Here is a 457,023-nt window from a genome sequence, read left to right on the forward strand (position 1 = left end):
ATGGTGCTGCGCGGCATCGGCCGACTGGACATGGGCCTGGCGACCGTCGGCGGCGTCGGCCTGGTGTTGCTGGCGATCTTCCTCGACCGCCTGACCCAGGCCATGGGCGCGCGCACCAGCGCCGACCCGAGCCTGCGCTGGTACCACACCGGCCCCGTAGGCGTGGTGCTGCGCCTGTGCGGTGCGGCGCAACCGCAAGGGCGGCGCAAGACTGCCTGAGTTTTACCCTGGATATATTCGATCTGCCGCACTTGAAGATAAAAATCAGAAGAAGGTAAGCGACGATGCACGAATCCAAGTTCTCCCGCAGCATTCTCAAATGCGCCACGGCGCTGACGCTGGTAGCCGCCGCGCTGTGCGCCCACGCTTCGGCCGACAAGCCGGGAGAAGGGGTCAAGGTGACCCCGATCTTCCCCTCCATCGCCGAAGAGCGTTTCCGTGGCGAAGTCGCCATGGAAGGCCTGCGCGAACTGGGCTACAACGTGCAGGAGCCGAAGGAGACCGAGTACGGCGTGATGATGGTGGCCCTGGCCAACGGCGACGCCGACTTCACCGTGCACCTGTGGGAAAAGCTCCACGACAAGTTCTACCAGCAGGCCGGTGGTGACGATGTGATGGTCAAGACCGGCAACATCCTGCCGGGCGTCGCCCAGGGCTACCTGATCGACAAGAAGACCGCCGACCAATACCACATCAAGTACATCACTGACCTGAAGAAACCCGAGATCGCCAAGCTGTTCGACACCGACGGCGACGGCAAGGCCGACATGACCGGCTGCAACCCGGGCTGGGGCTGCGAGCTGGTGATCGCCCACCACATGAAGGCCTATGACCTGGGCAAGAGCGTCACCGTCAACCAGGGCTCGTACTTCGCGCTGATGGCCGACACCATCACCCGCTACAAGGAAGGCAAGCCGATCTTGTACTTCACCTGGGTGCCGCAGTGGATCGCCAGCGTGCTGGTGGAGGGCAAGGACGTGGTCTGGCTGGAAGTGCCGAAAACCGACCTGCCGGACGGCAACAATGACGTCGACACGATGTACCACGGCAAGAACCTCGGCTTTGCCATCGACAAGGTGGTGGCGGTGCTGAACAAGGACTTCGCCAAGAAGAACCCGGCTGCGGAGAAGTTCCTGTCACTGGTGCAGATCAGCACCGATGACGAGAGCAACCAGAACCTGAAGATGCAGAAGGGCGAGAAGAAGCCTGCCGACATCACCCGCCATGCCAAGGAATGGGTCGCTGCGCACCGTCAGCAGTTTGATGAATGGCTGCAAGCCTCGCGTGCTGCTGCTACCCAGGCCAGCAAGTAATCCTCTAATAGCGGAGTTGGCCATTCGCGGGTAAACCCGCTCCCACAGGTGACGGCGTGAGTTCCAGGCTTGCGCGTTCCCTGTGGGGGCGGGTTTACCCGCGAAGAAGCCACCGCGATTTCCCGCCGTTGAGTCATCGCCATGAGCCATTTCGAAAGCATCCTCAAGAACACCAACCTGGCCCACCTCGACCCCGCTGGCCGCACCACCCTGGGCCTGCCGTGTCGTCGCGTGGCCTTCGTCCTGCGCGAGCACTTCTCGATGATGGCCTTCACCGCCGCCATGGACTCCCTGGTCACCGCCAACCTGATGAGCGCCACGCCGCTGTTCGACATCCAGGTCGTGGGCGAGGGTACGCAGGTGATGAGTGACCTCGGTATCGCGCTGCCGGTCAATACTGCGCTGGCCGAGCTGGATGTGCACGGGCTCGACTGCCTGCTGGTGTGCGGTGGGTTCCGCGTGCGCCTGGAGGCCTCGGCGCTGCTGCGCGGCAAGTTGCGCCAGGCCGACCACCTGGGCTGCCAGCTCGGCGGTTTGTGGAATGGCGCCTACTTCCTGGCTGAAGCCGGGCTGCTCAACGACCATGACTGCGCCTTCCACCCGGATGGCCGGGCGATGATGAGCGAGTTGTTCCCCAAGGTGCGCGTCAGCCGCCAGGCCCACATGCTGGACAGCCGGCGGATGAGCTGCGCAGGGGCCAGCAGTGCGCTGGACATGATGCTGGCGCTGCTCGAGTTCAAAGGCGGAGAAGCGCTGCGCCGGGCTGTGGAGCAGATGTTGGCGTGTGACCGTTCGCGGGTGCTGAGCGATGTGCCAGCGAGCGCGCCGGAAGTCGACCCGAGCCTGCCGCGTGGGGTGCGGCTGGCGCTGGAGCTGATGCATGCGAATATTGAAGACCCGATCAGCATTGATGAAATCGCCGAGCATGCCGGGTTGTCGCGCCGCCACCTTGAGCGCTTGTTCCGCCGCCATGTGCAGGCCACGCCGCCACGTTATTACCTGGAGTTGCGCCTGACCCATGCGCGGCAGTTGTTGCAGCACACCAGCAAGTCACTGACCGAGGTGGCGGTGGCCAGCGGGTTTGTCAGTTTTCCGCACTTCTATCGGCGTTTTCGCGAGCTGTTTGCCATCGCACCGCGCCAGTTCCGGGCGCGCAGCCAGGGCTGGGCGGGGCGGCAGGAAGTGGCTGTGCACTGATTGCAGCTGGAATGTCGCTTCGTTTTTGTGGGAGCGGCCTTGTGTCGCGAAAGGGCTGCAGAGCAGCCTCAAAAATTCGGAAGCAAGGCTGAAATCCTGGGGCTGCTCCGCAGCCCTTTCGCGACGCAAGGCCGCTCCCACAGGTTTAGCGCAATGTTCGATTATCGCGCACTTCTGATCTGCCCACTGTCCGCTATCCGCCCACCCAATCCGAACATCTCATTGCCCAACCCCCGCCTTTTTGCTTAGTGTTCACGTATACGCCAGTGGTCAGCTGCCCCCAGATACCTGACTATGGCTCGATAGAATGACCGTGAACGACCGCAACCACAGGCCTGCAGGGCCAGTAGGGCGCGGCGACCAGAACAATAACGATACCGAGTGCCTTGCCTATGGAAAGCCGCCTGCTGAGCGAGCGCAGTAGCGTGTTCCATCACGCCGACCCTTATGCGGTGTCCGACTACGTCAACCAGCACGTCGGCCAGCACTGCATCGGCCTGGCGCGCACCACCCACCCGCAGGCCAGCCTCAGCCACCGCAAGTTCGCCGAACTCGACCTGTGCCGCATCAGCTACGGCGGCAGCGTGCGGGTCACCTCACCGGCGCTGGAATCCATCTACCACCTGCAAGTCCTGCTCAACGGCAACTGCCTGTGGCGCGGGCACCAGCGCGAGCACCACCTGGTGCCGGGCGAGCTGTTGCTGATCAACCCGGACGATCCGGTCGACCTGACCTATTCCGAAGACTGCGAGAAATTCATCCTCAAGGTGCCGACCCGGCTGCTCGACACCATCTGCGACGAGCAGCGCTGGCAACGGCCGGATGGCGGCGTGCGGTTCTTGCGCAATCACTACCGGCTGGAAGAGCTCGATGGCTTCGTCAACCTGCTGGCCATGGTTTGCCATGAGGCCGAGGTCAGTGATTCGCTGCCGCGGGTGCAGGGGCACTACAGCCAGATCGTCGCCAGCAAGCTGATGACCCTGATGAGTACCAATATCCGACGGGAGAGCCTGGGTACGCCCGGGGCGAGCCTGGAGCGGATCCTCGACTACATCGAGCGCAACCTCAAACTGGAGCTGCCAGCCGAGGTGCTGGCTGAGCAGGCTTGCATGAGCTTGCGTTCGTTGTATGCGCTGTTCGACCGGCAGCTGGGCACAACGCCGAAACAGTACGTGCGCCAGCGCAAGCTGGAGCGGGTGCATGCGTGCCTGAGTGATGCCAGCTGCGCGGTGCGCAGCGTGACCGAACTGGCCATGGATTACGGCTTCCTGCACCTCGGGCGGTTCTCCGAGGTGTATCGCCAGCGGTTTGGCGAGCTGCCTTCGGAAACCTTCAGGCAGCGCCACTAGCGCTGACGCACCCTTGTAGGAGCGGCCTTGTGTCGCGAAAGGGCCGCGTAGCGGCCCCAGGATCTCAGCGTCACGGCGGAGATTGCCGGGGCCGCTGCGCGGCCCTTTCGCGACACAAGGCCGCTCCTACAGGGTTACAAGGGATAGTGCTTGAGTTCGCGTGCAATCAGCATGCGCTGGATCTCGCTCGACCCCTCGTAGATTTGCGTGATACGCGCATCGCGGTAGTAACGCTCGACCGGGTAATCCTCCAGATAGCCATAACCGCCGTGCACCTGAATCGCCATCGAGCAGACCCGCTCGGCCATTTCCGAAGCGAACAGCTTGGCCTGGGACGCTTCCGACAAGCACGGCTTGCCGGCACTGCGCAACCGCGCGGCGTGCAGGATCAACAAGCGCGCTGCGTTCACCTGCACCTGCATGTCCGCCAGCAGGTTGGCGATACTCTGGTGCTCGTTGATCGGCTTGCCGAACTGGATGCGATCCCGCGAATACACCAGCGCCGCCTCGAACGCGGCGCGGGCGATGCCCAAGGCTTGGGCGGCGATGCCGATGCGCCCGCCTTCAAGGTTGGACAGGGCAATCGCCAGGCCCTTGCCGCGCTCACCGAGGATATTGGCTGCCGGGATACGGCAGTTGTCGAAGGTCACCGCGCAGGTATCGGAGGCGCGGATACCCATCTTGTGTTCGCTGCGGTCGACCTTGAAGCCTGGGTTGTCGGTGGGCACCAGGAACGCTGACAGGCCTTTCTTGCCCAGCTCCGGGTCGGTGACGGCGAAGACGATGGCCAAGCCGGCGCGGCGGGCGTTACTGACGAACTGCTTGGCCCCGTTGATCACCCATTCGCCATTGACCAGCTCGGCGCGGGTGCGCAGGTTGTGCGCTTCCGAGCCTGCCTGGGGCTCAGTCAGGCAGAAGCAGCCGATCACCTCGCCAGTGGCCAGGCGCGGCAGCCAGGCCTGCTGCTGTTCAGCGGTGCCGTAGGCGAGCAGGGGGCCGCAGCCCACCGAGTTGTGGATGCTCATCATCGCGCCGGTGGCGCCGCAACCGGCGGCGATTTCCTCGACCGCCAGGGCGTAGGCCACGTAGTCGGTATAGCTGCCGCCAAACGCCTCGGGCACGACCATGCCGAGCAGGCCGAGCTCGCCCATCTTGCGCACCACGCCATCGTCGATCCAGCCGGCTTTTTCCCAGGCCTGCGCATGCGGGGCGATCTCGCCGCGGGCGAAGTCCCGGGCCATGTCGCGGATCATGATCTGCTCTTCGCTCAGTTCCAGGTCTTGCATCTGTGTACTCCCGGGCTCACAGGCCTTCGAAGAATTGGTCGACCCGCTGGCGCGACAGCCCGGCCAGGGTTGGCGGGTTCCAGCGCGGCTGCTTGTCCTTGTCGATGATCAGGGCGCGTACGCCCTCGATGATGTCGCCGTACTGGAACCACTGGCGGTCGATGTGCAGCTCCATGGCGAAGCAGTCTTCCAGCGTCAGGTGACGGCCGCGGCGCAGCATCTCCAGGGTAACCGCCATGGCCAGTGGCGAGCGGCTTTCCAGCTGGTCGGCGGTGGCTACCGCCCACGGATGGCTGTCGCCGATGCTGACGGCGCGCAATTGCTCGATGATCGCCCCAAGGTCGGGCTGGGCGAAGAAGTGGTCGATGACCGGGCGCAGTTTTTCCAGTGGTGCGTCGTCCAGCACCTGGCTGCCAAGCTTGGCCAGCAGGTTCTGCAGGTCCTTGAGCGGATGTTCGCCGAAGCGCAGCTGGTCGAGGCCTTCATCAAGGGCAGCGAGCTTGTCGCTTGGCAGGTACCAGTCGGCCAGCCCGCAGTACAGGGCGTCGGCGGCCTGGATCTGGGTGCCGCTGACGCCCAGGTAGGTGCCCAGTTCGCCCGGGATGCGCGACAGGAAATAGCTACCGCCGACGTCCGGGAAGTAGCCGATGCCGACCTCGGGCATGCCCAGGCGGCTGCGTTCGGTGACGATGCGCAGGTCGCAGCCCTGGGCCAGGCCCATGCCGCCGCCGAGGGTGAAACCGTCCATCAGCACCAGCACCGGCTTGCGGTAGCGGTGGATGACCAGGTCCAGGGCATATTCCTCGACGAAGAAGTCTTCGTGCAGGGTTTCGCCGGCCTTGTAACTGTCGTGCAGCGAGCGGATATCGCCACCGGCGCAGAAGCCCTTGGGGCCTTCGCCGCGCAGCACTACGGCCTGTACCTGCGGGTCTTCGGCCCATTGGTCGAAGTGTTGGCGCAGGTTGCGCACCATGTCCAGGGTCAGGGCGTTGAGGCCTGTAGGGCGGTTGAGGGTGAGGTGGCCAATCTGGTTGCGGACCTCGGCCAGTACATGAGCCGTTGCCGAGGTATGAGCGTGCGCGGTCATCGCGTTCTCCCTGCTTTGTTATTGATTTTCCAAGTGAAGTCTGGAGTGCGCTGGAGGATCGCTGGATCCTGGCATGCGAATTTGCCTTGCACAATCGACAATTCTGCAGGGGCATCGTGCGTTTTTGCCTTGAGCCTTTCAGCGCTTGTGAAATCGAGCGCCGCCCGCGCGGCGCATCGCGGATAAATCCGCTCCTACATTTGTTGCAACGTACTGAACATATTACGCCATGGTCGCCAGCCCTGGCGCATGACTTGACCCTTACATACTGCTGACAACCATGGCTACACAGGCATGGCCACGTTGCAACAGATGTAGGAGCGGATTTATCCGCGATGCGCCGCGCGGGCGGCGCTCGATCTCGAACCCCCTGAAAAACCATCGCCATGCACCACTAACGGCAAACCATTACTCCAAGCGTAACGAACAGCCCCCCAGCTTGATTGATCCCCCAATCCTGCTCGCCCTAATGTGCCCCCACGACAGCGAACCCGTGGAGTCACCCAATGACCATAACGAAGAATCCACCGCCGCAATGGTCCAGGCGACGCGCCGAGAAGCAGCGCCGCCTGGACCGCGTCCGTCACCTGGCCGACGGTGTGGTGCTGCCCACCGAACGGATCGTCGAAGCCCTGGAACTGCTGATTGCCCCTGGCGACCGCGTGGTGCTCGAAGGCAACAACCAGAAGCAGGCCGACTTCCTCTCGCGCTCGCTGGCAAAGGCCGACCCCGAGCGCCTGCACGATCTGCACATGATCATGCCCAGCGTCAGCCGCGCCGAGCACCTGGACCTGTTCGAACGCGGCATCGCCCGCAAGCTCGACTTCTCCTTTGCCGGCCCGCAGAGCCTGCGTATCGGCCAACTGCTGGAAGACGGCCTGCTCGAAGTCGGCGCCATCCACACCTACATCGAGTTGTACTCGCGGCTGCTGGTCGACCTGATCCCCAATGTCACGCTGGTCGCCGGCTTCATGGCCGACCGCGAGGGCAACCTGTACACCGGCCCCAGCACCGAAGACACCCCGGCGCTGGTCGAGCCAGCCGCCTTCAGCGACGGCCTGGTGATCGCCCAGGTCAACCAGCTGGTGGACCGCGTCGACGACCTGCCGCGGGTGGACATTCCGGCGTCCTGGGTCGACTTCGTGGTGGTCGCCGACCAGCCGTTCTACATCGAACCGCTGTTCACCCGCGATCCGCGCCACATCAAGCCGGTGCACGTGCTGATGGCGATGATGGCGATCCGCGGCATCTACGAGAAACACCAGGTGCAGTCGCTGAACCACGGCATCGGTTTCAACACCGCCGCCATCGAGCTGATCCTGCCCACCTATGGTGAGTCGCTGGGCCTCAAAGGCAAGATCTGCCGCAACTGGACCCTCAACCCGCACCCGACCCTGATCCCGGCCATCGAGACCGGCTGGGTCCAGAGCGTGCATTGCTTTGGCACCGAGCTGGGCATGGAAGACTACATCGCCCAGCGCCCGGACGTGTTCTTCACCGGCCGCGACGGCTCGCTACGCTCCAACCGCATGATGTGCCAGCTGGCCGGGCAGTACGCGGTCGACCTGTTCATCGGCGCCACCTTGCAGGTCGATGGCGACGGCCATTCCTCGACCGTCACCCGCGGCCGCCTGGCAGGCTTTGGCGGGGCCCCGAACATGGGCCACGACCCGCGTGGCCGGCGCCACGCGACCCCGGCCTGGCTCGACATGACCGTGCCCGAGACCCTGCTCGAACGTGGCCGCAAGCTGGTGGTGCAGATGGTCGAAACCTATCAGGAAGGCGGCAAGCCCACCTTCGTCGAAACCCTCGACGCTGTGGACGTGGCGAAGAAAGCCGGCATGCCCCTGGCGCCGGTGATGATCTATGGCGACGACGTCACCCACCTGCTCACTGAAGAAGGCATCGCCTACCTGTACAAGGCGCGTAGCCTGGAAGAGCGCCAGCAGATGATCGCTGCCGTGGCGGGTGTCACCGCCATCGGCTTGCGCCACGACCCCAAGGACACCCTGCGCATGCGCCAGCAAGGCCTGATCGCCTTGCCCGAGGATCTGGGCATTCGCCGTACCGATGCCAGCCGCGAGCTGCTTGCCGCGCGCAGCATCGCCGACCTGGTCGAGTGGTCCGGCGGCCTCTACAACCCGCCCGCACGGTTCAGGAGCTGGTAAATGACGGCTTACGCAACCCCTGTAGGAGCGGCTTCAGCCGCGACAAGGCCAGCCCGGCAACCCCAGCTCTCCCTGGCTGAGCGCCTGGCCGATCTGGCAACCGAGGCCCTGATCGACGAAGCTGACCTGTCCCCCAAACCCGGCTTGGTCGACCGCCGCAGCAGCGGTGCCCACCCCGACATGACGCTGGCCCTGATGCACGCCTCGGCGTTGGCCTTGTGGCCCTGCCTGCGGCAAATGGCCGAGGCTGCGCAGAACCACGGCCAGATCGGCCAGCCCCTGCGCATTGAGTTGGGCCGCATTGGCCGCGAAGGCGAAGCCGCCATGCTTGCCACAACAGGTGGCATCAACACCCACCGCGGCGCCATATGGGCGCTTGGCCTGCTGGTGGCTGCTCAAGCGCTGGATCCACAGGCCGAGCCCATGACCGTGGCGGCCCGTGCCGGTCGTATTGCCCTGATCGACGACCCGGCAGCGCCCCAGCAACCCAGCCACGGCACTGCAGTGCGCCAGCGCTACGGCGCCAGCGGTGCCCGCGAACAAGCCCAGCAAGGTTTCCCCGCGGTGCTCGAACACGGCCTGCCGCAACTGCGCCGCAGCCGCGCCAACGGTGCCAGCGAAAGCCAGGCTCGGCTGGACGCCTTGCTGGCGATCATGGCCGCGCTCAGCGACACCTGTGTGCTCTGGCGCGCCGGCCCGCAAGGCCTGCAAACCCTGCAAGCAGGCGCCCGCGCGGTGCTCGATGCCGGTGGCTGCGCCACCTTGGACGGCCGCCGCCAGTTACGCCAGCTGGACGCGCAACTGTTGCAACTGAACGCCTCACCGGGCGGCGCTGCCGATCTGCTGGCCGCCTGCCTGTTTCTCGACAAAGCCGGGAGCCTGTGAAATGGAAACCCTGAACTTTCAATTCCCCGCCGCCGAGCCTGGGCGTGGCCGCACCTTGGTCGGCTGCGTCAGCTCCGGCGACCTGGAAGTGCTGATCGAGCCCGGCAACGCCGGCCGCCTGGACATCCAGGTGGTCACTTCGGTCAACGGCAGCAGCGCACGCTGGCTGCAGTTGTTCCAGCGCCTGTTCGATGGCCGCACGCTACCCGCCGTGAAGATCGACATCCACGACTTCGGCGCCACCCCTGGGGTCGTGCGCCTGCGCCTGGAGCAAGGTTTCGAGGAGATTGCCCATGACTGACATCGCCCGCCTGCTGCAAAGCCGCAGCTTCGTCGAACTCGGCGCCCGCCAGCGTGCCCGCGCCTTGCTCGACGCTGGCAGCTTCCGCGAACTGCTCGGCCCGTTCGACCGCCTGATGTCGCCGTGGTTGCCGCGTCAAGGCATCGTGCCCCAGGCCGATGACGGCGTGGTCATCGCCAAGGGCCTGCTGGCTGGCCGCCGTACCGTGATCGCCGCCATCGAAGGCGCGTTCCAGGGGGGCAGCATGGGTGAGGTGGGCGGTGCCAAGATCGCCGGTGCCCTGGAGCTTGCCATCGAGGACAACCGCAACGGTACGCCCACCTGCGCCGTGCTACTGCTGGAAACCGGTGGAGTGCGCCTGCAAGAGGCCAATCTTGGCCTGGCGGCTATTGCCGAAATCCAGGCGGCGATCGTCGAGCTTTGCGCCTATCAGCCGGTGATCGGCCTGATCGCAGGCTCGGTCGGCTGCTTTGGCGGCATGTCCATCGCGGCCGGGCTGTGCAGCCACTTGTTGGTCACCCGCGAAGCACGCCTGGGCCTCAATGGCCCGCAAGTGATCGAGCAGGAGGCCGGTATCGCCGAGTACGACGCCAAGGACCGCCCGTTCATCTGGAGCCTGACCGGTGGCGAACAACGCAACGCCAGCGGCCTGGTGGATGCCTATGTGGCTGACGACGTCGACAGCATCCGCGAGCAATTGCTGCAACTGCTGGCCACGCCATCGGCCAACCGTGCCGGCCGCCATGCCTGGTACCAGGAGCGCCTGGCCAGACTGGGTGCCGATTGCCCGCAACTGGATGCCGCCGCCGTGCGTGCCCTCTATCAAGGAGAAGCCCAATGAACCGTGCCCTGAACTGGCTGCCGGGTCTGGCCGGTGGCGAACCATTGGCGGGTTATCCCGCCTCGCTGCAAGTGGTCGACGGCGAACTGGATAACCGCCTGGCACGTTTCATTGCCGTGGTACCGGATGCGCACAACCCGTTCCCACGGGCGCGCACTGGCGAAGTCGGCCTGCTTGAAGGCTGGGGCCTGGCCAAGGCCGTGAGCGATGCGCTCGCGTTGGACCGCGAAGGCGAGAAGCGGGCCATCGTCGCGCTCATCGATGTGCCGAGCCAGGCTTATGGCCGCCGTGAAGAAGCCCTGGGTATCCACCAGGCACTGGCCGGCGCCGTGCAGGCCTACGCTCAGGCGCGGCTGGCAGGGCACCCGGTGATCGGCTTGCTGGTCGGCAAGGCCATGTCCGGCGCCTTTCTGGCGCACGGCTACCAGGCGCAACGGCTGATCGCGCTGGATGACAGCGGGGTGATGGTACATGCCATGGGCAAGGCGGCGGCAGCGCGCATTACTCTGCGCAGTGTCGAACAGCTGGAGGCGCTGGCCGCCGAAGTGCCGCCGATGGCCTATGACCTCGCCAGCTATGCGTCACTGGGCTTGCTGTGGCGGCGCCTGCAGGTCGAGAGCGCCGACGCGCCAAGTGCCAGCGATATTGCGCAGGTGCGCGCCTGCCTGGCCGAGGCCGTACGTGATATTGGCCATTCGACTGACCTGAAATCGCGACTGGACGGTGTAAACCGCAGTGCCTCCCGTGACGTACGTGCCCGTTTGCGCAGCCAGTGGCAGGAGGCTTGAGATGAACTTGCCGCAGCCACATGACCTGCTCTGGGGCATGCCGCTGGCCGACTTGCCTGCCGATGCACCTGCCTGGGCCGTGCAGGTTCTGGTCGCCGGGCAGCCGGTGGTGGTGCGGCGTGCCGAATGCGCCGATGGCTGGGTGGCAGTAGGCGTGCGGGGGCAGGGGCGGGAACAGCGCCTGGGTGCGCTGATGCGCTTGCGCGATGTGCAGCGGCAACTGCGCCCAGAGGCACTGCGCTGGGCGGGTGAGAGCCCCTGGCCAGCCATGCAGGCACTGGCCTCGGTGACCCCCGTGCTCGATGCCTGCGGGCTGGCCTGGGGGCCGACGGGAGGTGTGGCTTACCAGTTGGCCACCGGTTGCATGGTCGTGCATGGCGCCAGTGACCTCGACCTGCTGGTGCGCACGCCACAATTCATGACGCGGGCCAAGGCAAAGGAGCTGCTGGACATCCTCGATTGCGGCCCTTGTCGGATCGATATGCAACTGGAAACGCCTGCAGGTGCCTTGGCCCTGCGGGAGTGGGCGGGTGTTGCGCGCCGGGTCTTGCTCAAGTCAGCCCATGGCGCACGCCTGGTAGCGGACCCCTGGAACGCGCTGGAGTGTGCAGCGTGAGCAGCCTGCTCGCCTTCCCTGGCCAGGGCGCGCAACAACCAGGCATGCTGCAGCGCCTGCCAGAGGGCGCCTCGCTGCTGCTGGAAGAGGCCAGTGATGTGCTGGGCGAACAGGTATTGGCGCTGGACAGCACTCAGGCCTTGCAGTCGACCCGTGCCGTGCAGCTCTGCCTGCTGCTGGCCGGGGTGGCTTGGGCGCGCTGGCTGCTGCAGCGCAGCCCGGCAGCGGAGTACGTTGCCGGGCTGTCGATCGGCGCTTATCCCGCCGCAGTGACTGCCGGGGCCCTGGCGTTCGCCGATGCGGTGCGCCTGGTGGCGCTGCGCGGCGAGCTGATGCAACGGGCCTACCCGCAGGGCTACGGCATGACCGCCCTCAGCGGGCTCGACTTGGGCAGTGTCGAACACTTGCTGGCTGAAGTGGGCGGTGAGGTGTACCTGGCCAACCTCAACAGCGACAACCAGATCGTCATCGCCGGCAGCGACACGGCCATGGCCGAAGTCGCCGCCAGGGCTCGCGCCCGCGGCCAGGGCGTTGCCAGGCGCCTGGCGGTAAGCGTGCCGTCGCACTGCACATTGCTCGACGGCCCGGCTCGCGAACTGGCGGCTGCCTTTGCCACCGTCGAGCTGCGCCGCCCGCGCATGACCTACCTGAGCGGCAGCAGTGCGCGGCCGATATTCGACCCACAACGCCTGCGCGAAGACCTGGCCGGCAACATGGCGCGGCTGATCGACTGGCGTGCTACGTTGCGCAACGCCTATGAACGCGGCGTGCGCCTGCACCTGGAAATGCCGCCGGGCAGCGTGCTCAGCGGCCTGGCCCGCCCGGTGTTCGAACAGGGCAGGGTGCTGGCCCTCGAAGCCACCCGCTGGGACACCGTCGACGCGCTGTTGCGCCAGGAGGTGGCCGACAACCGATGACGGCGCTGTTACTCGAAGAACAACAACAAGCAACTTCGACTCAAGCTGAGGACAACAACAATGATCATCTATGGTGTGGCTCTGCTGGCGGTATGCACGCTGGCCGGCGTAATCGTCGGCGACTTCCTGGGCGTGCTGCTGGGCGTCAAATCCAATGTGGGCGGGGTTGGCATTGCCATGATCCTGCTGATCTGCGCACGGCTGTACATGCACCGCAATGGCGGCATGAGCAAGGAGTGCGAGTTCGGCGTCGGCTTCTGGGGCGCCATGTACATCCCGGTGGTGGTGGCCATGGCCGCCCAGCAGAACGTGGTCACCGCCCTGCACGGTGGGCCGGTGGCACTGCTGGCGGCGATCGGTGCGGTGCTGGTGTGCGGGCTGACCATTGCCGTGATCAGCCGCAGCCACCGCGGCGAGCCGTTGCCGGCGCCTGATGCGCCTGAAGCTGCCACTGCGCAGGTTGCCCCTGCAGGAGGGCGCTGATCATGTGGCCGATCATTGACAATGCCCTGGAACACAACGGCCTGATCACCGCCTTCGCGGTGGTCGGCGGGATCATGTGGTTGTCGGTGCTGCTCTCGAAGTACCTGACGTTTGGTCGGGTGCACGGCTCGGCGATCGCCATCGTCATCGGCCTGGTGCTGGCCTGGGTCGGCGGTACCGTGACTGGCGGGCAAAAAGGGCTGGCCGACATGGCGCTGTTCTCCGGTATCGGCTTGATGGGCGGGGCCATGCTGCGCGACTTCGCCATCGTTGCAACGGCCTTCGAGGTGCAGGCCACCGAAGCACGCAAGGCCGGGTTGATTGGGGCGGTGTCGCTGCTGTTGGGCACGGTGCTGCCGTTCATCGTCGGTTGCGCGGTGGCCTATGCCTTTGGCTATCGGGATGCGGTGAGCATGACCACCATCGGCGCCGGGGCGGTGACTTACATCGTCGGGCCGGTGACCGGGGCTGCGCTTGGGGCGAGCTCGGATGTGGTGGCGCTATCGATTGCCACAGGGTTGATCAAGGCGATACTGGTGATGGTGTTCACGCCGGTTTCGGCGCGGTTGCTGGCGCTGGACAATCCGCGCTCGGCCATGGTGTTTGGTGGCTTGGCGGGGACTGTGTCGGGTGTGACGGCAGGGCTGGCGGCGACTGATCGGCGGCTGGTGCCTTATGGTGCGCTGACGGCCACCTTCCATACCGGGCTTGGGTGCTTGATGGGGCCTTCGATTCTGTATTTCTGCGTCAGAGGGTTGATGGGCTGAGATCCTGGGGCTGCTTTGCAGCCCTTTCCGACCGGTCCGGCCGCCCCGGCAAGGCCGCTCCTACAGGCACCTCGCTGCCCTCAGGCAGAGGCTATCCCTGTGGGAGCGGCTTTAGCCGCGAATGGTCCAACTCAATTTTCCCGGCTATACATCCGGCACTCTGCCAACAAGGCCAACAAATTCGGCTCGCGCTCCCGGGCCTTGAGAAACACCACCCCGATATGCTGCTGTAACCGATACCGCGCCTGCAGCGCAATCAGCTTCACGCGGTTCTCGTACACCGCCGCGATCCGCCCCGGCAGCAGGGCGAACCCCACCCCGGAGCTGACCATGCTCAGCAAGGTGAAGATGTCGTTCACCTGCATCGCCACCTTCGGCTCGAACCCCGCCTGCTGGAACACCCGTGCACCATCGCGGTGGGTGGCAAAGCCCTGGGTCAGGGTGATGAAGGTGGAGTCGGCCAGATCCGCCAGGTCCACTTCCTGCTGCTCGGCGAACGGTGAATCGGTGGGCACGGCAAGGAAGATGTCGTCGGAGAACAGCGGCAGCTGTTCGCAAGCCGGATCTGCCACGCTCTCGTCCAGTGACACCAGGATGGCTTCGAGCTCGTGGTTCTTCAGGCGTTGCAGCAGGTCGACGTTCGAGCCCAGGGTCAGGTCGATGTTCAGTTCGCTACGCCGCAGCTTCAGGCCCATCACCAGCTTGGGCACGGTCTTGACGGTCAATGAGTACAGCGCGCCGAGGCGAAAGCGCTCGGCATAGAAACCGGCGGCTTCGCGGGTCTGGCGCACCATCTGCTCGGCGTCCTGGATCAGTTGGCGGGCTTTCTTTTCCAGCACGTAGGCGCTTTCCAGCGGGATCAGCTGGCGGCCTTCGTGCTTGAACAGTGGGCAGCGCAGGGCGCTTTCCAGCGAGTGGATGGCGCGGTGCACGCTGACTGCGCTGGTGGACAGTTCGGCGGCGGCGCGGCCGAGGTTGCCGCTGCGCATGAAGGCGAGGAAGGTCTCGAGCTTTTTCAGGGTCAGTTCTTCGTCGATCAGCATGCGCATGGGCCAGCGGCAAGGGAGGCGCTGATCATGCCACAGCAACGAGCCTCATGGCGGCGGCAGGTTGTTTGCCAGCAAGCGTGCCCGGCGCAGTTGCGCAAGGTTGCGCGAGCCGGTACAGAAGCAGGCGATGCGCAACTGGCGCAGGAGAATATCGAAATGCTCCACCACGGCCTGGGTGGAGGTCACGGCTGCATTCAGTACGTTGGCGGCCTGGCCTACCAGGTCGGCACCCAGGCGAATGGCCTTGGCGGCATCGACGCCGTTGGCCACACCTCCGGAGGCGATCAGGCCGATTTCCGGCACGGCGCGGCGTACTGCCAGCAGACAGTGTGCGGTCGGGATGCCCCAGTCGGCAAACGCCAGGGCGACCTCGCGCTCGGCGGCGTTGCCGGCGCGTTCGGCTTCCACCGCAGCCCAGCTGGTGCCGCCAGCGCCGGCGATATCGACCATGGCTACGCCGGCATCACACAGCATGCGCGCCACGCTGGGTGATATGCCGGCACCGACTTCCTTGGCAATCACCGGTGCCGGCAACTGAGCGGCCAGGGTTTCGATGCGTTCGAGCACGCCGCGCCAGTTACGGTCGCCTTCTGGCTGTACGGCTTCCTGCAGTGGGTTGAGGTGGATGATCAGGGCATTGGCTTGCAGGGTGTCGACGGCGCGGCGTGCCAGGTCCAGGCCATCCGGCTCTCGTAACTGTGCGGCGCCGAGATTGGCCAGTAGCGGCACATCCGGTGCCAGGCGTCGCAGCTCGCTGGTCAGGCCCTGGTCCTGGCCACTGCGCAGGCTGACGCGTTGCGAGCCCACGCCCATGGCGATGCCGAGTGCCTGGGCAGCTTCGGCGAGATGCTGGTTGATGAAGCGTGCGCGTTCGGCGCCACCGGTCATCGAGCTGATCAGCAGCGGGGCGAGCAGGGCGCAGCCGAACAGCTCGGTGCTCAGGTCGATATCGTCCAGGGCCATTTCCGGTAACGCGCAGTGCTCGAAGCGCAGCGCCGACCAGCCGGGGTCAACGCCATGCGTGGTGGTGCCGGCGGTCAGCACGATATCCAGGTGGTCGTCCTTGCGTTGACTTAGCGGGCTTTTCTTCATGCCGGCTCCATTTCGAGGGGGCAGCAGTTGTACAGCGCGGTTTGTCTCGTATAGATAAGCTGAAAATCGGTACAACATCAGGCAGTAGCGCATGCTACCGGTTCCTTTGCGGGCCGCAGCGAGGCGTAAGGTGCTCGCCGATATTCTTGCAGCCCCAACCCAATCCTCCCTCACCCCGAAGGGTGATGGCCTGCACCACGGCCCCATGCAAGAATCCCAACCACAACAACCCCGGCATGGGACCACGACAATGAGCAAAGACCGGCTGAAATCGCCCGACTGGTACGCGCAGATGGCCCGTGTCGTCGATGCTCAGGGCTCGCCCGGCTTTGTCGAGGCGCTGTTCGCCGCACTCAAGCTGATTGCGCCATGCCAGGCCATCACCGTGTTCCTCTATCCACGCAAGGGGTTGCCCTCGGCGCTGTTCGAAAAGGACGAGGAAGGCCCCTGGCTGCCAGAAGGCAACATCCACAAGTACCTCGAAGGCTACTACCTGCTGTGCCCGTTCTACCGCGCCTGCATGGACGGCATCGCCCCCGGTTGCTACCGCCTCAGTGACGTCGCCCCCGACCACTTCAAGCGCAGCGAGTACTACCTGGCGTTCTACCAGCACGCCCACCTGGAAGACGAACTCAACTTCATCGTGCCGCTTGACGAGCACCTGACTATCGCCGTGGCCCTGGCCAGCACCCGCCGCCTGGACCGTCAGCAGGTCAACGACCTCAAGTGTGTGGCCCCGTGGGTCGTGGCCACCGTGCGGCGGCAGTGGAGCCACCTTGATGTCGACGCCATCGGCGGGCGTTTCGAGAGCGCCCTGGGCCGGCAGATCAACGCCGCGCTGAACAACTTCGGTTCCTCCTTGCTCACCGAGCGCGAGTGCCGTATCGCCCAGTACCTGCTGCGCGGCCACTCGACCCGTTCCCTGGCCGAGCGCCTGGGCATCAGCGAGGACACGGTCAAGACCCACCGCAAGAACCTGTACACCAAGCTCGATATCGCCAAGCAGTCCGAACTGTTTTCGCTGTTCATCGACTCGCTCGCCCAGGCGCAGGAAGGCCTGAGCAAAGACCCGCTGGAAAGCTACCTGCGAAGGCGCTGAACGCGCCGCTTCACCCCACCCGATTTTTACTGTCAGCGGTCTGGCAGGGACAACTGCACGCCGCGTTTTACCCTGGAGAACAACAATGAACGCACCGTTCCAAGCCAAGCTGCAAGCCCAGCGCGATACCCGTGACTACCAGGCCGGCGACGCCGCGCACCACATCCACGCCTTCCTCGACCAGAAGGCGCTGAACGCCGAAGGCCCGCGCGTGATCGTCGGTGGCGAGCGCCTGCACCTGTGGGACAGCGACGGCAAGCGCTACCTGGACGGCATGTCGGGCCTGTGGTGCACCCAGCTCGGTTACGGCCGCAAGGACCTGACTGCCGCCGCCGCCACGCAGATGGACCAGCTGGCCTACTACAACATGTTCTTCCACACCACCCACCCGGCGGTGATCGAACTCTCCGAGCTGTTGTTCAGCCTGCTGCCAGGCCACTACAGCCATGCCATCTACACCAACTCCGGCTCCGAGGCCAACGAGGTGCTGATCCGCACCGTGCGCCGCTACTGGCAGGTGGTTGGCCAGCCGAGCAAGAAGATCATGATCGGCCGCTGGAACGGCTACCACGGCTCGACACTGGCAGCCACTGCGCTCGGCGGCATGAAGTTCATGCATGAGATGGGCGGCATGATCCCGGATGTGGCGCACATCGACGAGCCGTACTGGTACGCCGCAGGCGGCGACCTGACCCCGGCCGAGTTCGGTCGCCGTTGCGCCCTGCAGCTGGAAGAGAAGATCCTCGAACTGGGTGCCGAGAACGTCGCCGGCTTTATCGCCGAGCCGTTCCAGGGCGCGGGTGGCATGATCTTCCCGCCAGAAAGCTACTGGCCGGAAATCCAGCGCATCTGCCGCCAGTACGACGTGCTGCTGTGTGCCGACGAAGTGATCGGTGGTTTTGGCCGCACTGGCGAGTGGTTCGCCCACGAATACTTCGGCTTCGAGCCGGACACCCTGTCGATCGCCAAGGGCCTGACTTCGGGTTACGTGCCGATGGGTGGCCTGGTGCTGAGCAAGCGCATTGCCGAGGCACTGGTCGAGCGGGGTGGGGTGTTTGCCCACGGCCTGACCTACTCCGGGCACCCGGTGGCGGCCGCAGTGGCCATCGCCAACCTCAAGGCGCTGCGCGATGAAGGCATCGTGCGCCAGGTCAAGGAAGACACCGGGCCGTACCTGCAGCGCATCCTGCGCGAAGTGTTCGCCAACCACCCGCTGATCGGCCAGGTGCAAGGCGCCGGCCTGGTGGCGGCGCTGCAGTTCGCCGAAGACAAGGGCAGCCGCAAGCGCTATGCCAACGAAAACGACCTGGCCTGGCAGTGCCGCACTTATGGCTTCGAGGAAGGGGTGATCATTCGTTCGACCCTGGGGCGGATGATCATGGCGCCGGCGTTGGTGGCCAACCATAGCGAGCTGGACGAGCTGGTGGAGAAGACCCGGATTGCGGTGGACCGCACGGCGCGCGGGTTGGGGATTCTCTGAGACAAAAAGCGGGGCCGCTGAGCGGCCCTTTCGCGGCTGAAGCCGCTCCTACAGGTATTGCGCCGTCTGTAGGAGCGGCTTTAGCCGCGAATGGGCCTCACGGACTGAACATCAGTGTGGGGCGCGGGGAATGGTCTTGAGCAGATCTTCCGGGCTGATATGGCCAACCACCTGGGCCACCGCGCTTCCCGGTGTCGGCAGGTCGATGATGTGGTTCTTCATCTTGCCGATCACATGCATCTCGCACGGCTTGCAGTCGAACTTCAGGGTCAGCACTTCATCGCCCTGAATCAGCTGCATCGGTGCCACCTTGGTACGCACGCCGGTCACGCCCTTGGCCTGCTTGGGGCACAGGTTGAACGAGAAGCGCAGGCAGTGCTTGGTGATCATCACCGGCACTTCGCCGTGCTCCTCGTGGGCTTCGTACGCCGCGTCGATCAGTTGCACGCCATGGCGGTGGTAGAAGTCGCGGGCCTTCTGGTTGTAGACGTTCGCCAGGAACGACAGGTGCGATTCCGGGTACACCGGTGGCGGCGTGGTCTCGGCCTTGCGCGCACCGCGTGGGTGCGCCTGCACACGGGCTGCGGTCAGCGCGTCGATGGCTTCACGGCGCAGGGCCTTGAGCTGCGAGTTGGGGATGAAGAACGCTTGCGGCGCATCCAGCTCGATGCTGTTGGCGTGGTACATCGTGGTGCCCAGCTGGCCGAGCAGGTCATGCAACTGGTCCAGTGCCTGCTGTGGCTTGTTGGCGACGCCGAACGGGCCGTCCAGTGCCACCTGCACGCTGACGCCTTCCTCACTGCTCACGGTCAGCATCAGGCGCTGTTCGCGCAGCACCGCATGCCATTCCACGCCGACCCGGCGCTCGGCCGAGGTGCGCAGTAGGGCCTGCTGCCAGTTATGGTCGAGGTTGCGCGACAGCGGGTGGTTCGGCCGCAGCTTGTGCAGGCCTTCCGGCATTTCGTTGGGTTCGACGCGGTAGCGATAGCGCTTCTGGCCGTCTTCCTCGAACTCGCCACGCGGCTCGGCGATGTTGGCGCGGAAACCAACCACCTCACGCTTGACCAGCACGTTGAGGCCGTCGCCGTTGGTCAGCGGCACTTCGGTGACCACCTGCAGGTCGCGCTTGCCGACTTTCTCCACCACGCCGACCGCAAGGCCGGTGAAGGTCGGCGAGTCGAACGCGCCGATGTCGACCTTGCGGTCGGTGACGAAGTAGTCGGTGCTGCCGCGGTGGAAGGTCTTGTCCGGGTCGGGCAGGAAGAAGTGCTCGGTACGGCCGCTGGAGGCGCGGGCCAGTTCCGGGCGGCCTTCGAGGATGGCATCCAGCTCCTTGCGGTAGTGGGCAGTGATGTTCTTCACGTAGCCCATGTCCTTGTAGCGGCCCTCGATCTTGAACGAGCGCACGCCGGCATCGACCAGGTCGGCCAGGTTGGCGGTCTGGTTGTTGTCCTTCATCGACAGCAGGTGCTTCTCGAACGCCACCACACGGCCCTGGTCGTCTTTCAGGGTGTACGGCAGGCGGCAGGCCTGGGAGCAGTCACCGCGGTTGGCACTGCGCCCGGTCTGGGCGTGGGAGATGTTGCACTGGCCGGAGAAGGCCACGCACAGCGCACCGTGGATGAAGAACTCGATGGCCGCGTCGGTTTCGCTGGCGATGGCGCGGATCTGCTGCAGGTTCAGCTCGCGCGCCAGTACCAGCTGGGAGAAACCGGCCTGATCGAGGAACTTGGCCCGCTCCAGGGTGCGGATATCGGTCTGGGTGCTGGCATGCAGCTCGATCGGCGGGATATCCAGCTCCATCACCCCCAGGTCCTGCACGATCAGCGCGTCGACGCCGGCGTCGTAGAGCTGGTGGATCAGCTTGCGCGCCGGTTCCAGCTCGTTGTCGTGGAGGATGGTGTTGATGGTGGTGAACACGCGTGCATGGTAGCGCCGGGCGAACTCGACCAGTTCGGCGATATCGCTGACTTCGTTGCAGGCGTTGTGGCGCGCGCCGAAGCTCGGGCCGCCGATGTAGATGGCATCAGCGCCGTGCAGGATCGCCTCGCGGGCGATGGCCACGTCACGGGCAGGGCTGAGCAGTTCCAGGTGATTCTTTGGAAGGGACATGTCGTTATAGGTTCGGGCTGTCACGGTTAGGGCGGCATTGTAGCGGTGAAATCGGCTGGTGGCATCTTTGAGTGCCCAGAGGTGTGCAAGCTGGGCCGGCCCTTTCGCGGGCAAGCCCGCGAAGGGCTGCAGAGCAGCCCCAAAAAGTCAGAACTGGTATTCCAGCCCGGCCCCGGCATACCAGGACCTTCCTGGCGCCGCCTCGTAGTACCGGCCATTGCCATCGCCGACAATCACCGAGCCCACGTACTGCCGGTCGAGCAAGTTGTCCAGGCGCACCAGCTGGTGGAACGTCCACGGCCCGACTTGCTGCTGGAACTGCGTGCGCCAGTTGAACACCGCATAACCCGGCGCCGCATGCTGGTCGTTGGTGTCCTCGACGTACACCTTGCTCCGGTACTGCCCTTCGAGCCCCATGCTGATACCGTCGCGCGGCTTCCACACCAGCTCGCCGAACAGGCTGCTGCGCGGCACGCCAGGTAGCTGGTTGCCCTTGTCGATGGTTGTGGTGCCTTGGGTGAAAGCTTCGTCATAGGTGGCGTCGAGCAGGGTATAGGCCAGGTTGGCCTGCCAATGCGCGTTCAGCTCGCGCTGCACGCTCAGCTCGAAGCCGCGGCGCAGGGTCTTGCCGGCGTTGCGGTAGCTGGTACGGCCATCGGTCGAAGCCGCGACCACGATTTCGTCCTTGGTACGGATCTCGAAAATCGCCGCGTTGATCCGCGTGCGTTCATCCGGGCGCATCTTCAGGCCCAGTTCGTACTGGGTGCTGGTGGCCGGTTCCAGGCCGAAGTTGAAACCTTCCAGTGCCCCAGGGGCGTAGGCCATTTCGGCCTGGGTCGGGGTCTCGAAGGCCTTGCCGGCGCTGATGTAGCCGTGCAGGTCCGGGGTGAAGGCATACATGACCGACAGGGTTGGTGTAGTGCGCTGGTATTTCTTCGAGCCGCTGGCATCGCCGTTGGCCAGGAAGCGGTCGTCGACTTCCATCTCCATGCTGCTGTGGCGCAAGCCGGCATCCACGGTCCAGCGGTCCAGTTCCCAGTGTGCCTGCACATAGGGGTCAAGGCTGGTGGCGGTGTCTTGTTCATCACGGCGCAAGTCGCCTTTCACGCCCAGGGTGTCGCCGCTGAAGTTCTGGAAACCACGGCGGTCGTCGCGGCTGCGATCGTAGTCGGCACCGAAAGTCAGCGTCAGGTTGCCGGGGGCGGCGCTGACCGGCTGGATCCAGCGCAGGGTACCGCCGTGGAACTCGCGGTCGAAGTCGACCACGCCACCGCCACGGTTGTTCGCGGGTGTGCCCTTGGGAATCGACAGGTACTGGATGACGCTGCGCTTGCCGGCATACAGGTTGAACTGCAGCGTCGCATCGCCGAAATAGCGCTCGTAGTTCATGCCCACCTGCTGGTGGTGGATGCTTTTGCGCGTGTTGTATTCCTCGGCGCGCGCCGCCACCGAGCGCGGGTCGTGCTTGTAGGCGTCCCAGGTCTGGCCGAGCGGGTCTTGCGTGCCGTTCTGCTCCAGGGTGCTGAAGATCAGTGCCAGGCGGCTGTCTTCGTCAGGCTTCACGTGCACCTTGGCGAAGGTCTGGTCGCGGCGGGCGGCACTGTGGTCGCGGTAGCCGTCGGTGTCCATGCGCGAGGCATCGACCAGGAAGCCGGCCTGCTCGCTGCCGCCTTCACTGTAGACGTGGTTCTTGTTGAAGCCATCGCTGCCGAAGGTGGTTTCGGCGCCCACTTTGGGTGGGCCGGAACCATCACGGGAGAACATCTGGATCACGCCACCGGCATTGCTGCCGTAGATGGCGGACGCCGGGCCACGCAGCACTTCGATGCGGTCCGCCACGTCCAGGTTCAACGAGGCCGCCTGGCCCTGGCCATCCGGGGTGCTGGCCGGGATGCCGTCGCTGAGCAGCTTGATGCCACGGATGCCGAAGGCCGAGCGGGCGCCATAGCCACGCGAGGAAATCTGCAGGTCCTGGGCGTAGTTCTGGCGGTTCTGCACCACCAGGCCGGGTACGCGGTTGAGCGCCTCCGACAGGTTGACGCCCAGTTGGCCATCGGCGATCTGGTCGCGGTCGACGGTGTCGATGGAGTAGGGCAGGTCGAAGCTTGGGTTGGGCGTGTAGGTGCCGGTGACCACCACCGGTTCCAGCAGGTTGAAGGTGGTGGCGGTTTCGGCTTGGGCCAGCGGGCACAGGCCCAGGCCGGGCAGCAAGGCGATCAGGGCCTTGCGGCGAAAAGGGGGGTAATGCATGCAGCGTCCTGCTTTGAAGGTTGGAATGGCTGGGGCCGCGTTGCAGCCCCAAGGCCCAACCACAGATCGAATCGGGTTAACGTTTGGCAGCCATCGCGGTGACTTCTACGCGCATCTCAGGGTAGGCCAGCGCTGCCACGCCAACTGCAGCACGCACCGGCCACGGTTTGCTGAAGAAGCGCTGGTAGACCTCGTTGAACGCGGCGCGGTCGGCCATGTCGGTCAGGTAGATGGTCAGGTGCATGACCCGGTCCATGCCGCTGCCAGCTTTTTCCAGCGCGTCTTTCAGGGCCTGCAGGGTGCTCTCGCTCTGCTGGGTGATGTCGGCGTCGAGATCGGCCGGAATCTGGGTAGTCACAAGGATGCCGTTGTATTCGGCGACGTCGGAGGAAATGGACTCAGCGTCGGAATCCGGTGTGAAGATGAGATCTGCCATGGGTGTTTGCCTTGCAACGGAAGGAAAGTGGCAAGCCTACGCGAGCAGGCCGCAAGGGTCGAGCCGTTGGGCCTGTATGCATTGAAATGCCGCGCCCGGGCGGTCAGAATCGCCGCCGATTGTTGAGCAAGGGGCTGGAGTTGAACGAACATACATTATCGATGCGCCTGGAGCGTGTGGCGGCGCATGTGCCGCAAGGCGCGCGCCTGGCCGATATCGGCTCGGACCACGGCTACCTGCCGGTGGCCCTGGCGCTGCGTGGCGTGATCGAAGCCGGGGTGGCCGGCGAGGTGGCGCAAACGCCTTACGCGTCAGCCCTGCGCAACGTACGCCGCAATGGCCTGAGCGAAACCGTCACCGTGCGCCTGGCCGACGGCCTGGAGGCCATCGAGCCCCACGACCGCATTTCGGCCATCAGCCTGTGCGGCATGGGTGGCAAGACCATGTGCGAAATTCTAGAGCGTGGCAAGGCGCGGCTGAACGGCAACGAGCGCCTGATCCTGCAGCCCAATGGCGATGAGCGCGAACTGCGCAGCTGGCTGATGCACAACGGCTACCGGATCGTCAGCGAAGAATTGCTGCGGGAAAACCGTTTCGACTACGAGATCATCGTGGCCGAACCCGACGAGGCGGTGGCCTACAGTGCCGAGGAGTTGTATTTCGGCCCTGTGCTGATGCGTGAGAAAAGCCCGGTGTTCCTGACCAAGTGGCAGCGCATGCTGGGTCAGAAACAGCAAAGCCTGGCCAACTTCGAGCGTGCCCGCGATGCCATCCCGCAGGAAAAACTGCGCGAATTCGCCCGGCAGATTGGCTGGATCAACGCGGTGCTGGCCTGATTCACTGCTGCGAGCAGTTACCCATTTCGCGGTAGTCGACTTCGCGTTTCTGGCCCTGGTGGTCGATATACACCATGTGCGCGGTACCGACCTGGCAATCGGCGGCGTTGCTGGCCGGGGTGATCGAGATGACCTTGGCCACATCCAGCGGCATACCGTACTCATAGTTGCTGGCGGTCGGCTGGCTGGCCGGCGTATCGGCGAAGGCACCGAACGACGCAAGGGCGGCAGACAGGGCGACAAAAGCGATCGAACGTTTCATGGCAGGCTCCTTTTTCAATGTTTTACCAATGATGTATTCATTGGTGATCCTCAATAAATGGGCTAAGTCGTGATAGATTCCTGCCTGGAACGTACGAATAAGATCGATCAAGGAGCCAAACCCCCATGGATATGCTGCACGCCATGCGTACCTTTGCCCGGGTGGTGGAGTGCGGCAGCTTTGCTGCAGCCGCCAATGCCCTCGACATTTCAGCGGCGCAGGTGTCGCGGATCGTTGCCGAGCTTGAGAACCAGTTGCAAACCCGCCTGCTGCACCGCACCACCCGGCGCCTGCGCATGAGCGAGGCGGGCGAGCGGTTTCTGGAGCGGGCGCGGCAGATCATGGCGTTGACTGACGAGGCCATGGATGAAGCCCGCGGCGCGCACCTCACCCCGCGTGGCCGCTTGCGCCTGCACTGCCCGCACGGCCTGGGCATGTTGCTGATGCCGCTGGTGGCCGGCTACAACGCCCTGTGCCCGGAAGTGGCCATCGAGCTGACGCTGTCCCAGCGCAACCCCGACCCGCTGGCCGAGGGGCATGATGTGGTGATCACCGTGGATGAGGCCTTGCCTGATTCGCAGCTGATTGCCGTGCCATTGGGCACCATCTTCAGCATCCCCTGCGCGGCGCCCAGCTACCTTGAAAGCCATGGCGTGCCCGAGCGGCCGGAAGACCTGCACGAGCACCGCTGCCTGCGCATGGCCTATCCGATGCATGAAGGTGACTGGGTATTTCCCCAGGGGCTCGACCACTGCGTGATCGCCCCTCGTGACAGCTTCCTGACCAATGTCGCCGATGCCATGCTGGTGGCCAGCGAACTGGGCATGGGCATTGGCCTGCTGCCGTTTTACACCGCCAGCCAGGCCATCGAGCAGGGGCGCCTGCGGCGGTTGCTGGCGCCGTATCGGCTACGTGAGAGCGCGCTGTATGCGATCTACCCGTCGCGGCATTACCTGGATGCCAAGGTGCGGACCTGGATCGATTACCTCAAGGAACAGCTGCCGGGGTTGTTTGCGAGCCACGAACGGATTGTCGACGACGCGCAGTTCTGGCGTTGACGATAGGGCTTTTGTGGGAGCGGCCTTGTGTCGCGATTGGGCTGCAGAGCAGCCCCGGGGTCTATGCATTAGAGCAGAAGGTGCTGGGGCCGCTGCGCAGCCCAATCGCGACACAAGGCCGCTCCCACAATGACTGCCAGTGTTGGAGGTCAGTGCCCGTACCGACCAACCAGGCTCTGCGCCCCCAGCGCATGCCCCTGCAGCAATTCCAGCAAGCCGTTGCGGTCCAGTGCTTCGGGCAAGGTGCCCAGCGGCAGGTCGGTAGCGATCAGGGTCAGTGCATAGTGGTGCGGCTTGTCGCCAGCTGGCGGGCAAGGCCCGCGGTAAGTCATGGTGCCGTGCGAGTTGCGCCCGACGATCAGTGCCTGGCTGGTCTGCCAGCCGGCGCCTTCCTCCAGCGCGCCAAGCGCCGGGTCGATGTCGTAGGCGATCCAGTGCACCACCCCCAGGCCCTTGCCACCGTCCGGGTCGAACATCACCAGGGCCAGCGATTGCGTGCCGTAGGGTAAGTTCTTCCAGCTCAACTGTGGCGTGCGCCCCTCACCGGCACCACAGGCCGGGTCGGGCCCGACCTGCTGCAGGGCAATGACACCGCCATCGGTGAATGACGACGAGCTGATCGCCAGCGCGGCAGAATCGCCGCCAGCAGCCACGGCAGAGCAGGGCAGCAAGGCGGCGAGCAGCCAGGGTTTGAGGTTCATGGCGATTCCTTGGCAGGGCTTAGCGCCGCAGTGTAGACCAGCTAGCGGTCAGCGGCTGTCCTGGTCTTCGGCAGTGCCGCCGGTGTGGCCGGCACCGGAGCCCGTGGCTTCGCCGGTGCTGTTTGAGCCGCCAGCGGCACCGTCGGCGGCATCGGTATTGCTGCCGGTGTCGCTGCTGTCGTTGTCCTTGGAACCGCCCGGGTTGTTGACACTGCTACCTTCACCGGCAGTCTTTCCACCGCGCTGGTCGGTTTTCGGGTGGCTGTCGGTATTGGTCATGTCCGTCGCGGCGTAGCTGGTGGTGGTGGCGATACCCATGGCGAGGGCGAGCAACAGCGAATGAATGCGGGTCATGGCAAGTCTCCTGGGAGGATGATCTGTCATTCGTTTGGCTGGCGGAGGGGGCTGGGGTGCCCCATGGGCGACGGGCGGTCAAAAAAAGGGCCGCTATAAGCGGCCCCTGCATTTACTTGGCGTCTTGCTGCGCGGTTGGCGCAGCCGCTTCGGTCGGCTCCAGCGGCGGGTGCTCCTGCGCCGCATGCATCAGGTCCTCGGTCACCCGCAGCTCCGCGCCGGTCGGCGAGAAGGTGGTCGATGCCGTGAACGGCGCCGGGTGCTCCGCCGCCGGGCGCTTGCCGCGGCGCCAGAGGAAGAAGCACACCATGCCCAGGTTGACCACGGCAAAGGCCCAGAACAGCCCCACTTCGCCAAATTCGGTCATCGCCGGCGAAATCGCCAGCGGCGCCATGGCCGAGCCCAGCGAGTTGATCAGCAGCAGGCCCTGGATCATCGGCACCAGGGCGTCGGACGGTGCCCGGTCGGCAGCATGGCTGACCGCCACCGGGTACAGCGCGAACACGCCGCCACCGAGCAGGAACAGCATGGCCGGCAGCAGGGCCGAATCCGAAGGCAGGAACACCGTGACCAGCGACAGCACCATGCACAGCCCGGCCAGGGCAATCAGCACATCCTGGCGGTCCTTGCGGTCGGACCAGCGCCCCACCGGGTATTGCAGCAGCATGGCGCCGAGGATCACCCAGGCCATCATGTTGCCGACTTCGCCGACATCCAGGCCGATGCGCTGCAGGTACAGCGGCAGCAGGGCGTAGATACCCGCAATGACCACACCGGAGCCGAAGCAGCCGACCAGCCCCGACGGGGCCACGCCCAGCAATTGCCGTGGCTTGAGCGGCTCGACCTGGTCCAGCAGTGGCGATACCCGCGGCAGGATCACGATCGGCAGTACCGACAGCGCGGCGAGCATGCCGGCGAGCATGAACGGGGCGCTGTCGCCCAGGTGGGTGATTTCGCCAAGGCCGGCCTGGGCGATCACACCTGCCCCATAGAAGGCAATCATGTACAGCGCCAGCAGGCGCCCGCGGATCTTCGCGTCACCGGCCAGCAGCAGCCAGCTTTCGATCACCAGGAACACACCGACCGCTGCCCAGCCATTGATCAGGCGCAGCACCGACCACCAGGTGACGTCGTAGAACAGCCCCTGCAGCAGGATGGTCGCGGCGATCAGCGAGGCGAAGCTTGTGTAGGCGCGGATATGGCCGATGCGCAGGATCAGCCGGTCGTTGAAGATGGCGCCGAGGGTCAGGCCGATGAAATAGGTCGACGAGACGATACCGATGGTCGTTGCCGATTCGCCGGCAGCGTCCAGGCGCAGGGTGGTAAGAGAAGACATGAAGCCGTTGCCCAGGGCAATGATGAACAGCCCGAGCAGGGGCGCCAGCGCCATGGCCAGCAAACGCGGAGACATACAAACCTCAAGTTGGAGTGGCGGTCAGAAAAACGCCTCTTCGAACGCGCACGCCAAACGGACCCATCAAGGGCCGAAAAAGCTGCACGGGTGTGCCTGGGCTGGATGCGACCTGGGCAAGACTCAACCGCTGGCCCCTGAAAGAGCGGGGCCGGGCGGGTTCGGTTGAGCCTATTTCACATGGGCACCATGTGTTCAGGCCTGGACTCTGTCGTTGCTGCCGGTTGCCACCGTTCAAGGCGACGGGCGAAAAGGAAGCGCGATTCTACGGGTTGTGATCGATTTGCCCAAGAGGCTAAGGCCTGCGACGAGACGACGCAGGGCGGGATGCGACAGCTTTGTGCCCTGATCCGACATCTTTGGGGCCGCTGCGCGACCCTTTCGCGACACAAGGCCGCTCCTACATGAGATCGCACGTCCTGTAGGAGCGGCCTTGTGTCGCGAAAGGGTCGCGCAGCGGCCCCAGACTCCTCAAGGCTGCGGCATAATCGGCATTCCCACCAAGGAAGGCCCGCCCCATGCTCGCTTCGCTGTTCGCCGTCCTCGCCCCGGTCTTCATCGTCGCCGGCATCGGCTACGCCTGGGCCCGCAAAGGCCTCGATTACCCCACCGAATTCATCGCCCGCATGGTCATGACCGTCGGTACACCGTCACTGGTGCTGTCGACCCTGAGCCGCACCGAGCTGGACGCCACGGCGTTCACCAGCATGGCCTTGGCCTGCCTGCTGTGCACCGTGGGCATGGCCGTGGCCGGGCTGCTGGTGTGCCGCGTCTCGGGCCAGCACTGGCGGGTGTTGCTGCCGGCATTCATGTTCCCCAACACCGGCAACATGGGCCTGCCGATCAGCCTATATGCCTTCGGCGAGCATGGCCTGGCCCTGGCGGTGGCGTTCTTCCTGACCTTGTCGATCGTGCAGTTCACCCTGGGCATGGCCATTTCTGGCACGGTCGCCTCGTTCAAGGCCTTGCTGCGCAACCCGATCGTCATCAGCCTGGCCGGCGCCATGCCGATCATCTTCCTCGACTTCGAGCTGCCGCGCTGGCTGGCCAACACCGCCGACCTGCTGGGCGGCATGTCGATCCCCCTGATGCTGCTGACCCTGGGCGTGTCGCTGGCCAGCATCCGCCCGCAGCATATCGGCGGCGGCCTGCTGCTGGGCGGTGTGCGCATCGTGCTGGGTGCGGCGGTGGGTTGGGCGGTGGGCGCTGCCCTGGGCATGGAGACCATGGAGCGGGCAGTGCTGATGGTGCAGTCGGCGATGCCGGTCGCGGTGTTCAATTACCTGATGGCGGTGCGCGCCAACCGGCAGCCGGAGCAGGTGGCGAACCTGGTGATGTGTTCGACCGTGCTGTCGTTCCTCTGGCTGCCGGTGGTTCTGGCCTGGTGGCTATAAACCTTACTTGTCGAACAAGCGTTCGTGCACCCAGCCATTGTTGGTCAGCACCATTACCCGCTTTTCCCGGGCCGGTGTTTCAAGGGTCGCCACGGCATTGCCCAGGTCACGGATGTTGGCCCTGACTTCGTCATTGGCCGCCCAGTCCGGCAAGCCGGTGATCTTGTAGGCGTAGGTCACATCGGCAACGGTGTGGCCCATCATCTGCCCCGGTTCGCTGAACTGCTCGATCGCCGTCACCTCGGCCTTGCCGAAGCACAGCCCGCCGAGGGTCTTGCCGTTGAGCATCTTCTGGGCATTGGCCTTGTAGTACTTGCGACCCTCATCGGTAAGGTCGTAGGCATAGTAGATATCGGTGCGGGCCGGCTGCCACAGGCGTTCCGGCACTTCGACGCGGGAGATTTCCTGCTCGCTGACGATACCGACCCTGGCCAGGGCATGCAGCGCCTTGTTGGTGCCGGTGACGTCGAAGTCCTGGGTCTTGGTGGGGAAATCGGTGACCACGAAGCAGTGGGGGTATTGCGTGTCGAGGTAGGCCTGGGCCGCCTTGTGGAAGTTGGCCTCGCTGGCGTCCTTGGTGTCCGAGCAGCCGGCCAGGGTGGCCAGCAGCGCCAGCGGTACGATCTTCCTGTACATGTTCAAGCGTCCTTGGATGGCGAAGTTAAGCCGGGGTCGGGCATTAGAACCCACGGCCTAGAGCGGCGCAATCGTGGCAAGACGGCATCTCGAACGGGTTCACAGTTCAAACCCGTGTCGGCTTTTTCGCGGGCACGCCCGCCCCACAGGTACTGCTTTTCCTGTAGGGGCGGGCTGCCCGCGAAAGGGCCTCAACGGTTCGGTACATCCCGTGTGCGCAGTTTCTCTGGCAGGGCGAACAGTACCAGCAGCGCCGTCACCACGCAGGCGCCGGCAATCAGGTACAGCGCCGGTGTGGTGGTGCCGGTCAGGTCACGGATGCGGCCCACCAGTACCGGGCTGACGATACCGCCCAGTTGGCCCAAGGTATTGATCAAGGCGATGCCCCCGGCTGCACCGGCGCCAGCCCCGGCCAGCAGTTTCGGTGGCAATGCCCAGAAGCTCGGGATCGATGCCACCACACCTGCGCCCAGCAGGCCGAGGGACACCAGCAGCAACGGCGTGTTGTCATCGAACAGCCCGGCGCAAAGGAAGCCCAGCGCGCCCAGCGAGATCAGCCCGGCGGTGAACCAGCGCCGTTCGCCCGTGGCATCCGACAGGCGCCCGCACACGACCATGGCAATGGCGCCGCAGATGTAGGGGATGGCCGTCAGCAGGCCGATCATCGACGGGTTCTCGGTACCAGCACTGCGGATCAGTTGCGGCGCCCAGAAGTTCAGGCCATAGGATGCAATCTGGATCAGGAAGTAGATCAGCCCCAGGGTCAGGAAACCCGGAATGCGGATGGCCTGCAGCAACGATCCTTGGCCATGGGCGGCCTGCGACGGGTCGATGCGCGACAGCAGCAGCTGCTTTTCCGCCTGGTTCAGCCAGCCGGCGTCCTCGATGCGGTCTTTGAGCCGGGTCAGAACCAGCAGGCCAAGGGCCACGCAAGGCAGGCCGCCGAGCAGGAACAGCCAATGCCAGCCACGCAGTTGCAAGGCTCCGTCGAGGTGGCCGAGGATCAGGCCCGAGAACGGTGCACCGAACAGCCCGGCGAAGGCCGAGGCGAGGAACAGCAACGAGGTGATGCGGCCCCGGTAGTGGCTGGGGAACCACAGCGTCAGGTAGTACAGCACACCCGGGGCGAAGCCGGCCTCCATGGCGCCGATGATGAAGCGCAGCGCATAGAACTGCCACTCGTTGCTCACGAACACCATCGCGGCCGTGGCCAGCCCCCAGGAAATCATGATGCGGGCAATCCAGCGGCGTGCGCCGACCTTGTACAGCATCAGGTTGCTGGGCACCTCGAACAGCACATAGCCGACCACGAACAGGCTGGCGCCAAGGCCATAGGCGGTGTCGCTGAAGCCCAGGTCGGTCTGCAGCTGGAACTTGGCGAAGCTGATGTTGATGCGGTCGAAGAAGGCGAACAGGTAGCAGACCATGATCAGCGGCATCAACCGCCAGGCGACCTTGCGTACCAGGGCTTTTTCGCTGTCGGCGGTGCCATCGGCAGCCGTGTGCAGGGCGGAAAGACTCATTGTGTGTTCTCCAGTCGGGCCGCGACGTGGGCGGCCCTATTGTTCTTGTTGTCTGGTGGGGCGAACCCCGGGTTACCGCAGTGGATCAGGCGGGCAGGCCGGCCGGCAGCGGGTGCAGGTCGCAGTTGCGGCCGGCCTTGGCCAACTGGCCGGGCACCTCATGGCCGAGCAGGGCAGGCAGGCCCCGCGCCAGGCGAATGAGGCCATCGAGGTCGATGCCGGTGGGGATGTCGGTTTCGGCACACAGGTTGGCCAGGTCCTCGGTGCAGATGTTGCCGGACGCACCCGGGGCGAACGGGCAGCCACCGAGCCCGCCGAGGGCGGCATCGAAGCGCCGCGCCCCGGCTTCATACGCGGCCAGCACGTTGCACAGGCCCAGGCCCCGGGTGTTGTGGAAATGCAGCGTGAGCATGCTTGCCGGCACCCGCTCCAGGCTGCGGCGCACCAGGCGTTCGACCTGGCGCGGGTTGGCCATGCCGGTGGTGTCGGCCAGGGTCACGCCGTGCACGCCCAGTTCCAGGTAGGCATCAAGCAGGCGCAGCACCAGGTCTTCATCGATACGCCCCTCGAACGGGCAGCCGAAGGCCGTCGCCACTGTGGCATTGAGGCTGACCGGCCGTCCCTGCACGGCCTGGACGATGTCACCGAAGCCCGCCAGCGATTGTTCGCGGCGCATGCGCATGTTGGCCAGATTGTGCGACTGGCTGGCCGACAGCACCAGGTTCAGCTCATCGGCGCCGGCCGCCAAGGCAAATTCGGCGCCCTTGAGGTTGGGGATCAATGCCACATAGACCACCCCCGGCTGGCGCTGGATGCCGCGGAACACCGCGTCGCCGTCGCGCAGTGCCGGGATCGCCCTGGGCGAGACAAACGAGCCGGCCTCGATACGGCTGAAACCCAGGCGTGAAAGGCCGTCGACCAGGGCGATCTTGTCTGCGGTGGCGACCCAGGTCGGTTCGATCTGCAGGCCGTCGCGCGGGGCGACTTCCTGGATGATCAACTGCTCAGGGTTGGCTGGGATCATTGCACCACCCCCTGGCTGCGCAGGCGGGCGATGTCGGCGGCGGCCATCCCCAGGCCGGCAAGCACGTCGTCGGTGTGTTCGCCCAGCGTGGGCCCTTGCCAGTCGACACGGCCTGGCGTGGCGGAGAGCTTGGGCACGATGCCCGGCATGCGCACGGCGGTGCCATCGGGCAATTGGCTGTCGAGCAGCATGTCGCGTGCCTGGTAGTGCGGGTCGTTGACGATATCGTCAACCGAGTAGATGCGCCCGGCCGGGACTTCAGCCAGTTCCAGCGCGGCCAGCACCGCGTCGATCGAATGCTGGCGGGTCCACTGTTCGATGGCGTCGTCGAGCAGCGCGGCCTGGGCGGCGCGGCCGTCGTTGTGGGCGAACTCGCTGGCTGCACCCAGGTCGGACCGGCCGATGGCCTGCATCAGGCGGCGGAAGATCGGGTCGCTGTTGCCGGCGATCACCACAAAGGCGCCATCGGCGGTGCGGTAAGTGTTCGACGGTGCGATGCCGGGCAACGCGCCGCCACTGCGCTCACGTACGTGGCCAAGCAGGTCGTATTCGGGGATCAGGCTTTCCATCAGGTTGAACACGCTTTCCACCAGCGACACATCGACCACCTGGCCGAGCCCACCGTTGGCGCGCACATTGAACAGCGACAGCAGGGCCCCCATGACCGCATGCAGCGAGGCCAGCGAGTCGCCCAGGCTGACCCCGGCACGGGCCGGTGCGGCACCAGGCTCGCCAGTGGTGTAGCGGATACCGCCCATGGCCTCGCCGATGGCGCCGAAGCCTGGGCGGTCACGGTATGGGCCACTCTGGCCATAGCCGGAGATGCGCACCAGGGTCAGGCGTGGGTTGAGCGCATGCAGCACGTCCCAGCCCAGGCCGAGTTTTTCCAGGGCACCGGGGCGCAGGTTTTCGATGAGGACGTCGGTTTCCTGCAATAGCTGCTTGACGATGGCCAGGCCTTCGGCGGCCTTTAGGTCCAGCGCCAGGGACTTCTTGTTGCGTGATTGCAGGTACCACCAGAGTGAAGTGCCGTCGTGCAGCTTTCGCCACTTGCGAAGGGGGTCGCCCTGGCCCAGGGCTTCGATCTTGATCACTTCGGCGCCGAATTCACCGAGCAGGCGGGCGGCAAAGGGCGCGGCGATCAGCGTGCCGATTTCCAGCACCCGGATGCCTTCGAGGGGAGCGGGCATGTTGCGTACCTCATTGTTCTTGGACTTTGAGGTAGAGGGTAAGGCTGGCAGAAGCAGGGCACCAATCCTGTGTCGGCAACTACCGTTCGCGAAACGCGAAGGGTTGGTGTTGCTCATGTACCGACCTTTTGGCGGCTATTGCTCGACTCCCCGCAGTTGCTCGAACAACAACCGGCTTACCGGCGACAGCGCCTCCAGCTCGCGTGCCACCAGCAGCAACTCGCGCTCGGCCCAGTCGTCGCTCAGGGCCACGGCGCGCAAGCCGAGTGCGCCACCGAACAGTTCGAAGGCCTTGCGCGGCAGGATACCCACGCCCATGTCGGCCTGCACCATGCGGCACACCGCATCAAAGCTCGGCACATGAATGCGCAGGCGCAGGACCTTGCCGGCCCGGCGTGCGGCCTCGACTGTGCGCATGTTGATCGAACTGGCCGAGTGCAGGCCAACGAAGTCGTTGTCCAAGGTCTCGGCAAAGGCCACCCGCGGTAGCTCGGCCAGTGGATGCCCCTGGCGCACCACCAGCACCAGTTGGTCGCGCTTGTAGGGCACGGCATGCAGGTCGCGGGTATCACTGTCGCCAGAGCAGATGCCCAGGTCAGCGACACCGTCGAGCAGGCCTTGGACCACGCCACCGCTCGGGCGCTCCTCCAGGTCGACCTTGATCTGCGCATGGTCGGCACTGAACGCGGCAAGGTCTTCGGGCAAGAACTGGATGATCGCCGACAGGTTGGCCAGCATCCGCACGTAACCGCGCACGCCTTGCAGGTGCTCGCCCAGCTCCAGGCCGATTTTCTCCAGGTTGAACAGCATGCGCCGGGCATGGTGCAGCAGGGTCTCGCCGGCCGGGGTGAGCTGCATGCCGCGGGCCTGGCGCAGGAACAGCGGCGAGCCGAGCGCGCCCTCCAGTTCATTCAGGCGCTTGCTGGCAGCAGACACCGCGATGGCCTCGCGCGCCGCAGCACGGGTCAGGCTGCCTTCTTCGTGGACGGCCACGAACAGCTGCAAGGTGACCAGGTCCAGGCGGCGAATCAGGTTGTTCAACTGCATGCGGGCGTCATTCCTTGTTGCGCGTATCGATGCTCACCACCACCGACATGCCCGGGCGCAGGCGCGCGGCGTCTGGCTGGCCGGGGTCGACGGTGATGCGCACCGGGATGCGCTGGGCGATCTTCACGAAGTTGCCGGTGGCGTTGTCGGCCTGCAGCAGCGCGAACTCAGAGCCGGTGGCCGGCGAAATCTGTTGTACGTGGCCATACAGCTTCAAGTGGTTCAAGGCATCGACGGTAAAGGTAACCGGCTGGCCAATGCGCACGTCGGCCATCTGGGTTTCCTTCATGTTGGCGATCACCCACAGGGTATCGGGCACCAGTGGCATCAGCTGCGCACCGGAATTGACGTAGGCGCCCAGGCGCGTGCCGATCTGCCCCAGCTGGCCGTCACGCGGGGCGGTGACGCGGGTGTTGTCCAGATCGATGCGGGCCAGCTCGACGGCGGCCTTGGCGTTTTCCACCGAGGCCTCCAGCGAAGCGCGGTTGACCACCACCGTTTCGCGGTCCTGGCGGGCGATTTCCAGCGCGGCCTTGGCCTGGGCTAGGCTGGCGACGGCAGCAGCCTCGCTGGCGCGGGCCAGGTCCAGCGAGCTGCGCGATACCGAGCCATCACTGACCAGCGCCTGGTTGCGGCCGAGGTCGGCCTTGGCCTTGGTCGCCTGGGCCGAGGCGTCGCCAATCGCCGCCTGGCGTTGGGCGATGGTGGCGTCGGCGCTGTTGCGCTGCTGCAGGTTGTTGGCCAGCGCCGCCTGCTGCTGCTGTAGCTGGGCGATGGCCTGGGCCAGGCGCTGCTTGTAGATGCGGTCGTCCAGCTGCACCAGCAGGTCGCCGGCCTTGACGAACTGGAAGTCATGCACCGGCACGTCGACGACATAGCCGCTCAGTTGCGGCCCGATGATCGTCACCTGGCCGCGCACCAGGGCATTTTCGGTGCTTTCGATGGCGCTGCTGAACGGCGGCAGGTTCCAGGCGTAGAGCACCAGCAGAATGCCGGCCAGTGCCACGCAGGCGAAGCTGATCGAGGACAGCATGCGCACCCGCCGCGTGCGCACCGGGCTGGTCGGTTCGCTGGGTGGGGTGCTGCCTTCCGGGGTTTCGGCAATGGCGGTGGTGGTCGTGGTGCGGGTTTCTTCGGTCATCGGCTGGCAGTACCGCTGGTGGAGTCGGATGAAGCAGCCTGGCGGGCGACGTACCACAGCCAGGAGCCGCGAATGGTAATCCAGATCATGGTCAGCACGGCGATGCTGCCGATCAGCACGAACACGTCGTTGTAGGCCATCACGTTGGCCTCGCGGGTGGCGGCGCCGGCCAGCACGCGCAGGCCGGCTTCGCTGCGCAGTGCCGGGTCGGCGAGGATCCCGGCATAACCGGCGCCGCCGCTTTGCACGCGGGCGTTGACCAGTGGTTCGAGGTAGCTGAGGCGGTCCATCAGGTGGCTGGAATGGAATTTCTCGCGCCAGGTCTGGAAGGTGCCCAGCAGCGCCGCGCCGATCAGGCCACCGAGGTTGTTGCAGATGCCGAACAGCACCGAAAAGCTCACCAGATTGCGCGGGTTGGCCCGCACATGGCTGATGCCCAGGGCCATCGACGGGCCGAGGAAGAACGTGCTGCCAAAGGCCAGCAGGAACTGGCTGAAGTACATCTGCGCCGGGCGCGTGAGGTTGCTCGAACTGCTATCCATGAACGCCCCGGCGGCCATCGCCATCAGCGAAACGAACAGCGGGATGATCAGGTGCTTGGGGTCGATGGTCAGCGCACTGCTGGCCAGGCCCGCCACGGCGCCGAGCAGCATGATCCAGTACAGCGAGCGCATCTGCTCGCTACCCATGTTCAACACCTGCAAAAAGCCCACGGCGCCGGTGGACTGCTCTGAAGTGACCATGCGGATCAGTATCACGCACAGGCCCAGGCGGATGATCGCGCCACTGCCCAGCCAGCGTGTCATCAGCAGCGGGTTCTGGCGGTTGTGCTCGATGGCAAGGCCGGTGAATATCAAGGCAATGGAGCAGGCCAGGGCGACGCCGATCCACGGCGCCTCCAGCCACCAGTCGATGCGCCCCAGCGACAGTGCGGCGCACAGCAGGGCGACGCCGCTGGCCATCAGGGTGAAGGTGAGGAAGTCCAGCGGCTCGAAGGTCTTGAAGCGGTCGCCGGGGGGTAGCTTGAGCAGCAGCACGCAGCCCAGGGCGGCCAGTGCCAGGCCCAGTTCGAACAGGTACAGACCTCGCCATTCGGCGATCTGCAGCAGGTCTTCGGAGAAGATCCGCGCCAGCGGCAGGGCCAGCTGCGAGGCGCCCAGGCCCAGCACCATGGCCTTGAGCCGCCAACGTTCAGGGAACGCCTGGATCATGTAGTACAGCCCCAGCGAGCTGAGTGCCGCGCCAACCATGCCGTGGGCGGCACGCACCGCGATGGCCGAGTTGAGGTCGTTGACCAGCAGGTGGGCGAAGGTGACCAGGGCATACAGCACCAGGAACACCTCGGTGAAGGCGCGCAGACCAAACTGCTGGCGGAACTTGACCAGTAGCAGGTTGATCGACACGTTGGTCATCACATAGGCCGCCGGCAGCCAGGCCATCTCGGCGCTGGTCGCGCCCAGCGCGCCCTGCAGGAACACCAGGTTGGCAGTGACCAGTGCGTTACCCAGGCCACCGGTAATTGCCACCAGCAGCCCGACCACCCCGTACGCCAGGCGCTTGGCCGGCGTGTGCAGGGGCGTGGAAGGGGAGCCGGGGAGGCTGGGCTTCTCGTGCGGGAGCCACTGGCGCGGGGTGTATTTGTCCATGGGGCTGACTGTACTTCAGGGGTTATGGGTGTGGGAACAGGTGGTTGGCTCAAGGTCTTCAGCGCCTGGGCGATCGAGCGCCGCCCGCGCGGCGCATCGCGGATAAATCCGCTCCTACATTTGCCGCAACGTGCCGAACCTGTCAGGCCATGGTCGCCTGCCTCGCGCACGACTTGAGCCTTGCAAACAAAGCTGACAACCATGGCCTCACAGGCATGGCCACGTTGCAACAAATGTAGGAGCGGATTCATCCGCGATGCGCCGCGCGGGCGGCGCTCGATCGCCCAGGCGCTGAAGAGCCCATGACCTACCGTTACCGGCCCACCACCATGGCGGTGAACGGTGCTACGTAAGCCTGCAGTGTCACTAGCCCACCCACCAGCATCGCCAGCACGATCGAGTGGAAGAACACATAGCGCAGAATCTCGCCTTCATGCCCATACCAGCGGGTCGCAGTGGAGGCCACGACAATCGACTGCGCATCGACCATCTTGCCCATCACCCCACCCGAACTGTTGGCCGCCGCCATCAACACAGGGCTGAGCCCCAGCTGCTCCGCAGTCACCCGCTGCAGCCCGCCGAACAGCACGTTGGAGGCCGTATCCGACCCGGTCAGCGCCACTCCCAGCCAGCCCAGCAGGGTGCCGAACATCGGGTAGAAGATACCCGTGGCGGCGAACGCCAGGCCCATGGTTGCGTCCAGCCCCGAGTAGCGCGTGAGGAAGCCCAGCGCCAGCATGGCGACGATGGTGATCAGCGAATAACGCACCACCCACAGCGTGCGCAGGTACTGCCGCCCGAGTGCCAGTGGCGAGTAGCCCATCAGCAGCCCGCCCAGCACCGCCGCGAGGAAAATGCCGCTGCCGGTGGCGGTGAACCAGGTGAACTTGTACTGGGCGTCTTCCTTTTTCGGCGCCGGGACAACGGGCGGCACCTTCTCGATCTGCTGGTGGATCGCGTCGAAGGTGAACACCGGGGCAAACACCGGGTTGCCTTCACGCAGCGGCTTGCCCTGTGGGTCGAGCATGGCCGTGCCGCTGGCCGGGTCGAGCGCCGGGCGGGTGTCGAACAGGTTCTTGAAGCTCGCCGTGCCCCAGGCGAACACGAACACAGTGAGAATGATCCAGGGCAGCCAGGCCTTGAACACGCTGCGCTGGTCGCTCTGGGCGAAGGTGGTAGCGGTGCCTGCTTTGCCGTCGTCCTCGACCTTGGAATCGTCGACCCGCCCGGTGAGCGCCGCCGATGTGTGCACCGTGGCCGGCTTCCAAACCCGCAGGAAGGCGGTCAGGCAGGCCATGGAGATCAGCGCGGCGATCACGTCCACCAGCATCGGCCCGTGGAAGTTCGACACCAGGAACTGCGGCACTGCGAACGTGACGCCGGCCACCAGGATCGCCGGCCACACTTCGAGCATCTTGCGCCAGCCGGCAAAGGCCCAGATCAGCCAGAATGGCACGATCACCGAAAAGAACGGCAGTTGCCGGCCGACCATGGCCGACAGCTCCATTTCATCCAGCCCGGTAACCTTGGCAAGGGTGATGATCGGTGTGCCCAGCGCGCCGAACGCTACCGGTGCGGTGTTGGCGATCAGTGCCAGCCCGGACGCCGCCAGCGGCGAGAAGCCCAAGCCGATGAGAATTGCCCCGGTCACCGCCACCGGAGTGCCGAAGCCCGCTGCGCCCTCGAAGAAAGCGCCGAAACAGAAGGCGATCAGTAGCAGTTGCAGGCGGCGGTCGTCGGTGATGCGTGCCAGCGAGTCCTGCAGCACTTTGAACGAGCCGTTCTCGGTAGTCAGCCGGTGCAGGAAGATGATGTTCAGCACGATCCAGCCGATAGGCAGCAGGCCGTTGGCCGCGCCGTACAGTGCGGCAGAGCCTGCCATGTTGGCCGGCATGCCGAAGGCAAAGATCGAGATCAGCAGCGCCGAGCCCAGGGCGAGCAGGGCGGCGATGTGCGCTTTGATATGGAAGAAGGCCAGTGCTGCCAGCATCACCACCACCGGCACTGCGGCCATCAGCGTGGAGAGCAGGGGGCTTGCGAACGGGTCGTAGATTTGCTGCCAGACCATTTGCCACCTCATTTGTTGTTATGTGAGGTATCGCGTTTTTGGGCAGACGGCATGCAGGGATGCCAAGGGAAGTATAGGAAGGATTCATCCACCTGTGCCGGCCTCTTCGCGGCTAAAGCCGCTCCTACAGGAGATGCGCGTCCCGCGTAGGAGCGGCTTTAGCCGCGATGAGGCCGGTTCTGGCGCTACAAGGCCCGGGCTAGGAACCCGGCAGTTCGGCTGTCAGCACACCCAGCCACCACCTGCGGTGTACCACTGACCACCACCCGGCCGCCCGCATCCCCAGCCCCCGGCCCGATGTCGATCACCCAGTCACTCTGCGCCACCACCCGCATGTCATGCTCGACCACCACCACACTGTGCCCCGCCTCGACCAACCGGTTGAGCTGCACCAGCAAGCGGTCGATATTCTGCGGATGCAGCCCGTTGGTGGGCTCGTCCAGCACATACAAAGTTGCACCACGGGCCACGCGCTGCAGTTCGGTGGCCAGCTTGATCCGCTGCGCCTCGCCACCAGACAGCTCGGTGGCCGGCTGGCCCAGGCGCAGGTAGCCCAGGCCGATATCCTGTAGCACCTGCAGGCAGCGCCGCGCCGGCGGTTGCTCGGTGAACACCGCCAGCGCCTGCTCGACGGTCAGTTGCAGCACTTGGGCGATGTTCATGCCCTGCCAGCTCACTGCCAGCGTCTCTGGGTTGTAGCGTGCGCCATGGCAAGTCGGGCAGGGCGCGTAGACGCTGGGCATGAACAGTAGCTCGACGCTGACGAAGCCTTCGCCTTCGCAATTTTCGCAACGGCCCTTGGCCACGTTGAACGAGAAACGGCCGGCATCGAAACCGCGGGCCTTGGCCTGCTCGGTGGCGGCGAACAGCTTGCGCACGTGGTCGAACAGCCCTGTGTAGGTCGCGAGGTTGGAACGCGGCGTGCGGCCGATCGGCTTCTGGTCCACCTGCACCAGCCGCTTGATGCTGTCGAGGCCTGCGCTGACGCGCCCGGCGCTTAACTGTTCAGGTTCATCCTCAAGGCTTTGCTCTTCAGGTTCGGTCTTCTGCTCGGCATGACCGAGATGGGCCCCGACCAGCTCCAGCAGGGCCTGGCTGACGAGGCTCGACTTGCCCGAACCAGAAATGCCGGTGACCGAAGTGAAACAACCCAGCGGAAAGCGGGCGCTGAGGTTGTCGAGGTTGTTGCGGGTGATGCCTTCGAGTGCCAGCCAGTCTTGCGGCTGGCGTGGCGTGCGCACGTTGCGCTGCTGCTCGGCGAACAGGTAGGCGGCGGTGCGCGAAGCTTCGACCTGCGCAAGGCCCGCCGGCGGGCCGCTGTAGAGTATCTGTCCGCCGTGCTCGCCGGCTGCAGGGCCGACGTCCACCAGCCAGTCGGCGCGGCGCATGGTGTCCAGGTCGTGCTCAACTACGTACACCGAATTGCCAGCCTGCTTGAGCCTTTGCAGGGCATCGAACAGCGCTTCGCTGTCTGCCGGGTGCAGGCCGGCGGAAGGCTCGTCGAGCACGTAGATCACGCCGAACAGCTGCGAGTTGAGCTGGGTGGCCAGGCGCAGGCGTTGCAGTTCGCCAAACGACAGCGTCGGCGTGCTGCGCTCCAGCGCCAGGTAGCCCAGGCCCAGGTCGATCAGGGTGTCGATGCGTTCCAGCAGTTCGTTGGCGATGCGTTGCGCGGCCAGGCGTTTCTCCAGGGTGAGGTTGTCATCGTGCTGCTCCAGGTAGCCCGGCGCTGCGACCTGGCGAAACACCTCGGCCAGCGCCTGCAGCGGCAGCCGCGACAGCTCGCCGATGTCGCGGCCGGCAAAGGTCACGTCCAGCGCCGCCCGTTTCAACCGTTTGCCTTGGCACAACGGGCATGGACTGGGGCGCATGTACTGCGCCACGCGCTTGCGCATCTGTGCGCTCTGCGAGTGCATGAAGGTATGCAGCACGTAGCGCCGGGCGCCACTGAAGGTGCCTTGGTAACTGGGTTCGAGCTTGCGCTTGAGTGCGGCGCGGGTCTGCGCCGGTGTCAGGCCGGCGTACACCGGCACGGTGGGTGTCTCTTCGGTGTAGAGAATCCAGTCGCGCTGTTCCTGCGGCAGGTCGCGCCAGGGGATGTCGACGTCATAGCCCAGGGTCACCAGAATGTCGCGCAGGTTTTGCCCCTGCCAGGCCATCGGCCAGGCCGCCACGGCACGCTCGCGAATAGTCAGTGAAGGGTCGGGGACCATGGTCGCTTCGGTCACTTCATAGACCCGGCCCAGCCCATGGCACTCCGGGCAGGCGCCTTGTGGGGTGTTGGGCGAGAAGTCCTCGGCGTACAGCATCGGTTGCCCGGCCGGGTAGCTGCCGGCGCGGGAGTAGAGCATGCGGATAGAACTGGACAGCGTGGTGACGCTGCCCACCGACGAGCGTGCGCTGGGCGTGCCGCGTTGCTGCTGCAGCGCCACGGCCGGGGGCAGGCCTTCGATGGCGTCGACATCCGGCACGCCGACCTGGTCGATCAGCCGCCGGGCATAGGGCGCGACCGACTCGAAGTAGCGGCGCTGGGCTTCGGCGTAGAGGGTGGAAAAGGCCAGCGAAGACTTGCCCGAGCCGGACACACCAGTGAACACCACCAGCGCGTCGCGGGGGATGTCGACGTCGATGTTCTTGAGGTTGTGCTCGCGGGCGCCACGGACGCGGATGAAGCCGGTGGGGGTTGTGGGGCGTGGCGACATGGCGCAGTCCTTGGCGGTGGGGAGCGCTCAAGTTATCAGCATTTGCCTTGGCTGTATGGCGCGGAATCTGTGGGAGCGGCCTCGTGTCGCGAAAGGGCCGCAAAGCGGCCCCAGCAATTTATGCTGCGAAGCTGAAAACCTGGGGGCGCTTCGCACCCCTTTCGCGACACAAGGCCGCTCCCACAAAAAACGCGTTGCTTCAGGTCTTCTCGCGGGTACCCAGCACATCGCGGATGTTGTCGACCACATTGCTGTCCTTGATCACATCGCTCAGCCAGCCTTCCAGCGGCATGTTGCCCCACTTGATGGCACGTTCGATCAGGTACGGCACCGGGCTTTGCGGTTCGCTCTGTTTGAAGAACTGGGCGATGCCGGCGAGCATGGTGAAGGCCTCGTCGCGGGTCAGTGGCGTGGTGCGCATGGGCGCAGGCGCGGCGGCCTGGGCGGGGGTGTTCATCGGTTCACCTGCTTCGCTGATGGGGGCAACGGTGGTGACGGGCTCTGCTACGGGCACCACGGCCGGGTGCAGTTCGACGCCCCGGTCCTTGAGCAGCTTCTCGGCCAGTTGGCTGGCGCGCGACAGCATGTCGGCGAGGCTGGCGAAGCTGGGTGCTTCGTGGCCGAACAGGCGATCGGCGCTGGCTTGCAGGCGGTTGCAGGCCTGCAGGCTGGCGGCAATCTGCAAGGCCTTGGCGCGCAGGTGTTCGGTGTCGCTGAGGGCCACCGAGCGCTGGAAGATCTCGGCATTGATCTTGCCTTCGTTCAATGCAGCCTGCATCGCCTTGGGGTTCTGCAAGGCGAGGTTTTCTACATGGCGTGATTCGTCATAACGCAGCACGCCGAAATTCTGCCCCTGGGTAATGGGCAACCCACCGGCAATGTCGGTGAGCGTGGTCTTGAGCCAGGAAAGGCGCGCGGCGCGCTCGTCCAGGCCGTCTTCGAGCGATGGGTAGGCGCTGTCCCAGAACGTGTCGAGGATGCGTTCGGTCAGCGCAAGGCTGAAGCTGATGCCTTCGAAATGTTCGCGTTGGGCCAGGCCTTCGCTGAGCCAGGCGACCAGCATCAGGTCTTTGCTCTGTTGCGCCAGCCCCTGGGCCGAAAGCTGGATCACCTGTTCCCAGTCGGCGGTTTTCAGGTCGGTCTGCCAGTCGCCCTGGGTCAGGTAGTCAGGGTCTGCCCGGCGCGCCTCCTTGATCTGGTCGAACAAGGCAGAGAAGCTCAAGTCTTCGCCACTGCCACCGTCGATCGGTGCGGCCAGCTCGGCCAGCGAAAGGTCGTTGAGGATTTCAGGCATAGAACACTCGGATCATGGAAAAGGAGCAGCGTGCCGGGCAAGCCGGCACGCTGCAGAACATGGGCCGCCTGCGCGGCCCATGGGCAAGCACCTGCTTAGGCGAACACTTTGTTCGCGGTGCGGTCCCAGCCACCGACGATGTTGCCGCCAGCCTGGCCATCGGTGCGGTTCTGCTGGGTGTAGGTGGTCTTGATGCGGGCGAAGTTGAAGCTGATCTCTTCGATCGGCAGGTCGCTCACGGCCTTGTCTTCACCGCCCTGGTTGCCACCGGCGACGAACTTGACCGACGACACAACCACTTCTTCCATGTCGATGGTCAGGTAGGTGACCTTGTCGCCACCGGCACGGTTGACGTTCAGCTTCAGCTTGGCGATGTGCTTGCCGGTGCAGCAGTGTTCGAACAGCTTGGCCGAAGCCTTGTCGACTGCCTTGCGGATCTTGAAGTCGCTCAGGGCAACACGCTCGGAGGACGCACCGCCCGAGGAGCTGGCGGTAGCCGAGGTGGCCTGGGTGGCGCCGTACTCGTAGCCCAGCACTTCGATCCAGTCCTTGTGCTTGTCGTCCAGTACTTCGCCTGGGATGCCGTCGATTTGGATATACGCGTCAAAAGCCATTGTGAAACTCTCCATTAACATCATTTGAAGGGTTGCTCATGCACCCCTTGGTTTTGACCTCGCCGAACACGTCGGCCGAGGTAGCTTGCCGCCCTCCGGGTCTCCTCCTGTGAGGCCCGGGTGGCCGGTTCTTGCGGTGCGGCCTCAGTTGAGCCCGCGCACTTCGATTTCTACCCGGCGGTTGGGCTCCAGGCACTTGATCAGTTGTGGCCGTGGTTGCTGCATGTCGCAGTTGACCAGCGGTTTGCGGCTGCCTTCGCCCTGGGCGACCACCAGTTCGGCGGGCACGCCCTTGCCGACCAGATAGGTGCGGATGGTCTGCGCCCGTTGTTTCGAAACCTGCAGGTTGCCCTGGCTGTCACCGAGCTGGTCGGCATGGCCAGAGATGACGATCTTGCCGATATTGGGGGTGTTCAGCAGCTTGCTGGCGATCGCGCTCAGCTGGTTCTGGCCCTCGTTCTTAAGGCTCTGGAAGTCGGCGCGGCCGAAGGCGAACAGCGTGTCGGACTCCAGCGTGATGGTCTCGATCGAACGCAGCGACTGGGCCCGCAGGCTGTCGATGTAGTTACGCGAACTGGACATCAGGAAGGCGTTGTCGAGGATGCGCGGCACGTCCGGCTCACGGATCTGGTCGCTGTAGAAGGTGATCTGGCGGCTGGCGTACAGGTAGTCCTGGTTGCCACCTTCACTGCCGGTAGCGGCCATGCTCTTGCCGGTATGGCGGGCGATGGCCGGGTACCAGTAGTCCGGCAGGCGTGCCTTGAGAAATGCCGGGTCGGCCTTCTCGCGCTGGGCCGGCGAGAGCATCACGTAGGTGTCCAGGGTCGCCTTGCCGAAGTCGGCGATCGACTGTGCGCGGTTGTCATGTGGCAGGGCTTCGGCCTCGACGCTGTCGACGCCAGTTACCGGTTGCAGCTCGCGGCTGTTGCGCTGGTAGACCTTGAGTGTGGTCAGCAGGTACAGGGTGCGGGTCAGGTTGTCGGCCGTGGGCTTGAGCATCACGTTTTGCAGGGTCGCGAAGTAGCGATTGCGCAGGATCGGCTCTACCTCATGGCCCTGATACAGGCCTAGGCGCATGCCCAGCGGCACGCCCTGCTCGTGGTGCTGCTGATAGTAGTGCGCGGTCCAGAAGCGCAGACGGTCAAGGCTGCGCCAGGCGGTGTACTGGCCATTGGCGGCCTTGTCTTCGGCCTTGGCCTGGGCCAATTCGTCGGCGATGCTGGCCAAAGTGGCGCGGTTGTTCAGGTACGACCAGCTCCACAGGCTGCACAGCACCAGGCCCGCCAGGCTGGCGGCGCCTACCCAGGCGCCCTTGCGCCGGCGTTCGCGATGGTTGCTGGTGTACAGCGCTACCAGGTGCTGGTCGGGGATGATCACCTTGCGGAACAGGCTGTTGATGAACAAGGGCGCAGGCTGGCTGCCAGCACCGGCGGCGTCTGCGTCCTGTTCGAGGGCGAAGCGTTCGGCCACATGCTGGCCGTGGCTGCCCCATTGGGCCTCGTCAGCCTCCAGGGCGGCGGTGAAATAGAAGCCCCGGAGCATCTCGGCATTCTGGTAGGGGTTGGCACGCAGCAGGCTGTCGACGAACTGCTGCAGGCGCGGTTTGAGCGCCGCCAGTTCCAGCGGGAAACGGTAGGCGGCGTCGTTCTGCCGGGTCACCTGGATGTCCTGCTGCACCAGTTGCTGGCTCGCCACCTGCTGCCAGTAGCCGGTCAGCTCGTCCATCGCCTTGCCAAAGCGTTGGCCCCAGTCGGCCTGCTCAAAGCCTTTGTGCGAGAAGGTCTTGCCCATCACCTCGCCGCGCGCGGCATCATCCAGCTGGCGGTAGAACGGGGTGAAGCCGGGGATGAGGTCGCACTTGGTGAACACCAGGTAGATCGGCAGGCGCACTTCCAGCAGCGCGCAGCTTTCCTGGATACGTTCGCGCAGGCGCTTGGCCACGCGTTCCTGGTCTTCGGCCGAGCCATGCAGGATGTCGGCGATGCTGACACTGACGATCAGGCCATTAAGCGGGCGGCGTTGGCGATGCTGGCGCAGCAACTGCAGGAAACCACGCCACTTGCCGGCTTCTTCAGGGCTGTTCATGTAGCGCCCGGCGGTGTCCAGCAGCACTGCTTCGGAGCTGAAGAACCAGTCGCAGTTGCGCGTGCCGCCCAGGCCCGCCACCCGTACGCCTTCACGCTCGGCATAGGGGAAGTTAAGGCCCGATTGCAGGATCATGGTGCTTTTGCCCGCGGCCGGCTGGCCGATCACCAGGTACCAGGGCAGGGCGTACAACGCATCCTTGGCCGCGGTGCCGCGGGGCTTGTTGCTGTGCAGGCGCTCGATGCTCTGTAGCAGGCGCTCGCGCAGCAGGCTGATCTCCTCGCGGTCGGCCGGGGTGGCATTGAGCACCGCCTGGTCGGCGTCATCGCGCAGCAGGCCTTCGAGGTTGTGGTGCTGGCCGGCACCGCGGTACAGCAGCAGTACATAGCCCGCCGACAGCAACAGGAACACGCCGATACCCGCCAACAGGCTGTGCAGCGAAGCGAAGCCCAGGGCGCGGCCGATGGCCCAGACCAGGAAGATCGCCAGGAAGAACGCCACCCCCAGCAGGTAGGGTTGGTAACGCAGGCAGTAATACTTGATCTTGTTCATACAGGCGTCGCATCCAGCGCATCGACGAACTGGTCGATGACGTGTTCAAGAGGTCGGTCGTAGTCGTATGTGCGTGGCGCCGCTGCCAGCGGGCCGAGCAACTGCAGGTGCTGCTGCGCTTTGGCGCAGCCACTGAGCAGGCGATAAGCGCTGCTGGCATGGCGCGATGGGAAGCAGAACAGCCGCGGGTGCATGAAATCGTCGGCCAGCAGGCTTACCGTCGGCACGGTCGGGTGCCCGCTCATGCGGGTCAGCCAGGTCAGCCAGAGGTCGGCCGTGGGGTTCTTCAGGCCGCGCTCGGCTGGCAGCGGCAGTTCGATACCACCGTCGAAGTCGCCGTGCAGCGTCACCCAGCTGGCCCGCAGCCGCGCCAATGCAGTGGCACTGTCGAAGCTTGGCCAGGAGCCGTGCAGGGCGCGGGCGACGTCGGCAAAGCTGAAATCGTGGAGGAACTTGGCGTGCACGCGGCGGAACAGGTCGAGGTCCTGGGCCTGCAGCGGGCGCAGCGCCTTGACCCGTTCGAACAGGCTGGCGCGGTCGGCGCCTTGCACTGCCTGGTGCAGCAACGGCTTGATCTGCGCGCTGAACAGCTCACCCAGGGTGAACGGGTTCACCAGCGCCGCGCCTTCCTCGCCCTTGAGCAACTGGAAGATGAAGAACGGGTAGCGCCGCTGGCTGGCGTCGCGCGAGCTCAGCAGGCCACCGAGCAGCCAGTTGCCATTGCGCGCACGGTAGTTGAAGAAGCACATCGGCAGTGCGTCGAACAACGCCTGCCAGTCTTCGCGGTGGCGCATGGCCGCCAGCGAGGACTGCAGCCAGGCGTCGAACTCGCAGACTTCCTCCGCCGCGCCATGCAGGCTGACGAAGTCCGCACTCGACGGCAGTTTGCCGAAGCATCCGATCATTGCGCGCCCCTGTCGTTGAGGGCGCTGAGGGACTTGACGTCACCCAGGTCGGTCAGCTTCACCCCACCGAAGTTGCGCACCACCAGGCTCACGCGGCCGTTGGCGGTGTTCCAGCTAAAGCGCTGCTGGATGCCGTCGAGGTCCTCGACCCGGGCGCTTTCATTCATGCGCAGCAGGCCCCAGCGCCCCGGGAAGTCGAACACGGTGACCCGTGCGCCGCTCAGGGTGACCACGTCCAGGCGGGCACCCGGGGCGTTGTTGGTGCCTGGCCAGGCAAAGCGGTTCCAGCTGCTGCGGCCGTTGCGGTAATGCTGTTCCTGGCCGTCGAGGGTGAATACGATGTCGGTGAAGCTGGCCGAAGGCTCGAGCATGATCTCGAAACCGTTGTCACGGTCCGAGAGGCTGGCGATCACCTGGCCCACGGAGCTGGCCTTGTCGATGCTGTTGAGCATGCCCGGGTTGACCAGCGCCGGCCCTTTGCCGTCACCGGCGCCCAGGCCTTCACCGCCGGCCAGGTTACCGATTTCGTTGCGCTTGAAGGCCGGCAGCAGGCCGCTGTCGGGGTCGACGAAGCGCTGCAGGTCTTTTACCGACGCCTCGTTGCGGCTGCCGCCGGCAATCGGGTAGCGGTGCGCCATGACCTGCTCCCATGGCTTGGCAATCTGCTGTGCCCAGGCCTTGGCGATCTGCTGGCCGGCCGGGTCGCGCAGGGTCGCCCAGGCGTACTGGATCGGCAGGCTGAACAGCCCCTGCAGCGACCGCGACAGGCCGTCCTGGCTGGTGTCGACGCTGCTTTCCACGTAGTTGCGCACGGTGGTGACTTCGCTCGGCTGGCCTTCAAGGGTTTCGCTGATCAGCTGTTTGCTGCTTTTGCCGACATCCTGCGAGCGCTGGATGTTGTTCATGCGCACCTTGAGCTTGCGCAGTGCAGCCAGGTAGCGGTCCATGATGGTGCTGTCGGCACCTTCAGCGTTGTTCTCGGCAAACACCCGTGCCACCGGCTCGAAACGCTTGGCCAGGCTGCCGTCGTCGACGGCTGGCAGGGCCGGGGCGACGCTGGCGGGGAGGGCATCCTTGGCATCGAACAACCCGCTGACCTTGCTCCAGAAGCCGTCCTCGCGGGCGGCACCTGGGGTCGGGATTGCCTGTTTGACTGGCAGGTCCCACTGGGTGTTGTCGTTGACCGCCGCCAGCAGGTTCTTCACCGGCGAGTTCTGCACGTCGCTGAGCAGGCCCAGTTGCTGGGTGGCCGAAGCCAGGTCGGCGAAGGGACGCACGCCGACGCTGCTGACCATCTTGTACCAGGCCTGGGTGTAGTCCCGTTTGTAGCGGGTCATGAATTCGCGCACGAAGTTGGCCTTCTGCACGATGGCATCGCCACCTTCGCCGTCCAGTACCCAGTCCGACTCGTTGCGCAGGTTGCCCGACACCAGTTTGATCAGCTCGGGTTTGACGAAGGTGTCCCAGCCCTGGCGGGTGTAGATCGCCGGCACGCCAGTGGAGCCATACAGCAGCGCCCGGCCCGGTTGCGGCACCAGGTCGTTGAGGCTCAGCGCCGGGAACTGGCGGCTCGATTCGAGCTGCAGGCGCAGGTATTCGCGATCGACCAGCGAGCTGGAGATCATGAACGCCTTGAGGTTTACCCGGGTTTCGTTGATCAGTTGCTCGTTGCGTGGCAACGACGGTGCCTCGCCCTGTTCCAGCAACTGTACGTAAAGCGGGGCGTTCTCTTCGATCACACCGACGTCCGCCGGGGTGCCCTCACTGGTTGCGCTGGCCCAGGCCTGGGGCAGGCTGGCAGCGACGAATGCCGCGTCCGGGTGGGCCTGCGGCTCGGTCAGCAGCAGGTACAGCTTGAGGGTGTTGTAGGCATCGATGATCGACGCCACTTGCTGCTCGTCAAGGCGCCCGAGCATTTCCTCGGACAGCGACAGGCCCCCGGTGGTGGCGGACAGTTCGGCGGCATCGCTGGCGGTGGCCAGGTTGACCTTGGCGGCGTAGGCACCGGCGCGGGTATTGCCCAGCGCGGCCTGGGCCCTGGCGGCAACTGTCGGTGCCAATGGCTTGCCATTGCGCTTCTTCGGTTGCGGCGCCGGGGTGAACTCCAGTTCCTGGTTGATGCCGTTGGCGAAGGTGTTGAAGGCACGCATCTGCACCTGCAGGTTGCGGGCGATCGGTTCCAGTGCCTGGCTGCGCAGTTGTGTCAGGTAAGCCGTGCGGGCCACCTGGTGGATCGCCTCGCCATGGTACAGGCCGGCACTCAGTTGCAACGGCACGCCCTGCAAGCGATGGGCTTCAACGGTTGCCATCTGTTGGCGCAGCACTTCCAGGCCCTTGCCGGCTGCCAGCAGCTGCTCGCGGTCTTCTGCCTGCTCGATCTGCGCCAGTTGCCCGCGCAGGCTGTCCAGCCACTGGCGGTTGTTGGCGAACGACAGCGCTTGCCAGCCGATGAACAGCACCCCGGTGGCTGCGGCCAGGCCCAGCAGCAGCGGGCTGAATGCAGCCTGACGGCCCAGGCGCGACTGGAACAGGGTCAGGTCACGGTCGGGGAAGATCACCCGGCGGAAGGTGTCGGTAATGAAGTAGCTGCGGTTGCCAGTGGCCTTGCCGGTGTTCTGGCTGCCGTCATCGTAGGCAGCCTTCAGGGCGAACTCGTCGGCAATCGCGTCTTCGTAGACCTGCCCCAGGTGCTGGTCGGTCTGCAGGGCGCTGGTGAAGTACAGGCCGCGCAGCAGCAGCGGGGCGCCGCCGCTGTGGCCACGGGTGAAGTGTTCGAGGAACTGTTCGAGCACGCCGCTCAGTTCGGCGAAGTACTGGGGGAAATTCAGCAGGGTGCTGTCGGCCTCGGCGCCGAGGGCGATCATTTGCGCGTCGACGTGCTGGCGAACATGACCCTGGAGGTTCTTCAGGCGCGTCTGCAGCACGGCATGCAGGCCATTGTTGCGGATTTCCGAGAGGCCGAAGGTCATGCCCAGCGGCTGCTGGCGTTCGTGCAGGTCAAGGCCTTCGAACGCCTGGCTGAAGCCCGGCAGCTGGTCGGTCTTGCTCAGCATCAGGTAGATCGGCGGGTTGCCGTCCAGGCACTCGGCGTACTCTTCCACCCGTGCCGCCAGCTGGGCGGCCTGGGCATTGCGCTCGTCGCTATTGGAGGCCAGCAACTCGGGCAGGCTGACCACCAGTACCAGGCCGTTGATCGCGGCTTTGCCACGCTGTTTGCGCAGCATGCGCAGGAAGGCCGAAAACTCGCTGGCCGACTGGTCGTCGCGCAGGTAGCGGCCGGCGGTGTCGATCATCACCGCGTCGGGGCTGAAGTACCAGTCGCAGTGCTGGGTGCCGCTTTCGCTGTCGTTGGTCGTGGCGATGCTGGCCGACAGGCCCGAATGGGTCAGTAGCGAGGTCTTGCCAGCAGCTGACATGCCAATCACCAGGTACCAGGGCAGGTCGGACAGCGCCGCCTTGCCGCCACCGCCGGCGGAGCGGTCGGTGCGCAGCATGGCGATGGCGTGCTTGAGGCGCTCGCGCAGTACCTGCTGGTCACGGAACTCGCCGGTGGCATTCCACGAGCGGTCGACTTCGAGCTGCAGCAGGTTCTCCAGGTTGTGCTCGGCGCGGATACGCTGGTACTGGCGCAGCACGATTACCAGCAGGAAACAGGCGCTGATGATCGCCAGCGCTTCAGGCACGTGATGGCGCAGCACCGGCACCAGCGGCGCGACCAGCCAGCAGATCAACAGGCTCGCCAGCCACAGCAGTGGCAGGAGAATCCAGAAACTCTTCAACAGACGCAGTAATGTTTTCATGTCTTCCTGACTCGGCTACCTGAGGTCTGCTCAGGCACTGAACAGCTGGCGGATTTGTTCGGAAAGGGCGGCGACGTCCTTGTCCAGCAACCAGTCGAGCGTCAGGTATACGGCGACGCAGACCAGCGCGATCAGCGCCAGGTACACCCACAACGGCACTTCGTGGCGCAGCATCTGCGACACCTGATCGGGCAGCGCCCAGTCCGGCGAAAGGGCCTTGGGCGCCTTGCGGTAGCGGGCGATGTCCTGGCCGAGGGTGTTGGCCAGGTAGCGCAGCTGGTCCTTCTGGCCGATGCTGAATTTGCCTTCGAAACCCAGGGCCAGGCACAGGTGGTAAACCTCAAGCACATCGATGTTCTGCTTGACGTCGGCACGCAGTGCGTCGACCTTCTCGTAGAAGCCTTCACCGGCCAGGTGCACGCCGAAGTAGCGGAACTGCAGCGGTTGCAACTCGAAGTGCCGGCGCAGCTCGTTGTCGCCCGAACGCAGCACGCTTTCGTCGAGGAACGCACACAGGGCGTACTGGGTGTCCTTGACCTGCTCGACGCTGTAGTTGGCGGCGCGGGCATCGCGTTCAAGGTTGGCGAAGAAGCGCTCGACGCTGCCTTCGAAGGCCTGCACGGAGGTGACCTGGCGGCCACGGCGCACGATCAGCGCCATGCTGATGAAATCCTGGACCAGGTCCTTGAGCGTCGGTTTGTCGTTGGCGGCCGCGACGGCGCCCTGTTGCAATACGGCTTCGGTCATTTGAGCACCGCCATCAGTTCAAGCTTGAGGTTGGTAAAGGCGCTGGGCGCATAGAAGCAGACGGTCTGGGCATTCATCATTCGCTCATACACATGGCCGTGGGGCTCGATGGCGAAGTACTGGTTGTCCAGGCGCACCGGGATTGCGTTGGGCAGGCGCGCGGCGTGGTTCAGGGTGACGCCGGGCATGGCGCTGTTGACCACCACCTCGATGTCTTCCGGCGAGCCGACCTTGAACGCCCGCGGTACCAGTTCCAGCAGGCTGGCACCGGGCATGTCGGCGTGCACCGCGATATAGAAGTCGGCTTCGGCCAGGCGCGGGTCGCGCAGCTGGCCCTGCCAGTAGCCCGGCTTGGTCTGCGCCAGGTTGATGACGATGCACTGGTTGGGCACGACGTTGTCGAGCATCACCCGGATCATCTCGTCGAGCTTGACCAGCGAAGCCGCAGGGTCGCGGTGGTCGTACTCGGGGACGTCGCTGAGCTGGGTGTCGAGGGTAAAGGTCAGCAGGCCGCCGGCAAGGTCAGCGAGGAACAGGTACAGGCGCTCCGGGTGCAGGCGCGGGTGGGCCAGCAGGTGTGCCAGCTGCGGGTGGGCACGGTTGACCGTGTTCAGCAACCAGAACAGGGTGACATCACTGGAGCCGAACTCGGCGATCTGGTCGGCACGTTCGCGGCGCCGGCCAGACAGGGCCTTGCTCTTGGCCTGCAGCGCACCCAGCAAACGCTTGCCGATGCCGGCCAGGGTCTCGTGGCTGCCCAGGTGCAGGGTCGGGTGAACGAAATGCGGGTCGAGGTTGAAGCCGCCCATGCTGTTGCGCGTGAGCTTGGCCAGCGGGCAGTGGCTGTAGCCATCGAGGCTGTCACCGTCGACCAGCAGCACCACGTTCAGGCGCAAGCTGGTGATTTCATTTTCCAGCTCGCCCTCGTTGAGGTCGGGCAGGGTATCGAACTGCTTGCGAAAGCGCCGGGCGGCCTTGTGCTCCTGGCCGTCTTCGACGTAGTTGAGGCCGAACGGTTCGGGCAGTTTGAGCGCGGCGTATACCTTCAGCTCGTTGGCCTTGAGCAGGTCCTTGAGGTCGCGCGCGGCAGGCAGCGGGTCGTGCTGCGGTGCGTCGTACAGGCTGCCATCTGGGAACACCAGCTTCAGGCGCTTGAGCTGCAGCGAACCGTTGGCCAGGGCATCCTCGTCCACCTGCAACACCTGCACGCCCCAATGGAACGGGGTGCCGCGCAGGGTCGCCTCGGCCAGCTGGTGCTGGTGGAACTCATCCTGGTACTGGAAATGCTGGGGCAGCAGGAACATGCCTTCCGACCACATCACCCGGCTCTGCTTGCTCATTTGACGCTATCCACTAAAGAGTTGAGGGTTTTATCTGCAGCGTTCTGTGCCGACTGGCCGGCCACATCGGTGGCCTTGTCGAGCATCGCGTCCTGCACCTTGTCGGAGAGGGTTGGCGCGCCATCCTTGGCCTTCTGTGCGGCCGCCAATTGATCGGCGGTGGGCGGTTTGTTCAGTACGTCGACGCCACGCATGGCGCTGATTTCGGTCTTGTCCACCAGCACCCGCAAGCCGTCGGAGGAGAACCAGATGCCGTCCTTGCGCAGCGAGTTGGCGTCGAAGGCGACTTTCCAGCGGGCGTCCTGTTCATTGCGGAAGAACGCCGCCACACCGACGTAACGCGCGCTCTTGGCCAACGGCCACTGGTCGATCTGGCCGAGGCCCGGCAGCAGGGTGATCTCGCGGGCTTCAACCAGAGTATTGCCGAGGGCCTTCTCCGGGGTGTCCCAGAGGGTCTCGGCATCGGCTGCGGCGAAGCGTTCGAGGTCGGTCAGCTGATACACGCGCATCACCACCGACAGCGGTTTGCCCTCGACATCGGGGTTGAGCTGGTTGCCGCCGTCGGAGGTCAGAATGACCTTCTCGCTGTCGGCCAGCATGTCGGCCGCCCAGCTGTCATCCATGCGCTTGCCGATACGGTCGGTGACCCCGCAGCCTGCCAGTGCCAGCAGCAGGGCTGCGGTGGTCAGTCGCTTTAGGGTGGTGTGCTTGTGGTGCATGACGGCTAAACCTCCTTGTACGGATCAGGCCAGGCGATAGGCGAAATCGCCATCGCTGCCCAGCTCGATCGCCAGGCGCTCGATCGGCGCGTCCTGGGCCATGCGCTCGAGCACGCGCTGGGCGAGTTCGGGCATCAGGGTCTGGGACAAGATGTTGTCGATGTTGCGCGCACCGCTGTCGACTTCGGTGCAGCGCGCAGCGATAGCCTTGACCAGCGCCTGGTCGTAGCTCAGTTCGGCCTGGTGGTTGCGGGCGAAGCGCTTGGCGATGCGCTCGAGCTTGAGGGCGACGATGCGCTCGAGGATCTGGTCCTGCACCGGGTAGAACGGCACGATGCTCAGGCGGCCGAGGAAGGCCGGCTTGAACACCTGGTTGAGCTCGTCGCGCAGGCCCTCGACGATGGCTTGCGGGGTCGGCAGTTCGGCGGCGTTCAGGCAGGTTTGCATGATGCGCTCGGTGCCAGTATTGGACGTGAGGATGATCACCGTGTTGCGGAAATTGATCTCGCGGCCTTCGCCGTCATCCAGCACGCCCTTGTCGAACACCTGGAAGAACAGTTCGAGCACGTCGGGGTGGGCCTTTTCCACTTCGTCGAGCAGCACCACGCTGTAAGGCTTGCGGCGCACGGCTTCGGTCAGCACGCCGCCTTCGCCGTAGCCGACGTAGCCGGGTGGCGAGCCCTTGAGGCTCGACACCGTGTGAGCCTCCTGGTACTCGGACATGTTGATGGTGATCAGGTTGCGTTCGCCGCCGTACAGGGTGTCGGCCAGGGCCAGCGCGGTTTCGGTCTTGCCAACACCGCTGGGGCCGAGCAGCAGGAACACGCCGATCGGCTTGTTTGGGTCTTCCATGCGGGCGCGGGAAATCTTGATGCGCTTGCCGATCTCGTGCAGGGCGTGGTCCTGGCCCAACACGCGTTCGCCAAGCAGGGCCGGCAGGCGCTGCACGGTGTCGATCTCGTCACGCAGCATCTTGCCCAGCGGGATGCCGGTCCAGCCGCTGATGACCTGGGCGATGGCGCCGCTGTCGACCAGCGCGTGAACCAGTGGCTGGTCGCCTTGCACCCGGGCCAGCTCGGCGCGCAGGGCATTGAGCTGCGCGGCATCGGCGTCGTTGGCGGCATCCAGCGCCTTGAGCTGTTCGACCAGCGCCAGTTCTTGCTGCCACTGCTCGTTCAGTTGCTGTTCCTGCTGCTGCCCGGCCTGCAAGGCAGCCTGCAGCTCGCCGAGGCGGCGGCCGTGGTCGTGGCCCTTGCCGGCTTCGTGGCCGAGCACGGCAATTTCGGCCTGCAGGTTGTCGATCTGCCGGCGGCAGTCTTCCAGCGCTCCGGGCTGGGACGATTGTGCCAGGGCAATGCGCGCGCAGGCGGTGTCGAGCACGCTGACGGCCTTGTCGGGCAGCTGGCGGCCGGTGATGTAGCGGTTGGACAGGCGCACCGCCTGCACCAGCGCTTCGTCCATCACCGCCACCTTGTGGTGCTCACGCATCTTGCCGAGCAGGCCACGGAGCATGTGGATGGCCTTGTCTTCGTCAGGTTCTTCGACCTTGACCACCTGGAAGCGGCGGGCGAGGGCGGCGTCCTTCTCGAAGTACTTCTTGTATTCGGCCCAGGTGGTGGCGGCGATGGTGCGCAGCTCGCCACGGGCCAGGGCCGGCTTGAGCAGGTTGGCGGCATCGTTCTGCCCGGCCTGGCCGCCGGAACCGATCAGGGTGTGGGCTTCGTCGATGAACAGGATGATCGGGTGCAGGCTACGCTTGACCTCTTCGATCACGGCCTTGAGGCGGTTTTCGAACTCGCCCTTGACCCCGGCACCGGCCTGCAGCAGGCCCAGGTCGAGGGTGTGCAGGGCGACCTCCTTGAGCACTGCAGGCACATCGCCCTGGGCAATGCGCAGGGCCAGGCCTTCGACCACGGCGGTTTTACCCACGCCGGCTTCACCGGTAAGGATTGGGTTGTTCTGCCGACGGCGGGTGAGGATGTCGACCATCTGCCGCACCTCGAACTCGCGGCCCAGCACCGGGTCGATGCGGCCTTCGCGGGCGCTCTGGGTGAGGTTGACGGTGTATTGGTCCAGTGCCGGGGTCTTGCCGCCGGCCTTGGTGTTGCTGGCTACCGGGGTTGCCGGGCTGGCCAGGGCGCTGGCCTGTTTCGATTCGGCACTGCCTTCGACCAGGGCCGCGAGGTTCAGGCGCAGGTCGTCGGCGTTGACCTTCTCCAGCTCAGGTGCCGAAGCGACCACCACGCGGCGTAGTTCGGCGTCGTCGAGCAGGGCCTGCAGCAGGTGGCCGCTGCGCACCTGGCCGACGCCGTATTCGATCGAGGCCAGCAGCCAGGCTTGCTCGATCATGCGGGTGATGTGCGGCGACAGCGCCGGGGTGCGGGTGTTGCCTTTCTTGAAGGTACCCAAGGCAGTGACCAGCTGCGCCTGCAGGCGCTCGGCAACCACGTCGTAGTGGCGCAGGATCGGTGCCAGGTCGCTGTCGCTGTTGTCGAGCAACTGCAGCAGCAGGTGCTCCACCTCGACGTCGTAATGGTGCTCCGACAGGCACAGGGCCGCCGCGCTTTCAGTGGCCGTGCGGCTGGTTTCGTTGAGCTTGGCGAACAGAGACTTCAGGTTCACAAGGCGACCCCATCGTAAGGAATGTGGAAAACGGCGCAACGCGAAGGCTCTGCGTCACGGCCCGGGCGTTTGAGCCAGCCCAGCCAGCCCAGCGCGACATTGCCGCTGCGGCCCAGCTGAGCGCGTGGTACGGCCTCGCGCTTGAGGCGCGGGGCGATTTCGAAGTCCAGCTCGGCGCCTATATAGAAGCGCACCAGTTCGACCAGCTTGCGGTAGCACGCGGTACCCGGCTGGAAACGCTGGTAATCGGCCAGGCTCAGCGGGCCCAGCTCGATACGGATGCTCGACTGGTAGTCCCAGACCCGGTTGCCGGCGACTGCGCTTTGGCCCAGTTGCGCGTTCTTGCGCCCCAGCTGGGTGCATTGCTCGGGCTCCAGGTTCAGCCAGCGCCCGGCGAACTGCTTGACCTTGATCTGCAGCGAGAAATAGAAACCGAGCATCACTTCAAGGTTGAGCGCGTTGCGCGGCTTCTGGCTGAGCAGCCCGGCAAAGTAGCTGAACAGCTCGCGGGGCAGCGCCGAAGGCTGCTCTTCGAACTTGAGCTTCTGCGCACGCGGGCCCAGGCCGACCAGGTTGAGCAGGTAGCCATCGAAGCCCGAGGTGCCGTTGCGCTCGTGCTCGATATGGAATTTGTACTTTTGCCAGGCCTCGTAGAACAGCGTGGTCATGCGGTGCGAGAAGATGTCGAGAAACGCATGGGCGGCATCGTCGCGGTACTGCACGTGGCGTTCGAGCAACAGCTCGGTGTACGGGCGCGGCAATACGCCCGAGGGCCCGACCAGGCCCATGAAGGTGACCTGCACCTCCGACAGCGGCAGGCCGGCCGTAGACACCTTACCTTCGCGTTCGAAATGCAGGTCGCTGACCTCGCTGGCCGGGAACGCCAGCGACAGCTGGGTGCGAAAACGCAGTGGGTCTTCGTGCGGCCGGGTAGCCAGGTCCATGCGCCCGGTACGGCTGTAGTGCAGGCGGAGCAGTCGCACCAATTGGAAGAATTCGAATCGGTGCGGTTCGGCTCGTGCCTGATCGATCAGACCAGGGGCTGATCGCCAGTGCGTGCTGGCCATTGGACGATTCTCTTTTCTCGTTGTTGGGAGCGCAGGCTCAATTGGGTGAAGCTGTTCATCGAGCAGTACTGGCCGAAGAAGTGGTCCAGCACCATGCCGAACAGGAACACGCCGCTGCCGGTAAACTGGCTTTCGTCGAGGGTCAGGGTGATGCCCACGCCACGCACGAAGTTCGGCCGCGGGTGGCCGATGCGCGCGACCACCGGCTCGCTGCTGATCGCCTTGATGCCGTTGATCTGTTTGCGAATGGCCGAGACGTTGCGGTAGTTGTACAGCGACAGCAGCTCGAGCAGCACTTCGCGGCCCTGGCTGACCAACGACAGGTGGTTCAGCGACAGGTGGGCGATCAGCCGCCAGATCAGGCCCTTGCCCAGTGGCACGCGCACGGTCGCGGTGGGCTTGCGCAGGCAGCGGATATCCTTGATCACCGAGCTGGCCGGGATGTTGAAATCACCGTGCTCGCCACCGAACGGCAACATCAATGGCACGTCGCGGTTGCTGCAGGTCAGGCCAATGCTCAAGGTGTCGCTGCTGCCGTCGATCAGTTCCAGGTCGCGGTCGACCACACGGATGCTCATGGCCGTGGCGTCACCCTGGTTGCGCCGGCGGGCGATCCAGAAGCTGGTGTGCGGGTCTTGCTCGCCACGTGGCTCGAAGAACGGCTGGCAGGTGGCGACCTGGTCGATGCCGCCGAGCTTGCGCACCCGCCGTACGCGGTCGATCGACACCACTTCGGCGGCATTGTGCAGCCGGGTGTCGGGGGTGACCGGGTATTCGTGCTGGGTGTGGGTCAGCTTGATGGGTTCGGCCTGCTGACGGAACAGGTTGATGATCGGTGTGCAGTTGAGCTTGAAGTTGTTGCGCCCGATGTTCTGGCTCAGCCGCGCCAGGCGCTCGCTGAGGTCGTAATCGGAGAAGTAGAAATTGATCTCGACCTGCTCGATCGCCTTGCCCTGGAGGATGCGGGCAAAGCCACTGAGGTCGAAGAACATGAATTTGTCGGGGAAGGTGAAGTACTCGTGCAGCAGGCGGTAGCCCAGGAACGAGCGCTCGGAGTAGTCCACCAGGCCTTCGTCGCGGGCATAGCCCACGGCTTTCAGGGCATTGGCCGGCAGGGCGACTTCGCGGCTGCGGCCTTCGTCCTGGAAGCTCAGGGTGGCTTTGGCCAGGTTGTTGAACAGCAGTTCGTAAAGCTGCAGCATCAGCGTCGCTTCGCCGTCGAGGAAGAACCGCAGGCGGTCGATTTCCATCTGGCCGAACAGTGCATCGCCGGTGGCTTGCAGGCGGATGCGCAGGCGCGCCACCAGGTCGGCGCTATGGCCGTTGAACGCCGAGCGCTCCATTTCGGCGAACGAGGCCTGTTGCACGCTGACCGGCCACAGTTCTACCGGGTAGCAGGTGCGGAACTTGCACACCACGCCTTCCACCGCATTGGCATGCATTTCGGTGTGGCGCGCCACGCGGTAGGCTTCGGTGACTTTTTCGTGCTTGCCCAGGCTCAGCTCGGCGATCGACATCGATGGCGTAGGGCGCAGGTAATGCGGGTACAGCACCTCAAGGAAGGATTCGACGATCTCCGGAAACTCGTCATCGAGCTTTTTGTGCACCCGCGCAGACAGGAACGAGAACGCCTCGATCAGGCGCTCGGTGTGCGGGTCTTCGCAGTTGTCGCCTTCGATCAGCAGCCGCGAAGCGATCTTCGGGTACTGCGCGGCAAACTCCTGGCCGAGGAAGCGCAGGTGCGACAGTTCCTTTTCGTAGTAGGGCAGCAGTTCGTCGAGCATCAGTTGAGGTTCTGCACTTTGTATTCCTGGGTGTTGACCTGCAGCACGGCGTCGAACGACACCTGGCGGCTGATGTCCTGCAGACGCAGCACGGCGTCCACGCGGAAGGTCAACATGCGGTGGCCGTTTTCCTGGGCCAGCAGTTGCACCCGCACCCGGCGGAAACGCCGGTCGCCGGTGCTGATCGCCCGCTCCAGCTGTTGCTGGATGAGCCGGCGATCATGGGGGTCGAGCACGCTGCGGCTGATGAAGTCGGGCATGCCGTATTCAAGGATGGAACCACCGAGCTGTCTGAAGCCGTCGAGCTCCTCGGCGACCAGGGACTGGCGGGTATTCACCAGCACCTCAAGGTCGCGGACGATGCTCGCCTTGTACTCGGCCAGCGAGCAGGTGCGCTGCGTAGCCGCTTCGGCCGACTGGTACGGACGGTCGTCCAGCAGTCGGTCGAGCAGCGAGGGCAGCAGGCGGGCCTGGTTACTCATGTGTCATCCCTGTACACACCGGCCGGTCAGCCGCGGGCGCCTTGCGGCAATTCGGCGACCAGGCGCAGCGAGGCGGTCAGTTCGTCTAGCTGGTAGTGCGGGCGCAGGTAAGTCACGGCCTTGTACACGCCTGGCTTGCCGGGCACCTCGAACACCTCGGCGCGGGCTTCGCGCAGCGGGAACTTGGCCTTGGCCTCCTGGCTGGCGGTGTCGTCCAGCAGCACGTAGCTGGCCAGCCACTGGTTGAGGAAGCGCTCGACGTCCATGCGCGAGGCGAAGCTGCCGATCTTGTCGCGCATGATCGCTTTCATGTAGTGAGCGATGCGCGAAGTGGCGAAGATGTACTGCAGCTGCGCCGACAGGCGTGCGTTGGCATTGGCGATGTCGGTGTTGTACTGCTTCTGCTTCTGCGCCGACTGGGTGCCGAAGAACGCGGCGTAGTCGGTGCCCTTGCAGTGCACCAGGGGGATGAAGCCGAGGTCCGACAGCTCTTTCTCGCGGCGGTCGGTGATGGCGATCTCGGTCGGGCACTTCAGGGCGATTTCGCCGTCGTCGGTCTTGAAGGTGTGGGTCGGCAGGCCTTCGACCAGGCCGCCACCTTCCACGCCGCGAATGGCCACGCACCAGCCGTAGCGCGAGAAGGCATCGGTGACGCGGGTGCCGAGGGCGTAGGCGGCGTTCATCCACAGGTACTTGTTGTGGTCGCGGCCGTCGACGCTTTCGACGAAGTTGAATTCTTCCACCGGCGTGGTATCCGGGCCATATGGCAGGCGGCCGAGCACGTGGGGCAGGGTGAGGCCGACGTAGCGCGAGTCTTCCGAGGCGCGGAACGACTTCCACTTGGCGTATTCGACGGTGTCGAAGATCTTCGCCAGGTCACGCGGGCCGGACATCTCGGTGAACGAATCCCAGCCGAACAGCTCTGGCGAGGCGGCCGAAATGAACGGCGCGTGGGCCGCGGCGGCAACGTGGGAGATTTCTTCGAGCAGGTACATGTCTTCGGGGCTGCGCTTGAACTCGTAGTCGCCGATCAGCATGCCGAACGGGGCGCCACCGAAGGTGCCGTACTCTTCTTCGTAGACCTTCTTGAACAGCGCACTCTGGTCGAATTCGCTGGCGGCCTTGAGGTCGCGCACCAGGTCTTTCTTCGAAGCGTTGAGCAGGTGGATCTTCAGCGTGGTGCTGGTCTCGGTCTGGTCGACCTGGTACTTCAGGCCGCGCCAGGAGGCTTCCAGCTGCTGGAACTCACGGGCGTGCATGATCTCGTTCATCTGCTCGGAGAGCATCGAATCGATTTCGGCGATGCGCGCGTCGAGTACGGCGATCAGGTCTTTGCTCGGGGTCATTTCACCCTCGAGCACCTGGTTCACCAGTTCGCCGATCAGGTCGCGGGTGCGGTTGCGCTCGGTGTCGGAGCGGGCCACGCGGCTTTGCGAAATGATGCTGTCGAGCAGCGAAGGCTGTGGTGCGAAGTTTTCCACTTCGACCAGGTCGCCGGCCTGTTGCGGTGCGGTTTGCTTGTCGGTCATGTTCGGGCTCCTGCTCAGGCGCGATCGTCGCTGGACGGGTCTTTCACTTCGGCTTCACGGCCGAATTCCTGGCCCAGGGTCTTGAGCTTTTCGGTGTTTTGCAGCACGTCCATCAGCAGCTCTTCGAGCTTGTCGTTGCCGCCCATCTTGTTGCGCAGGTCGGCCAGCTTGTTGCGCACTTCCAGCAGCTTGCGCAGCGGCTCGACCTGCTTGACCACGTTCTGTGGCTCGAAGTCTTCCAGGCTGTTGAAGTTCAGTTCGACGCCCAGCTGGGTGCCGTTCTTGGCCAGGGTGTTGTCGACGCGGTAGGTCAGGCGCGGCTTGATGCCCTTGAGCACGCCGTTGAAGTTGTCGCGGTCGATGAAGACGAACTTGCGGTCCTTGAGCTTGGGCAGCGGCTCCAGCGGGTTGCCGGAGAAATCGCCCAGCACGCCGACGACAAAAGGCAGCTCCTTTTTCTCGATGGCATCACCGATGTCCACGTCGTAGGTGATATGGACCCGAGGGGCGCGAACGCGGTCGAGTTTGTGCTGGGTGCTTTCCTTCTTCGCCATCGTGTTCTCCAGTGCGAGCAATTCGCTGCGAATCATTGCGCGGCCCGCCAGCGGGCCCTGCGCGTTACAGTCCTTCGATCGTCAGCAGCAGGCGCTGCTTGATGTCGTCGTTCATTTCCAGAATGTTGTCGCGCCCCACCAGTTCTTCGAAGCTGGTGTTGCCGGCAATTTGCGTGCTGCTACGGATGACCGAATCGTCAGGAAGTTCCGAACGTACCGGCGAACTGATGACGCAGAACGGCAGGTCGCCAAAGCCCTTGAGGCGCTCGAAGCTGAGCCCGTAGCGCAGGCCTTCGAACAGCCGGCCAAGGCCCGGCGATTTGCTCAGGCAATAGAACAGCACCAGGTAGTGCACCACGAAGCGGTACAGCTCGGCGCTGCTGCGGTTGGGGTCTTTGATGACGTTGCGAAACTGTGCCAGGTCGAAGGCGTGGAAGCCCACCACCCAGCGCGTCGGGCTGGTGATGCGGATGACCTGGCCGCTCTGTTCGAGGACCTTGTCGTATTCCAGCGGGAACAGTTCGGGGGTGGTGCTGATCAGGTTCAGCGGCACTTCCAGTTCGCTGACCAGCTGGAACGGCGCGGCCGAGCCAATGCGCTCGTAGAGTTCGATCAACGACTGGAAATGGCCCTGGGTTTCGCGCCCGCTGCTGCGCTGGGCGCCTTGCAGGTATTCGCCAAACAGGGTTTGCGGACGGATCAGCGGTGCCACGGTGGCAAGGTAATCCGCCGCCTGCGCCTTCAGCGCATCGGAGATCGCCCGCGTCTGGCTACGCAGCTTGATCAGTGCTTCGACATCGAATGTCTGTGTCATCGGTACATCGTCCATGAGCCTGCTTGATCGTCCTGAAACGCCAATGGCGTGGACCTGAAATCGCGCCTCTCGGCTGCGGCAAATTTGAGTGCTGGCACATGAATATCGTGTTGCCAGCAATGCCGAGTAGGGCACCCCGCTTGGGAAGAAGTTCCGGCGAGGGGCGCGATTTTTTCCCTGTTATGTGAAGTTGCGCAATGATGGCGCCGTGCTATTGGCGAGGAGTTTCGACTACTGAAAATGGGGCTTTGACCCCTAAAGTCAGGGGGCTTAAGTGTTAAAAGAAGGGTAAAAATTGGCGTAAAAAGTTTTTTGCAAAAAGTGAACCTGGTCTCATTTCGTGCCGGCTCGGACGTTTTGGGAATGCCGATTTCCATGATGGCAATGCGACGGAATGCGCCGTACGGATGATGGACTTTCGCACCTTCGGCGCACGCGTTTGGATAGGTCTCGTTTGCTGAGCAGATGCTTGTGGGTGCTGTTGCCTGTGATTGGCATGTTCAGCAGAATGTTCGCATGGATGAAGGCAACCCACGGCAAGGAGTCAGCATGATCGACCTGAGAAGCCCGGATGCAACGCTGCGTGAGTACGCCCAGCGTTACGCCGACCTGCTACCTGAGTGGTCGCCGCAGTTGCGGCAGCGCATGAGCTATACGCTGGAACCTGATGCCCCCAGGCTGCCGCGTATCAAGCCCGCCTGGCTGAGCGACAGGCATTGCACGTTATCACCGGAGCAGGCGCTGGACCGCGCGCAAGGTGCACTGTTGGGGCTGGCGATTGGTGATGCGGTTGGCACGACCCTGGAGTTTCAGCGGCGCGATCAGGGGCATGTCACCGACATGGTCGGCGGTGGTCCTTACCGCCTGGCGCCGGGTGAGTGGACCGACGATACCAGCATGGCCCTGTGCCTGGCGGACACCTACGCAAGCCAAGGCAAGTTCGATTACGCGACCTTTGCCGATGCGATGGTGCGCTGGTATCGGCAAGGTGAGAACAGCGTCAATGGGCGCTGCTTCGACATCGGCAATGTCACCCGCCGAGCGCTGGAAGGGTGGGAAGCCCAAGGGCTTGCGTGGATGGGCAATCTCGAGGCCTCGACAGCGGGCAACGGTTCGTTGATACGGCTCGCGCCTACGGCCATTTTCAGGCACCACTCACTTTCGGCAACCTGGTGGGAAAGCGTGACGCAGAGCAGCGTGACCCATGGCGCGATCGAGGTCTCTGAGTGCTGCAAATTGTTCGGTGCGCAGCTGCATTTGGCGCTCAATGGGGCGGACAAGGAGGAGGCATTGTCGCCAAAGGTACGCCCCCTGCAACCCCGGGCCTTGATCATCAATGCCGGCGAGTACAAGCACAAATCCCGTGAGCAGATTCGCTCGTCTGGGTATGTGGTCGATACCTTGGAAGCAGCGCTGTGGGCTGTTTGGAATACGGACAATTTCCGGGATGCGATTCTGTTGGCGGCCAACCTTGCCGATGACGCCGACAGTGTGGCGGCGACGGCGGGGCAGATTGCGGGCGCCCTGTATGGGGTGTCGGGCATGCCGCCGGCGTGGGTGGCTAAAGTTGCCTGGTCGCAACACATTCGTGATTTGGCTAGCCGAATGTTTGAACTTGCGCCGCCGGATGATGAGTTAGATGAGCTTACTTACGACCAACAGTGAAAATTTCTGTATGTGGGTTGCGTGCTCTCTTGCCGAGACGCTCAGGTTAAGCACGATTGGCGCTCTGCGTCCGATTGATCAAATGGATTGAACTCATGTTTACCGTTGAGCGTTTTTTTCAAAAAATTTGGTCGGCATGGCTTTTGATGGTAATCATAGCGGTGATGATCATTGGCGTTAGCCCGCCATTTTTTATCATCTTGTCAGCCAGTGCGTTGGTCGCGATGACCGTGTGGTGCATTGAATGTGCCTATCGAACTGAACGCTTTGTTGTCTATGCTAACCTGCGGCTCTTCTTTAATCTTTCTTTCGCGCCTTTATTCGCTACCCTGCTAGCGATGGGCATCAGCTACAAAAAGATGAAGCTTGGCGGTGTTGCCTCAGCTGCACTATGCCTCGCTCCGGTAGTTTTTACACTGTTGGCATATGGCTTGGTTTGCGTCTGGCCTGGCAAAAGCAGCGTGCTTCAGTTCGACGGGCTTCGCGTAGAATCCATCGAGGCTCCGGAGCCGGTTAGGTGGTGGCAAGCCGGGCTGGGTGCGGGGCTGAGCAGTTTGACCTACCCACTGATGAAAGCTCATGATGTGCCGATGACCGGGTTGATCTACTTCTTCGTGTTCATGGCCTTGTTCATGGTGTTCTACAACCGGGACAAAATATGGGCTTTGAGGGCGCTGAAGGCACGTGAGGCAAAAAAGAACTGTCGATATACCTTCAGGGATGTAGATGCCATTAGAGCCCTGCGCGCCGCTTCGTGGCTGGGCAGGCTTTTTGCTGTCAGGGGGAATGGCGAGTGAGGAGAATTAGCGCTGCGCTGGTGGATTGATCAGCCCCTGCTTATTCACCCATGTTGATGCATAACTTCTTGACCTCTACATTTTTGCAGGGCCACCTATTTTCTGTATAGCTGTCAGGGACAAAGCAAAAGCCAGGGTGACTTACCCAATAGGTCTGCCAGGCCGAGCCAGATTTTCTGAGTTGGGGGCAACTCGTATAGTCTAGTTTGTTGAGCGCTACCGTGGTGAGAATGGCTGCGAGGTGTGCGACCACAATTAATGAGTAGACAGACGCTTTCAGCATCGCTGTCTGGAATTTTCCGAACACGGACTTATTGTGTGGCGCGAATCGTTCGCCTGTACATATCGCAAAAGCACTGGCAACAACGCAAGCGAGCATGACAGGCGGGGCCATGAGCAAGCCAAAAGCCATATACGGGACCTCGATAACAGAGGCGAGACGCCACATCTGGCCGTAAATGGGAAGCACGTGTGTGATTAGCCAGTAGACGGCGAACAGACCCACGCTTGCGCAGATGAGTAAGGTCAGAGCAGCTCGAAGCCTGAATGCTATTGATCCAGTTTCGCTGCTAGCCGATGTCATTGAGTCCGCCTTGAATAGGAGGGCAAGGTTGCCCGTCCATCATCCCTGCGACGGCTTCTCCCCCATACGCGCCTTGAGCTTGCGCAGGGTAGGTGATTCGCCCCCTGTCAGCTCGATGCGAAACTCGGCAAAGGCGTGCTCGAGATCGCCATACTGCTGCAGCCCCTCTTCGGTGAACAGGTAGCGCCCGGGGATGTCGCGCCACTCCATCGGGGTGCGGATACGTTCCTGATCTGCCGCCTTCAGCAGTGGCTCCAGTTCGACGCTCAGCTTCATCGCGACAGGGTCTTGCGCCTTCAGGCTGTCGATGACTTGGCGAAGCTTGAGTGACTTCTGTTTGAGTGTTTCAGTGTTCATGGTCAGCCCTAGTTGGAGATGGTGCCCATCAGTTTCGGAGTGCCCCATTCGCCGCGATTGGGCGTGAGGTACTGCATCGCTTCGCCGCTGCGTGAGATGGCGCCACCCAGCTCGGTAGTAGGTGCAACTTTACTCACAAATACCTCGGTTGGCTGCAACGGTGACATTTCAAAGATCGAATACCGTGTCGATTCACTGCCCAGTGGCAAGCCAAAGCTGTCAGCCAATGTCTTGCCGGACCTTGCCGCCGCCTGAAGCTCTTCATGGGTGGTGAAGAAAGGAGAATAGGGTGACACGCCTTGCCCTTCAGGCACGATCTTGACCAGTGCGGAGTCGATCATCTTCACCTCGGGGATGGTCGACCCGGACGCCACCTGGTCGAACGCACGCGAGTAGATGGTGGTGGCATCGGCATCCGGGGCTGCGGCCTGCAGCTTGCTCAGCAGCTTCTCGCCGTCTGCTGTGTTGAGGAAGTCTTCGATCTGGGCGTTCGACAGACCCTTGGTCTCGAAAGTGCTGACCTTCTTGATCTGGTCTTCCATCGAGGTGAAATTCGGGTCCTGCTTGCTGTAGAACTCCCGCAGTGTTTCCGGCTCCGCCGGCTTGAGCGGAGTCGCCTCCTTGACCTGCAGCTCCGGGTTCGCCAGCAGCTTCTGCTCGTTCTTCGCCAGCCATGCTGCCAACTGTTTGTTGGATATTTCGGCCTGCAGTCGGGCGCTGCGTGTGGCAATACTTTCCGCACTGCTGACTATGCCTGCTTTCAGCTGCCCTCGGGTCAGGTAGGTGACAATGGCCGTCAGCAGCAGCAACACCAGTTGCTCCTGACCGCGGGCCAGTTGGCGCGCGGCGCGCTCGACGCGCTCTTGGGCTTGCGCCGACGAACCGCCGGTCGGGTCCAGGCCAGCGGGCTTGAGGCCATCCTCGGCAAACCAGGCGGTGGCCATGCCTTGCTGTAGGGTCGACAGGCAGGCCGGCAGGCCCTGGTAAAAATACTCGGCAATGGCAGACAGCCCCAGGCCCATGAGGATCAGGTTGCCGACCTGCAGGCCGATGCCGGCACCGGCCACAGCGCCCGGCGCCGCGCCGACGCCAAAAGCAAAGGCCCCGGCCACGCCACCAGCGAGCGAGCCCACCGCCACGCTGCCACCGAGGATCATCGACACTTCTTTGACCAGCTGCAGCAGTACCGGCAGGATCTGCTCGATGCCGATGGAAGACCACTTGCGCTTGAGGTTGTCCTGGATGATCGGGTAGGACAGGGCCATGGCCTGGCGTACGTTGTCGATGCGCTGGCCACCCAGGTAGCCATAGGCCTGATTGGCGCCATTGCTCACTCGGCGGCTGAACCCGTCCCAGGCTTCGTGGGCGCTGTTCAGGCCGCTGTCGACGCTCTGGTTGAGCTCGCTGAATTTCTGCTCGAGATTGCGCTCGATGTCTCCCCAGCTGGGGATGTTGGTCAAAAGATCCATTTTCGCTTCACTGTCCATGGAGGTGGGCGGCGCTTCGGCGGCGAGCGCAGCATGTCGCGTCAGACCTCGAGATTGGCGTGAAGATCCGACGGAGCGTTCATTGTTCTCATGAGAGGGGTGTGCGGCAATGATGGCAATTAAATATCGTTGTCCGAATCATGGTTGTTCGCTCGCCGCTAGTGCCAGTACAGCCAGTGCCCACGCTAGCCATTTGCCAGAATGGATGAATGGCGAAAAATTTGAACCAATCCACGTTATGAAACATTTTTCTCCGCGAGCGTGGTGGACGCAAAAGGAAGCGGACAGCTCGAATTGGCGTGGTCAGGTATGGGCTCCGATCACCACTTGAAAAACCTTCTGCTACGGGCCATTCGGCGATGGCCCGTAGCGCTTTGGCGCAACAGTGATGGTTGCGAAAAGTGGCGATGTGATATCGCTTTGCAGGGATCTAAGCTCAGCGTTACAAGGCTTGCGATGTGTTGACAGGGCATCATTTGCCGGTGTCTCCTTTTGGGCGCTTCTGCCTGCCTGGCATTCGGCAATGTGAACCAGGTCGCATTAAATTCAACGCATGATGGCACTTTCCATCATGCCGGCAGTCGCATGATTCCGCAGGGCACGCGCGTTATGCGCGCATGCCGAATACGCCCGCAAGATCAGAGTTGTAGCTGAGCATCGCATTAGCGTGCTGGCCGTGTTTTCAAGGAGATTTCGCATGATCATGGACCTGGCCTCCGCGCTGCTGTCGCCGCAGAACCGCCGCCTGTTCAAGTTTCACAACCTGGCCAACCCCGAGCAGGAACTGCTGCTGGAAACCTTCAAGGGCGTCGAGGCCCTGTCGCGGGCGTTCAACTACGAACTGCTGCTGGTCTGCGAAGATTCCGGTGTACCGCTCAAGTCCATGATGGGCCAGCACGTCAGCATCGAGATCGAGCTGGCCGAGGGCGGCCCACGCTACATCACCGGCTACCTCACGCGCTTTGCCAGCATCGGCAGCGACGGTGGCATGGCGCGTTACACCGCCACCCTCAACCCATGGTTCTCGATGCTCAAGAACCGCTTCGACACGCGGATTTTCCAGGGCAACACGGTCGAGGAAGTGGTCACGGAGGTGTTCGCCCTGTGCCCGGCGTTCTCCCGCCACGAATTCCGCCTGACCCGCCCGCAGAAGCGCTACACCTACATCACCCAATACCGCGAAACCGACTTCAACTTCGTCCAGCGCCTGCTGGAGGAGGAGGGGATGTTCTACTACTTCGAGCACACCGCCGAAGGCCACACCATGATCATCTGCGATGATTCCAGCACCCTGGTGGACATCCCCGAACAACCGCAGATCCGCTTCCACAGCGCTTCGGTCACCGAGACCGCCGACTCCATCACCCAATGGAGCGGCAACCGCCAGTTGCAGTCCGGCAAGATGGCCACGCAGACCTTCGACTACCGCCAGCCCAACAACCGCCTGCCGGTGGCGATGAACAGCGTGAACAAGCAGGGCGACGTGGAAAACTTCGAAATCTACGACTTCCCCGGCCAGTACACCCACGGCACCTACGACGAAGGCGAAACCTTGCTGCGCCTGCGCATCGAGGCATTGGAGCTGCGTGGCAAGAAGTTCGAAGGCGCCAGTAACTGTCGGGCCATGAAGCCCGGTTATACCTTCGAGCTGCTGCAGCACTACAGCCACGACCAGGGCGCCGTCGAAGACCGCCAGTTCCTGCTGATGAGCGTGGAAAGCGAAGGCCACAACAACTACCTCAGCGGCCAGCAGGCCAGCTACTACAACACCTTCACCTGCGTGCGTAAAAAAATCCCGTTCCGCCCGCAGCTGAGCACGCCCAGGCCGACCATTGCCGGCCCGCAGACCGCCATCATCGTCGGCCCACCGGGTGAGGAGATTTTCACCGACGAACTGGGCCGAGTGAAGATCCAGTTCCACTGGGACCGCAAGGGCCAGCACAACGACCACAGTTCGTGCTGGGTGCGCGTCGCCCAGTCCGGTGCCAGCGGCGGCTTCGGCAGCATCCAGATCCCGCGGGTGGGTGACGAAGTGGTGGTGGTGTTCCTCGATGGCAACCCGGATCGCCCATTGATCATGGGCAGTCTGTACAACAGCACCAACACCCCGCCATGGTCGCTGCCGGCGAACAAGACCCAGAGCGGTTTCCTGACCCGCTCGATGAAGGGCGACGGCGGTACCGCCAACTTCTTCCGCTTCGAGGACAAGGCCGGCGCCGAGCAGATCATCATGCATGCCGAGCGCAACATGGATACCGAGATCGAGCTCGATGAGACCCATGATGTGGGCAACAACCGCGCGATCACGGTTGGCGGCACGCACACCGAGACGGTAAAGAAAGACACCGTGGTGAAAGTGACCGAGGGCTCCTACACCCTGCAGGTCGACAACCAGTTCATCCAGGTGGCGGCCAAGCAGCACATCATTCTGCAGGTCGGCGACAGCAGCATCACGCTGACCCCGGAAGGCATCGAAATCAAGGGCAAGGTCATTACCACGACCAGCTCCGACATCACCAAGATCACAGGCGCCCCGGTGCGGATCAACGACTGAGGCCAGGCTCATGTACAAACCCTCGATCTACGACCGGATCTCCGCCAGGCGCGAAGCGCTGGAAGAGGAGGCGCGCCTTGCCAAGCTGGCGGAAGAAGCCAAGGCCGCCGAACCTTTGCCTGAGCCGGAGCCGGTACCCGTGGCGCTGCAGGAGGTGGCCAGCAGTTTCACCTTCGGCGGGTTCAACTTGCAGTTTCCAGGCGGCTTTCGTTTTCGCGACATCCAGACCACTCTCGAACACGAAGGCGAAACTGTCTCGTTGAAAATCCGCCGACGCGATGCGCCTGCGCAGCAAGCACTGGAACAATTGTTCGACGCCTCGATACAGGTGCTGTGTGAGTCCAATCCAACACTGCGCGTTATACGGCAGCGTGATTGCAGCCTTGCCGGCAATGCAGCCAAGGTGCTGGATTTTCATTTTGCCGCGGGCCTTGAACAAAGACACGGCAGGCTCGTAGGTGCTCTGGTGCCAGTCCAAGGGCAGGATAAATTGCAATGGGTCGATATTTCGTGCGTGGTCGACCCCTCCAGGCCAGCGCTCAGTCTCTGGCTGATCGATTTTGACAGCATGCTGGCAGGCCTTGTCGGCAACTGAGGCGCAACCCCTTTTCGTTATCAGGAATTTTCATTACATGGACTATCAACTGCAGGAAGGTGGAATCGTGCTGCCTGAAGGCTTCCAGGACCGCACCGTCAACATGTTCGTACTGGGTGCCAGTGTTCCTGCCCCCTTGAGCATCACGGTTTCCAGGGACAATCTGCTGCCGGGTGAAGCGTTGAAAGCCTACGTCGAGCGGCAGGTGAAGATGCTTTCGTCCAAGCTGCGCAGCTACTCGCTCATGGGGACCAAAGCCGTCACCCTGTCGAGCACAGCGCCCATCGAGGGCCTGCAGATCGATGCTTACTACATGAATGAAGGCCGCCCGTTCTACCAGCGTCAGGCCGCGTTTCTGCTGACGCCTGAACGCGCACTGATTTTCTCCACAACCGCCCAGGCAGACTTCAGCCCTCAGCAGAATCAGGACTGGCAGAACCTGCTGGCGAGCTTCCAGCCCAGTACGAACGGTGGAGCGACTACCGAGCCAAGCGAACAGGAGTAACCCCTCATGTTCGAAGCGGCCAGGTTCGGCGACGAAATTTCGCATACCAGCGCGCTCGGAGGGTTCCTGCTGGGAGCCGCCTTGGGTATCGCGCTGGTAGCCACGGTGGCCATCGCCACCTTCACCTGTGGGTTCGGTGTCGCACTGCTGGCGGGTATGGCAGCAGGTATTGGCGGCAGCCTGCTCACGGCTGCAGGGGAGGCGTGGGGGCGAAGTAGGTCGTCCCCCTCAGGTACGATAGCCACCGCGTCACCCAATGTGTTCATCAACAGCCTCAAAGCCGCACGCGTCGAGAAAAGCATCGGCGCCTGCGACAAGCACCCCGGGCCGGTGAAGATCGCCGAAGGCTCGACCAACGTCTTCATCAACAGCGTGGCGGCTGCGCGCAAAGGCGACAAGCTGACCTGTGGTGCGAGCATTTCCGGTGGTTCGGACAATGTGTTCATTGGTGGTGGTACCTACCAGTACCTACCGGTGGACGACGAAGTCCCGCAATGGCTGCGCACCACCGTGGATGTACTGATGGCCATCGCCGGTGCCGCCGGTGGTATCGCCCAGTTGATCAAGGCCGGCACCCAGGCCGGCATGAAAGCGATCATGCCCTGCGCCCTGAAATTCACTGCAGGCTTCGTTGCGGGGGAGGTGGCAAGCCGCTATGTGGTCGAGCCCGTGGCTCGCAGAGCCATTGGCGGCCTCGTCGGCAACCCGGTCGACCTCACCACCGGGCGCAAACTGATCCCTGATGAAATCGACTTCAGCCTGCCCGGCCTGATGCCCATCGAATGGTCGCGCTTCTACGCCAGCGACCTCACCGTCGACAGCGTGCTCGGCCGCGGCTGGGTGCTGCCCTGGGAACAAAGCCTGCGCCGCCAGGGCTCATTCATCTACCTCACCGACAACCAGGGCCGCGAGGTCCCATTCGTGACCCTGCAACCGGGCGAGCGCATCTACAACCCGCACGAGCAGGTGTACCTGGTCTGCACCGAAGGCGGTCACTACCTGCTGCAGACCCTCGATAACCTGTTCTTCTACTTCGGCGAAGTCCCCGACACCAATACCGAAGTGCCGCTGCAGCGCATCGAAAACGCCCTCGCCCACTTCCTGCACTTCACCCGCACGCCCGACGGCACCCTGACCGACATCAGCGCCACCGGCGGCACCCGCGTGCACCTGCACTACGACAACCCACTGGGTCGCCTGACCGACATCAAGCGCGTGGTCAACAACCAGGCCGTCGAAACCCTCACCCAGTACCGTTACGACGAACATGGCCAGCTGAGCGCGGTGATCAACCGCAACGGCGACACCGTGCGCAACTTCAGCTACGCCGAAGGCCTGATGGTGACCCACAGCAACGCCCTGGGCCTGGGCTGCCACTACCGCTGGGAAACCCTCGGCGATAAACCGCGCGTGGTCGAGCACTGGACCAGCGATGGCGAGCACTACCACTTCCGCTACGACCTCGACGCCCGCACCAGCTGGGCCACCGACGTTCTCGGCCGCGAGCTGGAAGTGCAGTACAACGCCGATCACCGCGTGATCGCCAGCCGTGACTACGGTGGTGAACGTTACGCCATCGAGCTGGACGGGCAGGGCAACATGGTCGGCCTGAGCCTGCCGGACGGCAACCGGCTCGCGTTCCAGTACGACGAGTTCGCCCGCCTGCTCGAAGAAACCGACCCGCTCGGGCGCAAGATCCAGTACGAGTACCACCACCTGACCACGCTGGTGACCCAGGTCAGCTATCCGGACGGCAGCACCTGGCGAGCGCGCTACGACGACAAGGGCAACCTGCTCGCCGAGTTCGATGCCCTCGGCCAGATGACCGAGTACCTCAACAGCGACGACGGCCTGCCGCACACCATCATCGATGCGACCTACAAGTCCAAGTACCTGTGGTGGAACACCCTGGCCCAGGTCGAGCGCTATCAGGATTGCTCGGGCAAGAGCACTTACTACCGCTACGACGAGCGTCAGCACCTGGTAGCGGTGACCGATGCGCTGAACCAGACCACCACCCTGGAGCGCAAACCGGACGGTGAGGTGCTGCGCATCACTCATCCGGACGGCACCAAGGAAACCTTCAGCTACAACGTCTACGGCCAGGTGCTCAGCCACACCGACGGCAAGGGCCAGACCACTCGCCTGATGCGCACCGCCCGTGGCCTGCCCAGCAGCCGCGAAGATGCCAAGGGCCAGCGGGTGCGGTACGAGTACGACAAGGCCATTCGCCTGACCGCGCTGGTCAACGAGAACAATGCGACGTACAGCTTTGCCTACGACGTGTCGGATCGCCTGAGCGAGGAAGTGCGGGTGGACAACCTGACCCGGCGCTTCAGCTACAACGTCGGTGGCCACCTGACCCGACTGGATGAAATCGGCTACGGCGAAAATGCCGAGCGGCCCGAGCGGCGCACCCTGTTCGAGCGCGACAGCATTGGTCGTTTGATTGGCAAGCTGAACCGCGATGCACAGCAGCAGTTCACCTACGACGATGGCGACCGGCTGCTGAGTATCGAGCGGCACCCGAGCGGAATCGGCAAGCAGCTTGGGGTGACCGAGGAAAAGCTGGCGTACACCTACGATGTGCTGGGGCGGCTGACGCAAGAAATCACGCCCGATGGCACGCTGGGCTACGAGTACGATCCGCTCAGCAACCTGACCACGCTGACATTGCCAGATGGCCGCAAGGTCAACCACCTGTACTACGGCAGCGGGCACCTTCATCAGCTGAACCTCGATGGCCAGGTCATCAGCGACATGGAGCGTGATGACCTGCACCGCGAGGTCTACCGCACCCAGGGCAAGCTCACCAGTTGCTTCGGCTACGACGCGATGGGACGCAAGGCTTGGCAGTTTGCTTCGACCTTGCCCGCCGACAAGCTGTCGCAGGTGCACAACACCGGCATCAATACGTCGCTGCTGGTGGAGCATGCCTACAACCCGATTCACCGCCGCTACCAGTACGATCCGGCCGGAGAACTGGTGCGCACCCTCGACAAGTTGCGTGGCGAGATCAAGTACGAGTACGAAGCCAACGGGCAGTTGCGTAGCCGTGATACCGGCTCGCTGGTAGGCAGTGAAGAGTTTCGCTACGACGCGGCGGCCAACCGCCTGGACTTCAACGCCCGGCAGTTTGACAAGGTCAAGGACAACCGGATCAAGCAGTGGCGCGATCAGGAATACCGCTATGACCCGTGGGGCAACCTGATCGAGAAGCGCTCGGGGCACAGCAAGCTGCAGTACTTCGCCTATGACTGCGAGAACCGGCTGGTTAAAGCTGAAACGTATGTCGGTGGCAGACTGGAGAGCACCGGGCAGTACCGTTATGACAGTTTGGGGCGGCGAGTCGCCAAGCAAGCCGAAATCAACGGTGAGGTGGAGCAGAAGCGCTTCCTCTGGCAAGGCTTGAGGATGCTGCGCGAGGAGACACCTGGGCGGAGCACCTTGTACCTGTATGAGCCGGTTAGCTATGCACCATTGGCGCGGGTTGATCAGGCAGAAGGGGAAGAGCAGAAGCTTTACTACTTTCACACGGATCAGATTGGTACGCCGCTGGAGCTGACTGACAGCGAAGGCATGATCGTTTGGCAGGCCATTTATCGCTCGTGGGGTTCGGTCGATCAGCTAATCATTAGTGAAGTCGACCAAAATCTACGCTTCCAAGGCCAGTACTTTGATGACGAAACGGACCTGCATTATAATACTTTCAGATATTATGATGCTCAGAGTGGCCGTTTCTTTAGCCAAGATCCTGTAGGGTTGTTGGGGGGTGCAAATCTTTATCGTTATACACCAAATCCATGCACATGGATTGATCCGTGGGGGTGGGCATATAAAGGTGTCGATTTTACTGGTTCCCCAGACTTGTTCCCAGTATCCGGAAATCAAAAAAACATCGTGACCATAACTATGCAGGGCTCCAGAGGGCGGGACTTTACTCAAGCATTCAAAGAGGCTGGCATTAAAGCTTCTAATCCTGCCGTCGATGATTATACATGGCACCACGTGGATGACTTCGATCCCAAGACAGGGAAGACGACTATGCAGCTTGTTAAGACATCGGCACATGAAGCAACTTTCCCGCATGGTGGGTCTGTGTCTCAATATGAAAAGCATTTCGGATTGCGCTCGGGACGTTATGGTAAGCCAGAGTCGATTGCTGTTGCTCAAGATAAAGGATGGCTTAAAGGCCGTGCTCCAAAAACTAATACCGGAACATGCTGATTTGAGGAGTGTTTTATTATGTCGATAAAGTTGTCTAGGTCTGAGCCAGCGATTGATGCTCGTGATGTCGAAGCACTTGAAATTCAGATCTCCACTCAGTTGCCTGAGTCATTCAGGCAGTTTTTTTTGACGCAGAATGGTGGCGTATCTAATAGAGATTGGTGGGATGGTGATGGCGAAAACGAAGCGATTCGGCTGAAAAGGTTTAAAGCTATTGCCCGGTCTGGTGCTCAAGATGCTTCTGATACAAAGTATCTAGGGGGGTGCTACACCGCAATGACGAAGCGGCAAGTTATACCTGCTACTTTACTTCCATTTGCAATTGATGATGGCGGTAATTTTTTCTGCCTTGATTTGGCCGATGGGTGCGTATGTTTTTATGCAACCGATTCTTTTGACTCTGATTTGACTGTAACTGAAAATCAGGTGAATGCTTATCGTTGGCTTGCTGGGACATTTGATGATTTTGTGTCAGGCCTGAAGAATGAATCGGACGTAGATTTGTGAGAGTTGTTTAGAATTCGCTGAAGGTTGAGCCAGTTGTTTGGCTTTGCGGTAAAGTAGGGGCGCACAATTAATCGTGTGAGATATGGTTGGCGAATTTACTGTGGTAACTGACACTGCGACACTGGCAATTTTTGATATGCAAGCAATACGCCATCGGGTTGCTGATACCTTTGATTGGTGGAGTATTCAAAGTGATGAAATTCTTGAGGTGAATGCGGGTAATATTGCTTTTCTCAATTTGGGTGAGGACGGTAAATATCAGGTGAAAATCGTAGACCAATTGGAGGCGCCGAGCGGCGGTGTTTATTTGAAGGTGCCTTCCGGTCGGGTTTTCATAGGCGCCGGAGAAGATACTTCGGGAGGGGGTTTAGAACCGGATGGTTCAGATTCAGTTCAAGGTGAGTTTTATGATGTTGAGGCTGGTAACTACTTAATGAGCTATAAGGTTGAGGGCGAGGCAATATGCTTGGCATTCTCGCCATCTAGTAAGTCTACTAACACTTTCACTGATTCTGTAAGACTTGTTATTTAAGGTCTCGATAGGGTTGGTAGGTTTCTCAGTGTCGGTGGTTTTTAGGTTGGCTCTTTAACAATAAGCTGTAAGGCGGCTGACAAAATCGTCAGCCTGCCCTGGTGCTTAGTTGTTCTCAAAGGTGTTATTGTTGTGGGCTCGACATTTTAATTTTAATGTCCCTCTTGAAGTTAGCCGCAGCCATGGATAGCTATGGGTGTGTAGTTATTCCAGTATTGCTCATGCTTTCTGCATGGCGTTAATGCAAACCGGACGGCGAAGTGCTGCGCATCATCCATCCGGATGGCACCAAGGAAACCTTCAGCTACAACGTCTACGGCCAGGTGCTCAGCCACACCGACGGCAAGGGCCAGACCACTCGCCTGATGCGCACCGCCCGTGGCCTGCCCAGCAGCCGCGAAGATGCCAAGGGCCAGCGAGTACGCTACGAGTACGACAAGGCGATCCGCCTGACCGCGCTGGTCAACGAGAACAACGCGACGTACAGCTTTGCTTACGACGTATCGGACCGGTTGAGCGAAGAAGTGCGGGTGGATAACCTGACCCGGCGCTTCAGCTACAACGTTGGTGGCCATCTCACTCGGCTGGATGAAATTGGCTACGGCGACAATGCCGAGCGGCCCGAGCGGCACACGCTGTTCGAGCGCGACAGCATTGGCCGCTTGATCGCCAAGCTGAACCGCGATGCACAGCAGCAGTTCACCTACGACGAAGGCGACCGGCTGCTGAGTATCGAGCGGCACCCGAGCGGAATCGGCAAGCAGCTTGGGGTGACCGAGGAAAAGCTGGCGTACACCTACGATGTGCTGGGGCGGCTGACGCAAGAAATCACGCCCGATGGCACGCTGGGCTACGAGTACGATCCGCTCAGCAACCTGACCACGCTGACATTGCCAGATGGCCGCAAGGTCAACCACCTGTACTACGGCAGCGGGCACCTTCATCAGCTGAACCTGGATGGCCAGGTCATCAGCGACATGGAGCGTGATGACCTGCACCGCGAGGTCTACCGCACCCAGGGCAAGCTCACCAGTTGCTTCGGCTACGACGCGATGGGACGCAAGGCTTGGCAGTTTGCTTCGACCTTGCCCGCCGACAAGCTGTCGCAGGTGCACAACACCGGCATCAATACGTCGCTGCTGGTGGAGCATGCCTACAACCCGATTCACCGCCGCTACCAGTACGATCCGGCCGGAGAACTGGTGCGCACCCTCGACAAGTTGCGTGGCGAGATCAAGTACGAGTACGAAGCCAACGGGCAGTTGCGTAGCCGTGATACCGGCTCGCTGGTAGGCAGTGAAGAGTTTCGCTACGACGCGGCGGCCAACCGCCTGGACTTCAACGCCCGGCAGTTTGACAAGGTCAAGGACAACCGGATCAAGCAGTGGCGGGATCAGGAGTACAGATACGACCCGTGGGGCAACCTGATCGAGAAGCGCTCGGGGCACAGCAAGCTGCAGCACTTTGCCTATGACTGTGAGAACCGGCTGGTTAAAGCTGAAACGTATGTCGGTGGCAGGCTGGAGAGCTGCGGGCAGTACCGGTATGACAGCCTGGGACGGCGGGTGGCCAAGCAGGCGGAGATCAACGGTAAAGTCGAGCACAAGCGCTTCCTCTGGCAAGGGCTGAGGATGCTGCGCGAGGAGACGCCTAGGCAGAGCATCTTGTACCTGTATGAGCCGGGGAGCTATGCGCCGTTGGCGCGGGTTGATCAAGTGGAAGGGGAGGAACAGAAGCTTTACTACTTCCACACGGATCAGATTGGCACGCCGCTGGAACTGACGGACAGCGATGGCAAGATCGTCTGGCAGGCGACGTATCGCTCGTGGGGGGCCGTGGAGCAGCTGGCTATTAGTGAAGTCGAGCAAAATCTACGCTTCCAAGGCCAGTACTTTGATGGCGAAACCGGCCTGCACTACAATACCTTCCGCTACTATGATCCTGAACTTGGACGCTTTTTTACACACGATCCAATAGGCTTGGATGGAGGACACAATCTCTATCGTTATGTGTCCAGCCCCTTCACAGGAATTGACCCTTGGGGGTGGTGCGAGAAGAAAGGTATGGGGGTGAGCAAATCTGGGCATCATGTGCCGTCGGTGCGAAAGTCAAAAGGTAGACCTTTCGCAGTGTCTAGATCTGATAAAACGCGGCCAACGTTGTTCCCGAAAGGTGAAAATCCAGAGCACGAACATTGGCTTCTACATGAGGCAGAAAGAGGACCAATTGGTCCGCGACAAGGCGATTTCAAGGGCACAGATGATCAACTTTTTGCGGCGTATCGTGAGGCTTATAAGGATCTGGATCATATCAAGGTTGATGTGGTTTCGCCCAACGGAACTCATGTTCTTGGTGAGAGTGTGACGCCGCGCGCCGCGGTAGACTTAATAGAAAATTGGCTAAAAGAGAGTGGCTTAAGATGAAAATTGATTCTTTGAATGCTTTAAAAAGTATAATTCAGCGGGCTGGTTTTTTTGAGGCTGTAGTATCAGGAGTAAATGACTGGGATGAGGCATTAGATGAGCGCGATGAGGAAGATTTCGACTCTGCATGGTCCGATGCATATGAAAAATTAAAGAGTCTTGAATACTCGTCGGCGGGCGATGAAGAGGTTGTAAGTGATGTTCGCGAGTCAGTGTTTAAAAAAATATATTCATTGACTAAGAGTTCAGATGTCGCTGGCTATATATCCGATGATATAGGTTTGGTGGCTGATTCTATATCTAAGTCATGCAATATTGAGTGGGTGGAAAGTTTGTTTGAGGTGTATTGCGCGGGTAAATTCCCTAATCGATAGCGTATAAAGGCTTTTGTATTCTGTGTGCGTAAAAATCCGGGCTATTGCATTAAAAGGGGTGGCTTTGCTAGCGTGGCTTAAGTCTTGCGATTGCTTGCTGCTCTTTGTGGTGGAATGCAATCAATTTGCACAAACCCTTAACCACCTCCCGCGCCCAGTGGATTAATAATTTTCGTTGCTAGGTTGGTTTTGCTACGCTCTGCGATGTGTTCTCTAATAATTTGACTATCAAGTGATATTACTCCCCAAGCGGGTGGTCAATTATGTGGAGTTACGAATCTAATTATGCCTTCTGGTCGTAGTTATCAATCCGCAGAGCATAGACATCACGACCCATAGCCGACGACCCCGCTGGTGACTCAGGTCAGCTATCCGGATGGCAGCACCTGGCGAGCGCGCTACGACGACAAGGGCAACCTGCTCGCCGAATTCGATGGCCTCGGCCAGATGACCGAGTACCTCAACAGCGACGACGGCCTCCCGCACACCATCATTGATGCGACCTACAAGTCCAAGTACCTGTGGTGGAACACCCTGGCCCAGGTCGAGCGCTATCAGGATTGCTCGGGCAAGAGCATACCCTGTTCGAGCGCGACAGCATTGGCCGCTTGATCGCCAAGCTGAACCGCGATGCACAGCAGCAGTTCACCTACGACGAAGGCGACCGGCTGCTGAGCATCGAGCGGCACCCGAGTGGACTCGGCAAGCAGCTTGGGGTGACCGAGGAAAAGCTGGCGTACACCTACGATGTGCTGGGGCGGCTGACGCAAGAAATCACGCCCGATGGCACGCTGGGCTACGAGTACGATCCGCTCAGCAACCTGACCACGCTGACATTGCCAGATGGGCGCAAGGTCAACCACCTGTACTACGGCAGCGGGCACCTTCATCAGCTGAACCTGGATGGCCAGGTCATCAGCGACATGGAGCGTGATGACCTGCACCGCGAGGTCTACCGCACCCAGGGCAAGCTCACCAGTTGCTTCGGCTACGACGCGATGGGACGCAAGGCTTGGCAGTTTGCTTCGACCTTGCCCGCCGACAAGCTGTCGCAGGTGCACAACACCGGCATCAATACGTCGCTGCTGGTGGAGCATGCCTACAACCCGATTCACCGTCGCTACCAGTACGATCCGGCCGGAGAACTGGTGCGCACCCTCGACAAGTTGCGTGGCGAGATCAAGTACGAGTACGAAGCCAACGGGCAGTTGCGTAGCCGTGATACCGGCTCGCTGGTAGGCAGTGAAGAGTTTCGCTACGACGCGGCGGCCAACCGCCTGGACTTCAACGCCCGGCAGTTTGACAAGGTCAAGGACAACCGGATCAAGCAGTGGCGGGATCAGGAGTACAGATACGACCCGTGGGGCAACCTGATCGAGAAGCGCTCGGGGCACAGCAAGCTGCAGCACTTTGCCTATGACTGTGAGAACCGGCTGGTTAAAGCTGAAACGTATGTCGGTGGCAGGCTGGAGAGCACCGGGCAGTACCGCTATGACAGCCTGGGGCGGCGAGTGGCCAAACAGGCTGAAATCAACGGTGAGGTGGAGCAGAAGCGCTTCCTCTGGCAAGGCTTGAGGATGCTGCGCGAGGAGACACCTGGGCGGAGCACCTTGTACCTGTATGAGCCGGTTAGCTATGCACCATTGGCGCGGGTTGATCAGGCAGAAGGGGAAGAGCAGAAGCTTTACTACTTCCACACGGACCAGATTGGTACGCCGCTGGAGCTGACGGACACCGACGGCAAGCTCGTTTGGCAGGCAACGTATCGCTCATGGGGTGAGATTGAGCAGATACCTATAAATGACGTTGAGCAAAATCTGCGCTTACAAGGCCAGTATTTTGATAGCGAAACGAAGCTTCACTATAACTTGTTTCGCTACTATGGGCCTGATGCTGGAAGGTTTTTGACTCAAGACCCGATAGGGTTAGAGGGGGGGGTAAATCTTTACAAATATGCACCTAACCCTATCGGGTGGGTGGATCCTCTTGGATTGGCCAATCTGTTTGAATTAGGCACCTATGGGGGGGTTGAATGGTGAACTCCATGTTGGAGATAATTTACAGGCACATGAGTTGCTGAGGCATGAGTTTCTTGTTCAGCAAGAAGTGGCGACAAAAGCTACACGTCTTTCTGGTAATCCTTCTATTGCGCTTGATTTAGATTACCATACACGCGGGCCAGCGAAAGATACCCGTGGCATAGGTGGGGCGCATTGGCATGAGACTCAGATAAGAGCAAGTCAAGGGCTTGGAAAGAACGATTTTGCACCTGGTCTTAAGCGAGAGTTAGATATTACATCGGGCGCATTGCGGAAGGCCGGCGTGCCGGCAAGTAGAGTAAAGGCTCTTAAGAAGCAAGCTAAGAAATTCTATCGCAGTCTTAGTGGCTGTGCAGGAGGATGATTATGAAAGTTAACAAATTAGTCTCGGTTTCAGGCAGTGGGCCATTTATCTTTGGTGGTGATAGCGCTTTTCTAATGGATTGGCCAAAAAACCCAGATGGCCAGGATTTGTTGCTTTTGTTTACTGTTGACTGTAAGTCTGCGCAGCAGTACTTAAAAAGGTCGGACCTTCCCTCTGAAGGTTTTTTGCATGTATTCTCCACATATGATTCGGACGAATATTTCATTGATTCGATTACCGCCGATGAGGTGCAGCAAAATAAAGGAATAGCTTCATATACTTACGTTGTTCATACTGACGCTACTCATTCAATTAAATCGCCTCGGCCATCAATGCCTCTTCGGTTTGCAAGTTTTGAAGAGTGCATAATTGATGATGATGAGCTATCGGTTTCTTCATTGTTCGCCCTTATTGCTCCAGCGGGTGCGCTTATACCTGAGGCGCTTTCTGATAATTACAATTTTTTATGTCAAGTGTATTCTTCTGATTTTCCTGCTCCCTTCCAGGATGCGCTTTATATGACGGATGGGGTTGGGTATTTACTTATCAATAAGCATGTCGGTAATGGCAAGAGTGATGGCTGCTTCTTTGTGCAGGTTGCTTAGAAAATTCGGGTGGAGTAGAAGCTTTTCGCGTTGATCTTTAAAAACAAAGTATACGGGACTGAGGTATAATCCCCAGTCCTGTTGGCGAAGTACTTGGTACCAACACCGAAGTGGCGTTGCAGCGCATCGAAAACGCCCTCGGCCACTTCCTGCACTTCACCCGCACACCCGACGGCACCCTGACCGACATCAAGCGCGTGGTCGACAACCAGGCCGTCGAAACCCTCACCCAGTACCGCTACGACGAACACGGCCAGCTGAGCGCGGTGATCAACCGCAACGGCGACACCGTGCGCAACTTCAGCTACGCCGAAGGCCTGATGGTAACCCACAGCAACGCCCTGGGCCTGGGCTGCCACTACCGCTGGGAAACCATGGGCGGCCAACCACGCGTGGTCGAGCACTGGACCAGCGATGGCGAGCACTACCACTTCCGCTACGACCTCGACGCCCGCACCAGCTGGGCCACCGACGTGCTCGGCCGTGAACTGGAAGTGCAGTACAACGCCGATCACCGCGTGATCGCCAGCCGTGACTACGGTGGTGAACGTTACGCCATCGAGCTGGACGAGCAGGGCAACATGGTCGGCCTGAGCCTGCCGGACGGCAACCGGCTCACGTTCCAGTACGACGAGTTCGCCCGCCTGCTCGAAGAAACCGACCCGCTCGGGCGCAAGATCCAGTACGAGTACCACCACCTGACCACGCTGGTGACCCAGGTCAGCTACCCGGATGGCAGCACCTGGCGAGCGCGCTACGACGACAAGGGCAACCTGCTCGCCGAGTTCGATGCCCTCGGCCAGATGACCGAGTACCTCAACAGCGACGACGGCCTGCCGCACACCATCATCGATGCGACCTACAAGTCCAAGTACCTGTGGTGGAACACCCTGGCCCAGGTCGAGCGCTATCAGGATTGCTCGGGCAAGAGCACTTACTACCGCTACGACGAGCGTCAGCACCTGGTAGCGGTGACCGATGCGCTGAACCAGACCACCACCCTGGAGCGCAAGCCGGACGGTGAGGTGCTGCGCATCATTCATCCGGACGGCACCAAGGAAACCTTCAGCTACAACATCTACGGCCAGGTACTCAGCCACACCGACGGCAAGGGCCAGACTACCCGCCTGATGCGCACCGCCCGTGGCCTGCCCAGCAGCCGCTAGGATGCCAAGGGCCAGCGGGTGCGTTACGAGTACGACAAGGCCATCCGCCTGACCGCGCTGGTCAACGAGAACAACGCGACCTACAGCTTTGCCTATGACGTGTCGGACCGGCTGAGCGAAGAAGTGCGGGTGGACAACCTGACCCGGCTGGATGAAATCGGCTATGGCGAAAATGCCGAGCGGCCCGAGCGGCACACCCTGTTCGAGCGCGACAGCATTGGCCGCTTGATCGCCAAGCTGAACCGCGATGCACAGCAGCAGTTCACCTACGACGAAGGCGACCGGCTGCTGAGTATCGAGCGGCACCCGAGCGGAATCGGCAAGCAGCTTGGGGTGACCGAGGAAAAGCTGGAGTACACCTACGATGTGCTGGGGCGGCTGACGCAAGAAATCACGCCCGATGGCACGCTGGGCTACGAGTACGATCCGCTCAGCAACCTGACCACGCTGACATTGCCAGATGGCCGCAAGGTCAACCACCTGTACTACGGCAGCGGGCACCTTCATCAGCTGAACCTCGATGGCCAGGTCATCAGCGACATGGAGCGTGATGACCTGCACCGCGAGGTCTACCGCACCCAGGGCAAGCTCACCAGTTGCTTCGGCTACGACGCGATGGGACGCAAGGCTTGGCAGTTTGCTTCGACCTTGCCCGCCGACAAGCTGTCGCAGGTGCACAACACCGGCATCAATACGTCGCTGCTGGTGGAGCATGCCTACAACCCGATTCACCGTCGCTACCAGTACGATCCGGCCGGAGAACTGGTGCGCACCCTCGACAAGTTGCGTGGCGAGATCAAGTACGAGTACGAAGCCAACGGGCAGTTGCGTAGCCGTGATACCGGCTCGCTGGTAGGCAGTGAAGAGTTTCGCTACGACGCGGCGGCCAACCGCCTGGACTTCAACGCCCGGCAGTTTGACAAGGTCAAGGACAACCGGATCAAGCAGTGGCGGGATCAGGAGTACAGATACGACCCGTGGGGCAACCTGATCGAGAAGCGCTCGGGGCACAGCAAGCTGCAGTACTTTGCCTATGACTGCGAGAACCGACTGGTTAAAGCTGAAACTTATGTCGGTGGCAGACTGGAGAGCACCGGGCAGTACCGTTATGACAGCTTGGGACGGCGGGTGGCCAAGCAGGTTGAAATCAATGGCGAAATCGAGCAGAAGCACTTCCTCTGGCAAGGCTTGAGGATGCTGCGCGAGGAGACGCCTGGGCAGAGTATCTTGTACCTGTATGAGCCGGGTAGCTATGCGCCGTTGGCGCGGGTTGATCAGACAGAAGGGGAAGAGCAGAAGCTTTACTACTTCCACACGGACCAGATCGGTACGCCGCTGGAGTTGACGGACAGTGATGGCAAGATCGTATGGCAGGCGACATATCGCTCATGGGGTGATGTAGAGCAGCTGGCCGTTAACGAAATCGAGCAGAATCTCCGCTTCCAAGGTCAATACTTTGATAGTGAAACGGGACTGCACTACAACACGTTCAGATTCTATGATTCCGAGGTTGGGCGTTTCATTACCCAAGACCCCATGGGGTTGGGTGGTGGCATTAATGTTTATTCGTATGCTACAAGTCCAATTCAAGAAGTTGACCCGCTAGGATGGTGCTCGACAAAGCTGGGCAAAAATATGGGGGCCAGGAAGGGTGATGGCATGGCGAATCATAACCTCATCCCTGAAGAAATCATGAAGAAGCCCCGTTATGCAAAAATGTTTAACAAGCTTCGATCAATGGGCTTTGGCGACGACGGCGCATCCAATGGAATATTCTTGCCTGGTAGCAAAAAACTGACGGAGAAAATTGACCTCCCAGGGCACTGGTCGAATCATGCTAAATATACAAAAGTAGTGGAGACTAAAGTCTCGGCGCTGAATGATGCATTTAGGGCTGGCAAAGTTTCTGATACTCAGCTGGTGCTGGGTATTGGAAAGGTTCAGAATTTCGCAAGAGAAAATCTCATGAATAATAATTTTGTAGTAGATGCTGTCACTGGGAGGCTTTTGTGAGAAATTCCAAATATTACGTTATGCGATACTGTTCGCAGGATAGTGGCTGTCCTATTGTATTGTCGGGCTTTTTCAATTGTGATGAGTTTGAGTGGGATTCTTTCGAGCTCAATCCGATGGCGCTAAACATAGAGAACAGATATTCTTTAGAGCTGTCTGGTTTGGAAATGTCGCTTGGTGATCTGGATTTTGACTATTACCAGTTGGGTGAGGCTTTTGTCTCCAAAAAGTTTTTAGGTGTCTGCGATAAGCTGGGAGCAAAGTATAAGGCTATCCCATTGGAAATTTCCTTTAAGGGGGGTTCTCGGAAAGATGAGTTTTTCATATTTCTTCCTGGTGAAAGCCTGGCGGCATTAGATAAAGCCAAGTCGGTATTCGAAGTATCTAAAGACATGGAGAGCGGCGTCGAAATTGAAAGTCCGATTTATCCAGGCTCTGTGAGTATTGATAGTATTAAGAAATTTGTCATCTCTCCAGCGCTGGATGCGGATATTTTTAGATGTCAGGAAACTTTAGAATTATTCTGCAGTGACAGGTTTAAGTCTGCTGCAGGCGATTTGAAGGGTCTTGCATTTGAGGGTGTTGATGAGCATTATGCATACGACGCTTGGGCAGAATTAAATGATATTTGATTGTATTTTGAGTTGCTTGTAAAGTCAGTGTGAGTTGCGGCTGTCAGATAGTTAGGAAGGCTCTTTAAAACTGTGAGGCAACGTTGGTGCTATCTAAACTCAGGTGGCACCATTGTTCTGCTAGGCCTTACTGGAAAATTAGTGCAGCGAGCACAACTCCGTCGCATCCAGTTGTGGAACTTGGCAGTTTAAGTTATCCCATAGATCTAGGCGAGCAGGGCAACATTGGTCGACCTGAGCCTGCCAGACGGCAACCGGCTCACGTTCCAGTACGACGAGTTCGCCCGCCTGCTCGAAGAAACCGACCCGCTCGGGCGCAAGATCCAGTACGAGTACCATCACCTGACCACGCTGGTGACCCAGGTCAGCTAGCCCGACGGCAGCACCTGGCGAGCGCGCTACGACGACAAGAGCCAGACCACCCGCCTGATGCGCACCGCCCGCGGCCTGCCCAGCAGCCGCGAGGATGCCAAGGGCCAGCGGGTGCGCTACGAGTACGACAAGGCCGTGCGCCTGACCGCGTTGGTCAACGAGAACAACGCGACCTACAGTTTTGCCTACGACGTGTCGGATCGCCTGAGCGAAGAAGTGCGGGTGGACAACCTGACCCGGCGCTTCAGCTACGAAAAGCCATTCACGGAATAATGGCAGATGAGAGAAGGGGGCTTCGTGCAGGTAGACGATGCTAAATAAAAACTGTTCGGGGGCAACTTGTGGCTAAGAATTTTATATTGACTATTTCAGACGAGTATCCGGAGGGTCACTGGCTCAAGATGAGGGTGCTGTCGGGTCAGGACTCAGGAATCTTTAAGGAAGGAGTGGTTGTAGATAAGGATATAAAAGTTTGCTTCGAGGTGGGAGAGAGAGTTAGTGCTTCAAGGCTGTTGGCTTATGACTTCTTCTTTGGCGATGGGCCCAATTTGATATCGCCACGGCTTCATAAACTGATGATCCGAGAAAATATTTCTGGCGTTCAGTTTGTAGATGCCGATCTCGTGCTGAATGGGGAGTCTCATGCCGGCTATAAAATATTAAATGTGATAGATAGATCGCCTGCATTTAACTTGAAAGAATCAGTAAGCGAGCCATTGCTTAGCTATATGCCTGATGGTCCAAGATGGTTCAGTAAGGTTATTTTGGATGATAATACTTATCTCTCTAGCGACATTGTTAGGGCTAAAGAAGAAAGCGCTACGATTGTAGCGACTGCTCGTGTTAAGTCTGTTTTCGAGAGTAACTCAATTTGTGGTGTGCAGTTCGCGGTTTAGATGGCTGTAAGCTTGACAGTTTCGGTGCTGGTGGAACCAATATTATTGAGCGGCATATTTTATCAAATGCAACAGGCCGTACGCTAGGCTCTGTACGAAAAGCCTTGATACTCGGTGATGCTGCGTTGAAAATAGCCTCGGAATGCTCATTTACAATCCGTAAACTCCGCTTCCTCGGCTGTTTTCGCCTACCCGACCACTTTTTTATACAGACCCTAAAGTGCAAATATTGTGAAATTGAGGTGAGATGAAATGAATTGGTCTGACTCCTTGAAAGTACGTATTGTAAATGAACTCAAAGGTTATGATGTTTATTTTTCAGCTGAAGAGGTCCCCTCAGAGATAAACCTTCCCGAACAGTGGCGCGGCTTTGGATTTTCGAATCGCGGAGGGGAGGGCATGCCGGCAGAGTGGGCGAATTTTGCTGAACATTTGCCGTGGGTAAGTGCATGGCTCGATAAGTGTGTACTGGGAACTGTCTTTGCGGTCAGCGATAGACCATATCTAATGTACGTCTATAGTGAGAATGGCGATTTGTGGTTTTATATGGGGGGTGTGCCGCTGGAACTTGAGCAATCAGTCAATGATAGGATTCAATGGATGCCACGAAGACTCAAGGCGTTCTATACGAACTTGCACAATGGTTTTGGATTTTATATTGGCTGCACCATGGGGCCATCCAGAATAGAAGACTTTGTTTCGATCAAAGACCTGTGTGATGAAGAATATCCAGCGCTTCCTGATATGACAGGCGTTTTTTCCAGCGGAGCGGGTGATTATTTATCATTGACCAAGCCTCCGGCTGAGGGTGAGGCTTTGATATGGTGGCATGAGGAGCCAGAAATACCGACACGAAATATCGATTTGTGGGATGTCATGGACTCTTGGATGTCAATATTCTTGGAGAATTCTGATTCTAATGAATCTGTCTTGGTTTAGCTGCAGGGCTCTGAGTTAAGACTTTTTTGAAAGCATTCACCAATTTTTTGTTTTAGTGATTTCGAGTTTATTGTGATTGATGATACTTGCTTTCCGTGGTTTGAATTTTCTTCGCTTTGCATGTGGGAGTGAAGTCTTTAGGTACGATAGGGTTGTCGGATATTACGCTATTTACTGATGATGGCGAGAAATTGGCTACACGTGTAGGGCTCTGTGCTGGGGCTTTGGTCGAAGAGGCCTTCTAGGAAAAATTCAATAGCCTCAGCAGCTTTCTTTATCCGAAGAACTGGAAGTACAGTACAACGCCGACCACCGCGTCATAGCCAGTCGTGACTACGGTGGCGAGCGTTACGCCTTCGAGCTGGACGAGCAGGGCAACATGATCGGCCTGAGCCTGCCGGACGGCAAAGTAGGGCATCTCGATCGTGCAGTTTAGGTAAAACGCGTTTTATTCTGTGAGCAAGCAGCCAAGGCTGTGATAATGGAGGGCAATCACAAGGGCCATGCCATGCTGACCATCTCCAACAACGTGCATCTGCCAGACGCCGACATCGAACTGACCTACATCCGCGCGCAAGGCGCAGGTGGTCAGAACGTCAACAAGGTGTCCAGCGCCGTGCACCTGCGCTTCGACATTCGCGCCTCGTCGCTGCCCGAGTTTTACAAGGAGCGATTGCTGGCACTGCGTGACAGTCGCATCACCGGCGACGGCGTGTTGATCATCAAGGCCCAGCAGTACCGCACCCAGGAGCAGAACCGCACTGACGCACTGGCGCGTCTTGCCGAGTTGATCATCGCTGCCGGCAAGACCGAGAAAAAGCGCCGCCCCACCAAGCCTACCCTCGGCTCGAAGACCCGCCGCCTCGAAGGCAAAGCCAGGCGCAGCACGGTCAAGGCGGGGCGGGGCAAGGTGGAGTTCTAGGTCTCTACGAAATCCCGAAAAACCAACCGTCGATTTCCCGGTTGATCAGAGATCATGGAGGCACTGGTACAGTGAATTCAAACGGAGTTTGAAATGCTCTCAAGGACGACCAAACGCAAGAAAAAACCACCGCACCCCGGCGGTGAAGTACACGACCACCTCGTAGAAATGGATTTCTGGGTCAAGTGCGCCTACCTGTTCACACCGGCCTTCCTGGCGCTTTTTGCCGGCCTCGATGCTGTGGGAATAGCCCTCTTCATCTACCCCGTGATCAGCATCATCTACTTCATCATCCGCCACCGTTATCTGAAAAGCCTACCGCCGGAGAAGCTGGTCGATGTGGTCCCCTGGAGTTACATCTATGAAGGGCGAAGCCTGTCCCTGATCATCTTGAACTTCTGCGTTCTGGCATGTGGGTACGCACTCTACAATCACTTTTTCTAAGGTGGTTCCACTGGGCGGAACCACATTCGTTTGTACTCCCTCGCCACTCGCGCTTATCTGTCGCCAAGCACGACCTGCCTTTCCCGTCGTGATCTCAAGCGAACAACAAGAACGGGACCCACCCGCGCGAGGAGATTCCCCATGCAGCGACACCAGCACATCCTGGCCTGGCTCAATGACGTGGCCAGCGACCTGCACGCCATCCGCCACGATATCCACGCTCACCCTGAACTCGGTTTCGAAGAAAGCCGCACCTCGGCCCTGGTCGCCACGCTGCTGCAGCAGTGGGGCTACGAGGTGCACACCGGCATCGGCAAGACTGGTGTGGTCGGCGTGCTGCGCAACGGAAACAGCCCGCGCAAGCTGGGCTTGCGTGCCGACATGGACGCGTTGCCGATCCATGAGGCCACGGGCGCTGCCTACAGCAGCCGCCACCAGGGCTGCATGCACGCCTGTGGCCACGATGGCCACACCACCATGCTGCTGGGCGCGGCGCGCTACCTGGCGGCGACGCGGCAGTTCGATGGCACGCTGACGTTGATCTTCCAGCCGGCCGAGGAGGGCCAGGGTGGTGCCGAGGCGATGCTTGCCGATGGGCTGCTGGAGCGCTTCCCCTGTGATGCACTGTTCGGCATGCACAACATGCCGGGGCTGCCGGCTGGGCACCTGGGCTTGCGTGAGGGGCCGATGATGGCCTCGCAAGACCTGCTGACCGTGATCATTGAAGGCGTCGGCGGGCATGGTTCGATGCCGCACCTGACGGTCGACCCGCTGGTGGCAGCGGCCAGCGTGGTGATGGCGTTGCAGACGGTGGTGGCACGCAACATTGATGCGCAAGAGGCGGCGGTGGTCACGGTCGGCGCGCTGCAGGCGGGCGAGGCGGCCAACGTGATTCCACAACAAGCGCTGCTGCGCCTGAGCCTGCGTGCGCTGGATGCCAAGGTGCGGGCGCAGACCCTGGAACGGGTGCGGGCGATCATCGTCAGCCAGGCCCAGAGCTTTGGCTGCACGGCCAGCATCGAGCACCGCCCGGCGTACCCGGTGCTGGTCAACCATGCCGCCGAGAACGCCTTCGCCCAGCAGGTTGGTGAAGCGCTGCTGGGCGCCGACAAGGTCGATGGCAACACCCGCAAGCTGATGGGCAGCGAGGATTTTGCCTGGATGCTGCAACGCTGCCCGGGCGCCTACCTGTTCATCGGCAATGGCGAGCAGCGGCCGATGGTGCACAACCCTGCGTACGACTTCAACGACGACATCCTGCTGACCGGCGCCGCCTACTGGGGCGCGCTGACCGAGAGCTGGCTCAAGCCGGCCTGATTGCCCTGTATTGACGACTGCCGCTGGGAACCCGGGCGCCGCTGCGCCTGGGCGATCACTTGAACAGAAGATGGAGTGTTCCGCATGCAGATTTCCAATACAGGCGCGTCGCGTACCCGGCAAGTGGTCGCGGCGGTCATCGGCAATGCGCTGGAGTGGTATGACTTTATCGTGTATGGCTTTCTGGCAAGCATCATCGCCCGCCAGTTCTTCCCCTCGGACGACGAATACGCCTCGCTGCTGATGGCCCTGGCCACGTTCGGCGTGGGCTTTTTCATGCGCCCGGTGGGTGGGGTGCTGCTGGGAGTGTATTCCGACCGCAAGGGGCGCAAGGCGGCGATGCAGCTGATCATCCGCCTGATGACCGTGTCGATCGCCATGATCGCCTTTGCCCCCAGCTACCTGGCCATCGGCATGGGCGCGCCGCTGCTGATCGTGGTCGCGCGCATGCTGCAGGGCTTTGCCACTGGCGGCGAGTACGCCAGCGCCACGGCGTTTCTGGTGGAGAGCGCGCCGGCCAACCGCAAGGGCCTGTATGGCTCGTGGCAGCTGGTGGGGCAGTGCCTGGCAGTGTTTTCCGGGGCGGCGATGGTGGCGCTGGTCACCCACTTGTGCACGCCCGAGGCGCTGGACAGCTGGGGCTGGCGGATACCGTTCGTGCTCGGCTTGCTGATTGGCCCGGTGGGGCTGTGGATTCGCAAGCACATGGAAGAACCCGAGGAATTCCTGGAGGCGCGCAAGCAGGCCAAGGGCCAGGCGCCGAGCCTGTGGCAGGTGCTGCGTGAACACCGCCGCAGCCTGCTGGTGTCGATGGGCCTGGCTTGTGGCGCGACGGTGTCGTTCTACGTGGTGCTGGTGAACATGCCGACCTTCGCCCACAAGAACCTCGGCCTGCCGCTGGACCAGGTGCTGCTGGTGCAGATGCTCGCTGTGGGCCTGATGACCGTGGTGATTCCGCTGTCTGGCGCGCTGTCGGACCGGCTCGGCCGGCGGCCGGTGCTGATGGCCTTCACCCTGGCGTTCTTCGTCATGGTCTACCCGCTTTATGTGTGGGTGGCCGCGGCGCCGTCGATCGAACGGCTGCTGGTGATGCAGCTGCTGCTATGCAGCGCCATCGGTGGTTTCTTCGGGCCCGCGCCGACCGCGCTGGCCGAGCAGTTCCCGGTCGAGGTGCGTTCCACGGGCGTGTCGGTGGCCTACAACGTGGCGGTGATGGTATTCGGCGGCTTCGCGCCGCTGATCGTCACCTGGCTGAGCAAGGTGCTGGGCACGCCGGTGGCGCCGTCGTTCTACGTGCTGTTCGCCTGCCTGCTGACCCTGCTCGGCACCTACTGCCTGAAAGAAGCACCGCGCGCCGGCAAGGCCGTCGCTTTCAACCTTGGAGTAAAACCGTGAACGCGTTAGCTATCGACCCCATCGTCGCCCTCGACGCCGAGGCCTTGTCCCGGGCCATCCATGCACGCCAGGTAGCGTGCCGCGAGGTGATGCAGGCTTACCTGGGCCATATCGAGCGCTGCAACCCGCAGGTCAATGCACTGGTGTCGTTGCGCGCAGCTGAAGCTTTGCTGGCCGAGGCCGATGCCTGCGACCGTGAACTGGCGCGCGGCCAGTCGCGGGGCTGGATGCATGGCATGCCCCAGGCGATCAAGGACCTGGCCGCCACGGCCGGGCTGCGCACCACGCTGGGTTCGCCGCTGTTCGCCGAGCAGGTGCCGGCGCACGACGCCATCAGCGTGGCGCGGGTGCGGGCGAACGGGGCGATCATCATCGGCAAGAGCAACGTGCCGGAGTTCGGCCTGGGCTCGCAGAGCTACAACACGCTGTTCGGCACCACCACCAATGCCTACGACCACAGCCGCGTGGCCGGAGGCAGCAGCGGTGGCGCGGCGGCGGCACTGGCCATGCGCCTGCTGCCGGTGGCCGATGGCAGCGACATGATGGGCTCGCTGCGCAACCCGGCGGCGTTCAACAACGTGTTCGGCCTGCGCCCGTCGCTAGGCCGGGTGCCCTATGGGCCGACGCCGGAGCTGTTCGTGCAGCAGCTGGCCACCGAGGGGCCGATGGGGCGCAGCGTGACCGATGTCGCCCGCTTGCTGACGGTGCAGGCCGGGCATGATCCGCGGGTGCCGTTGTCGCTGAATGATGGCGGGCGGGATTTCGCGGTGGGGCTGCAGCGCGATTTCAAAGGGGCGCGGATTGGCTGGCTGGGTGACTACGACGGCTATCTGCCGATGGAAGATGGCGTGCTGGGGCTGTGCGAAGCAGCCCTGGCCGATTTCGCCGAGCTTGGCTGCACCGTCGAGGCCTGCCAGCCCGCGTTCGATCAGGCGCGGTTGTGGCAATGCTGGCTTACCCACCGCCACTTCCTGGTGCACGGCAACCTGGCGGCGGCCTATGCCGACCCGGGCAAACGGGCGATGCTGAAGCCCGAGGCGCAATGGGAAGTGGAGGGCGGCCTGCAGCTCAGTGCTGCTGCGGTGTATCAGGCGTCGCTGGACCGCAGCGCGTGGTACCAGGCCATGCAGAAACTGTTCGAGCGTTACGATTTCCTGCTGTTGCCTGCGGCCCAGGTGTTCCCTTTCGACGCAGCCCAGGCGTGGCCGAAGGTGGTTGGGGGACGCACCATGGACACCTACCACCGCTGGATGGAGGTGGTGATCGGGCCGACCCTGGCCGGCTTGCCGAGCATGAGTGTGCCGGTCGGTTTCAATGCGGCGGGGCTGCCGACGGGCCTGCAGATCATAGGCCCGGCCCAGGCCGACCATGCCGTGCTGCAGCTGGCCTACGCCCATGAACAGCTGACCCGCTGGGTGGAACGGCGCCCGCCGCCAAGCCTGCTGGAGCGGTGAGGGGGCTGGCCCGGCCCGTATCTTGCTGGGCATGATGACCATCCACGCACAGACAGGGAGGTCGGACACATGGGCACAGCGACAGACAGCGGTGGCGTGCGCTCGGTGGAGCGCGCGCTGGCCATCGTCGAACTGCTTGGCGAGCATCAGGCCCTGGGGCTGGAGGAGCTGCATTACCTCACCGGCCTGCCCAAGGCCACGGCCTCGCGCATGCTCGCCACCTTGCAGGAGCAGGGTTGGGTCTACCGCGGCCTGAGCGACCGGCGCTACCGGCTGTGCGCCCGCCGCCTGTTTGGCGACCGCCAGCAGCGTTTCAAGCGCCAACTGGTGGAAAGCGCCGCGCCATTGTTGCTGGAATTGAGCGAGCGCACCGGGCTGGTGGTCGACCTGTCGTGCTTCGACGGCGAGCGGCTGGAGGTGATGGAAAGCGCGATTCCCCAGGTGTTGCGCAAGCGTTATCCGAACAACTGCCAGATCGTCGGCCAGCATGCCAGCCTGTTCCATTCGGCGATGGGCCGCGCGTGCCTCAAGGAGCTCGCGGTGGATGAAGTGCAGCGCCTGGCCCAGCATGAGCGGGTAGGTGGTGAAGCGTTGATGCGTGACCTGGAAGGGGATGTGCAGAAGGGCTTTGGCCAGCGCACCGAGGGCTATTGGGAGTATCCGGTGCGCCTGCCGTTCCTGATCCGCGCGATTGCCTTGCCGGTGCGGGTGCAGGGGCAACTGGCCGGGAGCATTGCCTTGCACTGGCCGCTGGACCAGGCGCCGGTGGAGCAGGTGCTGAGTTTGCACCTGAACAGCCTGGCGGCGACTGTTGGGGAAGTGCAGCATGCTTTGGTGGGTTAGGGGTGTTTGGCGGTAGATTATTGGTGGGTTCGAGACCGAGCGCCGCCCGCGCGGCGCATCGCGGATAAATCCGCTCCTACATTTTTTGCAACGTGCCGAACCTGTCACGCCATCGTTGCCCGCCTTGGCGCATGACTTGAGCCCACAAACAAGGCAGACAACCATGGCCTCACAGGCATGGCCACGTTGCAACAAATGTAGGAGCGGATTTATCCGCGATGCGCCGCGCGGGCGGCGCTCGATCTCCCTGGCGCTATAGAATCAAAGGCATGCACCCTGCAATTACCTCCCCAAAGGTAACCCCATGCTGGTCATCGAGCACCTGCACAAGTCTTTTCCCACTGCCCAAGGCCCACTCCAGGTCCTGCGCGGCGTCGACCTGACCCTGTCGCGTGGCAGCAGCCTGGCCCTGATGGGCGAGTCCGGCAGTGGCAAAAGCACTTTGTTGCACCTGGTCGCCGGCCTCGACCGCGCCGACAGTGGGCGCATCCTCATCGACGGTACCCCCCTGCACGGCCACGGCGAGGCCGCCCTGGCCCGTTGGCGGCGCGAGGGCATCGGCCTGGTGTTCCAGCAATACAACCTGATCAGCAGCCTCGACGTGGCAGCCAACCTGGCCTTCCAGGCGAGCCTGGCCAAGCGTCACGACCCGAAGTGGCTGGCCTACCTGGCCCAACGCCTGGGTTTGGCGGCCTTGCTCGATCGTTACCCGGAGCAGCTGTCTGGCGGCCAGCAGCAACGGGTCGCCATCGGCCGCGCACTGGCCAGCCGGCCGGCGTTGTTGCTCGCCGACGAACCCACCGGCAGCCTCGACGAAGCCAGCAGCGACGAAGTGCTGGCCTTGCTCCTGCAACTGGTCGGCGAGGCCGGCAGCAGCGTGCTGATGGTGACCCACAGCCCGCGCTTGGCCGCCTGCCTGCAGCAACGCTGCGTGCTGCATCAGGGCCGGGTGCAAAGCTGATGAACGACCTGCTGATAACCCTGCAGGCGCTGGGCAGCCACTGGTGGCGCCACCGCTTGCAGTGCATCAGCATCTTCACCGGCTTGTGGCTGGCCACCGCCTTGTGGACCGGCGTGCAGGCGCTCAACGCCCAGGCGCGCAGCGATTATGCCCAGGCCAGCGCCGTGTTGAGCGGGCCGGCGCATCAGCAGATCGTCGCCCGCGACGGGCAGCGATTCGATCAGGCGCTGTACGTACAACTGCGCAGGCAAGGCTGGCAAGTCACGCCCGTGCTGGAAGGGCGCTTGCGCCTGGCCGGTGAGCCGGCCGTTTCCATCAGGCTGATCGGCATCGAGCCGTTGAGCATGCTGCCTGGCATGGCTGTCGCAGGTGCCGACCCGGCGAGTTTCGATCTGCCGGCCTTCATCGGTACACCGGGGCAGGCCTGGGTCGGGCCGGATACCTTGCGCCAACTGGCGGGCAAGCTGCGCACGGCCGATGGGCAGGCGTTGCCGCCACTGACCTTGAATGAGCACCTGGCGCCCGGCGTGATGCTGGTCGATATCGGGGTGGCCCAGGCCTTGCTCGACGCACCGGGGCAGCTGTCGCGGCTGATCAGCGACACCGACCAGCCGTTGCCGCAGGCCTTCGCCGAGCAATTGAAAGTGCAGCCAGCGGGCGATGACACCGACCTGCAACGCCTGACCGCGAGCTTTCATCTCAACCTCACGGCCCTCGGCCTGCTGGCGTTCGTGGTCGGGCTGTTCATTGCCCATGCCGCCATCGGCCTGGCGCTGGAGCAGCGACGAGGCCTGATGCGTACCCTGCGCGCTTGCGGTGTGAGCCTGAAGGTGTTGCTGGCGGCGTTGGCCCTGGAGCTTGGGCTGTTCGCCTTGGCCGGCGGCCTGGCAGGCGTGGCGGCAGGTTACCTGCTGGCCGCGCTGCTGCTGCCCGACTTCGCTTCCAGCCTGCGCGGCCTGTATGGCGCCCAGGTGTCCGGGCACCTGCATCTGCCGCTGTTCTGGTGGCTGGTGGGTATTGCCGTGAGTCTGCTCGGCGCACTGCTGGCCGGCATCGACAGCCTGTTGCGCGCAGCGCGGTTGCCGTTGCTGGCGTTGGCTCAACCGCAGGCCTGGCGGTTGGCACAGTTGCCCTGGTTGAAGCGCCAGGCGCTGGCCGCCGCAGCCCTGGGCTTGCTGGCCCTGGGCTGTGGCGTTTTCGGCAGTAGCCTGGCCAATGCTTTCGCCATGCTTGCTGCGTTGCTGCTGGCGGCGGCTCTGTTGTTGCCGGGTGCGCTGGCCCTGCTGCTCGCCGGCTTGGGCAGGCACGGTCGGCGGCCGCTGGCGCAGTGGTTTATCGCCGACAGCCGCCAGCAATTGCCGGCGCTGAGCCTGGCACTGATGGCGCTGTTACTGGCATTGGCTGCCAGTGTCGGCGTGGGCGGCATGACCGAAGGGTTCCGCCGCACTTTCGTAGACTGGCTCGACCAGCGCCTGGCCGCCGACCTGTATGTCACACCCCGCGACAGCACGCAGGCGCTGGAGATCTACCAGGACCTGCAGCAAGACCCAGACGTCAATGCCGTGCTGCCAGGCTGGCGGGTGGAATGGCGCCTGCAGCATTGGCCGGTGCAGGTGCAAGGGGTGATCGATCATCCGTTCTACCGCAACCACTGGCCTTTGCTGGAGCAGGCTGCGGACGCCTGGGCGCAGGTAGCCAGCGGGCAGGGTGCGATGCTCAGTGAACAATTGGCGCGGCGCCTTGGGTTGGGCATCGGGGATACCGTGCAGTTGCCGGGCGAACCGCCGCAGGGCATGCGGGTGGTGGGCATTCACGCCGACTATGGCAACCCCAAAGGGCATGTGCTGGTCAATGCCGACTGGTTGCGCCGGCACGCGCCGACGGCCAGCCTGAGCGGCCTGAGCCTGCTGATCCGGCCCGGGCAGGTCGCGCAGGTCAAGGGCGCCTTGCAGCAGCGCTACGGCCTGGACGAATCGCAACTGGTCGAGCAGGCCAGCCTGAAAACCTGGTCGACGCAGATATTCAGCCGTACCTTCGCTGTCACCGCCGCCCTTAACAGCCTTACCCTCGGCGTCGCTGGCGTGGCGCTGTTCATTAGCCAGCTGACCCTGGGCCAGCAGCGCCTGGGGCAGCTGGCTCCGCTCTGGGCGTTGGGCGTGCCGCGCCGTCGGCTGGCCTGGCTGAGCTTGGGCCAGACGCTGATGCTCAGCGGCTTTACCATACTGCTGGCCATCCCGCTCGGGTTACTGCTGGCCTGGTGCCTGGTGGCGGTGGTGAATGTGCAGGCATTCGGCTGGCGGCTGCCCTGGCACGTGTTTGCCAGCCAGCTGGTGCAACTGGCCGGACTTGGCGTGTTGACCAGCCTTTTGGCCAGCGCCTGGCCGTTGTGGCAATTGGCACGGCGCCAGCCCAGTGAGCTGTTGCGGCGGTTCGCCGATGAGGCTTGATGCCTGGCTGTTGCTGGCCTGCCTGCTGCTGGCCGGGTGCGACGCGCCTGCGCCGCCGGCCGCGAGTTATGCAGGGCTCGGAGCCGAGGCGGCGGCGTTCAAGCAGGTCACGCGCAACACTGCGCTGGTGTTCCCCCGCGACCACGGCGCCCACGACGGCTATCGCATCGAATGGTGGTATGTCACCGCCAACCTGCGTGATGCCCAGGGCCGCGACTGGGGCGTGCAATGGACACTGTTCCGTTCAGCCCTGCGCCCCGGCCCCGAAACGCACGGTTGGAACAGCCCCAACCTGTGGATGGGCCATGCTGCGCTGACCGACCCGGGCGGCCACCAGGTCGGCGAAACGCTGGCACGGGGCGGCATCGGCCAGGCCGGTGTCGAAACCGGGCCGTTCCGGGCCTGGATCAACGACTGGTCGCTGCAAGGCGATGACAACATCCAGCGCTTGCAGATGCGTGCCAGCGGCCAGGGCTTTCGCTACGACCTGACCCTGGCCAGCGACAAGCCGCTGGTGTTGCACGGCGACCGTGGTTACAGCGAAAAGTCCGGCAAGGGCCAGGCTTCGTACTACTACAGCCAGCCGTTCTACCAGGTCAGTGGCGAGGTCGAGCGGGACGGGCAGCGCATTGCGGTAACCGGGCAGGCCTGGCTTGACCGGGAGTGGAGCAGCCAGCCGTTGGCGGCCGGGCAAAGTGGCTGGGACTGGTTTTCGTTGCACCTGGGCAGTGGCGCCAAGCTGATGCTGTTTCAGGTGCGTGAAGACCAGGGGCAGCCGTACCGGGCTGGCACCTGGGTTGGCCCTGACGGGCAGGTACGCGCGCTGCAAGGGGCTGAGGTCGAGCTGACACCGCTGGCCTGGGCCAACCAGGATAACGGCAAGCGCGTGCCGACCCGCTGGCGGGTTCAAGTGCCCTCGGTGCAATTGGATGTGCAGGTCGAGGCAGTGCAGGCCAAGGCCTGGATGGGGACGCGGTTCCCATACTGGGAAGGGCCGGTGCGGGTGAATGGCAGCGTACAAGGGCGGGGGTATCTGGAGATGACGGGGTACTAGCGCAGCGCAGTATTGATGCTGATGGCCTCTTCGCGGCTAAAGCCGCTCCTACAGGTGCGGTGTGAGCGCTGTGGGGGCGGCTTTAGCCGCGAAGATGCCGGCACCGGCAGCACATCACCCGGGTTTTTCAACGCGAAACGCGCTCGGGCTCACCCCGCACTGCTTGCGAAAGAACCGGCTGAAGTACCCCACATCGGCAAACCCCAGTTCATGGGCAATCTGCTTCACACTTGCATCCGAATGCCCCAGCACCCGCTTGGCCTCCAGCACCAGCCGGGCATTGATCACATTCATCGGGGTCATGCCCAGGTGCTCTTGGCACAAGCGCCCGAGGGTCGCCAGGGTCATGCCCAGTTCACCGGCATAGAAGCCCAGTGGCCGGTGCTCGCGGTAATGCCTGTCCACCAGCTCCCGAAACCCGGTCAGTTGCTGGCTGCGCCGTGACGCTGGGCGGTGCGCCGGGTCGGGCGCCTCCTGCCCATGGCGCAGGGCCTGGATCAGCAGGGCCAGCAGCAACGCCATGCTGCTGGCCACGTGCTCGCGGGCGCGGTTGTGGTATTCCTCGCGCAGGGCAAGGCACAGCGGCAGCAGCGGGTCGTCCTCGGTGGGCCAACGGGGCAGGGCGATGACCTGCGGCTTGCGGATCGCTGCCAGCAAGTTGGGCGCGAGCACCTGGGCGATGCTCTCCAGTGGCGGCTGGGCGGCGGTGATCACCTGGCCTTCGACCTGGCCGGCCCAGTGGAAGCCATGCACCACCTGCGCGGGCACATAGACCACAGAGGGTGCGCAAACCTGCACTCGCTCGCTGTCGAACAGCACTTCGCCGCTGCCGCTCTGCAGGTACAGCAACTGCAGCAGGCCGTCGTGGCGGTGTGCGGCGATTTCCCAGTTGTGCGCGCCGGAGCGCTGGGAGATCTGCTCCACATGCAAGGACTCGTGCCACACCGGCTGTGCGGTTTCACCGTACAGGGCGTAGTTGGGGATCTTGTTCATGTTGTTGTAATTGTTCTGGTCGCTACCTGGCCACTGTGCCACAGCCAGATGCAGGCTTCAGGTGCCTGGCACAAAATTGACCGGAATGTGGCGACGCTTGCAGGTTTTGTCCATTCTGCCGGCCGCCCCCTCAGCCCTAGGCTGTTCACCAGATCAAGCGACACTCTGGAGAGCAGCATGCATAACAACAAGATTTCCTCCACCTGGCTGGGCCTGGACTCAGCCGTTTGCGTGGTCACCGGTGCAGCCGGTGGCATCGGTGCGGCGCTGGCCGCCGCGCTGGTCGAGCAACAGGCCCATGTGGTGCTGCTGGACCGTGATTTCGACAAATGCCGGGAGCTTGCCGCCAGCCTGGGCGAGCACAGTGCCGGTGAAGTCAGCGCACTGGTTTGCGACATCGCCGACCCGGCCAGCGTCGAGAAGGCCGCGGCCCAGGTGCAGGCGCTGCACGGGCGCTGCGATGTGCTGGTGAACAATGCCAGCGTGCTGCGCCCCGGGGCGCTGGAAACGTTGAGCCTGGAGCAATGGAACCAGGTACTGGCGGTCAACCTCAGCGGTTACCTGCTGTGCGCGCAAGCTTTCGGCCGCTCGATGCTTGCCCGTGGCCAGGGGCGTATCGTGCATGTGGCGTCGATCGCCGCGCATTACCCGCAGCCCAACAGTGGCGCCTACAGCGCGGCCAAGGCTGGGGTCAGCATGCTGTCGCGGCAGATTGCCGTGGAGTGGGGGCCGCGTGGGGTGCGCAGCAATGCCGTGTGCCCGGGGTTGATCCGCACGCCGCTGTCGGCGGCGTTCTACGCCGACCCGCAGGTCGAACGCCAGCGCAGCGCGATGACCGCCAACCAGCGTATCGGCGAGCCGCAGGATATCGCCGATGCCGTGCTGTTCCTCGCCAGCCCCCGCGCCGACTACATCAATGGCGCCGAACTGACCGTGGATGGCGGCCTGGAGAGCATGCCCATGGCGCTGATCCCGCGCCCCGGCTTCGAGGGGGCGAAGGCATGAACACGCGCAGCTGCGATGTGCTGGTGATCGGCGCCGGGGCCGGTGGCCTGGCGACGGCGATCACGGCCAGGAAGCATGGCCTGGACGTGCTGGTGATCGAGAAGGACGACTGCTTTGGCGGTACCACGGCGTTTTCCGGTGGTGTGCTGTGGGTGCCGGGCAACCGGTATGACCAGAATGGCAGCCATGAGCACGCGTTGACCTACCTGCGCAACGAAACCGGCGCCTGTTTCGACGCCGCTGGTGTCGAGGCGTTCTTGCAACATGGGCCGCAGATGGTGGAGTTTTTCGAGCGCGAGACCACGGTCAAGTTCGTCCCCACGTTGTACCCGGACTATCATCCGCAAGTCGAGGGCGGTGCCGATATCGGCCGCTCGATCCTGGCCGCGCCCTACGACATCCGCGGCCTCGGGGCGGACATGGCAAGGCTGCGCCCGCCGCTGAAAACCATCACCTTCATCGGCATGATGTTCAACTCGTCGAATACCGACCTCAAGCACTTCTTCAACGTCACCCGTTCGCTGGCCTCGTTCAGCTACGTGGCCAAACGGCTGCTGACCCACTTCAAGGAACTGCTGCTGTACCGTCGCGGCACCCAGGTCACCAGCGGCAATGCCCTGGCGGCGCGGCTGGTGAAGTCGGCGCTGAACCTCGGCATCCCGATCCTTACCGGTACCCCGGCGCGGCAGCTGTTGCGCGAGGGCGGGCGGGTAAGCGGGGCGCTGGCTCAGCAGCAGGGCGGTGAGTTACGGATTGAGGCGCGGCGCGGGGTGGTGCTGGCGTGCGGTGGGTTCTCCCATGACGTGCAGCGTTTGCGAGAGGCATACCCCCACGTACGCCGGGGCGGTGAGCATTTTTCGCCGGTGCCGGCGGGTAATACCGGCGACGGTGCTCGCATGGCCGAGGCTCAGGGCGGCAAGGTGGATATCTGCCTGCAAGCGGCAGCGGCCTGGATGCCGGTCTCGAAGGTGCCGATGGCCGGTGGCAAGTATGTGGCGTTCCCGCATCTGCTTGATCGCTACAAGCCTGGGGTGATCGGCGTGCTGCGCAGCGGCCAGCGCTTCACCAATGAATCCAACTCGTACCACGATGTCGGCGCGGCACTGATCGAAGCCTGTGCCGACCAGCCGGAAACCGCCATGTGGCTGGTCTGCGACCGGCGCACCCTGGCCAAGTACGGCCTGGGCTACGCCAAACCTGCGCCGATGCCGCTGGGGCCGCTGCTGCGCAATGGCTACCTGCTCAAGGGCAAGACCCTCGCCGAGCTGGCGGCCAAGGCGGGCATCGATGGCCAAGGCCTGGCGCGCACGGTGCGCGAATACAACCTTGGCGCAGTGCACGGTGAGGACCGGCAGTTCGGCCGTGGCAGCACCACCTTCAACCGCTACCTGGCCGACCCTCAACACCAGCCCAACCCGTGCGTGGCGCCGCTGGGTGACGGGCCGTACTTTGCGGTGAAGGTGGTCATGGGCGACCTGGGCACCTTCGATGGCATCCGTACCAGCGTGGTCGGCGAGGTACTCGATGGCGAACGGCGCGCCATCCCAGGGCTGTACGCGGTGGGCAACGACCGGGCCAGCATCATGGGCGGCAACTACCCCGGCGCGGGCATTACCTTGGGGCCGATCATGACCTTCGGCTACATCACCGGCCGGCACCTGGCCGGGGTCGAGCAGGGGCTGGCCAGTGCCCACCCGGCGCGGGAGGTGGCGTGATGGACAAGGCGATTGTCGACCACCGTATCTACACCATCCGGCCGCGCTGCATGGCGGCGTTTCTCGAAGCCTTCGAGCAATTGGCAATGCCCATTTTGCGCCGGCATCTGGGCACACCGCTTGGCTTCTACGTCAGCAGCATCGGGCCGCTGAACCAGGTGGTGCATCTGTGGGGCTATGACAGCCTGGCGGATTTCGAGCGGCGCAGCGCGGCGCGCGATGCCGACCCGGACTTTGCCCCGTACCTGCAGGCCACCCGCGACCTGGTGGTGGCGCAGGAGACGCGGATCATCAAGCCGGTGCACCTGTGTAACAGCGCCATGGCTTGACTGGGACCCTGTGGGGGCGGGTTTACCCGCGAAAGCGCTGGTGGGTTCAACGACGCATTCGCGGGTGAACCCGCTCCCACAAATACCGCGCATTACCCCCAATAAAAACAACAAGAGGTAAGGCAAATGAGCACTCCAATCGACATACGCCAACTGATCGACCAGCAATCCATCGGTGCCTATCAGAAATGGGTGGTTTTCCTCGGCTTCCTGATCATCGCCCTGGACGGTCTGGACGTCGCCATCATCGGCTTCATCGCCCCGCAACTGAAAAGCGAATGGCACCTCGGCGCCCAGGCCCTTGGCCCGGTGCTCAGTGCCGCGCTGATCGGCCTGGCCCTCGGCGCCCTGGTTGCCGGCCCCCTGGCTGACCGTTACGGGCGCAAGGCAGTGCTGCTCGGCAGCGTACTGCTGTTCGGCCTGTGGACCTTGGCCTCGGCCTTTTCCCCGAACCTGGAAACCCTGGTCGCCCTGCGCTTTCTCACCGGCCTGGGCCTGGGCGCGGCGATGCCCAACGCCAGCACCCTGGTCAGCGAATACGCCCCGGCGCGCAGCCGCTCGCTGCTGATCACCCTGGCTTTCTGCGGTTTCTCGCTGGGTGCGGCGCTGGGCGGCTTCGTCAGCGCCTGGATGATCCCCAACCTGGGTTGGCGCAGTGTGCTGGCCCTGGGCGGGGTGTTGCCGCTGCTGGTCTTGCCGTTATTGTGCTGGCGCCTGCCCGAGTCGGTGACCTTCCTGGTCAGCCAGGGCGCCGACCCGCAGCGTATCCGGCGTATCGTCCAGCGCCTGGCACCGGCACACTGCGGCCCCGACAGCACCTTCGTTGTCCCCGCCGCCAGCGCGCACAAGGGCGGCGCCATCGTCACCATCCTTTCGCCACGCTACCGCTTCGGCACGCTGATGCTGTGGACCGGCTATGTGCTGGCGCTGTTCCTGGTCTACCTGTTCAGCGGCTGGCTGCCGACGCTGGTGAAGGAGGGCGGTGGTTTCTCGGTGTCGCAAGCGGCGATCGTCACGGCCTGCTTCCAGATCGGCGGCCCGGTTGGCGCGGTTTCGGTGGGCTGGGCCATGGACCGCTATCACCCGCAGCGGGTGCTGATGCAGACCTTCCTGTTCAGCGGCGCGGTTATCTTCGCAATTGGCCAGGTGGCAGGTGATTTCGCCTGGCTGTGCGCCATCGCCTCGGCCGTGGGTTTTGGCCTGAACGGCGCGAGCGTGGGCATGAATGCACTGGCGGCGGCGTTCTACCCGACCGAAGCCCGGGCCACCGGCGCCAGCTGGATGAGTGGCATCGGCCGCTTCGGTGCCATCCTCAGTGCCTTTGCCGGTGCGCAGATGCTGGCGCTGGGCTGGAGTTTTGCCCAGGTGTTTGCATCACTGCTGATACTGGCGGGGCTGGCGGCACTGGCGGTGTTGCTGCAGGGGTGGCGCGCAAATTCAGCAAGGAGTACAGATGTACTCCATTCGTCACGAGGTTAATCAGAGTACGACCGGCGGCGCTGTAAGCCTGCACTGGCCTCTTCGCGGGTAAACCCGCTCCCAAAGGATCACCACAGGGCTGAAGATGATGCGGTCTCTGTGGGAGCGGGTTCACCCGCGAAGAGGCCAGTGCAGGCTTACTTGAAGCCCGTAACGGCATGCGGCACATAGGGTGCTTCCAGCCGGGCGGTTTCCTCATCGCTCAGCTGGAACGCCAACGCGGCAATCGCATCATCCAGCTGCGCCACCTTCGAGGCGCCGACAATCGGTGCCGAAACCCCACGCTTGCCCAGCACCCAGGCCAGCGCCACCTGGGCCATCGGCACACCGCGCTCGCCAGCGATCTGCTCGACCACGTCAATCACCCGGCCGTCTTCCACTTCGGTGTTGGCGTAAAACGACTGCCCGGAAATATCGGTACGTGTGCGTTCGGTCTGCTGCCCATGAGGGCGGGTCAGGCGGCCGCGGGCCATCGGGCTCCAGGGCATCAGGCCGACGCCCTGGTCGAGGCACAGCGGGATCATCTCGCGCTCTTCTTCGCGGTAGATCAGGTTGAGGTAGTTCTGCATCGACACGAAGCGGCTCCAGCCGTTGCTTGCCGCCACCTGCTGGGCCTTGGCGAACTGCCAGGCATACATCGACGACGCGCCGATGTAACGCGCCTTGCCGGCCTTGACCACATCGTGCAGGGCTTCCATGGTCTCTTCGATGGGCGTGTGGTAGTCCCAGCGGTGGATCTGGTACAGGTCGACATAGTCCGTACCCAAGCGGGCCAGGCTGGCGTCGATGTTGGCCATGATCGCCTTGCGTGACAGGCCCTGCTCGTTGGGGCGGGTGCTGCCTTCCCACATGTTGGCGGGGAAGAACACCTTGGTGGCGATCACCGTTTCCTCACGGCGGGTGAACTCCTTCAGCAGCTTGCCGAGGATGAGCTCCGAGGTGCCGGCCGAATAGCTGTTGGCAGTATCGAAGAAATTGATGCCTTGCTCCACGGCACGCCGGATGATCGGGCGGCTGTCGGCTTCGCCCAAGGTCCATGGGTGGGTGCCGGCATCGGGTTCGCCGAAGGTCATGCAGCCCAGGCACAGTTTGGAGATGTCCAGCCCGGTGTTGCCCAGTTTGACGTATTGCATCCGCTGCTCCTCATTGATCGGTTGTGCGATGCAGGGAAGCTTAGCGGTGATGGCTGCCTGCGAAAATCCCGAATCGGCGCAGGCGCAATCCGCAAAAATTCACAAGCGCAGCAGTGGCTTGACCTGTTGCTGCAGGAAGTCGGTAACGGCTTTGATGCGCGGCGTGTTGCGCACATCCTCGTGTACCGCCAGCCAGATCTCGATGCTCATGGTCTGTTCGTCCTTGCCGGCGACCTCCAGGCCATGCTCCTGCGCCATGAATGCCGGCAGGCAGGCGATGCCGACCCCGCCAGCGGCCGCCTGGGCCTGGATGCGCAGGTCGTTGCTCTGCAACACGAAGGGCGGGTTGCCGGTCTGGCTGAGCAGCCACTGCTGCTGCGGCGACTTGGCCTGGGATTCGTCGTAGCCGATGTAGCGCGGCGCGCCGGCACTGCGCAGGTAGGCGGGCGCGGCGTACAGCCGGTAGTCCAAGTAACCCAGCAGGCTGGCGACCAGGGTCGGCTCGGTGGGCCTGGCCAGGGTGATGCTGATATCGGCTTCGCGGCGCGTCAGCGAGGCCCGCGACTTGCTGCCGACCAGTTTCAGGCGCAGCTGCGGGTAGCGCTGCAACAGCGTACCCAGGCGCCGGGCAATGATGCTGCCGAGCAAAGCGGGCGGGGCGGCCAGCACCACTTCGCCTTCCACCTGCTGCTGCCCGGCATTGGCGAAGTGCTCCAGGGCGAACGACGACTGGCTCATCTGTTCGGCGTATTCACCTACCCGGCGGCCTTGGTCGGTCAGCGCGTAGGCCCTGGGGCGGCGGTCGACCAGCTTGAGGTTCAGGGCAGCCTCCAGCGCAGCGATGCGCCGGGCCACAGTGGCGTGGTCGACCCCCAGCAGCTTGGCCGCTGCCGACAGCGACCCGGTACGGGTAAAGGCGCAGAAATGGCGCAGATCTTCCCAATCGAACATGGCGGGCCTCGGGTGTGGACGGCCATCATACGGCGTCCGGCCCGCTGCCGCGACCGCAGGGCAATCACTGGCCGATGGCGACTCGCTTCGGTACTGGGGCGTTGTTGGCCTGCATCGATTCGACGAAGTCATTGATCGTGCGCCAACTGTTGCAGGCCGCATCGAACCACACCCTGGCGACGATGGCCTGCTGTGCATCGCGCGCCTTGGCGACGGCGCTTGTGGCATTGCCCAGCTCACCTGCAAGCACCGTCCAGCTGACTTTCAATGCATCGAGCGCGGTGTCGATGGCGTCGATGTCATTGATCGCCAATGACAGGCTCAGGGTCAGGCCGTTCAGCGTGGCGACTTGTTGCTGGTCGGCGGACAAGGCCTGTTGGTCGGCGCTGATGGTGCCTTGGTACTGGCTGATGGTGGACTGCAGCGCATCGATCTTTTCTTGCGCCTGGGCCAGGGTGGCCACGCCGATGCCGGCCAGGACCAGTGACAGCCCCGCAGTGAATGGGGTCAGCAGCACGCCGAAGACAGTTTCGACGAAGCCCTGGGTTTTCTGCGCCCGGGCTTTTGCGATGGCGTCACGGTCGGCCTGCACTTGCTGCTGCAATTGCTGGATCTGCTGGTTGATGGTGCCGATCTGTTGCTGGATATCGGCTTCCTGCGCCTGGATCTGGGCGATGCTGGTGTTCATCCTGGCGTAGGGCTCACCGAGCTGCTGTTCGAAGGCCGCGAGCCTGGCGCTGTAACCCGCGATGGCCGCCAGCATGCCCTGGACAGGGGCCTGCAGCGCCTCGAGCTGGTTGACGATGCGCGCTTGTACGGCGCTGTCGTACTCGCCTTGGAGCTGCTCGAACAATGCATCGATGCTCGCTTGCGCGGCCAGGAAGGTTTTGCCGCAGGCGTCGACCTGCGCCAGGATCTCGCTCTGGAAATAGCGGTAGCCGTTCTGTCGCCAGCCGACCACGAGGTCCTGGGCCTGGCCCAGTTGCTCATCGAGCTGTGGGTACCAGGGCGAAGACGAAGGCGCGATCGACACCTCGATCAAGGCTTGGCATGAAGCATTGAGCAGCAGCATCGAGCCGATCGAATCGCTGATCTGCTGATTGGTTTGCGCGGCATCGAAACCCATGGGCAACGTCCTTCAAAGAGAGGTGGGCGGCCGGGGCACAGGGGCCCCGGCTGGCAGGCGGGTACTGTCAAGCCGACATCGGCAGGGTCTTGGCCTCGACTTCGATCTTGGCGTTGACCAGGTTGTTGGCGGTGTCGATGGCCGTGCTCCACTCGTTCTGCGCGCCTTGGGTGAAGACCTTCTGCACGATCGTCGAGATCGCCTGGTCGGCCAGGTTCAGCTTGTCCACTACCCCTTGCAATTCACCCTGGAAGGTCCCCCACTGGGTTTGCAACTTGGACAGGCTCTGGGTCGCCAGCTCGATGCTGGACACGGCGTTCTTCGACGCCATCTCCAGACCCTTCAGGGCAATCAGCTGACGTTGGTCGTCGGCCTTTTCCTTCTGGTCCTTGGCGATCTGGTCGAATTGCTCATTGATCTTGTGTTGCATCACGCCCCAGGTCACGGCACCACCAATGATGCCGGCGGCGCCGATGCCGCCGCCGATCAGCAGGCTGGCACCGCCGGTCTCCGGCGCCAGCGCAATACCCACCACCAGCGCGAAGATACCGATGCCGATGGCGGCGGCCGAAGCGGCGATGGCCTTGTTCTCTGCGTCGATCTCGTTGTGCAGGCTGGTGATGGCGTTGTTCATCTTGTCGATGTCGCCCTGCAAATCGATCTCGGCCGCCTGGATGGTGCTTGAGCCTGTGGAGAGCTTGTCGTGGGCCGCCTGCATCTGTGTGCCCCACTGGGTCAGTGAGGCGCTGACGCTGGTCATCTGCTTGATGACGTCCTGGATCGGCGGCAGCAATGTCTGCTCGATGATCTCGCGGATCTCCACCACCGAGGGATTGCTGGCGCCTTGAGCGGTCGGGTTGCTGTTGGCGATCTGGATGATCGCGTCACTGGCCGCGGTGAACGTGCTGCCAAAATTGATCACTTGCAAGGGGATCGTCTTGGAAACCTCGGTGCCGAGCTGGTTGACCCATTGCCCGGCGAGCGCCTGGGCGGCCTGCAGGTCACCATTGAGGCTGTCGAACCAGTCCGGCTTGGGGCTCGGCGCAACGAACACGGTGTTGAGCACGGCGTGGCTGGCAAAGGTGATCAGTTGCGAGGCGTTGTAGGAAACGCCGGTGTTACCGAAGATGTTGTCCGGGGCGGGGGCCAGGTCGGTAGCTTCCTTGATGGCGATATTCATCATGAATCTCCTCGGTTGGTTGGGTGTGTGTGACAGGTGTTCTTTCACGCCCGTGCCAATGATGGGAATGTTGGCCTGATCTGAGCCTTGCCGATGTCGATCGTTACCGGCGCGCCGACTGTGAAGTCAGTCTTTGACAAGTGCGCCACAAAGGTATCGATCGTTTGCCAGGCCGCCAGGGCCGTGGGCAGCGTAGCCAGGCCGAGGTAGGCGTCAGGGCTGGCACCGGCCCTGAGTGCGGCAACGGCATCCTGGAGTTTGCTCTGCTGGTTGGCCCACAGGTCGACCAGCAGGGGCAGTGCATCGCGCAGGCCCAGGTACTGCGCTTGGATGCTGTACAGCGTTTGCAGCGTCGATTTGGTCAGGGCCAGGCCCAGAGCCTCGCCGGAGAGCTGCAACTTCAGCGCATTGATCTTGTTCATCTGGCTGATCAGCTGCTGGTCATCTTCGATCAAGGTGTAGAAGCTCTTGCCGATGCTCAGCACGGCCACCACCAGGCCCAGCACCGGCACCGTCGCTGCTGCCCCGGCTGCGCCGGCGCTGTACAGCATCGATACGGCAGACTGGGCAATGCCGGTGTCAGAGCCAATGGCGTCGCTGGTGATCTTGCTGCCCAGGGCCTGCACGGCACTTACCAGCTCACCGAGCTCCTCGGTCAGCGCGAGCATCTGCTGCTCCTCGCTGGCCAAGGCGTTCCAGCCGGCCTCGATGGACGCGTCCATTTGCGGCAGCACACTGTTGAACGCCTGCATCATCCCCTGCAGTTCCCTTTCAGCGGCCTGGGTCGTGGCCAGGCTCTTGGCCACCTGGGGCAGCAAGGTCTGGGTGAGCAGTTCGATCCACATGTCAGCGTCGTTGGCCTGGGGTTTGGCCAGCCCCGCGAATGCGCTGAACACGGCGGAGTAGTTCTGGAAGGCCAGGATCACCGGGGCCCAGACCTGCGCACGGTCCAGCTGCCAGACGTCAGCGGCGGCATCCAGGCGCTTGAACTCCACGGCCACGGGCGGCAACCAGTCGGGTTCGTCTGGAATGGGCACGATCTGGATGCTCTGGCAGCTGAGCGCAAAGTTGTCGATGCCGACGATATCGGCGTAGGCATCGGTGAGTCTGGCGATGGCATCATTCGGGTCGGGAGCAAGCATGGCGGCGGCCCTCGCTCATTGGCTGACGTTGAGGAAGGGGTCGAAGTTCATGGCTTTGCCATCGAACGACAAGGTGACGCTGTACTGGTATTTGGCCTTGGCACCCTGGCTTTCGACTCGCCCGGCCCATACCACCTCACCGGTGGCCAGGGTGGACTGCTTGGGCTGGCAGATGCCCTTTTCGATGATCTGCCCGGTGAACTCGACGATTTCGACGTCATCGCCCGGGTTGACCGAGGCCACTGACCAGATGACCACCTGTCCGTCGGAACAGGTGGTGACCAGTTCGGTCTGGCCTTCGTTGTAAGAGCCAAAGAACTTGTTGGTATCGATCAGGTACACATTGGAGCTCAGGTCGTTGGCAGCCAGTGCGCCTTCGACATCGACGACGATCAGCACGTTGATTTGCTTGGCCATGGTGGTGCTTCCTGCTTGGGGTGGATGAAGCGTTCAGACGACTTTCAGGTAGCTGGCGAACGTCAGAGTGCTGCCGCTCATCGACAGGGTGACGTTGTAGGGGAAACTGGCGTAGCGGCCTTGGCTTTGCACGCGGGCGTTCCACACGCCATCACCAGCGAAGGGATCGGGGGAGGGGATGCAGGCCTTCTGCTCGACCATCTGGCCGGAAAAGGCCTTGATAGCCACCTGGCTGGCGGCGTCGACAGCGACCACCGACCAGGTCAGCAACTGGCCGTCCTGGCACACGGTGTTCAAGGGGCTTTGCCCTTCTTGCCAGGAGCCGAGGTACTGGTTGGTGTCGACCAGGTAGACATTGCCTTGCAGGGAGCCGGCGGCGAGCGCGCCGATCACATCCACTGCAATCAGGATATCGATGCGGTTCAAGGTCCTTCTCCCTGTGTGACGAATGCGCGGCGAGCCTGCCGACGGGGTAAGTCACATGGCCATCATGGCCGGAACGTTTTAGGTGTAGATGAGGGCCTGGATGATGGCAAGGTACGGCCGGATGAGTGGTTGAGCCTGCTTGTGGCGGCGCAGGGGAAGCCGACGACTGGTGTTAGGACGGCGGCCACTTCCAGCCTGGGAACCGCCATGCAGCCCTCGATCACCTGTCGTTGCACCTGTTCATCGTGGTCTGCGAAGCCGGCACCATCGCCCGTGCCGGTGAGCGGGCGTTCATGGCGCCGTCGGCCGTCAGCAAACGGATTTCGGATATCGAAGCGCGCTTTGGCGCGGCGTTGCTCAAGCGCAGCAAGCGCGGCGTCCGATCCAATTTTACCGATGCGGCGGATGAGAACCGGGTCATCGTTGGGTACTCCTTCGAATTCTTATGAGTCTGGAGCGTTCGGGGTAGGAGCGGCCTTGCCGGGGCGCCGGACCGGTCGGAAAGGGCTGCGCAGCAGCCCCAGGATTTTCGGCGCCATCCGGAAAATCGCCGGGGCCGCTTTGCGGCCCTTTCGCGACGCAAGGCCGCTCCTACGGGGGGAGTGTCAAGGCGCAGGATGTCGCAGGCTTTGAAACCGGTTTCAAAAGATTTCCAAACCAGCTAGATTACGCGGCTTTTCCGGCCCGGCCGGACACCAGATGGCGCAACCCAAGGCCGCCCCAATGCTGATGAGGACTCGAAATGCCTGAGCATGCCCCCGACAACCCGCGCCGGGACTTCCTGCGCAAGACCTTGACCCTGATCCCGGTGGTCACCGTGGCCAGTACCGGCCTTGGTGCCAGCCAGTTGCTGGCCGATCCCGTGCGCGAGCCCAAGGTGCCGGCCACACCCCCGGCCGGCAACTATCAGCCAACCTTCTTCACTGCCGAAGAGTGGGCGTTCCTGCAAGCGGCCGTGTCGCGCATCATCCCCGCCGACGAGCTCGGCCCCGGTGCGCTGGAAGCTGGCGCCGCCGAATTCATCGACCGCCAGATGAACACCCCTTACGCCACCGGCGCCCAGTGGTACATGCAGGGTCCGTTCAAGGCCGATGCCGCACCAGAGCTCGGCTACCAGCTGCAACTCAGCCCGCAACAGATCTACCGCTTAGGGATAGCCGCCACGGAGGCCTGGTGCAAGAACGCCAGCGGTAAAACGTTTGCCGAGCAAGATAGCGCTACCCGAGACAAGATTCTCGGCAAGATCGAAGCCGGTGAGATCGTTTTCGAGCAGGTGCCAGCCAAGGTCTTCTTCAGCCTGCTGGTGCAGAACACCCGCGAGGGCTTTTTCTGCGACCCGATGCACGGTGGCAACAAAGGCATGGTCGGCTGGACGCAGATCGGCTTCCCGGGTGCCCGGGCAGACTTCATGGACTGGGTCGAGCGCAACGCGCCTTACCCTTTCCCGGCAGTATCGATTCGTGGCGAGAGGGCGTAAGGCATGGCCAATGCAATGAAAAAGGCTGACGTGGTCATCGTCGGCTTCGGCTGGGCCGGTGCGATCATGGCCAAGGAACTCACCGAAGCCGGGCTGCAGGTGGTGGCGCTGGAGCGCGGGCCGATGCAGGACACCTACCCGGACGGCAGTTACCCGCAGGTGATCGACGAGCTGACCTACAGCGTGCGCAAGAAGCTGTTCGTCGATGTGTCTAAAGAAACCGTCACCATCCGCCACAGCGTCAACGATGTTGCGTTGCCCAACCGCCAGCTCGGCGCCTTCCTGCCGGGCAAGGGCGTCGGCGGCGCGGGCCTGCACTGGTCGGGCGTGCACTTTCGGGTCGACCCGATAGAGCTGCGCATGCGCAGCCACTACGAGGAACGCTACGGCAAGCGCTTCATCCCCGAAGACATGACCATCCAGGACTTCGGCGTCAGCTACGAGGAACTCGAGCCGCATTTCGACTTCGCCGAAAAGGTCTTCGGCACCTCGGGCCAGGCCTGGACCGTCAACGGCAAACGGGTTGGCGAAGGCAAGGGCGGCAACCCCTACGCGCCTGACCGTTCGAGCCCGTTCCCGCTGGAGTCGCAGAAGAACGTGGTGTCGGCCAAGCTGTTCGAAAAGGCTGCGGCCAGCCTCGGCTACAAACCTTACAACCTGCCGTCGGCCAACACCTCCGGGCCGTACACCAACCCGTACGGCGCGCAAATGGGCCCATGCAACTTCTGCGGTTTCTGCAGCGGCTACGTCTGCTACATGTACTCCAAGGCCTCGCCGAACGTGAACATCCTGCCGGCACTGCGCCAGGTGCCGAACTTCGAGCTGCGCGCCAACGCCCACGTGCTGCGGGTGAACCTTGACGACAGCAAGCGCAAGGCCACCGGCGTGACCTACATCGACGCCCAGGGCCGCGAGGTGGAGCAGCCGGCGGACATCGTCATCCTCGCCGCCTTCCAGTTCAACAACGTGCGCCTGATGTTGCTTTCCGGCATCGGCAAGCCTTACGACCCGGTCAAGAACGAAGGCGTGGTCGGGCGCAACTTCGCCTATCAGAACATGGGCACGGTCAAGGCGTTCTTCGACAAGGACACCTACACCAACAACTTCATCGGTGCCGGTGGCAACGGCGTGGCCATCGACGACTTCAACGCCGACAACTTCGACCATGGGCCCCATGGCTTCGTCGGTGGTTCGCCGATGTGGGTCAACCAGGCCGGCAGCCGGCCGATCGCCGGTGTCGCCAACCCGCCGGGCACCCCGGCCTGGGGCAGCGCCTGGAAGAAGGCCACCGCCGACTACTACACCCACCAGGTGTCGATGGACGCCCACGGCGCGCACCAGTCGTACCGCGGCAACTACCTCGACCTCGACCCGACCTACCGCGATGCCTACGGCCAGCCGCTGCTACGCATGACCTTCGACTGGCAGGAGAACGACATCAAGATGAACCAGTTCATGGTCGACAAGTTGAGCAAGATCGCCCAGGCGATGAACCCCAAGTCCATCGCCATTCTCGGCAAGAAGGTCAAGGAGCACTTCAACACCGCCAGCTATCAGACTACCCACCTCAACGGTGGCGCGATCATGGGCAACGACCCTACAACCTCCGCCCTGAACCGCTACCTGCAGAGCTGGGACGTGCACAACGTGTTCGTCCCCGGTGCTTCGGCGTTCCCCCAGGGCCTGGGCTACAACCCCACTGGCCTGGTAGCCGCGCTGACCTACTGGTCGGCCCGGGCGATCCGCGAGCAGTACCTGAAAAACCCCGGCCCGCTGGTTCAGGCTTGAGGAGCGATGACATGAAGAACCTGTTGATCGCAACCCTGCTGCTGGGCGCCACCGCAGCCGCCCAGGCCGACGACGCCCTGGTGAAGAAAGGCGAATACCTGGCCCGCGCGGGTGACTGCGTGGCCTGCCATACCGCCAAGGGCGGCAAACCCTTTGCCGGTGGGCTGCCGATGCAGACCCCGATCGGCACGGTGTACTCCACCAACATCACCCCGCACGCCAGCGGCATCGGCCAGTACAGCTTCGCCGACTTCGACCAGGCCGTACGCAAAGGCATCGCCAGGGACGGCAGCACCTTGTACCCGGCCATGCCGTACCCATCCTATGCGCGGGTCAGCGACGACGACATGCAGGCGCTGTATGCGTACTTCATGCAAGGCGTCGAGCCGGTGGCGCAGCCCAACAAGCCGACCGATATCCCCTGGCCGTTGAGCATGCGCTGGCCGCTGTCGATCTGGCGCGGGCTGTTCGCCCCCGAGGTGCAAGCCTGGCAGGCGCCAGCCGGTGCAGACCCGGTGGTCAGCCGTGGCGCCTACCTGGTCGAAGGCCTGGGCCACTGTGGCGCCTGCCACACCCCGCGCGCCCTGACCATGCAGGAAAAGGCCCTGAGCCCGGCAGATGGCCAGCAGTTCCTGGCTGGCAGTGCGCCGCTGGAAGGCTGGATCGCCAAGAACCTGCGTGGCGACTACAAGGACGGCCTGGGCAGCTGGAGCGAGGCACAACTGGTGCAGTTTCTCAAGACCGGGCGCAGTGACCGCAGTGCAGTGTTCGGCGGCATGAGCGATGTGGTGGAGCACAGCATGCAGCACATGAGCGACGCCGACCTGACCGCCATCGCCCGTTACCTGAAGACCCTGCCGCCGAGCGATCCTAACGACAGGCCGCATGTCTACGACAAGCAGGTAGCCGATGCCTTGTGGCAAGGCGACGACAGCAAGCCGGGGGCGTCGGTGTACATCGACAACTGCGCGGCCTGCCACCGCACCGATGGCCATGGCTACACCCGGGTGTTCCCGGCACTGGCGGGCAACCCGGTGGTGCAGACGGCGGATGCCACCTCGCTGATCCATGTGGTGTTGGCGGGCGGCACGGTGCCGGCGACCCATGCGGCACCGTCGAACTTCACCATGCCGGCGTTCGCCTGGCGCTTGAGCGACCAGGAAGTGGCGGATGTGGTCAATTTCATTCGCACCAGCTGGGGTAACCAGGGCAGTGCGGTGAGCGCCAGTGATGTGAAAACACTCCGGTAACTGCAACCCCTTTTTCTGTAGGAGCGGCCTTGTGTCGCGAAAGGGTCGCGAAGCAGCCCCAGGATATCGGCGATAAAGCAACTATCTTCGGGGCCGCTTCGCGACCCTTTCGCGACACAAGGCCGCTCCTACAGTTGACGAGCGCATCGACTTCTGCTGTATTGAAACCGGTTTCATTCGCCGTCACCCGACAACAATCACAAGGGACCCGCAATGACCGATTCACCCCCCTATGCCCGCGAGCGGGTGACCATCAGCGAAGTGGCGCGTGTGGCCGGTGTGTCCAAGGCCACGGTCTCGCGCTACATCGGCGGCGATCGCCAGCTGCTGGCCGAAGCCACCGCCAAGCGCCTGGAAGAGGTCATCGAGCGCCTGGGCTACCGGCCCAACCAGATGGCCCGCGGCCTCAAGCGTGGCCAGACGCGTCTGATCGGCATGCTCGTGGCCGACATTCTCAACCCCTATTCAGTGGCCGTGATGCATGGCGTGGAAACCGCCTGCCGCCAGCACGGCTACAGCCTGGTGGTATGCAACACCAACCGTGACGACGAACAGGAGCGCCACCACCTGACGGCCCTGCAGTCCTACAACGTCGAAGGGCTGATCGTGAACACCCTCGGCCGCCACCCCGGCGAACTGCTTAACCTGCAGCGCGACATCCCCATGGTGCTGGTCGACCGGCAACTGCCAGAGCTCAAGGTCGACCTGGTTGGCCTGGACAACGCCGATGCCATCGAGCAGGCACTGGACCACCTGCAGGCGCGGGGCTACCGCGACATCCTTGCGGTCACCGAACCGCTGGATGGCACCAGTTCGCGGCTTGAGCGGGTGCAGGCCTTTACCGCATCGATCAGCAACCGCAACGGCATGCGCCAGCAGTTGCTGGAAGTCGACGCCGGTTTGCAGGCCAAGCTGGGTGCCTTCCTAGCCAGCAAGGGCCACGGCCCGCAGGCGATCTTCACCTTCAACGGCGTAGCCACCCTGGCGGTTACCCGTGTGCTGCACGATTCGGGCTGCAGGCTGTTCAGCGACGTGGGCCTGATCGCCCTCGACGAACTGGACTGGTACCCCTTGGTCGGCAGCGGTATCACCGCACTGGCCCAGCCCACCGAGCGCATTGGCGTGGCAGCCTTCGAGTGCCTGCTCGAACGCTTGCGCGGCAGCAACGACGCGCCTCGACGCATCGATTTCAAGGCAACACTGATCACCCGAGGTTCTACCCAAGCTCACCCATGACCAGCGGGCAGCAGCGCTACCCGCATTGCTGCAAGTAAAAAATGAAACCGGTTTCATAAGGACAATAACAATGCACGCGAACCCCGTTTCCATCAGCCTCTCCAGCTACGGCGCCAGCCTTGTGCGGCAACGTGGCCAGTTGAGTTTTGTCGAACTGCTGGCGGCTGCCGGCGTCAGCCGGATCGAACTGCGCGAAGAGTTGTTCGACGAAGCGCCGGACACTACAGCGCTCTCGGCAGCGATCGCAGCGTCAGGGCTGGAGTGCCTGTATTCCTCGCCGCTCGAACTGTGGACGGCACAAGGCCAGCCGGACCCACGCCTGCCCGCAAAGCTGGCACTGGCGAGGGCATTGGGCGCCGTGGCGCTCAAGGTTTCACTTGGGCATTACCATGAGCAATGCGATGTAGGTGCCCTGCAGGCGCTGCTGCACGAGGGTGACCCTGTGTTGCTGGTGGAGAATGACCAGACCCCACAAGGCGGGCGCATCGAACCGCTGCTGCGTTTCTTCCAGCATGCGCAGGGCTGGCCCCTGCCGCTGGGCATGACCTTCGATATCGGCAACTGGCAATGGCAGGGTGAGTCCGCGTTGCAGGCCGCTCGCCAGCTTGGCCGCTGGGTGCGCTACGTGCACTGCAAGGCCGTGCAGCAAAGCGCAGATGGCCGCCTGCACGCGGTGCCGCCGAAGGCTGCCGACCTGCTGGCCTGGGAGGCGCTGTTCGACGAATTCAGCCCGGGCCTGGTGCGTGCGGTCGAGTACCCGTTGGTCAGCGATGACCTGTTGGCGCTGACCCGCGCCCAGGTACACAACCTGGCCAGGCTGGGCTTGGGCTTGAGCGAGGAGGTGAGCCATGCCTGAACATGACGTGCTGTGCTTTGGTGAAACCATGGCCATGTTCGTCGCCGAGCAGGCGGGCGACCTTGCCGGCGTCGGCGCCTTCACCAAGCGCATTGCCGGTGCCGACAGCAACGTTGCCATCGGCCTGGCCCGGCTGGGCTTTGCCGTGCGTTGGCTGAGCCGGGTCGGCGATGATTCGTTGGGGCGTTTCGTGCTCGCCAGCCTGCGCCAGGAAGGCTTGGACTGCAGCCGCGTCGAGGTCGATGGCAGCCGGCCGACCGGCTTCCAGCTGAAGGGCCGCTGCGACGACGGCAGCGACCCGGCCGTGGAGTATTTCCGCGCCGATTCCGCCGCCAGCCGCCTTTCCACCGCGCTGCTCGACCCGGCGTTGCTGAGGGCCCGCCACCTGCATGCCACGGGCATTCCGCCGGCACTCTCGGCCAGCTGCCGGGCACTGTCCCATGCGCTGATCGACGGCATGCGTGCGGCCGGGCGCAGTGTTTCCTTCGACCCCAACCTGCGCCCGTCGCTTTGGCCCGACCGCGCGACCATGATCCGCGAAATCAACGCCCTGGCCGTGAAAGCCAACTGGGTACTGCCTGGCCTGGAAGAGGGCCGTTTGCTCACCGGCCAGCACACGCCCGCTGACATCGCTGCGTTCTACCTCGACCAGGGCGTGGAGCAGGTGGTGATCAAGCTTGGCGATGCGGGGGCCTACTACCGCACAAGCCGTGACTGCGGGCAGGTCGCCCCAGTCGCGGTGGCCAAGGTGGTGGACACCGTGGGCGCCGGCGATGCCTTCGCCGTCGGTGTGGTCAGTGCGCTGCTCGAAGGCCGCCCATTGGCCGACGCGGTGGCGCGCGGCAACTGGTGCGGCAGCCGCGCCGTGCAATCACGTGGCGACATGGAAGGCCTGCCACACCGCCATGAGCTGCAAGCGCACGAACTGCGCAGAAGTGCCTGAACCGCTGAACGCCGGCTTGCCGGCCCTGTTGCGACAAAAACAACAAGCTCAGGAGAACGTTTCATGCAACCGACTCGCCTCGCACCACGCCGTTGGTGGTACATCATCCCGATCGTCTTCATCACTTACAGCCTGGCCTACCTGGACCGCGCCAACTACGGCTTTGCGGCTGCCTCGGGCATGGCCGACGACCTGAAGATCACGCCCGTGCTGTCCTCGCTGCTGGGGGCGCTGTTCTTCCTTGGCTATTTCTTCTTCCAGGTACCCGGCGCGATCTACGCGCAAAAACGCAGCGTGAAGAAACTGATTTTCGTCAGCCTGATCCTCTGGGGCGGCCTGGCGACCCTGACCGGGATGATCAGCAACGTCTACCTGCTGATCGGCATGCGCTTCCTGCTCGGCGTGGTGGAAGCAGCGGTGATGCCGGCCATGCTGGTGTACCTGTGCCACTGGTTCACCCGCGCCGAGCGCTCACGTGCCAATACCTTCCTGATGCTCGGCAACCCAGTGACCATCCTGTGGATGTCGGTGGTGTCGGGCTACCTGATCAAGCACTTCGACTGGCGCTGGATGTTCATCATCGAGGGCCTGCCGGCGGTGCTCTGGGCCTTCATCTGGTGGCGCCTGGTGGATGACCGGCCTGCCCAGGTGAAGTGGTTGAGCGAACCGGAAAAGGCCAGCCTTGAGCAGGCACTGGCCGCCGAGCAACAAGGCATCAAACCGGTGAAGAACTACCGCGAGGCGTTTCGTTCACCCCAGGTGATCGTGCTGTCGCTGCAGTACTTCTGCTGGAGCATCGGTGTGTATGGTTTTGTGCTGTGGCTGCCGTCGATCCTCAAGCAGGCGGCCAATGTCGATATCGTCGCGGCCGGCTGGCTGGCCTCGGTGCCGTACATGGCGGCGGTGCTGGGCATGATCGGTGTGTCCTGGGCGTCGGACCGGCTGCAGAAGCGCAAGCGTTTCGTCTGGCCACCGTTGTTGATCGCTGCCGTGGCGTTCTATGGCTCTTACGCGCTGGGTACCGAGCATTTCTGGCTGTCCTACGCGCTGCTGGTGGTTGCCGGTGCGTGCATGTATGCCCCCTATGGGCCGTTTTTCGCCATCGTGCCGGAGATCCTGCCGAGCAACGTTGCCGGCGGGGCCATGGCGCTGATCAACAGCATGGGCGCGCTGGGCTCGTTCGGTGGCTCGTGGCTGGTGGGCTACCTCAATGGCGCCACCGGCGGCCCGGGCGCCTCTTACCTGTTCATGTCGGGTGCGCTGCTGACCGCCGTCGCGCTCACCGCCGTATTGAACACTTCACACACCTCCGGCCGGGCCAAGCGCGGCGGCCCACGGCTGGCCATGAGCCAATAGGAAACTGCCATGAAGAAACGCATCGTCTTGTACAAACGCCTGTCCGACGCCTTGCTGGCAAAGCTGCAGGAACAGGTGGAAGTGACCTGGGTGGACACCAGCGCCGCAGACGGCCTGGCGCGCCTGCGCGATGCCTTGCCGGGGGCGCATGGCCTGTTGGGCGCCAGTTTGCGCCTGGACAGCGACCTGCTCGACCTGGCACCGCAGCTGGAGGTGATTTCCAGCGTGTCGGTGGGGGTCGACAATTACGACATCGCCGACCTGACACGGCGCGGGGTGCAGCTGACCAACACCCCTGACGTGCTCACCGAGACCACCGCCGATACCGGCTTTGCACTGATCCTGGCCACCGCGCGGCGGGTGGTCGAACTGGCCGGCTGGGTACGCGAAGGGAAGTGGCAAGCAAGCCTTGGGCCGGCGCACTTCGGCACCGATGTGCATGGCAAGACCCTGGGTATCGTCGGCATGGGGCGCATTGGTGAAGCATTGGCGCGACGCGGCGCTGGCGGCTTCGGCATGCGCGTGCTGTACCACAGCTCGCGGGCCAGGCCCGAAGTGGACGAGCGTTACGCGGCACGTTACTGCAGCTTGGATACGCTGCTGGCCGAGGCGGATTACCTGTGCCTGACGGTGCCGCTCAGTGCCAGCACCGAGGGCCTGATCGGCGCGCGCGAGCTGGCGCTGATGAAGCCCGAGGCGATCCTGGTGAACATTGCCCGTGGGCGGGTGGTGGATGAGACCGCGTTGATCGAGGCGCTGCAGCAAAAGCGGATTCGCGGGGCAGGGCTGGATGTGTTCGTGCAGGAGCCACTGGCTGCCGATTCGCCGTTGTTGCAGCTCGACAATGTGGTGGCGACGCCGCACATCGGCTCTGCGACCCATGAAACGCGGGAGGCCATGGCGCGGTGTGCGGTGGACAATCTGTTGAGTGCCTTGGCGGGCCAGCGCCCGCCGAATCTGGTCAATGGCAGGTGATCCAGTGTGGTCAACGCTTTTCTGTGGGAGCGTGTCAAACTTTGAAGTAGTGGCTTACTTGAAATCCCACTGCATCTGGGTAGCGATACTCACCCCACTGGATGACTTCACGCATACATCCAGGTAATCAGTGAACCGCGGTGGCATGGCGATGCCTTCTTCAAGCAGGCGGCTGTTGTCGAATAGGTAGTTGAGGTCGGCAAAGCCGCTGTACAGGCGCAGGGCGCGCAGTACCAGGCGTGGGTTGGCCGGGCCGATGCGTGCCTCGAAGTCCTGCGCAAGGCTTTTCAGGTCATCGACATCGACCTTGCGGTAGCGCTCGCCGACCGGCTGCGCGCCATTGGCATGGGCGAACGCCTGGTCGATCTCACCGAAGGTGCAGGCCGCCTGGTGGCCGGCGGAAATATGGTAAAGGTTGTGCCCCAGGTGTGGCTTGAGCGTGAGGCCGATCAGCGCTTCGGCGCAGTAGTCGACCGGGATCACGTCGATCTGCTCGTCCAGCTCGCAGGTGAAGCTCTCCAGCGCGAAGCCCATGCGGAACACCCAGAAGATGCTGGCCGAGGCCTGGCAACCGAGGGTGCGGTGGCCGACCACGATGGACGGGCGCGCCACCACCAGCGGCAGTTGCGGCAGCTGCTCGCTCATGCGCCGTTCGATCTCGGCCTTTGACGCGGTGTAGTCGACCAACTGCTGTTCGGCAGCCGGGAATTCCCACGATTCGCTGATCGGCGACTCGCGCTGCGGGCCGCAGCTCATCGCCGTGCCCACGTGCAGGAAACGCTTCAGACGCGTCGAGCGGCTCATTACCTCGGCGAAGGCATAGGTGCCCTCGACATTGACCGGCCAGATGTTCGGGTTCTTCGAGAACGAGGCCACTGCCGCGCAGTTGATCACCCGGTCGATCTGCATCAGCCGCGGTGTGGCCTCGGCCAACCAGCCGGTATCGAGGAAGTCGCCGCAAATGATCTGCTCGGCGCGCAGGGCCAGGCAGTCACGCTCGGCTACGCCGTGTTGGCGCAGGTTGTCGCGCAGGCGCTCCAGGCCTTGCTCGCGGCTGTCGGCACGGACCAGGAAACACAAGTTGGCGCTGCGGCCATTGGCAATCAATTGGGCCGTTACCGAACCACCAAGAAAGCCGGTGGCACCGGTCAGCAGCATATGTTCGTGAAGGTCGAAGTTAATATGTGGGGCAGGCGCGTTCATAAACTTCCTCTGAAAAGTTTATTGGCTGATATCGAGGTTTAAGCTCGTGCCAAGGGCGCGCAGTGACTGCCTTTCAGCTCGGAGCGAGGCGATTGTCAGGGCGTTGGGAGGGAAGTTGCAATTAACGAAATGCGGGTTTCATGTGAAACAAAAGTTAATGAAAGTTCTGGCCTTGATTAATTAAATGATGCGCGATGCAATATTGCCACGGTTATTGTTGTAATCAGGTTAGGCGAATGTGAAAAATGCCTTCAGCCACGACACTTGACCGTTGTGGGAGCGGCCTTGCCGGGGCGCCGGACCGGTCGGAAAGGGCTGCATGGCGGCCCCAGCAATTCATGCAGTGCAACCAGAGTCCGGGGGCCGCTGTGCGGCCCTTTTCGCGACACAAGGCCGCTTGTGTCTTGGCGAGGGAATAGAATCTGAAGTGAGAGCGGTGAATGGCAAGCTGATAGCCCGAGGTGCCTTGAGCACGTGTGGGAGCAAAAGCTGCCATTCACCGTTCCACTTTGGCGAGAGCCCGAACAGTTGGATGAGGGCCGTAATCTCGAATCACAAGCGTGGGCCAAGCCAAAGCGCTCTCACTCCTTGAGTTTAAGAGGGTTTGGCCATGTCTTCCTCTGTCGGCATCGATGTTTCCAGTGCCACACTTGCCGTTCACATCCGCCCTGAGGGTGTGAACTTCAGTGTTTCCAATGACTTGAAAGGATTTCAACTGCTCGTCGAAAAGCTTGGCGGGTATGCAGTTTCAATGGTTTTGCTCGAAGCTACCGGTGGTTACGAGTGCAATGTCCTCAAAGCGCTGCAGGATGCCGACTTTCCGGTTTGCCGGATCAATCCCAGTCGTGCCCGGGACTTTGCCAAGTCGATGGGTAAACGCGCCAAGACCGATCCCATTGACGCCGCTGTTTTGGCTCACCTGGCTGAAGTGATGCCCCCACGGCCTTGCCAGGTGATGACACCTGAGCGAGCTTTGCTGCGCGAACTGCTTATGCAGCGGGATCGCTTCGTCCAACAGCGCGACGATGACAAGCGGCGTCTGAAGCAGGCGCGGGCTATCAGTGTTTGTTTGCGGTTGGAACAACACATTGCCTATCTGAAGGGTGAAATTCGAGCGCTGGAACAGGAGATCGCACAGCAGGCAGCAGCTTTGCCTGATGATCGTGTCAAACAGCTCACGCAAGTCAAAGGAATTGGTCTGATTACTGCCGGAAAGCTGATGGCCTTGCTGCCAGAGCTGGGCCAGGTGGATAAGAAGGAAATTGCCGCCTTGGTCGGTGTTGCGCCATTCAACCAGGACAGCGGCAAGCAGTCGGGCAAGCGTTCAATCTGGGGTGGGCGCTCACAAGTCAGGCGGGCGCTCTATATGGCCTGTTGGGTGGTGATCCGGCATAACAAAGACTTCAGCGAGCGTTACAACGCGCTGCGAGCGCAGGGGAAATGCGCGAAGGTAGCAGTGGTGGCGTGCATGCGGGTATTGATAGTGCGGCTGAACGCGATGCTCAAGACTGGAGCGCCCTGGCAGGAACAGGTAGTTCACTCATAGGATCCAGCCTTGCTGGCGATGCCTGACAGAGTCGGGCTCGGGGCGCTACGCGCCCCATCGCTGGCAAGGCCAGCTTCCACAAGAAGACAGTTGCTCCCACAAAGAAGCGGCCCGTGAGCAGGCAGATCAGGTGGTCAGTTCGCTGGCCAAGGGTTTTGGCGCGATAGCAGCGCTGAACACCTGCTCATTGCTGCGCAAGCTGCGCACCAGGCTGTACCCGGTCAGCAGCATGTAGAGGGCAATCGGCAAGCCGACCACGATGCTGGCCATCTGAATTGCCAGCAAGCCACCGGCAATCACCAGGCTGGCTGCGATCGCGCCTTCCAGCACGCACCACAGCACGCGTATCCAGTTGGGTGGGTCGATGCTGCCCAGCGAGTTGAGCATGCACAGCACCTGGGTACCGGCATCGGCTGCGGTCACGAAGTGCACCGCCAGCAGCAGGCAGATGATCACGCTCAGCACCGCGCCCAATGTCGGGCCGCCGAGGCGGTCAAGCAGGGTGAACATCGCCGTGGTGGTTTCCTTGCGCGTGGCTTCCAGAATCGGCCCGCCCTGGAAGGCGCCGGCAGCGGTCTGTTCGGCGACCGGCAGCTTCTCGTAGGCGTGGCGCACCTGCTGTTCGTCCTTGAGTGCAGTGCCGCCGAACACGGCCATCCACAGGATGGTCACCACGGTCGGTACCAGCAGCGCGCCGACTACCAGCTCGCGAATGGTCCGGCCGCGGGAAATACGCGCGATGAACAGGCCCACGAACGGCCCCCAGGTCATCCACCACGGCCAGTAGAAGGCGGTCCAGCTCTTCTGCCAGGCGCTGTCGGCCTGGGCATCGGTCCAGAAGCTCATGCCGATGATGTTCTGCGCGTAATCGCCGGCCGACTCGAACAGCAGGTTCATGATGTAATTGGTCGGGCCCAGTGCCAGCACCACCAGCATCAGCCCCAGGGAAATCCACATGTTCAGGGTCGACAGGCGCTTCATGCCCTTGGACACCCCGGCCACCAGCGAGATCGAGGCGATCACCGTGACCACGGCGATGATGCTCAGCTTGAACGACAGGCTGACCGGGGTGCCGAACACCTGGTGCATGCCCATGTTGATCTGCTCGACACCCAGCCCGAGCGACTGCGAAACCCCGAACGCAGTCACGGCGCCGCCGATGATGTCGACAGCATGGCCGATGGGTCCGTAGATGCGGTTGCCGATCAGCGGATAGAGGATCGAGCGCAGCGCCAGCGGCAGGCCTTCACGGTAGGCGAAGTAGGCCAGACCCAGGCCGATCACGGTGAAGATCGCCCACGGGTGCAGGCCCCAGTGCAGCAGGGTGATGCGCATGGCCATCGACGCGGCCTGGTCGGTAAGGCCCGGGGTGAATGGGTTGCTGGCATAGTGCAGGACGGGTTCGGCGACCGACCAGAAGATCAGCCCCACGCCCATGCCGGCACTGAACAGCATGGCGATCCAGGCGGCGAAGCTGAACTCCGGTTTTTCGTCCGGGCGGCCGAGCTTGAGTGTGCCGTGGCGGCTGAAGGCGATATACACCAGCACCCCGAGGATGCCGCTGACCAGCGCCAGGTAGAACCATTTGAGGTGGTCGAGAATGGCGTCGGAGGCGCCCTTGAACACCCCCGCGGCCTGGTCGCCGTGGGCGGCACAAAGCACCACGAACGCCACGACAATGGAGAGGGACCCTACCGTCACAATAGGGTTGAGGCCTTTGAAAAGGCCTTGTTTTGCACGCATCGGCTCTATCCTTTTTATTGTTGCAGGCGGGCGCTCGAGCGGCCCGCCTGGCTGCGTCGCTGGTGTTGCACTGTTGTTGCTGGGGGCTAGCGGGTCAGAGGTCGATCACCAGGTCCGAAGTGGGGCGGCTGCAGCACAGCAGGCGCAGGCCTTTGTCGATCTCGCGCTGGCGGATGCCGCCGTTGTGGTTCATGGCGACGCTGCCTTCGAGCACGGCGGTCTTGCAGGTGCCGCACACGCCCTGGCTGCAGGAGGAGGGCACCACCGCACCGGCCTTCTTGGCGGCGGCCAGTACGGTCTGGTCGGCGCCCATGGTGAAGGTCTTGCCGGAGCGGGCCAGGCGCACGGTGAAGGTATCCAGGGCCTGGCCGGGCGTCGTGGGTTCGGGCTCAGGTTGCACATCGGCGCTGATGTCGAAGCTTTCCTGGTGATAGCGCGCCAGGTCGAAGCCTGCGCCGGCCAGCAGGCCCTGGGCGGCATCCATGTAGCCTTTGGGCCCGCAGGTGAACACGGCGCGCTCCATGAAGTCGGGGATCTGCTGCTGCAGCACTTCGAGCGACAGGCGCCCGAGCGGCCCGGCCCAGTCCGGCTCGTCACCCAGGCTTTCACAGAAGAACAGCGTGCGCAGGCGCGGCATGCTGCGCGCCAGGCGCGCCAGTTCGTCGCGGAAGATGATGTCCTTGGGGGTGCGCGCACTGTGCACGAAGACGATGTCCAGGTCTGCGTGAAGGTCACCGGCGGCGCGGGTCATGGCCATCAGCGGGGTGATGCCGGAGCCTGCGGACAGGTACAGCAGCTTGCGCGCAGGGCCGGCCACCGGGGTGAAGATGCCCGCCGGGCCGGAGGCTGCGAGGGCATCGCCCGGCTGCAGGTTGTCGTGCAGCCAGTTGGACACCACGCCGCCCGGCACCCGCTTGACCGTGATCGAGAAGGTGAACGGCCGGGTCGGCGTGGACGACAAGGTGTAGCAGCGCGACACGCTGTTGCCGTCGATCAGCGGCGACACGGTGAGGAACTGCCCGGGCTCGTAGGCCAGGGCGTGGTAGCTCGGGCTGTGGAATGTGAAGGTCTTGACGTCGTGGGTTTCGTTGACGACGCTCAGGCACTCGATGCGCTGGCTTTCGCCGCTGGGCCATGGCGCACCATGGGCGGCCCAGTGGTCGGCGTCGGCGAAGCGCTGGTCGGCGCGCAGGCTGGCAACGTTCGTGGCAATGTTCTGCAGCATGCTCATGGCCTCACACTCCGTGCGCGGCAAGGCGCGAGGTGTACCAGCGGGCGAACTGGTCGACGTAGGGCTCGGTGAAGGTGGAGTAGGGGCCCGGGACAAAAGCCGGGTCCTGGGTGCCACTGTGGGTGATGGCGACCAGCGCGGCGTCCTGTTGGGTGGTGGCGACCCAGACTTCGGTCAGGCGCTGCAGGTCGTAGTCGACCCCTTCCACGGCGTCGCGGTGCACCAGCCACTTGGTACGCACCAGGGTGCGGTCCGGCGACAGCGGGATGATCCAGCTGATCATGGCGTGGTCGCTCATCACGTGGGCCCAGGCGTTGTTGCCCCACAGGTGGGTGTCACCGAGGTCGCGGCGGGTCAGGTTGCCCAGCAGCTTGCTGCAGGCCACCTTGGTGTCCAGGGTCTGCGATTCGCCGCTGCCGGCAATGATCATGCGCTGGGTGCGGAACTGCGTGGGCGAGCTGTCCTGCAGGTGCTCGACGGTTTCATACAGCAGGCCGTCGCTGGCCCAATTGGCCTCGATGCCGGCCTTGCGCACCTGGTAGGCGTCGTACGAGGCGCGGGCTTCATCGCTCATTTCTTCAAGGCTGACGCCGAGGTCTTCGGACTGGTACGAGACGATCAGCTCCGGGTGGGTGCCGGCGCAGTGGTAGCACTCACGGTTGTTTTCCATCACCAGCTTCCAGTTGCCGTTCTCGATGTAGTCGAGTTCGTAGGCGATGCGGGTGTTGGTCAGGTCGAAGGGGGCGAAGCGCGGGCCCATGACTTCTTCGAGGTCGCTGATGTCTTCCGGCGGGGTGTCGGCCAGGCAGATCAGCACGTGGCTGCCGATCACCTTGCAATGCACCGGGATCAGGCTGCGGCACTTGGGGTCGAAGGCCTTGCCCATGTGGCTGGCGTGCTTGAGGCTGCCGTCCAGGTCGTAGGTCCATTGGTGGTAGGGGCAGACCAGCATGCCGACGGTGGACTTGCCCGGCTCTTTAAGGCGGGCACCGCGGTGGCGGCAGACGTTGCGGTAGGCGCGGATCTGTTCGTCATCGTCACGCAGGATCAGCACCGAGGCCTTCCCGATGTCCACGGTGAAGACATCGCCCGGCTCGTCGACATCCGCAGTAACGGCCACCTGGATCCAGTGCTTGTTAAAGAAGATGTCCATATCCGTTTCAAAGATATCCTGGCGACTGTACAACTCGCCATTCATGCCAAAACCGGGTTGACGTGATTCAATAAGTTCGCGATGGGATTTGATCGTCGGGCGGCTCATAGTTGACCTCGGGCACTCTTATTCTTGAATTACCAAACTAATGATGGCGATTATCAAAGTGCCCTGTCAGAGCGTCAATGCGCTTAATTTTCCGCGTTGCATTACTTCAGGTTATACAAAAACAATCACATTGCAGCCATTGCACCAAAGCCGCCAGGTGAGGGCTTTTCGGCCGCCCATGGGGTGCGATCAGGTAATAAGCCTGCTTGGGGCGCACCACGAACGGTTGCAGGCGAACCAGCTCGCCGCTGTTCAGCAGGTGCTCCACCAGCCGGCCCCAGCCCAGGGCGATGCCATAGCCTTGCAGTGCGGCGTTGATGGAATCGATGTACAGGCTGCAGCGCAGGTTGTACCGCAGTGCACCGGGGTTGCCGCCCTTCTCGCGGAACCAGCTCGGCCAGGCAACCCAGCCTTCGGAGGTGGAGTCGGCATCCAGCAGCCCGGCGCCGGCCAGTTCCTCCAACGTGGTGGGCAGCGGATTGCGGGCCAGCCAGGCGGGGGAGCAGACCGGGAAGACCTCTTCATCGAACAGCAAGGTGGCTTCGCCATCGTCCCACTGGCCATTGCCAAAGCGTACGTCCAGGTCGTAGTTGCGGGTGCGCAGGTCACCGGTGAACATCTGCGTGGCCAGGCGCAGCTGTACCTGTGGCAGGGCGCTGGCCAGCTGGTTCAGGCGCGGCATGATGCGCAACTGCGAGAATGACGCGGTCGAGCCCAGCACCACCTCCTGGCGGTGGCAACCCTGGTTGATCTGGTCGAAGGCACTGGCCACCCGTTGCAGCGACTCGGAGATGCTGACGAACAGGATGTCGCCGGCGTCGGTCAGGCTGATGTTGCGATGCGCGCGGTGGAACAGCAGGGCGCCAAGGTTCTCTTCAAGCGCCTTGACCTGCTTGCTCACCGCCGCCTGGGTCACGCCCAGCTCGGTGGCGGCCAGGGTGAAGCTGTTAAGCCGGGCGACGGCTTCGAACTGCAGCAGAGCCGTCATCGACGGGATGATGCGGCGGTAGCCCTTGTGTTTCTGTGCGCCTGATGGGTTGTTCATCGTATTCCAGACACGGTAGCGGAGCGGCGCTGATGGCACGGCCGCCCGAATATTGTTGTTGTTTGCAGCACGCGGGCAGGGCGCCCTTGGGCCAGATGATGAGCAGGGCCGAGGACTGCGGATATTACAGTTATGACAATAAATAGGATGCCGTGGCGCATCGGGGTACCAGCAGCGAGGCTTTATAATACAAATTGACACAGATATACAATGCGCCCGCCCGGGGGCGCGTTACATTGCAAAAAAAAGTTTGCCTCGCTCGCCCTTGCGGGCCGCCTGCCAATCCAGGTGCGTATCAAAGTTTCGATGCGCTGCCGTCAATAATTGGTCATAAGTATAATAACGAGGGTCGTATGTACCAAGGCGATGAAATACTATCGGTAAACCATATATTCAAAGTGTTCGGCCATAATCCGCAGATGGCCATGGAGATGCTGCGCAACGGCGCCGACAAGCACGAAATCTTCAGTAAGACCGGTCATGTCGTCGGCGTGTTCGATGCCAGTTTTTCCGTCAAGCGTGGCGAGATCTTCGTCATCATGGGCCTGTCCGGTTCGGGCAAGTCGACCATGGTGCGGCTGTTCAACCGCCTGATCGAACCCACCTCCGGCAGCATCCACCTCAACGGCAAGGAAATCACCGGGCTCTCCGACAAAGCCCTGCTCGATGTGCGGCGCAAGGAAATGGGCATGGTGTTCCAGTCCTTCGCCCTGATGCCGCACATGAGCGTGCTGGAAAACACCGCATTCGGCCTGGAAATTGCCGGTGTGGCCGAGGCCGAGCGCCACAGCCGCGCCCGTGAAGCACTGAGCCAGGTCGGCCTGGCCGGCCACGAGCACAGCTACCCGCACCAGCTTTCCGGTGGCATGCAGCAGCGCGTGGGCCTGGCCCGGGCGTTGGCCAACGACCCGACGATCCTGCTGATGGACGAGGCGTTTTCTGCCCTCGACCCGCTGATCCGCAGCGAGATGCAAGGCGAGCTGATGCGCCTGCAGGCCGAGCAGCAACGCACCATCATCTTCATTTCCCACGATATCGAGGAAGCCATCCGCATCGGCCACCGCATCGCGATCATGGAAGGCGGGCGAGTGGTGCAGATCGGCACCCCGCAGGAGCTGATCAACCAGCCGGCCAACGATTACGTGCGCAGCTTCTTCAAGAGTTTCAACAGCCGCTGCCAGTGTTCGGTGCTGGCGAAGAACGCACCATTGCAGTCCGTGAGCCGCCACTAAAAGAACAAGAGGTAAGCCCCCGTGTCCGAATTCAGCCTGCTCGACCCGTTCCAGGCGGCCGTCATCCCGCTGGGTGACTGGGTCACCGCAACCCTCAACTTCCTCGTGCACAACTTCCGTGAGGTGTTCCGCGCCATTCGCTGGCCGATCGACCAGGTGCTCAACGGCATCGAGTTCACCCTGCAGAGCATTCCACCGACTATCGGCATCCTTCTGTCGTCGCTGCTGGGTTGGCAGTTGGCGGGCAAGCGCATGGCGCTGCTGTGCTTCGTTACCCTGACCTTGCTTGGCCTGATCGGGGTCTGGTCCGAGTCGATGACCACCCTGGCGCTGGTGCTGACCTCGGTGTTCTTCTGCGCGGTGATCGGCATCCCGCTGGGCATCGTCTGCGCCCGCAGCAACCGCCTGGAAAGCATCATCCGGCCTTTGCTCGACGCCATGCAGACGCTGCCGGCGTTCGTCTACCTGGTGCCAGTGGTGATGCTGTTCGGCATCGGTAACGTCCCCGGCGTACTGGTGACCATCGTCTTCGCGCTGCCGCCGCTGGTGCGCCTGACCAACCTTGGCATCCGCCAGGTGCCGGAAGACAAGATCGAAGCCGCCCGCGCCTTCGGCTGCACGCCGCGGCAGATGCTGACCCGCGTGCAGTTGCCGCTGGCCACCTCGACCATCATGGCCGGCCTCAACCAGACCCTGATGCTGTCGCTGTCGATGGTGGTGATCGCCTCGATGATCTCGGTGGGTGGCCTGGGCCAGATGGTGCTGCGCGGCATCGGCCGACTGGACATGGGCCTGGCGACCGTCGGCGGCGTCGGCCTGGTGTTGCTGGCGATCTTCCTCGACCGCCTGACCCAGGCCATGGGCGCGCGCACCAGCGCCGACCCGAGCCTGCGCTGGTACCACACCGGCCCCGTAGGCGTGGTGCTGCGCCTGTGCGGCGCGGCGCAACCGCAAGGGCGGCGCAAGACTGCCTGACTTAACCCCGTTCTATCTGCCGCATCCCGAAACAACAACCAGAAAAAGGTACGCGACGATGTCCGAGTTCAAGTTCCCCCGCCGTTTCCTGCAAGCCACCTGCGCCATGGCGCTGGGCCTGGCCTGCCTGCATGCCAGTGCCTCGGCCGACAAGCCGGGCGAAGGGGTGAAGATCACCCCGTCATTCCCCACTGTGGATGAAGAACGCTTCCGCGGCGAAGTCGCCCTGGAAGGCTTGCGCGAGCTCGGCTACAACGTGCAGAAGCCCAAGGAAACCGAATACGCCACGATGATCCTGGCGGTCGGCTATGGCGATGCCGATTTCAGCGTCAACCTGTGGGACAAGCTGCACGCCAGCTTCTACGAAAAGGCCGGGGGAGACCAGAACATGGTCAAGGTCGGCGACATCCTGCCCGGCGTGCTGCAGGGCTACCTGATCGACAAGAAAACCGCCGACCAGTACCACATCAAGTACATCACCGACCTGCAGAAGCCGGAGATCGCCAAGCTGTTCGACACCGACGGCGACGGCAAGGCCGACATGACCGGCTGCAACCCGGGCTGGGGCTGCGAGCTGGTGATCGCCCACCAGATGAAGGCCTACGGCCTGGAAAAGAGCATCCACGTCAACCAGGGCTCGTACTTCGCGCTGATGGCCGACACCATCACCCGCTTCAAGGAAGGCAAGCCGGTGTTCTATTACACCTGGATGCCGCAGTGGGTGGCTGGCGTATTGGTCGAGGGGCGTGACGTGGTCTGGTTGCAGGTGCCGAAAACCGACCTGCCGGGCGGCGACAACAGTGTCGACACCATGTACCAGGGCAAGAACCTCGGTTTCGCCCTGGACAAGATCGAGGCCGTGATCAACCGCGATTTCGCCGAAAAGAACCCAGCAGCCGTGAAGTTCCTGTCGCTGATGCAGATTCCGGCAGCCGACGAGAGCGCGCAGAACCTGAAAATGCAGAACGGCGAGAAGACCTACGCCGACATCCAGCGCCATACCAAGGAATGGATCGCCGCCCACCGTCAGGCCTTCGATGGCTGGTTGCAGGCGGCACGCGCGGCGGCGATGCAGGCCAGTAACTAACCCCCGAGCAGAGCAGAACCATGAGCCAGTCAGTCGTCAGCCATCTCAGAAACCGGAATTTCGCCCACCTGGCGCCAGATCACCGCCTCGCCACCGGCGCGGCCTTGCGCCGGGTCGGCTTCGTACTGCTGGAGCAGTTCTCGATGATGACACTGACCTGCGCCATGGACACCCTGGCCGCCGCCAACCAGGTCAGCGCCAAGCCACTGTTCGAGTTCGTGATGATCGGTGACAGTGCACAGGTGCGCAGCGATTCCGGCATCATCATCGCCGTCGACCAGACCCTCGCTGAACTTGAGGTGCGCAGCCTGGACTTTGTCTTCGTCTGCGGCGGCTTGCGCGTGCCGCTCAAGCGCAACCCGCGCCTGCGCGGCAAGCTGCGCGAGGCCGACAGCTACGGCTGCCTGCTGGGCGGCTTGTGGAATGGTGCCTACTTCATCGCCGAGGCCGGCCTGCTCGAAGACCATGACTGCGCCTGCCATGTGGAGGGGCGGGCGATGATGAGCGAGCTGTTCCCAGGCGTGCGGGTCAGCCGTGCTGGCCATGTGCTCGACCGCCGCCGGCTGAGCTGCGCCGGGGCCAGCAGTGCGCTGGAGATGATGCTGGAGCTGCTGGCCGGCCGTTACGGCAAGAGCCTGCTCGACGGCGTGGAGCAGATCGTTGCCGCCGACAAGCCTGTGGCGGCGCTGCCAAAGGTGGCGCCGCCGTTTCGGGTTGGTTTGCCGCAGAACCTCAACGAAGCCATCGAACTGATGAGCAGCAACATCGAAGAGCCGATTGCCATCGACGAGATCGCCCGGCATGTGAAACTGTCGCGCCGCCAGCTGGAGCGCTCGTTCCGCCAGCATGTGCAGTCGACACCGTTGACGTTCTACCTGGAGCTGCGCCTGGGGCATGCGCGGCAGTTGCTGCAGCACACCGACAAGCCGATGTCGGAAGTTGCCATTGCCAGCGGCTTTACCAGCTTCTCCTATTTCTACCGGCGCTTTCACAATTTCTTCGCCATGCCACCGCGCAAGTACCGGGCGATGAGCCGGGGCTGGGCGGTGCATTGACCTGGCGCCTATCCTGAGTGGGTTGGATGACTATCAGGAGCGGGCATGAACCGAAATGAACTGCGCAAGGCCGACATCAACCTCATGGTGGTGTTCGAGGCCTTGATGCAAGAGCGCAACCTCACCCGCGCCGCGGAAAAGCTGTTTCTCGCCCAGCCCACGGTCAGTGCTGCGCTTGCCAGGCTGCGCACGATGTTCAACGACCCGCTGCTGATCCGCGTCGGTAACCGCATGGAGCCGTCCGCCCGGGCGGCAGAGGTGATCAAGCACCTCACCCCCGCGCTGGACGCGATGTCGGCGGCCCTGAGCCTGACCCATGACTTCGACCCGCCGACCAGCAAGATGACCTTCAGGATCGGCTTGTCCGATGATGTCGAATCAGGGCTTTTACCGCCGTTGCTGCGGGCGCTGCGCACCGAGGCGCCGCATGTGGTGGTGGTCGTGCAGCATGTCGACTACTGGCGTATCCCCGACCTGCTGGCCACGGGGGATGTCACAGTGGGCATCAGCCAGACCCGGGGCCTGCCGGCCAATGCCAAGCGTAAAGTATTACGTACCATGCAGGCGCGGGTGCTCAGGGCCGACAAGTCCGCGCAACCGCTGACCCTGGAGGAGTTCTGCCAGCGCCCCCACGTGCAAGTTTCGCCAACGGCCAATACCCAGGGCGTGGTGGATGACTGGCTGAAGGAAATCGGGCGTACGCGCAATGTGGTGTTGTCGGTGCCCCAGTTCAGTTCATTGCCGGCCATCCTGGCCGACAGCGATCTGCTGGCCTGCTGCCCGGACTACGCCGCTGCGGCCATGGCCAGCTGGGGCAACCTGCAGGCCGAACCCTTGCCGTTCGACACCGTGCCGCTTGAGCTGGCCATGGTCTGGCTGAGCACCACCGACAGCGACCCGGCCGAGCGCTGGTTGAGAGGGCGGCTGGAGCAGTACATGAGTGGGGCGCGTGAGGGGCGGGTCGGCTAGGACAATTGCTCATACCGGTTTGTCGCGCTGGCGCATGGCCTTGGCGCGCTTCTCCAGCAACAGGTAAGTCAGTACGGCAATGACCAGTGGTACCAGGTAATACAACGTCCGGTAGCCCAGCAACGCCGCTACCAGCGTGCCTTGGCCAAGCTGCCCGTGAAGCAGGGCGAGGAACACCGCTTCGAGCACACCGAGCCCTGCGGGAATATGGGCGACCACCCCCGCCACACAGCTGATCAGCAGGATGCCAAGAATCGACGGGTAGAACGCCTGGCCAGGCAACAGCCAGAAAATCAGCAAGGCCATCATCGCCCAGTTGCTTGCGCCTAACGCCACCTGGCACAGGGCCAGGCGCAGCGAGGGCAGGGTGACTTCGTGCTCGCGCCAGCGCCAGGTGCGCTTTTTCGCCAGGCCACAAGCCAGCAGATAGCCGATTGCGATCGCCAGCAACAGCACGCCGATCAGCCGCAGCCCGGTGGCACCGACCGCCCAGCTGGTCGGCAACTCGACCAGGCCCAGGGCAAACACGCTGCCGGCCAGCAGCATGTAGCCCATCCAGTTGGTCAGCAGGCCCAGGGTGAGGATACGGGTGATGGTCGGCGTATCCAGGCCAAGGCGGCCGTACAGGCGATAACGCAAGGCAACGCCTCCCACCCAGGTGGTGAAGTTGAGGTTGAAGGCATAACACACGAATGCCACCGGCAGCACTTGCCGGGCGGGCAGGTGGTGGCCGGTGTAAGCCCGGGCCAGCAGGTCGTAACTGGCGAAGATCAGGTAGCTGCACAGCGCCAGGGCCAGGCCGATGGCCAGCGTGCCTGGTTTGTAGGCCAGCAGCGACTGGCGCACCTCGTTCCAGTCCAGGTTGCGTGCCAGAACGTACAGCAACACCGGTATGAGGATCAGAAACGCCACGGTGAACAGCCGCTTGCCCCAGGTCTGCCAAGGTTTCTGCGCCATCAGGTGTTGCCCTCATGCAGGTCGCCTTGGGCCTCGACCTGCGGCTGCAGCGAATGCAAGCGCTGGCGGTGTGCGGGAAACCAGCCGGCGATCCGCGGGAAGTGCCGGATGACGTGGAAGCACACGAAGATCAGCGGTGCACGCCACCAATAGCCGCGGATCATCCGTGCCAGCGTCACCGGTTTGCATTGCTCGGTTGCCAGCGCCTGCAGGTGCTCGTACAGGTGCTGGTTGAATGCCGGGTCACGAATGAACAGGTTGGCTTCCAGGTTGAACGACAGGCTCAGGGGGTCGAGGTTGCTGGAGCCGACCGTGGCCCACTCGTCATCGACCAGCGCCACCTTGCCGTGCAGCGGCCGCTGGCAATACTCGTGGATCCGCACGCCATCGCGCAGCAGGTAGTTGTAGAGCAGGCGCGACAGGGCGCGCACCCAGCGCATGTCTGGCTGGCCCTGGAGGATCAGGGTAACTTCGACGCCGCGGCGCGCCGCGTTGCGCAACTCACGCAACAGCCGGTAACCCGGGAAGAAATAGGCGTTGGCCACCACCACGCGCTGGCGCGCCGAGCGCAGGGCCAGCAGGTAGTGGGCTTCGATATCGGTACGGCGCAGCCGGTTGTCGCGCTCCACCAGCACCGCGGTGCTGGTACCCGTGGCTGCGGTCACGGGCCGTATCTCGCTGGGTGGCTCCAGCACCGGGGCCATCAGCCGGCGGCTGGCAGCATGTACCTGCGCCACTACCGGCCCAGTCACCTCCACGGCATAGTCCTGCTTGGCCATGGGGCCGAAATCACCCAGGTGGTCAGCGCTGTAGTTGATCCCGCCGATAAAGGCCCGCTCGCCATCGATCACCACGATCTTGCGGTGCAGGCGCCGGAACAGGTTGGTGCGCATCCCGGCCAGCCTGGGTTGCGGGTCGAAGGCATGGAAGCTGACCCCGGCATCGGTCAGCCCCGAGACGAAGCCATCGGGCAGGTCAGCGGTGCCGTAGCCGTCCACTGCGACCTCCACCCGTACGCCGCGCCTGGCGGCATCGATCAGCACACAGCGCAATTGCTGGCCGACCTTGTCGTCGAAAATGATAAAGGTTTCCAGCAGGATCTCTTGCTGCGCCTGGGCCATGGCTGCGAACACCCGCGGGTAATACTGCTCGCCATTGATCAGCAGTTCGACACGGTTACCGTCTACCCAAGGTCTGTTCACAGGTCGATCTCCGCAGCCAGTGGGGCATGGTCGGACAGGTGCGACCAGGGATACATCGACAGTACCTGGGCCTTGGCCGGCATGGCATTGCGCAGGTAGATACGGTCCAGACGCAGCAGCGGCAGGCGGGCCGGAAAGCTGCGCGCGGGGCTGCCGAAATGCTCGCCGAAGGCCTCGACCAGGCGCCGGGAGAGCACCGCATCGGCCTTCAACCGCCAGTCATTGAAGTCGCCGGCGATGATGACCGGTGCCTCTGCCGGAAGGCTGTCGAGCAGCTCAAGCAGCAGCTGTACCTGGCTTTGCCGGTGGGCTTCACGCAGCCCCAGGTGCACGCAGATCGCGTGAACCTGCTCATGCCCTGGCACTTCCAGGCGGCAATGCAGCAGGCCACGCTGCTCGTTGCCGTGGATCGACACGTCGAGGTTTTCGTACTGCGCGATCGGGAATTTCGACAGCAGGGCGTTGCCGTGATCGCCGTGGGGGTACACCGCGTTGCGGCCATAGGCGAACTGCGGCCACATGCTGTCGGCAAGGAACTCGTACTGCGGCGTTTCTGGCCACGCCGGGTGGCGCACGGCGTGCTGCTGGTGGCTGCCGTGCACTTCCTGGAGGAACACCAGGTCGGCATGGGTGCTGCGCACCGCTTCACGCAGCTCGGGGAGGATGAAGCGCCGGTTGAACAGGGTAAAGCCCTTGTGCACGTTGATGGTCAGCACGTTCAGGCGGTGCACCGCGTTCACCTTGTCGGTAGTGCCGTGCGGCCACTGGGTAAAGCCCATGCGGATATCACTCACGCTGTTGCCCTCATCGCCTGCTCCGCTGAATGTCACTCTGGATAGCGACCCGAGCAGGGCTGCGAGGGTTCAGTGCATAAGATCGAAGGCAGCATTGCTGCGCTGAGTTGAACTTTGTCGGCGCCAGTGATTCCACCGCATAGCGGGATATGCAGCGCAGGAGACCGCCGGCATGAAGTTCGATCGTTTTTGTCAGTGGTTGGCCAACTGGACCGGGCGACCGCTCGCATTCGGTGCCGCCTTCCTGTTGATTCTGGTCTGGGGCATCACCGGGCCGCTGTTCGATTTCAACGACACCTGGCAACTGGTGATCAATACCTCGACCACCATCATCACCTTCCTGATGGTGTTTCTGATCCAGAACACGCAGAACCGCGACAATGACGAGCTGCATATCAAGATCGACGAATTGCTGCGCACCACCAAGAAAGCGCACAAGGCCTTGCTCGACCTGGAAGACATGGACCCGGCCGAGCTGCACGCCCTGCGCAAGCAGTACCAGCAAATGGCCGAGCGCGGCGACGACAGGCAGAAAACCAAGGAATGACCTGCCACGACTGGAGGCAAGCATGGCCAGACATATCATCCACTTTACCGGGCCGATCAACTCATCCACCTGCGGCAACCTGATCAACACCTGCTCACGCGCGATTCAGCAGGGCGCCGACCTGCTGCAGCTGAACATCGCCACCATGGGCGGCGAATGCAGCTATGGGTTCACCCTGTACAACTTCCTGCGGGCCCTGCCGATCAGCGTGCACACCCATAACCTTGGCACCGTGGAGTCCATGGGCAATATCCTGTTTCTGGCAGGCGAGCACCGTACGGCGTGCAGCTACAGCAAATTCCTGTTCCACCCGTTCCACTGGACGCTGCACGGCTCGGTGGACCATGCGCGCATGGCCGAATACGCCATGAGCCTGGACTACGACTTGCGCCTGTATGCGCAGATTGTCGCCGAACGTACCGAAGGCAGCAGCGAAGTACTGGATGTGCCGCGCTACCTGATGGCCTACCCGCGGATACTGGGTCCCAAGGAAGCGCTGGACAGCGGGATGATTCACGCCATCGATGAAATGCCGATCGAGGCTGAAAGCAACCAGTGGAGCGTGCACGCCTGAGTGCCGCCCGTGCCGGGCAATGTGCAGCGCGCAAGCTTTTGCCCTGCGGGCCTTTCGCGCCACCGGTCAGTTGGCCGTAATTGGATTGAGCAGACCCGCCCATTGCCTGTTCGGAACTAGGGCATGCACCGTTTTCATGCGCCCAACCCATCCGCATCGCAAGGAGAAACGACATGGCTGGTGATCAACAACGGACTGGACAACGTGGCGGCACCAAGGAAACCAACCCTGGCAACTTCGCCAATGACCGCGAACGCGCCTCCCGCGCAGGCCACAAAGGTGGCCAGGCGTCAGGCGGCAACTTCGCCAACGACCGGCAACGGGCATCGGAAGCTGGCCGCAAGGGCGGGCAGAACAGCCACGGCGGAGGCCGCCAGCATCAGCAGTAGCGGCGTTGCCGAGGCCCGCTGGCGTGGCTGGCGGGCCGCATGCCTGCACACACAAACTGCATTCCTTTGAATTGTTCGACAATTTTTTTGAATCTTTCCCGGACGGCATCACTCAATGAAATAGTCATCCATGGAGAAGAGGAGGGCCGCGTGATGCCGAGTCCCCAGCTGTACATTATCGATTACCTGCTGCATGGCCAGCCACGCAGCTTCATCATCCGGCTCGAGAAAATCGATAATGCCGAAGCTTGGCACTGGGCGAGTTGTGATGCAGGCATCGGTATCATCCCGAAGTTCGGGCGAGAGAAGATCAAGAAAGTGAGCCGGCCAATGGCTGAGCGCTATGGCATAACCGCGGTGAGCTGGCGGTTGTCGGGCAGCAAGCCCAGCCAGGCGGTAAGCGATTCCAGTGTAACCAGCTGAAGCGTCAGGTACCGCTGTACTTGACCGCAGCGGCCGTGCGCGATGTGACGTTGAGCGCCTTGAGCAGCGACGACACGTGGATGCGCACGGTGAAGGGCGAGATGTCCAGCGCGCGGGCGATCTCCTTGTTGGTCTTGCCTTGGGCGATCAGGCGCAGCACCTCGTGCTGGCGGTGAGTGAGCTGTTCCAGCTCGCTGGCGCTGCCCAGGCTCGGCAACAATCCCGAAGGGCTGTACTTCACCAGCACCTCGCCCTCACGGATGGCCAGGATCGCCGCGCCGAGTTCATCGGGTGCGATGCTCTTGCCGATGAAACCATCGACGCCGCTGGCCATGACATGCTCGATCAGTGCCGGGTCGTCGACCATCGACACGATGATCAGGGTAGTACGGCGCAATAGCTGACGCAGTTCGGTCAGCCGTTCCAGGCAATCGAGCCCCGGAAAGCGCAGATCGAGAATCAGCGTGTCCGGCGCCTCGCCCTGGCGGGCCAGCGTCAGCACCTGCTGCAGGTCGCCGGCTTCTTCGAGCTGCGCCTGTGGCAATACCCGCTGCACGGTACGGACCATCGCTTCTCTGAACAGCGGATGGTCGTCCGCCACGATTATGCGGCACGTCACGTCCTGGCACTCCCTGTGAACAGCGGTTTTCCCGACCATGCTAACTTAGCAGGCGAAAACGGCGAGCGCTGCGCCAAGAAGGCGTTTATGCGACCCCGTGCACAAGGACGTCGACCATGGACTACAACAAGAACAACGAACTCGACCAGGCCAACCTGCGCGTCATCGTCGCCAGTTGCGCGCTGGTCTACATCACCGTGCTGGGTTTTCTGCCGGGCGAATCGATCGACAGCTACCTGCCGGTGATCTACTACATCATCAGCTTCATCGTGCTGTCGATCGGCCTGCGCCAGGCCATCGCCCGTTGGCCGGGGCATTACCCGTGGCGGCGGGTGCTGGGCATCGTGCACGACTATACCGGCACCTGCTTCGGCCTGGTGCTCGGCGGCGAAGCGGCGCTGCCGCTGTATGCGGTGATGGTCTGGGTCAACCTTGGCAACGGCATGCGCTTCGGCACCCGCTACCTGGCCATCGCTACCGTGCTGGCGTTGACCGCGCTGGTGGCGGTGTACCAGCTCAACCCTTACTGGCAGGCCAACCCGTTCATGGTGTTGATGCTGCTTACTACCAGTACGGTCATCCCGCTGTACGCCCATATGTTGCTGGAGCGCACCCGCAAGGCCTCGGAGCTGGCGATGGCCGCCACCCAGGAGAAGTCGCGCTTTCTGGCCCAGGCCAGCCACGACCTGCGCCAACCGATCCACTCCATTGGCCTGTTCACCGCCTGCCTGCGTGAAGCGCCGCTGGCCGAGCAAGAGCGGCGCCTGGTGGACAGCATCGACCGCTCGCTGCTCAACGTGTCGCAGCTGTTCCGCTCGATCCTTGACCTGTACACCCTGGACAATGGCAGGGTGCAACCGAAGTACGAGGCCTTTGCCTTGCAGGAGTTTCTCGCCGAGCTGCTGCGCCAGAACGCCGAGGCCGCACGCTGGGCTGGCGTCGAGATGCGCCTGCGCCCTTGCGTTCACTGGACCCGCGCCGACCGCGGCATGCTCGCGACCATGGTGCAGAACGTGCTCTCCAACAGCTTCAAGTACGCCGCCCAGCGGCCGTTGCTGATCGGCGTGCGGCGTCACGGAGCAGCGCTGGCCATCGTGGTCTATGACCAAGGGCGGGGGATCGACGAGGCGCATCAGGGCTTGGTCTTTGAGGAGTTCTACCGGGTGCGCCAGGTGCGTGACAAGGATGTCGAAGGGGTTGGCCTGGGCCTGTCTATCGTCAAGCGCCTGGGGCATTTGATGGGGCTGCAGGTACAGCTGCGTTCGCACCTGGGGCATGGCACGGCGGTGAGCCTGCAAGGCTTGCCGCGCCTGGCGGCGCAACCGCTGGCCCGCAGCAGCGAACAGCAGGTGGTGCAAGGCGCGCTGCTCGGCGGCCTGAGGGTGTGCCTGGTGGAAGATGACCATAACGTTCTACGCGCCACCTCGGCGCTGCTGCAGCGCTGGGGTTGTGAAGTGCAAGCACAGGCTTCGCCACTGGGGTTGACCTGCGAGTGTGACGTGATCGTTGCCGACTACGACCTGGGCCAGGAGGCCACCGGTGTCGATTGCATCGACAGCCTGCGGGCGCAGCGGGGCTGGGAGGTGCCGGCGTTGATCATGACCGGGCATGACCTTGAGAAGATTCAGGCAATCGTGCAAGGGCGCAATATCGCCATCTTGTCCAAGCCGGTGCGCCCGGCGGAATTGCGCGCGGCCCTGCGGACCTTGCGTGAGGTGCCGGCGGCGCCAGAGCGTGACGCCGAGGGCAGAGGCGGCATCACTGCAGGATGATCGCCTGGCCTTCCTTCAGGCAGGACGGTGTCGGCTGGTACAGGCCCATGCCGCCGACCGCGACGATGGCGCCGCTGGGGATTTGGCAGTTGTATTCGCCCTTGGCGGTGGTGGCGGTGTAGTAGGTGATGGTGCTGTCGCTACGCACATTGGCGACCTTGCTGACCGGGGTATTGAGGGCGAACTCGGCGCGTTCCTTGAGGGTTTGGTCGGACGGGTTGATGGTCTGGCAACCGGCGACGGTGAACAGGACGGCGGCGCTCAGCAGCAGCTTGGCGGGTTTCATGGCAGGTGGCTTCCTTGGCGTGGGGTGTGGCGGATGGCCGGACTATAGCGCCGAGGAGCGGGCAGGGCATTAGGGCGGATGTACGAGGTGGCTATGTGCCTGTAGTACTGCCTTGTGGGAGCGGCCTTGTGTCGCGAAAGGGCCGCGCAGCGGCCCCAGGATCTATGCTCTGGTCATAGATTGCCGGGGCCGCTGCGCGGCCCTTTCGCGACACAAGGCCGCTCCCACAGCGACCGTGTATGTCAGGGGTTTTTCAGGACCAGGGTCAGAATGTCATAGCTGGCCACCAGTTCACCAAGCTGGTTGGTCACTTCCACATCCCAGGCCACCACGCCTTGCGGTTGCCCCAGCGGGCTGGTCTTGCCCTGGTCGATCTTGCGCTTGCAGGTCAGCCGCGCCTGGATCGTGTCGCCGATCCCTACCGGGTTGATGAAGCGCAGGGTATCCAGCCCGTAGTTGGCCAGCACCGGCCCGGCGCCTGGCGAGACGAACAGACCGGCGGCGGCGGAGAGCACGAAGTAGCCATGGGCGATGCGCTTGCCGAACTGCGACTCCTTGGCCGCGATTTCGTCGAAGTGCATGTAGAAGTGGTCACCCGACAAGCAGCCGAAGTTGACCAGGTCGGCTTCGGTCACGGTGCGACGGTGGGTCAGCAGCGACTCACCAATGCGCAGGTCGTCGAAGTAACGGCGGAACGGGTGAACCTCGGTCTCGATCACTTCGGCACCGCGCACGTATTCGCCGGTGACGGCTGTCAGCATGCTCGGCGAGCCCTGCACCGCAGCACGCTGCAGGTAATGCTTGACCGCACGCAGGCCACCCAGCTCCTCGCCACCCCCGGCGCGGCCAGGGCCGCCGTGCTTGAGCTGCGGCAGCGGCGAGCCGTGGCCGGTGGATTCCTTGGCGGCTTCACTGTCGAGCACCAGCAGGCGCCCGTGCCAGGCGGCGGCCACCGGGATGGCCTTGGCAGCAACGGCGCGGTCGGCGGTAACCAGGGTCGCCACCAGGCTGCCTTTGCCGCGCGCGGCCAGGGCCAGGGCTTCATCCAGGTCGTCATAGGCCATCAGCGTGCTGACCGGGCCGAACGCCTCGATGTCATGGGCACCGCCCTCGGCATGTGGGTCGCGTGCCAGCAGCAGGGTCGGGGCGAAGAACGCGCCTTCGGCCACGCCTTCACCGCGCGGGGCAAAGCCATCGCTGGCGCCGAACAGCTGGTCGCAGCTCTGCAGCAGGCTGCGCACGCGCTCGCCAACGTCACGCTGCTGCTCATGCGAGGCCAGGGCCCCCATGCGCACGCCTTCTACCGACGGATCACCGACCACCACCTTGCTCAGGCGCTCGCGCAGGCGGGTGGCCACCGCATCGATGTGCTTGGCCGGGACGATTGCGCGGCGGATGGCGGTGCATTTTTGCCCCGCCTTGGTGGTCATTTCCCGCGCCACTTCCTTGATGTACAGCTCGAACTCTTCGCTGTCCGGGCTCACATCCGGGCCGAGGATGGCGCAGTTGAGCGAGTCGGCCTCGGCGGTGAAGGGTACCGAGTTGCGAATCAGGTTGGGCGTGACGCGCAGTTTCGCGGCAGTGTCGGCAGAGCCGGTGAAGGTCACCACGTCCTGGCCCTGCAGGCGGTCGAGCAGGTCGCCGGTGCTGCCGATCACCAGCTGCAGGCTGCCAGCGGGCAGCAAGCCGGAATCGTTCATCAGGCGCACCACGGCTTCGGTCAGGTAGCTGGTCGAGGTGGCCGGCTTGACGATGCACGGCATGCCGGCCAGGAAGGTCGGCGCGAACTTCTCGAGCATGCCCCAGATCGGGAAGTTGAACGCATTGATGTGCACGGCGACACCGGCACGCGGTACCAGGATATGGCTGCCGGCAAAGTGGCCCTGCTTGCCCAGCGGGATCGCGGGGCCTTCGTGCACCAGGTTGCCCGAGGGCAGCTCACGGCTGCCGATGCCGGCGTAGCTGAACAGCGTGGCATTGCCGCCCTCGATGTCGATCCAGCTGTCGGCGCGGGTGGCGCCGCTGTGGTGCGACAGCGCGTAGAGCTGTTCCTTGCGCTCGGCCAGGTACAGGGCCAGGGCCTTGAGGCGCTGGGCGCGTTGCTGGAAGTCCATGGCCATCAGCTGGGCCAGGCCATGCCCGCGGGCAAAGTCCACGGCCTCGGCGAAATCCGGGCGTTCTTCGTGGCTGTAGGCCAGGACGTGACCGTCCAGGGCGCTGCGCAGGGCCTGGGCGCCGTGTTGGCCGATCCAGCGGCCAGCGATGAAGCTCTGCAGGGTTGGGGCGTCAGACATGCTGTTCTCCATGCTGTTCTAAGGTTGGGAGGGGCGCTGTTACCACAGCGCCAGGGTGTAGCCGATGATCAGGCGGTTTTCGTCCACGGCATTGGTCAGGCCATTGCCGGAACGGAAGGTGACATTGCGCCAGCGCAGGCTGACGTCCTTGAACGGGCCGCTCTGGATGACGTAGGTGAGGTCGGTGTCACGTTCGCGCTCACGGCCATTGCTGACGGTGGCGGTTTCGGCGTGGCGGCCATCGGTGTAGCGGGTCATGAAACTCAGGCCGGGGATGCCCATGGCGACGAAGTCGTAGTCGTAGCGCAACTGCCAGGAGTCCAGGCCGGCGCGGGTGAAGGTGTTGTAGGTCACCAGGTTGACGGTGAACGGGTCGCCGCCATTGACGAACGGGAAGGCACTGTCGCCGGACATTTGCTGCCAGGTGGCGGTGAACTTGTGGGCCCGCACCCCGAGGGTGAACATGGCGTTGAAGTTGCGGTTGTCGATGTTGCCAGCACGCTCGGCGCCGTCGTTGCGGCTGTCGAAGTAGCGCAGGTCGCTGCGCAGGCTCAGGCCTTCGCCCAGCGGGCGGGTGTCGACCAGGCCGACGAACTGCTGGCGATAGATGTCTTGCAGCTTGGCGTAGTAGTAGCTGACGCTGGTCTGCGGGGTGAGTGCGTAGCTGCCACCGCCGAAGTCGAGGTGGTCGCTGGTGGCGGCGCCGTAGCCCATGTCGTCGCGGCCGGACGAATCGCGCAGGTTGACCTTGCTCAGGCGCCCGGCGTTGAAGGTCAGGCCGTCGATGTCCTGGCTGGTCAGCTGGCCGCCCTGGAAGGTCGAGGCCAACAGGCGGGTGTCGTTGTACACCACCACCGGCAGGATCGGCTGCAGGGTGCCCAGGCGCAGGGTGCTCTTGGACATACGCACCTTGCCGGTCAGGCCCAGTTCGCTGTAGTCATCGACCGGTTCATGGCTGACCGGGCCGAACGGCAGCAGGCCAGTGTTGCGCCGGTCACGGCTGGAATCGAGCTTGACGCCCAGCTGGCCCATGGCATCGAGGCCGAAGCCGACCATGCCCCCGGTGAAGCCCGACTCCACTTTCGCGGTGAAACCCTGGGCCCATTCCTCGGCCTTGGCCTGGGGGGCGTTGCTCTGGCGGAAATCGCGGTTGATGTAGTGGTTGCGCAGCTCAAGGCGTGCATGGCTGTCGTCGATGAAGTCCGCCAGGGCCGGTAATGGCAGGGCGAGGGTGGCCAACCAGGCGGCCGATTTCAGGTGCATGCGGTTCATTGTTGTTATACCCGACATAGTCAAAGATCAGTGCTTGCTGGCGCCTGCGGCGCCGATACCGGTCATGGAGCGGATGAACTGCGCCAGGTAACGGCCGCGTTCCTGCTTGGCACGCTCCGAGCTGTCGCTGACCGAAAACCCCCAGGCGCAGAGGAATGCCAGGCTCATCGAGAACAACGCCGGGTTGCTGTAGGGGAACAGCGCAGTCGGGTTGTGCAGCACGTTGACCCACACGGCAGGGCCGAGCACCACCAGCAACACTGCCGACACCAGCCCGGCCATGCTGCCGCACACCGCGCCGCGGGTGGTCAGGCCCTTCCAGAACATCGAAAGCAGCAGCACCGGGAAGTTGACCGAGGCCGCCACGGCCAGCACCAGGCCGGACAGGAAGGCGATGTTCTGCGACTCGAACACCAGGCCCAGCACCACGGCAAGCAGGCCGATCACCAGGGTGGCGATACGCGACACGCGCATTTCTTCCTGCTCGGTGGCCTGGCCCTTGCGTACCACGCAGGCATACAGGTCGTGGGACACTGCAGAGGCACCGGACAACGCAAGGCCAGCCACCACCGCAAGGATGGTGGCGAAGGCCACGGCAGAGATGAAGCCGAGGAACAGGTTGCCGCCCACGGCCTGGGCCAGGTGCACGGCGACCATGTTGCCGCCACCGATGATTGCACCGGCCGCGTCGCGGTACGCAGGCTCGGTACCGACCAAGACGATGGCGCCGAAGCCGATGACGATCAGCAGCAGGTAGAAGTAGCCGATGAAGCCAGTGGCGTAGAACACACTCTTGCGTGCTTCCTTGGCGTCGCTGACGGTGAAGAAACGCATCAGGATATGCGGCAGGCCGGCGGTGCCGAACATCATGCCCAGACCCAGCGAAATTGCATCCACCGGGTTCGACAGCAGGCCGCCCGGGGCCATGATCGCCTGGCCCTTGGCATGCACGGCTACGGCGCTGGCGAACATCGCTTCAGTGCTGAAACCAAAATGCTTGAGCACCATGAAGGCCATGAAGCTGGTGCCGGACAGCAGCATCACTGCCTTGATGATCTGCACCCAGGTAGTGGCCAGCATGCCGCCGAAGGTAACGTAGGCGACCATCAGCACACCGACCAGCATCACTGCATACAGGTAGCTGATGCCGAACAGCAGCTCGATCAGTTTGCCGGCGCCGACCATCTGCGCCACCAGGTACATCAGCGCCACGACCAAGGTGCCAAAGGCCGAACTCAGGCGCACGGGGGTCTGCGCCAGGCGGTACGAGACCACGTCGGCGAAGGTGTACTTGCCCAGGTTGCGCAGGCGCTCGGCAATCAGGAACAGGATGATCGGCCAGCCAGCCAGTATGCCCAGGGCATACAACAGGCCGTCGTAGCCATTCATGAACATCATTGCCGAGATGCCGAGGAACGACGCGGCACTGATCATGTCCCCGGCAATCGCCAGGCCGTTCTGCATGCCGGTCAGGCCGCCGCCGGCGGTATAGAAGTCACTGGCCGAGCGGGTGCGCAGGGCTGCCCAGCGGGTCACCAGCAAGGTGAAACAGACGAACACCATGAACATCGAGATGGCAGTCCAGTTCATTGCGCGCACTCCTGCTTGACCTTGTCGTTGAGCGGGTCGAGCACGTTGTTGGCGCGGTGCACGTAGATGCCGGTGAGGGCGAAGGACAGCAGCACCATCAGTACACCAACCAGCATGCCGACGGTGGTCACGCCACCGCTCAGGGACTGGCCGAGGGTGTTCGGCGAGAACGCCACCAGCAGGACGAAGCCGTAGTAGATCACCAGCATTGCCAGGGTCAGGCTGCCATTGAGGCGGCGCTTGCGCCGCACCAGATGCTGGAAATCGGGGTGGTTGCTGATGCTTTCGATGTGTTCCGGGGTCATGGCAAGCGATCTCTTTTGTCTTGTAATTGTTTTCTTGAGGTCACGCGGGTGTTGCATTGCGATGTCTTGTGGAAGCGGCCTTTTTGTGGCAGCAGCCTTTTTATGGGAGTGGCTTTTTTGTGGGAGTGGCCTTTTGTGGGAGCGGCCTTGCGTCGCGAAAGGGCTGCGCAGCAGCCCCGGCGATTTGCGATCAGAGCCGAGATCCTGGGGCCGCGCTGCGGCCCTTTCGCGACGCAAGGCCGCTCCCACAAAAGGCCACACCCACAAAAGGCCACACCCACAAAAGGCCACACCCACAAAAGGCCACACCCACATAAGGCCTCTCCCACAAAGGCCGCTCTCACATTCAGAGCTGGTCGAAGTCGAGCACCACCTTGTCGCTCACCGGGTAGGTCTGGCACGACAGCACATACCCGGCCGCCACTTCGTAGTCCTCCAGGGCATGGTTGCTGTCCATCTCCACCTCGCCCTCGACCACCCGGCACTTGCAGGTCGAACACACGCCGGCCTTGCACGAGTAGGGCAGTTCGGCACCGATGGCGTTACCGGCATCCAGCACGTTCTGGGTGTTGCGCGGCAGGTCGAAGCTCAGCGCGCGGCCGTCGCTGATCACGGTGATATGGCTGAGCGCCGAATCCACCTGGCGTGCGGCCTCGCGGGCTTCGCGACGGGCTTCGTTGCCGGCGGCGGCGAACAGTTCGAAGTGGATGCGGTCCTTGGCCATGCCGTTGGCCTGCAGGCTGTCGCGCACGGTCTCGGTCATCGCCTGGGGGCCGCAGATGAACGCGGCATCGAGGCTGGGCACGTCCATCCAGCGCGAGAACAACTGGCCGCACTTGTCGGCGTCGATGCGGCCGTTGTACAGGTCGACATCCTGCTGCTCGCGGCTGAACACGAAAATCAGGTTGAGGCGGTCCAGGTAACGGTTCTTCAGGTCTTCGAGCTTGTCGCGGAACAGCGCCCCGGAACTGGAGCGGTTGCCGTACAGCAGGGTGAAACGGCTGTGGGGTTCGCTGGCCAGGGTGGTGGCGATGATCGACAGGATCGGCGTGATGCCGCTGCCGGCGGCCACACCCAGGTAGTTGCCCTTACGTGCCGGGTCCAGCGGCACGAAGAAGCTGCCCGATGGCGGCATCACTTCCAGCTGCTGGCCGGCCTTGAGCACCTCGTTGGCAAAGGCCGAGAAGCGCCCGCCGGGCACGCGCTTGACGGCCACCCGCAGCTCGCCATCCTGCACGGCACTGCAGATGGAGTAGGAGCGGCGGACTTCTTCGTCGTCCAGCTGGGTGCGCATCACCAGGTACTGGCCCTGGGTGAAACGGAAGGCCTCTTGCAGGTCTGCCGGCACCTCGAAGGCGATTGAAACAGCGTCACGGGTTTCGTTGCGCACTTGCTTGATGGTCAGGCTGTGAAACTGGCTCATGGTGGTCTCCACGGCTCAAATGCATTTGAAGTAGTCGAACGGCTCCAGGCATTCGCGGCAGCGATACAGCGCCTTGCAGGCCGTGGAGCCGAACTGGCTGAGCAATTCGGTTTGGCGGCTGCCGCATTGCGGGCAGCACACTTGTGGGGCTTCGCCGAGCAGGCTGCGCTTGCTGGCGCTGCCTTGCGGTGGGGCGATGCCATAGGCGCGCAGGCGGTCGCGGCCCAGTTCGCTGATCCAGTCGGTGCTCCAGGCCGGGGTCAGCCTGCGCTCCAGGTCCGGGGCGGCGAACCCGGCCAGTTCCAGCGCCTGGCGAATGTCACCCTCTATCACCTCGGTGGCCGGGCAGCCGGAGTAGGTCGGCGTGACTACAAGGTGCAGGTGGCCGGCACGCCAGCCCAGGTCGCGCACTATCCCTAAGTCGACCACGCTGACCACGGGCACTTCCGGGTCCATGACCTGGCCAAGCACCTCCCAGGCACGCGCCAGGTCGTGGCTTTGCTGTGCGCGGGCGCCGCGGTCGCCGGCAATCAGCTCACCAGGTTGCATCGGGGTAGGCCCTTGGCAGGAACTGCATCTCGGCCAGCAGCAGGCCCAGGTGCTCGGTGTGCAGGCCTTGGCGGCCGCTCAGGTAAAAGTGGCTGGCGGCCTTGGGCAGCGGCAGTTCGACCGAGTCGAAGATCGCGCTCACCTGCTTCAGCCAGGCCGCACCCACCGTGGCCGGGTCGGCGGCGATGCCCGCCTGGGCCAGTTGCACTTCATTGTCGCTGCCGGCGCTGAGCTCGACGGTGAAGCGCCACAGGGTCGGGATCGCGTCGAGCATGCGCCGGCGGCTTTCTTCGGTGCCGCCACCCAGGCGCTGTACCCACTCGCCGGAACGGCGCAGGTGATAGGTCACTTCTTTCAGGGCCTTGGCGGCAATCCCTGCGATGCGCTCATCACGCGATTCGACCAGGCCCTGCAACACGGCGTAGTGCCAGGCGTCGTAGAGAAACTGCTTGGCCATGGTCACGGCGAAGTCGCCATTGGGCTGCTCGACCAGCAGCAGGTTGCGGAACGCGCGCTCGTCGCGGCGAAACGCCAGGGCATCGGCGTCGCGGCCGTCGTCGAGCAACTCGGCGGCGTATTCCAGCCAGTTGCGCGCCTGGCCTACCAGGTCGAGGCCGACGTTCATCAGGGCCAGCTCTTCTTCAATGGCCGGCGCGTGGCCGCACCACTCGCACAGGCGCTGGCCCTGGATCAGGGCGCTGTCGCCGAGCAGCAGCAAATACGGGATCAGATCGTGCTTGTGCATGGCCTACCTCACATGTGCCCGACTTCGTCGGGCAGTTCGTAGAAGCTGGCATGGCGGTAGACCTTGTCGTCCGAAGGGGCGAACAGCGGGTCTTTCTCGTCAGGCGAGGAGGCGGTGATCAGTGCCGATGGCACCACCCACAGGCTCACACCTTCGCTGCGCCGGGTGTACAGCTCGCGGGCGTTCTCGATGGCCATGGCGGCGTCGGCGGCATGCACGCTGCCGACATGCTTGTGGTTAAGGCCGTGCTTGCTGCGCACGAACACTTCGTACAGGGTCCAGACAGACATTTTCGATCTCCGCATCAATCGCCGCTCAGGCGGCGTTCTTGTTCTGTTGCTTGCGTGCATAGGCCACGGCTGCTTCGCGCACCCAGGCGCCATCCTCGATGGCCTTGCGCCGGGTGGCGACGCGTTCCTGGTTGCACGGGCCGTTGCCCTTGATCACTTCGTAGAACTCGTCCCACTGGATCTCGCCGAAGTCGTAGTGGCCGCGCTCGGCATTCCACTTCAGGTGCGGGTCGGGGGCGGTGCAGCCGAGCAGCTCGAGCTGGGGCACGGTCTGGTCGATGAAGCGCTGGCGCAGCTCGTCGTTGGTCTGGCGCTTGATCTTCCAGGCCATCGACTGGGCGCTGTTGGGGGAATGCTCGTCGCTTGGGCCGAACATCATCAGCGCCGGCCACCAGAGGCGGTTGATGGCGTCCTGGACCATGTCCTTCTGCGCCTGGGTGCCCTCGCGCATCATGGTCAGCAGCAGCTCGTAGCCTTGGCGCTGGTGGAAGCTCTCTTCCTTGCAGATACGGATCATGGCGCGGGAGTAGGGGCCATACGAGGTGCGCTGCAGTACCACCTGGTTGACGATGGCGGCGCCATCGACCAGCCAGCCCACTGCACCCATGTCGGCCCAGCTCAGGGTCGGGTAGTTGAAGATGCTCGAATACTTGGCCTTGCCGCTGTGCAGCTTGGCGATTTCTTCGTCGCGGTCGGCGCCGAGGGTTTCCATGGCGCTGTACAGGTACAGGCCGTGGCCGGCTTCGTCCTGGATCTTGGCCATCAGCTGCAGCTTGCGCTTGAGGCTGGGGGCGCGGGTGACCCAGTTGCCTTCGGGCAGCATGCCGACGATTTCCGAATGGGCGTGCTGGGAGATCTGCCGGATGAGGGTCTGGCGGTAGGCCTCGGGCATCCAGTTCTTGGCTTCGATCTTGATTTCGGCGTCGATCTTCTCCTGGAAGTTGCGCTCTTCGGGCGACATCTCTTCCAGCGCCTTGACGCGCTTGACTCCGGTTTCCACTAGCTGTGCGTACATGTTCCGACTCCTGCTAAGGCATGAGTCATTTGTAAGCGATACAAAACATAACGTCAAACAGTTTTATGTGTATCAAATAAGATTTGTGTATCGCTTTGCTGGCCATGGGGGCTGCTGTGCAGCCCTTTCGCGACGCAAGGCCGCTCCTACAGGGGGGAATGCGGTCGCTTGTAGGAGCGGCCTTGCGTCGCGAAAGGGGCGCAAAGCGCCCCCGGCAATCTCGCAGGCAAAAAAAAGCCCCGGACCATGCCGGGGCACAAAGGCAGCCGATGACTCAGCTGGCCAACCGTTTGTCGAACACATGGCAAGCCTTGCCTTCGGAACGCTTCAGCGTGCCGCAAGGCTGTAGGTGCACCTGGGTGCTGATGCCGATGTAGGTCTTGATCTGCTTGCTCAGCTCCCCGATAACCAGCTTGCGCTGCGAGTCATCGAGGTGCTGGCACTCCGCACGCAATTCCACATGCACCTCGACGCTGTCCAGGTTGCCATTGCGATACAGATGAATCTCATAAAGCTCTGAAAGCTGTTTTATTTTCAGCACCTGCTCCTCGATCTGCGTCGGGAACACGTTCACCCCGCGGATGATCAGCATGTCGTCACTGCGCCCGGTGATCTTGCCGATGCGCCGCATGGGCCGCGCCGTGCCCGGCAGCAGGCGGGTGAGGTCGCGGGTGCGGTAGCGCACCATCGGCAGTGCCTCCTTGCTCAGCGAGGTGAACACCAGCTCGCCGAGCTGCCCGTCTGGCAGCACCGCGCCGGTCACCGGGTCGATGATTTCAGGGTAGAAGTGGTCCTCCCAGATGGTCGGGCCATCCTTGGTCTCGATGCACTCCATGGCCACGCCCGGGCCCATGATCTCGGACAGGCCATAGATGTCCAGGGCATCGATCCCCAGGCGTTGCTCGATGGAGCGCCGCAGCTCGTCGGTCCAGGGCTCGGCACCGAAGATGCCCAGGCGCAGCTTCAGGTCATGCGGGTCGATGCCCTGGCGCTCGATCTCGTCGGCGAGGTTGAGCATGTACGAAGGCGTGACCATGATGATGTCGGGCTGGAAGTCGCGGATCAGTTGCACCTGCTTCTCGGTCTGGCCGCCGGACATGGGGATGACCGTGCAGCCCAGGCGTTCGGCACCGTAGTGGGCGCCCAGGCCGCCGGTGAACAGGCCATAGCCGTAGGACACATGCACCTTGTCGCCCTTGCGCCCGCCGGCGGCGCGGATAGAGCGGGCAACCACGTTGGCCCAGGTGTCGATGTCATTCTGGGTGTAACCGACCACAGTCGGCTTGCCGGTGGTGCCGCTTGATGCATGCAGGCGCACCACCTCTTCCTGGGGCACGGCAAACATGCCATAGGGGTAGTTGTCGCGCAGGTCGTTCTTGCCGGTGAAGGGGAACTTCGCCAGGTCGTCGAGGGATTTCAGGTCGTCAGGGTGGGCGCCGCACTCGTCGAAACGCTTGCGGTACAGCGGCACGTTGGCATAGGCGTGCTTCAGGCTCCAGCGCAGCCGCTCCAGCTGGTGCTGGCGCAGGGCGTCGATACTGGCGGTTTCCATCGGGTCCAGCAGGGCACGATCGGCATCATGGTACATGTTCATGGCTTCACTCGAATTGTTCTTGTACGTCGGCCGCAGGCGTTGGCCAAGCAGCTTACCGTGAGTGTCATGGACGCAGCATAACTGGCGGCGTCGCGTTCGGTAACAAGCCGATGGTCTGAACCGCTCAGAGGCGTTCTATGACCATCGCAATGCCTTGGCCAACGCCGATGCACATGGTGCACAGGGCGTAGCGGCCATGGGTTTGCTCCAGCTCGTGCAGGGCAGTGGTAACCAGCCGTGCGCCGCTCATGCCCAGCGGGTGGCCCAGGGCGATGGCACCGCCGTTGGGGTTGACCCGCGGGTCGTCGTCGGCCAGGCCCAGCTCGCGCAGTACCGCAAGCCCCTGCGCGGCGAAGGCTTCGTTCAGTTCGATGACGTCCATGTCGGCCAGTGCCAGGCCGGTCAGTTCCAGCACCTTGCGGGTTGCCGGCACCGGGCCGATGCCCATGATGCGTGGCTCGACCCCGGCAACCGCCATGCCGACGATCCGGCCACGGGCCTTGAGGCCGTGGCGGCGGGCGGCATCGCTGCTGGCAAGCAACAGGGCACAGGCGCCGTCGTTGACGCCGGAGGCATTGCCGGCAGTGACGCTGCCGCCCTGGCGGAACGGCGTGCCGAGCCTGGCCAACTGATCCAGGGTGGTTTCGGCGCGCGGGTGTTCGTCCTGCTCGACCCGCAGGGCCGGGCCTTTGCGCTGGGCGATTTCCACCGGCACGATCTCCCGTGCCAGGCGGCCATTGGCCTGTGCCGCCGCTGCCTTGTGCTGGCTGCGCAAGGCAAAGGCGTCCTGATCGGCGCGGGAGATGCCGTACTGTTCAGCGACGTTCTCTGCCGTTTCCGGCATCGAGTGGATACCGTAGGCGCCCTTCATGAGTTTGTTGACGAAACGCCAGCCGATGGTGGTGTCGAATAGCTCGGCGCTGCGGCCGAACGCTTGCTCCGACTTGCCCATGACGAACGGTGCACGCGACATCGACTCGACGCCGCCGGCCAGCATCAGCCCGGCCTCGCCGCAACGCAGGGCACGGGCGGCATTGCCGATGGCATCCAGGCCCGAACCGCACAGGCGGTTGATCGTGGTGCCCGGCACACTGATCGGCAGCCCGGCGAGCAGGCCAGCCATGCGCGCGACGTTACGGTTGTCTTCACCGGCCTGGTTGGCGCAGCCGAGGATCACGTCGTCGATGGCCTGCCAGTCCAGTTCCGGGTGGCGCTCGACCAGGGCCTTGATCGGCACGGCGGCCAGGTCGTCGGCACGCACGCTGCTCAGGGCGCCGCCGTAACGGCCGATCGGTGTGCGCACGGCATCGATGATCAGGGCATCGAGGGGCTTGGCTTCAGTCATCTTGGGTCTCCTGCGCGAGCACGGTGCCGCGCACTTGGTAGGATTTACCGCGGAACAGGGCAATCAGCTCGCCGCGCTGGTTCTGGATACGCACGTCGTACAGGCCGGTGCGGCCTTTGCGGCTGAGCTCGGTGGCGGCTGCGCTGAGCAGGTCGCCAGCCAGCGCCGGGGCGACATAGTCGATGCTGCAGCCTTGGGCGACCGTGGCCTTGTCGTGGCTGTTGCAGGCAAAGGCGAAGGCCGAGTCGGCCAGGGCAAACAGGAAACCGCCATGGCAGGTGCCGTGGCCCTGCAGCATGTCGGCGCGCACCGGCATGCTCAGGCGCGCCCGACCCGGGCCGACATCGAGCAAGGTGATGCCCAGGCCTTGGGTGGCCTGGTCGCGGGAGTACATCGCGTCGGCACAGGCCTGGGCCAGCTCCTCTGCATTACGTTGCAGGTCAGTCATGCAGGTTCGCTCCTTGTTCGACGCTGCGCCGCAGCAGCAGGGAAGGCCGGTAGCGGCTTTCGCCGTAACTGGCCTGCAGGTTTTCCAGCACGCGCAGGGTGTAATCGACGCCCAGCTGCTCGGCCCAGGCCAGCGGGCCACGCCGGTAATTGACCCCGGCGCACATGGCCAGGTCGATGTCGGCCGCGCTGCCGACGCCCTGCAACACCGCATCGGCAGCTTCGTTGGCGAGCATGGCCACGGTGCGCAGCACCACCAGGCCGGGCAGGTCGGCGATAGCGGTCACCTTCAGGCCGGCGCGCTGCAGCAGCGCCACCGCCTGGTCGCGTGCCTGGGCAGTGGTGTCGGCAGACCAGCTGATGGCGATACGTGTGGCGGCCTGGTAATCCAGCGCGAGGTCGACCAGCACCAGATTGCGCAGGCCATCCTCACGGGCGCGCTGGCTGGCCAGGCGGCCGTCGGACAGGGCCAGGGTGGCGTCACCGGTGCGCAGCAGGCCGTTGCCCGCCCGTTCGGTGATGGCCAGGCCGCTGTCGCGCAAGCGCGCCAGCAACGGCTGCAAGGCGCCCAGGTGGCCTTCGACCACGCAGCATTCGGCGCTTGCCGTGCTGTGCAGCTCGGCTGCCGGCGGGCGTTCTGCGCCATCGGCATAGCTATAGAAGCCTTGGCCACTCTTGCGCCCCAGGCGCCCGGCATCCACCAGCTCTTTTTGCACCAGTGAAGGCTGGAAGCGGAAGTCACCGTAGAACGCTTCGAAGACCGAGCAGGTAACGGCGTAGTTGACGTCATGGCCGATCAGGTCGGTCAGTTCGAATGCACCCATGCGAAAGCCGCCAGCATCGCGCAGCAGCGCATCCAGTGTTGCGCAATCGGCGGCACCTTCTTGCAGCAACCGCAGGCTTTCGGCATAGAACGGCCGGGCCACGCGATTGACGATGAAGCCGGGGGTAGAGCGCGTGTGCACAGGCTTCTTGCCCCAGGCTTTGGCGGTGTCATAGAGCGTGCTGGCGATGCCGGGCTCGGTTGCCAGGCCAGAAACCACCTCAACCAGTGCCATCAGCGGCGCCGGGTTGAAGAAGTGCATGCCGACCACCCGTTGTGGCCGTTGCAGGCCTGCCGCGAGGCTGGTGATCGACAGCGACGAGGTGTTGCTGGCGAGGATGCAGTCCTGGCCGCACAGGCCTTCCAGCTGCCGCAGCAACTGCTGCTTGATCGACAGGTTCTCGACGATGGCCTCGATCACCAACTTCGCATCGGCCAGGGTTTCGATCGATTCGACTGGCTGCAGGCGCGCGGTAATTGCTTCACGTGCGCCTGGCAGCAGTTTGCCTTTTTCCACCAGGCGCGCGAGCTGGCGGTCGATGCCGTCTACGGCCTGGGCGGCGGCGCCAGGGCGGTTGTCATAGAGTTTTACCGGGTGACCGGCCTGGGCGGCGACCTGGGCAATACCAGCCCCCATGGCGCCAGCGCCGATGACCGCCACCAGGGCGTTGCTGCTGAGTGCGTTCATGGTCAACGCCCTTTGAATGCAGGAGTGCGCTTGTTCATGAAGGCGCTGACGCCTTCACGGTAGTCTTCGCTGCGCCCGGCCAGCCGTTGCAGGTCGCGTTCAAGCTCAAGCTGCTGGTCAAAGCCGTTGTCGAAGCTGACGTTGAGGCTGCGCTTGATCAGGGCCAGGCCGTAGGTCGGCTGGCTGGCCAGGTGGCGGGCGAGGGCAAGGGCCTCGTCGCGCAGTTCGGCATCGTCGACCACACGGTGGATCAGGCCCCAGCGCTCGGCCTGTTCTGCGCTCAGGCGTTCGCCGAGCATGGCCAGCGCTTTGGCTCGCGCCATGCCGACCAGGCGTGGCAGCAGCCAGGTACCGCCGGAGTCCGGCACCAGGCCGATCTTGCAGAACGCCTGGATGAAGCTTGCCGAGCGGGCGGCCAGCACCAGGTCGCAGGCCAGCGGGATGTTGGCGCCGGCACCGGCGGCCACGCCATTGACGGCGCAGATGACCGGCAGCGGCAGGTCGCGCAGGGTGCGCACCAGCGGGTTGTAGAACTTGTCGATGGACTCGCCCAGGTCGGGCATTGCCGCGCCTGGCGCGACGTTGCGGTCGGACAGGTCCTGGCCTGCGCAGAAGCCGCGGCCTTCGCCGGTCAGCAGCAGGACCCGCGCCGTGCTGCTCTGGCGTACCAGCTTGAGGGCCTCGCGCACTTCCAGGTGCATCTGGGTATTGAAACTGTTCAGCTGCTCAGGGCGGTTCAGCGCGAGGAAGGCCACACCGTCCTCGATGGAAAACACAATGTGCTCGAAAGTCATGACGGACTCGCTCGATCAGTCGATGGGAAGTGGGGCGGCTCAGCAGCCTTTGAACTGCGCCGGGCGTTTTTCCTGGAAGGCGCGAATGCCTTCGTCACGGTCGGCAGTGCCGGCCAGCACGGTGAACGCATGGCGCTCGAAGCGCAGGCCGCTGGCCAGGTCGCTGTCGCCAGCCTTGAGCAGGGCCTCCTTGGCCAGGCGCACCGCCAGCGGCGCCTTGGCGGCGATACTGCGGGCGACCTGCAGCGCACGCTCGACAGCCAGTTCAGGCTGGGTGATTTCGCTGATCAGGCCGGCCTGCAGGGCGTGGCGGGCAGTGATTGCCTCGCCGGTCAGCACCATCTGCATGGCCAGCGGCTTGCCAACGGCACGCAGCAACCGCTGGGTGCCACCGGCGCCCGGCATGATCCCGAGGTTGATCTCTGGCTGGCCGAAGCGGGCGTCGTCGCCGGCGATCACGATGTCGGCGCACATCACCAGCTCGCAGCCGCCACCCAGGGCGTAGCCGTTGACGGCCGCGATCAAGGGCTTGGCGAAGGCTGCTATGCGTTGCCAGTGGGCGACGCGAGGGTCACTGAGGATGCCGACCAGGTCGCGCTCGGCCATTTCGCGGATATCGGCACCGGCGGCGAAGGCCTTGCGGCTGCCGGTGATGACCACGGCGCGGGTGAGTGGGTCGGCATCCGCATCGGCGAGCGCTGCCGCAAGCTCTGCCAGTAATTCGGTGCACAGGGCGTTGAGCGCTTCCGGGCGTTGCAGGGTGAGCAGGCGAACGCCGTGTTCAGGGGCCTGCACATCGATGAAACGAGGCATGTCGGGGTCCTCAGGCTGCTCGCACGGCGCGTCAGGTGGCCGGCATTTATTGGAATTGTCTGCAGGGGCAGCAGGGGCCTGCCCAGGTGCAATCAGTATAAGCATCATCTGATACATCAATGCAACAGCAATTGTGTTTTTGTGTATCTCGTGATATTTTTGTCGTTACAGAGGTATCGCTTGATCATAGATGACATAAGGCGTACGCCCGGATCATCAGGCCGTTTTATTGCGATACACGATGATGAATGATTAATGCAGGATTACGGAGAATACATATGCCTTGCTATCGGCTCGACGGCTTGACCCCTGTGGTCGACCCCACTGCGTACGTGCATCCGAGCGCAGTACTCATCGGTGATGTGATCGTCGGCCCGCGCTGCTATGTAGGCCCGCTGGCATCTTTGCGCGGCGATTTCGGGCGCATCGTGCTGGAAGAAGGGGCGAACCTGCAGGACACCTGCGTCATGCATGGCTTCCCGGGCGGCGACACGGTGATCGAGCGCAATGGCCATGTCGGCCATGGTGCGGTGCTGCATGGCTGCCGCGTGGGTGAGGATGCGCTGGTCGGCATGAATGCCGTGGTCATGGACGGCGCGCACATAGCGCCACGCTGCATCGTCGGCGCCACGGCCTTTGTCAAAGCGGGCTTCGAGTGCCCCGAACAGAGCCTGGTGATGGGCGCGCCGGCGCAGGTCAAGCGGCCGTTGACCGAGCAGGAGTTGAGCTGGAAACAGCGCGGCACTGCCGAGTACCAGCGCCTGAGCCAACGCTGCATGGCGACCATGGTGGAATGCCCACCGCTGAGCGCAGCCGAAGCACAGCGCCCGCGCATGGGTGACGGCGGCTTCAGGCCCAAAGGCGAGGCGGGCGCATGAACCTGCCGGCGTCGCGCCATGGTCAGGCGACCCGTCGCACAGGTATAGTCGGTGCTTTCAATGCGCGCAGTTCGTCCATGAGCAACCTCGTTCCGCTGAACAACCTGATCACCCGCTTCCAGGAGCAGACCCCGATCCGCGCCAGTTCGCTGATCATCACCCTCTACGGTGATGCCATCGAACCCCATGGCGGCACGGTCTGGCTGGGCAGTCTGATCAACCTGCTGGAGCCGATCGGCATCAACGAGCGGCTGATCCGCACCTCGATCTTCCGCCTGACCAAGGAAGACTGGCTGACCGCCGAGAAGGTGGGGCGGCGTAGCTACTACAGCCTGACCGGCACCGGGCGGCGGCGTTTCGAAAAGGCTTTCAAGCGCGTCTATAGCCCGAGCCAGCCCGCCTGGGATGGCGCCTGGACGCTGGTGTTGCTGTCTCAGCTGGAGGCTGGCAAACGCAAGGCCGTGCGCGAAGAGCTGGAGTGGCAGGGCTTTGGTGCCATGGCGCCGAACCTGTTGGGCTGCCCAAGGGCTGATCGCGGCGATCTGGCCGCCACCTTGCGCGAGCTGGAAGCCAGTGACGACAGCATCGTGTTCGAAACCCATACCCAGGAAGTGCTGGCGTCCAAGGCGATGCGTGCACAGGTGCGGGAAAGCTGGCGCATCGATGAGCTTGGCCAGCAATACAGCGAGTTCATCCAGCTGTTCCGGCCGCTGTGGCAGAGCTTGAAAGAACAGGACGAGCTCGATGCCCAGGATTGCTTCCTGGCGCGAACCTTGTTGATCCACGAGTACCGCCGCTTGCTGCTGCGCGACCCGCAGCTGCCGGACGAGCTGCTGCCCGGTGACTGGGAAGGCCGCGCAGCCCGCCAGCTGTGCCGCAACCTGTATCGCCTGGTCTGGGCCAAGGCGGAAAGCTGGCTCAACAGCGCCCTGGAAACCGCCGACGGGCCATTGCCCGATGTCAATGAAAGCTTCTACAAGCGCTTTGGCGGCCTGGCCTGAGCGCGCTCAGCCGCGCCTGCCCAGCTTGTGCGCCATGAACTGATGAGCCGGTGAAAACAGCCGGTTGAAGGTCAGCAGCACGGCACACACCGTGCCCAGCGCCGACGCTGCGGCAATCAGGAACATGATCACGATCTGGTAGCGCACGGCGTCCCCAGGCGCCTGCCCGGCCAGTATCTGCCCGGTCATCATGCCTGGCAGGCTGACGATCCCCACCACCGACATCTGGTTCAGCGTTGGCATCATGCCGGCCTTCAACGCTTGGCTCGCTGCGGCGCGGGCCGCCTCCCAGCGCGTGCCGCCGAGCGACAGGACCATGTCCACGACCGGGCGCTGGGCGCTCAGCTCACGGGTCATGCGGTCGATGCCCAAGGCAACGGCGGTGAGGGTATTGCCGAGGATCATGCCAAGGATGGGAATGGCATATTGCGGCTCGTACCAGGGGCGCACACGCAGCACCACGAACAGGCCGATAGCGGTGACCAGCCACGAACTCAGCCCGACCGACAGCACGCTGTCGGCCACCAGGCCCCGATGCCGATGCTGGCCCCTGCCAGCCGCCGAATAGCCGGCGATCAGGGTCATGCTCAGCATCAGCGGCAGCACTATGTACCACTGGGCATGCTGGAACACCCAGCCGAGGATGTAGCCAATGGCCAACAGCTGGGTGATGGTACGCAGTGACGCCCACAGCAACTGGCGCTCCAGTTGCAGCTTCAGCAGCAGCGACAGCAGGCCGTTGACCAGAATCAGCGCAGCGGCAATCGCCACGTCGGTGTAGGCAAGGTTGTGATAGTTCATTTCAGCAAGGTGCCTTGGTGCATGGTCAAGGTGCGCGTACTGATGCGCTGGGCTTGAGCGTGGTCGTGAGTGATCCACAGGAAGGCGCGACTATCGGGCGCTTCTTCGAGCCAGTTCATGACCAGCGCCTCTGCTGCAGCCACCGATTGCGGGTCGAGCGCCGAGGTCGGCTCGTCGAGCAACAGCACCTGGGGTGCCAGCAGCAGTGCCCGGACCAGGGCAACCAGCTGCGCCTCGCCCCCGGACAGGTCGAATGTGGCCTTGTCGGTAAAGCCGGTTGGTTTGCCGGCCAGTTCCAGCAGGCGCACCGCCAGGGCTGCATCGAAGCGGCGGTGGCGGTTGTGCTTGAGCGTGAAGGGTAGCCGCAGGTTGTCCATGACACTGCCGTCCACCAGCGCGGCACGTTGAGTCAGGTAGCAGGCGCGGGCGCGAAAATTCGGTATCAGTGGCGGGGTCAGCGGTTCGCCCAGCCACAGCACTTCACCTGAGCTGGGGGCATCCAGCAGGGCCAGGGTGCGCAGCAGGACGCTCTTGCCCGAACCTGACGCGCCAATCAGGGCTATACGCTCGCCAGCACGCAGGCAGAAGTCGGTGGGTGCCAGCAAGGTGGCCTGGCTCGGCAGATCTACGCGGCCCAGTTGCCTGGCTTCAAGCAGAACGGCTTCGGCATGAGAGTTCTGCGGGCCTTTCAATAGAGGTGTTCCTTGAAGTCGAATAGGAAAACGACATTTTAAACAGCGCAGGCTTGAGGTCAGGTTTTTTTGACGGAACTTTCATGTTGAATGGCTTAAACCAGCGGTAACGCGACAGGCTTGCTTGCACAGGGTTAGCGACCATGCACATTTCCATGTTTGGCCATCATTTGTTGTTTCTGATGTTGTTCATTGCATCTGTGGTCAGCTGGCTTTACCTGTGGCTGGTGGGGTTTCTGCATTCGTCAGTGGCGACCAGCGACTGCCCGGTACTTAAACCGGACGTCTTGACGGTCCTGGGCCTGGTGCTGACGCTGGGCTGCGCCGTGCTGGAATTTTTCAGCCCGTTCGAAGGGCTCACGCTGTTGATCGTGCTGCTGGTGATCGGCCTGGTCATGCCCTGGGGCGGTGCATTGGGCGGCCGATATCACGAGCGCTTGCGCGCTCGCAAGGTTTAGATGGACAGCGGCTGGAGCTTCAGTGCCCGAGGTACACCAGCACATAGTCGTTGTTGTCGAAGCGCCCGATGAGTTGCGGCTGCAGCGTTTGCAAGCGCGCCTGCTGCAAGGCCCGGAGGTCGTGGCGATCCATCATCAACCAGGCAGGCCCCTGCAAAGCTTGCAGTTGCGCGGGGGTTTCGCTGAACAGCGGTTGCATGTCGTGGTCGAGGTTGACCATGAACTTGATCGCCTTGGCATCCCGGCCCAGGCGGTGCAGCACCAGCGGGGCAGGTTGCTGCGAGACCTGATCGAGCACGGCCTGGGTGAAGCTGCGGGTGTCATACAGGCGGCGCTCCACTGGTTCGACCACCGACACATAGACCAACCACAACGCCATGACCGCGCAGCCAGCAGTGACCTCGGCACGCCAGCGTGACTGCAAGAGCCGCGACAGCGCCCACAACTGCAGGGCCGCCAGCACAACCAGCAGCACCGTGGTGGCGCCGATCTGCTCGGGGAAGCGCCGCTGGGCGACCAGCACGGCAATCATCATCAGACCCGGCGTCAACAGCCAAAGCCCCTGGGTCAAACCGCGCAGCCCGGCGAACAGCCGCCCTTGTGTGACCTGGAACGGGTACGCGGCGATTATCGCAACCATCGGCAGCATCGGCAGCAGATAGCGGGCCTTCTTGGCCAACGGGATCGACAACCCGAGCATCACCAGCAGTGCTGCGGCCGCGCAATAACCGACCAGGTGCAGCGACGGCCCACGCAGCTGTGCACGGCCCAGCCACGCGCCGAGCAACGCCAGGATTGCCAGTGGATAGGCCAGCGCGTAGTTGCCCAGCGAGCTGGTGAAATAGTACAGCGCGCTGCTGGCGCCCTCGCTGCCGTCCATGCGCCCCATGAACTGCATGCGGATCACGTCATCCAGAAACGCCTGGCCGCCACTGGCTTTTGCCATCCACAGCAACAGGCCGACACTGGCGACAAGCAGCAAGCTGGCCAGCCCCCCGAACAGCAACAACCGCCGCCATTGGCCTGTGAGCAAGTAATAACTGCACAGGATGCCGGTCGGTACCACCAGGCCGATCGGCCCGCGAATGCCGAAACCCAGCAGCAACAGGCCGAACACCAGCGGCCAGCGGCGCCCTGCGCCGCGCTGATCGTGGGCATAACCCAGGTAGAACACGCTGAAGGCGACCGCCGCCAGCATGAGGTCCTGCGACACGGCCCGCACTTCGCTGACGAAGGTAACCGTCAGCAGCAGCAAGGCGATGCTGCTCCACGCCCAGCGCAGCGAGAACGGCGCCAGCAACCGGTACATCAGGGTCACGATGAGCGCCCCGGCGATGGCGCTGGGTAGCCATGCGGTCAGGCTGTTGACAGCGCCGAACGGCAGTGACAACAGCCAGATGAACAGCGTCGAGAGCGAGGTGTAGTCGGCATAAGGTTGCCCATAGGTGGTCGGGAACACCGTTGGCCCATGGCGCAGCATCTCCTGGGCGAACAGCACGAAGCGCGAGTCGAAGCCGATGGGCGCCTGCCCATACACCCCGGCGCAGAACAGCAGCAGCGCCAGCAGCCCTGCAAGCAGGGACTGCCGGCGAACGGTGAGTGGCAGAGTCATCACGCCGCTTTCGAACCCTGGCGGGGCAGTTGCGGGGCAACCGGCAACTGGCAAGAATCGCCACGGCCGATCGGGAAGTACTTGAACCCTTTGCGCGACAGGCGCTCGGCATCGTAAAGGTTGCGCCCGTCGAAGATCACTGGTGCCTTCAGGCGCTGCTGAATCAGCTCGAAATCCGGCGCCTTGAACTGCTGCCATTCGGTGCAGATGATCAGCGCGTCAGCACCGGACAGCACCGACTCCGGCGTCCCCATCAGCATCAGTTTCTCTTCGTTCGGGTACAGGTGCTGGGTTTCCTGCATGGCTTCGGGGTCGAAGGCACGCACGCTGGCACCGGCAGCCCACAGCGACTCAAGCAGCACGCGGCTGGGGGCGTCGCGCATGTCATCGGTGTTGGGCTTGAACGCCAGGCCCCACAAGGCAAAGGTCTTGCCTGCAAGGTCGCCGTTGTAGAACGCATGGATGCGCTCGAACAGCTTGTGCTTCTGGCGCTCGTTGATGGCCTCGACCGCCTGCAGCAGGTCGCTGGAGCAATGCACCTGCTCGGCACTGTGGATCAGCGCGCGCATGTCCTTGGGGAAGCACGAGCCGCCATAGCCGCAGCCTGGGTAGATGAAGTGGTAGCCAATGCGGGTGTCCGCGCCGATGCCCTGGCGCACCGACTCGATATCAGCCCCCAGGTGTTCGGCCAGCTCGGCGATCTGGTTGATGAAGCTGATCTTGGTGGCGAGCATGCAGTTGGCGGCGTACTTGGTCAGCTCGGCGCTGCGCAGGTCCATGAACATGATGCGGTCATGGTTGCGGTTGAACGGGGAGTAGAGGTCGCGCATCACATCGCGCACGTCTTCCCCCTCGCAGCCGATGACGATACGGTCCGGCCGGCGGCAATCGGCGACAGCCGAACCTTCCTTGAGGAACTCCGGGTTGGAAACGATATCGATACGCAGCTCACGGCCACTCAGCGCCGTATTGATGTGGGCGCGCAGGGTGTCGCCGGTGCCGACCGGGACCGTGGACTTCTCGACCAGGATCAGCGGTTCCTGGCGGTGGCGGGCAATTGCATCGCCGACTGACAGCACATACTTGAGGTCCGCCGAGCCGTCTGCGCAGGAGGGCGTGCCGACGGCAATGAAGGCGACGCGGCCATGTTCGACAGCGAGCTTTTCATCGGTGGTGAACTGCAGCCGCCCGCCATCCATGCCTTCGCGCACCAGGCTGGAAAGGCCCGGTTCGAAGATGCTGACATGGCCTTGGCGCAACAGCTCGACTTTCTTCTCATCGACATCCATGCACACCACATCATGGCCAACCTCGGCCAGTACTGCGGCTTGCACCAGGCCGACGTACCCGCTACCAAACACTGTAATTTTCATGGAGCACTCCTTAATGCGGGCGAACGGGCCGGACGCGTATTGATAGTGATGACCCCGAGCATGACCAGTGCCACGCCCAGTGATTTGCCAAAGCTGAATGATTCGTCGAACAGCGGCAGGCTGGCCGCCAGCAGGTAGACCAGGGCGTAGCTCAGGCTCAGCAACGAGTAGGCCCGGCCCAACGGCAGGTCGCGCAGGGCCAGCAGCCAGCAGAGCATCGACAGGCCGTAAGCGGCGATTGCCGCCAGCACCACGGCCACGGCCAGGGTATCGAGGCCCTGACTGGTCAGCGTCGACAACCACTGACCAGGCTGCGGCAGGCGGGTCATGCTCCAGCGCATGGCCAGCTGGGCGGCGCTGACCAGCAGCACACTCCCCAGGGCGAAGGTAATGCCAAGGCGCTGGTTCATGATTGCTGCCCCAGCAAGGCCACGCCGGCGATGACCAGGGCCACCCCCAGCCAGTGACGGCGATCGACCGCTTCATGGAAGCCGAAGCGGGCGATCAGGGTGATGACCACGAAGTTCAGGCTGAGCATCGGGTAGGCGATACCTACCTCCATGCGCTGCAGTACCAGCAACCAGACCAGCAAACCGCTGCCCAGGGCGAGCAGGGCCAGCCACAGCCAGGGCGAACGCAACTTGTCCGTCCACGGCCCCGCCTGCCCACGCCAGCTTTCCACGGCGAACTTCTGCGCTACCTGGCCCATGCAAGTCAGCAGGCAGGCTGCCAGCAGCAGTAGCCAGCTCATGGCGCGACCTTGGGCAGGATGAGGATCACCATCTTGCCTTGCTGGTAGCGCGTGCCATCGTCGGGCAGCAGGGCGAGCTCACGCTGTTCATCTTCACCCTTGACCCGCATCACCACGCCGACCGTGCCACTGCGGCGAGCATCGTCGACCCACTGGCGGACGTTCTTGTCGTTCAACCGGCGCCCCTGGCCTTCAGGGGTCGCCAGGCCGTACTTCAGTTCGCCGACGGTGTTGTAGAACGCCACATTCGGCTGTTGCAGGCGCCAGGCCAGTGCCGATGCCGCACCAAGGTCATTGCTCAGCAGGTGCGTGGCGCCAGTCAGTTCGTCGATGTGCTGCAGGATGAACTGGTCAGGCATCTTGTTGCCTTCCACCGACTTGGGCAGTGCCGCCGGCAGCAGGGCCATCAGCAACAAGCTGCCGAATACCGGAGCCGCCCAGCAGCGCAGCGGCGACAGGGCCTGGGCCAGGTTGGCGACAGTCCATCCCGCCAGGGCAACGCACATCATCAGCATGCCGGTCAGTTCGTGGTCGTACACGGGCTTTTTCAACTGCAGCCAAGCCAGTGCGATCAGGGCGACCACGCCCAGCACCACGTTGAGCCAGCCATTGATGCCCAGTGCGCGACCTTTTTGCAGGCGCAGCCGGTCATCCAGTGCATGGCCAATCAGCAGGGCCATGGGCAGCAGGCACGGGAAGATGTAGGTCGGCAACTTGCCCTTGCTCAGGCTGAAGAACAGCAACGGCATCAGCAGCCACAGCAGCAAGAAGACGATCTTGGCCTGGGTACGGCTCTGCCAGGCCTGTTTCAGGGCCGGCGGCAGCGCGCCGACCCAGGGCAGGCTGTAGGCCACCAGCAACGGCAGGTAGTAGTACCAGGGGGCACTGTGCTGGGCATCGTCACCGGCAAACCGGCGGATGTGCTCATGCCAGAAGAAGAACCGCCAGTAATCGGGCTCCTGGACATGCACCGCCAGCACCCAGGGCAGGCTGACAACGATCGCCACCACCACGGCCACTGGCCCGTATACCAACAGTTCGCGCCAGCGCTTCTGCCAGAGCATCCACGGCAGCGCGATCAGCACCGGCAACAGCCAGGCGAGAAAGCCCTTGGTCATGAAGCCCATGGCGCAAGCCAGCCCCAGTACCGCCCAGGCCGCCAGGCGCTGGCCGTTGCTGCGGCTGTCCACGGCGAACCACAGGGCTACCAGGCTGAGGTTGACCCACAGGGTGAACTGCGGATCGAGGTTGGCGTAGACTGCCTGGCCCACCATGACGCAGAAGCTCATGTAAACCAGGGTGCAGACCAGGCTCTTGCGCGGGTCGTTCCACAGGCGGCGTGCCACCAGGTAGCACAGTATCAGGCTCAGCCCGACACTCAGTGCCGAGGCAAAACGCACGCCGAACAGGTTCTGGCCGAACAGCCCTTGGCTGAGGGCGATCATCCAGTAGCCTGCGGCAGGTTTTTCGAAGTAACGCAGCCCCATGAAGTGGGGCGAGACCCAGTTACCGGTCAGCAGCATCTCCTGGCTGACCTGGGCGTAGCGGGTTTCGTCGGGGATCCACAAGCCATGGCCGCCCAGTGGCAGCAGGAAGGCCAGCACGAACAGGCCGAGCAGCAGCGGTAGCGTCCAGCGTCTGCTCATGAGCCTTGCACTCCCAGCCAGCCTTCACGGCCTTGCAGGGTGCCGCGCTGCACACTGGCAACGGGCAAGGTGTCGAGCGAGGCGGGGAGCAACTCGCCCAAAGGTTTGAACGCAATCTCGCGCTGGCGTGCATCGGCCAGCAATTGGCGAAAGTCCTGGGCCATCAGAATCCCTTCTACCTCTGCATGGATGGTGTAGACGTTGAGTGCCTGGGGGCGGAAGCGCCCCAGGATGAATTCGTTGAAGTGCGCGGCAGCCACCTGCGGGCCGACGACCTCGTCGAAGGTCGGCATGTCCACCGGAACCTGCGGCGCCCCTGCCGAACCGTCGGCCAGGCGGGGGCGGAACAGGCTGCTACCGCGGCAATCGCTGTTGTAGCGGAAGCCGAAAGCCTGCTTGGCCTCGGTGACCCGCTCGTCCGCGCGCCAACCGGCGACGGCCGAACAGTCCACTGGCGCGCCGAGGATGTCACTGAGGGTGTCGACGCCCTGACGGATCTGCTCGGTCAGCTGCGCCATGCTCCAGTGCCCGGCATTGGCCTGCCAGCCGTGGTGGTCCCAGGCGTGCAGGCCAACCTCGTGGCCGGCGTCCCGGGCCTGACGCATCAGGTGCCCGAGGTCGCGGCCAATCGGCTTGCCGGGCCAGGCGGTGCCGGCCAGGAGAATGTCCCAGCCGTACAGCCCGGCGGCATTGGAGCGCAGCATCTTCCACAGGAACTGCGGGCGGATCAGGCGCCACAAGTGGCGCCCCATGTTGTCCGGCCCGACACTGAAGAAGAACGTCGCCTTGACCTGTGCCTCGTCCAGCAGATCCAGCAGGCGCGGCACACCTTCACGGGTGCCGCGGTAGGTATCGACATCGATGCGCAACCCTGCCTGCATCAGCGTGCTTCTTCTGCCGGACGGGCCTCGATCTCGCGCATGGCTTCACGCAGGAAGAAGTCCAGGGTGTTGCCGATGGTCTCGCGCATCTCCACGGTCGGCTCCCAGTTCAGCAGGCGCTTGGCGTTGGCGATGCTTGGCTTACGGTGGGACACGTCCTGGTAGCCGCCGCCGTAGAAGGCCTTGCTCTCGACATCGCGGAACCCGGCAAACGGTGGGAAGTGGCTGCGCAGCGGGTGGGCCTCGAACTGGCGCAGCAGCTCTTCGCCAAGCTGGCGGATGCTGGCTTCGTTGTCCGGGTTGCCGATGTTGATGATCTGGCCGTTGCAGGCATCGTTGTCGTTGTCGATGATCCGTGCCAGGGCCTCGACGCCGTCGGCGATGTCGGTGAAGCAGCGTTTTTGCGCGCCGCCGTCGAACAGGCGGATCGGCGTGCCTTCAACCAGGTTCAGGATCAGCTGGGTGATGGCCCGGGAGCTGCCGATACGCGCGGAGTCCAGGCGGTCCAGGCGTGGGCCCATCCAGTTGAATGGGCGGAACAGGGTGAAGTTCAGGCCTTTCTGCCCATAGGCCCAGATGACCCGGTCGAGCAGCTGCTTGGATACCGAGTAGATCCAGCGCTGCTTGTTGATCGGCCCGACTACCAGGTTGGAGGTGTCTTCATCGAAGTTCTGGTCCTGGCACATGCCGTAGACCTCGGAGGTCGACGGGAAGATCACGCGCTTGTTGTATTTGACGCAGTAGCGCACCAGGCGCAGGTTTTCTTCGAAGTCCAGCTCGAACACGCGCAGCGGGTTGCGGGTGTATTCGATCGGCGTGGCGATGGCCACCAGTGGCAGCACCACGTCACACTTCTTGATGTGGTACTCGATCCACTCGGAGTGAATGCTGATATCGCCTTCGACGAAGTGGAAACGCGGGTGGTTGCGCAGGCGTTCGATGGCGTCGGAACCGATGTCCAGGCCGTAGACTTCGTAACGCTCGTCGCTGAGCAGGCGCTCGGACAGATGGTTGCCGATGAAACCGTTGACGCCAAGGATCAATACCCGGGTGCGGCGCTTGGCGCTGCGCGAATCGGCGCCGCGCAGCAGCGAGCCTTCGACCAGGCCCAGTTCAGCGGCCAGCTGCGGGCCGCTCAGGTACAGGCCGTTGTCATTGCGCTGACCGGCGCTGATCACCAGCGAGTCTTCGCCACAGGCAATGCGCAGTGGGTCGGTGCTGATTACCCGGCCAGGGGCCAGGCCATCGTTGCCCTTGACCACGTCGGCGCTCCAGACGATCAGTTTGTGCTCGCCGACCGGGCAGAACGCACCTGGGTAGGGCTGGGTCACCGCACGTACCAGGTTGAACAGGGTTTCGGCAGGCTGTTGCCAGTTCAGCCGGCCATCAGCTGCGGTGCGACGGCCGAACACCGTAGCCTTGGACTCATCCTGCGGGGTTTCGCTGACCTTGCCCAGGCGCAGGTTTGGCAAGGTGTCGCGCAGCAGGTCGGCGGCTGCGGCGCGAAGTTTGCCATGCAGGCTCAGTGCAGTGTCGCTACGCTCGATGGCCACCCGCAGTTGGGCGACGATGGCGCCGGCGTCAGCGCGCTTGACCATGCGGTGCAGGGTCACGCCGGTTTCACGCTCGCCGTTGACCAGCACCCAGTTGGCTGGTGCACGGCCGCGGTAGCGCGGCAGCAGCGAGCCATGCAGGTTGAAGGCGCCCTTGCGGCCGGTGGCTAGCAGCGGTTCGCTCAGCAGGTTGCGGTAGTAGAAGGAGAACAGGTAGTCCGGGGCCAGCTGGCTGATGCGCTCAACCCACAGCGGGTGGTTGACGTCCTCCGGCGCGTGCACCGGGATGCCTTTGCGTGCACACAGCTGTGCGACCGAGGCGTAGAAGGTGTTTTCCTTGGGATCGTCGGCATGAGTGAACACCGCTGCGATGTCATAGCCGCTGTCGAGCAGGGCTTCAATGCCGGCGCAGCCGATATCGTGGTACGCGAAGACAACTGTTTTTGCACTCATGAGTGAACCTGACCAGAAGTAGAGGAGTTGAAACCGTCAACGGTGACGTTTTGTGCCGGAACAGGCGGCGGGCCGCTGCGCAGCACTTTTTCGATGAAGAATCGCGGGCGGGCGCGCACGTCGCTGTACATGCGCCCCAGGTACTCGCCGAGCAGCCCCATGCCGATGAACTGGCCACCGGTGAACACGAACAACACGGCGAAAAGGACGAACAGGCCATCACCGGCCCAGCCCGGGCCGAACGCCAGGCGCAGCACGATCAGCACCATGGCAAACAGCACGCCGAGCGCGGCCATGCTGAAACCGACGATGCTCAGCAGGCGCAACGGCGTGGTGGTCATGCAGGTGATCAGGTCGAACATCAGGCTGATCAGGCGCATCGGGCTGTACTTCGAATCCCCGTGTTCACGTTCGGCGTGGGTCACCAGGATTTCGGTGGTGTGGCGGGCGAAGCTGTTGGCCAGGATCGGGATGAAGGTGCTGCGCTCGCGGCAAGCGAGCATGGCGTCGATCACCGTGCGCCGGTAGGCGCGCAGCATGCAGCCGTAGTCGCTCATGGCAACGCCTGTGGAGCGCTTCACCGCGTAGTTGATCACCTTCGATGGCCAGCGGCGCATGGCCGAGTCCTGGCGGTTGCTGCGCACCGTGCCGACCACGTCGAAACCGCGTTCGGCTTCGGCGACCAGGCGCGGGATTTCTTCCGGCGGGTTTTGCAGGTCGGCGTCGAGGGTGATCACCACGTCGCCCTTGCACTGCTCGAAACCGGCCATGATCGCTGCGTGCTGGCCGTAGTTGCGGTTGAGGATCACCGCCACGAACGGGCTGTTCTCGGCCTTGGCGGCTTCTTCGAGAATGTGCGCGGAGTCGTCGCGGCTGCCGTCGTCGACCAGCACGATTTCATAGGGGTGACGCAACTGCTGGCAGGCGGCGCCTGTGCGGCGCAGCAGCTCAGGCAGGCTTTCCTGCTCGTTGTAGACCGGGATGACGATGGACACACAATGGATCGGGTAAGGTCTCACGAGCGATTTCCCACAAGCTGTTCAATGGCGGTGACGACCCGGTCGAGGTCGTGGTCGGTCATGTCAGGGAACAACGGAATGGAGCACAACCGCGCCGAGTTCCATTCGGTGTTTGGCAGCGAGAGCTGCGGATCGCGCTGGCGGTACCAGGTGTGCAGGTGGGTGGCGATGAAGTGGATGCCGGTGCCGATGCCGCGCTCCTGCAAGCCTTTCATGAAGGCTTCGCGGTCGAGGCCGCAGCGTTCGCTGTCGATGCGCAGGATGAACAGGTGCCAGGCGTGCTGCTGGTCGTAGCCCGGCACGGCCAGGGGCTGCACTGGCAGGCCTGCCAGACGCTGCTGGTAGAGGCCGGCCAGTTCGGTACGGCGGGCGTTGATGGCATCCAGGCGCTTGAGCTGCACCAGGGCGATGGCGGCGTTGATGTCGGCAAGGTTGTACTTGAAGCCGGGCTCGATGACCTGGGCCTGGGGCTTGCGGCCATGGGTCAGGCGGTCGTAGGCATCGACACCCAGGCCATGGAACTTGAGCATGCGCACGCGGCTGGCCAGGGCTTCGTCATCGCTGACGAACATGGCGCCTTCGGCGCAGGTCATGTTCTTGATTGCATGGAACGAGAAGATTGCCGTGCCTTGGGCACCGACATGGCGGCCCTTGTAACGGGTGCCGGCAGCGTGGGCGGCGTCTTCGATGACAGCGATGCCATGCTTGTCGGCGAGGGCGTACAGGGGGTCGAGGTCGAAAGCTGCGCCAGCGTAGTGAACCGGGATGATGGCCTTGGTTCGCGGAGTGATCGCCGCCTCTATGCGCGCCGCATCGGTCATCAGGGTATCGCGGTCGACATCGACGAATACCGGCGTGGCACCGAGCAGTGAAATCATGTTGGCCGTGGACACCCAGGTCTGCGACGGGGTAATGACTTCATCCCCAGGGCCGATACCCAGTGCCAGCAAAGCGATGTGCATACCGCCAGTGGCCGATGACAGGGCTACCGCATGGCGGCAACCGACGTACTGTGCGAACTGCTCTTCAAGTGCCTGGTTTTGTGGGCCGGTGGTGATCCAGCCCGAACGCAGGACCTTTTCGACAGCCGCAATTTCCTCGTCGCCCATACTAGGACGCGAGAAAGGGAGAAACGCCTCACTCATGAGCACCTCGGTGATACAGGAAAATGACAGAACCCATTGATTTAATTGGTTCCATTGCCAGCGTAGACGCAAAGAAAATTTTTGCATCAAGTGCGCGGGCAGAAAGTGGGTGTGTTGCGTCAAGTCAGAGTTGTCTGCGGGGGCTCAGTCTTCCGTGCCGTAGTGATTGACAGTGGCTTATTCGGCCAAGGTTATGCCGGTTTTTGTGAAAGAAGTATAAAAAATAGGTAGCCTTCTCATTACATTGCAAACATAGACAGCTAAGGTTCAGCTTTCTGCCTTAGTGTTTGGCGGGCAATAAAATTGAAACTCAAAAACATTCATTCGGGTGAATGTAAAACTGTGCTTGTAGTTGACCGAATAGTCGTCGCTACTTGCAGCGTTTCAAAAAATCAGGGGCTGGCCTAAGTTTTGGGAATATAGGCCACGCTTTGATCATCACGGGCATGCAGCCACTGCTCGCCATGGCTGGGCTGGGTGGTGATGACCTGATGATCGCTATCCAGGTAGGCAAAAGGCGGGGCCTCGCCGTGGCGGTAGTGCGCAACGATGATCGTACGCTGCGGGTCCCAGTGCTGGCCGCTGGTGCGTTCCAGCCAGGCCATCAAGCTGGCGGTGTCGCCACTGCGTGGGTAATCCTGAGTTTGCGCTACATAGTAGAAGGGCGCGCCGCCCGTCTGCAGGTACATCGGCACCTTGTTGTCCACCTCGACCATGACCAGCTGCCACTGCGCCAGCGGCGCTTGCCGGCCGGCCTGTTCGCGCACCGCTTCGCCGAAGCGGATCACGCCACCGCCGCCATTGCTCCAGGGCACGAGAATGCCCAGCACCGCCAGCAGTAATACGGTGGTCACCGCGAAGCCCGCCTGGAGCTTGCGCCCGGAGGCTTTGCGTGCGGCCATTCGCTGGGTGACCCACCAGGCACCCAGCAGTTGCGCGAACGGCACCAGCGGCAGCACATAGTAGCTGCGCCTGCTGCCGCTGGCGGTGAAGAACAGCATCAGCAGGCCAAGCCCCTGGATAAGCCAGCGGGTATCTGGCTCGATGTGCCGCCAGTGACGCAGGGCAACCCACAAGGCAATGATCCAGCAAGGCGCCCAGGGCAGGGTGTAGACCGGTAGGTACACCAGGTAGGTGTAGATCGGCCCGAGGTTGTCGAACGGCTGGAAAAACCGCACCACGTTTTCCCGCAGCACCAGCCCGAGGCCGCTTTCGTCGTAGTTTGGCGCGCCGTACAGGTGCGAAAGCACGAACGGCAGCATATACAGTGCCCCGGCCAGCAGCAGTGCAGCCAATAAACGCAGATTGAGGTGGCGACGCCAGCGGCCTTCGCTCAGCAGGTGCGGCAGCAACACCAGCCCCGGCAGGATGAAGCCGATCAGGCCCTTGAACAGCGAGGTCAACGCCAACAGCCCGAAGAACCCGACGTAGCGCCAGAATCGGGTATCGTCCGGCCCGCGCCAATACCACCAGACTGCTGCCAGCACCCCACATACCGTCAGGATGTCGGCCGTGGCGACCCGTGCCCAGAACACGAAGTAGAAGGTCGTGGCCAGCATCCAGCCGGCGACCAGGCCGGTACCTTTGCGGAACAGGCGCTCGCCGAGCAGGTAGGTCAGCCAGACGCTCAGCCACGCTGCTACGACCGAGGACAGGCGCAGCGACCAGGGCCCCAGGCCACCGGTCAGCCAGGCGCTGGCCGTGATCAGCCAGTACGACAGCAACGGCTTGTCGTAGTAGGCACCGCCCTTGAGGTACGGGTCGAAATAGTCGCCGCTTTGCAGCATCTGCAGGCAGATGTTGGCCCAACGGGTTTCTGCGCCCCACAGTTCGCGACTGCCCAGCCCCAGCATCAACAACAAGGCGGTGGCGGCCAGCAGTAACAGCAAGGCGCGTTGGTCGTGACGCTTCGGATTCATGGCTGACTCTGCGGGCAAGCAAACGGTCGGCGAATCCTAGGTGGGGAAAAGTGCGGGCTCGGTGAAGATTTGGTGAAAAAGTTGCGGGGCAGAGCGCTGCCTACCAGACGTATTGCAGCCGCAAGGTCCAGGTATTCACATCCGGCGACCCGGTACGTTCCGATACGGTGTCGGAGTAGGCCACCAGCCCGCCAAACTGCGGGGTCAGCATGAAGCCCAGGCTGGCCCCCAGGAGTACGTTCTCCTGTTTGTTGTCCTGGCCAACCCCGTCGATGCGGGTTTCCCCGCCGGTGCTGTAGGTGCTGTCCAGTGCAACCCATAACGCTCGGTTGACCGTATAGCTGTAGTGGCCCTCGATCGCGTAAAGCGGCTTCTGTTCCAGCTTGCTGTTGCCGTGGTAATCATCGTTGTCGCCGTACAGCGAGACATAGCCGTTGATTTCCAGCCAGGTCGGCCCGAAGGGCGTGCCGAACGCAAGCTCCGGTTTCACCACCCAGCGATTGGAGCCGATATTGATGACCCGGTCCTTGTCATAGTCACCAGTGGGTGCAGTCAGCCACAGGGCGCCGCTGAAGAACGTCTCCGGCTTCCAGTTGGCAAATTCTGCGGCGGTCAGCGCCGGCCCACCAAAGAAATTGTGCGCGAAGACGACCTGGATATCGCCCATGCCGCCATTGTGCTTGGTGCCGCTGAAGAACCGCCCATTGTCGAACGAGGCCGCGACATCGGCATACGGCTGCAGGATCTGGATCGCCGAGTTGCGCCCGTCCAGGCCGAACGAGCGTGCGTAGCGCAGGATGTACAGGTCGGCATTGAGCGACAGGCCATCGAGCGGTAGCGAGGTGTCGATCGGGGTGTTGGTGTCGATCAGGTTGTAATAGCCGAACACCATGTTCAGGTCGATCGGTGTGTTTTGCCAGTCACGGGCGTTATCGGCCACGGCCGACTGGGCGCAAAAACCGATCGACAACGTCAATAGCAGGCGTGAGCGGGGATGGGCGGTCATGGCGGCTCCGTGCGCAGGCTGTCCATCAGTGATAGCTCATGTTGGCAGCCTGTCCCGATTTATTTGCTAGCCTCAGTTGCGCAAGGGTCCGGTACAGGGCCCATGGAACTGGCCGTGGAGCATGGAATGGGGAAGGCGATCAATGGCGTTGTCCGTGGGCTGCTGGGCGCAGTGCTGCTGGCCTGGCTGGGGAACGCGGCGGCGGCCAGCCCGCCTGCCCAGGCGCAACCTGCAGAGGGCTATGTAGCGACACAGACCTGCCTTGGCTGCCATGCCGAGCAGGCCAGGCAATGGAAAGACTCCGACCATGGCTGGGCCATGCGCGATGCCACGGCGGCCAACGTGCTGGGCAACTTCAATGACGCACGCTTCGATGAGGCCGGGGTGACGGCCCGGTTCTTTCGCAAGGGGCAGGGCTTTTTCGTCACCGTGGAGGGCGAGGACGGCAAACCGGCCAACTTCCAGGTGCGCCGGACGTTCGGCCATTATCCGCTGCAGCAGTACCTCGTCGACCTGCCACGCGGGCGCCTGCAGGCGCTGACCATCGCCTGGGACAGCCGACCCAAGACACAGGGCGGGCAACGCTGGTTCTCGCTGTACCCCGGGCAGCGTTTCGCCCCTGACGACCCACTGCACTGGACCGGCCGCTACCAGAACTGGAACGGCATGTGCGCCGACTGCCATTCGACCCGCCTGATGAAAAACTACAACGACCGCGACGACAGCTTCGCCTCGACCTGGCAGGAGCAGAACGTCGGTTGCCAAAGCTGCCATGGCCCGGGCAAGGCGCACGTCGACTGGGCCAAGGCAGGCAAAGCCGGCGAGGCCAACGGCCTGGCGGTGGACTACAAGGCGTTGGGCAGCCAGGGCCTGGTCGAGCAGTGCGCGTACTGCCACAGCCGGCGGCAGACCCTCGGCGTCGGCATGCTGCCGGGGCACGCGCAGCTGGACCAGAGCCTGCCGGCAACCTTGCGCAGCGGCCTGTACCATGCCGATGGCCAGATTGACGGCGAGGTGTACGAGTACGGCTCGTTCACCCAGAGCAAGATGTACGCTGCCGGCGTCGGTTGCACCGACTGCCACAACCCACATACCGCCAAGGTCAAGGTCGAGGGCAATGGCCTGTGCCTGCAATGCCACAACAGCCAGCCTCCGCTGGCGCGTTTTCCCAGCCTGCAAGCCAAGGACTACGACAGTGAAGCGCACCATCACCATCCGGCCGGCTCGCCGGGGGCACAGTGCGTGAGTTGCCACATGCCGACCAAGACCTACATGGTGGTCGACCCACGGCGTGATCACAGCTTGCGTATCCCGCGCCCAGACCTCGCGGCCAAGACCGCCAGCCCCGACGCCTGTACCACCTGTCACCAGGACCGCCAGCCGCAATGGGCGGCGGCGGCCATTGACGGCTGGTTCGGTGCGCGCAAGCGCCCGGTGCATTACGGCGAGAACTTCCAAGCGGTGCGCAGTGGCCACGGCATTGCCCTGAGCGAATTGAACGCGGTCCTCGCCGACAAGGGCAAGCCGGCAATCGTGCGCGCCACGGCGGCGCAGCAAATGGCCGAGCTGGGCACGCAGTCGGTGATCAGCCTGGGCTGGGCGTTGAAGGACAACAGCCCGCTGGTACGCGCCTACGCGGTGGCCGGGTTTGCCAGCGTGCCGCCCGAACAACGCCTGCAACCGTTGTTGCCGCTGCTCAAGGACCCAACCCTGGCGGTACGCGACGAAGCGTTGCGTGTGCTGGCCGGAGTGCCCATCGCACAGATACCAGAACAGGTTCGTGATTCGTTCGGGACGCTGCTTGCCGATTACGAGCGCCGCCTGCGCGGCAACGCCGACCTGCCGGGTGGGCGCCTCAACCTGGCGGTGCTGCTCAGCCGCCAGGGCCGCGATGCCGAGGCCATGGGCGAGTACCGCCAGGCATTGCGGCTCGACCCGTACTTTGTGCCGGCGCGCGTCAACCTGGTGACCCTGGCCAGTGCCGCGCAACAGTTCGATGAGGCCGAACAGGTGCTGCGCGAGGGCGTGGCGCTCGACAAGATGCCCGCCAGCGACCACGGCAACCTGGCCTATATGCTGGCCTTGCTGCTGGCCGAGCGCGGCCAGCAGGACGAGGCGCTGCAATGGATGGAGCGTGCGGCCGTGGCGCTGCCGGGCAATTCGCGGATCCGCTACAACCAGGGGCTGTTGCTGTCGCGCCTGGAGCGCCGCGACGAGGCCATTGCCGCACTGCGCAGCGGCCTGGAGCAGTCCCCGGACGACGCGGACCTGCTGTATTCGCTGATCTACCTGCATGCCCTGGCTGGCGAGCGCGCCGACGCCTATGGCTACGTCAAGCGCTTGCGCCAGGCGGCGCCCGACGACCCGCGGCTGCAGGCGATCGAGCCGTACTGGCAAAAGCCGTGAGCTGGCGAAGCCAACCAGCGCTGCTAGATTTAGCCCATACCTACGCGGCCAGGGAGCGAGAGCGTGAGCATACGCGAGGAGATTGCAGCGCTGGAGGCACGTGTCGCCGAGCAGGTCCTGGGCCAGGCAGAGACCATCCGGCATGTGCTGCTGGGCCTGTTGGCCAACGGCCACGTCCTGCTCGAAAGCCTGCCGGGGCTGGCCAAGACGCGCACGGTCAAGGCCCTGGCCACGCACCTGGACGCGCAGATGCGGCGTATCCAGTTCACCCCGGACCTGCTGCCCTCGGACATCACCGGCGGCGAGATCCTGCAGCCTACCAACGAAGGTAACCAGATCAAGTTCCAGCCCGGGCCCTTGTTCGGCAACGTGATCCTGGCCGACGAGATCAACCGTGCCCCGGCCAAGGTTCAGGCGGCGCTGCTCGAAGCCATGGAAGAACGGCAGATCACCGTGGCCGGGCAGAGCTACGCGATGCCGGCGCTGTTCATGGTGATGGCGACGCAGAACCCGATCGAGCAGGAAGGCACCTATCCGCTGCCCGAGGCGCAGATGGACCGCTTCCTGATGAAATTGCAGCTGGATTACCCCAAGGTCGAGGATGAGGCGCTGGTGCTGCGCCTGGTACGCAATGAAGAAGCGCAAGGCCGCACTGGCGTGCAGGCCCCTGAGCGGCTGGCGCAGGAGGTGGTGTTCGCCGCGCGCGCCGAAGTCGCGCAAGTGCACGTGGCCGAGGCTATCGACCGCTACCTGGTCGACCTGGTCAACGCCACCCGGCACCCGGCCGACTACGATGCCGACCTGTCACGCTGGATTCGCATCGGTGCCAGCCCGCGCGGTGGCATCAGCCTGGACCGGGTGGCACGCGCCCATGCCTGGCTGGCCGGCAACGCCTTCGTCACCCCGGACGATGTGCGTGCAGTTGTCCATCCGGTGCTTCGCCACCGCTTGCAGCTCAGCTATGACGCGGTCGCTGAAGCCGTCACGCCCGACCAGGTGATCGACCGCCTGCTCGATCGCGTGGCGATCCCGGCCTGAGCCATGGGGCCGGCCGCCGACGGTTTTGTCTACGCCTCGCTCGCGCAGCTGATGGCGTTGGAGCAGCGCATCGGCGCGCTCAGTTTTGTAGCCCGCCAGCCGCTTTCCAGCATCCTTGCCGGCGGCCATGCCTCGCGCCTGCGCGGGCGCGGGCTGAGTTTCGATGAACTGCGCCGCTACCAGCCGGGTGATGACCTGCGCCACCTCGACTGGCGCGCCTCGCTGCGTTTCGGCAAACCGTTCGTGCGTACCTTCACCGAGGAGCGTGACCGCCCGACTTGGCTGCTGGTGGACCAGCGCATGAGCATGTTCTTCGGCTCGCAGCGCAGCTTCAAGTCGGTGGTGGCGGCGGAACTGGCGGCGTTGTCGGCGTGGATGGCATTGCGCGCGGGTGACCGTGTGGGCGGGCTGGTATTCGATGACCACCAGGTACGCCAGGTACGGCCCTTGCGCAGCCGCGCCCGGGTGGAAGCGCTGTGCGCGGCAATCATTGCCAGCAACCAGGCCTTGTCCGCCACCGGCCCCGACACCGAGAACGAACAGCAACTGGACACCGCATTGCGCCAATGCGTCGCCCTGGCCGGGCATGATGCGCTGGTGTGCATCATCAGCGATTTTGCCGGGGTGTCGACGCAAACCTTGCAGCTGCTGCGCCAGCTCAGCGCGCACAACGACGTGATCGCCATGCAGGTCTACGACCCCCTCGCACTGCATTTGCCTGAACAAGGCCGGATCACCGTGACCCAGGGCGAATTGCAGGTGGAGATGCAGATCGACCGCCGCCAGGTCAGCCGCCCTCTGGGAGCGTACCTCAGCGGGCGCCTGCAGGAAGTGGCGGACCTGCTGCGCCGCAGCCAGATTCCGTTGCTGATGATCAGTACCGCCGAAGAGCCGCTGTTGCAGCTGCGCCGTGAATTGGGGCGGCTGCCCGGAGGCAGCCGATGAACGCGCCGGCGGTGCCGGATATCGCTCAGTTGCAGGAACTGCCGCTGCCGGTGCCGCCGTTCAGCTATGTGCCGCAGACCTGGGGTTGGTGGCTGCTGCTGGCCGTGCTGGTGCTGGCCAGTGTGGCATGGGTGCTGCGCAGCCGCCGACGCTGGCGGCGGGAGCGCTACCGGCATGAAGCCTTGGCGTGTTTCGACCAGCTGGCGCAGGGGGCGGCCGACCCGCAGCGGCGTTTGCAGGCCCTGCGGGAATTGCCGGTATTGCTCAAGCGGGTCGGGTTGTCGATGCCCGATGCACCTCCCGTGGCCACGCTGGCAGGCGCGCAGTGGCAGGCCTTTCTGGTGGCGCGCGCGAAGGCGCCATTACCCGCGGATTTCGCAGCCCGCCTGCATACCCTGAGCTATGCCCCGGCCAATGACGTGCTGGCAATCCCGCAGCCGCAGATCAGCACCTTGCTCGCCCTGAGCCGGCAATGGATCGAGACCCATCATGTGGCAGTTTGACTACCCCTGGGTGCTGGCCGCGCTGCCGCTGGCGTGGGTGGCCTGGCACTACCTCGCGGCCTACCGCGAAGCACGCAGCGCCGTGCGCGTGCCGTTCTTTGCGGCCATGAGCCGGGCGGCGGGGCTTACACCGCGCACCGATAGCGGCGGCCGACGCTGGCAAAGCGTGCTCAACCTGGTCGTCTGGGCCCTGCTCACTACGGCCTGCGCCCGGCCGGTCTGGGTCGAGCAGGCCATCGAACACACCCAGCCGGTGCGCGACATGATGCTCGCCATCGACATCTCGCAATCCATGGAAACCCGCGACTACACGGCAGCCGATGGCACCCGCAGCGACCGCCTGAGCGTGGTCAGGGACGTGGTGCGGGACTTCATCGCACGGCGCAAGGATGACCGCATCGGCCTGATCGTTTTCGGCACGGGGGCCTACCCACAGGCCCCGCTGACCCTCGACCATGCCAGCCTGCAGGTACTGCTGGACGAGGTGGGTATCGGCATGGCCGGCCCCAACACTGCGCTGGGCGACGCGATCGGGCTGAGTATCAAGCTGTTCGCCCAGGCCCACGAACAGGACAAGGTGCTGATCCTGCTTACCGACGGCAACGACACTGGCAGCGCCATCACCCCGGCGCATGCGGCGCGCCTGGCCAAAGCCCAGGGCATCGTGGTGCACACCATCGGCATCGGCGACCCCCAGGCCAGTGGCGAGGCCAAGGTCGACCTGGCGCTGCTGCAGGACATCGCCCGGCAAACGGGCGGGCGGTTCTTCCGCGCCGACGACCGCGACGCCTTGCAGCAGGTGTACGCCACACTCGACAGCATCACCCCGCACCAGGTCAAGACCCTGCGCCACCAGCCCAAGCGTGACCTGTTCTGGTGGCCGTTGGGCGCGGCACTGATATTGCTCACGGTCAGCCACGGGCTGGCCGCAGGGCTTGGCAGCCGATCGCTGGCCCAGGGAGGGTGAGATGGAACTGGATTTCAGCGCGTTCCACTTTCTGCGCCCTTACTGGCTGTTGCTGATCGTGCCAGCGTTGCTGCTGCCATGGCTGTGGACGCGCCGGCATGACCTGAAACGCCAGCTGGACGGGGTCATTGCCCCGCACCTGATCGCCGCGCTGGTGATCACCCCTGAGCAACGCGAGACCGTGCGCCCGGTGCACCTGCTGGCGCTGCTGCTCGGCCTTGGTGCGCTGGCAGCGGCCGGGCCGACCTGGACCGAAGACCGCCCGGACTTTCTCGACAACCGGGCGCCGTTGATCCTGGCCTTCGACCTTTCGCCTTCGATGGATGCCGACGATGTGCCACCGTCGCGGCTCACGGCGGCCAAACACAAGATGCACGATCTGCTCACGCGCCGCGCCGGGGCGCGCACCGCATTGATCGCCTACGCGGGCAGCGCTCACCTGGTACTGCCGGCCACGCAAGACCCGGGCCTGCTGGACAGCTTCATGCAGGCGCTGGACACCTCGCTGATGGCCCGGCCAGGCAAGGACGTTGCTGGCGTGATCGACCTGGCCCAAACGCTGCTGGCCGCCGAAAAGGTCCCGGGGACGCTGGTGCTGATCACCGACGGCGCCGATGCCACGCAGTTCGATGCAATCAGCGAACGCCTGAAGGGCAGCGACCTGCAGGTACTGGTGCTGGCCGTTGGCAGCCAGGCCACCGGGGTGCTGCATGACCGCCTGGGCCACCCGCGGGTGGGCAGCGATGGTCGGCCGTTGCTGGCGAACTTCGACACTGAAGGTTTGAAAGGGTTGGCCAGTGCAGCCGACGCACCACTGGGCAGCCTGACCCTGAACGATGACGACCTGGACTGGATCGAGCTGCATGCCCAGCGGCATTTCCAGGCCGTGCAGGATGAGGGCAGGGAGGTGCACTGGAAGGACGCCGGTTACTGGCTGTGCTGGCCGCTGGCACTGATTGCACTGTGCTGCGTGCGCCGCGGCTGGCAAGTGCATTGGCTGGTGGTGCTGCTGATGCTCATGGCCGGGGCACCGCAACCGGCACGCGCCGGGGCCTTGGCCGATGCGTTCCTGACCGCCGACCAGCAAGGGCGATGGGCCTTCGAGCACGGCCACTACCCTGAAGCGGCGGCGCACTTTCATGACCCTTACTGGCGTGCCGTGGCGGCCTACCAGGCCGCCGACTACCAGGCCGCGCTGGCCGATTTTGCCCAGCTGGATACGGCGCCGGCCTATTTCTACCTGGGCAACATCTACGTGCGCCTGTTCAAGTTCGCCGAAGCGATTTCGGCTTACCAGCAGGCCTTGCAGCGCCAGCCGGACTTTCCTCAGGCCAGCGCCAACCTGGCGCTGGCGCAAGCCCTGGCAAAAGACTACGACGATCAGCAGAAGGCCGGCACACCTGACGAGAAAGCCGACAAGGTGGTCGAGGACCAGACCTCCAGCAAGGGCGCCCAACAACGCCAGCAAGTCACCGCTCAGGCCGCTTCCGACCAGGCCTGGCTGAACAACCTGACGACTTCCCCTGCGCAGTTCCTCAAGCGCAAATTCGCCTTGCAGGATGCCGCACGCCAACCTTCCGGAGCAGCACCATGAGCCGCCTGGCCTGCCTGATACTGCTGTGCCTGCCCTGGTTTGCCTGGGCAGACCCGCAGGTGCGCATACAAAGCCGCCTGGTACCGCCAGACGGGGCCCTGGTCGGCGCGACCGTGAACCTGGAGGTGGACTTGCTGGTGGACAGCTGGTTCACCGCCGCGCCAGTGCTGCCGCAGCTGGAGCTGCCGGGTGCTGTGGTCACACCGCCAAACGGCGAGGCCCAGCACCTGAACCAGACAATTGACGGCAAGGCGTTTTTCGGGCTGCGTTACACCTGGCAGATCACCCCGCAGGTGGCCGGGTCATTCAGCATCCCGGCGCTGCGCTATCAAGTACAGCCGGGGCCGGGCAATGTGCCGGTCACCCTCACCAGCGAGCCGCTGGGCTTCAGCGCAAAGGCCTTGGCCGCTGCCGGCGACCGGCCGCACCTGGTAGCGAGCAACGTGCACCTGAGCCAGTCCACAGAGTTGTCGCATGACCCACTGCGGGTTGGCGACAGCATCACCCGCAAACTGAGCCTGCAGGCCGAAGGCGCCCAGGCCATGCTGATGCCCGCACCGGCATTCGTGGAGGTCGCCGGGCTGAAGCGCTACGTGCAGCCTCCGCAGGTCAAGGCGCTGGGCGATGGCCGAGGGGGGACGGTCGGCGGTGCCCGGGAGGACAGCGTGACCTACGTGGTCGAACGGGCTGGCGCACTGACACTGCCCGCGATTGAACTGCAGTGGTGGGATTATGCCGGCCAGGCCCATGCTGTCTCGGTCGATGCAGTGTCATTCGATGCCGTCGCCGCACAGTACCGCGCGCCGTTCTCGATAGATGACGACCTGCGCGCCCTGGGTCAGCAGGCACGCATCAAGGTCGGTGGGCACTGGCTGCTGATCGCCGTTGCCTTGTTCGCAGGCACGCTATTGATATGGCTGTGCCGACGCTGGTTCGAACCTGCCCGTGGCGTACTGCGCCGCTGGCGTGAAAACCGCCGACAGCGCTGGCTGGGCTCGCCGGGTTATGCCTGGGCTGGCCTGGTCAGGCAGCTGCATGAGCGCCCGCCACGCCTGGATGCGTTGTACCTGTGGGTACGCCGCAGCAGCGGGCAACGCACGCTGCGAAGTTTTTTTGAACTTTTCCCCGACAACTCTGAGGTTCGTTGCCTAGACTTGCTCGAGGTTCGCTATAGCGAGGCATCGGGCAGTGCATATGCGGCCGACGGCCTGCTGAAAGACCTGCGCCGTGTTCGAAAGTGCATCAAGCACGATAACGCCACCCATCATCACCAGGCTTTGAAACCGCTTAATCCCTGATTCCCACCAGGGCAATGACAAGGACCTGCCATGCATACGCTGCCTCGCCTGCATTGGTTATTGAGCCTTTTGTTGCTGGCTCCGCTGATCGCCCAGGCTACAGAAACGCTGCCTTCCTGGAACGAGGGGCCTTCGCGGCAGGCCATCGTCAGCTTCGTCGATGCCGTGACCGAAGTGGGTGGCAAGCACTATGTGCCGGTGCCGGAGCGCATTGCGGTGTTCGACAACGACGGCACCCTGTGGAGCGAGCAACCGTTGTATTTCGAGGTGCTGTTTTCCCTCGATGAAGTGCGCCGGCTGGCTCCGGAGCACCCGCAATGGAAGACCGAGCAGCCGTTCAAGGCGGTACTCGAAGATGACCGCAAGGCCCTGGCCGACAGCGGCATGGATGGTTTGCTGAAAATCGTCGCGGCCACCCACGCCGGCGTCAGCACCGAACAGTTCATCGCCCGCAGCCGGCACTGGCTGGCCAGTGCGAAACACCCTGAGACTGGCAAGCCCTACACCGAGATGGTCTTCCAGCCCATGCTTGAACTGCTGGCCTATCTACGTGCAAATGGCTTCAAGACCTACATCGTTTCAGGCGGTGAAGTCGCGTTCATGCGCGCCTTTGCCGAAGAAGTCTACGGCATCCCGCCCGAGCAGGTGATCGGCACCACCCTCGATGCGCGGTTCGTCGACGCCGACGGCCAACTCTCGATCCTTCGCCAGCCCAGGCTGGTGCACAACGACGATGGGCCGGGCAAACCGGTCAGCATCGATTCGATCATCGGCCGCCGGCCACTGCTCGCCTTCGGCAACTCCGACGGCGACCTGCAGATGTTGCAGTGGACCAAGGCCGGGCCGGGCCTGCGCTTCGCCGGGCTGGTGCACCACACCGATGCCACGCGCGAGTGGGCCTATGACCGTGACAGCAAGGTCGGGCGCCTGGACAAGGCGCTGACCACGGCCAACGAGCAGGGCTGGACGGTGGTCGACATGGCCCGCGATTGGCGGCGCATCTACCCCTTTGAACAGAGCAAGTAAAAGTAACCAAGGACCGCAGGCACACAGGGACCAGCTAGGTAGTCGGCACTCACGTGTACGTAGTCGTGGCATATGCCAGTAACGTGAAACGGAGAAGTGACCTCATGAACCGAAGCAGTAGAAGGTGGATAGCCACCATGACGCTTGCCGCCAGTACGGCGCTGAGTGTCAGTATTGCCTATGCCGCAGACAAGCCGAACATCCTGGTGATCTTCGGTGATGACATCGGTCAGACCAACATCAGTGCCTATGGCAAGGGCGTTGTGGGTTACCAGACGCCGAACATCGACCGCATCGCCAAGGAAGGCATGATGTTCACCGATTATTACGCGGAGAACAGCTGCACCGCGGGCCGTTCCACCTTCATTACCGGGCAGGCGACACTGCGTACCGGCCTGTCCAAGGTCGGCATGCCAGGGGTACCGGTGGGGCTGCAAGCCCGCGATGTCACCATCGCCCAGGTCCTCAAGGCGCAGGGCTATGCCACCGGCCAGTTCGGCAAGAACCACCTGGGTGACAGGGACGAGTACCTGCCGACCAACCATGGTTTCGACGAGTTCTTCGGTAATCTGTACCACCTGAACGCCGAAGAAGAGCCCGAACGCCCCTACTGGCCCAAGGATGACGCCGACTTCGTCAAGGCGGCTTCACCCCGTGGCGTTATCAAGTCCAGCGCCGACGGCAAGATCGAAGACACCGGTGCGCTGAACAGCAAGCGCATGGAAACCATCGACGACGAAACCACCCAGGCGGCGATCAACTTCATCGACAAGCAGGTCAAGGCCGACAAACCGTTCTTCGTCTGGATGAACACCACCCGCATGCACGCCTTCACCCATGTACGTGATGCCATGAAAGGGCAGAGCGGCATGGTCGGCAACGAGTACGCCGACGGCATGCTCGAACATGACGGAGATGTGGGCAAGCTGCTCAAGACGTTGGATGACCTGAAGGTCACTGACAACACCATCGTGGTCTACACCACCGACAACGGGCCAAACCAGTGGTCTTGGCCGGATGCAGCGACCACACCGTTCCGCAACGAGAAAAACTCCAACTGGGAAGGCGCCTTCCGGGTGCCGGCCATGGTCCGCTGGCCAGGCAAGATCAAGCCTGACACGGTCAACACCCAGATGATGTCGGGCCTTGACTGGTTCCCGACCTTGCTGGCCGCGGTGGGCGATACCGATGTCAAGGACCGTCTGCTCAAGGGCGCCGATGTTGGCGGCAAGAACTTCAAGGTGCACCTGGACGGCTACAACCAGCTCGACATGCTCACCGGCAAGACCGACAAGAGCGCACGTAGCGAGTTCTACTACTTCAACGATGACGGCGAACTGGTAGGCATGCGCATGGGGGACTGGAAGATCGTGTACTGCGAACAGCGCGCTCCGGGTGGCTTCGCGGTCTGGAGCGAACCGTTCGTTTGCCTGCGCGTGCCTAAGCTGTTCAATTTGCGCATGGACCCTTACGAGCGAGCCGACGTAGTGTCCGACCAGTATTACGACTGGCTGACCAAAAACGACTACTTGCTGATGCAGGCGACCCAGAAGGCCGCGAAGTTCCTGCAGACCTTTGTCGACTACCCACCTAGCCAGCGCCCGGCGAGCTTCAGCATCGACCAGATTCGCGCTGATGTGGACAAGAAGATCGAAGAGAAAATGAAGAAGCAATGAGGTGACGGGCGCCCGTCACTGACGGGCGCTTCCTTGTTCTGCCACTCGGGCCGACACCCGATAAGGTCGATAGATGCGTGTAGCTGTCAGCCCACCCCGTTCTCACGCTGCCAACGCCGACCCGGCAACGCGCAGCCATCCCTTGCAGATGCTTGTGCCCGCCAGCCTGCTGTTGTTCTCTGGCACGGCGGCGCTGGTGTATCAGGTACTGTGGGTCAAGCAGCTGTCCCTGGTAGTGGGGGTGGAGGTGTACGCCATCACCACCGGGATCAGTGCATTCTTCATTGGCCTGGCCCTGGGGGGCCTGGCCTTCGGGCGCTGGGCCGACAGGCTCGCGCGCCCGGTCAGGCTGTATGCCAGCCTGGAGCTGGCGGTGGCCGTGCTGGGCATGCTGGCTACCCTGGCATTGGCCAACAGCGCAGGGCTGTTCGCCCGGCTGGAAGCCAGCATTGGCCTGCTGGCCTGGGTGCTGCCGTTCTTGCTGGTTGGTGTTCCGGCGTTCTTCATGGGGGGCACGTTGCCGGTACTGATGAGGGCGCTGACGCCCGGCCAGGGGCAGATGGCGGAGGCGGGTGGGCGCCTGTATGCGGCCAATACCGCTGGCGCCATTGCCGGTACGTTGCTGACGGCGTTCGTGCTGCTGCCAGGCCTGGGTGTCACCGGCAGCGCGCTGATCGCGGCCGGGCTCAACCTGCTGGCCGCCGGCGGCGCCTGGCTCTATCGTCGCCGCGATCAACAAGTACCGCTTTCGGTACAGCAAGACCCGCTCCCCAGAACGGGCGCAGCGCGCCTGGCCATTGCCCTGTACTGCGTGGCGGGCGGCGTGGCGCTTGGCTACGAAGTGGTCTGGACTCAGTCCATCGTGCAGTTCATGAGCACCCGCGCCTTTGCCTTTTCCGTGGTGCTGGCCACCTACCTGCTCGGCCTGATGCTGGGCAGCGCGATCTATGCGCGCCGTGCCGATCACATCAAGGACCCGTGGGGCCTGTTCGGTTTGCTGATCGCCCTGGCGGGCTTGCTCGCACTGGCGCTGGTGGCTGGGCTCGGGCGTTGGTTGATCGTCGCCCAGACCGAGATCGAAGCGCTGGTCCTGCAACTGACAGGCAACCCGCTGGCCGGGATGTCGGCACGTTTCGCCGGCGCTGCGCTGTGCGTGGTGTTGCTGCCGACGACGCTGCTCGGTGCGGCGTTCCCGCTGGTATTGCGGCTGGCCGTCGACCGCGGCCGGGTAGGCCGCGATGTCGGTACCGTAGTGGCATTGAACACCCTGGGCGGTATTGTCGGGGTGATGCTGGTGGGCTTCGTGCTGGTACCGGGGTTGGGGCTGGTACGCAGCTTGAGCGTGCTGGCGGTGCTGGCCGCCGTCGTCGGGTGCCTGGCGATGTGGCAAGGGCGGGCGCTGCACAAGGGCCTGCGCATGGCGATTGTTGGCGTCGCCCTGACCACCCTGGTGGTGGGGGTACTGACACCGCCGCAAAAACTGGCCGAATTGCTGCCCGGTGCGCGCAGCGGCCGCATCACCTTTTATGAGGAGGGGCGCGGCGGCACCGTGGCAGTGGTCAGCCAGCAACGCCGGGGCGGCGCGTTCAACCGCCTGTACATCCAGGGCGTGTCGAATACCGGCGACGCCATGCCATCGTTGCGCTACATGCGCTTGCAGGCGTTGCTGCCGTTGCTGATCCATAACCGCGAGCCGCGTTCAGCCCTGGTGATCGGCTTCGGTACCGGCATCACTGCTGGCGCCATGCTGCGCTACCCGGGCCTACAGCGCCCGGTGGTGGCAGAGTTGCTGCCCGAGGTCCTGGCAGCGGCGCCGTTGTTCAACGGTAATTATGCGGCGGTGAGCGATCCGCGCCTGGAGATCCGCCTGCGCGATGGCCGTCGCGAGCTGCTGCGCAGCAGCGAGCGCTACGACCTGGTCACCCTGGAGCCGCCACCACCTTCGGCCAGCGGGGTGGTGAACCTGTACTCACGGGACTTCTACGCACTGGCGGCGTCGCGCCTGGAACCTGCGGGCATCGTCGCCCAGTGGCTGCCGTTGCCGACCCAGAACGAAGAGGACACGCGTTCGCTGGTGCGCAGCTTCCTTGATGTCTTCCCGCACGCCAGCCTGTGGACCACCGAGTTCCATGAAACGCTACTGATTGGCTCGCTTGAGCCACAGGTGCTCGACGTTGCACGCATTCGCCAGCGCTTCGCCCAACCCACGGTTGCCGCGACGCTGGCCGAAGTCGGCGTGGATTCGGTGGAGACGCTGCTGGCCACCTGGCTCACCGATCGCGAAGGGCTTGTGCGCTTTGCCGGGGATGCCCCGGCGGTGACCGACGACCGCCCGCGCATCGAATATGCGCCATGGGTGCGCGAGAGGGAGATCACCCGGGTGCTGCCGACGTTGCTGGCACTGCGCACGCCACCGCCATTGCGAGGCGGCGAGGACAGCCTGCGGGCGGCCGTCGAGGCGCGCTGGGGCCTGTTGCACACGTTTTATGGCGTAAGCCTGCTGGCTTACCAGGGTAACCGCCAGGCCTGGGCGCGGGAGGCCCGGCAACTGATGCAGGCAGACGGCGCAAACCCGTATTTCCGCTGGTTCTTCGCGGGCGGGCAGTGATTTCTTGCAAAGGAGTTGATCGGATCATGGCACCCCGACGTGCACGCAAATGGCTTTTGCTGGCAGGGATCCTGTTCGCATGGGTGGCGATCGCCAGCGAACCGCTGGGCAGCGCCACCGATGGTGTCCCCGACGTGCCGGCCGACCTGCGGGTGGCCAACCGCACGATCATCACACTGCAGGCGACCTTGCTCGGCGAAACCCCGGCGGGCAGGGTTCAACGGGCAGCCGCGGTGATCAACGAGGCACTGCAGGGTACCGATGAGCTGCAGGTACGCATCGATCCGATCGTCAATAGCCAGCTGATCATCCTGGACGGCCGCCGTGCCTTTATCGTTGCGCCGCAGGACCTGGGCGTGGACGGCGGCGATACCCGCGTGGCGGCCGAGCACGCAGTGGCGAACCTGCAACGGGTGATCGATGAGACCCGCCAGGCGCGCAGCCTGCGCTTTCTGCTGAGCGCTGCCGGCCTGTCGTTGCTGGCCACGCTGATCTACCTGGTGTTGATCAAGGGCGCGAATTACGCCCGTCTCAAGCTGCGGGCCTTGCTGCCAGCCTTGATGCGCAGCCGGGCGCGGGAGATCAAGGTCGGGCAACTGTCGCTGTTCGACATGCAGTATGTGTATTACTTCATCGATCGCCTGTTACGCCTGATGTACTGGGTGGTGGTCCTGCTGCTCAGCTACGAATGGCTGAGCTATGTGCTGTCGCGCTTCCCCTATACCCGACCATGGGGGGAGAGCCTCAACGTCTATCTGTACGACATGCTCAGGTTGCTGATGGATGGCGTGGTCAATGCCATCCCGGGCATTGCGGTGGCCGTGATGATCTTTTTCATCGCCCGGGGCGTCAGCGGGTTCAGCCGCCGCTTGCTCGAGCGCCTGGCGCGGCCCGGCACGCTGAAATGGCTGACGGCAGAAACCCTGCAGCCGACCACGCGCCTGACTTCGCTGGCCATCTGGCTGTTCGCGCTGGTCATGGCCTACCCGTACCTGCCGGGCGCAGGTACAGACGCTTTCAAGGGGCTGTCGGTGTTGCTCGGCCTGATGATTTCCCTAGGCGCGTCCAGTGTGGTGGGGCAGGCGGCCGCCGGGCTCATCCTGACCTATTCGCACACGCTCAAGGCGGGTGAGTATGTGCGAATAGGCGAGCATGAGGGCACGGTAACCGAGGTGGGTATGTTCAACACCACCATCCGCACGGGGCTTGGCGAAGTATTGACGCTGCCGAACTCGATGATCACCGGGTCAGTGACCAAAAACTACTCGCGGGTCGGGCAGGGCGCTGGCTATATCGTCGACACGGTGGTGACGATCGGCTATGACACCCCTTGGCGCCAGGTAGAGGCGATCCTGGTGGAGGCGGCAGAGCGTACCGAGGGCATCCTGCGCACGCCAAGGCCCCAGGTGTTCCAGACCGGGTTGTCCGACTTCTATCCGGAGTACCGCTTGGTCGCCAAGGCAACGCCGGAGCAGCCCAAGCCCCGGGCAGAGTTGCTGAGTATGCTGCACGCAAACATCCAGGACGGTTTCAACGCCTACGGTGTCCAGATCATGTCGCCGCACTATCAACATGACCCGGCCAGCGAAAAATGGGTGCCACGGGATAAATGGTATTCGGCTCCGGCACGTAGCCCAGGTGCCGGGCCGGATGACCGAACATCAGCCGAGAGCTAGTGCTCAGCTGCCAGAAGGTTGTCCTGGGTCTGTTGCTCCACGGTACGCTGGATTTCCCGCGCCAGCGTCTTCACGTCATGCTGGGCGATTTCCTTGGGCATGACCTGGAAGCCGACCGAGTTGTACAACCGCCCCCAGGCAGCCTGAGCATCGGAGTAGGCCGCCTCGCGCTGATAGCGCGACAACAGCAGACGGCCTTCGGCACGGATCAGTTCCAGATCACTACCCAAGGCCGCGCTGCGCGACGATTGCGCGTAGTTGAGCAGGCTCTGGTCGACGCGCAGGCTTTCGTCGGCGAAGTCCACCTCCTGACGTGCCAGCTGGTAACGCAGCACGCCGACCCGCACCTGGGTCAGAATGGCCATGGACAACGCCGTGCGGCGCATGTCGTCGGTCTTTTCCTGGCTTTTTTCCGCCGCAGTGATGTCAGGGTACTGCAGCAGGCGCAACAGGTTCATCGAGACATTGATGCCGGTCTGGTTCCAGTCGTTGTTGTACAGGTACTTGTTGGAGTCGTACTCGTACCCATAGTTGAAACTCACGTTGGGCCAAAGTTGGGCCTTGGCGATCTTCAGGTCGTTCATGCTCACGCGCTTGCGGTACCACTCTTCCATGATCTCCGGCCGGTGCTCCAGTGATAGCCGCTCGAGCTTCTCCAGGTTGCCATCGAGCAGCGGCAACGGCTGTTCGCGGGTGTCGGCCAGCACCATGCGGGTGTTCGGCGGCAGCGACATCAGCGCGGCCAGCTCGGCGCGGGCGAATTCCAGGTCCTGGCGGCGCACGGTGAGCATGTAGACCGAATCGAGCAAGGCGCGCTGGTAGGCGAGGATGTCCTGGCGCGGCAGCAGGCCTTTACCTTCGGCTTCGCGGGCGGCAGTCAAGGCGCGGTGGGTGCGCATCAGCAAGCCGTCCACCTCGGGTAGCAGGCGTTGGGCGCCCAGTGCGCGCCAATAAGCATTGCGCACGTCCTGCAGCACGTTCTGTGCAACCTTCTCGCGGCGCTCCTCGGCCATCAGCATCTGGTCGTTCTTCTGCTGCGTGCGGAAGTAGGCGACCCCGAAGTCCAGCAGGCTCCAGGACAGCCCGAGGCTGTACAACGTGCGGTAACGCTCTTCGGACGTCGACGGGCGCAAGCTGATCTGGCGATCTTCGATGCCGATGGAGGTGCCGCCGGAATCGTTGTTGCGCCCGGCATAACCCGCGGAGGCGACCAGGCGTGGCAGCATCTCGTGGCTGGAAACATCGCGCAGGTCCGAGGCCAGTGCGCTTTCGAGCAGTTTAAGGCGGTAGTCGAGGTTGTATTTCAGGGCGCGCGCCGATGCTTCGTAGAACGTGATCGGCCCGTTGACCGGCTCCTGTTCCATGTACATGCGCGCCTGGTCGTCAATCACCCGCTGGCGCATCTCGTCCTCGGTGTAGGGCTTGGGCTCGAAAGCGGAACAGGCGCCCAGCAGCAGGCCGAGGGCGGTAACGGTGCTCAGGCTTTTGAATGTCGATACTGGCATAGGCTGTCCTTGGTCAATCCGTGATAAGGCTTCGGCATCAGCGGGCATTGCTGCCGCGACGTTGAGCGGCTTCGCGCAGCTGCGCGCGTAATCCGCTTGCCGGTTTTGCAGGTTGCTCTGGCACCATGTCGCGCGGCAGCGGCGCCCACAATGAAGGGTCCGGCAGCAAGCCATCGGCGGTCAGGCTGATGACCCCCTGGCGGCCGTCGATCCAGTTCTTGTCCTCGGCGCTGGCCAGGCGGCTGCTGGCCACCGCCTGGGCGACGAACTGGCCGTTGACCAGGCCGAGCTGGGCACCCAGCGACTGGCTTTCGATCTCCGGGGTGGCGAACAGCTGCACGTTGCTGCCGTCGGCCCCCCACGCCGACAGGGTCAGGTTCTGGTTGACCCGCTCCACCACCGGTGCCACATAGATCGCCGGGGTCACATCCGGCAGCGGCAGGTTGGCGTAGTTACCCTGGCTGTCGCGGTCCAGGTACGGGCCTGGTGGTGTGATGTACGGCGTGGAAATGTCCAGGGTAATGGTCAGCTGGGCCTGGTCGGTGGCGCCGGCCAGGTCGCTGATGGTGTAGGTGAAGTAATCCTTGAGCACCTGCCCCAGGCCGGCAGCTGCCAGCACTTCGGGGTTGCTCAGGTCGATGGTGTAGGTGTAGCTGCCGTCGGCATTGAGCACCAGGGTGCCGTAACGGCCGGCGATGGGTTGGCCGATCACCCCGGCGGTACCGCTGGCGCCTTCCTGGCCGGTACGGATGCCGGTAACAGTAAGGCTGTCGCCACCGTCCACGTCGCTGTCGTTGGGCAGCACGTTGCCGCTGGTGTGCGGCGCTGGCACCTGGTCGCTGGCCGTGTTGCTGTCGTCGCGGGCCACCGGGTTGTCGTTGTTGCCCTGGATGGTCACCGTCAGGCGCGCATCGGAGGTGGCGCCGGCGGTGTCGCGCATGCGGTAGGTGAACACTTCACGCAGTGATTCGCTGGCGCTGCGCATGGCCTGCACGGTGGGGTTGCCGTTGTCGACGGTGTACAGGTAGCTGCCATCGGCATTGATCAGCAGCGTGCCATACAACCCTTGCAGCAACTGGCCGGCGCTGGCGGTCTGGCCGTTTTCAGCGGTGTACTGCAGCACTGTCTTGGTTTCGCCGTACTGTACGCCGTCGACGTCGGTGTCGTTGTCCAGCACGTTGCCGCGCGGGTCGACGCCGCCACTGCCATTATTGACGCCGCCGGCTTCGACAGCGGCAGCGGTGTCGTCGCTGGCCACCGGGAAGTCGTTGCGGCCATCGATGGTGATGGTCAGCAGGCCATTGGTGGTGCCGCCCCAGACGTCGGTGAGCAGGTAGGTGAAGTTGTCCGTCAGGGTCTGGCCGCTGGCGCGCAGTGCCTGCACCGCCGCCAGGCTGTTGTCCAGCACATACTGCCAGCTGCCGTCGGCGTTCAGCGTCAGGTCGCCGTACTGGCCGCGCAGGGTCTGGCCAACGCCCGTCGGGTTGCCGGGCAACGGACCATCACCGCTCCAGAACGCCAGTACTTCGAGGGTTTCCGGGATGATGATGTTGATGGTGTCGGGGTCGCTGTCGTTGTCCATCACATTGCCGGCCGGGTTGCTGCCGGGGATGGCGTTGTCCAGGCCGCCGGCTTCGATGGCCAGGCCCTGGTCCGGGTTGGCGACCGGTGGCTGGTTTTCGCCGCGGATCAGCACGAAGAGGGTGGCGGTATCGCTCAGGCCTCCACCGTCGGTGACCTGGTAGGTGAAGTGCTGGATGACGAAACCCAGCGGGCCCAGGGCGATGATGTCGGGGTTGCTGGAGTCGACCACGAAGCGGTAGCTGCCGTCGGCATTGATCGTCAGCGTGCCGTACTGGCTGATGAGGGTGCTGCTGCCGTTCAGCGGGTCGAGGCTTGGGTTGCTGCTTTCGGCGCCCATGCCTATGGCGGTGACGGTCTTGCTGTCGTTGGCATCGACGTCGGTGTCGTTGTTCAGCACGTTGCCCGTGGGGTTGCGCCCGCCATTGCCATCGTCGTCGGTGGCCACTGCATAGGCCAGGTCATCATGGGCCACCGGGGTGTCGTAGCGCCCCTCGATGGTGATGACGATCTGTGCCTGCGAGCTGGCGCCGGCGGTGTCGTGCATGCGGTAGCTGAAGGTTTCCACCAGGCTTTGGCCGGCCTTGAGCGCCTGCACGGCGGCCAGGCTGTCGTTGACGGTGTAGACGTAGTTACCGTTGCCATCGATGCTCAGTGTGCCGTAGTTGCCGGCCACCGCGGTGGCGCCGGCATTGACCTGCACGAAGGTGCCGCCGGCGGCCAGCGTGCCCAGGTAGATGCCGTCCAGGGTCTTGCTGTCACCGGCATCGACGTCCTGGTCATTGGCCAGGGCATTGCCGCTGCCAGGCTGGCCCGGCGTGCCGTTGTTGACACCGCCGGCCTCGACGGCGATAGCGGTGTCGTTGGCGGCGATGGGCGTGTCGTTGCGGCCGTGAATGACCACGCTGAAGGTGGCGGTGACGGTCTTGCCGTTGCCATCGCTGACGCTGTACTGGAACACATCGGTAAGCCGGTCGGCGTCGGTGCGCAGGGCCTGTACGGCGCTGTTGCTGTTGTCCACCACGTAGCGGTAGTTGCCCTGGCTGTCCAGGGTCAGGGTGCCGTAGTTGCCGGCGAGCGGTTGCCCGACGATGCCATTGGCACCCGTCGGGCTGAGTACGCCGCTGATGGTCAGGGTATCGCCTTCCGGGTCGCTGTAGGCGGCGCGGATGTTGCCGCTGGGGTCGATGCCGGGGATGGCGTTGTTAAGCCCGCCAGCCTCGACGGCGGCGACGCTGACTGCGTTTACCACGGGCGGGTCGTTGACCCCGGTGACGGTGATCACCAGCTGCGCCTGGTCGGTCAGCCCGCCGCTGTCGTGAATCTGGTAGGTGAAGATCACGTCCAGGCTTTGCCCGGCTGCCAGGGCACGGATGGCCGGGTCGGCGCTGTTGACGACAAAGGTGTAGGTGCCGTCCTCGTTGAGCGTCAGCTGGCCGAAGTTGCCGCTGATCAGGCTGTTGTCGGCCAGCCTGGCGACGCTGCCGATGATCGAACCGGGGCTTGTGCCAGTGACTGGGCTGAGCGCGCCACCGCTGCTTTCCAGGCCGCTGCGCACGCCGTCGACCTTGAGCTGGGTGGCCGTCGGCTGGTCGAGGTTGTCGACGTCGGTATCCGCGCCCACGCCGCCGTTACCGGTAATAACGTTGCCGCTGGCATTGACTGGCGTGGTGACGCCGTCGCTGGAACCGGCCGTGGCAGTGCCATGATCGTCCACGGCCACCGGTGCGTCGTTGGCACCCTGGATGGTGATCACCAGGACGCTGATCGATTTCAGGCCACCGGCATCGGCCATCTGGTAGCTGAACTGCTCGACCAGGGTCTGGCCCGGGGAAAGCGCCTGGACCGCAGCGTTGCTGTTGTCGACCACGTAGCGGTAGCTGCCGTCGGTGTTGATGGTCAGGGTACCGAAATTGGCCAGCATGGTCGTCGAGCCGCCACTGGGCAGCGGGATGATTCGACCGCCACCGGGGCCGTCGAAGCGAATGGTCGTGACCTGTTTGGTTTCGCCCAGTGCCACCGAGTCGACATCGGTGTCGTTGTCCAGCACATTGCCGACGGCGTCCGCGCCGGGCGTGCCATTGTTGGTGCCGCCGGCCTCGATGGCAGTACCGGTGTCGCCGTGGGCGATCGGTGTGTCGTTGGCGCCGTGGATGTTGATCTGCAGCACCGCGTTGCTGGTCAGGCCACCGGTGTCGACGATCGAGTAGTCGAAGAATTCGCTGATGAACTGGCCAGACGTGCGCAGCGCCTGCACCGCCGGGTTGCTGTTGTCGACGATGTACTGGAAGCCGCCATTGGGCCTGATCACCAGGATGCCGTACAACCCCTGCAACGCGGTGATGCCATTGGCGCTGACGGCCACACCGCCCGGTGTCAGGTTGTTGGCGATGCGGGTGACGGTGAGCACATCGCCGTTGGTCTGGATATCGACGTCGGTGTCGTTGGCCAGCACGTTGCCGGTCGGGTTGACGCCCGGGTCGCCGTTGTTGAAGCCCCCGGCCTCCACTGCGATTGCCAGGTCGGCATTGGCGATGGGGGCGTCGTTGACCGGGGTGAGGACGATGTTCATCACGTCGGTGTCAGTCAGCGCATCGGCGGGGTTCTGCCCGGGGATGCCGTCGCCGTTGAGCGGGTGGTCACCGAAGTTGCCCTGGTCGTTGGTGACCATGGTCAAGGTTTCGGCGGTCTTGGCGGTGTTGAAGTCCTGGTCGCCCTTGTAATACAGCTGCGCCAGCAGTGCGTTCAGTTCGCTCAGGGTACCGGTCAGCACCAGGCTGCGCCCGGCACCGGCCGGTGGCGTGGCGTTCGCTGCAGGTGGCGTTGCCGACTGCCAGAGCACGCCGTGCAGCACCGACAGGGTGATGGTCATTACCCCGTTGGTGGTGTTGCCATTGACATCCACGTCGCTGATAGACAGGCCGGTGAGGTGCAGCACGGTGTCTTCCAGCCCCTGCTGGTCGGCAACAGTGTTGACCGGCGCTTCGTTCAGGTGCACGTAGCCGGCATCGGCGGTGCCAGTGGTGCCTTCGCCCAGGCTCAGGTTGATGCTGCCCAGCCCGCCCGCTGCAGTGCCGGTGTCGGTGTCGATACGCAGGCGGAAATGGTTGTTGGCCGCAGCGGCGTGGTCCTGCGCCACCACGACCAGGTAGCTGCCGGAGGGCAGCAGGGCAAACTGGTACTGGCCGCCATTGGCCGTGGTGGTGGTGAAGACGCGGTCGTCGGCGGTACCGAACTGGCCGTCGTCGCCGGCCCAGGTCAAGGTCACACCGATGCCGTCCAGGCCAGGGCCGTCGGGGGTGACGCTGTTGGTTGCGCTGCGGGTGTCGTCCCACAACGTGCCCTGGACCACACCCATGCCGGCACCCTCGCTGAGGATGTAGTTGTTCAGGCCGCTGGCGCCGTCCTGGCCGGTGCGTTCACCTGTGGCCCCGCCTGCGCTGGCGGGCAGCGAGCCACCCCAGCCGCTGGCCTCGAAGTCGGTGGGCAGGCTGGTCCAGGTCAGTACCGCGGCACTGGCCGCGTTATCGGCGATGGTGACGTTGGGCAGGGTGACGGTGTAGATCACCTGCACGCTGTCGTTGACCGCCAGGCGCGCGAAGTCCAGCGCGATCGCCGTGCCATCGTTGAAGCTGATGCCGGCTGGCAGGTTGGCCAGGTCCAGTGCCACGCCGTTGAGCAGGATGCTCTGCACCTGGTAATTGCTGCCGCCGGGGAACTGGTCGGCGAGGTGGGTGTTGTAGGCCGGTACTTCGCCGTTCTGGGTGAAGCTCACCGATACCGTGGCGTTGGTGCTGCCGTTGCCGGGCGCCACGTCGATGACGCGTTTGTCCAGGCTGGTGAAGTTAGGCTCGACCACACGTTCGAACACCGTGTCGCTCTTGCCCCGGTCGACACCGCCGTTGAGGCCGACGTGCTCATGGGCGGAAACGCCCAGGTTGGCGCCGGCCTGGTTGCTGGCCACGTTGCTGACGCGCACGTTGAACTCCAGCACCACGCCTTCGACATCGGGGTCGTTCAGTTCGTTGTTGGTCAGGTTGCCCAGGCTGAAGGTGACGGTCTGGCTGCCATCGGCGTTGGTGGTGATGACCAGGCGCCCGTTGTTGATGTCGAACACCCCTGTTGGGGCCGCGCCGGACAAATCTGCGTGGATGCCCTGGGCCACGTCGCTGAGCTCGTTACCCGCCATGCTCAGGGTACCGCTGCTGATCAGGTCGAGGGCATCGGTGGTCAACCCGGCAGGGGTATTGGAAAGGAACGCAATCAGGATGTTGTTGAGGCTGGCGGGAATGAACTCCAGGCCTGCGGCCAGCTCGATGCGGATCTGGTAGTCCGGGTTGTCGCCGGTGGGCACCAGTACCGCTACGCGGTAGCGGATGATTTCGCCGACCACCACGTTTTCGGAAATGCCGCTGGTGTCGGTCGCCCCGCTGGTGTTGGTGGCGGGTGCCGTGTCGGCAACGCCGCCGACCCGGGAGATGCGTACACCGTTGCTGACCTGGAAGGTCAGCAACGACGCCAGCCGATAGTCGTTCAAGGCGCCGCCATTGAGCGGGCCATCCTCGCCACTGCGTTCGCCATTGGTAGTGTCGACGGTGTTGTTGCTGCCGTCCAGGCTAGTCCAGCGTACCTCCACGGCGTTGGCGAATGCTGCTTCGCCGGCTGCCGTGTCATTCACCGTGCCGGTCAGTTGCAGGACGATGCTCCCGCCGTTGGCGATGTCGATGTTGGCCCCGCTGACGCTGATCAGCCGGCCACCCTGGATGATGAAGTCGGCGCCGCCATGGTTGGTCGCGCCACCACTGTAGGTGACATTGGTCAGGATGACGCCGCTCAGCTCGGTGGGCAGGCCGTCCAGCAGGCTGATGTCGAAGGCGTCGGTGCCTGAGGTATTGGTGATGACGATCTGGAAATCGACCACGTCGCCATCTTCGTAACCGCCAAAAACCGGCGTCGAGGTGATTTGCTGAGTGACCGTGAGCGTTGGCTCGACGATGGTCACGCTGGGTTGTTGCGCACTGTTGACACTGCGCTCCAGCGGGGCACTGCCGTTGGGGGTGTCGCCGTCCGGGTCGCTGTACACCAGCTGAGCGCCGTTGCTCAGGGTGGTGCCTTGCTGGTTGCCGGTGACGTTGCTGGCAACCAGCACCAGGCGGATGACGAAGCTGTTGTTGCCGGTGAGGTTGTCGGCATTGGCGCGCGCGCTGGCAAACACCAGCTGCAGGTCGGCGCCATCGCTGCCGTCCGGGGTCATCGGGTTGACGCTGACGGTACCGTTGAAGTCGGCCGTCAGTGCCGCGCTGCCGGCCACCGTGGTGATGATCTGGTAGCCGAGGTTACCGTTGAAACGTGGGTCCAGGCGCAGGCCGGGCGGAATCAGGTCGTTGATGCGCAGGTTGCTGGTCACGCCTTCTGGCAGGGTGACGACGATGTCGTAGGTCATGCTTTCGCCAATCACCAGGTTGCTGCCGCTGGTGTGCGTGGCGCTGGAATCGTCGCTGCTGAGGCTGCCGTCCTGGTAGGTCTTGGTGATGCCGGGTGCGGCCACCTGCTGGTTGGCGACCTCGACCAGGTCGGTGGGGGTGAAGTCCTGGCCACCGTTGACGCTGGCGTAGTAGGTGAGCGCAGCGCTGCTTTGCAGGGTGCTGGAGGCGAGGATGGCATTGTCGACGCTGACGTCGTAGGTGATCACCACCAGGTTGGCGCCGGAGAGGTCGGCGGCAGTGCCCGCGCGGCCGGCCAGCAGGGTGGCCTGGCCGTTGGCGTCGAGGAAGGTGATGGTGGTGCCGTTGACGCTGTAGTCGGTGCCGGCCACCAGCAAGGTGCCATCGCCCCGGTGGATCTGCAGGTTGGCTGCAGCCAGGCTGCCGCCGACGAACGCCAGGCCGGAGGGCAGGGTGATGCTGGTGCTGACATCGTAGGCACCGCCGCCACCGCTGTTTTTCAGGGCGGTGGCCAGGCGCAGGGTATCGGCGCCGTCGATGCCGCTGACATTGCCGTCCACTGCCGCCAGGCTGGTGACACTGCCGTTGAACGGTACGCCGCTGGTGCCGGGGGCGTTCCAGCTGCCGGTGGTGCCGGTGACCGTGCCGTTGCTGCTGGAAACCACGCCGTGCTTGATGTCCAGCACGGGCTCGGCCACCGATTCGATCACCGCCACGTCCGAGGAGGTGAGTACGGTCTTGTCTACCGTGGTGGTCTGGCTCGACTGCGCCAGCACGTCGAGTTCACGCTGGTCGGCGAACGGCTGGTCACCGACCACCATGGTGAAGCGTACCTGCACCGTGCCGCCGTTCAGGCCGTTGGAAACGTAGTTGCCAAAGTCGAAGATGATCGAGTTGCCGGGGCCGCTGGTGACGCTGTCTGGCACGTCGAGGATGGTGTTGCCGCTGCCGAAGCTCCACTGCCCGACACCGCTGCCGACGCTCCAGTTGATACCGCTGGCATTGAGCAAGGGCAGGGGCAGGTAGGCGGTGAGCTTGAAGTTTTCGTAGTCGGCCACCAGCAGGTCATAGCTGATGGTGAAGGTCACCACATCGCCGGGGCGCAGTTCGCCGTTGCTGGGTGGGGCGCCACCGTTGACCTGGGTCAGTTCGATGTCGACCGTGGAGGTCTCGATGGTGCTGAGGGTGCTGGAGCCGTCGGTCTGGGTGCCGCCGATGTTCAGCGCATCACGCAGTACGGTGGCGGCTACGGTTGCGTTGTTGCCGACGCTGTCGCCTTCGTTGAGCTGGTCGTGGGGCGGGTGGTCGGTGGTGTAGGTGGTGTCGATCGTGGCGTCATAGACGATGCGCAGGGTAGTGGCACCGTTCTGCACGTCATCGTCGTAGAGGTCTCCGAACAGTGCCGCCACACCTGGGCCGGCTACTGCCTGGCGGATGGACTCGGCGATGTCGAACACCAGGGTTGTGCTGCCGTCTGCATTGACTGTCTGGGTATAGACCAAGGCAATGCTCAACGAGGTGCCGTTACCCTGCAATAGTAGGGTAGGCGGATTGGTCAGGCTGAAGGTCTGGCCGTCACTGAGTTGGTCAGTGACCGTGAACTGGCCCTGCTCGAGGATGTTCTCGCCGAACGCGAAGAAGTCGGAAATGGCCACATCCATGGTGTAGCGCAGTGTGTCACCGGGGGTCAGGCCCGGGCTGCCGACGTCGTTCTGCAAGTTGACCTGCTTGAGCAGGGTGATGGACTTGGCGACGAAGGTGATGCCCTGGCCATTCCCGGTTTCGCTGAACGGGTACCCATTCGGGTCGGTGGGGCGATCACGTGGATCGAGCGGGTTCCAGGCACCGGTGACACTGGCGGTACCGAAGGTGATGGTGACCGGGTTACCCGTGGTTGGGTCGAGTACCGGGCGGCCGTTGGCGTCGATTTCCGGCACGTAGAAGCTGACCTGGGTTTCGCTGGCCGCGCTCAGGGTGTCGTAGTGGATGTCATAGCTGGCCACGAAGGCGTCGGGGTTGGCCAGTGCCGCGGCAATCAGCGCCGGGTTGGTCAGTACCGTGCCGTCGTGCAGGGTAATCGAGGCCAGGGTGCCGCCCGGGCCTGGGGTAATGGCGCTGACATGGACCTGGTCGGGTACGGTCTGGGTCACCGTGACGTTGGTCAGGGTCTGGCCGGGGGCCGGGGTCACGGTCACTGTCTGGGTACGGGTGTAGTTGGGGCCGGTGACAGTTTCGCCTTCGGGCATGTTGACCGTTTGCGTGACCTTGAGCAGTGTCGGCGTAACGATGAAGCTGTGCAGCGAGGTTTCCACCAGGCTTGGGTCCTGCACCGGGTTGTTCAGCGAATCGTTACCGTATTCGAAGCCGGCGCGGGCATTGATGGTCAGGTTGGGCGCGCCGTCGGAATAGTGGGTGTCGGCCAGGTTGCTGAGCAACCCGGTGATCTGGATGTCGATGCTGGGCTGGCCATTGGTCACACTGGCATAGGGCAGTTGCAGCACCACCATCTGGTCGCCCGGCTTCATACCGACGCTGGCAGCGTTGATTACCAAGGCATTGCCACTGGCATCCTTGGCCACTGGGTGGCTGGCATTGCCGTTGGCATCGAAGGTGATGACGAAGCTGTTGACCGCCCGGCCCAGGTAGGTGGCGGAGACAAAGCTTGCGCCATCGTTGCCGTCGCGACCGGTGGCCGGCATGAACAGGTCGATGTAAGGGGCGTAGCCTTCCTGGGTCGAGGGGTTGGTGAAGCTGACAGTAAAGGTGAACTGCTCGCCCAGTTGCACCGAGGCGCCGCCGCTGCCGAGGCTGGCGGTGGGGCTGGCATCGGCCAGCAGGCCGTCGAAGCTGGCCAGGGTGGAGGCGGCCAGGGCGATGGACTTGTCCACATCGCCGTGGCTGACCTCAAGGCGCCAGTCACCACCGGCGAGCGCGCTGCCGGTGGCATTGTTCGAGGCACCGACGTCGGCGCCAGTCCAGAGTGCCAGCTGGTCGACCAGCGCCTGGCCGCTGCTGCCGGCACCGATATCGCAACCGTACAGCTGGATATCGGCGCCGGCGTTGAGCTCGCTGCGCCAGGCACTGAGGCGCTCGCCCAGCTGTTCGACGGATTGCTGGTTGAACACCTGGTTGCCCAGGGTGAACTGGCCAGCGGCGCCGTGGGAGAACACCTGGATGGAATCGACCTTGCCCAGATGCGCCAGGGCATTGCTGATGGCCGCGATGGCGTCCTGGCCCGCGTCCACCACCAATGCGGTGGTGCCGGCCGGGAGGTTGGCCGTGAGCTGGTCGCGGTTTTCCACGCGGGCGTCGATCACCACCAGGTTACGCGGCTGGGCGGCAGGTGCGGCCGTGGTCTGCGCTTCACTCGCGGTGGGGGCGGGGTGAGCGGTGTCGTTGCCCTGCGCGTGGCTGGGGTCCGTGTGCTGCTGGTCGACGGCCGCAGCGGCGGCACCGTCGAACAGGATGCGTTGTTCAAGGGCCAGGGCCTGCGACCGTGGGCGCAATACACTGGCAAGACTGGCTCTGCTTTTTCTGTCCATGATCAATACCTGCTCACAAGCTCGACGCCAGATTCTGGGTAGAGCAAGCGTAGTCGGAAAATTCCATTTTGGTGCACGTGGGGAACGAGCGGCCTGCGCGGCTGCTTGCCGTCAGAACCCGCTCTCGCGCCACGCCACCGCCATCAGCCAGGTGCCCAGTTCGCCCAGCACACTGCGCCGTTGCCCTTCGATTTTCAGCTTGCCCCGTGTTTCGTGAAGTGTGGCCGGAGGTTCATCCAGCGCGATCAGTACCTGGAACACGGCATTGCTCGGCACCAGAGGTTGCGACCCGGTCGGTACCGGCCCGCCGAAATGCGAAGACAGCATGCGGTGTGTCAGTTGATTGGCACGGGTGCTGCCGATGGCCAGGACCTTGCCGTGCAAGGCGCTGGCCTGCCCATCGGGGTAGAAGCGCACGGGGTTGCCGACGGCCAGGTGGTGCACCTGGTCCTGGGCCACGTAGGCATCGATCTGCCAGTGGCTGGGGTCGATCAAGATACCCAGAGGCTCCTGGCGGTTGACCCACTGGCCCGGCAGCCAGTCCGGATCGCGGTCCAACCACAGGCCGGCGAACGGCGCTTGCAGGTTGAGGCGGGCGATCTCGCTGCGGGCGGCACGGGCCTCCTCGTTCTGCACGCTCAAGCGTTGCTGGGTAGCGGCGTCCACGCTCAACCCGGCCGGGTCGGCCAGCAGGCCAGACAGGCGCGCCTGGTAGCTGCGGGCGGTGGCTTCGCTGCTGCGCATGCGCGAATCCAGGTCGGGCTCGTCGAGCACCGCCAGCACCTCGCCGGCCTTGACCTGGCCTTGTGCGCGCAGGCTTTGCAGGCGCGCAGGGTAGGGCGTGTAGACCCGCAGTTGCTGTTCGGCGCGGGCCACGCCCACGGCATCCACCTGGCTGTGCCAAGGGACCGCCAACGCCAGTACAACCAGCCCCAGGCACACGTAGAACAGTTGTTTGCGCCGTACCGGAATGCGCGCGCGATGCTGCCACCAGTGGCTCAGCTCACGCTTCACCGGCAAGGCGATGAACCAGGCGATTTCAACCATGAACAGGACGATCCCCAGCAGTTTGAAGAAGAACAGGTACACCGCCACGGCGATGCCCAGGAACAGCACCAGGCGATACAGCCAGGTGGCAAAGGCGAATGCCACCAGCAACCGCCGCTGGCCATTGGGGAATGGTTCGGGCCAGGCTTCTTGCATGCCCAGCAGGCTGCGCCGCAGGGCGACCCTGGCCAGCGCCGAGGCGCGTTCGTGCAGGTTGGGGAAGTCGAGCAGGTCGCTGAGGATGAAATAGCCGTCAAAGCGCATGAACGGGCTGGCGTTGAGCGCCAGCGACAGCACCCAGCTGGTGGTCGCCAGGTACAGCAGTGCATTGCGCAGGGCGCCGTCATCGCACAGCGCCCAACCCAGGGTCGCCAGCCCCGCGAGGGACAGTTCGGTGGCGATACCCGCCGAGGCGATCGCCAGGCGCTGACGGGGGCGCTTGAGCTTCCAGCTTTCGCCGGTGTCGGTATACAGCATCGGCCACAGCACCAGGAAGGCCACGCCCATATGCCCGACTCGCAGCCCCAGCCGCGTAGCGACCAGGGCATGGCCAAGTTCATGCAAGGTCTTGGCGACGGCCAGCGCCAGGGCGAAGCTCAGCAGGCCCTCGCTGGAGAACGATTCCACCACCGCATGGGTGAAGCTGTCCCATTGCTGCATGACCAGGACGATGCCCAGCAGGCTTAGGCCAACCACCAGCAGCCCGGTCAGCGGATGGAACAGCCAGCCCAGTGCCTTGGCCAGGTGCTGCAGCGCCACTTGCGGACGCAGCAGCGGAATGCGGAAGAACAGGTAGTGGTGCAGCCACCAGCGCCAGCTCGACCAGGTGCGTGCCTCGCTTTGCGCCTGCAGCCGGCTGAGTTGCTCGCTGCCCGGGCGTAGCAGGTGGTGCTGCTCAAGGAATGCGCGCAGCTCCAGCACTTGTTCCACATCAGGGTTGAGCGCGCTGTCGCGTGACACTTGTTCGCTGATCTGGCGTGGCGACTGGCCCCAGCGCAACAAGCACTCGAACTCCAGCCAGCCGATGCGATAGAAGCGGTTGACCACCGTGTCGTGGATCATCCAGGCCGGCTCGCCGGCATTGTTGTCGGCGGCCTCGCACAGGCGCAGGTCCTCGCGTAGCGGCGGCAGCGGCAGGTCGGCAGGGTCGAGCATCACCAGCCACTCCAAGCACGCAGGCTGGCCAACGGCCGGCGCAGCAGGTAGTAGCCGAGCATGACCCGGCCGCCATGCAGCTTGGCGGTGCCGTGCAGGCCAAGCCGAGCGTGTTCTGCCTGTTCGTCGATGCTTGCCAGCAGGCGGTAGGCCACCACGCCGTCGTCCGCCGGCCTGGCTTGGTAGCTGGTTTCGAGGATCTTGCCGCGCAGCGGGCTGAGCGGGTAGGCGGTGAGGAACAGCGTGACCTCGGCGCCGGGCTCAAGGGCAATGGCGTCGGCCACGGCCAGCTGGATCTGCATGGCCGGTTGCGCCGGGTCGGCTACCTGCATGATGCGCTCGCCGGTCGACACCGGCTTGCCGAGCCAGTCGTTGGGGTCGCTGAACACCGCCACCCCGGCCCGTGGCGCCAGTACCTGGGTGCGCAGCAGCTGCGCCTGCACTGCTGCCAGTTCGGCCCGGCGCTGCTGGGCGCGGCCTTGCAGCAAGGTCAGCTCGCCCTGGCTTTGCGGGTTGTCGAAGGCGCGCTGGCTGGCGGCTAGCAGTTCGGCATCGGCCACCGCAACTTCCTTGGCGAGCACATCGGCACGGCTGCGCAAGGTGGTTTCATCAAGGCTGAACAGTGGTGTGCCTGCTTCCACCGGCTGGTTGGGGCGCACGTGCACCTGGCTGATCACCCCGTCGATCGGCGAGCTGACGATCTGCGCCTGGCGCGAGACGATCTGCGCCGGTGCCAGGGCGCTCTGGCGTACTGGCACCAGTAACAGCCCGGCGAGCAGCAGCACGGTCAGCAGCACCTGGCGGCGGCTGGGGCGCCAGCGGCCAAGGCGCTGACGACGGGTCAGCGCGCTCCAGCAATAGGCCCAGGTGCGGGTCAGGCCGTCCAGGTGCTGGTACAGCGCCGCCGGCGGGGCCTCCTCCAGCAGCAGCACCAGCAGCCCCAAGCGTTCACCGGCCGGGGTGTGCAGCGGTATGCAGCAAAGGCCGGCAGGCCACCACTCGGCCCAGCCCTCGGCGATGTCAGGCGGTGGTGCAGCCGTGGCCTCGGTCAGCCAGACGGGCTTTTCATCGCTCAGGTGGCTGGCCAGCCAGCGGCTGGCACGCTTGAGCCAGACCAGGTAGGGCGAGTCTTCGCTGGGACGCGCAAGGCCAGACACGCACAGCAGCTCGAGCCCGCCCTTGCCTTGCCGCCAGACCAGCGCCTGGTGGAAGGGCAGCAATGGGTAAAGATCGTTGGCCATGCTGAACGCCAGGGCATTCAACGACTCGGCGGCCATGGCTTTGTCTCGCAGGGCGTCCAGCTGCAACAACAGCTGTGGGTGGGGCAGAGGCTGGTTCACGGTCATGGCGCAAACCGCGCCGTGCCGCTCATGCCCGCCATCAGCTCAGGAAAAGCCTGGTCGAAGCGTGCTTCCAGCTCTACGGTCTGCGCCACTGCGTCGACCCTGGCATTGATCACGCTGATCTTGGCCGGGTAGGTCTTGCCAGTTTCGTGCACTTGCACTTCCAGCGGCTGGCCCGGGCTGAGGGTCTTGAGCTGACTGGAAGGCACGTTCAAACGTACTTTTAGGGCGCCATCGCTGACCAGGTCGAACAAAGGGGTACCGGCGCTGACGGTCTGGTAAGGCTTTACGTAGACCTTGGCGACATGGCCGGAGAAGGGTGCCTGCACCAGGCAATAACTCATCTGTGCTTCGCCCATGGCGCGGGCGCCGTCGGCCTTCTGGACTTCGGTGTTGGCTGCTGCCACCTCGATATCGCCCACTGCATCGAGCTTGCGCAGTTGCTTCTTGGCTTCCAGGTTCTGCCGGGCCATGGCCAGTTCGGCTACCGCCACCTTGCCCCGCGCCTGTGCCTCATTGCAGTTGAAGCGGGCGAGGGTGGCGCCTTTGGCGACCCGTTCGCCAAAGCGGGTCTTCAGTTCACCCAAAGTGCCGTTCATCTGGCTCGACAGGGTGGTTTCCAGCTCGGCTGCGAGCAGTACGCGAATCGGTGATGAGCCGTCGGCCGGAACCTCCTGTTCGGCGTGGGCGGTAAGGCAGGTCAAGGCCACAAGCAAGGGCAGGCTATGACGGGCAAAGCGAGGCATGGGCATTCTCGGTTCCTTCTCGAGAGACGTCGGGACGCACGACTAAAACGCTGCAACGCATTAATACTAGAAAGGAATTTGCACTTTGCCCAATGACATGAAAAAGCAGGGGTTTGGCAGTTTCCAGGCATGAGTTCACAGGCGCCAAGCATAACTACACTAAATGACTTTTTAGTGTAGTTATCGCTAATAACCAACCAACAAATAGCTATGAATGAGCTGAAAATACCCGAATTGTGTAATTCCTCGCAATATTAAGCCACTTGCTTGATTGGGGAAGGCGGCGACCCCTGGATACCTTGCAACCAGTCGCAGTAACGTGCCACACCTTGCTGGACTGCCAAAGTGGGTGCCGTGTAACCGACAGCGCGCAAGCGCCTCAGGTCGGCACAGGTGTAACACTGGTACTTGCCACGCAAATGTTCAGGAAATTCGCCGTACTCCAGAATGCCTTCCAGCAAGGCCATTTCAAGTGACAACGTGGGTTGGCCTTGCCGCTCGCGCAGCCGATTGATCACAGCCAAGGCCACATCATTGAATGGTTGGGCGCGGCCACTGCCAACGTTGAAGATGCCACTCAGCTGCGGGTGATCGAGGAAGAACATGTTGACCTTGACCACGTCTTCAACAGAGACGAAATCACGCAGATGGCCACCGTTCGGATAATCGCCATAACTGCCAAACAGGCTGACTTTGCCGTTGGCCTGGTACTGGTTGAAGCAGTGCAGGGCCACAGACGCCATGGCGCCTTTATGCTGTTCGTGGGGCCCGTAGACGTTGAAATAACGCAAACCGACGATCTGGCTACGTGCAACCGACAGCTGCCGACGTACCTGTTGATCGAACAGGAACTTTGAATAGCCATAGACATTCAGCGGGCGCTCACATTCGCGCTGTTCACGAAAGTCCTGTCCGGCGCCGTAGACGGCTGCCGACGATGCATATAAAAGCGCGATCTGCTGTTGCTGGGCAGCCGCCAGCAGCTCACGACTGAACCGGTAGTTGTTATCCATCATGAAACGACCGTCAGCTTCGACGGTGCTCGAGCATGCGCCTTGGTGCAGCACGGCGCGCACCTTGCCGAACTGGCCACGGCTGAAGCGCTCGAGAAAATCGTCCTTGTCCAGGTAGTCCGAAATTTCGCTGCAGGCCAGGTTGCGAAATTTGTCGCCATCGGTCAGGTCGTCGACGGCGATGATTTCGGTTTCATTGCGATGGTTGAGCGCCTGAACAAGATTGCTACCGATAAAGCCCGCGGCGCCAGTTACGATAATCGTCATGCCATTTTTCCCCGTGAGGGTGCGGAGCCCGCATTTTAATCAAGGGGATTTGCGCAGACGTTAACCTCGGTCAACGAATGGACGGGTTTTCGATTTCAGGGGGCTAGTCTGGCTTGAAATCTGACTGCCCACGGTACAAGCCTTAAATACGAATGTGCGCATAATGCATATTATGTTAAATTGCGTATTTGGATAACGTCACTTCTTTAGACCTTTTCAGCAATCACCGGCATCGTTGTCAGCATTCACCGAACCCTTGCGCTCTCAGCCGTTTAGCACCGCTTCCGAACCCAAACTTTGAGGAAGTCAAAGTTGCTGCACGACGATTGATGCGCGTACGGTGAAATCCGTTTCACATTAAACAATAGAATTCGCCAAGCTCTGCAACGATCTTGCCCGTGGCATCGTACAAACGTGCCTCAGGGTTCAGGGCAATCGAGCGAGCCTCCAGCACATAGCGTTGCCCTGCCGTGAATTGAGCGTAACTGACCGTCAGGTAACAAACGCGTACCGACGGGCCGCCCAACATACTCATGCCACCACCACCCGAAGTTTCATAATCGAACCTCACGAGCAAGTCGTGCCTGCCAGGGGAAACCTGGAAGAAACGCCCATCATCCAGGCGCTGCTTGTCCAAGCGCTCGGCCAGCAGCAGGCGGTCGTTGGGGAACGGTATCGACAGGTCGACCCAGGCCATTTCGGGATTGGCTGCTGGCATAGGGGCCTGGCAGCCGGCTACAACACTGGCTGCAATAAACAGCATTATCCTGCGCATGATCGGAACCTCGAGGATTGATGTATTCAGAATAGCCACAGGACTTGCCGGGAAATCCAGCTAAAGTCCAGCAAGACATTCAGGACGATGAACCTCAAGCGCCAGGCTTCACGGCATAGGCTTGGCAACTGCTCCGGGCAAGCGCACTGTCTGTCCCCTACTCTTTTTGCTCTGGTCCAGTCCACCTGCTCCGCCTTGTGAACCCGCGGCGGCGGGCTCATGTCTCTGCCCGCACGATGAGCTTGAGCATGGCCTCCAACCCGTCTAGTACAAGGTCGCAACCTGCCGTTGCAGTCAGTGGGTGTACATACCACCTAGGTATGACTGCGAATGAGAAATCTTATCTTTAGTAAATGTAACAATTTGTATAGCATGCACGGCTCATTTTTCCGTGTAGATGCTTCTCAATGTCGTCCGCCATACCGCCACGCTTGATTCTGCTTCCTTGTCTGCTAACCGGCTCACTGATCGCTACAGCTCAAGCTGCCGAACCGTCAACCGAAGGCCCCGTGCTGGCGCTTCCATCCACTACCGTGGAGGCTGATCGCGAAGCACAACTGCAAACCCTGGAGCTTCCTTCCTACAAGCTCACCGCTCCCCTGATCGATACGCCTCGCTCCATTACCGTTATTCCTCAGGAAGTTCTCAAATCAAGCGGTGCGACGACATTCACCGACGCCCTGCGCACAGTGCCCGGCATCACATTCCTGGGTGGCGACGCTGCGGCCAACCCTTCTGCTGACCGCCCAGTGATTCGCGGCTTCGAATCGCGCAATTCGATTTTTGTAGACGGCATGCGTGATACCGGCGTGCAAAACCGCGAGACCTTCGATGTAGAGCGCATCAGTATCATCAAGGGCCCAGACTCGGTGTATGCCGGCCGTGGTGCCGTCGGTGGCAGCGTCGACATCGAGACCAAGGCACCCAAAGCACAAGACTTTCTGGATGCCAGCGTCGGCATGGGCACCGATGCCTACAAGCGCACCACGCTTGATGTGAACCGCGTTATTGATCAAAGCACGGCATTTCGCCTGAATGTCATGGGGCACTATGCCGACCAGCCGGGGCGTACCGATGTGTTCAGCAAACGTTGGGGGGTGGCGCCGTCTATTACCTTCGGGCTGGGTGAGCCAACCACGGTCACCTTTGGCTACTACCACCTCTCGACCCACGACATGCCTGACTTCAGCGTGCCGTTCCGCTCCACCGGTGGCACGCCTGCCTCGGAATTCAAGCGCAAGGATTTCTATGGCCTGAACGACCGCGATTACCGCCGCGGCCAGACCGATAGCGGCCAAGTGCGTATCGAGCACGAGCTGGACGATGACTGGAAGGTCAGGAACACCACCAGCTATGGCCGCTCGACGCTGGACTACATCGCCACCAACCCGCAATTCTTGAAGGGGTCGACGGATGTCATTCAGCTACAGGCCAAAAGCGGCAAGTACGCCACCAACACCCTGGCCAACCAGACCGAACTGACCGGTTCGCAAACCTTGTTCGGGCTGGACAGCAAGCTGACCACGGGTATTGAGCTGAGCCACGAGAAAAGTCTGTATGAAGGCTATCTGGTCACAGACAGCACCGGTGCCAACATTCGCGGTGGCGGCTCCTGCTCCGTGGTGGGCAACTGCACCACCATCGGTGGCTGGGATCCGGATACTGACTGGACTGGCAGCGCCACGCTCAATGGCGACAGCTTCCCGGGCAACCCCATCTACACGACTACCAACATGGCATCGGCCTACGCCTTCGACAGCCTGGCGCTGTCGGAGAAATGGCTGCTCAACACCGGTGTGCGCCTGGATTACTACAACACCCGGGTGCATCAAAGTGGCGCGGATAATCTGCAGAACATTGCCAACCTGTTCAGCTACCAGGTGGGGCTGGTCTACAAGCCCATCGATAACCTGAGCCTGTACACCTCTTATGGTACTTCGGCCAACCCACCTGGAGCCAATGGTGGTACAGGGGGCGGCAACGACCAGTTGACCGCGACCAATGACGACCTGTCGCCGGAGCGAAGCCGCAACATCGAAGTGGGTGCCAAATGGGATGTTCTGGATGGTCGCCTTTCGCTGACTTCGGCGCTCTTCCAGACCGACAAGACTAACGCGCGTGTCAGTGATGGCCTTGGTGGAATCGAGAATGCCGGCTCCCAACGTGTACGCGGCGTGGAATTGGGTCTGGCCGGCGAGCTGACACCGCAATGGCGCGTGTTTGGCGGCTACTCCTACCTCAACGCTGTCACCACCGATGCAGGCGATGCAAACGACTCATCCTCTGGATTGCCAATGGTCATGGTGCCCAAGCACAACCTGACTCTCTGGACTTACTACGATGTGACGCCGAAATTGACGTTGGGTACCGGCGTAAAAGCCTCTAGCCTGGTTTATGCGTCGGTGAGCGACACTACGCGCAAGTGGACGCCTGGGTATGCCGAGGTTGACGCAATGGCTTCCTACAAATTCTCCAAGTCAATGGACGTCCAGCTGAACCTCAAGAATCTGTTTGATCGGCAGTACTTCGCGTCGGCCTACCCAATCTATGCGACCTGGGCAGAAGGTCGCTCGGCCCAGGTCACTCTGAACTTCCATTACTAAACGAGCAACAGCCGTACCGAGATAGTCCCAGGCGCGAGGCCTGGGACTACCTTTGCAACATTCGTCCGCACCACGACGCGTTAGCTCCCCAGACTATTGGCGGAGAAAACCGCTCATCCTTCGATGAGTGACAGCTGTCGACCCACCATGGAAAGCGGTTTTACGCAGGCGCGGAAGACCCGTTACTCCAAAATCGCCACGGCCCGGACAAAACCTGCCGAAGCATGACGGATCTTGTACGGGAAGCAACTGACCAGAAACCCATATGCCGGCAACTGCTCCAGATTGGCCAGCTTCTCCATCTGTCCGTACCCGATATCGCGCCCGGCCTTGTGCCCCTCCCAGATAAGCGAGGCATCGCCGGTTTCACTGAAGCGTTCGCGGGTGTACTTGAACGGGGCGTCCCAGCTCCAGGCATCGGTGCCAACCACCCTCACCCCTCGCTCCAACAGGTACAGCGTCGCCTCGCGCCCCATGCCCACCCCGGCCTCAAGGTAGCCAGGCTGGCCGAACAGGCTACCCGCTCGGGTGTTCACCAGCACGATGTCCAACGGCTGCAATTGGTGACCGATACGTACAAGTTCGGCCTCGACTTGCGCCGCCGTGACCACGTGACCATCCGGCAAATCCCGAAAGTCCAGCTTCACCCCCGGCTGCAAGCACCACTCCAGTGGCAGCTCATCGATGCCGAAGGCCGGCTTGCCGCCGTCGGTTGTCGATGCGTAGTGCCAGGGCGCATCCATGTGAGTACCGCTGTGGGTAGTGATCTGCAGGCGCTCCGCCGCCCACGACTCATCACCCGGCAGGTCTTCCTTGCGCAGCCCGGGAAACATCGCGGCCATCTCCGGCCAACCCTGCTGGTGGTCCATGTAGTCGATCTTCGGCAGCAGGGGCGGCGGATCTGTGTAGGGGTTGTTGTCCAGGGTTACAGACAGGTCCAGCAGGCGACGTGTGTTCAAGGCCATGAGAGGACTCCTTTGCGGCTGGCGACGCAGCGGTTGCGACGGGATGGCAAGTCGAGGGCATTGCGTAGCAGCCCGGCCACCGATCCGTCATGGCAGAAGCCCAGTTCGCGAGCCTGGGGGCTGCGCAGTGGCGGATAACGGCCGAACAGGGCTTCGAGCTGCGGGTCCGGGTCGAAGGCGATACGCGCGAGGTTGTCCGCGCCAAAACTGTCCGCCAGGCCGGCCAGCACCTGGGCGATGGACAGGTGCAGCACCGGCAGTTGCCAGATGCGCTGGCTGCCAAGGTCTTCCAGCTCTGCGGCGCGCAGCAAGTTGTCCACGCAGCAGCGCGCAGACATCCACCAGGCACAGGCTCCGGGAGATACCGGACAGGTGTAGGCCTCCCCTGCCACATAGGCATGCAGCAGGTCGCTCATGAACGCCGAGCGCAAGCCATTCGGCTCGCGCGGTCGGGCGACGATGCCAGGCAGGCGCAGTGCGCGACCATCCACTTCGCCGCGTCGGGCCAGATCCTGCAAGGCGATTTCCACCATGCGCTTGTGCGCTGCATAAGACAGTTGCGGTGACGCCGGCTGGCCTTCGTCCATGCGAGCTGGCAACTCACCGCCGTACACCGCGACGCTGCTGGCATACACCAGCACCGGTGGGCAATTGAGGTTGCGCAACTGGTTGAGCAGCTCGAGGCTGGCTTGCAGGTTCACCTGGTAACCCAGTTCGTACTGCGCCTCGGCAGCACCGCCCGGCACGCTGACCAGGTGGAAGATCACATCCACGCCATCTGCCAGCGCCCGGCGCAGCAAAGCCGCGTCGGTGATGCTGCCGTGGTGACGACGCAGGCGTGCATCCTCGGGCAGGCCGTCCAGTGCCTGGTCCAGCACCAGCAACGCTTCGATCTGCCGCCCGCGTACCTCGCCGGTCTCCAGCAAGCGCCGCACCAATAGCCGCCCGACAAAGCCATTGGCACCGGTGACCATCACACGCATGGCCAGCCTCCCTGGACCACGCGCTGGTCGATGGCGCCGAACAGCACCTCGCCCCCCGGCCCGCGTGCCTCCATCCGCACCCGGTCGCCAAAGCGCATGAAACCCGTGCGCGGCGCACCGGATGCAAGGGTTTCGATGGCGCGGCGCTCGGCAATACACGCCGAGCCCACGCTGCGATCGGCGTTGGAAACGGTACCGGAGCCCACCAGCGTGCCGGCACTCAAGCGCCGGGTCAGCGCCGCGTGGGCAATCAGCTGATGAAAGCCGAAGTGCATGGCGCCGCCATAGGGATGACCAAACCACTCGCCATTCCACTGCACCTGCAGCTCAAGGTGCACCCGGCCGTCGCGCCAGGCTTCGCCGAGTTCATCCGGGGTGACCGCCACCGGCGCAAAACTGCTGGCCGGCTTGGCCTGGAGAAAGCCGAAACCGGTCCTCATCTCCCGCGGGGCCAGGGCCCGCAGGCTGACGTCGTTGAGCTGCAAAACCAGGCGCACATGCTGCAAGGCCTGCTCCGCCGGGCAGCCCATGGGCACGTCTTCGAGCAGCACGGCGAACTCACCCTCGAAATCGATGCCGTGGGCCTCGCTCGGCAAAGGGATGTCCGCGCACGGCCCGAGGAAGTCGTCGCTGGCGCCTTGGTAGATCAGCGGGATGTGCTCGACGCCTTCGATCGGGTCGAGGTTGAAGGCCTTCTGCATCAGCTCGCCATGGCTGAGGAAGCATGAGCCGTCCAGCCATTGGCTGGCCCGTGGCAAGGGCGCGGCCAGCTGCGCCGGGTCGAGGTCGAAAGCGTCTGCGGCCATGTTATCGTTGAGCCGCTGGTACAGCGCCTGCAAGCGGGCTTCGACCTGGGGCCAGTTCTCCAGGGCAACCTTCAGGCTCCCGGCGATATCGCTGGCATCGACCGCACGCTCAAGGTCACGCGCCACCACCAGCAGGCGGCCATCGCGGCTGCCGTCGTTTAGCGATGCGAGCTTCATGGCAGCAGCTCCTGCAGGTCATCGGCATAGCGCCCATCGAGCAGGATGAAAACCATCCGCGCCATCTGCTCGCTGCGGTTGCTCCAGGCGTGGTTGGTACCGCGCTGGACCACGATGTCGCCACGCTTGAGGTGGACTTCACCATCGTCCAGTACCAGCCAGACCTCGCCCTCGGTGACGATGCCGTAGTCCAGTGTCTGGGTGCGGTGCATCAGTTTGTGCCTGGAGTCCGACTTGCCGGTGCCGGCACTGGCCTCGCCGATTTCGGCGAAGGCAGCGGCCGCCTCCTCGGCACTGACCTGGTTCTGCACGCTGTCCGGCGGTATGTCCACCACGCGAATCACACTGCCCAGCGGGCCAGGGCTCAGTTGCAGCGGCTGCGCGGTCGGGTCGTCGCCGTTATCCAGCAGCGCCGGGCTGCCGACGCTGTTCCACACTTCGTAGAACAAGGTGCCCGGCACCGCCTTCAGCGGGAAGTTGTTCGGCGTCGGGCCACAACTGGCGACGACCGCCTGACCTTCGGCATCGTGGCCGGTGACCACACGTTTGAATGCAGGAAGCGATTGCATGCTGTCTCCTTTCAATTGCCGTCGCCGATGGTCGTACCACCGTCGACAATAAGATTCTGTCCGCTGATGAATGCACCGCCGGGAGCGGCCAGCAGCAGTGCCAGGGCCGCCACCTCTTCGGGGCGCCCGACCCGGCGCAACGGCGTCAGCGCCAGGCGCCGTTGCAAGACATCCGGGTTATCCGTCAATGGCCGGGCAAACTCGGTCTGGATGACGCCGGGGCTGATGGCATTGACACGAATGTTCGCCGGCCCCCACTCCACCGCCAGGTTGCGCGCCAGTTGTGCAAGACCGGCCTTCGACAACCCATACAGGCCCAGCCCCTTGTTGCCGCGCACACCGGCGATGCTGGCCATCAGCACCACGCTGCCACCACCGCCCTCGGCCATGGCCGGCAGCAATGCAGTGGTCAGCCATACGGCGCTGCGCAGGTTGACGCTGAAGGTCAGCTCCCAATCGGCGTCGCTGGCCGTGGACAACGGCCCAAGGTGCGGCGCGACGCCTGCGTTGCACACCAACGCGTCGAGCCCTCCGAGATGCGCCAGGCAATGATCGGCCAAGACCTGTGCCGCTTGGGCTTCGCGCAAGTCAGCCACCAGGGCGATGGCCTCGATGCCCTCTTGCGCCAGCTGTGCCACGGCCTGCGTGCAAGCCTCGGCAGATTCGCTGCTGATGGCGATACGCGCCCCCGCACGCCCGTACTCGCGGGCAATGGCCAGGCCGATGCCACGGGTGGCGCCAGTGATGAGGGCGGTCTTGCCCGCCAGGGAAAACCATTCGCTCATGGTGCACCTATCCTTACCGCTGCACGCTGGTGACGCACCAACGACAGGCATGCTGGCGCCAGCGCCAGCTGACCGAGGGCAATCACCAGCAGCGCATGCGGCAGCTGCATTGCCATGCCGGCCATCAGTGCCAGCACCAGCAAGGGGCTGATGAACTCACCCGCGAAAATCGCCGCGGTGAACCCGCCCGTGGCGCGGCCTCGCTGGTCAAAGCCGACCTGCTGCATCACCCGGGTGATCAGGGTCGGCAACAACAGCCCCACACCCAGGCCATTGACCAGCACCGCCAGCACCACCGGCGCATAGCCGCTCGCCAGCGCCAGCAGGCCGCCACCAAACCCCGCCGTGGCAAAGCCCAAGGCCAGCAGACGAGCGACCGGCAAGCGCGCCAGCAAGCGGAAGGCCAGGGCACCGGCCAGCACGCCGAGCTGGTTGGCGCCCATGGCCAGGCCGACCTGCCGGGGCGCATCGACCTGCAGCAGTTGCAGCACGTAGCCGGCCTGTACCGGGACGATGAACAGGCTGACACCGGCCAGCGAGGTCAGCAGGTACAACGGCGCCAGGGCGGCCCATGGGAAACGCGGCTGCGCCGTCGCTTCGGCTGCGCGATAGCAGGCGTGCGGCTCCCACAGCAGCGCGGCCATCAGCGGCAAACACAGCACGCCCACCGCGTAGAGCGTGAACGGCGTACGCCAGTCGCTCTCACCCAGTGCGCCGCCCACGCCCATGAACAACGCTGCCGACAACGAGGTGACCACCATCTGCAAGGCGAACAACCGCGCCCGACGCTGGCCATCGAAGTAATCGCCCATTAGCGTGGTGCAGCAGGTCATGATGCCGGCTTCGGCCAGGCCGATGCCGGCGCGGCTGGCGACGATCAGGCCCAGTGAGTCCAGCCACAACGGCAACATGCCGCACAGGCTGTAGAGCAACATGCTCGCCAGCAGCAGCGCCCGCCGTCCCATTCGGTCGGCCAGTACCCCGGCCAGCGGTGCCAGCACGGCGATCACCAGTGCCGGCAGGGTCAGCGCCACCGGCACCAGCACGGCAACGCCCGGTGTCTCGGCAAAATGCGCATGCATGCGTGGCAGCACCGGTGCGATCAGCACCGCGCCCAGCACGGGCAGGCAACTGCCGAACAGCAACAAGGCGGCCTGGGGGCTTGCGGCGGTACGTTCAGCGGCCATGACTGATCTCCTTGAGCGGGCGCAAGCGGGCACCCTGCTCCACCGTTGCACCCGCGTGCTCGTGCTGCCTCGTCGTATGTTCATACGTCGGCAATGCTGGATGGCGCTCCGGATCCGCGCGCACCTGACGCTGCGGCAAGAGGAAGTAAGCCAGCGCCGGCAACAAGATCAACGCGCCGACCATGTTCCAGACGAACATGAAGGCCAGCAGCACACCCATGTCGGCCTGGAACTTGATCGGCGAGAAGATCCAGGTGCCGACGCCGATGGCCAGGGTGATGCCGGTGAGCATCACGACCTTGCCGGTGAACAGCAGCGCACGGTAGTACGCCTGGGACAAGCTCGCGCCCTGGCGCAACTGGGCCAGGACGATGCTCATCACGTACAGCGCGTAGTCCACGCCGATGCCGACGCCCAGGGCGATCACCGGCAGGGTCGCCACCTTCACGCCGATGCCCAGGGCAACCATCAACGCTTCGCAGAGGATCGAGGTCAACAGCAGCGGCAGTACCGCGCACAGCACCGCGCGCCAGGACCGGAAGGTCACCAGGCAGAGCAGGATCACCGCGCCGTAGACCCACCAGAGCATGTCGCGGTTGGCCTGTTTCACCACCTGGTTGGTGGCGGCCTCGATACCGGCGCTGCCGGCAGCCAGGAGGAAACTGGCCTGCTCGCTGTCGTTGGCCTTGGCAAAGCCCTGGACGCTGTCCACTACCCGTGCCAGGGTGTCGGCCTTGTGATCGGTGAGGTAGGTGTAGAGTGTCAGCAGGCTGCAGTCGTCGTTGTACAGCCCGCGAGGGGCGCCCGCGGTAACCATGTTCAGGGTCGCCTGGTTGTTGACCAGGTCGTACCACTTCGGGCTGCCTTCGGAGAGGCCGACCAGCACTCGGCGGTTGAGCTGCGCCAGCGAGTTGGTCGAGTCCACGCCCTGCAGGCCACGCAACTGCCAGTCCAGGTCATCCACGCGTTTCAAGGTGTCATAGGCCGAGCAGCCACCAGGGGCGGTGCGCACCATGACCGCAAAGACATCGCTACTGGCGCCGTAGTGCCGGGTGACGAACGCGTTGTCGCGGTTGTATCGCGAATCGGCGCGCAGCTCGGGGGCGCCGGCATCGAGGTCACCGACCTTCAGGTGCAGGCTCACGGCGTAGCCTCCGCCAGCCATCAGTGCGGCCACGGCGATGCACGCGGCAGCCCAGCGGCGGCGAGTGAACAGGTCGAGGAAGCGCCACAGCGCCTGCTTGCGTGCCCCCCTGGCATCGCCCTCTTCGGCACGCAGGCTGCGCTGCGCCGCACGGCCGCTGACGCCCACGTAGGAGAGCAGCACCGGCAGCAGGATCAGGTTGGTGAAGATCAACACCGCCACGCCCAGGCTGGCGATCACCGCCAGGTCCTGGATCACCTGAATCTGGATGATCATCAGCACGGCGAAGCCCACGGCATCGCACAGCAGCGCAGTGAGCCCGGCCAGGAACAGCCGGCGGAAGGTGAAGCGCGCCGCCACCAGGCGATGCATGCCGCGGCCGATATCCTGCATGATGCCATTCATCTTCTGCGCGCCGTGGCTCATGCCGATGGCGAACACCAGGAACGGCACCAGCACCGAGTAGGGGTCGAGCTCATAGCCGAGCAATGGCAGCAGGCCGAGCTGCCAGATCACCGCCACCAGCGAGCACACCACCACCAGCGCGGTACTGCGCACGCAACGGGTGTACCAGTACAGTACACCGGCGGTGATGGCGATGGCGGCGGCGAAGAACAGCAGGATCTGCTGCAGCCCGTCGATCAGGTCGCCGACGACCTTGGCGAAACCACTGATGTGGATCTCCACACCCTGCGCCTGGAAGCGTTCGCGCAAAGTCTCCAGCTCATGGGCGAAGGCCGAGTAGTCAAGCGCATGGCCGTCCGGGGTATTTTCCAGCAGCGGCACGTAGAGGATGCTCGAGCGCTGATCGAAGGCCACCAGCTGGCCGACCTCGTTGGAACGCTCGACGTTGCGCTTGAGCGCCTCCAGGCTGGCGGCAGCGCCATCGTAGCCATCAGGAATCACCGGGCCGCCTTCCAGGCCTTCCTCGGTCACGCCGGTCCAGCGGGTGGACGGGGTCCACAACGACTTCATCGCCGCACGGTCGACCCCCGGCAGCAGGTACACCGCGTCGTTGAGCTGCTGCAGACTATGCAGGTAGTCCTTGTCGTAGATGCTGCCACGCGGGTTGGCTACCGCGATACGCACGGCGTTGCCCAGGCCGGCCAGTTCCTGGCGGTGTTCCAGGTAGTTGTGGATGAACGGGTGATCGCGCGGGATCATCTTCTCGAAGCTGGCGTTGAGGGTCAGGCGCGAAGCCTGCCAACCGAGCAGCAGGGTCGTTGCCAGGCACAGCAACAACACCAGCGCACGGTGGTTGAACAAGGCACGTTCCAGCAGCGAACCGGACGTGCTGTCGAAGTCGTCGAGACGGCCGCTGGACGGCGCAGGAGAATTCATGGGGTGCATGGCTCAGTCCGTCGTGGTGGAAAGGGAGGAAGGTTCCAGGCGGCGCGCGCCGGCCATGCCGACGGCAACGATGGCACCGTCGGCGGCGGCGGTGGCGGCAGTCAGTGGCAGGCCATCGGAGACCGCCACAGGCTGCGCGGCAAAGCGCTCCAGGCCACTGCGCAGCAGCATCCCCGCCTGGTTGGCGAGCAACAACTGGCCACCCGCGACGCGCATGGCATTGAGCGATGCCGGAACCGGGTTGGCCAGCGCCTGAAGGATGTCGCCACCGTCGTCGGAAGCGAACAGCGAACCGCGCAGGCCGCCGACCAGCAGGCGGCCGTCGGGCAACACGGCGGCAGCGAAGTAGCTACCGTCGTACGGGCTTCGCAGCGCGTCGAAATGCTCACCGCCATCGCGCGAGCGCAATAGCAGGCCCTGCTCGCCGGCGACGTACAGGTTGGCGCCCTGGCGGGCCAGTGCGTAAAGGTGCAGCCCGCGCCGATTCGGCAACAGGCCCATCGCCGACTGCCAGCTGCGCCCACCGTCGGCCGTGCTCATGGCCAGGCCATAGGCGCCCACGACCAGGCCGTGGCGCGCATCGGCGAAGCTCAGCGCGAGCAGCGGCTTGTCCGCGCCATCGGCCTGCAGCCGTTGCGCCGCCGCGAGGCGGCCTTCGTCAGCGGACGCTGACGCTGCCTGCACCTCCAGGGCGGCAGCGCGCTTGCCATCGAGTTGCATGCCCCAGTGCTCGCCGCCATCCTCGCTGTGCAACACCACGCCAGCGTGGCCGACCGCCCAACCGTTGCGCTCGTCGACGAACTGCACAGCGGTCAGGCTGACGCTCACCGGCACGGCCTTGGCCTGGCGCCAAGTCGCGCCGTTGTCGTCGGAAAGCAGCACCACGCCACGCTCGCCCACCGACACCAGGCGCGTGCCGGCACGGGCCACGTCCTGCAGCACCGCATGCAGGGCCTGAGGGCCCTGCACCGCGGGCTGCGCGAGTACATCCACACTACCGCCGGCGAAGGCCGACGGCAGCCCGCAACAGGCTGCCAGCAGCCAGCCGTAGAGCATCTTGTTCATCGCACGCAACCTTTTGTTCTTGTAGTGGGTACCGCGGGCGCAGTGCGCCCGCTCAGCGCACGCCCTCGCCCGCCATGGCGTCGGCGGTGAATACCGAGTCCTTGTAGGGCGGCACGATGCGGTACTGCTCGTTCTTGCCGGCGAACAGGTCCCCGGCGAACCAGGCACCGGAGAGCAGGTCGTAGAAGCCGTTGGTCAGGGTCACCACGCCTGGCAGGTCGGGCAGCACCACCGGCGAGGTCCAGACCACCTTGGCCAACTGGTCGCGCGCGTCGTAGCGCTCGCCGAGCACAGCCGCCCAGGTGTCCTCGTCGAGGTAATAAGTGCTGCGCGGCATCACGTGGCGCTGGCCATTCTTCAGGGTCGCCTCGACCACCCATACACGATGCAGCTCCCAGCGGATGGATTCAGGGTTCAGGTGATGCGGATCGAGCAGCGCCTCGGCGTTACTGGCAGTGAACACCTTGTTGGCGTTGTAGGGGATGTACATCTCCTTCTTGCCCACCAGCTTCCAGTCGAAGCGGTCAAGGCGACCGTTGAACACGTACAGCTCATCGAAACTCATGACGCCTGCGGTGGCCGGGGTCGGCGTGTCGCAGCAAGCATTGGGCAGACGGCGCACGCGGCGCTGGCCCGGCAGGTAGGTCCAGACCGCAGCTTTGTCGGCGTTGAGGTTTTCCAGGCCGGTGATGGCCTCGCCGGCGCGCAGTGGCGGGCCGTCGTTGGTCATGCGGATTGACCAGAACACCCCCTTGTCGCCACTGCCGCCAGGCAGGTACCAAGGCATCTGCAGGTCGGCGCGCGAGTCGTTGGTGAGCACGTGCTTGCCGTCGGCGGTGGTCAGGTACTGGTTGAAGCTGGCATGCCAGGACGCACCTCGCCAACGCAGCAGGTGGTTCCACATGGCTTCCACGCCGTTGGCCGGGATCGGGAACGGAATGCCGCCGCATGCGCCTTCAGGCATGGGGCCTGCGGGTCCGTCCACCAGTTTGCCGCTGGTGGCGTTGGCGAAGGTGGCGTCGTACACCGACTGTGGCGCGGCAGCGCTGCGGTGGGTCGGGTAGATATCGAGGCGGTAGCTGTCTGGGTATTTCTTCAGCATCGCCTGGATGCCCGGCGCCAGCTTGTTGGCGTACTGCGCCATGTTCTGCGCGGTGATGGTCAGCAGCGGCTTGTCGCTGGCGAACGGGTCACCACGCTTGCCGCCTTCCTTGTAGGCCGGGTCGGCCTTGGTGTAGCCACCGGTCCAGGCCGGTATGCTGCCCTCGGCATTGCCGGCGCGCTCGCCACCGAGCGGGGTCAGGCTGGTCTTGAGCGTGGCCGCCTGTTCGGCGGACACTGCAGCAACGGCGCCGTGGGCGAACAGTAGTGAGGCGCTCAGGGCAGTGAACAGGGAAACGACTTTCTTGTTGTGTTTCATCGGGTAGTCCTCGGTCAGAAGGTGCGGCTGACGGTGAAGGCGATGAAGTCGCGGTCTTTGAGCGACTGTTCGAAGGTGTAGTGGCTGTCGGCGTCGAGGAAGGTGTTCTCCGGGCCGTAGAAGTGCGTGTAGGTCAGGCCCAGGCTCCAGGTGTTGAGGTAGTTGCCCTTCAGACCGATGTTCAAATCGCCGCCATGGTCGGTGCCAAAGCCGGTGCCCAGCGCCATCGAGGCGCCGTTGGTGTAGCTCGCACCGATCGGCACCGACAAGTCGAGGCCGGGCAGGATCTGCCGGTACATCGGCTCGAACACCAGGCGCAGGCTAGTGGCGTCACGGTCGGCGTTGGGGTCAACGGCATCGGCGTTCTTGCTCACGCTCATCACCCGGTTCCAGGCGATTTCGCCAAGGAAGCTCGACTCGGCAGCGATGAAGTTCGGCTCTAGGCTGGCAAGCCAGGAGAAGTTGGCGTGCAGCGTGCGCCCGGTGGCGTACAGCGGGTTGTCGTCGTTGTCGATTGCCTCGCCCACGGCCAGCGCATGCTGGCTGGTAGAGGCCAGCGGCTGGTTCCAACGCGTGGACAACTCACCGGCGAGGTTGAAGTTGCCTACAGTGGTGGAGAAACTGGCACCGAAGGCCTCGATGCCCTCGGGGTAGACCCAGTAGAACTCGCCGGCCTTGCCGCTGACCGGGTCGAGGCTGGCGAAGTCCGGGCGCACGTTGAGCTGCGGCGACTTGTCGTGGAAGCGGATGGCGTACAGGCCCCAATCGACGGTCTCTGTGCGCCAGCGCAGTTGCACGCCACCCTGCCCCGAATCCTTGGCTTCCTTGTCGTTGCCGTGGAAGAACGCCAGGGGCTGGCCACCCGGGAACACCGGTGCGCCGACGAACATGCGCTCGGCGCCATCGCCGAAAAAGTCGTCTGTGGAAAAATAGCTGCCCGCCGCCGGTAGGCGGTTGGCCTCCCACTCGAACTGGTAGTAGGCCCCCACCGACACATCCGGCGTCAGTTGAAGTTGCCCGGAAATCTGCTGCACCGGCCGGATCAACTCCTTGAACTGCGTGTTGGGTACCGACAGGCCCTTGACCACATCCACCGGCGCCATGCCGCCGGCGATGCCGTTCATGCCGTAGAACAAGCTTTCGCCCCACTGCATGGCGTATTGGCCCAAGCGGCCGGACAGCGGCATGTCGCCGATCTCGGTCTTGCCGAAGATGAAGGCGTCGAGCAACTCGCCCTTGCGCCCGTGCAGGGTGCGGGTGTCGTCCGTAAATTCGTCATAGCCGACTGAATAGCTGTTGGCGCGGCTGGGGTCGTTATTGTCGGTGCCCCGGTTGTAGACATCGTCGTACCAGGCCGCACCACTGACCCGCGCGCCGACGTTGTGATAGGTGATGTCCAGCTCGGACAGCAGGTCGAGGCGATTGGAGATCAGACCCTTGTCGAAGTTGCGGTCACCATCGTCCAGGTTCAGCGCGGTCTGCCCTTCGGTGAGCTTGCTGCTGGCGTCCTGGGTGCGCCAGGCGGCGCTGTATTTCAGCGTATTGTCCCAGCGCACCCGCAGGTCGGGGTTGCCGGTGTCGAATTCGAAGGCCTGCGCCTGGCTTGCAGCCAGCGCGACAAGCGCCAGGCTGAGGGGCTTGAGTGCCGGCACTGGCCGTGCGAATGCACCTTTGCGAGTCAACATCGGGGTTTCCTCTTTCTTGTTCTTGTGCGTAGGTGTTGGCGTAAGCGATGGCGCGCCGAAAAGGCAGGGCGCGCCGGGTACGGGGGAATCAGATCGGCTGCGCGGTGACCTCCAGCATCCGCTTGACCAGGCCGATGCGGTCGAACGACGGATCGCGCTGGACCTCCTTCACGCCGGCCAGCAAGGACATTTCGCTGATGAACTTGCAGCGCTCGAAACGGCGGCCCATGAAGCGCTGCAACTGCGCATCGAGGCTGCCGTCGGTGGTGAGTTCCTCGGCCAGGACCACGGCATCCTCGATGGCCATGCCGGCGCCCTGCCCTAGGTGCGGCGTGGTGGCATGGGCGGCATCACCTATCAGCAGTACGCGGCCGCGGTACCAGGGTTCGTCAACGAACACCGCCTCCAACGGCTTGTAGACGACCTCGGCGCTGTCATCGATGAGCTCGCGCAACTCGCCGATCAGCCCACCAAAACCGGCCAGGCGCTGGCGCAGGTCCTGCGCCAGGGTGGCGGGCTCCATCCAGGGGTTGCCGGGCTCATGCGAGGTGGTGAACAGGTACATCAGGTCGTCGGCCAACGGCACAAGGCCAGCGTTGCCCGATGGCCCCTGGTAGTTGGCCAGATGGTCGATGCCGGCGGTCCGCGGGAAGTTGTAGCGCCACACCGACTGGCCGGTGAAGCGCGGCTGGTACTGGTCGCCGAACAGCAAACCGCGCACCTTCGAGAACAAGCCATCGGCGCCGACCACCAGCCCGTAGCGGCCTTGGCTGCTGTCGCTGAACAGGACATCCACGCCGCTGGCATCCTGCTCGAAGCTTTCCACCGAGGTGCCCAGGCGCACCCGCGTGCCGAGTTCGATGGCGGTTTCGCTCAGCACCTTGTGCAGGGCGCGGCGCGAGATACCGACGTTGGCCGGATATTGCGGGCCGGCCAGGCGCTGGCCGGGGATGCGCGCCAGCTGCTGCCCTTCGGTGGTGTAGATGGCCACGTCTTCGAAGGCGTAGGCCGCATCGAGGTAGGCTTCGAGCAGGCCCAGGCGGTGCATCTCGCGCACCACGTTGCTCTGCTGGATGATGCCGACCCCGTAGACGGTCCACTCGGTCTTCAACTCGACCAAATCGACGGCAATGCCCTTGCGGCGCAGTGCGATGGCAGCGCACAGCCCGCCAATCCCGCCACCCACGATCAGCACGTTGTTCACAGTATTCATGGCATGTCTCACGTCTTGTTCTTGTTGTCCGCCCCGTCATGCGAGGCGACCGTTTCCTGTGCCTGGGCACAGCTTCCCGGCTGTGCCGGGCGTTGACCAATCGCGTCGCGGGATGCGACCTATCGCGCGGCGCGATAGGTCAGCGTTCGAGCTGCACCAGCGGCAATAGCAACCAGCCGTCCACTTCCTTGTGCACCAGCACCTGCAAGGCCTCGCCACGGCAGGGGCCGTGGACGCAGGCGCCGTCCTCGGGCCGGAAGCGCGCACCGTGGGCATAGCACACGACCCACTGGCCATCGGCACTCAGAAAGCGATCCTTGCGGTACTCCAACGGCACCAGCAGGTGCGGGCAGAGGTTGCGGTAGACCCTGACCTGGCCCCGGTGGCGCAGGGCGAACAAGCTGTCTGCGCCTGTGCCCTGCGGGTCAAAGCCGCGCGCCTGGCCTTCGCCCAGCGCATCGAGCCGGCACAGCGCCACGCAACCCATGCTTCAACCCTGCTTCGGCGGTGGGCCGCTCGGTGCCCATTTCTCCCGCGAGGTGAACAGGAACAGCTGCGAGTTGTCGGCCGACATCGGCGCCTGCCGCGCCGCCCACTCGTCATCGTGCTTGTCCATGTCGGCGTCGTACTCGATGTGGCAGCCCAGCGGGCTGTTGAAGTACCAGAACCAGTTGGAGCCCAGCAGGTGCCGGCCTGGCCCCCAGAAGCTGGTCCAGCCGTTCTGCTGGAAGCGCGTGCCAGCCAACAGCACCTCGGTGCCGCTGCCCATGTGGAAGGTGAAGTGCTCGCAGCCCTGCATGTGCGGCGGCGTCTGGATCATGAACAGGCAGTGGTGGTCGTCCATGCCGGCTGTGCGCATGAACGGGCCGACGCCGATGAAGCTGTCGGTGGTGACGAAGCCCAGGCGGTCGCGATAGAACGCTTCGCCCTTGGCCGCGTCGGGCACGAAGTACACAACGTGGGACAAGGTGCGTGGCAGGGCCGGCATGTCTGGAGCGATGCCCAGCTGGTTGAGCGGGCGCTGCGGCGCGCTGCCAGGGGCATTGGTGAGGTCGGCCGGCGCTTCGAAGGCGCGGCGGCAGGTCACCTGGAAGGCGATGGCGAAACCCAGGTCATCGACGGTATGCAGCGCGCCGCCGGCGTCGCGGTGCACCGTGCGGTCACGGCCCAGTTCGTCGGCGATCGCCTCCAGGTCCGTCGCGGCGGCCACGCCGTAGATGGTTTCACGCAGCGACGGCGTAGGGCCCAGCGCTGGCGGCAGGCTGCTGTCGTCGCCGCGGCGGATGATGATCGCGGTGCCGTCCAGCGCCTCGAACCGGCCGCCGTCGGCGTCCAGTTGAACGGCTTTCAGGCCATAGTCACGCAGGCAATCGGCACAGGCCTGGATATCGTCGACGCCGAATACCAGCGCGTCGAGACCAAGAATGTTCATGGCTACCACTCCATTGAAATTGTTATTCGGCGAGGCAGGGTCACCGGTAGTGGGTCGCAGCGGCATGGCGGCCGTTCGACTGGAGCGCAGATTGCTCGGTGGTGGGTCGGGGTGACCAATCGCGTGTCGGGATGCGAGGCATCGGCAATCGCGATACCTGTGCGCCAGCCCATGGCGCCTGGCGTTGGCTGGCTGCAGAAGGGGAAGGTATTGACGTATCGGTAATCCAGCGGGAAGGTATCGCGAAAATAACTACAAGAACCGAGAGCTATCACATGCGCTTTCACCACCTTGATCTGAACCTGCTGGTTGCCCTGGACATCCTGCTCGATGAGCAGAACATCACCCGCGCTGCCGAGCGCCTGCACATGACCCAGTCGGCCACCAGTGGCGTACTCGGCCGCTTGCGGACCTTCTTCGAGGACGAACTGCTGGTGCAGGTCGGCCGCAAGATGCAGCCCACACCCTACGCCCTGGAGCTTGCCAAGCCGGTGCGCGAGGTGCTGCTGACCATTCGTTCGTCAATCACTGCCAAGCCGGTGTTCGAGCCGGCCAGCAGCAAGCGGCACTTCCGCCTGGTGGCCTCGGACTACCTGATCAGCGTGCTGTTCGCCCAGGTTCTCCAGAAAATCCACCAGCAGGCGCCGCACATCACCTTCGAAATGATCAGCCCCGGCGACGGCAGCGCCGAGCTGCTGATGCGCGGCGAGGTCGACATGATGATCGTGCCCGAGCGCTACCTGATCGACGGCCATCCGGCACAGCTGCTGTTCGAGGAAGACCATGTCTGCATGGTCTGGCGCGACAACCCCGAGGTCGGCGAGCAGTTGAGCCTGGAGCAGTACATGCAGATGGGGCACATCTCGGTGGGCTTTGGCCGCAACCGCCACCTGAGTATCGAAGACTGGTTCATGAACCAGTACGGCTTCAACCGCCGCCTGGAAGTGATCACCAACGACTTCAACACCTTGCCCCAGTTATTGGTGGGCACCCCGCGGATTGCCACCATGCACCGTCGCCTGGCCGAGCTGTACGCCGGCTACCTGCCCCTGCGCATCCTGCCGCCACCGGTGAAGATCCCGGTAATGCGCGAGTTCATGCTCTGGCACCGCAGCATGGAGGGTGACCCCATGCACCGCTGGCTGCGCGAGCGCATCAGCGAGTTCATCCAGCGCGCCGAGACGCAGCCAGGCGCCCTGCGCGCCACCGCCTGAACCGCCACCATCGCCCCGGCCACCGCAACGGTGCCGGGGCATCGCATTTCAAGATACCTCGCATCCCTTATCACGATTGGCCCCGCCCTGCCCGGCCTGCGTACCTTGCTTGCGAACTACGCCCTGCGTGCCTGCCGCAGTTGTGGGCGCAGTCCCCAATGACCGCAGAAGGACAACAAAAAATGTTCCGTTACTTCCCTACCAACTACGTCTGGAACCTCTCGGTGGACCTGGCCATCGAGATGGGCGCCCGCATGGGCGAAATCGAAGAAATGTGCGCACCGCTGCTGGAAGCCGCCAAGCAGCCAGATGCTGCCGGTACCCAGGCCTTCAGGGAAACCTGGTCGAACATGGCCGACAAACTCTGCGCCTTGGCCGAGGAAGACGAAGCGGCTGGCCGACGCCTCTCCGCCGGTGAGAAATACAACCGCGCCGCCACCTACTACCTCACCTGCGAACGCCTGCAGGCCCATGGCGCGCCGGGTCGCGCAGGCCTGTACCAGCGCTTCCTGGACACCTTCGCGCGGGGTATCGACCTGTCCGCAGAAAACTGCGAGCGAGTGGAAATCCCTTATGAGGGCAAGCACCTCTCGGGCTTGCTGGTGCGCGCCGAGGGCATCAGCGGCCCAGCGCCTCTGCTGGTGCAGGTCAACGGCCTGGATTCGACCAAGGAGATGAAGTACCGCGTCGGCCTGCCCGCCTGGCTGGCCAAGCGCGGCGTGTCGTCGCTGATCATCGACCAGCCCGGCACTGGCGAGGCGCTACGCCTGCACGGCCTGACCGCACGCTTCGACAGCGAACACTGGGCCAGCCGCGTGGTGGACTGGCTGGAAACCCGCGCCGACGTCGACCCTGGGCGCATCGGCCTGGAAGGTGTGTCCCTGGGCGGCTATTACTGCCCGCGCGCGGTGGCCTTCGAGCCGCGTTTCGCCTGCGGTGTGGTGTGGGGCGCCAACCACGACTGGCGCGATGTGCAAAAGCGCCGCCTGGAGAAGGAAGGCAATTTCCCGGTGCCACACTACTGGGCACACGTGTGCTGGGTCTGGGGGGCGAAGGACATGGACGACTTCATGCGTATCGCTGAAAACGTGCACCTGGACGGCGTACTGGAGCGCATTCGCGTGCCGTTCCTGGTCACCCACGGCGAGAAAGACTCGCAGATCCCGCTCAAATGGGCGCATCGCACCTATGAGCAACTGCTCAACAGCCCTAAACGTGAGCTGAAGATCTTCACCGACCGTGAAGGCGGCGTGCAGCACTCCAGCTTCGACAACAGCATCAACGCCGGCCACTATATCGCCGACTGGGTCGCCGAGACCCTCGGTGGCCATACCGCCTGACCTCCTTCGCCGACAGTTCCCGGCCAGCCTCATCAAGGGCTGACCGGGTAACTGCTAGCGGGTCACCGCGTCATCAGGCCGGTGCCCGCGTGCCGTGGAACGCAGCAATCCGCCACCCCTCCTCGCGTTTCACCCACAGCTGTGTGGCAAAGCCTTCGGCGCGTACCGGCTCGCCGCCGCCACGCTTTTGCAGCAGGTTGCACTGCGCCCCGCTCATCAGCGCCAGGCCATCGGCAAACACCCTCACCGTCAACTCGCCACGCTCTACCGCCAGGTAGCGCACAGCGTCACGGGCATAGTCCAGGTACTGCGCCTTGTCCTGCACCAGCCCGGTGGTGTGCACGTACAGCAGGTCATCGTCGAACAGCGTGTATAGCCGGGCATGATCTTCCTGTACCAGGGCCCGCTGGCGTTCGGCCTCCAGGCCCAGCAACAGATCGTGAATAGCCTTCATGGAATTGTCCTCGGTGATTGATTGGCGGGCGCATCCTCGCCCCACTCCTGCCCCGAGGAAAAATCGCCAATCACCATGCCAGGCATCGCCACTGCCGATACTCGCTGCGCCCCCCCGACTTCTCCCGTGCAGCCCAGAAAGGACAAGGCTTGGCCAGGTATCGACGGCATCGATGGCGGGCCATCGACAGCATCTGTTGGTGCGTGGCAGCGCTCACGGCCTAGCCTGCCGGCAAACAACAAGACGAGGAGAATTCGTCCATGAGCGCCCTTCATCTGCACTGCTCCACCTTGTTCGACGGCACAGGCCTGCAGGCCCGCCCGTTGCACACGCTGATCATCGAAGGCGGCGTGATCCGCCATGTCGGGCCGACCGCAGAGGCGCCGCGCCCACGGCCTGGTGACCGTGAAACCCAGGGACACTTCGTCATGCCTGGGCTTGTGGATGTGCACACCCACCTGGCGTTCGGCAATGCCCAGAGCGAAGAGGACATCGACATCTGGACCAGCGACGAATTCCGCGCCTTGCGCGGCCTGTTCTTTGCCCAGCACGTATTGGCCGCAGGCGTGACCTCGATGGTCTGCCCCGGCGACAGCGGCCAACTCAGCATCGCCGTGCGCAACACGGTCAATGCCGGCCTGTTCGAGGGGCCGCGTATCGCCGCCAGCAGCCGCGTGATCACCAACCGGCAGAGCCTGAACGACTGGTTCCCCAGCCGTGTCGGCGCGCCGGAATACTTCACCGCCGCGCTGGTCACCAGCCGTACCGAAGCCATCGCGCAGATCCGCAAGCAGGCCAAGGATGGCGTGGACCTGATCAAGATCGCCATGGACGGCACTCACCGTCGCCCCAACGGTGAAATCATCGCTGCCTTCACTGCCGACGAAACCCGTGAAATGGTCGATGAGGCCCACCGCCTCGGCTGCCGCGTCGCCACCCACGCCTATGGCCGCGAGGCGGTCATGTATGCCGCCAAGGCCGGCGTAGACCTGGTGTTCCACGCCTTCTACATGGACGACGCCTGCATCGAGGCGCTGCTTGAGGCCGGCAGCGTGCTGGCCCCGACCATGACCTTCCCACAGAACACCGTGGACTTCTGCCAGCCCCACGACCCCGCCATCAGCACCGGCTACGCCGGTTACTGCGCACGCACGCTGGAGGTGGGCACGCCGGTACTCAAGCGCGCCAAGGCTGCCGGCGTGCCCTTTGCCTGCGGCAGTGACAGCGGCTTTGCCATCACTCCCTATGGAGAATGGCATGCCCGCGAACTCGAATTGCTGGTACGACGCCTGGGCTTCACCCCGGCCGAGGCGCTGTACGCCGCCACCAACGTTGGCGCACGGTTGATGCCCAAGGGCGAGACCCTCGGCACGCTCGAGCCGGGCAAGCAGGCCGACCTGCTGGTGCTGGACGGCTCGCCCCTGGACGACATCCGCATCCTCCAGGACCGCAGTCGCCTGCTGGCCGTGTACAAGGCCGGCGAGCCGGTGCGCCTGCAACGCACCGCTTACAACCCCAAACAGGTGTCGGACTTCAACTCGCTGAAATGGACCGACCTCTACACCCGCGACCGCGTAGCCGAACTCGGCAAATGGAGCCTGTGAACATGCTTACCCTGGACTTAGAACTGGCCGCGCAACTGGCCGCCACTACCCTGCGCCAAGCCCGCACCCTGGGCATGCGCCCGTTGGCAGCCGCCGTGCTCGACAGCGCAGGGCATCCACTGGCGGTGCTGCGCGACGAGCAGGCCAGCTTCCTGCGCCCGCAGATCGCTACCGGCAAGGCCCGTGGTTGCCTGGGCATGGGCTTGGGTGGCCGCGAACTGGCTCGCCGTGCCCAAGCGATGCCGGCGTTCTTCGCGGCCATCAACAGCCTAACCGACGGCGAGGTGATTCCCGTGCCCGGGGGCATCCTGATACGTGATACCGAGGGCCGTGTGCTGGGTGCGATCGGCGTCAGTGGCGACACCTCGGACAACGACGAGCGCTGCGCCCTGCTGGCCATCGAAAGCCACGGGCTGGTCGCAGATACCGGCGACCATCAGCCCTGATCCAGCACCTCGGCCTGCTCCGTCAGCACCTGACGAAGCCAGGCCAGGGCCGGGTCAGAGGCTTGCTGCGGCTGCCACTGCAGGACTTGCGAGGCCACCGGAAAGACAATGGGCGACGCCAGCACCCGCAGGGGGTAGCGTCGCGCCAGCGCCTCGGCCTGGCGGCGGAACAGCGTGGCGATACGCGGCGTGCCGACGACGAATTCAGCCATCAGGGCAAAGCTCTGCACTGCCACATCGAGTCGCCGTTCGATACCCATCTCGCGCAGGTGCTGGGTGTCCAGCGAAAGGTTCTGGCCATGGCTGAATTCGCGCACCACGTGCCCGGCCGCACAGTAGTCGGCCAGGCTCAGGCCCTGTTGGTAGCCGTAAGTGTCTGCGCAGACGATGCAACACAGCTCATCCTGGAGCAGCGAGGCGTGGGGGTAGCGCGGGTTGATGCGCGGCTGCGGCACGATCACCAGGTCGCTGCGGCGATAGTCCAGCGCCTCGGCCACCACATCGCCATCACGCGGCAGCGGCAGGTCACGCACCACCAGCGACACACCGGGCGCTACCCGCGCCAGGGTACGACTGACCGCCGGAACCAGGGTGGCCGCCACATAGTCCGAGGCCACCAGGATGAATCGCCGGTCACAGCGGGCGGGGTCGAATGCCGCCGACATCTCCACCACTTCGCCCGTCAGGCTCAGCACTTCGCGCACCTTAGGGGCCAGTTGGCGCGCCAGGGCACTCGGTTCCAGGCCTCGCCCTACCGGCAGCAAAAGCGGGTCCTGAAAGTGCTCGCGTAACCGGCCCAGTGCAGCGCTGGTCGCAGACTGGCCAAGGTTGAGGCGCTGCGCAGCCCGGCTGACGCTGCACTCTTCGAGCAGCACATCCAGGGCGACCAGCAGGTTGAGGTCCAGACGTCGATAGCGCATGAACAGGCTTATACGCGAATGCGCCTGAGCAAGAATGCGTATTTCGTGCTGGCAGGTATCGCCTGGCGCGATACTTGATCGATTCCAAAACAAAGACGAAACGGCATGGCTACAGGCCGCATAGTAAAAGGGTCGCCGTTTCAGTTTTGGAACCGATTTTCGGCCCCTATCCCCAGCCAACGCACCCTCCCCGGCGTTCTGCCAATCGCTTTCCATTCCCGAAACTTGGCTCATAGATGACTCGCCCTCGCCTGCCTTCTGGATGTCATGGATATGCAGTTTTTCAGGGGTGCTTGGCGGTGGTAGGGGGGTACGGGGAGCAACATCCCCCTGCTTGGGAGCTATCGCCAATAGCTGCTATCGACCCATTGCAGCCGTTCGTTTGAAGGAAGATGTCTGCCATAAGCGGACATCTCGGACAATGATGTGGAGCCGCTCCCGTCGCTACGCATCTACTTCGTCAAACGCAATGCCTCAAGTACAAGAGCGAAGGCCGGGGAAGGTTGCCTGCGGCTGGGGTAGTAGAGGTGATAGCCAGAAAATGGCTCGCACCAGTCCTCCAATACCCGGATCAATCGACCCTCTTCAAGGTAAGGGAAAAACTCGTCTTCGGGCAGGTAGGCGATGCCCAGGCCTCCGACTGCTGCGTCAGTGATATGGGTGGTGGTGTTGAACACCAGTTGCCCGTCAACCCTCACCCTCAACCTTTTGCCTTTGCGCTCGAACTCCCATGCCTCCACTCCCCCGTAGGTGGGAAAACGGATGTCGATACACCTATGCGAAGCAAGGTCGTTAGGATGCTTGGGTGTGGGATGTTCAGTGAAATAACTGGGGGCGGCAACCACGGCCATACGTAGATCGCCGCCGATCGGCATAGCGATCATGTCTTGCGCTACGGTACCGCCAAACCGCACCCCGGCATCGAAGCGGTCAGCCACGATATCTCGGAAGCCGTAGTTGATATCGAATTCGAGCTTGATGTCTGGATAGGTCGCCAGAAGGGGTATCAGCTTGGGCAGCAAGGTCGTCTTGATGATGTTGTCGCCACAGGTAATACGAATCTTGCCCGCCGGCTTGTCCCGCAATTCGGTCAGCGCATCTAGCTCGGCTTCGATCTCATCGAAACGGTGGCCGATGGTATGCATGAGGCGTTCACCCGCCGCCGTCAGCGAAACACTGCGGGTGGTGCGTGTAAGCAGGCGAATCTGCAACCGTGCCTCCAACGCTGACACAACCTGACTTACCGCAGATTGGGTTACACCCAGGTGTGCTGCCGCGCGGGTGAAACTGCCTTCGCGAGCTACCGTCACGAAGGCTTGCAGGTCGTTGAAATTGTGCCGAGGCATGCGTCAATCCTCTTATTCAGTAGCAGAGGTTATAGCGGCTTTTAGCATTAATTAGCTAATCAAGGTCTCAATATTTCACGACAATGCTCAAGGCCCTCATGTGTTTTGCACGCGAGCGGCCCAAGCAATCGTCAGAACACTCGACGATCGATCTTCAACCCGTGAGAGATGACCCAATGAAGAGACTCCTAGTAGCCCTGGGCCTTCTGCTCAGCTCGGTCACAGCCCTCGGAGCCGATATGTCCAATGGTGCAGACAATTTTTTCAAGAGCGACAAGGTGACCATGGAGAAGGTCGCCTTCAAGAACCAGTACCAAATGAAGGTCGTGGGCAACCTCTTCATCCCTAAAGGAATAGGTACGACCGCCCGAAGCCCGGCAATCATTGTTGGCCATCCCATGGGCGCGGTTAAGGAGCAGAGTTCCAACCTGTACGCCCAGAAACTGGCGGAGCGAGGCTTCGTGACCCTGGCGTTGGATCTATCGTTCTGGGGCGAGAGCGAGGGCAGCCCACGTAACGCCGTTCTCCCCGACCTCTACGCAGAAGACTTCAGTGCGGCTGTCGATTATCTCGGAACTCGGGCATACGTAGATCGGCAGCGCATCGGCGTGCTGGGCATCTGTGGCAGCGGCAGCTTCGCGATCAGTGCGGCCAAGATCGATCCGCGAATGAAGGCTATCGCAACGGTCAGCATGTATGACATGGGCGCCGCCAATCGCAACGGCCTCAAGCATTCGCAAACTCCGGAGCAACGCAAGCAAACAATCGCAGCAGCAGCCGAGCAGCGCTATGTGGAGTTCGCCGGCGGCAAGACTCAGTACACCAGCGGCACCGTGCACGAGCTGACGGACGATACCAATCCGATTCAGCGCGAGTTCTTCGATTTCTACCGCACGCCTCGTGGTGAGTACACGCCGGCAGGTTCCAGCCCCGAGCTGACCACCCACCCAACGCTGACGAGCAACATAAAGTTCATGAACTTCTATCCGTTCGCGGATATCGAGATCATCTCCCCTCGCCCGATGCTGTTCATCGCTGGCGAGAACGCCCATTCGCGCGAATTCAGTGAGGAGGCATTCCGCCTGGCTGGTGAGCCCAAGGAACTCTACATCGTCCCCAGCGCCGGACACGTCGACCTGTATGACCGGGTGAAACTCATTCCTTTCGAAAAGCTCACCCAGTTCTTCCAGAACGGCCTGAAGTGATCCGGAGGGCACCATGAATACCTCACTTACTGCTCACGCTGAGCAACCACTTTCCCGCCCCACTCACTGGGGCGGGGTGTTGGCTATGACGCTCTGCGTCTTTGCCCTGATCGCCTCGGAGTTCATGCCTGTCAGTCTGCTGACACCGTTGGCTGTCGATCTGCATGTGAGCGAAGGCGCGGCAGGGCAAGGCATCGCGATCTCCGGTGCCTTTGCCGTGCTGACCAGCCTGTCGATCACCTGGCTAGCTGGAAGCATGGATCGCAAAACGCTCCTGCTTATCCTTACGAGCGTTATGGCGATATCCGGCGCTGTTGTAGCGCTCGCTCCGAGCTTCACCCTCTACATGGTCGGACGAGCGTTGATAGGTGTTGTCATCGGCGGCTTCTGGTCTATGTCAGCGGCAACAGCGATGCGCCTGGTGCCCGACGATCAGGTGCCCAAGGCGCTGGCTGTTTTCAACGGCGGTAATGCGCTGGCCACGGTGATCGCGGCGCCACTAGGTAGCTATCTGGGGTCGGTGGTCGGCTGGCGCGGCGCGTTTATCTGCCTGGTGCCGGTAGCGGTCGTCGCACTGGTCTGGCAATGGTTCAGTCTGCCCAGCATGCCGGCCCAGGTGCGCACGCGAGCTGCGACCAACGTTTTCAGGCTGCTTGGGACTCGTTCGGTGGCCTTCGGCATCGCGGCTTGCGGCGCCTTCTTCATGGGGCAGTTCGCGCTGTTCACCTACCTCAGGCCGTTCCTGGAAACGGTGACGAAGGTTGACTCCACAATGCTGTCGCTGCTCTTGCTGGTGATCGGCGTTGCCGGCCTGGGGGGGACGTTGTTGATCGGCGCCCTGCTGAAGAAAGGACTGTACCGCACGTTGATAGCTATTCCGCTGCTGATGGCGGTGATTGCCCTCTCGCTGATCCAAGTTGGCAGCGCGGTAGTGCCGGTGGCGATCCTGCTGGGCCTGTGGGGACTGATGGCCACGGCAGCGCCTGTGGGCTGGTGGAGCTGGGTCGCTCAGGCGATGCCCAACGACGCCGAGGCCGGTGGTGGGTTGATGGTGGCAGTGGTGCAATTTGCCATCGCCTCGGGTTCGATGTTGGGTGGCTGGCTGTTCGACCATAGCGGCTACCAGAGCACCTTTACTACCAGTGCGACCATTCTATTGATCGGCGCGGCTATGACCCTCATGGCCATGCGTGTTCAACCGGGCCGCAGTCAGGAGTCTCCATGATCAGCCTGCATTTTTGCCGTGCGGGCATTTGGCTCTGCCTGCTGCTGATGCTCAGTGGCTGCGTAATTGCGGCGCCTGAGCCGAAGGAGGAACTTATGTGGATGACCATTGGTGAAAAGCGCTTCGCTATTACCTTGGACGATAATGAAAGCGCACGGGCACTCGCTCAGTTATTGCCCTTGACTCTGGACATGACCGAACTCAACGCCAATGAGAAGTACGCGACCTTGCCGCAGCGGCTTCCTACCCGTGCGGCGAGGCCTGGCACCATCCACAATGGAGATCTGATGCTATACGGCAACGATACGCTGGTGATCTTCTACCAAACGTTTGAGTCAACCTATGCCTACTCACACCTGGGACGAGTTGATAACCCCGATCAGCTTATCGAGACTCTAGGGAAGGGGAATGTGTCCGTTCACTTCTCTATGGACTAGGTGGTGCATCGCTGGACCTGATGAGTGTCTGATACAAGCCGTTTGCTGTCCTCCACGAACGGCAGCCATGGGTCGATAGCGGCCACCTGCCGAAAGTACTGGCGCCCGCGCCGGCCTCATCGCCGGCAAGCCGGCGATGGGGCGCGAAGCGGCCCCAACATCCAGATGTCTGCTGTGGGTCGGAAGCGGTCATCTGCGACCGACCGCTATCGACCCAAAGCTGCCCTTGGACTCACCAGCATTTTTGTGGGAGCGGGCTTGCCCGCGAAGCCGGCACCGCGACAGCGCCAATCGTCCAGGTAAACGATTATTGCTGATTGACTAAACATTCCCGCATTGAGCAATATCCGCTTGTACACCTTCGCAACGGTTCACCCATGATTCTTGCCACTGACCACATGCTGTCTGCCAAGGGCCTCTGCGCCCAGGCCTGCGCATGCGTGTCCGTTGCCAAGAAATCCAAGAAACAGCCGCTCATTTGACCGGGGCGCTGTCCCGTCAGATGAGCTGACAGGACAGATAGCGCCAGGTCTCTTCCCCGCTTGACTCCCGCCCCCTCCTCTGACGTCGACTAATCGGTCTGCCTGAGGAGTAATGCATGTCTAATTTCCGCGGTATCTGGGTTGCCCAGGCCACGCCGTTCCATTCGGGGCACGTCGACTTTGAGGCGCTTGAAGGCTTGGTGAAAACACTCCTTTCTGGAGGTGTGAGAGGCCTGGTCGTATGCGGCACCACGGGCGAAGCCGCAGCCATGAGCAAGGATGAGCAACTCGAGGTACTGGATGCAGTTCTGCAGATAGCTCGGCCACATCAGGTGATCATGGGGCTGTCAGGCAACAACCTGCAGGAAGTCCTGGCATTCCAGCAAAAGATCCAGAACCGTGACATTGCCGGCTTGCTGGTTCCTGCGCCCTATTACATCAGGCCTTCACAGCAAGGCATCGAGTCATTCTTCCAGACAGTCGCTGACGCTTCTTCTGTCCCGGTAGTCCTCTACGACATCCCTTACCGAACCGGCGTGAGGATTGAACGAGATACGCTGAGAAGAATCGTGCGTCACCCCAGAATCGCTGCGGTGAAGGACTGCAGTGGTGATATCGAAACCACCATGGCCCTGATCTCCGACGGCAACGCAGAGATACTGACTGGCGAAGATATGCAGATCTTCACAAACCTCGCCTTGGGCGGCGCCGGTGCAATATCGGCATCAGCACACATTTGCCCAAACCTTTACGTACAGATGATGCAGGAGCTGGACAGAGGCGATGTCACAGCTGCCAGAGCTACGCTCTATCGGCTATTGCCCTGGATAAAAATGGCATTCAGCGAGCCCAATCCTGCTGTCATCAAGGCAGCCCTTAGTGTCCAGGGCTTGATCAGCAACGAGCTTCGAGAGCCCATGCAAACGTGCTCACCCATGACGATGGAGCGGCTCGAATCTGTGCTTTCAGGTTTGCCCTGCGAGCGCTCATAACCTGCCTGGAAACCTGTGGGGTGTAGTGCTGCACCCAGGCAGCACTAAACTCATTGGATCCAACGAACTGCCCCCGTCAGCCAGCTACACTCAGACGACACATCGCTGCACAGAGGCTGCCGCCATGCCTACGCAAACCGCAATCGTGTTCGCTGGTGGTGGCAGTCTGGGGGCGGTTCAAGTTGGAATGCTCAGGGCCTTGGTCGAGGCCAATGTCCAGTTCGACAGGGTCATTGGTGCCTCGGTCGGCGCAATCAATGGCGCCTACTTTGCCGCCAGGCCAAACGCTGAGGGTGTAAAGACGCTCGCCGATTTCTGGCGAGGCTTGAACAGAACCGACATCTTCCCGCTGTCCTGGCTCGATACCTGTAGAGGCCTGATCAAACGGCGTGGTTTTCTGCTCCAGCCAGCAGCGCTGCACCGGTTGCTCGGCCAGGCCCTGCCTGTTCACCGTATCGAAGATGCGCAGCTGCCTCTGCATATCGTCACCACCGACTTGCTCAGTGGTGCAGAGACGGTCTTGTCCAGCGGTGACCTTGAGCAAGCGTTGCTGGCCAGCGCCGCCATCCCGTTGGTGTTCCCCAGCGTTCAGATTGGCGACAGGTTCCTGGTAGATGGTGGTGTGGCGAGCAACACGCCGATTTCCACAGCCGTAGCGCTGGGGGCTGACAACGTCGTGGTCATCCCCACGGGATTCAGCTGTGCCTTGACGCAGCCGCCCAAGGGGCTGGTTGCCCTGGCCCTGCACACCGTCAACCTGATGAGCATGCGCCAGCTGGTGAGCGATATCGAACACTTCCGTACGCGGGCCAGCCTGCACATCGTTCCGCCGCTGTGCCCGGTCGATGTCTCCGTGTTCAATTTTGACCAGACCGAATCCCTGCTGGAGCGTGCCTATGAGCAAACCCTTCGATGGCTGGAGCGCGGCGGGCTCGAACGAACCAAGGTACCCGGCGCACTGACCATTCACTCCCACGCCGATGAGCACTGACTGGCTCTGCATTCCCTCCAGTCCCGCCTGTCCCTCCGCTTCCGCCAGGCCAAGTACCCAGCCATGTGAATTGACCCGATGTGGGGTGTCGCAAACCCGAACATGGGCGCCATGGCCAATCTTGCAGGTACATTAAGATGGCTACCGCATCCACGACCAGCACGGCTACGACGACCAGGAACACGAAGCAGTGGTCTTGAGGGAGCATTGCCGTATTACCCGCTTTGTAGAGTTTGCAGGTTCACAGCAATTCCTGTTCCAAGGCACAGGCAACCGCTATACCCGAGGCCTCAAGCGGGCAGGATGACGCCGTGCGCCTCGAAATACCGGCTCAAATTGGCTGTATCCCCTTCAGGATCAGCCAGCGCGACATAGGTATCAGGCCGCAACAGATAGGTCGCATTTCTGGCCACGCCGGCTTTCTCGTACGCGGGCTCCCATGCGAATACACGCAGGGCAATGCCGTGCTGCGTGCACCATTGGGCCAGGTCTGGCCTGGCTTCGCCGTATACATGTACTTGCCAGCCAATGGTTGCCAGTGACTCGTAGTTGTCCGCCATGGCCCCGGGCAGCCAAGGCAGACGATCACCGCCCTGAACCCCGCCGGCCTTGCCTTCGCTCAGCGGGCTGTCGCGGTAATCAACCGTGGTTTGCGAAACAACGCGGAACAGGTACTCACGGACGGTTTCACGCTTGTACGCAACGCTTGCGATGACCGGCGCGATGCGCGTGCGCACAAAGTCGGCGAACCCGCCCTGGGCGGTAACCAATGTGAACAGTTTGTCCGTTGTCGCCACCAGCTTGCGGGCAAAGGCCTGGCGTTCTATCTGGTAACTGTCGAGGAGCGAATCAGGCGCCTTGCCTTTGACCACCGCAGCCAACTTCCAGGCCAGGTTGTTCGCGTCAAGAATGCCAGTGTTCATGCCCTGCCCGCCCGCCGGGCTGTGGACATGCGCGGCATCGCCGAGCAGAAACGCTCTGCCACGGCGGAAATGATCCGTGACACGATGGTGAACGCGGTAGCTGGAAAACCAGTTCACTTCGGTGATCTTCAGGTTCAAGCCATTGATCGCATCATGGCCAACGTCCGCGAACGTCAGGTGCTCCGGATGCTCGGCACGCTCGTCGCGCACGGTGCCAATCAAGCGGTACTGGTCTTTTTCGCCGTAGCACAAGAGCAGCACAAAATCGGATCCGTCAAACGCGATGTGTGCCTCGCCCGCAGGTTCGACGCCCGATATCCGAACATCGGCAACGTAGAAAAGCTGCTTGTAGGTACCACCCTCGAAACCGCTGCCGATAGCATGGCGAACGAACGAGTGAGCGCCATCACATCCCGCCAGGTAAGCCGCAGTGCAGGCCTCTTCCCGCCCATCAGCCTGCTTCACAATGGCAGTGATCTGGTTTTCCCGCTCTTCGAACGACAGCAGTTCGGTCTGCCATTGCACTTCCACACCGAGTGCACGCAGTTGTTGCCCCAACAAGCGCTCATGGCGATCCTGTGGGTAGATCAGCACGAAGGGATACGCACAAATCGCTGCGCCTGCATCCTTCAAGGGGATGCGCGCCCTGCGCCGGCCTCGGGCCCACATGTTCATCGCAGGTGTTTTATAGCCGGCCGCTATCACCGCCTCGGCCAGGCCAAGCTGACGATACAGCTCCAGTGTGCGGGCTTGAACAGCCATGGCACGCGACGCCTCGCCCGGGCCGCTGTTCTTGTCGACGATTCTTACGGCGACGCCCTGCCGGGTGAGCCAAAGCGCCAGCGCCAGCCCGGTCGGGCCGGCTCCAGCAATGAGAACGTCGGTTTGCGCCATGATCGCATCTCGAACATGAGTGACTGCAAAGTCATTAATGTGCCTGAGCACAGGCAAAGTCAACGACCCCTGGGCCCTTCAGCGGGCGTAGATCTGCTTGCCCGCGAACCAGGTCTGTTCCACCTGGGTGTCACGCAGTACTTGCGCAGCCACGGTCAGCACATCGCGATCGAGGACGATCATGTCGGCCTGCTTGCCGACCTTGAGCGAACCCACCTGCTGGTCCAGGCGCATGGCTTTGGCGGAATTGAGGGTGTAGGCCTGGAACATCTGCTCTCGGTCAATGGCTTCGCCCGCGTTGAGCACCCCCTTCGGCCCTTTGCGAGTGACCGCCTGGTAAATGGCTTTCCACGGCTCCGGCGTGGTGATCGGCCAGTCGCTGGCGCCGGATAGGGTCGCGCCATGCTTGAGCAACGAGCGCGCCGGGAAGGTATGCATGAAGGCCATGGCGTCGACATAGGGCTTCACCAGCTCCATGTTCGATTCGTCGGCGGCTGCCCAGTACAGCTGCATCGCCGCAATCACGTTCAACGCCTTGAAGCGTGGGTAGTCCTGCGGGCTGACCATTTGCAGGTGAGTGATCGAGTGCGGGATGCCACTGTCACGATCCCGACGGGCCTGGGCAATGCCATTGAGTGCTTCACGTACCGCGCGGTTGCCGATGGCATGCACGTGCACCAGCCAGCCACGCGCATCTGCCGCGCTGACCAGTTCGCCAAAGGTTGCCGGGTCCAGCAGCAGTTCCCCGCGCATGCCCGAGTTCGTGTAAGGCTCGAGCATTGCTGCAGTTTGCGCCGGGGCTTCGGCGACACCGTCAGCAAAGACCTTGATGCCCGGCAACGTGAGGTTGTGCACGCCAAGGAATTGCTGGCGCACCTTGTCCAGCTCGTCCAGGTCGGATGGGCGCGCCCTGGAGTTGGCCATCAGCAGCGCGGCCACGTGGACAGTAAGCTCCCCTCGCTCGGAAAGGTCCTTGTAGACCGGTAGCAACCCGAGCGAATCGTTCCTCACGTCAGCCCCAGGCAGCTCGTTGGCCAGCGGATCCATCCAGCCGGTGATGCCCAGTTGCTTGTAGTAATTCACCGCCAGGCGCCCAGCTGTCATCAGTACTTCATGGCTCAGGGGTGGCAACAGATCGGTGGCCGGATAATAGCTGGCATCGGCGAGGAAGCCGTTGGGAGTGCCATCGGCGTGCTGGCCGATCGTGTTGCGCGCGTCAGCCGGCAACGCGGCAATGGTCCTGGCATCGATCCCGGCGCGCTTGAGCATGGCCTGGTTGGCCCAGCCGGTATGCATGTCGTTGGCGGCGAAGAGGATCGGCTGTTCGGCCCATTCGCCATGGTTGAAGCGGCGCTCAAGCGCGGCGATGTCATCCCAGTAGGTGCCTGGCACACCACCGACAGCAAGAAACTCACCGCGGCGGGCTTTGCCGTTGTCGCGCCACTCGCGCAGGCGCTGCTCCAGCTCATCGAGCGGGATCTGCTCACCTGCGAGGTTGGCCAACTCCAACTGCAGGCCACCCTTGATGGCATGGGAATGGGAATCGAGCATGCCCGGCATCAACACCTTGCCACCCAGGTCGATGACCCGGGTGGCGGCGGTCTTGAGTTGCAGCACGTCCTGGTCGGATCCCACTGCAACAAGCTTCTCGCCTTCGATCGCGACAGCTTGCTGCAAAGGCTGGCCCGGCTCGGCGGTATAGACCTTGGCGTTGTGCAGGATCACATCCACTGCGGCCAAGCCTGGCAGGGAGGTGCAGGCGAGTGTTGCGGTGATTGCCATCCTCAATAGCTGCTTGTTCATTCGGTGCCTCGTTCTTGTTTTGATCGAGGCGCAGCCTAGCCAAGCCGGCAGGTCGGTTAAATGCGAAGGAAGGCACAACTTTCTTTGCAAAAAGGAAAGAATCCTCAAACCAGGGCCAGGCAGTTCAAGGACGCAGAAGCTGAAGCACCCGCTGGATCTCGGCAACCACCTGGCGGGTCGCTTCGGCGATCGTGCCTTCATTGCGGCACAGCACCCAGCCGTGCTCCGCAACCGCCCGCTCGAACGCTTCGGTACAGGCGATCTGTTCATCCAGCTTGTACATCACCGTACTGCCCAGCCCGCGTGTGCGTGCCGCCGCCCTCGCCCACGACGTATCGGGTGATGTGACAACCCCGACATGCAGGTCCGGCACTTGCACATTCCGCTCGCGGTTCATCTGCAGAATCTCGGCAAACGGGACCGTGCGGCGGAACGCGGCATCGGAGGGGTACCAGCGATCGATCAGGATGATGCTGTCGGCAGGTTGCCTGGGCAGCACGTTCCGGGAAATCCACGCACGGCTATCGGCCAGGCGCGCACAGACCTTCAACTCCAGATCCCGACAGGGGTTTCTCACCAGCTGGTTGACCAGCGCCATGGTTTCCCCCCTGAAGGGGTCGCTCTTCTTCTCGCAAAGCCGGATCACTTTCCGACTGTCTGCCCTCAGAGCTTGGGTAACGGCCTCCAGCAGCGTGGTCTTGCCTGTGCCCTTCGGGCCATCTAGCGCAACAAATAGCGGACGATTCATTTTCAATACTGCTTGGCAGCTGCTCTGGATGGCTAAACGAACATGATGCACCTAAAGACGGCCACGGTCTCGCTTTCAGCTTAAAGGCGGGTTACAGGCAGGAGTACATTTGTACTCTTGCCTGTAACCCGCCTTCGTGATGCTCAGATCTGCGCCTGGCCACCGTCCACGAACAGCTCGGCACCGTTGACGAAGCTGGCATCGTCGCTGGCGAGGAATACTGCCGCGTTGGCGATCTCCACCGGCTCCCCTACCCGCCCCAGCGGCACCTGAGCTGCCAGGTAATCCAGCAGGCCCTGCTGTTGCGCGGCATCCGGCCCGGCGAGGTCGACCAGCCCGGGGGTACGGGTGGCGCCCGGGCTGAGGGTATTGACCCTGACTGCGCGATCCTTCAAGTCCAGAATCCAGCTACGAGCGAAGGCGCGCACGGCAGCCTTGGACGCCGAATAAACGCTGAATGCCGCCGTGCCCGAGCTACCGGCCGTGGAGCCGGTGAGAATGACCGAGGCGTTGCGCGCCAGCAGCGGCAGCGCCTTTTGCACGGTGAACAGCACGCCTTTGACGTTACGGTCGAAGGTATCGTCGTAATGGGCCTCGGTAATCTCGCCCAGTGGCAGCATGGAGCCGCCGCCAGCGTTGGCAAACAGCACATCCAGGCGCCCCTTTTCCTGGGCGATGCGGGCGTAGAGCGCATCCAGTTGCTCCAGCCGGGTGGAGTCGACCGCAACGCCGGTGGCATTGCCCACCAGCGCTACCGCCTTGTCCAGCTCCGCCTGGCGGCGCCCGGTGATGTAGACATGGGCACCCTCCTCTGCAAACCGTTTTGCCGTGGCCAGGCCGATACCGGTGGTGCCGCCGGTGACCAGTGCGATCTTGCCTTGCAGTTTGTTGCTCATGGTGTTTCTCCCGTTGAGGTGGTGAGTTGCTGTGGGGAGAAGCGTATCGACCGGCGCATCATTTCAAAATAGAATCATTAGAAAGCCATCATTGCAGAAATGAAATGCCAAGAATTCCGGATTTCGAAGGCCTGGCGATGTTCGCCAAAGTGGCCGAAGAAGGCTCTTACGCCGCCGCTTCACGGGCCATGGGCGTGTCGGTGCCCACGGTGTCGCGGGCGGTGGCGCGCCTTGAAGAGCGCCTGGGTGCACGCCTGTTCAACCGCACCTCGCGCCAGCTCTCGCTGACAGAATTTGGCCAGCGCATGGTCGAGCAAGCCAGCGCCCTGTATCGCCAGGCCGAGGAAATGGAAAGCGAGGCCCAGGAGCTGTCGGTGCAGCCGCGCGGCCTGGTGCGCCTGGCAGTGCCGATGGCCTTCGGTTTGCGTTGGGTCGCGCCGCTGCTGCCCGAGCTGTTGGCGCAATACCCCGGGTTGGAACTCGACCTGCATCTGTCCGACTCGACCGTCGACCTGGTCGCCGATGGCTTTGATGCTGCCTTGCGCATCGCTGCCCTGCCCGACTCCTCGCTGGTGGCGCGGCGTATCTGTTCGGTCAGCCAGTACCTGGTCGCCGCGCCGTCCTACCTTGCCCGCCACGGCCAGCCCATGCACCCGCGGGAGTTGGCTGGCCACGCCTGCATGAGTTACGCCTACCGCGCCCGCAGCCAGGTATGGCGCTTCAGCCACGGCGACGGCAGTGAGCACGACGTGACGCCCCGTGGGCCGCTGCGGGTGACCAACTCGGATGCCCTGATCGCGCCCTTGCTGGCGGGCATGGCGATTGCCGAACTGCCGGAATTCATCGCCGCCGAGTACCTGGCCGATGGCCGCCTTGTACGACTGCTACCGGAATGGCGGATGACTCAAGGTGGGTTGTACTTCGTGACCCCCTCCGCGCGCACACGGCCGCGCAAGGTCCAGGCGCTGGCTGACTTTTTCGTCGAACGGCTGTCGAACCCCGCATGGCAATTGCCAGTGTCAGGCTAGCGCCGTGGCTCGTCCCCGTTTCTGCCGGTTGATGCTCTACTGTAAGTCAGGTATTTCTCTCCATTTTCAGGTGCGGGCCCAATGACCTTCGACCCCCAGGTAAACCTGACCAACTGTGATCGCGAGCCGATCCAGGTTCCAGGCAGTATCCAACCCCACGGCTGCTTGCTGGCCTGCGATGCATCAGCGACTGTGGTGCTGCGCCATTCGCTTAATCTGCCACAGATGCTTGGCGTGGCAGGCACGATCAATGGCCAGAAGCTGAACGCCGTGCTGGGTGATGAAGTGGCTCACACCCTGCGCAACTCGCTGGCCCGCACCCGCGAAGGCTCGCGGCCGTCGCAGACGTTCAGCGTGCAGCTGCCTTCCGGCCATGCGTTCGATGTATCGGCCCATCTGTTCAAGGGCACCGCGATCATCGAGTTCGAGCCCGCCGGCGCCAGCATTGCCGAACCCATCGAGCTGGCCCGCACGTTGATCGCCCAGCTGCGCGAAGTCGACCAGACCCACAAACTGTTCCGCGACGCCGCCCGTTTCGTGCGTGCAGTGCTCGGATATGACCGCGTGATGATCTACCAGCTTGGGGCTGACGGCGCTGGCAAAGTCGTGGCCGAAGCCAAGCGAGGCGACCTGGAAAGCTTCCTTGGCCAGTACTTCCCGGCATCCGACATACCCCAGCAGGCGCGCGCCCTGTACTTGCGCAACCCGATCCGCATCATCTCGGACACCCAGTTCAAAACTGTCGCCATCGACCCGGTACTGGACCCGTCTGGCGAACCTCTGGACCTTTCCTACGCCCACTTGCGCAGCGTTTCGCCAATTCATTGCGAATACCTCACCAACATGGGTGTAGGTGCTTCGATGTCGATCTCGGTCATCGTCAATGGCTCACTATGGGGGTTGATCGCGTGCCACCATTACGCACCGCGCACCCTGGCCATGGGGCAACGGGTGGCGGCGGAAATGTTCGGCGAGTTCTTCTCGCTGCACATCGAAACCCTGCGTACCCGGCAGAACCTCGAAGCGGCCGTCAATGTCCACAAGGCGCTGGACTCGCTGCTGCGCGACGCCAACCATGCTCACGACATCGAAGCGTTCTTCCATTCGCGCCTGGGCGAATTCCAGTCGCTGATCCCGTGCGACGGCATCGGCATGTCGATGCAGGGGCGCTGGGCGTCGACTGGCCTTACGCCGCCCAAGGCGGCCATTGCAGACTTGCTGGGGCTTGCGCAGGGGGTCACCGAAGGCAGGACCTGGGCGTCCAACCGGCTTTCCATGGCGCTCCCTGCGGCCCAAGACTATTACACGGAAGTCTCCGGCGTACTGATCATCCCCATGTCGCAGCAGCCAAGGGATTACCTCATGCTGTTCCGCAAGGAAGTGGTCGAGACGCTGGATTGGGCCGGCGACCCGAACAAGACCTACGAAAGTGGCGCGCTGGGCGACCGGTTGACTCCGCGCAAGAGCTTCGCGATCTGGAAAGAGACGGTGCACCAGCAGTCACTGCCCTGGAGCGAACTGGACCGGCAGTTCGGTGAAGCCATTCGCACGGCCATCGTCGAGGTGGCCTTGCACAACAGCGAACTGCTGGCCAACGAACGCTCGAAGGCTGAAGTGCGCCAGCGCATTCTCAATGAAGAGCTCAATCACCGGGTCAAGAATATCCTTTCATTGATCGGCGCGCTGGTTGCCCACCCGACGTCCGAGAGCCAGACGCTCAAGGACTACGTGGCGACGCTCAAAGGCCGCATCCACGCGCTGTCCCTGGCCCACGACCAGGTCGTGCGCGGCGACGGCGGCGGGCGCCTGGCCACATTGCTCGAGGCTGAGCTGTCACCCTATCGCACGTCGGCCGAGGCCATCGAGCTGGCCGGGCCCAATGTGATCCTCGACGCACGCGCCTACTCGGTGATGGCTTTGGTGCTGCACGAACTGGCGACCAACGCGGCCAAGTACGGCGCACTGTCGAGGGCTGGCGGCCGGCTCTGCATCAGCTGGGCGCTGGACGCGGGCAATGCCTGCGACATTACCTGGCGCGAGAGCGACGGGCCAACGGTTCGCCCGCCAAGCCGCAGTGGCTTCGGCACGGTGCTGATCGATCGCAGCATACCGTTCGACCTGGGCGGCACCAGCAGCGTCGAGTACCGGCCCGAGGGGCTTCAGGGCTTTTTCAGAATCCCGGCCAGGCACCTCTCGGTGGCCGCAGCGCCTGAAGCGCAACGCCCCGCCGCGTCAATGGCGCAACCGGGCAGTGTGCCTGCCGCGCGCGCGGATGCCTGTGTGCTGATTCTCGAGGACCAATTGGTCATTGCCGTGGGGCTGGAGCAGATACTCAATGACGCCCGGATCACTGATGTCATCACGGCTGGCTCCGAGCATGAAGCGATGAGGCTGCTGGGCAACCGGACACCTGATGCCGCGATACTGGACATCAACCTGGGCACCGGTACATCGATCTGCGTGGCCGATGAGCTGGTGCGCCGAGGCATTCCGTTCCTGTTTGCCACCGGCTATGGCGAGGGCGTCAGCATTCCGCAGCATCTGCAGCAGGTGGCGGTGATACGCAAGCCCTACGATGCCAATGCCATTCTGGCCAGCCTGCACAAACTGCTTGCGTCGTGATCACTGGGCACTGGCGTCCGCTTCGTGCTCGTCGGCAAAGGCCATGAACATCGGCAGGTTGAGTACATCCAGCCTGATCTGGGCAATGAAGGCCGAAAACGCCAGGTTGGCGGCGAGCCGGCGCATGTCGCAGGCCCAGGCCGGGATGAAGGTTGGCGCCTGGAGCCAGCCGGACTCGAACAGCGGCGCCAGGCGTACGGTATCGGCCAGGGTCAGGCGCCCGGCAAACAGATGGCCGACCAATTCCGGGCGGTTGTCACGGATCGCCACACGCAGCAAGGTATGCACCCCCAGCAAGCCGGTCAGGTAGGCGGCGTCCTTGGTAAATGCCGAGCCGCCACGCAAGTCGGCACCTCGGAAAATCCGCTGGGTCGAACGGAACGACTCTTGCGGCGACTGCCCGGCATTCACAAACCCTTCAAACACCTCAATGAAATCGGCGCCATCCAGTGCTTGCTGGACTGCCAGTGCACGCAGGGCGACACGGCGCAGGCGGTTGATGTCCATGCTGCCGGTGAACAGCTCGGCCAACGTGGCGATGCCCTCCTGGGTCTGGGTGGTGCGCGGCGCGCCGAGGCCCAGGCACTTGAGGTTGGGCTGGCTGGCGCCGTTCTGTGCAGTGGCGACATGCACGAAGGCCTCGTGCTGCAACAATTGCTGCTTGTCCAGCTCGCTGAACAGCGCCCCGGCTCGCAGGCGAATGCGGCTGGTCCCGGCAATGGCCTTGGCGGCGAGGTTCGGATCCAGCACGATGCTGATCCGGCCCGCACCGAAGAAACGGTCGATTTCCGGCTGCATCCAGGCGGCGAAATCTTCGGCCGGGATGTCGGCATCGCTGGGCGGGATCTGCTCGCTCCCCAGCAGCGCGTCGGTGGTTTTGAGGAAGAAATTGGCCGCATCGAGCATGGTCAGTTGCTGCCTGGGGTAGAGAAAGTCCGGGCGCCGGTACAGGGCCGAAGAATAGCGGGTGAACTCAGGGCTGCCGATGGCCCCCAGCATGCGTGCGGCAGTGGCGTAGCTGCGGGCAGTCGTCGCCAGGAAGCGCCCGGCCGGGTGCCCCTGATCGCATTGCCCGATAAAGGTCTGCAGGTCGGCAATGTCGGCGCTGTGTTCGCGAGGTTGCAACTGCACTTGAGGCAACTGCGCGTTGCCGGCGCGCCACTGGCTGAGGAATAGCTGCTCGATGCCATCCGGCCAGGCCAAGGCATCGAGCACGCGGATTCTGCGGGTCAGCCCAGGTAGCGCAGCATCGAGTTCGGACAGGTCGGTAGCACGCATGACGATATCCCTGGCAGATTGGGTTGCAATGCAATCGCACGTTCGCGGTATTTGCCCGGCTCGACTACGGCGCGTGCACCTTCAGCGCCAGCACGCCAGCCGTATTGATTTCACGCGTCGGGATGACCGTGCGGTCGGTACCAATCAGCACCGCAAACAGGTCCGTGGTGAATGCGCGATTGCCGAAGTACCAGGAATGGCTCGGGTACCCGACAATCCCGGCAGGCTGGTCACGTGCATGGGTGGTGGAGCTTGGGCTGACAAGCTCATCGTAATACTCCGAGCAATCGACATTGATGGCCTTTGGCGGGGCATCGCCCGGCAAACCGACCCTGCCGACGCGTGGCGCTATGCCGACTCGCTTGACGTTGGACAAGTCCAGCGCCTGATCATGCCGGCTGGAATAGTTGGTCAAGCGCACACAGTGCCGATAGAGGGACTCGGAACTGCTGTTGCCGGCCGACATCGAGTCCGCTGAAACATCGCCCGCAGCAAACACCAGCTGGCTCACGTTCCAGGCAGCGTTGGGCATTCCGCTGTCATCGGCATCGTCGAACGCTTCGCGAATCACATAGGCACCGGTCGAATGCCCGAGCACGTGGACGTTGATCGTGCACGAAGGTGTCTGCTGGCCGGACAGGTAGGCGATGCCGTCGGAAACGAGCTTGAGCGCCGACACCTTGGCCCGATGGCGATCAGGCAGGTATGCCAGCGCTTTATCATCGCTGGGCCAGTCGAAAGACACCACTGCCCCTTTGAAGCCAAGGCTGGCAAGGCCATCCTTGATGCGCTGGTGGCGCTGCATGACCTCGATTTCACTGTTGTTGTAACCGTGCACGACAAACAGGATGTCACCACGCGCCTCACCCTCGCTATTGGCCCACACCGCATCGGCGCGCACCGCCTTGTACCAGGCAGCCGCCGATATGGCCTGGGCTGGGGTGAGCGGCTGGCCGGAGGGTACTTGCAAGAAACGGGTCGGGCCCACATCGGCTACGAACGCTCCGCCAGCCACCGCCCGAACTGACATCACATAATCGCTCATGGTGATTCCCTCTGAGGCACAGGGAAATTAAAGCAGAGCGTTCAAACCTGCGTAGATATCCGCCAAGAGCTTGATGGCACAGTGCCACTCATCGATAATCACGCACTTTTCATAACACGCAAGGATCCGCCGTGAACAAGCTTTACCTGGTCGCCCCACTTGTCCTGTTGCTGCAAGGCTGCGGTGTGACAATGGCCCGCTACGAAGCCAACTACCAGAACGTTCAGCAATTGAAGCAGAACGCCCCGCTGCAAGCGGTGCGTGAAACGCAGGTACAGGCCGACGCCGGGCAAGGTTCGCTGATGGTGCGCCTGAACCCGATTTCTTCACCAGCAGGTAACATTCCGCTGCACATTCAGGCGGCCATCAACGACGAGCTGCGCCATGCAGGCTTGCTCGATCCTCGGGCTGATCGACAATTGCAGGTACAACTGGTGAAAAGCCAGCTCAACTCCGGCGTGGCCAACGGGCATGGCGAGCTGGCAGCGCGTTTCACCCTGCGCCAGGGCGACCAGGTGCTTTACGAGTCGACCAAGGACGTGACGCGTGACTGGGACAGCAGCTTCTTCGGGCCGATTGCGATCCCGACAGCGGCCAACAATTACAACCCCATGCTGCAGGTATTGCTCAAGTCGCTGTACAGCGATCCGCAATTTGTACAGGCAATGAAGTAAGCAAAAAGACAGAGCCGCGCTTGCGGCTCTGTCTGTTCTGGCTCAAGCGCGAGGGATGCGTGTTTCGCCAGCCGAATACTTCAAGCGGTTGTTGTCCACCCAGTCCTTGAGCAGCGCATTGACCTGGCGGTTGAAGGTATCTGTGACGGCCGCTTTCGGGGTGTTGCCCACCAGCGGCAGGAACCAGATGCCCATCCAGGTATTGATCGCGTCGTGATTCTGGTTCTTGGCGATCGATGCCCCGTGCTCATCCAGGGTTTCCAGGCTCATGGTGTACTTGTCGGTGGCCAGGGCAGGAATGACGGTGAAGGTCAGGCCACTGATGAAGGCCAGCGCCAGTTGCCCGCCATTGGGCGCATGGTTGTAGACCTTCAGGCGCAGGCTGTAGTCGCCTGGCTGCTTTTCGAATTCGTCGAAGGTGACGCGGCCGAACAAGCCTGACTCGTTGAAAGCGCGCTTGAGTTCCGGTTTGAGCATGTCCCGGGCTTGCGGCATTTCGTTGGCGCTTGCGGGGTCACCCTGATAGAAATCAAAGTCCACGTAGACGTTGGGTTTGTTGGTATAGCCTGCCATCGAAGGCAGATCGACCTGGGCCACTTCGTCCTGGGTGAAACTGGCGCAGCCTCCGAGGCTCAGGACAAGAGCCAAGCCTATAACACTTGCAAATCGCATTTCGACTTCCTTGGAAAATTGCAGGGCACCCTTCTTTCGAAAGGTGGCCAGCATTCTAGGGAGTCAGCAGTGATATCAAAAGGCCTTCACGGTAAAAACTCCTGGATGGAGTACAGATGTACTCCATCCGGATTCTGTTCACGTTACGCCTGCACCACGGCCAGCATGCTTGCCGCGTCGCTGACCTCGAACTTGCCAGGCGCCTCCACCGCAATGTGCTTGACCACACCATCGTCAACCAGCATGGCATAGCGCTGCGAACGCCGCCCCAGGCCACGTGCCGAGAGGTCCTGGATCAGGCCCAGCGCCTCGCTGAATTCGCCATTGCCATCGCCGATCATCCTGACTGCCTCGCCCACCTGCAGGCTGTTGCCCCAGGCGTTCATGACAAAGGCATCGTTGACCGAAACACAGAAAATTTCGTCAACGCCAGCGGCGAACAGCGCCTGTGCTGCAGCCACATACCCAGGCACATGACGCTCGGAGCAGGTGGGCGTGAACGCACCAGGCAAACCGAAAATCACCACTTTCTTCTGCTTGCAGCGCTCGCGCACGGAAAACGCATTCGGGCCGATCGGGCATGCGCCCTCGCTGTTGTTGTACTCGTAGAGCGTAACGTCGGGCAGTTGCTCGCCGGGCTTGATCATCGCTGTCTCCTGGGTAGGCAAGGGGCTGAGGCTGGTATGATGCAGCAATCCACCACACCGGGTACATGATGCTCGCTCCAGGCCCCCTCACCCACCGCGAAGTCAGCCAGTTGCTGCGCGAAATCGCCCTGGGCGTGCGCAACATGCAGCGCCAGGGCAACGCCCGCTGGGCGGAAATCGGCTGTGGCCCGATGACACTGGAAAGTGACGGTTGGCAAGTCACGCTGTTCAACGACAACGACGCGCTGGCCTATTGCGTCAGCTGCCTCAGCCCGTGCGGCCGGGCCTACGTGTTCGATGCCACCCAGGGTTTTGGCAGCAACCCGGTGGAATGGCTGAGCACCTGGGAGCACCGCCAGCTCGGGATGCTCCTGGGCAATCTGTAGATCAGCCGCGCAGCTGATACCAGGTGGTCTTCAATTGCGAGTACTTGTCGAACGAGTGCAACGACAAGTCGCGGCCAAACCCGGATTGCTTGCCGCCGCCAAATGGCACGGTCACGTCCAGCGCATCCACCGTATTGACCGACACCGTACCCGCCTTGAGCGCACGCGCAACCCGGTGCGCACGGTTCAGGTCATCGCTCCACACCGACGCCGCCAGGCCATAGATGCTGTCATTGGCCAACTGGATGGCCTGTTCTTCGGTGTCGAACGCGCTGACCGCCAGCACTGGGCCGAACACTTCGTCCCGGGCGAGGCTCATGCGGTTGTCGACGCCGGCGAAGATGGTTGGCTCGATGAAGTTGTCGGAGGCCCCGATCGTCAGGCGTTGCCCGCCACAGACCAGCCGCGCGCCCTGCTCCGCGGCCTGGCCGATGGCCCGGGCAATGCGCGTGGCCTGCTCGGCGTCGACGATGGCTCCAGCACGGCTGGCCGGGTCCAGCGGGTTGCCTGGCAGCCATTGGCGGGCCTTGGCCTGCAGGCGTTCGATGAACTCGTCATGGATCGAGTGCTGCACATACAGCCGTGAGTTGGCCGAGCACACTTCGCCCTGGTTGAAGAAAATGCCAAAGGCGGCTTTCTCGGCCGCCAGGTCCAGGTCCTGGCAATCGGCGAACACCAGGTTCGGGCTCTTGCCGCCACACTCCAGCCACACCTGCTTGAGGTTGGACTGCGCCGAATACTGCATGAAGTATTTACCCACCTGGGTGGAGCCGGTAAAGACCAGGCAATCCACGTCGGGGTGCAGGCCCAGCGCGCGGCCTGCGGTTTCGCCAAGGCCTGGGACCACGCTGAGCACACCCTCCGGCAGGCCCGCTTCCAGTGCCAGCTCGGCCAGGCGCAAGGCCGAGAACGGCGATTGCTCGGCGGGCTTGAGGACCACGCTATTACCCGCCGCCAGTGCCGGGGCGAGCTTCCAGGCGGCCATGTCGAGCGGGAAGTTCCACGGTACCACCGCCGCGACCACGCCCACCGCTTCGCGGGTGATGGTGGCCAAGGCGTTGGCGGCGGTCGGTGCAACCTGGTCGTAAAGCTTGTCGAGCGCCTCGCCATACCAGGCGAAGACGTGGGCCGAACCCGGTACGTCGATGTTGTAGGCATCCATGACCGGCTTGCCCATGTTCAGCGAGTCCAGCAGCGCCAGCTCTTCGCGGTGGGCCATGATCAGCTCGGCCACGCGCAGCAGCACCTTCTTGCGCTCAGCGGGCGCCATGCGCGGCCACGGCCCTTGCTCGAACGCCTTGCGCGCCGTGCTGACGGCAAGGTCCACTTCGGCCTGGCCACACGCTGCGACACGGGCGAGCACCTGGTTGGTTGCGGGGTTGATGGCGTCGAACGTCGCACCGCTGGCTGCACCGACCTGGCGGGCGCCGATCAAGGCCTTGTCTCGCAAGCTCAGGCCTGCCGCGCGCTGTTGCCAGTATCCGAGATCGTACATACACACTCCTGACGACCGTCCCTGCGGTCCGATTGTTATGGGTCTGGCCGCCATTCTTGGCGCAGCTGCAGGGCCGGCGAAACCAGCTTTTTGCTGCCTCTTGCAGAGGAAAATACTCGCCAGTAGCGGGCGCCAGGGATTACGTGACTGGCGCACAATGCTCCCCCCAAAGGGTGATTTCGAGGCCTCCCCGAGTGTGGGAGCATTCGAGCCGCCCCACCCCAGCCACGCCTCCGATCAAACGCCCTCACCAGTAGCGAGCCCGCTCGCCTACTGCAGCTTCCTGCATCCCATTTCAGGAGTCAGCAATGCATACAACAACAAATACAGCCCAACCCCATCCCCATCAGCCTGCGTCGCCCAGCAACGTCACCGGTCGTTTCAGAAAGTCCATGGGCATGACCGCGCTGGTGCTGTTCGGCCTCGCCTACATGGTCCCGCTCGCCGTCTTCACCACCTACGGGCTGGTCACCCAGATGACCAAGGGCCACCTGCCCATCGCCTACATCCTCACCCTCGCCGCCATGCTGCTGACTGCCTACAGCTACGGCCGCATGGTCCAGGCCCATCCCTACTCCGGCTCTGTCTATACCTACACGCGCAAGGCGTTCGGCAGCCACTTCGGCTTCATCGCCGGCTGGACCTTGCTGCTCGACTACATCTTCCTGCCGCTGCTCAGCTACCTGCTGATCGGCATCTACATGTCCGAATACTTCCCGGCCATCCATGCCTGGGTGTGGGTCGCCGGCTCGATTGCTCTGGTGACCTTCCTCAACCTGATCGGCATCGAGTCGATCACCCGGGTCAACTGGATCCTGGTGGTGGCACAGCTGGTGTTCATCGTGGTGTTCGTCGCGCTGTCGGTGCGCCACCTGGGCGGCCAGGCCGCGCCGATCTCGCTGCTGGCACCGTTCCACCATGAAGGTTTCAGCGTGCCGCTGATCATGACCGGGGCTGCCGTGCTGTGCCTGTCGTTCCTCGGCTTTGATGCGGTATCGACCATGGCCGAGGAAACCAGCAACCCGACCAGGCGCATTCCCCAGGCGATCATGGCGGTATCGGTGATCGGCGGCCTGCTGTTCCTGGTGGTGTCGTACTTCGCACAGATGGTCTTCCCCGACTGGGCCAGCTTCGCCGACCCCGACTCGGCCTCGGTGGATGTCATGCGCCGCGTTGGCGGGGAAATGCTGGTGACGGCGTTCACGGCGACCTATGTGGCCGGCTGCTTCGCTTCGGCGATGGTGTCCCAGGCCAGCGTCTCGCGGGTGCTGTTCGCCATGGGGCGCGATGGTGCACTGCCGCGGGTGTTCGGCCAGCTGGTAACGAAGAAACGCGTGCCGGCAACGGCAATCATGCTGGTCAGCCTGCTGTCGCTGGTGGCGCTGTTCATCACCCTGGATACCGTGGCCAACATGATCAGCTTCGGCGCCCTGTTCGCCTTCTCGGCGGTGAACCTTGCGGTGGTCAAGCACTATCTGGTGGACCAGCGGTTGCGAGGGATGCGCAACTGCCTGCTGTATGGCGCCATTCCGGCTCTCGGGTTCCTCAGCACGATCTGGCTGTGGACCAGCCTGTCGCGCATGTCCTTCACCATTGGCCTGTGCTGGATGGGCGTGGGGTTCATCTGCCTGCTCGGGCTGACCAAGGCGTTTCGGGTGAAGCTGCCAGAATTGCAGATGGCCGAATGACTGGGCGCTTGACGCGAGAGTTTCTGCGCCTGTGAGGTCGAGCGCCGCCCGCGCGGCGCATCGCGGATGAATCCGCTCCTACAGTTTGTTGCAACGTACCGAACCTGTCATGCCATGGTTGCCAGCCTTGGCGCATGTCTTGAGCCTTGTAAACAAGGCTGACAACTATGGCCTCATAGGCATGGCCACGTTGCAACAAACTGTAGGAGCGGATTCATCCGCGATGCGCCGCGCGGGCGGCGCTCGATCTCACAGCCGCTGCAAAGCCTCCGCCCGACCCTTGAATGGTATGATCCCTCATTAAACGTTTCAGTATGTTTCATAAGGGACCGCAATGTCTGTTCAGGAATTACCGCCGCTCGCCGCTTCCAAGGGCGACGTCGGCAAGATGGAAGCTGCCATGGCACTGGGCAGCTTCGCCATCGGCACCGGCGAATTCGCCATCATGGGCCTGATGCCCGATATCGCCAGCAACCTGCAATTGAGCGAGCCGCAAGTCGGCCATGCCATCAGCGCCTATGCGCTGGGTGTGGTGGTCGGCGCCCCCACCCTGGCCATCCTCGGTGCCAAGCTGTTGCGCAAGCACATGCTGCTATTGCTCATGGCACTTTATGCCATCGGCAACCTGGCCACCGCCTTTGCCCCGTCGTTCGCCAGCATGGTTGCCTTCCGCTTCATCAGCGGCCTGCCCCATGGCGCCTACTTCGGTATCGCCGCCGTGGTGGCGTCGAGCATGGTACCCAGCAACCAGCGCGCGGGCGCCGTGGCCAGGGTAATGATGGGCCTGACCCTGGCGATGCTGCTGGGCAACCCGGTCGCGACCTTCCTCGGCCAGTTCTTCGGCTGGCGCTCGGCTTTCGTGCTGGTTGGTGCCATCGCCCTGTGCACCATCGCGCTGGTCTGGCGTTACGTACCGCAGCGCCACGATGAGCCGCGCAGCGACCCGCGCAAGGAACTGCAAGCCTTCACCCTGCCGCAGGTGTGGATGGCGCTGGGCATTGCCGCGATCGGCTTCGCCGGTATGTTCTGCGTGTTCAGCTACCTGGCCCCGACCATGCTGCAGGTAACCCAGGTGGCGCCGGAGTGGATCCCCTTCGGCCTGGCTGCATTCGGTGCTGGCGGCATCATCGGCAACATTGCCGGCGGCAAGCTGTTCGACCGCCTGCAGTTCCGCGCCGTGGGCATCGTGCTGGTGTGGTCGGCAGCCGTGCTGCTGTTCTTCAGCTTCGCCGCCCACGCGCTGTGGTCAGTGCTGCTGGGGATCGGCCTGGTCGGCACCATGATCGCCCTGGCTGCGCCGCTGCAGATCCGCCTGATGGACATCGCCCATGAAGCGCCAAGCCTGGCGGCCGCTTCCAACCATGCCGCATTCAACCTGGCCAACGCCCTGGGCCCATGGTTTGGCGGCATGGCCATCAGCGCCGGCCTGGGTTGGACCAGCACCGGCTACATCGGTGCGGCCACCGCGTTGGCAGGCCTGGTGATCTACCTGGTGGCCAGGCGCATGAAGGGCGGTCATTGAGCCTGCTACCTGCTGCCTGCCCTGAGCGTTCAAGGCAGGCATGAATCGAGCGCCGCCCGCGCGGCGCGCTCGCTTTCACACGCTCAAGCGCTGTTTCCCTCGTCATCCTCGATCACGTCGTCGGTCCACGGCTCACCGTCCAGCGGTGCGGAACGTGCAAGTTCCGCCTCGTCCAGGCCGAAACCGCCACCAATTTCGTCGGCATCCACGCGGCGCAGGCTCTGGTCCGCCGGCCCGTCACCATCGCCTGGCTCATACGGGTCGCGGGCGCCGCTTTCGTCCAGCAAGGTGTCGGGGCTGAGGTCATCGTAGGTCACGTTGTCTTCATGCAGGCTGTCGCTCAGGGCTTCGCCACCGGTCATGCCGCTTTCGGCAACGCGGCGCGCAGGGAACTCCTGGGCAACCTCGGCGGCTGGCCGTTCATCACCGATCCGGCCTTCACGGTCGTCTTGCCGATCACTGAAATCCAGCTCATGGACGCTGCCCATGCGGTCTTCGGTGTCGTCGATTTCAGTGGGCGTGTAGTGCTTGGGGTCATCGGGGCGGCTCATGGGTGCTCTCCAGCAAACAGGTACAGACGGTCGACTCCATCAAGCTGCGGATGATTCAGAGTTTTTTTGAACTACCCAGCGGGCGGCCGCCTCCCAATCTACAGACAGCGAATCCCTGTGGAGCCCGCCATGTCCAAGCTCCTTGCCGAATACCGGCGCAAGCGCGACTTCAACGCCACGCCCGAACCCGCTGGCCAGCGCAGCCGCGGCAAGCACGCCCACGCCTTGCAGTTTTGCATCCAGAAACACGACGCCAGCCACCTGCACTACGACTTTCGCCTCGAACTGGACGGCACGCTGAAAAGCTGGGCCATTCCCAAAGGCCCCTCGCTCGACCCGAAAGTGCGGCGTCTGGCGGTTCATGTCGAAGACCACCCGCTGGACTATGCCGGGTTCGAAGGGAATATCCCCGAGGGCCACTATGGGGCCGGTGATGTGATCGTCTGGGACAGGGGTGTCTGGGAGCCGGAAGGCGACGCTCACCAGGCGTATGCCAAGGGCAAGCTGCGCTTCCGTCTGCAGGGCGAAAAACTCAACGGTGTGTGGAACCTGTTCCGCACGCGCCTGGCCGGCAAGCAAGAGCAGTGGATGCTGGTCAAATCGCACGACGGCGAGGCGCGCAGCGAGGCCGAATACAGCATTGTCGAAGCGCAGCCGGGCAGTGTGCTCAGTGAGCGTACGCTGGCGCCCCAGCCTGCCACTGAAGCCAAGCGCCCGCCTGCACGTCGCCGCGCGGTGAAAGCCAAGCTGCCTGACCACCTGCAGCCGCAACTGGCCACGCTGGTCGACTCGCCCCCCAACGGCGACTGGCGTTATGAAGTGAAATTCGATGGCTACCGCATCCTCGCCCGGCTTGAAGGCGACGATATTCGGCTGTTCACCCGCAACGGCCATGACTGGAGCGCCAAAATGCCCAGGCAAGTGGCAGCGCTGCGCGCTCTGGGTGTGGACGCTGCGTGGCTCGACGGCGAAATGGTCGTCAATGACGACAGCGGCAAGGCCGACTTCCAGGCCCTGCAGAACGCCTTCGACACCGATCACGACGAACAGATCATCTACTACTTATTCGACCTGCCGTATCTGGGCGGCCAGGATTTGCGCCAACTGCCGTTGCAGGAACGCCGGGCTGCCTTGCGCCAATTGCTCGATCACAATGAATCGCAGGTTCTGCGATATTCCGAGGACTTCGACCAGCCGGTCGACTCGCTGCTTGACAGTGCCTGCCGCCTGGAACTTGAAGGGCTGATCGGCAAACGGGCCGACAGCCCCTACGTTGGCCGACGCAGTGCCGACTGGGTGAAACTCAAGTGCAAGCAACGCCAGGAGTTCGTGGTCGTCGGCTTCACCGACCCCAAAGGCAGCCGCAACGGTTTTGGCGCCCTGCTGCTGGCCCTGCACGACAATGAGCGCGGCGAATTGCGTTATGCCGGCAAGGTCGGCACTGGTTTCAGCGCCGCCACGCTGGGCAACATCCACGCCCGGCTCAAGCCCCTGGAGATCGCCAAGCCCGCCTTGCCCAAGGCGCCGACCGGCGCCGAGGCCCGGGGCGTGCACTGGCTCAAGCCGCAATTGCTGGCCGAGGTTGGCTACGCCCAGATGACCCGCGATGGCGTGGTGCGCCACGCGGTGTTCCATGGGCTGCGTGACGACAAACCGGCCACCGCCATCGACCTGGAGCGCGCCATGCCCGGCAAGACCGTGCCCAAACGCAAGCAACCCGACCTGCCAGACAACCTCGGCGAGTTGCACCTGACCCACCCCGAGCGGGTGATCGACGCCACCATTGGCGCGAGCAAGCGACAGGTCGCCGAGTACTACGCCGAGGTCAGCCAATGGCTGCTGCCGCAGCTCAAGGACCGCCCCGTAGCCCTGGTGCGCGCACCGGACGGCCTGGCTGGCGAGCTGTTTTTCCAGAAGAACGCCGAGCAGTTGCACATCCCCCATGTGCTCAGCTACGACAAAGCCGAAGCCGGCCAGACCGCAATGGTCATCAACCGCCCCGACACATTGCTGGGCGCCGTGCAGATGAACATGCTGGAGATGCACACCTGGAACGCCACTGACAAAGACTTCGACAAACCCGACCGCTTCGTGCTCGACCTCGACCCGGACCCGGCGCTGCCCTGGAAGGCCATGCTCGAGGCCACGCAACTGGCCCTCACCCTGCTCGACGAGCTCGGCTTGAAAGTGTTCCTCAAGACCAGCGGCGGCAAGGGCATGCACCTGGTCGTGCCCCTCACCCGCCGTGCCGGCTGGGATGAGATCAAGGACTTCAGCCACGCCATCGTCGACTACCTGGCCAGGCTGTTCCCCGACCGCCTCAGTGCAGTCTCGGGGCCCAGGAACCGGGTCGGCAAGATCTTCATCGACTACCTGCGCAACGGCAAAGGCGCCACCACCGTGTGCGCCTACTCCCTGCGCGCCCGTGAAGGGTTACCCGTATCGGTCCCGATCTGGCGCGAGGAACTGACCCAGCTCAAGGGCGCCAACCAGTGGCATATCGGCAACCTGCGCGAGCGCCTGGCCGAAGTCGACGACCCCTGGGCCGACATGGCCAAGACTCGCCAATCGGTCACCGCACGCATGCGCAAGCAAATGGGGATGGCATGAGCATCATCCAGGATTTCGACCTCAACAACCTCGACCGGCTGTTACGCACTTTTGGCGAGCGGCCGCAGCCCCTGAACCTCGATACCCAGCTGCCACAGCTGATCCAGGCACTCAAGGCCGACCACCTGGACCTGCTGCCACTGCCCGGGCAAGGCAGCACTTTGCGCCGCTGGCAAACCCTGGCGCGAGTGGCCGGTTGCGACCTGGCGCTGGCCAAGCTTTACGAAGGCCATACCGACGCGTTGGCGATCCTCGCCGAGTGTGGCGCGGCGCACCGGGTGGGTGAAGGCATCTGGGGCGTCTGGGCAGCCGAGCCACCCGATGCCCGTGCGCGCATTGTCGCGCGCGACGGCAACCAGGTGCGGCTGGCCGGGCGCAAGGCCTGGTGCTCCGGTGCATTGCAGATCGACCGGGCACTGATTACCGCCTGGGCTGATGATGACCAGCCGCAACTGGTGGCCATCGAGCTGGCACAGCCGAGCCAGGGTTTGAGCATCGACCGCTGGCAGGCCGTGGGCATGGCGACCACGGCAAGTATCGAGGTGGAATTCGACGATACCCCTGGCGTCGCCATCGGCCGGCCTGGCCAATACCTGTCACGCCCCGGCTTCTGGCATGGCGGCGCAGGCATTGCCGCCTGTTGGTACGGCGCTGCCGAAGCCTTGGCTGACTACCTGCGGGCGCATTGTCGCACACCGCGCCCGGACGCTCATGCCGATGCCCACCTGGGTGCAGTGGACGCGGCCCTGTTCGGCGCCCGCGCAGCACTGCGCGAATGCGCGGCGTGGATCGACCGGCAGCCCGATGCCGATGCCAGCTTCGAGGTACGGCGTACCCGCGCCCAGGTCGAACAGGCGGTCGAGCAGGTGATCAGCCACGTAGGCCGCGCGCTGGGCGCCACACCCTTCTGTCGCAACAGCCACTTCGCCAGGCTCAGCGCCGACCTGCCGGTATTCCTTCGCCAGAGCCACGCCGAGCGCGATCTGGCTGCACTGGGCAAGCAACTGACACAAGTGCCCGCAGGAGCCTGGAAGCTATGAAGACAAACCTGATTCAGACCAGTGACGGCACCCCATGGGCCGAGTGGCAACAGGCCGCGCATCTGGCCCGCGCCACCTGGATAACCCCGCAGCAATTGTGCCCGCCTGGGCGCCGCCTGGTACTGATCGCACCGCACCCGGACGATGAGATCCTCATGGCCGGTGGGCTGCTGACGCATTTTCGCGGTCGCGAAGACGAACTTCTGCTGATTTCCAGCACTGACGGCGAAGGCAGCCATCCAGGCTCCGAGCACTGGACCGAGCATCGCCTGCGCCGGCAACGCCCTCTGGAGAGCCGCCAGGCCTTGCAGCAGCTCGACCTGGACCTGAACCGCCTGGACTGGCGCAGGCTGAATCTGAAGGACGGCACCTTGCCCCGCGAGGAAGCCTTCCTGGTCAACCACCTGACCCAGGTGCTGCGGCCCGATGATGTGCTGATGGCCACCTGGCGTGGCGACGGCCACTGCGACCACGAAGCCGTTGGCAGGGCCGCAGCCCAGGCCGCCCTGGCGCGCAAGGCGCAGCTGGTCGAAGTACCGGTGTGGGCCTGGCACTGGGCGCAACCGGACGACCCTCGCCTGCCCTGGCCCCGTGCCCAGCGTATCGAGCTCGATGAGGCCACCCTGGCACGCAAGCGCAAGGCCCTGGCTGCGCATGTCAGCCAGCTGGAGCCGGACGGCCCGCGCCCGCCTGTACTGCCAGCCAGGCTGCTGGACTGCCTGCTGCAACCTTTCGAACTGGTGTTTGTGTAACCGGAGTCGCCATGAGCCTCGATGCGCAGTATTTCGCCGACCTGTACGCCAACAATGCAGACCCGTGGGCTTTTCGGTCACGGTGGTACGAAAAACGTAAACGCGAGCTGGTCATGGCCAGCCTGCCGCGCCAGTGCTATCAGCGGGTATTCGAGCCGGCATGCGCCAATGGCGAGTTGAGTGTGCTGCTGGCCGAGCGCTGCGCTGACCTGCTCTGCCAGGACCTTGACCCTACCGCGGTGGCCCTCGCCCGCGAGCGCCTGGCCGATGTGCCGAATGCGGTGGTCGAACGGGCCAGGTTGCCGGGCGACTGGCCGGGGGGCTGCTTCGACCTGATCGTGCTCAGCGAAGTGGGCTATTACCTCGACCCCACCGATTGGCTGCAGGTCATCGAGCAGTCGCTGGCCAGCCTGACCCATGACGGTGGCCTGCTGGCCTGCCACTGGAAGCACCCGATCGCCGGCTGCCCGCAAAATGGCCGTGAGGTACACCAGTTGCTGGCCAGGCACTTGCCATTGTTTCCGGTCTACCGCCACGAGGAAGCCGACTTTCTGCTGGAGTACTGGTCTTGCCAGCCTAGCGTGGTCGACCTGGATGAGACCTGCACATGATTGGCGTGGTGATTCCCGCGCACAATGAAGCACGGCGCCTCGGGCGCTGCCTGAAGGCCATGGCCGCAGCGGCAAACGTGGCAAAACAGGCAGGCCATGCTGTGAATGTATTGGTGGTGCTCGATCGCTGTGTCGATGGCAGCGTCAAGGTAACCGCTGGGTATGATGTCGATGTGCTTGCGGTCGAGGCCGGAAGCGTCGGCATGGCGCGTCGGCTGGGGGCCGAATGGATGCTCCAGCGGGGTGCAAGCTGGCTGGCCTGCACCGACGCCGACAGCCAGGTGCCTGCGCACTGGCTGTTGTCGCAACTGGCCTGTACGGCCGATGTGGTCTGCGGCACGGTGCATATCGCTTGCTGGCAGCCCTGGCAACGGGCAGCGCTGCGCAAGCTGTACCTCAGCCGCTATGAAGCGCGGGAGGGCCATCGGCATGTTCATGGGGCCAATCTGGGCGTGTGTGCCCGGGCCTATGAACGGGTGGGCGGGTTTCAACCGCTGGCGGCACACGAAGATGTGCAACTGGTGCGCGATCTGGAGGCCGACGGGGCACGGATCGTGTGGACGGCCAGGCATAGCGTGGCAACCAGTAGCCGTATCGACAGCCGGTGCCGGGAAGGATTCGGGGATTATCTGGCGAGTCTGTAGTGCCTGTTCCGGCCTCTTCGCGGGCAAGCCCGCTCCCACAGGTTTCGCGCGAACTTCGGTCTGTGCCACAGGTTTCGCGCAAATTTCGATATCTGTGCCACGGGTTTGCCCGCGAAGAGGCCGGAACAGGATTCAGGAGGCCTTGCGGGGGCGCTTGGCCGGTTTCTTCTCAGGGGCGGGTTTGTTGGTTGCCTTGCCACCCAGGCTGCGCTTGAGCAGTTCGGTAAGGTCGATGATGTCGGCACCTTTCTCGGCGGCCCCAGCCTCGCCTTTTTCCACCACGCTGATCTTGCCTTTGCTGGCCTTCTCCTCCACCAGGTCCATGATGGTCTGGCGAAATGCATCGTGGTATTCATCCGGCGCCCACGGCCCGCTCATGTCTTCCACCAGCCGCTTGGCCATTGCCAGTTCGCGCTTGTCGGGCTTGCTGTCAGTCACGCTCTTGTCCAGCTCCAGGCTGTCCAGCCCGCGCACTTCCTCTGGCCAGCGCAGGGTGATCATCACCAGCGCATCGTCCAGCGGGCGCAGCAGCGCCAGGTGCTGGCGGGTATGCAGTACCACCGTCGCCAACGCCACCTTGCCGGTGCTGTCCAGGGTTTCGCGCAGCAGCGCATAGACCTTGCCACCGCGCTTGTCTGGGCTCAGGTAATACGGCGTGTCGAAATGCTGCAGGGGGATGTCCGTGGCCTCGACAAACGAGAAGATATCGATGGTCTGCGTGGCTTCGGGGCGGGCCTTGCGGATCTCTTCTTCGCTGATCACCACGTAGCGGCCCTTCTCGTACTCCACGCCCTTGACGATGTTGTCCTTGTCGATTTCCTTGCCGGTGACCTTGTTGATCCGCTTGTAGCCCACCGGCTCCATGCTGCGTTTGTCGAGCCAGTCGAAGTCGACCCGCTCGGTGCGCACGGCGGTGTTGAGCGACACCGGGATATGCACCAGCCCAAAGCTGATTGCGCCTTTCCAGATAGCCCTGGCCATGAGTAGCCCCTCTCAGGTGCGAAGTTGGACGCCTATCTGGAATGACTACGTTGGGCGATGAAGGTTTACTCGATCTGCCCTGCGGCAGCGGTCACGCCTGCCCCGGCGCTGCCTGGGTGAACAACACCCGCTTGAACGCCTCGGCTGCTAGGTGCACCTGTACTGCCCAATCTTCTGCAGCATCGCTGCCTGCGTCATCGGAAATGTACTTCAGGCAAACGAACGGAATGCCTTCATCACGTGCGATCAGCGCGAACACATAGGCCTCCATGTCGACCACATCGTAAGGGGCCTCGCCATGGTTGATCTCGAAGCTGTCGCCACTGCCGCAGGTTTCCAGCGGCAGGCCGGGGATGGTCTGGCCATGTTCGAGCAGCACCGGCACATTCGACAGCGGCGTCTGGTAGCGGGCGAAGCCCAGCGGGGTCACGTCCATATCGCGCTGCACGAAGCGCGTGCAACACACCACCTCACCCTTGCCATGGCGCTGGCTGCCAGCCGAACCGAGGTTGACGATCAACTTGGGGCGCTGCTGCTGGATCGCCTTGGTCAGCGCGATGGCGGCGTTGACCTTGCCGATCCCGCTGAACAGGGTGTTCATACCGGCGAAGACTTCACCGGCTTCCGCCTCCAATGCAAAGACGAACAAGGTATCGGCGAGGGAGATGGCGGGGAATTGCTTGATCAGCATCATGGAGCAGGTGTTCCGAATGGCTTGCGATAGGCGCAGCCATTTACGGCAATCGCTAGCTGATTGCAACCCCCGCCGCTGTTCAAATGCCGGTTGTTTGCAGTGCCAGGAGGCCCCGGCACTGCGTTGCCGTCACTTATGAGCGGCCGCCCTTGCGGCCCGACTCGCGGTCCTGGTGCATGTTGCCGCCTGAGGACTGGCCGCCCTTGCGGCCGGCATCGGACGCCTTTTGCCGGTCATTGGCGAAGTTGCCTGGGTTCTTGCTGCCACCCTGGCTGCCTTGGCTGCCGGTACGGCTGTTCTCTTTGTTGGCCATGGTCTCTAACCTCATGTGACTTCGGAATGCACGGCAGTCGCCGTACATAGGTTGGGAGTGCGGCAATATCGGAGGATTCGTTTTATTGCGACGGGTTCGGACCGGTGGCGTTAAATAAGCGGTGAGGATGTATTTGGTACGCCAAACAGGGGCATCAGTGCCGGGAAGATTGCTGAGTGTCCAGTTGCTGCTGCCTGCGCCCCAGCCACCTTCCAGTGAGCCCCCAACCGAGTGCGATCAGCGCGCCGATGAACATGGCCAGTTGCGGATGCTCACCCAGCACATCGAGCCCACGCTTGACCCAACCGCTCAGTGCATCACCACCGCGATAGACCACCGTGTCGATAAAGTTCTTGGCCTTGTACTTGTCCTCGGCCGGCAACACGGTAAACAGCATCTCACGGCCCGGACGCACCAGTGCATACTCGCCCGCCCGGCGTACTACCATCACCACCACGAACGCGGCAAAGACCGGCGCCAGGGCCAGCCACACGAAGCCGGCCGCCAATACCAGCGGTACGGCCACCAGCAGCACGCCGACCCCCATGCGCTTGGCCAGCCGACCGGTGAGAAACACCTGGGTGAGGATCGCCAGCGCCTGCACCACAGTATCCATGAGGCCGAACACTTGGGTCTGGCGCGTACGATCGGTGAAGGTTTCGCTGACGATGCGTGCCTGCTCGAAATACAGGAAGGTACTGACGCTGGCGAGCAGCACGACGAACAAGGCAATCGCCAGCAGATACGGTGAGCGCAGCACGGCCGTTGCTCCGGCGAAAGGATTGCCGCCCAAGGGGCGGGATGCTGGGACTTCGGTGGCGGCAGGTAGCGGGTTGCGGTCGCGCCACCGTTGCACAACCCCGCAAGCAATCACGCTGCCGAGCAGAAACAACCCGGCCAGCAGCAGCAACCCGGCATGCCCCAATGGCGCCACCAGCAGCGCACCCAGGATCGGCCCGCTCAGCCCGCCCAGGCTGGCCCCGGCGGCCAGAAGCCCGAACAGGCGCTTGCCCTGTTCGGTGGAGAACAGGTCGGCAAGCACGCTCCAGGCCAGGGAAATAGTCAGCAGGTTGAATACCGAAAGCCAGATGTAAAAAGCCCGGGCACTCCACATGTTCTCAGGGTCAACAGCAAACAGCGCCGCGAACAGCAACAGGTTGCTGGCGAAGAAGCCATAGCTCCAGGGCAGAATGTGCCGGCGAGGCACCTTGGACGCTAGCCAGCCGAACAGTGGCAGGCAGGCCAGGGTTGCGATGAATGTGCCGGTGAATAGCCATTGCAGGTTTTCCACGCCGCCTGCCACGCCCATGGTTTCGCGCACCGGGCGCAGCATGAAGTAGCCAGTGAACAGCAGGTAGAACAGCAGCAATCCGGCGAGCACCGCAGGGCCCTCGCCGGGCTGGATGTTCAGCCCCTGATCGAGGCTCCTGCGCCAGTTGCTCATCGCCTCAGGCGAACTGCTTGATCAGCGCTTGTTGTTGCGCCTGGCTGAGCAGCGGTTCGTGCCCGGCCTTGAGCTGGTCGAGCTGGCGTTCCGGGCGCCCGGTCGCGGGGATGACCGTAGTCACCGCCGGGTGGCTGATGGCGAACTTGAGAAACAGCTGCGCCCAGCTGCCGATACCAGCCTCTGCGGCCCACGCCGGCAAGGCCTGGTCTTTTACCCTGGCAAACAGCCGGCCGTCGTCGAAGGCACGGTTGATCAGCACCGCGACGCCCTTGTCCTGGCACAACGGCAGCAGTTCGCCCGCGGCTTGCGGCGCATTCACCGAATAGTTGATCTGGATGAAGTCCAGCGGCTCGCTGCGCACGATGCGCGCCACGTCCTGATGGCCGCTGTTCAGGTAATGGGTGATACCGACGTAACGGGCCTTGCCCTGCTGCTTGAGCTCACGGGCATAGGGCAATTGTGTCTGCCAGTCGCGCAAGTTGTGGATCTGCAGCAGGTCGACCTTGTCGGTACGCAGGCTTTTGAGCGTGCCGGCCCATTGCGCTTCGGCATCGGCCCGGCTATCGGCGGCGATCTTGGTGGCGATGAAGCATTGCCGATGCCACCCGCCCTCCTCCAGCAACTGCCCGAGGATGCTGTCGGCACCGCCATAATTGGGCGAGGTGTCGATGACCCGGCCGCCACCGTCGAAGAACGCCTTGAGCACCACCTTGAGCTGCTGGTATTCGGCGGAGCCGGCCTCCACCTCAAAACTGCCGGATGTGCCCGCGCCGATCACCGGCAAGGCCTCGCCCGTGAACGGGACCTTGCGCGTCAGCAACCCGGCGGAGCCTGCGGCATGCAACCAAGGGCTGGCGGCCACAAGGCCTAAAGCCGCACCAGCGCGTAGGACTTCGCGACGCTTGTACATGGCAAAGCTCCCGTCATCAGTCGGAAACTTTCAAGGCTAGCCGCTCTACCCTGCGCTGACCGGTGTTTCTGTATCTGGATGTTAAGTGATCAGCCCTGCAACAGCGCGCTCAGGTCTACACCCGCCTCGGCCATCGGTGGGCACCAGTAGTAGCCGCCGGTCAGCGGCCGGCTGAAGCGGTACAGGCCATCGATGATGCCGTCTTCCAGGCCGCTCATGCGCCGCAGCTGCACTTCGAAGGCATCGAAGCTGTGGCCCAGGGCCACGAACGCCAGGCCCGCGCCACGGCTATCGGCCCAGGCGACCGAGCGGCGCACCATGAAGGCCTCTGGCTCGAAGCTCTCCTGGGCGGTGCGCTTGACGTGGGCCGACTCTGGGGCGTCGTCGAGCTCTTCGTTGTCGCTCAGGCGGCGGCCGATGATGTTGTCCTGGTCGGCCTGGGGCAGTGACTTGAAATACTCCAGGTCATGCTTCCACAGCTGGAAAGCGGCGAAGCTGGAGCCTGCCAGGCCTGGTTGTTCGCCGGCGAGAATGGCAGCTTGCACAGCGTCCTGGTCCACCGGGTTTTCGGTGCCGTCTTCGTAACCGGTCAGGTCGTGACCACCACGGTGCAGGAAGCCATCGACACTGTCAGCCAGGCGCAATGCCGGGGCCAGTGCCTGTTCCAGTGCCTGGGCCTGGAGCAACAGTTCGCCACGTTCGCTGCCGCGCAGCCACAGCCACAGGGCGTGTTGGGTGCTCGGGTTTTCCACGGCAGCATCCAGCTGCGGGAAGGCACGCAGGCCAGAAATGTCGCGGCCAAGGGCTTTCACCAGCGGCGCGCCGATACCGAGGATCAGGTTCTGGCCATCCACCTGCGGCAGCAGTGCATCCAGTACGGCTGGCAGCGCCTCGGGCGACTGCAGGGCGAAGAACAGATGACGGGCATGGGCCGGCACTGGGGTGGCAAGCAGACCTTGCTGGAACGGCATGACAGGCTAATCCTCGGCAAAAGCGGGAATGCTACTGCGACCGGGCGCCTATCGCAATGCGGCATGGCAGCGCTGTACGCCAAGGTTTAGCGGGAATCCGGTAACAAACGGTTACCAAGTGCTGGCGCATTGCAATTAGCCAGCCCGCAGGGCCGGCCTAGACTGCTTGCATCCCTTGCCCGAGTGCCTGCCCATGACCGCCTCACCCTTGCTGACTGCGTTTCTCCCCCTGGCCTTGGGCATCATCATGCTCGGTCTCGGGTTGTCCCTGACGCTGGCCGACTTCGCCCGCGTGGTGAAATACCCGAAACCGGTGGTGATCGGCCTGTGTTGCCAGATCCTGCTGTTGCCGCTGATCTGCTTCCTGATCGCCAATGGTTTTGGCCTGGAATCGGCGCTGGCCGTCGGCCTGATGTTGCTGGCAGCCTCCCCCGGCGGCACCACCGCCAACCTGTTCAGCCACCTGGCCCACGGTGATGTGGCGCTGAACATCACCCTGACAGCGGTCAATTCGTTGATCGCGATCCTCACCATGCCGCTGCTGGTGAACCTGTCACTGGCTTGGTTCATGGCGTCGGACCAAGCCATCCCACTGCAATTTGCCAAGGTCATGCAGGTGTTCGCCATCGTCCTGCTGCCTGTGGCCCTGGGCATGCTGATCCGCCGCTGGGCACCACGCTTTGCCACCCGCATGGAAAAACCGATGAAGCTGGTGGCGGCACTGTTCCTGGCATTCACCATTGTCCTGGCCCTGGCCAAGGACTGGCAGACCGTCGTCGAATATGCACCGGTGGTGGGCCTGGCAGCCTTGCTGTTCAACCTGGTCAGCCTGGCGCTCGGCTACTGGGTGCCACGCCTGCTGAGCATCCCCAAGCGCCAGGCCATCGCCATCGGCATGGAAATCGGCATCCACAACGGCACCCTGGCCATTGCCCTGGCGCTGAGCCCATCGCTGCTGAACAACGCCACCATGGCCGTGCCAGCCGCGCTGTACAGCCTGATCATGTTCTTCACCGCAGCCGGTTTTGGCTGGTGGGTCAGCCGCGGTCGCGTGGCAGCCGCGCCTGCAACTGGCGCTTGAGAACCTTCAGCGGCGGCGCATAGAAGAAGCCGAACGAGACGCTGCCCGTGCGCCCTTTCACGGCGTGATGCAGCTGATGGGCGCGGTGCAGGCGCTTGAGGTAACGATTGACCGGCCGCGGCCTGCGCGGCCAATGCCGGTGAAAGAAGCCATCGTGGGCCAGCACGTAAAGCACCCCATACCCGGCCACGCCAGCACCCACCCACTGCAATGGCGCATGGCCGGCCTTGCCCAGGGCGACCAGCGCCGTGGCAATTAGGCCCAGCGCCACCAGGTACAGGTCGTTGGTTTCCAGCATGCCCAGCTGTGGCTCATGGTGCGATCGGTGCAGCCACCAGCCCCAGCCATGCATGATGTACTTGTGAGCCAGCGTGCCGACACCTTCCATGGCCACCAGGGTGCCGAGCAACACGGCGAGATTGAACAGCATGTAACGGTCCGGGGTATGGCGGAGAATGGCGCAAGGGTACCGATTACCCAGGTTTATTTCCATGCAGCCGTGACAGGGTGTAGGGCATTTCCGGATGAATCCCTTGTCATGTTTTTGCCCTTGACCCTGTGTAGCTGGCGGCGTAAGGTCCGCCCCGCAATTTCGCATCCCTTAACAGGAGTCCTGCTTTGGACAGTAGCCCCAGTCGCTTGCGACAGGCCCACACGGCGAACTAGTCCGGCAGTTGCCTGCCACTGTCTCGCCAATTAGCCAGACGGTGGATTTCCCCAGCCTTTGAAGGCTGTCCTCCTCTTTCCCTTTCGTGGTCCTGCGCATTTTCTGGTTATTCAACCGTGCGGGCGTGTGCCCGTGAAAGAGGTTTGCTATGGATTGGAAAGTCTTTCTGCTGCGCGTCGGCATTGCCCTGCTGCTGGGCGCCCTGATCGGTGCCGAGCGCCAACTGCGTCAGCGCCTGACCGGGCTGCGCACCAACGCGCTGGTCAGCACCGGTGCCTGCCTGTTCGTGCTGATGACCCAGGCAGTACCGGGCATGGCCCCTACCGACGCCTCCCGGGTTGCCGCTTACGTGGTGTCGGGTATCGGTTTTCTCGGGGGTGGGGTCATCATGCGTGACGGTTTCAATGTGCGCGGGCTGAACACCGCCGCGACCCTCTGGTGCACCGCTGCCGTCGGCGTGCTTTGCAGCCTCGGGCTGCTGCTGGAAGCGGCCCTGGGCAGCCTGATGGTGCTGTGTGCCAACATCCTGCTGCGCGACATCGCCCAGCGTCTCGATCGCCAGGAAGTCCTGCCGGCCAGCGAGGTCGAACAGCACTACGAAGTGCGCATCGTCTGCCGTGCCGAGGATGAAATCCAGGTACGCAGCCTGATGCTGCACAGCCTGGGCGACCCGCAACTGCGCCTGCAATCGCTGCACAGCGAGGACCTGGCCAACCCGGCACGCCTGGAAGTGCGCGCCGAACTGCTCGGCAACCCACAGGCCTCGGCGCAACTGGAACGCCTGGTCAGCCGGGTGAGCCTGGAAAAAGGCGTAAGTTCGGTACGCTGGCAGTTGCAGCCACAGGTACTGGCAGCGGACTAACGCTCATCGCGCAGGTGCCGCTCCTTCTGTTCCTGGCGCTCCTTGGCTTCGATGCACAACGTTGCCGTGGGGCGCAGCAGCAGGCGGCGCAGGCCAATCGGCTCACCGGTTTCCTCGCACCAGCCATATTCACCACGGGCCAGGCGCTCCAGCGCCTGGTCGATCTTGTCGAGCAGCTTCTTCTCCCGCTCCAGTGAGCGCAGCCGCCATTGCCTTTCTTCTTCCGCACTGCCGATGTCAGCCGGGTCGCTGTGCACTTCCTGTTCGCGCAGGGCCTGGAATTCCTCGTCGATGCGCGCTTGCAAGTCAAAGCGTTGGTCAAACAACAGCGTGCGGAAGAATTGCTGTTGTACCTCGTTCATGTAGGCTGCTGGAGCCTGGCGCAGCAGTTCGTCTTCAGTCATCAAGGCAGTCTCGCTTGGCTGGAAACAATAAATGTTACGTTATAACTATTGCATTGCAACCCCTGCGCTTCACTCGGCCGGCTAATGCCCACCCATGAAAGGACCAAACAATGCGCATACGCCCTGCTCTGCTTGCTGACATCCCACAACTGATTGCAGTCGAGCAGTCAGCCGCCCAGGCGTTCCTGCAGCTACCGGACCTTGCCTGGTTGGCCGCCGCCGAAGGGCTGGATGAAGGGGCGCACAACGCCTTCATCACCGCCAGTGGCTGCTGGGTGGCCGAGGATGATCAGGGGGACGCACTGGGTTTCGTGTGCCTGAGCCTTGAAGGCCAGGCGCTGCACATTCACGAGCTTTCGGTGCGGCTGCAGTCGCAGGGCCAAGGGATCGGCAGGCAACTGCTGGACCAGGCTTGTGCCGTGGCGCGGCATAGGGGTGCCCTGGAGCTGACCTTGACCACATTCACGCAAGTGCCCTGGAATGGCCCCTTCTATGCGAGGTACGGCTTCGAGGTCCTCAACCAACAGCAAATCGGGGCAAGGTTGCAGGGCATTCTGGCTACAGAGCGCGCGCATGGCCTGTCAGGGCGTTGTGCGATGCGCCTGCCGTTGGTGTGACGGTTACTACGCGAATTCTAAAGTGGCTGTTTTTGAGCCAGGCATACAGAGAGCGCTTCGTCGCGCTTGAGCAATTCATCCTGCAGATGCTGCAACTGCCTACCCTGCTCTGTGCAAATGGCGCGATTGTCTTCCAGGCTTTGCGCTTGCGCCTGCAATTGCCGGCGCATTTCATCGCTGGCGCCTTGTGCTTGCGCAAGGATTGTCCGCAAGCCCTGGATCTGCGCATCGCGCTGTTCCAGCAACTCGTCCTTGACCATGCATTCACTGTTGGCCTGCCGATGCTCGCCGAGCATTCGCTCGTTGTCGCGGTGCAGGCGGGTCAGCTCGTCCTGCTTGACGATCATGCCTTGCTGCAACTGGCGCAGCTCCACTTGCAACTGTTGAGTCTGCGCTTCGTGGCGGCGCTGGTCCTGCTCGCGCTGCTCGCGGCTGGCGCTGCGGTAATGCTCAAGCGCGTCACGGGCATGGCGGTGTTTGTCTTCCAGCGAGCGAACCTGCTCTTCCTTGTCGGCCAGGCGCACCTGCATTTCACCCAGTGACTGATTGAGGCTGGCGCTGCGCAACTGCTCGGTTTGCAGCGAGTTCTGTGCGGTCACCAGGCGTTCGGACTCGGCTGCCAGCGCAGCGGCCTGGATCTGCTGTTGCTGATGAGCGGCTGCCAGCGCCTGCTGCGCCAGTTGCAACTGAGCCTCGAGCTGTTCGCGTTGCTCATTGAACGCGGCTTCGGCCTGCTCGACCCGGGCATCGCCTTCTTCCTGCACCTGTGCGGCCAATTGCGACACCAGCCTGGTCAGCGAATCGCTGAGCGCAGCCTGGCCTTGCAGGGCGGCTGGCTTATGCCCTTCCAGTTCTTTCAGGTAGCGATGAATAGTGGTCTTTGAACCTGTATTGCCCAACTCGATACGTACTGCATCGATGCTGGGGTACTCCCCCCGGGCAATCAGCACTTGCCGCGCCTGCTGCACTACCGCCTTGTTGATACCGCCCCGGGCCATGTTTGCTCCTACGATTTCGTAACATGATACGTACTATGTAATTACGTAGGGATTTTGTTCCTATAGATAGGAAATTTCAAGTGAAATCTAAGGCTTAATAATCACGGCTTATCGCATGTGAATGATAAAAAAGTGCGCTTTGAGGATGTTGATCCGGGGGCTCAGTACGGTAGGCGCGCAAACAGCCCGATAAGCAGATTCGATATCTCATTAAGCATTTCCCAGAGGCGCTGGCTGCCGGGCACGCCTTACAGTCAGCTGCCGTCGAAATCCGGCGAGGTGGTTCTCCATCAGGACTACTCACCACTACAAGAACAAAAGGTGATCCCCCATGCTCAAGCCCACTGTCGACACCTGCGTCGACGTCAAAGACTGGATCGACAGCCGCCCTGTCTCGCCTTATCAGTGGCTGATCCTGTCACTGTGCTTTCTGATCGTGCTGTTCGATGGCTTCGACGTTGCTGTCATGGGCTTCATCGCCCCTTCGCTGATGCAGGACTGGGAGCTATCGCGTGCTGCATTCGGCCCGGTGATGAGCGCTGGCATGGTCGGCCTGGCACTTGGCGCACTCACCGCTGGGACCTACGCCGACCGCCTGGGGCGCGAGAAAGTGCTGCTGATGGCCGTTATGTTCACTGGCTTCAACATGGGCTCGGGGTTGGGCGGTTCCTCGCAGCCTGGTTGATCCTTCAGCACGGCTGGCCACGGTGCCCAGGTAGGCACGCGGCTCGTGCAGCGGCGCTGTCAGTTCGCTGCGTAGCAGACGGACGAAGGTGTCCTGAGCTGCTCACGGTTGCCTAGCCAGCGGCGCAGCAGGCTCACTATCCAGCTGTGGTGCGCTAGGTAGAGGTCTGCGATGGCGCCATGGTCTCGCTGGCTTGTTCATGCGAGTCAGTATCTCTTCTCGTACTGAGGCTAATGGCGTATGTGGAATTTTTGCTCCGAGAGTCCGCGATACACCTTGTTACGTCTAATGGCTAAAAAAATCAGATTTAGCCCCTTTCTTGTAGGGCATTTCCCAAAGATACTGCTGACAACCGTTTTTCGTTGCACATGATCAATGTGGATTCTAGTCTCGGCCAGTCGCTGCCAATTCAGCGATCGGTTTTGACAGACTGTAGACGTTGTCTTCATGTGCACACTTTTATGGTGGCTGTACGTGCGGGCACCCTCTGGTGCGCCGAGTGCCAACGTCTCGGTCTGTCAACCCGCGTACAGCTGCCACCTCATTGTTTGACAGCAAGGCCGTGGTAGCTCCACTTATCTACGTTGGAGTTCCGCATGCTCAAAATCGTCCCCGATCCACCTCACAATCTCCACTCCCTCGAAGACGCGTTGATGATGGCGGCTGACTACGCACTCTGTGCGGAAGTCGTCGCCCAGCAGGCGATGTTGATGCAGCCCAAATCCCCTGTGTCGATATTGATCATGACGTCAATGCACGAACTTGAAGCCCTGCGCAAATTGCTCGAATCGGTGCTGGTTCAAATTCAAAAACCAGCGGATCCGCAGATGGTGCAGTAATCCGCGCCAGCCCAGCCAGCTCCAACTTCAGGGAGATCAAACAATGACCATCGAAGAAAACAAGTTCACAGTCGGTAAAACCACCTTCTACCAAGGTGAAAACCAGAGCCACCCTCTCTTCCGCATCGAACCCGGCATCCCCTGCCAAAGCGCCCGTGAACAGGCATCGGAACTGATGGGCTACGCCCGCGACCTTTCCATCGACGGCCTGATGGAAGAAAAGCCCCAACTGATCTGGGCCTCACACTACCTCTGCGCCCTGGCAAAGGCTCTGCTCGACGATGCCGAACTGGGCATGATGAAAGACTGAAACCGAAACACACGCCCCAGTGGGAGCCGCGCTTGCCGGAGACGAGCTACAACGCGGTCCCTGCAATCCAAGCGCCTGAACCCTCAGGAGAACTCAAAAATGCCGCGAGACATGACATCTAACAGTGCGAGCGCCAACTATCTGAACCAATGCAACAAATCGTCCCAACGACTATTCACCGCTATCAACGAGTTACCCTCCACCCAAACTAGAGAACAGGCCTCGAAATTAATGGACTGTTCCCGCTACCTCAACCACACCGGCGTCATATTGGGTGACCACCGAAGGGTCGCAGCATCCCATCACCTCAATACAATGATATTTGCCCTGCTGGATGAACTTGAAGCCGGTAGCTCCCCGACGCCCTAGGTTTTATGCGTACGGGATAACCGAATGTACTAACTGCGAGAGCGAACATTCTCGAATATGCAACAGCGGCAATTCAGATGAAGATAGCTGCGTCTAGAGAACCACCCAAAACCTAGACCCAGATCGCTGGACTTCGCCTTTATCCACTGCCAAAGTAGGGGAAATCTCACGGACGAGCCCATAATCAAGCAAGGCGATTCTATGGCAATCGATTCTGGTCTGGTCCGCATCCTCCGTGCTTTCGCATCATTCAATCAACGCATTTTCTTGCGCCGCCTCAACAAGGAAGAGGTCAACCTCATCGACCACTTCCGCACCCTGCCTGAGCGCGACCGGATCGCCGTGCGATACATGTGCACGGCGATTCACAAGACTTCAATGGAAAAGCCCGAATGAAAGCAGCCTGGCCTCAGGCTGTGCCATCCAGCCCCATCTGCCAGAAATCAGCCTCCAGCCGCGAAGCCTGGCCAAAGATCTGTGCCAGCTCCACAAACCGCTGCTCGGTCATGCTCCGCGCCGCCAGTTCATCCAGGTGCTTGCGCGCCGCTGCCGCCACACCCTGATAAGCCTCGCCGGCGTACTCGCCAATCCACTCCCGGTACGGGTGGTCGCTCAAGTCCCCGATGCGCTCTGCCAACGTGCGGCCGATCTCGGCGTACCCGATCACGCACGGCGCCAACGCCGCATGCAGTTCAAGCAAATCACCTGCCGCGCCACAGTCGAGCACGTACCGGGTGTAAGCCACGGTCGCCTGGTGTTCCGGTGCCGCCTGGATGTCGGCCTGCGACAACCCCCAGCGCGCGCACAAGCGCAGGTGTAGCTCGGTCTCGTCGAGAATCGCCGCCAGGCCCGCCTGGGCAGCGCGGATATCCGCCGGCAGGCGGCTCTTGTAGGCGGCCAGTGCCCAGGCGCGGGCGAACTGGATGAGGAACAGGTAGTCCTGGATCAGGTAAGTACGGAAGGCTTCCTCCGGCAGCGTGCCCTCGCCCATCTGCCGCACGAAGTCGTGGTCGACATAGCTGCTCCACTGCCCGGAGGTAGCGGCCTTCAAGCGCTCGAAAATATCCATGCTCAAGCCTCCTCGGTGTAGACGGCGTCGAAGAAGGCAAGCTCCAGCGCCACGGTGCGGGCGTAGAAATCACTGGCCAATGCCGCTTCCTGTGGGCCGACCCTGTCCAGCTCGGCCTTCAGGAAGGCCACAAAATCGCAGAATGCCGGGTTGTCGTGCAGGGTGATCCATTCGGCGTAGACGAAGTTGGCAGGCAACGGCTTGGGGGCCTTGAGGGCCCAGTCCAGATACAGGCCTTCGGCAACGTTGAGCACGGCCAGTGCGGCAGCATAGGAACGGGTAGCGGCGGCCTCGCGCATGATGGCCTTGAAGCCGGCGGTAGGTGCAGTGTCTGCGGGCTCGGTGCGTTGCGCCGGGCTGACATCCAGGGCCTCGAACGCACGCAGGAAATAGGTGTTTTCGTCGCTGGAGATCATCCCTGCGAAGCGGCCGAAGCGCAGGCGGGCCTCAAAGGTGTCGGCCGTGGCGATCGCGGCGCCGAGCAAGGTCAGGAAGCTGTCGAGAAAGCGGTGGTCCTGGACCAGGTAGCGGACCATGATCGGGTCGGCCACGCTGCCCGCGCAAAGTTCGGTGACGAAGCGGTGGCCGACGGCGGCCGACCAGGTCGGTTGGTTCTGGCGTTGCAGGGTTTCGCTGAAGCGTTCGGTCATGGTGCTGCCCCCCTTGGGCATGACAGCGAGACCGTAGCGGCTGGGCATGATGTGGCCTCGCAATGAGGCCGGCAAAAAGGCAGGTCGGCAGTCCCATCCCTTCGCCGGCATGATCCGGATCAGGTTCGAAGGGTCACCGCGCTGCAGCTGCCAGCGGTTTCTCAGCCCGTTGCCGGGCTCCCCTTGGTGGGCAACAGGTATACAGCCCCAATCACCAATTGTCACCATTCCCATCACCGGAGTTGGGCCAGCCCTGCCCAGTTTCGGGGGCCTACACCCGGTCGTTGACACCCCATTATTTAGCGCGCCTCAGGCGCCACAAGGATTTGTATAACAAAGCATTACAGAAACGTCTGTTGGCACAGCCGTTGCTCAGGCCTTGAAAACCCGGCAATACGCCATTGATGGCCCATAGCCATTTAGCCGTGAGCGAGGCACCAGGCAATGAAAAACCCTGCCGTGATCCACCCCAACAGCCACGCCTTCAAATTGTCCGCCGTGACCGCGCTGATGCTCAGCCTCGGGCTGATCTCAGCCATGGCCTCCTCGCTGGATGATGTCAGCCAGCCACCGCCGACGGACCCGTCGCATTACGATGACCAACCGGCCGACCCAACCCCGGCGCTGCTCAACCTGTTCACCTTGCCCGAGGCCAACGAAGGATCGCTGGAACTGCAAAACGGGGTCTACGGCACTCGCGCGACCAACCGCGCCGACAACGTGCTGCCGCCTGCCTTGCAGACGTCACGCAATTACCCTACCAACGGCAAGCCGAGCCCGTTGTTCGGCGCCCAACCGTTCACCCAGCAACTGCTGCTGTTCGAGGAATTCGGCCCGGAGAAACTCGACCCCAACCTGCCACCGCCTACCCTGGCCTTCCCGGTCCCCACGCTGGGCGCAGCCCCTGCGCAAGACCCTGACGTGGTGGCCCGCAGCAGCCCCAACGGCAACGCCCTGGAAGCCTTCCTCAAGCAACCGGGCCTGTACCCGTTCCCGACCCAGTACGCCAACACCCTCGACCGCAACCCGTGGAAGGCGCAGATCGAGCTGTTCCTCAACCGCAACTCGGTCGGCTCGCCGGCAGAAGGCCGGCCGCCAGGAAAAGGCTGGTCGCACCAGCGCTGGAACGAGTTCTACCCCCAGGCGGCGTTCAAGACGGCGCAGGCCGGTGCACGCATCAACCAGGGGCTGCGTGACCGCAAGCAACTGCACAACTACGCCGCTGGCGAGTTCGCGCCGGGCGGGCTGTACTACCAGACCTCGGACATCCCGACCACCCTCGGCACCACCAAGGGCATCGACACTCGCTTCCACCCGAACTTCCCGCTGCAGAACCACAAATCGCTGTGGACCTTCGACGGCACCTTCCCGCCGAAGCTGCTGATGGTCCGCTATGGCCAGCCGGTGCTGATGCGCCACTACAACGCGCTGCCGATCGACCCGGCGGCCAACGCAGGCTTCGGCCTGCACACCATTTCCACCCACGAGCACAACGGTCACTCGCCTGCCGAAAGCGATGGTTTCGCCAACGCCTACTTCTTCCCTGGCCAGTACTATGACTACCGCTGGCCAATCCAGTTGGCGGGCTACGACACCATCAACACCCGTGCCGAAGACCCACGTGCCGCCTTCCCCTGCTCGCCGGGTGAAACCCTGTTCGTCAACGATGCCAACCCAGGGCTGAAGACCTGCGAGAACGGCAGCATCAAGATTCGTGGCGACTGGCACGAAACCATGAGTACCCACTGGTTCCACGACCACATGATGGATTTCACGGCGCAGAACGTCTACAAGGGCAATGCCGTGATGATGAACTACTACAGCGCCATCGACCGCGGCAACGAAGCACTGCAGGACGGCGTCAACCTGCGCTTCCCGAGCGGCTCGGCCATGCCGTGGGGCAACCGCGATTACGACGTCAACCTGGTAATCGCCGACAAGGCCTGGGATCAGAACGGCCAGCTGTGGTTCAACCCGTTCAACACCGACGGTTTCCTCGGTGACCAGGTGCTGGTCAACTGGCAGTACCAGCCCAAGCTCAAGGTGCGCGCGCGCAGCTACCGCTTCCGTATCCTCAATGGCTCGGTGTCGCGCTACTTCAAGTTTGCCGTGGTCCGCGAAGTGGCTGGCAACGGTGGCGAGTTCAAGGGCCCATCCGGCTCCAACGTGTCTTACGCCCGTGTGCCATTCCACATGATCGCCAACGACGGCAACATCATGGAACACGCCGTGCCGTTCGACGGCACCATGGACCTCAACGGCGACGGCAAGACCGACGACAACAACGGCATCCTGCCACTGCAAGGTATCGCCGAGCGTTACGACATCATCATCAACTTCGCCAAGAATGGCATCAAGGTCGGCGACAAGTTGTACTTCGTCAACATCATGGAGCATGAGACCGGCAAGGGCCCGAAACAGCCCATCTCACTGGCCGACGTGCTGTCCGAGAAGTACAAGGCGGTGATCAAGCAGACCAGCAATGGGCCTGAATGGGACAAAGGCGACCCAGTGGTCGGCAAGTTCATGCAACTGGTCGTACAGCCCTACAGCGGTACCGACGTCAGCATGGACCCGAGTGCCTATGAACCGGCCAAGCCGGGCAAGGCTGAAGGCCTGAAGATGATCCCGCTGACCATCGACCGCAATGCCGTGGCCGACCAGGCCAGGATCAAGGCCGCGCGGCACCGCGAGTTCACCTTCGGCCGCTCCGACGGTACCGACACCACCCCCTGGACCATCAAGACCGACGGTGGCTTCGGCTACAGCATGGACCCACGGCGCATCTCCGCCGCCCCGCAGCTGGCCAGCGAAGCAACCCAAGGTGGCTTCAGTGGCGACGGCACCCTGGAAGTCTGGAAGATCAAGAACGGCGGCAGCGGCTGGAGCCACCCGGTGCATGTGCACTTCGAGGAAGGCGTGGTCCTCAGCCGTGACGGCAAGGCCCCGCCGGAATGGGAAAAATGGGCGCGCAAGGACGTCTACCGCATCGGCCCGGATGCCGACTCCTCGAGCGAAGTGGAAATGGCCATTCACTTCCGTGAGTTCGCCGGTACCTACATGGAGCACTGCCACAACACCCAGCACGAAGACAACTCGATGCTGCTGCGCTGGGACATCGAACACCCGGGGCAATTCCAGGTGATGCCGACTCCACTGCCGGGTTGGGATGGCGTGCAATACATGGCCTCGGTGGGCCTGCCGACCTTCCGTACTGCCAGCAACAACAGCACGGACCCGGCCAACAAGCCGCCGGTAGCGGTGAACGACAGCGCCGCGACCACGGCGGGCAAACCGATCGTGATCAACGTACTGGCCAACGACACCGACCCTGAAGGCAACCTGCCGCTTACCGTCAAGGGCCTCAGCCAGCCGGATTCGGGCAAGGGCTCGGTCAGTACCGACGGCACCACCGTGACCTACACGCCACCGGCAACGGTCGACACCCCGTTCACCGCCAGCTTCAACTACACGGCGCGGGACGCCAAGGGCGCCGATTCGCTGAACCAGGCCACGGTCAGTGTCGCAGTGGGCCCCGCTGTGGTGGCGGACCAGATCGAGGTCAGCAGTGCCGTGGTGCAGGTGCGCAGCAACAACCGCTACACCTGGGACATTTCCGGCACCACCTCGGTGGCCAGCGGCAACAGCATCACGGTGACCGCAGCCACCACCGGTGGCCCGCTGAACCTGGGTACGGCGACGCTGACGGCGGCATCCAGCGGAGCGCGCTGGCGGTTGTCGGTGAGCACCACCGGCAACGGCCCGACGACACCGGCGACGATCACCGTGAAGTCGGCACTGGGCCAGAGCGTGACGGCGCCAATCAGCATCAAGTGATACGCGTCGCAATGGGGCCGCTTTGCGGCCCTTTCGCGACACAAGGCCGCTCCTACAGCGGCCCTCACCGCAACTCAGAGGACGTAAATCATGGCTCTGTCATGGCGTGTTCTACTTGCCCTCACCCTCTTCGCCGCCGGTACTCACTACTGGCCGATCAAGCCAGCACAGTCGGCACCCTCGGTCGAGGCCACCACACCGTGGGGCGCCAACTACTTCCCCAACACCCCGCTGGTGACCCAGGACGGAAAGAAGGTGCGGTTCTTCGACGACCTGATCAAGGACAAGGTGGTGGCGATCAACTTCATCTTCACCGGCTGCTCCGACTCCTGCCCGGTGGAAACCGCCCGCCTGCGCCAGGTACAGAAAATCCTCGGTGACCGGATCGGCAAGGACATTTTCCTCTACTCGATCAGCATCGACCCTTACAACGACACCCCCGCCACCCTCAAGCGCTACGCCGAGAAATTCGGCATCGGCCCCGGCTGGACCCTGCTCACCGGCGAACCAGACGATATCGAACAGCTGCGCCGGCGCCTGGGCCTGTATATCGAAGGCCTGGAAAACGGCCGTTCCAAGGACCACAACCTGAGCCTGATCATCGGCAACCAGGCCACTGGCCGCTGGATGAAGGCCTCGCCCTTCGAAAGCCCGTACATCCTCGCCGACCGCCTGGGCAACAGCCTGCACAACTGGAAACAGGCCAGCGACATGGCGAACGACTACGCCAGTGCACCGGAAATTCGCCCGCCCAGCAGTGGCGAACAGATTTTCCGTACCCGCTGTTCCTCCTGCCACACCGTGGGCAACACCGAGCCCGGCCAACCCGGCATCGGCCCCGACCTGCTTGGCGTGACCCAGCAACGCGACCCCAGCTGGCTGATACGTTGGCTGAAAGAGCCGGACCAGATGCTGGCCGAGAAGGAGCCGCTGGCCACCCTGCTCTACGAACAGTACAACCGCCTGGCCATGCCCAACATGCGCCTGGGCGATACCGAGGTCACTGCGCTGATCACTTACCTGCAGGAAGAAACTTCACGCATACAGGCGCCCCTGGCTGACCGGGGAAAACCTTAGAGGCAATTAGCCACCAGTCATGAGGCTGTCATCTTTCTGTCGTATTTTTCGACCATCACCCAGGGTCGGGAATACCAGCAGTGATACGCCGTTCTCTCTCCTCCACAGGCCTCCTGCGCCTGTTGATCCTGATGCTCTGTGCAGCCACCCTGACCTTCCTCTGGGGGCTGCACGTCACCCAGAAAGCTGCCTCGCGCCAGGATGCGCTGGCGGCCAAGGCGGCCGAGCACCTGAACCTGGCCAGTATCGTTGCCGAGAGCCTGCGCCAGCTGGTCGACCGCGCCCAGGCCGTGGGCCGGGTGACCCAGGACGACATGAAGTCGCTGCGCCAGGGCAGCCTGAGCCTGGCCAGGCTGCTGGCCGAAGACCCGGTGTTCAAGCGCATGAGCCTGTACGACCGTCAGGGCCGGCTACTTTCCACCAGCCACAGCGATGAACCTGCAACACTGCCAAGCGACTGGCTGAAGCAATTGCAGGTGCATGTTGCCCACTATGGCTTCAAACCTTTCCTGCCGCGAGTCACACCAGACACCTCGGCGCCAACCATGCCCAACTGGCGCCTGCCATTCCTGCTGCCGTTGACCGACCTGCCAGGCCGCGAGATCGACAACATTCTCGTGGTGCAGCTCGATATCGGCTACCTGGCGGTGCTGTTCCAGCACATCGACCTCGGCCACAGCGGCCTGATGCGCCTGCTCCAGGACGATGGCCAGGAGCGCCTGCGCATCGACACCAGTGGCGTGGTGGTAGCAGGCGACAGCTTCGAGCCGGACATGGCTGATGCCGACGACGCCGCTGGGCAGTTGACCCAGTACGCTGCCGGGGTGCCTTACCAAAGCCTGTACCGGCGCGTGCCTGAGCGCGGCTTCAGCGTGGTGGTCAGCCAGCGCTATGACGAGATTCTTGCCCCTTCCGCGCTGGCCTTTTCGCGGCAGTTCTGGCTGAACCTGAGCATGACCCTGATGATCCTCGCCAGCCTGGCCTGGACTTTGCGCCTGCTGCGCAAGCGCCAGGAGGCGTTCTGCGCCCTGGAGCACGCACAGCAGGTCAACCAGCAATTGATCGGCCGCCTGGAGGACGAACACCGGCGCAGCAGCCACGCCGCCGCCACTGACCACCTCAGCGGCCTGCACAACCGCCGCCAGTTCGTCGAAGTCGCCGGGCAGGCGCTGACCCGGCAGCGCGGCAAGCGCCGCTTGATGGCGATCCTGTTCATCGACATGGACCGTTTCAAGTCGATCAACGACTCGCTCGGGCACAAGATTGGCGACCTCCTGCTGCAGGCCGTGGCCGGGCGCATCCAGCGTCTGCTCGAGCCTGGCGACGAAGCTTCACGCTTTGGCGGTGACGAATTCGTGGTGCTGCTGGCCGGCGAACGCAGCGAGGCACAGATCAACAGCTGGGTACACACGCTGGTGCAGAAGCTCTCGGCCACTTATGCCCTCGACGGCCAGGAGGTCAACACCAGCCCCAGTGTCGGCGTCAGCATCTGCCCGCGAGATGGCCAGGACATCGACAGCCTGATCCGCTGCGCCGATGCCGCCATGTACTCGGCGAAACAGGCCGGCCGTGCCCAGTACCGCTTCTTCGACCCCTCGCTGAACCTTTCCGACATCCAGGCCTTCACCCTTGAACAGGCCTTCGGCACGGCCCTGACCGAGCGCCAGTTCGTGCTGCACTACCAGCCACAGATCCGCCTCGATAGCCACCGTGTACTGGGCTATGAAGCCCTGGTGCGGTGGGATCACCCCGAATTCGGGCTGCTTTACCCGGACCGTTTCATCGGCCTGGCCGAACGCAGCGGTTTCATCATCGAGCTGGGCTGGGAAGTGTTGCGCCTGGCCTGCGAAGAACTGGCGCGCTGGGATGCTCAGGGCCGAGAGGCACGCCTGGCCGTCAATGTCTCGGCCATGCAGTTGCGCCAGGCCGACTTCAGCACCCGCCTGCTGGCCAAGCTGCAGCTGTACGGCATCAACCCACAGCGCCTGGAGCTGGAGATCACCGAAACCACCATCCTCGACCCCGAAGGCACAGCTGTCGATCACCTGCATCGCCTGCGCGCCGCCGGCCTGGGCATCAGCCTGGACGACTTCGGCCGTGGCTATGCGGGCTTCGCGCACCTGCAGTCACTACCGCTGAGCAAGCTGAAGATCGACCGCTCGCTGATCGCACCGCTGTCCAACAGCTACGACGACAGCCCGATCGTGTCCTCGACCATCATCCTGGCCAAGCGCCTGGGCCTGGAAGTGGTAGCCGAAGGCGTCGAAACCCGCGAGCAAGTGGTGTGCCTGAAGCTCGCCGGCTGCGATATCGCCCAGGGCTACCACTTCAGCCGGCCGCTGTCGCCAGCGCAGTTGCTTGAGTACCCGCCCTTCAACGGTATCGAGGAAAAGCCATGCGTATTGTGAAGAGCCTCGCCGGGCTGTTGCTGGGTAGTCTGTTGGCCAACACCGCGCTGGCCGATTGCACGCCACGCAGCCTGCGCCTGGCGGTGATCCCGATCAAGAGCAGCGAAGACATGGTCCGCGAACACCAACCGCTGCTGCAACGCCTGAGCCAGGCCGCTGGTGTGCCGGTGGAACTGGTGATTGCCGCCTCATACGAAGGTGTGGTCGATGCCATCGTCTCTGGCGGCGCCGATATCGCCCGGCTTGGGCCAGCGTCCTATGTGCTGGCCAACCGTCGCGCCCCCGGAATCGAGCCCTTCGCGACCTTCACCTTGAGTGCGGGCCCTTACACACCAGCCGGCAGCCATTACCAGGCACTGCTACTGACTCGTGGCGACAGGTTCGCAGACATCGAGCAACTGCGTGGCAAGCGCGTGGCCCTGAGCGACCCGGCCAGCACCTCGGGCAGCCTGGTGCCGAGCGTCGAGTTCCCGGCTGAAGTCGGCTCGCCCCTGCCGCAGTTCTTCGGCGCGCTGGTGTATGCCGGGACCCATGACAAGGCACTGGAAGCGCTGCTCGATGGCCGCGTGGATGCCGCCTTCGTCGCCAGCGAGCGGGCCGATGCCTACCTGGCGCGGCATGCCCTGAGCCCCGCTGCGCTCAAGGTGCAATGGCGCTCGCGGCCGATCTACTACGATCCCTATGTGTTCAGTGCCAGCCTGTGCCCGGCATTGAAGCAACGCATTCGCGCAGCGATGCTGGATGACCCCGACGCACTGGCAGCCTTTGTCGCCTCCCAGGATGCCAGCGGGCTGGTGCCGGTGAGCAAGGCCGAATATGCGCCGCTGCGGCGCATGATGGATGCCTCGTTGCCCCGCTGATCCAGTTTCCCCTACCCCGGCCTCTTCGCGGCTAAAGCCGCTCCGACAGGGTATGCGCAGTCCTTGTAGGAGCGGCTTTAGCCGCGAAGAGGCCGGGACAGGCGAACCAATTAGCTTTATCGTGTCACTGTCTCTCGCCAACCTGCCAACCATGACCGACATCGAGCGCTACGTCCGCGCCGCCACCCGCGACAACACCCGGCGCAGTTACCAGGCCGCCATCGAACACTTCGAGGCCCATTGGGGCGGGTTCCTGCCAGCCACGGCCGACAGCATCGCCCGCTATCTGGCCGACCACGCCGAACAGCATGCCGTCAGCACCCTGCGCCAACGCCTTGCCGCACTCAGCCAATGGCACATCAGCCAGGGTTTCCCCGACCCGACCAAGGCGCCGCTGGTGCGCCAGGTACTGCGCGGCATCCGCACCCTGCACCCGACGCCCCCGCGCCAGGCCGCCCCGCTATTGCTGCAGCACCTGCAAGCGGCCGTCGAACGCTTCGAGGCAGAAGCCACCCAGGCCCGCGCGTGCCACGACCTGCCAGCCCTGCGCCGTGCCCGGCGCGACACCGCCTTGCTGTTGCTGGGCTTCTGGCGCGGCTTTCGCGGCGATGAACTGGCGCGCCTGCGCGTGGAGCACATCCAGGCCGAGGCCGGCGTCGGCATTACTCTGTTTCTGCCGCGCAGCAAGGGCGACCGCGAAGCATTGGGCGTGCAGCACCGCACCCCGGCGCTGAAGACGCTGTGCCCGGTCAATGCGTATCTGCAGTGGCTCGAAGTGGCTGGCATCGCCCACGGGCCGGTATTTCGCAAGCTCGACCGCTGGGGCAACCTCAGTGACATGCCGCTCAACAGCAACAGCCTGGTCGGCCTGCTGCGGCGGATGCTGGAACGTGCCGGCGTGCCCGCTGCGCTGTACACCGGCCATTCCCTGCGCCGCGGCTTTGCCACCTGGGCAACCGCCAATGGCTGGGAGCTGAAGGCACTGATGAGCTACGTAGGCTGGAAAGACGCCAAGTCGGCATTGCGCTACATCGATGCTGCGCAACGCTTTGGCGAACTGGCGGTGTTACCGCCCAGCCAGGGACAGGCGCTCATTCCTTGAAGGCATAGCGGGCGATGCCACCCACCTCGGGGCGGATCGCGTAGAGGTCGCCGGCATCCGGGTAATGCCGCAACTGCGCCGGCGCCATGCCGACGCGCGCGGTAGTGATATACAGGGTATCCAGGTTCTCGCCACCAAAGCAGCAACTGGTCGGGCGTGGCACCGGCATCAACACCTGATCGACCAGGTGGCCATTGCGGTCGTAATGCAGCAGGCAGCTGCCATTGAACTGGCACACCCACAACCCGCCTTCGCGGTCCAGCGCGATACCGTCTGGCCGGCCCAGCTCGGCAGGCGTCTCGGCAAACAGGCTGACCTGCTCAAGCCGCCCTTCTGCCAGGTACTCGGCGCGGTAGATCTTGCACTCGACAGAGTCGACGAAGAACAGCGTCTGGCCATCGGCCGACCAGGCCAAACCATTGGGCAATGCCAGGCCGCAATGGATCACTTCGTCATTGAGCTCGCCATCGAAGCGGAACAGCGCCCCGGTCTTGCCGCTCGGGGCTTCGTCCATCAGGCCGGTGACAAAACGCCCCTGCGGGTCGCAGGCGCCATCGTTGAAGCGATAGGTCGAGCGCGGATGCACGGGTACCGAGTACTGGCGAATGCGCCCGGAAGCAAGGTCGAGCAGCACGGCACTGGCGTCTTCGGTGAAGATCAGGTTGCCGCGATCGGTCAGTGCCAGGGCGCCAATGCGTGCAGCCGACTCATACAGCCGCTCCACCTCGCCATTGGGCAGCAACCGATTGATACGCCCGCCGGTGATATCAACGAAGTACAACGCCCCTGTTTGCGCGTCCCAGACCGGGCTCTCACCAAGGTCGGTGCGGGTATTGGCAACCTTCACCGGTACGTAGTGGCATTCCTTGATGCGGCTCCAGCGTGCGGCCACCTCGGCCAGGCTCGAAGCCTGGACCCGCGCCAGGTCACGCGGGTAACTGACCCCGCTGTTCTCGTTGAAACGTGTAGCAGTGAACTGGCCGTTGCTGGCCCGCAGGATATAGCCGGTGTCGTGGCACAGGCCACTGGCAAGGTACAGCACCCCTGGCGTGACCCATTCGGGCTTGAGCTCTTCCGGTGCCTGGCTGACCCCCCACATGCGGGTCTTGGCCACGGGCGAGATGGCGTTGACCAGAATGCCGTGCTCCTGCCCTTCCATGCTCAGCGCATTCATGATGCCGACCTGGGCCATCTTGCCCGCCGCATAGGCGACCAGCCCCGGTTGCGCATAACGCTGGTACAGGGCACGGTCGGATGTGGTCAGGACGATGCGTGGTGCCGCTGAGCGTTTCAGGTGCGGCCAGGCATGCTTGGCCAGCCACACCGGCGCATGCACGCTGATGCCCAGGGCCCGGTCGAGAAATGCCTGTTCCTGAATCTCGATGCCCTGATAGTCCACCCAACCGGCGTTGTGAATGAGGATGTCCAACGCGCCGAAGCGTTCGATGGCCAGTTCCACCAGCTGCCGGCAGGCGTCTTCATTTTCCAGTTGGCCGATGTGCCCGGCAACGTCGAAGCCTCTGGCCCGCAAGGTTGCGAGTGCAGTGCTGACGGTCGTAGGGTCCTGCCCTTCACCTGAGCGATCGGTGCCCAGGTCACTGATGACGACCCGGGCACCACGGGCTGCAAGTGCCGTGGCGTAGTCCAGGCCAAGGCCCTGGGCAGCGCCCGTGACGATGGCGACCTTGCCCTTGAATGGGTCTGTAATTGGCATTGTAGAGCCCTTCCGATTCTCCTTTTTACGATAACAACAAAAAAATCAATGACTTAATATTAAAAGCATGCAACTTTGATATCTCTGAGATATCACTGTCCATTGGCACCGGCCAGACTCGACCTCGACGAAGGAACATGGAAAGGAACATGCAATGATCGAGACACGCTTGCTCAGGCAGTTCATTGCCGTCGCCGAGGAGCTGCATTTTCACAAGGCGGCCCTGCGCCTGCACATGGCGCAACCGCCCCTGAGCCAGGCGATCAGCCGGCTGGAAGAGAAGCTGGGGTTCAGCTTGTTCCTGCGCAACAAACGGGCGGTCAAGCTCACCGCCGCCGGCGCCGCGTTTCTGGAAACGGCCTACCGCACGCTCAAGGAACTGGAGCAAGGTATCGAGTACGCGCGCAACGTGTCGCAAGGTATCAGCGGCAAACTGACCATCACCGCCATTTCCATCGCCTATTACGAGTCGCTGCTCAGCACCCTGAAGAAGTTTCGCGAGGTCTACCCGAACGTGCGCCTGACCATTCGCGAAATGCCCTCGGCTTCCCAGGCCAAGGCATTGATGGCGGGTGAAGCGGATGTCGGTTTCATGCGCAAGCTGCCCGTATCGTCAGACACCCTCGAATCCCGCCTGATACTCAGCGAGCAGATCGTCATGGCCTTGCCGGCCAATCACCCCTGTGCGCGGCAGCCCGCGGTCGACCTGCGCGATTTTGCCGAAGCGGATTTCGTCTTCACCCCACAGGCGCTGGGCAGCGGCTATCACGGCCAACTGATCGCCTTGTGCGAGTCGGCCGGCTTCCACCCCCGGATCGTCCAGGAGGCCGCGCAGATCCACACCCTGGTGGGGCTGGTGGCATGCGGCTTCGGCGTCGCCCTGGTTCCGGAATCGATTGCCTACTCGACGCTGCGCGACCGCGTGCAGTTCCGCCCGATCCGGCCGATCAAGGGCCAGCCCACGCCGACCATGGGCCTGTACATGAACTGGAATACCGAGAATACCTCGCCGGCCTTGGGCAGCTTCATTGCCATGCTCGAGCAGGGTTCGCCGCAGCGCTTTGCCGACACCCTGCAAAGCCCGGTAATGCTTGAAGATTGCAGCGTATCAGCGCTGCTGCCTGGCGCATTGCCAGACACGGGCGATATCGCTGGCACGGTCCTGCAATAGCTGCGCAGCATTCGCGCACGCCTGCTCGAGGGTCATCGGCCCGTTGGCCAGGGCGAAGGCCGCGTCGATGCCATGGGCATAAAGCTGTTGGTAGCCTTCGCCCAAGGTCCCCGCCAGCACCACCACCGGCACCCCGTGGCGCTTGGCCACCCGCGCGACCCCCATGGGGGTTTTGCCGCGCAAGGTCTGGGCGTCGAAGCGCCCTTCACCGGTAATCACCAGGTCAGCGCCTTGCACCAACGCGTCCAGGCCGGCCAGCTCGGCGACCACTTCCACGCCTGGGCGAAAGCGCGCACCCATGAAGGCCTTGGCGGCAAAGCCCATGCCCCCTGCCGCACCGCAACCCGGGAAGTCGCGTACGTCTTCACCCAGCAACTGCGCACAGTGGTCGGCAAAATGGCCGAGGGCCTGGTCCAGTGCCTGCACCTGCTCGGGGGTGGCGCCCTTCTGGGGGCCGAAGATCGCCGAGGCGCCATTGGCGCCACACAGCGGGTTGTCGACATCGGCCGCCACCTCGACCTGCACCTCGGCCAGGCGTGGGTCCAGGCCACTGGCGTCGATACGGGCCAGCCGCGCCAAGGCCAGGCCGCCCTCTTCCAGCGCTTGCCCATCAGTATCCAGCAAGCGCAGGCCCAGGGCGCGCAGCATGCCGCTGCCGCCGTCGTTGGTGGCACTGCCGCCAATGGCCAAAACGATACGTTGCGCCCCGGCTGCCAGCGCGGCGGCAATCAGCTCGCCCGTGCCCCAGGTGCTGCTGCGGCAGGCATCGCGCTGGCCGCTGGGGACCAGCTGGATACCGCTGGCCTGGGCCATCTCGATCACCGCAGTGCGGCTTTCAGCAAGCCAGCCCCAGCCGGCCTCCACGCTTTGCCCCAACGGCCCACGCACGGTCTGGCGGCGCAGCTCGCCATGGCTGGCAGCGACGATCGCCTCCATGGTGCCCTCACCGCCATCGGCCATCGGGCATTCGACCAGTTCGGCAACGGGCAACGCGTCGGCCAGGCCAAGGGCGATGGCACGGGCAACACCGGCAGCGTCGAGGCTGTCCTTGAACGAATCGGGGGCGATGACGATTTTCATGGGGATTCTCCTGTCCTGATGACTGGCATGCTGACAGTTGTCTGGCGCGGCGGCCTCGGTCGGATGCACAAAAGGCCGGCGGCGTTGTTTGGGCAAATGCCTTTGCTGGCGGTCAATCGACCGGCAGCAGTTGCAGCCCCAGGTACAAGCTCAGCATGCCTTCCAGGCGCAACGGGTCTACTTCGCCCAGTTCAGCGATGCGCTCCAGGCGGTAGCGCAGGCTGTTGCGGTGGATGCCCAGGGCATCTGCACAGGCCTGACTCTGGCCATCGTGCGCGCACCAGGCGCGCAGCGTGGCCAGCAGCTGGCCGCTGGCATCCCGGGCGCGGATGCGCTGCAGCGGCTCCAGCAACTCGTCCAGGGCATCTTCGTTGCGATGGCGCCAGAGCAAGGCAGGCAAGCGGTAGCGGCTGAGGCTCAGCAGTTGCACTTTAGGCAGCACCTCACGGCCATAAGCCAGCAAGTCACGCACCCGTCGATAACCCCGGCGCAATTGCTCCAGGCTCTGCGCCGCACTGCCCAACGCCAGGCGCTCAACTTCCCAGCCATGGCGCTGCAGGCGTTCGATCAGGCGCGCCTCATCCAGCACCAGCCCCGCCGGCCGGCACCACAGCAGCGACTCGCGCGAAGGGCTAACGCACCAGCTTTCCGGATAGCGGCTCATCAGCCAGGCCGACAGCGTTTCGGCAGGCGGCCCGGAGTGCAGTTCGAACAGGCACGGCACCCGTGGCAACTGGGGTTTCAGGCCCAACTGCAGGGCCTCGTCCAGCAGCCGCGGCGAATCACCACTGCCACCCAGCAGCAACGCCAGCAAGTCGTCGCAGCGCTGGCGCCGCCACTGCTGCTCGACCTGCAGGTGGCGTTGCGCCAGGAGCATCTCGGCGGTCATCCGCACCAGCTCGCCATAGGTGCGCAGTTGCTGGGGGTCGCCGGTCAGGCCGAGCACGCCGATCAGGCGCCCGTCGAGCATCAAAGGCAGGTTCACCCCAGGCTGCACGCCCTTGAGGCATTTGGCCGCATCGACGTCCAGTTCGACCACCCGGCCATTGGCCAGGACCAGTTGCGCGCCTTCGTGCCGGGTGTTGATGCGCTCCGGCTCGCCACTGCCGAGGATCAGCCCCTGGCTGTCCATGACGTTGACGTTGCATGGCAGAATGGCCATCGCCCGATCGACGATATCCTGCGCCAGGTCATGGTCCAGTTCGAACATTCAGCGATCCTTAATCGTGTCAGCTTTTGTACGGCGGCACAGCGCCATGCACGATACGCTGTGCAAAAGCACAAAGACAGGCGCGTCGCACTCCCCGAGACTCGTCAGGGCGAGCGCCGGCACAGGCGACGCGGCGACAATCATAACAACAGAGATCCCGATCATGGCACACAGCCCCGCCCCTGACCAAGGCACCGATAGCACCCGCAACGCGCTGTACCGGCGCATCACCCTGCGGCTGATCCCGTTCATTTTCATCTGCTACCTGTTCAACTACCTGGACCGCGTCAACGTCGGCTTCGCCAAGCTGCAGATGCTCGATGCATTGAAGTTCAGCGAAACCGTGTATGGCCTTGGCGCCGGCATCTTCTTCATCGGCTACGTGCTCTGCGGCCTGCCGAGCAACCTGGCGCTCAACCGCTTCGGCCCGCGTCGCTGGATTGCGGCAATGATGATCGCCTGGGGCAGCCTGTCCACCTGCCTGCTGTTCGTCACTACCCCCGGCGAGTTCTACGCCCTGCGCCTGCTGACCGGCGCCGCCGAAGCAGGCTTCTTCCCCGGCGTGGTGCTGTACCTCTCGCGCTGGTTCCCGGCTGACCGCCGTGGCCGCATCATGGCGCTGTTCATGTCGGCAATCCCGGTGTCGGGCCTGCTCGGTGGGCCGTTCTCCGGCTGGATCCTCGAACACTTCTCCACCGGCCAGCATGGCCTGGCCGGCTGGCAGTGGATGTTCCTGATCCAGGGCCTGCCAACCGTGGCCCTCGGTGTGCTGGCCATCAAGCTGCTCAGCGACGGTTACCAGAAAGCCGCCTGGCTGAGCCCGGCCGAACGCCAGCTGATCGCCGCCGACCTCGAAGCCGACGCCGCCAGCAAGCCGAACACCACCGGCGACAGCGTAATGGCTGTGCTGACCAACCCGCTGATCTGGACCTTCGGTTTCGTCTACTTCTGCATCCAGAGCGGCGTGTACGCGATCAACTTCTGGCTGCCGTCGATCATCAAGAGCATGGGCTTCGACAACCCGCTGCTGATCGGCTGGCTGAGCGCCATTCCGTACCTGCTGGCCGGTGTGTTCATGATCCTTTGCGGCCGCTCGGCGGACCTGCGCAACGAGCGCCGCTGGCATCTTGTGGTACCGATGCTGATGGGCGCCGTCGGCCTGCTGATCGCGGTCAACTTCGCCGGCAACCCGACCATCGCCATCCTCGGCCTGTCGATCGCCACCATGGGCGCCCTCACCGGCTTGCCGATGTTCTGGCCGATGCCGACCGCGCTGCTCAGCGCCAGTGCCGCAGTGGCTGGCCTGGCGATCATCAACTCGGTGGGCCAGATGGCCGGTTTCCTCAGCCCGTACCTGGTCGGCTTTATCAAGGACCAGACCGGTTCGACCGATGCGGCGCTGTATTCGCTGGCCGCGTTGATCGTGCTGGGTAGCCTGGTGGCCTTGCGGGTTACCCGGGCCGGTGCATTGAGTGCTGCCCGCAACCATTGAAGCATTCGCGGCGGTTCGGGGTACCGAACCGCCGCGATAGCAGCAAAAACACGCAAAACGCCGTACCCCCACCGATCGTCAGATCAACGAACACCCCTCCCACCTCAGGCGTCAAATGGTTCCAAAGGCCCCCCTTTGGAGAAGCCCCATGACCCAGCACGCCGTGGCCCGCCTCGATCAGCTCGCCCCCAAACGCCCCTTGCGCGTCCAGGCCGGCAACGAAGAAATGATCCTCATCCGCCAGGGCGATCAGGTGCACGCCTACCAGGGCAACTGCCCGCATGAAGGCGCCCCACTGGAAGAAGGCGTGATCTGCGGCGGCCTGCTGGTTTGCCCCTGGCACAAGGCCGCGTTTGCCGTCGATGAGGGTGCGGTGTGTGAACCACCAGCGCTGACTGACCTTCGCAGGTACAGGGCGTGGGTAAAAGATGGTGAGGTGTGGGTCGATGATCAGCCGATGCCGAAAAGCGAGCCACCTCGGCATAGCGATGCCCGTACCTTTGTGGTGATCGGTGCCGGTGCGGCCGGCTCGGCGGCAGTCGCCACGCTGCTCGACCACGGTTTTGGCGGGCACCTGATCTGGCTCGATCAAGAGCGGCAACCGGCCTACGACCGCACCGCCTTGAGCAAATTCGTCATCGCCGGGGAGATGGCGCCCGACGAGGTGTCAGCCTTGCTCGAGCCCGACCAGCTACGCAGAGGCCATCTGGACCGGCGCTTCGGAAAGGTCCTTGCACTGGACGCGAAAAAGCGCCAGATCACCCTCGCCGATGGGCACCACATCGAATACGACGCCGCCCTCCTGGCCACTGGCGGCAAGCCACTGCGCCCGGCACTGCCAGGCGTCGACCTGCCCGGCATCATGACCCTGCGCTCGCGCGAAGATGCCGCACGCCTGCTCGATGCTGCCGAACCCGGGCAGCCCGTGGTAATCGTCGGTGACGGTTTCATCGGCCTGGAAGCTGCCTCGGCGCTGCGCAAATATGGCGCAGAGGTGCATGTGGTCACCCGACACGAAGTGCCTTTGGCCAAACAGCTGGGTGAGCGCATCGGGCGTTCCATTCGCCAGCTGCATGAACGCAAGGGCGTGGTGTTCCATGGCCCGACCGAGGTCGAGCGTTTCCTGGGTGAAGACAAGGTCGAGGCCGTGCAACTGGCCAATGGCGAAAAGCTGCTGACGCCTCTGGTGCTGCTGGGTACCGGTGTAAAGCCGGCCACTGCCTTCGTGCAAGGCGTGCAACTGGCCAAAGACCAGTCGTTGCCGGTGGATGCCGAACTGCATGCGGCGGATGGCCTGTGGGCTGCGGGCGATATCGCCACCTTCCCCCACGCCGGGCACCCGGTGCGCATCGAGCACTGGCGCCTGGCCCAGCAACACGGGGTGATCGCGGCGGCCAACATGTTGGGCGAGCAACGCCGCTACAACGATGTACCGTTCTTTTGGACCTACCAACACGGGCGCACCTACGAGGTGCTGGGGCATGCGCGTGACTGGGACCGCATCGAGTTTGTCGGCGAACCGGAGAAAGGCGATTTCATTGCCTTGCAGTGCATTGGCGATCAGGTCGAGGCGGTGATTGCCAAGGGTTACTCGGATGCCATGGCGATGTTGTCACAACGAATGAAGAGGCCGTTGAGCCGGGCCGAAGCGCTCAACCTGATCAGTTGAACGATTCGACCTTTTTCCAGACGAGCATTTGTTGCACTGGCTAATCTGCTGCGTTCAGCAGGCAATGATCACGTTGCGGCGGCTCCCAACGTGATCACAGGTAGCTTGCACATGTGGGCCTGGATCGGTGAAACCCGGCTTCGCTGGATCCCAATCTCCGTGGTTCCATTTTGAACTGTGAAGTACCATGCAACTCGAGGTTGGGTGCCTGACACGTGAGGGACCGTTCGCATTCTGAGGGCCAAATGAGTAAACCAGCACAGACGCCTGGCTTGGCGCTGGAATGTCGGCCTCAGAACTGGTCAAAGCAGCACCGTGATGAGGAACGACCAAAGCCTTTACCGGACTGGTCTTGAGATGACTGAAAAATCGGTAATCGCAGTCACCTGTCAAAACGATACTGTAAGACTGACCTGCATCAGTGGTGGCCTCAATTGCCAGCACCAGGCCGCTGTCATTTCTCCGACTGCCACTCCCCCGAGTAACTTTCAATACTTTTCCATTATGTAAAACAAGGCGCTCTACAGTCGTGGAAGTGTCGGTCAGCAAGACTACCCTGCCATTGTTTTTCTTGATGGTTTCGGAAAAGGCAACGTGCTTCGGCCCCACCACCTGATCCGGTGCGATCCACGTTTTACCCAGCAATCCCAAGTTGGGATGAAGGGTTGCTCCGACCCAGTGATCCTGGTCCCAATGCGATAAAACTATCGCTTTGGCTTCGCCGGGATCCAACACTATCTGGCTTGGGCGCGTGTGTTGGTTGCTGTAGACGCCACCACCGGTATCGAAATATAAAGTAGGCCGCAATGGTCCGCCATTCACCGGATCTCTTTTTAGCAGTCCATTAGCATTGCCTTGCCCTACATCGAATACAACCACTTCTTCGCAGGCAACCTCTCTCAGGAGATCCATTTCGGGCTGTTCCAACCAGGCTTGCCGCTCTCCGACCAGACGAAAAACCTCGTCCAGCCTTTGGTCATGTACCGTCGACACTTCCATCTTAAGGCTTTCGGAATCCGACGATAGTGTTCGATAGATCTTTGTATGGTGTGAAATTTTGGAATTAGACTGCGTCAAGAGAAACCATTGCCCCTCATCCGGGGAAGGAGGACAGTCATTGACTCGATAATGCTTGTAGCACCTCCATCGCCCCCAGCATTGTTCACGTTCGATGCAAGCATGGCGCCACCCAGCAAACATATCACGCATGTAATTGGTCAGTGGCCTGAAAGAGCACGCGGTGTCCAGTCGCACACTGATTTCTGCATGAAACAGGGGCATGCGTTCAAAGTCGATAGTTACATCATTACGATGCCGTTCAAACCAATCACGGTCCACCATGTCAAAACTCACCCGGGCGAGCTTTCCACGCCGACTTATCTCTATGTCATCGATGCGGGCATACGCAGCCTGCGGCAAAGGCGGCAACTCAGCATTTTCATGAGTGGTGAAGTGAGGATTCATTGGCGGCTGTCCCTGTCGCATTTCATTCAAAGCGGCAAATGTTCACACAGTCAATTCTCTATTGCCACCGTCACTTTTCCAGCTGAAACGCCATGGCCTGGCTTCCAAACGGGTGACGTAGTGTGTAAAAGCTGAAGGACCTCTCTGCTCAAAGGATCTCGATCATGCAGTACCGTCCCCTTGGCCATTCCGGCCTGCAAGTCTCCGCCCTGACCTTGGGTAGCATGATGTTCGGCGAGCAGACCAGCACCGAGGATGCGCTGCGGATCATCGACAAGGCCTGGGACCAGGGCATCAACTTCATCGATACCGCCGACGTCTACAATGCCGGCCGCTCCGAAGAGATCGTCGGCGAAGCGGTGGCGCGCCATCGCCAGGACTGGGTCGTTGCCTCCAAGGTCGGCATGGGGCCGACCGATGGCCTGCCCAACCGCAGCGGGTTGTCGCGCAAGCACATCTTCAATGGCATCGATGCCACGCTGACGCGCATGCACCTGGACTACCTGGACATTTACTACCTGCACCGCGAAGACCACAAGGTGCCGCTGGAAGAGACCGTGCGCGCCATCGGCGACCTGCTGCAGCAAGGCAAGATCCGCTACTGGGGGGTGTCCAACTATCGCGGCTGGCGCATTGCCGAGATCTGCAACATCGCCGAGCGCCTGGGGGTGGCCAAACCGGTGGTGAGCCAGCCGCTGTACAACATCGTCAACCGCCAGGCGGAACCTGAGCAGATGACCGCCGCCGCGTATCACGGCCTGGGCGTGGTGCCGTTCAGCCCACTGGCCCGTGGCGTGCTCAGCGGCAAGTATGCGCCGGGTGCCGAGCCCGAGGCCGGCAGCCGCGCGGCGCGCCAGGACAAACGCATCATGGAAGTGGAATGGCGCCAGGAGTCGCTGGCCATTGCCCGGCAGCTGCAGGATTACGTGCAGGCCAAGGGCGTGGGGCTGGTCGAGTTCGCCATTGCCTGGGTGCTGAATAGCCAGCTGGTGAGTTCGGCCATCGTCGGGCCGCGCACCGAGGCGCAGTGGGATACCTATGGCGGGGCGCTGGAGGTGAAGATCACGGCGCAAGACGAGGCGTTCATCGATTCGCTGGTGACACCGGGGCATGCGTCGACGCCAGGGTTCAATGATGTGGCGCATTTTGTCAGCGGGCGGTTGGCTCGTCGCTGAGCGTTCTCCTGCACTGGCCTCTTCGCGGGCAAGCCCGCTCCCACAGGGTCACCACCCTCTTCAAGGCAGCGATACCCCGGCGGGAGCGGGCTTGCCCGCGAAGAGGCCAGTGCAGGCAAAAGCCATTAGGGAGCTCTGCGCCGGGGTCTCGGTCCCCCCTTTCCCCAATCATCCCGGTATCGTTCGCGCCATTGGTTTTTCCACCTTTGGAGCAGCAATGAAACTCTTGCAACCCCTGCAGATCGGACCCCTGACCCTGCCCAACCGCGTGTTCATGGCCCCGCTCACCCGCCTGCGCAGCCTCGAACCTGGCGATGTACCTACACCGATGATGGCCGAGTACTACCGCCAGCGCGCCAGCGCCGGCCTGATCATCACCGAAGCCACGCAGATCTCCTTCCAGGCCAAGGGTTATTCCGGCTCGCCAGGCATTCACAGCGCCGAACAGATCGCCGCCTGGCAAGTGGTCAACCAGGGCATCCACGCCGAAGGCGGCCACAGCGCCGTGCAGGTCTGGCACACCGGTCGCGTTTCGCACACCTCGCTGCAACCCGACGGTGAAGCACCGGTTGCGCCGTCGGCCCTGCCGGCCAACGCCCGCACTACCCTGCGCGACGAACAAGGCAACCTGGTGCGGGTGGAAACTTCCGCTCCCCGTGCCCTGGGCGAAGACGAGATTGCCGCGATCGTTGCCGACTTCGGCCAGGCTGCTGCCAACGCCCGTGAGGCCGGTTTCGACTTCATCGAACTGCATGCCGCCCACGGCTACTTGCTGCACCAGTTCCTTACCCCGAGCGCCAACCAGCGCGAAGACCGTTACGGCGGCAGCGTCGAGAACCGTGCGCGTATCGTGCTCGAAGCCGTGGACGCGGCGATCGCCAGCTGGAGCGCTGATCGCATTGGTATCCGTGTGTTCCCGCTGGGTGGCTTCAATGGCGTGGACAACGGCGAAGACCAGGAAGCTGCCGGCTTGTACCTGATCAAGGAACTGGCCAAGCGCAACCTCGCCTACCTGCACCTGTCCGAGCCGGACTGGGCGGGTGGCAAGCCGCTGCGCGATTCATTCCGTGAGCAGATTCGGGCAGCCTACCCCGGCGTGATCATCGCGGCGGGCGCCTATACCGCCGAGAAAGGCGAAGACCTGATCGGTCGTGGGCTGATCGATGCCGTTGCCTTTGGGCGCAGCTACATCGCCAACCCGGACCTGGTGGAGCGGCTGCGGGTGCAGGCGCCGTTGAACGAGCATCGTGCGCAGTTCGACTATGCCAACGGGCCTGAGGGGTATACGGATTATCCGTTCCTGAAGCAGGCCTGAGGGATCGACGCGAGATATTCAGCGCCTTTGAGATCGAGCGCCGCCCGCGCGGCGCATCGCGGATGAATCCGCTCCTACATTTGTTGCAACGTGGCCATGCCTGTGAGGCCATGGTTGTCAGCCTTGTTTGCAATACTCAAGACATGCACCAAGGCTGGCGACCATGGCGTAACAGGTTCGGCACGTTGCAACAAATGTAGGAGCGGATTCATCCGCGATGCGCCGCGCGGGCGGCGCGCGATTTACGCACCACCACAACCCCAAGCCCTACTCCAATTCAGCCAAAGCCCGCGCCGCATAAGCATGCGAGCGCAACCGCGCCAGCGGATCATGGATCCGGCAGTCGATCATCAGCTCATCCGCGCCGGTCTGCTCGATCAGCGACCGCAGCCCCTCACGCACCCGCTCTGGCCCACCGGCAATGCTGCAGGCCATCACCTGCTCCAGTACCGCCCGCTCGTGTCCGGGCAGGCTCTGCACATACCCTTCCTGCGGCTTGGGCAACAAGCCAAAACGCCCGACGTGCAAGTCCAGCATCCACTTGCGGTGCGAGCTGGCCTGGTAATCCGCTTCGGCGTCGCTGTCGGCGGCGAACAGGTTCACGCCTACCATCACATACGGCTTGGCCAGTTGCGCCGAAGGCTGGAAGTTCGCCCGATAATGGGCAATCGCCTGCAGCAGGTAACGCGGCGCGAAGTGCGAAGCAAAGGCGTAAGGCAACCCCAGCTTCGCTGCAAGGTCGGCACCGAACAGGCTGGAGCCGAGGATCCACACCGGTACCTCGTGCGCCCCCGGTACGCCGCGGACCTGGCGCTTGCCGTTGTCGGCCAGGTAGTCGCGCAGCTCGGCGATGTCCTGGCTGAAGTCGCGCTCCGGTGCAGCACCACGCAAGGCCCGCACGGTCGGCCCGGAGGTGCCGGGCGCGCGCCCCAGGCCGAGATCGATACGGCCCGGGTGCAAGGTGTCGAGGGTGCCGAACTGCTCGGCAACTACCAGCGGTGCGTGGTTGGGCAGCATGATGCCGCCGGCACCGACGCGAATATGCTGGGTGGCATTGGCGATTTCGTTGATCACCAACGCGGTGGCGGCCGAACCGATGCCGGGCATGTCGTGGTGCTCGGCGGTCCAGTAGCGGCGGTAGTCATGCTGCTCGACATGGCGAGCGAGCTGGCGGGATTCTTCGATCGCGTCGGCGAAGGTCTTGCCTTCGCCAATCATGACCAGATCCAGTACGGACAGTGCAGTCATGGGGTCTCCAGATGGATTATCAGTGACGCCAGTGTCTGCGCTGCTACACCAGCGATAAACCCGAAATCAGGCCCCACATACGGGCCTGGCAGTCCCCAATCAGTCCTCCCAGGGCACTCCCTGCTCCCAGCTCGCCACCAGAAGGTCGATGAACCCGCGTACCCTTGGCGACAGGTGCCGCTTGCTCGGGTAAACCACGCGGATCGGATCGGCTGGCGGCCGGTAGCCGTGCAACACCTCCACCAACGTGCCTGCGCGCAGGTCGTTGCCGGTGATGTAGGTTGGCAGGTGAATCAGGCCGAAACCGGCCCGTGCGCCGTCGAGCATTGCCTCGGAACTGTCGATGTTCAACCGCCCGGGCTCCTCGCACAGGTGCAGCCCTTCGGCGGTATGGAAGCGCCAGGGCATCGACTTCTCGCCAGCCAGGAAGGTGATCTTGTCATGCCCGTAAAGGGCCGCTGGTGCCTGCGGCACGCCGTGCTGACCGAGGTATTCGGGCGAGGCGCAGGTGACGAACTGCTGCCAGGCGACCGTGCGGGTCAACAGCTGCGAATCTTCCTTGGGCGCGCCGATGCGCACGGCAACGTCGACGCCCTCCTCGACCAGGTCGACGAAACGGTCAGTGAAACGAATGTCTGCCCGTAGGTCTGGCCACTGCTTGAGGTAGGCATCGAGAATCGGCAGTACATGACGCTGGCCGAGCGACAGCGGTGCGGTGAGGCGCAAGGTGCCGGTGGGTTTGCCACGGCGCTGCGCCATGGTGCTTTCCACCTCATCCAGGTCGTCGAGAATCTGCCGCCAGCGCTCGAAGGCCACCAGGCCCTCATCGGTCAGGCTCAGCTTGCGCGTGGTGCGGTTTAGCAGGCGCACCGCCATGCGCGCTTCCAGCCGGGCGATGCTCTTGCCAACCGCCGAGCGGGTCAGGCCCAGGCTGGCCGCCGCGGCGGTGAAGCTGCCGGCCTTCACGGCACTGACGAAGGCGGCGATGTCGCCGAAGCGGTTGGGTTCCATGGCGGGTTCCTGGGCATACTGAAGGCCGGCTTAAATGGGTGCGAATCGCAGTATTGCAAGGGCATGCGCTCAACGCTCGCTCCAGGCGGCCAATGGCAATGGCGGTTGCTGGTCGAGGATGCGCCGCCAGATCAATGCCAGGTCACCGTTTTGCAGCATCGCTCCGATACCAGCGCCGGCCCCGCGGCTTGGCGTATCGGCAACCCACTGCCCCTGGCTATCGCGATGGGCCATGTTGAAACGGAAGGTGTAGTTGCCGGGGATGCCCATGCGCAGGTCCGTGACCACCAGCTGGTCGCCGACCACGTCATAGCGCAGCCAGCCTCCGGTAAACCAGCGCAGGCGTTCGAGCAGAGGCGCATCCTGCAGGGCATTGCCCGCCTCCAGGTTCAGTGGCAGGCGCTGCATTTCCGGTGGTTCGCGGTCAAAGGTGCTGCTGATGCCTTCGTAATAGAAGCCATCCGTGGTCTTGGCCAGCACCCGCCAGACCAGGCTGTTGAACGCGATTGGCACGGCACGTACCTCGCTTGCCTGGATGCCTTGCTGCTCGAGCGCCAGTTGAAAACGCTGCTCGGCGGCGATGCGCCCGGCCAGACCAAACCCCAGGTAGGCTGTGCTGAACACCAGCGCCAGGCTCAACACCTGCACGGCTCTCGCCTTCAACCCTTTGAAGGCGGCGTACAGGACAGCCAGCAACAGCGGCACGGTATACACAGGGTCGATGATGAACACTGCCGCCCAGCTCAGCGGGGTGAACTGCAGCGGCCAGAACAGCTGAGTGCCGTAGACCGTGAACGTATCGAGGATGGGGTGGGTCACCAGTACCAGCCAGAACGCCAGGAACAGCCGCGCCAGGGTATACCCTTTGTCGGGCCACCGCGTTCGGGCAAGCGGGTTGACCAACAAGGCCAGCAACAAGGCCAGCCCGGTGAGGACGAAGATCGAATGGGAGAAACCGCGATGGTAGGTCATCTGCGACACCGGGTCGGCGTAGCGAATGACCACGTCGAGGTCCGGCACGGTGCCCAGTGCAGCGCCATAGATGAGCGAGCGGCGGCCCTGGATGCGGCCGAGCACCGTGCCTTGCAGCGCAGCACCGAGCACGGCTTGGGTGATGGAGTCCAATGTCAGGCTTCCTCAATGACAATTGAGGAAACCTAACCCCCGATACCTGGGTGGCGCAATCTCTGCTGTGTGACAACAAATGGCCGGTAATGCCTTAGAACAGTTGCCAGGTGTACACCAGGGTCAACCGGTTCTCGTCGATGTCACTGCGGTAGTTGGACCGCGCCATGGCATTCCTCACCCTGATACCCAGCCCCTTGAGCACGCCACTCTGCACGGCATAGCCAAGATCCAGATCGCGTTCACGGTCCTTGCCCTCGTACCCCTGGCCCGTGTCGACATTGTTGCCGGTGATGTAGCGTACCGTTGCCGTCAACCCTGGCACGCCCATCGCCGCGAAGTTGTAGTCATAACGCACCTGGTACGAGCGCTCGTCGGTATAGGCGAACTCATAGGTCGGCACTTCATTGCCCAACGGCGAGATATTGGCGAACACCCGTGGGAACGGGCTGTCGCCATAGATGCCCTGGTAGCCGGCGTGGAAGCTGTGGCCGCCATGCCGGGCGGTGAACATCGAGAAGAACGCCTGGTTGTCGATCCGGCCCAGCAGCGCATCGCCATCCTCGCGGGCGGTGAAATAGCCAAGGTTGGCGCTCAGCACCCAGTCCCCCACTGGTTTGCTGTGCTTCAGGCCAACGAACCCCTGGTGGTAGATGTCCTCAAGCTGCCCGTACCAGAGGCTGACGCTGCTCTGGTTGGCATTGAACGCATAGTCGCCGCCCACATAGTTGAAGGCATCGCTCTCGGCCTGGCGCTGGGGCACGTGGCCAAGCATGGCGTTCATCTTGCCGTCGCCGCCCTCGTTGCGCAGGTGCGTGCTGGTCAGGTGCCCGGCCTGCACGGTCAGCCCGTCGATTTCCGCCGAGCTGATGCTGGTGCCCTGATAGGTCGGCGGCAGCAGGCGGATATCGCTGAAGGTCAGTACCGGCAGGTTGGGTTGCAATTCGCCCACGCGCAGTTCGGTCTTCGACAGCCTGGCCTTGAGCGTGGGTGCGATGCGGCTGTACTCGTCGGCTGCGCGGCCATCACCGTGCACCGGCAGCAAACCGGTGTTGACCCGGTCCGGGCTGCTGTCGAGCTTGATGCCGAGCAGCCCCAGGGCATCGACGCCAAAGCCAACCGGGCCCGGCGTGTAGCCGGACTTGAAGTCGAGGATGAAGCCTTGGGCCCATTCCTCGGCCTTGGACTGCTGGTTGGCACCGACGATATCGGAAAAGTCACGGCTGAAGTAGTAATTGCGGGCGCTGAGGCTGGCTTTGGCATCCTCGAAGAAACCGCCTTCGGCGGCGAGCAAGGAAGGGCTGAGCAAAGTCAGCCCGATGGCAACGCAAGGGATGTGGTTCATTCCGAAGCTCTCTTGATCTTGTTGTTATGGATAAAGCGCGGGGGAACACGGGTTTCAGGGCGTGCGGCGCAGCACCTCCCTGGGTTGCGGGCGACGCAGGCGCAGCAGCGCATGGGCCAGCAGGCCGAACAGCAGCCCCCAGAACGCCGCCGACAGGCCAAGGAAAGACACCCCCGAAGCGGTGACCAGGAAGGTGAACAGCCCGGCATCGCGTTCGCTGGGTTCGGCCAGGCTGCGCGCCAGGGCCTCGCTGATTGCGCCGTACAGGGCAAGGCCGGCCAGCGCGGCAATCAATGCCGCCGGGAACGCGGCAAACAACGACATCAACGTTGCCCCGGCAATCCCCAGCAGCAGGTACACCGCGCTGCCCGCGACGGCCGCAACGTAGCGCCGGCGCGGGCTTTCATGGGCTTCAGGGCCGGTGCACAGGCTGGCGGTGACGGCTGCGAGGTTCAGGCCATGGCAACCGAACGGCGCAAGCAGCGCACCGGCCAGCGCGCTGGCGCTGATCAACGGGCTGGCCGGCGTGCCGTAACCGGCGTTGCGCAGCACGGCCATGCCCGGCATGAACTGCCCCGTCAGTGCGACCAGCACCATGGGCAGCGCCAGGCTGAAGGTTGCCGCCAGGCTGAATTGCGGGGTGATCCACTGTGGCGAAGCCAGCTCCAGCACCAGCGCCTCGCTGCGAAAGGCACCGCTGGCCAAGGTCACCACGGCGCCTGCACACAGCACAGCGGCCACGGCGTACCGCGGTTGCAGCCTGCGCATCAGCAAGTAGGTGGTGAACATGGCCAGGACCAGCACGGGCTGCACCGGCAGTGCCCGGAAAACCTCGGTACCGAAGCTGAAAAGAATACCGGCCTGCATGCCGGCCGCAATGGAGCCTGGCAGGCGCGCAATGATGCGGTCAAAGGCCCCGCTGATGCCAATCAGCAGCAGGACCAGGTTGGCCACCAGGTACGCACCCACCGCCTGCTCCAGGCCCAGATGCGGCAAGGCGGTGACCAGCAGCGCCGAACCCGGGATCGACCAGGCGATCACCACCGGCACCCGATAATGCAGGCTGAGCACGGCGCCGAGCACGGCACTGCCCATGGACACGGCCCAGACCCAGGACGACAGCATGCCGTGGGACAGGCCGGCGGCTTCGGCGGCATGGAAGATGATCACCAGCGGGCCGGCGTAGGAAATCAGGGTCGCGATGCAGCCGGCGACCAGGGCTGACAGGGAGCAGTCCTTGAGCAGGGTTTTCATGGGATTTCTCGCAAGGCTCAGGCCGGCCTTGGTGGCAGGCTCTTGTTCTGTGTTGCTTCCTTCGCGGGTGAATCGGGGCGCCGAACCGCCGCTCCCACAGGGATGGCGCACATCCATAGGTTTGTGGTGATCCTGTGGGAGCGGGCTTGCCCGCGAAGAAGCCAGCGCGGTGTATCAGGCTTCCTGAAGTGCCCGAGGACGCCCGCTGCGGTGCTCATCCTCGGTTGCAAGGGCTTTCTGCAACTGGAAGTCGAACTTCAACTCGGCATGGCGGCCTTCAGCCCCTTCATGGAACACCACCTCACCCACCAGCCCGTCACGCGTGGCATAGGCAAAGTCATCCCACAGGTACTTGTCCCCGGCCAGGTTGATCTGCGTGGTCAGGTGGCGGTGGCCGGGTGCCGAAATGAAGAAGTGCACATGGGCCGGGCGCTGGCCGTGACGGCCGAGCAGGTCCAGGCACTCCTGGGTCGGGCCCTGCGGGTCGCAGCCATAGCCCGACGGCACGATGGAGCGGGCGCGGTAGCGGCCTTCGGCATCGGTGACGATGCGCCGGCGCAGGTTGTACTCTGACTGGCTTTGATCGAAGAACGAGTAAGTGCCACGCGTGTTGGCATGCCACAGGTCGACGATGGCCCCGGCCAGCGGCTGGCCCTGAGGGTCGAACACCTGGCCTTCGAGGAACATGACGGTAGCCACGCCCTCCTCGCTGCCGTCGTCCATGCGCACTTCACCCTGGGCGAGCGGCGCGCCGGCCACATACAGCGGGCCTTCGATGGTGCGCGGGGTGCCGCCGCTCAAGCCGGCTTCGGCGTCCTTGGCATCCTGCAGCAGGTCGATGAAGTGCTCGATGCCCAGGCCCGCCACCAGCAGCCCGGCTTCACCGCGCCCGCCGAGACGGTTGAGGTAGTCGACGGCGTGCCAGAACTCGTCCTCGGTGATTTCCAGGTCCTCGATCAGGCGTGCGGTGTCCTGCAGCACGCGCTGAATGATGCGTTTCAGGCGCGGGCTACCCTCGTCATTGGCAAAGCCGGCGGCTTCTTCGAAGAACTTCTGGATATCGGCAGTGTGGGAAATCTTCACGGTCATGATGGTTACCTCATCTTGTTCTTGTGCAAAAGGCTGGGATCAGCGGTCGTCGCTGTGGATCGACGAGGGGTGGCGGCACAGGCCGTCGACCTCGATGTCCATGTACGGGAACAGCGGCAGCTGCATCAGGGTGTCGTGCAGCGCCTCGACGCTGGGCACGTCGAACACGCTGTAGTTGGCGTAGTGCCCGGCGATGCGCCACAGGTGGCGCCAGGTGCCCTCGCGCTGCAGGCGCTGAGCCAGTTCCTTCTCGTCGGCCTTCAGTTGCGCGGCCTTGGCCGGGTCCATGTCGACCGGCAGTTTCACGGTCATCTTCACGTGGAACAGCATGCTGCTTTCTCCTGTCTTGCAAATGTCCAAAGGCGTGCACGGCTTCTTGTAGGAGCGGCTTCAGCCGCGAACCTGTGGGAGCGGGCTTGCCCGCGAACACGGGCGAAGCCCGTGCCATCCACCGAGTTGCCTGTTTCGCGGGCAAGCCCGCTCCCACAGTGTGGGGTGTGTTTCTCAGCGGCGGGCAAAGCGCGCCAGGCGTTGTTCGTCAAGAGTCAGCCCCAGGCCCGGGGTGCGTGGCACGTGCAACTGGAAGTCGTGGTACTGCGGCGGCTCATTGACGATCTCTTCGGTCAGCAGCAGTGGCCCGAACAGCTCGGTGCCCCAGGTCAGCTGGCGCAGGGTGAGGAAGGCATGGGCCGACGCCAGGGTGCCGATCGAGCCTTCGAGCATGGTCCCGCCGTACAGGGCGATGCCCGCCGCTTCGGCGATCTGCGCGGTGCGCAGCACGGCGCGCGGGCCGCCGTTCTTGGCAATTTTCAGAGCGAAGATGCTGGCGGCGCCATCGGCAGCCAGGCTGAAGGCGTCTTCGACGCTCTCGATGGATTCGTCGGCCATGATCGGCGCCGGGCTGCGCTGGTTCAGGCGCACCTGGCCGCCACGGTTGATGCGCGAAATCGGCTGTTCGATCAGGTCGATGCCGTTGTCGCCCAGCACCTGGCAGGCGCGGATGGCTTGCGATTCGTCCCAGTACTGGTTGACGTCGACGCGTACGCTGGCGCGCTCGCCCAGCTCGCGCTTGATCGCCATCACGTGCTTCAGGTCCTGCTCCAACGGGTTGGCGCCGATCTTCAGCTTGAACACCCGGTGGCGACGCACCTCCAGCATGTGCTCGGCCTCGGCGATGTCGCGGTTGGTGTCGCCGCTGGCCAGGGTCCAGGCCACTTCCAGGCTGTCACGCACGCGCCCGCCGAGCAGCTCGCTGACCGGCAGGCCAAGGCGCTTGCCCTGGGCGTCGAGCAAGGCGCTTTCGATGCCGGACTTGGCGAAGGTATTGCCCTTGGCCAGCTTGTCGAGCTTGAGCATGGCGGCGTTGATGTTGTCCGCTGGCAGGCCGATCAGCGCTGGCGCCAGGTGTGCGTCGATATTGGCCTTGATGCCCTCGGGGCTTTCGTAGCCATAGGCCAGGCCGCCGATGGTGGTGGCCTCGCCGATGCCTTCCACGCCGTCGCTGCAGCGCAGGCGCAGCACCACCAGGGTCTGCTGCTGCATGGTGTGCATGGCCAGCTTGTGCGGGCGGATGGTCGGCAGGTCGACGATGATCGCGTCCAGCCGTTCGATGGTCGGGCTTGTCATGCAAAAGCTCCATTTCAGTCAGTAGAAGAGTCAGGCCGTTGCCACCTGCGCCTGGCGGCGGCCACTGGCCAGGTGCACGGCCATGGCCAGCGCGGCAATCGCGCCGGGGATGGCGAAGGCGATGAAATTGAGTTGCAGCGGCAGGTTGATGCCCATCAGCGCACCGCCGAGCAGCGGGCCGACGATGGCGCCATTGCGGCCGATGCCCGACGCCCAGCCAAGGCCGGTGGAACGCACCGACAGGCCATAGAGTTGGGCGGCACCGGCATACAGCAGGATCTGCGTGCCGATGGTGGTGGCACCGGCGATGAAGATCAGCAGGTAGAGAACCGGCATCGGGCTGTTGACGCCAAGCAGGCTGATCGACAGCGCCGCCGCGATGAAGAAGGCCACCTTGACCTTGACCAGGTTGTAGCGGTCGCCCAGCCAGCCACCGAGAATCGCCCCGGCCATGCCGCCAAAGTTCAAGGCCAGCAGGAACGACAGGCTCGAGCCCAGGCTGTAGCCGGCGTTGGCCATCAGTTTCGGCAGCCACGAGCTCAGTGCGTAGACCATCAGCAGGCAGCAGAAAAACGCCAGCCACAGGGCCAGGGTACGGATGGCCAAACCATTGCGGAACAAGTCCAGCACCGAGGTGCCGCCACCTTTGCGGTCGGTTGCCTGCAGCACGTCGTCTGCCTGCACATCGCAGCCCGGGTCCAGGCGCTTGAGCAACTTGCGGGCGTCATCGGTACGGCCCTGGCGCACCAGGAATCCGATGGACTCGGGCAGGTAATAGAGGATTGCCGGCAACAGCAGCAGCGGCACTGCAGCAGCAAAGAACATCGATTCCCAGCCAAAACGCGGCAGCATGAAGATGCCGACACCCGCCGAGAGCATGCCGCCCAGCGAATAGCCGCTGAACATGATCGCCACCAGCGTGCTGCGCAGGCGTTTGGGGGCGTATTCGTTCATCAGCGCCACGGCATTGGGCATCAGGCCGCCACAGCCGAGGCCGGCGATGAAGCGGTAGATGCCGAACTCGCTGGGGCTGCTGGCAAAGCCATTGAGAATGGTCGCCCCGGAAAACAAGGCAAAACAGATGGCGATGCCTTTCTTGCGCCCGATGCGGTCGGCCAGGCTGCCGAACGCCAGTGCGCCGAACATCATGCCGAACAGCGCGTAGCTGCCTAGCGCACCGGCCTGCAATGGGCTCAGCCCCCACTCTTTCATGATCACCGGCAGCACCACGCCGTAGATGAACAGGTCATAGCCGTCGAAGATCAGCAGCAGGCCGCACAGGGCCATGACGCCCCAGTGGAAGGGTGTGAAACGGGCGTTGTCGATGATCGGGTGTACGTCAAGGGTTCGCATGGCATCTGTCTCTGTTGTTGTTGTTTTGGAGGAACGCTTTGCATGGGGGCTTTGCATGGGGAGGGTTCAGCCGAGATCACCGCCCCCTACCGGCAGGGTCACGCCGGTGATGTAGGAGGCCTCGTCCGAGGCCAGGAAGAGGATTGCGCCGACCTGCTCGTCGATGCTGCCGTAGCGGTGCATCAGGCTGCTGTCGAGGGTCTGGTCGACGATCTGCTGGTACCACGCCTTGTCCTGCTCGCTCTGCTCGGCGTTGTTGCGGGGCACCCGGCGCGGTGGCGCCTCGGTGCCGCCGGGGGCGGTGGCGTTGACGCGGATACCGCGGCCAGCAGTTTCGAAGGCCAGGCATGCAGTGAGTGCGTTGACGCCGCCCTTGGCCGCGCCATAAGGCACGCGGTTGACCCCTCGGGTGGCGATCGACGAGACGTTGACGATGGCGCCGCTGCCACGTTCGAGCATGTACGGCAGCGCCGCATGGCAGCACCACAGGGTCGGGAACAGCGAGCGCCGCACTTCGGCCTCGATCTGCTCGACCTGGTAGTGCTCGAAGGGTTTGGCCCAGATGGTGCCACCGACGTTGTTGACCAGGATGTCGAGGCGGCCGAAGGTTTCCACCGCCGTGGCCATGACCCGGGCGCAGTCGGTGTGCTGTTCGAGGTCGGCGATGAGGGTCAGCATGCCCTCCCCGGCCAGTTCGTGGACCAGCTCGGAACGGTCCACCGCCACCACCTGCGCGCCTTCGGCCTTGAGCCGCCAGCACACGCCACGGCCTATGCCTTGGGCGGCGCCGGTGACCAAGGCGACTTTGTTGTGGAATCGGTTGTTCATTTCGAACTCCTTTCAATCTGGAATTGCCGGGAGGGCTTTGCCCTCCATCGCGACACAAGGCCGCTCCTACAAACACCGCGGTCCCTTGTAGGAGCGGCCTTGTGTCGCGAAAGGGCCGCAGCGCGGCCCCGGCAATCCCGCAGTCAATAAAAAGAGGCCACCTTCACCCGCACGATGCCGGCAGCCCCAGGAAAACTCAGGCCGCAGCCGCCGCGAACTTCTCGTAGTAGAAGTTCGCCGGGTTGATATCCTGCTCGCGCAGGTACTGGCTCACGGCCTCGACCATCGGCGGTGGCCCGCACAGGTACACATCGACGTCACCGTCATTGAGGTGCTGCGGTGCGATGTGCTGAGTCACGTACCCCTTCTGTGGGTACTGGCTGTCGGGGTTGGCCACGCAGGCGCTGAAGGTGAAGTTGGGGATGCTCGCGGCCAGCGCCTGCAAGCGGTCCAGCTCGACCAGGTCGAAATCGTTGGTCACCCCGTAGATCAGGTGCAGCGGGTGCTCGCTGCCCTGCTCGGCAATCTTCTCCAGCATCGCCGTGAACGGTGCCAGGCCCGTACCACCGGCCAGCAGCAACAGCGGGCGCTGGATCGGCCGCAGGTAGAAGCTGCCCAGCGGGCCCGCCAGGCTCATGTTGTCGCCGGCCTTGGCCAGGCTGGTAAGGAAGCTGCTCATCAACCCGCCCGGCACATTGCGGATCAGGAAGCTGACCTCGCCGTCCTTCTGCAGCGAGCTGAAGGAATAGGCGCGGCTCTGGTCGCTGCCCGGCACCTTGAGGTTGACGTACTGCCCCGGCAGGAACGCCAGGCGGCTCAGTGCCTCACCCTTGATCGACAAGGCGATGGTGCTGGCCGACAGCTGGCGCACATCGCTGATGGCGGCTTCGAAGCTGGCCTGTTCGGTCTTGCACAGTTGCGACGACGCCGGGATGCGCACCACGCAATCGCTTTCGGCGCGCATCTGGCACGTCAGCACGTAGCCTTCGGCAATCTCGTCTTCACTCAGGGCGTCTTCGATGAAGTTGTCGCCCAGGTCGTAACGCCCGGACTCGGCCTTGCACTTGCAGGTGCCGCAGGCGCCGTCGCGGCAGTCCAGCGGGATGTTGATGCCCTGGCGGTAGGCGGCGTCGGCCACGGTTTCATGGCCGCTGGCCTCGATGAAGCGGGTAACCCCGTCTTCGAAATTAAGTGCGATCTGGAAGCTCATGTTGCACCTCGCGGGCGAGCCTGGCCGCGGCGCGCCAGTTGGCACACCGAGCGGCTCGCGTTACCTCGGATCAGATGTGGTAGATGTCGATGACCTGACGCACGTAGTCGTTCTTCAGCACCACCTTCTTGGCCTTGATCAGCGGCTGCTCACCGCGCAGGTCGAGGGTGTAGAAACTGCTGCCGAAGTAGCTGTCGGTGGTCTTGTAGCGAAAGCTCAGGGTGTGCCAGTTGAAGCGCACCTGGCAGCTGCCCTCGCACTGCGAGACGATCTCGATGTTGCTGATGTTGTGCGAGGTGCGGGTGTCCGGCACGGTCGCACTGGAGCGCTCGGTCTTGATCCGGAACACGCGGTCTTCAAGGCCGCCACGGTTGCCGTACCAGATCAGCGAGATTTCGCTTTGCGGGTCTTCGGTCAGGGTGTCGTCATCGTCCCAGGACGGCATCCAGAAGGTCGCGTCGCTGGCGTACAGCTCCAGCCACTGGTCCCACTGGGCGTCGTCCAGGTAGCGCGCTTCGCGGTAGAGGAAGTTGCGTACGGTGTCATGCAGGCTCATTGCACAGCCTCCACCGGGATCAGCTGCTGGCCCTGTTCGAGGGCTTTGATCATGGTTTCCTGCCAGTACTTGTGCTGCAGCACGAACAGGCCTTCGTCCTCGGTGCGCACGCCCGACAGCAGCGGCTCGAGTTCGATTTCCTTCGCCGCCTCGTCGGCGCCTTCGACCCAATGCTGCGCGCCACGGGACATGTCATTCCAGCCGGTGCCGCCGCCGTAACCGGTCTGGCAGGAGCGGAACTCTTCCAGGTCGTCCGGGGTGGCCATGCCACTGACGTTGAAGAAGTCTTCGTACTGGCGGATGCGCTTGGCGCGGGCATCGGCGCTCTCGCCCTTCGGTGCGATGCAGTAGATGGTGATTTCGGTCTTGTTCACCGAAATCGGCCGGGCGATGCGGATCTGTGAGCTGAACTGGTCCATCAGGTACACGTTGGGGTACAGGCACAGGTTGCGCGAGTTTTCGATCATCCAGTCGGCACGGGCCTGGCCGAAGTCGGCGGCCAGCTGGTCGCGGCGCTCGAAGGCCGGGCGGTCTTCGGGGTTGGCCCAACGGGTCCACAGCAACAGGTGGCCGTGGTCGAAGGAATAGAAGCCACCGCCCTGCTTGGCCCAGGATCCTGCGCTCATGGTCTTGATCTCGTCGCCCGCCTCGCGCTGCTTGCGCTGGTTCTGGGTGGCGGCGTAGTTCCAGTGCACGGAGCTGACGTGGTAGCCGTCGGCGCCGTTTTCGGCGGTGAGCTTCCAGTTGCCCTCGTAGATGTACGAGCTGGCACCGCGCAGCACTTCCAGGCCTTCAGGGGACTGGTCGACGATCATGTCGATGATCTTCGCCGACTCGCCCAAGTGCTCGACCAGTGGCTTGACCTCGGCATTCAGGCTGCCGAACAGGAAGCCACGGTACGACTCGAAGCGGGCGACCTTGGTCAGGTCGTGGGAGCCATCGCAATTGAAGCTGTCGGGGTAGCCGGCATTGCTCGGGTCTTTGACCTTGAGCAGCTTGCCGCTGTTGTTGAAGGTCCAGCCATGGAACGGGCAGGTATAGCTTGCGCGGTTGCCGCGCTTGTGGCGGCACAGCATGGCGCCGCGGTGGCTGCAGGCGTTGAGGAAGGCATTGAGCTCCCCGTCCTTGTTGCGCGCGATGAAGATCGGCTGGCGCCCCATGGTCAGGGTGAGGAAGTCGTTCTTTTCGGGGATCTGGCTTTCATGGGCCAGGTAGATCCAGTTGCCTTCGAAGATGTGCTTCATCTCCAGGTCGAACAGGCGCGGGTCGGTGAACATCTCGCGTTTGCAGCGATAGACGCCCGTTTCACGGTCGTCCTCAAGCATGGCATTGAGGTAGTCGAATCCCAGGGACATGGCCAGGGTCTCCATTGTTATTGTTCAGACCGGGTCAGGTTAGGGGGTGCCCTGGGGTGGCAATATCCATCGCCTGCAGAGTGCTATCCGTTTTGTGCAAATATCGACCCGATAGCATTTATCCATTGAACAGTGCGCATCGCCTGAAGTAAGCTCGGGCTCATTCACTGGAGAGCAACATGCCGAAACACACCCGCAACCACGCCAACCACACCGGTCGCACCCTGCGCCCTGTGCTGGCCGTTGCCGGCTGCCAGGCTGCTGCCAGCTTTTATTTTGGGTATTGGTTTAGCCACTAGGCGCCGATACCCACACGGCGCCCACCTTCGAGGGGCCGCCGAACATGAGAATACTCAAACCCCCGGTCGGCTCCCCGACCGGGGGTTTTGCTTTTCAGGCCATTGCACTTTTACCGATTCGAACTGAGGAAAGATTCATGAACTACGCCACTTATTACTACGCAAGCACCTATGCCTGGCGATTTAGCCAATCCCGTTCGGGCCAGCCTGCCGCCTCCGATCGGTCGCTCTCCGGTGGCAATGCTGCAGACAATCAATCAACGAATAGTCGAACACCTCGATAGGGCCGACCGCGCGGGCCAGAACCCGCCGTCCGCCCAGGGAACATACGCCATGCAAGCCTCGAACCTCGCTCTGCCCCTGACCCAACCGCAAGCTGCCAACACCACCGTCAGCCATCGCCTGCCCAGCCCGCACCTGCTCAAGCAGCAGATGCCGCTTTCCAGCGAACTCGCCCAGCAAGTCCACAGCCACCGCCAGGCCATCCGCGCCATTCTCGAAGGCCGCGATGAGCGCCTGCTGGTAATCGTTGGCCCATGCTCGATCCACGACCCCCGCTCGGCCCTGGAATACGCCGACCGCCTGGCCGCCCTCAGCCGTGAAGTCGATGACAAGCTGCTGCTGGTGATGCGCGCCTACGTGGAAAAACCCCGCACCACGGTGGGCTGGAAAGGCCTGGCCTACGACCCGCACCTGGACGGCAGCGACGACATGCACGCCGGCATCGCCCTGTCCCGTGGCTTGATGCTGAGCATGATCGAACGTGGCCTGCCGATCGCCACCGAGTTGCTGCAACCGATGGCCGCCGGCTACTTCGACGACCTGCTGGGCTGGGCGGCGATTGGCGCACGCACCACCGAGTCGCAGATTCACCGGGAGATGGTCAGCGGCCTGGAGCTGCCGGTCGGCTTCAAGAATGGCACCGACGGCGGCGTCGGCATTGCCTGTGACGCCATGCGCAGCGCGGCGGCCCCGCACCGCCACTTCGGCATGGACACGCAGGGCTACCCGGCAATCATCGAAACCCTGGGCAACCCGGACACTCACCTGGTGCTGCGCGGCGGCCACAAAGGCCCGAACCATGATGCCAGCAGCATCGCCCAGGCCCGCCAGGGCTTGGCCAAGGCCGGCTTGCAGGCACGCATCATGGTCGACTGCAGCCATGCCAACAGCGGAAAAGACCCTGCTCGCCAGCCAGCGGTGTTCGAGGATGTGCTGGCCCAGCGCCTGGCCGGTGACCGCTCGATTGTCGGGGTCATGCTCGAAGGTCACCTGTTCGACGGTTGCCAGGCCTTGGGCAAGGGCGCGCTGAAATACGGCGTGTCGATCACCGATGGCTGCCTGGGCTGGAGCGCGACCGAAACCCTGCTGCGCGAGGCCGCAGCCCGTATGTGACAGACTGCTGCAAGCCCGGCGAGACATGACCCGATCAAGTGCGCTAGGCTTGCCGTTTTCACCCTCCAAGGAGCAGTACCCATGGCACGCGCCACCGCCCGTCACATCCTCGTCAGCACCGAAGAAAAGTGCAACGAACTAAAAGCCCAGATCGAAGCCGGTGCCGACTTCGCTGAAATCGCCAAGGCCAACTCCACCTGCCCGTCCAGCCGCCAGGGCGGTGACCTGGGCTCGTTCGGCCCAGGCCAGATGGTCAAGGAATTCGACACCGTGGTATTCAGCGCCCCGGTCAACACCGTACAGGGCCCAGTGAAGACCCAGTTCGGCTACCACCTGCTGGAAGTGACCAGCCGCCAGGACTAAGTCATCGCATCCGATGATTATCCCTGTGGGAGCGGGCTTGCCCGCGAATAGGCCTGAGCAGTCAACAAAGTTGCCTGGGCGGGCCTATTCGCGGGCAAGCCCGCTCCCACAATTCATTTCAGGGATCTTGCTTTTATGTGTGGGCTGGATGGCCCAAGCCGCTCCCACCCACGCTTTGACTGTTTACGGCGAAGCGCCCCGCTACGGCGAAGGCTTCCACCATTTCGACTACGTCAACGCCGACGCCCCCAAGGGTGGCCTGATGCGCCGCTCGGCCATCGAGATCGGCCAGTTCGACCATATCCTGCCCTTCATCGACAAAGGCATCGGCGTCAGCGAGGTCGATGGCTGGCTGTATGCGCCCTTGGCGCAACGCTCGTTCGACGAGCCATATACCGTCTACGGCCTGATTGCCCGGCGCATGGAACGTGGCCCGGATGACGCCTGGCTGCGCTTCGATATCGACCCCAAGGCGACCTTCGCCGATGGCAAGCCGGTGCGCGCCGAAGACGTGCGTTTCAGCTTCGACAAGCTCATGGCCGAAGGCAGCCTCAAGTACCGCACCCAGTTCGCCGATGTCGCCGGGGTCACGGTCGAAGGCCCGCAGCGGGTCCGCTTCGACTTCAAGCAACCCCACGGCCGTACCCTGGCCCTGGACGTGGCCAGCCTGCCGGTACTGCCCGAGCACGACTGGGCCAACCGCGACTTCGCCAACGGCGCCGGCTTCGACAAGCCCGTCGGCAGCGGCCCGTACCGCATAGGGCGTATCGACAACGGCCGCAACATCACCTTTGAACGCGACCCGAACTGGTGGGCCAAAGACCTGCCAGTCAACCGTGGGCGCTACAACTTCGAACACATCCGCATCGAGTATTTCGGCGACACCGAAGTGGCGCGCCAGGTCCTCAAGGGCGGCGGCTACGACTACAACCGCGAGTTTTCCGCCACCGCCTACACCCTGGGCTACAACGGCGCGCAGCTGGACGATGGTCGCCTGCAACGCGCTCACCTGGGCCCGGCCAAGCCGCAGGCGGCCCAAGGCTTCGTGTTCAACCTGGACAAGCCACAATTCAAGGACCGCCGGGTACGCCAGGCACTGGCCATGCTCTGGGACTTCGAGTGGAGCAACCGGCAAATGATGCGCAACATGTACATCCGCCAGCAGAGCGTGTTCTCCAATACCCCACTGGCTGCCCGCGCACTGCCGGATGCGGGCGAGCTCAAGCTGCTCGAACCGCTGCGCGGCCGGGTGCCGGAGGAAGTCTTCACCCAGGTGTTCACGGCGCCGGTTACCGATGGTTCGGGGATCATTCGACCACAACAGTTGCAGGCGCTGGCCTTGTTGCAACAGGCCGGCTGGAACCCCGAGGGCGATCACCTGGTCAACGCCCAGGGCGAGCCGCTGGCGTTCACCTTCCTCAACGGCCAGTCCGGCATGGAACGCCTGCTGCTGCCGTGGAAGCGCAACCTGGCACAGATCGGCATCAGCCTGAACATTCGCAACGTCGACTCGGCGCAGTATGTGAACCGGCTGATGGCCCGCGACTACGACATGATCGTCACGGGCTATTCGGTCACCCTGTCGCCGGGCGCCGAGCTGTACAACTACTTCGGCTCTGCCGCCGCCAACGACCCAGGCTCGAACAACCTGATGGTGCTCAAGGACCCGGCGGTGGACCAGCTGATCGACGGCCTGGTGCGCGCCAACACCCAGGCCGACATGCTGCACCACGCCCATGCCCTGGACCGGGTACTGCAATGGAACTACTACTGGATCCCCAACTATTACCCACCGGGCAGCTCGACGGTGTGGTGGAACCGCTTTGGCCTGCCAAAAACCCAGCCCGCTTATGACGAAGGCCTGGACAGCTGGTGGGAAATCAGCCCGACGGCGCTGAGCAACGCGCAGATGGCCGAACGGCAAAAGGCTCAGCCATGACCAGCTACATCCTGCGGCGCCTGCTGCTGATCATCCCCACCTTGCTCGCAATCTTGCTGGTCAACTTCGCCATCGTCCAGGCCGCGCCCGGTGGCCCGGTCGAGCAGGCGGTGGCGCGCCTGCAGGGCTTGGGCGGCGGCGCGCCCGGCTCGCGGGTAGAGGTGGTACACGGCGAATCCCGTGCCACCCGTGGCCTGGACCCGAAGCTGATCGAGGAGATCAAGCGCCAGTACGGCTTCGACAAGAGCGCGCCGGAACGCCTGTGGCTGATGCTCGGCCAGTACGCCCGGCTGGACTTCGGCCAAAGCTTCTTTCGCGGCGCCAAGGTCACCGACCTGATCCTCGACAAGCTGCCGGTAACCTTGTCGCTAGGCTTGTGGGCCACGCTGATCACCTACCTGGTGTCCATCCCGCTGGGCATCCGCAAGGCAGTACGCCATGGCAGCCGCTTCGATGCCTGGAGCAGCGCGCTGATCGTGGTCGGCTATGCCCTGCCCTCGTTCCTGTTTGCCTTGCTGCTGATCGTGCTGTTCGCAGGCGGTACCTCGCTGAACTGGTTCCCGGTACGTGGCCTGGTCTCGGACGACTTCGACCAGCTCAGCCTGCTGGGCAAGGTTGCCGACTACTTCTGGCACCTGGTGCTGCCGGTCGGCGCCCTGGTGATAGGCGGCTTTGCCACCCTTACCCTGCTGACCAAGAACGCCTTTCTCGATGAGATCTCCCGCCAGTACGTGGTCACCGCCCGCGCCAAGGGGCTGAGCGAACGGCGCGTGCTTTATGGGCACGTGTTGCGCAACGCCATGCTGCTGGTATTGGCCGGGCTGCCCCAGGCGCTGATCACGGTGTTCTTTGCAGGTTCCTTGCTGATCGAGGTGATCTTTTCCCTCGATGGGCTCGGCCGCATGAGCTACGAAGCGGCGGTATCACGCGACTACCCGGTGGTGTTCGGCACGCTGTTCATCTTCACCCTGGCCGGTCTGCTGTTCCGGCTGATCGGCGACCTGGCCTTCACCGTGCTCGATCCGCGCATCGACTTCGACTCGAGGGCGCACTGATGCTGTCGCCGGTCTCGCGTCGCCGCATGCAGCGCTTTCGCCGCAACCGCCTGGGCTGGGTGTCGCTGTGGCTGTTTGCCGGCCTGCTGTTGCTGAGCCTGTGCGCAGAACTGGTGGCCAACGACAAACCACTGCTGCTGAGCTACCAGGGTGAGCTGTACATGCCAGCGCTCAAGCGCTACAGCGAGCAGCAGTTCGGCGGCCAGCTGCCGTTCCAGCCGGACTACCGCAGCACCTATGTGCGCCAGCTGATCGAGGGCCAAGGCGGCTGGATGCTGTTCGCGCCCATCCCGTTCAGCGCCGACACGCCCAACTATGACCTGCTGGTACCCACGCCCAGCCCGCCTAGCGCAAGCAACTGGCTTGGCACCGACGACCAGGGCCGCGACGTGCTGGCACGGGTGCTGTATGGCACCCGCACCTCGCTGCTGTTTGCCTTTGCCCTGACAGTGATCAGCGTGCTGATCGGTGTCGGCGCCGGCGCGCTGCAGGGCTATTACGGCGGCTGGGTGGACCTGTTCGGGCAGCGCTTGCTTGAAGTGTGGTCGGGGCCGCCAGTGCTGTACTTGCTGATCATCCTCAGCGGTTTCGTCGAGCCGGACTTCTGGTGGTTGCTGGGGATCATGGCGCTGTTCTCGTGGTTGACCCTGGTCGACGTGGTGCGCGCCGAGTTTCTGCGTGGGCGCAACCTCGAATACGTGAAGGCAGCGCGCGCCCTGGGGCTGCCGGATACACAGGTTATGTTGCGCCATGTACTACCCAACGCGATGAATGCGACGCTGACCTATGTGCCGTTCATGCTCACCGGGGCCATCACCACGCTGACAGCGCTGGATTTTCTCGGCTTCGGCATGCCCGCCGGCAGTGCCTCGCTGGGTGAACTGGTAACCCAGGGCAAGCAGCACCTTGAGGCACCGTGGCTGGGCTTTACCGCGTTCTTTGCGCTGGCAGTGATTCTTTCGCTGCTGGTATTTATCGGGGATGCCCTGCGTGAGGCGTTCGACCCCAGAGGGTAGATTTCAAGACCGGCCTCTTCGCGGGCAAGCCCGCTCCCACAGGATCGCCACAAAGCTGAAAAGTGTGGATTACCTGTGGGAGCGGGCTTGCCCGCGAAAAGGCCAGGCCTGCACTCACAAGATTCAGGTAGAAGAAGATGCACGAAAGCGACAGCCTCAAGGACTACCCCCAGGTACGGCAACTGGCGATCCGCTCGCTGTTCGAGATCATCGAGCAGTCCAGCGAAGGCACGGTGATCGTCGACCGTGAAGCACGCATCGTCTGGATGAACGAGCGCTACGCCCGTCGCTTCGGCCTCGCCGATGCCAGCAGCGCGATCGGCCAGCCCTGCGAGGCGGTGATCCCCGGCAGCCTGATGCGCCAGGTGGTGAGCAATGGTCGGCCGATTCTGCTGGACATGCTCGACACCCCAAACGAGCCGCTGGTGGTGATGCGCCTGCCGATCCACGATGCCCAGGGCGCACTGATCGGCGCCATCGGCTTTGCCCTGTTCGAAGAGCTGCGCAGCCTGTCGCCCTTGCTCAAGCGCTATTCGAGCATGCAGCAGGAGCTGGCCAGCACCCGCTCGCAATTGCGCGCACGCCAGGCCAAATACAGCTTCGCCCAGTTCGTCGGCAGCAGCCCGGCCAGCCTTGAGGCCAAGCGCCGCGCACGGCGGGGTGCGGGCAGCGATTCGCCGGTGCTGCTGCTGGGCGAGACCGGTACCGGTAAAGAGTTGCTGGCCCATGCCATCCACGCAGCGTCCGCGCGGGCACACAAAGCCTTCGTCAGCATCAACAGCGCGGCGATCCCCGAAACCTTGCTGGAAGCCGAATTTTTCGGCACCGCACCTGGCGCCTTTACCGGCGCCGATCGCAAGGGCCGCAGCGGCAAGCTGCAACTGGCCGAAGGCGGTACGTTGTTCCTCGACGAAATCGGTGACATGCCCCTGGCGCTGCAGAGCAAGCTGCTGCGTGTGCTTCAGGAAAAAGAGTACGAACCGGTCGGCTCGAACCAGATGCTGCGCAGCGATGTGCGCATCATTGCCGCCACCTCCATCGACCTGCAGGCGGCCATGGCCCGCGGGGCGTTTCGTGCCGACCTGTATTACCGGCTGAATGTGCTGCCGATCGAGGTACCGCCGCTGCGGCAGCGGGTCGAGGACTTGCCGGCGCTGTGCGAAGCGATCCTGGCCGAACTGGGCAGCCAGTACGAGTTGGAGCAGGACGCCCAGGCATTGCTGGCACGACACGCCTGGCCCGGGAATATTCGCGAGTTGCGCAACGTGCTGGAGCGGGCGACTTTGCTGGCTGACCAGCCGCGCCTCGGTGTAGCCGACCTGGCTGCGGCGCTGGGGCCGCTGAGCCCGGTTGCGGGCCAGGCTAATCGCATGAGCTATCGTGAGGCGTGTGAACAGTTTGAACGGGGTCTGATTGCCGGGGTTTTGGCTGAGCATGGGGGAAATGTGCCCGAAGCGGCCAAGGCGTTGGGGTTGGGGCGCTCGACCTTGTACAAGAAAATGGTGGCCTTTGGTCTCTGATTGGAGATTTTTGTTTCTGCTTCGAGATCGCTGCGAGGGCTTCGCCCTCGATCGCGGCTAAAGCCGCTCCTACGAAGGATCGCGTCCCCCCTGTAGGAGCGGCTTTAGCCGCGATGGGCTGCGAAGCAGCCCCCTACAGTCTCAAAATGTAGACATCGCGAATAATAAAAACCAAATAAACCTTATAAATCAATTGGTTACAGATCTGGCACGATTTCCGCTATCTCCCGGTCACTCATAACAACAAGACTCACCCAGGAGACCCATCCCGATGACCGTGCTCATCGCCCTCGCCGCCTTGGCCCTGCTGATGCTGGCCGCCTACCGCGGTTACAGCGTGATCCTCTTCGCCCCCATCGCCGCCCTCGGCGCCGTCCTGCTCACCGACCCAGCCGCCGTGGCCCCCGCGTTCACCGGGGTGTTCATGGAGAAGATGGTCGGTTTCATCAAGCTGTACTTCCCCGTGTTCCTGCTTGGCGCGGTATTCGGCAAGCTCATCGAGCTGTCCGGCTTCTCGCGCTCGATCGTCGCCGCCGCCATCCGCCTGCTCGGTACCCGCCAGGCGATGCTGGTGATCGTGCTGGTCTGCGCCCTGCTCACCTACGGTGGCGTGTCGCTGTTCGTGGTGGTGTTCGCGGTGTACCCGTTCGCCGCCGAGATGTTCCGCCAAAGCGACATCCCCAAGCGCCTGATCCCGGCAACCATCGCCCTGGGCGCGTTCTCGTTCACCATGGACGCCCTGCCCGGCACCCCCCAGATCCAGAACATCATCCCCAGCACCTTCTTCAACACCACCGCCTGGGCCGCGCCCTGGCTGGGGCTGATCGGCACGCTGTTCGTGTTCTGCAGCGGCATGCTGTACCTGCAGCGCCAACGCAACAAGGCCCAGCGTGCTGGCGAAGGCTACGGCAGCAACCTGCGCAACGAGCCTGAGACAGCTGCCGACCTGGCCCTGCCCAACCCCTGGCTCGCACTGTCGCCACTGGTGCTGGTTGGCGTGATGAACCTGCTGTTCACCCACTGGATCCCGCAGTGGTACGGCCCCAGCCATACCCTGCAGCTGCCGGGCATGAGCGCGCCGGTCAACAGTGACGTGGCCAAGCTCACGGCGATCTGGGCGGTGCAGGCAGCATTGCTGGTGGGCATTCTGATGGTCCTGGTATGCGCCTTCGGCGTGATCCGCGAACGCCTTGCCGAAGGCACCAAAAGCGCGGTCGGCGGCGCGCTGCTGGCAGCCATGAATACTGCGTCCGAGTACGGCTTTGGCGCCGTGATCGCCTCGCTGCCGGGCTTTCTGGTGCTGGCCGATGCGTTGCGCGGCATTCCCAACCCGTTGGTCAACGAAGCGATCACCGTGACCCTGCTGGCCGGCATCACCGGCTCCGCCTCGGGTGGCATGAGCATCGCCCTGGCGGCCATGAGCGACAGCTTCATCGCCGCTGCCAATGCCGCCAACATTCCCCTCGAAGTGCTGCACCGGGTAGCCGCGATGGCCAGCGGCGGGATGGATACCCTGCCGCACAATGGCGCGGTGATCACCCTGTTGGCGGTAACCGGGCTGACCCACCGCGAAGCCTACAAAGACATTTTCGGTATTACCCTGATCAAGACCCTGGCGGTATTCGTGGTCATCGCCACGTTCTACGCCACCGGCATCGTCTAAGGAGTTTCTGCATGACTTTGAAAGGCAAGACTGCACTCGTCACCGGCTCCACCAGCGGCATCGGCCTGGGTATCGCCCAAGTGCTGGCCCGCGCTGGCGCCAACATCCTGCTCAATGGCTTCGGCGACCCGGCGGCGGCCTTGGCACAAATCGCCAGCCATGGCGTCAAGGTTACCCACCACCCGGCGGACCTGTCCGATGTGGCGCAGATCGAGGCGCTGTTCGCCCTGGCCGAACGCGAGTTCGGCGGCGTCGACATTTTGGTCAACAACGCCGGCATCCAGCACGTGGCGCCGGTGGAGCAATTCCCGGTAGAAAGCTGGGACAAGATCATCGCCCTCAACCTGTCGGCCGTGTTCCATGGCACCCGCCTGGCCCTGCCCGGCATGCGCGCGCGCAACTGGGGGCGGATCATCAACATTGCCTCGGTGCACGGGCTGGTGGGTTCCACCGGCAAGGCGGCCTATGTAGCGGCCAAGCACGGTGTGGTCGGCCTGACCAAAGTGGTGGGGCTGGAAACCGCCACCAGCAACGTCACCTGCAACGCCATCTGCCCAGGCTGGGTGCTGACCCCGCTGGTGCAGAAGCAGATCGACGATCGTGCCGCCAGCGGCGTCGATCCGCAGCAAGCGCAGCACGATCTGCTGGCCGAGAAGCAACCTTCATTGGCCTTCGTCACCCCCGAGCATCTGGGCGAGCTGGTACTATTCCTGTGCAGCGAGGCCGGTAGCCAGGTTCGCGGCGCCGCCTGGAACGTCGATGGTGGCTGGTTGGCCCAGTGACGGGCGGCCTGGGCCTGGCAACGGTCTTGCACTCGTTCATCAGCAAGGAGGCCCTATGCGCCCAACCCCAATGACTGCGATCTTTGCCCTGACCCTGGCTGCCGCCGCCCCGGCGATGGCTGCCAGCCTCAAGGACGTAGCACCCTATCCTGAGGCGGAAAAAGGCTTTACCCGGCAGGTCATTCACCTGCCGGCGCAAACCGATGAGTCGGCCCACAAGCTGGAAATCCTGGCCGGTAAGACGCTGCAGGTGGACTGCAACCGCCAGCGCCTGGCCGGCAGCCTGCAAGAGCACACCCTCGAAGGCTGGGGCTACAGCTACTACCGCCTGGACAAGGTCGGCGGCCCGGCCAGCACCCTGATGGCCTGCCCGGACGGCAAGAAGACCCAGGCCTTCGTGCCGGTGGTCGGCGAAGGCTTCATGCTGCGCTACAACAGCAAGCTGCCGGTAGTGGTCTATGTGCCCAAGGGTGTCGAAGTACGCTATCGCCTATGGTCGGCATCGGCAGACGTGCAAACGGCTAAAGTGGAATAAGCAACCACGAGGGCCCCTGCTTGGGGCCCTCAACCTCAGGCAGTACCGGGAGGTTCGGCATGAACGATGTGCTCTGGCGCCCCTCCACGGCGCAGATCGAGGCCAGCCGGATGGATGCCTTCCGCCGCCGGGTCAACCTGCGCTACAACCTGCAGCTCAATGATTACGCGGCCCTGCACCGCTGGAGCATCGAGCAGCGTGCTGCTTTCTGGCAAACCCTTGCCGACTATTTCCAGGTGGCCTGGCATACCCCACCCAGCCAGGTGCTCAACGAAGGCGCGCACATGCCTGATGCCCGCTGGTTCAGTGGCGCCACCCTGAATTTCGCCGAACACCTGTTGCGCCGGCGCGACGACCGACCTGCAATTGTCTGCGTTCGTGAAGATGGCCAACGCGTGGTCTTCACCCATGCCCAACTGGCCGCCGAAGTGGCAGGCCTGCAGCGAGCCTTCAAGGCAGCAGGCATCGAACCCGGTGACCGCATTGCAGCCGTCATGCCCAACACCTGGCAAACCCTGGTGGCAATGCTTGCCTGCACCAGCCTGGGGGCGGTCTGGTCGACCTCTTCACCGGAATTCGGCCTGCACGGCATCATTGACCGGTTTGGCCAGATCGAACCGAAACTGCTGCTGGTTTGCGCCGGTTACCAGTACGCCGGCAAGTCGTTCGACCAGGTCGACAAGATCAACCAGGTCTGCGCCCAGCTGCCGGGGCTGCAGCAGTTGATCGTGGTGCCCTATACGCGCCCCCACACACAAGCTTGCGAATTCACTGCTGCCAGGGTCAGCCTGTGGGACAACTTCTATCAGGCCGGTGGTGAGCCTGTGTTTACCTCGCTGCCGTTCGACCACCCGCTGTGCATCCTCTATTCCAGCGGCACCACGGGTGTGCCCAAGTGCATCGTCCACCGCGCTGGCGGCCTGCTGCTGCAACACCTCAAGGAACATGGCCTGCACAACGACCTGAAAGCCGATGACGTGCTGTTCTACTACACCACCTGTGGTTGGATGATGTGGAACTGGCTGGCCAGTGGCCTGGCCGTCGGCGCCACCCTGGTGCTGTACGATGGCTCACCGTTCCACCCCGGCCCCGAGCGTCTGCTCGACCTGATCGACGCCGAACGCATCCGGGCCTTCGGCACCAGTGCCAAGTACCTGGCCGCGCTGGAGCAGGAAGGCCTGGAGCCGGCCAGCAGCCATCGGCTGGACAGCCTGCGGCTGATCCTTTCCACCGGTTCGCCCTTGTCGCCGCACAGCTACGACTACGTGTATGGCAAGATCAAGGCTGACCTTTGCCTGGCCTCGATGTCCGGAGGCACCGATATTGTCTCGTGCTTTGTGCTCGGCAACCCCACCCTGCCGGTGCGCCGGGGCGAAATGGCCTGCAAGGGCCTGGGCATGGCCGTGGAAGTGTGGAACGAACAGGGCCAGCCGGTGCTCGATGAAAAAGGCGAGCTTGTCTGTACCCGCAACTTCCCGTCGATGCCTTTGGGCTTCTGGAACGACGACGACGGCAGCCGCTACCATGACGCTTATTTCAGCCAGTTCCCCGGGGTCTGGGCGCAGGGCGACTACGCCGAACAGCTCAGCAGCGGTGGCCTGCTGATCCACGGCCGCTCCGACGCAGTGCTCAACCCGGGTGGCGTGCGAATAGGTACGGCAGAGATCTACCGCCAGGTGGATAAGGTCGAAGAAGTACTGGAAAGCGTGGCCATCGGCCAGGAGTGGCAAGGCGATGTGCGCGTGGTGCTGTTCGTGCGCCTGCGCGGTGACCTGCAACTGGACGATGCCCTGCGCCAGCGCATTCGCCAGGTGATCCGCCAGTACACCACGCCGCGCCACGTGCCAGCGGTGATCGCCCAGGTCACCGACATCCCGCGCACCATCAGTGGCAAGCTGGTAGAACTGGCCATTCGCAACGTGGTGCACGGGCTGCCGGTGAAAAATACCGATGCCCTGGCCAATCCGCAGGCGCTGGAGCAGTTTCGTGACCGCACGGAGCTGCGCGATCAGGCATAATGCGCCCTTTTTTGCCCCCGAAGCACAGGTGTCCCATGAAAGCTCAAGCCCGCCACATCCTGGTCAAGACCGCTGACGAAGCCGAAAAGCTCAAGCAGCGCATCGCCAATGGCGAGGCCTTCGACGTGCTGGCGAAGAAGTTTTCCACCTGCCCATCAGGCAAGCGTGGCGGTGACCTGGGCGAAGTGCGCCCGGGCCAGCTGGTGGGTTCGATCGACCAGGTAATCTTCAAGAAAGCCCTGCGCGTGGTCCACGGGCCGATCAAGAGCAAGTTCGGCTACCACCTGGTGCAAACCTTCTACCGCGACTGATGGCCACGGGCCACCTGGCATTTTTGCCAGTTGCCCCGTGTTTGCGCATTACATACAACTCTGGCAGGGCCGAAACGGCATATGAGATGCCGTTTCAGGTAGTGGTCCCTCTAATGGACTCGGAGACCTGCCGATGCGTTGCCCCCGCCTGCTGCTGCCTGCTGCTTTTCCCCTACTCACCCTGCCGCTGATCGTACACGCGCAAAACCTGGTGGTTTCGCCTGGCGACAACCTGGGTGCCATCGTACAGACCCCGGCCATCGACGATTTCAAGATGACGGGGGGTACCGTCCAGTCGCTGAACCAGGGTCAAGGTTATGACACCTTCGAAATGACTGGAGGGCGAATCGTCGGCGCTTTCGAGGATGGTGATAGCGCCGTGTTCAAAGGAGGCCGGATTGGCCGGGTGGACCTCAAGCTCGCCGACAACGTGTTCGTGATGTCCCAAAAACTCGGTGTCGAAACCCTCATCGATGGCAACCTGGTCAGCGGTTTCGGCAACGACACCATTACCCTCGATGGCGGCACCATTGGCGGAAACATCAGTACCAGTGGCGGCGTGGATATCATCACCATCAACGGCGGCACCTTGAAAGGCAACGTGCTGGCCAGCGCCGGCAATGATGTCCTGAACTGGTCGGGGGGCACCATTGGTGGGCGGGTCGACATGGGTGTCGATGACGACAAGGTCATCATCAGCAACCTCAACCCGCAAATTCTGACCATCAACATCGATGGCGGTGCCGGCAACGACCAACTGCAGTTCATCAACAGCGAGATTGACGGCGGCGCCCGCTACCTGAATTTCGAGGCAATCGACCTGAACCAGAACAGCCGCCTGACGTTGAACGATACGCTGACCCTCGGCGACGCAAACAGCGGCACTGGCAGCCTGGGCATCGATGCCAGCAGCGCGCTGATCTCTCGCCAGGGCACGGTTTCTCCGTTCACTGCCGGCCAGTTTGCCAGTGTCCGCAATGCCGGCACCATCGACCTGACCTCTGGCAACGACGCCCAGGGCCGCCTGACCCTCAACGGCAACTACCAGGGTGACAATGGCCTGCTACGCGTGAACAGTGTGCTCGCTGGCGACGATGCAGCCTCCGACCGGCTGGTGGTCAGCCAGGGCAGTATCAGCGGCAGCACGCGCCTGGAAGTGAACAATTTGGGTGGCACGGGTGCCGCCACGAACCAGAACGGCATCCAGGTCGTTGAAGCCCGCAATGGCGCCACCAGCACTGCCACGGCCTTTGTCCAGACCCAGACGCTGTCGGTCGGTGCCTACGACTACCGCCTGTTCAAAGGCGGTGTGACCGCAGGCAGCGAGAACAGCTGGTACCTGCGCTCGACGCTGGTCGCGCCGCCCGCCCCGGCCCCCACGACACAACCCGAAAATCCGTCACAGCCAACCCAACCCGGGGAACCCTCACAACCCACGCAGCCTGGTGAGCCAACGCAACCAGGCGAACCGCCCCTGATCGCCCCGGCCGCTACCCCGCCTGTCGCTGCGCCAGCCCCCGGCCAACTCGACCTGCCAGCGCCGGTGCAGGGCGAAAGCCTGCCGCTGTATCGCCCGGAAGTCCCGGTTTATGCCGCAGCGCCGAGGGGCGCTGCCATCATCGCCCGCCAGGCGCTAGGCACGTTCCATCAGCGCCAGGGTGACCAGCAGCTGCTGGCTGGCCAAGGCGCCCTGCCGGCCAGCTGGGGCCAGGCCTACGGCGGCGCGCTGCGCCAGCAATGGAGTGGCACCGTCAGCCCGAGCCTGAACGGTAACCTGTACGGCTTCAAGGTGGGTCAGGACCTATATGCCAAAGTCAGCGATGATGGCTATCGCCAGCACCTCGGCCTGTACGTCAGCCACAGCCGCCTGGACGCCGATGTAAAAGGTTTCGCCTTGGCGGTGGAAGACCGCAGTGTCGGTGACCTCAAGCTCGACGGTGACAGTGTCGGCGGCTACTGGACGCTGGTTGGCCCGCAAGGCTGGTACCTGGACAGCGTGCTGCAGTACACCAAGCTCGACGGTCGCGCGCGCTCCGACCGCGGCGACAAGCTGAACATCGATGGCCACGCCTGGACCGCATCGCTGGAATCCGGCTACCCGATCAGCGTGTCCGAACGCTGGACCCTGGAACCTCATGCTCAGCTGATCGCCCAGAAAGTCTCGCTGGACAGCGCCAACGATAGAGTCTCGCACGTCAGCCACGATGCCCAGGTCGAGTTGACCGGCCGGCTCGGCGTGCGCCTCGAAGGCGCCTACAGCGGCATCGGCGGGCGCCTGCTGCAACCCTACGCGCAACTCAACCTGTGGCACGGCGACGGTGGCCGCGACACGCTCACCTTCGATGGCGTGGACAAGATCAAGACCGACTACCGCTACACCTCGCTGCAGCTCGAAACCGGCCTGGTCGCCCAAGTGAGCGAGGCGCTGAGCCTGCACGGCGGCGTGCAGTACTCAAGTAACCTCGACAGCCGCCAGCAGGAAGCCAGCGGCGTGAACCTGGGCATGCGCTGGCAGTTCTAGCGGCGCGCCGCCAACAAGCCTAGGCCGGCGCAACCGAGCAGCGAGGCACTGACCCGGTTGAACAGCCGGCGCGGGCCGGGCTGGCTGAACCAGCGTTGCATGTAGGCGCCCAGGCCCGAGTAGATGGCGATCGCCGCCCACTCCAGCAGCAGGAACAGCACACCCAGCCAGAGGAACTGCTCGCTGACCGGTGTAGCGCTGCCGACCGTGACAAACTGCGGCAAGAAAGCAGTGAAGATCAGGATGGCTTTCGGGTTGCCCGCCGCCACCCAGAATTCCTGGCGCGCCAGACGCCAGGTGCCACGCGGGTGATCGCTGGCTACCACAGCCTCGCCAACCGGGGCGCGCCACAGCTGCCAGGCGATGTAGAACAGATACGCCGCGCCCACCACCTTGATCGCCAGAAACAGGTATTCGCTGGTATGCAGCACCACCGCCAGGCCCATGGCAGCCAGGGCGATCATGCCGCTGAAGGCGAGAATCCTCCCGCCGCCGGCCACGCAGGCGGTACGCAGGCCGTATCGGCTGGCATTGTGCAATGACAACAGGTTGTTCGGCCCCGGCGCCATGTTCAGGGCGAAGCAGGCAGGGATGAATAGCAACAGGCTCGACAGGTCCATTTTGTTCTCCAGGCAATCTGCCGCTACTGTCGATGCCGGGCGGGTGCCCGGTCAAGGTACAGCCAACGGCAAAAACTGTACGGTCTTGCGCCCGGCGCTGCTAAGCTGCCCCGCTGATCGAGGACACTGTCATGCCCACTGCCCGTTCCCTGCTCTGGCACGACCCGGCGCTGCCCTGGGTAGAAAGCCGCCGCGCCTGCCATAGCCGCGCCTGCTACAAGGCGCACAGTCACCCGACCTTCTCCATCGGCGCGGTGGATGCCGGCAGCAGCTGCTTCACGGGTGCTGGCGAGGGGCACGAGCGCCTGACGCCGGGCACCCTGGTGATGGTGCCGGCGCAACGGGTACATGCCTGCAACCCCGAGCCTGGCCAAGCCTGGAGTTACCAGATGCTGCATGTGGAGGCCGGCTGGCTGGCGCAGTTGCGCCTGGAGTCCGGGCTTGAAGCGGCCAGGCCCGGAGCCCCTGCGCGCATCAGCCGGGAACCGGGGCTGTACCGTGAATTCTGCGAACTGAACGACCTGCTGTTCTCTGCAGCGAGCGCCGGCGAGAAAGAGGCGGCGCTAGTGGCATTCCTGGGCGATCACGACTTCTCTGCACAACCGGCATCGCTTGCGGCGCCCGCACCTGCGCTGGCGGGGCCGACCTTGCGCAGGCTGATCGAACACATCGAGGCGCAAGACCTGGCCCAACTGAGCCTTGAGCGCCTGGCCGGGCAAGCGGGCCTTGGCCGCTATCAGCTGATCCGCGCGTTTCGCGTTGCCACCGGCCTTACACCCCATGCTTTTCTGCTCAATGCGCGGGTCAACCGGGGGCGGCTACTGCTGCGTGACGGGCTGGCATTGGCCGAGGTTGCCTATCAGCTGGGGTTTGCCGACCAGAGCCACTTCCAGCGGGTGTTCAAAGCCCATGTGGGGGTCACGCCGGGGCATTACCGGCAAGCGCAATAATCTTCAATACCGGCGCCTGTGCAACATCCCAGACTGCGGCTTTCTACCCGAGAAAGCCCACCATGGAGCAGTTCCTGATCGTCGCCCTCGCCCACTTCCTCGCCCTGCTTTCACCGGGGCCAGACTTCTTCCTGGTTGCCCGCACATCGGTAGCGGCGGGTTGGCGTGTGGCCAGTGGCGCCTGCCTGGGCATCGCCCTGGCCAATGGCCTGTTCATTGCCATGGCCTTCGCCGGCCTGGCAATCCTGCGCGAAGGCAGCGTGCTGTTCATCACCCTGCAACTGGCTGGTGCCGGCTACCTGCTTTACATCGGCCTGCTGTTCCTGCGCCATGCGGGTGCTAGCGAGCTGACAGCCGTTGCTGCGCAGGGCGCAATCAATGGTTGGTGGCGTGGCCTGGGCATGGGTTTTGTGTCCGGCGTACTCAACCCGAAAAACGCGCTGTTCTACGCCAGCCTTGCCGGCATGGTGGCCAGCACCAGCGCAGGCTGGAAATGGCTCTACAGCGCCTGGATGTTCAGCGTCGTGCTGCTGTGGGACCTGCTGGTGGCCGCAGCCATTGGCAACCAGCACCTGCTACGGCGCTTCGCGCGTGCCCTGCCCTGGCTGGAGCGGGCGTCCGGGCTCATGCTGATGGTGCTGGCCGGGGCGCTGTTGATTCACCTTTTGCCGGGCTGACCAGGCGCAGGCTGGCCAGGTCCATCAGGCTGAAATGGCCACTGGCCCAGCCGCCGGTGTCAAGGTGCCAGACATTGCCCAGCTGCTTGGCATGCATCACCGGCGTATGGCCCACCAGCAAGGCACGCAGGCCTGCCACGGCCTCGGAGTTGCCCTCTTTCAGGCGCTGACGCGACCATTGGCAAACCTCGCGAACGCCAGCGTCGTCTTCAAACAGCAGGCTATCGCGCAATGCATGCCAGTCGTTGAACGGGCTGTCGGCATGCAGCAGGCCGATCAGGCCGGCTACTGTCTGTACCTCCAGGGCAATCGGCAACTGCAGGAACCGTTCGACAAATACCGCCTGCTGCTCCTTGGGCATGTCGATGAACCAGCCACCACCCGCTGCACGGTACATGTCCAGATCCAGGCGCCCGCCATAAAGGCACGTGATCGCCAGCGACTCATGGTTGCCCTGCACTGCATGGAACCAGGGCTGAGCCAGCCACCACAGGCATTCTTCACTGTGCGGCCCGCGGTCGACCAGGTCGCCGACGCTGAACAGCCGGTCTACCGCCGGGTCGAAACCCACCGCATCCAGGCACTGCTGCAACCGCCGGAAATGCCCGTGAATATCGCCCACGGCCAGGTCACGTCCCTTGCTGTTGGCGGCTACCCGCCGAAACCGGCTCATTACAATGTTCCTCTGCTGCCGCGCCCTGGCAGGCGTAAAATGAAGCGACACGCAGCTCGCCCCCGGAGGTGCATCATGCGTAACGCTCTTGTGTGTGCCGTGCTCGTGGCGCTGTCATTCAACAGCATGGCACAAGGCACCCCGCCTGCGCAGGTCGAGGTGCGTTTCGACCACCCGGAAAAATTCCGCGACGCCAGCCTCGATGGCCCAGGCTATGAGCGCGGCGCCGACCCTTACGTGATGAAAACCCTGACCGAGTACCTGCAGAAACTCGGCCAGCGCTACCTGCAACCCGGCCAGCAACTGGTCATCGACATCCGCGACATCGACCTGGCCGGCCGTTACGAACCCTGGCATAGCCAGGCCTACGATGTGCGCTACATGCGGGACATCACCTGGCCGACCATCGACCTGAGCTACACCCTGAGCCAGCCCGACAAGCCCGACCAACAAGCCCAGGAGCGGGTCAGTGACAAGATGTACCTGAGCCGCCCAGGCCGTGCCTCCCACAGCAGCGACCGCCTGTATGCGGAAAAGGCCATGCTCGACGACTGGTTCCGCCAACGTTTCGGCCCGCACTCGACGTCCTGAAGCGCCCCCCGGCTGGCACAGGCGAGTGTGCCGGGGGTATGCTCGGCCCTTGGACCTGTACCAGGGAAGGAACGCACCATGAAACTCTGTGCCGTACAACTGGCGTCGCGCAAAGGCGACCTGGCGGGCAACCTGGCCCGCCATCTGCGCTGCATCGAACAAGCCGCGGCACTGGGCGCCGAGCTTGTGGTGTTTCCGGAATTGTCGTTGACCGGCTACGAACCGACCCTGGCGCGGCAGGTGGCGCTGCCGCTGACTTCTGCCCGGCTGCAGCCGTTGCAGGCGCTTTGTGACCAGCTCTCGATCAGCGTTGCCGTGGGGCTGCCACTGCCGACCGCCGAGGGCATTCGCATCGGCATGCCCATCCTGCGCCCGGGGCTGCCACCCCTGGCGTACGCCAAGCAGCGCCTGCACGATGACGAGCGGCCGTTCTTCACCCCTGGTGATCAAGCCCTGGTGTTCGAAGCCGGGCAGCTGCAGGTCGCCCCGGCCATCTGCTATGAGTCGATGTTCATCGAACATGCCGCGCAGGCCCATGCGCTGGGTGCCGAACTGTACCTGGTCAGCGTGGCCAAAACCGCCAAAGGCATCCGCGAAGGCAACGAGCATTACCCGGAAGTGGCACGCACCCTGGGCATTCCGGTGTTGCTGGCCAACTGCGTCGGGCCGGCCGACACCTTCATCGGTGCTGGCGGCTCTGCGGCCTGGGACAGCCAAGGCAACCTGCTGGCGGCGCTGGATGACAAGGCTGAAGGCCTCATCCTGCTGGATACCGCCAGCAACCTCGCGCTTGGCGTGCCGCTGGAGGGTTGTGCTGTATGAAGTACGTGCTTTCAGTGCTGGCCAGTTTTTCCCTGACCTACTACATGACCGGCCTGTTGATCAGGAGCCAGCTGGCAGCGATTGCCAGGGGCTTGCGACACCGGCCTGATGCACCAACGCCAGGGGAGTACCTGCGTGAAGTGCGGCCACATGCCCGCCGTGCGCGTCGCCAGTACACACTGCTGGCGGGCTCGGTGATGACGCTGCTTGTTTGCCTGCTGGTGAGCTGCTTCAGTTAATCCTGAAGGCAGGCGCGAACTTTGTAGGAGCGGCCTTGTGTCGCGAAAGGGGCGCGAAGCGGCCCCAGGTTTTCAGCTTCGCACTAGAAATTGCAGGGGCCGCTTCGCAGCCCTATCGCGACACAAGGCCGCTCCTACAAAAACAGCGCTGGCCTGAAACTTACAGGTCCAGGGCCATGCTCTGCCGTCCTTCCAGCGCCAGCAGATACTGCTTGGCCGGCAAACCACCGGCAAACCCGGTCAGGTTCCCGGATGCACCGATCACCCGGTGACACGGGGCAATGATCGAGATCGGGTTGCGCCCGTTGGCCGCACCAACCGCGCGCACGGCACTGGGGTTGCCGATCTGCCGGGCGATATCGCTGTAGCTGCGGGTCTGGCCAAAGGGAATGGTCAGCAAGGCCGCCCACACCTGGCGCTGGAACTCGGTACCGGCGAAGTCCAGCGCCAGCTCGAAGCGCTGGCGCGTGCCGGCGAAGTACTCACCCAGCTGGCGGGCCGTTTCGCACAACATCGGGTGGCGGTCATCGCGGTGCAGTTCGCCAAGCCGCACGCGGTTCTCACGTTCCTCCTCCCACAGCACGGCGGCGAGGCACTCGCCGCGCGCCACCAGGGTCAGGGTGCCGACCGGAGACGACATGAAAGTAAAGGCGCTGGACATCTGAGTTCCTTACGGCAAACCAGTTTCAGCGCACTTTAACGTTGCCCGCCCCCCGCTGCACTCGCTTTCTTGCGCAGGTTATTCGGTAAGCAAGGCCTGCCGGATCAGCTTCTTGTCGACCTTGCCCACGCTGGTTTTCGGGATTTGCTCAACACAGCGTATCTGCCGTGGAATCGCCCACTTGTTCAGCTGGCCGCTGTTGACGAAGGGCTGCAGGTGCGCAGCCAGTGCCGCCGCGTCCAGTTGCCGGCCGTCGCTGCACACCAGCAATGCCAGCGGTTGCTCGCCCCACTGCGGGTCGGGCACGCCGATCACGGCCACCGCCTCGACGGCCGGGTGCTGGCTTATCAGGCTTTCCAGTTCGACCGAGCTGATCCACTCGCCACCGGTCTTGATCACATCCTTGATCCGGTCGCGGATGCGCACCACGCCGCCCGCGTCGATGCAGGCCAGGTCGCCGGTGTGCAGCCAGCCGTCACGCCATAGCGCAGCGCCTTGCTCTGGCTCGTTGAGGTAGCCCTGGGTCAACCATGGCGCACGCACCACCACTTCACCCAGACGTTCGCCATCGTGAGGCACGTCCAGGCCTGCGTCATCGACAATACGTAGGTCAACCAGCACGATCGGCACCCCGGCGTTGATGCGCAGCGGCACCTGCTCGGTCACGGGCAATGCCAGGTCCTGCGCGCCCAGGCGGGTGACGCTTAGCAGCGGGCAGCTTTCCGACATGCCATAGCCACAGTGCACTCGAATGCCGCGGTGGCTGGCCCGTTGTGCCAGCCCTACGGTCAGCGCGCTGCCGCCAAGCAGCATCTTCCAGCCGACCAGGTCGGTACGCCGGCCCTCGTCGCTGTCGAGCATCATCTGCAGCACGGTCGGCACGCAGTGCGAGAAGGTAACGCCCTCTTCCCGATACAGCCGCACCAGGCGATTGGGCTCGTAGCGCCCCGGGTAGACCTGCTTGATGCCCAGCGCCGTGGCCACATAGGGCACACCCCAGGCATGCACATGGAACATCGGCGTGATCGGCATGTACACATCGCCTTCACGCAACAGTGGCTCGGCACCGCAGGCAGCCAGGGTGGCCTGCTCGGCCAGGGTGTGCAGCACCAGCTGGCGATGGCTGAAGTACACGCCCTTCGGGTGGCCGGTGGTACCGGTGGTGTAGAACAGTGTCGCCAGGGAATGCTCGTCGAAATCAGGGAAGTCGAAGCTGGCGCCAGCCGCGCCCAGCAACGCCTCATACTCGCCCAGCGTGGGCAGTGTCGGCTGATCACAGGCACCATCGCTGAGGCGGATGAAGCCTTGCACGGTTGGCAGCTCATCGCGCAGTTGCGCCATCAGCGGCAGGAAATCGTCATGCACCAGTACCAGCCGGTCTTCGGCATGGTTCATGGTGTAGCGGACCTGCTCGGCGGACAGCCGCACGTTCACCGTGTGCAACACCGCCCCGAGCATCGGTACGGCAAAGAAGCACTCCAGGGCGCGGTGGCTGTCCCAGTCGAGCAAGGCGACGGTATCGCCTGGCTTGACCCCGGCCTCGGTGAGCACATTGGCCAGGCGCTGGATGCGCTCGATCAGCGTCGTGTAGCTGTAGCGCAGCTTGTCGGCGTAGACGATTTCCTGGTTCGGCCGGTAGCGCACGCCAGACAGCAGCAGGCGCTTGATCAGCAGTGGGTAGCCATAGGCCTGCTCGGCGGCCGGCATGATACGGGTGGTGGTCATCGTGGCATCCTTCACAGCAGGTCGGCATCAAGCAGGTACAGGCTGTGGCTACCCGCCTTGACGCTGGCACTCAGCGAGTGGATGCGCGGTAGCAGGCGCGCGAAGTAGAACCGCGCGGTGCCCAGCTTGCTCTGGTGGAACGGCTCGGGCTGCTCCGTGTTCATGGCGGCTTCGGCCATGCGTGCCCACAGGTAGGCATAAAGCGTGTAACCAAACACCTGCAGGTATTCCACTGAAGCGGCACCTATCTCCCGCGGGTCGCCCTGGCCACGGTCGAGGACCCAGGCAGTGAGCTCGTCCAGGTTGTGCATGGCCGCCAGCAGCGGCGTGCCGAATTCGCTCGGCAAGGTCTCGGCGTACGCGCAGATCTCGGCCGACAGCGTACGGTACGCCTGGCCGCCATCGCCCAGCAGCTTGCGCCCTACCAGGTCAAGGGCCTGGATGCCGTTGGCGCCTTCGTAGATCTGAGTGATGCGGCAGTCGCGAATCAGCTGTTCCTGGCCCCATTCGCGGATGTAGCCATGGCCACCGAATACCTGCTGGCCATGCACGGTGGTTTCCAGGCCCATGTCGGTGAGGAAGGCCTTGGCCACCGGCGTCAGCAAGGCTACCTTGGCCTCGGCCAGGCGGCGGGCGCCGGCGTCTTCGCTGTACTTGGCCAGGTCCAGTTGCAACGCCACGTAGGTGGAGAATGCCCGCCCGCCTTCGTTCAACGCCTTCATGGTCAACAGCATGCGCCGCACATCCGGGTGAACGACGATCGGGTCGGCCGCCTGCCCGGGTGCCTGGGCACCGGTCGGGGCACGCCCCTGTTGGCGGTCACGGGCATAGGCGATGGCGTTCTGGTAGGAGCGCTCGCCCAGGGCCAGGCCCTGGATACCGACGCCCAGGCGCTCGTAGTTCATCATGGTGAACATGGCGTTGAGGCCCTTGTTCGGCTCGCCGACCAGGTAGCCGATGGCGCCGTCGAAGTTCATCACGCAGGTGGCCGAGGCCTTGATGCCCATCTTGTGCTCGATGGAGCCACAGCTGACGGCATTGGTCTCGCCCAGCATACCCTCGTCGTCGACCAGCACCTTCGGCACCAGGAACAACGAAATGCCTTTGGCCCCTGCAGGTGCGTCGGGCAAGCGCGCCAGCACCAGGTGGATGATGTTCTCGCTCAGGTCCTGTTCACCACCGGTAATGAAGATCTTCGTGCCGCTGACCCGGTAGCGGCCATCGGCTGCTGGTTCCGCGCGGGTGCGCAGCAGGCCGAGGTCGGTACCGCAGTGTGGCTCGGTCAGGCACATCGAGCCGGTCCAGCGCCCCTCATACATTGGCGGCAGGTAACGGGCCTTGAGCGGTTCGCTGGCATGGTTGAGCAGTGACAGGCAGGCGCCTGCAGTGAGCATCGGGTACAGGCCGAACGACAGGTTGGCGGCATTAAGCATTTCTTCGAGCTGGGCGCCAATGACCTTCGGCATGCCCATGCCGCCGTATTCCGGTGCGCCTGCAACACCCACCCAGCCATCTTCGGCGAACGCCCGATAGGCGCTGGCAAAACCTTCAGGGGTCATCACGCGGCCGTTTTCCCAGCGGCAACCCTGTTCGTCGCCACTGCGGTTGAGCGGCGCCACCACGTCGGCAATCAGCTTGCCGGCCTGCTCGAGCACAGCCCGGGCAGTGTCGGCGTCGACCTGCTCAACCAGCGCCGGGGTCTGCGCCCACCAGGCCGGGATATCGAACACTTCGTTGAACAGGAAATCCATGTCGCGCAGTGGCGGAAGGTAATCAGACATGAGGCGAACACTCGGTTGCTTGGGTTGACGAACGTGACGCGGCAGGCGCCCGGCTGGCCGCCGGGGCGCCATGGCCACGCAAGAGGAAGTGCGACAGCGCCGGGATCAACACCAGCGCGCCGAGCATGTTCCAGAGGAACATGAAGGTCAGCAGCAGGCCCATGTCGGCCTGGAACTTGATCGGCGACCAGGCCCAACCGACCACGCCGGCTGCCAGGGTGATACCCACCAGGCCAACGACCCGGCCGGTGAAGGCCACGGCCTTCTGATAAGCCAGCGCCAGCGGCAGGCCGGCCCGCTGGTGATGCAGCTGCACGCTGAGCAGGTACAACGCGTAGTCGACGCCAATCCCCACGCCCAGGGCGATCACCGGCAAGGTAGCGACCTTGACGCCGATGCCCAGGGCCACCATCAGCGCTTCGCACAGCAGCGAGGTGAGCATCAGCGGCAGGATCGCCACCAGGGTGGCGCGCCAGCTGCGGAAGGTGAACAGGCAGAACACGGTGACGGCCAGGTACACCAGCAACAGCATGCGGTGGTTGGCCTCGCGCACGACGATGTTGGTGGCGGCCTCGATCCCGGCGCTGCCGGCTGCCAGCAGGAACTGGCGGTCCTCGCCGCTGTTGGCCTGGGCGAAACGCTCGGCGGTGGCGGCAACTTGTGCCAGGGTGTCGGCGCGGTGGTCCTTGAGGTAGGCGATCACCGGCATCAGCGAGCAGTCGTTGTTGAACAACTCCGGGGTGTTGACCGAAGCCTGCTGGGCCGCGTAGTTGAGCACGTCCTGGTTGCGCTGCAGGCTGTTCAGGCGCGGGTTGCCCTCGTAGGTGCCGGCGGTGATCTGGCGCACCGCATTGGCCAGCGACAGCGTGGTCTGTACCCCAGGCAACTGCTGCAGCTCCCAGGCCAGGCGGTCGGCCAGCACCAGCGTCTGGTAACGCAGGCAACCTTCCGGCGGCGTCTTGACCATTACCGCGAAGGTGTCGCTGCTGAGCGCGTAGTGGCTGGTGATGAAGCCGTTGTCGCGGTTGTAGCGCGAGTCGGCGCGCAGCTCCGGGGCACCGCTGTCGAGGTCACCGATCTTCAGCTGCAGGCTGCCCCAGACACCGATGCCCGCGAGCACCGCGGCCACCAGCAAGGCGCCCGTGGCCCACTTGCGCTCGGTGAAGCGGTCGAGCAGGTCCCACAGCCGGCCGAAGCCACGGTGCTGCGCTGCGCGGGCATCGATGTACAGCGCGCGCTCGGCGGCCTTGCGGCCCACGCCGACATACGACAGCGCCACCGGCATCAGCAACAGCGAGGTGAAGATCAGTACCGCCACGCCAATGCTGGCGGTGATGGCCAGGTCCTGGATCACCGGGATGTCGATCAGCATCAGCACGGCAAAGCCCACCGCGTCCGCCAGCAGCGCGGTGACCCCGGCCACGAACAGGCGGCGGAAGGTGTAGCGCGCGGCAATCTGCCGGTGGGTGCCGCGGCCGATGTCCTGGAGGATGCCGTTCATCTTCTGCGCGGCGTGGGACACGCCGATGGCGAAGATCAGGAACGGCACCAGGATCGAGTACGGGTCGATGGCATAGCCCAGCCAGGCGACGATGCCCAGCTGCCAGACCACCGCCGTCAGCGAACACAGCACCACCAGCAAGGTGCTGCGCACGCAGCGGGTGTACAGGTAGATGATCACCAGGCTGGTGACCACGGCCAGGGCAAAGAACGCCATCACCTGGATCAGCCCGTCAATCAGGTCACCCATCAGCTTGGCGAAGCCGATCACGTGGATCTGGTACTGGCCGCTGGCCTGGTACTGGCTGCGCAGGTGTTCGAGCTTTTGCGAGAAGGCGTGGTAGTCGATGCCTTTGCCGGTGGCCGAATCCTGGTCCAGCAGCGGCACGATCAGCATGCTCGACTTGAAATCCCGGGCCACCAGGCTGCCGACAATATTCGCCCGCTCGATGTTCTGCCGCAGCTGTTCGATGTCGGCGGCCGCCCCCTGGTAGCCGTCAGGCATCACCGGGCCGCCCTGGAAGCCTTCTTCGGTGACTTCGGTCCAGCGCACCGCCGGGCTCCACAGCGATTTCATCCACGCGCGGTCGACACCCTCACTGAGGAACAGCTCGTCGTTGATCTGGCGCAGGGTCTGCAGGTAGTCAGGGTCGAAGATATCGCCGTGGGTGTTCTCCACCACCACCCGCACCGAGTTGCCCAGGCCGCGCAACGATGGGCGGTTCTCCAGGTAGTTCTGGATGTAGGGGTGGCTCTGCGGCAGCATCTTCTCGAAGCTGGGGCGCAGTTCCAGGCGGGTCAGTGCCATGTAGCCCAGCACCAGGGTGGTCAGCAGCATGCACAGCACGAAGGCCAGGCGGTGGTTGAACACCAGGCGTTCGAGGCGATTGCCCGAACGGGGGTCGAAGTCGGCGAGGTTATGGATCACCGGCAGTGGATCTTGGCGAATATCGGCCATCAGGGTCTTCTCTCGTCGAAGGTGCGCACGCCCCGCTCGCCCACCAGTACCAGGCCGGTACCGGCGTCGTCGGCAAGCGCGGTCACCGGGCCGCGTATGGCTTGTGGCTGCAGGTTGAAGCTGGCGCCGCCGTCGCGGCTGAGCAGCAGGTCGCCGGCCTGGCTGGCCAGCCATACATTGCCGTCGGCGGTCAGGCTGGCTGCCGTCAGGCTGGTCTTCACGCCACTGCTGACCGGCTGCCACTGCTGGCCGCCGTCCGTGCTGCGGTAGGCATTGCCACGCAAGCCGTAGATCACCAGCAGCCCGGGTTTGCCCACGGCACCGAACAAGGTGCCGGCATAGGGCGTCGGCACCTGGGTGAAACGCTCGCCAGCGGCATCCAGTTTGAGCAACAGGCCCTGCTCGCCGGTGATGTACAACGCGTCACCGACGGGCGCCAGGCTGGTCAGGTGCAAGCCTTGCGGGTTGTCGCTGTGGTCTTGCCACGGCAACCAGTGCTGGCCACCGTCCTCGGTGCGCAGCAACAGGTTGAACAGGCCCACGGCATAGCCATGCTGGTCATCGCTGAACCACACATCGAGCAAGGTGCTGTCGGTGCCATCGGCCAGTGCCCGGCCATCGAGCTGCTTTTCCCAGTGCTGGCCGCCATCGTGGCTGTGCAGCACCACACCGTCGTTGCCCACTGCCCAGCCGTGCTGGGCAGTGGCGAAGCTGACGGCATTGAGGTCGGCGCTGACCGGCACCTGGGCCTGCTGCCAGTGCGCGCCATGGTCGTCGGAGTACAGGATGTGGCCACGCGGGCCCACCGCCACCAGGCGCTCACCGGCCCGGGTCACATCACGCAGCGCACTGGTTGTGGCCAGTGCACTAGGCATGGCTGGCAGGTCCAGCACATCGGTGAAGGGCGCCGCCTGGGCGGCGCCTTGCAGCGCAGCCCAGAACAGCATCGCCACGCTGCATCGTTTGAAGACAGACATTGCGGACCTCTGCGCCATGCGCTCAGCGGATGCCGTTGCCGGCCAGCGATTCAGGCGACCATTGGGCCTTGGACAGCGGGTCGATGTAGCGGATACCGCCATAGGCACCAACCACGCCGTTGAGGTTGTAGGTGCCGCCGACCAGGTCGTAGATCATGAACGGCGTGGCATCCGGGGTCTGCTTGTCGTAGCTCTGGGTCAGGAAGGCGAACGAGCCACGGTACAACTGACCGCGGGCGTCATACTGGTCGGAGGCCAGGGCGACCCAGCTGTCCTCGTCGAGGTAGAAGCGGCGCTTGTGATAGATGTGCCGCGCACCGTCCTTGAGCTTGCCTTCCACCACCCACACGCGGTGTTTCTCCCAGCGCACGAACTGCGGGGCGAGGTGGTTGGGGGTGATCAGCTGCTTGACGTCGGTGTTGTAGGTGAGCTGGTAGGTGTTGTACGGCACGTACATTTCCTGCTTGCCGACCAGGGTCCAGTCGTAGCGGTCCAGGGCGCCGTTGAAGACGAACACGTCATCGTAGGTGCCGGAACCCGAAGTACCTGGGTTGGGCGTGTCGTAGGCCAGGTTCGGTGCCAGCTTGACCCGGCGCTGCCCAGGCAGGTACTGCCAGGCGCTGCGTGGCTGCACCAGCGGGTTGGCGGCATCACGCAGCATCATCGCTTCGCCGGCGCGGCGGGCGGGGCCGGTGTACACCAGTTTCATCTGGTAGTAGGTGTCCTTGGCGCCGATCGGCTTGTTCATGTCTTCGTAGATCGGGTAGCTGATGTTGGCCTGGCCGGTGGTCGACAGCGAAGGTTTGCCGGCCGCGTCGACGTTCCACGAGTCGTACTTGGCGGTCATGCTCACGCCCTGGTAGCGCAGCAGGAAGTTCCACATCGCCTCAGCGCCGTTTTGCGGGATCGGGAACGGGATACCCGGCAGCACGTTGTCCACTGCAGTGCCGCCCTCCTGGCTCTTGGCGCCGGTGGCGTTCTTCAAGGTGTTGGCCAGCACCGCCTGGGGCAGCGCCACGCTGCGGTGGGTCGGGTAGACATCGACGCGCATGCTCGGGAAGCGCTTGAGCAGCTCAAGGGTGGTTGCCGTCAGCTGGCCTTTGTACTGCTCGGCGTTCTTGCCATCAATGACCAGCAGCGGCTTTTCGTTGGCGAAGGGGTCCGGGCGCATGCTGGCACCGCTCTGGTAGCTGGCCGGCGGCGTCTGCAGGCCGCCCTGGTAGGCGGGGATCGAGCCATCGGCATTGGCAGCCTGCTCCGCGCCCAGGGTTGTCAGGCTCTTGCCCAGCTTGGCAGCCTGGTCAGGGGATACTGCGGCGTGGGCCGCGTTGAGGGCAGCCAGCGACAGGCACGTGGCCAACAGGGTGTTCACGTATTTCATGATTGTTGTTTTCCTGTGGAGTCTGTGGGGGGGACAGGTCTCAGAACGTGGTCTTGAGGGTCAGGTACAGGGCGCCACGGTCTTCGGTGGTGGCACCACCGCCGGAGAAGGAGGCATAGCCGCCGCCGTAGCAGGTGTAGTCCTGTTCGCCATCGAGGGCGTTCGGCGTGCTGCCGTCGGTCTGGCCATCCTTGCAGGACTGGGTCTTGCCGAAGCTGTCGACGTACTTGAGGTCGACGAAGTACTGGTTGTAGATGGCGGCGCTGACGCCGACCGCATAGTTGCCAGTGTCCTTGGCACCACCGCCCTGCACCGGTGATACGCCATCGATGCCGACGTTGACCGACAGCGGCATGCTCAGGTCGATGCCTGGCATTACCTGGAACCAGGTGGGGGTGAAGTTGACGGCAATGCCCCAGTTGTCACGGGTCGGCTGGTCGATGCCGCGGTAGCTGCTCTTGCCCTTGTACAGCGCCTCGTTGTGGCCATCGAGCTTGAGCAGGTTGCTGTAGAACAGCTCGCCGAGCAGGGTCGCCGAGTCGAACAGCGGCGTGTTGCCGATGGTCATCAGGCCGTTGAGGGTCCAGTGCAGGGTCTCGCCGGTGGCGCTCAGGCTATCGCCGTCCTTGGGCACGTCGTAGATCACCCCGCTGCTCGCCAGGCGTGGCGGCAACAGGCCAAAGCCGCCGCCCAGGCCGGCGGTGCCGGGAGAACTGACGATGGCCGGGATGCTCGCCAGGGGCATGTGCTGGCGGATGTTGAGGTCGCTGCCGACGCTGACACCGCCGATATCCTTGGACAGGCTCAGGCCGTAGATGTCGATGTCGTCGGAATAGGCAAACTGGTACGTGGTGCTCTGCAGCGAGTTGTACAGGTTACCGATCGCGCCCTGGCGGCTGGCCGGCGGGGTACCGAACGGGCCCTGGGCCACCGTCATGCCGCGTGCGTCGAGCCAGGCCTGGGGCAGGATCTCGGACGTCTTGCGGTAGTAGAAGCCCAGGGTGCCGCCAAGCCACTCGGGTGACCACTTGGCCATGACGCCCCAGTCGCCGCTGTTGCGCGGGGTCAGGTCGTCGCCACGGCGGATGGTGGTCAGCGCGCCGCGCACCGGGATCAAGCCCGGGGTGCCGGTGTGGCCAAGCAGGAAGCTCTGGGCGCCCTCGCCCACCACGTCGGAGCCACCGTAGTAAGTGCCGGCCTCCGGCAGGCGCGCGGCATCCCAGTCGAAGAAGTACTGGGCGCCCAGGGTCAGTTCGGGGTTGACCATGAACGAAGTGGACAACTGGTTGCGCGGTACGAACAGCTCCTTGGCTTCGGTACCTGGCGAGGCCGCCAGCTTGGCCAGGTCCAGCCCGGACTGGCCGTAGCTCAGCGAATGCACCGGGTTGAGCAGCGTTTCACCCCAGAACAGGTTGTGCTGGCCGACCTTGGCGCTGATTTGCGATTCCTCGCCCACATCGCGGCTGAAGAACACGAAGGCATCCAGTACTTCGCCAGACGGGCCGCTGTAGTAGCGCTGGGCATAGTTGCTCAGGTGCGGGCTGCCCAGCGGCACGCCGGTGCCCGGCAGGCCGTTGAGGCTGGGGTTGATGCCAGACTGGTCACCGTTGCCGTTGACGAACGGGTTGCTGTTGGAGCCGGTATTGTCATAGGCCTTGTCGTACCAGCTGGCGGTGCTGACACGAAAGCCGGTGTTGCCCTGGTAGACCACGTCCAGCTCGGTCAGCAGGTCGAGCCGGTTGGTGACCGTGGTGCCAGCCTTGCGGAAGTTGTAGTCGCCGTCGTTGCTGTTGGGCGTGCCCAGCATGCGCTTGTCGGCGCTTTCGGTGCGCACGCCATAGTTGTACTTGACCGTGTTGTCGAAGCGCACGGCCCAGTCTTCGCTACCGGTAGTGACTTCGAAGGCTTGCGCGCCAGGCAGGCTGAGCAGGCTGATGGCGCAGGCGAGCAGGCAGCGCTGTGGCTTCACAGCACGGTGAATGCGGTGTTCTGGCATTACGATGACTCCACTTATTGTTTTTGTTGTTTTGGGCTTGCCCGTCATCTGCGGGCTTGGCCTGGGCATCCGTGCGCGGTTGGCAGATCAGTGGTCCAGGCGGCGAATCAGGTTTTCGGCCAGCGGCCAGGGGCCGAAGCCGGCAGCAGGGTTGAGGTGGCCGACCGCGCCCAGGGCGACCAGCTCGCTGCCCCAGGCCTGGGCCATGGCCCCTGCGGCGTCGAAACTGGCCAGGTGGTCGTTGCTGCTGGCGGCGACAATGCTGGGGAACGGCAGCGGCGCCATCGGCAAAGGCGACCAGCCCTGCTCGGCCAAGCTTTGCGGGCTGGGGTAATGGGCAGGCCATTGGGCGTGCAAGTCAGGCGGAGCTGCCAGCAGTGCGCCTTTGATCGGCCGTTGGTAACGGGCCGCCCAGTGGGCCACCATCAACACGCCTGCGCTATGCGCCACCAACAGCACCTCACCGTCGATCCGCTCCAGCTCGCGCTGGATGGCTTCGACGCGCGCGCTGCAGCTGAGCCCGTCGACCTGCAGCGGTGGCACGCTGCGAACCTTGGCCAGGCGCGCTTCCAGCAGGGTTTGCCAATGCTCGCTGACATGCTCGCGCAAGCCAGGGATGATCAGCACGGTGGCAGTGGTTTGCAGTTTTTCCACGTCGGGACCTCGGCTTGGATCGGGTACGAGGTTCACAGTAATCAGGGGCCTCGACGGGTGCTTCACATTGCGCGTCAGTGGCTTTTCATTTGATGACAAGGCCCAGGTTCGGGCTTGTGCTTCTCAATTGACGACACGCACGCTATAACTCACAGACCGCCTGACGGAAAACAATAAAAATGCCCGCCCTTGTCCGTGCCGCCAGCCTCACCAACTACCTCGAAGTGTCCCGCCACGTGGGCCTGAACCCCAACGCCCTGCTCGCCCAGGTTGGCCTGAGCGCAGCACTGCTCGAAGACCCCAACCGGCGTATTCCGGCGGCCAACGTGATTACCTTGCTGGAAGAATCGGCGCGTGCCAGCGGTTGCGAAACCTTCGGCCTGCGCATGGCCGAATCGCGCCAGCTCTCGGACTTCGGCGAGATCAGCCTGCTGCTCAGCCACCAGCGCAGCCTGCGCGACGCCCTGCAAGTGATCGTGCAGTACCGCCATCTGCTCAACGACGCGCTGGCCATCCATGTCGAGGAAGCCGGCAAGACGGTCATCATTCGCGAAGAAGTGATCAATGAGCGGGCACCGTGCAGCCGCCAGGCCACTGAGCTGGCCATCGGCGTGATGCTGCGCCTGTGTGCGGCGCTGCTGGGTGCCCAGTGGCACCCGATCAGTGCCAACTTCACCCATGCCGCACCCGCCGACCTGGCTATCCACCGGCGGATCTTCGGCTGCAAGCTGGTGTTCGGCAGCGAGTTCAACGGCATTGTCTGCCCCGCCGCCGACCTCGACAGTGCCAGCCCGCAGGCCAACGAAGCCATGGCGCGGCTGGCACGGCGCTACCTGGACACACTGCCGGCTGGCGGCACACCATCACTGGAGCTGGAGCTGCGCAAGACCATCTACCTGCTGCTGCCCATGGGCCGCGCCACCATCGAGCAGGTGGCGCAAACCCAGGGCATGAATGTGCGCACCCTGCAACGGCGCCTGGAAGAAGACGGGCTGACGTTCAAGGACATGATCAACAACGTGCGCCGCGACCTGGTGATGCGCTACCTGGAGAACCCTAGCTATTCGCTGGGGCGCATCGCCGACATGCTCGGTTACTCGATGCCCAGTTCGTTCACCCGCTGGTTCATCGCCCAGTTCGGCATGCCGCCAGCCAGCTGGCGGGCTCAGCATGCCGAACAGGCGCCTTAAAGGCCCCAGTGCATCAGGGCCAGCACCAGCAGCACGAGGAACACGCTTTCCCCCACCATCAGCGCGATGGGCTTGAGCCCCACCGAAGCCAGGGCCTTGAGCTGGGTTTTCATGCCCAAGGCGCTGATGGCCACCACCAGGCAGCCGCGCGATAGGTCATTGATACCGCCCTGTACCGCCGATGACACCCAGCCGGTACTGTTGACGCAGGCCAGCAGCACGAAACCGACGGCAAACCACGGCAGCAACGGCGGGCGCTGGCCGCTGGCATCCAGGCCCTGGCGGCGGGTGATCATCGCCGCACAGACAATCACCGGCAGCAACATGGCCACGCGCATCAGCTTGACCACCGTGGCGATGTCGCCGGTTTCGGTGGACATGCTGTAACCGGCGCCGACCACCTGGGCCACGTCGTGGATGGTCGCCCCCAGGAATACCCCGGCCTGCCCCGGCGGCAAATGCAGCCACTGGGCGATCATCGGGTAAAGGATCATCGCCAGGGTCGACAACGCCGACACGCCGATCACCGTGAACAGCGTGGCGTGTTCCTTGCGCGGGTGCTGGGGTAGCGCCGCCGCCAGTGCCAACGCCGCCGAGGCGCCGCAGATGGCCGTGGCACCCCCGGTCAGCAGGCCGAACAACCGGGAAAAGCCCAGCGCCTTGGCTGCAATCACCGACACCACGATGGTCACCAGTACCAGGAGGACCACCAGCGCTACCGGTTTCCAGCCAAGGCTGGCGATCTGGCCGAGGGTAATGCGCATGCCCAGCAGCGCCACGCCCAGGCGCAGCACGCCCCGTGCGGTGAACTCGATGCCGGCCTTGCACGGTCCGTCGACGGCGAGAAAGTTCAGTGCCATGCCCAGCAACAAGGCAAACAACATGACCGGGGCCGCATAGTGCTCGCTGAGAAAACTCGCCGCCGCACCCACGATCAGGCTGACTGCAACGCCTGGGGCCAAGGTGCGAATGCGTTGCTGTGCCGCCGTCACTACCAGCGTGCTCATTGCCCGCCCTCCTCGTCATCCAGCACGATGTACACCTGCTGGCCCTGGCATTCGACCCGGTAACTATTGACCTTCAACGCCGTTGAGTTGAGCAGGTAGCCGCTGGCCAGGTCGAAGCGCAGGCCATGGGCGCAGCACTGGATGACCCGCCCCTCCAGACGCCCGCCGCACAGCGAGGCACCCTGGTGCGGGCAACTGTCGTCGATCGCATACAGGGTATCGGCCACATTGAACACGGCCAGGCTCTTGCCGTGGCTCTCGACCAGCACGCGCGCGTTGCGCTCGGGGACCTGGCTCGCGGCCAGGGCGATACGCCGGGTCATGCCGGCACCTGCACGTGCAAGGCTTCAAGCATTGCCGCCAACAGCACCTCGGCCGGTTGCGCACCGGCAATCAGGCGGCCCTCATTGAAGCGAAAACGCGGCACCGCGCTGCCCGCGCGCCCGGCACCGTCGAGGAACGGGCTGCCATCGTCACGCAGGCAGTCGGCCACTTGCGCCGCCTCCAGCCCGCAGGACTGGGCAATGGCAAGCAGCACCCGGCTGTCGCCCAGGTCGCGGCCCTGATGGAAATAGGCAATGAACATCTGCGCCAGCATGGCTTCGAGCTGCGCGGCGCCGAGCAGGCTGGACGCCCGTTGCAACAGGCGGTGGGCATTGGCGGTGTTGGGCATGCGGCGGATGCGCGTGAAGTCGATGTCTTCACCCACCACGCTGGCTGCTGCGCGCACCTGCGCCTGTCGCTCGCGCACGGCCTGCTCGCTGCCCAGCCGTTGTACATAGAACGCATGGAATGGCAGGCCATTGGCAGGCAGGCCGGGCAGCAGCTGCACACCGCGCCACTGCAGTTCCACCTGTACTTGTGGCTGCTCGCGCTGCAGCAACAACAGCGCAGCTTGCAATTGCCGCTGACCGATCAGGCACCACGGGCAAATGAAATCGAACAATACTTCGACGGACAACGTCTGTTTCACGAACTCAACTCCTCGGTACGGCTGACCGGTGCTTGCAGACGTTCCATGTCGCGGTGGTAATGGCGTTTGGCGATGAAGAACACCGCAGCGGCGGCGATGCTCACCAGCGGTACCAGCTGGAACGCGGCGTGCAAGCCGATCAGGTCGGACACCCGCCCGGTGATCAGCGGGCCGGTGGCCAGGCCCAGCAGGTTGTTGGCCAGGGTCAGGGTGGCGAAGGCAGTGCCGTGCACGGCGGCGTGGGTCAGGTTGGCGACCATGGCGCTGGACGGGCCGTTGGTGCCGACGGCGATCATCATGCCCAGGCAGATCAGCACCAGTTGCGCAGTGCCCGCCGGCAGCGCAAAGGCCACCGACAGCAGCAGGCAGCTGCCCAGGCAATAGCCGATGGCCAGGCTGATCTTGCGGTCCGGGCGCTGGCGGCCCAGGCGGTCGCAGAGCATCGCGCAGAGGATCGTGCCAATGCCGCTGAACAGCACGATCACGGCGGCGATGGCCCCAGCGCGATCAGTGCCCATGGCGTAGTAACGGTTCAGGTAGCTTGGCATCCAGACAATGACCGTGCCGCCAACGAACAGCTGCAGGCCACTGCCGATGTAGGCGGCGATCACCGAGCGCGATCCATACAGGGTGCGCAGCGGGCGACTGGCCTTGGTCAGGCCCTGCCCGGTGCATCTGGGCGCGATGCGGGCTTCCTTGACGATCAGCGGGTACAGCAGCGCCAGCACCAGGCCGAACAGGGCCATGCCGGCAAACGCCCAGCGCCAGCCCAGGTGCTGGGCCAGGATGCCGCCCAGGGCCATGCCCAGCACCGAGCCGAACATGCCACCGGCCATGAAGGCGCCGGCCAGGGTCGAGCGCATGTCGCGGGGGAAGACCGCCACCACCACGGCAATGCCGACGCTGCCGTAGGCGGCCTCGCCGACACCCACGAGGAAGCGGGCAATGAACATCTGCGGGTAGTTTTCTGCCAGGGCGCAGCCCAGGGTTGCCAGGCTCCACAGCACAGCCATCAGCACCAGGCTGCGGACCCGGCCGAAGCGGTCGGCCAGCAAGGACAACGGGAAAGTCAGCAGGCCGACCATCAGTGCGACGATGCCACTGAGCAGGCCGAGCTGGCTGTCGCTCAGGGCCCACTCGCCCTTGAGCAGCGGGAACACGGCATTGAGCACCTGGCGCGACATGTAGTCAGAGATCAACAGGCCGAAAGTCAGGGCGAAGACGACCCAGGCATAGCGCCGGGGGACGCTGTGCGTGGTGTCGGTGCCGGGTGCTTCGGCACTGGCGAGATAGGTGGCCATGGTGCCTCCTCGGGATTCTGTATTGTTTTTGTTCTTATGGGATGTAGACCGAAAAACGCACTGCCCTTGTAGGAGCGGCCTTGCCGGGGCGCCGGACCGGTCGGAAAGGGCTGCGCAGCAGCCCCAACAATTCATCCACCAACGCTGAATCATTGGGGCCGCTTTGCGGCCCTTTCCGACCGGTCCGGCGCCCCGGCAAGGCCGCACCCACAAAGATCGCCTCCGGGGCTTGCAATCAGGCCCGCTGCGGAACGCCCTTCTGGCCGGGCTGGCGGTTCGGCGCCATGCCGTTGGCCTTGAGCGTCTGCTCGATGCTGGTGTACTGCTCGCCAATGCGGTAAATCGCCCGGGCCTCTTTGCCGTTGGCCACTTCACGACCCAGCTCATGGGCCACGCGCACGGTCTGCTGAATTTGCTGCACCGAGCCGAAGCGCTTGCCGTGCTGGTCGATGATGGTGTCTTCGTTGCCGCAGCGTGGGTGCAGGCCCATGGCCAAGGCCATGGTGTTGAACGGCAGTACGTTCTTGAGCAGCGATTCGGCCGTCAGCGTGCAGCCATCTGGCGCGCGGTGGATGAAATTGAAGAAGTTGAACGGGTTGGGGCCGTCGAAACCGCCACCGATGCCGATCCAGGTCAGGTTCAGCGGGCCCATGTAGTCGCCACGGCGCACGATGCGCTCGAGGGTTTCCAGGGCATGCATGCCGGTCAGCTGGAAGTGCGGTTGGATGCCACTGGCCTGCAACCGGCGCAGGTGTTCGCGGACCCAGGCCGGGCCGGCGGGCACGGTCATTTCGCTGTAGGCGGCATGGATCGCCGGGTGAGCCAGGGAGGTGCCTTCCAGATACTCCGGATACAGCAGCTCCATGATGTTCATCTGTGTGGTGTTGATCGCCACGGTCACCTGATCAGGGCGTGGGGTCAGCTCGGCGAGCATGTGCCGGGTGTCGTCGGACAGCCACTTGGCCGCCTCGCCTTCGCCCTCAGGCGCAAAGGAAATCGAACCACCCACCTGGATGATCATGTCCGGTACCGCTTCACGCACACCGGCGATCAGCTCGTTGAACTTGGACAGGCGCTTGGAACCCTTGCCGTCCAGTTCGCGCACATGCAGGTGCAGCACGGTGGCGCCGGCTTCATAGCAATCGACGGCCTTCTGTACCTGCTCGTCCATGGTCAGCGGGATGTCTTCGGGGAAGTCCTCGGGCATCCACTCCGGGCCATACGGGGCGACCGTGATTACCACCTTTTCCATGTTTTCCGGGTGCAACGAATCATCGAAGAATTGCATGCAGTAGTCCTCGCTATTGTTATTGTGCTGTGCGCCGCGCGCGCGTGAATGTGTGTGTGCGGCGGATGACTCAGAAGGTGCGGCTGCCCTTGATCCCCGCGCGTTCCATCTTGCGGTGGCACGGTGGGTAGTCCATGACCGCGTAATGCTGGGTGCTGCGGTTGTCCCAGATGGCCACGCTGTTGGGCTTCCAGCGCCAGCGCACCTGATACTCGGGCAGGTAGGCCTGGCTGACCAGGTAGCGCAACAGGTCGGCAGCGCCGGGGTTGGCGTCCTGGCCGAAGCGCACGCGCTGGGGCGTGTGGTAGTTGCTGAAGTGGGTGGTGAAGGCATTGACGAACAGCACCTGCTCGCCGGTCTCCGGGTGGGTACGCACCACCGGGTGTTCGGCATCGGGGAACTGCGCCTTGAGCGCCAGGCGCTTTTCGATCGGCATGGCAGCGCCGAAACTGGCTTCGATACTGTGGCGTGCGCGCAGGCCTTCGATCTTGGCTTTCACGTCGCCTGGCAGGTTCTCGAAGGCCAGCACCATGTTCGCCCACATCGTGTCGCCGCCCACCGGCGGGCACTCGACGCAGCGCAGCACGCAGCCCATGGGCGGTGCCTCGCGCCAGGTGGCGTCGGTGTGCCAGGCGTTTTCATAACGGTCGTTGGGCTGGTCGGGGCGTTTGTAGATCTGCACCAGGCCGGGGTGCTCCGGGTCGCTGCCGGCCACTGGGTGGTCTTCCAGCTCGCCAAAGCGCCGGGCAAACGCCACGTGTTCGGCACGGCTGAAGTGCTGGTCGCGCAGGAACAGCACACGGTGCCTGAGCAACTGCGCGCGCAGTTGCTCGAACAGGTCGTCGTCGTGGATCGCGTCAGCCAGGTTGACGCCGCTTATCTCGGCGCCGATCGCACAGGTCAGTTGTTCGATGTGCATGCTGTTGCCCTCTTCAGATGACGAAGATCGACGAGCCGGTGGTCCTGCGTGCTTCCAGGTCGCGATGGGCCTGGACGGCGTCCTGCAGTGCATAGTGCTGGTTGATTTCGATGCGGATGCGGCCACTGCTGACATGGCCGAACAGTTCGCCGGCCAGCTCGGCCTTTTCCGCAGGGTCGGCGATGAAGTCGGCCAGCGCCGGGCGGGTCAGCTGCAGCGAGCCCTTGATCGCCAGCAACTGTGGGTCGAACGGCGGGATGGTGCCGGAGGCGGTACCTACGCACACCATCAGGCCACGGCGCTTGAGCGAATCGAGCGAGCCCATGAAGGTGTTCTTGCCAACGCTGTCGAATACCACGTTGACGCCGACGCCATCGGTAAGCTCACGCACCCGGCTGGCCACGTCCTCGACACTGTAATTGATGATCTGATTGCAGCCATGGGCACGGGCAACCTCAGCCTTGGCCTCGGTGGATACCGTGCCGATCACGTTCAGCCCCAGCAGCCGCGCCCACTGTGCGACGATCAGGCCAACGCCACCCGCCGCCGCATGCAGCAGCACCGTGTCGCCGGGCTTGAAGTCATACAGCCGGCGCATCAGGTAAGCGGCGGTCAGGCCGCGCATGGTCATGGCGGCGGCAGTCTCGAAGGCGATGGTCTCCGGCAGTTTGATCAGCGCAGTAGCAGGGATCAGCCGTTCGGTGCAATACGCACCAAGGGTGTTGAGAAAGCCGGTGTAGGTGACCCGGTCACCCACCGCTACCTGGGTCACGCCCTCACCTACCGCCTGCACCACACCGGACGCTTCCACACCAATGCCATTGGGCAGCGGGATCGGGTAGGTGCCATTGCGAAAATAGGTGTCGGCATAGTTCAGGCCAACCGCCACCTGACGCAGGCGCACCTGCCCCGGGCCGGGCTCACCGACCTCGGCATCCTCGTAGCGCAGCACTTCGGGGCCACCGGTCTGATGGAAACGTACGACTTTGGACATGCTTGTCTCTCCAATCATCGATCTGGACGCAGGGCGTCAGTTCTGGGTAATTGGAATGTAAGCGCTCGGGGGGCGGGGTGCTTCGCATCGGGCGACAGCGGGTTTTCATTTGATGACAGATCGCCGGGCCTGGGGCTGCAATCTTTCCTTGATGATGATCAGCGATGCGCCTTGTCGGTCTCGCCTTCCTGCCACCCGGTAATCAGGCGCTGGGCATTTTCGTCGCAGTCGATGCCCTGCGGCTTGTTCTCCATGCCAGCGATCACTGCCAGCAGTTGCGCGCGGTTCTGCGCCAGGCGCACCTGCATCGCTTCGATCTCGGCGACCTTGCGCTTGAGGCTCGCCAGCAAAAGCTCATGTCGCCCAGCGCCGGCGCCAGATGCAGCGCTGGTCAGTTTGCGCATCTCCTCCAGGCTGAACCCGGCCTGCTGGCCACAGGTGATGATTTCTAGCGACCTCACCACCTGCTCCGGGTAATCCCGATAACCGTTGCCCAAGCGCCGGGCCTCGATCAGCCCGCTGGCTTCATAGAAACGAATGCGCGATGCGCTTAGGCCCGTGCGCCGGGCCAGTTCACCAATTTTCATGTGGGTTGAAATTCTCTGTTGACCTTAAGGTTTACTTTAACCTTAGCCTTCTCCAAAACCCAACCCGCCCGACGCCCGGCGCTACCTTGGAGAACACCGCATGACCCCTTTCCAGCCCCTGCGCCTGCCTAATGGCAGTGTCATCCCCAACCGCATCGCCAAGGCGGCCATGGAAGAAAACCTCGCCAACCCGGACCAGACCCCTTCCGATCAGTTGCTGCGCCTGTATCAGGCCTGGGCCGAAGGCGGCGCTGGCCTGCTGCTGACCGGCAACGTCATGATCGACCCGAGCGCCATGACCGGCCCGGGTGGTGTGATGCTCGATGACAGCCAGCAGTTGCAACGTTTTCGCCAATGGGCAGAGGCCGGACGCGCCCAGGGTGCGCAATTCTGGATGCAGATCAACCACCCGGGGCGGCAGATGCAGGCCAACCTCGGCCAGCCAACCGTCGCCCCCTCAGCAGTGGCGCTGGACATGGGCAGTTTGTCGAAGCTGTTCCCGCAGCCCAAGGCCTTGGACGAAAGCGAAATCGCCGGGCTGATCCAGCGCTTCGCGCGCACCGCGGCGCTGGCCGAACAAGCCGGCTTCAGCGGCGTGCAGGTCCACGCTGCGCACGGCTACCTGCTTAGCCAATTCCTCTCGCCGTTGACCAACCAGCGCCAGGACCGCTGGGGCGGCAGCCTGGAAAACCGTGCGCGCCTGTTGCTGGAAGTGGTCAAGGCCGTGCGCGAGGTGGTGTCGCCCGCCTTCAGCGTGTCGGTCAAGCTCAACTCGGCCGACTTCCAGCGTGGCGGCTTCGAACCTGCGGATGCACGCCAGGTCGTGTTGTGGCTGAACGAGCTACCCGTTGACCTGGTGGAACTGTCTGGCGGCAGCTACGAAGCACCGGCCATGCAAGGCGATGCCCGGGACGGCCGCACCCTGGCCCGGGAGGCCTACTTCCTCGAATTCGCCCGCGAGATCGCCGCAATCGCCTATATGCCAGTAATGGTCACGGGTGGCATCCGCCGCCTGCCGGTGGTCGAGCAAGTGCTCGACAGCGGTGTGGCCATGGCCGGTATCGCCACCGCACTGGCCGTCGACCCCGCCCTGCCTCGGCGCTGGCAAGCTGGCGAAATCGAGGCCCTTGCCGAACTGCCGCCGATTCGCTGGAAGCGCAAGGCGTTCGCCGCCCTGGCCTACATGGCGCTGGTGAAGTTGCAGATGCGCAGGCTGGCCGCTGGCAGCAAACCCAAGGCCAAGGCCTCGCCCCTGCGTGCCCTGCTGTTGGAGCAGTGGTGCACGCTACGCCGGGTGAAGCAATACAGGCGTATGATGAATAGCCGACTGGATTGATGCTGTTCCGTAACGGCGTTCTCTGACGGGAGCACTGCCATGAACAAATCAACTTGTGCGCTGCCGCTGATATTGGCAGCGCTCACGGGCTGTTCAAGTAACTCATCCCTCTACCATGACCAGCCGCTGGTAGCCAAAGTGACTAGCGGCATGAGCAGAGAGCAAGTACTGCAGATAGGTGGCAAGCCAGGCGCCGAGTCCGACCGCACGGTAGTCGCAGGCACTTGCTTCGATTACATGCTTACCCAGCCGGGGCAAAAGCAGCAGCCTTACATGGTCAGCTTCGATCAGGCCGGGAAGGTCGACAAGACCAGTTTCATGACCTGCGCCGAGTGGAGCAATGCGCAGCAGAAGTCCCGGCAAGCATTGCCCAGCATGGGCGGCATGGGAGGTTCAGGCTATTGATGCCGTTGAAAGCCTGTTACTCCAGGCACTCTCTGGCGGCCAGGCGCAACTTGTCACTCGACAGGAAACTGCCTTTATAGAAAGTTGCCCGGCTGCCATCGTGATAATCAACGACTTCCAGCACTTCGTCTGACGTCACGGCGCTGGGCGCGGTCAACCGATAACCATGGTTGATCGACTTTTGCGTGGTCTGGGGGGCCAGTGCCTGCCACTTTGGCAGCACGCAGGCGGCGTAATCTTGCGGGGATTTGGCAGTCAGCTTGCTTGCGGTAGGCTTGCCTGGGTTTGCGCAAGCAGCAAGGCTTGCAGCGAGTGCGGAACAGAACAGGATGCGAAAGGTTGGCATTTGCAATTAACCAGACAGGAACGTGAGCTATTCTAGCCGGGTTCGGGCTAAAGGACTAATCCACCAAGGTCGTGCCCAGGCCTGATTACGACGGCGCAAGACTTCTGTCGAATGGGCAAACCGCTTCATTCCCTTAGAATGAAAAACGCTGATGGATCAGCACCCATCGCAAAAAGCCCGCTCTCATGTGCGGGCTTTTTGCTCTTGCAGATCAACACATCAGGCTTTTTTGCACATCAACGCAGCATCGAGCAACCTGCCATGGTCGTACCAGGCGTCGCGCTGGTAGGCGGTGAACTGGCGCTGGGTACCGGCGCCGCGCAGTTCCACCAGGCCATCGGCCTTATTGGGGTCGGTACTTTCCACGTACAGTTTGACCAAGTTATCGCCGTCGACTTCATAGGTTTTCACGTTGCCTTGAAGCTCGCCTTTCACGCAACCCAGATAGGCTGGCGTGCTTCTTTCGGTGGTGCCAGACGTATAGTCGTGGCCAGCGCGTACATCCGGGTTCTGCGCGCACCCGGCCATGAACAACGCGGCGAAAGTGGATAACAGTACTGCGCCTGTGACCGATCTAGAACTCTTCACGCGACACGCTCCTGCTGCCCCATTGGGAACTTAGGAAAGAGTTGCCAGTACAACGCCCTTTTTAGTTGTCATTGGCCTATGGTACTGCGCAAAGTTCGCAGCACAATATGCTTGTTTGCTATATGGGTGATGGCCGGTTACCGGCCATGGTTCCAGCTTTCGCATTATTTCTTTAGCCGAGCGGAACGTTTTCAACTCGCCACAATTCTCATGCGTATCCACCAGGCGCAACGTTCAGGAGAAACCCATGGTGTGGTGGTTGGAAATACTCGCCCAATTCGTGACTTCCACCGGCTTGGCGGTGTTCAGCATCTTTGTGTTCTGGGCCTGTACATTGGCGTTCAGCAGGGCCTGTATCAAGCTGCTGTCAGCTGCGCTGGCGGTGGCATTGCTGGGCATTGCCGCGTTTCCGCATGGGGCGAGCTTTGCCGTCAATCAGCAAGCGCAACTGCGCGATGGCATCGAGTTCCTGTTGCTGGTCGCGGACGCGCTGGGTGTGATCAGTGCCGTGCTGATTGCTTCGTTCTTCTTCAGCCCTGGGCGGATGCTCGATGAAGCATGACGCCCAGGCCTGGCCGCAAGCGGAAGGGATGAAGTCAATGCTGCCTTGCGTCAGTAGCGACGATAGTCCTGGTGCCCCCCGCGATCTTCATCGTAGTAATGCCGGTGATGATGGTCTCCATCATGCCAGTACGGCCAGCAGCCACTGAGCAACAATAACCCTGACAACACGACAACCCATGCAGTCTTGCGTTTCATGTGCGTATCTCCAACCAGGCGAAGCGGGGGCTTGCATAGGTTGGACTGCGCAAAAACGGGAGGTTCGAGGCGGGGGCAAGCCGCTGATCCCTTTTCATGAAGAAAGGCGCTTGGGTAGAACAGCCATTTGGCTGTTCACCCAACCAGCGTGGATGAAAACCCAGATAACAGACCGCCCTCAGCGGTAGTACCGCCCGTTTATCGGTGCCAAGGAGAGATCAATGAGCATTCGCAGCCTGGCTAAAAACCTTCCTGCAGACCCTGACAATGAGGGCTGGGTACTTGGCTGGGGGGTGCTGCGAGACGTGCATCCCTGGCACTTTGTCGACGTATATGCAGACCAGAAGACCGCCAGGGCCGAGGCGCAGCGCCGCGGAAACGGCTACGTCGTGGAGTTTGGCTCGCATCGGCTCGGCTCGGATGAGTTTGTCTGTGGAGTAGAGCCGCCGGAAGGCTGACAAGTTGATGGCCTGGCTGCAAGCGCCTGAGCGATCTTGCGTGATATCAGCATGGCCCCCTCGCCCTGCGGGATCAGGTGATCGAAATCGCCAAAATGGCCAGGGAGAAACTCGGCAGCGCTATAGAGATCGAGAATATCCATGGTGAAATCCGGGCACAGGGTGCCCATCAACTGCTGAAGCTCGAAAACTCCACGGAACAGAAAGGTTGAGTCAGCGCCTGCATGCAAGCGGTATTCGATGTGCATTGGCGGGATGACCACGATGACCCGATGCTTCAGTTCAGCGGCTAACAGCAACAGTTTCGCCAGGTACTGGTTACCGTCTTCACGGGCATTGAGGCGCATATGGTCGGCGACTCGCTGTGCGGCGCCATAACTCGCCGGCATGAAGGCTTTCTGCTGGTCGGGCAGGAAACCGGCCACACCGCAGTGGGTACTGCCCACGGACGCCAGCCGCCCCTGCAGCTGGGCCGCGATCTGCACCAACTGAGGATCTTCGTAGCTCAACCCCAGCTGGAAGATCTCGTTCATCAACGGTGCCAGTGTCTTCTCGCTGGGCGACTGTTCCAACAGATTGCCCGGTGAAAACAGGGAGTAAAAAACAATCACCGAATCGAGATTCGGCACCTGGCACACCGCGTGCTCATAGAGCGCCAGGGCGTGCCGGAAATCCTGAGAGCGGCTGCACAGGTTGAACGAACCAGGGCAGTAAGTCGGGTCAAAAGCGAAATCGCCATGCGACGAACCCAGGGCAATGCTGTTCAGCCGGTGCCTGTCCTGCTGCAACATGGCCCGTTTGGCAGCGTAATATTCGATCAGCGCGGGAAACGGATTGGAGTCGCTCATTCATTGCCACCCGATGTGGCAGATTTCTTGATCTGGCATACACCGTTAGCCTTGTTTTTTCCTGTGAAAGGAACCTCAGGCGAAACATTAGGGCTGATCGAAAGCGAGGCCGTCACCCCACTGCCTTTGGCCTCGAAACAAGGGTCATTGAACTTCTTCAACACAGCGCAAGCAAAGTACTCAGTAAAATCCATTTCATCTGGTATCCATTGAGTTGTTTGATTGAAATGCAAATCAGCATGCTAACAAGGCTACCGCCAATACCGTTACTCAAGCGCCGGTAGCCTCCATCATCACTTTGCGGTTCGCTCCTTTTTCCACTGAACCTTGGAAACACCATCAGGGGAACCGGTGACACCGGATGCAACTTGCTGAATGTGGCCACCCAGCTGAAGGAAAGCTTCGATTTGCTCACAGAGGCGTTCGTGGGCTTTGTGGGCCGCACGGGGGTACGTCTGGTACATGTTGGCGTCTCGGTAATGAGCCACTGAAAGACAGTCACCCGAAAAAACACTATACACCCTGTATTTGACATCACGGGATGTGGCAAACCGAAACCCAGTGTTTAGCGACCAAAGGGGCCAGGGAGCATGATTGCGAGCTGCTTCAGCATGCCCCCAAAAACCGATTGTCATGACAAACAGATGCCTGAACTGACAAGCAGCCGAGCTCAAGCCTTTGGCAGGTAATAATGAGGATATAGCGCCATGTCGCGCTCCAGCTTTTCAGCGTCAGCTACTCGTTTGCGAACTTCGGCATAGAATCGCTGGCTTTGGTTCTGAAAATGTCTGAAGTTCTGGTCCGCTATCTCAGTGGCCCCACTCAGTGCGTGGCCGCTCAGCCCTTCGGCCAGTCGCTGCGATGAGATGTACCTCTGCCAGCAGGCTTCGACCTGCAACAGCCCTTGCGCGAAAACTTCAGTGTCGATAGTCGCCATTGGTGCACCCTCTGTGAGCCTTTCAGGGCCCGTCGGTGTGAATCGCCAGAGCGACGATAGCTTGAAGAAGCTCGCTCAAAACCAGCTTCGGCCTGGAGTGTAGCCTATCTCCGGGCGGGCCCATGGGCTCATTGCCTCAACCACAAGGATGCTGGCCAATAAGAGGTGAGGATCATGCGATTGCGGCCCGGTGAGGGCATCACCTGGTGCCCGGCTGCTTGTGGGCCTCCAGACGCTGCACGTCCCTGACGAACCATATCCCCACCGCAATCACCATGAGGCAAATGAACACCACATCCCATGCCCTGTGCTCAATGGCCGCCAGGATCGCAAAAAACTGCAAGGCGCCGGCCCACCAGAGGAACGGCCTGATTTTTGAGTAGCGCATGGCTCACCTCGCAATTCCACCTATTCCAATTTTAGTCGAATGCCTAAGAGTTACCTGCCCACAGAAATGGACCAGGCAACTAATCAGAATGCGACCGAGGATGGCATCTACACATTCATTCTCTTGCGGATGCCATGCTGTCTCTTCAATAGTGATGATGCAATGTGCCATCATGCTTGATCATCGACAAAGATAACGTGCCCGACGCCCATCGGCTTTGTCGTGGCACGGACATTCAGCAAAGGAAAGCCCTGCACATGCTTGAAAACGATACATTCAGCCGAGTCGGTACCAACCACCAGATCTCGGCCAACACTTACAATCTCATACTTGGTGCCGTGCTGCTTTGGGGTTTTGCGGTGAACTGGTACTTGGTTACCACGGTACCGGCCGAAGTCATGCTGGCCATTCCCCCAATACTGTTCTTCGTTGGCTACTTCGTCATGGCGATGTCCGGCATCGCCATCATCTTCCGCTCGCAAGAGCCAATGTACAGCTTCCTCGGCTACAACCTGATCGTGGTGCCGATCGGCCTGCTGCTGGTCGTGGTACTGCCCAAATACTCGCACGAGCACATTGTCCAGGCGGTGCAAACTACCATCCTGCTCACTGCGGGGATGATGATACTGGGGACTGTGTTCCCGGCATTCTTCAAACGGATCGAGTCGTCATTGTTCATCGCCCTGGTGGTGTCGATCGTGGTCGAACTGGGCCAGGCATTGTTGTTCGGCACCCACCTGGCGGCCATCGACTACATCGTCGCCGCGGTCTTCTGCGGCTACATCGGCGTAGATTGGGGGCGTGCCAACCAGATCGAGCGCACCGTCGACAACGCGATTGACAGTGCCGCTGCGCTGTACCTGGACATCATCAACCTGTTCCTGCGCATTCTGCGGATCATGTCCAAAAAGTAACGAATGCCAGGCATCAGACCGCAGGATACGCCCCAGGTCTGATGCCAGGGACGATCGAGGGCGGGTTGACGCTTGCCGGGCATACCGAATGTGGGCCTGACGGCGGTTCTCCGATGCTCCCCCGCCTGCGACTTACAAGCCCTACTCTTTTACCTGGCAGATGCCATTGGCCCGGTTCCTTCCGGTATAGGAAACGCTCGGAGAGCCGTCTGGATTGATCGACAGCGAAATGGTCACTCCGCTGGCCTTGGCTTCGAAGTAGTTGTCGTTGACCTTCTTCAGCTTGCCCTCTTTGCCATTGATGTAGATCGGGCCGCCCTTGTCCGCGTGGACTTCAATCTTCCCTGGGCATGTTGCGTTCAGCATGGGAATCTCAGCCTGAGCCGCGCCTGACGCTGCCAGCAAAGCCACCAGCAGTAATTGCTTCATCTCATGTTCCTTGAGTGGATTGACCGAGAATGAAGCAATAGCTCAGATCGATACTGCCCGCCAGCACCCTCTCTACACAAGCGGAGTATCGAGATAGCACGCTTCATGGCGTGCCCCTTGTCCTTGCTCCGGTCTGGCTTGGGATGAGTCTTTCGCCGGCCGCCGGCTTTTCAGCTTCGGACCTGTCCCCCCAGTGGCGCCCGATCCTCCAAGGATTGGGGATCAGATACCCCCGTATAACTGCCGTCACACCTGCCTGCGCTCTGCTGCGATAGTCTCACAGTGAAGGTGGTGCCGTTCTGCTTTGTAGAATCGACTGACACACAGCCCGCATGAGCCTTAGCTATCTGGCTCACTATAAAGAGTCCGAGGCCTATGCTGGTAGCGCCCCCAAGTCGCTGCTTCCCACGCACCAAAGGTTCGAAAACATGCTTTAGCAGTTCAAGGGAAATCGGCGCGCCGCTGTTGTGCACCGTCAGGGTTGCTGTCGATTCTTTGATGCAGGATGTCACGTAAACAGACTTGCTTGGATCGCCATAGGCCACTGCGTTGGCCACCAGATTGCCGATCAGCTGGTACAGGCGGTCGGAGTCGATCAGGGCGCTACGTTCGCCGGTATGCTGATAAGTCAGTTGACGACCTGGAAACGTTAGCCGCAATTCATCGAGGCACCCCTCTATGGTGTGCGGCAGGTCAGCAATTCTGGGCTGAATGGAGATACCGCGCCCGGCCTGGATGAGCGTGAAATCCAGCAAGTCCGCCACGAGCCGCTGCGCGCGTGATACGGAGTGGCTTATCGCTGTGAGCAACTTGGGGCTTTCGGCCGCATGTGAGCGTCGTGTCAACAAGTCGGTCGCCATTCTGATTGCCAGAAGTGGCGTACGCAGTTCATGACTGACGATACCAAGTATTTGCTCGGCCGGCAGGGACTGTGCACTCTCAGTAGGCTGTATCACGCAGACATGGCTAGGAGACAGTAATGCGCGCTGTGTCTTGAGGTTTTTAGCCAGACAGCGTTCGGCCAATAGGCGCGCGCGCAGCAGATCACGCTCGTAACGCTGTTCGTCAGAGTTAAACATGGTCAGCTCGTGAACGATGCCATTCGAATGCGCGCAGGTAATAGCATTGGATATCAGCGGCAGGGTGAAGCCCTTACAGTGCACGAAATCAAACTTGACGTTTGCCACCGCCCCCAATGTCCCCATCAGTGGCTGCCAGTACAACTGGTAAAGGGCCTTGGCTTCTATTGTAAGAAGTTGCTGAAGCCGCATGCGAACCAAGGCTTCATGTTTGTACCCCAGCAGGCGGCACAATGCCGCATTCGCGCTGGCGATCTGCCCGTTCTGCGATGTCAACAGCAACCCGAAATCTGAAGTGTCTTCCCGTATTTGGGATGCTACGTCCGTGCATGTGCACGCCAAATTAACGGTTTCCTTTAAAAGCGCGTTCAAGGGGGGCCTCCAGCGAGCGGAAATTGCCGCCCCTGCCGGGTAGACAGGGTTAGAAGCACCGCCGCTATGTCAAACGGTGCATGTAGTCAGCTTGGGCGCCGGCCCGGTGCGAGTCTGTTCGCTACCGTACAGACGCTGCTCAACGACCGCCGCAGACTGACAGCTGAAAGGCTAGATAGGCAAACCAGCACACCATGGACAGTCCTTGGCTCAATGCACTCGCCTACCTTCGTCGCCTGTACGCACATGCCGGGCGTTGGCGCTCGTCCCCAAATACATTCACCTATGAAAGCCTGCTGCGCTCAGAGCTGTACAATGCCGACCAGATGGCCGAGCACGGCCTCTGGCTGGCCCATCATCATCGCTTGAGCCGATTGCCGGCGGACGACGCGCTGCTCGACCGCCTGGCCGATAACGAGCGCATGCTCTCCACCAGTTGCACTGCCCTAGCCGGCGCCCTGCCCAGTTCGCGTCCGGCATTGCCCGCTGCGCAGTGGTTGCTCGACAACTTCTACTTGGTCGAAACCCAGATACGTATTGCCAAACGCCACCTGCCAGCCGACTACAGCCTGCAGTTGCCAAGGCTGGACAACGGCCCCTCCACCGGCCTGCCGCGTGTCTACGACATTGCGCTGGAGGCCATTTCCCATGGTGACGGGCGGATCGACGCCGAAAGCCTCAGCCGTTTCGCCGAGGCCTATCAGCAGGCCGCCACCCTGACCCTGGGAGAGCTCTGGGCGATCCCGATAATGCTCCGCCTGGCCCTGATCGAGAACCTGCGACGGGTGGCGGCGCGGGTCATGGCCAACTGGGCTGACCGCGACCTGGCCAATGTGTGGGCCGACCGGCTTGGCGTTACCGCCGAGCGCGATGCCAAGAGCGTGGTGCTTGTGGTCGCCGACATGGCCCGTTCAGAACCGCCGATGACAGCCGCCTTCGTCGCCGAGCTGGCCAGGAGGCTACAGGGCCACAGCGCTTCGCTGACCCAGCCGCTGCTGTGGGTGGAGCAGATGCTCAGCGAGTCGGCACTGAGCATCGAGCGCTATGTGCAGCTCGATGCTCAGCAGCAAGCCATCGATCAGGTCTCCATCAGTAACAGCATCAGCAGCCTGCGACTGCTGTCGACCATCGATTGGCGACTGTTCGTCGAGCACTTGAGCCATGTGGAGCAGACACTGTGCCGCGACCCGGCCGCCGTCTACCCAGCCATGGACTTCACCAGCCGCGACCATTACCGGCACGTTGTCGAACGCCTGGCACGCCACTGCGCCTTCAGCGAAGCCGCCGTGGCACGCACGGCTATCGAACTGGCCCAGGCGGCGGGGGCCGCACACGGTGAAGAGGCCGAACATGTGGGCTTTTACCTGGCAGGTGCCGGGCTGCCGTTGCTGGAGCAGCGCCTGGCTGCGCGGGTGCCGCTGGCCGAGCGGTGGCAGCGCCTGTTGCACCGGGCACCGCTAGCGTTCTATCTGGTGCCTGTGGCCCTGCTGTCCTGCCTGTTTGCGTGGGGTTTCATACGCGCCATCGACTTGGAGGGATGGCCCATGGCAGTGCTCGCCGGCATGGCCGTGCCGATACTGCTGAGCACCAGCCGCTTGGCCATCGGCCTGGTGAACTGGCTGGTGACCCTGACCGTCAAACCGTCCTTCCTGCCGCGGTTGGACTACTCCGCCGGCATTCCTGCAGAGGCCCGCACATTGGTGGTGGTCCCAACCCTGCTGGCCACTGCCGACGATGTCGAGGAACTGCTCGAAGGGCTGGAGGTACGCTTCCTGGCTAACCGTGACGAGCATCTGCACTTCGCCTTGCTCAGCGACTTCATGGATGCCCGCGAGCAGACACGGCCCGAAGACGAAGCACTGCTCGAGCTCGCCAGCAAAGGCATCCGGGGGCTCAACCACAAGTATCCTGGCCCTGGCAGCGAGCGCTTTTTTCTGTTTCACCGGCCACGCATATGGAACAACGCCGAAGGCTGCTGGATGGGGCGCGAGCGCAAACGCGGCAAGCTCGCCGAGCTGAACGCGGTGTTGCGCGGCCACGGCCACGAGTGCTTCATGCGCATCGTCGGCAACCTGCAAACCCTCGGCCACGTGCGCTATGTCATCACCCTGGACACCGACACCCAGCTGCCTCGCGGTGCCGCCCATCAATTTGTCGGCGCCATGCAGCACCCGCTGAACCGCCCGCGCTTCGACGCACATACCGGTTGTATCCAGGCAGGTTATGCAATCCTGCAACCGAGGGTGGGCATCAGCCTGCCGAGTGTATCGCGCTCGCGCTATGCGCGGCTGTTTGGCAGCGACGCCGGGGTCGACCCCTACACACAGGCTGTTTCGGATGTATACCAGGACCTGTTTCTCAGCGGCTCGTTCATCGGCAAAGGCATCTATGCAGTGGATGCCTTCGAGCAGGCCCTGGAGGGCCGCTTCATTGACAACCGCATACTTAGCCATGACCTGATCGAGGGTTGCTACGCTCACTCTGGTCTGCTCAGCGATGTGCAATTGTTCGAAGCCTACCCGGCCCGTTACAGCGCCGACAGCAAACGCCACCACCGCTGGATACGCGGCGACTGGCAACTACTGCCGTGGCTGCTGCCGTGGCCGCGCACCGACACTCAAGGTCTGGCGCAAAGTTCGCTCAGCGCCCTGTCGCGCTGGAAGATTTTCGACAACCTGCGCCGCAGCCTGGAGCCGGCAGCGCTGCTGTCCCTGCTGCTGTGGGGCTGGTTGGCGAGTGTCACGCCACTTGCCTGGATGTTATCGCTGCTGGCGTTGCTGCTGACGCGCCCACTGCTCGACTCTCTGCTCGAAGTGCTGGGCAAGACCACCGATGTGCCCGTTTCAGAACACCTGCTGGCGGCTTTGCACACGTCTGGCACCTATTTCTTGCGTACCGGTCTGTCTTTGGCCTGGTTACCCTTCGAGGCCTACTTCAGCCTCGATGCCATCCTGCGCACCCTGTGGAGGCTCGTGGTCAGCAAAAGGCGCCTGCTGCAGTGGAACCCCTCGCGCGAAGACGAACGCAGCAGCGCCGACACCCTGCAGGCGATGTACCGTGAGCAATGGGGGCAGCCGGTCCTGGTACTGCTGCTGGGCGGTGCGTTGGCAATGCAGCCAGTGATGCTGCTGATGGCATCGCCGATCCTTGCCCTTTGGCTGCTCGGCCCGGCGCTGGCCTGGTGGCTCAGCCGCCCGAACAGCCGGGCCGAGTTCATGCCAGGGGCTGAAGACCTGGCATTCCTGCATCGACTGGCCCGCGCCAATTGGGCCTTCTTCGACAGCCACGTCGGCCCTGCCGACAACTGGCTGCCGCCCGACAACATTCAGGAGCCACCCTTCGCCAGCATCGCTCATCGCACCTCGCCGACCAACATGGGTATGGCCCTGCTCTCGCACCTGGCGGCCCATGACTTTGGTTACCTCAGTGCCGGTCGTCTTTTCGAACGCCTGGCCCAGATGCTCGACAGCATGGACCGCCTGGAGCGCTTCAGAGGGCACTTCTACAACTGGTACGATACCCAGACCCTCAAGCCGCTGTCGCCGCTCTATATCTCCAGCGTGGACAGCGGAAACCTGGCCGCCCTGTTGCTGACACTCAGGCCCGGGCTGCTGGAAATGGCCGAAACGCCGCTGCTTGACCGGCGCCTGACCCAGGGGTTGCTCGACACCTTCGACACGCTGTTGGACGTCTGCCCCAGCACAAGCTGTGACTCCCCAACGATCAAGGCAATGCGCGAACAGGTGTGGCAGGCCCATGTGCAGGCGGGCAACGAGCCGGCCGCACTGCTGCCGATGCTTGTAGAACAGCTGCAGGCGCTGATCACGCAACCGGCTGCCGTTGCGCCAGGGGCTCAAGTGACTGACGACTTTGCATTCTGGCTAAATGCCCTCTATCGGCAATGCCTGGACCTGAGCGGAGAATTGCAGCAACTGCACCTGCCGCCAGGCAACGATCAGCAGCCCCCGGCCCCGCTGAGCTGGCGCCATCTGGCACAGCTGGACACAGAGCATTGGCCGCAGCCCGAGCGACTTGCCGTGGCCAACGTCAAAGCACTTGCCCGCCAGCGCATCGCCCAGGCGCACGCCCTGGCCAGCCGCATTGAAACCCTGGCCGACATGGACTTCACCTTTCTTTACGACAACCATCGCAACCTGTTCTCCATCGGCTACAACGCCGACGAGCATCGCCTGGATGCCGCGTTCTACGACCTGCTGGCATCAGAGATGCGCCTGACCAACTTCGTGGTCATCGCACAGGGCCAGGTGCCCCAGGACAGCTGGTTCGCACTGGGCCGGCTGCTCACCAGCAATGCTGGCGTTCCTGTGCTGCTTTCCTGGTCCGGCTCGATGTTCGAGTACCTGATGCCGCTGCTGGTGATGCCAAACTATGAGGGCACACTGCTCGACCAGACTTGCCAGGCCGCTGTCAATCGCCAGATCGAACATGGTAGGCAGACTGGCCTGCCCTGGGGCGTCTCGGAGTCGGCCTACAATGCGCTGGACGCGCACTTCAACTACCAGTACCGGGCGTTCGGCGTTCCGGGACTCGGCCTCAAGCGCGGCCTGGGTGAAGACCGGGTGGTGGCCCCTTACGCCAGCGCGCTGGCCTTGATGGTGGCGCCCAGTGCCGCCCGTCGTAACCTGCAACGGCTGGCCACGCTCGGGCTGGCTGGCCGCTTCGGGCTGTACGAAGCCGTGGATTACAGCGAGGCACGCCTGCCGCCCGGGCAGGACGCCGTGATAATCCGCTCCTTCATGGCCCACCACCAGGGCATGAGTTTCCTGGCGCTGACCGCTGTGCTGCTGAACAAGCCCATGCAACGGCGCTTTGCATCTGACCCACAGTTCCAGGCCAGCATGCTGCTTTTACAGGAGCGCGTACCGAAAACGGCTGCCCCGTACCTGCATACCCTCCAGGCCCCGCCCGTGGAGGCCGCCGAGCGCGCCGCCGAGATACGCCTGCGGGTGTTCGGCGAGCCAAACCGGCGCCATCCGGCCGTGCAGCTGCTGTCCAACGGGCGCTATCACGTCATGGTCAATCACGTGGGCAGTGGCTACAGTCAACGCAATTCACTGGCGGTCACTCGCTGGCACGAAGACACTAGCTGCAATGACCTGGGCAGCTTCTGCTACCTGCGCGATGTTGCCAGTGGCGCTTACTGGTCCACCACCTACCAGCCGACGCGGCAACGCACGAAAGTCCAGGAGGCGATCTTCAGCGACGGCCGCGCGGAGTTTCGCGTGCGCGAGCGAGATTTCGACTGCCACACCGAAATTGCCGTGTCGCCCGAGGACGACATCGAACTGCGCCGCCTGCACCTGACCAACCATAGCGACCAGCCCCGCACCCTTGAGCTGACCAGCTACGCTGAAGTGGTGCTGGCACCGGCCTTGAGCGATGCCCTGCACCCGGCCTTCAGCAAGTTGTTCATCCAGACCGAACTGATCCGCCCGCTGCAAGCGATTCTCTGCACGCGGCGGCCGCGCTCGCAACAAGATCCCGTGCCGTGGATGTGCCACGTGCTGGCAGTGCACGGGGCCAACATCGATGCGCTGTCCTACGAAACCGATCGGGCTCGCTTCATAGGCCGTGGGCGGACTCTGGCAAGGCCGGCAGCGCTGGACCGCAGCACCGAGGCTTTGTCCGGCAGCGCAGGGGCCGTGCTGGACCCGATCGTGGCCATCCGCTGCCGCATCACCTTGATGCCCGGCCATGCGGCCACGGTCGATCTGGTCACCGGCGTGGCCGACAGCCGCGACGCCTGCCTGCAACAGGTCGCCAAGTACCGCGACCAACACTTGGCTGACCGGGTGTTCGACCTGGCCTGGCCGCACAGCCAGGTGCTACTGCACCAGCTTAACGGCTCGCTGACCGACGCCCGGCTCTTCGAGCAGATGGCCGCCTCGGTGCTCTACCCCAATGCCAGCCTGCGCGCCAGCGGAGCACTGCTGGCCAGCAACCGGCGAAGCCAGTCCGGCCTGTGGGGCCAGGGCTTGTCCGGTGACCTGCCGATCGTGCTGGTGCAGATCGGCGACCCGGCCAACATCCATCTGGTCAAGCAGATGGTGCTGGCCCATGCCTACTGGCGCCAGAAAGGGCTGGCGCTCGACCTGGTGATCTGGAACGAGGACCAGGCGGGCTACCGCCAGCAACTGCAGGAACTGATCATGGGGATCGTTGCTTCCGGCAGCGAAGCGGCCCTGCTCGACCGCCCCGGCGGCATCTTCGTACGTCCTGCGCAGCAACTGTCCTCCGAGGACCGGCTGCTGACCCTGTCGGTAGCGCGGCTGGTGCTAGATGACAGGCTCGGTACGCTGGCCGAGCAACTGCACCTGCGGCGACAGCCACCGGTTCCCCCAGCCCTCCAGGCCAGTGCGCCTAACCCCAGGCCATCAACCGCCAGCCATCTGCCGCTGGAGCATGCGGCGTTGATGCTGCGCAACCCTTATGGCGGGTTCAGCGCCGACGGCCGCGAATACGTCATCCCGTTGCTTCCTGGCACACCGCCGCCGGCGCCGTGGGTCAACATCTTGGCCAACCCGCAGTTCGGCTGCGTGGTCTCCGAGGTCGGTAGCGCCTATACCTGGTACGAGAACGCTCACGAGTACCGGTTGACGCCCTGGCACAACGACCCGGTCGCCGACCCCAGCGGCGAAGCCTTCTACCTGCGCGACGAAGACAGCGGCGAGTACTGGTCGCCGACCCCGCAGCCCTGCCCGGGCCCTGGCCGTTACCGCACCCGCCATGGCTTTGGCTACAGCGTGTTCGAGTACGCCGAAGACGGCCTAAATACGGAGCTCTGGGTGCATGTTGCACTGGATGACCCGGTCAAGTTCAGCCGGCTCAAGGTGCACAACACCTCAGCTCGGGTACGACGGTTGTCAGTCACTTGCTTCGCCGAGTGGGTACTGGGCGACCTGCGCCGCAGAACCGCCATGCATGTGGTAAGTGAGACTGACCCGGTCAGCGGTGCAATGTTTGCCCGTAACAGTTTCGCAGTGGAGTTTTCCACCCAGGTGGCGTTTCTCGATTGCGACTTGCCCGTGCAGTGCCAGACCTGTGATCGCAGCGAGTTCCTGGGACCCAACGGCGATTGTCATGCACCCTTGGGTATGCGCCAGACGCGGCTGTCGGGACGCACTGGCGGGGGCCTGGACCCGTGCGCGGCGCTGCAGGTGGCGCTGCAGTTGGAGCCTGGCGAAAGTCATGAAGTGGTGTTTCGCCTGGGCGCCGCCCAGGACGCCAGTGCCGCCACCCGCTGCGTCCAGCAATATCGTGGCCTGCAAGCCGCCAGGGACACGCTCGACAAGGTCCGCGCCTACTGGCGACGGACACTGGAAACCGTACAGATCGAGACGCCGGAACCCGAGCTTGATGTGCTGGCCAATGGCTGGTTGATGTACCAAGTGATCGCCTGCCGGTTCTGGGCGCGCAGCGGCTACTACCAGTCTGGGGGCGCCATCGGTTTCCGTGACCAGTTGCAGGACAGCATGGCCATGGTCCATGCAGCCCCGAAGGCGGTGCGCCAACACCTCCTGACCTGCGCCGCTCACCAGTATGCCGAAGGTGATGTACAGCACTGGTGGCACCCACCGCTGCAGCGAGGCGTGCGTACCCACTGCTCGGACGACCTGCTGTGGCTGCCATTGGCAGCCAGCCGCTACGTGGAAGTCACAGGGGACTACAGCGTGCTCGACGAACCGGTCGGCTATCTGCAGGGGCGTGCACTCAATGCCGGTGAGGAGTCCTACTACGATCTGCCCGCGCACTCGGAGCTGGTCGAGAGCCTTTACCAGCATTGCCAGCGCGCCATCGCCCATGCCCTGCAGTGCGGGGTTCACGGCTTGCCGTTGATGGGCAGCGGCGACTGGAATGACGGCATGAACCGGGTCGGCGAACAAGGAAAAGGCGAAAGCGTATGGCTGGGCTTCTTTGGCCACGAGGTGCTGCGGGCTTTCGGCAGCGTCGCCTTGCGACACGGCGACAGTGGCTTTGCGCTGCAGTGCGCCAACCAGGCCGGCGTACTCGCGGAAAAGCTGGAGGCGCATGCCTGGGATGGCGGTTGGTATCGCCGCGCCTGGTTCGACGATGGCCAGTTACTGGGCTCAGCGAACAATCAGGAGTGCCGAATCGACTCGCTGGCGCAAAGCTGGGCCGTGCTGTCCGGGGTCGCCTCGCCCGAACGTGCCCGCCAAGCCATGGCTGCACTGGACAACTACCTGGTACGCCGCGACATCGGCATCGTCAAACTGCTCGACCCACCCTTCGACCAAGGTGACTTGGACCCTGGCTACATCAAAGGCTACCTGCCAGGCGTGCGTGAAAACGGCGGGCAATATACGCATGCGGCCATCTGGGCGAGCATGGCCTATGCACGCCTGGGCGACTCCCTTGAAGCCTGGGAACTGCTGCGCCTGATCAACCCGGTACGTCAGGGCTGCAGCACGTTGATCGACACCTACAAGGTCGAACCCTATGTCATGGCCGCCGATGTCTACGCCGTTGCGCCCCACGCCGGGAGGGGGGGCTGGACCTGGTACAGCGGATCTGCCGGCTGGATGTACCGGTTGATCATCGAAAGTCTGCTAGGCCTGAAACGCAATGGCGACACCCTGCGCCTGGAGCCTCTGTTGCCGGCAGGCTGGCCGGGGTATGTCCTGCACTACCGTTTTGGCAGCACCTGGTACCGCATCGAGGTATGCAACGGCAACTGCAACGAACTGGCCCTGAGCTTGGACGGCGAGGCGCTTGCCGAAGCCTGGCTGCAGCTGGAAGATGATGGGCTCCTGCACCACGTCATGGCCCAGTGCCAGAGCTGCTCCTTGCCCATCAACTGAACCGTTGGGCGAGCAAAGGCCTGACGAACACAAGCCTCAGCCTCACTAGGCTAATCTTGTTCCGACACCCGTTGCCGTCAATGGTCCCGCGTATGCATCCCGCTCCCCCACCCTTGCAGAACCACTTGCTGGCTGCACTTTCGGCAGAAACGTTCAGCCGGCTGGCGCCGGACCTGGAGCACGTGAACCTGCCCCTGGGCAAGGCTCTGTACGAGTCCGGCGACACCCTGCGCTATGTCCACTTCCCGGCCGATGCGATCATTTCATTGCTTTATGTGATGGAAAACGGCGCATCAGCCGAAATCTCGGTAGTGGGTAACGAGGGGCTGGTGGGCATCGCCGTGTTCATGGGCGGGGAAAGCACACCCAGCCGGGCCATCGTGCAAAGTGCAGGACATGCCTACCGCCTACCCGTGCAAAGTCTCAAGGACGAGTTCAACCGCCATGGCGAGATGATGATGCTAATGCTGCGCTACACCCAGGCACTGATCACCCAGATGGCGCAAACGGCAGTGTGCAACCGCCATCACTCCATCGACCAGCAATTGTGCCGCTGGTTGCTGCTGTCGCTCGACCGCCTGCCAGGCGATCGCCTGTGCATGACCCAGGAGCTGATCGCCAACATGCTGGGGGTGCGCCGCGAGGGCGTGACGGATGCTGCAGGAAAGCTGCAGCGTCTTGGGGTGATCGAGTACAACCGCGGGCAGATCAAAGTTCTCGACAGGGCACGCTTGGAACTGCTGAGCTGCGAATGTTACGCCGTGGTAAAGAAAGAGACCGAACGCCTGCTGCCCTACATGCCAGTGCCTTGAGTTGGCGCGAGGTTCTCTTTTCGAGCTGCCGAAGAAGCTCATCAGCCATGCAGTCAGATGCCGGCCTGTGAATTACTCCAATGGGCGCTTGTAATGGCTATAGCGCTCGGCATTGGAGGCCCGCGATGGGTCCGGCGGCCCCTGCCTCTGCTCGCGATGAAAGGGGCGCTTGTCGATGTAGTCATCGCGATCATCAGGGAGCGCTCTTTTCCCCTCGCCACCTTGACCCTCCGACGAACCGTCGCTTTTGGCTGGCTTGCTACCCAGCCGATTGTTATCTAACCCATACCTGTCTCTGGTCATACCCACCTCTCGATGCTCAGAAACTCTGAGCTACATCGAGTGTGCGCCCATGCTGACCAGAGAAGTTTTATATCAGACCGCCGGGCCCAATCGGCCATTCAGGAATGGTCATACCGGAATGAAGTAGTGCCGCAAAAATAAGCGGAGATTTTTTCTCCAGATACTCAGCCATCCTACCAGTACTATTCGACTCCAATTTAAGCTTCAGCGCTTCAAACTGCTGACAGATTGAGCCATCGCGCTTAAGCGAATCTCGGAACCCCAGCATCTGAGTGATCGTAAGGTGATCACGGGCACAAGCGTGGAGCTTGTGTGGGTCGCTAAGCGGCCTCGTTATCAAGTGTCTGCTTTGGGTCGACAGCGGCCACCCAAGATTCACTGTCAGCCATTTATTCTAGCTACTCGAATTGATCAAGCCAGTGTAGGACCTCTCGCTGCCTAACCCGCTATTCGGGCGCAGTTGGGTGGCTGACTGGCCGAGGGAGGTAGCGGCGCTACGCACGCGGTGGCTGACACAGTGGAATGGATGCGAATTTTTGCCATTCGCCTTGGCCATGACCCGGAACTGGTAATCGGACCCAGCCTGGAAAAGCGACTCAGCCAGAAATCGCAGGGTGCCTCCCGAATGGTCGCAACGTCCCACTATCTCAATACGATGGTACGTGCACTTTTGGCCCCCCTTGAGGAAGGCCTCACTCCGAAGCCATGCTGATCGGTAGTAAGGCAGTCCCTGCTCGGCCACAATTGATCACTCAGTTCAAGCTGGGACGCACCGCATGCTCACCCCCCTCGCCATCAATAACTACCGCTCGATCAACCAACTTGTATTGCCGCTAGGCTAGCGTATTCGAGCGCAGCGCAAGTGGACATGCTCCAATCGGTGGGCGTCGCAAATTCTAGTTGCGCATGCGCTGCCTAAATCTGGCTTTGCCCTGTGACCACCATAGTCGTTTCTGCCTGCGGCAACGCCAAGGCGGGCAGTACTGAAGGCAAATTCAACTGCCGCAATAGCGGCGTGTCGTAGCCATAAATGTCGGGCTTGAACGTCACCCGCCCCTCGGTGCTCAAGTCGACCGTCCAATAGGCCAGCAACACCGGCACCTTGACCGGAAGCTTGATGTTCTTGGTTTTGCCATTGGCCAACTGCTTTTGAATCCCCTCGCTGTTCCAGCGCACCGGGTCGTTGAACAACAACTCGACCAACTGCAGTGGATTCTCCACCCGAATACATCCGGAGCTGGTGGTGCGCACGGGATTGGCGAACAACTCGCGATGCGGCGTGTCGTGCAGGTAAATCGCATAGTCGTTGGGGAAACGAATGACCACCTGCCCTAACGAGTTGGTAGGGCCGGCGTCCTGGCGCAGCGTGAGGCCGCGCGCGTTGTACCAGTCGACGTTCGCCGGATCGAGTTCGTTGCCAGCACGATCAAGGACCCTGATCCGGCTGGCTGCAAGGTAACCCGGGTTCTGCTGAATCTTTGGCAGCATATCCTTGACAAGAATCGTCGGCGGCACAGTCCAGGTGGGGTTGAAGGTGATGTAGGTGATCTCGGACTGAAACACCGGGGTGCTGCGTACAGGCTTGCCGACCTGTACTCGGGAACGCCAGATGGGTTCGCCGTCGCGGTAGAACGCCACTTTGTAGCCGGCGATATCGACAACGACAAAAGTGCCATGGAGTTTGTAGAGCAGCCAGCGCGCCCGTTCCATGTTCACCCGGACCTGATCAATCCGTGCCTCGACAGGCACATTCAGCGCCGCCAGAGTCGCCGCCCCAGCCACGCCATCCACGCCAAGATACTGATCGACCTGATACTTCTTCACCGCAGCAATGACTTTATCGTCGTAAGCATTGCGCTTGCCCTTATGCGGCTCCAGATAACCACCGGCCACCAGACGAGCACGCAACTGTGCGACCACAGCGCCGTCCATCCCCGGCTTGAGTGACTGCCCTTCGGCGACTTTCGGCCAACCACCGGCATCGCGAACCTGACGCAACTGCGCCAATGCCTCACGCATGCTGCTATAAAGCGCCTCTTGCGGCGGCGCCTGGGCGAACGCACGGGCCACATCGTGAGCATCCAGGGCAGCAAAGAAACTGTTCACATCTTCACGGGGATCAACACCGATCGGGTCGAAGTTCCAATGAAAATCCAGCCGCGACGGATTGACCTTGCCGCGCCGCAATTGCAGGAGCGCGGTGATGTAGGTGCGGGTCAGCGCGATATCAAAAGCCGCCGTTTGTGCTGGCGTCGGCGCGGAGGCCTGCAAAAACGATTGAGCCTCGGCCAGCTCGTCGCCCCGAAAGTCCGCAGGGTTCAGGCCGTCAGCTTGTATGTCATTCAGGCTCTTGAGCAACTGGGTGATATCGCGCCCGTCTGTCCAGGCGGCGCGATAGCTGCGATGGGAGTAGAAATAGAAAACAACGCGATTGATGTCCGCGCGTTGATGCTTACGAGAGGTAATCAAGGGGGGAAATGACGATGCCAGGGGTTCAAGTGCGGCCTGGATCCCTTGTCCAACGATGTCGTCAGGCGCTGCAGCCGCCGCACTGACCTGCGCAGACACCGACAAGCCGATCTGCGACGTTTCACCCAGCGCAGTGCCGCTGATCAGAAAGACCATAAATAAAGCACGGCTTATGACGAATACCCTTGATAACTGCACCTTGGATAATCCTTGAATCTCTCGCAACTCAGAAAGCTAGCGTCCAAACCGCTGCCAGGCTCGACATATTCTTGATGAGATTTACATTTGGCGCTACATCGTGATCGGTAGTTATCGACTGTGGGATGGGTAACCGACCGCCTCTGCCTATTTCTGCCCTTCGCTAGCGGCCGCATTGGGTCGATAACAGTCGTTTGCAGAGGCCGATTTCGAGACGCCCAACAGATGCGCCCAGGCGTAGGGTCTCCTGAACGGTTTTCAAGACCGTGATACAAGCACCCAATCCATGCGGCGTAACGGAGGCACTGTCTAATGACGCAAAGTGAGTGTTTCACACGCCTGCGCGCTCCGCTCGCAAATAGCGGGTAGTCGTGGGGCGACAGCCGGGAAGATGGGACTGTAATGCTGTTGATGCGGCAGGTTCGGAAGCGGAAACACGACGGCAGCTGGTACATGATGCTCACGCATAACAGCATGTACCAGCACGCTCTTGATATAGGCTCGAGGATTTACTCTTTACGTATATCAACAATCGTCGCGGTGCTGTCGTCCATCCTGAAATCAAACGCTACCTTATCTCCCACGTTCAATTTTTCGAGCTGCTGCGTAGAGGCTTTGAATCCCATGGTCATGGCTGGCCATTTCAGCGCCGCCACCGGTCCATGCATCAGGGTCACTTTGCCGACCTGGGCGTCTATGGCCTTTACCGTCCCTTGCGCGTGAGCGGCAGGTGCTGTCTGGGCTTCCTTCATGCCCATTCCATCCATGTTCATTCCTGCCATGGCGTCTTCAGCTTGCGCGCCTGATGCAAAGGCGAAGAGCAGTGCAACACTAAGGTAGCGTTTTTTCATCGGAGTTCTCCTGGTGTGGAATCATGAGTGGCTACAAGATCGCGGCGCCGGACCAGCCAGTACGCCGCGGGAATAACTAAGAGAGAGAGCAAGGGTGCGGTCAGCATTCCGCCTACCATGGGTACGGCGATGCGGCTCATCACTTCGCTGCCAGTACCGCTGCTCCAGAGAATGGGCAGCAGGCCTGCGACGATCACCGCCACAGTCATTGCCTTGGGCCGGATGCGTTGAACCGCACCCTCACGGATTGCCTCCAGCAACGCCGGTTGCGTGCGCTCACCATTGGCCTGTCGCTCGGCCCAGGCGTTATTCAGGTAGATCAGCATGATCACCCCGAACTCGGCCGCAACCCCGGCCAAAGCAATGAAGCCAACGCCGGTGGCCACCGACAGATTGAAACCCATCAGGTACAGCAACCACACACCGCCAGTGAGGGCGAAAGGCAGAGTGCCCATGATCAGCAGAGCCTCACCTAGGCGGCCAAAGGTCAGATACAACAGGACGAAGATGATGGCCAAGGTCGCCGGTACCACCCAGGCCAACCGAGCGTTGGCGCGTTCCAGATACTCGAATTGACCTGAATAGCTCAGACTGACGCCTGGATCGAGCTTCACTTCCCGGTCAACTGCCTGACGCAGATCAGCGACCACAGACGACAGATCACGGCCGCGAACGTCGATGTACACCCAGCCAGAGGGACGGGCGTTCTCGCTCTTGAGCATCGGCGGGCCTTCGGCGATTTGCACGTGGGCCAAGGTACCGAGGGTTATCTGGCCCCCTTGTGCGGTGTAGATCGGTAGTTCACGCAGGGCATCGACTGAATCCCGCCATTCGCGGGGGTAGCGAACGCTGATCGGGTAACGCGCCAGGCCTTCCACCGTCTCGCCGATGGTTTCGCCACCAATGGCGCCGGCGACAATGGCTTGCACGTCGGCGATGTTCAGGCCGTAACGGGCAGCAGCGTGGCGGTCGATGTCGAGATCGACGTACCGTCCGCCGGTCAAACGCTCGGCCAGTGCCGAGGTCACGCCAGGTACAGACTTCGCTACCCGTTCGATGGCCAGGGTCGTGCGGTCGATCTGCGCCAGGTCGCTGCCGGCCACCTTTACGCCAATCGGGCTCTTGATACCGGTGGCGAGCATGTCGATACGGTTACGGATTGGCGGAATCCAGATGTTGGTCAGGCCCGGTACGCGTACGGTGCGGTCAAGTTCCTCGACCAGTTTCTCGCTGGTCATTCCTGGCCGCCACTGATCCTTGGGCTTGAGCCGCACGATGGTCTCGAACATCTCCAACGGTGCCGGGTCGGTGGCTGACTCTGCGCGACCGGCCTTGCCGAACACACTGGCGACTTCCGGCACCGTGCGGATCAGTCTATCGGTGCGCTGAAGAAGCTCCGAGGCCTTTTGCGCCGACAGGCCTGGCAGGGCCGAGGGCATGTACAGCAGGTCACCTTCGTCCAGCGGCGGCAGGAATTCCCCACCCAGGTGGCTCAACGGCCACAGGCTGCTGAGCAAGATCGCCAGCGCGCCCATCAGCGTCAACCACGGCCTACGCAGTACGACCTCCAGCGCCGGCCGGTACACGCGAATCAGCCCACGGTTGAGTGGATTACGCTGCTCGGCGGGCAATGGCCCACGGATCCAGTAGCCCATCAGCACAGGCACCAATGTCACGGCCAGCCCCGCCGCCGCCGCCATGGCATAGGTCTTGGTGAACGCCAGGGGTGCGAACAACCGCCCCTCCTGGGCCTGCAAGGTGAACACCGGCACGAACGACAGGGTGATGATCATCAGGCTGAAGAACAACGCCGGCCCGACCTCCACGGCGGCATCTGTCATGACCCGCCAGTGCTCGGCCCCTCTCAGCACCTGCCCCGGATTACGGGCATGCCAGGCCTCGACCCGTTTGTGCGCGTTTTCGATCATCACCACAGCGGCATCGACCATTGCGCCAATGGCGATGGCAATGCCGCCCAGTGACATGATGTTGGCGTTGATGCCCTGGTGCCGCATGATGATCAGCGCGATCAATACCCCCACCGGCAATGACACAATTGCAACCAGCGACGAGCGCAGGTGCCACAGGAAGGCGGCGCACACCAGTGCGACCACGATGAACTCCTCGATCAGCTTGTGACTGAGGTTGTCTACGGCGCGGTCGATCAATTGGCTGCGGTCATAGGTAGTCACCAACTCGACGCCGGCGGGCAGGCTTTTCTTCAGTGTTTCGAGCTTTTCCTTCACACGGGTGATGGCTTCCCGGGCATTCTTGCCGCTGCGCAGGATCACCACGCCGCCCACGGCTTCGCCTTCGCCATCCAGCTCCCCGATGCCCCGCCGGGCTTGAGGCCCGAGTTGTACTCTGGCAACGTCGCCCAGCGTTACCGGCGCGCCGTTTGCAGCCAAGCGCAGGGGGATGGCGCGAAAATCGTCCAGCGTCTTCAGGTAACCCGAGGCCCGCACCATGAATTCCGCCTCGCCCTGTTCCAGCACGCCACCGCCCGTTTCCTGATTGGCCTTGCCGATGGCGTTGGCGACCTCGCCCTGGGTGATGCCGAGGCTGGCCATGCGCAGCGGGTCGAGTACCACCTGGTATTGCTTGACCATGCCGCCAATGCTTGCCACTTCAGCGACATCCGGTACGGTCTTTAGCTCAAAGCGCAGGAACCAATCCTGCAGGCTGCGCAGCTGTGCCAGATCATGCCTGCCACTGCGGTCTACCAATGCGTACTGGTAGATCCAGCCAACGCCTGTGGCGTCAGGCCCAAGCGCTGGCTTGGCTGAGGCCGGCAGGCGCGACTGAACCTGACTCAGGTATTCCAACACGCGTGAGCGTGCCCAGTACACGTCAGTGCCATCTTCAAACAGCACGTAGACGAAACTGTCGCCGAAGGCAGAAAAGCCACGTACGGTCTTGGCGCCCGGTACCGAGAGCATCGTGGTGGTCAGCGGATAGGTGACCTGGTTTTCGACGATCTGGGGTGCTTGCCCTGGGTAGGAGGTACGGATGATCACTTGGGCGTCTGACAGATCGGGCAAGGCATCGATCGGCAGACTGCGCAGCGAAAATATCCCCCAGGCCACCAGGAACAAGGTAGCGAGCAGAACCAGTATGCGGTTGCTCACTGACCAACGAATCAGTATTTCGATCATGGCTGGTTCTCCAGCGCATTGATCTGCTCAATGACCATGCCATCGTCGCGCTCCCGAACACCAAAGTGGATACGCTCACCCACCTTGAGCCCGGTAATCAGCGTGGAGTCAGCCACCGGGAAAGTCATGGTCATCCCAGGCATTCCCAGGGTGACGAAAGGCCCATGGTCGATGGTCAGCTGATTACCTTCAATTTGTACGATTCGACCGTCTGCTTCATGCAGCTCGGGCGGTTGCGAGGCGGCCGGTGAGTCCGAGGCTGTGCTTGCCTCAATACCTTTGAGGCTGGCTTCGGAGTCGATCAGGAACTGTCCGGATGCCACGACTTTTTGCCCGGCCTGCAGGCCTTTCAAGATGGCAACCTGGCCGCCGTTCTCCTGGCCCAGCACCACCTCCACTGGGCGGAAACGGCCTTGATCTTCGGCCACCATCACCAGATCACGTTTGCCGGTGCGGATTACGGCCTCGGCGGGTAGCAGCAGGTAATCGGCGTTCTCGCCTGAGCGCAGCGCAACCTGCGCGGTCATTCCCGGCCGTAGCCGACCATCTTTGTTGGGCAGCTCAATACGCAGGCGCAAGGTACGGCTTTGCAGGTCTGCATCTGCGAGCAGAGCTGTCAGTTTGCCTAGAACGGTCTCGCCGGGATAAGCCGGCAAGTGGGCCTCTACTGCTTGCCCCTCGTGCAGGCCACTTGCTTGAGCTTCTGGCACAGCGGCTTCGAGCCACACATTCGCTATGCCATTGATACGTGCCAGAGTTGCGCCAGGTGCCACGGTCATTCCTGGGCGCAGATCCAGCGCCTGGATGACCCCGGCGCTCGGCGCGACCAGTGTTACCAGGTTCTGCACCTTGCCGCTGCGTGCGACGCGGTCGACCAGTTCACCCGGCATGCCGGCCAGCAGCAGGCGCTGGCGTGCTGCGGCTACCAACTGCACATCACCCAAGTGGCGCAGCGCGAGAAACTCTTCCTGCAGCCCAGCCCATTCCGGAGCCAGTACGTCCGCCAGAGGCGCGCCTTTGGCCACCACATCCCCCGTGGCTCGGCCATAGGTGCGTTCAACGAAGCCTGCGGTGCGTGCCTGGAGCACACTGAAATCTCGCTCATCGAAGGCCAGCACACCGCTGACCTGCAGATTGCGCTGCAACCGGCCACGGATCACCGTCGCCAGGCGTACCCCAAGGTTCTGTTGTACGCCTTGGCTGATTTGCACCGCAGGCGCTGCGGGGCCTGTGCCTTCTTCGGCGTACTTCGCTACCAGTTGCATGTCCATGAACGGCGACTTGCCGGGAGCTGGGAAGTGTTGCTGCGGGTACATCGGGTCGTACCAATACAACGGCTTCTGCTCCGCTGTTGCAGCGGGTGCTTGTGCAGATTGCCCTGGGTGCCCCAGCCAATAGCCTGTCCCGGTGCCAATGGCCAGGGCGAGTGCTGTGATCAAACCGATAGACGTGTTGTTCATGCACGCGCCTCTCCATATACGAAGTGCAGGCGAGCGGCGGTCGCCGCTAGCTGCCCTTGCAGGTCGATATCCTGTAACCGTGCCTCGATGCGTCGACGCCGCGCTGTGACCACCTCTTCCAGCGCCGACTTGCCTGCCCGGTAGTCGGCCAAGGCCAGGCTGACGCGTTGTTCGGCCAGCGGCAGCAAGGTTTCACGACTGCGCGTCACCGCCCGTTGCAAGCGTTGGTATTCCGCCAGGTCAGCTTCGAGCTGCGCTGTGTGCTCACGCAGTGCTGCTTCCTGTTCGTCCTCCAGTTGCCGTACCTGGGCCTGGCGAGCGGCAATCATCGGGTCTTGCCGCGACCCGCTGAACAGTGGCAGCTGGAAACTGACCTGCACGCTGACCATGTTGCTGAATTCAGGCCCGCGGCGTTGGTAGTCAACCTGCCAGCCCCAATCTGACTTTTTCTCGGCGATGGCCTGCTGCACCTGAGCTTGGGCTTCACGGGTCATGGCCCCGTAGGCGGCCAGCTCCGGATGGGCGTGCAGGGTGTGCAGGTAGTCAGGTGCGCGTACCGGCCACTGCGGAAACGTCGGCGCTTGTAATGCGTCGGCATCCTGTCCGATCCAGCGTTTAAGTGCGGCGCGGGCCTGGGTGGCTTGGGTCAGTAGTTGGTCCTTCTGCTCTTCCAGCTGCGCGGCCTCCTGGCCCGGGGCCAGGGCATCGGCGGAAGCGCCGCCCCCTGCGGCCAGGCGTGCACGTACCGCCGCTGCCAGCAGGCGGTTTTCGTTGAACAGATTGTCGAACTGCTGCAGTTTGCGTTGCAGGGTGTACGCGGTAATCCAGGCTTGTGCCGTGGCTGCACGCACTTTCAGACGCTCGAACAGCGCTTCGGCATCCGCCCGCTCGACCGTGGCCTGAGCGGTTTCGACCCGCGCTTTTCGTTTGTCGCGATTGGGCACCTCCTGAGAAAAACCGACTACCTGCATGGTCATGAAGTCTCGATTGGTACTCCATCGATCGCTGCCGTCCACCGGCAGGTTCTGCACGCCAAGATTCAGTCGTGGATCGGGTAGTTCACCCGCTGGCACAACGGAGTGACGTGCAGCGGAAGCCTGTTCCTGGCGTGCTTGAAGCGAAGGTGCGTTGCGCTCGGCAAGTTGCAGCGCATCGTCCAGCGTGAGCGAATTCGCCTGCGCCGATAGTACCGGCAGCAGGAGTGCCAGGGCGGCAGCAAACATCCGCCCTGAATGGGAACAAAGGGGAGTCATGAAGATGATTCCTCGAAAAAACCAGCGCACAGGCGCATGTCATCGTTCAGCCGCCGAGGCAGAACAATGGTGTGAGGTTTACGAAGGAATCAGGTGCGGGGAGGACGCCAATGGTCGGGGGGAGCCCTGGTCAGAAGGCCTTCGCCATAGGTATCGACAGGGCGAGGAGTCGAGAAGGTGAGCGCGGGCTCGAGCATGCTGACCTGCAATGTGCTTGCGGTCCTGCATTCCTGGCCGATTTTGCAGGCCTTGTTGGCGTGCTGAGAGGTTTTCCCCTGATCCTGATCCTGACAGCAGTCGTGCTCCATGCCTGCCATCATCTCCATGCCCATGGCTTGCATGGGACAGGGCTCAATGGGTGAGTCGACTCCTGCCATCCCGTTGAGAGGAAGCGAAAGTACGAGCGTCAGGAGGGTGAGCAGTCGCAGGATGCGGATCATAGGGGCGAGTGTAGGTGATTCTGGTTATCGCAACATTAACTATGCCTTTGTTGAGAATACGTAATTACCTCAGCTGAATACTGCGACGTGACAACCACCTGATTGATCTGCAAGAGCCCGGGCGCTCAGCCTAGCGCAAAGCCCGTCACCTGGGCAGTAGTGAGCTGGCCGCGTTTGAGCAGCGATCAATCTTTTCTCGCTGCGCTTTGTTGCCTTCAATCGCACTCACCGAAGTGACAAATGAGAGTGCAATCCATGCAGCAGCTATCGCGTAGCACATTGAACAGGCCTCGAATAAAATCGAGGTGAATGAAACACCATTCCAAACTAATTTGCCACCATGCAGGGTGAAGCAATGATCACTCCTTCTGGGAGTGGAACGGCGCGAAGGTCATGCCGAAAAACCAGCCCCCGATCATGGCTAGCCAAATCGACTTGTACCCGTCGACGTTGTAGGCAAGCCAGTGGTTGATAGCCGTGATCACAACGAACGCTGCGAAAAATTGCTTGCGGGAGTACCTGCTCAGATAGCGGGTGGCAGCTGATTCGAATTCTTTGAGCTTCTTCACTGCATTTCATCCTTGAAAAACTTCCGTAATCGTACCGCATCCCCTAACTCAGAAACCATGCCGCATCCGGCCACGGAGGGCGGCGCATGCATGGAGAAAGCCATGAGCAACTACAACTGCGACTACGTTCGCCGTCACTACGACGTGCCGGCCGAGATCGGGCGCCGCGTGATCGCCAACGGTGAGCCAGGCGTGATCATGGCCGACCGTGGCCACTACATCGGCGTCATCCTCGACAACGACCCGAAGAAGCGTATCCGCAACTACCACCCAACCTAGGAGATGCAGTACGGCGAGATGGCCGAGAAGCTGCCGCTCAAGCAGTGGGAAGTGCTCACCAACTGCATGTACGACTGGGATGACGTCAGGTACATGCATGGCGATGCCCGCCATTACGTGCAGCGAGTGTGGGCGGCAACACGCAGTCAGGCCAAGTACAGGGTTTACCAGGACCTGGCCGAGTGCTTCAACGACGACGCCACCGCCATGCTGAACTTCAAAGTTCGCGCTGCCGCCTGACCCTCCGGCGCTGCCCGCCAGCGCCTCAGCGCTTGTCGTGAAGCTCAGGCGGCCAAGCGCTGAAAAGCATGTACATACCTGGACCACCTATCCAAACCCAGTTGCTGCTTGGCCACACTACTGTCACAGCGATCCAGGCGACGATAAGCGAAACCCCAGTTCGCCGGCGGCGCCTTGGAGTGAGCCACTCCTGCAAAGCCTTATGCCTCTCCCGCAGCCCCATTACCACCCTCCTTGTTTGGTAAGCGGCGAAGCATATCACCCTCTCAAACGATGAACGCTACTCGGCAAGGGCGGCGCCTGCACTGGAGAGAATGATGAAGACTTTCGGCAACATCACCGCCAACGGAAAGGTCTATCTGTATCCCGCCGAGGCGCCAGCAGATCGCCTCTGGATAGACCAGAACGGGCACACCAACTACCGGTGTTCAGTCCAAGACCACACCACTTGAAGCTCCAAGTACCCGCGCACCGAGGGCCGACAGACGCTGCCTGGCTCCTCTGCATCGTTCAACTGGGTGCCAGGGAGCGATAAGCACTCCATGGCAGGCCGGGTACGAGTTGAAGCCGTACCTTCGAGCGGCAAGGTCATCATCGGACAGATTCATGCGGTCAACTCGCCTAACCCATTCCTCATGGTGACCTGGTGGAGCGGATCGGTGCGAATCGAGTCGCGCAATGTGCCGCTCGGGAGCGCTCGAACGCTGATTGAAAAAGCGGTCCCGCTGGGCCAGTCCTTCAACTACAGCGTGCAGGTCGACGAGCTCGGGGAACTGAGTGTTTTTCTCGACGAGCTGCGCAGCGCTTCAGCAGTGAGCTCGACGTGGAAAAACTGCCGTTTTACTTCAAGGCCGGGGCCTACGTAATCGACAACAAAGGCGCGGCAACTGAGGGCGGCTTGGTTGTGTACGAGACCTTCGAAGTGCTCAACGGTGCGGTGCAGGTTGGAAGTTGAATTTATCCAACCCACGCCATGCTGCCTGCCCCTCCGTCGCTGCCCGCCAGCGCCTCAAACCTGGTCTTTGTCCTCAGGCTTAAGGCAGTACTTCTCATGCTCTTGCTGTGAGTAGCAGCCCTTGTCGCAGTTCAGGTAGTTCTCATAGTTCTGGCTCATGATGGCGATACCAATAAACGAGACGACTAGACACATCCATGCCAATGGGCCATAGAACGGAACCGTCGCGACCAGTCCCAAAAAAAACATTGCAAAGCCAACACAGAACCATCCTTTCGAATATTTTTTGGCCACTATCAGGCCTCCCTGCTCATGATTTGGCGAAGCATACCATCGCCTCGCTGAGCCACGCATATAGCGCTGCCCGCCAGCGCCTTCCCCTATTCAACGACAGAGTCGGCGCCCAGGCCTTTCCGGTAGCGGGGTATCGCAATGATCTGGCGCAGGCAGATGACTACTTCCTTCTTCAGGTCGTCATCCGGCAGACCGATCTTTTTCAGCATTGCCTGGGCTTCTTCCTCGATCGAGGCAAGGGCCTCGGTATCGCTTTTCAGTGTCAAGGCGACCTCCACCAGGTCGAGTCGACCATGAATTGATAGATCACCAGAACAATGCGCGCCAGCTGCGGCGCCTTCCCCAATTCAAAGATAACGCCTCCCCGGCGAGGGACTCATGACAACAGCAATCGATCTGTTCGCCGACCTCAGCGGATTGAGCACTGGCGCGCGCCGCAGGCGTCCGGCTTCTCGGAGTAGAAAGCTACTCCATCCATTGCTTTTTCGGCTCCAAGCATTTGCGATTGCGGTTGCATACAATCTTAATCTTCCGGTATGGGTGTGGCGTAGGCGATGACTACCTTCCTTGCCTTAGCCTCCGGGACAAATCGCGGAATACGTTGAAGCTCGCCAAGTTTTGGAGTTTCTACTTTACTCGCCACGATCAAATCGCCGGTAACTTGGAACTCTCGCCGATAAGCCCTGATACGGCAAGCAGCGTCAAGCGCGTAAGCGTGCCAGAATTTATGTATATATTTAGACACCTCGCTGAATGAACCAGCCCAGTCTGACATCACTTGGAAAACCGAAAAAAATTGAGGTTCAACCTTCAGCTTGTCCGCTACCTTTCCCCAACCATCATAATTCGAGAGCAGATCATCCCGGTCGAACTCGACCTTATAAATGGCCTGATCCGCTTCCGGATTATAAACTGCACTATGTACAAATGCCGGGATACCTACATGCTGGCAATAATTCCTCAGCTTATCTATAAAGCCGTATGGAAGCCCCACATCAAACGCCTTACCTGTCTCGACCTTCCACGCCTTAAATTCTGGCGAGCTCTCACCACCATACTCTCTGCGAAGAGACGATTCAGTTTGATCAATAAATGCTCGAACCGAGTTCAAGAAGTTAAAAAGCGCACCTGCTATAGCAATATCTAGCCTGGTACGAACCTCATCGGAGCTTGTTTTTCTAAACCTATAATCCGCCACCGCACCCACCGCAATCGCGTTAAACGAATTGATATTTACCTTAATACCACTCAACAATAAATCACACTCATGATAACAATTCAACTTTGCCTCATCAGACAAATACAAAGCATATTCATTCAAACTAAATTCCCGCAACCTACGATATATGCAATCAGCACCAATATTTTCAACGGAATAAATAGCAAACGCATCCTCGCCGGCCTTGTTGACTAACTCAGATGAACGAAGGGAAACGCTGGAGTCCATAATGATCCCTTTTCAGATTCAACCATCCATAATCATAACGGTGAAAAAAGGCTATGCCCATTACCTACGGAAGCGTCTGCAGCTGGATTGAAGCTGCAACTGAAGTCTGGCGCCGCTGAGTTAGCGCTCCCCACACCGCAAATCCCCTCAACGATTCCCGCCTCCCCGGCGAGGGCGGCGCCTGCACGCAAGGACAACGACATGACCAAGCAGCACCGCCTCCTGACGGACAACTGCACCGCAGGCCAGTCCTGGAGCGAGCACCTGACCGACGTGATCGAGGCGACCTACAGCGATCTGCGCGCCACGGCCAATCCTAGTCACCTGGTGCCGTCCGGCTGGATCGCCATCCCTACCGACACAACGCTCGACGAGGCAGAAGCGGCAAAGATCTTTGCTGCAGTCGGCGCCTGGAATCAGCAGAAAGCAGCATGAAACGCATCACCGCCCGCGTACGGCACGGCCGGCGCCAGCAACACATCAATCTGCCGCCCAGCGGCTTGGGAGGTATCAGCCATGGCGAAGACGCCGGCCCAGCGCAAGAAGGAACAGCGCGAGCGCGACAAGCTCTCTACGCAGGAGCGCGAAGGCAAGTTGCTGTCACGCCGCATTGTCACGGCCCTCTATCACAACACGGACAACGCGCTTAAACTCGTGATGCTCCGGGCTGAGATTGAGGAAGAGCAGGACCTTATATCCCGCCTGATCCACGGTGCCGACCGGCTCTCAGACAAACAGCTTGCATCAATACTCGCCACCTCGTGACAAGGATGCGTGACCGCTTACCACATTCGTTGTTCAGAGCGTCCGAATTTGGCCATCCAAACAATGAACTCCCTCCCAATGGGAGTGATGGTTAGTTTTACACCATCGTTATTTACTAGATGCCTAGCTGAAAGAAAGCCAAGGAAGGGCTCTAGAGCCCATCCATCTAAATTCGGCTTAAACCTCTCCTTATAACCATCCCACTCTCGGCTGACATCTTCCATAGACAAACCAGTGTCACCACGCTCATTCAACAGCTTGAGGAGTTGTATTTGGCCGCCGAATATCTGCGAATAAGTGTTTTCAAAGTAACACACGACCCTCCAGCCAATAGAGTCTCTACGCAAGTACTCCGCCCTCTCGGTCTCAGCAATACCTTCCATTTCTCTATCCAAGAAATCAGCAACGACTTGCGATGCACTTGGGAAGTCGGCGATAGGTGGAGATTTCTGCGGCTCACGAGGCGCCTCTACAGATTGGGTTGGAGGGATTGAGTCAACTTCAAACCCATCTGCACCTACTTTTTTGATACGTGGAATCACAGACTTTAGCTCTGCTTTAAAAGAGCAGATCACTATGAAAAACATAATCAGAACTGCATGCGGCCACCCCAAGCCAGACCAGAGAGTTTCACTTATGTTTTCAAGCCAGCTCCATACACCCCCCAAAACGCTTACAAGGCTTGGAAAACATTCGCTGATCGTAGTTTCTTCTTTCAAGAAGCTTACCTTCACTGGATAGACAGAACCAAACGCCACTATTACCCGAATTTAAAGACTTATACCAGCACCCCTTTCAAACGATGAACGGCTCCCCGACGAGGGCGGCGTCTGCACGCAAGGACCACAACATGACCTGTATGACATCCCTCGCCCTGCCCTTCGAAACGGAGCTGGTCGTCGATCTCTTCGCCGGTGGCGGCGGCGCCAGCAGCACATCAACCTGCCGACCAGCGGCTTGGATCTGTGACAGCTTTACTGATCAAGCGCAGGAAGTTGCTTTACAGCATCTAGACCCTTGAAAATTGACTTTGTCCTTTCGGGGATTATGTAAGTTCCAATAAGAATATATTCGATTACTTCTAGCGCCAGTAGGAGCTGATCCTTGGAGTGCGCTTGAGCGTTATGCGCCGCTCGGTTCCCGAGGACTCTAATCTTATGTAGCGTCTCCACACCTTCCTTTGTAACTAAGGACTTAGCATGAAGATCATCAATTTTCTGATCAAGCTTTCGGCCCTTCGCATTAATATCTGAGCAGATAGTTTCGAGCAACGCTCTGATGGCAATACCACCGATTATAAACAGCTCGCTCTCAACGGCCGAGCGGGCTTCTTTATAAATCGTACCAATCCCCCAAGGCAGCAACCAATGGTCTAGAACCTTTGATCCTAAAACGCGGCCGGGATAGTAGGTAATGCTCTCGATCGAATAGGACTCGCCTGCCTCATAGTCATGATCGTACTCCTCAAAGTTTGTCGAACATACTCGAAACGATTGAATCGCCCCTATCCCCCGACACCGAAAGGCATCAAAGCTGCATCCAGTCTTCGCGATCAGGTAACTAGCCTCAACAAGCTCGGCCTCCTTGACCAGGACAAGTACGCCGAGCTATTCCCCAGCTCGCAGACCGTAGTTGGGGGAAAGCCTACCTTTGGCGAGTACGCCCAGCTCTGGCTGGACAGTCGCGAGATAACCCAAGGCACGCACAACAACTACAAAAGTGCCTCGAACCTGTATTGGGTACCGCGCCTGGCTATGGTCCGTGTTGACCTGATCACCACCACCCTGCTGCTGCGCATAATCGCTGACACCGAGTGGACATCGGCAAACGTCAAACGCAATGCGATCACAAGACTGACGACGATCCTTGGTGAAGCTACCCGGGAAGGCCTTCTGATCAAAAAACCTGCCGAGATGATTGAACTGCCGAAGCGATCGAGGAAGGAGATCGCCCCCTTCACCCTGGCAGAAGCCAACACCATCATCGACAAGCTGTACCAGCATAAGCAATGGCCGCGCCTCATCTACGCCGCGCTGTTCGAGTTCATGTTCTTCACTGGCCTCCGCCTGTCAGAGGCCTTGGCGGTTCGCTGGGATGTGATCGATATGGAAAAGAGGACAGTGCACATCAAGAGGACCGTTGCCCTGGGCAAGGTAGAGGAAAGGACAAAAACCGGCAGAGACCGGTTTGTCCTGCATGAACAATCGGGCCTTGCGAGCGATCCAGTTCGCGAGGGAATACGCGGACCGCCGTCGACGTGGTAAGGGAATAGTGACTGAAACGCCCTACCTGTTCCCGCCGTCGAAGAACGCCGAGTACGTGAAACAGACGTCTGATCTGCACAAACAGTGGGTGCCGGTGCTGAACGATTTGGGGATCAGGCGTCGCCCCCCATACAACTGCCGTCATACCTATGCGACAATATGCTTAATGTCCGGCCTCAACCCCGCATTTATCGCCCAACAGCTGGGTCACAGCGTGCAGATGCTGCTGTCGACGTATGCCCGTTGGCTCAACTCAAGCTCCGACTGGAGCGAGCTGGAAAAACTCAAGATTGGTATCGAATCGGTATCAGCTGAAAATCCAGCGTCGTAAGTTACTGATAGGTAAGCCCTTTGATCTCCACCGCCAACATCACCATGCAGTTCGGCTCCAAGCCGCTGTTCGAAAACGTTTCGGTCAAATTCAACAACGGCAACCGCTACGGCCTGATCGGTGCCAATGGTTGCGGCAAGTCGACCTTCATGAAGATCCTCGGCGGCGACCTGGAGCCGTCCGGCGGCCAGGTCATGCTCGAGCCGAACACGCGCCTGGGTAAACTGCGCCAGGACCAGTTCGCCTACGAAGAATTCACCGTGATCGACACCGTGATCATGGGCCACGGCCAGCTGTGGAAGGTCAAGGCCGAGCGCGACCGTATCTACTCGCTGCCGGAAATGACCGAGGAAGACGGCATGGCCGTCGCCGAGCTGGAAACCGAGTTCGCCGAAATGGACGGTTATACCGCCGAGTCGCGCGCCGGTGAACTGCTGCTGGGCCTGGGTATTCCGCTGGAGCAGCACTTTGGCCCGATGAGCGAAGTGGCGCCGGGCTGGAAACTGCGGGTGCTGCTGGCCCAGGCGTTGTTCTCGGACCCGGACGTGCTGCTGCTCGACGAACCGACCAACCACCTGGACATCAACACCATCCGCTGGCTGGAAACCATCCTCACGGCGCGTAACAGCACCATGATCATCATTTCCCACGACCGGCACTTCCTCAACAGCGTGTGCACGCACATGGCTGACCTGGACTACGGTGAGCTGCGCCTGTTCCCGGGCAACTACGACGAGTACATGACCGCGGCCACCCAGTCGCGCGAGCAGCTGCTGTCGGACAACGCCAAGAAGAAAGCCCAGATCGCCGAACTGCAGACCTTCGTCAGCCGCTTCTCGGCCAACGCCTCCAAGGCCAAGCAGGCCACTTCGCGCGCCAAGCAGATCGACAAGATCCAGCTGGCCGAGGTCAAGCCTTCGAGCCGTGTCAGCCCGTTCATTCGTTTCGAACAGACCAAGAAGCTGCACCGCCAGGCGGTGGTCGTCGAGAAGATGGCCAAAGCCTTCGATGAAAAGGTGCTGTTCAAGAACTTCGACATCACCGTCGAAGCAGGCGAGCGTGTTGCGATCATCGGCCCCAACGGTATCGGCAAGACCACCCTGCTGCGCACGCTGGTCGGCGAGATGACCCCGGATGCAGGTTCGGTGAAGTGGACCGACAGCGCCGAAGTGGGCTACTACGCCCAGGACCACGCCCACGACTTCGAAGACGACATGACCCTGTTCGACTGGATGGGCCAGTGGACCAGCGGCGAGCAGGTCATCCGCGGCACCTTGGGGCGCATGCTGTTCTCCAACGACGAGATCCTCAAGTCGGTGAAGGTGATTTCCGGTGGTGAGCAAGGCCGCATGCTGTTCGGCAAGCTGATTCTGCAAAAGCCGAACGTGCTGGTGATGGACGAACCGACCAACCACCTGGACATGGAATCGATCGAAGCGCTGAACCTGGCGCTGGAAAACTACCCGGGCACCCTGCTGTTCGTCAGCCATGACCGCGAGTTCGTGTCGTCGCTGGCAACCCGCATCATCGAGCTGAGCGCTGATGGTGTGGTGGACTTCAGCGGGACCTATGACGATTACCTGCGTAGCCTGGGTGTCGTGGTCTGAGGTAGTTGACCTGGCCTGGTCGCCTTGTGGTGGCTGGGCCGGCCCCTTCGCGGGCAAGCCCGCTCCCACAGGATCACCACTGATAGCGGTGGAGAACCTCGTGGTGGCTTGCCCGCGAAGAATCCACCGCCCATTCCATGGGCAACCACTCTGCGACGAATAATTCGTTAGCCTGCTTTCATTTCCTTCGCGCAGCGGCCATGATTACGGCACGCCCAACCGCCCGCCCGCGAAAGAGCCCATGACCGCGCAACAGCCCGCCCCCGCCAGCAGTACCTTCAGCATCACCCTGCAGATCCTGTCGATCGTCTTCTACACCTTCATTGCCTTCCTCTGCATCGGCCTGCCGATCGCGGTGCTGCCCAGCTATGTGCACGACCAGCTGGGCTTCGGGGCGGTGATTGCCGGGGTGACCATTGGCCTGCAATACCTCGCCACCCTGCTCAGCCGCCCCTTTGCCGGGCGTGTGGCAGATACCTTGGGGGGCAAGCAGGCGATTCGCTATGGCCTGTTTGGCATCGCCGGTTGTGGGGTGCTTACGCTGCTTTCGGCCTGGTCGCTGCAGGTGCCGCTGCTGAGCCTGGCGCTGCTGCTCGGCGGCCGCGTGCTGCTGGGCCTGGCCCAGGGGCTGATTGGCGTCGCGACCTTGAGCTGGGGCATCAGCCAGGTCGGCCCTGAACACACGGCACGGGTAATCTCATGGAATGGCATTGCATCGTACGGCGCAATCGCCATCGGTGCGCCAGTCGGTGTACTGGCGGTCGCTGGCCTGGATTTCAGCGTGCTCGGCCCTGCCCTGCTGGTGCTGGCCGTGCTGGCCTTGCTGGTGTTGCGCAAGCGCCCGGATGTGGTGGTGACGCGCGGCGAGCGGCTGCCGTTCTGGTCGGCGTTCGGCCGCGTCGCCCCCTGCGGCCTGGGGCTGACCCTGGCGTCGATCGGCTACGGGACCCTGACCACCTTCGTCACACTCTATTACCTGGAACGCGGCTGGGTCGGTGCCGCGTGGTGCCTGAGTGCCTTCGGCCTGTGCTTCATCATTTCGCGGCTGTTGTTCGTCAACGCGGTCAACCGCTTCGGTGGCTACAACGTGGCCATGGCCTGCATGGCCACCGAAGTGCTCGGCCTGAGCCTGCTGTGGCTGGCACCCTCGCCGCCCTGGGCGCTGGTCGGTGCCGGCCTTACAGGCTTCGGCCTGTCGCTGGTGTACCCGGCATTGGGTGTCGAGGCGATCAAACAGGTGCCGAGCAGCAGCCGCGGTGCGGGGCTGGGGGCTTATGCCGTGTTCTTCGACATGGCGCTGGCCATCGCCGGCCCGGTGATGGGCGCGGTGGCGGTGCACCTGGGCTATGCTTCGATCTTCTGCGTCGCTGCCCTGCTGGCCTTGGCCGGGGTCGGCCTGACGCTGCTACTGGCGCGGCGCGGACGTCGCGGCTGAGCGCTCGGCCGGCTCCGGTGCGCCCAGGGCCTGGGTGAAGAAGGCCGCCGTGTCGCGCTGCAGTGAATGGTGGATGTGGCGCCGGTCGACGCCATCGGCGTCCTTGCACAGGGCCGGCATGCGCGCATGTTGTTCTTCGTCACAGCGAGCCATGAACACGAAGTGCCCGGCCCCGGCCAGCAAACGGTAGTCCGGAGTGATCGGCAGCTTGCGCGCCAACTCCTCGGCGTTGCGGTCCACCGCCACCAGTTGGTCGCTGTCGCCGCTGTAGATCAGCGCGGGCACCTTCACGCCGGCCAGGGCATGGCGGCCGAACATCAGGCTCAGGGGGGCCATCAGCATCACCGCACCTACCCGTGCGTCAGCCTTGGGCGCCAGTTCGCTGCGGTCGGCAATCAGCACGCCGTGGGTCTTGCAGGCATCGGCGTCGCCCGGGCGCTCCAGGCAATAACGGCGCAAGCGATCCAGGTCAGGCTGGGCGCCAGACAGGATCAGTGCGGTTTCGCCGCCGGCCGAATAACCGATCACACCGACCTTGCCGTCATTCAGATAAGGGCCAAGCAGCGTGTCCTCTCGGGCGGCGCTGATGGCCTCGCTGACCTGCAAGGGCCGACCATAAAGATTGCTCAGCGTGCCCAGCCGGCTGTGGTCACGGGCGTTGTCGCCCGGGTGCACGACCGCCACCACCACGAAGCCCTGGCGGGCCAGGGAGGTGGCCAGGTAATGCAACGCCAGCGGGCTGCCGGTGTTGCCGTGGGACAGCACCAACAGCGGAAACTGCCCGAGCGCTACCGGGGCCTCTTCGGCGACGTTGATGGGGTAGCCGTCGATGCGGATATTGCGCGGTGTGCCGTGTGACGGGTAGAACGCCAGGGCCTGCATCGGCCTGGCATCGACCGGGTCGTCGAGGGTCATGTGGTGCAGCCCGGCCACCCAGGTCGCAGCCTCGGCATGGGCCAACAGGCCGCCGAGCAGCAATGCCAGCAAACAGCGGGGAGTGTTCATCGGTCAGCTATCGCGCAGCGGGCACCAGGATAGCGTCAGCATAGAACCGGTGCGGCCGCCGGCAGATGAAAACTGGATGAAAAAAACCGGCTGGCGCACGGGGCACCAGCCGGTTTCTTGGTCGCCAGGCGATCAGGCCGCGGCGAACAGCTCGTTGGCAATCTGCGCCTGGGCGGCATCGATGGCCTGAGTACGCTGTTCCGGGCCGTAGGCCAGGCCGTGGGCGCGGACCACTTCCAGGTCGGTGATGCCGATGAAGCCGAGGAACACCTTGAGGAAGTCCTCATGGCCAACGCCGGTCGGCTGGCCTGCGTGCAGGCCACCGGCGGTGGAAACCAGTACCACTTTCTTGTCGCCGCACAGGCCTTCCGGGCCGGCTTCGGTGTAGCGGAAGGTCTTGCCGGCTACGGCAACGCGGTCAATCCAGGCCTTGAGCTGGGTCGGCACGCTGAAGTTGTACATCGGCGCACCAATCACCACGGCGTCGGCGGCGAGGAATTCTTCCAGGGTTTCGGCGCTCAGCTTGGCTTCGAATGCCTGGGCAGCGTCACGGGCTTCTTCCGGGGTACCAGCTGCCACCAGGGTGGCGGACGAGAAGTGGGCGATGGCGTCGGCGGCCAGGTCACGGTAAACCACTTCGATGCTCGGGTCTGCGGCTTTCCAGGCATCGACCACTTCGCGGCTCAGTTGGCGAGAGGCGGAATTGTCGCCCAGGATGCTCGAATCGATATGCAACAGTTTCATGGGACTCTCCAGTGAGTGAAGACCGCGGCGGTGGGCGATCACGATGGGGGTCATCCTACCGGGGTGTCGAATGGCTGATAAGTCGGTAAAAATGCGTTAGTTCGTCCCACTGGTGGGACAACCGATAAAAGTTGATCCGTGTATAGTCATGCCCACAACGATCTATCTCCCCGGAAATACCCGTCATGGCCGTCGCCACTCCACCTGACCTCGCCAGTGCGCAACACCCGATCCAACCGCTGGCCCGTACCTACCCACGAGGCTTGGTAATCGAGCCCCACCTGCATGATTGGGGGCAGTTGCTGTATGCCGAAAGCGGCGTCATGTGGGTCGACACGCCAAGAGCAGCCTTGCTGGTACCGCCCCATCGGGCCGTCTGGATCCCCCCGCAGCTCCATCATGGCATTCGTGTGGTGTCCGACCTGGAGATGCGCAACATCTACCTGCGCGAAGAACTGGCCATCCGCATCGGCAGCGAGCTCTCGGTCGTGGAAGTCAGCCCATTGCTGCGCGAACTGATCAGGCGCCGGGTCAGCCTGGGGCCTGAAACCGACGACATCTACCGGGATGCGCTGGAGGGCTTGCTGGTGATCGAACTGCGGCGCGCCCGCAGCGCATCGCTGCAGGTGCCCATGCCAGCCAATGGCGATCGACGGTTGCGCAGCCTGTGCGAGAACGTCTTGCGCTCGCCTTCACTGGACGTGTCGTTTGAACAGCATGCCCAGGCCATCGGCGCCAGCACGCGGACACTGGCCCGGCTGTTCAACGTGGAGCTTGGCCTGGGCTTCACCGAGTGGCGGCGCCAGGTGCAACTCGCCTACGCGTCTGCGCGGTTGCTCGATGGCGCCGCAGTGAGTGCGGTCGCTGACGAACTGGGCTTCAACCTGGGCAGCTTCAGCGAGATGTTCCGGCGCTCGGTAGGGGTCGCGCCTTCTGTCTATGCCATCCACCACCTGCAGAGTTGAAGCCAGACTGTCCGATACGCGTAACTATCTGGCAGGCACGGCAAAACGGACCACCTTAAGCTGGGACGCATCATCCACTTGAGGTAACGCATCATGAAGGCTCTGCAGTTCACGGCTACCGGCAGCATCGACCACCTGGCGCTGGTCGATCTACCTACCCCGGTTCCCGCTGCCGATGAGGTTCTGGTCCGGGTCAAGGCTGCAGGCCTTAACCCCAGCGATGTGAAGAATGTCCTTGGGCGCTTCCCCTACACCACGCTGCCTCGCGTTCCTGGCCGGGACTTCGCCGGCATTGTCGAGCAGGGCCCGGCTGACATGATCGGCCAGGCCATATGGGGTACGGGCAGAGGCCCTGGCTTCCTGCGCGATGGCTCCCACGCCGAGTTCCTCACCCTGCCGGCAAGCGGCGTGGCATTGAAGCCGAACAGCCTGTCGTTCGCCCAGGCGGCGGCCATCGGCGTACCGTTCACCACCGCCTACGACGCGGTCGAGCGCACCGGCATCAAGGCGGGTACGACCTTCCTGGTCATTGGTGCCAATGGCGCCGTAGGCAGTGCGGCGCTGGCCCTGGCGAAAATCCGTGGAGCGCGGGTACTGGCCGCCGTGCGCAGGCCAGAGCAGGCCGCGGCCCTTGAAGCCAAGGGCTACCCGGCGATCGTCCTCGATTCCGCCGAATCGTTGGGCGCTCAGGTGGCAGAAGTGTTCCCGGGCGGTGCGCAAGTGGTGTTCGATACCACCGGCTTCTGGCTGCCGGCATCGGTATCCGCGCTGGCCAATTTCGGGCGTATCGCGATCATTGCCGCCCCCGTCGACGGCATCGTCAATTTCCCGGCACTGGCGCTTTACCGCAAGGGTGGCGTACTGGTGGGCGTGAACTCACTCTTGTATGACACCACCCAGTGCGCGGCCATGCTCAAGGACTTCGGCCATTATTTCGACGAGGGCTCATTGCCGGCACCAGAAGGTGTTCGGGAAGCCGCGCTGGTTGATGGCATCGCCGAATACAAGGCTGTTGAGGGGGGGAGCAGCGACAAGACCGTACTGATTCCCTGACACCCACTCAGACCCGCCGGATCACTTCCCGCGGGTCGTTTACTCTTGCACACCAGCACACATCGGACTCAGGCATAATGGCCCCCTATTCCCCTAAGGTCGTTCGAAAGTGCCCATTGGTGATCCCCGCAATTTGAGTGACCTTTTCTATTTCGCAAAGGTCGTGGAAGCCGGTGGTTTCGCTGCAGCCGGACGGCTGCTCGGCATTCCGAAATCAAGGTTGTCCCGGCGTATTGCAGAGCTGGAGGAGCGGCTTGGCGCCCGCCTGCTTCAGCGAACCACGCGCAAGTTGCAACTCACGGCACTGGGCGAACGCTATCTGCGCCACTGCCAGGCGATGCTGCTTGAGGCAGAACAAGCCGATGAAGTGATCGCCAGCGTGACCAGCGAACCACGTGGCCCTCTGCGGGTGAGCAGCCCTATCGGGCTGGCCAATCAGTTTCTCAATCCCCTGGTGCGGGACTTCCTCACGCGTTACCCGCACGTCCAGCTCGAACTGCTGCTGGTCAATCGCCGCGTCGACCTCATCAATGAAGGGATCGATGTCGCATTGCGCGTGCGCGAAGCAGAGGACGAAGAACCCAACCTGGTTACCAAGCGATTGCGCGAGGCCCGAACGGAAGTTGTGGCATCACCCGAATTCAAGGCAACTCACGTCGTCGCTCACCCCAAGGAGCTGACGGCGCTGCCTTTCCTTGGTGCACTGGACGCCGATCGGCTCGCCAGAATGCGCGTGTTCAACGAGGCCGGCGAGCGCTTCGAAATCGCCATGCCGGCCCGCCTGGGTGTGGAAGACTTTGTCATGCGCAAAGAGGCGGCAATGGCCGGCCTGGGCTTCACGGTATTGCCGTTGATGCATTGTGAAAGCGAGCTTGCCAGTGGGGCGCTGGTGCGCATGCTGCCCGACTGGCGCTGCGCACCTGCCTGGCTCCAGGCGGTCTACCCGCACCGGCGTGGTGTTTTGCCGGCTGTCCGGGCCTGGCTGGATCACCTTGAACATGCATTCGATCTTTGTGGTGACCGGCCCCTGTAGAGGAGAACGTCATGTCCAGGCAGAAAATGACCGAAGAGCAGGTGGCAGCGTTCTGCCTGAGCCTGCCAGGTGCGCGGGAAGACTACAAATGGGGCGGCATCCGGGTATTTTCCGTGGCTGGCAACAAGATGTTCGCAGTGCTCGACCTGGCTGGGGCTGGGTTGTCGTTCAAGGTAGCCGACGAACTGTTTCTCGGCTATTGCGACCGGCCTGGCGTGCGGCCGGCGCCTTATCTGGCCCGTGCCAAATGGATCAGCATGGAGCCGCCCTACCCCATGGGCCGGGATGAACTGTGCGACCTGCTGCAGCGCTCGCACCAGCTGGTAGTGCGGCGGCTGCCGAAACGGCTGCAGGCAGGCCTGCTGAGCTGATCAGTTGAACGGCAGGAACCGGCTGCCCAGGAACAGGTAGTCGAGCCAGAACACCTGGTGCAGCAGCACGATGCCCCAGAACACCAACTGGTAAGACAATTTGCGTGTCTTGTGCCGCAACAGCTGCTGAGCAACCAGCGCGCCGGGCCAGCCCCCCAGCAACTCGCTGGCATGCAGTACCTTTTCTGGCGTGCGCCAGGCATTGCCCTGGGCCTGACGCTTGTCCTGCCAGTACAACAGCAGGCTGATCAGGCTGACCAAGGGGTACAACGCCAGCGGCACCCAGTTCTGCCCGCTCCAGCCCATCTGCGCCGTACCTAGCCCCGGCAACAGGCACAGCACACCCAGCAGCACCAACTTCAGGCGCGCATTGCGCACGCCCTCTGTGCGTTCTGCGCCGCGTGGCGCTGTGCCCTGTGCGCGCGCCATGTCAGCTGTGCGCCGTCGACCAGTCGACCCAGCCAAACTGCCAGGTCGCCAGAATCAGCAGCCCGAAGGCGATGCGGTACCAGGCAAAAGCCGCGTAGCTGTGGTTGGCGATGAACTTCAGCAGCGCGCGCACGGCGATCATGGCGAAGATGAACGAAGTCACGAATCCGATGGCAAACACCGGCAGGTCGCTTGGCTCGAACAGGTGGCGGTACTTGTAGCCCGAATACACCGCCGCACCGACCATGGTCGGCATCGCCAGGAAGAACGAGAACTCGGTGGCTGCCTTGCGCGACAGGCCGAACAGCAGGCCGCCGATGATGGTGGAGCCAGAGCGCGAGGTACCTGGGATCATCGCCAGGCACTGCACGAAACCGATCTTCAGGGCATGGGTCCAGCGCATGTCGTCGACATGGTCGACCGCCACGGTGTGCTGGCGACGTTCAGCCCAGAGCATGATCACACCACCGATCACCAGCGCCGTGGCCACGGTGATCGGGTTGAACAGGTATTGGTGAATCAGGTCGGCGAACAGCACGCCCAGCACCACCGCCGGCATGAACGCCAGCAACAGGTTACCGGTGAAGCGCCGTGCCTTCGGCTGGCTGGCCAGGCCGAAAACCACTTCGAGGATCTTGCCGCGAAACTCCCACACGACTGCCAGGATCGCTGCCAGCTGAATGATGATATTGAACGCCATCGCCCGTTCGCCACCAAAGCCGATCAGGTCGGCAACGATGATCTGGTGGCCAGTACTGGAAATCGGCAGGAACTCTGTGAGCCCCTCGACCACACCTAAGATGATTGCCTGGAAGGCAGTCCAAAAATCCATTATTCCCCCGATGAAGCACTGCTGCTTGCAGGCCCCTTATTCTTGGTTTGCTTGTGATTGCCGCACGCGGCGCGGCCTTTTTACAGCGACTTCTGGGACCGGCGCCAGTGGAAAAGTTCACCTTGGCTAAAGGTTTCATCCAGCACGGCCGAGATCCTATCAAAGCGGCATGGCAAAGGCTCGTGCGGCCTGTGGCAGAGTAGCCAATAACTAGCACTTAGCCATTAGTCGGGTGCCTGCCGCCTGCAAAGCGTGCTTGGATGCACGTGAATAAAAAGAACAATGCAGGAGTGGATTCGATGAAGGCATTGCGGTCGATGTCGATCAGCAGGCGTCTGTGGCTGATTCTGGTGGTTGCGGTGGGCATGCTGGTGGTGCTCGGCCTGTTGATGCTGCGCCAGATCCATGGCGACCTGTACCACGCCAAGGCGGAAAAGACCCGCCACGTGGTGCAGACCGCCGCAGGCGTGCTGGCCTACTACCAGGGCCTGGAGGCTGCAGGCACGCTCAGCCGCGAGGCGGCCCAGCAGCAGGCGCTGCAAGTGGTGCAGGCGCTGCGCTACGACCAGAACGACTATTTCTGGATCAACGACCTGGGGCCGAAGATGATCATGCATCCGGCCAACCCCAAGCTCGACGGCCAGGACCTCTCCGCGATCCGCGACCCGGACGGCTTTGCCGTGTTCAACGAGATGGTCGCCCTCGCCCGCAGCCAGGGCGCCGGCCCGGTCGACTACCGCTGGCCCAAGCCGGGCGCCAGCGAGCCGGTGGCCAAGACCTCCTATATCCAGCTGTTCAAGCCCTGGGGCTGGATCATCGGCTCTGGCGTCTACGTCGACGATGTGCAGGCCGAGTTCGCCCGCCAGTTGCGTGATGCCTCACTGGTCGGCCTGGCCATCGCCGTACTGATGGCCCTGATGGTCATGCTCATCGCCCGCAGCATTGCCCGCCCCCTGCAGGAAGCCGTGCAGGCCATGGGCAACATCGCCAGCGGCGAAAGCGACCTGACCCGTCGCCTGGACACCCACGGCCGCGACGAGATCACCCACCTGGGCCAGCACTTCAACCAGTTCAACGGCAAGCTGCAGGGGGTGGTCGGCCAACTCCAGGGCGCAGCCCATGCCCTGGCACAGTCGGCCGGGCACGTCGGCGACAATGCTGGCGCCGCACAGCAGCACAGCGCCCGGCAGTCGATGCAGATGGACCAGGTGGCGACGGCAGTCAACGAAGTCACCTATGCCGTGCAGGATGTGGCCAAGACGGCCGAACAGGCCGCCGGTGAGATGCGCGCCGCGCAACAGCAAGTGGAGCATGGCCAGCAGGCCATCCACGGTAGCCTGCAGCAGATCGACCGCCTCTCGGCAACCATCGAGCAGGCCGTGCAGGTAATCCGTGATCTGGCCGGGCACAGCACGAAGATTGGCGGGGTGCTGGAGGTGATCCGCGCCATCGCCGAGCAGACCAACCTGCTCGCCCTCAACGCCGCCATCGAGGCCGCTCGCGCCGGCGAACAGGGCCGTGGCTTTGCCGTAGTCGCCGACGAGGTACGCCTGCTGGCGCAACGCACCGCGCAGTCGACTGCCGAAATCAACACCATGATCGAGCACCTGCAAGGCCAGTCCGATGCGGCCGTAAAAGCCATCGACACCAGCAGCGAGGCCTCGCGCCAGACTGTGCAACAAGCCCGCGAGGCCGGTTCCAGCCTGGATGCCATCAGCCAGGCGCTGCACAACCTCACCGCCCTCAACGCCTCGATCGCCAGCGCCACCTTGCAGCAGTCGCACGTGGTCGAGGAAATCAACCGCAATGTGCTGGACACCGCGGGGCTTTCGCAGCAGACCGCCGATGCTGCGCGCCAGTCCAGCGACGCCGGCTTGGCCCTGGGGCAACTGAGCGAGGAGCTGGAACAACTGCTGCGCCAGTTCCGGGTCTGAACCGGGTGTGATCAGCAGCTCGTTCGCCGCCAGCCCGGCGAATGGGCTGGCGGCGCATGCGCGCTACACCTCCTGCCCCGCACAAGCTACAATCGCCGCCCTTTGCCAACCAAGGATCGCCGATGTCCGGCCTCGAACTCATCGCCGCCGTGCTCGGCGTCACCGCCGTGTGGCTCACCGTCAAACAGAACGCCTGGTGCTGGCCGATCGGCCTGGTCATGGTGCTTATCTATGGCTGGCTGTTCTACGAGGTGAAGCTTTACTCGGGCATGTTGCTGCAGCTGGCCTACGCCGTACTGCAGTTATATGGCTGGTGGCAGTGGAAGCGCCCGGACCGGGTCGAAGACGCTCGCCAGGTCTCGCGCCTGCCAACCCGGTCGCTGTTCGGCGGGTTGGCGGCCGGGCTGGTGCTGAGCGTGGCGCTGGGTGCAGCGATGGCCAGCTGGACCGATGCTGCCCTGCCCTGGCTGGATGCCACGCTGACCGGCTTCAGCCTGGTCGCGCAACTGTGGATGGCGCAGAAGCGTGTGCAATGCTGGCCGCTTTGGGTCGTGGTGGATGTAGTCTATGTCGGCCAGTACCTGCACCAGCAGCTGTACTTCACGGCCGGCTTCTTTGCCGTGTTGACCCTGATCGCGGTGCGCGGCTGGCTGGAATGGCGCCGTGACCCAGCTTTGGTGCAAGCATGAAGGTCCTGGTCCTGTGCGGCCCGGAGTCCAGCGGCAAGAGCTGGCTAAGCGGTGAAATCCAGGCGCATTTCGGCGGTATCGTGGTAGGTGAATACGTGCGCCACTTCATCGACCAGGAATGCCGCGACACCTGCTATGCCGATGTCCCCACCATCGCCCGCGGCCAGCTGGCCTGGGAGGACCAGGCCCGCCAGCAGGCACCTGAACTGCTGATCCTCGATACCCACCTGCTCAGCAACATGCTGTGGAGCCGCGCCCTGTTCGACGCTTGCCCGCCCTGGTTGGAACAGGCTTTGCTTGCCCGTCGTTACGACTTGCACCTGCTGCTCAGCCCGCAAGGGGTGGGCTGGGTCGCCGATGGCCAGCGCAGCCAGCCAGACATTACCGACCGCCAAGTGTTTTTCGAAGACAGCCGCCTGTGGCTGCAGCACCATGGGCAAACCATGCAGGTCATCGAAGGTGACTGGCCGCAACGCAGCGCAACCGCCCTGCTTGCAGTACAACGACTGTTGGAAGGGAAAACCCCTTACTGTCCCACCGAGTGTTAACCCCATGACACACCCGGGTGAAGCCAAGCCCCCGTATTTGCGGGCTTCCAACCAATTGCGGGGGCAGTGTCAAGGCTGTGAAACATTCGTTGAAAAGCCCCTTGGGGTAACGCAAATGCCGGGCCAAACGCCGATTCACTGAAAATATGTCTCAACACTGATACAGCAAATTCACGGTTAGTTCAGGCAATGCGTTCAACCCCCTGATTTACAAGAACTATCAAAAAACGGCACGGCTTTCGCTCTTCTCCTTCGCAACGCTGAACAAGACCAGCGCCCAAAGAAGGAGTAGCCGTCATGGGGAAACTGGACAGAGGCATTTTTCGCCTGTTGCTGGTCGGTTGTGCACTGGGTTCGGCGCTGCCCGTACACGCCGACAACGGCATCATCGTGATCACCCGCGATGTGCAACCGCGCATGGCCATTCGAGCGCCCCTGGCGCCCGACCCTTACCCCACCACCGCCAATGCCAACCCCTCCGCGCAAGTACTCAGGCAGACCAACGAACTGAGTGATGGCGACTTTGCCAGCATCACCAGCGGTACCGGCATTTCCTCGCTGATCACCCAGCAGACCGACAACCTTGGCGGCGCCATCGGCAATCAGACGCAGCTGACCAATCAGGCTGCCGGCCGTGGCACAGGTTCAGGCAACGGCATTGCCAACATGGTCAACTCGAGCGTCCAGCGCGGTCTTGCCCCACTGCAGATCCTCACGGGAGGCAAATGAGATGAGGCAGACGCTGTTTATCCTGGCGCTGTTGAGCAGTGCCACGGCGCTGGCGCAATCGCCGGTTCCGGTGATCAACGACGCCAACATCGACAGTTCCGGCGCGCAGTACCAAGGCAACTTCAGCGTCAACCAGGCCGCTGGCGATGGCCAGCAACAAGCTAACGCCCGGGCAATCGCCACGGGCCACGAAGCCGCTGCAACCACACAGATCCGCCAACGCCAACTGTCCATTGTCGACCCCAACATGGGCGCCAGCGCCAGCATCCAGGGCAATGCCTTCAGCCATGGCAGCGGCGCACTGGGCGTCAACCAGAGTGCGGGCGCGGCGACCCAGCAGGCCAACGCCCTGCGCATCAGCATCAGTACACAACCGCAAAGCATCGATGACAGCGTCCTTCTGCAACAGAACGTGGCGCTGATCAACAGCTCCGATCCATCTGATACCTCACCCGGCTATCGCCACGTCACCACCGGTGACCAGGCATTCACCGGTAGCCGCGGGGTCATCCAGCTGAATCAGAGCGCCGGGGTGGGCAACCAGACGGCAAACACCCTGAGCGTACGGGTCGCGAACTGACCCTGCAGGTAACAGGTAAGAACAACACTTAACCTAAAGACGGAGAAACACCATGAAACCCTCGATGGCAATCAAGCCTCTGGTTTTCGCAATTGCTGCGGTCATGGCTGTTGCTGCACAAGCGGAGCAAAACGATCGTCGTGGTCACGACCACCACAACAACCACACACCACCGGCTCGCGCGGTACTGACCGATGCCACTGCCAAAGCCAATGACGGCCAAAGAAGCACCGGCAACACCATCAACAACCAAGGCACCGTCAACGCCGCCGAGATGAGCAGCTCCGGCACTGGCGCCAGTGGCAACGTGGGCGTCAACGTGGCGGCCGGTAACGGCAACCAGCAGGCCAACGCGTCGGCTATCGCCAACACCTCGTCCGACAACGCCGCGATCGACAACAGCTTCGTCTTTGGCACCTCCACTGCCACTGCCGAGATCACCCAACGCAGCAACAACAACAAGGTCAACAACTGGTCCACCCAAAGCTCTGCCGTCATGAGCGGCTCGGCCCAGGGCAGCAGCGGCAACCTTGGTATCAACGTAGCTGGCGGCGATCTCAACCAGCAGAAAAACAGCATGGCCATCGCCAACAACGCCGCACCTATCGGTAACTCCTCCGCCACTGCTTCGGCCAACCAGGACGGCCCTGGCCTGCAGGTGAACAACTCTGCCGACCGCACCTACCGGGTTGACACGTTGACCTTCACCACCTCCTCGAGCGGTTCGGCCTCGCGCAGCGGTGCTTTCGACGCCAGCGTCGACAAGAGCTCGAGCTCGAGCTACAGCGCGTCGGGTAGCAACAGCAGCAGCGCCAGCGGCAGCAAAAGCAGCAGCGCCAGTGGTTCTACCAGCATGACCGCCAGCGGCTCCAACAGCAGCAACTCCAGTGGCAGCAACAGCATGAGCGCCAGTGGTTCGAACAACTATGCTGCCAACGGAAACGCCAGCAACAACCACAGCTCGTCGTCCAACACCACGGTTAGCGCATCGCTCGATGCCAGCGCCAATGGCAGCGCATCGTCGTCGCAAACCTTCGGCAACTTCACTCGCTCGCGCAGCAGCGACTTCGACGCATCGCTCAGTGCATCGCTGGATGCATCGGTCGACAAGTCGCATCAGTCGGCCAATAACTCGTCGTTCGACAAGTCGCTCAGCTCGTCCTTCGACAAGGCCTATGACTCTTCGTATGACCGTAGCCATGACTCGTCCTATGACAAGGCTCGCGATACGTCCTACGAGAAGGCCGATGCATCGGCATGGGAAAAAGCCAATGCCTCGGCCTACGAGAAAGCCGGCGAAAAAGCTTCGCAATCGTCGGACAGCATCTCGAAGAGCTTCAGCGAGTCTAGCGAGTATGCCCTGAGCAACACCGTGTCGTTCCAAGTGCTGACCCCGACCGGCTGGGCCAACCCTGTGACCAACACCGCCACCCTGAGTGGCTCGGTGAACGGTGGCAGCGGCAACCTGGGCGTGAACGTGGCGGCAGGTGTGGGCAACCAGCAAAGCAACTCGCTGGCCATCTCCAACACCTCGATGTAACTGTTGCGGCCTGGAGGCTCCCTACGGGGAGCCTCTTTCTAACAAGAAAAAGGCAGGGGGCGTCGAACATGCGCATTATCGCCTTGGCATTTCTGCTGTGCATCGCCAGTGTCAGCGAAGCGTCGCAGATGCCGTTGTCCGTGCTGCCAGGTGGTGCAGTGATCTACAAGCCGATCCAGAGTATTCGCGAACGCAAGTTCGCCGACCTGGTACAGCAGAAAACCGATTTCAGCTGTGGCGCGGCATCGCTGGCGACCATCCTGCGCCAGGCCTACTGGCTGGACGTGGATGAGCACCAGGTAATCGAGGGCATGCTCGCCCACGCCAACGAGGACCTGGTACGTACCCAAGGGTTCTCCATGCTCGACATGAAGAAATATGTGGAAAGCCTGGGCATGCGTGCACGCGGTTACAAGGTAGCCCCAGACACGCTGCACAGCATCCGCATTCCGGTAGTAGTGCTGATGGACATCCGCGGCTACAAGCACTTCGTGGTGATGCAGAAAGTCGACAGAGACTGGGTCTACATCGGTGACCCGGTGCTGGGCCACAAACGCTTCAAGCTCGATGACTTCGTCAAGGGCTGGAACGGCATCATCTTCGCCGTGATCGGCCAGGGTTATGACAAGAACAATATCCTGCTGGACCCGCCGCTACCCCTGAGCGCCAAGAACCGTATCAGCAACTTCACCCCGGTTCAGGATGCGGAATTGATGGACTTCGGTTTCATTCAAAGCGACTTCTTCTAATGACCTTCTTTCAATGAAGTAGGGCGAGACGCTCCGGGAGCACCCCATGAAGACTTCCCTCTGGTTGGCAGTGGTTTGCCTGGCCGCCAGCCTGCCGACCCAGGCAGAAACGTTCAAACCGATCGAATTGAAGGACCAGGATCTGGCCAACCTGCGCGGGCGCTACGTGATGCCTGGGCGGATTGTGAGCTTTGGCATCGTCATGACCAGCAGCTGGCAGAACGCCAACGGCGAAGTGATTGGCGCAACGTCTGCGATGCAGATCCAGCAGTCGACCATCAAGCCACAGTTCTATGTCTCGATGATCGATGAGAAAGGCACTGGCAGCGCGCAGACCAGCAGCACCGGGACCGGTACCGTCACTGGCGGCAGCGGCCTCAACACGACCCAGGGCGTGACCCAGGTGGTACGTGCTGCCGGCGACTTCAACGCAGCCAACAACAACGTCGACATCAATGTCACCAAGGGCAACGAAGCGCCAACCGGTCAGCCGCAGGGCCAGGCCCTGGCGGCAGGCTCAACCCTGGTGGGGAGCAATGGCGCGGGCTCGATGAGCGTGTCGTCGACGAGCGCTGGCGTGCAGATGAATATCGTCGCCAACGGCAATCAGGGCAACTCCATGCAAACCCTGGGCCAAGGCGGACTGATGCAGAACACCACCCTGCTCGGCGCAAGCAACCGGGTGAGCAACCTGACATCACTGAATGTGGTGCTGCGTGACAACGCACCAATGGCCGGCTCGGTTAGCGCCAATCTCGAACAGCTTAAAGGCATTCGCAATCTCGGATACTGATCTACGCTCAAGTCTCATCGTAAAGTAGTCAGAAGGGACGGCTAATCCATGCACCGTTTGTTGACGTTCAGAGCTATCGTTTGCATTACAACACTGGCCCCGGCCACTCTGCTACAGGCGGCAACCGACCCTCAGGTCGAAGCACTCAAACAGGAATTGATTGCGCTGAAACAGCGCTACGAAGCCCAACAGAACGCATTGATGGTGCTGGAACAACGGCTCAAGCAGGTCGAGGAGGCCCCCGCACAGCCGGCACCCAAGCGCCTGACCAAGTCCCCGGCGGAGGGGGTAAAAGGTGGCCAGACCGTGGCTACCGGCACGCCGGGCAGCAATGGCAGCTCCTATGGGCAGTCGCTGCAGGACAACTCGGAACCGGCGCAGAGCGTGTCCAACCTGTATGACGAAGCGAGCGGCTTCTTCGGTGGCGGCAAGTTCAGCGTCGAAACCGGGCTCACCTACACCCACTACGACACCCGCGCCCTGGTGCTCAACGGCTTCCTGGCGCTGGACTCGATCTTCCTCGGCAACATCAACATCGACCGCATCAAGGCGGACAACTGGACCCTGGACCTGACGGCACGCTACAACGTCGACCAGCGTTGGCAGTTCGACATCAACGTGCCCATCGTCTACCGCGATTCCACCTACTCGTCCGGTGGCGCGGGCGGGGCCGCCGGGACCACGTCCGACGCGTCGGTCACCCGCGACCCAACCATCGGCGATGTCAACTTCGGCATCGCCTACAAGTTCATCGACGAGTCGGAGAACTGGCCGGATGCCGTTGCCACCTTGCGCGTGAAAGCGCCAACCGGCAAGGACCCTTACGGCATCAAGCTGCAACAAGTGGCGGGCAACGACAACCTGTCGGTGCCTGAGGACCTGCCGACCGGCAACGGTGTGTGGGCCATCACCCCGGGCATCTCGCTGGTCAAGACCTTCGACCCGGCCGTGCTGTTCGGCAGCCTGTCGTACACCTACAACATGCAGGACTCGTTCAGCGACATCAGCCCGCAGGTGAACACCAAGGTGCCGGGTGACGTGAAGCTCGGTGACTCCTGGCAGATCGGCGGTGGTATTGCCTTTGCACTCAACGAAAAAATGAGTATGTCGTTCTCGGTTACCGACCAGTTCGCCCGCAAGAGCAAGATCAAGCCCGACGGAAGCGATTGGCAATCGATCACCAACAGCGACTACAACGCGGCCAACTTCAACGTCGGCCTGACCTTTGCAGCCTCCAACAACCTGACGATCGTGCCGAACTTGTCGATTGGCCTGACAGATGATGCGCCGGACTTTTCCTTCAGCCTGAAATTCCCGTATTACTTCTGACAGCCGGGGGCGCAACGCGCCCCCAATTGGTTACCAACCTTGTAGCCAACGGCTTTCCTGATATCGGCCTGTTATCATCGCGCACAAATGTGTGACGATTTCATGGCAAAAAGGAAAGTTTTCGTGAAGAACCTGCAAGGCCCACCACGCACCCGGCTTCTCGCCCTGGCAACACTGGTGCTGGTGATCCCCCTGGTCATGCGCGCCCTGCTGGGTTGGTCCAGCCCGTATGGCTACCTGTCTGACCTGGCACTGGGCAGCCTGCTGGTGCTGCTGTTGCAGCGCCGCCCATGGTGGCTGGCGCTGCCGGTGCTGCTGGCCTGGGCCTCACTGTGGGTGGCTTCGGCCGAACTGGTCAGCGCCGTTGGCAGGTTGCCGAACAGCGCCGACCTGGGTTATCTGTTCGACCCGCAGTTCATGGAGAACTCGACCGGTGGCGGCCTGGCCCATGCCTGGCTGCCGGCGTTGCTGGCGGGTGGCCTGCTGGTCTGGCTGGGCAGCGCCTGGCGCAGTCGCAGGCAACCCGGCGCAAAGCTTGCGCGCAAGGTCTGGGCCATCCCGGCGCTGCTGTTCGCTGCACACTGGGGCAGCCAGCACCTGGCACCCAGCGACGCCGACCAATGGCGCCAGTACAACCTGTCCCATCAGTTGCTGTCTGCCGCCGCCGGCGACCTGCAACGTCACGTCCAGCACTGGGCGGGCCAGGCGCCCACGGTCACGCCGCTGCCAAGTGCAGGCCTGACCCAGCATGACCTGAGCGGGCAAAAACTGCTGGCGGCACCAGGCCGCGCGCGCAACCTGCTGGTCATCACCCTGGAGGGCATCCCTGGCGCCTATGTGCGCCCTAACCGCCAGGCCTTGCACAGCCGTTTCGACGAAGACCTGATGCCAAAGCTCAGCCAATGGGCCGAGCGTGGCATGAACACCCCGGATTACGTGTTGCACACGCACCAGACCATCCGTGGCCTGTACGCGATGCTGTGCGGTGACTACGACAAGCTGGCCAACGGTACGCCAAAGGGAGTCGAGCTGCTCACCCAGCAGCAGCGCAACCAGGCTTGCCTGCCGGCACAACTGCGCCAGGCCGGCTTCAGCACCCACTACTTGCAAGGCGCAGGCCTGCGCTTCATGGCCAAGGACCGGATCATGCCGCATATCGGCTTCGACTCGGTCAACGGGCTTGAGTGGTTCAGCAACAAGAACTACCTGGAGTTCCCATGGGGCAAGGATGATCGGGCGTTCTTCGAAGGGGCGCTGGATTATGTTGGTCAGTTGCGCCAGCAGGACCGCCCCTGGATGCTCACCTTGCTGACCGTGGGCACCCACCAGCCCTACTCCGCCCCGGATGATTACCTGCAGCGTTACGACACCGCCAAGCAAGCGGCAGTCGCCTACCTTGATGATGCGATCGGCGCATTCCTCGACAACCTCGAACGCCAGGGCGTGCTCAAGGACACGCTGGTGGTGGTGACCTCGGATGAATCCCACGGTATCGATGGCGTGCGCCTGGCCTCGTCCTGGGGCTTCAACCTGACCCTGGCGCCTGAGCAGGCACAACTGCCACACATCAAGCACGGGACCTACGGCCACATCGACCTGGCCACTTCCCTGCTCGACTATTTTGCCCTGCCAATCCCGCTCGCCCTCGGCGGGCGCTCGCTGTACCGCGATTACGACAGCGGCCGTGAGATGATTTCCTATACCAACGGCATGCTGCGCTACCACGATGGCAAGGGCGTGTTCACCGAATGCGATTTCCAGCAGCGCTGCCGCCGCTACGACAGCCCAGGCTTCATCGCCGACCAGGCCAGGTACCTCGGCACCGGCGACAGCAACCTCGGCGCTCAGATCGGCGCGCTGGCCGGCGTGCTCGACCAGTCCTTGCTGCAAACCCCGCTCAACCTGCGATACCAGTTCGGCGGCCCGTCCGCCATCCAATTGCAGGCACGCATCCGCGACGACTGGGCCGACAACCTGATCGGCGCGCAGTACCTGGAAATGCCCGAGGGCTCGCACACGCGTGTACGGGTCAAGGTGCGTGCGCTGGACCCTCAGCACGCCGCCTATATCCAGCTCAAGGCCAAGGAGCTGGAGCAGGATGTGCCACTGGGGTTGCCCGAGGAGATCCAGGTAACTACCGACAAACCGCTGGAAATGGAATTCGGCTTCGATAACCCGACCCTGCGCAAGGCGTTTTCCTTCCACCTGCTCGGTTATGGCGGCGGCGAAGTCGAGGTCAGTGATTTCAGCGTGATTACCGCGCTACCCGGCGAAGAAGAACCGCTGGAAGACTTGTCTGACGGGCATATCGCCCAATCCAGCTGATCAGCGAATCTGGTGCTTGTGCAGCAGCCGGTAGAACGTCGGCCGCGATACCCCAAGCACCTTCGCGGCAATGCTCATGTTGTTACTGTGCCGGTCTAGTACATCGCACAGCGCCTGGCGTTCGGCCCGGTGCTTGTAGTCTTCCAGGGTGCCCAGGGGCTGATCTTCCTGCTCCAGGCCCTGCAGGCCAAGGTCCTGGGCCTCGATCTGGCGCCCTTCGGCCAGCACCAGCCCGCGCCTTACCCGGTTGGCCAGCTCACGCACATTGCCTGGCCAGTTGTGGCGCCCCATCGCTGCCAGCGCGTGATCACTGAATGACCGCGGCCTGCGGCCTGTTTCCAGGCTATAGAAATGCGAAAAGTGGTTGGCCAGCATCGACAGGTCGCCATGCCGGTCACGCAGTGGCGCGGTGACAACCTGCAGCACGTTGAGCCGGTAGTATAGGTCTTCACGAAAGCGCCCATGCTCGATGGCTTTTTCCAGGTCCATATGGGTTGCCGCCAGTACCCGCACGTCGACCGGTATCGGCTGGCTGCCACCCACCCGCTCGATGTGCTTTTCTTGCAGGAAACGCAGCAAGTTAGCCTGCAACTCCAGGGGCAGGTCGCCAATTTCATCGAGGAACAAGGTCCCGCCATGGGCCGCCTCGATACGCCCGACCTTGCGCTGGTGGGCACCGGTAAACGCCCCTTTCTCATGCCCGAACAGCTCGGACTGGATCAGGTTTTCAGGTATCGCCCCGCAATTGATAGCGACGAACGGCATTTCGCTGCGCTGTGATTGCCGGTGCAACGTGCGCGCCACCAACTCCTTGCCCGTGCCGCTCTCACCACGAATGAGCACCGGGGACTCGGTCGGTGCCAGTTTGCCGAGCAATTTGCGCAATTCCAGGATCGGCCGGCTGTCACCCAACAGTTCGTGTTCCAGCCCATCTACCCTCACCGCGCCCTTGCCGCGCAGGCGGGCCATACCAAAAGCCCGCCCAAGCGTCACCAGCACGCGGGAAAAGTCGAACGGCAAGGTATGAAAGTCGAAAAACCACTCGCAGACAAAGTCACCGACATTCTGCATGCGCAGCTGCTCGGCATTGATCACGGCGATCCACTCGGTATTGCTGCGCTTGATCATGTCCTTGACCGCATCCGGATGGCGCAGGTGCGAGGCCTGCAGGCGCAACACGCCTATATCGCATCGGTGCTCCAGGGCCAGGTCCAGGCTACAGCTGTGAACTTCCCAGCCGGCACTCTCCAGGCCGGGTAACAGACGGTGGCAATCGTCGCAGGGGTCGACGATGAGCAAGCGACGAAGAGCGGCAGTCTCGTGCATGACCGTTCCTTGGCGCCAATTGTTGGTTTTTTACGAGAAAACAGTAAGTTGCGGCGCCGAATTAACAGTAGCAACGAACTTGACGCTGCTCACGACCGTCTGTCTGCCGGGTTTTATCCGGCCGAACCCGCTCGGGAATTTTCCAGATTTATTGGCGTCACAGGCGGCGCAGGGAAACAAAAAATCTGTAACCCGCAAAAAATTTACATTACCTGTGTGACTCCACCCCTAACTTGGAGCATCAGTACGAATAACCCCGCGCTGCGGATCGCGATAAGACTTGAAGCGACGTAGCAGTTACGCGGACCTTATTTCGATGTTTGGGACCATAGAGAGACCGAACCATGAATGCCCCGCTCCGTGTCAACGAAGCACTGCTGATTGCCGACCACGCTTTCGAGCCCTTCCAGTGCGTGGCCTGGGATGCGCCCAACGGCACCGGTGAACTGAGCCTGGCGGTCATCGACCGGACCAGCACCCGTATCGGCAGCAAGCAAGTATCGTCGCGTATCTATTCGGACCCTGCGCAATGGGCCAACCTGATCGAGGAAGTGCGTGCCGAACTGTGCCAGAAAGGGTATGACCTGCAGCCTTGGTCGATGCCGAAGTAATATTGCAGCTTCCCTGCAAGTGCGTGCCAGGCACGCACTTGAATAACTTTGCAATGGTTTTGCCTGGCAACTTTCTTATTGTGACAAAGTGTCGCACCAGCACTTCCCGCCGCCCTTACTTCTTTACCTTGAATTGCTCAAGATGCTGATACTCGGCCTGTAGCTCCGTGGCCAACTGTTGTGCTCGCCCCAGGCGCACTGGCGCCAATTCCATGTCTACCAGAACGGTGGTACAGGGCATGGGTTGCACAGCCTGCCAACGTTGCAGGCGACCATCGGTAAACACCAGGCAACGCTGCAACTCGTGAGGATGTGCTTTGTGCCGGGCCTGCAGCCAGCGCCGCGCCTGTTCAAGCGCTGCGATCAAAGGCGTGCCGCCGCCAGCGCCCAAGGCCTGCAACCAAGGCTGCAGGCTTGCCGATGCCTTGAGGCCATGACGCTGCCATTGCGGTACGCCACCGCTGGCGGTCAGCAGGGCAAGACGGGCGCGTTGCCGATAGGCCTGGTCGAACAGCTCGGCCAGCAAGCCCTTGCACTGCGCCAGGGCCTGATGGCGCCGCGTCGAAGCCGAGGCGTCAACGATCACCAACCACAATTCATTGGCCTGGGCCTGGCGCTGCTGCCAGCAAAGGTCCTGGCGCAACGTGGGGCGCCCTTTTAGCAAAGTCGGCAGCCATGCCACCCGGCCAGTGGAGGCCGCACGGGCGCGGCCACGGCTGGCACCCGCCAGTTTTCCGGCACGGGGCATGGCATCCGCCACCCTCATGCCAGACTGACGGATGCTCAGGGCTTTTTTGCCCAGTTCGGTACCTCTCGCCGCGCGCCGCTGCTCACAGGCTGCGCGGGCAGCGCGCCCCAGTCACCCTGCCCGCCCTCGCCCTGGCTTTCGCGGCCATCAGCCGCGCCCGGCGGCGCAGTGGCCGGCGCATCAGGCGCCGTACGCCGACGATGGCGCAAGGCGAACTCTGCCACGGCATCGACATCGCCTTCTTCGATCGCCTGCCCACCGCGCCAGGCACAATGGGCTCGGGCGGCGCGCAGCCAGACCAGGTCGGCACGCAAACCATCGACACCGGCAGCAAAGCAACGCTCGGTAATCCAAGCCAGGGCCTGATCGTCCAGTGCGATTGCTGCCAGGCCCTGACGCGCGGCCTGGCAGCGCTCTCGCAGCTGTGCCTGGGCGCTGGCCCACTGTTCACAGAACGCCTGCGGGTCGCTATCGAAGGCCAGCCGTCGGCGAATGATCTGCTGACGCGCCTGCGGAGCCGGCAGGCCTTCGAGCACTACGTTCAGGCCAAAGCGGTCGAGCAACTGCGGGCGCAACTCGCCTTCTTCGGGGTTCATGGTACCGATCAGGACGAAACGGGCACTGTGTCGATGGGAAATGCCGTCACGTTCGATGCGGTTGGTGCCACTGGCGGCCACATCCAGCAACAGGTCGACCAAGGTGTCGGGCAGCAGGTTGACTTCATCGACATACAGCACGCCGCCGTCGGCCTGGGCCAGCACACCTGGGGAAAACTGCGCCTTGCCCTGGCCGAGTGCGGCATCCAGGTCCAGCGTGCCGACCAGGCGCTCTTCACTTGCCCCCAGCGGCAAGGTCACGAATGGCCCCTCGCCCAGCAGGTCGGCCAGGCCGCGGGCCAGGGTGCTCTTGGCCATGCCGCGCGGGCCCTCGATGAGCACGCCACCGATCTTCGGGTCGATAGCGGTCAGGCACAGGGCCAGCTTGAGGTCCTCGGCACCGACCACGGCAGCCAGCGGAAATTGTACGGGTTCACTCATTTCAAGCCTGTTCCTCTCCGTCGAGCAACTGCTCCTCAAGCGCCTCGCGGTAGTCACCGGGGGCTTCCCAGAGCCCGCGCTGCTGGGCCTCCAGCAAGCGTTCGGTGAGGTCGCGCAGGGCCTCGGGGTTGTGCTCGCGCATGAAGTCGCGGGTCGCCGGGTCGAGCACATAGGCATCGGCCAGCGACTGGTAATGATGGTCGTCGATCAGGTGCGTGGTGGCGTCGAAAGCGAACAGGTTGTCGACAGTCGCGGCCAACTCGAAGGCGCCCTTGTAGCCGTGGCGTTTCGCCCCGTCGATCCATTTCGGGTTCAGGGCACGGGCACGTATCACGCGATTCAGCTCTTCCTTCAAGGTGCGGATCCGCGGCCGGTCGACCTGGCTGTGGTCACCGTGGTAACTGGCCACCGCCGCACCGGACAAGGTCTCCGAAGCCGCCAGCATGCCGCCCTGGAACTGATAGTAATCGTTGGAGTCGAGCAGGTCGTGCTCGTGGTTGTCCTGGTTCTGCAACACCGCCTGCACCTGGCCCAGGCGCCGGGCGAACTGGGCGCGTGCCGGGGTGCCCTCATCGCTGGCACCGTAGGCGTAGCCACCGTGGTTGAGGTACACCTCGGCGAGGTCGTCGCGGCTGTGCCACAGGCGGCCATCGATGGCGTTCTGTACGCCGGCCCCGTAGGCGCCAGGTTTGGCCCCGAACACTCGCCAGCCGGCCTGACGCGCCGCCTGCTCGGCATCCACGCCCTGTGCCTGCAGGCTGGCGCGTTCGTTACGCACCCGGGCGGCCAGGGGGTTGAGGTCGGCGGGCTCGTCTAGGGCCGCCACCGCCTGAACTGCGGCATCGAACAGGCGGATCAGGTTGCCGAAGGCATCGCGGAAGAAGCCCGATACACGCAGTGTCACGTCCACTCGCGGGCGGTCGAGCAGGCTCAACGGCAAGATCTCGAAGTCGTCGACACGCTGACTGCCGGTTGCCCACACCGGGCGCACGCCCATCAACGCCATGGCCTGGGCAATGTCGTCGCCCCCCGTGCGCATGGTCGCCGTGCCCCACACCGACAGGCCCAGCTGGCGCAGATGGTCGCCGTGGTCCTGCAGGTGCCGCTCCAGGATCAGGTTGGCCGAAGCGAACCCCAGGCGCCAGGCCGTGGTGGTCGGCAGGTTGCGCACATCCACGGTGTAGAAGTTGCGCCCGGTGGGCAATACATCCAGGCGACCACGGCTAGGTGCACCGCTGGGGCCGGCCGGCACGAAACGCCCGGCCAGCGCGGCAAGCAGGCCATTGATCTCTGCAGCGCCGCAGGCATCCAGGTCCGGTGCGACCTGCTCGCACAGGGCTTTTATCACGTCGTGCACCGGCTGCCACTCAGGCTCGCCGGGCAACTGCACAAGCCCCTGCAATGCTTGTTCGATGATGCGCAGCGCAAGCAACTCAAGGCGCTCGCGGGTATCGCCACAGGTGCGCCAGGCACCTTCGTCCACCGCCTGCAGCAGTGCTGGGCGCGGGCCTGACCAAGCCTCGCCGAGGTCGCAATCGAGGGGATCGAAGCCTAGCACCAGTGCCTTGGCCAGCGTGCGCAACAAGCTGGCGTTGCCGCCGCGGCCATCGCCACGTTCCACCCGCAGCAAAGCCAGCAAGGTATCGATGCGCAGACGTGCCTGCGGCGACTGGCCAAATACATGCAGGCCATCGCGAATCTGCGATTCCTTGAGGTCGCACAGGTAGGTGTCCAGGCGTGGCAGCCACACTGCAGCATCGTCCAGCTGGCCTTCCAGCTGCAACTCACGGTCGATGTGGTTGGCCTTGACCAGCTCAAGAATGTCGCGTTGCAGTTCACGTGCGCGGCGCGGGTCAAGCAGCTGGGCTTCGTAGAACTCGTCCGCCAGCTGTTCCAGATGACGCAGGGGGCCATAGGTTTCGGCGCGGGTCAGCGGCGGCATCAGGTGATCGATGATCACCGCCTGGGTCCGGCGCTTGGCCTGGGCGCCCTCGCCCGGGTCATTGACGATGAACGGGTAGATATTCGGCAGCGGGCCGAGCAACGCGTCAGGCCAGCATTGCTCGGACAGGCCGACGCCCTTGCCAGGCAGCCACTCGAGGTTGCCGTGCTTGCCGACGTGGATGACGGCATCGGCGGCAAAGGCATGGCGCAGCCAGAAGTGAAACGCCAGGTAGCCATGCGGCGGCACCAGGTCGGGGTCGTGGTACACCGCGCTGGGATCGACCTGATAGCCACGCGCAGGTTGGATGCCGACGAAGGTCATGCCAAAGCGCAGCCCGGCCACCATCAGGCGGCCTTGGCGGTACATCGGGTCCTTTTCGGGCGGCCCCCAACGCTCCAGCACGGCTTGGCGGTTGGCCTCGGGCAAGCGTTCGAACGCCGCCTGGTAGTCCGCCAGGCTCAGGCTCTGGGCGCAGGGGCGCTGGTCGAGGTGTTCGAGATCGTTGGTGACACCGCCGAGCAATTGGTGAATCAACTGCGTACCGCTAGCTGGCAGCGTGGCCAGCGGATAGCCCTCGGCCTGCAGTGCCTGGAGGATGTTCAGGGCGGCAGCCGGGGTGTCCAGGCCAACGCCGTTGCCGATGCGGCCATCGCGGGTCGGGTAGTTGGCCAGCACCAGGGCTACACGCTTTTGCCCATTGGGCAGGCGCGCCAGTTCGACCCAGCGGCGCGCCAGTTCGGCGACGAAGTCCATGCGTTCGGGGTGAGCGCGGTAACAGACCACGTCTGACTGGCTGCGCTCGCTGCGCCAGGCCATGTCCTTGAAGCTCACTGGGCGAGTGATGATGCGCCCGTCCAGTTCCGGCAAGGCGATGTGCATGGCCAGGTCGCGGGCACCGAGGCCCTGCTCGCTGGCTTCCCAACCGGGTTGGTTGTCCTGCGCGCAGATGGCCTGCAACACCGGGATATCACGACGGAACGGCCGCAGGTTGGGGCGCTCCGGGCTGGACAAGGCAAAACCTGTGGTGTTGATCAACACCTCGGCGCCTACTTCGTCCAGCCAGGCTTCGACCTGCTCCAGGCAGGCACTTTCCTTGAGGCTGGCCACCGCGATGGGCAATGGGTTGAGGCCGGCCGCCTGCAAGCGCTCGCAGAAGACGTCGATGAACGCAGTGTTGGCGGCCTGCAGGTGCGAGCGATAAAACAGCAACGGGGCCACCGGGTATTCGGCGTTCCACTGGCTGTACCAGTCTTCGAGCTGCGCGCCGGGCTTGCCTGGGTGATACACCGAAGTCCGCGGCAAAGGCTGCGGTTCGTCCCAACGGTAATCGCGCCCCAGCCACTGGTTGGCCAGGCATTTGAACAGGTTGACGGCATTGCTTTTGCCGCCCTGGCGCAGGTAGTGCCAGAGCCGCTCGGCCGGCTCGCCGATGACCGTGCCCAGGCCGGTCAGCTCCGGGTCCGGGCGGTCATCGCCGGGCACCAGGATCAGTTGCACGCCCCTTGCCGCCAGCTCGACCAGCTGCTCGACGCCATAGCGCCAGTAGCCAACGCCGCCGTGCAGCGACACCAGGATTACCTTGGCATGGCGCAGCACCTCGTCGACATACAGGTCGACCGAGGCATGGTTCTGCACCTGCATCGGGTTGGCCAGGCGCAGGCTGGGGAAATCGTCTGGCAGTTGCTCGGCCGTTTCGGCGAGCAATGCCAGGTGCGAATCGCCGCTGCAGAGGATCACCAGCTCGGCGGGTGTCTGGCCGAGGTCGGCAATGCTGTCGTCCGGCACGAAGCCGCCGGGCTGGGTCCGCAGCAGGTGCATGGGTCAGGCGCCCAGGGCCTGGCGCAGGCGCGCTTCCAGTTGCACGGCATCGAGGTCCTGGCCAATCAGCACAAGGCGGGTGATGCGTGGCTCGTCGGCGCGCCAGGCGCGGTCGAAGTGTTTGTCGAAACGGGTGCCCACGCCCTGCACCAGCAGGCGCATCGGTTTGCCAGGGATGGCCGCAAAGCCTTTGGCGCGCAAGATGCCGAACTCCACTACCAACTGGGTCAGGGCGTCGAGCAGCAGGCTTTCGTCGGCTTCGGGCAGGTCGATGGAGATCGAGTCGAAGGCGTCGTGGTCATGATCGTCATGATCATCGCCGTCATGGTGGGAATCGTGGTGGGTGCGGCGGCCATCAATGTGCACCTCGGACTCTGCGCCAACGCCCAGAAGCACGTCCAGGGGCAGCCGGCCGCTGCTGGCTTCGATCACCTTGACCGCAGGCGGCAGCTCCTCGGCCACTTCGGCACGGACCTTGGCCAGGCCTTCGGCGTCGATCAGGTCAGCCTTGTTCAGCACCACCAGGTCGGCGCTGGCCAGCTGATCGGCGAACAGCTCATGCAGCGGCGATTCGTGGTCCAGGTTGGGGTCGAGCTTACGTTGCGCGTCGACCTGCTCTGGGTAGGCGGCGAAGGTGCCGGCGGCCACGGCCGGGCTGTCGACCACGGTAATGACCGCGTCAACGGTGCAGGCATTGCGGATTTCCGGCCACTGGAAGGCTTGCACCAGTGGTTTGGGCAGTGCCAGGCCGCTGGTTTCGATGAGGATGTGATCAAGGTCGCCGCGGCGTGCGACCAGTTCGCGCATTACCGGGAAGAACTCCTCCTGCACGGTGCAGCACAGGCAGCCGTTGGCCAGTTCATAGACGCGGCCGCTGGCTTCTTCCTCGGTGCAGCCGATGCTGCATTGCTTGAGGATTTCGCCGTCGATGCCAAGCTCGCCGAATTCGTTGACGATGACCGCGATGCGGCGGCCGTGGGCGTTGTCGAGCATGTGGCGCAGCAAGGTGGTCTTGCCCGAGCCGAGGAAGCCGGTAACGATGGTGACGGGGAGCTTGGCCAGTGTTTTCATGTCGCGTTGCCCTTGGCAGGTTGGCGCGGGCACACGGGACGAAAGCCGCGGGCCAGACCAGCCGGGCTCGTTCGCCACCGGATCACCCCGCCCGGTTGAAAGTCGAAATCGTCTCGAGGCAGGTCTCCTGGCTTGCACCGTTCCAGTTCTTCACAAGGAAGCAACCAGGGGGATGACGCCTTCCCGCGCGCTGGCGCAGTGGCTGTGTCGATCCATTGTCGGTGCCTACAGTTGCGGGGGCAGCCGCGGCTTGTACCGCGTTCCCGTCTTAGCTTCGGCATGGCCGAAGAACCTCGAAGTCGCAAGGCTACGCGGGGGGTGGCGGGTGGTCAACTGTTGCCACCCCGCCTACGACAAAACACCGATCAGCTTTTGCTCTGCTCTTGCTTTTGAGTTTGCTTTTGCTCTGCTCTTGCTTCTAAGCGCGCGGTAGTTCAGCAAACGTCGAATGCGACTTCAGGAGGCCGAGCGCAGGCGTCTGGAGGGCCAGGGTGCGAAGCACCCCTTCGGCGCAGCCGAAGGCGCGAGATGTAGACTTGCGCAGCAAGTCGTAGGCCGCGCGGGCCCGGAAGGCGCCGGAGCGAGGGGACCCCGGAGCGCAGCGCAGGGGCCGGATGATGGGAGCCAGCGTTTTTTGGTTACTTTTTGTCGCGTTTGACAAAAAGTGACCCGCCGTAAGGGCGGAAAGGTGACTGTGCGTCGCCATCGCAAATGAATGTGCTTGGGACTGTCAAAACCATCGCAGTCGAACTTTTAGCTTTTAGCTTTTAGCTTTTAGCTTTTAGCTTTTAGCTTTTAGCTTTTAGCTTTTAGCTTTTAGCTTTTAGCTTTTAGCTTTTAGCTTTTAGCTTTTAGCTTTTAGCTTTTAGCTTTTAGCTTTTAGATCAGGAGCGCATTCATTTGCGATGGTGGCGCACAGTCACCTTTCCGCCCTTACGGCGGGTCACTTTTTGACGGGGCAAAAAGTAACCAAAAACCCCTCGCTCCCATCATCCGGCCCCTGCGCTCCGCTCCGGGGTCCCCTCACTCCGGCCTTGCTCCCGGGAGGACCGCGCTGCAGGCCCCATCCTGGGGCCCAGCGCTTGACGGGCATCCATGCCCGTCACCTCCCTCCGCAAGACCTGCGTTCGGCCTCCTGAAGTCGCAATCTGCGTCGCCTGAACTACCGCGCGCTTAGAAGCCAAAGCAAAAGCAGAGCAGCAGGAGCAGGAGCAGGAGCAGGAGCAGGAGCAGGAGCAGGCAGCGTATCTGTTGGGCGTATTGCATTTGACGCCATTCGCGCCGCGTGCTCTCCTTACGCCTTGCGTCAGGTGCCCCCGCTGGGGGTGAAACGGGAAATCGGTGCGTCACAGGCCCTCGCCAGGGCCAGGCAAATCCGGTGCTGCCCCCGCAACGGTAAGCGAGCGAAGCATCCAGACCACTGTGCCACGCAGTTCGGCATGGGAAGGTGATGCTTTTCAAGGAGCCCTGCTCCTCCTCGCAAGCCCGGAGACCGGCCTGGCGTACATGAACACCCCGCGGTGGGCGGGCGCTGTCGCATTCCCTCGGGCGCCTCGCACCCGGGGCTGTCGCGCCTGTCCCATTGCCCTTACAAAAAGCAAAGCAGAGGATCGCGTCATGCCCATCACCAGCGCCAAACACAGCATCGCCACCCCCGTATCCCTCAGCCAGCGCATGGTCATCGCCGTCGGCGCCAGCCTGCTCGGCCTGTGCCTGGTCTACTTTGCCGGCTTCTCGCATATCGAAGCCGTGCACAACGCCGCGCACGACACCCGCCACAGCGCTGCCTTCCCTTGCCACTGAGGCTGCCATGATCAAGCGTATCGCCCGCACTGCCGGGTTCAGCGGCCTGCTCGCCGCCCTGTTGCTGACCCTGCTGCAAAGCTTCTGGGTCGCACCGCTGATCCTCCAGGCGGAAACCTACGAATCGGCCGCCCCCGCAGCCGAGCACCACAGCCACGGCGAAGAAGCCAGCGCCGGCCACAGCCACAGCGAAGAAGCCTGGTCGCCGGAGGATGGCTGGCAGCGCATCCTGTCGACCACCGGCGGCAATCTGGTGGTCGCCGTCGGCTTCGCCTTGATCCTCACCGCCCTCTACAGCCTGCGTGAACCGGGCCGTACCAGCACCGGTGCGCTGTGGGGGCTGGCCGGCTTTGCCGTGTTCTGCCTGGCACCGACCCTGGGCTTGCCGCCAGAGCTGCCAGGCACTGCCGCCGCCGACCTCGGTCAGCGCCAGAGCTGGTGGATCGGCACCGCAGCCGCCACCGCACTCGGCCTGGCATTGCTGGTGTTCGCCCGCCATGGGTTGCTCAAGGCACTGGGCGCGGTATTGCTGGTAGTACCCCACGTGATCGGCGCGCCACAGCCGGAGGTCCACGAAAGCCTGGCCCCGCAAGCGCTGGAAAATCAGTTCAAGATCGCTTCCTGGCTGACCAACGCGGCGTTTTGGGTGGCCCTGGGCCTGCTCAGCGCCTGGCTGTATCGCCGCTCCAGCCACGCCTGATGGCCATCGACCCAACCCTGCCGGCGTTGTACGCCGGCTTCGGTTGCCGCCGGGGCTGCCCGGTGGAGGTTCTCGATACCTTGTTGCATGAAGTGCTGCAGCGTCATGGCCTGAACGCCTCAGCGCTTAACGGCCTTGCCAGCATCGCCGGCAAGGCCGATGAGCCAGGCCTGCAACAACTTGCAGCACGTCACGCCCTGCCTTTGCTGGTTTTCGATGCCGAGCAACTGCAGGCGTTCGAGCCACAACTCAGCCACCGCTCCCCAGTTGCCTACGCCCACAGCGGCTGCTGGGGCGTGGCCGAGAGCGCGGCACTGGCCCTGGCCAGCCTCAGTCACGCAAGCGCCATACTCAAGGTGACCCGGCAAGTGCTCGGCCCCGCTACCCTGGCATTGGCCTGCAGCCGATAATCGCCTCTTTCACCTATTCAAGGATTTGCCATGACGGTCTACTTCATCGGCGCCGGCCCCGGCGACCCGGAACTGATCACGGTCAAGGGCCAGCGCCTGATCCGCCAGTGCCCGGTGATCATCTACGCAGGCTCCCTGGTACCCGCCGCGGTGCTCGAAGGCCATCGTGCCGAGACGGTCATCAACAGCGCCGAACTGCACCTTGAGCAGATCATCGACGCCATCCGCGCAGCACATGCCAAGGGCCATGACGTGGCCCGGGTGCACAGTGGCGACCCAAGCCTGTACGGCGCCATCGGCGAGCAGATCCGCCACCTGCGCGAACTGGGCATCGACTACCAGATAGTCCCCGGGGTCACAGCCACCGCAGCCAGTGCGGCGCTGCTTGGCTGTGAACTGACCCTGCCGCAAGTGGCACAGACGGTCATCCTCACCCGCTACGGCGACAGCTCCCCCATGCCCGCAGGCGAACAGCTCGGCGACCTTGCCCGCCATGGCAGCACCCTGGCCATTCACCTCGGGGTCAAGCACCTGCCACGCATCGTCGAAGAACTGCTGCCCCACTACGGTCCCGACTGCCCGATCGCAGTGGTTCATCGCGCCACCTGGCCGGATCAGGACTGGGTGCGCGGTACGCTGGCCGATATCGTCGAGCAGGTTGCCAGCAAGGGCTTTCGACGCACCGCACTGATCCTCGTCGGCCATGTGCTCGGCGATGCGCCGTTCACCGAGTCGGCGTTGTACCGCGCCGGCCACGCTCACCTGTACCGCCCCGGCGAGTAGCATTGCAACGGCGACAAAGGGCGGAGCAGACTGCACATTCCACCAGACCGGAGGGATACCCATGCTGGAGCTGCGCCCTAATTGTGAATGCTGTGATGCCGATCTGCCGGGCGATAGCCCTGATGCGATGATCTGCTCTTTCGAATGTACCTTCTGCCGCCACTGCGCCCACAGACGCTTGCAGGGGCGCTGCCCGAATTGCAGTGGCCAGCTGCTGGCCCGCCCAACACGGGTGGGCCAGGCCTTGAGCAACAATCCCGCCTCGACCCAGCGCGTCCTCAAGCCGCACCCGACCTGCGCCTGACCTTCCCCCCAGCACAGGTATCGTCGCCTCTGGCGATGCCTGTAACGGCATTTTTGTAGGAAATTTCTACAATACCGGCTTGCTTGTTCAACATATCTATACTCGCCATTACCTAGGATCCGGAATGGTCGTATCGTGCCGCACAGCAGAAAAAGCTTGCAGACGTCACCTGATTGCTTCGGGGGGCCGACCACATTCCGACAGGAGTTAGTGACATGACAACAGTGCTGATCGTTGATGATCATGCCATCGTCCGTTTTTCCTTGCGCATACTGCTTGAGCGTGAGCGCTTTCGTATCGTCGGCGAAGTCGACAATGGCAGTGAAGTGGCGCAGAAGGTACGCGACTTGCGCCCAGATGTAGTGGTGCTGGACATAGGGCTTCCCGGCCTGGATGGCATGGAGGTCATCAAGCGCCTGCAACAACAGGAACCGGCACCGAAAATCATGGTGCTTACCGGGCAAGCCACCGATCTTTACGTACGCCGCTGCCTGGATGCTGGCATCGGTGCATTCGTCACCAAAGGCGAGGATCTCGAGGCCGTGGTGTTCGCCCTCAAGGCCCTGATCAAAGGCTACTCCACCTTTCCGCAGATGGCGGTCAACAGCAACACCCTGGAGAGCGAGCCTGAGCGCCTGAGCAGCCTGTCCAACCGCGAGATGGAAGTGCTGCGGCGCCTGAGCCGTGGTGAAAACAACAAGAACATCGGCGCCTGCATGAACCTCAGCGCCAAGACCATCAGCACCTACCGTGGTCGCATCATGGAAAAGCTCAAGACCGAGTCACTGGTGGAAATGGTTGATCTGGCCAAACGCAACCATGTCAACTGAGCACCCGGGCAGCATGGAGCGTGTCCTGGCCTGCCTGACGCTGTTCATCACCCTGGCCTGCTGCCCGCTCATGGCCTTCGCCGAAAGTGAACCACGGCATTTGCTGGCACGCGCCACCAGTGCCGCCCCCCCCCCTGCAACTGGATGCAGCCGATCGCCAGTGGCTGCGCCAGCGCGGCGTCTTGTTGCTGGGAAGTTCCCGGCCAGATTACCCGCCGTTCGAGATCAACGTCAGCCCGGCTGATTATGAAGGCCTCAGTGCCGACTATGCCGGGCTGATCGCCGAACAACTGGGCGTCCCGATCGAAGTCAGGCGCTTCGACAGCCGTCACGAAGCGATCGCCGCGTTGCGCGCAGGCAAGATCGACTTGCTGGGCAGCTCCAATGGCTTCGAAGCGGCCGATGCCCAGCTCAGCCTCAGCGTGCCCTACGCCGATGACCTGCCGGTGATCGTGACGCGTCAGGACACCCCCCTGAAGCTGGGCAAGGACCTGGCCGGCTTGCGCCTGGCAATGGTCGACCACTATCTGCCGGGCGAGACCGTTCGCGCACTCTACCCCAAGGCACAACTGAGCCTCTATCGCTCGACCCTGGCTGGCCTGGCAGCGGTCGAGCTGGGTGAGGCGGACGCTTATCTGGGCGATGCCATCAGTACCGACTACCTGATTGGCAAGAGTTACCAGGGCACGATGAAGATCGACCATTTTTCACAGGTGGCACCCGCCAGCTTTGCCTTCGCTTTCGCCAATGACAATGTGCGGCTGCACCGCCTGGTCGACAGTGCCATGGCCAGGATCACCGAAAGCGAGCGCCTGAATATCCTGCGCCGCTGGAGCAGCGGCAATACCAGCTTGTTGCTTGAGCGTCACCTGTCGGCACTGACAGACGAAGAGCTGACCTGGATAGCCCGCCATCCGACCATAAGCGTGCTGGTCGATACCGCCCTTGCCCCGCTGACCTTCAACGACGCCCAACAGCATATCAACGGGATTACCGTCGACCTCCTCAAACAAATTACCCTGCGCACCGGCTTGCAGTTCGAATTCATCGAACGAGACACCGTGCAGCAGATGGTCGAACAAGTTGCACGCGGAGAGGCACAGATGATCGGGGCACTGGGCTATGGCACAGAACGCGCGACGCAGCTGCGCTATACCCGCCCCTATCTGGTCAGCCCACGAGTGCTGGTGACCCGCATTCAGGCGCCCTCGCCCTTGCAAGCTGGAAACCTCGATACGCAGCGCATCGCCCTTCTGCATGGCTCCCACCTGCGCGACGAAGTGATGCGCCGCTTTCCTCATGCGAAACTGGTCATGGTCAACAACCCCCTTGGCCTGATGGAAGCAGTGGCCAATGGCGATGCTGACGTCGCCTATAGCAGCTATATCAATGCCTCGTACTACACCAACCACGTATTCAAGGGGCAACTGCGTATCGCCAGTGTCATGGACGACGAGCCAGCTGCCGCCGCCTTCGCCGTGGCACCTGACCAGCCGCAACTGCAGGCCATCCTCGACAAGGCACTGATCAGTATTCCCCCAGAAGAGCTGGGTCAGTTGATAAACCGCTGGCACACCAGCACCTTGGTCAGTGACAGCCCTTGGCGCAACTACCGCACACTGACACTGCAAGTGCTGGTGCTGTCAGCCCTGCTGCTGGCGGGCGTGGTGTTCTGGAACAGCTACCTGCGCAAGTTGATCCACCAACGCACCGAAGCTCAACGCGCGCTCCAGGCACAACTGGCCTTCAGCCGCGGGCTGCTGGAGCAGCTGCGCCAGGCCAAGGACGAAGCCGAACAGGCCAGCAAGACCAAAAGCGCGTTCGTGGCGACCATGAGCCATGAGATACGTACTCCCATGAACGCGGTGATCGGCTTGCTGGAGCTGGCACTGAATGACAACCGCTCTGGCCGTTGCGACACTCAGGTCCTGCAAACCGCTCACGACTCCGCCATCGGCCTGCTCGGGCTGATCGGCGACATCCTCGACATATCCCGCATCGAAACCGGGCACATGACCCTCCAGCCCGTAGCGACCGACCTGGTCGACCTGGTACGCAGCACGCTGCGGGTATTCGAGGGCAATGCACGGATAAAGGGCCTGCACCTGCAAAGCGAGCTGCCTGACGAGCCGCTCTGGGTCCTGGCCGACCCGTTGCGGATCAAGCAGATCCTTTCCAACCTGCTGAGCAATGCCATCAAGTTCACTGACCGTGGCGACGTCGTGGCGCGCCTTGCATTCAAACCCTCGGCGGCAGGCGAAACCGTGCTGATAGAGTTGGGCGTGAGCGACACCGGCATCGGCATTGCCCCCCAGGATCAGGCGCGGCTGTTCAACACCTTCACCCAGGCCTCAGGCCCACGGGCCAGCCAGGGCGCTGGCCTGGGCCTGGTGATCAGCCGGACGTTGGCCGAGCTTATGGGCGGCAGGCTCGACCTGCAAAGCGTGGAAGGCGTCGGCACCCGCGTGCGCGTCCAGTTGCAGCTTATACCGAGCGCGCCAGCCGCACCGGTGGAGCTCAACCAGGACGACGACGAAGCCGTCAGCGGGCAACTGAATGTGCTGGTGGTCGATGACTACCCTGCCAACCTGATGCTGCTGGAAAAGCAGCTCAACAGCCTCGGCCACCAGGTGACGCTGGCCGAAAATGGCGAAATTGCCCTGGCCTTGTGGCAAGCGCACACATTCGATCTGGTCATCACCGACTGCAGCATGCCGGTGATGGACGGCCATGAGCTGGCCCGCAGGCTGCGCCAGCTGGAGCAAGCCAGCGGGCAGCCCGCCTGCAGCATTCTCGGAGTGACAGCCAATGCCCAGGCCGAAGAGCGTCAACGCTGCCTGGAAAGCGGCATGGACGACTGCCTGTTCAAGCCCATCGGGCTGCGCACACTGAAGGCTCACCTGCCACACCTGCGAACCAGCGCGCCGGTGTCAGCCCCCAAGGCAAGCGGCTTCAACCTCAACGAACTGCGCCACCTGACCCAGGATGACCAGCAGCTGACCAGGCGCCTGCTCGAACAACTGACACACAGTGCCCAGCAAGACCTTGCCGCCCTGCAAGCGCTTGGCCCCGTCAGCGACCACGAGGCATTGCGCGCCCTTGCCCACCGTATAAAAGGGGGCGCCAAGATGCTGCGGGTACGCGGCGTGGTCAAGGATTGCGAAGCCATCGAACAGGCACACGCCCAGGGGCTGCCGACGGAGGCGTTGCGCCTGCAGCTGGAAGCGAGCCTGCAGGCCTTGCTGAGGGAGCTGGGCGATAACCTCAGTGCAATTGCAGCGTCGAGCTGATCTGGCTGATAGCGTCGACCACGTGGCGGGAACCCTGCTGGATCTCCATGATGACCGTCCCCGCCTCGTTGGCCAGGGCAACGCCCCGCCCGGTACGTGACAGGCTCGACTGCATGCTGGCCACGGCGGTCAGCGACAGGTCGTGGTTCTGCCGCACCACATCGACGATCTCCAGCGTCGCCTTGCTGGTGCGCGCCGCCAGGCTGCGCACCTCATCGGCAACCACGGCAAAGCCGCGGCCATGCTCACCGGCCCGGGCCGCCTCAATCGCCGCGTTCAAGGCCAGCAGGTTGGTCTGGTCGGCGATACCGCGGATGGTCAGCACGATCTGCCCGATCACATCCGATTGCTTGCTCACCGCGTCGATACTGCGCGCGGCATCATTGAGTTCCTGGGAAATCTGCTCGATCACCGCCACGGTCTGCTGCACCACCTCGGTACCCTTGCGCGCGCAGGCATCGGTCTGCACCGAGCTGGCATGGGCCGCATCGGCGGCGCTCTGCTGGGTGCTGACCTGTGCAGTGATGTCGCTGGCAAACTTGACCACCTTGTACAGGCGGCCCTTGTTATCGAAGATCGGGTTGTACGAGGCCTCCAGATAAATCGTCTGACCCTGCTTGTTGACCCGTTCGAAGCGGTGCGAGTGATACTCGCCGCGATTGAGGGACGCCCAGAACTCGCGGTATGCACCGGATTCACGCTCATGGGGCAGGCAGAACAGCCCATGGTGACGGCCCTGCACTTCTTCGAGGGAATAGCCCATTGTCTGGAGGAAGTTGCGGTTGGCTTTGATCACCCGCCCTTGCGGAGTGAACTCGACCACGGCCATGGAGCGGCCAATGGCCTTGAGCAGGCTTTCGCTTTCGTGTTCGTCCTTCACCCGCTGGCTGATATCGGCCGCCACCTTGATCACGCTGGTAACCTGCTGTTGCTCGTTGACCACCGGCATGTAGCTGGCCTCCAGCCAGACTTCACGGCCGGCCTTGTCGACGCGTTCGAAGGTGCCGCTGATGGCCTTGCCTTGGCCCAGTTCCTGCCACAGTTGCTGGTACTCAGCACTCTTGGCATAGCTGGGGTCGCAGAACAGGCGGTGGTGCTTGCCACGCAGCTCATCAACGTTGTAGCCCATGGCCTGACAGAACTGGGCATTGGCATCGAGGATGGTGCCGTCAGGGGCGAACTCGATCATCGCCATGCAGCGGCTTATGGCCGCGAGCTTCGCCTGGGCTTCGGCCAGGGCCTTGTGGGTGCGCTGAATCTCGATCAGGTCAGACTTGCGGTGGAAATCGAACATGGTGCCAGGATCCTCGATGCTCGGATTTTCCTGAGCATAGATCGGCATTGTTGCCGTGCAAGCCAGTTGATATCACTTTGTGATTAACCAGTTACAGGCAGGTGCTGAAAAACCTCATGAGCTCTCGCGCACCATCAGTTCAAAGCCAAGGTCTTGCTGCTCGGTTGCCACGCGCTTGCCATCGAGCAGTGCCAGCAGTGCCTGCGCCGCGCCCCGACCAACGGCTGCCCGTGGGGTGCGAATAGAGGTCAGGCGCGGCACCATGTGCGCCGAAGCAGGCAAGTCGTTGAAACCGACCATAGCCACCTGGCGCGGTACTTCGATGCCTTGGCGCAACGCCTGCAACACTGCGCCCTGGGCAAGGTCGTCGTTACAGAAGAAGATGCCATCCACATCGGGGGCCTGGGCCAATAGCTGGCTGAACAGTTCGCTACCCAATGCAATGGAAGACGGTTGCGACGCCAGGATCTCCAGCTCGCTGGCCAGCATGCCGGCTTCGGCAAGGGCCTGGCGGAACCCTTCGGCGCGCTGCATCACTCGTGGGTCGAGCTGCGCGGCAATGAACGCAAGGCGCCGCCGGCCACGCGCGATCAGGTGCGTTGCGGCGGCCCGCCCGGCCTGCTGTTGGGAAAAGCCCACCGACAACGCGCCCGCCTCACCGCCCAGTTCCATCATGTGCACGCAGGGCACGCCGCTGGCTGCCAGCATCTGCCGCGACGCGTCGCTGCGGTCGAAGCCGGTGAGCAGCATGCCGCAGGGCTGATAGGCCAGATAATTGCGGATCAGGTTTTCTTCTTCGTCGATATCGTAGTGATAGTTACCAATCAGCACTTCGAGCCCACGCGGGCGCATCACCTCGTGGATGGCTTCCAGGGTGTCGATGAACAGCTGGTTGGACAACGACGGGATCAGCACCACCACCGATTGACTGCGCGCCGACGCCAGCGCCCGGGCTGCATGGTTGGCGACGTAGCCCAGGGACGCGGCGGCGGCCATGACTTTTTCCACCAGCTCCGGGGCAACCGTGCTGACACCGCGCAAGGCGCGCGAAGCGGTAATCGGGGAAACCCCGGATAGCCTGGCGACTTCAGCCAGCGTGGGACGACCTGTGGTGCGGGAGCCTGTGCGGGTCATGGATGTTGTAATTTTACTACTTGCAGGAATGGGGAACGGCCACTAAGGTAGCGCTGTCTCAGGACGCAGGCAATGTAATCTTTGGTAGTGGCCACTGCAGCGCTCTGCCAAGCGTCCATACTGCGTAAGGACAAGACCAATAACACCGGGGAGGTGGCGTGTCGTCAGCGACGAGACAGCGCTATCTCACCCCGCAGGAGGTACTGATGAATTCTCCCCTGTCCGCCATCGTGGTGATGGGCGTGGCCGGTTGCGGCAAAAGCTGCGTCGGTGATGCCATTGCCAAGCGAAGCGGCGGTCGCCTGATCGAAGGCGACGCCTTTCACCCTGCCGAGAACATCCGCAAGATGAGCGCTGGCATCCCTCTGGACGACGATGACCGTGCCGGTTGGCTGGTGCGCCTGGGCCAGGAACTGCAAGCGACGGTGAAGGCTGGCGAACGGCCGATCCTCACCTGCTCGGCGCTCAAGCGGCGTTACCGCGACACCCTGCGCGCGGCAATGCCGGAACTGGTATTCGTGTTCCTTGAGCTCACCCCCGCCGAAGCAGAAAAGCGCGTGCTCGCCCGCCCCGGCCACTTCATGCCGGCCAGCCTGATCGACAGCCAGTTCGCTGCCCTCGAGGCGCCCCATGGCGAACCCCTGACCCTGCCGCTGGACGCCACTCAACCAATTGCGGTACTTGCCGAGACGGTCGACGCCTGGCTAAAGCCCTGCGGTGAGCGGAACCTGGCGCGGACTGCCTGAACCGGCGGTTTTTCCGGATCACCAAAGACAGCGCTGTCTCGACGCCTGAAGGCGGCGAAAGTTCAATAAAAGCTACGCCCAAAACAACGATAAGACCGAGGCATCAAAACCATGTTCGGACTGGCTACAGATACCTACCTGCTGCTCGACGCGCTGGTCACCATCGTCGGGCTGATCCTGCTGATCACCTATTTCAAGGTCCACCCCTTCGTCGCGCTCACCCTGGCCGCCGGTTTCCTCGGCCTGACCTCCGGCATGCCGGTGGCCAAGGTCATGAAGTCGTTCCAGGACGGCTTCGGCGGGGTACTCGGCTTCGTCGGTATCGTCCTCGCCCTTGGGACGATGCTCGGCAAGCTGATGGCCGACTCCGGTGGCGCCGACCAGATCGCGCAAACCCTGATCCGCGCCTTCGGCAAGAAGAACGTGCACTGGGCAATGATGTTCGCCGCCTTCCTGGTGGGCATCCCGCTGTTCTTCGAGATCGGCTTCGTGCTGCTGATTCCGCTGGTGTTCATCGTCGCCCGGCGTTCCGGGGTGTCGCTGATCAAGATCGGCATCCCGCTGCTGGCCGGCCTTTCCGTGGTGCATGGCCTGGTCCCGCCACACCCGGGCCCGCTGTTGGCCATCGGCATCTTCCATGCCGATATCGGCAAGACCATCTTCTATGGTTTGCTGGTCGCATTGCCCACGGCAATTATCGCCGGGCCGCTGTTCGGCAACTTCATTGCCCGGTACATCCCCGGTAACCCGTCGCAGGAGCTGATGGACCAGATTGCCAAGGAATCGGACCAGAGCAACCTGCCCAGCTTCACCATTACCCTGGTCACCGTGCTGTTACCCGTGGCGCTGATGCTGCTCAAGACCTTCGCCGACGTGGTACTGCCGGCCGAGCACATCTTCCGCCAGTGGATGGACCTGATCGGCCACCCGATCACTGCCCTGCTCGCGGCCCTGTTGCTGGCCTTCTACACCTTCGGCTCGGCCCGTGGCTTCAGCCGCCAGCAGATCATGAAGATGCTCGACCAGAGCCTGGCCCCGACGGCGGCAATCGTGCTGATCGTCGGTGCTGGTGGCGGCTTCAAGCAGATGCTGGTGGATACCGGCGTGGGTAACGTGATCGGGCAGATGGCCGTGCAGGCAGAGATCTCACCGATCATGCTGGCCTGGCTGGTGGCTGCGGTGATCCGTATCGCCACAGGTTCGGCGACCGTGGCGACCATTACCGGTGCCGGCATCGTCGCCCCGGTGATCGACCTGGTGCCTGGGGTAAACCGTGAACTGCTGGTGCTGGCCACCGGTGCCGGCTCGCTTATCCTGTCCCACGTCAACGATGCCGGCTTCTGGCTGGTGAAGCAGTACTTCAACATGACCGTGGCGGAAACCTTCAAGACCTGGAGCATGATGGAGACGATCCTGTCGATCGTCGGCATCATCTTCATCATGGCGCTGTCGACGGTGGTGTGACCGCTGATCGGGATGATGGCACCTGAGTACCTCGGGTAGGGCCCAACACAGATATGAGCCCTACCCGATGCAAAGGAGCCTGCCATGAACCGCTCAACCCTGCTGCTGCTTGCCCTGCTCACCTCGCCACTGGCCCTGGCGGTCGGCACCGGGCCGACCTACCCCGATGACCCGCACAACCCGGCGCCGCAGCCGGGTGTCGACAGTACCCTGAACCCGATCGAGAAACCCATGCCCAGGGATACCGACCCGCGTATCCAGGGCAATGACCCACAGAACCCGCCGGCCCGGCAGAATGACAACCGCGACTTGCCGGGGATGGATGGCAGCGGCTCGGAAGGAACCGGGGGCCAAGGCGCCAATGGAAGCAACGGTAGCCAGCGTTAACCCCCGTTGAACGCCAGCCAAACGAAACGACCTGTGGGAGCGGGTTTACCCGCGAAAGCGTCGGTTGATCTACCATCGCCTTCGCGGGTAAACCCGCTCCCACAGGTTATTCGTGAGGCATCTACCATTGGCGTTTGTCAGGCCGGGTAAGCCCCAGCTTCTCGATACGGTAGCGCAGCATGTCCCGCGACAGGCCGAGCATCCGCGCCGACTTGGTGACATTCCAGTCGGTACGGTCCAGCGTCTTGCACACCAGGTCGCGCTCCATGTCCGGCAGGCTGGTGCCGGGCTCCGGCTCGTGCCTTGGCATTTCGTAAACGGTCGCGGTGGGCTGAGCCACCAGTGGCTCGTCGATCAAAGCCATGCACAGGTTCAACTGGTGCGCCTGCACCACCTCATTGGGCGCCAGCAACACGGTCTGTTCCAGCATGTTGCGCAATTCACGCACATTGCCCGGCCAGCTGTAGCTCAACATCAAGGCTTCGGCCTCGGCACTGAAGCGCAGGTTCGGCTTGCCGTAACGGCGCCCGTGGTGCGCCAGGAAATGCCGGGCCAACAGCAGCACATCCTGGCCGCGGGCATACAGCCGCGGCACTTTCAGGGCGATGATGCGCAAGCGGAAGAACAAGTCGCGGCGGAACTTGCCTTGCTGCACCATCAGTTCGAGGTTGCAGTTGGTGGCACTGATCACCCGCAAGTCGACCTTGCGCTCCTTGACCGCACCGATGCGGCGGATGCTGCGATCTTCCAGCAACTTGAGCAGCTTGGCCTGTAGCACCAGGTCCATCTCGCCGATCTCGTCGAGGAACAGCGTGCCGCCATCGGCCGCTTCCACCAGGCCTACGCGGCGCTCCTTGGCGTCGGTGAACGCGCCCTTCTCATGGCCGAACAGCTCGGCTTCAAGCAGGTTGGCCGGGATCGAGGCACAGTTGAACTCGATGAACGGCCCCTTGCTGCGCGAGCCGTCAAAATGCAGCGCGCGGGCAACCAGTTCCTTGCCGGTACCGGTCTCGCCTTCGACCAACACCGGTGGCAGGTCGTCCATGGCCATGCGCCGCTCGGCGTCGAGCACCTGCTGCAAGGTGTGCTTGAGGGTAAGCATTACCGGCGACTCACCGATCAGCGCCTGCAACCCGGACTTCTGCGCCTCGCGTTCCTGGTAGAACGACAGGGTGCGCTCCATGCGCTCGGCGGCCAGGGCCTTTTCCAGGGTCAGCTTGAGTTCGGCCAGCACCACCGGTTTGGTCAGGTAATGGAACGCGCCCTCCTTCATTGCCTGCACGGCGTCTTCGACATTGCCGTAGCCGGTCATCATGATTACCTTCAGGTCCGGCGCCTGCGACACCAAGGTGCGCAGCAGGTCGTGCCCGCTCATGCCGGGTAGCGAGTTGTCGGTCAGTACCGCATCGGGCTGGACCCGCTTGATCTGCTCCAGCGCCAGCTCCGCACTGTCGCAGAGCGTCACCTCGAAGCCCTTGAGGCTCAGATAGGTACGAATGTTGTCGCCGAGGATTTCATCATCCTCAACTACCAGGATGCTGTGCTCCATGGTCCCCTCCCGCTGCGATATTGAAAGTGAGGCTGACGCGGGTTCCTTCCTCTTCTCGGCTGCTCAGGCTGACCGAGCCGCCAAAACGTTCCATGATCCGCTTGACCAGGGCCAGGCCTACGCCAAGGCCGCCTTGCTTGGTGGTGTAGAACGGCTTGAACACCATTCTTTCCTGTTGCTGGCTCATGCCCTTGCCGGTATCGCTGAGCAGCAGCTGCGCGCGCTGGCCATCCAGCACGCAAACCTGCGCATGCAGGACGCCGCCCTTGGGCATGGCTTCCAGGGCATTGGAAAACAGGCTGTTGAGGATCTGCGTAAGCTGCAGGGGCTGGCTGGCCACCCACTGCGCCTGCGGGCCTTCGAAGCTGAAACGCACACCGTTGCGCTCGATCTGCTGGGCAAAGGCCAGGTGGGTATCTTCGATGGCCGCCACCAGGTCCACCGCCTCGGCAGAATCGCTGGTCGGGCGCAGCGACACCAGCAGCTCCCGCACCCAGCGCGACATGCGGTCGACCTGGGTGATGATGTCGTTGATGTTCTTCTGCGCCAGCGGGCTGGCAATCCCTTCCGCCAGCTCGGCGCTGGAGCGGATATTGGCCAGCGGGTTGCGCAAGCTATGGGCTACGGCGGAAGACATCTCGCCCAGTGCCACATAGGTTTCGCTGGCCACCAGCCGATCCTGTTGCTGCTGCAGCATGTGCGCGGCGCGGCGCACGATCCAGAACAGGCCGAAGTAGATCAGCGCCCCGCCCACCAGGGTCGAGGCCCAGATCAGCACGTAACCACGCTGGATACGCCGCACCAGATCCTGCGGCTCCTTGTAGATCTCGACCATGGCCATGACCTGCTCGCCTTGGCTGTCGAACAAGGGGATGTAGTTTTCGATGAACAGGTATTTGGGCTCGCGCAGGAATTTCTGCTCTTCGCGGTCGTCTTCGACTTTGTGGTAACTGGCCGAAACCGCCTTGCGCGAGCGGAAGGCGCGGTTCAGGTCGCCGTCAGCCTCGATGCGCTTGCCGATCAGCTCGGGGTTGGTGGACCAGACGATGGTGCGGTCACGGGCATAGGCGTTGGCCAGCAAGATGTCCGGCAAGTGCTCGACGTGGTCGAGAAACTCGACCCGGGTCGACTCGGCCAGGGCCGGGCTGACTTGCAGGTGCTGTTCGTCCAGGCGCGGGTTGAGCAATTCGCCCATGGTGGTGCCGGGCGGCAGTTGCGAATGGCGCACTTCGGCCAGGGCCAGGGACTGGATGAACTGGGAAGTGAGCATGGCATCGCGCTCGACACTGTCGCGCACCACGAAGCGGGTTGAGACGTAGCCCAGGCCGCCGGCCACCGAAGCGATGATCATCAGGCTGATCACCGAGAACCAGCGCAGCAGGTTGAACTCGCGAAGCGGCACGGCCATGCCGCTGCTGCCGGGCAGTGCGGCGGGTTTTACCGGAACATCTTCATCCAGCATCTGCATCGCGTCGTTCCCGTGCAGGGAGTCCGTTCATAAGGTGGCCATCGCACTGCTACCGACAGTAGCAAATTAATGGCACCTCACCAGGGCAGCTGCCGCCGCCATTTGCCGCGAGTTACCTGCTGCAAGAAACTGCAAGAAGCCAGCCAGTACGGGAAGCAAATTATCATATCTATATAAAACAATAGGTTATGAGCTATTTATGATTTCGAGTTGAGGATGAGCCCCCACATTTGGGTACCCTTTACCCAAAAATATAAAACTAGTTATTTTTCAATCACTTACATTGATTAAATTAAGTATTTTGTGATGAGTTAACCAATCGAAAACTGAGCGAGACCCGCGTGCCATGGCCCTCGCTGCTACTCAGGCGGACTGAACCGCCAAAGCGCTCCATGATGCGCTTGACCAGTACCAGCCCCACACCCAGCCCGCCTTGCTTGGTACTGAAAAATGGCCTGAACGCCAAACGCTGCTGCTGTTCGTTCATGCCCTTGCCGCTATCGGCAAGGCGCAAGGTCAGGCTGCGCCGGTCGCGCTTGACCACCTCGATACGCAACCGCCCACCCTGCTCCATCGACTCCATGGCATTGGCGATCAGGCTGTTGAAGATCTGCCCGAGCAGTGCCGGGTGGCCAAGTACCTGCACTGGCGGTATCGGTTGCAGATCCAGGGTTACCCCGCTGCGCGCCAACGGCACGGCAAAACTCTGCAGGCTTTCCTGCAGCACCTGGGGCAAGTCGACCGGCACCGCTTCATCATTCAGCGGCCGCAAGGATTGCAACAACTGGCGTATCCACTGCGACATGCGGTCGACCTGGCTGATGATGTCGTTGATGTTGCGTTGCGCCGGGCCTTCATCGAAGGCCTGGGCCAGTTCGGCGCTGGAGCGGATGCTGGCCAACGGGTTGCGCAGGCTGTGGGCCACCGCCGAGGACACCTCGCCAAGGGCCACATAGGTTTCACTGTTGATCAGGCGTTTCTGCTGCACCGCCATCAACCGCGCGGCGCGGCGCATGATGCCGTACAGGCCGATGTAGACCAGCGCCGCACCGATGGTGATGGCCAGCCAGATGAGAATCAGGCCGTGCTCGATTCGCACGATCAGGTCGTGGGGCTCCTTGTAGATTTCCACCATCGCCGTGACGGTATCGCCATCGGCATCGAACAAGGGGATGTAGTTTTCGATGAACAGCTGTTCCGGCGGGGTCACGAACTTCTGTTCAGCGCGTGCCTGCTCAAAGTTGTGGTAGCTGGCCGAAACCCGCATCTTGTACTCGAAGGCGCGGTCCAGGTCGTCATCAACTTCGATCAGCTTGCCCATCAGCGCCGGGTTGGTCGACCAGATCACCGTGCGGTCCGGGGCATAGATATTGGCCAGCAGCATGTCCGGCAGGTGCGCGATATGGTCGAGGAACTCACCACGGGCCTTGCGCCGCGCTTCCGGGTCGACGTCGGGCATGGCCGTGCGGTCGGTGCGTGGGTCAAGCAGTTCACCCATGGTGCGCACATTGGGGATCGACACATGGCGCACTTCGGCGTCGGCGATCGAGGTGATGAACTGCGCCGTGAGCAAGGCGTCGCGCTCGATGCTCTCATCGATGATGAACCGGCTGGAAATAAGCCCAAGGCCCGCAGCCACCGAGAGGATGATCGCCAGGCTCACCCAGGCATACCAGCGCAGCAGGTTGAACGGCCTGCGCGGGGCTGCAGCTTCATTGCCCGCGGGTGCCTCGATTGCTTCGTAACGGGGGGCGCTGTCCATGACGGACTCCACTGCAGGGCACCTGTTGAAAGGTTATAGCCCAGAGTTGGGTAACCATGACGCTGATTGGGGACGAGTTGCGCCACTTTCGCGACGCAAGGCCCGTTCAAAGTGGCGAATCATCGGCCAGCCCCTGCAGCTTGCGGTACTCGCGCAACACATTCGGTACATACCGGCGGGTTTCGGCGAATGGGGGTACCGCACCACGCCGCCGGACGGCATCGGGGCCTGCGTTGTAGGCGGCCACGGCCAGGGTGATGTCGTTGTCGAACAGGGTCAGCATGCGTTTGAGGTAACGCGCCCCACCCTGCACGTTGTCTTCGGGGTCAAGGATGTCTTCCACGCCCATCTCCTTGGCCGTGTCTGGCATCAGTTGCATCAGCCCCACCGCCCCGGCTGCCGAACGGGCCTTTGGGTTGTAGCCAGACTCAGCCTTGATCAGCGCATGCAATAGCGCCAGCGGCACATCGTAATCGCGGGCCGCCGCCGCCACCAGTTCGGCGTAAGGCCGCCCGGTGATCAACTGCGCGCCGGCCGGGCCAGCCTGGGCAAGGGGTTCGCTGATTACCCGTTCGTAGTGGCGTCCTGGCCGATGGACGTTGCTCAGTACATAACCGCCATTGGCATCGACGGAAATGTACATGTCGGCCTGGGCGATTGCCGCCACCAGCCAGGTCACTACCAGAATCACCACTCGCATGTCGGTCGCCTCCCCGCCGTGCTCCCCCCCGATGTGGGGGAAATGCCCCGGAAAACCCGGGCTTTTCTGCTACGACGCAAGCACCATGCCGCTTGCCATGGCGCATGGCGCAAGGCCCCGAGGCAGACGTGCACGGCTGTTGCATGTGGCTTGGAAACGCGTGTCCCCATGCAGCGGAGGGCTTCACCATGCAGCGCAGATCCAACCCCCAACGTGGCTTCACCCTGCTTGAACTCCTGGTGGTCCTGGTGGTGCTCGGTTTGTTGGCCGGTATCGTCGCGCCCAAGTACTTCAGCCAGCTCGGCCGCTCGGAAGCCAAGGTGGCGAAGGCGCAGATCGAAGGCTTGGGCAAGGCCCTGGACCTGTACCGCCTGGAAGTGGGCCATTACCCCAGCAGTGAGCAAGGCCTGCAGGCGCTGGTCGCCGCCCCCAGTGGCGAGGCGCGCTGGTCGGGGCCCTACCTGCAGAAGGCCGTGCCGCAAGACCCATGGGGCCGCCCTTACATCTACCGCCAGCCCGGCGAAAACGGCGGTGAGTACGACCTGCTGTCGATGGGCAAGGACGGCCAACCCGGCGGCGATGGCGAAAACGCTGAAATCACCAGCTGGCAATGAGGAGAACGGCCATGCGCTATAGCCTCAAGGCCCTCGGCAGACAGGGCATTGTGCAGATACAGATCGACGCCGAGGATGCCGAACACGCGCGTCGCCAGGCCGAGCACCAAGGGCTGCGGGTGGTCAGCGTGCGCGGCCAGGGCAAAACCCTGCGTGGCCTGGCCTGGCGCCGTGCGGCAAGTTTCGACCTGGTGCTGTTCAGCCAGGAACTGACCACCCTGCTGCACGCCGGCCTGCCACTGATCGATGCCTTGGAGAGCCTGGCGGAAAAGTCCCCCATCGGGGCAACGCGCAAGGTCCTGACCGAGCTGGTGCGCCAGCTCTATGAAGGCCGCTCGTTATCCCAGTCACTGGCCCAGCAGCCACGGGTGTTCCCGCCGCTGTATGTGGCGCTGGTACAGTCCAGCGAACGTACCGGCGCGCTGGGCGATGCCCTGGCCCGCTACATCGGCTACCGCCAGCGTCTGGACCTGGTCCGGCAAAAGTTGGTGGGCGCTTCGGTCTACCCGTTGTTGCTGTTGCTGGTGGGTGGTGGTGTGGTGCTGTTCCTGCTCGGCTATGTGGTGCCGCGCTTCAGCCTGGTGTTCGAGGGCATGGGCAGCGAACTGCCCTGGTTGTCGCAGGTGCTGATGGATGTCGGCCTGTTCCTGCATGCCCAGCAGTTGCCGCTGGCACTGGCGGTTGCGGGCGGCATCGGTGCATTGGTGGTCCTGCGCCGCAACCCGCTGGTACGGCGCTGTGCATCACGGCAGCTGCGGCGTTTGCCAGCCTTGCATCAGCGCCTGGTGATGTATGAACTGGCGCGGTTCTATCGCTCGCTTGGGATCCTGCTGCAGGGCGGCATCCCGATCCTCACCGCCATGGGCATGGCCCACGGGCTACTTGGCAGCGCTTCGGCGCAAGGCCTGGAACAGGCCAGCCGACGCGTCGGTGAGGGGCTGCCGTTATCGGACGCACTGGAGGCCGGCCAACTGGTCACCCCAGTGTCGCTGCGGTTGCTGCGGGCGGGGGAACAATCGGGGAACCTGGGGGAGATGCTCGAACGCTGCGCGGATTTCCATGATCAGGAAATCGGCCGCTGGGTGGAGTGGTTCGTGAAACTGTTCGAGCCGCTGCTGATGACCTTCATCGGGCTGCTGATCGGGGGGATCGTGATCCTGATGTACATGCCGATCTTCGACCTGGCTTCGAGCATTCACTGACCTCAGTAGTCGAAGCGGTCCACCGCCCGCCGCCGCTCGTTGTCATCGCGCCGGTCATAACTGGCAGTGGTCTGGATGTTGGCATGGTGTGCCAGCTTCTGCGCAATCGACAGGTCATGCTCTTCGATCACCCGGGTGATGAACGCCCGGCGAAAATCATGGGGCATGATCTTTACCCCCACCTGGGCGCCGCGCTGGCGGGCAATGTAGTAGATCGCATGCTTGGTGATGCGTGCGCGGGTGATGTGGTTGCCACGGCGAATGCGGTTGAACAGGAACGGGTCGTCCGAGGCGCCCTCGGGTAGCGCCTGCCGGCGCAGGTCCAGCCAGGCCTGCAGCTTTTCGAATGCCCAGGCCGGGGCGTACTTGATCAGCTGCCGGTTACCCTTGCCGGTGACCTGCAAGCTGCGCGCCTCGAAGTCGACCTGGTCGAGGTCGATATCCACCGATTCCGACTTGCGCATGCCGGTGCCGTAGAGCAAGGCGATGATGGCCGCATCGCGCACGCCCTGCGGCCGCGGGTCGGCCTCGCACAGGTCCATCAGTTCGCGAATCAGGCTGCGCCGCAGGTTGCGCCCGGGCGGCAGGCGGCTGCCGGACGCCGGCTTGACCTCGCGGATGCGCAACAGTTGCTCGTGGTCGATCAGGCCTTGGCGCCATGCCTCGTTCATCACCCCGCGCACGGCATTCACATACAGCGACGAGCTGTTAGGTGCATAGCCATCGGCGCGCAATGCCGCGACCAGGCCAATCACATGGCCAGGCTCAAGCCGGTGCCAGGGTACATCGACGAGGTTGCAGTCGACGAAACCGAGGCGGTCGGCGGCATCCTGGAGGATGTAACGCATGGTCTGCTGGCTGGAGGGTGCCAGCCGGGCCAGGTATTGCAACAACGGGTTGTGGGGAAGGTTGGACAAAACAACGAATCCTGAAGCGAATCAAAGCGAAGGCAGGCAATGTTACCGTAACCCGGCCAATTGATCGAACCGCTGGCCGCTGTGGTCTAGAGTGAGTTCACCCCCCTGCCTGCGAGCGCCCATGGTTTTCCACCGCCTCACCCGTACCCACCCCCGCTTGAGCATCGCTGCCGTGGCTGGCCTGGTCGGTGCCTGGTTCATTCCGGCCGATGACGCCATCCAGCGCACCCTCGCCGGCTGGAACCTTGGCGTCTGGCTGTACCTGCTGCTGGTGCTCTGGCTGACCTGCCGAGCCACTCCCGAGACCGTGCGCAAAGTCGCCCGGGTCGAGGACGAAAATGCCGGCCTGGTGCTGTTCACGGTGTGCATCGCTGCCATCGCCAGCCTGGCCGCCGTGACCCTGCAGCTGGTCTCCAGCCGCGGCCTGCAAGGCAGCGCGCTGGCCTTGCACTACCTGTACACCGGGCTGACGGTGGCAGGTTCGTGGCTGCTGATCGGCTGCATCTTCAGCCTGCACTACGCCCGCCTGTTCTACACCGGCGACAGCAAAGAACCGGCGCTGCGGTTTGCCGACGGTGAGCGCAACCCGGATTACTGGGACTTCCACTACTTCTCGTTCACCATCAGCGTCGCCGTGCAGACCTCCGACATCGGCGTCGGCGGGCGCGGCATGCGCCGGGTGGTGCTGGCGCATTCACTGGTAGGCTTTGTGTTCAACACGGCGATTCTGGGCTTCACCATCAATATTGCGGCAGGCCTGCTGGGTTAGGGTTAACTGGCACTTTTACCAGTAGACGCTGAAGAGCCAGCTCGTAGGATACGGTTATCGACACTTCTCAAGGTCTGAGTCATGCGCCCGATTGCAATATGGCAGAGCCGCTACAGGATCTTCTATCAAATGGAACACGCCTGCCTTTATTCAGGCGCAGTCACCGAGCGCATCTTTATCGCTGACACTACCCTGCTAGCGCAAAAATCGAGCGCCGACACAAAAGCCCTGCTCATTCAACTTGACTCAGCAGGGTCAATCATTGGAGCCATGGCTCCTCACATCTCTCAGCTGTTCACGCCCTATGGAGCAAGTGCCCCTGGCTCGTTGGTCACGATACTTGCATTCTGCGGACAGCCCCTTGATCGTGCCTCGAACACCTATCCGTTGGGAAATGGACGGCGTTCTTTTAGTCCATCGATAATGCGATTTACTACCTCCGATTCTATGTCACCTTTCGGTAGAGGCGGGCCTAACGCTTACGCTTATTGCCAAGGAGACCCGGTCAACAGGCATGACCCAAACGGTCAATGGTGGGTGCTGCACCGTATAGTCAGATTCTCCGCCAGATTACTTCATCGCGGATTAAATACAGCATCACGCCTGATATTCAACATGCCAGCACCTACTCTACGTCGAACCGTGCAGACTGTTGCTGCAGAAAGCTTTCAACAGGCCACTCGCCAATTCGAAACAAGCTGGAACATGCTGCCTCCGGCTGCGCAAATGACAGTTTCAGCAGTTGTTGCATTACCAACGGTGATGACTGTCGGGGTGACTGTACTAGCCGCAGCCCGGACAGGAACGCCGATAGTTCCATCACTGCAACAGTCTGCCGGCCTTTTCATGGGAGAAGCAAATGCACAGTTGCGCCAAGCCCTTGGTGTTGGTCGCCACTAGAGTTTTGCGAACTTTGATGTTTTCATCCTTTCCGTCCAAATAGCGGAATTTCGGACTTCGCAAAACGCATTGCCGCAGGTCCGTTCGACCAAGACGCGCCCGGCACAGGCAGCGATGCGCTGGCAGGCTTGCTCCAGGCGTTCGGCATCCAGCACCAGCCCCATGCGCACATGGCCCGCCGCGCTGGGGCCGAACGCATCCCCAGGCAGAAGTGCTACACCCTCTTCCAACAGCAAGCGCTGGGCGAAGGCATAGGCATCAAGCCCGGTGGCACGGATATCGAGCATGACGAACATGCCGCCTGCCGGGCGATGGGCAAGCACTCCCGGGCAGTCCGCAATGGCTGTGCAAACCCGGTCGCGCCGCTGCCGATAGGCCTCGCGCATCGCCTGCACGGCCGGTAACTCCTGCTCGAGTGCCGTCTGGACGCCCGCCATGACGAACTCCGGCAAGCCGAACAGCATCGCCACGGCCAAGGTGGCGAGGTGTGCAATCAACGCTTGCGGGCCCACCACCCAACCCACTCGCCAGCCGCTCATGGCGTGGGACTTGGATACGCTGTCGATCAACACGCAGCGCTCGGCCATGCCTGGCAGACTGATCGGGTCTGCCGGCTCACCGTCGAACAGCAAGCCGCTGTACACCTGATCGCACACCAGCCACAGGTCATGTTCCCGACACAGCTGCGCCAGCAGCGCCATGTCCTGTGGCGAGATGGCGGCGCCGGTCGGGTTATGCGGGGTGTTCAACAGCAGGCCACGGGTACGCGGGGTTATCGCCCGGGCCACCGCCATCGGGTCAAGGCGAAAGCCCTGCTCAGGGCTGACAGCTACCTGCACGGGCTGTGCCCCGCAGGCACCTAGTACGCCTTGATAGGTGACATACATGGGCTCGGCGACGATCACCTCGTCACCGCCCTCGAACAGGCATTGGCAAACCGCGTACAACGCGCACTGGGCTCCGGCCAGGACCATCACCTGGTCGGCCGAGACATGCGCGCCAGTGCGCCGCGCAATTGCCTGGCGCAGCGCCAGGCTGCCGTGCACATCGCTGTAGTGGGTCTCGCCACGCTGCAGGCTGGCTATGGCTGCCTCGACCACCGGTGCTGGTGTGTCGAAGTCCGGGTCCCCCACCGACAGCAGAAAGATCTCGCGCCCTTCGCGGCGCAGTGCCTGGGCCTGGTAGTGAATGTCCCACGCCGAAGCGGCTTCGCCGGCGATGCGTTGTGTGAGCGTGGAATAGCGCATGACTGTCTCCCTGTCTGCCCAGCTCGCACCGCTCGTCCGAAAACGCTGTGCGCCTAATGACCCTAAAAATAGCAGAGCAGACCGGCAACCATGCGGGCATCGTGCGGGGAAAACGTTTGCGTGGCCATTTGCCGCCAGACGGCTCGCATGACAGCTCTGTGACCGCTGTCATGCATTAATACAATTGTCTTGTATTGCGCCAAACATGGGCTGTGGCAGGTGCTATGGTTAGGTTCCCGGCGGCCGAGCGAACGGCTACCGATCACCGCGTCCAGGCAAGGACAAGGAGGCTGGCTTGAACAAGATGACGTTCCCCAACGCCTGCCAGGTGATGCGCTGGCACTTCCACCCGCTGGGCTTCGAGGCCAGCATGGATGCGCCGCGCAGCATGGTCGCACGACTATTTGACCGGGCCACGGGCCAGACCCTGCTGGCCATCGCCGGCATCCCCTGCACCGCAATCATGGCCGCGGCCGATGTCGAACGCATCATCGAGGCCGTGGAGGCCGAGATGGAGGCCTTTGCACCGGCCTTTTCCCTGCTTGATGCAGGCTAGACAGCCGCCTCGCTTTTCTCGCGCAACGCCTGCAACTTGCCCATGAACTGCTCGGCCGGCACCGGCTGACCGAGCAGATAGCCCTGCAGGGAATCACAGCCCAGGCGGGTCAGGAAGTCCTGCTGGCGGTTGGTTTCCACCCCTTCGGCAACGATCCGCAGGCCCAGCGCCTGGCCCAGGGCGACGATCGCCGAGACAATCGCCGCATCATCACTGTCCTGCTCCAGATCACGCACGAAACCACGGTCGATCTTCAGCTCGTTGGCCGGCAGGCGCTTGAGGTACATCAGGCTCGAATAACCGGTACCGAAGTCGTCGATGGACAGGTCCACGCCCATGTCGGAGAGCCGCTGCAGCACTGTCAGGCTGGCATCGGCGTCGTGCATGGCGGTGGTTTCGGTGATTTCCAGGGTCAGGCGGTTGGCCGGCAGGTGGTTTTCCCGCAGGGCACGGGCGACGCTGTCCACCAGGCCGGCGTGGCAGAACTGGATGGCCGACAGGTTGACCGCCATGCGCCAATCCGTATGCCCCTGTTCGACCCACTGCCGCATCTGCCGGCAGGCTTCGCCCAGTACCCACTCGCCGATGGGGATGATCAGGCCGGTCTTTTCCGCCAGGCCGATGAAGCGGTCCGGCAGCATCAGGCCGTGCTGTGGGTGCTCCCAGCGCAGCAAGGCTTCGGCACCGATCGGTGCGCAGGCCTGGGCGTCGAACTTGGGCTGGTAGTGCAGGCGGAACTGGCCTTGCTCCAGGGCCATGCGCAGGTCCTGCAACAGCTGCAACTGTTGACGGGCGTTGCTGTTCATCGACGCGTCGAAGAAGCTGTAGCCGTTCTTGCCGGCGCTCTTGGCGTGGTACATGGCAGCGTCGGCGTTGCGCAGCAGTTCGAGTTGGTCTTGACCGTTGCCTGGGTACAGCACGATCCCCAGGCTCGCCGTCAATTGCAGGTCGTGCTCGGCGACACGGAAGGTGCGCGACACCAGGTTGACCTGCTTGACCGCCACATCCATGGCGTCTTCCGGTTCCTGCAGCTCCACCAGCAACACGAACTCGTCGCCGCCGATCCGTGCCAGGGTGTCCTGGCTGTGCAGATGGCCACGCAGGCGGGCCGCCACGGCCTTGAGCAGCAGGTCGCCGACATGGTGGCCAAAGGCATCGTTGACCGGCTTGAAACCATCCAGGTCGATGAACATCAGCGCAAAACAGCCGCCCTGCTCCGCCACCTTGCCAATGGCCTGTTCGATACGGTCGGACAACAGCGTGCGGTTGGGCAGCCCGGTCAAGGTGTCGTGCAGCGCCAGCTGGGTCAACTCCTGGTTGGCCAGGGTCAGCGAGTGGGCCAGTGCTGCCGTGCGCGCCTCCAGGCGTGCATCCAGCACCGAGGTGAGCAAGGCCACGGCCAGCACCGCCAAAGTGGTGATCAGCACCAGATAGACCAAGCCATCGCCCTGCAAGCCGCTGGCCAACGCGCCGCAGTAGCTGCCTTCGGGAAAGTTCGCGGCGGCCATGCCGGTGTAGTGCATGCCGACGATCGCAACGCCCATCACCATGGCAGCCAGGCCGCGAAACTGGCGCACATAAGGGGTGTGCTGGCGCAGGCGGAAGGCTATCCACAATGCGGCCGCCGAAGCACCGACCGCAATGGCCAGCGAGGCGCCGAACAAGGTCGGGTCGTAATCGATGCCAGGCAGCATGCGCAGGGCCGCCATGCCGGTGTAGTGCATGCAGGCGATGCCGGTGCCCATGATCAGCGCGCCAAACGCCAGCTGCAACTTGGGCAGGCTGGGCTGGCTGACCAGCCACAGGGCGAAACCGGAGGACAGTACGGCAATCACGAGAGAGAGCACGGTCAGGCCGATGTCATAGCCCAGGGCAATGGGCAGGCTGAAGGCGAGCATGCCGATGAAGTGCATCGACCAGACGCCGATGCCCATGGCCAACGCGCCCCCGCCCATCCACAGGTGCACGGCACGGCCCTTGGCCGTGGCGATACGGCCGGTCAAGTCAAGGGCGGTATAGGAAGCAAGGATCGCCACGCAGAGTGAAATCAGCACCAGCGCAGAAGAATAACTACCGTTCAGCATTGGAAAATCCAGCTCGGGACAGGGGGCCCGAAAAAACTGACGATTGTACTCAAGCTTTGGCGAAACGCACGGGGTTTGTGCGAATGGGAATGGATCCAACGCCAGATAGATCTGGCTGGATCACTCGAATTAGAGCTATTTCAAGCCAAATGAAGGCAAATTGCCATTTGTCGGGCCGACACGCTTTTTGTGGGAGCGGCCTTGCGTCGCGAAAGGGCTGCGCAGCAGCCCCAGTTTCAGCATCGCCGCATAGATTGCAGGGGTCGCTTTGCGACCCTTTCGCGACGCAAGGCCGCTCCCACAGTAGACCGAGCCTGCTTGCGGGGGTGTTTATTCCTGCTGGGCAAACGCCTGTCCGGCATCCCAGCCACCGCCCAGGGCGGCAATCAACTGCACGCTGGCCACCAGGCGCCCTTGCAGCAGGGTCAACGCACTGCGCTCGTTACTCAGCGCAGTGGTCTGCACATTGACCACGTCGAGGTAGCCGATCAAGCCGGCGCGGTACTGGTTCTCGGTCAGGCGCAACGATTCGCGTGCCGATTCCAGCGCTTCCTGACGTACCACGGCTTCATCAGCGTACACCTTCAGCTGCACCAGGAAGTTTTCCACTTCCTTGAAGCCGTCGAGCACGGTCTGCCGGTACTGCGCCACGGTCTGGTCATACACCGCCCGGGTGCGGTCAACCTCGGCGCTGCGCTTGCCGGCGTCGAACAAGGTCAGTGCCAGTTGCGGCCCCACCGACCAGTAGCGGTTGGGCAGCTCGATCCAGTTGCTGAAGCTGCTGCTGGAATAACCGCCACTCATGCTCAGGCTCAAGTCCGGGAAGTAAGCGGCACGCGCCACGCCGATATTGGCGTTGGCGGCCATCACGTTGCGCTCGGCCGAGGCGATGTCCGGGCGCCGTTCGAGCAGTTGCGACGGCAACGCCACCGGAATCTGCGGCAGCGCCGGGATCTGCTTGCTGTCGGCCAGGGAGAATTCAGCCGGGGCCTTGCCCAGCAACACGGCGATGGCGTTCTCGAACTGTGCGCGCTGCCAGATCAGGTCGATCAGGTCGGCCTGGGTGGACTTCAGCTGGGTACGCGCCTGGGCCACTGCATCCGGGCCAGCGACGCCGGCCCGGTACTGGTTTTCGTTCATCCGCAGCGAACGCTCATAGGTCGCGACGGTCGCTTCGAGCAAGCGTTTCTGCTCGTCGATCACCCGCAGTTGCAGGTAGTTCTGCACAAGCTCCGACTGCTGACTGAGGCGGATTGCAGCCAGGTCGGCAAAGCTGGCCTCGGCACTGGCCTCGTTGGCGTTCATGGTCTCGCGCAGCTTGCCCCACAGGTCGATTTCCCAGCTGACGCCCAGCTGCGTGTTGTAGGTGTTGCGGATACCGCTGCTGTTGTTGGACAGGCTCGAACTGGAACTGCCAGTGCCTTGTGCCGAGCGGTTCTTGCTGGCGCTCAGGTCCAGGCTGGGGAACAGCGACGCCCGGCTGCTGCGTACCAAGGCCTGGGCCTGGCGGTACTGGGCTTCCGATTGCGCAACGGTCTGGTTGCTGCGGTTCAGTTCCTCGACCAGCGCATTCAACCCGGCATCGCCGTATATCTCCCACCAGGCGCCACGGGCGATGGCATCGGACGGGTTGGCCTGGGTCCAGCCCTCGGCCTGCTTGTATTGCGCCGGCGTGCTCAGCTCCGGGCGGTGGTAGTCCGGGCTCAGGGTACAGGCACTGAGCATGGCCACGCACAGCGCGGCGCCGGCCAGGCGTGAGCCCCGCCCATGGGTCAGCAGCTGCAAGGCTCGGTGAAGTGGGGTCTGGGCGAAGTTCATAGCGGCGTGTCCAGGGCGGCGTCGGTGCGTACACCGCGCCAATGGTTGAATCGGTGACGCAGGCGGTCCAGGTACAGGTACACCACCGGCGTCGTGTAAAGGGTCAGCAGCTGGCTGACGACCAGGCCGCCAATGATGGTCAGGCCCAGCGGCTGACGCATCTCGGCACCTTCGGCGCGGCTGATCAGCAGCGGCAAGGCGCCAAGAATGGCGGCCAGGGTAGTCATGAGGATCGGCCGCAGGCGCAGCAGGCAAGCGCGGCGGATCGACTCTTCCGGGCTCAGGCCCTGGTGGCGCTCCAGTTGCAGGGCCAGGTCGATCATCAGGATGGCGTTCTTCTTCACCACGCCGATCAGCAGGAACAGGCCCAGCAACGAAATCAGGCTGAACTCGCCCCCGGTGGCGTACAACGCGAGCAAGGCACCGACACCGGCCGAGGGCAAGGTCGACAGAATGGTCAGCGGGTGGATGTAGCTTTCGTAGAGGATGCCCAGCACCAGGTACACCAGCACCAGGGCACCGAGGATCATGAACGGCTGCCCTTCCTGGGTCTTGGCGAACGCACTGGCCGTGCCGCCGAGCTTGGCGATCACTTCCTCGGGCAAGCCCAGCTTGGCCACCTCCCGCTCCACCGCGGCCATGGCCTGGTCAGGGCTGTAGCCTTCGGCAACGTCGAAGGCGATGTCCTCGGAGGCGAACTGGCCTTCGTGGCTGACGCGGTCATTGGCCAGGCTGTTTTCGTAGTGGGCAATGGTCGACAGCGGCACCCGCGCACCCGCACTGGTGATCACCTGCACCTGTTCCAGGGTGCTCGGGTCCCAGGCGTATTTCGGGTTGATCTCCAGCACCACCTGATACTGGTTGAGGCTGTCGTAGATGGTCGAGATCTGCCGCTGGCTGTAGGCGTTGTTCAGCACGGCGGTGACCATGTCCATGTCGATGCCCAGGCGCTTGGCCTGGTCGCGGTCGACCACCAGCGTCACCTGCTGGGTACCGGAGCCGTCACGGGCGTCGATGGCGGTCAGCTCGGGCAATGCGCGCAGCGCCGCTACCACCTTGGGGAACCACTGGCGCAGGGCCGCCAGGTCGCCACTCTGCAGGGTATACAGGTATTGCGAGGACGTCTGGTCACGGCCACCGCCGCCCAGCTGCAGGTCCTGGTCGGCCATCAGGAACAACCGCCCGCCCGGCACCTTGGGCATTTCCTTGCGCAGGCGTTCGATGACCTTCTGCGCATCGAGCTTGCGCTCGTTGATCGGTTTCAGGCGCACCAGCACCATGGCGTTGTTGGTGCCACTGTTGCCACCGATGAAGCCGGCCACGCTCTCCACTGCTGGGTCGGCGAGCAAGGCGCGCCGGTAGATTTCCATCTTCGGCTGCATCACGTTGAACGACAGGCCGTCGTCACCGCGGATGAAACCCATCAGCTGGCCGGTGTCCTGTTGCGGCATCAGGGTCTTGGGCACCACCACGTACAGGGCGATGTTCAGGCCGATGGTCGCCAACAGGCTGACCAGTGTCAGGCGCTTGTGGCGCAGGGCCCAGCCGAGGCTGCGGTCGTAGGCGTCGACCATACGCTGGTGCGCCTTGTCGCTCCAGCGTTGCAGGCGTGTCTGCTCTGCGCGGTGGGGCTTGAGCCAGCGCGCGCAAAGCATCGGTGTGAGGGTCAGCGACACCACCAGCGAGACGATGATCGCCGCCGCCAGGGTGATCGAGAACTCCTGGAACAGGTTGCGCACGATGCCGCCCATGAACAGGATCGAGACGAACACGGCCACCAGCGATACGTTCATCGACAGCAGGGTGAAGCCGACTTCCCGGGCACCAAGGAACGCCGCACGCATCGGTGGCTGGCCGTCCTCGATATGCCGCGAGATGTTCTCCAGCACCACGATCGCATCGTCCACCACCAGGCCGGTGGCTAGGATCAGCGCCATCAGCGACAGGTTGTTCAGCGAGAAGCCACAGAGGTACATCACCGCGAAGGTGCCTACCAGCGACACCGGCACTGCCAGGCTCGGGATCAGTGAGGCACGCAGGCTGCCGAGGAACAGGTAGACCACCAGGATCACCAGCACCACGGCGATCAGCAGCGTGTGCTCGGCCTCCTTGAGGGTGGCCTTGATAACCGGCGAGCGGTCCATGGCCACATTCAGTTGCACACTGGCTGGTAGTAGCGACTGCAGGGCCGGCAGCTGTGCCTTGATCTGGTCGACGGTCTCGATGATGTTGGCGCCGGTCTGGCGGTTGACCACCAGCAGCACGGCGCTCTGATCGTTGAAGAAGCCGCTGTTGTAGCGGTTTTCGACGGCATCGGTGACGGTAGCCACGTCAGACAGGCGCAGGATGGTGCCGTTCGACTGGCGGATCACGATCGGCTCGTAGTCCTTGGCGGTTTCCAGCTGGTCATTGGCGCGCACCTGCCAGTTGCGCTCGGCGTCTTCGACGAAGCCCATGGGCCGGCGCTGGTTGGCGTTGGACACCGCCGTGCGCACCTCGTCCAGCGACAGGCTGTACTGGTTGAGCAGTTGCGGCTCGACGGCAATGCGCACCGCTGGCAGCGAGCTGCCCCCGATCTGCACTTCCCCTACCCCGCTGACCTGGGCCAGGCTCTGCGACAGGATGGTGTCGGCCAGGTCGTACAGCTGGCCCTTCTGCAACACGCTGGAGGTCAGCGAGAGCACCATGATCGGCGCCTGCGACGGGTTGATCTTCTTGTAGGTGGGCATGCTGCGCATGCCGCTGGGCAGCAGGTTGCGCGTGGCGTTGATCGCCGCCTGCACCTCACGTGCGGCACCGTCGATGTCGCGGCCCATCTCGAAGCCGATGATCACTCGGGTCGAGCCCTGGTTGGAGCTGCTGGTCAGAGTGGTGACGCCGGCGATGCTACCGAGCTTGCGCTCCAGCGGCGTGGCCACGGTGGCGGCCATGACCTCGGGGCTGGCACCGGATAGGTTGGCCGACACCACGATCACCGGGAAGTCCATCTGCGGCAACGGCGACACCGGCAGCAGGCCGAAGCTGACGCCGCCGAGCAACATGATCGCCAGGCTCAGCAGCATGGTCGCCACTGGCCGGCGAATGAAAGGTCCTGACAGGTTCATGCCTCGGCCTGCTGCGCATCAGCGGCCGGGCGCCAGCGGCGGGCCAGGCGGTCGAAGTACAGGTAGATGACCGGTGTGGTGAACAGCGTCAGCACCTGGCTGACCAGCAGGCCACCGACCATCACCAGGCCCAGCGGCTGGCGCAGCTCGGCACCGGAGCCGGTGGCCAGCATCAGCGGCACGGCGCCGAACAGCGCGGCCAGGGTGGTCATCAGGATCGGCCGGAAGCGCAGCAGCGCCGCCTGGTAGATCGCATCATGGGGGCTCATGCCCTGGTTGCGCTCGGCCTCGAGGGCGAAGTCGATCATCATGATCGCGTTCTTCTTGACGATGCCGATCAGCAGGATGATGCCGATGATGGCGATCATGCCCAGGTCGTTGCCGCTGAGGAGCAACGCCAGCAAGGCGCCGACCGCCGCCGACGGCAAGGTCGAGAGGATGGTTACCGGGTGGATGTAGCTCTCGTAGAGCACGCCCAGCACGATATACATGGTCACCACGGCCGCCAGGATCAGCAGCAAGGTGCTCGACAGCGAAGCCTGGAACGCCTCGGCAGCACCCTGGAAGCGGGTCTGCACGCCGAGCGGCATGCCGATGTCCTGCTGCACCTGCTCGATCACCTTCACCGCTTCGCCCAGCGACGCACCATGGGCCAGGTTGAACGACAGCATCACTGCCGGGAACTGGCCGATGTGCGAAATGGCCAGTTGCGCCTGACGCTGCTCGATGCGCGCCAGGGCCGACAGCCGCACCTGGCCGCCATCGGTGGCCTTGACGTGGATCGACTCCAACGCCGACGGGCCAATGTTGGACGCGTCCTGCGACTGCAGCACAACCCGGTATTGGCTGGCCTGGGTGTAGATGGTGGAAATCTGCCGCTGGCCGAAAGCGTCGTACAGCGCGTTGGTGATCTGCGACACGGTGATGCCAAGGCGGCTGGCCATGTCACGGTCGATCACCAGATACACCTGCAAGCCCTTGTCCTGCAGGTCACTGGCGACGTCCTGCAGTTCCGGGCGTTCCTGCAGGGCGTGCACCAGCTTGCCGCTCCACTGCGCCAGCAGGTCGGCGTCAGGCGAGGACAGGCTGAACTGGTACTGGGTACGGCTGACCCGGTCCTCGATGCTCAGGTCCTGCACTGGCTGCATGAACAGGCGAATGCCGACCAGCTTGTCGAGTTGCGGCTGCAGGCGGCTGATCACTTCACCGGCGGTGACATCACGCTCGCCATGGGGCTTGAGGTTGATCAGCAGGCGGCCGCTGTTGAGCGTGGCGTTATCGCCGTCGACACCGATGTAGGACGACAGGCTCTGCACCGCCGGGTCCTGCAGGATGACCTTGCTCAGGGCCTGCTGGCGCTCGCTCATGGCGGCGAACGAGGTTGACTGCGGCGCCTCGGAAATACCTTGGATCACCCCGGTGTCCTGCACCGGGAAGAAGCCCTTGGGCACCACCATGTACAGCAGCACGGTAAGCGCCAGGGTGGCCACCGCCACCAGCAGGGTCAGCGGCTGGTGCCTGAGCACCCACTGCAGGCCACGGCCGTAATGCTCGATCAGCCAGTCGATCCAGGCACCGCTGGCGCGGTAGAAGCGGCCCTGCTCTTCTTCCTTGGGCTCGCGCTTGAGCAGGCGCGCGCACATCATCGGGGTCAGGGTCAGCGACACCACCAGGGAAATCAGGATCGCCACCGCCAAGGTAATGGCGAACTCGCGGAACAGGCGGCCGACCACGTCGGCCATGAACAGCAGCGGGATCAGTACGGCGATCAGCGAGAAGGTCAGCGAGATCAGGGTGAAGCCGATCTGTTTCGCGCCCTTGAGTGCCGCCTGCAGCGGTGTTTCGCCTTCCTCGATGTGGCGCGAGATGTTCTCGAGCATGACGATGGCGTCGTCGACCACGAAGCCGGTGGCGATGGTCAGGGCCATCAGCGTCAGGTTGTTGACCGAGAAGCCGGCCAGGTACATCACGCCGAAGGTGCCGATCAGCGACAGTGGTACGGCGATCGAGGGGATCAGGGTAGCGCTGAAGCGGCGCAGGAACACGAAGGTGACCATCACCACCAGCACGATGGCGATCAGCAGCTCATGCTTGACGTCCTCGACCGCGGCGCGGATGGTCTGGGTGCGGTCGGTGAGCACCGATACATCCAGCCCAGCTGGCAGGTTGTCGGTGATCGATGGCAGCAGCGCCTTGATGCGGTCAACCACCTCGATGACGTTGGCACCCGGCTGGCGCTGGATGTTCAGCAGCACGGCCTGGTTCTGGTTGGCCCAGGCGGCCAGACGTTCGTTTTCGGCGCCGTCGACGATTTCGGCGACATCCTTCAGGCGCAGCGGCGCGCCATTGTTGTAGGCCAGGATGAGGTTGGCGTATTCCGCAGGCGAGCGCAGCTGGTCGTTGGCGTCGAGCATCGATACCCGGGTCGGGCCATCGAAGTTGCCCTTGGGCTGGTTGACGTTGGACGCGCCGATCAAGGTGCGCACGTCGTCGAGGTTGAGGCCGTTGGCGGCCAGTGCGTCAACGTTGACCTTGATCCGCACCGCCTGGCGCTGGCCGCCGGCGATGCTGACCATGCCCACGCCGCTGATCTGTGCGAGCTTCTGCGCCACGCGGGTGTCGACCAGGTCGTTGAGCTTGGGCAGTGGCATGGTCTTGCTGGAGATGGCCAGAGTCAGCACCGGGGTGTCGGCCGGGTTGACCTTGTTGTACACCGGCGGTGCCGGCAGGTCCGTGGGCAGCAGGTTGCTGGCGGCGTTGATCGCGGCCTGCACCTGTTGCTCGGCAACGTCCATGTTCATGTCCAGGCTGAAGCGCAAGGTCAGCACTGAGGCGCCGCCGGAACTGGTCGAGGCCATCTGCTCAAGGCCCGGCATCTGGCCGAACTGGCGCTCCAGCGGGGCGGTGACCGCACTGGTCATTACCTGCGGACTGGCACCCGGGTACAAGGTCATGACCCGGATGGTCGGGTAGTCGACCTGGGGCAAGGCCGACACCGGCAGCAGCTTGTAGGCGATCAGGCCGGCCAGAACGATGGCCAGCATGGTCAGCGTGGTGGCGACCGGGCGGAGGATGAACAGGCGTGACAGGTTCATGCGCCCGCCTTGGCTGCCGCTGTGCCGGAAGGCGCTTCACCGGTCTGTGCCGAACCTTTGGCGTCCTGGCCCTGCAGATGCTGGCCGGGGGTGGTCGGCACTTGCGAGCTGTCCTCGACCACCTCGACCTTGGTGCCTTCACGCAGGCGGTCGGTGCCTTCCAGCACCAGGCGGTCACCGGCCTTGAGCCCCTCAAGGATGACGCTGTTCTGGCCATCGCTGGCGCCGACCTTGAGTTTGCGGATATTGACCGTGCTCTGCTCGTTGACCACGTAGGCGAAGGTGCCGTCGTTGCCGAACTGCACGGCCGCTGCCGGGGCCATTACCACCTGTTTGAGGGTGTCGGCCAAGAGGCGCACGTTGACGAACTGGTTGGGGAACAGGGCCAGGTCCTTGTTCTCGAAGCGGCCCTTGAACTTCAGGGTACCGGTGGTGGTGTCGATCTGGTTGTCGATACTGCCCAGCACGCCGGTCGACTGCAGTTTGCTGTCGGTGCGGTCCCAGGCTTCGACCGGCAGGCTGGCGCCGCTGCGGTAACGCTCGAGCACGGTGGTCAGCTCGGTTTCGGGCAGGGTGAAGGCGACACTGATCGGCTCGGTCTGAGTGATCACCACCAGGGCGGTGGTGTCGTTGGCTGCCACCAGGTTACCCAGGTCGAGCTGGCGCAGGCCCACACGGCCATTGATTGGCGCGCGGATCTGGGTGAAATCGAGGTTCAGGCGGGCATCGTTGACCTGGGCCTGGTTGGTCTTGACCAGCCCCTGGAACTGCGCGACCTGGGCTTCGGCGGTGTCGAGCGTCTGCTTGGCGATGCTGTCCTGGGCGTACAGACCCTTGTAACGCGCCAGGTCGACCTGGGCGTTCTTCAGTTGCGCCTGGTTCTGCGCCAGGGTGCCTTCGGCCTGCTGCAGGGCAATGCGGTAGGAACGCGGGTCGATTTCGGCGAGCAGATCGCCGGCCTTGACCTGCTGGCCCTCCTTGAAGAGGACCTTCACCAGTTCACCTGCCACGCGGCTGCGCACATTCACCGTATTGGTCGCGGTGACCGTACCCAAAGCCTTGTAATAAAGCGGGAAGTCACCCACCCGCACCGGCTCGACGCGCACCGGCACCGGGTCGGTGGAGCCGCCGAAGCCCGGCCGGCCACCCATGCCCATGCCCACGCCCTTGCCGCCGCGCCCTCCACCGGCCGCTTTGTGGGCAGGTGTTGCCGCGGGCCACAGCCACCAGGCCAGCAGGGCCACCAGCAGCAGGATCAGCAGGCCGACGAGCCAGCGACGAGGGGATCGGGAATTGGACACTTGCATGGGTTGAACGAACCTTGTTCGGAAATGGCGGCTTGAGGAGGTTGAACGATAAGCACTGGCATCGTTATAGCAAAGGCTCTTTACCAGAGGTTTACCTTTGCCTGACGTTGCCAAAAGGCTGAACTTTAAACGAAAACGGCCCGGAACGCGTTCCGGGCCGTTACTGGGTGTTGCTTGGAGCGATGGCGGGCTGACGAGTTCCTTTACCTGTTCCTGCCCTTTCGCGGGTAAACCCGCTCCCACAGGGATAACACAGCTTTCAAGGGCTGCGCCGTACCTGTGGGAGCGGCGGTTCGGCGCTCCGATTTACCCGCGAAAGGGCCGGAACAAGCTGAAACAGCCGCCCCTGCCCCACGCAATCCTTACTTCAGAACAGCCAGGGCTGCATCGTAGTTCGGCTCGTCAGCGATTTCGCCGACCAGCTCGCTGTGCAGCACCTTGTCGTTCTCGTCCAGCACCACCACGGCACGGGCAGCCAGGCCGGCCAGCGGGCCGTCGGCGATGGCAACGCCGTAGTTTTCGAGGAACTCGCGGCCACGCAGGGTCGACAGGTTCTTCACGTTTTCCAGGCCTTCGGCACCGCAGAAGCGCGCCTGGGCGAATGGCAGGTCAGCCGAAATGCACAGCACCACGGTATTGGCCACGTCGTTGGCCTGGGCGTTGAACTTGCGTACGGAAGTGGCGCAGGTCGGGGTGTCGACGCTTGGGAAGATGTTCAGCACCTTGCGCTTGCCGGCGTAGTCCTTCAGCGACTTGTCTGCCAGGCCTTCACCGACCAGGGAGAATGCCGGAGCCTGGGCGCCGGCCTGTGGCAGGTTGCCTTTGACCTGAACCGGGTTGCCTTTGAGGGTCACTTGAGCCATGACGAAATCCTTATGCTGGGTTTGAAAAGGACACTGAGTTAAGCATGAAGGCGACCGGGTGCCTATGGGTACGTTGAAATTGTTCTATTGCCAGACAATTATTGTGGACAAAAAAAAGCCCGGATGGCGACAAGCGCCCCGGGCTTTTTCTGTTGCGAGCAGTGAATCAGCCGATCAGGCCGTACACCACCGAGGTCAGCGCAACCAGGCCGATCACCACCACGAACACGTTCGACAGCGTGCCGCTGTACTTGCGCATCGACGGCACACGACGGATGGCGTACATCGGCATCAGGAACAGCAGCACGGCGAGAATCGGGCCGCCAAGCGATTCGATCATGCCGAGGATGCTCGGGTTGAGTGTGGCGACGATCCAGCAGACCACCAGCATCAGTGCGGCGACCACCCGGTCCAGGGTCTTGGCGCCCGGGCGAGCGCCGGTCTTGGCGATGATGCCCTTGAGGCCTTCACTGGCGCCGATGTAGTGGCCGAGGAACGACTTGGCAATGGCGACGAAGGCAATCAGCGGAGCGGCAAAGGCAATGGTCGGGTTGCTGAAGTGGTTGGCCAGGTACGACAGGATCGACAGGTTCTGCGCCTTGGCCTCGGCCAGCTGGGCACTGCTCAGGGTGAGCACGCAGCTGAACACGAAGAACAGCACCATCACCACCATCAGCAGGTGGGCGCGGCGCAGGATCTGGCCGCTGCGCTCGTCAGCATGCTCGCCATAGCGGCGCTTCTGGTCAACGGCGAAGGCCGAGATGATCGGCGAGTGGTTGAACGAGAACACCATCACCGGAATGGCCAGCCACAGGGTGTGCAGGAAGGCCGAACCCGACGGCACCTGGGCGGCGCTGTCGAGGATGCCACCGGTCCAATGCGGGATCAGGTACAGGCCCAGCAGCCCCAGGGCAACGATGAACGGGTACACCAGCAGGCTCATGACCTTGACCGTGGCCTGCTCGCCGCAGCGCACGATCGCCAGCAGGCCGAGGATCAGCACGAACGACAGGATGGCCCGTGGTGGCGGCGCCATGTGCAGCTGGTGCTCCATGAAGCTGCTGACGGTGTTGGTCAGTGCCACGCTATAGATAAGCAG

At 63.2% G+C, this 457,023-nt stretch carries 381 protein-coding genes, 18 pseudogenes and 3 riboswitches (2 of these 402 running past the window's edge); of the genes and pseudogenes, 188 read left to right on the plus strand and 211 right to left on the minus strand.

Features of this window, described 5'->3' with window-relative positions:
* From proW (BUQ73_RS11405) to BUQ73_RS11420, 4 genes are all read left to right on the plus strand, one after another.
* A protein-coding gene (gene proW / locus BUQ73_RS11405; RefSeq protein WP_079228023.1) for a glycine betaine/L-proline ABC transporter permease ProW crosses the window boundary here: on the plus strand, positions 1-219 show its final stretch. Its footprint begins 735 nt before the window's first position; the window shows 219 of its 954 coding nt (coding positions 736-954); its start codon lies off the left edge, out of view; the stop codon is at positions 217-219.
* A 65-nt stretch (positions 220-284) separates the two neighbouring features.
* On the plus strand, positions 285-1,313 hold the full coding sequence (proX, locus tag BUQ73_RS11410; RefSeq protein ID WP_079228024.1) for a glycine betaine/L-proline ABC transporter substrate-binding protein ProX: 1,029 nt from the start codon (positions 285-287) through the stop codon (positions 1,311-1,313).
* A 141-nt stretch (positions 1,314-1,454) separates the two neighbouring features.
* Complete coding sequence (locus tag BUQ73_RS11415) at positions 1,455-2,510, plus strand: GlxA family transcriptional regulator (RefSeq protein ID WP_079228025.1); 1,056 nt, start codon at positions 1,455-1,457, stop codon at positions 2,508-2,510.
* Positions 2,511-2,902: 392 nt separating this feature from the next.
* Entirely contained in the window at positions 2,903-3,859 is a 957-nt protein-coding gene (locus tag BUQ73_RS11420; protein WP_079228026.1) for an AraC family transcriptional regulator, read from the plus strand.
* 134 nt (positions 3,860-3,993) lie between these two features.
* On the opposite strand, the gene BUQ73_RS11425 is transcribed toward BUQ73_RS11420, so the two are convergent.
* Together BUQ73_RS11425 and BUQ73_RS11430 are read right to left on the minus strand one after the other, a co-directional pair.
* Positions 3,994-5,145 carry an acyl-CoA dehydrogenase family protein gene (locus BUQ73_RS11425; RefSeq protein ID WP_079228027.1) on the minus strand — a complete coding sequence of 384 codons (1,152 nt, stop codon included), beginning with the start codon at positions 5,143-5,145 and terminating at the stop codon, positions 3,994-3,996.
* 16 nt (positions 5,146-5,161) lie between these two features.
* Positions 5,162-6,232 carry an enoyl-CoA hydratase/isomerase family protein gene (locus tag BUQ73_RS11430; RefSeq protein WP_079228028.1) on the minus strand — a complete coding sequence of 357 codons (1,071 nt, stop codon included), beginning with the start codon at positions 6,230-6,232 and terminating at the stop codon, positions 5,162-5,164.
* Positions 6,233-6,738: 506 nt separating this feature from the next.
* Between BUQ73_RS11430 and mdcA the strand changes: the two genes are divergently transcribed.
* The 9 genes from mdcA to madM are packed head-to-tail and all read left to right on the plus strand — an operon-like array spanning position 6,739 to position 13,998.
* Entirely contained in the window at positions 6,739-8,400 is a 1,662-nt protein-coding gene (mdcA, locus tag BUQ73_RS11435) for a malonate decarboxylase subunit alpha (protein WP_079228029.1), read from the plus strand.
* Positions 8,401-9,285, plus strand: coding sequence for a triphosphoribosyl-dephospho-CoA synthase (locus BUQ73_RS11440; RefSeq protein WP_079228030.1), 885 nt, complete (start codon positions 8,401-8,403; stop codon positions 9,283-9,285).
* Between the two features lies 1 nt (position 9,286).
* Positions 9,287-9,586: a malonate decarboxylase subunit delta gene (locus tag BUQ73_RS11445; protein WP_079228031.1), complete on the plus strand. Its 300-nt coding sequence runs from the start codon at positions 9,287-9,289 to the stop codon at positions 9,584-9,586.
* Positions 9,579-10,427 carry a biotin-independent malonate decarboxylase subunit beta gene (locus tag BUQ73_RS11450; protein WP_079228032.1) on the plus strand — a complete coding sequence of 283 codons (849 nt, stop codon included), beginning with the start codon at positions 9,579-9,581 and terminating at the stop codon, positions 10,425-10,427. Before BUQ73_RS11445 ends, BUQ73_RS11450 begins: the two co-directional genes overlap by 8 nt.
* Entirely contained in the window at positions 10,424-11,215 is a 792-nt protein-coding gene (mdcE, locus tag BUQ73_RS11455; protein WP_079228033.1) for a biotin-independent malonate decarboxylase subunit gamma, read from the plus strand. Before BUQ73_RS11450 ends, mdcE begins: the two co-directional genes overlap by 4 nt.
* A gap of 1 nt (position 11,216) precedes the next feature.
* Positions 11,217-11,831, plus strand: a complete 615-nt coding sequence (locus tag BUQ73_RS11460; RefSeq protein WP_079228034.1) for a malonate decarboxylase holo-ACP synthase — start codon at positions 11,217-11,219, stop codon at positions 11,829-11,831.
* Complete coding sequence (gene mdcH, locus BUQ73_RS11465; RefSeq protein WP_079228035.1) at positions 11,828-12,748, plus strand: malonate decarboxylase subunit epsilon; 921 nt, start codon at positions 11,828-11,830, stop codon at positions 12,746-12,748. Before BUQ73_RS11460 ends, mdcH begins: the two co-directional genes overlap by 4 nt.
* 60 nt (positions 12,749-12,808) lie before the next feature.
* Complete coding sequence (gene madL / locus BUQ73_RS11470) at positions 12,809-13,231, plus strand: malonate transporter subunit MadL (RefSeq protein WP_079228036.1); 423 nt, start codon at positions 12,809-12,811, stop codon at positions 13,229-13,231.
* 2 nt (positions 13,232-13,233) lie between these two features.
* Positions 13,234-13,998 carry a malonate transporter subunit MadM gene (gene madM / locus BUQ73_RS11475; RefSeq protein WP_079228037.1) on the plus strand — a complete coding sequence of 255 codons (765 nt, stop codon included), beginning with the start codon at positions 13,234-13,236 and terminating at the stop codon, positions 13,996-13,998.
* A 131-nt stretch (positions 13,999-14,129) separates the two neighbouring features.
* Here madM and BUQ73_RS11480 read toward each other — a convergent pair whose 3' ends face one another.
* Entirely contained in the window at positions 14,130-15,041 is a 912-nt protein-coding gene (locus BUQ73_RS11480; protein ID WP_008091758.1) for a LysR substrate-binding domain-containing protein, read from the minus strand.
* A 51-nt stretch (positions 15,042-15,092) separates the two neighbouring features.
* Positions 15,093-16,139: a type 2 isopentenyl-diphosphate Delta-isomerase gene (gene fni / locus BUQ73_RS11485; protein WP_079228038.1), complete on the minus strand. Its 1,047-nt coding sequence runs from the start codon at positions 16,137-16,139 to the stop codon at positions 15,093-15,095.
* Between the two features lie 250 nt (positions 16,140-16,389).
* On the opposite strand from fni, the gene BUQ73_RS11490 reads away from it, so the two are divergent.
* Together BUQ73_RS11490 and BUQ73_RS11495 are read left to right on the plus strand one after the other, a co-directional pair.
* The gene (locus tag BUQ73_RS11490) at positions 16,390-17,238 is read left to right on the plus strand and encodes a helix-turn-helix transcriptional regulator (protein ID WP_027919010.1); all 849 of its coding nucleotides are present in this window, start codon (positions 16,390-16,392) and stop codon (positions 17,236-17,238) included.
* A gap of 85 nt (positions 17,239-17,323) precedes the next feature.
* Positions 17,324-18,718: an aspartate aminotransferase family protein gene (locus tag BUQ73_RS11495; protein ID WP_027919009.1), complete on the plus strand. Its 1,395-nt coding sequence runs from the start codon at positions 17,324-17,326 to the stop codon at positions 18,716-18,718.
* A gap of 111 nt (positions 18,719-18,829) precedes the next feature.
* Here the strand turns inward: BUQ73_RS11495 and BUQ73_RS11500 are convergent, their stop codons facing one another.
* From BUQ73_RS11500 to BUQ73_RS11510, 3 genes are all read right to left on the minus strand, one after another.
* A complete protein-coding gene (locus tag BUQ73_RS11500) occupies positions 18,830-20,830 on the minus strand; it encodes a peptidase U32 family protein (protein WP_079228039.1) in 2,001 nt (666 codons plus the stop codon).
* A gap of 147 nt (positions 20,831-20,977) precedes the next feature.
* Positions 20,978-23,080 carry a TonB-dependent receptor family protein gene (locus BUQ73_RS11505; protein ID WP_079228040.1) on the minus strand — a complete coding sequence of 701 codons (2,103 nt, stop codon included), beginning with the start codon at positions 23,078-23,080 and terminating at the stop codon, positions 20,978-20,980.
* A 76-nt stretch (positions 23,081-23,156) separates the two neighbouring features.
* Positions 23,157-23,516 (minus strand): RidA family protein, encoded by a 360-nt coding sequence (locus BUQ73_RS11510; RefSeq protein WP_079228041.1) that lies wholly within the window; start codon positions 23,514-23,516, stop codon positions 23,157-23,159.
* A 140-nt stretch (positions 23,517-23,656) separates the two neighbouring features.
* On the opposite strand from BUQ73_RS11510, the gene BUQ73_RS11515 reads away from it, so the two are divergent.
* Complete coding sequence (locus tag BUQ73_RS11515; protein ID WP_079230538.1) at positions 23,657-24,352, plus strand: tRNA (adenine(22)-N(1))-methyltransferase; 696 nt, start codon at positions 23,657-23,659, stop codon at positions 24,350-24,352.
* A gap of 1 nt (position 24,353) precedes the next feature.
* Here the strand turns inward: BUQ73_RS11515 and BUQ73_RS11520 are convergent, their stop codons facing one another.
* Positions 24,354-24,614, minus strand: a complete 261-nt coding sequence (locus BUQ73_RS11520) for a DUF2790 domain-containing protein (protein ID WP_079228042.1) — start codon at positions 24,612-24,614, stop codon at positions 24,354-24,356.
* A gap of 125 nt (positions 24,615-24,739) precedes the next feature.
* Here BUQ73_RS11520 and BUQ73_RS11525 point away from each other — a divergent pair, with 125 nt between their 5' ends.
* Entirely contained in the window at positions 24,740-25,672 is a 933-nt protein-coding gene (locus BUQ73_RS11525) for a LysR family transcriptional regulator (protein WP_079228043.1), read from the plus strand.
* A gap of 149 nt (positions 25,673-25,821) precedes the next feature.
* On the opposite strand, the gene BUQ73_RS11530 is transcribed toward BUQ73_RS11525, so the two are convergent.
* From BUQ73_RS11530 to BUQ73_RS11540, 3 genes are all read right to left on the minus strand, one after another.
* Complete coding sequence (locus tag BUQ73_RS11530) at positions 25,822-26,373, minus strand: YbhB/YbcL family Raf kinase inhibitor-like protein (protein ID WP_079228044.1); 552 nt, start codon at positions 26,371-26,373, stop codon at positions 25,822-25,824.
* Between the two features lie 48 nt (positions 26,374-26,421).
* Positions 26,422-26,727: a hypothetical protein gene (locus BUQ73_RS11535; RefSeq protein ID WP_027919001.1), complete on the minus strand. Its 306-nt coding sequence runs from the start codon at positions 26,725-26,727 to the stop codon at positions 26,422-26,424.
* A 112-nt stretch (positions 26,728-26,839) separates the two neighbouring features.
* The gene (locus tag BUQ73_RS11540; protein ID WP_079228045.1) at positions 26,840-28,138 is read right to left on the minus strand and encodes an MFS transporter; all 1,299 of its coding nucleotides are present in this window, start codon (positions 28,136-28,138) and stop codon (positions 26,840-26,842) included.
* A 518-nt stretch (positions 28,139-28,656) separates the two neighbouring features.
* On the opposite strand from BUQ73_RS11540, the gene BUQ73_RS11545 reads away from it, so the two are divergent.
* Complete coding sequence (locus tag BUQ73_RS11545) at positions 28,657-29,532, plus strand: AEC family transporter (RefSeq protein ID WP_079228046.1); 876 nt, start codon at positions 28,657-28,659, stop codon at positions 29,530-29,532.
* Between the two features lie 3 nt (positions 29,533-29,535).
* On the opposite strand, the gene BUQ73_RS11550 is transcribed toward BUQ73_RS11545, so the two are convergent.
* The 24 genes from BUQ73_RS11550 to BUQ73_RS11665 all read right to left on the minus strand — a co-directional run bounded on the left by BUQ73_RS11550 (position 29,536) and on the right by BUQ73_RS11665 (position 63,417).
* Positions 29,536-30,168, minus strand: coding sequence for a hypothetical protein (locus BUQ73_RS11550; protein WP_079228047.1), 633 nt, complete (start codon positions 30,166-30,168; stop codon positions 29,536-29,538).
* Between the two features lie 191 nt (positions 30,169-30,359).
* The gene (locus BUQ73_RS11555; protein ID WP_079228048.1) at positions 30,360-31,691 is read right to left on the minus strand and encodes an MFS transporter; all 1,332 of its coding nucleotides are present in this window, start codon (positions 31,689-31,691) and stop codon (positions 30,360-30,362) included.
* 85 nt (positions 31,692-31,776) lie between these two features.
* Entirely contained in the window at positions 31,777-32,715 is a 939-nt protein-coding gene (locus tag BUQ73_RS11560) for a hydroxymethylglutaryl-CoA lyase (RefSeq protein ID WP_079228049.1), read from the minus strand.
* Positions 32,712-33,905, minus strand: a complete 1,194-nt coding sequence (locus BUQ73_RS11565; protein WP_079228050.1) for a CaiB/BaiF CoA transferase family protein — start codon at positions 33,903-33,905, stop codon at positions 32,712-32,714. The genes BUQ73_RS11560 and BUQ73_RS11565 overlap by 4 nt, the downstream gene beginning before the upstream one ends.
* Positions 33,906-34,040: 135 nt before the next feature.
* Positions 34,041-34,952, minus strand: coding sequence for a LysR family transcriptional regulator (locus tag BUQ73_RS11570; RefSeq protein WP_079228051.1), 912 nt, complete (start codon positions 34,950-34,952; stop codon positions 34,041-34,043).
* A 7-nt stretch (positions 34,953-34,959) separates the two neighbouring features.
* On the minus strand, positions 34,960-36,093 hold the full coding sequence (locus BUQ73_RS11575; protein WP_079228052.1) for an HlyD family secretion protein: 1,134 nt from the start codon (positions 36,091-36,093) through the stop codon (positions 34,960-34,962).
* Entirely contained in the window at positions 36,090-37,739 is a 1,650-nt protein-coding gene (locus tag BUQ73_RS11580; protein ID WP_060485081.1) for an MFS transporter, read from the minus strand. Before BUQ73_RS11580 ends, BUQ73_RS11575 begins: the two co-directional genes overlap by 4 nt.
* Before the next feature lie 313 nt (positions 37,740-38,052).
* Positions 38,053-39,807: an L-lactate permease gene (locus tag BUQ73_RS11585; RefSeq protein WP_079228053.1), complete on the minus strand. Its 1,755-nt coding sequence runs from the start codon at positions 39,805-39,807 to the stop codon at positions 38,053-38,055.
* Between the two features lie 185 nt (positions 39,808-39,992).
* Entirely contained in the window at positions 39,993-42,509 is a 2,517-nt protein-coding gene (uvrA, locus tag BUQ73_RS11590; protein WP_079228054.1) for an excinuclease ABC subunit UvrA, read from the minus strand.
* A gap of 199 nt (positions 42,510-42,708) precedes the next feature.
* Positions 42,709-43,803: a type VI secretion system protein TssA gene (tssA, locus tag BUQ73_RS11595; protein ID WP_079228055.1), complete on the minus strand. Its 1,095-nt coding sequence runs from the start codon at positions 43,801-43,803 to the stop codon at positions 42,709-42,711.
* Positions 43,804-43,898: 95 nt separating this feature from the next.
* On the minus strand, positions 43,899-44,417 hold the full coding sequence (locus tag BUQ73_RS11600; RefSeq protein ID WP_016499518.1) for an Hcp family type VI secretion system effector: 519 nt from the start codon (positions 44,415-44,417) through the stop codon (positions 43,899-43,901).
* Positions 44,418-44,561: 144 nt separating this feature from the next.
* Positions 44,562-47,054: a type VI secretion system membrane subunit TssM gene (gene tssM, locus BUQ73_RS11605; RefSeq protein WP_079228056.1), complete on the minus strand. Its 2,493-nt coding sequence runs from the start codon at positions 47,052-47,054 to the stop codon at positions 44,562-44,564.
* On the minus strand, positions 47,051-47,959 hold the full coding sequence (gene tagF / locus BUQ73_RS11610; protein ID WP_079228057.1) for a type VI secretion system-associated protein TagF: 909 nt from the start codon (positions 47,957-47,959) through the stop codon (positions 47,051-47,053). The genes tssM and tagF overlap by 4 nt, the downstream gene beginning before the upstream one ends.
* Positions 47,956-51,759 (minus strand): type VI secretion protein IcmF/TssM N-terminal domain-containing protein, encoded by a 3,804-nt coding sequence (locus BUQ73_RS11615; protein ID WP_079228058.1) that lies wholly within the window; start codon positions 51,757-51,759, stop codon positions 47,956-47,958. Before BUQ73_RS11615 ends, tagF begins: the two co-directional genes overlap by 4 nt.
* A 30-nt stretch (positions 51,760-51,789) precedes the next feature.
* A complete protein-coding gene (gene icmH, locus BUQ73_RS11620; protein ID WP_079228059.1) occupies positions 51,790-52,506 on the minus strand; it encodes a type IVB secretion system protein IcmH/DotU in 717 nt (238 codons plus the stop codon).
* Positions 52,503-53,846, minus strand: coding sequence for a type VI secretion system baseplate subunit TssK (gene tssK, locus BUQ73_RS11625; RefSeq protein ID WP_079228060.1), 1,344 nt, complete (start codon positions 53,844-53,846; stop codon positions 52,503-52,505). Before tssK ends, icmH begins: the two co-directional genes overlap by 4 nt.
* Positions 53,843-54,565, minus strand: a complete 723-nt coding sequence (tssJ, locus tag BUQ73_RS11630) for a type VI secretion system lipoprotein TssJ (protein WP_079228061.1) — start codon at positions 54,563-54,565, stop codon at positions 53,843-53,845. Before tssJ ends, tssK begins: the two co-directional genes overlap by 4 nt.
* Positions 54,566-54,589: 24 nt before the next feature.
* Positions 54,590-57,187: a type VI secretion system ATPase TssH gene (gene tssH / locus BUQ73_RS11635; RefSeq protein ID WP_079228062.1), complete on the minus strand. Its 2,598-nt coding sequence runs from the start codon at positions 57,185-57,187 to the stop codon at positions 54,590-54,592.
* A complete protein-coding gene (gene tssG / locus BUQ73_RS11640) occupies positions 57,184-58,254 on the minus strand; it encodes a type VI secretion system baseplate subunit TssG (protein WP_079228063.1) in 1,071 nt (356 codons plus the stop codon). Before tssG ends, tssH begins: the two co-directional genes overlap by 4 nt.
* Positions 58,218-60,038 (minus strand): type VI secretion system baseplate subunit TssF, encoded by a 1,821-nt coding sequence (tssF, locus tag BUQ73_RS11645; protein WP_079228064.1) that lies wholly within the window; start codon positions 60,036-60,038, stop codon positions 58,218-58,220. The genes tssG and tssF overlap by 37 nt, the downstream gene beginning before the upstream one ends.
* Positions 60,038-60,520: a type VI secretion system baseplate subunit TssE gene (gene tssE, locus BUQ73_RS11650; RefSeq protein ID WP_079228065.1), complete on the minus strand. Its 483-nt coding sequence runs from the start codon at positions 60,518-60,520 to the stop codon at positions 60,038-60,040. Before tssE ends, tssF begins: the two co-directional genes overlap by 1 nt.
* A gap of 26 nt (positions 60,521-60,546) precedes the next feature.
* Complete coding sequence (tssC, locus tag BUQ73_RS11655) at positions 60,547-62,049, minus strand: type VI secretion system contractile sheath large subunit (RefSeq protein ID WP_060511716.1); 1,503 nt, start codon at positions 62,047-62,049, stop codon at positions 60,547-60,549.
* A gap of 14 nt (positions 62,050-62,063) precedes the next feature.
* Positions 62,064-62,603: a type VI secretion system contractile sheath small subunit gene (tssB, locus tag BUQ73_RS11660; RefSeq protein WP_060511758.1), complete on the minus strand. Its 540-nt coding sequence runs from the start codon at positions 62,601-62,603 to the stop codon at positions 62,064-62,066.
* A gap of 64 nt (positions 62,604-62,667) precedes the next feature.
* Complete coding sequence (locus BUQ73_RS11665; protein ID WP_079230539.1) at positions 62,668-63,417, minus strand: hypothetical protein; 750 nt, start codon at positions 63,415-63,417, stop codon at positions 62,668-62,670.
* A 549-nt stretch (positions 63,418-63,966) separates the two neighbouring features.
* Between BUQ73_RS11665 and tri1 the strand changes: the two genes are divergently transcribed.
* Positions 63,967-65,082, plus strand: coding sequence for an ADP-ribosylarginine hydrolase Tri1 (gene tri1 / locus BUQ73_RS11670; RefSeq protein WP_192858697.1), 1,116 nt, complete (start codon positions 63,967-63,969; stop codon positions 65,080-65,082).
* Between the two features lie 95 nt (positions 65,083-65,177).
* Complete coding sequence (locus BUQ73_RS11675) at positions 65,178-65,879, plus strand: hypothetical protein (protein WP_079228067.1); 702 nt, start codon at positions 65,178-65,180, stop codon at positions 65,877-65,879.
* 622 nt (positions 65,880-66,501) lie between these two features.
* On the opposite strand, the gene BUQ73_RS11685 is transcribed toward BUQ73_RS11675, so the two are convergent.
* Both BUQ73_RS11685 and BUQ73_RS11690 read right to left on the minus strand, forming a co-directional pair.
* Positions 66,502-66,819 carry a hypothetical protein gene (locus tag BUQ73_RS11685; protein WP_079228068.1) on the minus strand — a complete coding sequence of 106 codons (318 nt, stop codon included), beginning with the start codon at positions 66,817-66,819 and terminating at the stop codon, positions 66,502-66,504.
* An 8-nt stretch (positions 66,820-66,827) separates the two neighbouring features.
* On the minus strand, positions 66,828-68,288 hold the full coding sequence (locus tag BUQ73_RS11690; protein WP_079228069.1) for a DUF6861 domain-containing protein: 1,461 nt from the start codon (positions 68,286-68,288) through the stop codon (positions 66,828-66,830).
* A 715-nt stretch (positions 68,289-69,003) separates the two neighbouring features.
* Here BUQ73_RS11690 and tssI point away from each other — a divergent pair.
* The 26 genes and pseudogenes from tssI (at position 69,004) to BUQ73_RS11820 (ending at position 99,886) form a co-directional block, all read left to right on the plus strand.
* Positions 69,004-70,860, plus strand: a complete 1,857-nt coding sequence (tssI, locus tag BUQ73_RS11695; protein WP_079228070.1) for a type VI secretion system tip protein TssI/VgrG — start codon at positions 69,004-69,006, stop codon at positions 70,858-70,860.
* 10 nt (positions 70,861-70,870) lie between these two features.
* Entirely contained in the window at positions 70,871-71,455 is a 585-nt protein-coding gene (locus tag BUQ73_RS11700) for a hypothetical protein (RefSeq protein WP_079228071.1), read from the plus strand.
* Positions 71,456-71,492: 37 nt separating this feature from the next.
* Positions 71,493-71,960: a DcrB-related protein gene (locus tag BUQ73_RS11705; RefSeq protein WP_079228072.1), complete on the plus strand. Its 468-nt coding sequence runs from the start codon at positions 71,493-71,495 to the stop codon at positions 71,958-71,960.
* 6 nt (positions 71,961-71,966) lie between these two features.
* Complete coding sequence (locus BUQ73_RS11710) at positions 71,967-76,187, plus strand: RHS repeat-associated core domain-containing protein (protein WP_079228073.1); 4,221 nt, start codon at positions 71,967-71,969, stop codon at positions 76,185-76,187.
* An 18-nt stretch (positions 76,188-76,205) separates the two neighbouring features.
* A complete protein-coding gene (locus BUQ73_RS11715; protein WP_079228074.1) occupies positions 76,206-76,694 on the plus strand; it encodes an SMI1/KNR4 family protein in 489 nt (162 codons plus the stop codon).
* An 82-nt stretch (positions 76,695-76,776) separates the two neighbouring features.
* Positions 76,777-77,226 carry a DUF6386 family protein gene (locus BUQ73_RS11720; RefSeq protein ID WP_079228075.1) on the plus strand — a complete coding sequence of 150 codons (450 nt, stop codon included), beginning with the start codon at positions 76,777-76,779 and terminating at the stop codon, positions 77,224-77,226.
* 245 nt (positions 77,227-77,471) lie between these two features.
* A pseudogene (locus BUQ73_RS11725) lies at positions 77,472-79,649 on the plus strand (RHS repeat-associated core domain-containing protein); the annotation flags it as partial.
* Positions 79,646-80,023 (plus strand): hypothetical protein, encoded by a 378-nt coding sequence (locus BUQ73_RS27980; protein ID WP_152031541.1) that lies wholly within the window; start codon positions 79,646-79,648, stop codon positions 80,021-80,023. The pseudogene BUQ73_RS11725 and the gene BUQ73_RS27980, both read left to right, overlap by 4 nt.
* Positions 80,024-80,368: 345 nt before the next feature.
* A pseudogene (locus BUQ73_RS28610) lies at positions 80,369-82,020 on the plus strand (RHS repeat-associated core domain-containing protein); the annotation flags it as partial.
* Between the two features lie 31 nt (positions 82,021-82,051).
* Positions 82,052-82,426, plus strand: a complete 375-nt coding sequence (locus BUQ73_RS28615) for a hypothetical protein (protein ID WP_237772768.1) — start codon at positions 82,052-82,054, stop codon at positions 82,424-82,426.
* Positions 82,427-82,428: 2 nt separating this feature from the next.
* Positions 82,429-83,031, plus strand: coding sequence for a DUF1963 domain-containing protein (locus BUQ73_RS11735; protein ID WP_161492843.1), 603 nt, complete (start codon positions 82,429-82,431; stop codon positions 83,029-83,031).
* 803 nt (positions 83,032-83,834) lie between these two features.
* Positions 83,835-86,210: pseudogene (locus tag BUQ73_RS28620) on the plus strand (RHS repeat-associated core domain-containing protein).
* Positions 86,207-86,842 (plus strand): imm11 family protein, encoded by a 636-nt coding sequence (locus tag BUQ73_RS11755; protein ID WP_237772769.1) that lies wholly within the window; start codon positions 86,207-86,209, stop codon positions 86,840-86,842. Before BUQ73_RS28620 ends, BUQ73_RS11755 begins: the two are co-directional and overlap by 4 nt.
* Positions 86,843-87,018: 176 nt before the next feature.
* Positions 87,019-87,469: pseudogene (locus BUQ73_RS28000) on the plus strand (type IV secretion protein Rhs); the annotation flags it as partial.
* Positions 87,470-87,573: 104 nt separating this feature from the next.
* A complete protein-coding gene (locus BUQ73_RS11770) occupies positions 87,574-88,110 on the plus strand; it encodes a hypothetical protein (RefSeq protein WP_237772770.1) in 537 nt (178 codons plus the stop codon).
* 252 nt (positions 88,111-88,362) lie between these two features.
* Positions 88,363-89,049: a hypothetical protein gene (locus tag BUQ73_RS28005; RefSeq protein ID WP_152031542.1), complete on the plus strand. Its 687-nt coding sequence runs from the start codon at positions 88,363-88,365 to the stop codon at positions 89,047-89,049.
* 274 nt (positions 89,050-89,323) lie between these two features.
* Positions 89,324-89,455, plus strand: a pseudogene (locus BUQ73_RS11775) (RHS repeat domain-containing protein); the annotation flags it as partial.
* Between the two features lie 102 nt (positions 89,456-89,557).
* A complete protein-coding gene (arfB, locus tag BUQ73_RS11780) occupies positions 89,558-89,971 on the plus strand; it encodes an alternative ribosome rescue aminoacyl-tRNA hydrolase ArfB (RefSeq protein ID WP_027917408.1) in 414 nt (137 codons plus the stop codon).
* Positions 89,972-90,064: 93 nt separating this feature from the next.
* Positions 90,065-90,415, plus strand: coding sequence for a hypothetical protein (locus tag BUQ73_RS11785; RefSeq protein WP_079228079.1), 351 nt, complete (start codon positions 90,065-90,067; stop codon positions 90,413-90,415).
* Positions 90,416-90,556: 141 nt separating this feature from the next.
* Positions 90,557-91,775: pseudogene (locus BUQ73_RS11790) on the plus strand (M20 aminoacylase family protein); the annotation flags it as partial.
* 41 nt (positions 91,776-91,816) lie between these two features.
* Positions 91,817-93,127, plus strand: a complete 1,311-nt coding sequence (locus BUQ73_RS11795) for a citrate-proton symporter (RefSeq protein WP_079228081.1) — start codon at positions 91,817-91,819, stop codon at positions 93,125-93,127.
* On the plus strand, positions 93,124-94,581 hold the full coding sequence (locus BUQ73_RS11800; RefSeq protein ID WP_079228082.1) for an amidase: 1,458 nt from the start codon (positions 93,124-93,126) through the stop codon (positions 94,579-94,581). The genes BUQ73_RS11795 and BUQ73_RS11800 overlap by 4 nt, the downstream gene beginning before the upstream one ends.
* A gap of 69 nt (positions 94,582-94,650) precedes the next feature.
* Complete coding sequence (locus BUQ73_RS11805) at positions 94,651-95,424, plus strand: IclR family transcriptional regulator (protein ID WP_079228083.1); 774 nt, start codon at positions 94,651-94,653, stop codon at positions 95,422-95,424.
* 304 nt (positions 95,425-95,728) lie between these two features.
* Positions 95,729-96,385, plus strand: a complete 657-nt coding sequence (locus BUQ73_RS11810) for an ABC transporter ATP-binding protein (protein WP_079228084.1) — start codon at positions 95,729-95,731, stop codon at positions 96,383-96,385.
* Entirely contained in the window at positions 96,385-98,832 is a 2,448-nt protein-coding gene (locus tag BUQ73_RS11815) for an ABC transporter permease (RefSeq protein WP_079228085.1), read from the plus strand. The genes BUQ73_RS11810 and BUQ73_RS11815 overlap by 1 nt, the downstream gene beginning before the upstream one ends.
* A complete protein-coding gene (locus tag BUQ73_RS11820) occupies positions 98,822-99,886 on the plus strand; it encodes a lipocalin-like domain-containing protein (protein WP_079228086.1) in 1,065 nt (354 codons plus the stop codon). The genes BUQ73_RS11815 and BUQ73_RS11820 overlap by 11 nt, the downstream gene beginning before the upstream one ends.
* A gap of 114 nt (positions 99,887-100,000) precedes the next feature.
* Here BUQ73_RS11820 and BUQ73_RS11825 read toward each other — a convergent pair whose 3' ends face one another.
* Positions 100,001-100,879 (minus strand): helix-turn-helix domain-containing protein, encoded by an 879-nt coding sequence (locus BUQ73_RS11825; protein WP_079230544.1) that lies wholly within the window; start codon positions 100,877-100,879, stop codon positions 100,001-100,003.
* A 177-nt stretch (positions 100,880-101,056) separates the two neighbouring features.
* Here BUQ73_RS11825 and BUQ73_RS11830 point away from each other — a divergent pair, with 177 nt between their 5' ends.
* The 4 genes from BUQ73_RS11830 (at position 101,057) to BUQ73_RS11845 (ending at position 105,407) form a co-directional block, all read left to right on the plus strand.
* Positions 101,057-101,884, plus strand: coding sequence for an SDR family NAD(P)-dependent oxidoreductase (locus tag BUQ73_RS11830; RefSeq protein ID WP_079228087.1), 828 nt, complete (start codon positions 101,057-101,059; stop codon positions 101,882-101,884).
* Positions 101,881-103,599: an FAD-dependent oxidoreductase gene (locus BUQ73_RS11835; RefSeq protein WP_079228088.1), complete on the plus strand. Its 1,719-nt coding sequence runs from the start codon at positions 101,881-101,883 to the stop codon at positions 103,597-103,599. Before BUQ73_RS11830 ends, BUQ73_RS11835 begins: the two co-directional genes overlap by 4 nt.
* Positions 103,599-103,928 (plus strand): NIPSNAP family protein, encoded by a 330-nt coding sequence (locus BUQ73_RS11840; RefSeq protein ID WP_079228089.1) that lies wholly within the window; start codon positions 103,599-103,601, stop codon positions 103,926-103,928. The genes BUQ73_RS11835 and BUQ73_RS11840 overlap by 1 nt, the downstream gene beginning before the upstream one ends.
* 126 nt (positions 103,929-104,054) lie before the next feature.
* Positions 104,055-105,407 (plus strand): MFS transporter, encoded by a 1,353-nt coding sequence (locus BUQ73_RS11845; RefSeq protein ID WP_079228090.1) that lies wholly within the window; start codon positions 104,055-104,057, stop codon positions 105,405-105,407.
* 137 nt (positions 105,408-105,544) lie between these two features.
* On the opposite strand, the gene BUQ73_RS11850 is transcribed toward BUQ73_RS11845, so the two are convergent.
* The 7 genes from BUQ73_RS11850 to BUQ73_RS11880 all read right to left on the minus strand — a co-directional run bounded on the left by BUQ73_RS11850 (position 105,545) and on the right by BUQ73_RS11880 (position 111,782).
* Positions 105,545-106,540, minus strand: a complete 996-nt coding sequence (locus tag BUQ73_RS11850) for an aldo/keto reductase (protein WP_079228091.1) — start codon at positions 106,538-106,540, stop codon at positions 105,545-105,547.
* A gap of 99 nt (positions 106,541-106,639) precedes the next feature.
* Positions 106,640-107,491 carry a LysR family transcriptional regulator gene (locus BUQ73_RS11855; RefSeq protein WP_079228092.1) on the minus strand — a complete coding sequence of 284 codons (852 nt, stop codon included), beginning with the start codon at positions 107,489-107,491 and terminating at the stop codon, positions 106,640-106,642.
* Between the two features lie 64 nt (positions 107,492-107,555).
* On the minus strand, positions 107,556-108,617 hold the full coding sequence (locus tag BUQ73_RS11860) for a hypothetical protein (protein ID WP_079228093.1): 1,062 nt from the start codon (positions 108,615-108,617) through the stop codon (positions 107,556-107,558).
* Between the two features lie 67 nt (positions 108,618-108,684).
* Complete coding sequence (locus BUQ73_RS11865; protein ID WP_079228094.1) at positions 108,685-109,797, minus strand: HBL/NHE enterotoxin family protein; 1,113 nt, start codon at positions 109,795-109,797, stop codon at positions 108,685-108,687.
* Positions 109,798-109,841: 44 nt separating this feature from the next.
* Positions 109,842-110,939, minus strand: a complete 1,098-nt coding sequence (locus BUQ73_RS11870; RefSeq protein ID WP_079228095.1) for a hypothetical protein — start codon at positions 110,937-110,939, stop codon at positions 109,842-109,844.
* Between the two features lie 15 nt (positions 110,940-110,954).
* Complete coding sequence (locus BUQ73_RS11875; RefSeq protein ID WP_079228096.1) at positions 110,955-111,356, minus strand: hypothetical protein; 402 nt, start codon at positions 111,354-111,356, stop codon at positions 110,955-110,957.
* 33 nt (positions 111,357-111,389) lie between these two features.
* On the minus strand, positions 111,390-111,782 hold the full coding sequence (locus tag BUQ73_RS11880) for a hypothetical protein (protein ID WP_079228097.1): 393 nt from the start codon (positions 111,780-111,782) through the stop codon (positions 111,390-111,392).
* Positions 111,783-112,006: 224 nt separating this feature from the next.
* Here BUQ73_RS11880 and BUQ73_RS11885 point away from each other — a divergent pair.
* The 9 genes and pseudogenes from BUQ73_RS11885 to BUQ73_RS11925 all read left to right on the plus strand — a co-directional run.
* Positions 112,007-112,162: pseudogene (locus BUQ73_RS11885) on the plus strand (helix-turn-helix domain-containing protein); the annotation flags it as partial.
* Positions 112,163-112,524: 362 nt separating this feature from the next.
* Entirely contained in the window at positions 112,525-113,259 is a 735-nt protein-coding gene (locus BUQ73_RS11890; protein WP_079228098.1) for a gluconate 2-dehydrogenase subunit 3 family protein, read from the plus strand.
* Positions 113,260-113,262: 3 nt separating this feature from the next.
* Positions 113,263-115,047, plus strand: a complete 1,785-nt coding sequence (locus tag BUQ73_RS11895) for a GMC family oxidoreductase (RefSeq protein ID WP_079228099.1) — start codon at positions 113,263-113,265, stop codon at positions 115,045-115,047.
* 11 nt (positions 115,048-115,058) lie between these two features.
* The gene (locus BUQ73_RS11900) at positions 115,059-116,297 is read left to right on the plus strand and encodes a cytochrome c (protein WP_079228100.1); all 1,239 of its coding nucleotides are present in this window, start codon (positions 115,059-115,061) and stop codon (positions 116,295-116,297) included.
* Positions 116,298-116,510: 213 nt separating this feature from the next.
* Positions 116,511-117,533: a LacI family DNA-binding transcriptional regulator gene (locus tag BUQ73_RS11905; RefSeq protein WP_079228101.1), complete on the plus strand. Its 1,023-nt coding sequence runs from the start codon at positions 116,511-116,513 to the stop codon at positions 117,531-117,533.
* A 70-nt stretch (positions 117,534-117,603) separates the two neighbouring features.
* The gene (locus tag BUQ73_RS11910) at positions 117,604-118,389 is read left to right on the plus strand and encodes a sugar phosphate isomerase/epimerase family protein (protein ID WP_079228102.1); all 786 of its coding nucleotides are present in this window, start codon (positions 117,604-117,606) and stop codon (positions 118,387-118,389) included.
* On the plus strand, positions 118,382-119,332 hold the full coding sequence (locus tag BUQ73_RS11915) for a sugar kinase (RefSeq protein WP_079228103.1): 951 nt from the start codon (positions 118,382-118,384) through the stop codon (positions 119,330-119,332). Before BUQ73_RS11910 ends, BUQ73_RS11915 begins: the two co-directional genes overlap by 8 nt.
* A gap of 63 nt (positions 119,333-119,395) precedes the next feature.
* The gene (locus BUQ73_RS11920) at positions 119,396-120,688 is read left to right on the plus strand and encodes an MFS transporter (protein ID WP_079228104.1); all 1,293 of its coding nucleotides are present in this window, start codon (positions 119,396-119,398) and stop codon (positions 120,686-120,688) included.
* 9 nt (positions 120,689-120,697) lie between these two features.
* Positions 120,698-121,663, plus strand: a complete 966-nt coding sequence (locus BUQ73_RS11925; protein WP_079228105.1) for a 2-hydroxyacid dehydrogenase — start codon at positions 120,698-120,700, stop codon at positions 121,661-121,663.
* A gap of 54 nt (positions 121,664-121,717) precedes the next feature.
* Here BUQ73_RS11925 and cprA read toward each other — a convergent pair whose 3' ends face one another.
* Complete coding sequence (gene cprA / locus BUQ73_RS11930) at positions 121,718-122,866, minus strand: cationic peptide resistance protein CprA (RefSeq protein ID WP_079228106.1); 1,149 nt, start codon at positions 122,864-122,866, stop codon at positions 121,718-121,720.
* A gap of 610 nt (positions 122,867-123,476) precedes the next feature.
* On the opposite strand from cprA, the gene BUQ73_RS11935 reads away from it, so the two are divergent.
* On the plus strand, positions 123,477-124,412 hold the full coding sequence (locus BUQ73_RS11935; protein WP_079228107.1) for an IS110 family transposase: 936 nt from the start codon (positions 123,477-123,479) through the stop codon (positions 124,410-124,412).
* Between the two features lie 126 nt (positions 124,413-124,538).
* Here the strand turns inward: BUQ73_RS11935 and BUQ73_RS11940 are convergent, their stop codons facing one another.
* The 4 genes from BUQ73_RS11940 to BUQ73_RS11955 form a co-directional block, all read right to left on the minus strand.
* Positions 124,539-126,155 carry a BCCT family transporter gene (locus tag BUQ73_RS11940; RefSeq protein ID WP_079228108.1) on the minus strand — a complete coding sequence of 539 codons (1,617 nt, stop codon included), beginning with the start codon at positions 126,153-126,155 and terminating at the stop codon, positions 124,539-124,541.
* A gap of 94 nt (positions 126,156-126,249) precedes the next feature.
* Complete coding sequence (locus tag BUQ73_RS11945; protein WP_079228109.1) at positions 126,250-127,386, minus strand: hybrid-cluster NAD(P)-dependent oxidoreductase; 1,137 nt, start codon at positions 127,384-127,386, stop codon at positions 126,250-126,252.
* 4 nt (positions 127,387-127,390) lie between these two features.
* The gene (locus BUQ73_RS11950; protein ID WP_079228110.1) at positions 127,391-128,647 is read right to left on the minus strand and encodes an aromatic ring-hydroxylating oxygenase subunit alpha; all 1,257 of its coding nucleotides are present in this window, start codon (positions 128,645-128,647) and stop codon (positions 127,391-127,393) included.
* Positions 128,648-128,753: 106 nt separating this feature from the next.
* Positions 128,754-129,692: a LysR substrate-binding domain-containing protein gene (locus BUQ73_RS11955; protein WP_079228111.1), complete on the minus strand. Its 939-nt coding sequence runs from the start codon at positions 129,690-129,692 to the stop codon at positions 128,754-128,756.
* Between the two features lie 353 nt (positions 129,693-130,045).
* Here BUQ73_RS11955 and BUQ73_RS11960 point away from each other — a divergent pair.
* The 5 genes and pseudogenes from BUQ73_RS11960 to BUQ73_RS11980 form a co-directional block, all read left to right on the plus strand.
* Positions 130,046-130,864 (plus strand): annotated as a pseudogene (locus BUQ73_RS11960) (quaternary amine ABC transporter ATP-binding protein); the annotation flags it as partial.
* A gap of 81 nt (positions 130,865-130,945) precedes the next feature.
* Positions 130,946-131,899, plus strand: a complete 954-nt coding sequence (gene proW / locus BUQ73_RS11965; protein WP_079228112.1) for a glycine betaine/L-proline ABC transporter permease ProW — start codon at positions 130,946-130,948, stop codon at positions 131,897-131,899.
* Between the two features lie 58 nt (positions 131,900-131,957).
* On the plus strand, positions 131,958-132,986 hold the full coding sequence (gene proX, locus BUQ73_RS11970; RefSeq protein WP_079228113.1) for a glycine betaine/L-proline ABC transporter substrate-binding protein ProX: 1,029 nt from the start codon (positions 131,958-131,960) through the stop codon (positions 132,984-132,986).
* Positions 132,987-133,006: 20 nt separating this feature from the next.
* Complete coding sequence (locus BUQ73_RS11975; RefSeq protein WP_079228114.1) at positions 133,007-134,041, plus strand: GlxA family transcriptional regulator; 1,035 nt, start codon at positions 133,007-133,009, stop codon at positions 134,039-134,041.
* Between the two features lie 45 nt (positions 134,042-134,086).
* Positions 134,087-135,010 (plus strand): LysR substrate-binding domain-containing protein, encoded by a 924-nt coding sequence (locus BUQ73_RS11980; RefSeq protein WP_079228115.1) that lies wholly within the window; start codon positions 134,087-134,089, stop codon positions 135,008-135,010.
* A gap of 9 nt (positions 135,011-135,019) precedes the next feature.
* Here BUQ73_RS11980 and BUQ73_RS11985 read toward each other — a convergent pair whose 3' ends face one another.
* The 3 genes from BUQ73_RS11985 to BUQ73_RS11995 are packed head-to-tail and all read right to left on the minus strand — an operon-like array spanning position 135,020 to position 137,948.
* Positions 135,020-135,967 carry a lysylphosphatidylglycerol synthase domain-containing protein gene (locus BUQ73_RS11985; protein ID WP_079228116.1) on the minus strand — a complete coding sequence of 316 codons (948 nt, stop codon included), beginning with the start codon at positions 135,965-135,967 and terminating at the stop codon, positions 135,020-135,022.
* Positions 135,967-137,169 carry a cardiolipin synthase ClsB gene (clsB, locus tag BUQ73_RS11990; RefSeq protein ID WP_079228117.1) on the minus strand — a complete coding sequence of 401 codons (1,203 nt, stop codon included), beginning with the start codon at positions 137,167-137,169 and terminating at the stop codon, positions 135,967-135,969. Before clsB ends, BUQ73_RS11985 begins: the two co-directional genes overlap by 1 nt.
* Complete coding sequence (locus tag BUQ73_RS11995) at positions 137,166-137,948, minus strand: endonuclease/exonuclease/phosphatase family protein (protein WP_079228118.1); 783 nt, start codon at positions 137,946-137,948, stop codon at positions 137,166-137,168. The genes clsB and BUQ73_RS11995 overlap by 4 nt, the downstream gene beginning before the upstream one ends.
* 187 nt (positions 137,949-138,135) lie before the next feature.
* Between BUQ73_RS11995 and BUQ73_RS12000 the strand changes: the two genes are divergently transcribed.
* The 4 genes from BUQ73_RS12000 (at position 138,136) to BUQ73_RS12015 (ending at position 139,896) form a co-directional block, all read left to right on the plus strand.
* On the plus strand, positions 138,136-138,510 hold the full coding sequence (locus BUQ73_RS12000; protein WP_079228119.1) for a low affinity iron permease family protein: 375 nt from the start codon (positions 138,136-138,138) through the stop codon (positions 138,508-138,510).
* Positions 138,511-138,532: 22 nt separating this feature from the next.
* A complete protein-coding gene (locus BUQ73_RS12005; protein WP_079228120.1) occupies positions 138,533-139,084 on the plus strand; it encodes an ATP-dependent Clp protease proteolytic subunit in 552 nt (183 codons plus the stop codon).
* A 173-nt stretch (positions 139,085-139,257) separates the two neighbouring features.
* Positions 139,258-139,473 (plus strand): general stress protein, encoded by a 216-nt coding sequence (locus BUQ73_RS12010; protein WP_079228121.1) that lies wholly within the window; start codon positions 139,258-139,260, stop codon positions 139,471-139,473.
* Between the two features lie 153 nt (positions 139,474-139,626).
* Positions 139,627-139,896, plus strand: coding sequence for a DUF6555 family protein (locus BUQ73_RS12015; RefSeq protein ID WP_079228122.1), 270 nt, complete (start codon positions 139,627-139,629; stop codon positions 139,894-139,896).
* A 4-nt stretch (positions 139,897-139,900) separates the two neighbouring features.
* Here BUQ73_RS12015 and BUQ73_RS12020 read toward each other — a convergent pair whose 3' ends face one another.
* Positions 139,901-140,515, minus strand: a complete 615-nt coding sequence (locus tag BUQ73_RS12020) for a LuxR C-terminal-related transcriptional regulator (protein ID WP_079228123.1) — start codon at positions 140,513-140,515, stop codon at positions 139,901-139,903.
* Positions 140,516-140,631: 116 nt separating this feature from the next.
* Here BUQ73_RS12020 and BUQ73_RS12025 point away from each other — a divergent pair, with 116 nt between their 5' ends.
* Positions 140,632-142,287 (plus strand): hybrid sensor histidine kinase/response regulator, encoded by a 1,656-nt coding sequence (locus BUQ73_RS12025; protein WP_079228124.1) that lies wholly within the window; start codon positions 140,632-140,634, stop codon positions 142,285-142,287.
* On the opposite strand, the gene BUQ73_RS12030 is transcribed toward BUQ73_RS12025, so the two are convergent.
* The 16 genes and pseudogenes from BUQ73_RS12030 to paaF all read right to left on the minus strand — a co-directional run bounded on the left by BUQ73_RS12030 (position 142,274) and on the right by paaF (position 158,560).
* Complete coding sequence (locus BUQ73_RS12030) at positions 142,274-142,573, minus strand: hypothetical protein (RefSeq protein ID WP_079228125.1); 300 nt, start codon at positions 142,571-142,573, stop codon at positions 142,274-142,276. The genes BUQ73_RS12025 and BUQ73_RS12030 overlap by 14 nt on opposite strands.
* Before the next feature lie 242 nt (positions 142,574-142,815).
* Positions 142,816-144,867, minus strand: coding sequence for a phenylacetic acid degradation bifunctional protein PaaZ (paaZ, locus tag BUQ73_RS12035; protein ID WP_079228126.1), 2,052 nt, complete (start codon positions 144,865-144,867; stop codon positions 142,816-142,818).
* Positions 144,868-144,906: 39 nt separating this feature from the next.
* Positions 144,907-146,139 (minus strand): OprD family porin, encoded by a 1,233-nt coding sequence (locus BUQ73_RS12040; protein WP_079228127.1) that lies wholly within the window; start codon positions 146,137-146,139, stop codon positions 144,907-144,909.
* 27 nt (positions 146,140-146,166) lie between these two features.
* Positions 146,167-147,735 (minus strand): annotated as a pseudogene (locus BUQ73_RS12045) (cation acetate symporter); the annotation flags it as partial.
* A complete protein-coding gene (locus tag BUQ73_RS12050; protein WP_027917361.1) occupies positions 147,726-148,034 on the minus strand; it encodes a DUF485 domain-containing protein in 309 nt (102 codons plus the stop codon). The pseudogene BUQ73_RS12045 and the gene BUQ73_RS12050, both read right to left, overlap by 10 nt.
* A 346-nt stretch (positions 148,035-148,380) precedes the next feature.
* On the minus strand, positions 148,381-149,457 hold the full coding sequence (gene paaE / locus BUQ73_RS12055) for a 1,2-phenylacetyl-CoA epoxidase subunit PaaE (protein WP_079228129.1): 1,077 nt from the start codon (positions 149,455-149,457) through the stop codon (positions 148,381-148,383).
* Positions 149,458-149,472: 15 nt separating this feature from the next.
* On the minus strand, positions 149,473-150,006 hold the full coding sequence (paaD, locus tag BUQ73_RS12060) for a 1,2-phenylacetyl-CoA epoxidase subunit PaaD (RefSeq protein WP_079228130.1): 534 nt from the start codon (positions 150,004-150,006) through the stop codon (positions 149,473-149,475).
* Positions 149,993-150,751: a 1,2-phenylacetyl-CoA epoxidase subunit PaaC gene (paaC, locus tag BUQ73_RS12065; protein WP_027917358.1), complete on the minus strand. Its 759-nt coding sequence runs from the start codon at positions 150,749-150,751 to the stop codon at positions 149,993-149,995. Before paaC ends, paaD begins: the two co-directional genes overlap by 14 nt.
* 8 nt (positions 150,752-150,759) lie before the next feature.
* Positions 150,760-151,041, minus strand: coding sequence for a 1,2-phenylacetyl-CoA epoxidase subunit PaaB (gene paaB, locus BUQ73_RS12070; RefSeq protein WP_004374528.1), 282 nt, complete (start codon positions 151,039-151,041; stop codon positions 150,760-150,762).
* 25 nt (positions 151,042-151,066) lie between these two features.
* Positions 151,067-152,056, minus strand: coding sequence for a 1,2-phenylacetyl-CoA epoxidase subunit PaaA (paaA, locus tag BUQ73_RS12075; protein ID WP_079228131.1), 990 nt, complete (start codon positions 152,054-152,056; stop codon positions 151,067-151,069).
* Positions 152,057-152,330: 274 nt separating this feature from the next.
* On the minus strand, positions 152,331-153,650 hold the full coding sequence (paaK, locus tag BUQ73_RS12080; protein WP_079228132.1) for a phenylacetate--CoA ligase PaaK: 1,320 nt from the start codon (positions 153,648-153,650) through the stop codon (positions 152,331-152,333).
* A gap of 124 nt (positions 153,651-153,774) precedes the next feature.
* Complete coding sequence (pcaF, locus tag BUQ73_RS12085) at positions 153,775-154,995, minus strand: 3-oxoadipyl-CoA thiolase (protein ID WP_079228133.1); 1,221 nt, start codon at positions 154,993-154,995, stop codon at positions 153,775-153,777.
* Complete coding sequence (paaI, locus tag BUQ73_RS12090; RefSeq protein WP_079228134.1) at positions 154,988-155,443, minus strand: hydroxyphenylacetyl-CoA thioesterase PaaI; 456 nt, start codon at positions 155,441-155,443, stop codon at positions 154,988-154,990. Before paaI ends, pcaF begins: the two co-directional genes overlap by 8 nt.
* A complete protein-coding gene (gene paaH, locus BUQ73_RS12095) occupies positions 155,436-156,953 on the minus strand; it encodes a 3-hydroxyacyl-CoA dehydrogenase PaaH (RefSeq protein WP_079228135.1) in 1,518 nt (505 codons plus the stop codon). The genes paaI and paaH overlap by 8 nt, the downstream gene beginning before the upstream one ends.
* 2 nt (positions 156,954-156,955) lie before the next feature.
* On the minus strand, positions 156,956-157,747 hold the full coding sequence (paaG, locus tag BUQ73_RS12100) for a 2-(1,2-epoxy-1,2-dihydrophenyl)acetyl-CoA isomerase PaaG (protein ID WP_079228136.1): 792 nt from the start codon (positions 157,745-157,747) through the stop codon (positions 156,956-156,958).
* Positions 157,748-157,786: 39 nt separating this feature from the next.
* Complete coding sequence (gene paaF, locus BUQ73_RS12105; RefSeq protein ID WP_079228137.1) at positions 157,787-158,560, minus strand: 2,3-dehydroadipyl-CoA hydratase PaaF; 774 nt, start codon at positions 158,558-158,560, stop codon at positions 157,787-157,789.
* Between the two features lie 278 nt (positions 158,561-158,838).
* Between paaF and paaY the strand changes: the two genes are divergently transcribed.
* Positions 158,839-159,438 carry a phenylacetic acid degradation protein PaaY gene (gene paaY / locus BUQ73_RS12110; protein ID WP_027917350.1) on the plus strand — a complete coding sequence of 200 codons (600 nt, stop codon included), beginning with the start codon at positions 158,839-158,841 and terminating at the stop codon, positions 159,436-159,438.
* 77 nt (positions 159,439-159,515) lie between these two features.
* Positions 159,516-160,439, plus strand: coding sequence for a phenylacetic acid degradation operon negative regulatory protein PaaX (gene paaX, locus BUQ73_RS12115; RefSeq protein ID WP_192858698.1), 924 nt, complete (start codon positions 159,516-159,518; stop codon positions 160,437-160,439).
* A 6-nt stretch (positions 160,440-160,445) separates the two neighbouring features.
* Here paaX and BUQ73_RS12120 read toward each other — a convergent pair whose 3' ends face one another.
* The gene (locus BUQ73_RS12120; protein WP_027917348.1) at positions 160,446-161,240 is read right to left on the minus strand and encodes an ABC transporter permease; all 795 of its coding nucleotides are present in this window, start codon (positions 161,238-161,240) and stop codon (positions 160,446-160,448) included.
* Positions 161,237-161,932: an ABC transporter ATP-binding protein gene (locus BUQ73_RS12125; protein WP_079228139.1), complete on the minus strand. Its 696-nt coding sequence runs from the start codon at positions 161,930-161,932 to the stop codon at positions 161,237-161,239. The genes BUQ73_RS12120 and BUQ73_RS12125 overlap by 4 nt, the downstream gene beginning before the upstream one ends.
* A gap of 143 nt (positions 161,933-162,075) precedes the next feature.
* On the opposite strand from BUQ73_RS12125, the gene BUQ73_RS12130 reads away from it, so the two are divergent.
* Positions 162,076-162,390: a hypothetical protein gene (locus tag BUQ73_RS12130; RefSeq protein ID WP_152031544.1), complete on the plus strand. Its 315-nt coding sequence runs from the start codon at positions 162,076-162,078 to the stop codon at positions 162,388-162,390.
* A gap of 19 nt (positions 162,391-162,409) precedes the next feature.
* Here the strand turns inward: BUQ73_RS12130 and BUQ73_RS12135 are convergent, their stop codons facing one another.
* The 11 genes from BUQ73_RS12135 to BUQ73_RS12185 all read right to left on the minus strand — a co-directional run bounded on the left by BUQ73_RS12135 (position 162,410) and on the right by BUQ73_RS12185 (position 175,748).
* Complete coding sequence (locus BUQ73_RS12135) at positions 162,410-164,002, minus strand: ArnT family glycosyltransferase (protein WP_192858699.1); 1,593 nt, start codon at positions 164,000-164,002, stop codon at positions 162,410-162,412.
* The gene (locus tag BUQ73_RS12140; protein ID WP_079228142.1) at positions 164,002-165,375 is read right to left on the minus strand and encodes a UDP-glucose dehydrogenase family protein; all 1,374 of its coding nucleotides are present in this window, start codon (positions 165,373-165,375) and stop codon (positions 164,002-164,004) included. The genes BUQ73_RS12135 and BUQ73_RS12140 overlap by 1 nt, the downstream gene beginning before the upstream one ends.
* On the minus strand, positions 165,372-165,785 hold the full coding sequence (gene arnF / locus BUQ73_RS12145; protein ID WP_079228143.1) for a 4-amino-4-deoxy-L-arabinose-phosphoundecaprenol flippase subunit ArnF: 414 nt from the start codon (positions 165,783-165,785) through the stop codon (positions 165,372-165,374). Before arnF ends, BUQ73_RS12140 begins: the two co-directional genes overlap by 4 nt.
* Positions 165,782-166,126 carry a 4-amino-4-deoxy-L-arabinose-phosphoundecaprenol flippase subunit ArnE gene (arnE, locus tag BUQ73_RS12150; protein WP_079228144.1) on the minus strand — a complete coding sequence of 115 codons (345 nt, stop codon included), beginning with the start codon at positions 166,124-166,126 and terminating at the stop codon, positions 165,782-165,784. Before arnE ends, arnF begins: the two co-directional genes overlap by 4 nt.
* Positions 166,123-167,772 (minus strand): lipid IV(A) 4-amino-4-deoxy-L-arabinosyltransferase, encoded by a 1,650-nt coding sequence (arnT, locus tag BUQ73_RS12155; protein WP_079228145.1) that lies wholly within the window; start codon positions 167,770-167,772, stop codon positions 166,123-166,125. The genes arnE and arnT overlap by 4 nt, the downstream gene beginning before the upstream one ends.
* A complete protein-coding gene (gene arnD, locus BUQ73_RS12160; protein ID WP_079228146.1) occupies positions 167,769-168,653 on the minus strand; it encodes a 4-deoxy-4-formamido-L-arabinose-phosphoundecaprenol deformylase in 885 nt (294 codons plus the stop codon). The genes arnT and arnD overlap by 4 nt, the downstream gene beginning before the upstream one ends.
* Positions 168,653-170,659, minus strand: a complete 2,007-nt coding sequence (gene arnA / locus BUQ73_RS12165) for a bifunctional UDP-4-amino-4-deoxy-L-arabinose formyltransferase/UDP-glucuronic acid oxidase ArnA (protein WP_079228147.1) — start codon at positions 170,657-170,659, stop codon at positions 168,653-168,655. The genes arnD and arnA overlap by 1 nt, the downstream gene beginning before the upstream one ends.
* Complete coding sequence (arnC, locus tag BUQ73_RS12170; RefSeq protein ID WP_079228148.1) at positions 170,656-171,678, minus strand: undecaprenyl-phosphate 4-deoxy-4-formamido-L-arabinose transferase; 1,023 nt, start codon at positions 171,676-171,678, stop codon at positions 170,656-170,658. The genes arnA and arnC overlap by 4 nt, the downstream gene beginning before the upstream one ends.
* Positions 171,675-172,823 (minus strand): UDP-4-amino-4-deoxy-L-arabinose aminotransferase, encoded by a 1,149-nt coding sequence (gene arnB / locus BUQ73_RS12175; protein WP_027917338.1) that lies wholly within the window; start codon positions 172,821-172,823, stop codon positions 171,675-171,677. Before arnB ends, arnC begins: the two co-directional genes overlap by 4 nt.
* A gap of 404 nt (positions 172,824-173,227) precedes the next feature.
* Positions 173,228-174,742, minus strand: a complete 1,515-nt coding sequence (locus BUQ73_RS12180; protein ID WP_079228149.1) for an ArnT family glycosyltransferase — start codon at positions 174,740-174,742, stop codon at positions 173,228-173,230.
* 100 nt (positions 174,743-174,842) lie between these two features.
* Entirely contained in the window at positions 174,843-175,748 is a 906-nt protein-coding gene (locus BUQ73_RS12185; RefSeq protein WP_237772772.1) for a transporter, read from the minus strand.
* A 102-nt stretch (positions 175,749-175,850) separates the two neighbouring features.
* On the opposite strand from BUQ73_RS12185, the gene BUQ73_RS12190 reads away from it, so the two are divergent.
* From BUQ73_RS12190 to BUQ73_RS12240, 11 genes are all read left to right on the plus strand, one after another.
* Positions 175,851-178,154: a tetratricopeptide repeat protein gene (locus tag BUQ73_RS12190; protein ID WP_152031545.1), complete on the plus strand. Its 2,304-nt coding sequence runs from the start codon at positions 175,851-175,853 to the stop codon at positions 178,152-178,154.
* 63 nt (positions 178,155-178,217) lie between these two features.
* Positions 178,218-179,192 carry an AAA family ATPase gene (locus tag BUQ73_RS12195; protein WP_079228151.1) on the plus strand — a complete coding sequence of 325 codons (975 nt, stop codon included), beginning with the start codon at positions 178,218-178,220 and terminating at the stop codon, positions 179,190-179,192.
* A 3-nt stretch (positions 179,193-179,195) separates the two neighbouring features.
* Positions 179,196-180,137, plus strand: coding sequence for a DUF58 domain-containing protein (locus tag BUQ73_RS12200; RefSeq protein ID WP_079228152.1), 942 nt, complete (start codon positions 179,196-179,198; stop codon positions 180,135-180,137).
* Complete coding sequence (locus BUQ73_RS12205) at positions 180,134-180,640, plus strand: DUF4381 domain-containing protein (RefSeq protein WP_079228153.1); 507 nt, start codon at positions 180,134-180,136, stop codon at positions 180,638-180,640. Before BUQ73_RS12200 ends, BUQ73_RS12205 begins: the two co-directional genes overlap by 4 nt.
* Positions 180,627-181,607 (plus strand): vWA domain-containing protein, encoded by a 981-nt coding sequence (locus BUQ73_RS12210; RefSeq protein WP_079228154.1) that lies wholly within the window; start codon positions 180,627-180,629, stop codon positions 181,605-181,607. Before BUQ73_RS12205 ends, BUQ73_RS12210 begins: the two co-directional genes overlap by 14 nt.
* Before the next feature lies 1 nt (position 181,608).
* Positions 181,609-183,201 carry a VWA domain-containing protein gene (locus BUQ73_RS12215; protein WP_079228155.1) on the plus strand — a complete coding sequence of 531 codons (1,593 nt, stop codon included), beginning with the start codon at positions 181,609-181,611 and terminating at the stop codon, positions 183,199-183,201.
* Positions 183,198-184,499, plus strand: coding sequence for a BatD family protein (locus BUQ73_RS12220; protein ID WP_079228156.1), 1,302 nt, complete (start codon positions 183,198-183,200; stop codon positions 184,497-184,499). Before BUQ73_RS12215 ends, BUQ73_RS12220 begins: the two co-directional genes overlap by 4 nt.
* A 30-nt stretch (positions 184,500-184,529) precedes the next feature.
* The gene (locus tag BUQ73_RS12225) at positions 184,530-185,525 is read left to right on the plus strand and encodes an HAD family hydrolase (protein WP_079228157.1); all 996 of its coding nucleotides are present in this window, start codon (positions 184,530-184,532) and stop codon (positions 185,523-185,525) included.
* Positions 185,526-185,662: 137 nt separating this feature from the next.
* Entirely contained in the window at positions 185,663-187,201 is a 1,539-nt protein-coding gene (locus BUQ73_RS12230; protein ID WP_416171811.1) for an arylsulfatase, read from the plus strand.
* Between the two features lie 148 nt (positions 187,202-187,349).
* Positions 187,350-189,809, plus strand: a complete 2,460-nt coding sequence (locus tag BUQ73_RS12235; protein ID WP_152031625.1) for a fused MFS/spermidine synthase — start codon at positions 187,350-187,352, stop codon at positions 189,807-189,809.
* A 26-nt stretch (positions 189,810-189,835) separates the two neighbouring features.
* Entirely contained in the window at positions 189,836-191,485 is a 1,650-nt protein-coding gene (locus BUQ73_RS12240; protein ID WP_079228160.1) for a mechanosensitive ion channel family protein, read from the plus strand.
* Here BUQ73_RS12240 and BUQ73_RS12245 read toward each other — a convergent pair.
* From BUQ73_RS12245 to BUQ73_RS12275, 7 genes are all read right to left on the minus strand, one after another.
* Entirely contained in the window at positions 191,482-192,990 is a 1,509-nt protein-coding gene (locus BUQ73_RS12245; RefSeq protein WP_079228161.1) for a TolC family protein, read from the minus strand. The two genes, BUQ73_RS12240 and BUQ73_RS12245, sit on opposite strands and share 4 nt — an antisense overlap.
* 37 nt (positions 192,991-193,027) lie before the next feature.
* Positions 193,028-203,557, minus strand: a complete 10,530-nt coding sequence (locus BUQ73_RS12250; protein ID WP_079228162.1) for a VCBS domain-containing protein — start codon at positions 203,555-203,557, stop codon at positions 193,028-193,030.
* 111 nt (positions 203,558-203,668) lie between these two features.
* Positions 203,669-205,759: an HlyD family efflux transporter periplasmic adaptor subunit gene (locus tag BUQ73_RS12255; protein ID WP_079228163.1), complete on the minus strand. Its 2,091-nt coding sequence runs from the start codon at positions 205,757-205,759 to the stop codon at positions 203,669-203,671.
* Positions 205,759-207,105, minus strand: a complete 1,347-nt coding sequence (locus BUQ73_RS12260; RefSeq protein WP_079228164.1) for an efflux RND transporter periplasmic adaptor subunit — start codon at positions 207,103-207,105, stop codon at positions 205,759-205,761. The genes BUQ73_RS12255 and BUQ73_RS12260 overlap by 1 nt, the downstream gene beginning before the upstream one ends.
* On the minus strand, positions 207,102-207,854 hold the full coding sequence (locus BUQ73_RS12265) for an efflux RND transporter periplasmic adaptor subunit (protein WP_079228165.1): 753 nt from the start codon (positions 207,852-207,854) through the stop codon (positions 207,102-207,104). The genes BUQ73_RS12260 and BUQ73_RS12265 overlap by 4 nt, the downstream gene beginning before the upstream one ends.
* 248 nt (positions 207,855-208,102) lie before the next feature.
* On the minus strand, positions 208,103-209,128 hold the full coding sequence (gene rfaD / locus BUQ73_RS12270) for an ADP-glyceromanno-heptose 6-epimerase (protein WP_079228166.1): 1,026 nt from the start codon (positions 209,126-209,128) through the stop codon (positions 208,103-208,105).
* A 352-nt stretch (positions 209,129-209,480) separates the two neighbouring features.
* Positions 209,481-209,903 carry a hypothetical protein gene (locus BUQ73_RS12275; RefSeq protein WP_079228167.1) on the minus strand — a complete coding sequence of 141 codons (423 nt, stop codon included), beginning with the start codon at positions 209,901-209,903 and terminating at the stop codon, positions 209,481-209,483.
* A gap of 407 nt (positions 209,904-210,310) precedes the next feature.
* Here BUQ73_RS12275 and BUQ73_RS12280 point away from each other — a divergent pair, with 407 nt between their 5' ends.
* The gene (locus BUQ73_RS12280; protein ID WP_079228168.1) at positions 210,311-212,506 is read left to right on the plus strand and encodes a TonB-dependent receptor; all 2,196 of its coding nucleotides are present in this window, start codon (positions 210,311-210,313) and stop codon (positions 212,504-212,506) included.
* 182 nt (positions 212,507-212,688) lie between these two features.
* On the opposite strand, the gene BUQ73_RS12285 is transcribed toward BUQ73_RS12280, so the two are convergent.
* From BUQ73_RS12285 to BUQ73_RS12345, 13 genes are all read right to left on the minus strand, one after another.
* Positions 212,689-213,471 carry a cyclase family protein gene (locus tag BUQ73_RS12285; RefSeq protein ID WP_079228169.1) on the minus strand — a complete coding sequence of 261 codons (783 nt, stop codon included), beginning with the start codon at positions 213,469-213,471 and terminating at the stop codon, positions 212,689-212,691.
* On the minus strand, positions 213,462-214,454 hold the full coding sequence (locus tag BUQ73_RS12290) for an NAD-dependent epimerase/dehydratase family protein (RefSeq protein ID WP_079228170.1): 993 nt from the start codon (positions 214,452-214,454) through the stop codon (positions 213,462-213,464). Before BUQ73_RS12290 ends, BUQ73_RS12285 begins: the two co-directional genes overlap by 10 nt.
* A complete protein-coding gene (locus tag BUQ73_RS12295) occupies positions 214,445-215,437 on the minus strand; it encodes a fumarylacetoacetate hydrolase family protein (protein WP_079228171.1) in 993 nt (330 codons plus the stop codon). Before BUQ73_RS12295 ends, BUQ73_RS12290 begins: the two co-directional genes overlap by 10 nt.
* Positions 215,434-216,006, minus strand: coding sequence for a cupin domain-containing protein (locus BUQ73_RS12300; protein ID WP_079228172.1), 573 nt, complete (start codon positions 216,004-216,006; stop codon positions 215,434-215,436). The genes BUQ73_RS12295 and BUQ73_RS12300 overlap by 4 nt, the downstream gene beginning before the upstream one ends.
* 11 nt (positions 216,007-216,017) lie before the next feature.
* Complete coding sequence (locus tag BUQ73_RS12305) at positions 216,018-216,791, minus strand: SDR family NAD(P)-dependent oxidoreductase (RefSeq protein WP_079228173.1); 774 nt, start codon at positions 216,789-216,791, stop codon at positions 216,018-216,020.
* Entirely contained in the window at positions 216,788-217,978 is a 1,191-nt protein-coding gene (locus BUQ73_RS12310; protein ID WP_079228174.1) for an MFS transporter, read from the minus strand. Before BUQ73_RS12310 ends, BUQ73_RS12305 begins: the two co-directional genes overlap by 4 nt.
* Positions 217,968-220,472: an efflux RND transporter permease subunit gene (locus BUQ73_RS12315; RefSeq protein ID WP_079228175.1), complete on the minus strand. Its 2,505-nt coding sequence runs from the start codon at positions 220,470-220,472 to the stop codon at positions 217,968-217,970. The genes BUQ73_RS12310 and BUQ73_RS12315 overlap by 11 nt, the downstream gene beginning before the upstream one ends.
* A gap of 3 nt (positions 220,473-220,475) precedes the next feature.
* Positions 220,476-221,537 (minus strand): WD40/YVTN/BNR-like repeat-containing protein, encoded by a 1,062-nt coding sequence (locus BUQ73_RS12320; protein WP_079228176.1) that lies wholly within the window; start codon positions 221,535-221,537, stop codon positions 220,476-220,478.
* 52 nt (positions 221,538-221,589) lie between these two features.
* Positions 221,590-222,957: a DUF1329 domain-containing protein gene (locus BUQ73_RS12325; RefSeq protein WP_079228177.1), complete on the minus strand. Its 1,368-nt coding sequence runs from the start codon at positions 222,955-222,957 to the stop codon at positions 221,590-221,592.
* A gap of 14 nt (positions 222,958-222,971) precedes the next feature.
* Positions 222,972-224,642: a DUF1302 domain-containing protein gene (locus BUQ73_RS12330; protein WP_079228178.1), complete on the minus strand. Its 1,671-nt coding sequence runs from the start codon at positions 224,640-224,642 to the stop codon at positions 222,972-222,974.
* 88 nt (positions 224,643-224,730) lie between these two features.
* On the minus strand, positions 224,731-225,855 hold the full coding sequence (locus BUQ73_RS12335) for an FAD-dependent oxidoreductase (RefSeq protein ID WP_079228179.1): 1,125 nt from the start codon (positions 225,853-225,855) through the stop codon (positions 224,731-224,733).
* Positions 225,856-225,994: 139 nt separating this feature from the next.
* On the minus strand, positions 225,995-226,342 hold the full coding sequence (locus BUQ73_RS12340) for a Rieske (2Fe-2S) protein (RefSeq protein ID WP_079228180.1): 348 nt from the start codon (positions 226,340-226,342) through the stop codon (positions 225,995-225,997).
* Positions 226,343-226,345: 3 nt separating this feature from the next.
* Complete coding sequence (locus tag BUQ73_RS12345) at positions 226,346-227,287, minus strand: VOC family protein (protein ID WP_079228181.1); 942 nt, start codon at positions 227,285-227,287, stop codon at positions 226,346-226,348.
* Positions 227,288-227,562: 275 nt separating this feature from the next.
* Between BUQ73_RS12345 and BUQ73_RS12350 the strand changes: the two genes are divergently transcribed.
* Together BUQ73_RS12350 and BUQ73_RS12355 are read left to right on the plus strand one after the other, a co-directional pair.
* Positions 227,563-228,501, plus strand: coding sequence for a LysR family transcriptional regulator (locus BUQ73_RS12350; RefSeq protein WP_027916890.1), 939 nt, complete (start codon positions 227,563-227,565; stop codon positions 228,499-228,501).
* A gap of 182 nt (positions 228,502-228,683) precedes the next feature.
* A complete protein-coding gene (locus BUQ73_RS12355; RefSeq protein ID WP_079228182.1) occupies positions 228,684-229,841 on the plus strand; it encodes an alpha/beta hydrolase family protein in 1,158 nt (385 codons plus the stop codon).
* Positions 229,842-229,914: 73 nt separating this feature from the next.
* On the opposite strand, the gene BUQ73_RS12360 is transcribed toward BUQ73_RS12355, so the two are convergent.
* Entirely contained in the window at positions 229,915-230,295 is a 381-nt protein-coding gene (locus BUQ73_RS12360; protein ID WP_079228183.1) for a nuclear transport factor 2 family protein, read from the minus strand.
* Positions 230,296-230,555: 260 nt separating this feature from the next.
* Here BUQ73_RS12360 and BUQ73_RS12365 point away from each other — a divergent pair, with 260 nt between their 5' ends.
* A complete protein-coding gene (locus BUQ73_RS12365; protein ID WP_079228184.1) occupies positions 230,556-231,899 on the plus strand; it encodes a metal-dependent hydrolase family protein in 1,344 nt (447 codons plus the stop codon).
* Positions 231,900-231,901: 2 nt separating this feature from the next.
* A complete protein-coding gene (locus BUQ73_RS12370; protein WP_079228185.1) occupies positions 231,902-232,345 on the plus strand; it encodes a GlcG/HbpS family heme-binding protein in 444 nt (147 codons plus the stop codon).
* Here BUQ73_RS12370 and BUQ73_RS12375 read toward each other — a convergent pair.
* Together BUQ73_RS12375 and BUQ73_RS12380 are read right to left on the minus strand one after the other, a co-directional pair.
* Positions 232,336-233,265, minus strand: a complete 930-nt coding sequence (locus BUQ73_RS12375; protein WP_079228186.1) for a LysR family transcriptional regulator — start codon at positions 233,263-233,265, stop codon at positions 232,336-232,338. The genes BUQ73_RS12370 and BUQ73_RS12375 overlap by 10 nt on opposite strands.
* A gap of 452 nt (positions 233,266-233,717) precedes the next feature.
* A complete protein-coding gene (locus tag BUQ73_RS12380; RefSeq protein ID WP_079228187.1) occupies positions 233,718-234,611 on the minus strand; it encodes a LysR family transcriptional regulator in 894 nt (297 codons plus the stop codon).
* A gap of 176 nt (positions 234,612-234,787) precedes the next feature.
* Here BUQ73_RS12380 and BUQ73_RS12385 point away from each other — a divergent pair, with 176 nt between their 5' ends.
* The 5 genes from BUQ73_RS12385 to BUQ73_RS12405 all read left to right on the plus strand — a co-directional run bounded on the left by BUQ73_RS12385 (position 234,788) and on the right by BUQ73_RS12405 (position 239,943).
* Entirely contained in the window at positions 234,788-235,816 is a 1,029-nt protein-coding gene (locus tag BUQ73_RS12385) for an alpha/beta hydrolase (RefSeq protein ID WP_079230546.1), read from the plus strand.
* 13 nt (positions 235,817-235,829) lie between these two features.
* Positions 235,830-237,041: an MFS transporter gene (locus BUQ73_RS12390; RefSeq protein ID WP_079228188.1), complete on the plus strand. Its 1,212-nt coding sequence runs from the start codon at positions 235,830-235,832 to the stop codon at positions 237,039-237,041.
* A complete protein-coding gene (locus tag BUQ73_RS12395) occupies positions 237,038-237,478 on the plus strand; it encodes a cyclophilin-like fold protein (RefSeq protein ID WP_079228189.1) in 441 nt (146 codons plus the stop codon). The genes BUQ73_RS12390 and BUQ73_RS12395 overlap by 4 nt, the downstream gene beginning before the upstream one ends.
* Before the next feature lie 598 nt (positions 237,479-238,076).
* Complete coding sequence (gene dapA, locus BUQ73_RS12400) at positions 238,077-238,952, plus strand: 4-hydroxy-tetrahydrodipicolinate synthase (RefSeq protein ID WP_079228190.1); 876 nt, start codon at positions 238,077-238,079, stop codon at positions 238,950-238,952.
* A 124-nt stretch (positions 238,953-239,076) separates the two neighbouring features.
* Positions 239,077-239,943 (plus strand): patatin-like phospholipase family protein, encoded by an 867-nt coding sequence (locus BUQ73_RS12405; RefSeq protein WP_079228191.1) that lies wholly within the window; start codon positions 239,077-239,079, stop codon positions 239,941-239,943.
* Positions 239,944-240,233: 290 nt separating this feature from the next.
* Here the strand turns inward: BUQ73_RS12405 and BUQ73_RS12410 are convergent, their stop codons facing one another.
* The 4 genes from BUQ73_RS12410 to BUQ73_RS12425 all read right to left on the minus strand — a co-directional run bounded on the left by BUQ73_RS12410 (position 240,234) and on the right by BUQ73_RS12425 (position 245,207).
* On the minus strand, positions 240,234-241,760 hold the full coding sequence (locus tag BUQ73_RS12410; protein ID WP_079228192.1) for an FAD-dependent monooxygenase: 1,527 nt from the start codon (positions 241,758-241,760) through the stop codon (positions 240,234-240,236).
* Between the two features lie 78 nt (positions 241,761-241,838).
* Positions 241,839-243,563 (minus strand): amidohydrolase, encoded by a 1,725-nt coding sequence (locus BUQ73_RS12415; RefSeq protein ID WP_079228193.1) that lies wholly within the window; start codon positions 243,561-243,563, stop codon positions 241,839-241,841.
* 124 nt (positions 243,564-243,687) lie between these two features.
* Complete coding sequence (locus BUQ73_RS12420) at positions 243,688-244,311, minus strand: dTMP kinase (RefSeq protein WP_079228194.1); 624 nt, start codon at positions 244,309-244,311, stop codon at positions 243,688-243,690.
* A 143-nt stretch (positions 244,312-244,454) separates the two neighbouring features.
* The gene (locus BUQ73_RS12425) at positions 244,455-245,207 is read right to left on the minus strand and encodes an SDR family NAD(P)-dependent oxidoreductase (protein ID WP_079228195.1); all 753 of its coding nucleotides are present in this window, start codon (positions 245,205-245,207) and stop codon (positions 244,455-244,457) included.
* A 104-nt stretch (positions 245,208-245,311) separates the two neighbouring features.
* On the opposite strand from BUQ73_RS12425, the gene BUQ73_RS12430 reads away from it, so the two are divergent.
* Positions 245,312-246,235 (plus strand): LysR family transcriptional regulator, encoded by a 924-nt coding sequence (locus BUQ73_RS12430; RefSeq protein ID WP_079228196.1) that lies wholly within the window; start codon positions 245,312-245,314, stop codon positions 246,233-246,235.
* An 81-nt stretch (positions 246,236-246,316) separates the two neighbouring features.
* Entirely contained in the window at positions 246,317-248,857 is a 2,541-nt protein-coding gene (locus tag BUQ73_RS12435) for an HWE histidine kinase domain-containing protein (RefSeq protein ID WP_079228197.1), read from the plus strand.
* Here the strand turns inward: BUQ73_RS12435 and BUQ73_RS12440 are convergent, their stop codons facing one another.
* Positions 248,858-250,135 carry a flavohemoglobin expression-modulating QEGLA motif protein gene (locus BUQ73_RS12440; protein ID WP_079228198.1) on the minus strand — a complete coding sequence of 426 codons (1,278 nt, stop codon included), beginning with the start codon at positions 250,133-250,135 and terminating at the stop codon, positions 248,858-248,860. It abuts the gene before it with no gap.
* Positions 250,136-250,199: 64 nt separating this feature from the next.
* Complete coding sequence (locus BUQ73_RS12445; RefSeq protein ID WP_079228199.1) at positions 250,200-251,180, minus strand: alpha/beta hydrolase; 981 nt, start codon at positions 251,178-251,180, stop codon at positions 250,200-250,202.
* Positions 251,181-251,311: 131 nt separating this feature from the next.
* Between BUQ73_RS12445 and BUQ73_RS12450 the strand changes: the two genes are divergently transcribed.
* Positions 251,312-251,854, plus strand: coding sequence for a hypothetical protein (locus BUQ73_RS12450; RefSeq protein WP_079228200.1), 543 nt, complete (start codon positions 251,312-251,314; stop codon positions 251,852-251,854).
* A 42-nt stretch (positions 251,855-251,896) separates the two neighbouring features.
* Here the strand turns inward: BUQ73_RS12450 and BUQ73_RS12455 are convergent, their stop codons facing one another.
* Together BUQ73_RS12455 and BUQ73_RS12460 are read right to left on the minus strand one after the other, a co-directional pair.
* Positions 251,897-252,526, minus strand: a complete 630-nt coding sequence (locus BUQ73_RS12455; RefSeq protein WP_079230547.1) for a hypothetical protein — start codon at positions 252,524-252,526, stop codon at positions 251,897-251,899.
* Between the two features lie 143 nt (positions 252,527-252,669).
* Positions 252,670-253,173 carry a peroxiredoxin gene (locus BUQ73_RS12460; protein ID WP_079228201.1) on the minus strand — a complete coding sequence of 168 codons (504 nt, stop codon included), beginning with the start codon at positions 253,171-253,173 and terminating at the stop codon, positions 252,670-252,672.
* A gap of 68 nt (positions 253,174-253,241) precedes the next feature.
* On the opposite strand from BUQ73_RS12460, the gene BUQ73_RS12465 reads away from it, so the two are divergent.
* On the plus strand, positions 253,242-253,559 hold the full coding sequence (locus BUQ73_RS12465; protein ID WP_079230548.1) for a hypothetical protein: 318 nt from the start codon (positions 253,242-253,244) through the stop codon (positions 253,557-253,559).
* Between the two features lies 1 nt (position 253,560).
* On the opposite strand, the gene BUQ73_RS12470 is transcribed toward BUQ73_RS12465, so the two are convergent.
* On the minus strand, positions 253,561-255,054 hold the full coding sequence (locus BUQ73_RS12470) for an aldehyde dehydrogenase (protein WP_079228202.1): 1,494 nt from the start codon (positions 255,052-255,054) through the stop codon (positions 253,561-253,563).
* Between the two features lie 308 nt (positions 255,055-255,362).
* Between BUQ73_RS12470 and BUQ73_RS12475 the strand changes: the two genes are divergently transcribed.
* Both BUQ73_RS12475 and BUQ73_RS12480 read left to right on the plus strand, forming a co-directional pair.
* On the plus strand, positions 255,363-256,742 hold the full coding sequence (locus BUQ73_RS12475) for an APC family permease (RefSeq protein WP_079228203.1): 1,380 nt from the start codon (positions 255,363-255,365) through the stop codon (positions 256,740-256,742).
* Between the two features lie 334 nt (positions 256,743-257,076).
* Entirely contained in the window at positions 257,077-258,264 is a 1,188-nt protein-coding gene (locus BUQ73_RS12480; RefSeq protein WP_192858700.1) for an MFS transporter, read from the plus strand.
* An 83-nt stretch (positions 258,265-258,347) separates the two neighbouring features.
* On the opposite strand, the gene BUQ73_RS12485 is transcribed toward BUQ73_RS12480, so the two are convergent.
* On the minus strand, positions 258,348-258,815 hold the full coding sequence (locus BUQ73_RS12485) for a phosphotransferase system, HPr-related protein (protein WP_079228204.1): 468 nt from the start codon (positions 258,813-258,815) through the stop codon (positions 258,348-258,350).
* Between the two features lie 129 nt (positions 258,816-258,944).
* On the opposite strand from BUQ73_RS12485, the gene ligD reads away from it, so the two are divergent.
* Genes ligD through BUQ73_RS12510 form a run of 5 tightly spaced genes read left to right on the plus strand, consistent with a single transcriptional unit; the run spans position 258,945 to position 264,472 of the window.
* The gene (gene ligD, locus BUQ73_RS12490; RefSeq protein WP_079228205.1) at positions 258,945-261,425 is read left to right on the plus strand and encodes a DNA ligase D; all 2,481 of its coding nucleotides are present in this window, start codon (positions 258,945-258,947) and stop codon (positions 261,423-261,425) included.
* The gene (locus tag BUQ73_RS12495; RefSeq protein WP_079228206.1) at positions 261,422-262,465 is read left to right on the plus strand and encodes an acyl-CoA dehydrogenase family protein; all 1,044 of its coding nucleotides are present in this window, start codon (positions 261,422-261,424) and stop codon (positions 262,463-262,465) included. The genes ligD and BUQ73_RS12495 overlap by 4 nt, the downstream gene beginning before the upstream one ends.
* Positions 262,462-263,217: a PIG-L deacetylase family protein gene (locus BUQ73_RS12500; RefSeq protein ID WP_079228207.1), complete on the plus strand. Its 756-nt coding sequence runs from the start codon at positions 262,462-262,464 to the stop codon at positions 263,215-263,217. Before BUQ73_RS12495 ends, BUQ73_RS12500 begins: the two co-directional genes overlap by 4 nt.
* A gap of 11 nt (positions 263,218-263,228) precedes the next feature.
* Positions 263,229-263,828, plus strand: coding sequence for a class I SAM-dependent methyltransferase (locus BUQ73_RS12505; RefSeq protein ID WP_079228208.1), 600 nt, complete (start codon positions 263,229-263,231; stop codon positions 263,826-263,828).
* Positions 263,825-264,472: a glycosyltransferase gene (locus BUQ73_RS12510; protein WP_079228209.1), complete on the plus strand. Its 648-nt coding sequence runs from the start codon at positions 263,825-263,827 to the stop codon at positions 264,470-264,472. Before BUQ73_RS12505 ends, BUQ73_RS12510 begins: the two co-directional genes overlap by 4 nt.
* A gap of 132 nt (positions 264,473-264,604) precedes the next feature.
* Here BUQ73_RS12510 and BUQ73_RS12515 read toward each other — a convergent pair whose 3' ends face one another.
* From BUQ73_RS12515 to BUQ73_RS12540, 6 genes are all read right to left on the minus strand, one after another.
* Positions 264,605-265,453 (minus strand): Ku protein, encoded by an 849-nt coding sequence (locus BUQ73_RS12515; protein WP_079228210.1) that lies wholly within the window; start codon positions 265,451-265,453, stop codon positions 264,605-264,607.
* A 91-nt stretch (positions 265,454-265,544) separates the two neighbouring features.
* On the minus strand, positions 265,545-266,147 hold the full coding sequence (locus BUQ73_RS12520; RefSeq protein ID WP_079228211.1) for a nucleosidase: 603 nt from the start codon (positions 266,145-266,147) through the stop codon (positions 265,545-265,547).
* Between the two features lie 133 nt (positions 266,148-266,280).
* Positions 266,281-266,460 (minus strand): general stress protein, encoded by a 180-nt coding sequence (locus BUQ73_RS12525; RefSeq protein WP_079228212.1) that lies wholly within the window; start codon positions 266,458-266,460, stop codon positions 266,281-266,283.
* A 154-nt stretch (positions 266,461-266,614) separates the two neighbouring features.
* Positions 266,615-267,904, minus strand: a complete 1,290-nt coding sequence (locus BUQ73_RS12530; RefSeq protein ID WP_079228213.1) for an NTP/NDP exchange transporter — start codon at positions 267,902-267,904, stop codon at positions 266,615-266,617.
* 4 nt (positions 267,905-267,908) lie between these two features.
* On the minus strand, positions 267,909-268,817 hold the full coding sequence (locus BUQ73_RS12535; protein WP_079228214.1) for an aldo/keto reductase: 909 nt from the start codon (positions 268,815-268,817) through the stop codon (positions 267,909-267,911).
* An 89-nt stretch (positions 268,818-268,906) separates the two neighbouring features.
* The gene (locus tag BUQ73_RS12540; RefSeq protein WP_079228215.1) at positions 268,907-269,788 is read right to left on the minus strand and encodes a Dyp-type peroxidase; all 882 of its coding nucleotides are present in this window, start codon (positions 269,786-269,788) and stop codon (positions 268,907-268,909) included.
* 193 nt (positions 269,789-269,981) lie between these two features.
* Between BUQ73_RS12540 and BUQ73_RS12545 the strand changes: the two genes are divergently transcribed.
* Positions 269,982-270,869, plus strand: a complete 888-nt coding sequence (locus tag BUQ73_RS12545) for a bile acid:sodium symporter family protein (protein WP_079228216.1) — start codon at positions 269,982-269,984, stop codon at positions 270,867-270,869.
* On the opposite strand, the gene BUQ73_RS12550 is transcribed toward BUQ73_RS12545, so the two are convergent.
* A complete protein-coding gene (locus tag BUQ73_RS12550) occupies positions 270,826-271,299 on the minus strand; it encodes a sterol desaturase family protein (protein ID WP_027917300.1) in 474 nt (157 codons plus the stop codon). The genes BUQ73_RS12545 and BUQ73_RS12550 overlap by 44 nt on opposite strands.
* A 385-nt stretch (positions 271,300-271,684) precedes the next feature.
* On the opposite strand from BUQ73_RS12550, the gene BUQ73_RS12555 reads away from it, so the two are divergent.
* Positions 271,685-272,398, plus strand: coding sequence for an MgtC/SapB family protein (locus BUQ73_RS12555; protein ID WP_079228217.1), 714 nt, complete (start codon positions 271,685-271,687; stop codon positions 272,396-272,398).
* On the opposite strand, the gene dksA is transcribed toward BUQ73_RS12555, so the two are convergent.
* Positions 272,395-272,802 carry an RNA polymerase-binding protein DksA gene (gene dksA, locus BUQ73_RS12560; RefSeq protein WP_079228218.1) on the minus strand — a complete coding sequence of 136 codons (408 nt, stop codon included), beginning with the start codon at positions 272,800-272,802 and terminating at the stop codon, positions 272,395-272,397. The two genes, BUQ73_RS12555 and dksA, sit on opposite strands and share 4 nt — an antisense overlap.
* A 110-nt stretch (positions 272,803-272,912) precedes the next feature.
* On the opposite strand from dksA, the gene BUQ73_RS12565 reads away from it, so the two are divergent.
* Complete coding sequence (locus tag BUQ73_RS12565) at positions 272,913-273,419, plus strand: GNAT family N-acetyltransferase (RefSeq protein WP_079228219.1); 507 nt, start codon at positions 272,913-272,915, stop codon at positions 273,417-273,419.
* A 17-nt stretch (positions 273,420-273,436) separates the two neighbouring features.
* Here the strand turns inward: BUQ73_RS12565 and BUQ73_RS12570 are convergent, their stop codons facing one another.
* Positions 273,437-274,417 (minus strand): DNA-binding protein, encoded by a 981-nt coding sequence (locus BUQ73_RS12570; RefSeq protein WP_079228220.1) that lies wholly within the window; start codon positions 274,415-274,417, stop codon positions 273,437-273,439.
* 331 nt (positions 274,418-274,748) lie between these two features.
* Between BUQ73_RS12570 and BUQ73_RS12575 the strand changes: the two are divergent.
* The 5 genes and pseudogenes from BUQ73_RS12575 to BUQ73_RS12595 all read left to right on the plus strand — a co-directional run.
* Positions 274,749-275,119, plus strand: a pseudogene (locus BUQ73_RS12575) (aromatic acid/H+ symport family MFS transporter); the annotation flags it as partial.
* A gap of 579 nt (positions 275,120-275,698) precedes the next feature.
* Positions 275,699-275,941 carry a hypothetical protein gene (locus BUQ73_RS12580; protein ID WP_079228221.1) on the plus strand — a complete coding sequence of 81 codons (243 nt, stop codon included), beginning with the start codon at positions 275,699-275,701 and terminating at the stop codon, positions 275,939-275,941.
* Between the two features lie 43 nt (positions 275,942-275,984).
* The gene (locus tag BUQ73_RS12585; protein ID WP_079228222.1) at positions 275,985-276,251 is read left to right on the plus strand and encodes a DUF3077 domain-containing protein; all 267 of its coding nucleotides are present in this window, start codon (positions 275,985-275,987) and stop codon (positions 276,249-276,251) included.
* Between the two features lie 111 nt (positions 276,252-276,362).
* On the plus strand, positions 276,363-276,620 hold the full coding sequence (locus tag BUQ73_RS28950) for a DUF3077 domain-containing protein (protein WP_416171825.1): 258 nt from the start codon (positions 276,363-276,365) through the stop codon (positions 276,618-276,620).
* A gap of 201 nt (positions 276,621-276,821) precedes the next feature.
* A complete protein-coding gene (locus tag BUQ73_RS12595; RefSeq protein WP_079228224.1) occupies positions 276,822-277,016 on the plus strand; it encodes a hypothetical protein in 195 nt (64 codons plus the stop codon).
* Positions 277,017-277,029: 13 nt separating this feature from the next.
* On the opposite strand, the gene tenA is transcribed toward BUQ73_RS12595, so the two are convergent.
* A complete protein-coding gene (gene tenA / locus BUQ73_RS12600; RefSeq protein WP_079228225.1) occupies positions 277,030-277,695 on the minus strand; it encodes a thiaminase II in 666 nt (221 codons plus the stop codon).
* On the minus strand, positions 277,692-278,339 hold the full coding sequence (locus BUQ73_RS12605; protein WP_027917241.1) for a TenA family protein: 648 nt from the start codon (positions 278,337-278,339) through the stop codon (positions 277,692-277,694). The genes tenA and BUQ73_RS12605 overlap by 4 nt, the downstream gene beginning before the upstream one ends.
* A 79-nt stretch (positions 278,340-278,418) precedes the next feature.
* Positions 278,419-278,533, minus strand: a riboswitch (TPP riboswitch).
* Positions 278,534-278,783: 250 nt separating this feature from the next.
* Here BUQ73_RS12605 and BUQ73_RS12610 point away from each other — a divergent pair.
* The 5 genes from BUQ73_RS12610 (at position 278,784) to BUQ73_RS12630 (ending at position 287,623) form a co-directional block, all read left to right on the plus strand.
* Complete coding sequence (locus BUQ73_RS12610; protein ID WP_079228226.1) at positions 278,784-282,176, plus strand: Ig-like domain-containing protein; 3,393 nt, start codon at positions 278,784-278,786, stop codon at positions 282,174-282,176.
* Positions 282,177-282,266: 90 nt separating this feature from the next.
* Positions 282,267-283,253 (plus strand): SCO family protein, encoded by a 987-nt coding sequence (locus BUQ73_RS12615; protein WP_079228227.1) that lies wholly within the window; start codon positions 282,267-282,269, stop codon positions 283,251-283,253.
* 80 nt (positions 283,254-283,333) lie between these two features.
* Positions 283,334-285,661 carry an EAL domain-containing protein gene (locus BUQ73_RS12620; protein ID WP_079228228.1) on the plus strand — a complete coding sequence of 776 codons (2,328 nt, stop codon included), beginning with the start codon at positions 283,334-283,336 and terminating at the stop codon, positions 285,659-285,661.
* Positions 285,649-286,521 (plus strand): phosphate/phosphite/phosphonate ABC transporter substrate-binding protein, encoded by an 873-nt coding sequence (locus BUQ73_RS12625; protein ID WP_079228229.1) that lies wholly within the window; start codon positions 285,649-285,651, stop codon positions 286,519-286,521. Before BUQ73_RS12620 ends, BUQ73_RS12625 begins: the two co-directional genes overlap by 13 nt.
* Positions 286,522-286,642: 121 nt before the next feature.
* Positions 286,643-287,623 (plus strand): site-specific integrase, encoded by a 981-nt coding sequence (locus tag BUQ73_RS12630; protein ID WP_079228230.1) that lies wholly within the window; start codon positions 286,643-286,645, stop codon positions 287,621-287,623.
* Here the strand turns inward: BUQ73_RS12630 and BUQ73_RS28635 are convergent.
* Both BUQ73_RS28635 and BUQ73_RS28640 read right to left on the minus strand, forming a co-directional pair.
* Positions 287,613-288,722, minus strand: a complete 1,110-nt coding sequence (locus BUQ73_RS28635; RefSeq protein WP_237772788.1) for an SMP-30/gluconolactonase/LRE family protein — start codon at positions 288,720-288,722, stop codon at positions 287,613-287,615. The two genes, BUQ73_RS12630 and BUQ73_RS28635, sit on opposite strands and share 11 nt — an antisense overlap.
* A gap of 24 nt (positions 288,723-288,746) precedes the next feature.
* Positions 288,747-289,337 (minus strand): annotated as a pseudogene (locus tag BUQ73_RS28640) (SDR family NAD(P)-dependent oxidoreductase); the annotation flags it as partial.
* Positions 289,338-289,491: 154 nt separating this feature from the next.
* Between BUQ73_RS28640 and BUQ73_RS12640 the strand changes: the two are divergent.
* Positions 289,492-290,508 carry a LysR family transcriptional regulator gene (locus BUQ73_RS12640; RefSeq protein ID WP_079228232.1) on the plus strand — a complete coding sequence of 339 codons (1,017 nt, stop codon included), beginning with the start codon at positions 289,492-289,494 and terminating at the stop codon, positions 290,506-290,508.
* Here the strand turns inward: BUQ73_RS12640 and BUQ73_RS12645 are convergent.
* The gene (locus tag BUQ73_RS12645) at positions 290,446-291,588 is read right to left on the minus strand and encodes a glycerate kinase (RefSeq protein WP_079228233.1); all 1,143 of its coding nucleotides are present in this window, start codon (positions 291,586-291,588) and stop codon (positions 290,446-290,448) included. The genes BUQ73_RS12640 and BUQ73_RS12645 overlap by 63 nt on opposite strands.
* A 112-nt stretch (positions 291,589-291,700) precedes the next feature.
* A complete protein-coding gene (locus BUQ73_RS12650) occupies positions 291,701-292,798 on the minus strand; it encodes a sugar diacid recognition domain-containing protein (RefSeq protein ID WP_079228234.1) in 1,098 nt (365 codons plus the stop codon).
* A 163-nt stretch (positions 292,799-292,961) separates the two neighbouring features.
* Between BUQ73_RS12650 and BUQ73_RS12655 the strand changes: the two genes are divergently transcribed.
* Entirely contained in the window at positions 292,962-294,290 is a 1,329-nt protein-coding gene (locus BUQ73_RS12655) for an MFS transporter (protein WP_079228235.1), read from the plus strand.
* 148 nt (positions 294,291-294,438) lie between these two features.
* The gene (locus tag BUQ73_RS12660; RefSeq protein WP_079228236.1) at positions 294,439-295,959 is read left to right on the plus strand and encodes an FAD-dependent oxidoreductase; all 1,521 of its coding nucleotides are present in this window, start codon (positions 294,439-294,441) and stop codon (positions 295,957-295,959) included.
* A gap of 54 nt (positions 295,960-296,013) precedes the next feature.
* Here the strand turns inward: BUQ73_RS12660 and BUQ73_RS28010 are convergent, their stop codons facing one another.
* Positions 296,014-297,423, minus strand: a complete 1,410-nt coding sequence (locus BUQ73_RS28010) for a hypothetical protein (protein WP_152031547.1) — start codon at positions 297,421-297,423, stop codon at positions 296,014-296,016.
* Between the two features lie 164 nt (positions 297,424-297,587).
* Between BUQ73_RS28010 and BUQ73_RS12665 the strand changes: the two genes are divergently transcribed.
* Both BUQ73_RS12665 and BUQ73_RS12670 read left to right on the plus strand, forming a co-directional pair.
* Entirely contained in the window at positions 297,588-298,598 is a 1,011-nt protein-coding gene (locus BUQ73_RS12665; RefSeq protein ID WP_079228237.1) for an aldo/keto reductase, read from the plus strand.
* Between the two features lie 217 nt (positions 298,599-298,815).
* Entirely contained in the window at positions 298,816-299,913 is a 1,098-nt protein-coding gene (locus tag BUQ73_RS12670) for an alkene reductase (protein ID WP_079228238.1), read from the plus strand.
* Positions 299,914-300,180: 267 nt separating this feature from the next.
* On the opposite strand, the gene BUQ73_RS12675 is transcribed toward BUQ73_RS12670, so the two are convergent.
* From BUQ73_RS12675 to benA, 13 genes are all read right to left on the minus strand, one after another.
* Positions 300,181-301,161: an LLM class flavin-dependent oxidoreductase gene (locus BUQ73_RS12675; RefSeq protein ID WP_079228239.1), complete on the minus strand. Its 981-nt coding sequence runs from the start codon at positions 301,159-301,161 to the stop codon at positions 300,181-300,183.
* Between the two features lie 99 nt (positions 301,162-301,260).
* Positions 301,261-302,172, minus strand: a complete 912-nt coding sequence (locus BUQ73_RS12680; RefSeq protein WP_079228240.1) for a LysR family transcriptional regulator — start codon at positions 302,170-302,172, stop codon at positions 301,261-301,263.
* Between the two features lie 69 nt (positions 302,173-302,241).
* Positions 302,242-303,297: a metal-dependent hydrolase gene (locus BUQ73_RS12685; protein ID WP_079228241.1), complete on the minus strand. Its 1,056-nt coding sequence runs from the start codon at positions 303,295-303,297 to the stop codon at positions 302,242-302,244.
* 94 nt (positions 303,298-303,391) lie between these two features.
* Positions 303,392-304,642: an OprD family porin gene (locus BUQ73_RS12690; protein WP_079228242.1), complete on the minus strand. Its 1,251-nt coding sequence runs from the start codon at positions 304,640-304,642 to the stop codon at positions 303,392-303,394.
* A 54-nt stretch (positions 304,643-304,696) separates the two neighbouring features.
* Positions 304,697-305,896, minus strand: a complete 1,200-nt coding sequence (locus BUQ73_RS12695; RefSeq protein ID WP_079228243.1) for a benzoate/H(+) symporter BenE family transporter — start codon at positions 305,894-305,896, stop codon at positions 304,697-304,699.
* A 174-nt stretch (positions 305,897-306,070) separates the two neighbouring features.
* Entirely contained in the window at positions 306,071-306,985 is a 915-nt protein-coding gene (gene catA / locus BUQ73_RS12700) for a catechol 1,2-dioxygenase (RefSeq protein ID WP_079228244.1), read from the minus strand.
* Positions 306,986-307,024: 39 nt separating this feature from the next.
* Positions 307,025-307,315 (minus strand): muconolactone Delta-isomerase, encoded by a 291-nt coding sequence (gene catC / locus BUQ73_RS12705; protein WP_003256111.1) that lies wholly within the window; start codon positions 307,313-307,315, stop codon positions 307,025-307,027.
* A 174-nt stretch (positions 307,316-307,489) separates the two neighbouring features.
* Positions 307,490-308,611 carry a muconate cycloisomerase family protein gene (locus BUQ73_RS12710; RefSeq protein ID WP_079228245.1) on the minus strand — a complete coding sequence of 374 codons (1,122 nt, stop codon included), beginning with the start codon at positions 308,609-308,611 and terminating at the stop codon, positions 307,490-307,492.
* A 30-nt stretch (positions 308,612-308,641) separates the two neighbouring features.
* Complete coding sequence (locus BUQ73_RS12715) at positions 308,642-309,964, minus strand: MFS transporter (protein WP_079228246.1); 1,323 nt, start codon at positions 309,962-309,964, stop codon at positions 308,642-308,644.
* Between the two features lie 66 nt (positions 309,965-310,030).
* Positions 310,031-310,792 carry a 1,6-dihydroxycyclohexa-2,4-diene-1-carboxylate dehydrogenase gene (locus BUQ73_RS12720; protein WP_079228247.1) on the minus strand — a complete coding sequence of 254 codons (762 nt, stop codon included), beginning with the start codon at positions 310,790-310,792 and terminating at the stop codon, positions 310,031-310,033.
* Positions 310,793-310,988: 196 nt separating this feature from the next.
* Entirely contained in the window at positions 310,989-312,002 is a 1,014-nt protein-coding gene (gene benC / locus BUQ73_RS12725; RefSeq protein ID WP_079228248.1) for a benzoate 1,2-dioxygenase electron transfer component BenC, read from the minus strand.
* 70 nt (positions 312,003-312,072) lie between these two features.
* A complete protein-coding gene (gene benB, locus BUQ73_RS12730; protein ID WP_079228249.1) occupies positions 312,073-312,558 on the minus strand; it encodes a benzoate 1,2-dioxygenase small subunit in 486 nt (161 codons plus the stop codon).
* Positions 312,555-313,913, minus strand: coding sequence for a benzoate 1,2-dioxygenase large subunit (gene benA / locus BUQ73_RS12735; protein ID WP_079228250.1), 1,359 nt, complete (start codon positions 313,911-313,913; stop codon positions 312,555-312,557). Before benA ends, benB begins: the two co-directional genes overlap by 4 nt.
* Positions 313,914-314,545: 632 nt before the next feature.
* Here benA and BUQ73_RS12740 point away from each other — a divergent pair.
* The 12 genes from BUQ73_RS12740 (at position 314,546) to BUQ73_RS12795 (ending at position 329,330) form a co-directional block, all read left to right on the plus strand.
* The gene (locus BUQ73_RS12740) at positions 314,546-315,607 is read left to right on the plus strand and encodes a 3-deoxy-7-phosphoheptulonate synthase (protein ID WP_079228251.1); all 1,062 of its coding nucleotides are present in this window, start codon (positions 314,546-314,548) and stop codon (positions 315,605-315,607) included.
* Between the two features lie 81 nt (positions 315,608-315,688).
* Positions 315,689-315,970 carry a peptidylprolyl isomerase gene (locus tag BUQ73_RS12745; protein WP_027919227.1) on the plus strand — a complete coding sequence of 94 codons (282 nt, stop codon included), beginning with the start codon at positions 315,689-315,691 and terminating at the stop codon, positions 315,968-315,970.
* 13 nt (positions 315,971-315,983) lie between these two features.
* Positions 315,984-317,909: an extracellular solute-binding protein gene (locus BUQ73_RS12750; RefSeq protein WP_079228252.1), complete on the plus strand. Its 1,926-nt coding sequence runs from the start codon at positions 315,984-315,986 to the stop codon at positions 317,907-317,909.
* Positions 317,906-318,964: a microcin C ABC transporter permease YejB gene (locus BUQ73_RS12755; protein ID WP_079228253.1), complete on the plus strand. Its 1,059-nt coding sequence runs from the start codon at positions 317,906-317,908 to the stop codon at positions 318,962-318,964. Before BUQ73_RS12750 ends, BUQ73_RS12755 begins: the two co-directional genes overlap by 4 nt.
* On the plus strand, positions 318,964-319,980 hold the full coding sequence (locus tag BUQ73_RS12760; RefSeq protein ID WP_079228254.1) for an ABC transporter permease: 1,017 nt from the start codon (positions 318,964-318,966) through the stop codon (positions 319,978-319,980). The genes BUQ73_RS12755 and BUQ73_RS12760 overlap by 1 nt, the downstream gene beginning before the upstream one ends.
* A 137-nt stretch (positions 319,981-320,117) precedes the next feature.
* Positions 320,118-321,500 carry a sigma-54 interaction domain-containing protein gene (locus BUQ73_RS12765; RefSeq protein WP_079228255.1) on the plus strand — a complete coding sequence of 461 codons (1,383 nt, stop codon included), beginning with the start codon at positions 320,118-320,120 and terminating at the stop codon, positions 321,498-321,500.
* A gap of 271 nt (positions 321,501-321,771) precedes the next feature.
* Complete coding sequence (locus BUQ73_RS12770; RefSeq protein WP_027919222.1) at positions 321,772-323,163, plus strand: GntP family permease; 1,392 nt, start codon at positions 321,772-321,774, stop codon at positions 323,161-323,163.
* Between the two features lie 11 nt (positions 323,164-323,174).
* Positions 323,175-323,945, plus strand: coding sequence for a 3-hydroxybutyrate dehydrogenase (gene hbdH, locus BUQ73_RS12775; RefSeq protein ID WP_079228256.1), 771 nt, complete (start codon positions 323,175-323,177; stop codon positions 323,943-323,945).
* Between the two features lie 55 nt (positions 323,946-324,000).
* Entirely contained in the window at positions 324,001-324,480 is a 480-nt protein-coding gene (gene eco / locus BUQ73_RS12780; protein WP_079228257.1) for a serine protease inhibitor ecotin, read from the plus strand.
* Positions 324,481-324,539: 59 nt separating this feature from the next.
* Entirely contained in the window at positions 324,540-326,498 is a 1,959-nt protein-coding gene (locus BUQ73_RS12785; protein WP_079228258.1) for an acetoacetate--CoA ligase, read from the plus strand.
* A 35-nt stretch (positions 326,499-326,533) separates the two neighbouring features.
* Positions 326,534-326,809, plus strand: a complete 276-nt coding sequence (locus tag BUQ73_RS12790; protein WP_027919218.1) for a peptidylprolyl isomerase — start codon at positions 326,534-326,536, stop codon at positions 326,807-326,809.
* Between the two features lie 133 nt (positions 326,810-326,942).
* On the plus strand, positions 326,943-329,330 hold the full coding sequence (locus BUQ73_RS12795) for an autotransporter outer membrane beta-barrel domain-containing protein (protein ID WP_079228259.1): 2,388 nt from the start codon (positions 326,943-326,945) through the stop codon (positions 329,328-329,330).
* Here the strand turns inward: BUQ73_RS12795 and BUQ73_RS12800 are convergent.
* Entirely contained in the window at positions 329,327-329,950 is a 624-nt protein-coding gene (locus tag BUQ73_RS12800; RefSeq protein WP_027919217.1) for a LysE family translocator, read from the minus strand. The genes BUQ73_RS12795 and BUQ73_RS12800 overlap by 4 nt on opposite strands.
* Positions 329,951-330,081: 131 nt before the next feature.
* On the opposite strand from BUQ73_RS12800, the gene BUQ73_RS12805 reads away from it, so the two are divergent.
* Positions 330,082-330,900 (plus strand): AraC family transcriptional regulator, encoded by an 819-nt coding sequence (locus BUQ73_RS12805; RefSeq protein ID WP_079228260.1) that lies wholly within the window; start codon positions 330,082-330,084, stop codon positions 330,898-330,900.
* 62 nt (positions 330,901-330,962) lie between these two features.
* Positions 330,963-331,577 carry a LysE family translocator gene (locus BUQ73_RS12810; RefSeq protein ID WP_079228261.1) on the plus strand — a complete coding sequence of 205 codons (615 nt, stop codon included), beginning with the start codon at positions 330,963-330,965 and terminating at the stop codon, positions 331,575-331,577.
* Here BUQ73_RS12810 and BUQ73_RS12815 read toward each other — a convergent pair.
* Complete coding sequence (locus BUQ73_RS12815; protein WP_079228262.1) at positions 331,525-332,250, minus strand: metallophosphoesterase; 726 nt, start codon at positions 332,248-332,250, stop codon at positions 331,525-331,527. The genes BUQ73_RS12810 and BUQ73_RS12815 overlap by 53 nt on opposite strands.
* A 75-nt stretch (positions 332,251-332,325) precedes the next feature.
* Here BUQ73_RS12815 and BUQ73_RS12820 point away from each other — a divergent pair, with 75 nt between their 5' ends.
* The 3 genes from BUQ73_RS12820 (at position 332,326) to BUQ73_RS12830 (ending at position 333,902) form a co-directional block, all read left to right on the plus strand.
* Entirely contained in the window at positions 332,326-332,841 is a 516-nt protein-coding gene (locus tag BUQ73_RS12820; RefSeq protein WP_079228263.1) for a DUF3016 domain-containing protein, read from the plus strand.
* A gap of 78 nt (positions 332,842-332,919) precedes the next feature.
* A complete protein-coding gene (locus BUQ73_RS12825) occupies positions 332,920-333,663 on the plus strand; it encodes a carbon-nitrogen hydrolase family protein (protein ID WP_079228264.1) in 744 nt (247 codons plus the stop codon).
* Entirely contained in the window at positions 333,660-333,902 is a 243-nt protein-coding gene (locus BUQ73_RS12830) for a hypothetical protein (RefSeq protein ID WP_079228265.1), read from the plus strand. Before BUQ73_RS12825 ends, BUQ73_RS12830 begins: the two co-directional genes overlap by 4 nt.
* A gap of 160 nt (positions 333,903-334,062) precedes the next feature.
* Here BUQ73_RS12830 and BUQ73_RS12835 read toward each other — a convergent pair whose 3' ends face one another.
* From BUQ73_RS12835 to BUQ73_RS12870, 8 genes are all read right to left on the minus strand, one after another.
* Positions 334,063-334,563: a methylated-DNA--[protein]-cysteine S-methyltransferase gene (locus tag BUQ73_RS12835; protein WP_079228266.1), complete on the minus strand. Its 501-nt coding sequence runs from the start codon at positions 334,561-334,563 to the stop codon at positions 334,063-334,065.
* Between the two features lie 78 nt (positions 334,564-334,641).
* Positions 334,642-336,288, minus strand: a complete 1,647-nt coding sequence (locus tag BUQ73_RS12840) for a fatty acid--CoA ligase (RefSeq protein ID WP_027919210.1) — start codon at positions 336,286-336,288, stop codon at positions 334,642-334,644.
* A gap of 11 nt (positions 336,289-336,299) precedes the next feature.
* Positions 336,300-338,069, minus strand: coding sequence for an acyl-CoA dehydrogenase C-terminal domain-containing protein (locus tag BUQ73_RS12845; RefSeq protein WP_079228267.1), 1,770 nt, complete (start codon positions 338,067-338,069; stop codon positions 336,300-336,302).
* Entirely contained in the window at positions 338,062-340,527 is a 2,466-nt protein-coding gene (locus BUQ73_RS12850) for an efflux RND transporter permease subunit (RefSeq protein WP_079228268.1), read from the minus strand. The genes BUQ73_RS12845 and BUQ73_RS12850 overlap by 8 nt, the downstream gene beginning before the upstream one ends.
* Complete coding sequence (locus BUQ73_RS12855; protein ID WP_079228269.1) at positions 340,527-341,504, minus strand: WD40/YVTN/BNR-like repeat-containing protein; 978 nt, start codon at positions 341,502-341,504, stop codon at positions 340,527-340,529. The genes BUQ73_RS12850 and BUQ73_RS12855 overlap by 1 nt, the downstream gene beginning before the upstream one ends.
* 22 nt (positions 341,505-341,526) lie before the next feature.
* Positions 341,527-342,885 (minus strand): DUF1329 domain-containing protein, encoded by a 1,359-nt coding sequence (locus BUQ73_RS12860; protein WP_079228270.1) that lies wholly within the window; start codon positions 342,883-342,885, stop codon positions 341,527-341,529.
* Between the two features lie 40 nt (positions 342,886-342,925).
* Positions 342,926-344,881: a DUF1302 domain-containing protein gene (locus tag BUQ73_RS12865; RefSeq protein WP_079228271.1), complete on the minus strand. Its 1,956-nt coding sequence runs from the start codon at positions 344,879-344,881 to the stop codon at positions 342,926-342,928.
* A gap of 87 nt (positions 344,882-344,968) precedes the next feature.
* Positions 344,969-345,535: an RBBP9/YdeN family alpha/beta hydrolase gene (locus BUQ73_RS12870; protein ID WP_079228272.1), complete on the minus strand. Its 567-nt coding sequence runs from the start codon at positions 345,533-345,535 to the stop codon at positions 344,969-344,971.
* A 179-nt stretch (positions 345,536-345,714) separates the two neighbouring features.
* Here BUQ73_RS12870 and BUQ73_RS12875 point away from each other — a divergent pair, with 179 nt between their 5' ends.
* Positions 345,715-346,725, plus strand: coding sequence for an AraC family transcriptional regulator (locus tag BUQ73_RS12875; RefSeq protein WP_079228273.1), 1,011 nt, complete (start codon positions 345,715-345,717; stop codon positions 346,723-346,725).
* Here the strand turns inward: BUQ73_RS12875 and BUQ73_RS12880 are convergent.
* The 8 genes from BUQ73_RS12880 to BUQ73_RS12915 all read right to left on the minus strand — a co-directional run bounded on the left by BUQ73_RS12880 (position 346,722) and on the right by BUQ73_RS12915 (position 353,794).
* Positions 346,722-347,732 carry a YeiH family protein gene (locus tag BUQ73_RS12880; protein ID WP_079228274.1) on the minus strand — a complete coding sequence of 337 codons (1,011 nt, stop codon included), beginning with the start codon at positions 347,730-347,732 and terminating at the stop codon, positions 346,722-346,724. The genes BUQ73_RS12875 and BUQ73_RS12880 overlap by 4 nt on opposite strands.
* Positions 347,729-348,055, minus strand: a complete 327-nt coding sequence (locus BUQ73_RS12885) for a Rieske (2Fe-2S) protein (protein WP_027919201.1) — start codon at positions 348,053-348,055, stop codon at positions 347,729-347,731. The genes BUQ73_RS12880 and BUQ73_RS12885 overlap by 4 nt, the downstream gene beginning before the upstream one ends.
* A complete protein-coding gene (locus tag BUQ73_RS12890; RefSeq protein ID WP_079228275.1) occupies positions 348,052-348,705 on the minus strand; it encodes a DsbA family protein in 654 nt (217 codons plus the stop codon). Before BUQ73_RS12890 ends, BUQ73_RS12885 begins: the two co-directional genes overlap by 4 nt.
* Positions 348,702-350,006: an MFS transporter gene (locus tag BUQ73_RS12895; protein ID WP_079228276.1), complete on the minus strand. Its 1,305-nt coding sequence runs from the start codon at positions 350,004-350,006 to the stop codon at positions 348,702-348,704. Before BUQ73_RS12895 ends, BUQ73_RS12890 begins: the two co-directional genes overlap by 4 nt.
* A gap of 235 nt (positions 350,007-350,241) precedes the next feature.
* Positions 350,242-351,294: a 3-keto-5-aminohexanoate cleavage protein gene (locus BUQ73_RS12900; RefSeq protein WP_079228277.1), complete on the minus strand. Its 1,053-nt coding sequence runs from the start codon at positions 351,292-351,294 to the stop codon at positions 350,242-350,244.
* Between the two features lie 70 nt (positions 351,295-351,364).
* The gene (locus BUQ73_RS12905) at positions 351,365-352,213 is read right to left on the minus strand and encodes a TauD/TfdA dioxygenase family protein (RefSeq protein ID WP_079228278.1); all 849 of its coding nucleotides are present in this window, start codon (positions 352,211-352,213) and stop codon (positions 351,365-351,367) included.
* A 13-nt stretch (positions 352,214-352,226) separates the two neighbouring features.
* Complete coding sequence (locus BUQ73_RS12910) at positions 352,227-353,207, minus strand: quinone oxidoreductase family protein (RefSeq protein WP_079228279.1); 981 nt, start codon at positions 353,205-353,207, stop codon at positions 352,227-352,229.
* A gap of 158 nt (positions 353,208-353,365) precedes the next feature.
* Positions 353,366-353,794 carry a MerR family transcriptional regulator gene (locus BUQ73_RS12915; RefSeq protein WP_079228280.1) on the minus strand — a complete coding sequence of 143 codons (429 nt, stop codon included), beginning with the start codon at positions 353,792-353,794 and terminating at the stop codon, positions 353,366-353,368.
* A gap of 100 nt (positions 353,795-353,894) precedes the next feature.
* Here BUQ73_RS12915 and BUQ73_RS12920 point away from each other — a divergent pair, with 100 nt between their 5' ends.
* Both BUQ73_RS12920 and osmE read left to right on the plus strand, forming a co-directional pair.
* The gene (locus BUQ73_RS12920) at positions 353,895-355,130 is read left to right on the plus strand and encodes an NADH:flavin oxidoreductase/NADH oxidase family protein (protein ID WP_079228281.1); all 1,236 of its coding nucleotides are present in this window, start codon (positions 353,895-353,897) and stop codon (positions 355,128-355,130) included.
* A gap of 39 nt (positions 355,131-355,169) precedes the next feature.
* A complete protein-coding gene (gene osmE / locus BUQ73_RS12925; RefSeq protein WP_079228282.1) occupies positions 355,170-355,535 on the plus strand; it encodes an osmotically-inducible lipoprotein OsmE in 366 nt (121 codons plus the stop codon).
* A 16-nt stretch (positions 355,536-355,551) separates the two neighbouring features.
* Here the strand turns inward: osmE and BUQ73_RS12930 are convergent, their stop codons facing one another.
* Both BUQ73_RS12930 and BUQ73_RS12935 read right to left on the minus strand, forming a co-directional pair.
* A complete protein-coding gene (locus BUQ73_RS12930; protein ID WP_079228283.1) occupies positions 355,552-355,881 on the minus strand; it encodes a hypothetical protein in 330 nt (109 codons plus the stop codon).
* Between the two features lie 219 nt (positions 355,882-356,100).
* Complete coding sequence (locus BUQ73_RS12935; protein WP_079228284.1) at positions 356,101-356,469, minus strand: hypothetical protein; 369 nt, start codon at positions 356,467-356,469, stop codon at positions 356,101-356,103.
* 247 nt (positions 356,470-356,716) lie between these two features.
* Between BUQ73_RS12935 and BUQ73_RS12940 the strand changes: the two genes are divergently transcribed.
* Complete coding sequence (locus BUQ73_RS12940) at positions 356,717-357,031, plus strand: hypothetical protein (protein WP_079228285.1); 315 nt, start codon at positions 356,717-356,719, stop codon at positions 357,029-357,031.
* Between the two features lie 50 nt (positions 357,032-357,081).
* Here BUQ73_RS12940 and BUQ73_RS28485 read toward each other — a convergent pair whose 3' ends face one another.
* Positions 357,082-357,228, minus strand: a complete 147-nt coding sequence (locus tag BUQ73_RS28485; protein WP_181004497.1) for a hypothetical protein — start codon at positions 357,226-357,228, stop codon at positions 357,082-357,084.
* A gap of 221 nt (positions 357,229-357,449) precedes the next feature.
* Here BUQ73_RS28485 and BUQ73_RS28645 point away from each other — a divergent pair, with 221 nt between their 5' ends.
* Entirely contained in the window at positions 357,450-357,686 is a 237-nt protein-coding gene (locus tag BUQ73_RS28645; RefSeq protein WP_079228286.1) for a hypothetical protein, read from the plus strand.
* Here BUQ73_RS28645 and BUQ73_RS12950 read toward each other — a convergent pair.
* From BUQ73_RS12950 to BUQ73_RS12965, 5 genes are all read right to left on the minus strand, one after another.
* A complete protein-coding gene (locus BUQ73_RS12950) occupies positions 357,611-358,534 on the minus strand; it encodes a hypothetical protein (RefSeq protein WP_079228287.1) in 924 nt (307 codons plus the stop codon). The genes BUQ73_RS28645 and BUQ73_RS12950 overlap by 76 nt on opposite strands.
* Positions 358,531-358,728 (minus strand): hypothetical protein, encoded by a 198-nt coding sequence (locus BUQ73_RS12955; protein ID WP_079228288.1) that lies wholly within the window; start codon positions 358,726-358,728, stop codon positions 358,531-358,533. The genes BUQ73_RS12950 and BUQ73_RS12955 overlap by 4 nt, the downstream gene beginning before the upstream one ends.
* A gap of 99 nt (positions 358,729-358,827) precedes the next feature.
* On the minus strand, positions 358,828-359,169 hold the full coding sequence (locus tag BUQ73_RS28955) for a hypothetical protein (protein ID WP_416171812.1): 342 nt from the start codon (positions 359,167-359,169) through the stop codon (positions 358,828-358,830).
* A 35-nt stretch (positions 359,170-359,204) separates the two neighbouring features.
* Positions 359,205-359,471 (minus strand): hypothetical protein, encoded by a 267-nt coding sequence (locus tag BUQ73_RS12960; RefSeq protein WP_079228289.1) that lies wholly within the window; start codon positions 359,469-359,471, stop codon positions 359,205-359,207.
* 199 nt (positions 359,472-359,670) lie between these two features.
* The gene (locus BUQ73_RS12965; protein WP_079228290.1) at positions 359,671-359,859 is read right to left on the minus strand and encodes a hypothetical protein; all 189 of its coding nucleotides are present in this window, start codon (positions 359,857-359,859) and stop codon (positions 359,671-359,673) included.
* A 257-nt stretch (positions 359,860-360,116) separates the two neighbouring features.
* On the opposite strand from BUQ73_RS12965, the gene BUQ73_RS12970 reads away from it, so the two are divergent.
* On the plus strand, positions 360,117-360,773 hold the full coding sequence (locus BUQ73_RS12970) for a Bax inhibitor-1 family protein (protein WP_079228291.1): 657 nt from the start codon (positions 360,117-360,119) through the stop codon (positions 360,771-360,773).
* A gap of 141 nt (positions 360,774-360,914) precedes the next feature.
* On the opposite strand, the gene BUQ73_RS12975 is transcribed toward BUQ73_RS12970, so the two are convergent.
* Positions 360,915-361,202 carry a hypothetical protein gene (locus BUQ73_RS12975; RefSeq protein ID WP_079228292.1) on the minus strand — a complete coding sequence of 96 codons (288 nt, stop codon included), beginning with the start codon at positions 361,200-361,202 and terminating at the stop codon, positions 360,915-360,917.
* 170 nt (positions 361,203-361,372) lie between these two features.
* Positions 361,373-362,653 (minus strand): PAS domain-containing sensor histidine kinase, encoded by a 1,281-nt coding sequence (locus tag BUQ73_RS12980; protein ID WP_322114590.1) that lies wholly within the window; start codon positions 362,651-362,653, stop codon positions 361,373-361,375.
* A 194-nt stretch (positions 362,654-362,847) separates the two neighbouring features.
* Here BUQ73_RS12980 and BUQ73_RS12985 point away from each other — a divergent pair, with 194 nt between their 5' ends.
* Both BUQ73_RS12985 and BUQ73_RS12990 read left to right on the plus strand, forming a co-directional pair.
* The gene (locus tag BUQ73_RS12985) at positions 362,848-371,493 is read left to right on the plus strand and encodes a GH36-type glycosyl hydrolase domain-containing protein (RefSeq protein ID WP_152031548.1); all 8,646 of its coding nucleotides are present in this window, start codon (positions 362,848-362,850) and stop codon (positions 371,491-371,493) included.
* Between the two features lie 92 nt (positions 371,494-371,585).
* On the plus strand, positions 371,586-372,305 hold the full coding sequence (locus BUQ73_RS12990; protein WP_079228293.1) for a Crp/Fnr family transcriptional regulator: 720 nt from the start codon (positions 371,586-371,588) through the stop codon (positions 372,303-372,305).
* Between the two features lie 370 nt (positions 372,306-372,675).
* On the opposite strand, the pseudogene BUQ73_RS13000 reads toward BUQ73_RS12990, so the two are convergent.
* The 8 genes and pseudogenes from BUQ73_RS13000 to BUQ73_RS13035 form a co-directional block, all read right to left on the minus strand.
* Positions 372,676-372,921: pseudogene (locus BUQ73_RS13000) on the minus strand (GrpB family protein); the annotation flags it as partial.
* A 602-nt stretch (positions 372,922-373,523) separates the two neighbouring features.
* A complete protein-coding gene (locus BUQ73_RS13005) occupies positions 373,524-375,233 on the minus strand; it encodes a L,D-transpeptidase family protein (protein WP_079228296.1) in 1,710 nt (569 codons plus the stop codon).
* Between the two features lie 551 nt (positions 375,234-375,784).
* Positions 375,785-376,126 (minus strand): copper-binding protein, encoded by a 342-nt coding sequence (locus BUQ73_RS13010; protein WP_079228297.1) that lies wholly within the window; start codon positions 376,124-376,126, stop codon positions 375,785-375,787.
* On the minus strand, positions 376,123-379,281 hold the full coding sequence (locus BUQ73_RS13015) for an efflux RND transporter permease subunit (RefSeq protein ID WP_079228298.1): 3,159 nt from the start codon (positions 379,279-379,281) through the stop codon (positions 376,123-376,125). Before BUQ73_RS13015 ends, BUQ73_RS13010 begins: the two co-directional genes overlap by 4 nt.
* Positions 379,278-380,741, minus strand: coding sequence for an efflux RND transporter periplasmic adaptor subunit (locus tag BUQ73_RS13020; RefSeq protein ID WP_079228299.1), 1,464 nt, complete (start codon positions 380,739-380,741; stop codon positions 379,278-379,280). The genes BUQ73_RS13015 and BUQ73_RS13020 overlap by 4 nt, the downstream gene beginning before the upstream one ends.
* Entirely contained in the window at positions 380,738-381,994 is a 1,257-nt protein-coding gene (locus BUQ73_RS13025; RefSeq protein ID WP_079228300.1) for a TolC family protein, read from the minus strand. Before BUQ73_RS13025 ends, BUQ73_RS13020 begins: the two co-directional genes overlap by 4 nt.
* An 89-nt stretch (positions 381,995-382,083) precedes the next feature.
* Positions 382,084-382,335 (minus strand): hypothetical protein, encoded by a 252-nt coding sequence (locus tag BUQ73_RS13030; protein WP_322114591.1) that lies wholly within the window; start codon positions 382,333-382,335, stop codon positions 382,084-382,086.
* Positions 382,336-382,793: 458 nt separating this feature from the next.
* A complete protein-coding gene (locus BUQ73_RS13035; RefSeq protein WP_079228302.1) occupies positions 382,794-383,003 on the minus strand; it encodes a hypothetical protein in 210 nt (69 codons plus the stop codon).
* A 102-nt stretch (positions 383,004-383,105) separates the two neighbouring features.
* Here BUQ73_RS13035 and BUQ73_RS28650 point away from each other — a divergent pair.
* The 3 genes and pseudogenes from BUQ73_RS28650 to BUQ73_RS28655 all read left to right on the plus strand — a co-directional run bounded on the left by BUQ73_RS28650 (position 383,106) and on the right by BUQ73_RS28655 (position 384,477).
* Positions 383,106-383,522 (plus strand): annotated as a pseudogene (locus BUQ73_RS28650) (hypothetical protein).
* A gap of 488 nt (positions 383,523-384,010) precedes the next feature.
* Positions 384,011-384,388 carry a polysaccharide lyase family 7 protein gene (locus BUQ73_RS28960; protein WP_079228305.1) on the plus strand — a complete coding sequence of 126 codons (378 nt, stop codon included), beginning with the start codon at positions 384,011-384,013 and terminating at the stop codon, positions 384,386-384,388.
* On the plus strand, positions 384,346-384,477 hold the full coding sequence (locus tag BUQ73_RS28655; protein ID WP_161492844.1) for a polysaccharide lyase family 7 protein: 132 nt from the start codon (positions 384,346-384,348) through the stop codon (positions 384,475-384,477). Before BUQ73_RS28960 ends, BUQ73_RS28655 begins: the two co-directional genes overlap by 43 nt.
* Positions 384,478-384,531: 54 nt before the next feature.
* On the opposite strand, the gene BUQ73_RS13055 is transcribed toward BUQ73_RS28655, so the two are convergent.
* The 3 genes from BUQ73_RS13055 to BUQ73_RS13065 all read right to left on the minus strand — a co-directional run bounded on the left by BUQ73_RS13055 (position 384,532) and on the right by BUQ73_RS13065 (position 386,218).
* Positions 384,532-384,771 carry a hypothetical protein gene (locus BUQ73_RS13055; protein WP_152031551.1) on the minus strand — a complete coding sequence of 80 codons (240 nt, stop codon included), beginning with the start codon at positions 384,769-384,771 and terminating at the stop codon, positions 384,532-384,534.
* A gap of 86 nt (positions 384,772-384,857) precedes the next feature.
* Positions 384,858-385,037: a hypothetical protein gene (locus tag BUQ73_RS13060; RefSeq protein WP_079228307.1), complete on the minus strand. Its 180-nt coding sequence runs from the start codon at positions 385,035-385,037 to the stop codon at positions 384,858-384,860.
* Positions 385,038-385,294: 257 nt separating this feature from the next.
* On the minus strand, positions 385,295-386,218 hold the full coding sequence (locus tag BUQ73_RS13065) for a hypothetical protein (RefSeq protein ID WP_079228308.1): 924 nt from the start codon (positions 386,216-386,218) through the stop codon (positions 385,295-385,297).
* 201 nt (positions 386,219-386,419) lie between these two features.
* On the opposite strand from BUQ73_RS13065, the gene BUQ73_RS13070 reads away from it, so the two are divergent.
* Positions 386,420-386,653 (plus strand): hypothetical protein, encoded by a 234-nt coding sequence (locus BUQ73_RS13070; protein ID WP_416171843.1) that lies wholly within the window; start codon positions 386,420-386,422, stop codon positions 386,651-386,653.
* 81 nt (positions 386,654-386,734) lie between these two features.
* Complete coding sequence (locus tag BUQ73_RS13075) at positions 386,735-386,983, plus strand: hypothetical protein (protein ID WP_079228309.1); 249 nt, start codon at positions 386,735-386,737, stop codon at positions 386,981-386,983.
* Between the two features lie 17 nt (positions 386,984-387,000).
* On the opposite strand, the gene BUQ73_RS28025 is transcribed toward BUQ73_RS13075, so the two are convergent.
* Both BUQ73_RS28025 and BUQ73_RS28660 read right to left on the minus strand, forming a co-directional pair.
* On the minus strand, positions 387,001-387,702 hold the full coding sequence (locus BUQ73_RS28025; protein ID WP_152031552.1) for a hypothetical protein: 702 nt from the start codon (positions 387,700-387,702) through the stop codon (positions 387,001-387,003).
* Between the two features lie 255 nt (positions 387,703-387,957).
* On the minus strand, positions 387,958-388,347 hold the full coding sequence (locus BUQ73_RS28660; protein ID WP_322114592.1) for a DUF4145 domain-containing protein: 390 nt from the start codon (positions 388,345-388,347) through the stop codon (positions 387,958-387,960).
* A gap of 87 nt (positions 388,348-388,434) precedes the next feature.
* Here BUQ73_RS28660 and BUQ73_RS13090 point away from each other — a divergent pair.
* From BUQ73_RS13090 to BUQ73_RS13100, 3 genes and pseudogenes are all read left to right on the plus strand, one after another.
* Positions 388,435-389,578, plus strand: a pseudogene (locus tag BUQ73_RS13090) (tyrosine-type recombinase/integrase).
* 20 nt (positions 389,579-389,598) lie between these two features.
* Entirely contained in the window at positions 389,599-391,185 is a 1,587-nt protein-coding gene (locus BUQ73_RS13095) for an ABC-F family ATPase (RefSeq protein ID WP_079228312.1), read from the plus strand.
* Positions 391,186-391,426: 241 nt separating this feature from the next.
* The gene (locus BUQ73_RS13100; protein ID WP_079228313.1) at positions 391,427-392,620 is read left to right on the plus strand and encodes an MFS transporter; all 1,194 of its coding nucleotides are present in this window, start codon (positions 391,427-391,429) and stop codon (positions 392,618-392,620) included.
* On the opposite strand, the gene BUQ73_RS13105 is transcribed toward BUQ73_RS13100, so the two are convergent.
* Both BUQ73_RS13105 and BUQ73_RS13110 read right to left on the minus strand, forming a co-directional pair.
* A complete protein-coding gene (locus tag BUQ73_RS13105) occupies positions 392,591-393,625 on the minus strand; it encodes an alpha/beta hydrolase family protein (RefSeq protein WP_079228314.1) in 1,035 nt (344 codons plus the stop codon). The genes BUQ73_RS13100 and BUQ73_RS13105 overlap by 30 nt on opposite strands.
* Positions 393,626-393,757: 132 nt before the next feature.
* Positions 393,758-394,369 (minus strand): FMN-dependent NADH-azoreductase, encoded by a 612-nt coding sequence (locus tag BUQ73_RS13110; protein WP_079228315.1) that lies wholly within the window; start codon positions 394,367-394,369, stop codon positions 393,758-393,760.
* A 185-nt stretch (positions 394,370-394,554) separates the two neighbouring features.
* On the opposite strand from BUQ73_RS13110, the gene BUQ73_RS13115 reads away from it, so the two are divergent.
* From BUQ73_RS13115 to BUQ73_RS13130, 4 genes are all read left to right on the plus strand, one after another.
* Entirely contained in the window at positions 394,555-395,334 is a 780-nt protein-coding gene (locus tag BUQ73_RS13115; RefSeq protein ID WP_079228316.1) for an AraC family transcriptional regulator, read from the plus strand.
* Between the two features lie 93 nt (positions 395,335-395,427).
* Positions 395,428-396,387 (plus strand): quinone oxidoreductase family protein, encoded by a 960-nt coding sequence (locus tag BUQ73_RS13120; protein WP_079228317.1) that lies wholly within the window; start codon positions 395,428-395,430, stop codon positions 396,385-396,387.
* A 109-nt stretch (positions 396,388-396,496) separates the two neighbouring features.
* Complete coding sequence (locus BUQ73_RS13125) at positions 396,497-397,420, plus strand: LysR substrate-binding domain-containing protein (protein WP_079228318.1); 924 nt, start codon at positions 396,497-396,499, stop codon at positions 397,418-397,420.
* Between the two features lie 11 nt (positions 397,421-397,431).
* Positions 397,432-397,791 carry an MmcQ/YjbR family DNA-binding protein gene (locus tag BUQ73_RS13130; protein WP_027919175.1) on the plus strand — a complete coding sequence of 120 codons (360 nt, stop codon included), beginning with the start codon at positions 397,432-397,434 and terminating at the stop codon, positions 397,789-397,791.
* Here BUQ73_RS13130 and BUQ73_RS13135 read toward each other — a convergent pair whose 3' ends face one another.
* Both BUQ73_RS13135 and BUQ73_RS13140 read right to left on the minus strand, forming a co-directional pair.
* Positions 397,792-398,220: a DUF1294 domain-containing protein gene (locus tag BUQ73_RS13135; protein WP_079228319.1), complete on the minus strand. Its 429-nt coding sequence runs from the start codon at positions 398,218-398,220 to the stop codon at positions 397,792-397,794.
* 1 nt (position 398,221) lies between these two features.
* Positions 398,222-399,052, minus strand: coding sequence for an undecaprenyl-diphosphate phosphatase (locus tag BUQ73_RS13140; RefSeq protein WP_079228320.1), 831 nt, complete (start codon positions 399,050-399,052; stop codon positions 398,222-398,224).
* 389 nt (positions 399,053-399,441) lie between these two features.
* Here BUQ73_RS13140 and BUQ73_RS28965 point away from each other — a divergent pair.
* The 11 genes and pseudogenes from BUQ73_RS28965 to BUQ73_RS13190 all read left to right on the plus strand — a co-directional run.
* Positions 399,442-400,065, plus strand: a pseudogene (locus BUQ73_RS28965) (cache domain-containing protein); the annotation flags it as partial.
* Between the two features lie 339 nt (positions 400,066-400,404).
* Positions 400,405-400,986: pseudogene (locus BUQ73_RS28970) on the plus strand (methyl-accepting chemotaxis protein); the annotation flags it as partial.
* 122 nt (positions 400,987-401,108) lie between these two features.
* Positions 401,109-401,675, plus strand: a complete 567-nt coding sequence (gene pnuC / locus BUQ73_RS13150) for a nicotinamide riboside transporter PnuC (RefSeq protein ID WP_079228322.1) — start codon at positions 401,109-401,111, stop codon at positions 401,673-401,675.
* Positions 401,672-402,223 (plus strand): AAA family ATPase, encoded by a 552-nt coding sequence (locus BUQ73_RS13155; protein ID WP_079228323.1) that lies wholly within the window; start codon positions 401,672-401,674, stop codon positions 402,221-402,223. Before pnuC ends, BUQ73_RS13155 begins: the two co-directional genes overlap by 4 nt.
* A 297-nt stretch (positions 402,224-402,520) precedes the next feature.
* Positions 402,521-402,952, plus strand: coding sequence for a hypothetical protein (locus BUQ73_RS13160; protein WP_079228324.1), 432 nt, complete (start codon positions 402,521-402,523; stop codon positions 402,950-402,952).
* Position 402,953: 1 nt separating this feature from the next.
* Complete coding sequence (locus BUQ73_RS13165; protein WP_079228325.1) at positions 402,954-403,532, plus strand: adhesin; 579 nt, start codon at positions 402,954-402,956, stop codon at positions 403,530-403,532.
* 52 nt (positions 403,533-403,584) lie between these two features.
* Positions 403,585-405,072, plus strand: a complete 1,488-nt coding sequence (locus tag BUQ73_RS13170) for a heme utilization protein (protein ID WP_079228326.1) — start codon at positions 403,585-403,587, stop codon at positions 405,070-405,072.
* A gap of 68 nt (positions 405,073-405,140) precedes the next feature.
* Positions 405,141-405,821 carry a C39 family peptidase gene (locus tag BUQ73_RS13175; RefSeq protein ID WP_079228327.1) on the plus strand — a complete coding sequence of 227 codons (681 nt, stop codon included), beginning with the start codon at positions 405,141-405,143 and terminating at the stop codon, positions 405,819-405,821.
* A gap of 46 nt (positions 405,822-405,867) precedes the next feature.
* Complete coding sequence (locus BUQ73_RS13180) at positions 405,868-406,614, plus strand: hypothetical protein (protein ID WP_079228328.1); 747 nt, start codon at positions 405,868-405,870, stop codon at positions 406,612-406,614.
* Between the two features lie 48 nt (positions 406,615-406,662).
* Entirely contained in the window at positions 406,663-407,943 is a 1,281-nt protein-coding gene (locus BUQ73_RS13185) for a hypothetical protein (RefSeq protein WP_079228329.1), read from the plus strand.
* A 123-nt stretch (positions 407,944-408,066) separates the two neighbouring features.
* Positions 408,067-410,268 (plus strand): LTA synthase family protein, encoded by a 2,202-nt coding sequence (locus BUQ73_RS13190; RefSeq protein WP_079228330.1) that lies wholly within the window; start codon positions 408,067-408,069, stop codon positions 410,266-410,268.
* Here the strand turns inward: BUQ73_RS13190 and BUQ73_RS13195 are convergent, their stop codons facing one another.
* On the minus strand, positions 410,269-411,594 hold the full coding sequence (locus BUQ73_RS13195) for a sigma-54 dependent transcriptional regulator (RefSeq protein WP_079228331.1): 1,326 nt from the start codon (positions 411,592-411,594) through the stop codon (positions 410,269-410,271).
* Here BUQ73_RS13195 and BUQ73_RS28030 point away from each other — a divergent pair.
* A complete protein-coding gene (locus BUQ73_RS28030; protein ID WP_152031553.1) occupies positions 411,593-411,814 on the plus strand; it encodes a hypothetical protein in 222 nt (73 codons plus the stop codon). The two genes, BUQ73_RS13195 and BUQ73_RS28030, sit on opposite strands and share 2 nt — an antisense overlap.
* A gap of 124 nt (positions 411,815-411,938) precedes the next feature.
* Positions 411,939-412,205 (plus strand): hypothetical protein, encoded by a 267-nt coding sequence (locus BUQ73_RS13200; protein WP_079228332.1) that lies wholly within the window; start codon positions 411,939-411,941, stop codon positions 412,203-412,205.
* Positions 412,206-412,320: 115 nt separating this feature from the next.
* Here the strand turns inward: BUQ73_RS13200 and BUQ73_RS13205 are convergent, their stop codons facing one another.
* The 4 genes from BUQ73_RS13205 to cobW are packed head-to-tail and all read right to left on the minus strand — an operon-like array spanning position 412,321 to position 418,824.
* Positions 412,321-412,953 carry a vWA domain-containing protein gene (locus BUQ73_RS13205; RefSeq protein ID WP_079228333.1) on the minus strand — a complete coding sequence of 211 codons (633 nt, stop codon included), beginning with the start codon at positions 412,951-412,953 and terminating at the stop codon, positions 412,321-412,323.
* A 35-nt stretch (positions 412,954-412,988) separates the two neighbouring features.
* Complete coding sequence (locus BUQ73_RS13210; RefSeq protein ID WP_079228334.1) at positions 412,989-413,990, minus strand: ATP-binding protein; 1,002 nt, start codon at positions 413,988-413,990, stop codon at positions 412,989-412,991.
* Position 413,991: 1 nt separating this feature from the next.
* Positions 413,992-417,753 carry a cobaltochelatase subunit CobN gene (cobN, locus tag BUQ73_RS13215; protein WP_079228335.1) on the minus strand — a complete coding sequence of 1,254 codons (3,762 nt, stop codon included), beginning with the start codon at positions 417,751-417,753 and terminating at the stop codon, positions 413,992-413,994.
* A 3-nt stretch (positions 417,754-417,756) separates the two neighbouring features.
* Entirely contained in the window at positions 417,757-418,824 is a 1,068-nt protein-coding gene (gene cobW / locus BUQ73_RS13220) for a cobalamin biosynthesis protein CobW (RefSeq protein ID WP_060484743.1), read from the minus strand.
* A 99-nt stretch (positions 418,825-418,923) separates the two neighbouring features.
* Positions 418,924-419,135, minus strand: a riboswitch (cobalamin riboswitch).
* 980 nt (positions 419,136-420,115) lie between these two features.
* Positions 420,116-420,340, plus strand: a riboswitch (cobalamin riboswitch).
* Positions 420,341-420,441: 101 nt separating this feature from the next.
* Here cobW and BUQ73_RS13230 point away from each other — a divergent pair.
* The 7 genes and pseudogenes from BUQ73_RS13230 to BUQ73_RS13260 all read left to right on the plus strand — a co-directional run bounded on the left by BUQ73_RS13230 (position 420,442) and on the right by BUQ73_RS13260 (position 426,944).
* The gene (locus BUQ73_RS13230) at positions 420,442-420,627 is read left to right on the plus strand and encodes a CbtB domain-containing protein (protein WP_027919011.1); all 186 of its coding nucleotides are present in this window, start codon (positions 420,442-420,444) and stop codon (positions 420,625-420,627) included.
* Positions 420,628-420,634: 7 nt separating this feature from the next.
* Positions 420,635-421,327, plus strand: coding sequence for a CbtA family protein (locus BUQ73_RS13235; RefSeq protein ID WP_079228336.1), 693 nt, complete (start codon positions 420,635-420,637; stop codon positions 421,325-421,327).
* 17 nt (positions 421,328-421,344) lie between these two features.
* Positions 421,345-421,737, plus strand: a complete 393-nt coding sequence (locus tag BUQ73_RS13240; RefSeq protein ID WP_079230551.1) for a cobalamin biosynthesis protein — start codon at positions 421,345-421,347, stop codon at positions 421,735-421,737.
* A 30-nt stretch (positions 421,738-421,767) separates the two neighbouring features.
* A complete protein-coding gene (gene cobM, locus BUQ73_RS13245; RefSeq protein WP_079228337.1) occupies positions 421,768-422,520 on the plus strand; it encodes a precorrin-4 C(11)-methyltransferase in 753 nt (250 codons plus the stop codon).
* 61 nt (positions 422,521-422,581) lie between these two features.
* Complete coding sequence (locus BUQ73_RS13250) at positions 422,582-422,824, plus strand: DUF1272 domain-containing protein (protein WP_079228338.1); 243 nt, start codon at positions 422,582-422,584, stop codon at positions 422,822-422,824.
* A gap of 215 nt (positions 422,825-423,039) precedes the next feature.
* On the plus strand, positions 423,040-423,654 hold the full coding sequence (locus tag BUQ73_RS13255; protein ID WP_079228339.1) for a response regulator transcription factor: 615 nt from the start codon (positions 423,040-423,042) through the stop codon (positions 423,652-423,654).
* A 13-nt stretch (positions 423,655-423,667) separates the two neighbouring features.
* A pseudogene (locus BUQ73_RS13260) lies at positions 423,668-426,944 on the plus strand (transporter substrate-binding domain-containing protein).
* Here BUQ73_RS13260 and BUQ73_RS28975 read toward each other — a convergent pair.
* From BUQ73_RS28975 to BUQ73_RS13270, 3 genes and pseudogenes are all read right to left on the minus strand, one after another.
* The gene (locus BUQ73_RS28975) at positions 426,919-427,491 is read right to left on the minus strand and encodes a methyl-accepting chemotaxis protein (RefSeq protein ID WP_416171826.1); all 573 of its coding nucleotides are present in this window, start codon (positions 427,489-427,491) and stop codon (positions 426,919-426,921) included. The pseudogene BUQ73_RS13260 and the gene BUQ73_RS28975 overlap by 26 nt on opposite strands.
* A 12-nt stretch (positions 427,492-427,503) precedes the next feature.
* Positions 427,504-428,286: pseudogene (locus BUQ73_RS28980) on the minus strand (PAS domain-containing protein); the annotation flags it as partial.
* 66 nt (positions 428,287-428,352) lie between these two features.
* Entirely contained in the window at positions 428,353-429,372 is a 1,020-nt protein-coding gene (locus BUQ73_RS13270; protein ID WP_079228340.1) for a LacI family DNA-binding transcriptional regulator, read from the minus strand.
* A gap of 206 nt (positions 429,373-429,578) precedes the next feature.
* Between BUQ73_RS13270 and BUQ73_RS13275 the strand changes: the two genes are divergently transcribed.
* The 3 genes from BUQ73_RS13275 (at position 429,579) to BUQ73_RS13285 (ending at position 431,969) form a co-directional block, all read left to right on the plus strand.
* On the plus strand, positions 429,579-430,118 hold the full coding sequence (locus tag BUQ73_RS13275) for a gluconokinase (protein ID WP_079228341.1): 540 nt from the start codon (positions 429,579-429,581) through the stop codon (positions 430,116-430,118).
* A 111-nt stretch (positions 430,119-430,229) separates the two neighbouring features.
* A complete protein-coding gene (locus tag BUQ73_RS13280; protein WP_079228342.1) occupies positions 430,230-431,582 on the plus strand; it encodes a GntP family permease in 1,353 nt (450 codons plus the stop codon).
* 84 nt (positions 431,583-431,666) lie between these two features.
* On the plus strand, positions 431,667-431,969 hold the full coding sequence (locus BUQ73_RS13285) for a hypothetical protein (protein ID WP_079228343.1): 303 nt from the start codon (positions 431,667-431,669) through the stop codon (positions 431,967-431,969).
* Between the two features lie 121 nt (positions 431,970-432,090).
* Here BUQ73_RS13285 and BUQ73_RS13290 read toward each other — a convergent pair whose 3' ends face one another.
* The 4 genes from BUQ73_RS13290 to BUQ73_RS13305 all read right to left on the minus strand — a co-directional run bounded on the left by BUQ73_RS13290 (position 432,091) and on the right by BUQ73_RS13305 (position 437,448).
* Complete coding sequence (locus tag BUQ73_RS13290) at positions 432,091-433,518, minus strand: sigma-54-dependent transcriptional regulator (protein ID WP_079228344.1); 1,428 nt, start codon at positions 433,516-433,518, stop codon at positions 432,091-432,093.
* Positions 433,493-434,986: a sensor histidine kinase gene (locus tag BUQ73_RS13295; protein WP_079228345.1), complete on the minus strand. Its 1,494-nt coding sequence runs from the start codon at positions 434,984-434,986 to the stop codon at positions 433,493-433,495. The genes BUQ73_RS13290 and BUQ73_RS13295 overlap by 26 nt, the downstream gene beginning before the upstream one ends.
* 292 nt (positions 434,987-435,278) lie before the next feature.
* Positions 435,279-436,748: a sensor histidine kinase gene (locus BUQ73_RS13300; protein WP_079228346.1), complete on the minus strand. Its 1,470-nt coding sequence runs from the start codon at positions 436,746-436,748 to the stop codon at positions 435,279-435,281.
* Positions 436,749-436,854: 106 nt separating this feature from the next.
* On the minus strand, positions 436,855-437,448 hold the full coding sequence (locus BUQ73_RS13305; protein ID WP_079228347.1) for a transglycosylase SLT domain-containing protein: 594 nt from the start codon (positions 437,446-437,448) through the stop codon (positions 436,855-436,857).
* Between the two features lie 188 nt (positions 437,449-437,636).
* Between BUQ73_RS13305 and gspG the strand changes: the two genes are divergently transcribed.
* Positions 437,637-438,062, plus strand: a complete 426-nt coding sequence (gene gspG / locus BUQ73_RS13310) for a type II secretion system major pseudopilin GspG (protein ID WP_079228348.1) — start codon at positions 437,637-437,639, stop codon at positions 438,060-438,062.
* 11 nt (positions 438,063-438,073) lie between these two features.
* A complete protein-coding gene (locus BUQ73_RS13315; RefSeq protein ID WP_079228349.1) occupies positions 438,074-439,264 on the plus strand; it encodes a type II secretion system F family protein in 1,191 nt (396 codons plus the stop codon).
* A 2-nt stretch (positions 439,265-439,266) separates the two neighbouring features.
* Here BUQ73_RS13315 and BUQ73_RS13320 read toward each other — a convergent pair whose 3' ends face one another.
* Positions 439,267-440,181, minus strand: coding sequence for a site-specific integrase (locus BUQ73_RS13320; protein ID WP_079228350.1), 915 nt, complete (start codon positions 440,179-440,181; stop codon positions 439,267-439,269).
* Between the two features lie 121 nt (positions 440,182-440,302).
* Here BUQ73_RS13320 and BUQ73_RS13325 point away from each other — a divergent pair, with 121 nt between their 5' ends.
* Positions 440,303-440,950 (plus strand): DUF1345 domain-containing protein, encoded by a 648-nt coding sequence (locus tag BUQ73_RS13325; RefSeq protein ID WP_079228351.1) that lies wholly within the window; start codon positions 440,303-440,305, stop codon positions 440,948-440,950.
* 270 nt (positions 440,951-441,220) lie between these two features.
* Positions 441,221-441,850 (plus strand): RHS repeat-associated core domain-containing protein, encoded by a 630-nt coding sequence (locus BUQ73_RS13330; RefSeq protein WP_079230553.1) that lies wholly within the window; start codon positions 441,221-441,223, stop codon positions 441,848-441,850.
* Here the strand turns inward: BUQ73_RS13330 and BUQ73_RS13335 are convergent.
* On the minus strand, positions 441,847-443,097 hold the full coding sequence (locus BUQ73_RS13335) for a pyridoxal phosphate-dependent aminotransferase (protein ID WP_079228352.1): 1,251 nt from the start codon (positions 443,095-443,097) through the stop codon (positions 441,847-441,849). The two genes, BUQ73_RS13330 and BUQ73_RS13335, sit on opposite strands and share 4 nt — an antisense overlap.
* 295 nt (positions 443,098-443,392) lie before the next feature.
* Between BUQ73_RS13335 and BUQ73_RS13340 the strand changes: the two genes are divergently transcribed.
* Positions 443,393-443,653 (plus strand): DUF1652 domain-containing protein, encoded by a 261-nt coding sequence (locus BUQ73_RS13340; protein ID WP_027919032.1) that lies wholly within the window; start codon positions 443,393-443,395, stop codon positions 443,651-443,653.
* Here the strand turns inward: BUQ73_RS13340 and BUQ73_RS13345 are convergent.
* The 7 genes from BUQ73_RS13345 to BUQ73_RS13375 all read right to left on the minus strand — a co-directional run.
* Positions 443,650-445,737 (minus strand): putative bifunctional diguanylate cyclase/phosphodiesterase, encoded by a 2,088-nt coding sequence (locus BUQ73_RS13345; RefSeq protein WP_079228353.1) that lies wholly within the window; start codon positions 445,735-445,737, stop codon positions 443,650-443,652. The genes BUQ73_RS13340 and BUQ73_RS13345 overlap by 4 nt on opposite strands.
* 330 nt (positions 445,738-446,067) lie before the next feature.
* Positions 446,068-447,555: an efflux transporter outer membrane subunit gene (locus tag BUQ73_RS13350; RefSeq protein WP_079228354.1), complete on the minus strand. Its 1,488-nt coding sequence runs from the start codon at positions 447,553-447,555 to the stop codon at positions 446,068-446,070.
* Positions 447,552-450,659, minus strand: a complete 3,108-nt coding sequence (locus BUQ73_RS13355) for an efflux RND transporter permease subunit (protein WP_079228355.1) — start codon at positions 450,657-450,659, stop codon at positions 447,552-447,554. Before BUQ73_RS13355 ends, BUQ73_RS13350 begins: the two co-directional genes overlap by 4 nt.
* Positions 450,656-453,754: an MdtB/MuxB family multidrug efflux RND transporter permease subunit gene (locus tag BUQ73_RS13360; RefSeq protein ID WP_079228356.1), complete on the minus strand. Its 3,099-nt coding sequence runs from the start codon at positions 453,752-453,754 to the stop codon at positions 450,656-450,658. Before BUQ73_RS13360 ends, BUQ73_RS13355 begins: the two co-directional genes overlap by 4 nt.
* A complete protein-coding gene (locus tag BUQ73_RS13365; RefSeq protein WP_079228357.1) occupies positions 453,751-455,061 on the minus strand; it encodes an MdtA/MuxA family multidrug efflux RND transporter periplasmic adaptor subunit in 1,311 nt (436 codons plus the stop codon). Before BUQ73_RS13365 ends, BUQ73_RS13360 begins: the two co-directional genes overlap by 4 nt.
* A 362-nt stretch (positions 455,062-455,423) precedes the next feature.
* The gene (gene tpx, locus BUQ73_RS13370; RefSeq protein ID WP_079228358.1) at positions 455,424-455,924 is read right to left on the minus strand and encodes a thiol peroxidase; all 501 of its coding nucleotides are present in this window, start codon (positions 455,922-455,924) and stop codon (positions 455,424-455,426) included.
* Positions 455,925-456,090: 166 nt separating this feature from the next.
* A protein-coding gene (locus tag BUQ73_RS13375; RefSeq protein WP_079228359.1) for a serine/threonine transporter crosses the window boundary here: on the minus strand, positions 456,091-457,023 show its 3' portion. 348 nt of this gene lie beyond the right edge of the window; 933 of the gene's 1,281 nt are visible here — the last part of the coding sequence; its start codon lies beyond the right edge, outside the window; the stop codon is at positions 456,091-456,093.

This window comes from Pseudomonas putida (assembly GCF_002025705.1).
Lineage (GTDB): Bacteria > Pseudomonadota > Gammaproteobacteria > Pseudomonadales > Pseudomonadaceae > Aquipseudomonas > Aquipseudomonas putida_J.

What these genes read in the sequence shown, in the direction of transcription:
- proX (WP_079228024.1), top strand. Translation starts at nt 285, where the DNA reads ATGCACGAATCCAAGTTCTCCCGCAGCATTCTCAAATGCGCCACGGCG.
- BUQ73_RS11415 (WP_079228025.1), top strand. Translation starts at nt 1,455, where the DNA reads ATGAGCCATTTCGAAAGCATCCTCAAGAACACCAACCTGGCCCACCTC.
- BUQ73_RS11420 (WP_079228026.1), top strand. Translation starts at nt 2,903, where the DNA reads ATGGAAAGCCGCCTGCTGAGCGAGCGCAGTAGCGTGTTCCATCACGCC.
- BUQ73_RS11425 (WP_079228027.1), bottom strand. Translation starts at nt 5,145, where the DNA reads ATGCAAGACCTGGAACTGAGCGAAGAGCAGATCATGATCCGCGACATG.
- BUQ73_RS11430 (WP_079228028.1), bottom strand. Translation starts at nt 6,232, where the DNA reads ATGACCGCGCACGCTCATACCTCGGCAACGGCTCATGTACTGGCCGAG.
- mdcA (WP_079228029.1), top strand. Translation starts at nt 6,739, where the DNA reads ATGACCATAACGAAGAATCCACCGCCGCAATGGTCCAGGCGACGCGCC.
- BUQ73_RS11440 (WP_079228030.1), top strand. Translation starts at nt 8,401, where the DNA reads ATGACGGCTTACGCAACCCCTGTAGGAGCGGCTTCAGCCGCGACAAGG.
- BUQ73_RS11445 (WP_079228031.1), top strand. Translation starts at nt 9,287, where the DNA reads ATGGAAACCCTGAACTTTCAATTCCCCGCCGCCGAGCCTGGGCGTGGC.
- BUQ73_RS11450 (WP_079228032.1), top strand. Translation starts at nt 9,579, where the DNA reads ATGACTGACATCGCCCGCCTGCTGCAAAGCCGCAGCTTCGTCGAACTC.
- mdcE (WP_079228033.1), top strand. Translation starts at nt 10,424, where the DNA reads ATGAACCGTGCCCTGAACTGGCTGCCGGGTCTGGCCGGTGGCGAACCA.
- BUQ73_RS11460 (WP_079228034.1), top strand. Translation starts at nt 11,217, where the DNA reads ATGAACTTGCCGCAGCCACATGACCTGCTCTGGGGCATGCCGCTGGCC.
- madL (WP_079228036.1), top strand. Translation starts at nt 12,809, where the DNA reads ATGATCATCTATGGTGTGGCTCTGCTGGCGGTATGCACGCTGGCCGGC.
- madM (WP_079228037.1), top strand. Translation starts at nt 13,234, where the DNA reads ATGTGGCCGATCATTGACAATGCCCTGGAACACAACGGCCTGATCACC.
- BUQ73_RS11480 (WP_008091758.1), bottom strand. Translation starts at nt 15,041, where the DNA reads ATGCTGATCGACGAAGAACTGACCCTGAAAAAGCTCGAGACCTTCCTC.
- fni (WP_079228038.1), bottom strand. Translation starts at nt 16,139, where the DNA reads ATGAAGAAAAGCCCGCTAAGTCAACGCAAGGACGACCACCTGGATATC.
- BUQ73_RS11490 (WP_027919010.1), top strand. Translation starts at nt 16,390, where the DNA reads ATGAGCAAAGACCGGCTGAAATCGCCCGACTGGTACGCGCAGATGGCC.
- BUQ73_RS11495 (WP_027919009.1), top strand. Translation starts at nt 17,324, where the DNA reads ATGAACGCACCGTTCCAAGCCAAGCTGCAAGCCCAGCGCGATACCCGT.
- BUQ73_RS11500 (WP_079228039.1), bottom strand. Translation starts at nt 20,830, where the DNA reads ATGTCCCTTCCAAAGAATCACCTGGAACTGCTCAGCCCTGCCCGTGAC.
- BUQ73_RS11505 (WP_079228040.1), bottom strand. Translation starts at nt 23,080, where the DNA reads ATGCATTACCCCCCTTTTCGCCGCAAGGCCCTGATCGCCTTGCTGCCC.
- BUQ73_RS11510 (WP_079228041.1), bottom strand. Translation starts at nt 23,516, where the DNA reads ATGGCAGATCTCATCTTCACACCGGATTCCGACGCTGAGTCCATTTCC.
- BUQ73_RS11520 (WP_079228042.1), bottom strand. Translation starts at nt 24,614, where the DNA reads ATGAAACGTTCGATCGCTTTTGTCGCCCTGTCTGCCGCCCTTGCGTCG.
- BUQ73_RS11525 (WP_079228043.1), top strand. Translation starts at nt 24,740, where the DNA reads ATGGATATGCTGCACGCCATGCGTACCTTTGCCCGGGTGGTGGAGTGC.
- BUQ73_RS11530 (WP_079228044.1), bottom strand. Translation starts at nt 26,373, where the DNA reads ATGAACCTCAAACCCTGGCTGCTCGCCGCCTTGCTGCCCTGCTCTGCC.
- BUQ73_RS11535 (WP_027919001.1), bottom strand. Translation starts at nt 26,727, where the DNA reads ATGACCCGCATTCATTCGCTGTTGCTCGCCCTCGCCATGGGTATCGCC.
- BUQ73_RS11540 (WP_079228045.1), bottom strand. Translation starts at nt 28,138, where the DNA reads ATGTCTCCGCGTTTGCTGGCCATGGCGCTGGCGCCCCTGCTCGGGCTG.
- BUQ73_RS11545 (WP_079228046.1), top strand. Translation starts at nt 28,657, where the DNA reads ATGCTCGCTTCGCTGTTCGCCGTCCTCGCCCCGGTCTTCATCGTCGCC.
- BUQ73_RS11550 (WP_079228047.1), bottom strand. Translation starts at nt 30,168, where the DNA reads ATGTACAGGAAGATCGTACCGCTGGCGCTGCTGGCCACCCTGGCCGGC.
- BUQ73_RS11555 (WP_079228048.1), bottom strand. Translation starts at nt 31,691, where the DNA reads ATGAGTCTTTCCGCCCTGCACACGGCTGCCGATGGCACCGCCGACAGC.
- BUQ73_RS11560 (WP_079228049.1), bottom strand. Translation starts at nt 32,715, where the DNA reads ATGATCCCAGCCAACCCTGAGCAGTTGATCATCCAGGAAGTCGCCCCG.
- BUQ73_RS11565 (WP_079228050.1), bottom strand. Translation starts at nt 33,905, where the DNA reads ATGCCCGCTCCCCTCGAAGGCATCCGGGTGCTGGAAATCGGCACGCTG.
- BUQ73_RS11570 (WP_079228051.1), bottom strand. Translation starts at nt 34,952, where the DNA reads ATGCAGTTGAACAACCTGATTCGCCGCCTGGACCTGGTCACCTTGCAG.
- BUQ73_RS11575 (WP_079228052.1), bottom strand. Translation starts at nt 36,093, where the DNA reads ATGACCGAAGAAACCCGCACCACGACCACCACCGCCATTGCCGAAACC.
- BUQ73_RS11580 (WP_060485081.1), bottom strand. Translation starts at nt 37,739, where the DNA reads ATGGACAAATACACCCCGCGCCAGTGGCTCCCGCACGAGAAGCCCAGC.
- BUQ73_RS11585 (WP_079228053.1), bottom strand. Translation starts at nt 39,807, where the DNA reads ATGGTCTGGCAGCAAATCTACGACCCGTTCGCAAGCCCCCTGCTCTCC.
- uvrA (WP_079228054.1), bottom strand. Translation starts at nt 42,509, where the DNA reads ATGTCGCCACGCCCCACAACCCCCACCGGCTTCATCCGCGTCCGTGGC.
- tssA (WP_079228055.1), bottom strand. Translation starts at nt 43,803, where the DNA reads ATGCCTGAAATCCTCAACGACCTTTCGCTGGCCGAGCTGGCCGCACCG.
- BUQ73_RS11600 (WP_016499518.1), bottom strand. Translation starts at nt 44,417, where the DNA reads ATGGCTTTTGACGCGTATATCCAAATCGACGGCATCCCAGGCGAAGTA.
- tssM (WP_079228056.1), bottom strand. Translation starts at nt 47,054, where the DNA reads ATGAACAAGATCAAGTATTACTGCCTGCGTTACCAACCCTACCTGCTG.
- tagF (WP_079228057.1), bottom strand. Translation starts at nt 47,959, where the DNA reads ATGATCGGATGCTTCGGCAAACTGCCGTCGAGTGCGGACTTCGTCAGC.
- BUQ73_RS11615 (WP_079228058.1), bottom strand. Translation starts at nt 51,759, where the DNA reads ATGAAAACATTACTGCGTCTGTTGAAGAGTTTCTGGATTCTCCTGCCA.
- icmH (WP_079228059.1), bottom strand. Translation starts at nt 52,506, where the DNA reads ATGACCGAAGCCGTATTGCAACAGGGCGCCGTCGCGGCCGCCAACGAC.
- tssK (WP_079228060.1), bottom strand. Translation starts at nt 53,846, where the DNA reads ATGAGCAAGCAGAGCCGGGTGATGTGGTCGGAAGGCATGTTCCTGCTG.
- tssJ (WP_079228061.1), bottom strand. Translation starts at nt 54,565, where the DNA reads ATGCACCACAAGCACACCACCCTAAAGCGACTGACCACCGCAGCCCTG.
- tssG (WP_079228063.1), bottom strand. Translation starts at nt 58,254, where the DNA reads ATGGCCAGCACGCACTGGCGATCAGCCCCTGGTCTGATCGATCAGGCA.
- tssF (WP_079228064.1), bottom strand. Translation starts at nt 60,038, where the DNA reads ATGCTCGACGAACTGCTGCCCTACTACGAAAAGGAACTGTCGCACCTG.
- tssE (WP_079228065.1), bottom strand. Translation starts at nt 60,520, where the DNA reads ATGAGTAACCAGGCCCGCCTGCTGCCCTCGCTGCTCGACCGACTGCTG.
- tssC (WP_060511716.1), bottom strand. Translation starts at nt 62,049, where the DNA reads ATGACCGACAAGCAAACCGCACCGCAACAGGCCGGCGACCTGGTCGAA.
- tssB (WP_060511758.1), bottom strand. Translation starts at nt 62,603, where the DNA reads ATGGCGAAGAAGGAAAGCACCCAGCACAAACTCGACCGCGTTCGCGCC.
- BUQ73_RS11665 (WP_079230539.1), bottom strand. Translation starts at nt 63,417, where the DNA reads ATGACACAGACATTCGATGTCGAAGCACTGATCAAGCTGCGTAGCCAG.
- tri1 (WP_192858697.1), top strand. Translation starts at nt 63,967, where the DNA reads ATGATCGACCTGAGAAGCCCGGATGCAACGCTGCGTGAGTACGCCCAG.
- BUQ73_RS11675 (WP_079228067.1), top strand. Translation starts at nt 65,178, where the DNA reads ATGTTTACCGTTGAGCGTTTTTTTCAAAAAATTTGGTCGGCATGGCTT.
- BUQ73_RS11685 (WP_079228068.1), bottom strand. Translation starts at nt 66,819, where the DNA reads ATGAACACTGAAACACTCAAACAGAAGTCACTCAAGCTTCGCCAAGTC.
- BUQ73_RS11690 (WP_079228069.1), bottom strand. Translation starts at nt 68,288, where the DNA reads ATGGATCTTTTGACCAACATCCCCAGCTGGGGAGACATCGAGCGCAAT.
- tssI (WP_079228070.1), top strand. Translation starts at nt 69,004, where the DNA reads ATGATCATGGACCTGGCCTCCGCGCTGCTGTCGCCGCAGAACCGCCGC.
- BUQ73_RS11700 (WP_079228071.1), top strand. Translation starts at nt 70,871, where the DNA reads ATGTACAAACCCTCGATCTACGACCGGATCTCCGCCAGGCGCGAAGCG.
- BUQ73_RS11705 (WP_079228072.1), top strand. Translation starts at nt 71,493, where the DNA reads ATGGACTATCAACTGCAGGAAGGTGGAATCGTGCTGCCTGAAGGCTTC.
- BUQ73_RS11710 (WP_079228073.1), top strand. Translation starts at nt 71,967, where the DNA reads ATGTTCGAAGCGGCCAGGTTCGGCGACGAAATTTCGCATACCAGCGCG.
- BUQ73_RS11715 (WP_079228074.1), top strand. Translation starts at nt 76,206, where the DNA reads ATGTCGATAAAGTTGTCTAGGTCTGAGCCAGCGATTGATGCTCGTGAT.
- BUQ73_RS11720 (WP_079228075.1), top strand. Translation starts at nt 76,777, where the DNA reads ATGGTTGGCGAATTTACTGTGGTAACTGACACTGCGACACTGGCAATT.
- BUQ73_RS27980 (WP_152031541.1), top strand. Translation starts at nt 79,646, where the DNA reads ATGAAAATTGATTCTTTGAATGCTTTAAAAAGTATAATTCAGCGGGCT.
- BUQ73_RS11735 (WP_161492843.1), top strand. Translation starts at nt 82,429, where the DNA reads ATGAAAGTTAACAAATTAGTCTCGGTTTCAGGCAGTGGGCCATTTATC.
- BUQ73_RS28005 (WP_152031542.1), top strand. Translation starts at nt 88,363, where the DNA reads ATGAATTGGTCTGACTCCTTGAAAGTACGTATTGTAAATGAACTCAAA.
- arfB (WP_027917408.1), top strand. Translation starts at nt 89,558, where the DNA reads ATGCTGACCATCTCCAACAACGTGCATCTGCCAGACGCCGACATCGAA.
- BUQ73_RS11785 (WP_079228079.1), top strand. Translation starts at nt 90,065, where the DNA reads ATGCTCTCAAGGACGACCAAACGCAAGAAAAAACCACCGCACCCCGGC.
- BUQ73_RS11795 (WP_079228081.1), top strand. Translation starts at nt 91,817, where the DNA reads ATGCAGATTTCCAATACAGGCGCGTCGCGTACCCGGCAAGTGGTCGCG.
- BUQ73_RS11805 (WP_079228083.1), top strand. Translation starts at nt 94,651, where the DNA reads ATGGGCACAGCGACAGACAGCGGTGGCGTGCGCTCGGTGGAGCGCGCG.
- BUQ73_RS11810 (WP_079228084.1), top strand. Translation starts at nt 95,729, where the DNA reads ATGCTGGTCATCGAGCACCTGCACAAGTCTTTTCCCACTGCCCAAGGC.
- BUQ73_RS11815 (WP_079228085.1), top strand. Translation starts at nt 96,385, where the DNA reads ATGAACGACCTGCTGATAACCCTGCAGGCGCTGGGCAGCCACTGGTGG.
- BUQ73_RS11820 (WP_079228086.1), top strand. Translation starts at nt 98,822, where the DNA reads ATGAGGCTTGATGCCTGGCTGTTGCTGGCCTGCCTGCTGCTGGCCGGG.
- BUQ73_RS11825 (WP_079230544.1), bottom strand. Translation starts at nt 100,879, where the DNA reads ATGAACAAGATCCCCAACTACGCCCTGTACGGTGAAACCGCACAGCCG.
- BUQ73_RS11830 (WP_079228087.1), top strand. Translation starts at nt 101,057, where the DNA reads ATGCATAACAACAAGATTTCCTCCACCTGGCTGGGCCTGGACTCAGCC.
- BUQ73_RS11835 (WP_079228088.1), top strand. Translation starts at nt 101,881, where the DNA reads ATGAACACGCGCAGCTGCGATGTGCTGGTGATCGGCGCCGGGGCCGGT.
- BUQ73_RS11840 (WP_079228089.1), top strand. Translation starts at nt 103,599, where the DNA reads ATGGACAAGGCGATTGTCGACCACCGTATCTACACCATCCGGCCGCGC.
- BUQ73_RS11845 (WP_079228090.1), top strand. Translation starts at nt 104,055, where the DNA reads ATGAGCACTCCAATCGACATACGCCAACTGATCGACCAGCAATCCATC.
- BUQ73_RS11850 (WP_079228091.1), bottom strand. Translation starts at nt 106,540, where the DNA reads ATGCAATACGTCAAACTGGGCAACACCGGGCTGGACATCTCCAAACTG.
- BUQ73_RS11855 (WP_079228092.1), bottom strand. Translation starts at nt 107,491, where the DNA reads ATGTTCGATTGGGAAGATCTGCGCCATTTCTGCGCCTTTACCCGTACC.
- BUQ73_RS11860 (WP_079228093.1), bottom strand. Translation starts at nt 108,617, where the DNA reads ATGGGTTTCGATGCCGCGCAAACCAATCAGCAGATCAGCGATTCGATC.
- BUQ73_RS11865 (WP_079228094.1), bottom strand. Translation starts at nt 109,797, where the DNA reads ATGAATATCGCCATCAAGGAAGCTACCGACCTGGCCCCCGCCCCGGAC.
- BUQ73_RS11870 (WP_079228095.1), bottom strand. Translation starts at nt 110,939, where the DNA reads ATGCTTGCTCCCGACCCGAATGATGCCATCGCCAGACTCACCGATGCC.
- BUQ73_RS11875 (WP_079228096.1), bottom strand. Translation starts at nt 111,356, where the DNA reads ATGGCCAAGCAAATCAACGTGCTGATCGTCGTCGATGTCGAAGGCGCA.
- BUQ73_RS11890 (WP_079228098.1), top strand. Translation starts at nt 112,525, where the DNA reads ATGCCTGAGCATGCCCCCGACAACCCGCGCCGGGACTTCCTGCGCAAG.
- BUQ73_RS11895 (WP_079228099.1), top strand. Translation starts at nt 113,263, where the DNA reads ATGGCCAATGCAATGAAAAAGGCTGACGTGGTCATCGTCGGCTTCGGC.
- BUQ73_RS11900 (WP_079228100.1), top strand. Translation starts at nt 115,059, where the DNA reads ATGAAGAACCTGTTGATCGCAACCCTGCTGCTGGGCGCCACCGCAGCC.
- BUQ73_RS11905 (WP_079228101.1), top strand. Translation starts at nt 116,511, where the DNA reads ATGACCGATTCACCCCCCTATGCCCGCGAGCGGGTGACCATCAGCGAA.
- BUQ73_RS11910 (WP_079228102.1), top strand. Translation starts at nt 117,604, where the DNA reads ATGCACGCGAACCCCGTTTCCATCAGCCTCTCCAGCTACGGCGCCAGC.
- BUQ73_RS11915 (WP_079228103.1), top strand. Translation starts at nt 118,382, where the DNA reads ATGCCTGAACATGACGTGCTGTGCTTTGGTGAAACCATGGCCATGTTC.
- BUQ73_RS11920 (WP_079228104.1), top strand. Translation starts at nt 119,396, where the DNA reads ATGCAACCGACTCGCCTCGCACCACGCCGTTGGTGGTACATCATCCCG.
- BUQ73_RS11925 (WP_079228105.1), top strand. Translation starts at nt 120,698, where the DNA reads ATGAAGAAACGCATCGTCTTGTACAAACGCCTGTCCGACGCCTTGCTG.
- cprA (WP_079228106.1), bottom strand. Translation starts at nt 122,866, where the DNA reads ATGAACGCGCCTGCCCCACATATTAACTTCGACCTTCACGAACATATG.
- BUQ73_RS11935 (WP_079228107.1), top strand. Translation starts at nt 123,477, where the DNA reads ATGTCTTCCTCTGTCGGCATCGATGTTTCCAGTGCCACACTTGCCGTT.
- BUQ73_RS11940 (WP_079228108.1), bottom strand. Translation starts at nt 126,155, where the DNA reads ATGCGTGCAAAACAAGGCCTTTTCAAAGGCCTCAACCCTATTGTGACG.
- BUQ73_RS11945 (WP_079228109.1), bottom strand. Translation starts at nt 127,386, where the DNA reads ATGAGCATGCTGCAGAACATTGCCACGAACGTTGCCAGCCTGCGCGCC.
- BUQ73_RS11950 (WP_079228110.1), bottom strand. Translation starts at nt 128,647, where the DNA reads ATGAGCCGCCCGACGATCAAATCCCATCGCGAACTTATTGAATCACGT.
- BUQ73_RS11955 (WP_079228111.1), bottom strand. Translation starts at nt 129,692, where the DNA reads ATGAACAACCCATCAGGCGCACAGAAACACAAGGGCTACCGCCGCATC.
- proX (WP_079228113.1), top strand. Translation starts at nt 131,958, where the DNA reads ATGTCCGAGTTCAAGTTCCCCCGCCGTTTCCTGCAAGCCACCTGCGCC.
- BUQ73_RS11975 (WP_079228114.1), top strand. Translation starts at nt 133,007, where the DNA reads ATGAGCCAGTCAGTCGTCAGCCATCTCAGAAACCGGAATTTCGCCCAC.
- BUQ73_RS11980 (WP_079228115.1), top strand. Translation starts at nt 134,087, where the DNA reads ATGAACCGAAATGAACTGCGCAAGGCCGACATCAACCTCATGGTGGTG.
- BUQ73_RS11985 (WP_079228116.1), bottom strand. Translation starts at nt 135,967, where the DNA reads ATGGCGCAGAAACCTTGGCAGACCTGGGGCAAGCGGCTGTTCACCGTG.
- BUQ73_RS11995 (WP_079228118.1), bottom strand. Translation starts at nt 137,948, where the DNA reads ATGGGCTTTACCCAGTGGCCGCACGGCACTACCGACAAGGTGAACGCG.
- BUQ73_RS12000 (WP_079228119.1), top strand. Translation starts at nt 138,136, where the DNA reads ATGAAGTTCGATCGTTTTTGTCAGTGGTTGGCCAACTGGACCGGGCGA.
- BUQ73_RS12005 (WP_079228120.1), top strand. Translation starts at nt 138,533, where the DNA reads ATGGCCAGACATATCATCCACTTTACCGGGCCGATCAACTCATCCACC.
- BUQ73_RS12010 (WP_079228121.1), top strand. Translation starts at nt 139,258, where the DNA reads ATGGCTGGTGATCAACAACGGACTGGACAACGTGGCGGCACCAAGGAA.
- BUQ73_RS12015 (WP_079228122.1), top strand. Translation starts at nt 139,627, where the DNA reads ATGCCGAGTCCCCAGCTGTACATTATCGATTACCTGCTGCATGGCCAG.
- BUQ73_RS12025 (WP_079228124.1), top strand. Translation starts at nt 140,632, where the DNA reads ATGGACTACAACAAGAACAACGAACTCGACCAGGCCAACCTGCGCGTC.
- BUQ73_RS12030 (WP_079228125.1), bottom strand. Translation starts at nt 142,573, where the DNA reads ATGAAACCCGCCAAGCTGCTGCTGAGCGCCGCCGTCCTGTTCACCGTC.
- paaZ (WP_079228126.1), bottom strand. Translation starts at nt 144,867, where the DNA reads ATGTCTGACGCCCCAACCCTGCAGAGCTTCATCGCTGGCCGCTGGATC.
- BUQ73_RS12040 (WP_079228127.1), bottom strand. Translation starts at nt 146,139, where the DNA reads ATGAACCGCATGCACCTGAAATCGGCCGCCTGGTTGGCCACCCTCGCC.
- BUQ73_RS12050 (WP_027917361.1), bottom strand. Translation starts at nt 148,034, where the DNA reads ATGACCCCGGAACACATCGAAAGCATCAGCAACCACCCCGATTTCCAG.
- paaE (WP_079228129.1), bottom strand. Translation starts at nt 149,457, where the DNA reads ATGAGCCAGTTTCACAGCCTGACCATCAAGCAAGTGCGCAACGAAACC.
- paaD (WP_079228130.1), bottom strand. Translation starts at nt 150,006, where the DNA reads ATGCAACCTGGTGAGCTGATTGCCGGCGACCGCGGCGCCCGCGCACAG.
- paaC (WP_027917358.1), bottom strand. Translation starts at nt 150,751, where the DNA reads ATGCACAAGCACGATCTGATCCCGTATTTGCTGCTGCTCGGCGACAGC.
- paaB (WP_004374528.1), bottom strand. Translation starts at nt 151,041, where the DNA reads ATGTCTGTCTGGACCCTGTACGAAGTGTTCGTGCGCAGCAAGCACGGC.
- paaA (WP_079228131.1), bottom strand. Translation starts at nt 152,056, where the DNA reads ATGTACGCACAGCTAGTGGAAACCGGAGTCAAGCGCGTCAAGGCGCTG.
- paaK (WP_079228132.1), bottom strand. Translation starts at nt 153,650, where the DNA reads ATGAACATGTACCATGATGCCGATCGTGCCCTGCTGGACCCGATGGAA.
- pcaF (WP_079228133.1), bottom strand. Translation starts at nt 154,995, where the DNA reads ATGACTGAAGCCAAGCCCCTCGATGCCCTGATCATCGATGCCGTGCGC.
- paaI (WP_079228134.1), bottom strand. Translation starts at nt 155,443, where the DNA reads ATGACTGACCTGCAACGTAATGCAGAGGAGCTGGCCCAGGCCTGTGCC.
- paaH (WP_079228135.1), bottom strand. Translation starts at nt 156,953, where the DNA reads ATGAACGCACTCAGCAGCAACGCCCTGGTGGCGGTCATCGGCGCTGGC.
- paaG (WP_079228136.1), bottom strand. Translation starts at nt 157,747, where the DNA reads ATGACTTTCGAGCACATTGTGTTTTCCATCGAGGACGGTGTGGCCTTC.
- paaF (WP_079228137.1), bottom strand. Translation starts at nt 158,560, where the DNA reads ATGCCTCGTTTCATCGATGTGCAGGCCCCTGAACACGGCGTTCGCCTG.
- paaY (WP_027917350.1), top strand. Translation starts at nt 158,839, where the DNA reads ATGCCTTGCTATCGGCTCGACGGCTTGACCCCTGTGGTCGACCCCACT.
- paaX (WP_192858698.1), top strand. Translation starts at nt 159,516, where the DNA reads ATGAGCAACCTCGTTCCGCTGAACAACCTGATCACCCGCTTCCAGGAG.
- BUQ73_RS12120 (WP_027917348.1), bottom strand. Translation starts at nt 161,240, where the DNA reads ATGAACTATCACAACCTTGCCTACACCGACGTGGCGATTGCCGCTGCG.
- BUQ73_RS12130 (WP_152031544.1), top strand. Translation starts at nt 162,076, where the DNA reads ATGCACATTTCCATGTTTGGCCATCATTTGTTGTTTCTGATGTTGTTC.
- BUQ73_RS12135 (WP_192858699.1), bottom strand. Translation starts at nt 164,002, where the DNA reads ATGACTCTGCCACTCACCGTTCGCCGGCAGTCCCTGCTTGCAGGGCTG.
- BUQ73_RS12140 (WP_079228142.1), bottom strand. Translation starts at nt 165,375, where the DNA reads ATGAAAATTACAGTGTTTGGTAGCGGGTACGTCGGCCTGGTGCAAGCC.
- arnF (WP_079228143.1), bottom strand. Translation starts at nt 165,785, where the DNA reads ATGAACCAGCGCCTTGGCATTACCTTCGCCCTGGGGAGTGTGCTGCTG.
- arnE (WP_079228144.1), bottom strand. Translation starts at nt 166,126, where the DNA reads ATGAGCTGGCTACTGCTGCTGGCAGCCTGCCTGCTGACTTGCATGGGC.
- arnT (WP_079228145.1), bottom strand. Translation starts at nt 167,772, where the DNA reads ATGAGCAGACGCTGGACGCTACCGCTGCTGCTCGGCCTGTTCGTGCTG.
- arnD (WP_079228146.1), bottom strand. Translation starts at nt 168,653, where the DNA reads ATGCAGGCAGGGTTGCGCATCGATGTCGATACCTACCGCGGCACCCGT.
- arnA (WP_079228147.1), bottom strand. Translation starts at nt 170,659, where the DNA reads ATGAGTGCAAAAACAGTTGTCTTCGCGTACCACGATATCGGCTGCGCC.
- arnB (WP_027917338.1), bottom strand. Translation starts at nt 172,823, where the DNA reads ATGAGTGAGGCGTTTCTCCCTTTCTCGCGTCCTAGTATGGGCGACGAG.
- BUQ73_RS12180 (WP_079228149.1), bottom strand. Translation starts at nt 174,742, where the DNA reads ATGAATCCGAAGCGTCACGACCAACGCGCCTTGCTGTTACTGCTGGCC.
- BUQ73_RS12185 (WP_237772772.1), bottom strand. Translation starts at nt 175,748, where the DNA reads ATGACCGCCCATCCCCGCTCACGCCTGCTATTGACGTTGTCGATCGGT.
- BUQ73_RS12190 (WP_152031545.1), top strand. Translation starts at nt 175,851, where the DNA reads ATGGAACTGGCCGTGGAGCATGGAATGGGGAAGGCGATCAATGGCGTT.
- BUQ73_RS12200 (WP_079228152.1), top strand. Translation starts at nt 179,196, where the DNA reads ATGGGGCCGGCCGCCGACGGTTTTGTCTACGCCTCGCTCGCGCAGCTG.
- BUQ73_RS12205 (WP_079228153.1), top strand. Translation starts at nt 180,134, where the DNA reads ATGAACGCGCCGGCGGTGCCGGATATCGCTCAGTTGCAGGAACTGCCG.
- BUQ73_RS12210 (WP_079228154.1), top strand. Translation starts at nt 180,627, where the DNA reads ATGTGGCAGTTTGACTACCCCTGGGTGCTGGCCGCGCTGCCGCTGGCG.
- BUQ73_RS12215 (WP_079228155.1), top strand. Translation starts at nt 181,609, where the DNA reads ATGGAACTGGATTTCAGCGCGTTCCACTTTCTGCGCCCTTACTGGCTG.
- BUQ73_RS12220 (WP_079228156.1), top strand. Translation starts at nt 183,198, where the DNA reads ATGAGCCGCCTGGCCTGCCTGATACTGCTGTGCCTGCCCTGGTTTGCC.
- BUQ73_RS12225 (WP_079228157.1), top strand. Translation starts at nt 184,530, where the DNA reads ATGCATACGCTGCCTCGCCTGCATTGGTTATTGAGCCTTTTGTTGCTG.
- BUQ73_RS12230 (WP_416171811.1), top strand. Translation starts at nt 185,663, where the DNA reads ATGACGCTTGCCGCCAGTACGGCGCTGAGTGTCAGTATTGCCTATGCC.
- BUQ73_RS12235 (WP_152031625.1), top strand. Translation starts at nt 187,350, where the DNA reads ATGCTTGTGCCCGCCAGCCTGCTGTTGTTCTCTGGCACGGCGGCGCTG.
- BUQ73_RS12240 (WP_079228160.1), top strand. Translation starts at nt 189,836, where the DNA reads ATGGCACCCCGACGTGCACGCAAATGGCTTTTGCTGGCAGGGATCCTG.
- BUQ73_RS12245 (WP_079228161.1), bottom strand. Translation starts at nt 192,990, where the DNA reads ATGCCAGTATCGACATTCAAAAGCCTGAGCACCGTTACCGCCCTCGGC.
- BUQ73_RS12250 (WP_079228162.1), bottom strand. Translation starts at nt 203,557, where the DNA reads ATGGACAGAAAAAGCAGAGCCAGTCTTGCCAGTGTATTGCGCCCACGG.
- BUQ73_RS12255 (WP_079228163.1), bottom strand. Translation starts at nt 205,759, where the DNA reads ATGCTCGACCCTGCCGACCTGCCGCTGCCGCCGCTACGCGAGGACCTG.
- BUQ73_RS12260 (WP_079228164.1), bottom strand. Translation starts at nt 207,105, where the DNA reads ATGACCGTGAACCAGCCTCTGCCCCACCCACAGCTGTTGTTGCAGCTG.
- BUQ73_RS12265 (WP_079228165.1), bottom strand. Translation starts at nt 207,854, where the DNA reads ATGCCCATGCCTCGCTTTGCCCGTCATAGCCTGCCCTTGCTTGTGGCC.
- rfaD (WP_079228166.1), bottom strand. Translation starts at nt 209,128, where the DNA reads ATGACGATTATCGTAACTGGCGCCGCGGGCTTTATCGGTAGCAATCTT.
- BUQ73_RS12275 (WP_079228167.1), bottom strand. Translation starts at nt 209,903, where the DNA reads ATGCGCAGGATAATGCTGTTTATTGCAGCCAGTGTTGTAGCCGGCTGC.
- BUQ73_RS12280 (WP_079228168.1), top strand. Translation starts at nt 210,311, where the DNA reads ATGTCGTCCGCCATACCGCCACGCTTGATTCTGCTTCCTTGTCTGCTA.
- BUQ73_RS12285 (WP_079228169.1), bottom strand. Translation starts at nt 213,471, where the DNA reads ATGGCCTTGAACACACGTCGCCTGCTGGACCTGTCTGTAACCCTGGAC.
- BUQ73_RS12290 (WP_079228170.1), bottom strand. Translation starts at nt 214,454, where the DNA reads ATGCGTGTGATGGTCACCGGTGCCAATGGCTTTGTCGGGCGGCTATTG.
- BUQ73_RS12295 (WP_079228171.1), bottom strand. Translation starts at nt 215,437, where the DNA reads ATGAAGCTCGCATCGCTAAACGACGGCAGCCGCGATGGCCGCCTGCTG.
- BUQ73_RS12300 (WP_079228172.1), bottom strand. Translation starts at nt 216,006, where the DNA reads ATGCAATCGCTTCCTGCATTCAAACGTGTGGTCACCGGCCACGATGCC.
- BUQ73_RS12305 (WP_079228173.1), bottom strand. Translation starts at nt 216,791, where the DNA reads ATGAGCGAATGGTTTTCCCTGGCGGGCAAGACCGCCCTCATCACTGGC.
- BUQ73_RS12310 (WP_079228174.1), bottom strand. Translation starts at nt 217,978, where the DNA reads ATGGCCGCTGAACGTACCGCCGCAAGCCCCCAGGCCGCCTTGTTGCTG.
- BUQ73_RS12315 (WP_079228175.1), bottom strand. Translation starts at nt 220,472, where the DNA reads ATGCACCCCATGAATTCTCCTGCGCCGTCCAGCGGCCGTCTCGACGAC.
- BUQ73_RS12320 (WP_079228176.1), bottom strand. Translation starts at nt 221,537, where the DNA reads ATGAACAAGATGCTCTACGGCTGGCTGCTGGCAGCCTGTTGCGGGCTG.
- BUQ73_RS12325 (WP_079228177.1), bottom strand. Translation starts at nt 222,957, where the DNA reads ATGAAACACAACAAGAAAGTCGTTTCCCTGTTCACTGCCCTGAGCGCC.
- BUQ73_RS12330 (WP_079228178.1), bottom strand. Translation starts at nt 224,642, where the DNA reads ATGTTGACTCGCAAAGGTGCATTCGCACGGCCAGTGCCGGCACTCAAG.
- BUQ73_RS12335 (WP_079228179.1), bottom strand. Translation starts at nt 225,855, where the DNA reads ATGAATACTGTGAACAACGTGCTGATCGTGGGTGGCGGGATTGGCGGG.
- BUQ73_RS12340 (WP_079228180.1), bottom strand. Translation starts at nt 226,342, where the DNA reads ATGGGTTGCGTGGCGCTGTGCCGGCTCGATGCGCTGGGCGAAGGCCAG.
- BUQ73_RS12345 (WP_079228181.1), bottom strand. Translation starts at nt 227,287, where the DNA reads ATGAACATTCTTGGTCTCGACGCGCTGGTATTCGGCGTCGACGATATC.
- BUQ73_RS12350 (WP_027916890.1), top strand. Translation starts at nt 227,563, where the DNA reads ATGCGCTTTCACCACCTTGATCTGAACCTGCTGGTTGCCCTGGACATC.
- BUQ73_RS12355 (WP_079228182.1), top strand. Translation starts at nt 228,684, where the DNA reads ATGTTCCGTTACTTCCCTACCAACTACGTCTGGAACCTCTCGGTGGAC.
- BUQ73_RS12360 (WP_079228183.1), bottom strand. Translation starts at nt 230,295, where the DNA reads ATGAAGGCTATTCACGATCTGTTGCTGGGCCTGGAGGCCGAACGCCAG.
- BUQ73_RS12365 (WP_079228184.1), top strand. Translation starts at nt 230,556, where the DNA reads ATGAGCGCCCTTCATCTGCACTGCTCCACCTTGTTCGACGGCACAGGC.
- BUQ73_RS12370 (WP_079228185.1), top strand. Translation starts at nt 231,902, where the DNA reads ATGCTTACCCTGGACTTAGAACTGGCCGCGCAACTGGCCGCCACTACC.
- BUQ73_RS12375 (WP_079228186.1), bottom strand. Translation starts at nt 233,265, where the DNA reads ATGCGCTATCGACGTCTGGACCTCAACCTGCTGGTCGCCCTGGATGTG.
- BUQ73_RS12380 (WP_079228187.1), bottom strand. Translation starts at nt 234,611, where the DNA reads ATGCCTCGGCACAATTTCAACGACCTGCAAGCCTTCGTGACGGTAGCT.
- BUQ73_RS12385 (WP_079230546.1), top strand. Translation starts at nt 234,788, where the DNA reads ATGAAGAGACTCCTAGTAGCCCTGGGCCTTCTGCTCAGCTCGGTCACA.
- BUQ73_RS12390 (WP_079228188.1), top strand. Translation starts at nt 235,830, where the DNA reads ATGAATACCTCACTTACTGCTCACGCTGAGCAACCACTTTCCCGCCCC.
- BUQ73_RS12395 (WP_079228189.1), top strand. Translation starts at nt 237,038, where the DNA reads ATGATCAGCCTGCATTTTTGCCGTGCGGGCATTTGGCTCTGCCTGCTG.
- dapA (WP_079228190.1), top strand. Translation starts at nt 238,077, where the DNA reads ATGTCTAATTTCCGCGGTATCTGGGTTGCCCAGGCCACGCCGTTCCAT.
- BUQ73_RS12405 (WP_079228191.1), top strand. Translation starts at nt 239,077, where the DNA reads ATGCCTACGCAAACCGCAATCGTGTTCGCTGGTGGTGGCAGTCTGGGG.
- BUQ73_RS12410 (WP_079228192.1), bottom strand. Translation starts at nt 241,760, where the DNA reads ATGGCGCAAACCGACGTTCTCATTGCTGGAGCCGGCCCGACCGGGCTG.
- BUQ73_RS12415 (WP_079228193.1), bottom strand. Translation starts at nt 243,563, where the DNA reads ATGAACAAGCAGCTATTGAGGATGGCAATCACCGCAACACTCGCCTGC.
- BUQ73_RS12420 (WP_079228194.1), bottom strand. Translation starts at nt 244,311, where the DNA reads ATGAATCGTCCGCTATTTGTTGCGCTAGATGGCCCGAAGGGCACAGGC.
- BUQ73_RS12425 (WP_079228195.1), bottom strand. Translation starts at nt 245,207, where the DNA reads ATGAGCAACAAACTGCAAGGCAAGATCGCACTGGTCACCGGCGGCACC.
- BUQ73_RS12430 (WP_079228196.1), top strand. Translation starts at nt 245,312, where the DNA reads ATGCCAAGAATTCCGGATTTCGAAGGCCTGGCGATGTTCGCCAAAGTG.
- BUQ73_RS12435 (WP_079228197.1), top strand. Translation starts at nt 246,317, where the DNA reads ATGACCTTCGACCCCCAGGTAAACCTGACCAACTGTGATCGCGAGCCG.
- BUQ73_RS12440 (WP_079228198.1), bottom strand. Translation starts at nt 250,135, where the DNA reads ATGCGTGCTACCGACCTGTCCGAACTCGATGCTGCGCTACCTGGGCTG.
- BUQ73_RS12445 (WP_079228199.1), bottom strand. Translation starts at nt 251,180, where the DNA reads ATGAGCGATTATGTGATGTCAGTTCGGGCGGTGGCTGGCGGAGCGTTC.
- BUQ73_RS12455 (WP_079230547.1), bottom strand. Translation starts at nt 252,526, where the DNA reads ATGCGATTTGCAAGTGTTATAGGCTTGGCTCTTGTCCTGAGCCTCGGA.
- BUQ73_RS12460 (WP_079228201.1), bottom strand. Translation starts at nt 253,173, where the DNA reads ATGATCAAGCCCGGCGAGCAACTGCCCGACGTTACGCTCTACGAGTAC.
- BUQ73_RS12465 (WP_079230548.1), top strand. Translation starts at nt 253,242, where the DNA reads ATGCTCGCTCCAGGCCCCCTCACCCACCGCGAAGTCAGCCAGTTGCTG.
- BUQ73_RS12470 (WP_079228202.1), bottom strand. Translation starts at nt 255,054, where the DNA reads ATGTACGATCTCGGATACTGGCAACAGCGCGCGGCAGGCCTGAGCTTG.
- BUQ73_RS12475 (WP_079228203.1), top strand. Translation starts at nt 255,363, where the DNA reads ATGCATACAACAACAAATACAGCCCAACCCCATCCCCATCAGCCTGCG.
- BUQ73_RS12480 (WP_192858700.1), top strand. Translation starts at nt 257,077, where the DNA reads ATGTCTGTTCAGGAATTACCGCCGCTCGCCGCTTCCAAGGGCGACGTC.
- BUQ73_RS12485 (WP_079228204.1), bottom strand. Translation starts at nt 258,815, where the DNA reads ATGAGCCGCCCCGATGACCCCAAGCACTACACGCCCACTGAAATCGAC.
- ligD (WP_079228205.1), top strand. Translation starts at nt 258,945, where the DNA reads ATGTCCAAGCTCCTTGCCGAATACCGGCGCAAGCGCGACTTCAACGCC.
- BUQ73_RS12495 (WP_079228206.1), top strand. Translation starts at nt 261,422, where the DNA reads ATGAGCATCATCCAGGATTTCGACCTCAACAACCTCGACCGGCTGTTA.
- BUQ73_RS12500 (WP_079228207.1), top strand. Translation starts at nt 262,462, where the DNA reads ATGAAGACAAACCTGATTCAGACCAGTGACGGCACCCCATGGGCCGAG.
- BUQ73_RS12505 (WP_079228208.1), top strand. Translation starts at nt 263,229, where the DNA reads ATGAGCCTCGATGCGCAGTATTTCGCCGACCTGTACGCCAACAATGCA.
- BUQ73_RS12510 (WP_079228209.1), top strand. Translation starts at nt 263,825, where the DNA reads ATGATTGGCGTGGTGATTCCCGCGCACAATGAAGCACGGCGCCTCGGG.
- BUQ73_RS12515 (WP_079228210.1), bottom strand. Translation starts at nt 265,453, where the DNA reads ATGGCCAGGGCTATCTGGAAAGGCGCAATCAGCTTTGGGCTGGTGCAT.
- BUQ73_RS12520 (WP_079228211.1), bottom strand. Translation starts at nt 266,147, where the DNA reads ATGATGCTGATCAAGCAATTCCCCGCCATCTCCCTCGCCGATACCTTG.
- BUQ73_RS12525 (WP_079228212.1), bottom strand. Translation starts at nt 266,460, where the DNA reads ATGGCCAACAAAGAGAACAGCCGTACCGGCAGCCAAGGCAGCCAGGGT.
- BUQ73_RS12530 (WP_079228213.1), bottom strand. Translation starts at nt 267,904, where the DNA reads ATGAGCAACTGGCGCAGGAGCCTCGATCAGGGGCTGAACATCCAGCCC.
- BUQ73_RS12535 (WP_079228214.1), bottom strand. Translation starts at nt 268,817, where the DNA reads ATGTACAAGCGTCGCGAAGTCCTACGCGCTGGTGCGGCTTTAGGCCTT.
- BUQ73_RS12540 (WP_079228215.1), bottom strand. Translation starts at nt 269,788, where the DNA reads ATGCCGTTCCAGCAAGGTCTGCTTGCCACCCCAGTGCCGGCCCATGCC.
- BUQ73_RS12545 (WP_079228216.1), top strand. Translation starts at nt 269,982, where the DNA reads ATGACCGCCTCACCCTTGCTGACTGCGTTTCTCCCCCTGGCCTTGGGC.
- BUQ73_RS12550 (WP_027917300.1), bottom strand. Translation starts at nt 271,299, where the DNA reads ATGCTGTTCAATCTCGCCGTGTTGCTCGGCACCCTGGTGGCCATGGAA.
- BUQ73_RS12555 (WP_079228217.1), top strand. Translation starts at nt 271,685, where the DNA reads ATGGATTGGAAAGTCTTTCTGCTGCGCGTCGGCATTGCCCTGCTGCTG.
- dksA (WP_079228218.1), bottom strand. Translation starts at nt 272,802, where the DNA reads ATGACTGAAGACGAACTGCTGCGCCAGGCTCCAGCAGCCTACATGAAC.
- BUQ73_RS12565 (WP_079228219.1), top strand. Translation starts at nt 272,913, where the DNA reads ATGCGCATACGCCCTGCTCTGCTTGCTGACATCCCACAACTGATTGCA.
- BUQ73_RS12570 (WP_079228220.1), bottom strand. Translation starts at nt 274,417, where the DNA reads ATGGCCCGGGGCGGTATCAACAAGGCGGTAGTGCAGCAGGCGCGGCAA.
- BUQ73_RS12580 (WP_079228221.1), top strand. Translation starts at nt 275,699, where the DNA reads ATGCTCAAAATCGTCCCCGATCCACCTCACAATCTCCACTCCCTCGAA.
- BUQ73_RS12585 (WP_079228222.1), top strand. Translation starts at nt 275,985, where the DNA reads ATGACCATCGAAGAAAACAAGTTCACAGTCGGTAAAACCACCTTCTAC.
- BUQ73_RS28950 (WP_416171825.1), top strand. Translation starts at nt 276,363, where the DNA reads ATGACATCTAACAGTGCGAGCGCCAACTATCTGAACCAATGCAACAAA.
- BUQ73_RS12595 (WP_079228224.1), top strand. Translation starts at nt 276,822, where the DNA reads ATGGCAATCGATTCTGGTCTGGTCCGCATCCTCCGTGCTTTCGCATCA.
- BUQ73_RS12605 (WP_027917241.1), bottom strand. Translation starts at nt 278,339, where the DNA reads ATGACCGAACGCTTCAGCGAAACCCTGCAACGCCAGAACCAACCGACC.
- BUQ73_RS12610 (WP_079228226.1), top strand. Translation starts at nt 278,784, where the DNA reads ATGAAAAACCCTGCCGTGATCCACCCCAACAGCCACGCCTTCAAATTG.
- BUQ73_RS12615 (WP_079228227.1), top strand. Translation starts at nt 282,267, where the DNA reads ATGGCTCTGTCATGGCGTGTTCTACTTGCCCTCACCCTCTTCGCCGCC.
- BUQ73_RS12625 (WP_079228229.1), top strand. Translation starts at nt 285,649, where the DNA reads ATGCGTATTGTGAAGAGCCTCGCCGGGCTGTTGCTGGGTAGTCTGTTG.
- BUQ73_RS28635 (WP_237772788.1), bottom strand. Translation starts at nt 288,722, where the DNA reads ATGTGGGGGGTCAGCCAGGCACCGGAAGAGCTCAAGCCCGAATGGGTC.
- BUQ73_RS12640 (WP_079228232.1), top strand. Translation starts at nt 289,492, where the DNA reads ATGATCGAGACACGCTTGCTCAGGCAGTTCATTGCCGTCGCCGAGGAG.
- BUQ73_RS12645 (WP_079228233.1), bottom strand. Translation starts at nt 291,588, where the DNA reads ATGAAAATCGTCATCGCCCCCGATTCGTTCAAGGACAGCCTCGACGCT.
- BUQ73_RS12650 (WP_079228234.1), bottom strand. Translation starts at nt 292,798, where the DNA reads ATGTTCGAACTGGACCATGACCTGGCGCAGGATATCGTCGATCGGGCG.
- BUQ73_RS12655 (WP_079228235.1), top strand. Translation starts at nt 292,962, where the DNA reads ATGGCACACAGCCCCGCCCCTGACCAAGGCACCGATAGCACCCGCAAC.
- BUQ73_RS12660 (WP_079228236.1), top strand. Translation starts at nt 294,439, where the DNA reads ATGACCCAGCACGCCGTGGCCCGCCTCGATCAGCTCGCCCCCAAACGC.
- BUQ73_RS28010 (WP_152031547.1), bottom strand. Translation starts at nt 297,423, where the DNA reads ATGAATCCTCACTTCACCACTCATGAAAATGCTGAGTTGCCGCCTTTG.
- BUQ73_RS12665 (WP_079228237.1), top strand. Translation starts at nt 297,588, where the DNA reads ATGCAGTACCGTCCCCTTGGCCATTCCGGCCTGCAAGTCTCCGCCCTG.
- BUQ73_RS12670 (WP_079228238.1), top strand. Translation starts at nt 298,816, where the DNA reads ATGAAACTCTTGCAACCCCTGCAGATCGGACCCCTGACCCTGCCCAAC.
- BUQ73_RS12675 (WP_079228239.1), bottom strand. Translation starts at nt 301,161, where the DNA reads ATGACTGCACTGTCCGTACTGGATCTGGTCATGATTGGCGAAGGCAAG.
- BUQ73_RS12680 (WP_079228240.1), bottom strand. Translation starts at nt 302,172, where the DNA reads ATGGAACCCAACCGCTTCGGCGACATCGCCGCCTTCGTCAGTGCCGTG.
- BUQ73_RS12690 (WP_079228242.1), bottom strand. Translation starts at nt 304,642, where the DNA reads ATGAACCACATCCCTTGCGTTGCCATCGGGCTGACTTTGCTCAGCCCT.
- BUQ73_RS12695 (WP_079228243.1), bottom strand. Translation starts at nt 305,896, where the DNA reads ATGAAAACCCTGCTCAAGGACTGCTCCCTGTCAGCCCTGGTCGCCGGC.
- catA (WP_079228244.1), bottom strand. Translation starts at nt 306,985, where the DNA reads ATGACCGTGAAGATTTCCCACACTGCCGATATCCAGAAGTTCTTCGAA.
- catC (WP_003256111.1), bottom strand. Translation starts at nt 307,315, where the DNA reads ATGCTGTTCCACGTGAAGATGACCGTGAAACTGCCGGTCGACATGGAC.
- BUQ73_RS12710 (WP_079228245.1), bottom strand. Translation starts at nt 308,611, where the DNA reads ATGACAAGCCCGACCATCGAACGGCTGGACGCGATCATCGTCGACCTG.
- BUQ73_RS12715 (WP_079228246.1), bottom strand. Translation starts at nt 309,964, where the DNA reads ATGCGAACCCTTGACGTACACCCGATCATCGACAACGCCCGTTTCACA.
- BUQ73_RS12720 (WP_079228247.1), bottom strand. Translation starts at nt 310,792, where the DNA reads ATGAACAACCGATTCCACAACAAAGTCGCCTTGGTCACCGGCGCCGCC.
- benC (WP_079228248.1), bottom strand. Translation starts at nt 312,002, where the DNA reads ATGAGCTTCCAGATCGCACTTAATTTCGAAGACGGGGTTACCCGCTTC.
- benB (WP_079228249.1), bottom strand. Translation starts at nt 312,558, where the DNA reads ATGAGCCTGCATGACACCGTACGCAACTTCCTCTACCGCGAAGCGCGC.
- benA (WP_079228250.1), bottom strand. Translation starts at nt 313,913, where the DNA reads ATGTCCCTGGGATTCGACTACCTCAATGCCATGCTTGAGGACGACCGT.
- BUQ73_RS12740 (WP_079228251.1), top strand. Translation starts at nt 314,546, where the DNA reads ATGCAAGCCTCGAACCTCGCTCTGCCCCTGACCCAACCGCAAGCTGCC.
- BUQ73_RS12745 (WP_027919227.1), top strand. Translation starts at nt 315,689, where the DNA reads ATGGCACGCGCCACCGCCCGTCACATCCTCGTCAGCACCGAAGAAAAG.
- BUQ73_RS12750 (WP_079228252.1), top strand. Translation starts at nt 315,984, where the DNA reads ATGATTATCCCTGTGGGAGCGGGCTTGCCCGCGAATAGGCCTGAGCAG.
- BUQ73_RS12755 (WP_079228253.1), top strand. Translation starts at nt 317,906, where the DNA reads ATGACCAGCTACATCCTGCGGCGCCTGCTGCTGATCATCCCCACCTTG.
- BUQ73_RS12760 (WP_079228254.1), top strand. Translation starts at nt 318,964, where the DNA reads ATGCTGTCGCCGGTCTCGCGTCGCCGCATGCAGCGCTTTCGCCGCAAC.
- BUQ73_RS12765 (WP_079228255.1), top strand. Translation starts at nt 320,118, where the DNA reads ATGCACGAAAGCGACAGCCTCAAGGACTACCCCCAGGTACGGCAACTG.
- BUQ73_RS12770 (WP_027919222.1), top strand. Translation starts at nt 321,772, where the DNA reads ATGACCGTGCTCATCGCCCTCGCCGCCTTGGCCCTGCTGATGCTGGCC.
- hbdH (WP_079228256.1), top strand. Translation starts at nt 323,175, where the DNA reads ATGACTTTGAAAGGCAAGACTGCACTCGTCACCGGCTCCACCAGCGGC.
- eco (WP_079228257.1), top strand. Translation starts at nt 324,001, where the DNA reads ATGCGCCCAACCCCAATGACTGCGATCTTTGCCCTGACCCTGGCTGCC.
- BUQ73_RS12785 (WP_079228258.1), top strand. Translation starts at nt 324,540, where the DNA reads ATGAACGATGTGCTCTGGCGCCCCTCCACGGCGCAGATCGAGGCCAGC.
- BUQ73_RS12790 (WP_027919218.1), top strand. Translation starts at nt 326,534, where the DNA reads ATGAAAGCTCAAGCCCGCCACATCCTGGTCAAGACCGCTGACGAAGCC.
- BUQ73_RS12795 (WP_079228259.1), top strand. Translation starts at nt 326,943, where the DNA reads ATGCGTTGCCCCCGCCTGCTGCTGCCTGCTGCTTTTCCCCTACTCACC.
- BUQ73_RS12800 (WP_027919217.1), bottom strand. Translation starts at nt 329,950, where the DNA reads ATGGACCTGTCGAGCCTGTTGCTATTCATCCCTGCCTGCTTCGCCCTG.
- BUQ73_RS12805 (WP_079228260.1), top strand. Translation starts at nt 330,082, where the DNA reads ATGCCCACTGCCCGTTCCCTGCTCTGGCACGACCCGGCGCTGCCCTGG.
- BUQ73_RS12810 (WP_079228261.1), top strand. Translation starts at nt 330,963, where the DNA reads ATGGAGCAGTTCCTGATCGTCGCCCTCGCCCACTTCCTCGCCCTGCTT.
- BUQ73_RS12815 (WP_079228262.1), bottom strand. Translation starts at nt 332,250, where the DNA reads ATGAGCCGGTTTCGGCGGGTAGCCGCCAACAGCAAGGGACGTGACCTG.
- BUQ73_RS12820 (WP_079228263.1), top strand. Translation starts at nt 332,326, where the DNA reads ATGCGTAACGCTCTTGTGTGTGCCGTGCTCGTGGCGCTGTCATTCAAC.
- BUQ73_RS12825 (WP_079228264.1), top strand. Translation starts at nt 332,920, where the DNA reads ATGAAACTCTGTGCCGTACAACTGGCGTCGCGCAAAGGCGACCTGGCG.
- BUQ73_RS12830 (WP_079228265.1), top strand. Translation starts at nt 333,660, where the DNA reads ATGAAGTACGTGCTTTCAGTGCTGGCCAGTTTTTCCCTGACCTACTAC.
- BUQ73_RS12835 (WP_079228266.1), bottom strand. Translation starts at nt 334,563, where the DNA reads ATGTCCAGCGCCTTTACTTTCATGTCGTCTCCGGTCGGCACCCTGACC.
- BUQ73_RS12840 (WP_027919210.1), bottom strand. Translation starts at nt 336,288, where the DNA reads ATGACCACCACCCGTATCATGCCGGCCGCCGAGCAGGCCTATGGCTAC.
- BUQ73_RS12845 (WP_079228267.1), bottom strand. Translation starts at nt 338,069, where the DNA reads ATGTCTGATTACCTTCCGCCACTGCGCGACATGGATTTCCTGTTCAAC.
- BUQ73_RS12850 (WP_079228268.1), bottom strand. Translation starts at nt 340,527, where the DNA reads ATGGCCGATATTCGCCAAGATCCACTGCCGGTGATCCATAACCTCGCC.
- BUQ73_RS12855 (WP_079228269.1), bottom strand. Translation starts at nt 341,504, where the DNA reads ATGTCTGTCTTCAAACGATGCAGCGTGGCGATGCTGTTCTGGGCTGCG.
- BUQ73_RS12860 (WP_079228270.1), bottom strand. Translation starts at nt 342,885, where the DNA reads ATGAAATACGTGAACACCCTGTTGGCCACGTGCCTGTCGCTGGCTGCC.
- BUQ73_RS12865 (WP_079228271.1), bottom strand. Translation starts at nt 344,881, where the DNA reads ATGCCAGAACACCGCATTCACCGTGCTGTGAAGCCACAGCGCTGCCTG.
- BUQ73_RS12875 (WP_079228273.1), top strand. Translation starts at nt 345,715, where the DNA reads ATGCCCGCCCTTGTCCGTGCCGCCAGCCTCACCAACTACCTCGAAGTG.
- BUQ73_RS12880 (WP_079228274.1), bottom strand. Translation starts at nt 347,732, where the DNA reads ATGAGCACGCTGGTAGTGACGGCGGCACAGCAACGCATTCGCACCTTG.
- BUQ73_RS12885 (WP_027919201.1), bottom strand. Translation starts at nt 348,055, where the DNA reads ATGACCCGGCGTATCGCCCTGGCCGCGAGCCAGGTCCCCGAGCGCAAC.
- BUQ73_RS12895 (WP_079228276.1), bottom strand. Translation starts at nt 350,006, where the DNA reads ATGGCCACCTATCTCGCCAGTGCCGAAGCACCCGGCACCGACACCACG.
- BUQ73_RS12900 (WP_079228277.1), bottom strand. Translation starts at nt 351,294, where the DNA reads ATGCAATTCTTCGATGATTCGTTGCACCCGGAAAACATGGAAAAGGTG.
- BUQ73_RS12905 (WP_079228278.1), bottom strand. Translation starts at nt 352,213, where the DNA reads ATGCACATCGAACAACTGACCTGTGCGATCGGCGCCGAGATAAGCGGC.
- BUQ73_RS12910 (WP_079228279.1), bottom strand. Translation starts at nt 353,207, where the DNA reads ATGTCCAAAGTCGTACGTTTCCATCAGACCGGTGGCCCCGAAGTGCTG.
- BUQ73_RS12915 (WP_079228280.1), bottom strand. Translation starts at nt 353,794, where the DNA reads ATGAAAATTGGTGAACTGGCCCGGCGCACGGGCCTAAGCGCATCGCGC.
- BUQ73_RS12920 (WP_079228281.1), top strand. Translation starts at nt 353,895, where the DNA reads ATGACCCCTTTCCAGCCCCTGCGCCTGCCTAATGGCAGTGTCATCCCC.
- osmE (WP_079228282.1), top strand. Translation starts at nt 355,170, where the DNA reads ATGAACAAATCAACTTGTGCGCTGCCGCTGATATTGGCAGCGCTCACG.
- BUQ73_RS12930 (WP_079228283.1), bottom strand. Translation starts at nt 355,881, where the DNA reads ATGCCAACCTTTCGCATCCTGTTCTGTTCCGCACTCGCTGCAAGCCTT.
- BUQ73_RS12940 (WP_079228285.1), top strand. Translation starts at nt 356,717, where the DNA reads ATGGTGTGGTGGTTGGAAATACTCGCCCAATTCGTGACTTCCACCGGC.
- BUQ73_RS28485 (WP_181004497.1), bottom strand. Translation starts at nt 357,228, where the DNA reads ATGAAACGCAAGACTGCATGGGTTGTCGTGTTGTCAGGGTTATTGTTG.
- BUQ73_RS28645 (WP_079228286.1), top strand. Translation starts at nt 357,450, where the DNA reads ATGAGCATTCGCAGCCTGGCTAAAAACCTTCCTGCAGACCCTGACAAT.
- BUQ73_RS12950 (WP_079228287.1), bottom strand. Translation starts at nt 358,534, where the DNA reads ATGAGCGACTCCAATCCGTTTCCCGCGCTGATCGAATATTACGCTGCC.
- BUQ73_RS12955 (WP_079228288.1), bottom strand. Translation starts at nt 358,728, where the DNA reads ATGGATTTTACTGAGTACTTTGCTTGCGCTGTGTTGAAGAAGTTCAAT.
- BUQ73_RS28955 (WP_416171812.1), bottom strand. Translation starts at nt 359,169, where the DNA reads ATGACAATCGGTTTTTGGGGGCATGCTGAAGCAGCTCGCAATCATGCT.
- BUQ73_RS12960 (WP_079228289.1), bottom strand. Translation starts at nt 359,471, where the DNA reads ATGGCGACTATCGACACTGAAGTTTTCGCGCAAGGGCTGTTGCAGGTC.
- BUQ73_RS12965 (WP_079228290.1), bottom strand. Translation starts at nt 359,859, where the DNA reads ATGCGCTACTCAAAAATCAGGCCGTTCCTCTGGTGGGCCGGCGCCTTG.
- BUQ73_RS12970 (WP_079228291.1), top strand. Translation starts at nt 360,117, where the DNA reads ATGCTTGAAAACGATACATTCAGCCGAGTCGGTACCAACCACCAGATC.
- BUQ73_RS12975 (WP_079228292.1), bottom strand. Translation starts at nt 361,202, where the DNA reads ATGAAGCAATTACTGCTGGTGGCTTTGCTGGCAGCGTCAGGCGCGGCT.
- BUQ73_RS12985 (WP_152031548.1), top strand. Translation starts at nt 362,848, where the DNA reads ATGGACAGTCCTTGGCTCAATGCACTCGCCTACCTTCGTCGCCTGTAC.
- BUQ73_RS12990 (WP_079228293.1), top strand. Translation starts at nt 371,586, where the DNA reads ATGCATCCCGCTCCCCCACCCTTGCAGAACCACTTGCTGGCTGCACTT.
- BUQ73_RS13005 (WP_079228296.1), bottom strand. Translation starts at nt 375,233, where the DNA reads ATGGTCTTTCTGATCAGCGGCACTGCGCTGGGTGAAACGTCGCAGATC.
- BUQ73_RS13010 (WP_079228297.1), bottom strand. Translation starts at nt 376,126, where the DNA reads ATGAAAAAACGCTACCTTAGTGTTGCACTGCTCTTCGCCTTTGCATCA.
- BUQ73_RS13015 (WP_079228298.1), bottom strand. Translation starts at nt 379,281, where the DNA reads ATGATCGAAATACTGATTCGTTGGTCAGTGAGCAACCGCATACTGGTT.
- BUQ73_RS13020 (WP_079228299.1), bottom strand. Translation starts at nt 380,741, where the DNA reads ATGAACAACACGTCTATCGGTTTGATCACAGCACTCGCCCTGGCCATT.
- BUQ73_RS13025 (WP_079228300.1), bottom strand. Translation starts at nt 381,994, where the DNA reads ATGACTCCCCTTTGTTCCCATTCAGGGCGGATGTTTGCTGCCGCCCTG.
- BUQ73_RS13030 (WP_322114591.1), bottom strand. Translation starts at nt 382,335, where the DNA reads ATGCAAGCCATGGGCATGGAGATGATGGCAGGCATGGAGCACGACTGC.
- BUQ73_RS13065 (WP_079228308.1), bottom strand. Translation starts at nt 386,218, where the DNA reads ATGGACTCCAGCGTTTCCCTTCGTTCATCTGAGTTAGTCAACAAGGCC.
- BUQ73_RS13070 (WP_416171843.1), top strand. Translation starts at nt 386,420, where the DNA reads ATGACCAAGCAGCACCGCCTCCTGACGGACAACTGCACCGCAGGCCAG.
- BUQ73_RS13075 (WP_079228309.1), top strand. Translation starts at nt 386,735, where the DNA reads ATGGCGAAGACGCCGGCCCAGCGCAAGAAGGAACAGCGCGAGCGCGAC.
- BUQ73_RS13100 (WP_079228313.1), top strand. Translation starts at nt 391,427, where the DNA reads ATGACCGCGCAACAGCCCGCCCCCGCCAGCAGTACCTTCAGCATCACC.
- BUQ73_RS13105 (WP_079228314.1), bottom strand. Translation starts at nt 393,625, where the DNA reads ATGAACACTCCCCGCTGTTTGCTGGCATTGCTGCTCGGCGGCCTGTTG.
- BUQ73_RS13110 (WP_079228315.1), bottom strand. Translation starts at nt 394,369, where the DNA reads ATGAAACTGTTGCATATCGATTCGAGCATCCTGGGCGACAATTCCGCC.
- BUQ73_RS13115 (WP_079228316.1), top strand. Translation starts at nt 394,555, where the DNA reads ATGGCCGTCGCCACTCCACCTGACCTCGCCAGTGCGCAACACCCGATC.
- BUQ73_RS13120 (WP_079228317.1), top strand. Translation starts at nt 395,428, where the DNA reads ATGAAGGCTCTGCAGTTCACGGCTACCGGCAGCATCGACCACCTGGCG.
- BUQ73_RS13130 (WP_027919175.1), top strand. Translation starts at nt 397,432, where the DNA reads ATGTCCAGGCAGAAAATGACCGAAGAGCAGGTGGCAGCGTTCTGCCTG.
- BUQ73_RS13135 (WP_079228319.1), bottom strand. Translation starts at nt 398,220, where the DNA reads ATGGCGCGCGCACAGGGCACAGCGCCACGCGGCGCAGAACGCACAGAG.
- BUQ73_RS13140 (WP_079228320.1), bottom strand. Translation starts at nt 399,052, where the DNA reads ATGGATTTTTGGACTGCCTTCCAGGCAATCATCTTAGGTGTGGTCGAG.
- pnuC (WP_079228322.1), top strand. Translation starts at nt 401,109, where the DNA reads ATGTCCGGCCTCGAACTCATCGCCGCCGTGCTCGGCGTCACCGCCGTG.
- BUQ73_RS13155 (WP_079228323.1), top strand. Translation starts at nt 401,672, where the DNA reads ATGAAGGTCCTGGTCCTGTGCGGCCCGGAGTCCAGCGGCAAGAGCTGG.
- BUQ73_RS13160 (WP_079228324.1), top strand. Translation starts at nt 402,521, where the DNA reads ATGGGGAAACTGGACAGAGGCATTTTTCGCCTGTTGCTGGTCGGTTGT.
- BUQ73_RS13165 (WP_079228325.1), top strand. Translation starts at nt 402,954, where the DNA reads ATGAGGCAGACGCTGTTTATCCTGGCGCTGTTGAGCAGTGCCACGGCG.
- BUQ73_RS13170 (WP_079228326.1), top strand. Translation starts at nt 403,585, where the DNA reads ATGAAACCCTCGATGGCAATCAAGCCTCTGGTTTTCGCAATTGCTGCG.
- BUQ73_RS13175 (WP_079228327.1), top strand. Translation starts at nt 405,141, where the DNA reads ATGCGCATTATCGCCTTGGCATTTCTGCTGTGCATCGCCAGTGTCAGC.
- BUQ73_RS13180 (WP_079228328.1), top strand. Translation starts at nt 405,868, where the DNA reads ATGAAGACTTCCCTCTGGTTGGCAGTGGTTTGCCTGGCCGCCAGCCTG.
- BUQ73_RS13185 (WP_079228329.1), top strand. Translation starts at nt 406,663, where the DNA reads ATGCACCGTTTGTTGACGTTCAGAGCTATCGTTTGCATTACAACACTG.
- BUQ73_RS28030 (WP_152031553.1), top strand. Translation starts at nt 411,593, where the DNA reads ATGACCGTTCCTTGGCGCCAATTGTTGGTTTTTTACGAGAAAACAGTA.
- BUQ73_RS13195 (WP_079228331.1), bottom strand. Translation starts at nt 411,594, where the DNA reads ATGCACGAGACTGCCGCTCTTCGTCGCTTGCTCATCGTCGACCCCTGC.
- BUQ73_RS13200 (WP_079228332.1), top strand. Translation starts at nt 411,939, where the DNA reads ATGAATGCCCCGCTCCGTGTCAACGAAGCACTGCTGATTGCCGACCAC.
- BUQ73_RS13205 (WP_079228333.1), bottom strand. Translation starts at nt 412,953, where the DNA reads ATGCCCCGTGCCGGAAAACTGGCGGGTGCCAGCCGTGGCCGCGCCCGT.
- BUQ73_RS13210 (WP_079228334.1), bottom strand. Translation starts at nt 413,990, where the DNA reads ATGAGTGAACCCGTACAATTTCCGCTGGCTGCCGTGGTCGGTGCCGAG.
- cobN (WP_079228335.1), bottom strand. Translation starts at nt 417,753, where the DNA reads ATGCACCTGCTGCGGACCCAGCCCGGCGGCTTCGTGCCGGACGACAGC.
- cobW (WP_060484743.1), bottom strand. Translation starts at nt 418,824, where the DNA reads ATGAAAACACTGGCCAAGCTCCCCGTCACCATCGTTACCGGCTTCCTC.
- BUQ73_RS13230 (WP_027919011.1), top strand. Translation starts at nt 420,442, where the DNA reads ATGCCCATCACCAGCGCCAAACACAGCATCGCCACCCCCGTATCCCTC.
- BUQ73_RS13235 (WP_079228336.1), top strand. Translation starts at nt 420,635, where the DNA reads ATGATCAAGCGTATCGCCCGCACTGCCGGGTTCAGCGGCCTGCTCGCC.
- cobM (WP_079228337.1), top strand. Translation starts at nt 421,768, where the DNA reads ATGACGGTCTACTTCATCGGCGCCGGCCCCGGCGACCCGGAACTGATC.
- BUQ73_RS13250 (WP_079228338.1), top strand. Translation starts at nt 422,582, where the DNA reads ATGCTGGAGCTGCGCCCTAATTGTGAATGCTGTGATGCCGATCTGCCG.
- BUQ73_RS13255 (WP_079228339.1), top strand. Translation starts at nt 423,040, where the DNA reads ATGACAACAGTGCTGATCGTTGATGATCATGCCATCGTCCGTTTTTCC.
- BUQ73_RS13270 (WP_079228340.1), bottom strand. Translation starts at nt 429,372, where the DNA reads ATGACCCGCACAGGCTCCCGCACCACAGGTCGTCCCACGCTGGCTGAA.
- BUQ73_RS13275 (WP_079228341.1), top strand. Translation starts at nt 429,579, where the DNA reads ATGAATTCTCCCCTGTCCGCCATCGTGGTGATGGGCGTGGCCGGTTGC.
- BUQ73_RS13280 (WP_079228342.1), top strand. Translation starts at nt 430,230, where the DNA reads ATGTTCGGACTGGCTACAGATACCTACCTGCTGCTCGACGCGCTGGTC.
- BUQ73_RS13285 (WP_079228343.1), top strand. Translation starts at nt 431,667, where the DNA reads ATGAACCGCTCAACCCTGCTGCTGCTTGCCCTGCTCACCTCGCCACTG.
- BUQ73_RS13290 (WP_079228344.1), bottom strand. Translation starts at nt 433,518, where the DNA reads ATGGAGCACAGCATCCTGGTAGTTGAGGATGATGAAATCCTCGGCGAC.
- BUQ73_RS13295 (WP_079228345.1), bottom strand. Translation starts at nt 434,986, where the DNA reads ATGCAGATGCTGGATGAAGATGTTCCGGTAAAACCCGCCGCACTGCCC.
- BUQ73_RS13300 (WP_079228346.1), bottom strand. Translation starts at nt 436,748, where the DNA reads ATGGACAGCGCCCCCCGTTACGAAGCAATCGAGGCACCCGCGGGCAAT.
- BUQ73_RS13305 (WP_079228347.1), bottom strand. Translation starts at nt 437,448, where the DNA reads ATGCGAGTGGTGATTCTGGTAGTGACCTGGCTGGTGGCGGCAATCGCC.
- gspG (WP_079228348.1), top strand. Translation starts at nt 437,637, where the DNA reads ATGCAGCGCAGATCCAACCCCCAACGTGGCTTCACCCTGCTTGAACTC.
- BUQ73_RS13315 (WP_079228349.1), top strand. Translation starts at nt 438,074, where the DNA reads ATGCGCTATAGCCTCAAGGCCCTCGGCAGACAGGGCATTGTGCAGATA.
- BUQ73_RS13325 (WP_079228351.1), top strand. Translation starts at nt 440,303, where the DNA reads ATGGTTTTCCACCGCCTCACCCGTACCCACCCCCGCTTGAGCATCGCT.
- BUQ73_RS13330 (WP_079230553.1), top strand. Translation starts at nt 441,221, where the DNA reads ATGGCTCCTCACATCTCTCAGCTGTTCACGCCCTATGGAGCAAGTGCC.
- BUQ73_RS13335 (WP_079228352.1), bottom strand. Translation starts at nt 443,097, where the DNA reads ATGCGCTATTCCACGCTCACACAACGCATCGCCGGCGAAGCCGCTTCG.
- BUQ73_RS13345 (WP_079228353.1), bottom strand. Translation starts at nt 445,737, where the DNA reads ATGCTGAACGGTAGTTATTCTTCTGCGCTGGTGCTGATTTCACTCTGC.
- BUQ73_RS13350 (WP_079228354.1), bottom strand. Translation starts at nt 447,555, where the DNA reads ATGAACTTCGCCCAGACCCCACTTCACCGAGCCTTGCAGCTGCTGACC.
- BUQ73_RS13355 (WP_079228355.1), bottom strand. Translation starts at nt 450,659, where the DNA reads ATGAACCTGTCAGGACCTTTCATTCGCCGGCCAGTGGCGACCATGCTG.
- BUQ73_RS13360 (WP_079228356.1), bottom strand. Translation starts at nt 453,754, where the DNA reads ATGAACCTGTCACGCCTGTTCATCCTCCGCCCGGTCGCCACCACGCTG.
- BUQ73_RS13365 (WP_079228357.1), bottom strand. Translation starts at nt 455,061, where the DNA reads ATGCAAGTGTCCAATTCCCGATCCCCTCGTCGCTGGCTCGTCGGCCTG.
- tpx (WP_079228358.1), bottom strand. Translation starts at nt 455,924, where the DNA reads ATGGCTCAAGTGACCCTCAAAGGCAACCCGGTTCAGGTCAAAGGCAAC.